This is a genomic window from Caballeronia sp. GAFFF2 (assembly GCF_023631485.1).
Taxonomy (GTDB): domain Bacteria; phylum Pseudomonadota; class Gammaproteobacteria; order Burkholderiales; family Burkholderiaceae; genus Caballeronia.
Genome location: NZ_JALQDA010000014.1, coordinates 1 through 350,163, shown reverse-complemented (window position 1 = coordinate 350,163; position 350,163 = coordinate 1). Strand labels below are relative to the sequence as shown.

General features: G+C 62.0%; 323 protein-coding genes, 10 tRNA genes and 1 pseudogene. 211 read left to right on the top strand and 123 right to left on the bottom strand.

The genetic code is table 11. The features are described 5' to 3' along the window. Both NCT04_RS10675 and NCT04_RS10670 read left to right on the top strand, forming a co-directional pair. Positions 1–524: electron transfer flavoprotein subunit alpha/FixB family protein (locus NCT04_RS10675; RefSeq protein WP_250465299.1), on the top strand; the 524-nt coding region annotated here is incomplete at its 5' end. A gap of 86 nt (positions 525–610) precedes the next feature. Beyond that, positions 611–2,401, top strand: coding sequence for an acyl-CoA dehydrogenase (locus NCT04_RS10670; protein ID WP_250465298.1), 1,791 nt, complete (start codon positions 611–613; stop codon positions 2,399–2,401). A gap of 99 nt (positions 2,402–2,500) precedes the next feature. Here the strand turns inward: NCT04_RS10670 and NCT04_RS10665 are convergent, their stop codons facing one another. Further along, positions 2,501–3,787: a D-amino acid dehydrogenase gene (locus NCT04_RS10665; protein WP_250465297.1), complete on the bottom strand. Its 1,287-nt coding sequence runs from the start codon at positions 3,785–3,787 to the stop codon at positions 2,501–2,503. A gap of 151 nt (positions 3,788–3,938) precedes the next feature. Here NCT04_RS10665 and NCT04_RS10660 point away from each other — a divergent pair, with 151 nt between their 5' ends. Beyond that, complete coding sequence (locus tag NCT04_RS10660; protein ID WP_250465296.1) at positions 3,939–4,427, top strand: Lrp/AsnC ligand binding domain-containing protein; 489 nt, start codon at positions 3,939–3,941, stop codon at positions 4,425–4,427. A gap of 68 nt (positions 4,428–4,495) precedes the next feature. Beyond that, on the top strand, positions 4,496–5,623 hold the full coding sequence (locus NCT04_RS10655; protein WP_244825890.1) for a PA0069 family radical SAM protein: 1,128 nt from the start codon (positions 4,496–4,498) through the stop codon (positions 5,621–5,623). Positions 5,624–5,646: 23 nt separating this feature from the next. Here NCT04_RS10655 and NCT04_RS10650 read toward each other — a convergent pair whose 3' ends face one another. Continuing rightward, positions 5,647–6,150 carry an NINE protein gene (locus NCT04_RS10650; RefSeq protein ID WP_244825889.1) on the bottom strand — a complete coding sequence of 168 codons (504 nt, stop codon included), beginning with the start codon at positions 6,148–6,150 and terminating at the stop codon, positions 5,647–5,649. 295 nt (positions 6,151–6,445) lie between these two features. Here NCT04_RS10650 and rpsP point away from each other — a divergent pair, with 295 nt between their 5' ends. From rpsP to NCT04_RS10620, 6 genes are all read left to right on the top strand, one after another. Beyond that, on the top strand, positions 6,446–6,700 hold the full coding sequence (gene rpsP / locus NCT04_RS10645) for a 30S ribosomal protein S16 (protein WP_008342343.1): 255 nt from the start codon (positions 6,446–6,448) through the stop codon (positions 6,698–6,700). A gap of 62 nt (positions 6,701–6,762) precedes the next feature. Beyond that, a complete protein-coding gene (gene rimM, locus NCT04_RS10640) occupies positions 6,763–7,494 on the top strand; it encodes a ribosome maturation factor RimM (RefSeq protein ID WP_250465295.1) in 732 nt (243 codons plus the stop codon). A 36-nt stretch (positions 7,495–7,530) separates the two neighbouring features. Then, positions 7,531–8,301 (top strand): tRNA (guanosine(37)-N1)-methyltransferase TrmD, encoded by a 771-nt coding sequence (gene trmD, locus NCT04_RS10635; protein WP_250465294.1) that lies wholly within the window; start codon positions 7,531–7,533, stop codon positions 8,299–8,301. Between the two features lie 149 nt (positions 8,302–8,450). Further along, positions 8,451–8,843, top strand: coding sequence for a 50S ribosomal protein L19 (gene rplS / locus NCT04_RS10630; protein WP_250465293.1), 393 nt, complete (start codon positions 8,451–8,453; stop codon positions 8,841–8,843). A 147-nt stretch (positions 8,844–8,990) separates the two neighbouring features. Then, the gene (locus NCT04_RS10625) at positions 8,991–9,644 is read left to right on the top strand and encodes a CoA pyrophosphatase (protein WP_244825884.1); all 654 of its coding nucleotides are present in this window, start codon (positions 8,991–8,993) and stop codon (positions 9,642–9,644) included. Between the two features lie 115 nt (positions 9,645–9,759). After that, a complete protein-coding gene (locus tag NCT04_RS10620) occupies positions 9,760–10,698 on the top strand; it encodes a CobD/CbiB family protein (protein WP_244825882.1) in 939 nt (312 codons plus the stop codon). A gap of 7 nt (positions 10,699–10,705) precedes the next feature. Here the strand turns inward: NCT04_RS10620 and NCT04_RS10615 are convergent, their stop codons facing one another. Genes NCT04_RS10615 through NCT04_RS10605 form a run of 3 tightly spaced genes read right to left on the bottom strand, consistent with a single transcriptional unit; the run spans position 10,706 to position 13,247 of the window. Further along, positions 10,706–11,029, bottom strand: coding sequence for a putative signal transducing protein (locus NCT04_RS10615; protein ID WP_244825881.1), 324 nt, complete (start codon positions 11,027–11,029; stop codon positions 10,706–10,708). After that, positions 11,026–11,982, bottom strand: a complete 957-nt coding sequence (gene rsgA, locus NCT04_RS10610; protein ID WP_250465292.1) for a ribosome small subunit-dependent GTPase A — start codon at positions 11,980–11,982, stop codon at positions 11,026–11,028. Before rsgA ends, NCT04_RS10615 begins: the two co-directional genes overlap by 4 nt. Beyond that, a complete protein-coding gene (locus NCT04_RS10605) occupies positions 11,979–13,247 on the bottom strand; it encodes a M48 family metallopeptidase (protein WP_250465291.1) in 1,269 nt (422 codons plus the stop codon). The genes rsgA and NCT04_RS10605 overlap by 4 nt, the downstream gene beginning before the upstream one ends. A gap of 157 nt (positions 13,248–13,404) precedes the next feature. On the opposite strand from NCT04_RS10605, the gene orn reads away from it, so the two are divergent. Beyond that, on the top strand, positions 13,405–14,010 hold the full coding sequence (orn, locus tag NCT04_RS10600; protein ID WP_250465290.1) for an oligoribonuclease: 606 nt from the start codon (positions 13,405–13,407) through the stop codon (positions 14,008–14,010). On the opposite strand, the gene mog is transcribed toward orn, so the two are convergent. Together mog and yjgA are read right to left on the bottom strand one after the other, a co-directional pair. Further along, positions 14,001–14,639, bottom strand: coding sequence for a molybdopterin adenylyltransferase (gene mog / locus NCT04_RS10595; protein ID WP_244825874.1), 639 nt, complete (start codon positions 14,637–14,639; stop codon positions 14,001–14,003). The two genes, orn and mog, sit on opposite strands and share 10 nt — an antisense overlap. Next, complete coding sequence (yjgA, locus tag NCT04_RS10590) at positions 14,620–15,219, bottom strand: ribosome biogenesis factor YjgA (protein WP_250465289.1); 600 nt, start codon at positions 15,217–15,219, stop codon at positions 14,620–14,622. Before yjgA ends, mog begins: the two co-directional genes overlap by 20 nt. Positions 15,220–15,439: 220 nt before the next feature. On the opposite strand from yjgA, the gene pmbA reads away from it, so the two are divergent. Continuing rightward, positions 15,440–16,810: a metalloprotease PmbA gene (pmbA, locus tag NCT04_RS10585; protein WP_250465288.1), complete on the top strand. Its 1,371-nt coding sequence runs from the start codon at positions 15,440–15,442 to the stop codon at positions 16,808–16,810. A gap of 59 nt (positions 16,811–16,869) precedes the next feature. On the opposite strand, the gene NCT04_RS10580 is transcribed toward pmbA, so the two are convergent. After that, positions 16,870–17,373, bottom strand: a complete 504-nt coding sequence (locus tag NCT04_RS10580; protein ID WP_244825870.1) for a dihydrofolate reductase — start codon at positions 17,371–17,373, stop codon at positions 16,870–16,872. A gap of 89 nt (positions 17,374–17,462) precedes the next feature. Next, positions 17,463–17,606 carry a hypothetical protein gene (locus NCT04_RS10575; protein ID WP_250465287.1) on the bottom strand — a complete coding sequence of 48 codons (144 nt, stop codon included), beginning with the start codon at positions 17,604–17,606 and terminating at the stop codon, positions 17,463–17,465. Positions 17,607–18,316: 710 nt separating this feature from the next. Between NCT04_RS10575 and NCT04_RS10570 the strand changes: the two genes are divergently transcribed. Next, a complete protein-coding gene (locus tag NCT04_RS10570) occupies positions 18,317–19,696 on the top strand; it encodes a sigma-54 dependent transcriptional regulator (protein WP_244825869.1) in 1,380 nt (459 codons plus the stop codon). Positions 19,697–19,842: 146 nt separating this feature from the next. Continuing rightward, positions 19,843–20,814, top strand: a complete 972-nt coding sequence (locus tag NCT04_RS10565) for a thymidylate synthase (RefSeq protein ID WP_244825868.1) — start codon at positions 19,843–19,845, stop codon at positions 20,812–20,814. A 62-nt stretch (positions 20,815–20,876) separates the two neighbouring features. On the opposite strand, the gene NCT04_RS10560 is transcribed toward NCT04_RS10565, so the two are convergent. Continuing rightward, positions 20,877–21,599 carry an ArsR/SmtB family transcription factor gene (locus NCT04_RS10560; protein ID WP_244825867.1) on the bottom strand — a complete coding sequence of 241 codons (723 nt, stop codon included), beginning with the start codon at positions 21,597–21,599 and terminating at the stop codon, positions 20,877–20,879. A gap of 139 nt (positions 21,600–21,738) precedes the next feature. On the opposite strand from NCT04_RS10560, the gene NCT04_RS10555 reads away from it, so the two are divergent. After that, positions 21,739–21,885, top strand: a complete 147-nt coding sequence (locus NCT04_RS10555; protein ID WP_244825866.1) for a hypothetical protein — start codon at positions 21,739–21,741, stop codon at positions 21,883–21,885. A gap of 76 nt (positions 21,886–21,961) precedes the next feature. Next, entirely contained in the window at positions 21,962–22,495 is a 534-nt protein-coding gene (locus NCT04_RS10550; protein WP_250465286.1) for an acyl-CoA thioesterase, read from the top strand. 59 nt (positions 22,496–22,554) lie between these two features. Here NCT04_RS10550 and fumC read toward each other — a convergent pair whose 3' ends face one another. The 4 genes from fumC to NCT04_RS10530 all read right to left on the bottom strand — a co-directional run bounded on the left by fumC (position 22,555) and on the right by NCT04_RS10530 (position 27,739). After that, positions 22,555–23,961 carry a class II fumarate hydratase gene (gene fumC / locus NCT04_RS10545; RefSeq protein ID WP_250465285.1) on the bottom strand — a complete coding sequence of 469 codons (1,407 nt, stop codon included), beginning with the start codon at positions 23,959–23,961 and terminating at the stop codon, positions 22,555–22,557. A gap of 53 nt (positions 23,962–24,014) precedes the next feature. Beyond that, positions 24,015–25,637, bottom strand: coding sequence for a phospholipase D family protein (locus tag NCT04_RS10540; RefSeq protein ID WP_244825862.1), 1,623 nt, complete (start codon positions 25,635–25,637; stop codon positions 24,015–24,017). Between the two features lie 421 nt (positions 25,638–26,058). Next, positions 26,059–27,489, bottom strand: coding sequence for an MATE family efflux transporter (locus NCT04_RS10535; protein WP_250465284.1), 1,431 nt, complete (start codon positions 27,487–27,489; stop codon positions 26,059–26,061). A 28-nt stretch (positions 27,490–27,517) separates the two neighbouring features. Further along, positions 27,518–27,739 (bottom strand): RNA-binding S4 domain-containing protein, encoded by a 222-nt coding sequence (locus NCT04_RS10530; RefSeq protein WP_244825859.1) that lies wholly within the window; start codon positions 27,737–27,739, stop codon positions 27,518–27,520. 345 nt (positions 27,740–28,084) lie between these two features. Between NCT04_RS10530 and NCT04_RS10525 the strand changes: the two genes are divergently transcribed. From NCT04_RS10525 to NCT04_RS10515, 3 genes are all read left to right on the top strand, one after another. Next, positions 28,085–28,459: a hypothetical protein gene (locus tag NCT04_RS10525; protein WP_244825857.1), complete on the top strand. Its 375-nt coding sequence runs from the start codon at positions 28,085–28,087 to the stop codon at positions 28,457–28,459. 73 nt (positions 28,460–28,532) lie between these two features. Then, positions 28,533–28,793, top strand: a complete 261-nt coding sequence (locus NCT04_RS10520) for a hypothetical protein (RefSeq protein WP_244825855.1) — start codon at positions 28,533–28,535, stop codon at positions 28,791–28,793. Between the two features lie 109 nt (positions 28,794–28,902). Beyond that, entirely contained in the window at positions 28,903–31,068 is a 2,166-nt protein-coding gene (locus tag NCT04_RS10515; RefSeq protein ID WP_284503145.1) for an ATP-dependent helicase, read from the top strand. 24 nt (positions 31,069–31,092) lie between these two features. Here NCT04_RS10515 and NCT04_RS10510 read toward each other — a convergent pair whose 3' ends face one another. The 5 genes from NCT04_RS10510 to NCT04_RS10490 form a co-directional block, all read right to left on the bottom strand. Beyond that, positions 31,093–31,857 carry a DUF4088 family protein gene (locus tag NCT04_RS10510; RefSeq protein ID WP_244825852.1) on the bottom strand — a complete coding sequence of 255 codons (765 nt, stop codon included), beginning with the start codon at positions 31,855–31,857 and terminating at the stop codon, positions 31,093–31,095. 146 nt (positions 31,858–32,003) lie between these two features. Continuing rightward, positions 32,004–32,336, bottom strand: coding sequence for an AzlD domain-containing protein (locus tag NCT04_RS10505; protein ID WP_250465282.1), 333 nt, complete (start codon positions 32,334–32,336; stop codon positions 32,004–32,006). Continuing rightward, positions 32,333–33,019 (bottom strand): AzlC family ABC transporter permease, encoded by a 687-nt coding sequence (locus NCT04_RS10500; RefSeq protein WP_250465310.1) that lies wholly within the window; start codon positions 33,017–33,019, stop codon positions 32,333–32,335. The genes NCT04_RS10505 and NCT04_RS10500 overlap by 4 nt, the downstream gene beginning before the upstream one ends. 266 nt (positions 33,020–33,285) lie before the next feature. Continuing rightward, a complete protein-coding gene (locus tag NCT04_RS10495) occupies positions 33,286–33,765 on the bottom strand; it encodes a CreA family protein (protein ID WP_250465281.1) in 480 nt (159 codons plus the stop codon). A 289-nt stretch (positions 33,766–34,054) separates the two neighbouring features. Beyond that, on the bottom strand, positions 34,055–34,801 hold the full coding sequence (locus NCT04_RS10490) for a FadR/GntR family transcriptional regulator (protein ID WP_244825847.1): 747 nt from the start codon (positions 34,799–34,801) through the stop codon (positions 34,055–34,057). A gap of 128 nt (positions 34,802–34,929) precedes the next feature. On the opposite strand from NCT04_RS10490, the gene NCT04_RS10485 reads away from it, so the two are divergent. The 3 genes from NCT04_RS10485 to NCT04_RS10475 are packed head-to-tail and all read left to right on the top strand — an operon-like array spanning position 34,930 to position 37,654. Further along, complete coding sequence (locus tag NCT04_RS10485; protein ID WP_244825846.1) at positions 34,930–35,673, top strand: (Fe-S)-binding protein; 744 nt, start codon at positions 34,930–34,932, stop codon at positions 35,671–35,673. Beyond that, a complete protein-coding gene (locus NCT04_RS10480; protein WP_250465280.1) occupies positions 35,670–37,073 on the top strand; it encodes a lactate utilization protein B in 1,404 nt (467 codons plus the stop codon). The genes NCT04_RS10485 and NCT04_RS10480 overlap by 4 nt, the downstream gene beginning before the upstream one ends. After that, a complete protein-coding gene (locus NCT04_RS10475; RefSeq protein WP_244825844.1) occupies positions 37,070–37,654 on the top strand; it encodes a LutC/YkgG family protein in 585 nt (194 codons plus the stop codon). Before NCT04_RS10480 ends, NCT04_RS10475 begins: the two co-directional genes overlap by 4 nt. Before the next feature lie 80 nt (positions 37,655–37,734). Here the strand turns inward: NCT04_RS10475 and NCT04_RS10470 are convergent. The 3 genes from NCT04_RS10470 to fdxA form a co-directional block, all read right to left on the bottom strand. Beyond that, positions 37,735–37,810: transfer RNA gene (locus NCT04_RS10470), tRNA-Asn, on the bottom strand. A 103-nt stretch (positions 37,811–37,913) separates the two neighbouring features. Further along, positions 37,914–37,989 (bottom strand) — tRNA-Asn (locus NCT04_RS10465). 140 nt (positions 37,990–38,129) lie between these two features. Further along, the gene (gene fdxA, locus NCT04_RS10460; RefSeq protein ID WP_062633607.1) at positions 38,130–38,453 is read right to left on the bottom strand and encodes a ferredoxin FdxA; all 324 of its coding nucleotides are present in this window, start codon (positions 38,451–38,453) and stop codon (positions 38,130–38,132) included. Between the two features lie 321 nt (positions 38,454–38,774). Between fdxA and pncB the strand changes: the two genes are divergently transcribed. The 5 genes from pncB (at position 38,775) to NCT04_RS10435 (ending at position 44,634) form a co-directional block, all read left to right on the top strand. Next, the gene (gene pncB, locus NCT04_RS10455; protein ID WP_244825843.1) at positions 38,775–39,968 is read left to right on the top strand and encodes a nicotinate phosphoribosyltransferase; all 1,194 of its coding nucleotides are present in this window, start codon (positions 38,775–38,777) and stop codon (positions 39,966–39,968) included. Positions 39,969–40,117: 149 nt separating this feature from the next. After that, positions 40,118–40,789: a LutC/YkgG family protein gene (locus tag NCT04_RS10450; protein ID WP_250465279.1), complete on the top strand. Its 672-nt coding sequence runs from the start codon at positions 40,118–40,120 to the stop codon at positions 40,787–40,789. A gap of 29 nt (positions 40,790–40,818) precedes the next feature. Beyond that, positions 40,819–42,189 carry a sodium:proton antiporter gene (locus NCT04_RS10445; protein WP_250465309.1) on the top strand — a complete coding sequence of 457 codons (1,371 nt, stop codon included), beginning with the start codon at positions 40,819–40,821 and terminating at the stop codon, positions 42,187–42,189. A 10-nt stretch (positions 42,190–42,199) separates the two neighbouring features. Then, entirely contained in the window at positions 42,200–43,180 is a 981-nt protein-coding gene (locus tag NCT04_RS10440) for a 2-hydroxyacid dehydrogenase (protein ID WP_244825841.1), read from the top strand. Next, positions 43,177–44,634, top strand: coding sequence for a DNA recombination protein RmuC (locus NCT04_RS10435; protein WP_250465278.1), 1,458 nt, complete (start codon positions 43,177–43,179; stop codon positions 44,632–44,634). The genes NCT04_RS10440 and NCT04_RS10435 overlap by 4 nt, the downstream gene beginning before the upstream one ends. Positions 44,635–44,682: 48 nt before the next feature. Here NCT04_RS10435 and NCT04_RS10430 read toward each other — a convergent pair whose 3' ends face one another. From NCT04_RS10430 to NCT04_RS10405, 6 genes are all read right to left on the bottom strand, one after another. Further along, positions 44,683–45,162 carry a GNAT family N-acetyltransferase gene (locus NCT04_RS10430; protein WP_350030006.1) on the bottom strand — a complete coding sequence of 160 codons (480 nt, stop codon included), beginning with the start codon at positions 45,160–45,162 and terminating at the stop codon, positions 44,683–44,685. Continuing rightward, positions 45,159–45,434 (bottom strand): hypothetical protein, encoded by a 276-nt coding sequence (locus NCT04_RS10425; RefSeq protein ID WP_049655276.1) that lies wholly within the window; start codon positions 45,432–45,434, stop codon positions 45,159–45,161. Before NCT04_RS10425 ends, NCT04_RS10430 begins: the two co-directional genes overlap by 4 nt. A gap of 64 nt (positions 45,435–45,498) precedes the next feature. Further along, complete coding sequence (gene moeA, locus NCT04_RS10420) at positions 45,499–46,803, bottom strand: molybdopterin molybdotransferase MoeA (RefSeq protein ID WP_250465277.1); 1,305 nt, start codon at positions 46,801–46,803, stop codon at positions 45,499–45,501. 76 nt (positions 46,804–46,879) lie between these two features. Beyond that, a complete protein-coding gene (mobA, locus tag NCT04_RS10415) occupies positions 46,880–47,497 on the bottom strand; it encodes a molybdenum cofactor guanylyltransferase MobA (protein WP_250465276.1) in 618 nt (205 codons plus the stop codon). Next, positions 47,497–48,603 (bottom strand): GTP 3',8-cyclase MoaA, encoded by a 1,107-nt coding sequence (gene moaA, locus NCT04_RS10410; RefSeq protein ID WP_250465275.1) that lies wholly within the window; start codon positions 48,601–48,603, stop codon positions 47,497–47,499. The genes mobA and moaA overlap by 1 nt, the downstream gene beginning before the upstream one ends. A 205-nt stretch (positions 48,604–48,808) precedes the next feature. Then, entirely contained in the window at positions 48,809–52,213 is a 3,405-nt protein-coding gene (locus tag NCT04_RS10405) for an Rne/Rng family ribonuclease (protein ID WP_250465274.1), read from the bottom strand. 903 nt (positions 52,214–53,116) lie between these two features. Between NCT04_RS10405 and NCT04_RS10400 the strand changes: the two genes are divergently transcribed. The 4 genes from NCT04_RS10400 to NCT04_RS10385 are packed head-to-tail and all read left to right on the top strand — an operon-like array spanning position 53,117 to position 56,207. Further along, the gene (locus tag NCT04_RS10400) at positions 53,117–54,121 is read left to right on the top strand and encodes an RluA family pseudouridine synthase (RefSeq protein ID WP_250465273.1); all 1,005 of its coding nucleotides are present in this window, start codon (positions 53,117–53,119) and stop codon (positions 54,119–54,121) included. Positions 54,122–54,131: 10 nt separating this feature from the next. Further along, positions 54,132–54,791, top strand: a complete 660-nt coding sequence (locus NCT04_RS10395; protein WP_250465272.1) for an HAD-IA family hydrolase — start codon at positions 54,132–54,134, stop codon at positions 54,789–54,791. Continuing rightward, on the top strand, positions 54,788–55,180 hold the full coding sequence (locus tag NCT04_RS10390) for a Rieske (2Fe-2S) protein (protein WP_250465271.1): 393 nt from the start codon (positions 54,788–54,790) through the stop codon (positions 55,178–55,180). The genes NCT04_RS10395 and NCT04_RS10390 overlap by 4 nt, the downstream gene beginning before the upstream one ends. 46 nt (positions 55,181–55,226) lie before the next feature. After that, positions 55,227–56,207 carry a S49 family peptidase gene (locus NCT04_RS10385; RefSeq protein ID WP_244825826.1) on the top strand — a complete coding sequence of 327 codons (981 nt, stop codon included), beginning with the start codon at positions 55,227–55,229 and terminating at the stop codon, positions 56,205–56,207. A gap of 48 nt (positions 56,208–56,255) precedes the next feature. Here the strand turns inward: NCT04_RS10385 and NCT04_RS10380 are convergent, their stop codons facing one another. Continuing rightward, the gene (locus NCT04_RS10380) at positions 56,256–56,975 is read right to left on the bottom strand and encodes an SAM-dependent methyltransferase (protein WP_250465270.1); all 720 of its coding nucleotides are present in this window, start codon (positions 56,973–56,975) and stop codon (positions 56,256–56,258) included. Further along, positions 56,972–57,592 (bottom strand): Maf-like protein, encoded by a 621-nt coding sequence (locus NCT04_RS10375; RefSeq protein ID WP_250465269.1) that lies wholly within the window; start codon positions 57,590–57,592, stop codon positions 56,972–56,974. The genes NCT04_RS10380 and NCT04_RS10375 overlap by 4 nt, the downstream gene beginning before the upstream one ends. A gap of 404 nt (positions 57,593–57,996) precedes the next feature. Between NCT04_RS10375 and NCT04_RS10370 the strand changes: the two genes are divergently transcribed. The 22 genes from NCT04_RS10370 (at position 57,997) to nagZ (ending at position 78,113) form a co-directional block, all read left to right on the top strand. After that, entirely contained in the window at positions 57,997–58,620 is a 624-nt protein-coding gene (locus tag NCT04_RS10370; RefSeq protein WP_244825822.1) for a YceD family protein, read from the top strand. Positions 58,621–58,802: 182 nt separating this feature from the next. After that, positions 58,803–58,982 carry a 50S ribosomal protein L32 gene (gene rpmF / locus NCT04_RS10365; protein ID WP_007741736.1) on the top strand — a complete coding sequence of 60 codons (180 nt, stop codon included), beginning with the start codon at positions 58,803–58,805 and terminating at the stop codon, positions 58,980–58,982. 133 nt (positions 58,983–59,115) lie between these two features. Beyond that, positions 59,116–60,255 carry a phosphate acyltransferase PlsX gene (gene plsX, locus NCT04_RS10360; protein ID WP_244825820.1) on the top strand — a complete coding sequence of 380 codons (1,140 nt, stop codon included), beginning with the start codon at positions 59,116–59,118 and terminating at the stop codon, positions 60,253–60,255. Continuing rightward, positions 60,255–61,244 carry a beta-ketoacyl-ACP synthase III gene (locus NCT04_RS10355; RefSeq protein WP_244825818.1) on the top strand — a complete coding sequence of 330 codons (990 nt, stop codon included), beginning with the start codon at positions 60,255–60,257 and terminating at the stop codon, positions 61,242–61,244. The genes plsX and NCT04_RS10355 overlap by 1 nt, the downstream gene beginning before the upstream one ends. Before the next feature lie 174 nt (positions 61,245–61,418). After that, positions 61,419–62,351 carry an ACP S-malonyltransferase gene (gene fabD, locus NCT04_RS10350; RefSeq protein ID WP_250465268.1) on the top strand — a complete coding sequence of 311 codons (933 nt, stop codon included), beginning with the start codon at positions 61,419–61,421 and terminating at the stop codon, positions 62,349–62,351. Between the two features lie 13 nt (positions 62,352–62,364). Continuing rightward, entirely contained in the window at positions 62,365–63,105 is a 741-nt protein-coding gene (gene fabG, locus NCT04_RS10345; RefSeq protein ID WP_244825814.1) for a 3-oxoacyl-ACP reductase FabG, read from the top strand. 266 nt (positions 63,106–63,371) lie between these two features. Continuing rightward, positions 63,372–63,611, top strand: coding sequence for an acyl carrier protein (gene acpP / locus NCT04_RS10340; protein WP_004197638.1), 240 nt, complete (start codon positions 63,372–63,374; stop codon positions 63,609–63,611). Positions 63,612–63,757: 146 nt separating this feature from the next. After that, on the top strand, positions 63,758–64,996 hold the full coding sequence (fabF, locus tag NCT04_RS10335; RefSeq protein ID WP_250465267.1) for a beta-ketoacyl-ACP synthase II: 1,239 nt from the start codon (positions 63,758–63,760) through the stop codon (positions 64,994–64,996). 29 nt (positions 64,997–65,025) lie between these two features. Then, on the top strand, positions 65,026–65,490 hold the full coding sequence (locus NCT04_RS10330; RefSeq protein ID WP_250465266.1) for a protein YgfX: 465 nt from the start codon (positions 65,026–65,028) through the stop codon (positions 65,488–65,490). A 96-nt stretch (positions 65,491–65,586) separates the two neighbouring features. After that, positions 65,587–66,186 carry an RNA polymerase sigma factor RpoE gene (gene rpoE, locus NCT04_RS10325; RefSeq protein WP_244825810.1) on the top strand — a complete coding sequence of 200 codons (600 nt, stop codon included), beginning with the start codon at positions 65,587–65,589 and terminating at the stop codon, positions 66,184–66,186. An 82-nt stretch (positions 66,187–66,268) separates the two neighbouring features. Then, on the top strand, positions 66,269–66,892 hold the full coding sequence (locus tag NCT04_RS10320) for a sigma-E factor negative regulatory protein (RefSeq protein ID WP_250465265.1): 624 nt from the start codon (positions 66,269–66,271) through the stop codon (positions 66,890–66,892). A 4-nt stretch (positions 66,893–66,896) separates the two neighbouring features. Then, positions 66,897–67,940 (top strand): MucB/RseB C-terminal domain-containing protein, encoded by a 1,044-nt coding sequence (locus tag NCT04_RS10315; protein ID WP_250465264.1) that lies wholly within the window; start codon positions 66,897–66,899, stop codon positions 67,938–67,940. Positions 67,941–67,958: 18 nt separating this feature from the next. Then, on the top strand, positions 67,959–69,527 hold the full coding sequence (locus NCT04_RS10310) for a DegQ family serine endoprotease (RefSeq protein ID WP_250465263.1): 1,569 nt from the start codon (positions 67,959–67,961) through the stop codon (positions 69,525–69,527). Positions 69,528–69,532: 5 nt separating this feature from the next. Then, positions 69,533–69,787 carry a glutaredoxin family protein gene (locus NCT04_RS10305; RefSeq protein WP_250465262.1) on the top strand — a complete coding sequence of 85 codons (255 nt, stop codon included), beginning with the start codon at positions 69,533–69,535 and terminating at the stop codon, positions 69,785–69,787. A 116-nt stretch (positions 69,788–69,903) separates the two neighbouring features. Next, positions 69,904–71,694 carry a translation elongation factor 4 gene (gene lepA / locus NCT04_RS10300; protein ID WP_244825804.1) on the top strand — a complete coding sequence of 597 codons (1,791 nt, stop codon included), beginning with the start codon at positions 69,904–69,906 and terminating at the stop codon, positions 71,692–71,694. A 63-nt stretch (positions 71,695–71,757) separates the two neighbouring features. Continuing rightward, the gene (gene lepB, locus NCT04_RS10295; protein ID WP_244825803.1) at positions 71,758–72,651 is read left to right on the top strand and encodes a signal peptidase I; all 894 of its coding nucleotides are present in this window, start codon (positions 71,758–71,760) and stop codon (positions 72,649–72,651) included. A 141-nt stretch (positions 72,652–72,792) separates the two neighbouring features. Further along, positions 72,793–73,911 (top strand): ribonuclease III, encoded by a 1,119-nt coding sequence (gene rnc / locus NCT04_RS10290; RefSeq protein ID WP_250465261.1) that lies wholly within the window; start codon positions 72,793–72,795, stop codon positions 73,909–73,911. A gap of 48 nt (positions 73,912–73,959) precedes the next feature. After that, the gene (gene era, locus NCT04_RS10285; protein ID WP_244825801.1) at positions 73,960–74,859 is read left to right on the top strand and encodes a GTPase Era; all 900 of its coding nucleotides are present in this window, start codon (positions 73,960–73,962) and stop codon (positions 74,857–74,859) included. A 17-nt stretch (positions 74,860–74,876) separates the two neighbouring features. Beyond that, positions 74,877–75,833: a DNA repair protein RecO gene (gene recO / locus NCT04_RS10280; protein WP_250465260.1), complete on the top strand. Its 957-nt coding sequence runs from the start codon at positions 74,877–74,879 to the stop codon at positions 75,831–75,833. Next, complete coding sequence (gene pdxJ, locus NCT04_RS10275; protein ID WP_250465259.1) at positions 75,830–76,603, top strand: pyridoxine 5'-phosphate synthase; 774 nt, start codon at positions 75,830–75,832, stop codon at positions 76,601–76,603. The genes recO and pdxJ overlap by 4 nt, the downstream gene beginning before the upstream one ends. A gap of 7 nt (positions 76,604–76,610) precedes the next feature. Continuing rightward, positions 76,611–77,012 (top strand): holo-ACP synthase, encoded by a 402-nt coding sequence (acpS, locus tag NCT04_RS10270; protein ID WP_250465258.1) that lies wholly within the window; start codon positions 76,611–76,613, stop codon positions 77,010–77,012. Between the two features lie 72 nt (positions 77,013–77,084). Then, positions 77,085–78,113 carry a beta-N-acetylhexosaminidase gene (nagZ, locus tag NCT04_RS10265; protein ID WP_244825792.1) on the top strand — a complete coding sequence of 343 codons (1,029 nt, stop codon included), beginning with the start codon at positions 77,085–77,087 and terminating at the stop codon, positions 78,111–78,113. A gap of 127 nt (positions 78,114–78,240) precedes the next feature. On the opposite strand, the gene NCT04_RS10260 is transcribed toward nagZ, so the two are convergent. The 4 genes from NCT04_RS10260 to earP form a co-directional block, all read right to left on the bottom strand. Continuing rightward, on the bottom strand, positions 78,241–79,626 hold the full coding sequence (locus NCT04_RS10260) for a sigma-54-dependent transcriptional regulator (RefSeq protein WP_250465257.1): 1,386 nt from the start codon (positions 79,624–79,626) through the stop codon (positions 78,241–78,243). A 189-nt stretch (positions 79,627–79,815) separates the two neighbouring features. Beyond that, on the bottom strand, positions 79,816–80,160 hold the full coding sequence (locus tag NCT04_RS10255; RefSeq protein WP_250465256.1) for a BON domain-containing protein: 345 nt from the start codon (positions 80,158–80,160) through the stop codon (positions 79,816–79,818). 263 nt (positions 80,161–80,423) lie between these two features. After that, positions 80,424–80,981: an elongation factor P gene (gene efp, locus NCT04_RS10250; RefSeq protein ID WP_086966248.1), complete on the bottom strand. Its 558-nt coding sequence runs from the start codon at positions 80,979–80,981 to the stop codon at positions 80,424–80,426. A gap of 314 nt (positions 80,982–81,295) precedes the next feature. Beyond that, a complete protein-coding gene (earP, locus tag NCT04_RS10245; RefSeq protein ID WP_250465255.1) occupies positions 81,296–82,477 on the bottom strand; it encodes an elongation factor P maturation arginine rhamnosyltransferase EarP in 1,182 nt (393 codons plus the stop codon). A 133-nt stretch (positions 82,478–82,610) separates the two neighbouring features. Here earP and uvrC point away from each other — a divergent pair, with 133 nt between their 5' ends. The 6 genes from uvrC to NCT04_RS10215 all read left to right on the top strand — a co-directional run bounded on the left by uvrC (position 82,611) and on the right by NCT04_RS10215 (position 86,833). After that, positions 82,611–84,866, top strand: coding sequence for an excinuclease ABC subunit UvrC (gene uvrC, locus NCT04_RS10240; protein WP_250465254.1), 2,256 nt, complete (start codon positions 82,611–82,613; stop codon positions 84,864–84,866). 119 nt (positions 84,867–84,985) lie between these two features. Further along, positions 84,986–85,582, top strand: coding sequence for a CDP-diacylglycerol--glycerol-3-phosphate 3-phosphatidyltransferase (gene pgsA, locus NCT04_RS10235; protein WP_244828086.1), 597 nt, complete (start codon positions 84,986–84,988; stop codon positions 85,580–85,582). A gap of 188 nt (positions 85,583–85,770) precedes the next feature. Beyond that, positions 85,771–85,846, top strand: a tRNA-Gly gene (locus NCT04_RS10230). Positions 85,847–85,948: 102 nt separating this feature from the next. After that, positions 85,949–86,024: transfer RNA gene (locus tag NCT04_RS10225), tRNA-Gly, on the top strand. 77 nt (positions 86,025–86,101) lie between these two features. Further along, positions 86,102–86,175 (top strand) — tRNA-Cys (locus tag NCT04_RS10220). Between the two features lie 172 nt (positions 86,176–86,347). Continuing rightward, positions 86,348–86,833 (top strand): GNAT family N-acetyltransferase, encoded by a 486-nt coding sequence (locus NCT04_RS10215; RefSeq protein ID WP_250465253.1) that lies wholly within the window; start codon positions 86,348–86,350, stop codon positions 86,831–86,833. Between the two features lie 17 nt (positions 86,834–86,850). Here NCT04_RS10215 and NCT04_RS10210 read toward each other — a convergent pair whose 3' ends face one another. Then, positions 86,851–87,450, bottom strand: coding sequence for an SCO family protein (locus NCT04_RS10210; protein WP_250465252.1), 600 nt, complete (start codon positions 87,448–87,450; stop codon positions 86,851–86,853). Between the two features lie 240 nt (positions 87,451–87,690). Here NCT04_RS10210 and otsB point away from each other — a divergent pair, with 240 nt between their 5' ends. Both otsB and otsA read left to right on the top strand, forming a co-directional pair. Continuing rightward, positions 87,691–88,443, top strand: coding sequence for a trehalose-phosphatase (otsB, locus tag NCT04_RS10205; protein WP_250465251.1), 753 nt, complete (start codon positions 87,691–87,693; stop codon positions 88,441–88,443). Then, the gene (otsA, locus tag NCT04_RS10200; protein ID WP_250465250.1) at positions 88,440–89,822 is read left to right on the top strand and encodes an alpha,alpha-trehalose-phosphate synthase (UDP-forming); all 1,383 of its coding nucleotides are present in this window, start codon (positions 88,440–88,442) and stop codon (positions 89,820–89,822) included. Before otsB ends, otsA begins: the two co-directional genes overlap by 4 nt. An 89-nt stretch (positions 89,823–89,911) precedes the next feature. Here the strand turns inward: otsA and NCT04_RS10195 are convergent, their stop codons facing one another. Beyond that, complete coding sequence (locus tag NCT04_RS10195; protein ID WP_244825774.1) at positions 89,912–91,735, bottom strand: ABC transporter ATP-binding protein; 1,824 nt, start codon at positions 91,733–91,735, stop codon at positions 89,912–89,914. Between the two features lie 866 nt (positions 91,736–92,601). On the opposite strand from NCT04_RS10195, the gene NCT04_RS10190 reads away from it, so the two are divergent. The 3 genes from NCT04_RS10190 to NCT04_RS10180 all read left to right on the top strand — a co-directional run bounded on the left by NCT04_RS10190 (position 92,602) and on the right by NCT04_RS10180 (position 95,269). Beyond that, positions 92,602–93,666 (top strand): glycosyltransferase family 4 protein, encoded by a 1,065-nt coding sequence (locus tag NCT04_RS10190; protein ID WP_244825773.1) that lies wholly within the window; start codon positions 92,602–92,604, stop codon positions 93,664–93,666. Positions 93,667–93,907: 241 nt separating this feature from the next. After that, the gene (locus NCT04_RS10185; RefSeq protein WP_250465249.1) at positions 93,908–94,744 is read left to right on the top strand and encodes a hypothetical protein; all 837 of its coding nucleotides are present in this window, start codon (positions 93,908–93,910) and stop codon (positions 94,742–94,744) included. Between the two features lie 51 nt (positions 94,745–94,795). Then, entirely contained in the window at positions 94,796–95,269 is a 474-nt protein-coding gene (locus tag NCT04_RS10180; protein WP_250465248.1) for a DUF2214 family protein, read from the top strand. Positions 95,270–95,365: 96 nt separating this feature from the next. On the opposite strand, the gene NCT04_RS10175 is transcribed toward NCT04_RS10180, so the two are convergent. The 4 genes from NCT04_RS10175 to NCT04_RS10160 form a co-directional block, all read right to left on the bottom strand. Then, positions 95,366–95,440, bottom strand: a tRNA-Val gene (locus tag NCT04_RS10175). A 68-nt stretch (positions 95,441–95,508) separates the two neighbouring features. Beyond that, positions 95,509–96,246, bottom strand: coding sequence for a DNA polymerase III subunit epsilon (gene dnaQ, locus NCT04_RS10170; RefSeq protein ID WP_250465247.1), 738 nt, complete (start codon positions 96,244–96,246; stop codon positions 95,509–95,511). Positions 96,247–96,275: 29 nt separating this feature from the next. Continuing rightward, a complete protein-coding gene (gene rnhA, locus NCT04_RS10165; protein ID WP_244825767.1) occupies positions 96,276–96,749 on the bottom strand; it encodes a ribonuclease HI in 474 nt (157 codons plus the stop codon). Continuing rightward, positions 96,749–97,570, bottom strand: coding sequence for a class I SAM-dependent methyltransferase (locus tag NCT04_RS10160; protein ID WP_244825765.1), 822 nt, complete (start codon positions 97,568–97,570; stop codon positions 96,749–96,751). Before NCT04_RS10160 ends, rnhA begins: the two co-directional genes overlap by 1 nt. 17 nt (positions 97,571–97,587) lie before the next feature. Here NCT04_RS10160 and gloB point away from each other — a divergent pair, with 17 nt between their 5' ends. From gloB to NCT04_RS10125, 7 genes are all read left to right on the top strand, one after another. Then, positions 97,588–98,415 carry a hydroxyacylglutathione hydrolase gene (gene gloB, locus NCT04_RS10155; protein WP_250465246.1) on the top strand — a complete coding sequence of 276 codons (828 nt, stop codon included), beginning with the start codon at positions 97,588–97,590 and terminating at the stop codon, positions 98,413–98,415. Between the two features lie 159 nt (positions 98,416–98,574). Further along, positions 98,575–100,221: a transglycosylase SLT domain-containing protein gene (locus NCT04_RS10150; RefSeq protein WP_250465245.1), complete on the top strand. Its 1,647-nt coding sequence runs from the start codon at positions 98,575–98,577 to the stop codon at positions 100,219–100,221. 89 nt (positions 100,222–100,310) lie between these two features. Then, complete coding sequence (locus NCT04_RS10145) at positions 100,311–101,561, top strand: MFS transporter (protein WP_502800364.1); 1,251 nt, start codon at positions 100,311–100,313, stop codon at positions 101,559–101,561. A gap of 363 nt (positions 101,562–101,924) precedes the next feature. Next, positions 101,925–103,067 carry a glutamine-hydrolyzing carbamoyl-phosphate synthase small subunit gene (gene carA, locus NCT04_RS10140; protein WP_250465243.1) on the top strand — a complete coding sequence of 381 codons (1,143 nt, stop codon included), beginning with the start codon at positions 101,925–101,927 and terminating at the stop codon, positions 103,065–103,067. A gap of 51 nt (positions 103,068–103,118) precedes the next feature. Beyond that, on the top strand, positions 103,119–106,373 hold the full coding sequence (gene carB, locus NCT04_RS10135; RefSeq protein ID WP_250465242.1) for a carbamoyl-phosphate synthase large subunit: 3,255 nt from the start codon (positions 103,119–103,121) through the stop codon (positions 106,371–106,373). Between the two features lie 117 nt (positions 106,374–106,490). Further along, entirely contained in the window at positions 106,491–106,967 is a 477-nt protein-coding gene (greA, locus tag NCT04_RS10130; RefSeq protein ID WP_244825754.1) for a transcription elongation factor GreA, read from the top strand. Further along, on the top strand, positions 106,967–107,482 hold the full coding sequence (locus tag NCT04_RS10125) for a DUF4149 domain-containing protein (protein ID WP_244825752.1): 516 nt from the start codon (positions 106,967–106,969) through the stop codon (positions 107,480–107,482). Before greA ends, NCT04_RS10125 begins: the two co-directional genes overlap by 1 nt. Positions 107,483–107,538: 56 nt before the next feature. Here NCT04_RS10125 and NCT04_RS10120 read toward each other — a convergent pair whose 3' ends face one another. Then, positions 107,539–108,081, bottom strand: coding sequence for a YhbY family RNA-binding protein (locus tag NCT04_RS10120; protein ID WP_250465241.1), 543 nt, complete (start codon positions 108,079–108,081; stop codon positions 107,539–107,541). A gap of 323 nt (positions 108,082–108,404) precedes the next feature. Between NCT04_RS10120 and NCT04_RS10115 the strand changes: the two genes are divergently transcribed. From NCT04_RS10115 to phoR, 11 genes are all read left to right on the top strand, one after another. Further along, the gene (locus NCT04_RS10115) at positions 108,405–109,079 is read left to right on the top strand and encodes an RlmE family RNA methyltransferase (RefSeq protein WP_244825748.1); all 675 of its coding nucleotides are present in this window, start codon (positions 108,405–108,407) and stop codon (positions 109,077–109,079) included. A gap of 173 nt (positions 109,080–109,252) precedes the next feature. Further along, positions 109,253–111,139, top strand: a complete 1,887-nt coding sequence (gene ftsH / locus NCT04_RS10110) for an ATP-dependent zinc metalloprotease FtsH (RefSeq protein ID WP_244825747.1) — start codon at positions 109,253–109,255, stop codon at positions 111,137–111,139. A gap of 225 nt (positions 111,140–111,364) precedes the next feature. Continuing rightward, positions 111,365–112,165, top strand: a complete 801-nt coding sequence (folP, locus tag NCT04_RS10105; protein WP_250465307.1) for a dihydropteroate synthase — start codon at positions 111,365–111,367, stop codon at positions 112,163–112,165. Positions 112,166–112,258: 93 nt separating this feature from the next. Further along, on the top strand, positions 112,259–113,617 hold the full coding sequence (gene glmM / locus NCT04_RS10100; protein WP_244825746.1) for a phosphoglucosamine mutase: 1,359 nt from the start codon (positions 112,259–112,261) through the stop codon (positions 113,615–113,617). A 204-nt stretch (positions 113,618–113,821) separates the two neighbouring features. Next, a complete protein-coding gene (gene pstS / locus NCT04_RS10095) occupies positions 113,822–114,853 on the top strand; it encodes a phosphate ABC transporter substrate-binding protein PstS (RefSeq protein WP_244825745.1) in 1,032 nt (343 codons plus the stop codon). A gap of 126 nt (positions 114,854–114,979) precedes the next feature. Continuing rightward, positions 114,980–115,963, top strand: coding sequence for a phosphate ABC transporter permease PstC (gene pstC, locus NCT04_RS10090; protein WP_244825744.1), 984 nt, complete (start codon positions 114,980–114,982; stop codon positions 115,961–115,963). Further along, positions 115,960–116,847, top strand: a complete 888-nt coding sequence (gene pstA, locus NCT04_RS10085) for a phosphate ABC transporter permease PstA (RefSeq protein WP_244825742.1) — start codon at positions 115,960–115,962, stop codon at positions 116,845–116,847. Before pstC ends, pstA begins: the two co-directional genes overlap by 4 nt. A 15-nt stretch (positions 116,848–116,862) precedes the next feature. Beyond that, positions 116,863–117,738: a phosphate ABC transporter ATP-binding protein PstB gene (pstB, locus tag NCT04_RS10080; protein ID WP_370652025.1), complete on the top strand. Its 876-nt coding sequence runs from the start codon at positions 116,863–116,865 to the stop codon at positions 117,736–117,738. A 49-nt stretch (positions 117,739–117,787) separates the two neighbouring features. Further along, positions 117,788–118,492 carry a phosphate signaling complex protein PhoU gene (gene phoU / locus NCT04_RS10075; protein ID WP_244825740.1) on the top strand — a complete coding sequence of 235 codons (705 nt, stop codon included), beginning with the start codon at positions 117,788–117,790 and terminating at the stop codon, positions 118,490–118,492. A gap of 33 nt (positions 118,493–118,525) precedes the next feature. Further along, entirely contained in the window at positions 118,526–119,227 is a 702-nt protein-coding gene (gene phoB, locus NCT04_RS10070; protein WP_244825738.1) for a phosphate regulon transcriptional regulator PhoB, read from the top strand. Between the two features lie 70 nt (positions 119,228–119,297). After that, a complete protein-coding gene (gene phoR, locus NCT04_RS10065; protein ID WP_244825736.1) occupies positions 119,298–120,611 on the top strand; it encodes a phosphate regulon sensor histidine kinase PhoR in 1,314 nt (437 codons plus the stop codon). 1,356 nt (positions 120,612–121,967) lie between these two features. Here phoR and ppk1 read toward each other — a convergent pair. Next, positions 121,968–124,031 (bottom strand): polyphosphate kinase 1, encoded by a 2,064-nt coding sequence (gene ppk1 / locus NCT04_RS10060; RefSeq protein ID WP_244825734.1) that lies wholly within the window; start codon positions 124,029–124,031, stop codon positions 121,968–121,970. Between the two features lie 253 nt (positions 124,032–124,284). Between ppk1 and ppx the strand changes: the two genes are divergently transcribed. Next, the gene (gene ppx / locus NCT04_RS10055; protein ID WP_244825732.1) at positions 124,285–125,796 is read left to right on the top strand and encodes an exopolyphosphatase; all 1,512 of its coding nucleotides are present in this window, start codon (positions 124,285–124,287) and stop codon (positions 125,794–125,796) included. A gap of 18 nt (positions 125,797–125,814) precedes the next feature. Here the strand turns inward: ppx and NCT04_RS10050 are convergent, their stop codons facing one another. Beyond that, positions 125,815–126,627 carry a GNAT family N-acetyltransferase gene (locus NCT04_RS10050; protein ID WP_244825731.1) on the bottom strand — a complete coding sequence of 271 codons (813 nt, stop codon included), beginning with the start codon at positions 126,625–126,627 and terminating at the stop codon, positions 125,815–125,817. A gap of 139 nt (positions 126,628–126,766) precedes the next feature. Further along, positions 126,767–127,225: a SixA phosphatase family protein gene (locus tag NCT04_RS10045; protein WP_244825730.1), complete on the bottom strand. Its 459-nt coding sequence runs from the start codon at positions 127,223–127,225 to the stop codon at positions 126,767–126,769. A gap of 138 nt (positions 127,226–127,363) precedes the next feature. On the opposite strand from NCT04_RS10045, the gene NCT04_RS10040 reads away from it, so the two are divergent. The 3 genes from NCT04_RS10040 to NCT04_RS10030 all read left to right on the top strand — a co-directional run bounded on the left by NCT04_RS10040 (position 127,364) and on the right by NCT04_RS10030 (position 128,135). After that, a tRNA-Pro gene (locus NCT04_RS10040) sits at positions 127,364–127,440 on the top strand. Between the two features lie 82 nt (positions 127,441–127,522). Further along, the gene (locus tag NCT04_RS10035) at positions 127,523–127,699 is read left to right on the top strand and encodes a hypothetical protein (protein ID WP_250465240.1); all 177 of its coding nucleotides are present in this window, start codon (positions 127,523–127,525) and stop codon (positions 127,697–127,699) included. 292 nt (positions 127,700–127,991) lie between these two features. Then, positions 127,992–128,135, top strand: a complete 144-nt coding sequence (locus NCT04_RS10030) for a hypothetical protein (RefSeq protein WP_250465239.1) — start codon at positions 127,992–127,994, stop codon at positions 128,133–128,135. Between the two features lie 38 nt (positions 128,136–128,173). Here NCT04_RS10030 and NCT04_RS10025 read toward each other — a convergent pair whose 3' ends face one another. From NCT04_RS10025 to NCT04_RS10015, 3 genes are all read right to left on the bottom strand, one after another. Continuing rightward, entirely contained in the window at positions 128,174–128,494 is a 321-nt protein-coding gene (locus NCT04_RS10025) for a hypothetical protein (RefSeq protein ID WP_370652024.1), read from the bottom strand. Positions 128,495–128,522: 28 nt separating this feature from the next. Beyond that, positions 128,523–129,209, bottom strand: coding sequence for a peptidoglycan DD-metalloendopeptidase family protein (locus tag NCT04_RS10020; RefSeq protein ID WP_250465238.1), 687 nt, complete (start codon positions 129,207–129,209; stop codon positions 128,523–128,525). Between the two features lie 113 nt (positions 129,210–129,322). After that, positions 129,323–130,225 (bottom strand): aldose epimerase family protein, encoded by a 903-nt coding sequence (locus NCT04_RS10015; RefSeq protein WP_250465237.1) that lies wholly within the window; start codon positions 130,223–130,225, stop codon positions 129,323–129,325. 565 nt (positions 130,226–130,790) lie between these two features. On the opposite strand from NCT04_RS10015, the gene NCT04_RS10010 reads away from it, so the two are divergent. Beyond that, on the top strand, positions 130,791–131,621 hold the full coding sequence (locus NCT04_RS10010) for an undecaprenyl-diphosphate phosphatase (protein ID WP_244825722.1): 831 nt from the start codon (positions 130,791–130,793) through the stop codon (positions 131,619–131,621). A gap of 109 nt (positions 131,622–131,730) precedes the next feature. After that, a tRNA-Arg gene (locus NCT04_RS10005) sits at positions 131,731–131,807 on the top strand. Between the two features lie 155 nt (positions 131,808–131,962). Here NCT04_RS10005 and NCT04_RS10000 read toward each other — a convergent pair. Further along, positions 131,963–132,985 carry a S1 family peptidase gene (locus NCT04_RS10000; RefSeq protein ID WP_250465236.1) on the bottom strand — a complete coding sequence of 341 codons (1,023 nt, stop codon included), beginning with the start codon at positions 132,983–132,985 and terminating at the stop codon, positions 131,963–131,965. A gap of 271 nt (positions 132,986–133,256) precedes the next feature. Further along, the gene (locus NCT04_RS09995; protein ID WP_250465235.1) at positions 133,257–133,508 is read right to left on the bottom strand and encodes a hypothetical protein; all 252 of its coding nucleotides are present in this window, start codon (positions 133,506–133,508) and stop codon (positions 133,257–133,259) included. A 348-nt stretch (positions 133,509–133,856) separates the two neighbouring features. Here NCT04_RS09995 and NCT04_RS09990 point away from each other — a divergent pair, with 348 nt between their 5' ends. The 3 genes from NCT04_RS09990 (at position 133,857) to rpoD (ending at position 136,565) form a co-directional block, all read left to right on the top strand. Beyond that, on the top strand, positions 133,857–134,138 hold the full coding sequence (locus tag NCT04_RS09990; protein ID WP_244825717.1) for a hypothetical protein: 282 nt from the start codon (positions 133,857–133,859) through the stop codon (positions 134,136–134,138). Between the two features lie 119 nt (positions 134,139–134,257). Next, positions 134,258–134,473, top strand: coding sequence for a hypothetical protein (locus NCT04_RS09985; RefSeq protein WP_244825715.1), 216 nt, complete (start codon positions 134,258–134,260; stop codon positions 134,471–134,473). A gap of 103 nt (positions 134,474–134,576) precedes the next feature. Beyond that, positions 134,577–136,565: an RNA polymerase sigma factor RpoD gene (rpoD, locus tag NCT04_RS09980; protein WP_250465234.1), complete on the top strand. Its 1,989-nt coding sequence runs from the start codon at positions 134,577–134,579 to the stop codon at positions 136,563–136,565. Positions 136,566–136,690: 125 nt separating this feature from the next. Here the strand turns inward: rpoD and NCT04_RS09975 are convergent, their stop codons facing one another. Together NCT04_RS09975 and NCT04_RS09970 are read right to left on the bottom strand one after the other, a co-directional pair. Further along, on the bottom strand, positions 136,691–137,734 hold the full coding sequence (locus NCT04_RS09975) for an extracellular catalytic domain type 1 short-chain-length polyhydroxyalkanoate depolymerase (protein ID WP_250465306.1): 1,044 nt from the start codon (positions 137,732–137,734) through the stop codon (positions 136,691–136,693). A gap of 38 nt (positions 137,735–137,772) precedes the next feature. After that, entirely contained in the window at positions 137,773–138,195 is a 423-nt protein-coding gene (locus tag NCT04_RS09970; RefSeq protein WP_244828079.1) for a ribbon-helix-helix domain-containing protein, read from the bottom strand. A 368-nt stretch (positions 138,196–138,563) separates the two neighbouring features. On the opposite strand from NCT04_RS09970, the gene NCT04_RS09965 reads away from it, so the two are divergent. After that, positions 138,564–139,019 (top strand): response regulator, encoded by a 456-nt coding sequence (locus NCT04_RS09965; RefSeq protein ID WP_244825711.1) that lies wholly within the window; start codon positions 138,564–138,566, stop codon positions 139,017–139,019. Here the strand turns inward: NCT04_RS09965 and NCT04_RS09960 are convergent. Together NCT04_RS09960 and NCT04_RS09955 are read right to left on the bottom strand one after the other, a co-directional pair. Beyond that, on the bottom strand, positions 138,919–140,223 hold the full coding sequence (locus NCT04_RS09960; RefSeq protein ID WP_250465233.1) for a cyanate transporter: 1,305 nt from the start codon (positions 140,221–140,223) through the stop codon (positions 138,919–138,921). The genes NCT04_RS09965 and NCT04_RS09960 overlap by 101 nt on opposite strands. Continuing rightward, complete coding sequence (locus tag NCT04_RS09955) at positions 140,220–141,410, bottom strand: amidohydrolase family protein (protein WP_250465232.1); 1,191 nt, start codon at positions 141,408–141,410, stop codon at positions 140,220–140,222. Before NCT04_RS09955 ends, NCT04_RS09960 begins: the two co-directional genes overlap by 4 nt. Before the next feature lie 130 nt (positions 141,411–141,540). Between NCT04_RS09955 and NCT04_RS09950 the strand changes: the two genes are divergently transcribed. Continuing rightward, positions 141,541–142,227 (top strand): GntR family transcriptional regulator, encoded by a 687-nt coding sequence (locus NCT04_RS09950; RefSeq protein ID WP_250465231.1) that lies wholly within the window; start codon positions 141,541–141,543, stop codon positions 142,225–142,227. 47 nt (positions 142,228–142,274) lie between these two features. On the opposite strand, the gene NCT04_RS09945 is transcribed toward NCT04_RS09950, so the two are convergent. Continuing rightward, positions 142,275–143,837 (bottom strand): acid phosphatase, encoded by a 1,563-nt coding sequence (locus NCT04_RS09945; protein WP_244825704.1) that lies wholly within the window; start codon positions 143,835–143,837, stop codon positions 142,275–142,277. 243 nt (positions 143,838–144,080) lie between these two features. On the opposite strand from NCT04_RS09945, the gene NCT04_RS09940 reads away from it, so the two are divergent. The 3 genes from NCT04_RS09940 to NCT04_RS09930 all read left to right on the top strand — a co-directional run bounded on the left by NCT04_RS09940 (position 144,081) and on the right by NCT04_RS09930 (position 146,462). Further along, on the top strand, positions 144,081–145,424 hold the full coding sequence (locus tag NCT04_RS09940) for a cytochrome-c peroxidase (RefSeq protein WP_250465230.1): 1,344 nt from the start codon (positions 144,081–144,083) through the stop codon (positions 145,422–145,424). 153 nt (positions 145,425–145,577) lie between these two features. Then, complete coding sequence (locus tag NCT04_RS09935) at positions 145,578–145,976, top strand: RT0821/Lpp0805 family surface protein (protein WP_244825701.1); 399 nt, start codon at positions 145,578–145,580, stop codon at positions 145,974–145,976. A 36-nt stretch (positions 145,977–146,012) separates the two neighbouring features. Then, entirely contained in the window at positions 146,013–146,462 is a 450-nt protein-coding gene (locus NCT04_RS09930) for an NUDIX hydrolase (RefSeq protein ID WP_250465229.1), read from the top strand. Between the two features lie 2 nt (positions 146,463–146,464). Here NCT04_RS09930 and NCT04_RS09925 read toward each other — a convergent pair whose 3' ends face one another. Both NCT04_RS09925 and NCT04_RS09920 read right to left on the bottom strand, forming a co-directional pair. Continuing rightward, complete coding sequence (locus tag NCT04_RS09925; RefSeq protein WP_244825699.1) at positions 146,465–147,448, bottom strand: transporter substrate-binding domain-containing protein; 984 nt, start codon at positions 147,446–147,448, stop codon at positions 146,465–146,467. 123 nt (positions 147,449–147,571) lie between these two features. After that, on the bottom strand, positions 147,572–149,281 hold the full coding sequence (locus tag NCT04_RS09920; protein ID WP_250465228.1) for a glutamine--tRNA ligase/YqeY domain fusion protein: 1,710 nt from the start codon (positions 149,279–149,281) through the stop codon (positions 147,572–147,574). A gap of 374 nt (positions 149,282–149,655) precedes the next feature. Between NCT04_RS09920 and NCT04_RS09915 the strand changes: the two genes are divergently transcribed. Beyond that, positions 149,656–149,856, top strand: coding sequence for an ornithine carbamoyltransferase (locus NCT04_RS09915; protein ID WP_244825697.1), 201 nt, complete (start codon positions 149,656–149,658; stop codon positions 149,854–149,856). Between the two features lie 16 nt (positions 149,857–149,872). Here NCT04_RS09915 and NCT04_RS09910 read toward each other — a convergent pair whose 3' ends face one another. Then, positions 149,873–151,093: a CaiB/BaiF CoA transferase family protein gene (locus NCT04_RS09910; RefSeq protein ID WP_250465227.1), complete on the bottom strand. Its 1,221-nt coding sequence runs from the start codon at positions 151,091–151,093 to the stop codon at positions 149,873–149,875. Between the two features lie 251 nt (positions 151,094–151,344). On the opposite strand from NCT04_RS09910, the gene alaS reads away from it, so the two are divergent. The 8 genes from alaS to NCT04_RS09870 all read left to right on the top strand — a co-directional run bounded on the left by alaS (position 151,345) and on the right by NCT04_RS09870 (position 159,805). Beyond that, complete coding sequence (alaS, locus tag NCT04_RS09905; protein WP_250465226.1) at positions 151,345–153,969, top strand: alanine--tRNA ligase; 2,625 nt, start codon at positions 151,345–151,347, stop codon at positions 153,967–153,969. 124 nt (positions 153,970–154,093) lie between these two features. Further along, on the top strand, positions 154,094–154,330 hold the full coding sequence (locus tag NCT04_RS09900) for a hypothetical protein (RefSeq protein WP_244825693.1): 237 nt from the start codon (positions 154,094–154,096) through the stop codon (positions 154,328–154,330). A 401-nt stretch (positions 154,331–154,731) separates the two neighbouring features. Then, positions 154,732–155,769 carry a threonine aldolase family protein gene (locus NCT04_RS09895; protein WP_244828077.1) on the top strand — a complete coding sequence of 346 codons (1,038 nt, stop codon included), beginning with the start codon at positions 154,732–154,734 and terminating at the stop codon, positions 155,767–155,769. A 17-nt stretch (positions 155,770–155,786) separates the two neighbouring features. Beyond that, entirely contained in the window at positions 155,787–156,224 is a 438-nt protein-coding gene (locus NCT04_RS09890; RefSeq protein WP_244825692.1) for an acyl-CoA thioesterase, read from the top strand. Positions 156,225–156,294: 70 nt separating this feature from the next. Next, the gene (locus NCT04_RS09885) at positions 156,295–157,176 is read left to right on the top strand and encodes a branched-chain amino acid ABC transporter permease (protein ID WP_250465305.1); all 882 of its coding nucleotides are present in this window, start codon (positions 156,295–156,297) and stop codon (positions 157,174–157,176) included. Continuing rightward, positions 157,169–158,296, top strand: a complete 1,128-nt coding sequence (locus NCT04_RS09880) for a branched-chain amino acid ABC transporter permease (protein WP_250465225.1) — start codon at positions 157,169–157,171, stop codon at positions 158,294–158,296. The genes NCT04_RS09885 and NCT04_RS09880 overlap by 8 nt, the downstream gene beginning before the upstream one ends. 76 nt (positions 158,297–158,372) lie before the next feature. After that, on the top strand, positions 158,373–159,110 hold the full coding sequence (locus tag NCT04_RS09875; RefSeq protein ID WP_250465224.1) for an ABC transporter ATP-binding protein: 738 nt from the start codon (positions 158,373–158,375) through the stop codon (positions 159,108–159,110). Further along, a complete protein-coding gene (locus tag NCT04_RS09870) occupies positions 159,107–159,805 on the top strand; it encodes an ABC transporter ATP-binding protein (RefSeq protein ID WP_250465223.1) in 699 nt (232 codons plus the stop codon). Before NCT04_RS09875 ends, NCT04_RS09870 begins: the two co-directional genes overlap by 4 nt. Before the next feature lies 1 nt (position 159,806). Here NCT04_RS09870 and iolB read toward each other — a convergent pair whose 3' ends face one another. The 7 genes from iolB to NCT04_RS09835 form a co-directional block, all read right to left on the bottom strand. Further along, entirely contained in the window at positions 159,807–160,613 is an 807-nt protein-coding gene (iolB, locus tag NCT04_RS09865) for a 5-deoxy-glucuronate isomerase (protein ID WP_250465222.1), read from the bottom strand. Continuing rightward, entirely contained in the window at positions 160,610–161,512 is a 903-nt protein-coding gene (iolE, locus tag NCT04_RS09860; protein ID WP_250465221.1) for a myo-inosose-2 dehydratase, read from the bottom strand. The genes iolB and iolE overlap by 4 nt, the downstream gene beginning before the upstream one ends. A gap of 10 nt (positions 161,513–161,522) precedes the next feature. Further along, the gene (gene iolD, locus NCT04_RS09855) at positions 161,523–163,391 is read right to left on the bottom strand and encodes a 3D-(3,5/4)-trihydroxycyclohexane-1,2-dione acylhydrolase (decyclizing) (RefSeq protein WP_250465220.1); all 1,869 of its coding nucleotides are present in this window, start codon (positions 163,389–163,391) and stop codon (positions 161,523–161,525) included. Beyond that, positions 163,388–165,376, bottom strand: coding sequence for a bifunctional 5-dehydro-2-deoxygluconokinase/5-dehydro-2-deoxyphosphogluconate aldolase (locus tag NCT04_RS09850; protein ID WP_250465219.1), 1,989 nt, complete (start codon positions 165,374–165,376; stop codon positions 163,388–163,390). The genes iolD and NCT04_RS09850 overlap by 4 nt, the downstream gene beginning before the upstream one ends. A gap of 19 nt (positions 165,377–165,395) precedes the next feature. Then, positions 165,396–166,184: an ATP-binding cassette domain-containing protein gene (locus NCT04_RS09845; protein ID WP_244825680.1), complete on the bottom strand. Its 789-nt coding sequence runs from the start codon at positions 166,182–166,184 to the stop codon at positions 165,396–165,398. A 10-nt stretch (positions 166,185–166,194) separates the two neighbouring features. After that, positions 166,195–167,361: an ABC transporter permease gene (locus NCT04_RS09840; RefSeq protein ID WP_244825679.1), complete on the bottom strand. Its 1,167-nt coding sequence runs from the start codon at positions 167,359–167,361 to the stop codon at positions 166,195–166,197. A gap of 127 nt (positions 167,362–167,488) precedes the next feature. Next, positions 167,489–168,541: a sugar ABC transporter substrate-binding protein gene (locus tag NCT04_RS09835; protein WP_244825678.1), complete on the bottom strand. Its 1,053-nt coding sequence runs from the start codon at positions 168,539–168,541 to the stop codon at positions 167,489–167,491. 229 nt (positions 168,542–168,770) lie between these two features. Between NCT04_RS09835 and NCT04_RS09830 the strand changes: the two genes are divergently transcribed. The 4 genes from NCT04_RS09830 to NCT04_RS09815 all read left to right on the top strand — a co-directional run bounded on the left by NCT04_RS09830 (position 168,771) and on the right by NCT04_RS09815 (position 171,953). Beyond that, entirely contained in the window at positions 168,771–169,652 is an 882-nt protein-coding gene (locus NCT04_RS09830) for a MurR/RpiR family transcriptional regulator (RefSeq protein WP_244825677.1), read from the top strand. After that, the gene (gene iolG / locus NCT04_RS09825) at positions 169,642–170,646 is read left to right on the top strand and encodes an inositol 2-dehydrogenase (protein ID WP_250465218.1); all 1,005 of its coding nucleotides are present in this window, start codon (positions 169,642–169,644) and stop codon (positions 170,644–170,646) included. Before NCT04_RS09830 ends, iolG begins: the two co-directional genes overlap by 11 nt. Continuing rightward, complete coding sequence (locus NCT04_RS09820; protein WP_250465217.1) at positions 170,643–171,659, top strand: Gfo/Idh/MocA family oxidoreductase; 1,017 nt, start codon at positions 170,643–170,645, stop codon at positions 171,657–171,659. The genes iolG and NCT04_RS09820 overlap by 4 nt, the downstream gene beginning before the upstream one ends. A gap of 66 nt (positions 171,660–171,725) precedes the next feature. Further along, a complete protein-coding gene (locus tag NCT04_RS09815) occupies positions 171,726–171,953 on the top strand; it encodes a sulfurtransferase TusA family protein (protein ID WP_062601442.1) in 228 nt (75 codons plus the stop codon). Between the two features lie 77 nt (positions 171,954–172,030). On the opposite strand, the gene galU is transcribed toward NCT04_RS09815, so the two are convergent. Together galU and NCT04_RS09805 are read right to left on the bottom strand one after the other, a co-directional pair. Then, complete coding sequence (galU, locus tag NCT04_RS09810) at positions 172,031–172,912, bottom strand: UTP--glucose-1-phosphate uridylyltransferase GalU (protein ID WP_244825674.1); 882 nt, start codon at positions 172,910–172,912, stop codon at positions 172,031–172,033. Between the two features lie 100 nt (positions 172,913–173,012). Then, positions 173,013–175,880 carry a valine--tRNA ligase gene (locus NCT04_RS09805; protein WP_250465216.1) on the bottom strand — a complete coding sequence of 956 codons (2,868 nt, stop codon included), beginning with the start codon at positions 175,878–175,880 and terminating at the stop codon, positions 173,013–173,015. Positions 175,881–176,078: 198 nt separating this feature from the next. Between NCT04_RS09805 and NCT04_RS09800 the strand changes: the two genes are divergently transcribed. From NCT04_RS09800 to NCT04_RS09780, 5 genes are all read left to right on the top strand, one after another. Next, the gene (locus tag NCT04_RS09800) at positions 176,079–178,442 is read left to right on the top strand and encodes a UvrD-helicase domain-containing protein (RefSeq protein WP_250465215.1); all 2,364 of its coding nucleotides are present in this window, start codon (positions 176,079–176,081) and stop codon (positions 178,440–178,442) included. After that, positions 178,439–179,191: a 5'-methylthioadenosine/adenosylhomocysteine nucleosidase gene (locus tag NCT04_RS09795; protein ID WP_250465214.1), complete on the top strand. Its 753-nt coding sequence runs from the start codon at positions 178,439–178,441 to the stop codon at positions 179,189–179,191. The genes NCT04_RS09800 and NCT04_RS09795 overlap by 4 nt, the downstream gene beginning before the upstream one ends. A 253-nt stretch (positions 179,192–179,444) precedes the next feature. Further along, the gene (locus NCT04_RS09790; protein WP_250465213.1) at positions 179,445–179,732 is read left to right on the top strand and encodes a hypothetical protein; all 288 of its coding nucleotides are present in this window, start codon (positions 179,445–179,447) and stop codon (positions 179,730–179,732) included. Continuing rightward, positions 179,729–180,220 (top strand): hypothetical protein, encoded by a 492-nt coding sequence (locus tag NCT04_RS09785; protein ID WP_250465212.1) that lies wholly within the window; start codon positions 179,729–179,731, stop codon positions 180,218–180,220. The genes NCT04_RS09790 and NCT04_RS09785 overlap by 4 nt, the downstream gene beginning before the upstream one ends. Before the next feature lie 145 nt (positions 180,221–180,365). Continuing rightward, positions 180,366–182,321 carry a propionate--CoA ligase gene (locus NCT04_RS09780; RefSeq protein WP_284507734.1) on the top strand — a complete coding sequence of 652 codons (1,956 nt, stop codon included), beginning with the start codon at positions 180,366–180,368 and terminating at the stop codon, positions 182,319–182,321. Between the two features lie 145 nt (positions 182,322–182,466). On the opposite strand, the gene NCT04_RS09775 is transcribed toward NCT04_RS09780, so the two are convergent. Next, positions 182,467–183,738 (bottom strand): MFS transporter, encoded by a 1,272-nt coding sequence (locus tag NCT04_RS09775; RefSeq protein WP_250465211.1) that lies wholly within the window; start codon positions 183,736–183,738, stop codon positions 182,467–182,469. A gap of 288 nt (positions 183,739–184,026) precedes the next feature. Between NCT04_RS09775 and NCT04_RS09770 the strand changes: the two genes are divergently transcribed. Both NCT04_RS09770 and NCT04_RS09765 read left to right on the top strand, forming a co-directional pair. Beyond that, positions 184,027–185,691 carry a methyl-accepting chemotaxis protein gene (locus tag NCT04_RS09770; RefSeq protein ID WP_250465210.1) on the top strand — a complete coding sequence of 555 codons (1,665 nt, stop codon included), beginning with the start codon at positions 184,027–184,029 and terminating at the stop codon, positions 185,689–185,691. Between the two features lie 277 nt (positions 185,692–185,968). Continuing rightward, a complete protein-coding gene (locus NCT04_RS09765; RefSeq protein WP_250465209.1) occupies positions 185,969–186,412 on the top strand; it encodes a hypothetical protein in 444 nt (147 codons plus the stop codon). Between the two features lie 10 nt (positions 186,413–186,422). On the opposite strand, the gene NCT04_RS09760 is transcribed toward NCT04_RS09765, so the two are convergent. Continuing rightward, on the bottom strand, positions 186,423–187,892 hold the full coding sequence (locus NCT04_RS09760) for an HDOD domain-containing protein (protein ID WP_250465208.1): 1,470 nt from the start codon (positions 187,890–187,892) through the stop codon (positions 186,423–186,425). Positions 187,893–187,995: 103 nt separating this feature from the next. After that, positions 187,996–189,942 carry a putative bifunctional diguanylate cyclase/phosphodiesterase gene (locus NCT04_RS09755; RefSeq protein WP_284509341.1) on the bottom strand — a complete coding sequence of 649 codons (1,947 nt, stop codon included), beginning with the start codon at positions 189,940–189,942 and terminating at the stop codon, positions 187,996–187,998. Between the two features lie 418 nt (positions 189,943–190,360). Between NCT04_RS09755 and NCT04_RS09750 the strand changes: the two genes are divergently transcribed. Genes NCT04_RS09750 through NCT04_RS09740 form a run of 3 tightly spaced genes read left to right on the top strand, consistent with a single transcriptional unit; the run spans position 190,361 to position 192,793 of the window. Then, on the top strand, positions 190,361–191,656 hold the full coding sequence (locus NCT04_RS09750) for an EAL and HDOD domain-containing protein (RefSeq protein ID WP_244825657.1): 1,296 nt from the start codon (positions 190,361–190,363) through the stop codon (positions 191,654–191,656). A gap of 52 nt (positions 191,657–191,708) precedes the next feature. Further along, positions 191,709–192,281, top strand: a complete 573-nt coding sequence (locus NCT04_RS09745) for a peroxiredoxin (RefSeq protein ID WP_250465207.1) — start codon at positions 191,709–191,711, stop codon at positions 192,279–192,281. A 47-nt stretch (positions 192,282–192,328) separates the two neighbouring features. After that, a complete protein-coding gene (locus NCT04_RS09740) occupies positions 192,329–192,793 on the top strand; it encodes a hypothetical protein (protein WP_250465206.1) in 465 nt (154 codons plus the stop codon). 14 nt (positions 192,794–192,807) lie between these two features. Here NCT04_RS09740 and cydB read toward each other — a convergent pair whose 3' ends face one another. Together cydB and NCT04_RS09730 are read right to left on the bottom strand one after the other, a co-directional pair. Beyond that, positions 192,808–193,815, bottom strand: coding sequence for a cytochrome d ubiquinol oxidase subunit II (gene cydB, locus NCT04_RS09735; RefSeq protein WP_250465205.1), 1,008 nt, complete (start codon positions 193,813–193,815; stop codon positions 192,808–192,810). 20 nt (positions 193,816–193,835) lie between these two features. Beyond that, a complete protein-coding gene (locus NCT04_RS09730; RefSeq protein WP_250465204.1) occupies positions 193,836–195,296 on the bottom strand; it encodes a cytochrome ubiquinol oxidase subunit I in 1,461 nt (486 codons plus the stop codon). 222 nt (positions 195,297–195,518) lie between these two features. On the opposite strand from NCT04_RS09730, the gene sugE reads away from it, so the two are divergent. From sugE to NCT04_RS09700, 6 genes are all read left to right on the top strand, one after another. After that, positions 195,519–195,839: a quaternary ammonium compound efflux SMR transporter SugE gene (sugE, locus tag NCT04_RS09725; RefSeq protein ID WP_250465203.1), complete on the top strand. Its 321-nt coding sequence runs from the start codon at positions 195,519–195,521 to the stop codon at positions 195,837–195,839. Positions 195,840–196,162: 323 nt separating this feature from the next. Continuing rightward, complete coding sequence (locus tag NCT04_RS09720; RefSeq protein ID WP_244825650.1) at positions 196,163–196,801, top strand: DUF4126 domain-containing protein; 639 nt, start codon at positions 196,163–196,165, stop codon at positions 196,799–196,801. A gap of 110 nt (positions 196,802–196,911) precedes the next feature. Further along, a complete protein-coding gene (locus NCT04_RS09715) occupies positions 196,912–199,401 on the top strand; it encodes an ABC transporter permease (protein ID WP_250465304.1) in 2,490 nt (829 codons plus the stop codon). A gap of 21 nt (positions 199,402–199,422) precedes the next feature. Then, positions 199,423–199,845, top strand: a complete 423-nt coding sequence (locus NCT04_RS09710; RefSeq protein WP_244825648.1) for a group II truncated hemoglobin — start codon at positions 199,423–199,425, stop codon at positions 199,843–199,845. 96 nt (positions 199,846–199,941) lie between these two features. Continuing rightward, the gene (locus NCT04_RS09705) at positions 199,942–200,673 is read left to right on the top strand and encodes an alanyl-tRNA editing protein (protein WP_250465202.1); all 732 of its coding nucleotides are present in this window, start codon (positions 199,942–199,944) and stop codon (positions 200,671–200,673) included. Then, on the top strand, positions 200,670–201,269 hold the full coding sequence (locus tag NCT04_RS09700; RefSeq protein ID WP_250465201.1) for a DUF924 family protein: 600 nt from the start codon (positions 200,670–200,672) through the stop codon (positions 201,267–201,269). Before NCT04_RS09705 ends, NCT04_RS09700 begins: the two co-directional genes overlap by 4 nt. A gap of 420 nt (positions 201,270–201,689) precedes the next feature. Here NCT04_RS09700 and NCT04_RS09695 read toward each other — a convergent pair whose 3' ends face one another. The 10 genes from NCT04_RS09695 to NCT04_RS09650 all read right to left on the bottom strand — a co-directional run bounded on the left by NCT04_RS09695 (position 201,690) and on the right by NCT04_RS09650 (position 208,894). Continuing rightward, positions 201,690–202,436 (bottom strand): SDR family oxidoreductase, encoded by a 747-nt coding sequence (locus NCT04_RS09695; protein WP_250465200.1) that lies wholly within the window; start codon positions 202,434–202,436, stop codon positions 201,690–201,692. A 22-nt stretch (positions 202,437–202,458) separates the two neighbouring features. Further along, complete coding sequence (locus tag NCT04_RS09690; RefSeq protein WP_250465199.1) at positions 202,459–203,043, bottom strand: LOG family protein; 585 nt, start codon at positions 203,041–203,043, stop codon at positions 202,459–202,461. Further along, positions 203,043–203,783, bottom strand: a complete 741-nt coding sequence (locus tag NCT04_RS09685; protein WP_250465198.1) for a TetR/AcrR family transcriptional regulator — start codon at positions 203,781–203,783, stop codon at positions 203,043–203,045. The genes NCT04_RS09690 and NCT04_RS09685 overlap by 1 nt, the downstream gene beginning before the upstream one ends. A 146-nt stretch (positions 203,784–203,929) precedes the next feature. Then, entirely contained in the window at positions 203,930–204,472 is a 543-nt protein-coding gene (locus tag NCT04_RS09680; RefSeq protein ID WP_244825638.1) for a diacylglycerol kinase, read from the bottom strand. Next, the gene (locus NCT04_RS09675) at positions 204,469–205,500 is read right to left on the bottom strand and encodes a glycosyltransferase family 4 protein (RefSeq protein ID WP_250465197.1); all 1,032 of its coding nucleotides are present in this window, start codon (positions 205,498–205,500) and stop codon (positions 204,469–204,471) included. Before NCT04_RS09675 ends, NCT04_RS09680 begins: the two co-directional genes overlap by 4 nt. 28 nt (positions 205,501–205,528) lie before the next feature. Further along, the gene (locus tag NCT04_RS09670; RefSeq protein WP_250465196.1) at positions 205,529–206,455 is read right to left on the bottom strand and encodes a UDP-2,3-diacylglucosamine diphosphatase; all 927 of its coding nucleotides are present in this window, start codon (positions 206,453–206,455) and stop codon (positions 205,529–205,531) included. A 79-nt stretch (positions 206,456–206,534) separates the two neighbouring features. Beyond that, a complete protein-coding gene (locus NCT04_RS09665) occupies positions 206,535–207,059 on the bottom strand; it encodes an RDD family protein (protein WP_250465195.1) in 525 nt (174 codons plus the stop codon). After that, the gene (locus NCT04_RS09660; protein WP_244825634.1) at positions 207,056–207,823 is read right to left on the bottom strand and encodes a DUF3106 domain-containing protein; all 768 of its coding nucleotides are present in this window, start codon (positions 207,821–207,823) and stop codon (positions 207,056–207,058) included. The genes NCT04_RS09665 and NCT04_RS09660 overlap by 4 nt, the downstream gene beginning before the upstream one ends. 52 nt (positions 207,824–207,875) lie before the next feature. Further along, complete coding sequence (locus NCT04_RS09655; RefSeq protein ID WP_244825633.1) at positions 207,876–208,334, bottom strand: DUF3619 family protein; 459 nt, start codon at positions 208,332–208,334, stop codon at positions 207,876–207,878. Further along, entirely contained in the window at positions 208,331–208,894 is a 564-nt protein-coding gene (locus tag NCT04_RS09650; protein WP_244825631.1) for an RNA polymerase sigma factor, read from the bottom strand. The genes NCT04_RS09655 and NCT04_RS09650 overlap by 4 nt, the downstream gene beginning before the upstream one ends. Before the next feature lie 388 nt (positions 208,895–209,282). Here NCT04_RS09650 and NCT04_RS09645 point away from each other — a divergent pair, with 388 nt between their 5' ends. The 5 genes from NCT04_RS09645 (at position 209,283) to pssA (ending at position 214,462) form a co-directional block, all read left to right on the top strand. Continuing rightward, complete coding sequence (locus NCT04_RS09645; RefSeq protein ID WP_250465194.1) at positions 209,283–211,046, top strand: acetolactate synthase 3 catalytic subunit; 1,764 nt, start codon at positions 209,283–209,285, stop codon at positions 211,044–211,046. A gap of 107 nt (positions 211,047–211,153) precedes the next feature. Next, entirely contained in the window at positions 211,154–211,645 is a 492-nt protein-coding gene (ilvN, locus tag NCT04_RS09640) for an acetolactate synthase small subunit (RefSeq protein WP_035939651.1), read from the top strand. A 61-nt stretch (positions 211,646–211,706) separates the two neighbouring features. Further along, a complete protein-coding gene (gene ilvC / locus NCT04_RS09635) occupies positions 211,707–212,723 on the top strand; it encodes a ketol-acid reductoisomerase (RefSeq protein ID WP_244825627.1) in 1,017 nt (338 codons plus the stop codon). Between the two features lie 213 nt (positions 212,724–212,936). Next, positions 212,937–213,581: a phosphatidylserine decarboxylase gene (locus NCT04_RS09630; RefSeq protein ID WP_244825625.1), complete on the top strand. Its 645-nt coding sequence runs from the start codon at positions 212,937–212,939 to the stop codon at positions 213,579–213,581. Between the two features lie 14 nt (positions 213,582–213,595). Beyond that, on the top strand, positions 213,596–214,462 hold the full coding sequence (gene pssA, locus NCT04_RS09625) for a CDP-diacylglycerol--serine O-phosphatidyltransferase (RefSeq protein WP_250465193.1): 867 nt from the start codon (positions 213,596–213,598) through the stop codon (positions 214,460–214,462). Positions 214,463–214,608: 146 nt separating this feature from the next. On the opposite strand, the gene NCT04_RS09620 is transcribed toward pssA, so the two are convergent. Beyond that, positions 214,609–215,358 carry a glycine zipper 2TM domain-containing protein gene (locus NCT04_RS09620; protein ID WP_244825622.1) on the bottom strand — a complete coding sequence of 250 codons (750 nt, stop codon included), beginning with the start codon at positions 215,356–215,358 and terminating at the stop codon, positions 214,609–214,611. A 795-nt stretch (positions 215,359–216,153) separates the two neighbouring features. On the opposite strand from NCT04_RS09620, the gene NCT04_RS09615 reads away from it, so the two are divergent. From NCT04_RS09615 to NCT04_RS09605, 3 genes are all read left to right on the top strand, one after another. Next, on the top strand, positions 216,154–217,092 hold the full coding sequence (locus tag NCT04_RS09615) for a phosphate acetyltransferase (RefSeq protein WP_250465192.1): 939 nt from the start codon (positions 216,154–216,156) through the stop codon (positions 217,090–217,092). A gap of 8 nt (positions 217,093–217,100) precedes the next feature. Next, the gene (locus NCT04_RS09610) at positions 217,101–218,279 is read left to right on the top strand and encodes an acetate/propionate family kinase (protein ID WP_250465191.1); all 1,179 of its coding nucleotides are present in this window, start codon (positions 217,101–217,103) and stop codon (positions 218,277–218,279) included. A gap of 67 nt (positions 218,280–218,346) precedes the next feature. Next, the gene (locus NCT04_RS09605; RefSeq protein ID WP_250465190.1) at positions 218,347–219,939 is read left to right on the top strand and encodes an aspartate:alanine exchanger family transporter; all 1,593 of its coding nucleotides are present in this window, start codon (positions 218,347–218,349) and stop codon (positions 219,937–219,939) included. Between the two features lie 52 nt (positions 219,940–219,991). Here NCT04_RS09605 and lysS read toward each other — a convergent pair whose 3' ends face one another. The 4 genes from lysS to NCT04_RS09585 form a co-directional block, all read right to left on the bottom strand. After that, positions 219,992–221,518 carry a lysine--tRNA ligase gene (gene lysS / locus NCT04_RS09600; protein ID WP_244825614.1) on the bottom strand — a complete coding sequence of 509 codons (1,527 nt, stop codon included), beginning with the start codon at positions 221,516–221,518 and terminating at the stop codon, positions 219,992–219,994. 89 nt (positions 221,519–221,607) lie between these two features. After that, positions 221,608–222,712 (bottom strand): peptide chain release factor 2 gene (gene prfB, locus NCT04_RS09595; protein ID WP_244825612.1). Its coding sequence is split into 2 segments (ribosomal slippage): positions 221,608–222,630 and positions 222,632–222,712, totalling 1,104 coding nucleotides; the frame shifts between segments, so codons are not numbered across the junction. An 85-nt stretch (positions 222,713–222,797) separates the two neighbouring features. After that, entirely contained in the window at positions 222,798–224,501 is a 1,704-nt protein-coding gene (recJ, locus tag NCT04_RS09590; RefSeq protein ID WP_250465189.1) for a single-stranded-DNA-specific exonuclease RecJ, read from the bottom strand. A gap of 12 nt (positions 224,502–224,513) precedes the next feature. After that, complete coding sequence (locus tag NCT04_RS09585) at positions 224,514–225,602, bottom strand: regulator (protein ID WP_244825610.1); 1,089 nt, start codon at positions 225,600–225,602, stop codon at positions 224,514–224,516. Positions 225,603–225,852: 250 nt separating this feature from the next. Between NCT04_RS09585 and NCT04_RS09580 the strand changes: the two genes are divergently transcribed. The 8 genes from NCT04_RS09580 to ftsB all read left to right on the top strand — a co-directional run bounded on the left by NCT04_RS09580 (position 225,853) and on the right by ftsB (position 236,336). Beyond that, the gene (locus NCT04_RS09580; RefSeq protein ID WP_244825609.1) at positions 225,853–227,106 is read left to right on the top strand and encodes a lipoprotein-releasing ABC transporter permease subunit; all 1,254 of its coding nucleotides are present in this window, start codon (positions 225,853–225,855) and stop codon (positions 227,104–227,106) included. After that, positions 227,099–227,809, top strand: coding sequence for a lipoprotein-releasing ABC transporter ATP-binding protein LolD (gene lolD, locus NCT04_RS09575; RefSeq protein ID WP_250465188.1), 711 nt, complete (start codon positions 227,099–227,101; stop codon positions 227,807–227,809). Before NCT04_RS09580 ends, lolD begins: the two co-directional genes overlap by 8 nt. A 23-nt stretch (positions 227,810–227,832) precedes the next feature. After that, positions 227,833–228,621, top strand: a complete 789-nt coding sequence (locus NCT04_RS09570; RefSeq protein ID WP_250465187.1) for a TatD family hydrolase — start codon at positions 227,833–227,835, stop codon at positions 228,619–228,621. 86 nt (positions 228,622–228,707) lie between these two features. Then, complete coding sequence (locus tag NCT04_RS09565) at positions 228,708–231,347, top strand: DNA internalization-related competence protein ComEC/Rec2 (RefSeq protein WP_250465186.1); 2,640 nt, start codon at positions 228,708–228,710, stop codon at positions 231,345–231,347. 219 nt (positions 231,348–231,566) lie between these two features. Then, a complete protein-coding gene (gene pyrG, locus NCT04_RS09560) occupies positions 231,567–233,261 on the top strand; it encodes a CTP synthase (protein WP_250465185.1) in 1,695 nt (564 codons plus the stop codon). Further along, a complete protein-coding gene (kdsA, locus tag NCT04_RS09555) occupies positions 233,258–234,112 on the top strand; it encodes a 3-deoxy-8-phosphooctulonate synthase (RefSeq protein ID WP_250465184.1) in 855 nt (284 codons plus the stop codon). Before pyrG ends, kdsA begins: the two co-directional genes overlap by 4 nt. A 367-nt stretch (positions 234,113–234,479) precedes the next feature. Continuing rightward, a complete protein-coding gene (eno, locus tag NCT04_RS09550) occupies positions 234,480–235,763 on the top strand; it encodes a phosphopyruvate hydratase (RefSeq protein ID WP_250465183.1) in 1,284 nt (427 codons plus the stop codon). A gap of 108 nt (positions 235,764–235,871) precedes the next feature. Beyond that, entirely contained in the window at positions 235,872–236,336 is a 465-nt protein-coding gene (gene ftsB / locus NCT04_RS09545; protein WP_244825598.1) for a cell division protein FtsB, read from the top strand. 98 nt (positions 236,337–236,434) lie between these two features. Here ftsB and NCT04_RS09540 read toward each other — a convergent pair whose 3' ends face one another. From NCT04_RS09540 to NCT04_RS09530, 3 genes are all read right to left on the bottom strand, one after another. Continuing rightward, on the bottom strand, positions 236,435–236,791 hold the full coding sequence (locus tag NCT04_RS09540) for a hypothetical protein (RefSeq protein ID WP_244825596.1): 357 nt from the start codon (positions 236,789–236,791) through the stop codon (positions 236,435–236,437). A 144-nt stretch (positions 236,792–236,935) separates the two neighbouring features. Next, a complete protein-coding gene (gene hslO, locus NCT04_RS09535; protein WP_250465182.1) occupies positions 236,936–237,889 on the bottom strand; it encodes an Hsp33 family molecular chaperone HslO in 954 nt (317 codons plus the stop codon). Between the two features lie 57 nt (positions 237,890–237,946). Beyond that, the gene (locus NCT04_RS09530) at positions 237,947–238,471 is read right to left on the bottom strand and encodes a gamma carbonic anhydrase family protein (protein ID WP_244825592.1); all 525 of its coding nucleotides are present in this window, start codon (positions 238,469–238,471) and stop codon (positions 237,947–237,949) included. A 244-nt stretch (positions 238,472–238,715) separates the two neighbouring features. Between NCT04_RS09530 and NCT04_RS09525 the strand changes: the two genes are divergently transcribed. From NCT04_RS09525 to NCT04_RS09480, 10 genes are all read left to right on the top strand, one after another. Continuing rightward, positions 238,716–239,561 carry a ferritin-like domain-containing protein gene (locus NCT04_RS09525; protein ID WP_250465181.1) on the top strand — a complete coding sequence of 282 codons (846 nt, stop codon included), beginning with the start codon at positions 238,716–238,718 and terminating at the stop codon, positions 239,559–239,561. 35 nt (positions 239,562–239,596) lie between these two features. Continuing rightward, a complete protein-coding gene (locus NCT04_RS09520) occupies positions 239,597–240,481 on the top strand; it encodes an alpha/beta fold hydrolase (protein ID WP_250465180.1) in 885 nt (294 codons plus the stop codon). Positions 240,482–240,557: 76 nt separating this feature from the next. Beyond that, positions 240,558–241,400, top strand: a complete 843-nt coding sequence (locus NCT04_RS09515) for a 3',5'-nucleoside bisphosphate phosphatase (protein ID WP_250465179.1) — start codon at positions 240,558–240,560, stop codon at positions 241,398–241,400. Positions 241,401–241,508: 108 nt separating this feature from the next. Further along, positions 241,509–242,138, top strand: a complete 630-nt coding sequence (locus NCT04_RS09510; RefSeq protein ID WP_250465178.1) for an L-threonylcarbamoyladenylate synthase — start codon at positions 241,509–241,511, stop codon at positions 242,136–242,138. Between the two features lie 105 nt (positions 242,139–242,243). Then, the gene (locus NCT04_RS09505) at positions 242,244–242,909 is read left to right on the top strand and encodes a site-2 protease family protein (protein WP_244825582.1); all 666 of its coding nucleotides are present in this window, start codon (positions 242,244–242,246) and stop codon (positions 242,907–242,909) included. Positions 242,910–242,913: 4 nt separating this feature from the next. Further along, a complete protein-coding gene (locus NCT04_RS09500) occupies positions 242,914–244,116 on the top strand; it encodes a tryptophan--tRNA ligase (RefSeq protein WP_250465177.1) in 1,203 nt (400 codons plus the stop codon). Next, positions 244,116–244,712: a class I SAM-dependent methyltransferase gene (locus NCT04_RS09495; RefSeq protein WP_250465176.1), complete on the top strand. Its 597-nt coding sequence runs from the start codon at positions 244,116–244,118 to the stop codon at positions 244,710–244,712. Before NCT04_RS09500 ends, NCT04_RS09495 begins: the two co-directional genes overlap by 1 nt. A 63-nt stretch (positions 244,713–244,775) precedes the next feature. Then, a complete protein-coding gene (gene dapA / locus NCT04_RS09490) occupies positions 244,776–245,681 on the top strand; it encodes a 4-hydroxy-tetrahydrodipicolinate synthase (protein ID WP_250465175.1) in 906 nt (301 codons plus the stop codon). A 172-nt stretch (positions 245,682–245,853) separates the two neighbouring features. Further along, a complete protein-coding gene (gene bamC, locus NCT04_RS09485; protein ID WP_244825578.1) occupies positions 245,854–246,996 on the top strand; it encodes an NlpB/DapX family lipoprotein in 1,143 nt (380 codons plus the stop codon). Between the two features lie 27 nt (positions 246,997–247,023). Continuing rightward, positions 247,024–247,797: an MBL fold metallo-hydrolase gene (locus tag NCT04_RS09480; protein ID WP_250465174.1), complete on the top strand. Its 774-nt coding sequence runs from the start codon at positions 247,024–247,026 to the stop codon at positions 247,795–247,797. A gap of 111 nt (positions 247,798–247,908) precedes the next feature. On the opposite strand, the gene NCT04_RS09475 is transcribed toward NCT04_RS09480, so the two are convergent. Beyond that, positions 247,909–248,163: a hypothetical protein gene (locus tag NCT04_RS09475; protein WP_244825575.1), complete on the bottom strand. Its 255-nt coding sequence runs from the start codon at positions 248,161–248,163 to the stop codon at positions 247,909–247,911. Between the two features lie 269 nt (positions 248,164–248,432). Then, positions 248,433–249,680 (bottom strand): cupin domain-containing protein, encoded by a 1,248-nt coding sequence (locus tag NCT04_RS09470; RefSeq protein ID WP_250465173.1) that lies wholly within the window; start codon positions 249,678–249,680, stop codon positions 248,433–248,435. Between the two features lie 33 nt (positions 249,681–249,713). Between NCT04_RS09470 and NCT04_RS09465 the strand changes: the two genes are divergently transcribed. Next, on the top strand, positions 249,714–250,259 hold the full coding sequence (locus NCT04_RS09465; protein ID WP_244825571.1) for an FKBP-type peptidyl-prolyl cis-trans isomerase: 546 nt from the start codon (positions 249,714–249,716) through the stop codon (positions 250,257–250,259). A 48-nt stretch (positions 250,260–250,307) separates the two neighbouring features. Here NCT04_RS09465 and NCT04_RS09460 read toward each other — a convergent pair whose 3' ends face one another. The 5 genes from NCT04_RS09460 to NCT04_RS09440 all read right to left on the bottom strand — a co-directional run bounded on the left by NCT04_RS09460 (position 250,308) and on the right by NCT04_RS09440 (position 257,419). Next, positions 250,308–251,642: a hypothetical protein gene (locus NCT04_RS09460; protein ID WP_250465172.1), complete on the bottom strand. Its 1,335-nt coding sequence runs from the start codon at positions 251,640–251,642 to the stop codon at positions 250,308–250,310. Then, a complete protein-coding gene (mutS, locus tag NCT04_RS09455; protein WP_250465171.1) occupies positions 251,629–254,331 on the bottom strand; it encodes a DNA mismatch repair protein MutS in 2,703 nt (900 codons plus the stop codon). The genes NCT04_RS09460 and mutS overlap by 14 nt, the downstream gene beginning before the upstream one ends. A gap of 213 nt (positions 254,332–254,544) precedes the next feature. Continuing rightward, on the bottom strand, positions 254,545–254,913 hold the full coding sequence (locus tag NCT04_RS09450) for an ElaB/YgaM/YqjD family protein (RefSeq protein ID WP_244825565.1): 369 nt from the start codon (positions 254,911–254,913) through the stop codon (positions 254,545–254,547). A gap of 177 nt (positions 254,914–255,090) precedes the next feature. Then, on the bottom strand, positions 255,091–256,389 hold the full coding sequence (gene lplT / locus NCT04_RS09445) for a lysophospholipid transporter LplT (protein WP_250465170.1): 1,299 nt from the start codon (positions 256,387–256,389) through the stop codon (positions 255,091–255,093). 226 nt (positions 256,390–256,615) lie between these two features. Beyond that, positions 256,616–257,419 carry an inositol monophosphatase family protein gene (locus tag NCT04_RS09440; protein ID WP_244825561.1) on the bottom strand — a complete coding sequence of 268 codons (804 nt, stop codon included), beginning with the start codon at positions 257,417–257,419 and terminating at the stop codon, positions 256,616–256,618. A gap of 318 nt (positions 257,420–257,737) precedes the next feature. Between NCT04_RS09440 and NCT04_RS09435 the strand changes: the two genes are divergently transcribed. Both NCT04_RS09435 and cysE read left to right on the top strand, forming a co-directional pair. Beyond that, on the top strand, positions 257,738–258,514 hold the full coding sequence (locus NCT04_RS09435; protein WP_284509340.1) for an RNA methyltransferase: 777 nt from the start codon (positions 257,738–257,740) through the stop codon (positions 258,512–258,514). A 142-nt stretch (positions 258,515–258,656) separates the two neighbouring features. Further along, the gene (cysE, locus tag NCT04_RS09430) at positions 258,657–259,442 is read left to right on the top strand and encodes a serine O-acetyltransferase (protein ID WP_250465169.1); all 786 of its coding nucleotides are present in this window, start codon (positions 258,657–258,659) and stop codon (positions 259,440–259,442) included. Positions 259,443–259,542: 100 nt separating this feature from the next. Here the strand turns inward: cysE and NCT04_RS09425 are convergent, their stop codons facing one another. The 4 genes from NCT04_RS09425 to NCT04_RS09410 form a co-directional block, all read right to left on the bottom strand. Further along, positions 259,543–260,352: a UDP-2,3-diacylglucosamine diphosphatase gene (locus NCT04_RS09425; RefSeq protein WP_250465168.1), complete on the bottom strand. Its 810-nt coding sequence runs from the start codon at positions 260,350–260,352 to the stop codon at positions 259,543–259,545. A gap of 11 nt (positions 260,353–260,363) precedes the next feature. Continuing rightward, positions 260,364–260,855 carry a peptidylprolyl isomerase gene (locus tag NCT04_RS09420; protein WP_244825556.1) on the bottom strand — a complete coding sequence of 164 codons (492 nt, stop codon included), beginning with the start codon at positions 260,853–260,855 and terminating at the stop codon, positions 260,364–260,366. A 72-nt stretch (positions 260,856–260,927) separates the two neighbouring features. Next, positions 260,928–261,515 carry a peptidylprolyl isomerase gene (locus NCT04_RS09415; protein ID WP_244825554.1) on the bottom strand — a complete coding sequence of 196 codons (588 nt, stop codon included), beginning with the start codon at positions 261,513–261,515 and terminating at the stop codon, positions 260,928–260,930. A 136-nt stretch (positions 261,516–261,651) separates the two neighbouring features. After that, the gene (locus tag NCT04_RS09410) at positions 261,652–262,401 is read right to left on the bottom strand and encodes a tetratricopeptide repeat protein (RefSeq protein ID WP_250465167.1); all 750 of its coding nucleotides are present in this window, start codon (positions 262,399–262,401) and stop codon (positions 261,652–261,654) included. 595 nt (positions 262,402–262,996) lie between these two features. On the opposite strand from NCT04_RS09410, the gene cysS reads away from it, so the two are divergent. From cysS to NCT04_RS09320, 18 genes are all read left to right on the top strand, one after another. Continuing rightward, entirely contained in the window at positions 262,997–264,394 is a 1,398-nt protein-coding gene (gene cysS / locus NCT04_RS09405; RefSeq protein ID WP_250465166.1) for a cysteine--tRNA ligase, read from the top strand. A 47-nt stretch (positions 264,395–264,441) separates the two neighbouring features. Next, entirely contained in the window at positions 264,442–265,506 is a 1,065-nt protein-coding gene (locus NCT04_RS09400; RefSeq protein ID WP_250465165.1) for a DNA-3-methyladenine glycosylase family protein, read from the top strand. A 118-nt stretch (positions 265,507–265,624) separates the two neighbouring features. Then, positions 265,625–266,596, top strand: coding sequence for an acetyl-CoA carboxylase carboxyltransferase subunit alpha (locus tag NCT04_RS09395; RefSeq protein ID WP_244825547.1), 972 nt, complete (start codon positions 265,625–265,627; stop codon positions 266,594–266,596). A gap of 12 nt (positions 266,597–266,608) precedes the next feature. Then, the gene (gene tilS, locus NCT04_RS09390; RefSeq protein WP_250465164.1) at positions 266,609–268,033 is read left to right on the top strand and encodes a tRNA lysidine(34) synthetase TilS; all 1,425 of its coding nucleotides are present in this window, start codon (positions 266,609–266,611) and stop codon (positions 268,031–268,033) included. 446 nt (positions 268,034–268,479) lie between these two features. Further along, positions 268,480–269,730, top strand: a complete 1,251-nt coding sequence (locus NCT04_RS09385; protein ID WP_244825543.1) for an aspartate kinase — start codon at positions 268,480–268,482, stop codon at positions 269,728–269,730. Between the two features lie 199 nt (positions 269,731–269,929). Further along, positions 269,930–270,022, top strand: a tRNA-Ser gene (locus tag NCT04_RS09380). Positions 270,023–271,031: 1,009 nt separating this feature from the next. Continuing rightward, positions 271,032–272,162 (top strand): MraY family glycosyltransferase, encoded by a 1,131-nt coding sequence (locus NCT04_RS09375; protein ID WP_250465302.1) that lies wholly within the window; start codon positions 271,032–271,034, stop codon positions 272,160–272,162. A 112-nt stretch (positions 272,163–272,274) separates the two neighbouring features. Next, entirely contained in the window at positions 272,275–273,432 is a 1,158-nt protein-coding gene (locus NCT04_RS09370; RefSeq protein WP_250465163.1) for a polysaccharide biosynthesis/export family protein, read from the top strand. 49 nt (positions 273,433–273,481) lie between these two features. Then, positions 273,482–273,928: a low molecular weight protein-tyrosine-phosphatase gene (locus NCT04_RS09365; RefSeq protein ID WP_250465162.1), complete on the top strand. Its 447-nt coding sequence runs from the start codon at positions 273,482–273,484 to the stop codon at positions 273,926–273,928. After that, positions 273,925–276,162, top strand: coding sequence for a polysaccharide biosynthesis tyrosine autokinase (locus tag NCT04_RS09360; RefSeq protein WP_250465161.1), 2,238 nt, complete (start codon positions 273,925–273,927; stop codon positions 276,160–276,162). The genes NCT04_RS09365 and NCT04_RS09360 overlap by 4 nt, the downstream gene beginning before the upstream one ends. 90 nt (positions 276,163–276,252) lie before the next feature. Beyond that, positions 276,253–277,521: a Vi polysaccharide biosynthesis UDP-N-acetylglucosamine C-6 dehydrogenase TviB gene (tviB, locus tag NCT04_RS09355; RefSeq protein ID WP_250465160.1), complete on the top strand. Its 1,269-nt coding sequence runs from the start codon at positions 276,253–276,255 to the stop codon at positions 277,519–277,521. An 11-nt stretch (positions 277,522–277,532) separates the two neighbouring features. Next, complete coding sequence (locus tag NCT04_RS09350; protein ID WP_250465159.1) at positions 277,533–278,609, top strand: SDR family oxidoreductase; 1,077 nt, start codon at positions 277,533–277,535, stop codon at positions 278,607–278,609. Further along, positions 278,606–279,781, top strand: a complete 1,176-nt coding sequence (locus NCT04_RS09345) for a glycosyltransferase family 4 protein (protein WP_250465158.1) — start codon at positions 278,606–278,608, stop codon at positions 279,779–279,781. The genes NCT04_RS09350 and NCT04_RS09345 overlap by 4 nt, the downstream gene beginning before the upstream one ends. Next, on the top strand, positions 279,778–281,148 hold the full coding sequence (gene murJ / locus NCT04_RS09340) for a murein biosynthesis integral membrane protein MurJ (RefSeq protein WP_250465157.1): 1,371 nt from the start codon (positions 279,778–279,780) through the stop codon (positions 281,146–281,148). Before NCT04_RS09345 ends, murJ begins: the two co-directional genes overlap by 4 nt. Positions 281,149–281,229: 81 nt before the next feature. Then, positions 281,230–282,129 carry a glycosyltransferase family 2 protein gene (locus tag NCT04_RS09335; protein ID WP_250465156.1) on the top strand — a complete coding sequence of 300 codons (900 nt, stop codon included), beginning with the start codon at positions 281,230–281,232 and terminating at the stop codon, positions 282,127–282,129. A gap of 3 nt (positions 282,130–282,132) precedes the next feature. Next, entirely contained in the window at positions 282,133–283,272 is a 1,140-nt protein-coding gene (locus tag NCT04_RS09330) for a glycosyltransferase family 4 protein (protein ID WP_250465155.1), read from the top strand. Continuing rightward, the gene (locus NCT04_RS09325) at positions 283,269–284,300 is read left to right on the top strand and encodes a right-handed parallel beta-helix repeat-containing protein (RefSeq protein WP_250465154.1); all 1,032 of its coding nucleotides are present in this window, start codon (positions 283,269–283,271) and stop codon (positions 284,298–284,300) included. The genes NCT04_RS09330 and NCT04_RS09325 overlap by 4 nt, the downstream gene beginning before the upstream one ends. A 147-nt stretch (positions 284,301–284,447) precedes the next feature. Further along, positions 284,448–285,452 carry an EpsG family protein gene (locus NCT04_RS09320; RefSeq protein ID WP_250465153.1) on the top strand — a complete coding sequence of 335 codons (1,005 nt, stop codon included), beginning with the start codon at positions 284,448–284,450 and terminating at the stop codon, positions 285,450–285,452. 114 nt (positions 285,453–285,566) lie between these two features. On the opposite strand, the pseudogene NCT04_RS09315 reads toward NCT04_RS09320, so the two are convergent. Beyond that, a pseudogene (locus tag NCT04_RS09315) lies at positions 285,567–286,662 on the bottom strand (glycosyltransferase family 4 protein); the annotation flags it as partial. A 1,009-nt stretch (positions 286,663–287,671) separates the two neighbouring features. Here NCT04_RS09315 and NCT04_RS09310 point away from each other — a divergent pair. After that, positions 287,672–288,172 (top strand): porin family protein, encoded by a 501-nt coding sequence (locus tag NCT04_RS09310; RefSeq protein ID WP_250465152.1) that lies wholly within the window; start codon positions 287,672–287,674, stop codon positions 288,170–288,172. A gap of 63 nt (positions 288,173–288,235) precedes the next feature. Here NCT04_RS09310 and loiP read toward each other — a convergent pair whose 3' ends face one another. The 9 genes from loiP to NCT04_RS09265 all read right to left on the bottom strand — a co-directional run bounded on the left by loiP (position 288,236) and on the right by NCT04_RS09265 (position 296,517). Further along, positions 288,236–288,994 carry a metalloprotease LoiP gene (gene loiP / locus NCT04_RS09305; protein ID WP_250465151.1) on the bottom strand — a complete coding sequence of 253 codons (759 nt, stop codon included), beginning with the start codon at positions 288,992–288,994 and terminating at the stop codon, positions 288,236–288,238. 160 nt (positions 288,995–289,154) lie between these two features. After that, positions 289,155–290,090, bottom strand: a complete 936-nt coding sequence (gene mdcH / locus NCT04_RS09300; RefSeq protein WP_250465150.1) for a malonate decarboxylase subunit epsilon — start codon at positions 290,088–290,090, stop codon at positions 289,155–289,157. After that, positions 290,087–290,767, bottom strand: coding sequence for a malonate decarboxylase holo-ACP synthase (locus tag NCT04_RS09295; RefSeq protein WP_250465149.1), 681 nt, complete (start codon positions 290,765–290,767; stop codon positions 290,087–290,089). The genes mdcH and NCT04_RS09295 overlap by 4 nt, the downstream gene beginning before the upstream one ends. 197 nt (positions 290,768–290,964) lie before the next feature. Continuing rightward, positions 290,965–291,786 (bottom strand): biotin-independent malonate decarboxylase subunit gamma, encoded by an 822-nt coding sequence (gene mdcE / locus NCT04_RS09290; RefSeq protein WP_250465148.1) that lies wholly within the window; start codon positions 291,784–291,786, stop codon positions 290,965–290,967. Then, entirely contained in the window at positions 291,783–292,628 is an 846-nt protein-coding gene (locus tag NCT04_RS09285; RefSeq protein WP_250465147.1) for a biotin-independent malonate decarboxylase subunit beta, read from the bottom strand. The genes mdcE and NCT04_RS09285 overlap by 4 nt, the downstream gene beginning before the upstream one ends. Continuing rightward, the gene (locus NCT04_RS09280) at positions 292,625–292,924 is read right to left on the bottom strand and encodes a malonate decarboxylase subunit delta (protein ID WP_244828068.1); all 300 of its coding nucleotides are present in this window, start codon (positions 292,922–292,924) and stop codon (positions 292,625–292,627) included. The genes NCT04_RS09285 and NCT04_RS09280 overlap by 4 nt, the downstream gene beginning before the upstream one ends. A 31-nt stretch (positions 292,925–292,955) precedes the next feature. Next, complete coding sequence (locus NCT04_RS09275) at positions 292,956–293,831, bottom strand: triphosphoribosyl-dephospho-CoA synthase (RefSeq protein WP_250465301.1); 876 nt, start codon at positions 293,829–293,831, stop codon at positions 292,956–292,958. A gap of 200 nt (positions 293,832–294,031) precedes the next feature. Beyond that, positions 294,032–295,726 carry a malonate decarboxylase subunit alpha gene (gene mdcA, locus NCT04_RS09270; protein WP_250465146.1) on the bottom strand — a complete coding sequence of 565 codons (1,695 nt, stop codon included), beginning with the start codon at positions 295,724–295,726 and terminating at the stop codon, positions 294,032–294,034. Further along, entirely contained in the window at positions 295,723–296,517 is a 795-nt protein-coding gene (locus tag NCT04_RS09265) for a GntR family transcriptional regulator (protein ID WP_250465145.1), read from the bottom strand. The genes mdcA and NCT04_RS09265 overlap by 4 nt, the downstream gene beginning before the upstream one ends. Before the next feature lie 156 nt (positions 296,518–296,673). Here NCT04_RS09265 and NCT04_RS09260 point away from each other — a divergent pair, with 156 nt between their 5' ends. From NCT04_RS09260 to NCT04_RS09250, 3 genes are all read left to right on the top strand, one after another. Continuing rightward, complete coding sequence (locus NCT04_RS09260) at positions 296,674–297,990, top strand: MFS transporter (protein ID WP_244825515.1); 1,317 nt, start codon at positions 296,674–296,676, stop codon at positions 297,988–297,990. A 200-nt stretch (positions 297,991–298,190) separates the two neighbouring features. Further along, a complete protein-coding gene (locus NCT04_RS09255) occupies positions 298,191–298,541 on the top strand; it encodes a hypothetical protein (RefSeq protein WP_370652022.1) in 351 nt (116 codons plus the stop codon). Between the two features lie 200 nt (positions 298,542–298,741). Further along, positions 298,742–299,128 (top strand): hypothetical protein, encoded by a 387-nt coding sequence (locus NCT04_RS09250; protein ID WP_250465144.1) that lies wholly within the window; start codon positions 298,742–298,744, stop codon positions 299,126–299,128. Between the two features lie 243 nt (positions 299,129–299,371). On the opposite strand, the gene fabI is transcribed toward NCT04_RS09250, so the two are convergent. Next, positions 299,372–300,163: an enoyl-ACP reductase FabI gene (gene fabI, locus NCT04_RS09245; RefSeq protein WP_250465143.1), complete on the bottom strand. Its 792-nt coding sequence runs from the start codon at positions 300,161–300,163 to the stop codon at positions 299,372–299,374. 236 nt (positions 300,164–300,399) lie between these two features. On the opposite strand from fabI, the gene NCT04_RS09240 reads away from it, so the two are divergent. From NCT04_RS09240 to NCT04_RS09215, 6 genes are all read left to right on the top strand, one after another. Beyond that, the gene (locus NCT04_RS09240) at positions 300,400–302,223 is read left to right on the top strand and encodes an extracellular solute-binding protein (RefSeq protein WP_250465300.1); all 1,824 of its coding nucleotides are present in this window, start codon (positions 300,400–300,402) and stop codon (positions 302,221–302,223) included. Between the two features lie 14 nt (positions 302,224–302,237). Further along, complete coding sequence (locus tag NCT04_RS09235; RefSeq protein WP_250465142.1) at positions 302,238–303,278, top strand: microcin C ABC transporter permease YejB; 1,041 nt, start codon at positions 302,238–302,240, stop codon at positions 303,276–303,278. After that, a complete protein-coding gene (locus tag NCT04_RS09230) occupies positions 303,278–304,390 on the top strand; it encodes an ABC transporter permease (RefSeq protein WP_250465141.1) in 1,113 nt (370 codons plus the stop codon). The genes NCT04_RS09235 and NCT04_RS09230 overlap by 1 nt, the downstream gene beginning before the upstream one ends. An 8-nt stretch (positions 304,391–304,398) precedes the next feature. After that, on the top strand, positions 304,399–305,997 hold the full coding sequence (locus NCT04_RS09225) for an ABC transporter ATP-binding protein (RefSeq protein ID WP_250465140.1): 1,599 nt from the start codon (positions 304,399–304,401) through the stop codon (positions 305,995–305,997). Positions 305,998–306,144: 147 nt separating this feature from the next. Continuing rightward, positions 306,145–306,819 carry a C40 family peptidase gene (locus NCT04_RS09220; protein ID WP_250465139.1) on the top strand — a complete coding sequence of 225 codons (675 nt, stop codon included), beginning with the start codon at positions 306,145–306,147 and terminating at the stop codon, positions 306,817–306,819. A gap of 393 nt (positions 306,820–307,212) precedes the next feature. Beyond that, complete coding sequence (locus tag NCT04_RS09215) at positions 307,213–308,757, top strand: 2-isopropylmalate synthase (protein WP_244825503.1); 1,545 nt, start codon at positions 307,213–307,215, stop codon at positions 308,755–308,757. A gap of 67 nt (positions 308,758–308,824) precedes the next feature. Here the strand turns inward: NCT04_RS09215 and NCT04_RS09210 are convergent, their stop codons facing one another. Continuing rightward, positions 308,825–309,340 (bottom strand): hypothetical protein, encoded by a 516-nt coding sequence (locus NCT04_RS09210; RefSeq protein WP_244825501.1) that lies wholly within the window; start codon positions 309,338–309,340, stop codon positions 308,825–308,827. Positions 309,341–309,668: 328 nt separating this feature from the next. Here NCT04_RS09210 and NCT04_RS09205 point away from each other — a divergent pair, with 328 nt between their 5' ends. The 27 genes from NCT04_RS09205 (at position 309,669) to NCT04_RS09075 (ending at position 336,573) form a co-directional block, all read left to right on the top strand. Beyond that, the gene (locus NCT04_RS09205; protein WP_244828062.1) at positions 309,669–310,901 is read left to right on the top strand and encodes a branched-chain amino acid ABC transporter substrate-binding protein; all 1,233 of its coding nucleotides are present in this window, start codon (positions 309,669–309,671) and stop codon (positions 310,899–310,901) included. Between the two features lie 175 nt (positions 310,902–311,076). Continuing rightward, on the top strand, positions 311,077–311,346 hold the full coding sequence (gene rpsO / locus NCT04_RS09200; protein ID WP_244825500.1) for a 30S ribosomal protein S15: 270 nt from the start codon (positions 311,077–311,079) through the stop codon (positions 311,344–311,346). A gap of 388 nt (positions 311,347–311,734) precedes the next feature. Then, positions 311,735–313,873 carry a polyribonucleotide nucleotidyltransferase gene (gene pnp / locus NCT04_RS09195; RefSeq protein WP_244825498.1) on the top strand — a complete coding sequence of 713 codons (2,139 nt, stop codon included), beginning with the start codon at positions 311,735–311,737 and terminating at the stop codon, positions 313,871–313,873. Positions 313,874–314,067: 194 nt separating this feature from the next. Then, on the top strand, positions 314,068–315,084 hold the full coding sequence (locus NCT04_RS09190; RefSeq protein WP_250465138.1) for an NAD(P)H-quinone oxidoreductase: 1,017 nt from the start codon (positions 314,068–314,070) through the stop codon (positions 315,082–315,084). Between the two features lie 253 nt (positions 315,085–315,337). Next, complete coding sequence (gene tpiA / locus NCT04_RS09185; protein ID WP_250465137.1) at positions 315,338–316,111, top strand: triose-phosphate isomerase; 774 nt, start codon at positions 315,338–315,340, stop codon at positions 316,109–316,111. A gap of 81 nt (positions 316,112–316,192) precedes the next feature. Continuing rightward, a complete protein-coding gene (secG, locus tag NCT04_RS09180) occupies positions 316,193–316,588 on the top strand; it encodes a preprotein translocase subunit SecG (RefSeq protein ID WP_244825493.1) in 396 nt (131 codons plus the stop codon). 160 nt (positions 316,589–316,748) lie between these two features. After that, positions 316,749–316,833: transfer RNA gene (locus NCT04_RS09175), tRNA-Leu, on the top strand. 209 nt (positions 316,834–317,042) lie between these two features. Beyond that, complete coding sequence (locus NCT04_RS09170; RefSeq protein WP_244825491.1) at positions 317,043–317,402, top strand: NADH-quinone oxidoreductase subunit A; 360 nt, start codon at positions 317,043–317,045, stop codon at positions 317,400–317,402. 61 nt (positions 317,403–317,463) lie between these two features. Then, positions 317,464–317,943: a NuoB/complex I 20 kDa subunit family protein gene (locus NCT04_RS09165; RefSeq protein ID WP_006052903.1), complete on the top strand. Its 480-nt coding sequence runs from the start codon at positions 317,464–317,466 to the stop codon at positions 317,941–317,943. A gap of 20 nt (positions 317,944–317,963) precedes the next feature. Continuing rightward, a complete protein-coding gene (locus NCT04_RS09160; protein WP_244825489.1) occupies positions 317,964–318,563 on the top strand; it encodes an NADH-quinone oxidoreductase subunit C in 600 nt (199 codons plus the stop codon). A gap of 9 nt (positions 318,564–318,572) precedes the next feature. Continuing rightward, positions 318,573–319,826 carry an NADH-quinone oxidoreductase subunit D gene (locus NCT04_RS09155; RefSeq protein ID WP_250465136.1) on the top strand — a complete coding sequence of 418 codons (1,254 nt, stop codon included), beginning with the start codon at positions 318,573–318,575 and terminating at the stop codon, positions 319,824–319,826. A gap of 144 nt (positions 319,827–319,970) precedes the next feature. Continuing rightward, positions 319,971–320,456, top strand: coding sequence for an NADH-quinone oxidoreductase subunit NuoE (gene nuoE, locus NCT04_RS09150; protein ID WP_244825485.1), 486 nt, complete (start codon positions 319,971–319,973; stop codon positions 320,454–320,456). Further along, positions 320,453–321,775, top strand: coding sequence for an NADH-quinone oxidoreductase subunit NuoF (gene nuoF / locus NCT04_RS09145; protein ID WP_244825483.1), 1,323 nt, complete (start codon positions 320,453–320,455; stop codon positions 321,773–321,775). The genes nuoE and nuoF overlap by 4 nt, the downstream gene beginning before the upstream one ends. A gap of 49 nt (positions 321,776–321,824) precedes the next feature. Beyond that, complete coding sequence (gene nuoG, locus NCT04_RS09140; RefSeq protein WP_250465135.1) at positions 321,825–324,161, top strand: NADH-quinone oxidoreductase subunit NuoG; 2,337 nt, start codon at positions 321,825–321,827, stop codon at positions 324,159–324,161. After that, positions 324,162–325,226 (top strand): NADH-quinone oxidoreductase subunit NuoH, encoded by a 1,065-nt coding sequence (gene nuoH, locus NCT04_RS09135; RefSeq protein WP_250465134.1) that lies wholly within the window; start codon positions 324,162–324,164, stop codon positions 325,224–325,226. It abuts the gene before it with no gap. Positions 325,227–325,259: 33 nt separating this feature from the next. Next, on the top strand, positions 325,260–325,748 hold the full coding sequence (nuoI, locus tag NCT04_RS09130; RefSeq protein WP_244825478.1) for an NADH-quinone oxidoreductase subunit NuoI: 489 nt from the start codon (positions 325,260–325,262) through the stop codon (positions 325,746–325,748). Positions 325,749–325,981: 233 nt separating this feature from the next. Next, positions 325,982–326,659: an NADH-quinone oxidoreductase subunit J gene (locus tag NCT04_RS09125; RefSeq protein WP_250465133.1), complete on the top strand. Its 678-nt coding sequence runs from the start codon at positions 325,982–325,984 to the stop codon at positions 326,657–326,659. A gap of 20 nt (positions 326,660–326,679) precedes the next feature. Then, positions 326,680–326,985 carry an NADH-quinone oxidoreductase subunit NuoK gene (gene nuoK / locus NCT04_RS09120; RefSeq protein WP_031360677.1) on the top strand — a complete coding sequence of 102 codons (306 nt, stop codon included), beginning with the start codon at positions 326,680–326,682 and terminating at the stop codon, positions 326,983–326,985. A 17-nt stretch (positions 326,986–327,002) separates the two neighbouring features. Continuing rightward, complete coding sequence (nuoL, locus tag NCT04_RS09115; protein ID WP_244825474.1) at positions 327,003–329,090, top strand: NADH-quinone oxidoreductase subunit L; 2,088 nt, start codon at positions 327,003–327,005, stop codon at positions 329,088–329,090. Positions 329,091–329,103: 13 nt separating this feature from the next. Continuing rightward, a complete protein-coding gene (locus NCT04_RS09110; protein WP_250465132.1) occupies positions 329,104–330,594 on the top strand; it encodes an NADH-quinone oxidoreductase subunit M in 1,491 nt (496 codons plus the stop codon). A gap of 25 nt (positions 330,595–330,619) precedes the next feature. Further along, the gene (nuoN, locus tag NCT04_RS09105) at positions 330,620–332,092 is read left to right on the top strand and encodes an NADH-quinone oxidoreductase subunit NuoN (RefSeq protein ID WP_250465131.1); all 1,473 of its coding nucleotides are present in this window, start codon (positions 330,620–330,622) and stop codon (positions 332,090–332,092) included. After that, positions 332,092–332,409: a DUF2818 family protein gene (locus NCT04_RS09100; protein WP_250465130.1), complete on the top strand. Its 318-nt coding sequence runs from the start codon at positions 332,092–332,094 to the stop codon at positions 332,407–332,409. Before nuoN ends, NCT04_RS09100 begins: the two co-directional genes overlap by 1 nt. A 48-nt stretch (positions 332,410–332,457) precedes the next feature. After that, positions 332,458–333,066 (top strand): NUDIX domain-containing protein, encoded by a 609-nt coding sequence (locus NCT04_RS09095; RefSeq protein WP_244825469.1) that lies wholly within the window; start codon positions 332,458–332,460, stop codon positions 333,064–333,066. 238 nt (positions 333,067–333,304) lie between these two features. After that, entirely contained in the window at positions 333,305–333,745 is a 441-nt protein-coding gene (locus NCT04_RS09090) for a DUF1178 family protein (protein ID WP_244825468.1), read from the top strand. A gap of 44 nt (positions 333,746–333,789) precedes the next feature. Beyond that, a complete protein-coding gene (locus NCT04_RS09085) occupies positions 333,790–334,986 on the top strand; it encodes an acyl-CoA dehydrogenase family protein (RefSeq protein ID WP_250465129.1) in 1,197 nt (398 codons plus the stop codon). 9 nt (positions 334,987–334,995) lie between these two features. Further along, positions 334,996–336,111 (top strand): acyl-CoA dehydrogenase family protein, encoded by a 1,116-nt coding sequence (locus tag NCT04_RS09080; RefSeq protein ID WP_250465128.1) that lies wholly within the window; start codon positions 334,996–334,998, stop codon positions 336,109–336,111. Then, a complete protein-coding gene (locus tag NCT04_RS09075) occupies positions 336,112–336,573 on the top strand; it encodes a MaoC family dehydratase (RefSeq protein ID WP_250465126.1) in 462 nt (153 codons plus the stop codon). It begins immediately after the preceding gene. Positions 336,574–336,600: 27 nt separating this feature from the next. On the opposite strand, the gene NCT04_RS09070 is transcribed toward NCT04_RS09075, so the two are convergent. The 7 genes from NCT04_RS09070 to NCT04_RS09040 are packed head-to-tail and all read right to left on the bottom strand — an operon-like array spanning position 336,601 to position 343,812. Further along, complete coding sequence (locus tag NCT04_RS09070; RefSeq protein ID WP_250465124.1) at positions 336,601–337,827, bottom strand: acyl-CoA dehydrogenase family protein; 1,227 nt, start codon at positions 337,825–337,827, stop codon at positions 336,601–336,603. 23 nt (positions 337,828–337,850) lie between these two features. Beyond that, positions 337,851–338,933 (bottom strand): phosphotransferase, encoded by a 1,083-nt coding sequence (locus tag NCT04_RS09065; RefSeq protein ID WP_250465122.1) that lies wholly within the window; start codon positions 338,931–338,933, stop codon positions 337,851–337,853. A gap of 42 nt (positions 338,934–338,975) precedes the next feature. Beyond that, a complete protein-coding gene (locus NCT04_RS09060) occupies positions 338,976–339,701 on the bottom strand; it encodes a histidine phosphatase family protein (RefSeq protein ID WP_250465120.1) in 726 nt (241 codons plus the stop codon). A 1-nt stretch (position 339,702) separates the two neighbouring features. After that, a complete protein-coding gene (locus NCT04_RS09055; protein WP_244825456.1) occupies positions 339,703–340,491 on the bottom strand; it encodes an oxepin-CoA hydrolase, alternative type in 789 nt (262 codons plus the stop codon). Beyond that, positions 340,488–342,020 carry a 3-hydroxyacyl-CoA dehydrogenase gene (locus tag NCT04_RS09050; RefSeq protein WP_250465118.1) on the bottom strand — a complete coding sequence of 511 codons (1,533 nt, stop codon included), beginning with the start codon at positions 342,018–342,020 and terminating at the stop codon, positions 340,488–340,490. The genes NCT04_RS09055 and NCT04_RS09050 overlap by 4 nt, the downstream gene beginning before the upstream one ends. A 44-nt stretch (positions 342,021–342,064) precedes the next feature. After that, positions 342,065–343,246, bottom strand: coding sequence for a pyridoxal phosphate-dependent aminotransferase (locus NCT04_RS09045; protein WP_250465116.1), 1,182 nt, complete (start codon positions 343,244–343,246; stop codon positions 342,065–342,067). 35 nt (positions 343,247–343,281) lie between these two features. Continuing rightward, on the bottom strand, positions 343,282–343,812 hold the full coding sequence (locus NCT04_RS09040) for a putative toxin-antitoxin system toxin component, PIN family (protein ID WP_250465114.1): 531 nt from the start codon (positions 343,810–343,812) through the stop codon (positions 343,282–343,284). Positions 343,813–343,868: 56 nt separating this feature from the next. Between NCT04_RS09040 and yaaA the strand changes: the two genes are divergently transcribed. After that, positions 343,869–344,648, top strand: a complete 780-nt coding sequence (gene yaaA / locus NCT04_RS09035; protein WP_250465113.1) for a peroxide stress protein YaaA — start codon at positions 343,869–343,871, stop codon at positions 344,646–344,648. A 24-nt stretch (positions 344,649–344,672) separates the two neighbouring features. Continuing rightward, positions 344,673–345,833, top strand: coding sequence for a M14 family metallopeptidase (locus tag NCT04_RS09030; RefSeq protein WP_250465111.1), 1,161 nt, complete (start codon positions 344,673–344,675; stop codon positions 345,831–345,833). A 90-nt stretch (positions 345,834–345,923) separates the two neighbouring features. Here NCT04_RS09030 and NCT04_RS09025 read toward each other — a convergent pair whose 3' ends face one another. The 4 genes from NCT04_RS09025 to NCT04_RS09010 all read right to left on the bottom strand — a co-directional run bounded on the left by NCT04_RS09025 (position 345,924) and on the right by NCT04_RS09010 (position 349,583). After that, positions 345,924–346,502, bottom strand: a complete 579-nt coding sequence (locus NCT04_RS09025) for a BspC domain-containing protein (protein WP_250465109.1) — start codon at positions 346,500–346,502, stop codon at positions 345,924–345,926. A 116-nt stretch (positions 346,503–346,618) separates the two neighbouring features. Beyond that, positions 346,619–347,293, bottom strand: a complete 675-nt coding sequence (locus NCT04_RS09020) for an energy-coupling factor ABC transporter permease (protein ID WP_250465107.1) — start codon at positions 347,291–347,293, stop codon at positions 346,619–346,621. Positions 347,294–347,361: 68 nt separating this feature from the next. After that, positions 347,362–348,174, bottom strand: a complete 813-nt coding sequence (locus tag NCT04_RS09015) for a LuxR family transcriptional regulator (RefSeq protein ID WP_250465105.1) — start codon at positions 348,172–348,174, stop codon at positions 347,362–347,364. A 194-nt stretch (positions 348,175–348,368) separates the two neighbouring features. Continuing rightward, positions 348,369–349,583, bottom strand: a complete 1,215-nt coding sequence (locus tag NCT04_RS09010) for a DUF2863 family protein (RefSeq protein WP_244825444.1) — start codon at positions 349,581–349,583, stop codon at positions 348,369–348,371. Positions 349,584–350,163 lie beyond the last annotated feature (580 nt).

Sequence of the window (350,163 nt, the reverse complement as noted above, 5' to 3'; positions counted from 1 at the left end):
CGAGCGACCCGATCAAGGTCATCACGGTGCGTGCAACGGGCTTCGATCCGGTGGCGGCAGAAGGCGGCAGTGCATCGGTCGAGAAGATCGAAGCGGCAGCCGACGCTGGCATCTCGTCATTCGTCAGCCGCGAAGTCACGAAGCTGGATCGGCCGGAACTGACTTCGGCTTCGATCATCGTGTCGGGTGGACGTGGTCTCGGCAGCGGCGAGAACTACACGAAGGTGCTCGAACCCTTGGCCGACAAGCTCGGCGCGGCAATGGGCGCATCGCGCGCGGCGGTCGATGCCGGTTACGTGCCGAACGACTATCAAGTGGGTCAGACGGGCAAGATCGTCGCGCCGCAGTTGTACGTGGCCGTTGGTATTTCGGGCGCCATTCAGCATCTGGCCGGGATGAAAGACAGCAAGGTCATCGTCGCCATCAACAAAGATCCGGAAGCGCCTATTTTCAGCGTCGCGGATTACGGCGTCGTCGGCGACCTCTTTTCGCTCGTGCCGGAACTGGTGAAGGAAATCGGCTGAGCACGCGTCGCTCGCCGACTTAGAACCGAAAGGGCGCGACGTTCGTTGCGCCCTTTTTGTATCGGATGAATGAGGAGACAAGAACGATGAGCTATCACGCCCCCGTCAAGGACATGCTGTTCGTCATCAAGGAACTGGCCGGTATCGACGGCATCGCCGCTTTGCCAGGCCACGAAGACGGCAGCTTCGATACCGCGCAAGCCGTCGTCGATGAAGCCGCGCGCTTTTGCGGCGAGGTCGTCGCGCCGCTCAACGTCGAAGGCGACCGCAATCCGAGCGCGTGGGCAAATGGCGAAGTCACGACCACGCCCGGTTTCAAGGAAGCGTTCCGTCAATTCGGCGAGGGCGGCTGGCAAGGCGTCGTGCATCCCGAGGAGTTCGGCGGACAGAACCTGCCGAAGCTCATCGCCACGCCGTGCATCGAGATGCTCAACTCCGCGAGCCTTTCGTTCGCGCTGTGTCCCTTGCTGACCGATGGCGCAATCGAAGCGCTGCTCACTGCAGGCGACGACGTGCAAAAGGCCCGCTATCTGCCGAAGTTCATTTCCGGAGAATGGACAGGCACGATGAACCTCACCGAGCCGCAAGCCGGCTCCGATCTCGCGCTGGTACGCACGCGCGCCGAGCCGCAGGGCGACGGTTCCTTCAAGCTGTTCGGCACGAAGATTTTCATCACCTACGGCGAGCACGACATGGCGAAGAACATCGTCCATCTCGTATTGGCGCGCACGCCTGACGCGCCCAAAGGCGTGAAGGGCATCTCGCTATTCATCGTGCCGAAGTTCCTCGTCAACGAGGACGGCTCGACCGGCGCGCGCAACGACGTGCATTGCGTGTCGATCGAGCACAAGCTCGGCATCAAGGCGAGTCCCACGGCCGTGCTGCAATTCGGCGATCACGGCGGCGCGGTCGGGCATTTGATCGGCGAAGAGAATCGCGGGCTCGAATACATGTTCATCATGATGAACGCCGCGCGTTTCGCCGTTGGCATGCAGGGCATCGCGGTTGCGGAGCGGGCGTATCAGCAGGCGGTCGCGTATGCGAAGGACCGTGTGCAAAGCCGTCCAGTCGATGGCTCATCGAAAGAGCCAGTGACCATCATTCATCATCCCGACGTGCGCCGCATGCTCTTCACCATGCGCGCTTATACCGAAGGCGCCCGCGCGCTGGCGTATGTCGCCGCGTCGCACAGCGATCTCGCGCATGGTCATCCCGATGAAAAAACGCGCAAGAGCCATCAGTCGATCTACGAATATCTCGTGCCGATCATCAAGGGATTCAGCACGGAGATGTCGGTGGATGTGGCGAGCCTCGGCGTGCAGGTGCATGGCGGCATGGGGTTCATCGAGGAAACGGGCGCCGCGCAGCATTATCGCGATGCACGCATTCTGCCGATTTACGAAGGCACGACCGCCATTCAGGCCAACGACCTGATCGGCCGCAAGACGGTGCGCGACGGCGGCGCGACGGCGCAGGCGTTGCTCGCGCAGATCGATCAGACCAAGGCTGCTCTTGCGGATACGGAGGGCCAGGCGTTCATGTCGATGCATCGGCACTTGAGCGCGGGGAGCTTGTCGCTCGCGCGCTCGGTCGAGTTTATCGTCGCAAAATTCAGAAGCGATCCGAACGCGGTGTTTGCGGGCAGCGTGCCGTATTTGCGACTAGCGGGAATCGTGCTGTGCGGTTGGCAGATGGCGCGCGCGATGCTCACCGCGCAAAAAAAGCGCGGCGAGGACGAGCGCTTTTATGCGGCGAAAATCGCGACGGCTCAGTTTTTCGCGGAACACATTCTGTCGCAGGCGCCGGGCATCGAGGCATCGATTGTCAGCGCGAATGGGAGCGAAGGCGTGCTCGCGTTGAGCGAGGATCAGTTTTGATGTGAGCGCCGAAGCTCATCGAACGCGAGCCGACGCCCGCGCATGAAAAAACCCCACGTCGTTCGCAACGTGGGGTTTTCTTCGTGCGTGATTGCCTTCTCAAGCATAAGCGGGACGCGTCTTCACACCGACTTCGCCCATATAACGATGCACCGACAAATCGTCCGCCCGAATCGCGGGTTGCTTGCCGGACATCAGGTCGGCGAGCAACTGGCCGGAACCGCACGACATCGTCCAGCCGAGCGTGCCGTGTCCGGTATTCAGATACAGATTCGGCACCGGCGTGCGGCCAACGATCGGCGTGCCGTCCGGCGTCATTGGGCGCAGGCCAGTCCAAAACTTGGCGCTGGCCGTATCGCCACCGCCGGGGAACAGGTCGTTCACGCACATTTCCAGCGTCTCGCGGCGCGCCTGCTTCAACGACTTGTCGTAGCCGACGATCTCCGCCATGCCGCCCACGCGAATGCGGTCGTCGAAACGCGTGATCGCGATCTTGTACGTCTCGTCGAGCACGGTCGAAACGGGCGCGCGGGTCGCATCGACAATGGGCGCGGTGAGCGAATAACCCTTGAGCGGATAAACCGGAATCTTGACGAGATCGCCAAGCAACTTCGGCGAATATGAACCGAGCGCGACGACGTAGGAGTCACCTGTCACGAGTTCCTTGCCGCATTGCACGCCGGCAATCCGGCCCTGGCTCATGGCAAGTGCGTCGATTGGCGTGTTGTAGCGGAACTTGACGCCCAACGCTTCGGCCATGGCGGCGAGGCGCGTGGTGAACATCTGGCAATCGCCGGTTTCGTCGTTCGGCAGGCGCAAGCCGCCCGTCAGTTTGTGCGATACCGCTGCGAGCGCCGGTTCTGCCTTCGCGAGTTCGGCCGACGAGAGCAATTCGAACGGAACGTTCGCGTCTTTCAACACCGCGATGTCTTTCGCCGCGCCGTCCAGTTGCGCCTGCGTGCGGAAGAGTTGCAGCGTGCCGCCGGTGCGGCCTTCGTAGTGAATGCCTGTATCCGCGCGCAAGGCTTGCAGGCAATCGCGGCTGTATTCGGCGAGGCGCACCATGCGGCCCTTGTTAACCGTGTAGCGATCTTGCGTGCAGTTACGCAGCATTTGCCACATCCATTGAAGCTGAGTCATCGTGCCATCGAGACGGATGGCAAGCGGCGCGTGCTTCTCGAACATCCATTTGACGGCCTTGAGCGGCACGCCCGGCGCGGCCCACGGCGACGCGTAGCCCGGCGAAATTTGCCCGGCGTTGGCGAAACTCGTTTCGAGCGCGGGGCCGGCTTCGCGGTCGATGACCGTGACTTCGTGACCCGCCCGCGCCAGATAATAAGCACTGGTCACGCCGACGACGCCGCTTCCGAGAATAACGATACGCATGAGTTCTCCATCAGGATTCGATGAAACTGCCCGTTTGCGCGCAAGAAGTGGAACTGAGCCGCGGACGGAAGTTTGTGTAGTGTTATCGCCTATACTATTGATGTCTATATAGTTTTAGTTAATGTATTCGGCGGATTTTCAGGAAAAACGCATGAGAACACAGCGAAATCCGGTGCGCGCGCTCGATAAGCTCGACCACAAGATCCTGAACATTCTTCAAGCGGATGGCCGCATCGCGATGAAGGACCTTGCGGAGCGCGTCGGGCTGTCCGTCACGCCTTGTATTGAAAGGGTGAAGCGCATGGAACGGGACGCCGTGATCACGGGCTATTACGCGCGTGTTAATCCGGCTCAACTCGGCGCGGCGCTGCTGGTGTTCGTTGAGATCACGCTGGATCACAAGAGCGGCAATATGTTCGAGCAGTTTCGCCGCGAGGTGCAGCGCATTCCGGAAGTGCTCGAATGCCACCTCGTTTCCGGCGATTTCGACTATCTGATCAAGGCGCGGATCGGTGAAATGGCCGACTACCGCAAGCTTCTTGGCGACATCCTTCTGCAACTGCCGGGCGCGGTGCAGTCGAAAAGTTATGTGGTAATGGAGGAAATCAAGGAAACGCTGACGATCCCGGTGGACGTGTGATTTTCTGCTTGCGATGACGTGTCGATACTGTATATTTGTACAGTACATTTTCTGCTGCGCTCATCGTAATGCCGACACCCGACCGTGAATTTCCTGTCGCGCCGCCCGCGCCGCTGAAAGGGCGCGGCGCGGTGACGAACATGCAGGGACGCTACGAGAAAGACGCGCGCGAACGCGTGGACGACGGCTGGCTACACGAAACGGACGGTGACGACGAGGGCGCGCCGCCGCTTCGCACACAGGTGTTCGAAGAACGCGCAAAGAGCATTCTGACGCACAACAATTCGCCCGACATACCGTTTAGCGTGTCGCTCAATCCGTATCGCGGGTGCGAACACGGCTGTATCTACTGCTTCGCGCGTCCGACGCATAGTTATCTTGGCCTGTCGCCGGGACTCGATTTCGAAAGCCGCATTTACGCCAAGGTCAACGCCGCCGAACTTCTCAGGCGCGAGATCGGAAAGCCGAAGTACGAGCCGGAATCCATTGCGCTCGGCGTGAATACGGACGCCTATCAGCCCGTCGAGCGCGATCTCAAGATCACGCGCAGCGTCATCCAGGTGCTGCACGATTGCGGTCATCCGTTCGCGGCGATCACGAAGTCGTCGCTGATCGAACGCGATATCGATTTGCTGGCGCCCATGGCGGAGCGCGGGCAGGTCATGGCGGCCATCACCGTGACTACGCTCGATGCAGACATCGCCCGCACGCTCGAACCACGCGCGGCCACCCCCGCGCGGCGTCTGCGCACGATCCGCACGCTCGCCGAGGCGGGCATTCCGGTGGGCGTGAGTATCGCGCCGGTTATTCCGTTCGTCACGGAGCCGGATCTGGAGCGGGTGCTCGAAGCGTGTGCGGAAGCGGGCGCGAAGACCGCCAGCTACATCGTGTTGCGCCTGCCATGGGAAGTGGCGCCGCTTTTCAAGGATTGGCTCGCGGCGCATTTTCCCGATCGTGCCGACCGCGTGATGAGCCGCGTACGCGACATGCGCGGCGGCAAGGACTACGACGCGGACTTTGCCAAACGCATGAAGGGCGAAGGATTATGGGCGGACATGCTGAAGCAGCGCTTTCAACAAGCAACCAAGCGGCTGGGATTGAACGCCCGGCAGCGCGGCATTCTCGACATGTCGGACTTCAAGCCGCCGGCGTTCGTCAAACCGGTGCCAGACAAAGGCCAGCTCGACTTGTTCTAACGCCTGCGATCGTCGTCTATCGCCTACTGCGACAGTGTCTTCGCAGCTTCCACCTGGCTTTCGAAATAAGTCTGGAACGTCAGCGCGAGGCCGGTCATCAGCAAGAACGCGCCGAACAGCAATGAAAAAATGACGATGAAGATGACCGTCCAGCCCGAATCGCTTTGCCGGTTGGTATGCGCGTTGAATTGCGCGTCCCACTTGGCGTCGGGTCGAAGACCGTAGACGATCGCGGAAAGAAACGCCGCCAGCAGCGATACGGCGCCGGGAAACGCCAGCACCCAGCCCAGAATCGAAGTCCGCTCCGTCGCCGCGAGCAACAGATAACCCACCGCGCCCAACACGATGCCGACGATATGCGCCCAGCCCCATTTGTCGCGCATTCCATACAGATAGAAACGGTGCAGTCCAATACTGCCAAAGAAAAACGCGAGCGCCGCCGTGAGCGTCTTCGAGCGGAAATACGGGCAATTCTGGTTGCCGGCCGGTTTCGGGCCGGTCTCGGTAGCGACGGACGAAGAAGTCATCAGCGAAAACGGTGGTATCGGTGGTGAAAATAGTGGCGCGCGCGCCGTCTTATCGCGGATTGCTCTGATTGCGCCAGGCGAGAATCCGACATCTTACGCTGCTCGCTTCGGCGGTCACACACTGGCACAATGCCGCACTGGCCGCTGCGGGGCTTTTGTCCTTGCGGCGCGCCGTTTGAAGCGTTCCAAACCCGAACTGCGCGCAATAATCACGTTAAGTGTTTGTTGGAGCGTCGGTTTCCGCTATAATCGCGTGTTCTGGTAGTTCCGAACCCCGGTTTTCAAGGATTTCAGCATGGTCATCATCCGCTTGGCTCGTGGCGGCTCGAAGAAGCGCCCGTTTTACAACATCGTCGCAACCGATTCGCGTAGCCGCCGTGACGGCCGCTTCATCGAGCGCGTTGGTTTCTACAACCCGGTCGCGACCAAGGGCGAATCGCTGCGTATCGCTCAAGATCGTCTGACCTACTGGCAAGGCGTTGGCGCGCAACTGTCGCCGACCGTCGAGCGTCTGGTCAAGCAAGCTCAGCAAGCTCAACCGGCTGCTTAAGTGCCGGTTAATTTGTCGACTGAAGTTCAGTCGTTCAAGGTATTCCGCTTCAAGGTCTGCTGATGCCCGCGCGTGATTCCGAATCCGGCAACGTCGCTGGCAATGTCAGTCGGCCGAAGCCGAAGCAAGAAGAAAATGCCAGCACGTTTGGCGCGTTCGTCCGGAAACCCGGCGCGCGTCGCGTGACGGCGGACGCTTCAGGCGAAGGCAAAGCGCATGAAGCATCGGCGGCGGTCGAGTCGGTAGATGGTCTCCCGGAAGACGCGGTGGAAATCGGTTTTATCGCCGATGCCTACGGTCTGAAGGGCTGGATCAAGATCGTTCCGCACGCCAACGGCAAGCTGGGCGGCGACGCGCTGCTTGGCGCGAAGAACTGGTGGCTCGTCAAAGGCCGCGAGTTCAAGTCCGCCCGTTGTGTTCAGTCTAAAGTGCATGCGGATACCATCGTCGCGCGCCTGTCGGGCTGTGACGATCGCGACGCCGCGTTGTTGCTGAAGGGTCACGCGGTCTACATCGCTCGCAGCGACTTCCCGAAGCTCGACGACAAAGACGAGTTCTACTGGGTCGATCTGATCGGCCTCGATGTCGAAAGCGAAGCGGGCGTGGCGCTTGGCCGTGTCGCCGACATGATCGACAACGGCGCGCATTCCATTCTGCGGATCGAGTATCCGAGTACCGACAAGGATGGCAAGCCCGTCACCGAAGAGCGGCTCATTCCGTTCGTCGGTGTGTATGTGAAGACGGTGGATCGGGCGGCGAAACGCATCATCGTCGACTGGGACGCCGACTATTAACCCGGTGCTCGTCATCGGCAAGTTACGGAGAGAGCGATGCAGTTCGATGTCGTAACGCTCTTTCCCGAAATGTTCCGCGCGCTGACCGACTGGGGCATTACCAGCCGGGCAGTGAAGCAGGAGCGGTTCGGTTTGCGTACGTGGAATCCGCGCGACTTCACCACGGACAATTACCGCACCGTCGACGATCGCCCGTACGGCGGCGGCCCCGGCATGGTCATGCTGGCACGTCCGCTAGAAGACGCGATCGCGGCCGCGAAAACCGCGCAGCGCGAGCAAGGCATCGCGACGACGCGCGTCGTGATGATGTCGCCGCAAGGCGCCAAGCTCGATCACGAACGCGTGATGCGCATGGCCGCCGAGCCGGGCCTCGTACTGTTGTGCGGTCGTTACGAAGCAATCGACCAGCGTCTGATCGATCGTGAAGTAGACGAAGAAATAAGCCTCGGCGACTTCGTGCTGTCAGGCGGCGAATTGCCCGCCATGGCGTTGATGGACGCCGTCGTGCGCCAGTTGCCCGGCGTGCTGAACGACGCGCAATCGGCGGTGCAAGACAGTTTTGTCGACGTACTTCTGGATTGTCCGCATTACACGCGTCCGGAAGAATACGAAGGCGCGCGCGTTCCCGATGTGCTGCTCGGCGGCCATCACAAGGAAATCGACGCCTGGCGCAGGCGCGAAGCATTACGCAACACATTCACGAAGCGGCCCGATCTGATTCACCGGGCGCGCAAAAGCAAGATGTTGAGCCGTGCCGACGAGGCATGGCTCGCAGATCTCGCGAAGACGGCGTTGAAGTCCGAATAGACTTCGAGCCGACGAGCGAGACAAATGGGGGCGCTGAATTCAACCTCGGCGCCAGAAGTGAACCCATCCTCTACCGGGGCCTTATCAACGAAATCGCGCAAGCGAAATCTAGGCACACAACTCCGGCAAGATGGCACAAGGAGTCAGTAATGAATCTGATTGAGCAACTCGAGAAGGAAGAGATCGCGCGCGTTCTGGGCGAGAAATCGATCCCCGACTTCGGTCCGGGCGACACGGTCATCGTCAACGTGAACGTCGTCGAAGGTACGCGCAAGCGCGTGCAGGCTTACGAAGGCGTCGTGATCGCCAAGCGTAATCGTGGCCTGAACTCGAACTTCATCGTCCGCAAGATTTCCTCGGGCGAAGGCGTTGAGCGTACGTTCCAGACCTACTCGCCGCTGCTGGCGAGCATCGTCGTGAAGCGTCGCGGCGACGTCCGTCGTGCGAAGCTGTACTACCTGCGCGAGCGCTCGGGCAAGTCGGCACGTATCAAGGAAAAGCTGTTTACGAAGGACCGTACCGCCGCAGCCGCTGCAGAGTAAAGACTCAGCGTCCAGGCGCCGTACTGAAAAAGCACCCTCGCGGGTGCTTTTTTCTTTGGTGTGTTCAAATTGAATCTTCGACATCCTGGCTTTCGACCCGTGTCCACCGGCAAGACTTCGACTCCCCGCATTCTCGAACCTGAACGAATGCCCGTCCTCTCGACGGGCGCCGCGCTTCCCGCCATACCACCCGCGCGCCTTACGCCCGAAGGACTGCGAGCGCGTTTCGCACAGACGCTCGAATGGACGCAGGAAGCGCCCGAACAGCGCATCAAGGCCATCGGCGGCGATCCGCGCGTGGCTTCTGTTCTCGTGCCGCTCGTCGTGCGTGAAGGCGGTCTGACCGTGCTCCTGACTCAGCGGGCCGATCATCTTTCCGACCACGCGGGACAAATCAGCTTTCCCGGCGGCCGTCAAGAACCCGAAGACGCCGATGCCGCCGCCACCGCGCTACGCGAAGCACGCGAGGAAGTCGGCTTGGGCGCGGAGCATTGCGAAGTGGTCGGCGCGCTGCCAGACTATCTGACGGGCACCGGATTTCGCGTGACGCCTGTCGTTGCCTTGGTCTATCCGCCGTTCGCGCTCAAAGCCGATACGAGCGAAGTTGCCGATATCTTCGAAGTGCCGCTCGCGTTTCTGATGGACTCGGCAAACCACGAAGTGCGCGTTTTCCAATGGGAAGGTGGCGAGCGTCGTTTTTTTGCCATGCCTTACAAACCCGATGAAAAGACGGCTCCGTATTTCATCTGGGGTGCAACGGCTGGCATGTTGCGCAATTTCTACCGCTTCCTCGCCGCCTGACGCGTCAACGTGCGACGTTACGCGACCTTGCGATTGGTCAGCGCGTCTGAACGCATCGAACGCTGTGCTATCGTTACGCGAAACTCGAACTACTCCGACCGTTTCGGCGCACCGCATGACTTTTTTCTCTGTATTGCTGGCTCTTATCCTCGAGCAGGTGCGTGCGTTATCGCCGCACAATCCGATCTCGGCGTTGCTTCAGTATCATGCGGAAAGCACCGCCCATGGCTTCGACGCGGGCAAGGAAAAGCACGGCATCGTCGCGTGGCTGGTGGTGGTATTGCCGTGGACGCTCGTGGTCGGGCTCATCTATTACGTGCTGTATCGGATCAACTTCGTTCTGGCGTTTTTCTGGAACGTGGTGATCGTGTACTTCACGCTCGGCTTTCGTCAGTTCAGCCACTATTTCACCGATATCCATCTCGCGCTCAATAACGACGACGTGCCGCGCGCCCGCGAGGTGCTCACGGAGTGGACCGGTCTCGATACCGTCGACATGCCGGTAAGCGAGATCGTGCGCCACACGCTCGTACATGCGGTGATCGCGTCGCATCGGCATGTGTTCGGCGTGTTCTTCTGGTTTCTGATTCCCATCGGGCCGGCTGGCGCGGTGTTTTATCGGATCGCCGAGTATCTGGCGCGTGCGTGGACGGAGCCGAATCCCGAGCGGACCGCAGCGTTCTCATCGTTCGCGCAGCGTGCGTTTTTCGTGATCGACTGGATTCCTACGCGGCTCACCGCGCTCGGCTTCGCAATCGTCGGCAATTTCGAGGATGCGATCTACGCGTGGCGCAATCACGCGCGTCAGTGGCCGGACCCGAACGAAGGCGTGTTGCTCGCGGCCGGCAGCGGCGCGTTGGGCGCGCGTCTCGCAGGACCGCTCGCCGAACCGCTGAGCGTCGAGGCGCTCGCCGTGGGCGATGCAAGCCCGCTGCCCGTCGGCGACGACTGCACGCCACGCACGCTCCAATCGGCGGTTGGCTTGGTGTGGCGCGCGGTGATCTTGTGGATGTTGATCCTGCTCATGCTGACCATTGCCGTCTGGCTGGCATAGCAAGGCGTCAATCGTCCAGCGGATCGCGGTCCGTCTGGCACTGCCAGCACACGGTGAACTGCGCTTCGAGCCATTCGCCGCACTGACGGCATCGCCAGGGCCGGGCATTCGCTTCCGGTCCGCGCTTCGCACGCTCCAGAAGGCGAGTGGCCAGCGCTTCGTCGCGTTCATCGACGATCCAGATTTCCGGCGCGCATTGATCCGCCGGAATGTCACCCAGCGCGCCGTTCAAATACCGATTGTGTAGCTCGCAAGGCACGCCTGCGGTCGCGAGCACGTTCATCCAGTGTTGCGCCGTGATGAGGTTCGGTGCGCGCGTGAGCCGTTTCATCGAACGATCTGGCTTGCTTCGTGGACGAGTTGCGCATAAAGCGCATGCCGCGCCGGCCGAATTTTGCCGGCTTCGACCGCTTCGAGAACAGCGCAGCCCGGCTCCTGCAGATGATGGCAGTTGTAGAAGCGGCAATGCCCTAGATACGGCCGGAAGTCAGCGAAGGCGCGTTCCAGTTGACCTTCGGACAAGTGATGCAGGCCGAACTCCTGAAAGCCGGGCGAATCGATGAGCGAGCCGCCGCCTGGCAATTCGTACAGACGCGTGAAGGTGGTGGTATGCCGGCCGCTATTGAGCGCCGACGAAATCTCGCGCGTGGCGGCGTCGGCGTCGGGGATGAGCAGATTCACGAGCGTCGATTTGCCCATGCCCGACTGGCCGAGCAAGATCGTCGAGCGATCTTTCAGGCGCTCATCCAGTTGCGGATGCACTTCGCCGGGCGCCATCTTCGCGGACAGTTCGATCACCGTGTAGCCCAGCGCGCGATAGGGCGCAAGTCGCTCGCGCGCCAGGGGCAACGCGCTTTCCACGTCGATCTTGTTGAGCACGATGAGCGCTTCGAGCCCGTGCGCCTCGGCGGCGATCAGCGCGCGCCCGAGCAGGTCTTCGCTGAAATGCGGCTCGGTGGCGAGCACGATCAGCAGTTGATCGAGGTTCGCCGCGAAGAGCTTCGACTTGAACTGATCGGACCGGTAAAGCAGGTTGCGCCGCTCGCCGATTTCGACGATCACGCCCTGATCCGCCGAAGACTGCTCGTAGATCACGCGATCGCCGACGGCGACTTCGCTCTTTTTGCCGCGCGGGAAGCATTGCAGCTTCGCGCCGCCGTCGTGCGGCGCGACGAGATAGTGCCGGCCATGCGCGGCGATCACGGTGCCTTCCAGTCGGGCCTCCGCGGAAGCCGCGCCGCCCTGACGCGCGCCGCGGCCCGATGACACGCCACGCGCCGTCATGCGGTGTGTTGCATCAAGCGGTCGATGCGCTGCGAAGCGGGCGGATGCGAGTAATAAAACGCGGTGTAGAGCGGATCGGGCGTGAGCGTGGACGCGTTGTCTTCGTACAGTTTGACGAGCGCGTTGACGAGATCCTTCGGATCGGTCTGGCTGGCCGCGAAGGCATCGGCTTCGAATTCGTGTTTGCGCGAGCTCAGGCTGCCGAGCGGCGTGATGAAGAACATGAACACCGGCAGCACGAGCATGAACAGGACGAGCGCAAGTCCGTTGTTGCCGCCGACGAGCGACGGATGCACGCCGAGGCCTTCGTAGAACCACACGGTCTGCACGAGCCAACCGAGGAGCGCGAGCATGGCGAGGCTGATGGCGAACATCACGACCAACAGCTTGAGCACGTGACGGCGCTTGAAGTGGCCGAGTTCGTGCGCGAGCACGGCTTCGATCTCGCTGCCGGAAAGGCGCGCAAGCAGGGTATCGAAGAAGACGATGCGCTTCGCCGCGCCGAAGCCCGTGAAATACGCGTTGCCGTGCGCGGAACGGCGGCTGCCGTCCATGACGAACAAGCCCTTTGCCGCAAAGCCGGTGCGCGACATCAGATTCTCGATACGAGCCCGCAGCGCTTCATCCTTGAGCGGCTCGAACTTGTTGAAAAGCGGCGCGATGAAAGTGGGATAGATGATCATCGCGAGCAACTGGAACGCAACCCAGACGATCCACGTGTAGAGCCACCAGTAGCTGCCGGCGCGATCCATCATCCAGAGCACGAGCAGCAGAAGCGGCGCACCGATGATCGCGCCCAGCACCGTGCCCTTCACGAGATCGAGAAAAAACAGTTTCTTCGACATACGATTGAAGCCGAACTTTTCCTCGATCACGAAATGGCGGATATAGTCGAACGGGAGGTCGATGAGACTCGTAATTGCGATGACCGCCGCGACCAGCGCGATCTGTCCGAGATAGCCGCGCCCGAGCCACTCCGTAATGGCGATATCGAGTGCCTGCAAGCCACCGAGCAAGGTCAGCGCGACCAGCACGATGGCGCTGGTGACGACTTCGATCATCGTGAGGCGCGTGCGCTCGACGGTGTAGTCCGCCGCGCGCTGGTGCGCCGTCAACGGGATCGTGCCGGTGAACTGCGGCGGCACGCCGTTGCGATGCGCCGCGACGTAGCGAATCTGGCGCGAGGCCAGCCAGAGCTTCGTTGAAACCATCGCAACGAGGGCGACGACGAAGATCGTCGAAAAAGCGAGTGTGAGGTTGGCCATGCAGGGCTTCCGATTGAACTATGCGAGAATTATAGGTTCTAGGCCGTGCTCGCGTTGCCACAACGCGTGGTTGCCGAAAAGCCCGCGCGGCGACTGGGCTTCATGCGCCTCAAGACACTAACATCAGCGTTACTCGAACCTCTTCCAGGTACTTTCCATGACCGATTCTCTCGACCAACCCGAACCCGTCCTCGCGCGCAGCGACATGAATCTCGTGTGGCTCGACATGGAGATGACCGGGCTCGATCCCGACAATGATCGCATCATCGAGATCGCGGTGGTCGTGACGAATTCGACGCTCGACAAGCTGGTGGAAGGGCCGGTGTTTGCGATCCATCAGTCGGAAGAAGCACTTGGCCGCATGGACGAGTGGAATCGCAATACGCATGGCCGCTCGGGGCTGACGGAACGCGTGAAGGCATCGACGGTGGATGAAGCGGAAGCCACGCGTCAGATTCGTGAATTCCTCGGTCAGTACGTGCCGCCCGGCAAGTCGCCGATGTGCGGCAATTCCATTTGCCAGGACCGCCGCTTCATGGCGCGCTGGATGCCGGAACTGGAGACGTTCTTTCACTATCGCAATCTGGACGTGAGCACGCTCAAGGAACTGTGCCGCCGCTGGCAGCCAGCCATCTACAAGGGCTTTCAGAAGCGCGCGATGCACACGGCGCTCGCCGATATCCACGAGTCCATCGACGAACTCAAGTACTACCGCGAGCACTTCCTGATTCCCGCGGCGTCGGCATCGTCGGCTCAGGCTTGAGGTTTGGAAGCGCCTGACTTTCGAATGGCGCTTTTGGGCCGGAACGCGGCAACCGCTTCCGGCTTCGTTTCGATGTAAGGCCCGCCGATCAGATCGATGCAATACGGCACTGCCGCGAAGATGCCCGGCACGCGCGTCTTGCCGTCGGCGTCCTTCAGGCCTTCGAGCGTTTCCCTGATCGACTTCGGCTGTCCCGGCAAATTGATGATGAGCGCGGCGTGATCCTCCGTCTCACGAATCACGGCAACCTGGCGCGAGAGAATGGCGGTCGGCACGAAGTTCAGGCTAATTTGGCGCATCTGCTCGCCAAAGCCTGGCATCGGCTTGGTGGCGACGGCGAGCGTCGCTTCCGGCGTCACGTCGCGGCGCGAGGGACCGGTGCCGCCCGTGGTCAGCACGAGATCGCAACCGTGTGTGTCGACCAGTTCGATGAGCGTGGCCGAGATGGTGGCGGCATCGTCGTGAATCAGCCGCGTTTGCGCGCGCCAGGGTGAGCTCAGCGCTTCTCCGAGCCACGCTTCGAGCGACGGCACGCCTTTGTCCTCGTAAACACCTTGCGAGGCGCGATCGCTGATCGAAACGAGTCCGACGAGCAACTCGTCCGGATGATTACGCTTCGTCGTCGTCACGGTTGTCCTCGTCGCTGTCGCTCTCGTCTTCCTGCTCCACGCCCGCTGCGTTCTTGATCCACTGGAACAATTCGCGGTAATAGCGCGGCGGCTTTTGCAGCTCGCGCTCCTTGCGCGTATTGCGGATCAGCGTGCGGCCTTCCTGCGCGTCCACGCCCGGATGCTCGCGGATGAAATCGGTCAGCGCGGCGTCGTTTGCGAGCAGCTTGTCGCGCGAGCGTTCGATCCAATGCAGGCGCGCGGTCTCCGCCTTGTTCACGCCGCGATGCGTGTCGAGTGCGGTGCGCAGCGCGGCGACTTCGTCTTCGAGCAGCGTGCGCATGACGCGCCCGACGTATTGCACCTGACGGCGCTTGCCTTCGTGATCGGTGATACGACGCGCTTCGCGCACGGCGTCGTTCAGCTTCTCAGACATGGGCATGCGCTTGAGCGCGTCTTTCGGCAGCGCGATCAGCGCCTCGCCCAGTTCCTGCAGCGCGTGCATGTCGCGCTTGAGCTGGGATTTGCTCGGGCGATCGTAGCCGTTTTCGTCGACTTCCGGCTCGGCTTCGATCGGTTGAATGCGGGTTTTACGGTTCATGGCGATATTGTAGCTTGCGCGTCGCAGCGCTCGGCTCGCGCCCGCCAAGCGATGCATCGTGCATGCGGTGCGGGTGCGCGGTCCTTGCTATGATCGCAGCATGCGTCGATCGAATCGACCCCGCCGTCTGCTTCATCGAAAGGCCGGACGAAAGCGGGAATCCTCTTGCAACGACACGCGCGGGCGCGCGGCGCCCCCGACCTCCTAAGGCACACACAAAATGGCAGCAGACATGGACGTCAAGCAACGCTTTTTCCCGCATACGCAAGACGAACTCAAGGAGATTGCCTCCGACATCCTGCGTCACGCGAAGGAACTCGGCGCGACCGATGCCGCCACCGAAATCTCCGAAGGCGATGGCCTTTCGGTAAGCGTGCGGCGCGGCGAAGTCGAGACCATCGAGCACAACCGGGACAAGATGGTGGGCGTGACCGTCTTCATCGGCAAGAAGCGCGGCAATGCGAGCACCGCGGACTTCACGCGCGAAGCACTGCGCGATACGGTTGCGGCCGCCTACAACATCGCGCGTTTCACGGCGGAAGACAGCGCCGCCGGGCTTGCGGAAGAAGACTTGCTGGAGAAGTCGCCTCAGGACCTCGATCTTTATCATCCGTGGGTCATCGACGCCGAAGAGGCCGCCGAGCTCGCACGCCGCGCCGAAGCCGCCGCGTTCGCGGTGGATAAGCGCGTGACCAATTCCGAGGGCGCGAGCGTATCGGCGCAGCATTCGCAGTTCGTGCTCGCGACCTCGCGCGGCTTCCTCGCGGGCTATCCGTACTCGCGGCACTACATCGCGTGCGCGCCCATTGCCGCGAGCGGACGCGACATGCAGCGCGACGACTGGTACACATCGCGCCGCAATGCCACCGAACTCGCCGCGCCGGAAGCCGTCGGACGCTACGCCGCCGAACGCGCGCTCGCGCGTCTGAACGCGAAGAGCCTCGACACGCGCAAGTGCCGCGTGTTGTTCGAAGCGCCGCTGGCGGCGGGCATCCTCGGCTCGTTCGTGCAAGCGGTGAGTGGCGGGGCGTTGTATCGCAAGACGACGTTTCTCGTCGATAGCCTCGGCAAGCCGGTGTTCGCGCCGCACGTTCAGATCGTCGAAGATCCGCACGTGAAGGGCGGCATGGGCAGCGCGCCGTTCGACGAGGAAGGCGTGCGCACCGAGCGTCGCAATGTGGTGGATGACGGCGTTGTGCAGGGCTATTTCCTGTCCACGTATTCGGCGCGCAAGCTCGGCATGAAGACCACCGGCAACGCGGGCGGCTCGCATAATTTGACGATGACAAGCTCGAATACGAAACCGGAAGACGACTTCGAGGCCATGCTGAAGAAGCTCGACACCGGCCTTTTGCTTACCGAACTGATGGGGCAGGGCGTGAACTACGTGACGGGCGACTATTCGCGCGGTGCGTCGGGCTTTTGGGTGGAGAACGGCAAGATTCAGCACGCGGTCGAGGAAATCACGGTCGCGAGCACGCTTCAGGAAATGTTCCGCCACATCGAGGCGATCGGCGCGGATACGGTCGTGCGCGGCACGAAGGAAATCGGCTCGGTGCTGATCGAGCGGATGACCATCGCGGGGCAGTAAAACTCAGAGGTGGTTCAAGAAGAAGGCCCCGGATGGCGCGAGCTATCCGGGGCCTTCGTTCATGCGTCCGCCCGGCGTCGATACGTGACGAACGCGAAGTCGAACGCGTTCGGTGGCGCGGCGCGCCGCGGATCGCGCGCGACTTCCTGCCAGTGCGCGGCGTCCGGCGCCGGAAAATGCGTGTTGCCTTCGAAATCGGCATCGATCTCGGTGACGATCAGCTTGTCCGCCTGCGCGATGGCGTCGCCGTACAACTGCGCGCCGCCGATCACGAAGGCCTCGCTTGCGTGGTCGGCGATGGCGAGCGAGAGCGCATCGGCCAAGCTCGTGACGGTATCGCAGCCGGTATAGCGACGCGTGGCGTCGCGCGACACGACGATATTCCGCCGCCCGGGCAGCGGCCGGCCGATCGATTCGTGCGTCTTGCGTCCCATGATGATCGGCGCGCCCATCGTCGTGCGCTTGAAGAAAGCGAGATCCTCGGGGAGGCGCCAGGGCAGGTCGTTGTCGCGTCCGATCACGCCATTGCGCGCGCGGGCGACGATCAGGGTCAGCGTCGTCATGTAGTCGGAAAGTCGTGCAGGAGTGAGGCGCGCAGGAGGCGCGACCGTGCCGCGATTTTAACCGACGCCCGCCGCTGTCTTGCCTCGACTCAGCCTTTGGTCCGATCGAAGCCCGGCCGCTCGGGCGTGAACTCGTCCCATAGCGTGACGCTCACGCCGTAGTTCGAAGACTGCCTTTGGTGCGATTCGGCGTCGCTCGTGTTCGCTGCATCCCGCGCATTTGTCCACGACAAGGCGCGTCGCTCGTCGTCGTCCGACGAACGGGAAGTCGGCGCGCAATCCGGTAAAGAATGATCGAAAGCCATCGTGGCGACATATCCGAGTAAGTATTCCCGGAAGTGTTTCGGGAATAAAACAGTCAAGCGGCTGGTATATCGAGTTGAGATGCGACCAGGCTGAAAATCTGCTGACGAAACGAAATGCGGCTTGCATTTCTTACCTGTCCGCATGCATCAAATATAGCCAGATGCATGCCAACGGGCGCAATCCGTTACCGTGCAAAGAACATGATGAAAACGGCAGAAAATCATCGTGGCCGAATGGACGAAAACGTTTCACACGTGAAACGCGAAGGGAGAAAAACATGAATTTCCTGTGAATCAGGTATAAGATTTTGTCTTATTAAAACGTCTCATTTGCTTTTAATAATTCATTGAGAAATTCTTGCCAGCCCCGTCCTGTCAGGGTTTTGTGACCAGTCCAATGGGCCTTGACGATATTTGTTTGCGGGGTTTATGGGTTATAGTAGTCTCTCGAAAATGGCGCAGAACCGGTCAATAGGGATTCGTGGAAGGGTTCACGGCGCCAGATGCGTCGTTCCCGGAGGCAACGAATCGAAACGCGAGTCCGCTCGCCACACAGCGCGAGGACATTGATTTCTGCATGCAGCGAGAGCCTGAACTACGCGACCTTTTCAACGAATGTTGAAGAAAGGATCTGAATAATGGACGTCGCTCGGCGGCAACTTATCTATGTGACTCGCGATCCCAGCGAGATGCTATGTGCGCGGTTCGAAGAACGCGGCTGGCAAATCGAAATCGTGGCGAGCGCGCGCGACACGAAGAAAGCCCTGCGTAGCGATATGGCAATCGGTGGTCTGCTGGACTTGTCGAGTCACTTCGAGTCTCACGAATTGGCGGCGTTCGAGTCGTCGTTGACCATGACGAACGTCGGCTGGGTCGCCGCCACCGTTTCCGGACAACTGGAAGACGCCGCCGTGCGCCGGCTGATTCGCGACTATTGTTTCGACTACGTCACGATGCCGACTTCGAACGATCGCATCGTCGATTCCGTGGGACACGCCTACGGCATGGTCGCGCTGCATGACGCGGCATCGAACGATTCGCGCAGCGAAGGCCGCGCCGAAGGCGAAATGGTCGGATCGTGCGACGCCATGCTGGCGCTGTTTCGCTCCATCCGCAAAGTCGCCATGACGGACGCGCCCGTGTTCATCTCGGGCGAATCGGGCACAGGCAAGGAACTGACGGCGGTTGCCATTCACGAGCGCTCCGCGCGTCGCGATCAACCGTTTGTGGCCATCAACTGCGGCGCGATTCCGGCGCATCTCCTGCAATCGGAGCTGTTTGGCTACGAGCGCGGTGCGTTCACGGGCGCAAATCAGCGCAAGATCGGGCGCGTGGAGGCGGCCAACGGCGGCACACTGTTCCTCGATGAAATCGGCGATCTGCCGCTCGAAAGCCAAGCGAGCCTGTTGCGCTTCCTGCAGGAGCGCAAGGTGGAGCGTCTGGGCGGTCACGGTTCGACGCCCGTCGATGTCCGCATCATCTCGGCGACTCACGTCGATATGCAAACCGCGATGATCGAAGGGCGTTTTCGCGCCGACTTGTATCACCGCCTGTGCGTGTTGCAGATCGACGAGCCGCCGCTGCGCGCGCGCGGTAAAGATATCGAATTGCTCGCGAAGCACATGCTCGATCGCTTCAAGAAGGACGCAAGCCGGCGTCTGCGCGGCTTTTCGCCGTGCGCCATCGCCGCGATCCACAACTACGGCTGGCCGGGCAACGTGCGCGAACTCATCAACCGCGTGCGGCGTGCCATCGTCATGTCGGAAGGGCGGCAGATCACCGCGCGCGATCTCGAATTGGGCGAATACGTCGAAGTGGCGCCGGTGTCGCTTGCGCAAGCGCGCGAGGCGGCGGAGCGTCAGGCCATCGAACTCGCATTGCTGCGTCATCGCGGGCGTCTTGGCGATGCCGCGCACGAACTCGGCATCTCGCGCGTCACGCTGTATCGGTTGCTGAGTGCGCATGGCATGCGCCATATCGAGGTGGATGCGCCGCCGGAGCACGCCACGCGCGGCTAAGACTCAGGCTTGGCAGGACATTCGAACGGGCGCTTCAAGCGCCCGTTTCTTTTGTGTCACGAAGAGCGTCCGCGCGCTGCGCTTGGTAAAATTGCTTCTTTGCGCCGGCATTCGCTCAGGCGCGTCGCGCCTCCAAGGATCATCGAATGAAACAGTATCTCGAGCTCGTCCAGACGATTCTCGATACCGGCACGTGGCAGGAAAACCGCACGGGCATTCGCACTATCGGCATTCCGGGCGCGATGTTGCGCTTCGACTTGCAACAAGGCTTTCCTGCCGTTACGACGAAGAAGCTCGCGTTCAAGTCGGCGATCGGCGAAATGGTCGGCTTTCTGCGCGCCTCGAAGAGCGCCGCTGACTTCCGCGCGCTCGGTTGCAAGGTCTGGGACGCGAACGCCAATGAAAATCCGCAGTGGCTCGAGAATCCGTATCGCCAGGGCGAGGACGATCTCGGCGACGTGTATGGCGTGCAATGGCGTAAATGGCCCGCCTACAAGCTCGTGGATGCCTGCGCGGGCGACCAGATCGCCGACGCCACCAATCGCGGCTATCAATTGGTGACGAGCTTCGTCGAAAACGGCCGCGAGCAGGTGCTGCTGTATAAGGCGATCGACCAGTTGAGGCAATGTCTCGATACGATCATCGAGCGTCCCACCGACCGGCGCATTCTTTTTCATGCGTGGAATCCGGCCAAGCTCGACGAGATTGCTTTGCCCGCGTGTCATCTGCTGTATCAATTCATCCCGAACGTAACGACGCGCGAGATTTCGCTGTGTCTTTATATCCGCAGTAACGATGTCGGGCTCGGCACGCCGTTCAATCTGACCGAAGGCGCGGCGCTGCTGCATCTCGTCGGACGGCTGACCGGTTTCAAGCCGCGCTGGTTCACGTATTTCATCGGCGACGCGCATATTTACGAGAATCAACTCGATATGCTGAACGAGCAATTGAAGCGCGAGCCTTTTCCGAGTCCCCAGCTCATCATTTCGGATCGCGTGCCGGATTACGCTGTCACGAAACGCTATGAACCGGAATGGCTGGAACAAATCGAGCCGAAAGACTTTGCGCTCGAAGGTTATAAACACCATGAAGCTTTGAAGGCGCCGATGGCGGTTTGATTATCGCTTTCTCATGCAGGACGCAAAAACGCACGGCGCAAAACCGTGCGTTTTTGTTTGGCTCAGCGCATCGACAGAAATTGTTGGAAGTGTTGCTGTCCTGAGGGCGTTACGCGCAGCACACGGCGTTTCGATGTCGGTTCGATCCAGCCATGCGCTTCGCAAGCGTCGAGAAACGCCGCACCAAGCGCGCCGCCTAAGTGCGGCCGCCGCTCGCTCCAGTCGATGCACGTACACGCAAAACGTCTGCGGCGCGCCCGCTGTGCCGTCAGGTCGATACCCAGTTGCGCGAAGGCCTGCGCGCCGTCTTTCGTGGCTTCGAGTTCGGTGGCGCCGTCTGCGGCGAGCCAGTCGCGAGCGATCATCGTATCGAAGACACGCACCGCCAGTTCGCCCGCCAGATGGTCGTAGCACGTGCGCGCGTAGCGCATGTCGAGTGGCACCGCGCTCGGCGGCCGCTGCGGCTCGCGCTCCGGCGCGCTCGCGCGCGCGAGATTGGCGAGCGCTTCGATCGCGGCAGCGATATCGGCGGTCGCGATCCGGTAATAGCGATGCCGCCCGCTCACTTCCAGCGCCAGCAACCCGCCTTCGGTCAGACGCGCGAGATGTCCGCTCGCCGCGGAAGGCGAGAGTCCCGCGATCATCGTGAGTTCGCCGGCGGGGCGCGCGGTGCCGTCCATCAGCGACCAAAGCATGGCCGCGCGGCCCGGATCGGCGAGCAACGCCCCAATGCGCGAAAGGCCGGGAAAGTGGCGGGAGCGAGAGTCTTCGGGGCTTGAGTTCATGGCGCTTCTCCGGAACCGTTTCAGATACTCTAGCGCGCAATCGCACGCGATGTTTCACTGCCCGGTGAAACGTCGATGCATCCGCAGCCGGCGCTAGTATGGCCCTTCGTATCGGTAATCGCGGCAGCAAGGAGTTCGCATGATCAGATTCATCACAGTCACCGTCGTCGCCGGGTTGATCGCGCTTGTCGCCGGATGCGCGGGCGGGCCTTCTTCGGCGGGCGCGGGCGGCGGCAGCATCACGATGTACGGCACCATCGACGAAGGCGTGACCGTGCACAATTAGCCGAGCTTTTTGCCGACCCTATAATCGGGCGTATGCGCCTTGAAGAGCGCGTGCAACTTCGATAAAACGGAACGCCATGAATACGCCCATTTCCACTTTCGCTCCCGCCGAACCCGGCGCCCTTCGCGCGGGCCGCGCCGAAACCACGTTTCGTTTTCTCGCCGAACCGACTTCGGTGAACTTCGGCGGCAAGGTGCACGGCGGCGCGTTGATGAAGTGGATCGACGAAACCGCGTACGCATGCGCGGCGATGTGGTCCGGGCGGTATGCCGTGACGGTGAGCGTCGGCAATATCCGCTTTCGCAGGCCGATTCTCGTCGGCAATCTCGTGGAACTACGCGCGCGCGTGGTGGCGACCGGGCGCACCAGCATGCATATCCATATCTCCGTGCACGCGGGCGATCCGAAAGTCGGCGAGCTCGAACAGACCACCGATTGCCTGATGGTCTTCGTCGCCGTCGATGAAAAAGGTCAACCGACACCCGTGCCCGCGTTCGTGCCGGAATCGGACGAAGAGAAGCGTCTTGCACGCTACGCGATGGACGTGAAAGATGCGCTCGACGCTATCGTCGAACTGAAGCCGGAAGAGGTCGCGGCGGGGAAGGTTTGAAGCGCATTGACCGGTGAAGCCCGCGCATGCGCACGCGGGCTTCGTGATCGATCGACAAGCTACTTGTTGCCGACCATGTCCTGCGGCTTGACCCATTCATCGAACTGCTGCTCGGTTACGTGTCCGAGCGCCAGCGCCGATTCCTTCAGCGTCGTGCCTTCCTTGTGCGCCTTCTTTGCGATCTGCGCGGCTTTGTCGTAGCCGATATGCGGATTGAGCGCCGTCACGAGCATCAGCGATTCGTTCAGGAGACTCTCGATACGCTTCTCGTTCGGCTCGATACCGACCGCGCAGTTGTCGTTGAAACTGAGCGCGCCATCCGCGAGCAGACGCACGGACTGCAGCACGTTATGCGCGATCATCGGCCGGAACACGTTCAGTTCGAAGTTGCCGCTCGCGCCGCCGAAGTTCACCGCCACGTCGTTGCCGAAAACCTGACAACAGAGCATGGTCACGGCTTCGGACTGCGTGGGATTGACCTTGCCCGGCATGATCGAGCTACCCGGCTCGTTTTCCGGAATCGAAAGTTCGCCCAGCCCGCAGCGCGGACCGCTCGCGAGCCAGCGGATGTCGTTGGCAATCTTCATGAGCCCGGCGGCGACCGTCTTCAACCCGCCGTGCGCGGCGACGAGCGCATCGGCGGCGGCCATCACTTCGAATTTGTTGGGCGCGGTTTCGAACGGCAGGCCGGTCAACTTGCCGATGGCCGCCGCGACCTTCACCGCGAACTGCGGATGCGCATTGAGCCCCGTGCCGACGGCCGTGCCGCCTTGCGCGAGCTGATACAGATGCGGCAAGGTTGCCTCGACGTGACGAATGCCCTGATCGAGTTGCGCGACATAGCCTGAGAATTCCTGGCCGAGCGTGAGCGGCGTTGCGTCCTGCAAGTGCGTGCGGCCAATTTTCACGATATCCGCGAAGGCCTTCGATTTTTTGTCGAGCGTGTCCCGCAGCGTCTTGAGCGCCGGCACGAGATGCTTGACGATGGCAAATGCGGCGGCGACATGCATGGCCGTCGGAAATACGTCGTTGGACGACTGTCCGCGATTCACGTCGTCGTTCGGATGCACGAGGCGCTCTTCGCCGCGCTCACCGCCGAGCAGCTCGCTTGCGCGATTCGCGATCACCTCGTTGAGATTCATGTTGGTCTGCGTGCCGGAGCCCGTCTGCCACACGGCGAGCGGAAACTCGTCCGGATGCTTGCCGTCGATGATCTCCTGCGCGGCCTCCTTGATCGCCTTGGCTTTCTTGGCGTCGAGCACCTTCAGCTCTTCGTTCACGTCGGCGGCTGCGTGCTTGACGATAGCGAGCGCCGTGATCAGCTCGGGCGACTGCTTTTCAGTCGATATCTTGAAGTTCTGCAAGGAGCGCTGCGTTTGCGCGCCCCAAAGCTTGTCGTTCGGCACGGCAATCTCGCCGAACGTGTCCTTCTCCATGCGTACATCGCCCTTTGCGTTCTGTGTCATTGCTTGAAGCTCCTTACGAGAGTCAGATTCGGTGCCGATGCGAGCCGCCCGCTTCATAACTGCTTGTCGACTGGCAGCAGCATGAAGAGGCCCGTCATCACGTTTCGATACAAGCCCGCTTCGGGATCGAAGTTATAGGTGACCATGCCGTCCTTGCCCTTCGTCGTCCAGACGAGGCCGGATTGCGGCGAACCGGTGCGCTGCAGACTCGCCATCACCGCCGCGCTCGCCAGTTCCACGCGATAGCTCACCTCGGGCGTGATGCCTCGATCGAACAGCTTCGCGGTCTGATCGGCGATAGGCTGGCTATGGATCACGAGCGCGAGTTCGGTGTTGAGCAGCGCCGAGCGCGGATCGAGATTCATCGAGCCGATCACGAGGATACTCCGATCGATGACATACGCCTTTGCATGCAGACTCGCGCGCGATTGCGAGCCGAACAGCCCGGCGCGCGGACGGCCTTCGCCCTGAATCTGAATCGGCTTGAATTCGTACAGTTCGACGCCGTTTTGCAGCAGAGGAATGCGATACGGCGCGTAGCCCGCCTGGACCGCGACGGCATCGGTGGCGGCGAGGGAGTTGGTCAGCACCGCGACGCGCACGTGGCGCCGCGTGACATCGGCGAGCGCCTTCACGCCTGCATCGTGCGGCACGAAGTAGGGCGACAGAATCAGGAATTCGCTTTGCGCGCTCTTCAGCAGGTCGGCGAGACGCGTCATCGGCGGACTCTTGTAGTCCTCGCTCGGGTTCTCGATCTTCGACGGCGAATCGGCCCAGAATTCGGTCTCTGCCCACACGAGTTCCAGATCTTCCTGCGCGATCTGCTGCGCGAGCGGCGTCGCGTTCAGCGGCTTGGCATTGAGCGGTTCGGCTTGCGCGCGCCAGTGTGCGCGCAGATCGTCGCGCGTCTTGTCTAGCTCGGACGCGTCGAATTTCTGCTTGTTCAACACGCGCAGCGGATACGACAGCGCGCTGTTCCAGTAGTCGTCGAAACTCGCGGAGACTTTTTGCGCGATGGGTCCGGCGGTGAAGACATCGAGATCGCGGAACTGCAGCGTCGGACTCGCGCTGAAGTATTCGTCGCCGAGATTGCGGCCGCCGACGATGGCGATCTGGTTATCCGCGATCATCGCCTTGTTATGCATGCGGCGCGTGAAGCCATCGACATTGGAGAAGAAGTTCTGCGTGCGTTCGGTGAAGCTCTCGCGCGCGCTGCCGTATGGGTTGAACACGCGAATCTCGATGTTTTGATGCGTGTTCAGCGCCGCCATGATGCGGTCGATGTCCTTGAAGTTCAGGTCGTCGACGAGCATGCGCACGCGCACGCCGTGGTCCGCCACGTAGAGCGCGGCGGCGAGCAGCAGCTTGCCGGTGTTGTCTTCCTCGGCGATGTAGTACTGCATGTCGAGCGTTTTCGTCGCCGCGCGCGCGAGCGCAATGCGCGCCTGCAGCGCTTCCGTGCCGCTTGGCAGGAGACGCACGGCGGACTGGTCCGGGTGCTTGCGTTCGAGCGGCGCGAGCGCGTCGCCGAGCGGCGTGCTTTCGCTGGCCGGCAAAGCCTGGCTCACCGGGCGATCGAACGCCGTGGCGGGCGGGCGTGTCGCGCAAGCGGCGCAAAGTGCCGTCAGCGCGAGCGTTGCGAAGAGGCGCGCGGTGCGACTCGAAATCTTCCTCATGCTGCTCGTTCTTGCATTTGCACTCGCACTTGCACTTGCACTGATGGCAGCTTCATCCATTCCCCGGTTTCGCGACACTGTCATTCCTCTTTTTCGTGGTCTCGATACGGCCCGGCATTCATGACGATGCCGATGCTCGGTTTCGCGACGTAGCAATTACCGTTCTCGCCGTGCTGGTCTCGAAAATATTCTATGGGAAATTGGACGATTCGCCCGGAAAGGCAGTACGCGACCCGCGTATCGGCGCCGGAGCGCGGACGAAAAAAAGCCCGCTCGGGTGGAGCGGGCTTGAACCCCTGTCACTGGAGTCTCAAGGAGGAGACGGGTTCATCCTAACAATGCCTGCTGGTCTCTCCAACCAAGGATTCGTGCTTTGTATGTGGGGAAGCGGTTGTGATGCTTATTTGCTCGAACCACGCGCTCAGGTCGGGCCGTGAACCGGCGCGGTCGCGCCATCCGCAACCTTCACGCTTCCCGTCTCGACCATCCGCCGGCTGATTCGATGAAAACGCAGCGTCATCAGCATGGCAACGCTCGCGAGCCCCGCCGCGAGGCCCCACCACAAGCCCTTCGCGCCCAGTTCGAAGTGAAACGCGAGCACATAACCCGTCGGAAAACCGACGCCCCAGTAACCGAACGCGGCGGCGAGCATCGGCACGCGAGTGTCCTTGAGGCCGCGCAGGCAGCCGGAACCGACCGTCTGCATGCCATCGACGATCTGGAACACGGCGGCGACACCCAGCAGCGAGGCCGCGAGCGCAACCGTCTGCGCGTTTTTCGGATCGCCGAGATGCAGATACAGCCCGACGATCGCGCGCGGCACGGTAATCAGCACGAGTCCCGACAGCACCATGAAGCCGACGCCGAGCGCGAGCGCGACGAAGCCCGCATGACGCGCCGCGAGCGGCACGCCTGCGCCGACCCAATAGCTCACGCGCACGTTCGCCGCCTGTCCGATGGCAAGCGGCACCATGAAGGCCACCGACGCCACGTTGATCGCGATTTGGTGCGCGGCGAGCGGCGCTTCGCCAAGCAAGCCGACCATGAGGCCGGTGGCGAGAAACAGCGTGGATTCGACGCCATACGTGATGGCGACCGGCCAGCCGATGCCGAAGAGTTCGCCCATGAGCGGCATGCGCGGACGCGCCGCGACGACGAAATGACGATAGCGCGGCCGCAGATGCAACAGCGCGACGAGCGCGAGCGCAATGCCCCAAATGGTGATCGTGGTCGCCGCAGCCGAGCCGAGAAACCCTTCGCGCGGCAGGCCCCAGGCGCCGTGAATCAGCCCGTAGTTGAGGAAACCGTTGACGAACACACCGCCGATCGACACCCATAAAAGCCTGCGCGCCGCGCCGATAGCCGGCAGAAACGCGCGCATCAATCCAATGCCGATGAGGCTGCCCGGCGTGCCCCAGCGCAGCACGGCGCAATACTCACCGACATTCCGGGCCAGCGTCGCGGGTTCATGGAACGCGAGGAGAATCGGCTCGGCGTAGCTCAGGAGCACGAACGCGGGCACCGCAAGCAGCACCGACAACACGAGCCCCGTCCAGTAGATGCCCGGCACCTGATGTTCGGCGTTCGCGCCACGCGCATGCGCCACCGATACGCTGACGGACGTAAGCACGCCCTGCAGCAGCGTCACGATCACGAAGAACACGTTCGCGCCCAGGCCGCCGGCGGCGAGCGCATCGGGGCCTAACGAGCCGAGCAGGATGGTGTCGGTGACGCCCATCGCCATTTGCGAGAGTTGCGCGATGGCGAGCGGCGCCGCGAGCCGCGCCGTATCGACGGCATGGCGCGAAAAACTCGGCGGATGCGCCGCCGCGCGCGTGAAATGGGATTGCATGTCTTGAGCGGCCATTCGTGGCGACGGTTTATTCCGGCGCGCGGACTTGGATCTTCTGACCATCGAGTGCGACGACCTGACCCGCGCGAATCTTGCAGGTCTTGCGCATCTCGACTTTGCCGTCGACGCGGACATCGCCCATGGCAACGCGCGCTTTCGCGGAGCCGCCGCTGTCGGCGAGCCCCATCAGCTTGAGCAAGTTATGAAGTTCGACGTAGTCGCCCGTAAGGGTGAATTGAAGCGGTGGCATGGCGGGCGCGGAGGTTACTCGGGTTGATTCGAGGTGGATTCGAGATGAATTCGGGGCGAAGGCGTCAATGATAAACCAGTGGCCGCCCTCGAATAGCTGGGCACGCGCCGTGCTAGTGCATGACGGACTTCGGCGCGCGCTGTCATCGTATTGAAAGCAGGCGCGATGGCAATTGTAGCCAGATGAAACGGTCGGTAACAACGACTCGGTTCGTCGAACTTGGACGCGCATCGCCGAGTCCGATAGTTTGATCGATACAGCTTCGGTCATCTTTCCAATCGACAAAAGTCGTGCGTCATCGCAGTTCGTGGCCGCCGACGCTTAAACCAAGAGAGGACCTCGCTCATGATTAAGACTCGAAATCTGATGATCGGCACCGCATTCGCCGCCCTGACCGCCGCTTCGGGCGCTTTCGCCCAAACCACGGACGCCGTGCCGGCACAACCGGCGACGCCCGCGCCGCAAAATCTCGTCGCGCCCGCGCCGACCGATCCGCTGGTCCAGCGCCGCAACGCGAACGCCGAGGCGAACGCGGAGTACAAGGCATCGAAGAAGGCTTCGCAGGCCGACCTGAAGGCCGCGAACAAGCAGGCGAAGGCGCAGTACAAGGAGCAGGTGCGTAACGCGAAGATCAATCGCAAGGCGGATAAGGACGCCGCCAAGGATGAGTTGAACGCGACGGAATCCAACACGCCGAAGGACACGGGCTTGCAGCATTGATTTTGATGCGTTGGACGCGCGCCGCGGTGCCGTGGCGCGCGCTTCATGAGGCTTGAGAAAGGGAGGACACACCATGACTCGATCAAAGAATGCAGTGTTGGCCGCCGTGATTGCCGGGACGCTTGCGAGCGTCTCAGTGGTTTCGTTCGCGCAGACGACGAGCGATCAGCAGCCGAGCAGCGCGGACAAGAAGGCATCGAAAAAGCAGGCCGAAGCCAACAAGGACGCGGCCGTCGCTCAGGCCAAGGCCGACAAGAAGAAAACCGAAGCGCAGTCGGAAGCGAACGAAGCGGCTGCGGATGCGAAGCTCAAGAACGCGAAAAAGGCGGATTAGCAGGACGGTTGTTCGGGTAGTGCGAATGGTCCAGTCGGGTGCAACCCGCTGGGCCGTTTTTTTTTGCCCAACCAACCGGTGAGCGCAAACCCTTGCGTCTCCAGTCTGTATGGATATACAGTACACGTCACACTTTTTTGCGCCTCTTCCCGTGCTGACGCTCCCTGAAGAAACCGCCACCGCCGACGCAGCCGAAGCCCAGGTCGCCGCCTATCTCGCCAAGCTCAACGAGGCGCAGCGCCACGCCGTCGAATTCGGCGTCGATGAACCCAACCGCTGCGGCGGACCGCTTCTCGTCATCGCGGGCGCGGGGTCTGGCAAGACCAACACGCTGGCGCACCGCGTCGCGCATCTGCTGGTGAAAGGCGCCGACCCGCATCGCATCCTTTTGCTTACTTTCTCGCGCCGCGCCGCTGTCGAGATGACGCGTCGCGTCACGCGCATCGCCATGAACGCGCTTGGCACCAAGGCGGCCATCGCGCAAGGTCTCACGTGGTCAGGCACGTTCCATAGCGTTGGCGCGCGTTTGCTGCGCGATTACGCCGATCTCGTCGGGCTCGCGCCGTCGTTCACCATCAACGACCGCGAAGACTCCGCCGATCTCATGAACCTCGTGCGCCACGAGCTCGGGTTATCGTCGAAAGAGAAGCGCTTTCCCGCCAAGTCCACGTGCTTCAGCATTTATTCGCGCGTGGTCAACACGGGCGCCTCGCTTGCCGCCGTGCTGGATCAGTCGTATCCGTGGTGCCGCGAGTGGGAGGCGGACTTGAAGCGTCTCTTCGCCGCCTACGTCGCGGCCAAACAGACGCAAAGCGTGCTCGATTACGACGACCTCTTGCTTTACTGGTCGCATCTCGCGGCCGAGCCGACTATCGCCGCCGATCTGTCGAGCCGCTTCGATCACGTGCTCGTCGACGAATATCAGGACACCAACCGCCTTCAGGCCACCATTCTTCTGGCGATGAAACCGGACGGCCGCGGCCTCACCGTCGTCGGCGACGATGCGCAGTCCATCTACTCGTTTCGCGGCGCGACGGTGCGCAATATCCTCGATTTTCCGCGGCACTTCGACCCGCCCGCCGCGACCGTTACGCTCGATCGCAACTATCGTTCGACGCAGCCCATTCTCGAAGCGTCCAACGCGGTGATTGGCATGGCCACCGAGCGCTATACGAAGAACCTCTGGACCGACAAGGCATCGGCGCAAAAACCGCGCGTGGTGAGTGTCGCCGATGAAGCCGATCAGGCGCGCTACATCGTCGAGCAAGTGCTGGAGGCGCGCGAGGGCGGCATGAAGCTCAAGTCGCAGGCCGTGCTGTTTCGCGCGGCGCATCACAGCGCGACGCTCGAAATCGAACTCACGCGCAAGAACATTCCGTTCGTGAAATTCGGCGGGCTCAAGTTTCTCGACTCCGTGCACGTCAAGGACGTACTCGCCGTATTGCGCTGGGCGGAAAATCCGCGCGATCGTGTCGCCGGCTTTCGCGTGGCGCAATTGCTGCCGGGCGTCGGGCCGGCCATCGCCGGGCGGCTGCTGGACAGCGTGGCGCAAGCCGAACGTTCATCGAATGCGATTGCCGCCTTCCATGCGCCCGCCCGCGCCAGCGAAGACTGGCCGCGTTTCGTCGGCCTGATGGCGAAACTCTGCGGCCGCGAGAGCGGCTGGCCGGCGGAGTTCGAAATGATCCGCCGATGGTACGAGCCGCATCTCGAACGCAATCACGAAGACGCGGCCATTCGTCTTGGCGACGTATTGCAGATGGAGAGCATCGCGTCGACCTATCCCACGCGCGAGCGCTTTCTCACCGAACTTACGCTCGATCCGCCCGATGCGACCAGCGACGAGTCCGGCGTGCCTCTCATCGACGAAGATTATTTGATTCTCTCGACAATCCATTCGGCGAAGGGGCAGGAATGGCGCAACGTTTTCGTGCTGAACGGCGTGGACGGCTGCATTCCATCCGATCTGGGCACGGGTAGCGACGAGGAAATCGACGAAGAGCGGCGGCTGCTTTATGTGGCGATGACGCGCGCGAAGGAAGATCTGCATATCGTCACGCCGCAGCGCTTTTACGTGCACAACCAGACGCATCTGGGCGACCGGCACGTGTGGGCGCAACGCACGCGCTTCATTCCGCAGCATCTGATGCAGAATTTCGAAGCCACCGCGTGGCCGCCGGTTCCGGTCGCCGCCGCGCCGACGGCGGCGGGACTCGCGGCCGCGGCTAAGGCGAAGATCGATATCGCGGCGCGCTTGAAGGGGATGTGGGATTAGCGGTAAGCGGCGCCCGGTCCACGCCTAACGCTGCGCCCGCGAAGTCTTCGGCACGCGCGGCGCCGGCGCAAAGATGCTGCGCAGCCATGCGGCAAACCGCGTGAACCCATCATAAGGTTCATCGACAAACAACTCCGGTCGCAGCGAGCGAATGTATTCGAGTACCTGCTGCGCTTCCTGTTTCTGAATCGACCCATAAAAAATGCCAAGCCGCAGCAGACAGCGCAATTCACCGAGCTTCTCGCGCGCATTCGAGCCAACGCTGTTTTCCACCGCGATCTTCGTCTCATAGGTGCGCTGACGCAGCGAATCGGCGAGGCGCCATGCGGGCGTCTGCATCTTCTCCTCGACTTCGCGGATATCCATCGCGGCCGACTTGATCTGCGAGGCGAGCACATCGACTTGCGAAGCATCGCCCTTCGCCTCGGTGACGATGGCCGTCGCCCATTCGCGCGATGCCTTCACAAGATCCTCGGCGTTCCAGTCCGAGCGGATCGCGAACGCGAAACCGTGTTCGGCCGCCTGTCGGATCAAAATCTCGACGACATCCGGAAATTCCTTGTCGAGCGCGCGTTTGGCCCACGCGTACTGGCCTTGCGACAGCATGCGCTGCACCGCCTGCTCGGTCAGCGGCGTCGGATTGTCGAGCAGCTTGGCGCGCAGAAAGTCCTCGAACGTCGGCGTGACGAACTGCGGGTCGAGCTTGAGCGACAGGCGCATGAACGCCTCATAGTCGCGATGCAATGAAGCGATGGTCTCGTCGCGAAACGATAGGGTTATTTGACGCATGTTGGTTCCCGGTTCCGCGCTCGGATGGCCCGATGGCGGGAAATGCCTTTGGCGTCCGCTTCGACGGCGGAGTCCATTCGTTTCTGATAACGGCGTTACAGCCGGGAACTTGAGGGTGTTCTGAAAGCCGTTGCGCGAAGAAGCCTTTAACGCAAGACGACGAACTGCCAAACGAAGAAAACCGCGAGCGACACCCCGATGGTAAGCAAGGGCCGCCTGGTCCACGCGCACACGGCCACCGCAACCACGGCGGCCACGAGTTGCGGGTTGCGCCACGTGATTTCCGCTCCGTTGCCATGCGGCGAGACGGTCATCGGCACGATGATCGCGGTCAGCACCGTCACCGGCACGAAACCGAGCGCCGTGCGCACGATGGGCGGAAACGGCAACCGCTCGCCCAGCACGAAGACGGCCGCGCGGATCAGATACGTGACGAGCGCCATGCCGAGAATCAGCAGCACATAGTTCGATGTGGTCATCGTGCGCGCTCCTTGCGGTTATCGCCGTTCGATTCACGCTCGCGTCGTTCCATCAGCGTGATCGCCATGCCGACTCCGATTCCCACCAGCACCGCCGCAAGCAAGCCGAGCTTGTATGGCCAGTCCTGCCACGCGAACGACAGCACGCCCGATGCAATCGCCGCCGCGACGAAGCGCACGGCCACCAGTTGCGGCACGATGATGGCGATGAACGTCGCGACCATCGCGAAGTCCAGCCCGAGCGACTTGAGCCCTGGGAATGCGGCGCCGAAGAGCAAGCCGACGAGCGTCCACAGTTGCCAGTTCAGATACATCGAGAGGCCGGAGCCGAAGAAGTAGTGCGGGCCGATTTCGCCCGGCGCGCGCTTTTGATAATGCGCGTAAGCGACGGCGAACACTTCGTCGGTGAGCAGACCCGACAGCGCCCAGCGCCAGCGCGCGGGCAGATGCGCGACATAAGGCGCGAGCGTCGCCGAATAAAGGACGTGCCGCAAGTTGATGACGAAGGTCGTGGCCCAGATCACGATGAAGCTCGCGTGTCCCGCGATCATGCCGATGGCGATGAACTGCGCCGAGCCCGCGAACACCGCGAGCGACATCAACTGGCCGTGCCAGAGCGTGAGCGGGCTCGCCGTGACGAGCGTGCCGAAGATGACGCCGAAGGGCGCGGCGCCAACCATCATTGGAATGGTGTCGCGCGCGCCGGCGGCGAATTCCCGCAGCGCGGGGCTGGATACTGCTTTCAAATCGTGCCTCCGTTATAAGCCAATATGAGCGATTGGGCATTCATATCGGTCGCCGGGAGGATAAGGCATGCAGTAAGCATCGGGCTTGTACGATCGTGCGGCGCTCGTGGCTCGCGTGATGGTTTCAACCAGCCTGCCGGCAAGTCGTACAGTTTACAACTTCATTGTGGGCGCGGCGGGGCGCGCGCATCGCTTCACTTCCTTCACTTCACGGGAATGGTCGTGCCTTCGGGAACCGGCACCGCCGTCACGCTGTTCTTCGGACTACCGGTCGCAATGCGGTCGCTGTAGGTCAAGTAGACGAGCGTATTGCGTTTGGCGTCGACCACGCGCACCACGTGCAGCGTCTTGAAGATGAACGACATGCGGTCGGAGAAGACGTCGGTCTTCTGCTTGAGCGGCTGAGTGAATTTGATCGGCCCGACCTGACGGCAGGCGATAGACGATTCCGTCGGATCTTCCGCGATGCCGAGCGTACCTTTCACGCCGCCCGTGCGCGCCCGCGACACGTAGCAGGTGACGCCCGCGACGAGCGGATCGTCATAGGCTTCGACGGTCACGCGGTCGGAACCGGTGAAACGGAAATTGGTGTTGACGCTCGCGATTTCCTCGGCCTGCGCTGTGGCCGCGCCGAACGAGGTAACGAGCGCCGCAGCGGTAGCGGTGAGGAGAGTGCGGTTCATCGTGATCCTTCGGAAAAAGAGAAAGGGCGTCGTATTGTATCGACGCCCTTGCTGTTTTCCCGCAAGCATTCGGCCAATCGGCGATTCAATGGAAGATCAAATACAGGATCACCAGAACCACGACCGGCACACCGAGCAGCCATCCGAGTAGGTAAGGCATGTCGACCTCCTTCGCGTGTTGTTTTTGACGATTCCAGTATCGCGAGGAAGCGCGCGCGGCGTTAGCCGCGTGTGTCCTAAATACGTGTAGGCGCAGTCCTATGCTCTCTTACCGGCACGTTACGATTGGTCATTCCATCACGCGAATCCTGCGCGCCGGCTGATCCCGATACAGCGTGCGCACGTAATCGAGATGCGCTCCGGCGCATTCGCGGGCGCGGGCGGGGTCGCGGGCGGCGATGGCATCGAACATGGCGCGATGCTGAGCGAGCAGGTTCGCTTCGACTTCATCGTCGTAATCGACCAGACGGTGCGATGTCAGCATGGACTCGCGCACCAATTCGTTGAGACCGTGCATGACGTGCGCCAGCGCGACGTTGTGCGTGGCGTCGGCGATAGCCAGATGAAACGCGGCGTCTTTTTCGGCAATGCGCGTGCTCTTGTCGGCCACCGCGGCTTCGAGCGCCTGGAATGCATCGGCGATGCGCGTCAGATCCGCCTCGGAGGCGCGCTCGGCGGCGTAGGCAGCGGACAGCGTTTCGAGGCCATGACGCAATTCGAGGACATCGGCGCTGGCGTTGGGTTGCTGTTCGAGGAGTGCGGCGAGTGGATGCGACACGAGCGGCGCCGTCACATCCGACACGACGAATCCGCCGCGTGCCACCGCGCGGATGAAGCCGTCCGACTCCAGCCGAATAAGCGCCTCGCGCAGCGACGGCCGCGAAACGTTGAGTTGTTCCGCCAGATCGCGCTCGGCTGGGAGGCGCTGGCCAGGCAGGAGCGTGCCATTCGAGATCAACTCGCGTATCTGCCCCGACACTACGTCCGACAAGCGCACGCGGGCGTAGGAATGCGAGTGGACGGGCTGAAAAGGCATCGTTCGAGCAGTGGAGGTAAATCGGAACTTTCGGAGTTTGACACGAAAGAGCCATCTCTTTAAAGTCTTGGTCAGACCAAGCTTACCAAAATCCGGCCCCCAATCCTCAAGTCGCCGTTTCGGATCCCATGAAAGTCGCCCTGTTTGTGCCCTGTTTCATTGACGCCTTCTACCCGCAGATCGGCGTCGCCACGCTGGAACTGCTCGAACGCCTCGGACTCGATGTCGATTACCCGCAGGATCAAACCTGCTGCGGCCAGCCGATGGCCAATAGCGGCGCTCACAAGGAGGCCGCAGGCGCCGAGCGCGTGTTTGCGCGCAACTTCGCGGATTACGACTACGTCGTCGGACCGTCGGCGAGTTGCGTGCATCACGTGCGCGAGCACTTCACGGCCATCGAGCAGACGAGCGCGGTATCGAAGGTCAGAAAAAACACCTACGAGCTCGTCGAATTTCTGCACGACGTCTTGCAGGTGCGCGAATTTCCGTGGGCCGAATTCCCGCATCGCGTCGGGCTGCACAACAGCTGCAGCGCGGTGCGGCACTTGCGCGAAACGTCGAATTCGGAAGTGGCGGCGGCGCCGTTTTCCAAGCCGCGCGCGCTGCTCGAAGGCGTGAAGGGCATCGAATTCGTCACGCCCGCGCGACCCGACGAATGCTGCGGCTTCGGCGGCACGTTCTCCGTGACCGAGGAAGCCGTGTCCGTGCGCATGGGTCAGGACAAAGTACGCGATCACGTCGGCGCGGGCGCGCAGTACATCGTGTCGGGCGACATGTCGTGTCTCATGCATCAGCAGGGATGCGCCGAGCGTCTCAAACTCGATGCGCGTTTCATCCATATCGCGCAGGTTCTTAACGGAGCGCGCGCATGAGCAAGACCTCGGGCAAGTCGGTGAGAATCGATCACGCGAAGGCGGCGGGCGCGTTTCTGCAGAAGCCGGATCACGTCGCGTTCCACGACAAGCGGCTGTGGGACTTGCGCAGCAAGCGCGACGCGCAGGCGCACGGTATTCCCGAATGGGAGGAGATGCGCAATCTCGCGTCGGGCATCAAGGAACATACGCTGTCCAATCTCTCCGAATACCTCGCGCAGTTCGCGGATCAGGCGGAGAAGAACGGCGTCATGGTGCACTTCGCGGCCAACGCGGAAGAGCACAACGCGCTCGTCCACAAGCTGATGAGCGAACGCGGCATGACCACGCTCGTCAAGAGCAAATCCATGCTCACCGACGAATGCTACATGCGCGACTATCTCGAACCGCGCGGCATCACGGTGATGGAAACCGATCTTGGCGAACGCATTCAGCAGCTGGATCACCAGGACCCGAGCCATATGGTCGTGCCGGCCGTACACAAGCTGCGCGCGGATGTAGCCGAGCTTTTTGGACGCACGATCGGCACCGATCCGGACAACAGCGACATCCACTATCTCGCCGAAAGCCAGCGCATGGACACGCGGCCGTACTTCGTGCGCGAGAAGACGGCCGGCATGACGGGCTGCAATTTCGCGGTGGCGGAAACGGGCACGGTCGTCGTCTGCACGAACGAAGGCAACGCGGATCTCTCGGCGAACGTGCCGCCGCTGCATATCGCGTCCATCGGCATCGAGAAGATCATTCCGCGTATTGCCGATCTCGGCGTGTTCGTGCGCATGCTTTCGCGCAGCGCGCTCGGCTCGCCGATCACGCAGTACACGTCGCACTTTCGCGCGCCTCGGCCGGGCACGGAGATGCATTACATCCTCGTCGATAACGGCCGTTCCGAACGCCTCGCGCTCGACGACTTCTGGTTCTCGCTCAAGTGCATTCGCTGCGGCGCGTGCATGAATACGTGTCCGGTGTATCGGCGAAGCGGCGGGCTATCGTACGGCGGCACGTACTCGGGGCCGATCGGCGCGATCATCAATCCGACGCACGATCTCAAGCGCTACAGCAGCCTGCCGTTTGCCTCGACGATGAACGGCAGTTGCACCAACGTCTGCCCGGTGAAGGTGAATATTCACGAACAGATCTACAAGTGGCGCGAGGTGATCGCCGAACGTCACGAAGTGCCGTTCGTGAAACAGGAAGTGCTGAAGATGGCGGGACGGCTGCTCGCGAGTCCGACGCTTTATCGCGCGACGGTGGCATCGCTTGGCGGCGCGCTCAAGCGGCTGCCGAACTTCGTGCTGTACAACCCGCTCAACATCTGGGGCCGGCAGCGTGACTTGCCCGAAGCGCCCGCCGAGACCTTCCACGAGTGGTACAAGAAAAACCGGAAGATCGCCAAATGACGACTCGCGAAGCTTTTCTGTCGAAGATCCGCGCGGCGCAGCCCGCTTCACGCCCGCTTCCCGATGTGCCCGTCTTCGCGACGCCCGAGGGCGATCTGCGCACGCGTTTCGAAACCGCGCTCATCGCCATGGGTGGAACATGCGTGGAAGCGCAGAGCCTGGACGAAGTCGGCGCGATGATCGCGCAACGTTTCGGCGATGGCGCAGCAGTGGCGTCGGCGGTGGCGGGAATCGAAGGCACGCGGCCGATTACGGTCGATACCGTTCCGTCGTCGCTTCAGGATGTCGATGTGGGCGTCGTGAGAGGGCGCTTCGGCGTGGCGGAGACTGGCTCCGTGTGGTTCAGCGAAAAGGAGTACGTCGTCAATTCAATCGGCTATATCGTGCAGCATCTCGTCGTGCTGCTCGATCCTTCGCAGCTCGTCGAAGGCTTGCAGCAGGTTTATCGACGACCCGATTTTCAGTCGGCCCGTTATGCGGTGCTGGTGACGGGGCCTTCGGCCACTGCGGATATCGAGGGCGTGCTGATTCGCGGCGCACAGGGCGTGCGATCGCTGACGGTTGTCTGGCTTGCTGCTTAGATGCTTTAGAAGAGCGCTACTGCTATTTGCGCAAACAAAAAAGCCCAGTCGAATGACTGGGCTTTTTGTACGAAACTGGGTGGCTCCCCGACCTGGGCTCGAACCAGGGACCTACGGATTAACAGTCCGGCGCTCTACCGACTGAGCTATCGGGGAACAGCTACTACGCTTGAAACGAGTCTCTGATGAGACAAAAAACCCAGCTCACAACTCGGCTGGGTTTTCCTTTGATTCTGTCTGGAACCTGCTCGATACTGAGTGGCTCCCCGACCTGGGCTCGAACCAGGGACCTACGGATTAACAGTCCGGCGCTCTACCAACTGAGCTATCGGGGAACAGCTACTGCAGAGAAACGAAATTATAGGGAGCGCTTTCTGCGCTGTCAACGCTCAATCTTCATTCAATAACGGTTTTTTGCATCGAAATTGATTGATCCTGCGCGTCCGACAAATGACACGGCGGCAAATACAGCCGCTTAGCGCTCCAGCAGATCCAGCTTTTCCTTCACGTCCTTGAATTCGTCGGCTTCCGGCAGCGGCGCCTTGGTCTTCGTGATGCTCGGCCAGTTGCGCGCGAGTTCCGCGTTCAGTTCGGTGAAGTGTTGCTGGTCGCCGGGAACGTCTTCTTCGGCATAGATTGCATTCACCGGGCATTCGGCCACGCACACGGCGCAGTCGATGCATTCGTCCGGATCGATCGCGAGAAAGTTGGGACCTTCGCGGAAGCAATCCACCGGGCACACGTCCACACAATCGGTGTAGCGGCACTTGATGCAGCTTTCGGTCACAACGTGAGTCATTCAGGCTCCTGCATACGCAATTCGGGGGAGGGCGGCGTTTTTAGATGACCATTTGGGCAGCGGCACAGGGCCGTGCGCGGCTCGCTCGCCAAAACGCATATTGTAGCGTAACGGTAAAAGGCGACGCGAGCGCCGCGCCATGCGCCTTATATCGATTCGTGATTAATGTATGCGGCTTTCCTAAAAGGGCCGGGGCGGCAGGATGCCGTGCACGCATTCGGGTAACATGAACGGACAGCGCGCGGCGCGTCTCGTCAATAGCGGTCGGTAGCGGCCGATACAGCGCGCGGGCATCCTTGCATCGATGTACAAGCCAGAACCATGATCATCAATTCGCTGCTCGATACCGATCTCTACAAATTCACCATGATGCAGGTGGTCCTGCATCATTTCCCGGCGGCGCACGTCGAGTATCGGTTTCGCTGCCGCACGCCGGAAGTGGATCTGGTGCCGTTCATCGACGAGATTCGGGACGAGGTGCGTCAACTCTGCAACCTGCGCTTCAAGGAAGAAGAGCTCGACTATCTGCGGCGAATGCGCTTCATCAAGAGCGACTTCATCGACTTTCTCGCGCTCTTTCATCTGAACGAGAAGTCCATTCGCATCGCGCCGTCGAAGAAGGGCAACGGCGAGATCGACATCGAAATAGAAGGGCCTTGGCTGCACACTATTCTCTTCGAGATTCCGGTGCTGGCCATTGTCAACGAAGTGTATTTCCGCAATATGCAGAAAAAGCCGGAATACGAAACCGGACGCGAACGTCTGCGCGACAAGATTAAACTGCTCGCCACACCGCCCGAATATTCGGACTGCAAGATAGCCGATTACGGCACGCGCCGCCGCTTTTCGGGCCAATGGCACGAGGAAGTCGTGCTAACGCTCAAGGAGCGGCTCGGCGAACAGTTCGCGGGCACGAGCAACGTGTTCTACGCGATGAAGCATGGTTTGCGTCCGCTCGGCACCATGGCGCATGAATACCTGCAAGCGTGTCAGGCGCTCGGCCCGCGTCTGCGCGACTCGCAGATCTTCGGCTTCGAGATGTGGGCGAAGGAATATCGCGGCGACCTGGGTATCGCGCTGTCGGATGTCTACGGCATGAAGGCGTTCCTGCGCGACTTCGACATGTACTTCTGCAAGCTCTTCGACGGCGCGCGTCACGATTCCGGCGATCCCTTCGACTGGGGCGAACGCCTCATCCGGCATTACGAGGAAAACCGCTGCGATCCGCGCACCAAGGTGCTCGTGTTCTCGGACGCGCTGGATATTCCGAAGGTGCTGCAACTGTATGAGCGTTTCCGCGGGCGCTGTCAGCTCGCGTTCGGCGTCGGCACGAATCTCACGAATGACCTGGGCTATCAGCCGTTGCAGATCGTCATCAAGATGGTTCGCTGCAATGGTCAGCCGGTGGCGAAACTCTCCGATTCCCCCGGCAAGAACATGTGCGACGACAAGGCATATCTGGCTTATCTGAGGCAAGTGTTCGGCATCGAGAAGCAAGCGGGCGAGACCGACTGACGCTTGGTTCGTGCTTTGTTCCCGCGCGCGGCCTATGCCTTTCGGCCGAGGTTCGCGCGCTCAAGACCGCTCGATATAATTCCATCGTGCCGCCAGGACTCGTGGTGCGCACGCATCCGGAACACTCTCGCACTCGTAAGGACGGCACCATGGACACATCGGCGGCGCGCCGCAATATTCTCGCGCGCATACGCAGCGCGCAGGGCAGACGCGGTGAGCCGACCGAAGCCGAGCGTGCCACCGCGAACGACTATCTGACGCGTCATCCCGAAGGTCCGCGCCCGCCGTTGCCCGACACCCGCGACGCGCTCATCGCGCGGTTCCGGCTCGAAGCCGAACGGCTCTCGACGACCGTCGCCGAAGTCGCCGCGCTCGGCGATGCTCCCGCCGAAGCCGCGCGCTACCTCCGCTCGTTGAATCTTGCCACCGATGCCGTCGCATGGCCTGCGTTGGCTGAGTTGCCGTGGACCCAGGCGGGCATTCAAGCGTCGTTACGCAAGCCGGAAGACGCGGATCTCGTCGGCATCACGGGCTGCTTTTGCGCGACGGCGGAAACCGGGTCGCTCGTGTTGCTGTCCGGCCCGGATACGCCCGCGTCCGGCGCGCTCTTGCCGCAGACGCATATCGCGGTCGTGCCGGCTTCGCGCATCGTCGCGGCGCATGAAGACGCCTTCGCACTGATTCGCGCGGAACGGGGCGAACTGCCGCGTGCGGTGAACTTCGTTTCCGGGCCGTCGCGCACCGGCGATATCGAGCAGACCATCGTGCTGGGCGCGCATGGGCCGTATCGCGTGCATGTAATCGTCGTGACCGAAGCGTGAGCGCAGTGCGGTCTCTTCTCCTCGGCTGCATGGCATTGCTCGGCGCGATGTCGAACGCGTCGGCGGCCACGGTCGATGGCGCGAGCTTGTCGGCGGCGTGGGGCGTTCCGTTCTTCGGCATGCTGCTTTCCATCGCGGTGTTTCCGCTCGTCGCGGCGAAGCTCTGGCATCACCACTTCGGCAAGATCGCGTTGCTCTGGGCGCTCGCGTTTCTCGTACCCTTCGCGGCTGCGTTCGGCGGCGGCACGGCGCTCGGCGTATTCGTTCACGCGATGCTCGAAGAGTACATACCGTTCATCGTTTTGCTGGCTTCCTTGTACACGGTCGCGGGCGGCATTTGCGTGCACGGCGATCTTCGCGGCTCGCCGCGTCTGAATGCCTCGTTGCTCGCGCTGGGAACCGTGCTGGCAAGCCTCATGGGCACGACCGGCGCGGCCATGCTGCTGATCCGCCCGCTCTTGCGCGCCAACGAAAACCGCAGGCATGTCGTGCATGTGGTCGTGTTCTTCATCTTTCTCGTGGCGAACGTGGGCGGCTCTTTGTCGCCGCTCGGCGATCCACCTTTGTTCCTCGGCTTTCTGAACGGCGTCGGTTTCTTCTGGACGACCACGCATCTCTTTCTGCCGATGCTCCTCGTCTCCATCGTTCTCCTCGCGCTCTTCTACGCGCTGGATACTTATTTCTGGCGCAAGGAAGAAAAAACGCAGCCCGGCTCGGTCGGGACGATTGCAGTTCGCATCGACGGCAGGATCAACTTTTTGCTGCTCGCGGCGGTCGTCGCATTGGTGCTGATGAGCGGCATCTGGAAGCCGGGCGTCGTGTTCGATGTGTATGGCACGCATCTGCATTTGCAGAACGTCGTGCGCGACGCGGCTCTGGTGATCGTGCTGCTCGCATCGCTCGTGCTCACGCCGAATAGCGCGCGCGAGGGCAACGCGTTCGACTGGGCGCCTATCGAAGAAGTGGCGAAGCTTTTCGCGGCCATTTTCATCACCATCGCGCCGGTCATCACGATTCTGCGCGCGGGCGAGTCGGGCGCGTTCGCGGGCATCGTGCACGCGGTGTCCGACCAAGGCAAGCCGCACGATCTCGCCTATTTCTGGGCCACGGGCATCCTGTCTTCGTTCCTCGATAACGCGCCGACGTATCTCGTGTTCTTCAATCTCGCGGGCGGCGACGCTCCCACGCTCATGACCACGGGCGCGTCCACACTCGCGGCAATCTCGGCGGGCGCGGTCTTCATGGGCGCGAACACGTATATCGGCAATGCGCCGAATTTCATGGTGAAGGCAATCGCCGAATCGCGCGGCATTCGCATGCCGGGCTTCTTCGGTTATATGGGATGGTCTGGCATCGTCCTGTTGCCGTTATTCGCCGTCTTGGGCTGGCTATTTTTCTAGGAGCAATTCGATGAAGAAGGTGCTTGTTGCGCGTCCCACTTTTCCCGATGTGGTCGAACGTCTGAAACAGTATTTCGAAGTCGATCTGAATCCGGGCGACGTGCTTGGCCAGGAGGAGTTTCGCGCGCGTCTGGCCGACAAGGACGGCGCGTTCACTGCCGGCGAAATGGTCGGCGAAACGGAACTGGCGGGCTCGCCGAACCTGAAAGTCGTCGCGAACATGGCGGTCGGCTACAACAACTTCGACATGCACGCCTTCGACGCGCACAAGGTGCTCGGCACCAACACGCCCAACGTGCTGAACGAAACCACCGCCGACTTCGGCTGGGCGCTCATGATGGCAGCGGCCCGGCGCGTGACCGAATCCGAGCACTTTCTGCGCGCGGGCAAATGGCAGAAGTGGAGTTTCGATTCGTTCCTCGGCACCGACGTGTACGGCTCGACGCTCGGCGTGATCGGCATGGGCCGGATCGGGCAAGCGCTGGCGCGCCGCGCGGTGGGCTTCGACATGCGCGTGATCTATCACAACCGTTCGCGCGTCGCGCCGGAGATCGAGTCGCAACTCAACGCGGAGTACGCGTCGAAGGAAGACTTGTTGAAGCGCGCGGATCACGTCGTGCTCGTGCTGCCCTACACCAAGGAGAACCATCACACCATCGGCGCGGCCGAACTCGCGTTGATGAAGCCGACGGCCACGCTTACCAACATCGCGCGCGGCGGAATCGTCGACGATTCCGCGTTGATCGCCGCGCTGCGCGAGAAGCGTATCGCGGCGGCGGGGATCGACGTGTTCGAAGGCGAACCCGACTTCAATCCCGATTTTCTGTTGCTCGATAACGTCGCGTTGACGCCGCATATCGCGAGCGCCACCGAGTCGACGCGCCGCGCGATGGCCAATCTCGCCGCGGACAATCTCATCGCCGGTTTGGGTGAAGGACCGCGCGCCGGCAATCCGCCGAATCCGATCAACCCGGACGTGCTGAAAAAATGATCGAACTGTTGTACGGCGCGATCGCGCTCCTGGCGATTGCGCTTCTGGTTGCGCTCGTCGTCCTGTTTGCGACGATGCGGCGCACGTCCCGCGTCGATATCGAAGAGGAATTCGTCGCGCTCACCGACCGCGTGAACGACATGGGCGAGGCGCAGGCGCGCACGCAGGAGCGGCTCGAACGCGGCTTGCGTGGCGATATCGCGGAGAGCACGCGCGTCTCGCGCATGGAATCGCAAAGCGGCTTCACGCAGTTTCATCAGACGCTCGCGACGCAGTTGGCGAGCACGTCGAGCGTGCAGAACGCGCAGTTCGACGCGCTTGCGCAGCAACTCGCGCAGCAGAGTCAGCAGGCGCGCGACGATCAGGGCAACGCGCTCAAGCGCTTCGCCGACTCCATGACTTTGCATCTCGGCCAGCTATCGGAAGCGAACGAACGGCGGCTCGGCGAAGTGCGCGCGACGCTCGAAGCGCGCCTCAAGGACATCGAGGCGAACAACTCGGCGAAGCTCGATGAAATGCGCCGCACCGTCGATGAAAAGCTGCATTCCACGCTGGAGCAGCGGCTCGGCGAATCGTTCAAGCTGGTGTCGGACCGGCTCGAACAAGTGCATCGGGGCTTGGGTGAGATGCAGACGCTCGCGGCGGGCGTCGGCGATCTGAAGAAGGTGCTGACCAACGTCAAGACGCGCGGCATTTGGGGCGAAGTGCAACTGGAGTCGTTGCTTGAACAGTTGCTCACGCCGGATCAATACGCGAAGAACGTCGCGACCGTGCCCAAGAGCAACGAACGCGTGGAGTTTGCAGTCAAATTGCCGGGCCGTCACGACACGCCGGGCGCGCCGGGCGATGCCGCGACGCCGGTGTGGCTGCCTATCGACGCCAAGTTTCCGCGCGAGGACTACGAGCGTCTCGTCGATGCGCAAGATCGAGCAGATCCCGTCGGTGTGGAAGAGGCCGCGCGTGCGCTCGAAGGACGCTTGCGCGCGGAGGCGCGTTCCATCGCGCAGAAGTACGTGTCGCCGCCGCATACGACCGACTTCGCGTTGCTGTTTCTGCCGACCGAGGGTTTGTATGCCGAAGTGTTGCGGCGTCCGGGTCTGACCGACTATCTACAGCGCGAGCATCGCGTGAGCGTGGCCGGTCCGACTACACTCACGGCGCTGCTCAACAGTCTGCAAATGGGCTTCAGGACGCTCGCTATCGAAAAGCGGTCGAGCGAGGTGTGGCAGGTGCTCGGCGCGGTGAAAACCGAGTTCAACAAGTTCGGCGATGTACTCGCGAAAACGAAGTCGCAACTCGAAACCGTCACGCGCTCGATCGAAGCGGCGCAGACGCGCACGCGTCAAATGGGCAAGCGCCTGCGCGACGTGGAAGCGCTTCCGGGTGAGGAAGCGCGCGGTCTGCTCGGGGATGACGAGGCCGCGCTGCCGCGAGATGGGGACGACGAGCTTTGACGAGCTTCAGATGGATAAGCGGCCTGCGCGTCAGCGATGCAACCGCGTCTACGAAGCCAACCGCTCAAGCGACTCACCCGTGATACGCACGATGCGCCAGTCCGGCAATACGGTTGCGCCCATCTTTTCATAGAAGTCGATGGCGTTCTGATTCCAGTCCAGCACCGACCATTCGAAGCGGCCGCACTGACGCTCGACCGCAAGTGCCGCAAGTCGCTTGAGCATCTGCGTGCCGAGGCCGCAGCCGCGCAACGTCGGGCGTATGTAGAGATCTTCCAGATACAGCCCGCGCTTGCCGAGAAACGTGGAGAAGTTATGGAAGAAGAGCGCATAGCCGACCACTTCGCCCGCCTGTTCCGCGACCAGCGCTTCGGCTGACGGACGCGCGCCGAAGAGCGCATCGCGCACGCCGTCTTCGGTCGCGATAAACAGATGCGTGAGCTTCTCGAATTCCGCGAGTTCGTACATCAGCGCGTAGATCGCGCCGATATCGGCGGGCGTGGCGGGGCGAATCGACGCGCCGCTCACGCTTCCTCCGGTGCGTCGGACAACACGATTTCTATGCCGCCGAAACGCGACGCCACCCAGTTATAAGCATGGCACGCAATCCACAACAGCACGAAGCCAAGGATTGCGTTGAGCAGCAGCGCGCTTGTGACCGTGCTCACTTCCACCGAGCCGTATCGCACGAACGCGACCACCACGCCGAGCAGCACGATCGGCACGCTGAAAGTCAGATACACGAGGATCAGGGCCTTGGCCGTCTGTCCGGGTGCAATGGATGAGATCTGCTTTTTCATGGACTAAAAACCCGTCTATCGATAAAAAATGGTGGTGATCGCGTCGCCCTGCTTTTTGGCGCGCTCAAACGAGGCCGTCGAACGGCACGATATCCACGGGATCGCCCGTTTCGAGATTGCCGCGATCGTGTTCGAGCACGATGAAGCAATTGGCCCGGCTCATGGAACTCAGCACGCCTGAACCTTGCGGCCCGGTGGTCACGACGCTCCATTGTCCGTCGGCGCGGCGGCTTGCAATGCCGCGCTGAAATTCCGTGCGGCCCGCGCGCTTTTTGATCGGCTCGGCGCAGGTCGCGCGAATCTCGATGAGCGGCTGGCGTGCGGCGCCCGACATGGCCAGCAAGGCTTCACGGACGATGAAGTAGAACGTGGCCATCACGGCAACGGGGTTCCCCGGCAAGCCGAAGAAGAGCGCCGATTCGCCCGTGCCCGCGCGCGGTCCCGACCACAAGCGGCCGAATGCGAGCGGGCGGCCGGGACGCATGGCGATCTTCCAGAACGCGACGTCGCCGAGCGAGTTCATCAGTTCGCGCGTGAAATCGGCGTCGCCAACGGAGACGCCCCCCGAGCTGATGACGACATCCGCTGCTTGCGCCGCTTCGCGCAACGCCTTCTCCAACGATGCCCGGTCGTCGCGCACGATGCCCAGATCGACCGTCTCGACATCGAGGCGGCGCAGCATCGCGAAAAGGGTGTAGCGGTTGCTGTCGTAAAGGCTGCCGGGCGCAAGCGGTTCGCCGACGGAGCGCAACTCGTCGCCCGTGGAAAAGAACGCGACGACGAGACGCTTCCGCACCGCGACTTCGGCGATTCCGAGCGACGCAAGCAAGCCGAGGTCGGACGCCCGCACGATACGGCCTGCTTGCAAAGCGGCCTTGCCGCGAGCCAAGTCTTCGCCGGCGAGCCGCCGGTTCTGGCCTTCGCTTACGACGGTTGATGGGAAGCGAATGACGTCGTCAGCGCGCGTGACGAGTTCTTGCGGCACGACGGTGTCGCAGCCTGGCGGAATCAGCGCGCCCGTCATGATGCGCACGCATTGAGCCGAGTTGGGTTCGGCGCTGAAGGGACGTCCGGCGAGCGCGATACCCGCGACGTTCAGCTCGACGGCATCGCGCACGGCATAGAGCGCGGCGCTCTTGAACGCGTAGCCGTCCATTGCGGAGTTGTCGAATGCCGGGACATCGATGGGCGAGATCACGTCTTCGGCGAGCACGCGGCCGAGCGCTTCATAAAGACTTACGCGTTCGACACGCCCGGCATTTCCACGCGGCATGGCCCACTGACGAACGATTTCCTGCGCGGCCGCAACCGGCAGCGCGTTCGGATCGTAGTAAGTGACGCAAGCGGAGAAGGGCCTGGACGTGGTCATGAATCGGAATGGTCGCGACCGAAGTCGGGAAGGACAGCGATGCTGGAACCGGCTGAACCTGAACGAATGCGCGTGGCTAACGACGCGCCAGTTCAGCTAGCTGATGCAAATCATTGATATTGTAAAACGCGCGATCATCGTGAAATGGCACTTGCACCGCCTTGTGGCGCGCGTACCACGCACGGACCTTGCGTTCGCCGGCGGCAAGCCAGGCGTCGAGATCGTCGGCGAGCGAGGTTCGAATCAGCGCGAATACCGGATGTGCGATGCGCGTTTCGTCCGTATCGACGGTCGCCGCATAAGCGATGTCCGCGCCATGTTCGTCGAGCGCGCGTCGCAACGTGGTGCCGAGTTGCGGATCGACGAAAGGCGCGTCGCAAGGCGCGGTCAGCACGAACTCGGTGTGCGCCGCGCGCAATGCAGTGGCGATGCCGGCAAGCGGGCCGGGATAATCGGCGAGCGAATCGGCGATGACGCGTGCATCGAAACGCGTAGCGAGTCGAGCGTAGTCGTCGCCCGAACGATTCGCGCTGATGAGCATGGCGTCCGTCTGCGGCGCGAGGCGGCGCAGCACATGCAACGCGAGCGGTTCGTCGCGCAGGAGCTGTAGTCCCTTGTCGACGCCGCCCATGCGCGAGCCGCGTCCGCCCGCGAGCACGAGTCCGGTGGTCTGATTTTCCGGGGCCACGGGCATCAACCGCCGATGTACGACATCTCGACGCGCGGCGCTTCACGGCGCGCGTTTCCCGCCGCGCTGCCGCGCAATTGCGAATAGCGATCGCCGCGCGCGTGCCAGATGTGCGCAACGGCGTTGGCGACGTCGGCATCGCTCGCGCCGCCGCGAATGAGCGCGCGCAGATCGTGGCCGGACGTGGCGAAAAGGCAGAGGTACAGCTTGCCTTCGGTCGAGAGCCGCGCGCGCGTGCAAGTGCCGCAGAACGCGCGCGTGACGCTCGAAATCACGCCGATCTCTCCGCTGCCGTCGAGATAGCCCCAGCGTTGCGCGGTTTCGGCGGCCGTATGCGCTTCGAGCGGCGCGAGCGCAAAATGCTCGGCGATCCGCTCGACAACTTGCGCGGACGGCAACACCTCGCTCATGTTCCAGCCGTTCGACGCACCGACATCCATGTATTCGATGAAGCGCAGCACCACGCCGCTGCCTTTGAAGTGACGCGCCATCGGCACGACTTCCTGATCGTTCGTGCCGCGCTTGACGACCATGTTGACCTTGATCGGCAAAAGGCCCGCCGACTGCGCGGCTTCGATGCCGTCGAGCACGTCGGCCACGGCGAAATCGGCGTCGTTCATGCGGCGAAAGAGCGTGTCGTCGAGCGCATCCAGACTGACCGTGACGCGCGACAGCCCCGCATCCTTGAGCGAACGTGCCTTGCGCGCGAGCAGCGATCCGTTGGTGGTCAGCGTGAGATCGAGCGGACGGCCTTCGGGCGTGCGCAGAAGCGCGAGTCGTTCGATCAGAAATTCGATGTTCTTGCGCAGTAGCGGCTCACCGCCCGTCAAACGGATTTTTTCGACGCCGTGGGCCACGAAGACGCGCGCCAGCCGCTCGATTTCCTCGAACGAGAGCAGGGCGGAATGCGGCAGAAACGGGTAGTCCTTGTCGAACACGTCGCGCGGCATGCAGTAGACGCAGCGGAAGTTGCAGCGATCCGTGACCGAGATGCGCAGATCGCGCAGCGGACGCGCGAGCGTGTCCGTCAGCAACCCGGATGGCAATGCCACCGCGCCGGAAAAATCCGGAATGGCGCTGACATCGGCTAAGGGGATGATGCGTCGGGACATGGCGGCGGTCTTGCTCGGCTCGGAAGCTTGTTCGAATAGTAGAAGCACGTAGTCATTTTAGCGGAACGCGGCGAACCAGTCGTCTTACCCTTTGGTACAGGCTTTCCATACCTAGGCGTCAAAAAAAAACGCCATCGACGTTAGCCGATGGCGTTTTTCCTGCGCAACCGGGCGTTCCATGGAACGCCTGGCGGCGGCACTACGCTTACTGCGCGTCTTTGCCGGTTTCCACTTGCTGCATCGGCGCGGCGCTCACAGGCGGCAGCGGCTTGCGCTCGCGCGGCACGCGTGCCGGCGCGGCTTCGCGCTCGGCTGCGGCGTTGGCGTCGCGCAGCTTGCTGGCGTCCGTGTTGACCCAGACGAGGCCGGCGGATTCGAGCATCGGTTGCAACGCTTCCGTCGATACCGGCGTCGCGGCCGGTGCAGCCGCGGGCGCGGCGGCTTTCACCGGCTCCGCTTCCACTGCGACGGGCTGCGAAGCCACTGCCGTTTCGATCACGCTTTCAGTCGTCACCGTTTCCACGGCCTGGACCTGCACGGGCGGAACCGAAGTCGCCTCAGGCGTCGCTGCAACCGCGGCGACCTTGACGGGTTCGGCGGGTTCGGCCCGTACCGGCGCGGCTTCGGCGGACGGCGTTTCCGCGATTGCCTCAGCCGGAGCTTCGAACGGCTTGGCCGTTTCCACTGGCTTCGCGGTTTCGACAGGCGCGGCCACTTCGACAGGCTTCGCTTCTTCCACGGCCGCGGGAGCAGCAGGCGTGGCAGGCGCGAAAGGATCGGCAGGCTTCGTTTCCGCGAGTTTCGGCGTCGGGCCGAACGGGTTATCGACCGCGAGCGACGCGTCCGGCTTCGCGAAAAACTCCGGCGCCGGTTCGGGCGTCGTCGCCTTCAACTGCGCGTTCGCTTCGATAGCCTCTGTCTGCGACGGCTGCTCGACGCGCACAGGCGCTTGCACCGGTGCAGCGACGGCTTGCTCGGGCGCCTTTTCCACGCTGCGTTCGGCGACAGGCTGCGGCGCGGCGACGGCCGGACGCGGTTCGCGACGCGCGGCGGCTTCTTGCGCGGCTTCCGCGTCGAACACGCCAGCTTGCGCCGACATGCTTTCGGCTGCGCCTTCCGCTTCGGCGACATCGGCGGCGTGATTCACCGTCGTGCCGTCATCTTCACGTTCGCGACGACCGCCACGACGACCGCGACGGCGGCGACGACGCTCTTCGCCATCACGCGCGGCTTGTTCCGCCGACACCGCGTCGAGACCGTTTTGCTGCGCGAAGTCGTCGTCGGTTTGCGCCGTTTCGACGATTTCCGACGGCACCGCTTCGCTTGGCGTCAGTGCTTCGACGGCGGTTTCGGCCTGCGGCTTGCGACGCTCGCCACGTTCCGGACGCTCGGTGCGTTCCGCACGATCGCCACGTTCACCACGCTCGCCGCGATCCGCACGCTCGCGTCGTTCCGGACGCTCCGCAGCCTCGGCGCGCGGTGCGCGTTCGGCGTTTCGGTCCTGATTGCGTTCGCGCGGCTCACGTGCCTCACGCGGCTCGCGCGCCTCGCGGGGTTCGCGTCCTTCACGTCCTTCGCGTGCTTCACGCGGCTCGCGAACTTCGCGCAATTCACGGCCTTCGCGACCCGGACGCGCCTCGCGGTCTTCACGGCGTGCGCCTTGACGGCCCGTGCCATTGCCGCCGCCAACCGCGCCATTCACGCCGTTTGCGCCGGCAGCGGCGCCCACGGCCGCGCCATCGCGATTCGCACCGCCACGGCGATTACGGTTGCGATCGCCGCCGCCCGTGCGTTCGCCGCGCTCCGGGCGCTCGCGTGGCGCGCGCGTGGCGGGTTGCGCTTCGACCGGCGCGGGCGCCGGTTTGACTTCAGGCTGAATGCCGAACAGGTTTTTGATCCACGCGATGAACCCGCCGCTCGCCGGCTCCGGCGTCGCTGCAACGGGCGCGGCCTCGACCGGCGCCGGTTTGACCGGCGCGCTCGGCGCGGGCTTCTCGGGCGTGATGCCCTTGACCGCCGCTTCCTGCTTCGGCTTTACTTCCTCGGTGCGTTTGCTGTAGCCGGTTTCCGATTCCATCTCGGTTGCCGCTTCCACTGCCATCTTCCACGAGGCGCGCGGTTCGTCGAGACGGGCATCGTCGTGACGCAGACGCTCCAGCTTGTAATGCGGTGTCTCCAGATGCTTGTTCGGGATCAGAACGACGTTGACCTTGAAGCGCGACTCGATCTTGTTGATTTCCGAGCGCTTTTCGTTCAACAGGAAAGCGGTCACTTCGACCGGCACCTGGCAATGAATCGCCGCGGTGTTTTCCTTCATTGCCTCTTCCTGAATGATCCGCAGCACTTGCAGCGCGGACGACTCGGTATCGCGGATATGGCCCGTGCCGTTACAACGCGGGCAGGTGACGTGGCTGCCTTCGGAGAGTGCCGGACGCAGCCGCTGACGCGACAGTTCCATCAACCCGAAGCGCGAAATCTTGCCCATTTGTACGCGCGCACGGTCGTGCTTGAGCGCGTCTTTCAGGCGCTGTTCGACCTCGCGCTGGCTCTTTGCCGACTCCATGTCGATAAAGTCGATCACGATCAGCCCGCCCAGATCGCGCAGACGCAACTGGCGCGCGACTTCGTCGGCGGCTTCCAGATTGGTGCGTGTGGCGGTTTCCTCGATGTCGGCGCCCTTGGTCGCGCGCGCCGAGTTCACGTCGATGGCGACGAGCGCCTCGGTGTGATCGATCACGATCGCGCCGCCCGAAGGCAGCGGCACCGTGCGCGAGTACGCGGTTTCAATCTGATGCTCGATCTGGAAACGCGAGAACAGCGGCACGTCGTCGTGATAGCGCTTCACCTTTTGCAGGTTGTCGGGCATCACGATGTCCATGAAGGCGCGCGCCTGATCATGGATTTCGGTCGTGTCGATGAGGATTTCGCCGATATCCGGCTGGAAATAGTCGCGAATCGCGCGAATGACGAGGCTCGATTCGAGATAAATCAGCATGGGCTGGCCGGCGACACCGCTCTGCGACGCGGCTTCGATCGCGCGCCACAGTTGCATCAGGTAATTCAGGTCCCACTGGAGTTCTTCGGCCGAGCGTCCGATCCCCGCTGTGCGCGCGATGATGCTCATGCCTTCCGGCAGTTCGAGCTGCGCCATGGTTTCGCGCAGTTCTTGCCGCTCGTCGCCTTCGATCCGGCGCGACACGCCGCCGCCGCGCGGGTTGTTCGGCATCAGGACGAGATAGCGTCCGGCGAGCGAAATGAACGTGGTCAGCGCCGCGCCCTTGTTGCCGCGCTCTTCCTTTTCGACCTGAACGATCAGTTCCTGGCCTTCGCGCAGCGCGTCCTGAATGCGCGCGGAGCGCATCTCGATGCCGTCGCGAAAATATTGGCGGGCGACTTCCTTGAACGGCAGAAAACCGTGGCGGTCCTCGCCGTAGTTGACGAAACAGGCTTCGAGCGACGGCTCGATGCGGGTGACGACTCCCTTGTAGATGTTGCCTTTGCGCTGTTCGCGCCCGGCGGTTTCGATGTCGATATCGATGAGCTTCTGCCCATCGACGATGGCGACGCGGAGTTCTTCCTGCTGCGTCGCATTAAACAGCATGCGTTTCATTGAACGGCTCCAGAGCGGCTCTGCCGTCCCTCATCTTGCGAATCGGCGCGGAGTTCGAACCCGTGGTCGAACATCGGCGGGCGAAGCGGGAGGGCGAGCGTGCCGCGCTTTTTGTGTGTTGTCACAAAGCACGCTGGAGCGGGACTTCTGGCGGGAGAATTGCCGAAAGCGGGCACGGGCGCATGAGCGGGCCGGGCCGTGGGGCACCTTGCGACAACTGGGAGGCGCGCCGATACGGTGCGCTGCGCGGTAAAACGCGTCGAGGAAAAACGGCGGCGCCGGGGGTTTCGCGTCTCAAATTAGACGCGCCAAACCCGCTGCGCTCTTCGAACAGAGCCTTCTCCTCCGACGGCGGCAATGCAGGAGGGCGGCCTCGCGTAATTCGCGCGATGCTTCTTCGCCGACCTCGACCCTTGCCTGACCGCGCTGGCACGGCCGCAGACCCGAAAGCTCCGCTGGCGTGCCGCATGTCTCGCCTCACTGCGACGTTTTTTAACTGCTATCGCGCTTCGCCGGAATCAGCGCAGCCGCGATGTCGTCGCGAGTTGTTCGCAATCGGCGAGCTTCGATTTGCCGTTCGTCCCGTTGCTCGATGGCAGGGGAAAATCTGGGCGGGCGACCGGCTTCAACGACCGGGCGCCATCACTTCTCGCCGATAAAAATTCTTTTTGACCAAAAATCCGTTACCGATCGACGATCACTCGACCGAACGCGCCTGTGGGCCCCGTCCCTGCCGGTGATATCGCCGTGCGTGCAACTTGTTGCTCGATTTTCCGGGCGAGCAACCGGCCCTGGGCGCAAGTAAAATGATGGTTTATTGCTTGCACCTGTACAGTCTGATAGTTCGCAGCCACGGTTTTCGTGTCACGCTGTTTTTCAGACTGCTCGCAAATTATATTCAGAATGAATGAGTTAGGCAAAACATCCCATAAACAGGTCGCAAGCGAGCAGGTGTCGATGATCGAAATCGACGAAACCGCCGCCGGTCAGCGCATCGACAATTTTCTGTTGCGCGTCTGCAAGGGCGTGCCCAAAAGCCATATTTACCGAATTCTGCGCAGCGGCGAAGTGCGCGTGAACAAAGGCCGGATCGATTCCGCGTACCGGCTCGAAATCGGCGATCTCGTGCGCGTGCCGCCCATTCGTGTCGCGCAGCCGGATGAAAAACCGCTGTCGTCGAACGCGCCGGCCGCTGAATTCCCCATCATTTTCGAGGACGACCATTTGATCGTCATCGACAAACCGTCAGGCGTCGCGGTACACGGCGGAAGCGGCGTGGCGTTCGGCGTCATCGAACAATTGCGCAACGCGCGCCCGCACGCGAAATTTCTCGAACTCGTGCATCGGCTGGATCGCGAGACGTCCGGCGTGCTCATGCTTGCCAAAAAGCGCGCGGCGCTCGTCAATCTGCACGAGCAGATTCGTGAGAATCGCATCGACAAACGTTACTACGCGCTCGGACATGGCGACTGGCCAAGCGACTGGGGACGGCGGCGTATCGTCAAGGAGCCGCTGCACAAGTACGTGGCGGCGGACGGCGAGCGGCGCGTGCGGATTCAGGAGAACGGTCTGCCGTCGCATACGGTTTTCAATCTGATCGAGCGCTGGGACGACTACGCCTGGGTCGAGGCCGAACTTAAAACCGGCCGCACGCACCAGATTCGCGTGCATATGGCGAGTCTCGGCCTGCCTATTGCGGGCGATGCCAAATACGGCGATTTCGCGCTCAACAAGGAGCTCGCGCGTCCGAACGCGAAACCGTCGCTCAAACGCATGTTTTTGCACGCTTATCGACTGAAAATCACGCATCCGGCGACCGGCGAGCCGCTGCAGCTCGAAGCGCCGCTGCCGGCGGAATGCCGGCGCTGCATCGACCAGCTCAAGCTCTTAAACCAAGATCAACAGTGAGACACGTTACATGGCGCGGCAGCAATTCGATTTGATCGTCTTCGACTGGGACGGCACCTTGATGGATTCGACCGCGCACATCACGCGCAGCATTCAGGCGGCATGCCGCGATCTGGGGCTGCCAGTTCCGGCCGATGAATCCGCGAGCTACGTGATCGGCCTCGGCCTCAGGGACGCGCTGCAGATTTGCGCGCCCACGCTCGATCCTTCCGACTATCCGCGTCTGGCCGAGCGTTATCGCTATCACTTTTTGACGACCGGCCAGACGACCGAACTTTTCACTGGCGTGCGCGAGTTGCTTCGGGAACTGCGCGAAGAGGGCTATTTTCTCGCGGTGGCGACGGGCAAGAGCCGTGTCGGACTGAACCGCGCGCTCGACGAGTCGCGCCTCACGAGCCATTTCGACGCCACGCGCTGCGCCGACGAAACCTTTTCGAAGCCGCATCCGGCCATGCTCCACGAACTCACGCGCGAACTCGGCCAGGATTTGTCGCGCACGGTGATGATCGGCGACACCACGCACGACCTACAGATGGCGATCAACGCGGGCGCGGCGGGCATCGGCGTGGGATACGGCGCGCATCCGGCAGATTCGCTGACGAAGCTGGAACCGAAGTTCTGCGCGGATAGCATCGCGTCTCTGGCGGGCTGGCTGCGGGAGCACGCATGAGCGAGCCGACGCAAGCCGCGAACGCCGTGCGCGTGTGCGCCGCCGATGAACTCGTCGACGGCGGCGCGGGCCGGCGCCTGAACGCGGCGGACGCGAGCGGCGAAGCGGTGGTGTTCTTCGTGCGCTACGACGGCAAACCTTTCGGCTACCTCAACCGCTGCGCGCATGTCCCGATGGAACTGGACTGGGTCGAAGGCCAGTTCTTCGAAAGCTCGGGCCTATACTTGATGTGCGCGACGCACGGCGCGGTCTACGAGCCCGACACGGGCAAGTGCGTCGGCGGTCCGTGCCGCGGCGCGCGTCTGCGCGCACTCGCCGTCGAGGAACGCGACACGCCCGAAGGCCGCGCGGTCTTCTGGCTGCCCGACGACACGCTGCGCCCGGCCTGAATCCCCATTTTTCCTTGAGCTGGTTTGACGACCAGAAGGCAAACGCATGTCCGACAACTTTCCTCAAAACCCGCGCGGTAACGATCGCGGCAATGACAATTGGGAGCGCGAGGCGCTCGAACGCATCGCGCTGGCATCCGTTCGCGAGCAGCGTGCGGCGCGGCGCTGGCGCATTTTCTTTCGCTTCGTATTTCTCGCGGTGATTGCCGTGATCGCCTGGCGCGTGTTCGATCTGACCGGCGACCACGTCGCCAAGAGTACGCGCCATACCGCGCTCATCGACTTGCAGGGCGAGATTTCGAGTAATGGCGATGCCAGCGCCGACAACATCGGCGGCGCGCTCGAAAGCGCGTTCGAGGACGACGGCACGGCGGGCGTGATTTTGCGCATCAACAGTCCGGGCGGCTCGCCGGTGCAGGCGGGCATCATCTATCGCGAAATCAAGCGTTTGCGGGCGAAGTATCCGAAGACGCCGCTTTACGTCGTCGTCGATGACATGTGCGCGTCGGGCGGCTATTACGTCGCGGCGGCGGCGGACAAGATCTACGTGGACAAGGCGAGCATCGTCGGCTCGATTGGCGTGCTGATGGACGGTTTCGGCTTCACCGGGCTGATGGACAAGCTCGGCATCCAGCGCCGCATGCATACGGCGGGCGCGAACAAGGGTTCGTTCGATCCGTTTTCGCCCGAGACGCCGCAGATGACCGCGCACGCCCAGGACATGCTCGATCAGATCCACGCGCAGTTCATCGACGCGGTGAAACAGGGGCGCGGCACGCGTCTGAAGGACGATCCTGACTTGTTTTCGGGAGAGTTCTGGACAGGCGAGAAGAGCGTCCAGCTTGGACTCGCGGATGGTTTCGGCGACGCCAGCTACGTCGCGCGCGAGATCATCAAGCAGCCGGATATCGTCGATTACACGCAGAAGGAAAGCATCGGCGAGAAGGTGGTGAAGCGCTTTGGCGCTTCTGTCGGCGATGCGGCGGTGCGGGCATTGACGCTTGGCGGGAAGGTGCAGGTGCGGTGAGGGCGTGAGGGCGAGCGGCGCACAAACCCACGCCTGACCGCACCGACCTCAAGCCCCCAGCAACAGAAAAATCGCCGGCCGTTTGTGCAATTCCGGCGCGGCTTGCTTCTTCCAGTCCGCTGCCGTGCGCGTCACGATGGTTTCGCCGGGCAGCGTCAAATCCACCGCGACGCAGATCAGCGTCGACGGCGCGCAGGTCGCGATGAGCGTGTCCAGCATCGCCCGATTGCGATACGGTGTTTCGATGAAAATCTGCGTCTGGTTCGCCTTGCGCGACAGTTGTTCCAGCTCGCGCAGGCGCTTGCCGCGCTCGGCGGCCTCCACGGGAAGATAGCCGTTGAACGCGAAGCTCTGGCCGTTCATGCCCGACGCCATGAGCGCGAGCAGAATTGAACTCGGTCCGACGAACGGCACGACCTTCACGCCTCGCTGATGCGCGCGCCGCACGAGCAGCGCGCCCGGATCGGCGACGGCGGGGCAGCCGGCTTCCGAGACGAGTCCCGCGTCGGCGCCGGCGAGAATCGGCGCGAGCAGTTTGTCGATTTCGCCGGGCGGCGTATTGACGTTCAGCTCCCGAACCTCGATTTCCTGAATCGGCCGCGTCGTGCCTACTTTCTTGAGGAATGCGCGCGTCGTCTTGGCGTTCTCGCCGATGTAATAACCTAGCGCGGCTGCCTGCGCGCGCACCGGCTCGGGCAGCACTTGCGCGAGTGCTTCGGCATCGCCTTCGCCAAGCGTATTGGGGATCAGATAAAGGACGCCGCTCATGCTGCCGCTCCGAGAAGGGGAAAAGCGGCCGCACGCAACATCTTGCTCAGCGCGATGAGCGGCAGGCCGATGAGCGCGGTGGGATCGTCGGAGTCGATCGCATCGAGCAATGCAATGCCGAGCCCTTCGGACTTGGCGCTGCCCGCGCAGTCGTAGGGCGTTTCGGCGCGAAGGTAGGCTTCGATTTCGGCGTCCGTGTAATCGCGAAACTGCACGCGGGTGACGATATCGGCCGATTGCACGTTTTCCGTGGCGCTGTCGAACACGCACAGCGCGCTGTGGAAGTCGACGCTGCGGCCGCGCATCGCGCGCAGTTGCGCGACGGCGTTGTCGTGCGTGCCGGGCTTGCCGATCTGACGTCCGTCGAAGGTCGCGACCTGATCGGAGCCGATCACGAGCGCGCCCGGCGCCTCGACGGCCGCCGCGCGCGCCTTGGCAATGGAAAGACGCACGGCCGTTGCCTCGGGCGATTCGCCGGCAAGCGGCGTTTCATCGACACCGGACACGATGACATCGAAAGGTATGCGCAAACGCGCCAATAACTCGCGCCGATATGGCGAACCCGACGCCAGAACCAGGCGTCGCGTGGGCGAAGACGAAGCAAAAACGTCGGACATAAACGGAAATCAGCAAAAATGGGTGAAAAACGACGGGTTGCGAACGAGTCCTTAAGTGTTTGACTCGAAAGAACAAAGCCGTTATAGTTTTGGGCTTTTCATCGGTACGGCGCTTGGGCGCCCTAGCCGGTGAGTCGGAAAGGGATAACTAGTATCCTAGTACCGCGGAATTAACGAAGGCGGCGCAACAAAGGTGACGCAAACAAAGCACGTTTGACGTCGTGCTGCAAATCCGGGCAAGCCACGCCTGCCTTTTGGCACCGGGCGGTGCATACTGACTCGTAGCAGTACCGGACTGTAGCAGCGGGCGCGTAGCCAAGTGCAGACTCAAGCGCTAACCGAAGCGCCGACCGCACCCGAACGAAACACGTACGAACAACGCACGGCACATAGCAGGAGCGCACATGACTCAGAATCCTGGCAAACCTGCGAGCCCCGCCAATCCGCGCGCGCTCGATCTTTACGATTTTGCCAAGAGCGGCAGGCAGGCAGCGGGCGCGGTCCGCGTTTCACAACTGCCGCGCATGTTAGCCGAAGTGCCGGCAGATGCGCCAGACCGCGACACGGTGTTCACCTGGCAGGCCGAGGGATCGACCCAGCCGGAATTGCAGGACAACGGCACGGAAGCGCCGCAGCCTTATTTGCGCCTCGCGGTGCACGGCTCGGTTTATCTGATGTGCCAGCGCTGTCTTTTGCCGTATTCGCAGCATCTCGATGTCGATGCGACTGATCGGATCGTGGCGACGGAAGAAGAAGCGGACGAGTATCCGCTCGACGACGATGAAGTCGATGTGATCGTAGGCTCGCATCAGTTCGATCTGATCGACTTGATCGAAGAAGAGTTGTTGTTGGCCTTGCCGCTCGTGCCGAAGCACAACGTCTGCCCGAAGGTGCATGAAAGTTTGCTCCAGGGCGAAGACGGTGACGAAGCAGGCGAAGCGGACGGCGAACCGGGCGCTTCCGGAAAATCGGACAAGCCCAATCCGTTTGCCGTTCTGCAGAAGCTCAAGGACGACAAGAAGCATTGAACGGACTCAAAGCTCGAGCCTTGGCAATGTTGGCAATGAGCCAGGGCAAAGCTCTAGCAGCATCGGCAGCACGCAACAAACTGGTGGCGCGAAGCGCTCACGATCAACCCGATGGCCTGCAGGTCGAGGGCTGTCGGCGGTTCGGGCTGTGTTAGAATTCGCAAAATTTTTCTGGAGTAATCATGGCAGTTCAGCAAAACAAGAAGTCGCCGTCGAAGCGCGGCATGCACCGTTCCCACGACTTCCTCAACGCAGCGCCGCTGGCAGTTGAGCCGAGCACGGGTGAAGTGCATCTGCGTCACCACGTGAGCCCGAATGGCTACTATCGTGGCAAGAAAGTCGTCAAGACGAAGAACGACTAAGCGTTTCGCGCTTGGCCTGATGCGTCACCGCACAGCGGACGCTCGCGCCTGCTACGCTTTTGACACTTTCCCGGTACGACAAGAAGGCGGCATTTCACTGCCGCTTTTTTGTGCCTGAAATTCGTCGCTTCCCATGACCGTAAAGATAACCATTGACTGCATGGGAGGCGATCACGGTCCGGCCGTGACCGTTCCCGCTGCCGTCAATTTCGTGCGCGCGCATCCCGACGCGCATCTGATGCTCGTCGGCATCGAGCAGTCCATTCGCGCGCAATTGAAAAAATTGAAGGCGCTGGACGAACCACGCCTGACCGTCGTTCCCGCGACCGAAGTCGTCGCCATGGACGACCCCGTCGAAGTCGCGCTGCGCAAGAAGAAAGATTCGTCGATGCGCGTCGCGCTCAACCTCGTCAAAGAGGGCGAGGCGCAAACCTGCATCTCCGCCGGCAACACCGGCGCGCTCATGGCGGTCTCCCGCTATGTGCTGAAAACGCTCGCCGGTATCGAGCGGCCGGCCATCGCGTTCGCCATGCCGAGCCAGAAGGGCTACACCACCGTGCTCGATCTCGGCGCCAATGTCGACTGCGAACCCGAGCATCTGCTGCAGTTCGCGGAAATGGGCCATGCGCTCGTTTCGGCGATCGAAGGGCGCGAGCGGCCGACCATCGGCTTGCTCAATATCGGCGAAGAAGTCATCAAGGGCAACGAAACGATCAAGCGCGCGGGCGAACTGCTGCGTGCGAGCACGCTCAACTTCTACGGCAACGTGGAAGGCAACGACATCTATAAAGGCACGACCGATGTTGTGGTCTGCGACGGCTTCGTCGGCAATGTCGCGTTGAAGACTTCTGAAGGTCTCGCGAAAATGCTCGCCGACATCATCAAGGAAGAGTTCAGCCGCAACCTGCCGAGCAAGCTGATGGCGCTCGTGGCGCTGCCCGTTCTCAAGCGTTTCAAGAAGCGCGTCGATCCCGCGCAATATAACGGCGCCGCCTTGCTGGGATTGCGCGGCCTCGTGATCAAGAGCCACGGATCGGCCGAAGCCTTCGGGTTTGAGTGGGCCATCAAACGCGGGTATGATGCCGTCAAAAATGGTGTGCTCGAACGTCTCGTGCGCGCAATGGAGGAGAATGCGCCTGCCGCGCGCGAAGGCGCCGCGAGCACTTCCGCCACCGATGCCGCAAGCGGCGTCGCGACGGAACTGAACCCGCAGCCGAACTCGCGTCCGAATCCGCCGGACGCCTCGGGGACTGCGCTACACTCGAAGGCATAATGGCTCAATCCAATCTTTACGCTCGAGTGCTCGGCACAGGCAGCTATCTGCCGGCCGAGCGCGTTACGAATCAGGCATTGGCGGACCGTCTCGCTAAAGAAGGCGTCGAGACGAGCGACGAATGGATCGTCGCGCGAACCGGCATTCACGCACGGCACTTTGCGGCTCCCGATCAAACCACGAGCGATCTCGCGCTGGTCGCATCGCAACGAGCCATCGAGGCGGCGGGCATCGACCCGCAATCCATCGATCTCATTATCGTGGCAACCTCCACGCCGGACTTCGTGTTTCCGAGCACGGCGTGTCTCTTGCAGAACAAGCTCGGCATCAAGAACAACGGCGCGGCGTTCGACGTGCAGGCCGTCTGTTCCGGTTTCGCTTATGGCGTCGCGACGGCGGACAGTTTCATTCGCAGCGGTCTGAATCGCACGGCGCTCGTCGTCGGCGCGGAAACGTTCTCGCGCATTCTCGACTTCAAGGACCGTACGACCTGCGTGCTGTTTGGCGACGGCGCGGGAGCGGTCGTGCTGCAGGCGTCCGAGGAAGCGGGCGTGCTGTCGAGCGCGCTGCATGCGGACGGCAGCTATTCCGACATTCTCTGCACGCCGGGCAACGTGAACGGCGGTGTGATTTCCGGCAGCGCGTTCCTGCACATGGATGGCCAGGCGGTGTTCAAGCTCGCCGTCAACGTGCTCGAAAAAGTGGCTATCGAAGCGCTGGAGAAAGCGAAGCTCACGCCGAACGACATCGACTGGCTGATCCCCCATCAAGCCAATATCCGCATCATGCAGAGCACTTGCCGCAAGCTGCATCTGCCGCAGGAGCGCATGGTCGTGACGGTGGGCGAGCATGGCAATACGTCGGCGGCATCGATTCCGCTCGCGCTCGATGTCGCCGTGCGCGACGGGCGTATCAAGCGTGGCCAAAACGTGCTGATCGAAGGCGTGGGCGGCGGCTTCACGTGGGGCGCGTCGGTCTTCCGCTATTGATCGCTCAAGCCACTCGCTTTCTTCCTCAATCTTCTCGATCCCCATCAATCTGAATTCGATCCGCTGAAAAGGCCGCCGCGTCCGCACCATGCGCGCGCGGCGCAAGCACAGCCGGCGTCGGCCATTTGCCGGCCGGCGCAGAGAGGCGGATCGTTCCAATCCAACGAGGACGATATGAAATTTGCGTTCGTTTTCCCCGGCCAGGGTTCGCAGTCGATCGGCATGCTCAACGCATTCGCCGATCACGCCGTCGTGCGCGACACCGTGCAGCAGGCATCCGATGCGCTCGGCCAGGATCTAGGCAAGCTGATCGCCGAAGGTCCGGCCGAAGAGCTGAATCTCACGACCAACACACAGCCCGTCATGCTGACGGCGGCTTATGCCATTTACCGCGTGTGGGAAGCGGAAATCGGTCTGAAGCCGGCGATCGTTGCAGGCCATAGCCTCGGCGAATACACCGCGCTCGTCGCGGCCGGCGCGCTGGCTTTCGCGGATGCCGTGCCGCTCGTGCGATTCCGCGCGCAAGCAATGCAGAGCGCGGTTCCGGTGGGCGTCGGCGGCATGGCCGCGATCCTGGGTCTCGACGACGACACCGTGCGCGCCGTCTGCGCCGAAGCGTCGTCGGCGGGCGTGGTCGAAGCCGTCAACTTCAACGCGCCGGCGCAAGTCGTGATCGCGGGCTCCAAGGCGGCCGTCGAAAAGGCATGCGAAGTCGCGAAGGCGAAGGGCGCGAAGCGCGCGCTGCCGCTGCCGGTTTCCGCGCCGTTTCATTCGTCGCTGCTCAAGCCCGCTTCGGACCAGTTGCGCGATTACCTCGCGAAGGTCGACATCGAGGCGCCGCGGATTCCGCTGATCAATAACATCGACGTGGCAAACGTCTCCGATCCCGCCGCTATCAAGGACGCGCTCGTGCGTCAGGCAGCAGGCCCGGTGCGCTGGGTCGAATGCGTGCAGGCGATTGCGCGCGAAGGCGTCACGCACGTGATTGAATGCGGTCCGGGCAAGGTGCTCGCGGGTCTCACGAAGCGGATCGACGGCAACCTCGTCGGCGGATCGATTTTCGATCTGGCATCGCTCGAAGAAACGCGCAAACTGATCGCTGCATAGTCGGAGTGGAACAATGAATCTGGACAATCAGGTAGCTATCGTCACGGGCGCGTCGCGCGGCATTGGCCGGGCAATCGCGCTGGAACTCGCGCGGCAGGGCGCGACGGTCATCGGCACGGCGACAAGCGAAAGCGGCGCGGCCGGCATCGGCGAAGCGTTGCAGCAAGCGGGCGGCAAGGGTCGCGGCGCGGTGCTCGACGTCAACGACGCAGCCGCCGCGGACTCGTTCATCGAGTCCACGGTCAAGGAGTTCGGTGGCCTGAACATTCTCGTGAACAACGCGGGCATCACCAAAGATCAGCTCGCCATGCGCATGAAAGACGACGAATTCGACGCCGTCATCGACACCAATCTGCGCGCCGTGTTTCGTCTATCACGCGCCGTCCTGCGCCCCATGATGAAGGCGCGGGGCGGGCGCATCATCAACATCACGTCGGTGGTCGGCTCGTCGGGCAATCCCGGCCAGGCCAACTATGCGGCGGCGAAGGCGGGCGTGGCGGGCATGACGCGGGCGCTCGCACGCGAGATCGGCAGCCGCGGCATTACGGTGAACTGCATCGCGCCGGGTTTCATCGATACTGACATGACCAAGGTTTTGCCCGAAGAGCAGCGCACCGCGCTTACCGCGCAGATACCACTTGGCCGACTGGGCAGCCCGGAAGATATCGCGCATGCTGTGTCGTTCCTGGCGTCGCCGTTCGCTGGATACATCACCGGCACGACCTTGCACGTGAACGGCGGCATGTACATGTAAAGCTGTAAAGGCGAGGAAAGGGCGCAATAGGCATTTCGCCGTTTTTCGCTTAATATCCGCGCCGAGACGGGCGCGCAAAATGCTCAAGGCATGGCGCGCACCGCCGGACTCGGTGGCAGAAAAAATCGCTGTGAAGCCCGGCAAGCCCTCTTGTAGGAGCGCGTCGGGCAGCGCAGCATGGAACTGACGCGCCGTATTTTGCGGGTCCAAACCTGATAAAATGCGCGCACTCGTATTTTTGAACTTTTTATCCCTCGGAGGGCTGCATGGACAACATCGAACAGCGCGTGAAGAAGATCGTCGCCGAACAACTTGGCGTGGCCGAAGCTGAAATCAAGAACGAAGCTTCGTTCGTCAACGATCTCGGCGCTGACTCGCTCGATACCGTCGAACTGGTGATGGCACTGGAAGACGAGTTCGGCATGGAAATTCCCGATGAAGAGGCAGAAAAGATCACCACGGTTCAGCAAGCAATCGACTACGCTCGCGCCAACGTCAAGGCCTAAGGCCGGACGCGCCAGCGACTCATCGCTCATCGAGCCAGATGTTTTGTCGCTGCTCAGACCGATTTAACAGCCACAGGGCACACAGGGCGGTTTCCTGTGGCCGCTGTGGCTTTTGTTTTTCGTCATTCTATGGATAAGGGGTTATCGTGAGCCGTCGTCGAGTTGTTGTTACAGGCCTTGGGCTCGTTTCGCCTGTCGGCAATACCGTTGCCGACGGCTGGGCGAATCTGGTCGCGGGCAAGTCGGGCATCGCCAACATCACCAAGTTCGATGCCACGAACTTCTCCACGCGTTTCGCGGGCGAAGTGAAGGGCTTCAACATCGAAGACTACATGCCCGCCAAAGAAGCGCGCCACATGGATACCTTCATCCATTACGGCTTTGCGGCCGGCGTGCAGGCCATGCAGGACAGCGGCCTCGAAATCACCGAGGAAAACGCGGAGCGCGTGGGCGTGGTGGTGGGTTCGGGCATCGGCGGCTTGCCGATGATCGAAGTCACCCAAACCGAGCTGCTCAATCGCGGTCCGCGCCGTATTTCGCCGTTCTTCGTGCCGGCGTCGATCATCAACATGATCTCCGGTCATCTGTCCATCCGCTTCGGTCTCAAGGGTCCGAATCTGGCCATCGTCACGGCTTGCACGACCGGTTTGCACTGCATCGGCGAAGCATCGCGTTTGATCGAATACGGCGACGCGGACGTGATGATCGCGGGCGGCGCGGAAGCCACGGTTTCTCCGCTCGGTATCGGCGGCTTTGCGGCGGCGCGCGCTCTCTCGCAGCGTAACGACGACCCCGCCACGGCCAGCCGTCCGTGGGACACCGACCGCGACGGCTTCGTGCTTGGCGAAGGCGCGGGCGTGATGGTGCTCGAAGAGTACGAGCACGCGAAGGCGCGCGGCGCGAAGATCTATGCGGAAGTGCTCGGCTACGGCATGAGCGGCGACGCCTATCACATGACCGCGCCGCCCGAAGACGGCGACGGCGGCCGCCGCGCCATGGTCAACGCGTTGAAGAACGCGAAGGTCAATGTCGACGAAGTGAACTACGTGAACGCGCACGGCACGTCCACGCCGCTCGGCGATATCGCGGAAACCACGGGCATCAAGCGCGCGCTCGGCGATCACGCGAAGAGCGTCGTCGTCAATTCCACCAAGTCGATGACCGGCCACTTGCTGGGCGGCGCGGGCGGACTGGAGTCGGTCTTTACCGTGCTCGCGATCCATAACCAGATTTCGCCGCCGACCATCAACATCTTCAACCAGGACCCGCAGTGCGACCTGGACTACTGCGCGAACACCGCGCGGGAATTGAAGATCGACGTCGCGGTGAAGAATTCGTTCGGCTTCGGCGGAACGAATGGTTCGCTCGTCTTCAAGCGTCACTGAGCACGCACGCTCGTCGGGACGGGAACGGAATGACGAGCGTGTATGTCGATCGGCCGCAACGAAATGCCGGCACGCCGCCGCGCATCGCGCTGCGGCCGTCGCGTTTTCTGCAGGCCGCGCTGCTCGGGTTCATCGTCGTCGCCGGTTTCGCGGTGTTCCAGTGCGTACACGGGCACGCCGGCGCGTTCGATGCCTTCGCCGCCTCTGCAACATGCGTCGCTACGCTCGGTTTGGCTGCGCGGCGCTGGGCGTGTCGGCAACCGGCGGCCATCGGTCTGCATGCGGAGGGCTTGACCGTCTGGGACCGTGCCGGGAACGCGCGCTATTGGCGCATCATCGGCTGCGCACAGTGGAGCGGGCGCTTGCTCGCGCTCGACGTGTCGACGGAAAAAAAACGCCGCGAAGCACTGCTCATCGCCGCCGATTCCCTCGACGCCGATACTTTCCGCCAGCTTTCAGTCAGCGCCCGCCGCGCGGCTAGCTCTTTCCTGTAAAGACTGTAACGGTCGATGAGCATCCGGGATAACGCGAAGGCCGGGAGGCTACAATAGCCGTCCGCGCAACTCCCCAAAGTGAAACGGATTTTCCAGGTGAGCGAAAAAGAAATCGACCAATTGCTGGTCGAGCGTGTCCAAAAAGGTGACAAGGCCGCGTTCGAACTGCTGGTCGCCAAATACCACCGCAAGATCATTCGACTGATCTCGCGCCTCGTGCGCGACCCCGCCGAGGTCGAGGACGTCGCCCAGGACGCCTTTATCAAGGCTTATCGCGCGCTGCCGCAGTTTCGCGGCGAATCGGCCTTCTACACCTGGCTCTACCGGATTGCGGTCAACACGGCAAAGAATTACCTTGCCACTCAAGGACGCCGCGCTCCAACTTCTACCGAAGCCGATGCAGAAGAAGCGGAAACTTTCTCCGATGCAGACCAACTAAGGGATATCAACACGCCCGAGTCGATGTTGATGAGCAAGCAGATTGCCCAGACGGTCAATGCTGCGATGGCGCTGCTGCCCGAGGAGTTACGCACCGCCATCACGCTCCGGGAAATCGAGGGTTTAAGTTACGAAGAAATCGCCGAAATGATGGCATGCCCAATCGGCACCGTCAGATCAAGAATTTTCCGTGCTCGCGAAGCCATTGCGGCAAAATTGCGTCCGTTGTTGGACACTCCTGAAGGCAAGCGCTGGTAGGCAGCGCGTCGCCCCGGGGCAGGGACGCAATATCTGGGTTAGGTGGTGTCACTACGGGGTGGTGTCAGAGATGGGGAGCATCATGGGGTCGGTTCCGGTGCAATCGAATAACAGTTCGCGCGGTGAGCGCGTCTCCGCGTTCGTGGACGGCGAGTCGCTCGACGAACTCGGAAATATCAGCCAGTTTCTTGCTGAACTGAATAACCGTGACCGCGCGTCATGGTCGGACTATCACCTGATCGGCGACGCACTGCGTTCCGACGATCTGGCAGAAAGCCCGGCGAAGAGCAGCGCGTTCATGACAGCATTTGCAGCGCGTTTCGAGGCTGAGGCGCATGTGCTGGCGCCAGCTGCGGTGGCACAGACACAGAAGGCGCGTGGCGGCATGTTGCGCCGTCGTGTCGTGCCGGCTTTCGCCGTTGCCGCGGCGGCTGCCACGCTCACGTGGATCGTCGTGCCGCAGTTGCAGGGCGTCGACAGCCGTCTGGGCGCGCCAGTGGCAAGCACGCAGGGCGACTCGGTTCAGCGCGTCGCCATGGCGTCCGTGCCGGCGGTCAGCACGCGCGCGCCGGTGGTGGAGGCGAACATCATCCGCGACGCGAGCCTCGATCAATACCTCGAAGCGCATCAGCAGTTCTCCCAGCAGCCGGCCATGCCCGGCTCCATGCCTTTGATTCGCGCGGCGGTGACGACGCAGGGCCAATAACCTGATGGCGAGTGTGCGGTTGAATAAAACTAGATATTGGGGGCGGCTGCCGGCGTTGATGCTTTGCGCAGCCGCGTTGTTCGCGGCGGCATCGAGCAGTTTCGCTCAGGGGGACAACCCCGCCGCCCAGCGCAAGACAGCCGCCACTCTGCTTAACCGCATTCACGAAGCGGCCCAGCAGCAGAATTACGAGGGTACTTTCGTTTATCAGCGCGGTGCGACGGTGCAGTCGTCGCGCATCACGCATGTCGCCACGCGCGGCGACGGCGAATACGAATCGCTCGAAAGTCTCGACGGCGCCCCGCGCCGCATGCTTCGTCACGACGACGACATGTACACGTTCGTCCCGGAGCGCCATCTGCTCGTGGTCGAACATCGGCAGAGCAAGGATTCTTTTCCCGCTTTGTTATCGACGAGCGGCGATCAGGTTCTGTCCGTCTACGAACCGAAGCTCTTGGGCACCGACCGCGTGGCGGGGCTCGAAAGCCAAGTGCTCGAACTCGATCCAAAAGATTCTTACCGGTTCGCGTACAAGCTTTGGGCAGATGCCAAGACTGGCTTGCTATTGCGCGCCCAGACGCTCGATCCGGACGGCCAGGTGTTGGAACAGCTTTCGTTCTCTCAGGTGCGTATAGGCGGGGCGATCGACAAGGCGTCGATTGCAAGCGGCATGCGCAGCACGGCGGGCTGGACCACGGTGCGGCCTCCCGTGCAGCCGGTGGATATCGAAGCGCAAGGCTGGCAACTCACGCCGAATATCGCGGGCTTTCGCAAGATTCGCGAGTTGCGCCGTCCGATGGCGTCGAGCCAGCAAGGCCAGCCGGCCATCCCGGTCGATCAGGCCGTGTTCTCCGACGGCCTCGCCGCCATCTCGGTTTTTATCGAACCGGTGGAGAAAAGCGCGCGCAAGGAAGGCGCCGGTAATAGCGGCGCGACTCATGTACTCGTCAAGCGCCGCGGCGATTTCTGGATTACCTTGCTGGGTGAGGTGCCGCAATCCACGTTGCAGCAATTTGCTTCTGCCATAGAATACAAGCCTTCCAAGTAATCCCTCGGCCTTAGACATATGAGCAACTACTCGCTGCGCAAGTTCTTCGCGGCCGCGGCGCTCGCCGTGTGCCTGCCGTTCCTCTCGCAGACAGCAGCGGCAGTGCCAACGGTGAATCTGCCCGACTTCACCACGCTGGTCGACAAGGTGGGGCCTTCGGTCGTCAATATCCGCACGACGTCGCGTGTCGGGTCGAGCAGCGACCTGCGTGGTTTGCCGCCTGGCCTCGATGAAGGCGACATGTCCGAATTCTTCCGGCGCTTTTTCGGTATTCCGATGCCCGGTCAGCCCGGCTCGCCGCGCGGAAACGGCGGTGGCGGCGGTGGCGGTGGCCAGGGTGGCGGCGGCGGACAAGGCGGTGGCGGCAGCGGCGGCGATCAGGGCAAGGGCGGCAGCCGCACGCCCGACGACAGCCAGGACAACTCGGAACAAAGCAGTGGCGTAGGCTCGGGCTTCATCCTGTCCACGGACGGCTATGTGATGACCAATGCCCACGTCGTGGACGACGCGGACACCATCTACGTCACGCTCACCGACAAGCGCGAGTTCAAGGCGCGTCTCGTGGGCGTGGACGAGCGCACGGATGTGGCCGTCGTGAAGATCAGCGCGGCGAATCTGCCGGCGATCACCATCGGCGACTCGAACAAGGTGCGCGTGGGCGAATGGGTACTCGCCATCGGCTCGCCGTTCGGCCTCGACAACACGGTGACGGCGGGCATCGTCAGCGCGAAGGGTCGCGACACCGGCGACTATCTGCCGTTCATCCAGACCGATGTGGCGGTCAATCCGGGCAACTCGGGCGGTCCGCTCATCAACATGGCGGGCGAGGTGATCGGCATCAATTCGCAGATCTACAGCCGCACCGGCGGCTTCATGGGCATCTCGTTCGCCATTCCGATCGACGAAGCCATCCGCGTCGCGGACCAGTTGAAGACGACGGGCAAGGTCACGCGCGGACGTATCGCGGTGGCGATCGGCGAAGTGACGAAGGACGTCGCCGACTCGCTCGGTCTGCCGAAGGCGCAGGGTGCGCTCGTGTCGAGCGTGGAATCGGGCGGTCCCGCGGACAAGGCGGGCGTGCAGCCGGGCGACATCATTCTCAAGTTCAATGGCGTGAACGTGGAGACGGCCACCGATCTGCCGCGCATGGTCGGCGACACGAAGCCGGGCGCCAAGGCCACCATCACGGTCTGGCGCAAGGGCCAGTCGCGCGATCTGCCTATTACGATTGCCGAGATGCAGCCGGACAAGGTTGCGAAGACCGAGCAGAAGAAGCCGACGCAGCCGAAGGAACGCGCCAGCAATTCCCTGGGACTCGCGGTCAGCGACCTCACGGCTGATCAGAAGAAGTCGCTCAAGCTGACGAACGGTGTACAGGTCGATGCAGTGGAAGGTCCGGCCGCGCGCGCGGGCTTTCAGAAGGGCGACATCATCCTGCGCGTCGGCGATACCGACATCACGAGTTCCAAGCAGTTCGAGGCCGTGGCGCAGAACCTCGACGCCAGCAAGATGATCGCGGTGCTCGTGCGGCGCGGCGACAACACACAGTTCGTGCCGTTGCGCCCGCGCGTGCCGGCGCAAAAGTAATCGACATGAGCCAGTCACCGGGCGCGCCATTTATCCTGTATGGTCGCGCCTGGTGTCATCTCTGCGAGGACATGCGCGCCGAGCTCGAACCCATCGCAGAGCAGTTTGGCCGAGCAATTCTTTGGATCGATATCGACGAGGATCCGGCGCTCGAAGCGCGTTACGACGAGCGCGTGCCGGTGCTGATGCTGGCAGGCGTCGAACTATGCCAGTATCGGCTCGACGCAAACGCGGTCAGGGCGGCGCTCGATCAGGGCTAAAGGCGAAAAGCGCCGGCCCATCCCTATTTCGGCTAAAATGCTGAAGTTTTCCCCAAATTTTCAAGGCGTGCTCCGCGTTATTCGAGGGCGCGCCTTTTTCGCTTGATCGGCACTGAATGAATCATATTCGTAACTTTTCGATCATTGCGCACATCGATCACGGCAAGTCCACGCTCGCTGACCGCATCATCCAGTTGTGCGGCGGTCTGTCCGACCGGGAGATGGAAGCGCAGGTGCTCGATTCAATGGACCTGGAACGCGAGCGTGGCATCACCATCAAGGCGCAGACGGCCGCGCTGACCTACAAGGCGCGCGACGGTAAGGTCTACAACCTCAATCTGATCGATACCCCCGGACACGTCGACTTCTCCTATGAAGTCAGCCGCTCGCTTTCCGCATGCGAAGGCGCGCTCCTCGTCGTCGATGCCAGCCAGGGCGTCGAGGCGCAGACAGTCGCAAACTGCTACACCGCCATCGAGCTCGGCGTCGAAGTCGTGCCGGTGCTGAACAAGATCGACTTGCCGGCCGCCAACCCCGAGAACGCAATCACCGAGATCGAAGACGTGATCGGTATCGACGCGACGGACGCCGTGCATTGCAGCGCGAAGACCGGTCTGGGCGTGGAAGACGTGCTCGAATCGCTCATTCTCAAAGTGCCGCCGCCGAAGGGCGACACGGAAGCGCCGTTGCAGGCGCTCATCATCGACTCGTGGTTCGACAATTACGTCGGCGTGGTCATGCTGGTGCGTATCGTCAACGGCACGCTGCGTCCGCGAGACAAGATCAAGATGATGGCGACCGGCGCGCAGTATCCGGTCGAGCATCTCGGCGTGTTCGCGCCGAAGTCGACCAACCTCTCGCAGTTGTCGGCGGGGCAGGTGGGCTTCGTCATCGCGGGCATCAAGGAACTGACGGCGGCAAAAGTGGGCGATACCGTCACGCTCACCAACCGTCCCGCCGCCGAGCCGCTGCCGGGCTTCAAGGAAGTGAAGCCGCAGGTGTTCGCGGGTCTCTATCCGGTCGAAGCGAACCAGTACGACGCGCTGCGCGAATCGCTCGAAAAGTTGAAGCTGAACGACGCGTCGCTGCAGTACGAGCCGGAAGTCTCGCAAGCGCTGGGCTTCGGTTTTCGTTGCGGCTTTCTCGGCCTTCTGCACATGGAAATCGTGCAGGAGCGGCTCGAGCGCGAATTCGACATGGACCTCATCACCACCGCGCCCACGGTGATCTATCAGGTCCTGCAACGCGACGGCACCACCATCTCGGTCGAGAATCCGGCCAAGATGCCTGAGCCGCCGAAGATCGAGGAAGTGCGTGAGCCTATCGTCACCGTGAACCTCTATATGCCGCAGGAATATGTCGGCTCGGTCATCACGCTCTGTACGAACAAGCGCGGCCAGCAAACCAACATGCAGTATCACGGCCGGCAGGTGCAGCTCACCTATGAAATTCCCATGGCCGAAATCGTGCTCGACTTTTTCGACCGGCTGAAGTCCACTTCGCGCGGCTATGCGTCAATGGATTACGAGTTCAAGGAATATCGCGCGGCGGATGTCGTGAAGGTCGACATGCTCATCAACGGCGACAAGGTCGATGCGCTCTCGGTCATCGTGCATCGTTCGCAAAGCCAGCATCGCGGGCGCGAAGTGGCGTCGAAGATGCGCGAACTCATCCCGCGCCAGATGTACGACGTGGCAATTCAAGCGACCATCGGCTCGAACATCATCGCGCGCGAGAACATCAAGGCCTTGCGCAAGAACGTGCTCGCCAAGTGTTACGGCGGCGACATTTCACGTAAGAAGAAGCTGCTCGAAAAGCAGAAGGCGGGCAAGAAGCGCATGAAGCAGGTCGGCTCGGTCGAAATCCCGCAGGAGGCTTTCCTCGCGATCCTGCGTGTGGACGACTAAGTCCCGCCTGGTGCGCCTGAACGCCAATAACAAGAACTGAAGATAACAACCGGAAGCGATTGAATGAATTTCGCACTGATTCTCCTGATTCTCGTCGTGTTGACGGGCATTGCATGGGTGCTGGACAAGCTGGTGTTCCAGCCGCAGCGCCGCCGTTCGGCGGATGCCGCGGTCGCCGAGTTCGACCGTCAACAGGAACGCGTGGGCGAGCGTTTCGCCGATGAAAATGCCGCGCAGACGCGCGCCCGTCTGCATGACGACAAGCTGCGTCAGCCGTGGTGGCTCGAATACACGGCGAGCTTTTTCCCCGTGATCCTCGCGGTGTTCGTGGTGCGCTCGTTCGTCGTCGAGCCGTTCAAGATTCCGTCGGGCTCCATGGTGCCAACCTTGCTCGTCGGCGACTTCATCCTCGTGAACAAGTACGAATACGGCCTGCGTCTGCCGATCAGCAATACCAAGCTGACCAGCGGCAAGCCGCTGTCGCGCGGCGATGTGGTCGTGTTCCGCTATCCGAAGGACGAGTCGGTCGACTACATCAAGCGCGTGATCGGCCTGCCGGGCGACACCATCGCGTATGAAGACAAGAAGCTCACGATCAACGGCAAACCGGTGCCCGAAACGCCGCTGCCCGATTACTTCGACGAAGAGCGGGTTGGTTACGCGAAGCAGTTCGTCGAAGACCTCGACGGCCGCAAGAACGCCATCCTGAACAATCCGCAAGTGCCGCCGTTCGTCATGGGCGCAGACGACTACCCGTTTCGCGACAACTGCAACTACAACGCGCAAGGCGTGACGTGCAAGGTGCCGCCGGGCCATTACTTCATGATGGGCGACAACCGCGACAACAGTGCCGACAGCCGCTACTGGGGCTTCGTGCCGGACGCGAATATCGTCGGTCGCGCGTTTTTCATCTGGATGAACTTCAGCAATCTGAAGCGTATCGGTTCGTTCGATTGATCGGGCGCGAGTTCGCGCGTAACGCGCCCCGACAATGCTTCGAAACGGCGTGAAGAAGCGCGGCTAACACCGTCTCGCCACGTGTTTTCCTGGCCCGCCGGGCGGAATCGACCGTCCGCGCGGGCGCGTTATACTCTGTCCATGCCCTCTTCTCCGTTGGAAAGCCGGTTGCGGTACGAATTTCGCAATGCGGAATTGCTGCGCCAGGCGATGACACACCGTAGTCACAGCGCCACGCACAATGAACGGCTCGAATTTCTCGGCGATTCCGTTCTAAATTGCGTGGTGGCCGCGCTTTTGTTCCAGCGATTCGGCAAGCTCGACGAAGGCGATCTTTCGCGCGTGCGAGCGAATCTCGTCAAACAGCAGTCGTTGTATGAAATCGCGCAGGCGCTGAACGTGTCCGAATGTCTTCGTCTCGGCGAAGGCGAATTGCGCAGCGGCGGTTTTCGCCGGCCGTCGATTCTCGCGGATACGCTCGAAGCCATCTTCGGGGCGATCTTCCTCGACGGCGGTTTCGACGCCGCGTACACCGTCATCAAGCGGCTTTATACGGCGGTGCTGGATCACATCGATCCGCGCACCATCGGCAAAGACGCAAAAACGCTGCTGCAGGAATATCTTCAGGGCCACAAGATCGCGCTGCCGACTTACACCGTCGTCGCCACGCACGGCGCGGCCCACAATCAGCAATTCGAAGTGGAATGCTCGGTGCCGAAACTGGACGTGAAAGTGTCCGGTTCGGGCGCGAGCCGTCGTGCGGCGGAGCAAGCCGCGGCGAAAAAAGCGCTCGACGACGTCATGGCCGCCGCTCCGACGCTCGCCGTCAAGCCCAAACGCAAGGGCGCGCGGGCCGCGAAGCTGGCGGAAGCCGAAGTCGTTCCGGGCGTGACAGGCGTGCAGGCTGCGCTCGATCTGCGCTCGCCGGACCGGCGCGAGCGGGATCGCGACCGAGTACATCACGGCTCGCATGCACACGCTGAAGACAAGCCGTCCACCGCGCCACTCGCCGTGATCCGCGCAACGCATGTCGAGCCATCGGCGGCGTCGTTCGCGGCGTCGGACAAGCCGGAGCGCGTGGTGATCCATCGGCCGGAACGTTCGAGCAAGAGCGAAGCGCCGCCGGTTGCCGAGGGCAGTCATGCGGTCACGAGCGAGGCAGATTCGCCCGCGGACAAAAGCAGCAACGAAAGCCGTAGCAGCGCGAGCCCGGAAGCGCCCGCGCCCCGCGTCGTGCGCGCCGCCGACGCCGGTCACTAAAGCGCATCACCAGGCGCCACGCGCATCTGCGCATAACGAACACATTCTATGAACGCTCCCACATCTTCCGGTTTCCGCTGCGGCATGGTCGCGATCGTCGGCCGCCCCAACGTCGGCAAATCCACGCTGATGAACGCGCTCGTCGGCCAGAAGGTGAGCATCACCTCGCGCAAGGCGCAGACGACGCGGCACCGAATCACCGGCATTCACACGCTCGACGACGCGCAGTATATTTTCGTCGATACCCCTGGCTTCCAGACGCGCCATAGCGGCGCGCTCAACCGCTCGCTGAATCGCGCGGTGACGTCCACGCTTTCCTCGGTCGATGCCATTCTCTTCGTGATCGAGGCAGGCCGCTTCGGCCCGGACGACCAGCGCGTGCTCGACCTGATCCCGACCGGCACGCCCACCATTCTGATTGCGAACAAGCTCGACCGCGTGGGCGACAAGGCCTCGTTGTTCCCGTTCATGCAGCAGATGTCCGCGCTGCGCGACTTCCGCGAGATCGTGCCGTTGTCGGCGAAGAATACCGACGACATCACGCGACTCATGGCGGTCATCAAGCCGTATCTGCCTGAAGGCGAGCCTATCTACGGCGAAGACGATCTGACGGATCGCAGCGAGCGCTTTCTTGCGGCCGAAATCCTGCGCGAGAAAGTGTTCCGCTGGACCGGCGACGAGTTGCCCTACACGAGCACGGTGCTGATCGACAAGTTCGAGACGGAAGGGCGCCTGCGCCGTATCTTCGCGACCATTCTCGTCGATCGCGACGGCCACAAGGCAATGATCATCGGCCAGAAGGGCGCGAAGCTCAAAACGATCAGCACCGAGGCGCGGCTCGACATGGAAAAGCTCTTCGACGGTCCCGTGTATCTGGAAACCTTCGTCAAGGTCAAGAGCGGCTGGGCCGACAACGAAGCGGGCCTGCGCGCTTACGGCTACGAATGACCTTTTGCGAATGATCCATGGACGACGGCACGAACGACGCCCGGATATCCGCGCCCGCCGATGATCCCGCCAGGGACGAGTTCGATGCGAGCGAGCGTACTGCGCGCGCGAGCCAATCCGAAGCAAGCAGCCGTCCGGCAAGCGAGGATGATTTCGACGCAACCGAACGCCCGACGCGCGCCGCGCCCAAACGCAAACGCGCGCCCGCTTCTTCTTCGTCTAACTCCCCGCAAGACAAGCCGTCGCCGCGTCCGCGTTCCGACTTTCGCGTCAGTGAGCAGCCGGGCTTCGTGCTGCATAGCTATCCGTATCGCGAGACCAGTCTCATCATCGATGTCTTCTCGCGCGATCATGGCCGTATCGCGCTGGTCGCGAAGGGCGCAAAGCGTCCGCATTCCGCGCTGCGCGGTGTGCTGCAAACCTTCCAGCCGCTTGGTCTTTCATGGACGGGCAAGGGCGAAGTCCGCACGCTGACCACGGCGGAATGGGTCGGCGGCATGCTGCCCCTGACCGGCGACGCGCTTCTCTGCGGCTTCTACGTCAACGAGTTGCTGGTCAAATTTTGCGCGCGTGAAGACGCGCATCCGGCGCTTTTCAATCATTATGTGCTCACGCTTTCGCGCCTCGCGCACGACGAACCCGCCGTGCAGGTGCTGCGTTCCTTCGAGCGCGTCTTGCTCAAGGAAACCGGCTACGCCATGGCGCTCACGCGCACCGTGACGCGTCAGAGCGTCGTGCCCGAAGGCCGCTATATGTTCGATCCCGAGCGTGGCGTACGCGAAGCCTCCGACGACTTGCCCGCGCAATGGCCGGTCATCTTCGGTCAGACACTCATCGACATGGAGCGCGACGATTACACCAGCGCGCAAACCGCCGCGCAAAGCAAGACGCTGATGCGCTTTTTGCTCAACGTCTATCTGGGCGGCACGCCGCTCGCCACTCGTCAGATCCTGTTAGACCTGCAAAATCTATGAGCTTCTTTCTCACATCGCCTGCCAGCGTGATCGATCTCGGCGTGAACATCGATCACGTGGCCACGCTGCGCCAGGCGCGCGGCACGACCTATCCCGATCCTATCCGCGCCGCGCTCGCCGCCGAAGAAGCGGGCGCGGACGGCATTACGCTGCATCTGCGCGAAGATCGCCGTCATATCGTCGATGCCGACGTGCGCACGCTTCGACCGCTGCTCGGCACGCGCATGAATCTCGAATGCGCCGTGACGCGCGAGATGCTCGACATCGCGTGCGAGATCAAGCCGCAAGACGTCTGCCTCGTGCCAGAAAAGCGCTCGGAACTGACGACCGAAGGCGGTCTCGATGTCGCCGGCCAGTTCGAAGCCGTGAAGGCCGCGTGCAGGCAGTTGGCCGATGCGGGCATCCGCGTATCGCTATTCATCGATCCTGACGAGACGCAGATTCGCGCGGCCAAGGAAGCGCTCGCGCCAGTCATCGAACTGCACACGGGCAGCTATGCCGAAGCGCACGATGAAGCCGCACAGCGCCGCGAATTCGAGCGCGTCGCGACGAGCGTCGATTTCGGCAACTCGCTCGGGCTCAAGGTGAACGCGGGCCACGGTCTGCATTACACCAACGTCCAGCCAATCGCCGCGCTCGATGGCATCGTCGAATTGAACATTGGCCACGCGATCGTCGCGCACGCGATCTTCGCGGGCTGGGACAACGCGGTGCGCGAGATGAAAGCGATCATGGTCGCATCGCGCCTCGCCGCGCAGACGAAGCGCTGAGCACATCATGGCGATCTACGGAATCGGCACGGACATCGTGCAGGTGAGCCGCGTGGCGGCGGTGATGGAGCGCACCAAGGGGCGCTTTGCCGAAAAAGTGCTCGGGCCGGACGAGTTGCGCATCTATCATGCGCGGCGCGCGCGGTCCGAAGTGCGCGGCCTCGCGTTTCTCGCGACGCGCTTTTCCGCCAAGGAAGCATTCTCGAAGGCGATCGGCCTCGGCATGCGCTGGCCGATGACCTGGCGCGCGCTTCAGACGCTCAACGAGGCGAGCGGCAAGCCGGTCGTCAAGGCATCGGGCGAACTGGCCACATGGCTTGCCGAGCGCAATATCACGGCGCAGGTGACGGTCAGCGACGAGCGCGATTACGCGGTGTCGTTCGTCATCGCCGAAACGCCGGATGCGTGATAGCGCGGGGACATGCGCGCTTCAGGGCAGGGCATCACTCCAACAACGACGGTAACGATCCAATTGAATTCGATGAAACGCACTCCCGGCCCAGTCATGCTCGATGTCGAGGGCACGACGCTCAACGACGCGGATATCGAGCGCATCTCGAATCCGATGACGGGCGGCATCATTCTCTTCGCGCGGCACTTCAAGGATCGCGCGCAACTCGTCGCATTGACCGATGCGATTCGCGCGGTACGCGAAGACATTCTTATCGCAGTCGATCACGAAGGCGGACGCGTGCAGCGCTTTCGCACCGATGGCTTCACGGTGCTGCCCGCGCCTGGAAAGCTCGGCGCGCTGTGGGACAAGGACGTGCTCGCGGCCACCAAGGTGGCGACGGCGTTCGGTTACGTGCTCGCTTCGGAATTGCGCGCGTGCGGCATCGACATGAGTTTTACGCCGGTGCTCGACCTGAACTACGGTCAGTCGCAGGTCATTGGCGATCGTGCGTTGCATGGCGATCCGCGTGTAGTGACGCTGCTTGCCAAGAGCCTGAATCATGGGCTTGCGCTTGCCGGCATGGCCAATTGCGGGAAGCACTTTCCTGGACACGGGTTCGCCTCGGCGGATTCTCACGTCGCGTTGCCCACGGACGATCGCTCGCTCGAAGAGATCCTCGCCGCCGATATCCGTCCTTACGACTGGCTCGGCTTGTCGCTGGCGTCTGTCATTCCGGCGCACGTGATCTACACGCAAGTCGACGACAAACCCGCGGGCTTCTCGCGTATCTGGCTGCAGGACATTTTGCGCGGCAAGCTGGGCTTCAATGGCGCGATCTTCAGCGACGATCTTTCGATGGAAGCCGCGCGCGCCGGCGGCACGCTCACCGAAGCGGCGAGCGCCGCGCTCACCGCGGGCTGCGACATGGTGCTCATCTGCAATCAGCCAAAAGAGGCGGGCAAGGTGCTGAACCAGTTGCGCTATACGCCTACGAAGGCATCCGAGCAGCGTCTCAAGCAGATGCGTCCGCGTGGCAAGGCGCCGCGCTGGAGCAAGTTGCAGGGGCAGGCGGAATATCGGGCGGCACGGGAGCTGGTGAAGAGCGCGTTGGGTTGAGGCGATCGGCGAAAGCAAGTCAACGTCCGCCACGGCGGAGCGCCAAGCAAAAGGCCACGGCAGACAAACCGTGGCCTTTTGCTTGTGTGATTGGAGCGCGCCGAGCGTTGCCCGGCGGCGCCGACCATCACGACGATTCCAGCTTCATCCTTTGCAACTTGTTGTAAAGCGTCTTCGGGCTGATGCCAAGCAGCGTCGCTGCCCGATGCCGCGTGCCACCAACCGCTTCGAGCGTCGCGCGAATCAGCATGTCTTCGACATCGGCGAGCGCGGTCCCAACCGTGACCTGCACGCTGCTGCCGTTCAGACCGCGACCGCTGCCGCCTTGTTCATCGGCGCGCAAGGTTTCGATCGTTTCGCCCGACGCGTGATATGCCCGGCGCACGCGTTCGCGCAACTCGCGCACGTTGCCCGGCCATTCGTTCGCGATACATTCCCGCAGGAACGCAGGGCTGATGCGTTTAGGCGACCCGCTCGTGATGCCCGCGATATGGTTCTCGCGATTCAGCTCGTCGACGAATTGCTCGGCGACCAGCGCGATGTCGTCGTCGCGTTCGCGCAGCGGCGGCAGATTGATCGACGAACCCGCAAGACGCTGGAACAGATCTTCGCGCAACGCGCCGTTCGCAACGGCATCGCGGATCGGCGTGCGCGACGCCGCGATCAAGCGGAAGTCCGTCATGATGCGGTTGCTGCCGCCCACGCGCATGAAGGTCTGCGAGTCGAGCGCGCGTAACAGCGCTTCTTGTTGGGCGGCGGGAAGCGAATCGATCTGATCGAGGAACAGCGTGCCGCCGCCCGATTGCTCGAGCAGCCCCGGCTCGCGATTCTCCGCGCCCGCGAACGCGTTGCGCTCGTGGCCGAACAGCACGCTTTCCATCGAACGATGCGCGCCATCGCGCGCCGCCGAGCAATCGAACGTGACGAACGGCCCCTTGCGACGGCGGCTCAGTTCGTGAATCGTGCGCGCCGCGATCTTCTTGCCCGTGCCCGCTTCGCCGCAAATCAGCACGGCGGCTTCGGTTGGCGCGGTATGTTCGATGAGATCGTAGATATGCTGCATGGCCGCGCTGCGCCCGAGCATCTCGCCGAAGTGGCCGAGTTCGCGCAGTGTCGAACGCAGGGCCTGCACTTCCTCGGTCAGCTCGTATGGACGCGGAATGCGCGCGAGAAGGCTGCGCAAGCGTGGAATGTTGACCGGCTTGAGCAGATAGTCCCAGATGCCGTGCCGCAGGCCTTCGATCGCGCTTTCGACGGTTGCGTTGCCGGTCATCACGATCACGGGCAGCGCGCCGTCGGGCGCATGAGAAGGCAGGCTCGGCAGCAGGTCGAGACCGCTTCCGTCCGGCAGATTCAAGTCGATGAGCACGACATCGGGAATGGAACGCGACAAGGCAGCGCGCGCTTCTGCAAGCGTCGTCGCGGTGTCGACGGTGAAGTCGTCGGCCGTCAGGATCGCGGACAGGCCGGACAAGCTATTGGGATCGTCTTCGACAATCAGTGCGTGTGGCATGGCGGACACAACGTATTAAATGGACTGTGATTCGCCGTCGCCGCAAGCATGGCCTTCGAAGCGATGCGAGGGCTCCGGCACGTCATGGGCGGGATATGCGCGCCCTTTTCCGGCGTGCTGCGTACAGGTCCCGCTGCGTTTGTTCGTCCTGCGCTTTCTTCTTGGTTCTCGTTATTGCGACTGTTGCGGCTATTGCGACTGTTGCGTCTTGACGCGCAGATCGTTATTGACGGATTGCACGCCCGACACGCTGCGGGTGATCGAGATTGCCTTCTGGATCTGATCCTCCGAATTGACATACCCGGACAACAGCACGACGCCGCGATACGTCGCCACGCTTACCACGAGCGATCTGAACCCCGGCTCCGCGATCAATGCGGCCTTCACGCGAGCCGTCACCGAAGCGTCGGATGCATAGTCGCCTGCCGCTTCGCGCGACGGTGTCGACTGGCAACCCGCCGTGAGTGCAAAAACGGGCAGCGCGAGCATCGCGGCGAGCAGCAGATGACTGCCGATGATGGGCTTTTTACGCATGTCGTTATTGTTAAGTCCGTATTAAGCGGACGGAGCAGAAAGCGTGCCACCGCGTAAGTTTTGGACTAGATCCTTACGAATCAAGCGCGGATGAGCCTCTGCGGCCGGTCGCTAATCGCTTAATTAGGTCGCGACCGGTAAAGTTTGCCTGAATTTGTCAAAAACTTCACGCAAAAGAAAAAAGCGCCCGCGAAGGGGCGCTTTCTTGTGCGGAGTAAAACGACGCTTAAAACGTCATTGCCGCGAGCAGTTCCGGGCGTGGCTTACGCGCGGCTGCGATATTCGTTGGTGCGGGTGTCGATTTCGATCTTGTCGCCGATGTTGCAGAAGAGCGGCACTTGCAGTTCGAATCCGGTGTTGAGCTTAGCGGTCTTGAGCACCTTGCCCGACGACGTGTCGCCCTTGACGGCCGGTTCCGTGTAGATGATTTCACGAACCAGCGTGGTCGGCAGTTCAACCGAGATGGCCTTCTCGTTGTAGAACACGACTTCGCAAGTCATGCCGTCTTCGAGGTAGTTGAGCGCGTCGCCCATCATTTCGGCTTCGACTTCGAACTGGTTGTAGTCGGCGTCCATGAAAACGTACATGGGATCAGCGAAGTAAGAGTACGTCACTTCCTTGCGATCCAGCACGACGACGTCGAACTTGTCGTCCGCCTTGTAGACGGTTTCCATGCCTGCGGCCGTCAGCAGGTTCTTGAACTTCATCTTGACGACCGCGGAGTTACGGCCCGATTTGTTGTACTCGGCGCGTTGAACGACCATGGCATCGCTGCCGATCATGACGACGTTGCCGACGCGGAGTTCTTGTGCGGTCTTCATAAAAACTAGTCCTGTACGAATGTTTGGCTTGAATTGCTGCGGAATGAATAAATCGGCAGCGGTGTGTTTGTGTTGCGTCGCGTGTTCGACCGTAAGGTCCGAACGCGGACCACCGCGCGAGAATTCTGTGCTACGAGGTTCCGGCTTTTTTTCTGATCGGCGTTCAGGGCTTCGGTTTCCGAACCCAAGCGTAAGGCGTAAGGTGCGAAATCTTTTGGCTGAACAATGCCGTCCCTCGGATAACCGCTTATTTTAACTGAGTTTTTGCCGATTTGGCCACTGGATTGGAGGCAGCGCGACGCCTTCGGTAGACGTTATTTCGCCATCCGCTCAGTGGCGTGCGCGACGAGATTGCTGGCGAGATCGCCGACTTGAGCGAGTTCGGCCGCCCATTGCCGCGCGCGCGCCTCGAATTCGCGCCGATGCGCCCAGAAGTCCGCCCAGTCCACCGTGCCAACGCCGTTCCAGGCATGCCAGAAGCGATGCGCCGCGCCGCGCGCGTCGGCGCAAAGCTGCTGCGTGTAATGGCCGAGCGCCGCGTCGAGTTTGGGCAGATGGGCGTCGTCGGATTGCGGATAGATGTGCCATACGAAAGGCTTTTGGGCCCATTGCGCGCGCACGAACGAGTCTTCGCCGCGCACGAAGTTGATGTCGGCGGCCCATAAAAGCTCGTCGAAGCGCGGTTGTTCGACGAAGCCGAGCGCGTGTGCTTCCAGCGCGCCCGCCCGCGCCGATGCGCCCGCCGCAAAGCCCGTCAGTCCAAAAAAACGCGCAAGCGCGCCGGAGATGCGGCCCTCGGGCACGAGCAAGGTGACGGGCGCGTTGCCGTCGCGCCATTGAGCGAGGAGGGTATCGACGGCGGGATTTTCGTAGGCGAAGAGCGAGACGACCGTCCGATCGGGCGCGGGCTTTTCGATGCCCACGCGCTCGCGCCACCAGGCGGACGCGTCGAAACGCTGGCGCGCTTGGTCCAGATCGCGTTCCTTGATGACGCCGCCGGTTCCCGCGCCGAGTCCAGGAAAGAAGAAGCTCTTGTCGAGCGGATAGCGCGGATGAGGCGACGGCCGCATATGAAAGTCCGCGACCCAGTCTTCGCCACTCAGGTATTCGAGGTTGATCCACACGGGTTTGCGCGCGCGACGCGCCATCGCGGCGATATACGCGTGCGGGATTTCGCAGGCGAACGCCTCGATCACGACATCGGCGATCTGAAGCGTATCGCCCGCGTGCGCCGGCTCGCGCCAGTGTTCGACGACGACGCCCGCCGCTTCCTGCCGCGCGAGCGCGACATCGATTTCGGGGCACAGTGCGTGGAAAACGTTAAGGTCATCGACCAGCAGCCGCACGCGCCAGCCGTGCTCGTGGCGCAACTGGCGCGCGAGCCGCCAGCACACGCCGACGTCGCCGAAATTGTCGACGACCGCGCAGAAGATGTCGCAAGCGACCTGGCTGTGGGGCTCGTGGCCGGCTTGCTGCCGATGATGTGTCGTTGACATGGGCGTCGAAGGCGGCCGGCGGGACGGCGGCGTAATGTTCTAAACTGGCGATTCTAAGATACCGGTCGCGCCCGGACGTAAAGCGTCCTCGCGCCGTGCCGATGCCTCCTCGCGCTCCACGCTTACTCGCTGCATGACTGACAACGACGCTCCCGCACCGGATTTCGACCCGAAGAAAACGCTCAGGCAATTGCCGAATCTGCCGGGCGTCTACCGCTATTACGACGGCGACGGCAAGGTGCTCTATGTCGGCAAGGCGCGCAATCTGAAGAAGCGCGTGTCGAGCTACTTCACGAAGACGCTGCACTCGCCGCGCATCGCGATGATGGTGACGCGCATCCGCAAGATCGAGACGACCGTGACGCGCTCGGAAGCGGAAGCGTTGCTGCTCGAAAACAATCTGATCAAGGCGCTGGCGCCGCGCTACAACATTCTTTTTCGCGACGACAAGTCCTATCCGTTCCTCAAGCTGACCGGGCACAAGTTTCCGCGCATGGCGTACTACCGCGGCTCGGTGGACAAGAAGAACCAGTATTTCGGGCCGTTCCCGAGCGCGTGGGCCGTGCGCGAGAGCATCCAGATTCTGCAGCGCGTCTTTCAGCTGCGCACGTGCGAAGACTCGGTGTTCAGCAATCGCACGCGGCCGTGTCTGTTGCATCAGATCGGGCGCTGCACGGCGCCGTGCACGGGACTCATCAACGAAGACGACTACGCGCGCGATGTATCGAACGCGTCGCGTTTTTTGCTCGGCCGGCAGGGCGAAGTGATGAAGGAACTCGAGCAGAAGATGCACGCCTTCGCCGCCGATCTGCGCTTCGAGCAGGCGGCGGCCGTGCGCAATCAGATGAGTTCGCTGTCGACGGTGCTGCATCAGCAGGCGATCGAAGTCGGCGGCGAGAGCGACGTCGATATCCTCGCGGTCGTGGCGCTCGGCGGCAAGGTGTGCGTGAATCTGGCGATGGTGCGCGGCGGCCGGCATCTCGGCGACAAGGCGTATTTTCCGGCGCATGTCGAAAGCGCGATCGCGCTGGGCGATGAGGATGCGCTTGGGGATGACCTGGAAGAGCAGGCGCCGGACGCGGTCGGAGCGACGGAAGCGTCGAGCGAATCGGGTGCCGCTCGTACGAGTGTCGCGGTGATTGCGGGTGTCGCCGGAGCGGACGATGCAATGGACGGCGGCGGTGTGCTCGAAGCCAACGACGCGCGCACAGCCGACAACATGACGCCAGCCGCCGACGCAACCGAGGCCAACGACGAAACGCAAGCCAACGACGCACTCGATGCCAACGAAGAGCTCGACTCGGAAGACGCCATCGAAGCCAACGAAACATCCCGCGAAGGCGCCCTCGAAGCCGAAGTGCTCGAAGCGTTCATGGCACAGCACTACATCGGCAATCGCATCCCGCCGGTGCTGGTCGTGAGCCACGCGCCCGCGAGCCGCGAGCTCATCGATCTGCTCAACGAACAGGCGGGACACAAGGTCACGCTACTGCGTCAGCCGCAAGGTCAGAAACGCGTGTGGCTCTCCATGGCCGAGCAAAACGCGAAGCTCGCGCTCGCGCGTCTGCTATCGGAACAAGGTTCGCAGCAAGCGCGCACGCGCTCGCTCGCCGAGACGCTCAGCCTCGACATGGAAGACCTGGCGCAACTGCGCATCGAGTGCTTCGACATCAGTCACACCATGGGCGAGGCGACGCAGGCATCGTGCGTGGTGTATCACCATCACAAGATGCAGTCGGGCGAGTATCGTCGCTACAACATCACCGGCATCACGCCCGGCGACGATTACGCCGCCATGCGTCAAGTGCTCACGCGCCGCTACGAGAAAATGGTCGCGCTTGCCGCCGCCAACGCCAGCGACGAAGCCACGACGTTGCAAACCGAAGACGCCGCCGATCCCAACGTCACGCCGGATGCCGCATCGCCCGTATCTGCTGGCGGGACGCTGCCGAATATCGTGCTGATCGATGGCGGCAAGGGACAAGTCGAGATCGCGCGCCAGGTGTTTTCGGAGCTCGGGCTCGATCATGGCATGCTGGTGGGTGTCGCGAAGGGCGAAGGGCGCAAGGTCGGGCTCGAAACGCTGATCTTCGCCGATGGCCGTTCCGCGCTCGAACTCGGCAAGGAAAGCGCCGCGCTGATGCTCGTCGCGCAGATTCGCGACGAAGCGCATCGCTTCGCGATCACCGGCATGCGCGCCAAGCGCGCCAAGACGCGGCAAACGTCGCGCCTGGAAGAACTCGAAGGCGTCGGCGCGAAACGGCGTCAGCGGCTCTTGTCGCGTTTCGGCGGTTTGCGCGGCGTGCAGGCGGCGAGCGTGGAAGATCTGGCGAGCGTCGAAGGCATTTCGCTGGCACTCGCGCAGCAGATTTATCGACAGTTGCATTGAGCCGGACGCATGGCGCGGCGCGGCTCGCAATGGCCGCGCCGCGTGGCCCGCCGCCTTGTGAGCGACGGGTCGACGCGGCACAATGGCACCTCCCTTTCATGTGGCTCTCGCTCTCGTCCATGCCGTTCAACTTACCGATTTTCCTGACGTGGCTGCGAATCGTGCTGATTCCGCTCGTCGTGGGCGTGTTCTATTTGCCGGACATGATGTTGAGCCTCGAGCATCGTAATTTGCTCGCCATGGTCATCTTCGTTCTGGCCGCGCTCACCGACTGGTTCGACGGCTTTCTTGCGCGCAAGCTTAATCAGACGTCCGCGTTCGGCGCGTTTCTCGACCCGGTCGCGGACAAACTCATGGTGACGGCTGCTTTGCTCGTGCTCGTGCAGCTCATGCGCTTGAACGCGGTGATCGCGCTCGTGATCGTCGGGCGGGAGATCACGATCTCGGCGCTGCGCGAATGGATGGCGCAGATCGGCGCATCGAAGAGCGTCGCGGTGAATTCGCTGGGGAAGTTCAAGACCGTATGTCAGATGGTCGCCATTCCGATGCTGCTGTTTTATGGGCAGTTGCGCATCCCCGGCGTGCAATGGGTGATCGATACGCGCGTGTGGGGCTTGTGGCTCATCGATGTCGCCGCGTTCCTCACCGTTTGGTCGATGCTGTACTACATGAAACTCGCGTGGCCGCAGATTCGTGAGCGGGGCGGCATGCTGTGAGTTAAGCCGTCCTTGCAGCCGTTCCTCAGTTTGCTAAAAATTGCGTCGAAACACGAAAAGGGCGCGCAAAAACAGTTGACACCTTTTCTTCGCTTCTACATAATCTCGTTTCTGTCGAACACGCAGCGCCAGCAGCAAGGAAGTAAAGAGCTGAAGGCACCGCGAAGACGGCAGAAAGCATCAGCAACGCGGGAGTAGCTCAGTTGGTAGAGCGCAACCTTGCCAAGGTTGAGGTCGCGAGTTCGAGCCTCGTCTCCCGCTCCAGATTCAAGTTTTCGAGGCATGCAGCGCAGCGGTATCAAGCGAAGCGGCAACGAAAGCAGCAGCAAGCAAGTGTAAGCAGTAACGCAGCACGGAAAGATCAATGCGGGAGTAGCTCAGTTGGTAGAGCGCAACCTTGCCAAGGTTGAGGTCGCGAGTTCGAGCCTCGTCTCCCGCTCCAATCAAAGGGGAAGCAACGCTTCCCTTTTTGTTTGGTGGACTTGCCGGCGTTTCGGCCGGGACCACCACACCGCTTATGGCGCGATAGCAAAGCGGTTATGCAGCGGCCTGCAAAGCCGTTTAGACCGGTTCGACTCCGGTTCGCGCCTCCAAAAAAAAGCCCTGATTCGTCAGGGCTTTTTCTTTTTACAACGTCGGATCTTCGGCGCTTCTGCCGATTCTCGATTGCTGCAAGGAAGCTCCCGATACGCCGCGTGGCGCCGGCGCGGCATAATTGCGGCACTTTCCATTGGCGCGGCATCCGCCGCGCCGCATGCCAAATCCATGACCGACAGACTCTCCAACATTCAGTGGCGCTGGAAGCGCTTCGACGATCTCACGACGACCGAGGTCTACGACATGCTCGCGGCACGCGGCGCGGTCTTCGTCGTCGAGCAAAACTGCGTTTATGGCGATATCGACGGCTACGATGTCGATGCCTGGCATTTGCTCGCCTACGGCGAAGACGAGCAACTCGCAGGCTATCTACGTGTGTTGCTGCCAGGGTTTCCGAAAGAAAGCGAAACCGATGTCCGCATTGGCCGCGTGCTGACGACCGTCAGATTTCGCGGCTTCAAACTCGGTAACGCGATGCTCGAACGCGCGCTCGATCACATCATCGCGCAATGGCCGGATCAGCCGATCAGTCTGCACGCGCAAGCCCATCTGCAGAAGTTTTATGGCGCGTTCGGTTTCGTCGCGTCGTCGGGCGTACATGACGAAGACGGCATTCCGCACGTGTGGATGCGCCGTCCCGGCTTCGGCGCATAACGCCTGAGAGCGCGTTCCTACATGCTCTTCCCGTGGATCACGCGTTCGAGATCGGCTGCAATGGCGTCGATGGAATCGCGGTCGGTGGCAAGCAGGCGCGCGTGACCATCGCGATCGAAGATGTACACGGCCGAGCTGTGCGTGACCTCGTAAGCGCCGCTCGGATCGCGCTTCTCCATCTGATACGCCACGCGGTACCGCTGCGCGATGGCTTCGATTTGCCGATCCGAGCCCGTCATGCCCACGGCGTGTTTGCCGTCGAAAGCGCGCACGTAAGTCCGCAGCAACGCGGGCGTGTCGCGCGCGGGATCGACCGAAACGAATACGATGCGCGTCTGGTCCGCGTCAGGCCCCACGCGCGCCAGAACCTGCATGAGACGCGCCATGGTTTCTGGGCACACATCCGGACAATGCGTATAGCCGAAATAGACGAGCGTCGCGCGGCCTTTCAACGATTGGCCCGACACATGCGCGCCGCTGTCATCGACGAGTGAAAAATCGAGATCGGGCAGATGGCCGGAAACATCGGTCAGATGCCAGGGCTCGGCGGGACGCGAGCAGGCAGCAAGCGCGGTGAGCAGAACAGATACAAGCAGGCGGCGGAAGGGTACGGGCATCGAAAGGTGCTTTGGACTGTAACGGCTGTATCAAGCCCGCAAAATACACGCCTTTTCATCGGCGTGAGGCGCATGATTTAGCTTTAAGCACATTTTTGAGACAATTTGCCGCGCGCGCCTGCTCTTCCGTAAGCAAGACGCCATGCGATCGTCAATCCGCTCCTTTCCAGACGGAAAGCCTGCGGCAGTAACATGCGATACGCACGCGCCCATCACAGGCAAACCACAGGTCAACGATCGATGCAAATTCTTCCCGATTCCCTGTCTCTTGCCGAGACCGCTTTCTTCTTCGACTTCGACGGCACGCTGGTCGAACTCGCCTCCACGCCGGATGGCATTTTCGTGCCGCGCTCGGTGCCCGACATTCTCGCCGCCTTGCGACGCGCCACCAATAACGCGGTCGCGGTTGTGTCGGGGCGCGGTATCGACAACATCGATTCGTTCTTGCAGATGCCCGATCTGCCCGTCGCCGGCATGCACGGCGCCGAGCGGCGCGATTCGAATGGCGACGTGCAGCGCATTGGTTTCAACGACGAGCGGCTTTTGCGCATGGAGCACGCGCTCGAAGGCGTCGTCAGCGCGAATCCCGGCATGCTGCTCGAAATCAAGGGCGCCGCGCTCGCGCTACATTATCGCAATGCGCCGGATCGCGAACCGGCCGCGCGTGCGGCCACCGAGCGGCTCGTCGCACAATACGCCGATGCCTACGTGCTTCAGCCCGGCAAGATGGTCTACGAGATCAAGCCGAAGGACGTCGACAAGGGCCGCGCGGTGCGCGCGTACATGAGCGAGCCGCCGTTCACGGGACGCAAGCCCGTCTTCATCGGCGACGATCTTACGGACGAGAAAGGCTTCGCGGTCGTCAACGAATTCGACGGTCTGTCGATCAAAGTCGGTCCCGGCGACACCGTGGCGCGCGCGCGAATCGAATCCGTCGAACTGCTGCTCGACTGGCTGCAAGTGATCGCGGGCACGGCGGGGAAGCACGCGTGAGCCGGCTGATCATCGTTTCGAACCGGGTGGCGCCGATCTCCGAAGGCGGCCCGGCCGCGGGTGGCCTCGCGGTCGGCGTCTACGACGCACTCAAGGAAACCGGCGGCATGTGGTTCGGCTGGAGCGGCGACGTGCTGAACGCGCCGCCGGAAAGCATCAAGCTGGAAGAGCACGGGCCGGTGACGTTCGCGACCATCGGACTTTCGCGGCAAGACTACGATCAGTACTATCGCGGGTTTTCCAACGCGACGTTGTGGCCGGCGTTTCACTATCGGCCGGATCTGATCGAGTTTGACCGCAACGAATACGAAGGCTATTGCCGCGTCAATCGCTGGCTGGCCGCGCAGCTCGCGCCGCTGCTCAAGCCCGACGACGTGATTTGGGTGCACGACTATCACCTCATTCCGTTTGCGCAGGCGTTGCGGGCGCAGGGCGTTCGAAATCGCATCGGGTTCTTTCTGCATATACCGTTTCCAGCGTCGCAGATTCTCTTGAGCGTGCCGCGTCATCGGAACCTGGTGGAAGCGTTGTGCGACTTCGATCTGCTGGGTTTCCAAACTGAGCCCGATTTGCGCGCGTTTTGCGATTACATCGAAACCGAGGCGGGCGGCACGCTCGCGAAAGACGGCGCGAAGCCGGTCGTGGTCAGCGCGTTCGGCAAGACGGCGCGCGCGGCGGCTTATCCGATTGGCGTCTATCCCGACGAAGTCGCGGCGCTCGCGAAACACGGCGAGAGCGGCCGCGACGTGCAGATCGTCAAGGCGACGCTGCATCAGCGCAAGCTCGTGATGAGCGTGGATCGGCTGGATTATTCGAAGGGTCTGGTCGAGCGATTTCGGGCGTTCGAGCGTCTGATCGAGCATCGGCCGCAGCAGCGAAACAACGTTTCGTTTTTGCAGATCGCGCCGCCGACGCGCTCGGACGTCGATGCTTACCGCGACATTCGCCTGCAACTCGAAGCGGAGTCGGGGCGCATCAACGGGCGTTACGCCGAGCTGGACTGGACGCCCATTCGCTATATCCATCGGCAATACGAACGGCCGGTGCTCGCGGCGCTGTTCCGCGAGGCGCATGTCGGCCTCGTCACACCATTGCGCGACGGCATGAATCTGGTGGCAAAGGAATATGTGTCGGCGCAAGACCCGGACGATCCCGGCGTGCTTGTGTTGTCGCAATTCGCTGGCGCTGCGCGTGAGCTGACTGCCGCGCTCATCGTGAATCCGCTCGATATCGACGATATGGCCGATGCACTCGCCACCGCGCTTGCAATGCCGCTCGACGAGCGCCGGGCGCGTTATACGGAGATGATGGCGCAACTGCGCGACAACAACGTTTCCGTGTGGCGGGATAACTTTTTGCGGGATTTGAAGGCGGGGTAGAGCGGCGACCGATTACGCCAAAGCAACGCAGATTAAATAAGCCGCGTTCCCTTCCGGGAAGCGCGGCTTTTTAACGTCGTCGTCGAAACTTAGGCCGGCTGCTTATGCGGCGTGGCAACGATGGATGGCAACTTGCCGTGCTGCTTCGACAGCAACTCGCGATACAACCCAGGCCGGTCGCGCAGTTCTTGCGGCGAGCCATCGTCGATCACCTTGCCGGCGCTCATCACGATGATGCGGTCGAAGTTCTGCAACGTCGACAAACGGTGCGCAATGGCAACCACCGTGCGGCCGACCATCAACCGGTCGAGCGCCTGCTGAATGGCTTCTTCCGATGAACTGTCGAGCGCGGACGTCGCCTCATCGAGCAAGAGAATTGGCGCGTTTTTAAGAATCGCGCGCGCGATCGCGATGCGTTGACGCTGACCGCCCGACAGCTTCACGCCGCGATCGCCGACGATGGTATCGAAGCCTTCCGGCATTGCTTCGATGAAATCCGTGCAGCGGGCTTCGCGAGCGGCGGCCATGACTTCCTCACGCGTCGCTTCGGGCCGGCCATACGCAATGTTCTCGAACACCGTGCGATGGAACAGCGAAATATCCTGCGGCACGAGCGCAATCGAATGTCGCAGGCTGTCCTGCGTGATGCCGTTGATATCCTGGCCATCGACCTTGATGCTGCCCTTCTGCGTCTCGTAGAAGCGCTGCAGAAGCGCGAGCACGGTTGACTTGCCCGCGCCCGACTTGCCGATCAGACCGACTCGCTGACCCGGTTCGATATGCAGATGGAAGTTGTCGAGAATCGGACGACGGCGCGGATACGCGAACGTGACGCCATCGAAATCGACGCGGCCGCCCTGTGGCACGAGTTCGGTGGCGTCGGAACGGTCGGGCATGCCATGCGGTTCGAGCAGCGTCTGCACGGCTTCGGCCAGACGCGCGACGTGCTGCGTGACATCCACGAGCGCCACGGCGAGGTCGCGCGTGCCGTGCAGGATCGTGAAACCGAGCGAGCTGACGAGCACGATATCGCCCGAGGTCGCCTGGCCTTTCGACCAAAGCCACAGTGCCCAGCCGAGCAGCCCGGCGGAGAGAATCGCCGTCACGACCGCGTGGAAGAGGCGCAGCTTTTCCAGGTACAAGAGGCTTTGCTGACGCGCGACCATCTCGGCCTTCACTGTCGAGCCGAAACGCTTCTGCTCGTTGAAGGTCATGCCGAACGCGCGCACGAGCGCCATGTTGCCGATCACGTCGACCAGTTCGCCATCCACCGAAGCGGCCTTCGACGCGAAGCTGTGATGCCGCGCCGAACCGCGCTTGGCCAGCCGATACAAAATGAACGCGAGGATCAGCGACGCGCCCATGAGGCAGCACGCCATCAACGGATTCACCGCGACGATCATGATGATCGCGCCCAGCACCGCGATGCACGGCGGCAAGACGTTCCAGGCCATCACGTTTTCGGAGGTGTAGATCGCGTTCGAGGTCGCCGTGATCCGGCTCGCGAGCATGCCGGGCTGTTTCTCGGAGAAGTAAGTCGGCGAATGGCCGCTCAAGTACGAGAACAAGTCCTTGCGCAGGTCGCCCGTCACGATCACGAACACGTGCGCGCCGACCCAGCCGCCGACCCGCCAAAGCAGGTTGTCGGCGGCGATCAGTCCCACCAGGATCATGAACGCGCCCCAGAGCGGACCGGGATGCCCCCGGCCTTGACCGAGCACATCGATCAGATGTTTGATCGCGTACTGGGAAGCGAGCGCGCAGCCAACTGCGGCAAACACGCTGAAGAGGACGATGGCATGCGCTACCGGATGCCGGCGTATGTAACGCAGAAGGAACGCCAGCGGGCGATGTGCATAGCTCGCGAGCTTGGCGTTGTGTGCGTTACGTTGAGAGACGGTAAGTTGGTCCAATGGTCTTTTTTCGTCGTAGAGCGGTTGAGCGTGTGTTGCGCTTTCGGATTTCCGGGCGAAAAGCGTTTCGGCGACGCGGCGCCGTCTCCATTGCCTGAATTGTAGCCACTATCGCTCAAGCCTCAGGCGTCAATCGGGCGTTTAATGCTGGGCGGCAGTCTTGCCGCTTCGACATCGTCCGCAGTGGACCGAACGCTAGGCCGAGCGCCGCCGCGATTCGAGCGCCTTGCGGCATCGGCGCGCATTGTAAGCACTTTGCGAAACTTTTTGCGATGGAGCAAGCGCTCAAATTAAGCTCGCCTGCCGCAGCCACGCTATACGGGTTCGATTTCAGACCGGTGGCACCGCCAAGCCAAAGCACGTGTCGCGCCAGCGTAGGTTGATGGGTGGTCGAAATGGACTTCGCAGCATCGAGAGCGTGGCGTCGCCCGTGCATCGTTCAAGCGCGTGGGTCCAATGTAGAACAGCCTTAGTAAACAGGGGTTTGCAAAATGTTTCCCCCGTGTAACAAGGTAAATAAGTTGAAATGCCTGCCTGCGTGCTCTGTAAAAAGCTCCATAATTCGCTCCGGGTTTTCACTAAGTTTTTTTGACAGCTTTTTGTAGGATGTCGTCAACCTCGAAAGCCGTTACGCGTTTATTGCTGGTGTGCGGATTATTTTGAGACATGGAATCGCTTTTGCTTCGATGCGATCCGTTCGAAGGTCTCGCGCAAAACCCAAGTGACCGGCGACCACGCTTTTCTTTCTCGTGCATCAGCTTTGCAACGCGGTGAATCCACCGCAGCAGCTCCCGCCCGAGCCGAGCGATTCGCCCCTTGTCCACGACTGAAGTACTTAGCCTGATTTTTATTTTGGAGTTTCCGACATGCGAATCGCTCAAATCGCGCCCCTCCACGAGGCTGTTCCGCCGAAGCTCTACGGTGGCACGGAACGCGTGGTGTCTTATCTGACCGAGGCTCTCGTCGAGGCCGGACACGACGTCACGCTCTTCGCGAGCGGTGATTCGCAAACGTCCGCGAAGCTCGAAGCGTTCTGGCCGCAAGCGCTGCGTCTGGATCCGACCATTCGCGACACGATGGCGCCGCACATGCTGCTGCTCGAAGAAGTCCGCCGCCGCGCTGACGAATTCGACGTGCTGCATTTCCATATCGATTATTACCCGTTCTCGCTGTTCGCACGTCAGCCTGTGCCGTTCGTGACGACCATGCACGGTCGTCTCGATCTGCCAGAACTGCAGCCAATCTTCTCGACGTTCAACGACGTGCCGGTTGTCTCGATTTCCGACAATCAGCGTCAGCCGCTGCCGCAAGCGAACTGGCTGTCGACGGTGTATCACGGCCTGCCGGAAAATCTGCTCACGCCGATCCCGAACGTCAAGCCCGGCTACCTGGCGTTTCTCGGCCGTATCTCGCCGGAAAAGCGCGTGGACCGTGCAATCCGTATCGCGCAGGCCGCCGGCATGAAGATCAAGATCGCCGCGAAGCTGGACAAGGCCGATCGCGCTTACTACGAGGAAGAGATCAAGCCGCTCTTCGCGCTGCCGCATGTCGAATACATCGGTGAAATCAGTGAAGCGGAAAAGACCGAGTTCCTCGGCAACGCGCACGCGCTGCTGTTCCCGATCGACTGGCCGGAGCCCTTCGGTCTCGTCATGATCGAGGCCATGGCGTGTGGCACGCCGGTGATCGCGTTCAACCGCGGTTCGGTGCCGGAAGTGATCGAGAACGGTGTGTCGGGCTTCGTTGTCGAAGACGAACTCTCGGCGATCGCCGCAGTGAAGCGTCTCGACACGCTGTCGCGCGCGAAGGTGCGTGAGGCGTTCGAAACGCGCTTCTCGTCGAAGGTCATGGCCGCGCGCTATGTCGAAAACTACGAGGAACTGCTGCGTCAAAAGCGTCGCACGGTGCTGCGCGAAGTGAACGCAGGCTAAGTTTTCGCACGCTGTTTTCGTATCGAACAACGCCCCGCGCGCCGCAAGGCTCGCGGGGCGTTGTCGCAATGGCACAATTGAATGGCGCATCTGAGCGCTAAGCCGCTTTCGTCCGCGAAACCTCTGAGGAAAATCGTAATCTCCCTATAATGTCCGGGCTTCGTCAAGTGCGAAGCGAAATTGCCGTTAGCGTGGATAGTGCGCGGCGGCGTGCATCGAATGAAAGACAGGAGCGCAACTTTTGGCGATACCCAAGCAAATCAGCGCGAGCCCGGCGCCCGGCGCCGGCACGGTATTCGCGCTGCGGGCCATCGGACTCATACTCGCGGCGCGCTGGGCGTTGTCGATGTCGCAAATGGGCTATCTGTCCTCGCTGCGCGCCATGACATCGTCGCCGTGGGCGTGTCTGAATCTCGTGCTGATTTTTTTGCTGATCGCGCTGCCGGGTGCGAAGGCGCGCATCGAGCGGCCGCTGCATCCGCTGCCACAATGGCTGCGGCAGGCGCTGCGCTTCCTTGCGCTCCTCGCGTTTGCCTTCGCGATGTTCTCAGTGGGCGCGTTCGTCTGGGCTTCGGGCTGGCGCCGTTTCGTACACACGCTCGCCGAGACCAACGGCTGGCTCGCGGTCGGCCCGGCGCTCTACGCAGTCGTGATGTGGATATGCCGTCCGCGTGCGCTCTGGCGTACCAATATCGCGGCGCGGCGCTTTGCCATCGGCCGCTTTGCAATCTCGCTCGATCCCGTCACGCGCACCGCGATGGTCTGGGCGGAAAGCCGCAAGCTCGGTCAGTACGATGCGCGGGAGTTGTCGGTGAAGTGGCCCGCGCCCGTCGCCGACGAAGCCGCGCAAATCTCGATTCTTGCGCCATCGACGGAACCGGCCGCGCCGGCATCGACGATCTATCGCAATGGCACACTCAGGAAGAGTTGGTTCGCGCGCCGTCCGAAGGTCGAGTTGTTGTGGGATTCGCCGGCAGCGGCGGGGCACAATCGCAAGACGGTATTTCGCGCGCCGTTGGCGAGTGTCGGCGACCGCAACGCGGCGCGCGCACTCGACACGACCTTGCGGCAAGTCTGACGAGGTCGCCGGCAACGCAGAATTTGCTTCTCGTTTTCGATGGAGGGAAGGATGCTGATACGCTGGTTGCTCGCTGCGCTTCACTTGCTTGGTTTCGGTTTCGCCTTGGGCGCCGTGCTCGCGCGTGCGCGCGCCTTGCGGCGGTTCGATGTCGCGCAGTCGGTGCAGGCGAACGATGTGCGTCTGCGCGATGTGTTCCGCTCCGATTCCGTGTGGGGCATCACTGCAATCGTGCTGATCGTCACCGGGCTGATGCGCGCGTTTGGCGGCTTCGAGAAAGGCGGCTCGTACTATTTGCACGAGCCGCTTTTTCATCTGAAGATGACCGCGCTCGTGCTGATCTTGCTGATCGAAGTTTCACCGATGCTCGCGTTGATTCGCTGGCGCGTGACGCTCGCGCAGGGCGGACCGATCGATCTCACGCGCGCCCGGCGCTTCGCGTGGATGAGCGATCTGGAAGCGGCGCTGGTGATCGTGATGGTGATTGCCGCAAGCGGAATGGCGCGCGGCGTGTGGGCGTCTTAGCTTCGGCTGGCGAAGCGCGTGGACGAAAAAAAACGGCGCCCGAAGGCGCCGTTTTTTATGGCATTCAGTTCAGACTTCAACTGCTTGCCTCTGTCATGGTGGGTAGTACTGGGATCGAACCAGTGACCCCTGCCGTGTGAAGGCAGTGCTCTACCGCTGAGCTAACCACCCGAAGAGATTGAGATTATGTCAGGACGTTCTCGATTCGTAAAGCTCTTCTTTGAACAAATTCGAAAAAATCACGCGGCAAGCGTATCGCTATCCGCGGGCGCGGCTTCCGTGCGCCACACGCTCGTGCCTTTGATCGCTCGGTCGAGGTCGGAGAGCACGGCTTCATGCGCCGTGAGCTCGTCAGCGCTTGCCGCGATGACCGTGAGATCGAGGTCGTCGAGCGCGATACGCGGCGTGCCTGTCGTGCCTTGCGCGGGCTGGTCGCCGAGCATGTCGATGACGAGGCTTTCCTGACCGCGCGTCATCGCCAAATAGACTTCCGCGAGCAGCTCGGAGTCGAGCAATGCGCCATGCAGCGTGCGGTGCGCGTTGCTGATGCCGAAGCGGTCACAGAGCGCATCGAGCGAGTTCCGTTTGCCGGGGAACATCTGCTTGGCTTGCGCGAGCGAGTCGATCACGCCGGCGCACATCGTCGACACTTTTGGCAAGCCGAGTAGCGCGAACTCCATGTCGAGAAAGCCGACGTCGAACGGCGCGTTATGAATGATCAACTCCGCGCCGCTGATGAAGTCGCGCAACTGCGCGGCAATCTCAGTGAACTTCGGTTTGTCGCGCAGGAACTCCGTCGTCAGGCCGTGCACCGCGAGCGCGCCCGGGTCGCTGTCACGTTCGGGGTTCACGTACAAATGCAGGTTGTTACCCGTAAGCCTGCGATTGACCAGTTCGACGCAGCCGATTTCGATGATCCGGTCGCCCGTGCGAGCGTTCAGGCCGGTGGTTTCGGTGTCCAGTATCAGTTGGCGCATGAGATGTGTGTCGTTGGTTCGTGCATGTTTCAGCTATCGGCGAGCGAGCTCACGCCGCGATTGGCGAGCGCATCGGCGCGTTCGTTTTCGGGATGCCCGGCGTGCCCCTTGACCCAGCGCCATTCAATCTGATGTTGCGCGACGAGGGCATCCAGCCGCTTCCACAAATCGGCGTTCTTGACGGGCGTCTTCGCCGCCGTCATCCAGTTCTTCTTCTTCCAGCCATGAATCCATTCGCTGATGCCTTTCTGCACGTATTGCGAGTCGGTATGGATCACGGCCTGACAGGGCCGCTTCAAGGCTTCGAGCGCGGCGATCACCGCCATCAGTTCCATGCGGTTGTTGGTGGTCGCGGCTTCGCCGCCGAACAGTTCCTTTTCGAGCGAGCCGAAGCGGAGCAGGGCGCCCCAGCCGCCGGGGCCCGGATTGCCCTTGCACGCGCCGTCCGTGTAAATGTCGATGATTTTGTTCGATGCGTTCGTCGATGCGGATTCGTCAGTCATCAATGCTCGTTGCGAGTGTGCGGTGCGGCGACTGGTGCAAGGCCAGGCGCGAGCGCGGGTTTCTTCAATTTGCGCGGGCCGATGAGCCGCATGCCGCGCACGCGCTTCACCGCCGTGATCATGTACGCCGCGCCGAAGATGGGCCACCAGCGGTCGCCGGCGGGTTCCATGAATTGATAGCGTTGCAGCCACTTGTCCGTGACGAGCGGGGGACGATAGCAGCCGAAGCGTCCGCGTTCAAGGTCGAATCCAAGCAATTTGATCCAGTCTTTGATGCGCGTGAACGCGATCATCTCGTGCGCCGCCGGCACGAACGGCCGTCCCGTGACCTTGCCGAACGACTGGCGCGCGCCCCACAGACTCAAGGAGTTGAAGCCAAGGATGATGAGCTGGCCTTCAGGCACGAGCACGCGCTCGGCTTCACGCAGAAGCCTGTGCGGATCGCGCGAAAATTCGAGCGTATGCGGCAGCACGAGCAAATCGACGCTCTGCGCTTCGAAAGGCAAGTCGAGCAAATCGCACCAGACCGTGGCGCGGCCTTCCGGCGCGCTCGCGGCAGGCAACGGACTCACGCTGCGCGAGGCCGCTTGCGGCATCGTGTAGGGCGCGCTCGCGCCGCTTTCCGCGTCGAGCACGAGCCCGCGGCCGGTCATGCGATTTTCGCGCAGCGCGTCGAGTTGCGGCATGCCAAGCTGAAGCGCGTGATAGCCGAAGATGTCGGATACCACGCGATCGAGCTGCGCTTGTTCCCACTCGAGCACATAACGTCCGGGTGCGGAGCTTGTCCAGGCGGGCCAGTCTATAATCACTCGGTCTGACATGTTGGGGTTGCCGCTAGATGATCGCTATGGATTCGCATGCTAAGGGTTCGCTCGAATACGTTCCGGTTCCGGCGTTCGAGGACAACTACATCTGGCTCGTGTCGGACTCGCGCGACGCGGTCGTGATCGATCCGGGCGACGCCGCGCCCGTCGAGGCGTATCTCGCCGAACGCGGTTGGCGGCTGACCGCTATTTTACTCACGCACCATCATCAAGACCACGTCGGCGGCGTCAAAGCACTGCTCGATAGCCGAACGGCAGAGGGTGGCGTGCCGGTCTACGGACCGGCCGGCGAGCGCATCGAACATTTGACTGCGCGCTTATCAGAAGGCGATATCGTGCGCGTGGACCAGCCTGCCCTGGAGTTTCGCGTCCTCGATGTACCTGGCCATACGGCCGGTCACATCGCGTACTTTCAGGCACATGACCCGCGCGGCACACCGCATCTCTTTTGCGGCGACACGCTTTTTGCAAGCGGCTGTGGCCGGCTTTTCGAGGGCACGCCGCAGCAGATGCTCGCCTCGCTCGATTCGCTCGCCTCGCTGCCTGACGATACGCTAGTGCACTGCGCCCACGAATACACGCTTTCGAACATCCGCTTTGCGCGCGCATGCGAACCGGATAACGCGGCGCTTGCGCGTTGGAACGATGACGCCGTCGCATTGCGAGCGGCCGGCAAGCCCACGCTGCCAACGACCATCGGCCACGAGAAGTGCGTCAACCCCTTTCTGCGCGTGGACGACAAGGCCATTCAGGCAACAATTTCCACTCAGTTCGGACAGCCGATTTCCGACCGCCTCGACGCATTTCGCGTGATGCGCGGCTGGAAAGATAAGTTCCGCTGATGTCTCATAATTAGGGCGAACTTAATCCGAAACTTTGGAAACGCCGATAGATGCAGGATTTTGCAGGGGAATTACGTGCATTCTTATTGACGTTGCAAGTGCGGTTCCGTACCATCGGCTTCAAATTTCCAAGCGTCTTCTTTGGAAGCCGGAACGTTCATGCGACTAACACTTAGTGCGCTATCCGTCCTGACACTGGCCGCGTGTGCCAGTCAAGGTCCGACAGCGCTCACCTCCAATACCACAGCAACACCCACCGAAGCCTCGCAGCAAAAGGTCGCGGACACCATTCGCCGCACTGCCGCAGCCAAGGAAACCATTGACGTCGACAAGACGCCTGTCACTTCGCTCGTCGGGTCGTCGGACCTGTGGAACCGCATTCGCGCGGGCTTCCAGATTCCTGATCTGCAAACCGATCTGGTCGACATGCAGGTCAACTGGTACGCGCAGCGCCCAGAGTATGTGGAGCGCATGACTGCGCGCTCGCAGAAGTACCTGTATCACATCGTCGAAGAACTCGAAGCACGTCATATGCCGACGGAACTGGCGCTTCTGCCGTTCATCGAGTCGGCGTATAACCCACAGGCGCTGTCGGTCGCGAAGGCCGCTGGCATGTGGCAGTTCGTGCCGGGCACTGGCCGCGACTACAACCTCAAGCAAAACATGTGGCAGGACGAGCGCCGTGACGTGCTGGCATCGACCAGCGCCGCGCTCGACTATCTCTCGCGTTTGCATGATATGTTCGGCGACTGGCATCTCGCGCTCGCCGCATACAACTGGGGTGAGGGCAATGTGCAGCGCGCCATCGCGCGCAACGAAGCCGCAGGTTTACCGACGGACTACGAAAGCCTGCGCATGCCCAACGAAACGCGCAATTACGTGCCAAAATTGCAGGCGGTCAAGAATATCGTCAGCAACCCGCAGCAATATGGCCTTGCGCTGCCCGACATTCCGAATCACCCGTATTTCGTGACGGTCACGACCGCGCGCGACATCGACGTGACCATGGCCGCGAAGTTGGCCAGCATGAGTGTCGAGGAATTCCGCTCGCTGAATCCGTCGTTCTCGAAGCCGGTCATTCTCGGCGCGACCAATCCGCAGATCTTGCTGCCGTTCGACAACGCAGCGACGTTCCAGCGCAATCTGAGTTCGTACACGGGCGCGCTGTCGTCCTGGACGACCTACACGGTGTCCGAGCGTGCGCGTCCGGCCGCTATTGCCGAGAAGATCGGCGTGGATGCGGACACGCTCATGTCGGTGAACCATATTCCGGCTGGCATGCGTCTGAAGCCGGGCTCGACCATCGTCGTGCCGCGTAATGATGACGACGACGAGGACATCAGCGCCGATGTCGCCTCGAACGCCATGCTTGCCGTCGAACGCGACGTGCCCGACACGCGCAAGATGGCCATCCGCGTGCGCCGCAAACAGTCCATCGAGACGCTGGCGGATCGCTACAACGTCTCGGTCGGACAGATCAGGGCCTGGAACCGCACGCATCGCGAAGTCTTCATGCCGGGGCAAGTCGTTGTTCTGCATGTGCCGTATGGCAAGGCAGTGCCGGCCGAGCCGGGTCCGGTTCGTCTGGAAACCGTTTCGGCGTCGAGCCGTTCGTCGGGCGGCGTGACGAAGATCGGTACGCGCGCTCCGGTTGCCAAGAGCGCATCGGCGAAGGCCACGACGCATTCGGCGACGAAATACACGAAGGTTTCGAGTTCCAGCAAGTCCTACACAGCGAAGCCGGCCGTCGCCAAAACAGCCACACCCGCCAAACGCGCTACCACGAAGAAGACCACGAAACACTAAGTATCGCGCTTCTCGGTTTATTCCACGCCGTCACCAAGGTGACGGCGTTTTCTTTTGGTGCGCCAGTTAAACTGGCATTCAAAACAACAATGAAGCGCTCGCATCGCATGTCGTCCTCAGTTCGTCTTCGCGTTTTTTTCTTGTTCGCCGCCGGCTATTTCGTCTCGTACTTATTCCGGGGCGTGAATCTCGGCTTCGCGCCGCTGATCACGCACGACCTCGGTTTGTCGGCGGCAGACCTGGGTCTGCTGACTTCGCTTTACTTCATAGGCTTTGCGCTCGCGCAGATCCCGGTCGGCGTGCTGCTCGATCACTTCGGGCCGCGCACGGTGACGGCCGGCATGCTGGTTTTCGCGGCGGTTGGAATCTGGGTTTTCGGGGCGTCGCAAGAATTGGCCGGGCTGATGGTGGGGCGGCTTTTGATCGGCGTCGGTGTTTCGGTCTGTCTGAGCGCAGCGTTCAAGGCGTCGGCGCAGCATTTCCCTGTCGCGCGACTGCCGCTCGTCAATGGCTTCACGATGGCCGTTGGCGGTCTCGGCGGCGTCGCGGTCGGCTCGCCGCTCGCATCGCTTCTGCAGGTTGCCAACTGGCGGCAAGTTTGCGTCGGACTCGGCGTGTTCACGCTGATCGTGTCCGCGGCCATCCTGCTGTTTGCACCGCGCAAGAGCGACGCGCGCCATCAGGCCGACATCGTCACGCAGTTCAAAGGCACCTGGCACATCTTGAAGAGCGGCGCGTTCTGGAAGATCGCGTCGTTTTCCGTCGTCACGCAGGGCGTGTTTTACGCGATGCAATCCCTGTGGATCAAGCCCTATCTCCTCGACGTGATGGACCTCACGCCTGCCCACGCCTCCGCGCTCGTCTCGGTGCTCGGCCTCGCGATGATGTTCGGCAGCGTCGGCTTCGGCGCGGCGGCGCGCGGTATCGAGCGGCGCGGCATATCGGTATATGCGTTCTGCGGCGGCGGCATGGTGTTGTTCGTCATCACGCAAATCCTCATGGTGCTGCGCGCGCCGCTGCCGCCGGCGGTGCTGCTCGCGGCGTACGGCATTTTCGGCGGCACGGGCATTCTGAGTTACGCGATCGTGGCGGAGTACTTCCCGTCGCACATGATTGGCCGCACCAATACGACTCTCACGCTCGTCATTTTCTTGCTCATCTTTGGTTTTCAGGTCGGGGTCGGCGCCGCGCTGTCGTTTTGGCCGTCCGTGGGCGGGCGCTATCCCGTGTCGGCGCATCTCACCGTTTGGATTTCGCTCATCGCGCTGCAGGTGGCAAGCGCCGTCTGGTATGCGTGGCCGAGCGCCGCGCTCGATAAGGGCAAGCAGGCCGTGCACTGAAGTCGGGCGCGCCGCGTCGTGCGAAAGGCGCGTGGCAACAAGCAGACCATTCCCAGATTTGGCTAAAAGACCGCATTCAAGCTATAATTCGAAGGTTTGAGCATATCAACCCGCACCCTAGCGCCTACCCCCATTCACCGTCGTTCGCTGCGCCTTGCAGTGCGCGCCGCACGCCGCCGATCGCCTGCTTCGTTATCCCGTTGGGTCCACCCAGCGCGTTGATCCAAGCCGCGACGCGCGGCTGACGAGCCGCCGCTGACAAAAGCGCAAAGGATATCCCCGTTCATCGCAATGAACGCCGGGAACCAAGCCTGAATTTCGGACAGACAGGTCGGTAACAGGGTGTCCCCCAAGGAGCCTTCCGTGTTGCCGTCATTCTCCCCAGCACTACTCGCACTTGCCGACGGCACGGTCTTTCGTGGTCAATCGATCGGTGCAACCGGCTCGACGATCGGCGAAGTCGTATTCAACACCGCCATCACCGGTTATCAGGAAATCCTGACCGATCCGAGCTACGCCCGCCAGATCGTCACGCTGACCTATCCGCACATCGGCAACGTCGGCGTGAACGCCGAAGATGTCGAAGCCACCAAAGTCCATGCCGCCGGTCTCATCATTCGCGACCTGCCGGTGCTCGCATCCAACTTCCGTTCCGAGCAGTCGCTTTCCGACTATTTGAAGGCGCAAGGCGTCGTCGCGATTTCGGACATCGACACGCGCAAGCTCACGCGAATTCTGCGCGACAAAGGTGCGCAGAACGGCTGCATTCTCGCGGGCAGCGACGACGAAGCAAAGGCGCTCGAACTCGCGCGCTCGTTTCCCGGCCTCGCGGGCATGGATCTGGCAAAAGTCGTGTCGACCGACAAGCCCTATGACTGGACGCAGACCGAATGGCGCCTCGGCAGCGGCTACGGCACGCAGGAAGCCCCGAAGTTTCGCGTCGTCGCGTTCGATTACGGCGTGAAGTACAACATTCTGCGCATGCTCGCCGAGCGCGGTTGCCAGGTCACCGTGCTGCCGGCGCAAGCGAGCGCGGCTGACGCACTCGCGCTCAATCCGGATGGCGTCTTCCTCTCGAACGGCCCCGGCGACCCGGAACCGTGCGACTACGCCATCGCGGCCACGCGTGAATTCATCGCGCGCGGCATTCCGACCTTCGGCATCTGTCTAGGACACCAGATCATGGGCCTCGCGGTCGGCGCGAAAACCATGAAGATGAAGACCGGCCACCACGGCGCGAATCATCCGGTGAAAGACCTGGAAGACGGCCGCGTGGTCATCACGTCGCAGAACCACGGTTTCGCGGTCGATGCCGACACGCTGCCCGCCAACGCAAAGGTCACGCACGTATCGCTTTTCGACGGCACGCTGCAGGGCTTCGCGCTCACCGACAAGCCCGCGTTCTGCTTCCAGGGTCATCCGGAAGCGTCGCCCGGCCCGCACGACATTGCATATCTGTTCGACCGCTTCATCAAGCTGATGGAGACGCAGAAAGTCACTGCCTGACAGTCGAGAGCACAGAACGGAACACCGCAACACAAAACATCGAGAGCAGTTATGCCGAAGCGCACAGACATCAAGAGCATCCTCATCATCGGCGCGGGTCCGATCATCATCGGCCAGGCGTGCGAGTTCGATTATTCGGGCGCGCAGGCTTGCAAGGCGTTGCGTGAGGAAGGCTACAAGGTCATCCTCGTCAACAGCAATCCCGCGACGATCATGACCGACCCGAACACGGCCGACGTCACTTACATCGAGCCGATCTCGTGGGAAGTGGTCGAGCGCATCATCGCGAAGGAGCGGCCGGACGCGATCTTGCCGACCATGGGCGGACAGACCGCGCTCAACTGCGCGCTCGATCTGTTCCATCACGGCGTGCTGGAAAAGTACGACGTCGAGCTGATCGGCGCATCGCCGGAAGCCATCGACAAGGCCGAAGACCGCCAGAAGTTCAAGGACGCAATGACCAAGATCGGTCTCGGTTCAGCCAAGTCTGGAATCGCGCATTCCATGGAAGAAGCGCTGACCGTGCAGGCGCAAATCGCCGAGGCCACTGGCAGCGGCGGCTATCCGACCGTGATTCGCCCGTCGTTCACGCTGGGCGGTTCGGGCGGCGGCATCGCGTATAACAAGGAAGAGTTCGAGGAAATTTGCCGGCGCGGTCTCGATCTTTCGCCGACGCGCGAACTGCTGATCGAAGAATCGCTTCTCGGCTGGAAAGAGTACGAGATGGAAGTTGTCCGCGACAAGAAGGACAACTGCATCATCGTGTGTTCGATCGAAAACCTCGATCCCATGGGCGTGCATACCGGCGACTCGATCACCGTCGCGCCCGCGCAGACGCTGACCGACAAGGAGTATCAGGTTCTGCGTAACGCGTCGCTTGCCGTGTTGCGCGAAATCGGCGTCGACACAGGCGGCTCGAACGTGCAGTTCGCGATCAACCCCGACGACGGCCGCATGGTCGTGATCGAGATGAACCCGCGCGTGTCGCGCTCGTCCGCGCTGGCATCGAAGGCAACGGGCTTTCCTATCGCCAAGGTCGCGGCCAAGCTCGCGTGCGGCTATACGCTCGACGAGTTGAAGAACGAGATCACAGGCGGTCAGACGCCGGCGTCGTTCGAGCCGACCATCGACTATGTCGTGACGAAGGTACCGCGTTTCGCGTTCGAGAAATTCCGCGAGGCCGACTCGCGCCTGACCACGCAGATGAAGTCCGTCGGCGAAGTCATGGCAATGGGCCGCACGTTTCAGGAATCGTTCCAGAAGGCGCTGCGCGGTCTCGAAGTGGGCGTCGACGGTCTGGACGAAAAGACCACGAGCCGCGACGAAGCCATCCGCGAAATCGGCGAGCCGGGACCGGACCGCATCTGGTATCTCGGCGACGCGTTCCGCCTTGGTCTGACGGCTCGGGAAATCTTCGAGGAAACGTCGATCGACCCGTGGTTCCTTGCGCAGATCGAGCAGATCATCCTGAAGGAGAAGGCGCTCGAAGGCCGCACGATCGAAAGCCTTGGCAAGGACGAATTGCTGTATCTGAAGAAGAGCGGTTTTTCCGACCGGCGTCTTGCGAAGCTCACCGGTTCGAAGCAGGAAGACGTGCGCCGCCGTCGTCACGAGTTGAAGGTGCGGCCGGTTTATAAGCGCGTCGATACTTGCGCGGCCGAGTTCGCGACCAAGACGGCGTACATGTATTCGACCTACGAGGACGAGTGCGAAGCCAATCCGACCGACAAGAAGAAGATCATGGTTCTCGGCGGCGGCCCGAACCGGATCGGGCAGGGCATCGAATTCGACTATTGCTGCGTGCACGCCGCGCTCGCCATGCGCGAAGATGGTTACGAAACCATCATGGTCAACTGCAATCCTGAAACGGTTTCGACCGACTACGACACATCCGATCGTCTGTACTTCGAATCGCTGACGCTCGAAGACGTGCTCGAAATCGTCGAGCTGGAAAAGCCGGTCGGCGTGATCGTGCAGTATGGCGGCCAGACGCCGCTCAAACTCGCGCTCGACCTCGAAGCGAACGGCGTGCCGATCATCGGTACGTCGCCGGACATGATCGATGCCGCCGAGGATCGCGAGCGGTTCCAGCAATTGCTGAAAGATCTGAATCTGCGCCAGCCGCCGAATCGCACCGCGCGCGCCGAAGACGAAGCACTCAGGCTCGCAGAAGAAATCGGTTACCCGCTGGTCGTGCGTCCGTCTTATGTGCTGGGTGGCCGCGCAATGGAGATCGTCCACGAGCCGCGCGATCTCGAACGCTACATGCGCGAGGCCGTGAAGGTATCGAACGACTCGCCGGTGTTGCTCGACCGCTTCCTGAACGACGCGATCGAATGCGATGTGGACTGTATCTCCGATGGCGACGACGTCTTCATTGGCGGCGTGATGGAGCATATCGAACAGGCGGGCGTGCATTCCGGCGACTCGGCTTGCTCGCTGCCGCCTTATTCGCTGGCGCAAGACACCATCGACGAACTGAAGCGGCAAACCGCCGCCATGGCGAAGGCGCTGAACGTGGTCGGCCTGATGAACGTGCAGTTCGCCATCCAGCAAGTTCCGCAAGAAGATGGCTCGAAGAAGGATGTCATCTACGTGCTGGAAGTGAACCCGCGTGCATCGCGCACGGTGCCGTATGTGTCGAAGGCGACGGGCCTGCCGCTCGCGAAAATCGCGGCGCGCGCAATGGTCGGGCAGAAGCTCAAGCAGCAAGGCGTGACGAAGGAAGTGATTCCGCCGTACTTCAGCGTGAAGGAAGCGGTGTTCCCGTTCGTCAAGTTCCCGGCGGTCGATCCCGTGCTCGGGCCCGAGATGCGTTCGACGGGCGAGGTGATGGGCGTGGGCCGCACCTTCGGCGAAGCGCTTTTCAAGTCGCAACTCGCGGCGGGTTCGCGTCTGCCGGAATCCGGCACGGTGCTTCTGACCGTGATGGATGCCGACAAGCCGAAGGCCGTCGAAGTCGCGCGCATGCTGCACGAACTCGGCTACCCGATCGTCGCGACCAAGGGGACGGCCGCGGCCATCGCGGCGGCGGGTGTGCCCGTGAAGGTCGTGAACAAGGTGAAGGACGGGCGTCCGCATATCGTCGACATGATCAAGAACGGCGAAATCGCGCTGGTCTTTACCACCGTCGATGAAACGCGCGCGGCCATCGCCGATTCGCGTTCCATCCGTATGAGCGCGCAGGCCAACAAGGTCACGTACTACACGACGATGTCCGGCGCGCGCGCGGCGGTCGAAGGTCTGCGTTATCTGCGCGATTTGGAAGTCTATGATTTACAAGGCCTCCACGCTCGCCTAAACTAAGGCTTCGATTACCGGTCCAAGTATCACGAGCCGCGGTTAAGCGGCGTCTTCTCGTTCTGGGGAGATGCGCTTAACCGCGGTAATTTTTTTACGGCTGTTTTTGTTTGTGGATTGTCTATGAGCACGATTCCCTTGACGAAGCGCGGCGCGGAGTTGCTGCGCGACGAATTGCAACGCCTGAAGGCTGTCGAGCGTCCCGCGGTCATCAACTCGATCGCGGAAGCACGCGCGCAGGGCGATCTGTCGGAAAACGCGGAGTACGATGCCGCGAAAGAAAAGCAGGGCTTTATCGAGGGCCGCATTGCGGATCTCGAATCGAAGCTTGCCGCCGCGCAAGTGATCGACCCGAAAACGGTCGAAGCGGAAGGCCGCGTGGTGTTCGGCGCGACGGTCGAACTGGAAGATCTAGAGTCGAGTCATAAGGTGACGTATCAGATCGTCGGCGACGACGAAGCCGACATCGACCACGGTCTCATCTCCGTCAGTTCGCCCATTGCGCGCGCGCTGATCGGCAAGACGGAGGGCGACGTCGCCTCGGTGCAGGCTCCGAGCGGTGCGCGTGAGTACGAAATCATCGCTGTTCGATACGTCTGATGGAGCATCGACTCTTCCGCACGGTAACGATGATCTGGGTCGGCAGCTTGCTGACCCTCGGTCTCGTCGCCGCGCCCGTGCTCTTTTCGGTGCTCGACCGTACGTCGGCGGGATCGGTGGCGGCGCAGCTCTTTCGCATCGAGGCGTATATCGGCGTGGTCAGCGCGCTGATTCTGATCTTGATCGGCAATCGCTTCGTGAAGAGCGGCATCGTCGACTACAAGCGCGTGCGGTGGCTCGTCGCGGTCATGCTGGTGTGCGTGCTCGTCGGATACTTCGCGTTGCAGCCGTTCATGAATTCGCTGCGCATCTCGGCGCAGGAAGCGGGGATGGAACTCGCGAATTCGCCTTATGCGAAGGAGTTCGGCGTTCTGCATGGCATTTCGAGCGCGATTTATTTGATCGAATGCCTGTGCGGTATTGCGCTCGTGTGGCGTTTGCCGGGTGCGGCGCCTGTCAAGATCGTGCCGAAGGGCAAGTCCGCGAAGGTCGCGGCCAAGCGCGCGCGTAGCTGAAAATTATGCTGCGAGAGACGGCGCGGACGTTTTGATTCATCGTCCGCGCCGTTTCATCATTTGACGGCCTGATGTTGACGCTTCGAGCCAGCCTGACGCTTCTTCGCGCGCTTGACGTTGCCGCCCGCGGTGACGCGTTCGTTACCTAGCACTTTGAGCGTTTGTTTGCGGGGCTTCTTGACGGCGGGTGCATCGCGCGTGATCTTGACGGCCTTGACGATGCGCGGCGCGCGCCCCTTGGTCGAACGCTCCTCGGCAATTTCACCGGCGCTCGGCGGCATGGTGCTGCGGGTGCGGGCGGTGCGGGTCTTGGCGGGCGCGGCGCCTTCCGGTCTCCAGATCACGAGCAGCTTGCCGATATGCTGAACAGGTGCGGCATCCAGGCGATCGCAGATTTCGCCGTAGATGCCAACGCGTGCTTCACGCTCGTCACCGAACACGCGAATCTTGATGAGCTGATGCGCTTCGAGGTGCACGCCGATTTCTTTCAGCACGGCCTCGGTCAGGCCTTCGGCGCCGACGAGCACGACCGGATTGAGGGCATGAGCCTGGGAGCGCAGATCGGCGCGCTGGGCCGGGGAAAGTTTAAGAGCTGGCATGTGGAATAAGGGACTCGACTAAAATGTGGGCGGCGGGTTTGGCGTCGGCTGGGCGTTGCAGCGCTGTCGGACGCACGAAGCGCGGGCGGTATGGACACGCGGCGCCGTCATGGACCGATCAGATGAAAAGCACCTGAAGTGCTGGGCAAGCCGCCCGAATAAACAAATAGGCCGGAAACGCAAATTTCGAGCGCTTTGCAGCGCACGGGAACCGGTCCGGCCGACAAGACGCGTATTATCCGCTAAAAGCATTGCGCGATACAGCAAGAATAAGCACACGCGCAAGAGGTTAGTCCCCGGCGCGCAGCATGGGCTCAGTTTGAATGGCAAAGAACCGGTTTAATCATTCGTGGTTGCATGACCACATCAACGACCCTTACGTGAAGATGGCGCAGCGCGAGGGCTATCGCGCGCGCGCGGCGTACAAGCTCAAGGAGATCGACGAGCAGGACAAGCTCATCAAGCCAGGGCAGGTGATCGTCGACCTCGGCTCGACGCCCGGCTCGTGGAGTCAGTACGCGCGTAACAAACTCGCTCAGGGTGCGAAGCGCGATGCGCAGCGCGAAGGCGGTATAGACGGCACGATCATCGCGCTCGATCTTCTGCCGATGGACCCCATTGCCGATGTCACCTTCATTCAGGGCGACTTCCGCGAAGACGCCGTGCTTGCGCAACTCGCGGAAATCGTTGGCGAGCGTCAGGTAGACCTTGTTATTTCCGACATGGCCCCAAACCTGTCTGGCGTGGCGAGCGCGGATGCAGCGCGTATCGAACATCTTTGCGATCTGGCGCTGGAGTTCTCGCAGAACCATCTGAAACCGGACGGTGCGTTGCTGGTCAAATGTTTTCACGGCAGCGGTTACAGCCAAATCGTCGAGAAGTTCAAGCACCAGTTCAAAGTGGTGGCGCCGCGCAAGCCCAAGGCGTCTCGCGACAAATCGTCGGAGACTTTTGTACTCGGGCGGCGGCTCAAACATCCGACTGTGGAACACGAGTAAATCATTTCGGCGAAAAATAGCGATATTTTCGCCGAATATGCCGAAAAACCCCTGTCTTCCGCTATTTGCGCGGTAGATAAACCTTATGGCAGGGGTTTGCGGTCTGGATTAGAATGCTTTGGTGGCGCCGCAAGGTTTATGTAGGCGCCCGTCTATGAGTGAGGAGTGGTGCTTTGAACAACAATATGTTCTCTAAAGCGGCAGTGTGGCTCGTGATCGCACTGGTGCTGTTTACGGTGTTCAAGCAGTTCGATAAGCCCCGCGTCCAGGAAGGTGTGTCCTATTCGCAGTTCATGGACGACGCGAAGAACGGCAAGGTGAAGAATGTCACCGTTCAGGGGCGGAATCTGACGGTCACTCCGGCAGACGGCCAGAAATACCAAATCGTGTCGCCTGGCGACATCTGGATGGTCGGCGATCTGATGAAATACGGCGTTCAGGTTAGCGGCAAGGCTGACGATGAACCCAACGCGCTGGTTTCCGCGCTGTACTACCTTGGACCGACTATTCTCATCATCGGTTTCTGGTTCTACATGATGCGGCAGATGCAGGGGGGCGGCAAAGGCGGGGCCTTCTCGTTCGGCAAGTCGCGAGCGCGGCTGATCGACGAAAACAATAACGCTATCAATTTCACAGATGTCGCGGGTTGCGACGAAGCGAAAGAAGAAGTGTCCGAGCTCGTCGACTTCCTGCGCGACCCGCAGAAATTCCAGAAGCTGGGCGGCCGCATCCCGCGAGGAGTGTTGCTAGTCGGGCCTCCTGGCACGGGTAAGACGTTGCTGGCTCGCGCTATCGCGGGTGAAGCGAAGGTGCCGTTCTTCAGCATCTCGGGTTCCGACTTCGTGGAAATGTTCGTCGGCGTGGGCGCGGCTCGCGTTCGCGACATGTTCGAGCAAGCAAAGAAGCACGCGCCTTGCATCGTGTTCATCGACGAAATCGACGCGGTCGGTCGTCATCGCGGCGCCGGCATGGGCGGCGGTAACGACGAACGCGAGCAGACGCTCAATCAGATGCTCGTGGAAATGGATGGCTTCGAAGCGAATTCCGGCGTTATCGTGATCGCTGCGACGAACCGTTCCGACGTGCTCGACAAGGCGCTCCTGCGTCCGGGTCGTTTCGACCGACAGGTGTATGTCGGTCTGCCGGACATTCGCGGTCGCGAACACATCATGAAAGTGCATCTGCGCAAGGTGCCGATTGCGAACGACGTCGACGCTTCGGTCATCGCGCGGGGTACGCCGGGCTTCTCGGGTGCCGATCTCGCAAACCTCGTCAATGAAGCTGCGCTTTTTGCGGCGCGTCGCGGCAAGCGGATCGTCGAGATGCAGGACTTCGAAGACGCGAAGGACAAGATCTTCATGGGTCCGGAGCGCAAGTCGGCTGTCATGCGCGAGGAAGAACGTCGCAACACGGCTTTCCACGAATCCGGTCACGCCGTGGTAGCGAAGTTGTTGCCGCATGCCGATCCGGTGCACAAGGTTACGATCATGCCGCGCGGATGGGCATTGGGTGTCACCTGGCAATTGCCTGAACACGACCGCGTGAATTTGTATCGCGACAAGATGCTGGAAGAAATCGCGATTCTGTTTGGCGGCCGTGCAGCGGAAGAAGTGTTCCTTAATTCCATGTCCACCGGCGCGTCCAACGACTTCGAGCGCGCGACCAAGATGGCTCGCGACATGGTGACGCGCTACGGTATGTCGGACACGCTTGGCACGATGGTCTACGTCGACACCGAACCCGAAGGCATGTTCGGCAAGCTGGGCGCGAAGACGGTTTCGGAAGCCACGCTGCAAAAGGTCGATTCGGAAATCCGCCGCATCCTGGACGAGCAGTATCAGCTCGCCCGCAAGCTGCTGGAAGACAACCGCGCGCGCGTGGAAGCCATGACGAAGGCGCTGCTCGAATGGGAAACCATAGACGCAGACCAGATCACGGACATCATGGAGGATCGTCCGCCGCGTCCGCCGAAGAACCTGCCGCCGCCTTCGGGTGATACGCCTCCGGGCGGCAACAGCGGTACGGAAGTCAAGCCGGGCAGCGCAACCGCGCCGGCCTAAGCTCTTCTAGTCCGATCATGGGCCGGTGTGCATCGCACTCCGGCCCATTTTTGCTTTATGGCTCACGACGGCGCACACATCGGATCACACTTCGCGCGTGCGTTACGCCCCTTGCAGCAATCCAGCTTTTTTCCGACACGCTTGATCACTCCATCTCCCTCCCAGTTTTCAGCGCAGCCCCTGCAATGCGGTCGGTTCACGCTGACGTTCGAACGTCCGCTCGTGATGGGCATTCTCAACGTCACGCCTGACTCGTTCTCCGATGGCGGCCGCTTCCTTCCGCGCGATGCCGCTCTGGCGCGCGCCGAGCGCATGCTTGCCGACGGCGCGGACATCATCGATATTGGCGGCGAATCGACTCGTCCGGGCGCGCCGCCGGTTCCGCTGGCCGAGGAACTCGAACGCGTGGTGCCGATCGTCGAAGCGTTACGGGACTTGAACGTCCCGCTTTCGGTCGATACCTACAAGCCCGCCGTGATGCGCGCCGCGCTCGATGCAGGCGCGGACATGATCAACGACATTTGGGGTTTACGTCAGGAAAGCGCGCTCGATGCCGTTAAAGACAGTAACTGCGGCTTGTGCGTGATGCATATGCTCGGCGAACCGCGCACGATGCAACTTCGCGAGCCGGTGTACGCCGACGTCATCGCGGACGTCCGTGCGTTTTTCGCCGAACGAATCGCGGCGCTGGCGCAGGCGGGGATCGCGCTGGAGCGCGTAAGTCTCGATCCGGGCTTCGGCTTCGGCAAGACCGTCGAGCATAATTACGCGCTGCTGGCGAACCTCGCCGCGACGCTGCCCGTAGGCAAGCGGTACCCGTTGCTCGCGGGAATGTCGCGCAAGTCGATGCTCGGCGCAGTCACCGGGCGCGCGGCAAACGAACGGCTTGCGGCGAGCGTGAGCGGGGCGGTTTGCGCGGCGGAGCGCGGTGCGGCGATCATCCGCGTGCACGACGTCGCGGAAACCGTGGATGCGCTGAAAGTCTGGCGAGCCACGAGAGACGCCACGCATCACGAGAAGCATTAAAAGAATTTCGGCGAAGGCGCACGCGCCGAATCGATCAACACATGTCGCGGGCCAAGAACAGGCGCCATATGTCCGCGAGGAGGGTCAGTAACAATGGCACGTCGATATTTTGGAACTGATGGAATTCGCGGGCGCGTCGGCGAGGCGCCGATCACACCGGATTTCGTTCTCAGGCTGGGTTACGCGGCCGGCAAGGTGCTCGCGGGAGCGGACCGTTCGCCGCAAAAGGGCAACCGTCCGACGGTGCTCATCGGCAAGGACACGCGGGTTTCCGGCTACATGCTCGAAGCCGCGCTGGAGTCGGGCTTTTCCGCTGCGGGCGTCGACGTAATGCTCGCCGGCCCGATGCCCACGCCCGGCGTCGCGTATCTCACGCGCGCGCTGCGGCTTTCGGCGGGCGTGGTGATCAGCGCATCGCACAATCCGTACGACGACAACGGCATCAAATTCTTCTCCGCCGACGGCAACAAGCTGCCGGACGAAGTCGAACTGCAAATCGAAGCGCAGCTCGACCAGCCGATGGCCTGCGCGCCCTCCGAGCGTCTTGGCAAGGCGAAGCGTCTGGACGACGCGGGCGGGCGCTATATCGAGTTCTGCAAGAGCACTTTCCCGGCGAGCTTCGATCTGCGCGGCCTCAAGATCGTGCTCGATTGCGCGCACGGCGCCGCCTATGACGTCGCGCCGCACGTGTTCCACGAACTGGGCGCGGAAGTCGTGCCTATTGGCGTATCGCCGAACGGCTTCAATATCAACGATAAAGTCGGCGCCACCGCGCCCGATGCGCTCGTGCGCACGGTGCTCGAACACAAGGCGGATATCGGCATCGCGCTCGATGGCGACGCTGACCGCCTTCAAGTCGTCGATTCCACCGGCCGGCTTTTCAACGGCGATGAACTGCTCTACGTGCTGGTCAAGGACCGCATCGCGACGGACGGCAAGGTGGATGGCGCGGTCGGCACGCTGATGACCAACATGGCCGTGGAAGTGGCGCTGAAAGAGGCGGGCGTGAAGTTCGTGCGCGCGGCCGTCGGCGACCGTTACGTGCTCGAAAAGCTGCGCGAGAACGGCTGGCAACTCGGTGCGGAAGGCTCGGGCCACATTCTTTCGCTCGACCGGCATTCCACGGGCGACGGCATCGTGTCCGCGCTGCTTGTGCTCGCCGCCATCAAGCGCGGTGGCAAATCCCTCGCGGACATGCTCGACGGCGTCAGCCTGTTTCCGCAGAAACTGATCAACGTGCGCATGAGTCCGAACGCGGACTGGAAAAATAATGCGGCCATTCGCCGCGCGATCGAAGATGCCGAGCGGGCCCTCGAATCGCACGGGCGGGTACTGATTCGCGCCTCGGGAACCGAACCGGTACTGCGCGTCATGGTGGAAGCGGCGGCGCATCAGGATGCGGTTAGACACGCGGAAACGATTGCTCAAGTCGTGAAGGACGCGACTTCGTAGACGATCGCTAAAGCGTGTCACGTCTCACCAAAAGCGGACTACGGTCCGCTTTTTCTTTGGTTACAAGCCAACGCGCGTTCGACTTTCAGTGCGTAAGCGCAATGACACGCGGCGTTCATCAAACGTCACGGTACTGTCACGAAGAGTGCCTATATTTCGCCGTGTCGGTTCTCTCGCTACACGCTCACACACTCTGGAGGTCTCATGAAATTGATGCAATCCGCGCTGGCCGGCGTCATCGGCGCAATGTTCGCCGTCTCCGCATTCGCCACGGATATCACCGGCGCGGGCAGCACCTTCGCAGCTCCCATCTACACCAAGTGGGCTGACGCCTACCAAAAAACGGGCGGCGGCAAGGTGAACTATCAAGGCATCGGCTCGTCGGGCGGCGTCAAACAGATCATCGCGAAGACGGTGGATTTCGCGGGCTCGGACGCACCGCTGAAAGATGAAGAACTCACGAAGGAAGGCCTGTTCCAGTTCCCGACGGTCGTCGGCGGCGTGGTGCCGGTCATCAACGTGCCGGGCGTGAAGGCCGGTGAAGTGACGCTGTCGGGCGAAGTGCTCGGCGACATCTACCTGGGCAAGATCAAGAAGTGGAACGACCCGGCTATCGCCGCGCTGAACCCGAAGGTCAAGCTGCCGGATACCGACATCGCCGTGGTGCGCCGCGCCGACGGATCGGGCACGAGCTTCATCTGGACGAACTATCTGTCGAAAGTGAATCCCGAGTGGAAGTCGAAGGTCGGCGAAGGTTCGACGGTCAACTGGCCGACGGGCACGGGCGGCAAGGGCAACGACGGCGTTGCGGCGTTCGTGCAGCGTCTGCCGGGCGCGATCGGCTACGTGGAGTGGGCGTATGCCAAGCAGAACAAGATGACCTACGTGGGTCTCAAGAACGCGGCTGGCACGGTCGTCGAGCCGAAGACGGAAACCTTCAAGGCGGCGGCTGCCGGCGCGGACTGGTCGAAGTCGTTCTACCAGATCCTCACGAACGAGTCGGGCCAGAACGCATGGCCGATCGTCGGTGCAACGTTCGTTCTGCTGCACGCCACGCAGGACAAGGCGCCGCAAGGCACGGAAACGCTGAAGTTCTTCGACTGGGCGTTCAAGAACGGCAACCAAGCCGCGAACGATCTCGACTACATCTCGCTGCCGGATTCGGTCGTCGCCGAAATCCGCACGCAATGGAAGGCGAAGGTCAAGGACGCGTCGGGCAAGGCGGTTGCGCAGTAAGCGGTACCATGGTCTGAAACTGTCCTAAGCTCTTGAAGTCAGGACGGAAATGCAGTGCAGGCAATGCCGCGCGGCACGTCGAATGACGTGCCGCGCGCTCTGACAAGCAGCACAACCAAGGCTCCCATGTCGGACATCAACTTAGCGTCGGCGCCGCCGGCCGCGCATACCCAGCGCGCGCCGAGCCGTTTCGGCGACATCATATTCGGCGGCATCACGCGGCTCGCGGCCGTGGTGACGTTGCTTCTGCTTGGCGGCATCATCGTTTCGCTCGTCATTGCGTCGATGCCGACCATCGAAAAGTTCGGACTCAGCTTTCTCTGGCGCGCGGAGTGGGACCCACAGACCGATAGCTTCGGCGCGCTAGTGCCGATCTACGGCACCATTGCCACGTCGATCATCGCGCTCATCATCGCCGTGCCGGTGAGCTTCGGCATCGCGCTCTTCCTCACGGAACTCTCGCCAGCGTGGCTGCGCCGGCCGCTCGGTGTCGCCATCGAATTGCTCGCGGCGATTCCCTCGATCGTCTACGGCATGTGGGGTCTGCTCGTGTTCGCGCCGATCTTCGCGGAATACTTCGAAAAGCCGCTCGGCCATCTGCTCGGCGACGTGCCAGTCATCGGCATGTTCTTCAAGGGCGCGCCTATCGGCATCGGCATTCTGTGCGCGGGCGTGATCCTCGCCATCATGATCATTCCGTACATTGCCTCGGTGATGCGCGACGTCTTCGAAGTCACGCCCGTGCTTCTCAAGGAATCGGCATACGGCATCGGCTGCACGACCTGGGAAGTGATGTGGAAGATCGTGTTGCCGTACACGCGCGCCGGTGTGATCGGCGGCGTGATGCTCGGCCTCGGCCGCGCGCTCGGCGAGACCATGGCGGTGACGTTCGTGATCGGCAACACCAATCTGCTCGACAACGTGTCGCTGTTCTCGCCGGGCAACAGCATCACCTCGGCGCTCGCCAACGAATTCGCCGAAGCAAGCCCCGGCCTGCATACGTCGGCGCTGATGGAACTCGGGCTCATCCTGTTCGTGATCACGTTCGTCGTGCTCGCGTTGTCTAAGCTGATGCTGCTGCGCATGGAACGCGGGGAGGGAGTCAAGTGAGCCGTCCCGCCACCTTCAATCAGGACCCCGACCGCGTGGACGCCACGCGCAAGAAGCTGCAGAGCCGTCGACGCGGCACCAATGCGATCGCGCTGACGCTCTCGCTGGCCGCGATGGCTTTCGGCCTTCTGTGGCTCGTGTGGATTCTCTTCACGACGCTTAAGCTCGGCGTCGCTGGCCTGTCGCTCGAACTCTTCACGCAGTCGACGCCGCCGCCGAACACCGATGGCGGCGGTCTTGCCAACGCTATCGTCGGCAGTCTGATGCTCGTCATCATCGCCACGTTCATCGGCACGCCGCTCGGCATTCTGGCGGGCGTCTATCTCGCGGAATATGGCCAGAAGCGTTGGCTCGCGAGCGTCACGCGCTTCATCAACGACATTCTGTTGTCGGCGCCTTCCATCGTCGTGGGCTTGTTCGTGTATGCGCTCGTCGTCGCGAAGATGGGTCGCTTCTCGGGATGGGCCGGCGTGATCGCGCTCGCCTTGCTGCAGATTCCGATCGTCATCCGCACCACTGAAAACATGCTGAAGCTCGTGCCGAACGCGCTGCGCGAAGCGGCTTTCGCGCTCGGCACGCCCAAGTGGAAGATGGTGATGTCGATCACGCTGAAGGCGTCGATTGGCGGCATCGTCACGGGCGTGTTGCTGGCGGTCGCGCGGATTGCCGGCGAAACCGCGCCGCTGCTCTTCACGTCGCTGTCGAATCAGTTTTTCTCGTGGGACATGAATCAGCCGGTGGCGAACCTTCCGGTCACGATCTACAAGTTCGCGATGAGCCCGTTCCCGCAATGGCAGACGCTCGCGTGGGCCGGTGTGTTCCTTATTACGCTCGGCGTGCTGGGTTTGAATATCCTCGCGCGCACGATTATCTCGAAGAAATAAAGGCGGAGTGATTCCATGAACATGGTCGAAAGTGGTGTCAACCACCTTGATTCGAAAGCGGATGCAGCACCCGTCGAGCGTGGTCCCGTTCCTGGCAGCGTGCGTCCGAAGCACGGCTCGCAAGCCGCCGATTCGATCAAGCCGAAGATCGAAGTGAAGAACCTCAACTTCTTCTACAACAAGTATCACGCGCTGAAGAATATCAACCTGCGCATTCCCGAGAAGAAGGTGACGGCGTTCATCGGACCTTCGGGCTGCGGCAAGTCCACGCTCCTGCGCACCTTTAACAAAATGTACGCGCTTTATCCCGAGCAGCGCGGCGAAGGCGAGATTCTGATGGACGGCGTCAACCTGCTCGACACGACGCGCGACATCTCGCTTTTACGCGCGCGCGTGGGCATGGTGTTCCAGAAGCCCACGCCGTTTCCCATGTCGATCTACGACAACATCGCGTTCGGCGTGAAGATGTTCGAACAACTGTCGCGCTCGGAGATGGATGACCGCGTCGAATGGGCGCTGACCAAGGCCGCGCTCTGGAACGAAGTGAAGGACAAGCTGCAGCAAAGCGGCTACGGATTGTCGGGCGGCCAGCAGCAGCGCCTTTGCATTGCGCGCGGCATCGCCATTCGTCCGGAAGTGCTGTTGCTCGACGAGCCCTGCTCGGCGCTCGACCCGATTTCCACGGGCCGTATCGAGGAACTGATCGCGGAACTGAAAAGTGACTATACGGTTGTGATCGTCACGCACAACATGCAGCAGGCAGCCCGTTGCTCGGACTACACTGCATACATGTACCTTGGCGAGCTGATCGAATTCGGCGATACGGAGAAGATCTTCATCAAGCCCACGCGCAAGGAAACGGAAGACTACATCACGGGCCGTTTCGGCTGATCCGGCCAGATCAGGCGAACTGAAACATAAAAGGACTTAAGGAGCACATATGTCCGATAAACATCTGTCGAGCCAGTTCGACGCCGATCTCAACGCGGTGTCGTCGAAAGTGCTGCAAATGGGCGGTCTCGTGGAGTCGCAGATCATCGCGGCCATGCAGGCACTCAACGAATTCGACATGGCGATCGCCGATCAGGTGATTGCCGCCGAAGTGCGTCTGAACACGATGGAAGTCGAGATCGACGAAGAGTGCAGCAACATCATCGCGCGCCGCCAGCCGGCCGCGCGCGACCTGCGTCTGCTCATGGCGATCTCGAAGACCATCACGAACCTCGAACGCGCCGGCGACGAAGCTGAAAAGATCGCGAAGCGCGTGAAACGCATCAACGAAGACGGCGCGGGCCGCGCGGTGAATATCGCGGAGATCAAGCTCTCGGGCGAGATGGCCGTGTCCATTCTGCGCCGCGCGCTCGACGCGTTCGCGCGTCTGGACACCGTGGCCGCCGCGCAGATCGTGCGCGACGACAAAGCCATCGACGACGAATTCCGCGCCTTCGTGCGCAAGCTCGTCACCTACATGATGGAAGACCCGCGCACCATTTCCGCCGGCCTCGACTATCTGTTCATTGCGAAGGCGGTGGAGCGTATCGGCGATCACGCGAAGAACATCGCCGAGTTCATCATCTACATCGTGAAGGGTACGGACGTGCGGCATATCTCGCGCGACCAGCTCGAACGCGAAGCGCTCAGTTAATCTTCTCTCAAAGCAAAAGGTCAAGAGGTGCCGATGCCCAGCAGTATCCTCGTCATCGAAGACGAACCCGCGATCTCCGAACTGATCTCGGTGAATTTGCAACACGCGGGACATTGCCCGATTCGCGCGTATAACGCTGAGCAGGCGCAAAACCTGATCAGCGACGTGCTGCCCGATCTCGTGCTGCTCGACTGGATGCTGCCCGGCAAGTCCGGCATTGCGTTCGCGCGCGACTTGCGCAACAACGAGCGCACGAAGCATATTCCGATCATTATGCTGACCGCGCGCGGCGACGAGCAGGACAAGGTTCTCGGGCTCGAGATCGGCGCGGACGACTACGTCACCAAGCCGTTTTCGCCGAAAGAACTGATGGCGCGCATCAAGGCGGTGTTGCGCCGGCGTGCCCCGCAGCTGACGGAAGATGTGGTTGCCATCAATGGTTTGCGGCTCGATCCGGCGACGCATCGCGTGGCGGCGAGCCATTCCGGCAACGACATCAAGCTCGATCTCGGCCCGACCGAATTCCGCTTGCTGCATTTTTTCATGACGCATCCGGAGCGCGTGCATAGCCGCACGCAGTTGCTGGATCAGGTGTGGGGCGATCACGTATTCGTCGAAGAGCGCACGGTCGATGTCCACATCAAGCGCCTGCGCGCCGCGCTCAAGCCCGCGGGCTGCGATGCTATGATCGAAACGGTGCGCGGCAGCGGATATCGGCTCGCGAAGAGCGCCTGATAAGCGTGCTCTAGTCTCTGCCGCATGTTTATGACGAACCGCGCGTTCGTCGCTTGGACTCGCCGACAACATGAATATCATCTGGACGCGGTCAGTCGTGTCCCTCGTACTGCTCGCCGCGCTGTGTGCGGCGATCGGCGCGTTTGCCGGCGTGCGCGTGGCGCTGGCTGTCGCCGTCGTCATGCTGGTTCTGCAGGGCTTTTTCGCCACCTATCACACGCAGCGTCTCTGGCGTCTGCTCGAAGCGCCGGTGTATGGCGAAGTGCCTAGCGCGCTCGGCATCTGGGGCGAAATCTATTACCGCTTGCACAAGCTGGCGAAGCGCTGGCATGCGCAAGTGCGGCAGGTCGAGCAACAGCATTCGCGCTTCATTCAGGCGATCCAGGCTTCGCCCAATGGCGTGGCGATGCTCGACGATCACGATCAGATCGAGTGGTGCAACGCTATCGCCGAGAAGCATTTCGGGCTCGATGCCAAACGCGATCTGCGCCAGCACATCACGCATCTCGTGCGGCACCCGGACTTCATTCGCTATCTGAACTCGCATCATTACGAGGAAATGCTCGTAATGCGCGGAATGGGCGTGAACCGGCAGCACACGGTATCGGTGCAGGTATTTCCTTATGGCGATCATCGCAAGCTGATACTCACGCAGGACATCACCGAACTCGAGCGTACCGATTCGATGCGACGCGATTTCGTCGCCAATGTCTCGCATGAATTGAAGACGCCGCTGACGGTGTTATCGGGCTTTCTTGAGACCATGCGTGAGTTGCCGCTCAGCGAGGCGGACCGCATGCGTTATCTGGACATGATGGAACAGCAGGCTTCGCGCATGCAGAATATCGTGCGTGATCTTTTGGTGCTTGCGAATCTGGAAGGCGATGTGCGTCCGCCTGGCGACGAGTTGCTGGATATGCGCGCGGTGATGCGGCATCTCGAAGACGACGCGGTGAATCTTTCTGGCGGGCGTCACCGGATTGCCTTTCATATCGATGATTCGTTGACTATCGCAGGCGCGGAGACCGAGGTCGTCAGTGCGCTGGGGAATCTCGTTACCAATGCGGTGCGTTATACGCCGGATGGCGGGGCGATTGAAGTCTCTTGGCAACGTGTGGCGGATCGGGCGGTTTTCACGGTGCGTGATAGCGGGTATGGGATTCCCGCAGAGCATATTCCGCGGCTTACCGAGCGGTTTTATCGCGTGGATCGGAGTCGGTCGCGGGATACGGGTGGCACCGGGCTCGGGCTTGCTATCGTCAAGCATGTGCTGCAGCGGCATCATGCGGAGCTCGATGTCAAAAGTGAAGTCGGGAAGGGGAGTACGTTTGTTGTTCGGTTTCCTTCTTCAAGGACTGCTTTGAGGAAGTCTTTGGCGGCTTAGGGGTTTTTGTTTAGCTTCCTGGGAAGTTGAGCCGTTGTCGCGCGGTTTGTTTCAGTAGCCGCCTGCCCGGCGGAGGGGTAACTTTCTTTGCTGCTGCAAAGAAAGTCACCAAAGAAAGCAGCTTAGGGACCGGCTTCTGAAGCACAACTGGTTCCCCGCTATTTACCACAAGCCCTTTGGGCACTTCCCATTGCTAACGTTCGTCGTAGGTCAATTTCCAGGCGCACGCTTCTCTTTTAGGCTGCTTCGAGGAAGCCTTTGGCCGCTTAGAGATCTTTGTTTAGCGCTTGCTAGGAAGTTGTACCGTTGTCTCGCGTTTCGTTTCAGTAGCCGCCTGCCCGGCGGAGGGGTAACTTTCTTTGCTGCTGCAAAGAAAGTCACCAAAGAAAGCAGCTTAGGAACCGGCTTTTGAAGCACAACTGGTTCCTCGCTATTTACCACAAGCCCTTTGGGCACTCCCCGTCGCTCACGCTCGTGGTAAATCGTTAGCACGCGCAAGCGAATAGAGCCATCACGCCGCCTAACGAAAAAGCGCATGCGTGTTCTACATGTGCCAGGAGTAGAACACACATACGGTGGCCGACCAAAACGCAAAATAAATTACGACGCCCTAATGGTTAACTTTGCACCTACACCCTAAGAAAAGAACAACGAGACAAAGGTCTTCCTTAACGCTGTCTAGTGACAAGTCTGTGCTTAACGTAGATTTACCGCCGGCATTAGCGAGAGGGTGTGCTCAAGGGGTTTGTGGTAAATAGCGGGGAACCAGTTGTGCTTCAGAAGGCGGTTCTACAGCTGCTTTCTTTGGTGACTTTCTTTGCAGCAGCAAAGAAAGTTACCCCTCCGCCGGGGAGGCGGCTACTGAAACAAACCGCGAGACAACGGCTCAAATTCCCAGAAGGCGCCGGTGCTAGATAAAGCATTCACCACGAGCATGAGCAATGAGAAGTGCCCAAAGGGCTTGTGGTGAATAGCGAGGAACCAGTTGTGTTTCAGAAGCCGGTTTCCAAGCTGCTTTCTTTGGTGACTTTCTTTGCAGCCGCAAAGAAAGTTACCCCTCCGCCGGGGAGGCGGCTACTGAAACAAACCGCGAGACAACGGCTCAAGTTCCCAGAAGGCCCCGGTGCTAGATAATTCACCACGAGCATGAGCAATGAGAAGTGCCCAAAGGGCTTGTGGTAAATAGCGAGGAACCAGTTGTGCTTCAGAAGCCGGTTCCAAAGCTGCTTTCTTTGGTGACTTTCTTTGCAGCCGCAAAGAAAGTTACCCCCCCTCCGCCGGGGAGGCGGCTACTGAAACAAACCGCGAGACAACGGCTCAATCTCCCAGGAAAAAACCGACCACAAAACCAACACCCTAAGAACAAAACTTAGCCAGCAACCCCAACTGCGCATTGCGAATAGACTTCCCCGACCGCCGCTTACGATAATGCCCATCGCTCTGCATGACCCAGGCAGACTGATTATCCCCAAGACAGACGGATAACCCTTCAGCGATCACCCGACGCTTAAGCCGCCGATCGCGAATCGGAAACGCCACCTCGACGCGTCGAAAGAAGTTCCGATCCATCCAGTCCGCCGACGAAAGATACACATCCTCTTGCCCGTTCGCATAAAAATAGAAGATGCGATGATGTTCGAGGAAGCGCCCGACAATAGACCGAACGGTAATATTCTCCGAAAGATCCTCCACACCAGGCTTGAGCGAACAAACCCCACGCACGATCAAATCGATTTTCACGCCCGCATGCGATGCCTCGTACAAGGCAGCAATCACGGTAGGCTCGAGCAACGCATTCATCTTTGCGACGATCCGCGCCCGCCGGCCCGCGCGCGCATGCTCCGCCTCGGCGCGAATCGCATCGATCAATTTCGCGTGCAAGGTAAAAGGCGATTGCCACAAAAGATGCAGCGGAATCTCTCCGCCAATTCCAGTCAGCTGCTGAAAGACATGATGCACGTCCTCGCACATCTGCTGATCGGCGGTCATGAGACCGAAGTCGGTATAAAGACGCGCCGTGCGCGGATGATAATTTCCCGTGCCTAAATGCGCGTAACGCTTGAGCACCATCTTGCCGCCCTGCGACACGCGCCGCACGATCAACATCATCTTCGCGTGACACTTGTGGCCAACCACGCCATACACCACATGCGCGCCCACCGCTTCGAGTTGCGACGCCCAGTTGATGTTCGTCTCTTCATCGAAACGCGCCAGCAACTCGACCACTACCGTCACTTCCTTGCCATTGCGCGCGGCCTGCATGAGCGCATCCATCAAGGGCGAATCGGTGCCGGTCCGGTAGATGGTCTGCTTGATCGCCATCACCTGCGGATCTTTCGCCGCCTGCAACAGCAGTTCGAGCACCGGCTGAAAACTCTCGTAAGGATGATGCAGCAGGATATCGCCCTGATCGATCGCATCGAAGAGATTGGTCGTGTTGGCGATCGACTTCGGCACCGAAGGAATGTGCGGCACGAACTTGAGGTCCGGCCTGTCCACCATTTCAGGCAGTTGCATGAGCCGCACGAGATTCACCGGCCCGTTCACGCGATAACAATCGCGCTCGCTCAACTGGCTTTCGTCGAGCAGACGCCGCACGAGATGCGGTGGCGTCTCCGCCGATACTTCGAGCCGCACCGCATTGCCCAGATGCCGCGCGGGCAACTCACCCTGCAAGGCGACGCGCAGATTCGTGATCTCGTCTTCATCGACGAAAAGTTCGCTATTGCGCGTGATGCGAAACTGGTTGCAATTGCGCACGATGAGATGCGGAAACAGCTCGCTCACGAAGTGCTGCATGAACGTGCTCAGCAGCACGAAGCCATGCGGATAACCCGACAGCGCCTCGGGCATGCGCACGAGCCGCGGCAGCGCGCGCGGCGCCTGCACGATGCCCATCATGGCCTGACGGCCGAAAGCATCCGTGCCTTCCAGTTCGACGACGAAGTTCAGGCTCTTGTTCAGCACGCGTGGAAACGGATGCGCCGGGTCGAGGCCGATCGGCGTCAGCACCGGCAGCAGTTCGTTCAGGAAATATTCGCGCGCCCAGGCGTTTTGCTGCTCGCTCCAGCTTTCCGCGCCATGAAAATAGATGCCTTCCATTTCGAGCGCGGGCAAGACGATTTCATGCAGCATCACGTATTGCTGATGCACGAGGCGCTGCGCGCGTTCCGAGACGAGATCGTAGACATGCTGCAGCGACATGCCGTCCGGCGAGAGCGAGCCGGGGTTGTCGCGCATCTGCTCCTGCAGCCCGGCCATGCGGACTTCGAAGAATTCGTCAAGATTGCTGCTCGTGATGCAGATGAAGCGCAGGCGTTCCAACAAGGGAACCGAGATATCGGCGGCCTGCGCCAGAACTCGCTCGTTGAAACCTAGAATGCCCAGTTCGCGGTTGAAGAGCGGATAGCGTATGGACATCGGCTGGGAGAATGGTGTCTCGATCGGAAGGGCAAGGGAACGTTCGGATAGTCTCACAGTAAGATGGCTTTATTGTGACAGAACGATTGTCACAAATTCTACTCACATTGTGGTTAGCGTCGCTAGCGCAGGGCGCGTGATTACCGCGGTCGAGCGTGATTCACCAATTGACATCGGCGCATAAGTAGTCGACGTAGAATAGAATCCTGCGCTGCAGCAAAGCGCGCCTCCTCCCACGATCCCTGGACATCCGATGGTCACTCATCCTCATCTTCTTGCTGCGGTCGACCTCGGATCGAACAGTTTCCGGCTGATCGTGGGGCGGGTGGAAGAAACGCCCGCAGGCAGCCAGATTTACCAGGTCGATGCCTTGCGCGAGGCCGTGCGCCTTGGCGCGGGCCTATCGAAGGACAAAATGCTCGACCGTGCGTCGCAGTTGCGCGGGCTCGAAGCGTTGAAGCGCTTCGGCGAACGCTTGCGCGACTTTCATCCGGATCAGGTGCGCGCGGTGGCCACCAACACGCTCAGGGTGGCGAAGAACGCGCACGAATTCATCGGCGAGGCGGAAAGCGCGCTGGGTTTTCCGATCGAAGTGATCGCCGGTAGGGAAGAAGCACGGCTCATCTACGCGGGCGCCGCGCATTCGGTGCCGGCGAGCGCGGGCAAGCGCCTCGTGGTGGATATCGGCGGCGGCTCGACGGAGTTCATCATTGGCTCGCATTACACGCCGATTCATATGGAGAGTCTGTATATCGGCTGCGTGAGCCACAGCCGCACGTTCTTTCCGGCCGGCAACGTCGACGAATACACCATGCGCCAGGCCGAACTCGCGGCCAAGCGCGAAATCCAGATCATCTCGCGCGAATACAAGCAGACCGGCTGGGATCAGGCCATTGGTTCTTCAGGCACGGCGCGCGCGCTCGCGGAACTCGTCGAAGCGAACGATTTCAACGACCCTGGCATCACGCACGGCATTTCGCGCGGCGGGCTGGAGCGTCTGAAGCGCGCGGTCATCAAGGCGGAGAACGTCAATCGGCTGAAGCTCGTCGCGCTCAAGCCGGACCGCATTCCAGTGCTCGCGGGCGGCCTTTCGATCATGCTCGGCGTGTTCGAGGAACTGGGTATCGATTATGTGGATACCACCGACGGCGCCTTGCGTCTCGGCGTGCTCTACGACCTGCTCGGGCGTTCGCAGCATCAGGACATGCGCACCGTCACCGTGGAAGGCTTCAAGCGCCGTTATGGCGTCGATGCCGCGCAGGCCGAACGCATCGGCTCGCTCGCGATCAGCTTCTACGATCAGCTCGGCGAACCCGATGCGGAACGTCGCGAGGAAGAACGCATGTTCCTCGCGTGGGCTTCGTCGCTTCACGAGATCGGCTTGTCGATTGCGCATAGCGCGTATCACAAGCATTCAGCGTATATCGCGAGCAACGCGGACATGCCGGGCTTTTCGCGCACGGACCAGGCGCGGCTCGCGACGCTCGTGCTGGGTCACGCGGGCAAGCTCGGCAAGCTCGCGCAAGCGCGCGATGTCGACTGGACATTGCTGTTTTGCCTGCGTCTTGCCGTATTGCTGTCGCGCCGGCGCGCGGATGTCGGGCTGCCCGGCATCGAGGTGAAGAGCGCGGCGGGAGGCTTCGAAGTGCGGCTGTCCAACGAGTGGGTCGCGAGCAATCCGCTCACGGACTACAGCCTCGTTCAGGAAGCCATGGAGTGGGAAAAGATCGGGCGCCCGTATCGCGTGGTCTATACCGGCGATTGACGAACGCCGCGCCTTGAATCAACCGATGAAGTGCCGCGCATAACGCGCGTTGATATCCGACAGGCGGAAGAGGGTAAGAAAGTCCGCCGTGTTGAAATCCGGGTCCCACGCAGGCGCGCCGCATATCTTCGCGCCCAGACGCAGATAACCCTTCACGAGCGGCGGCGGGCTCACTTCCACGCCCGTGCGCAATTCCTCCACCGGCAGCGGCGTATGCGGGAACGCGTGATATTCGGGGGCGGCGAGGGCATCGGCGGCGAGCGAGGTGTAAAGGTTCGCCGCGTAGTGCCCGCCGTCGACCATGCCGACGCTCGCGCAGCCAAGCATCGTTTCGTAGCCGTTGTGCTTCATGTAGGCCGCGAGCCCGCCCCATAGCGACATGATCACCGCGCCGTTGCGGTAGTCGGGATGCACGCACGAGCGGCCCACCTCGACGAGCTTCGGCCGCAGATGCGCAAGCCGCGACACATCGAACTCGCCTTCCGCATACAGCCGCCCAATCCGCGCGGCCTCATGCGGCGGCAGCACGCGATACGTGCCGACCACTTTCAACGTATCGAGATCGCGCACGAGCAGATGATCGCAGTAGGCGTCGAAGACATCGACGTCAAGGCCCGCAGGCCCCGAGAGGTGCGCGCCCATCTCCTCGGAGAACACGCGGTAACGCAGCCGCTGGGCTTCACGCACGGCGTCGCCGGAACGCGCCCACGACACTTGCAGCCGATGCTGGCCGGTGATGGTTTCCGCGGTACGCGGAAGCTGGCGGCGCGAATCGAGCGAGAGCGACGATGACGCTCCGGTTGGCAGGAAGGGCGTCGGCATATCGAGCATTGGCGTTCCTCGGCAGGACGAAAGCTTGAGGGTTTCGGTCCTCGCCAATGTAGTAACGCGCAATGACGCTCGCATGGCATCGCAGTGACGTTTCGATGAAACGACATTCTGTTGAACCTGCGATTACACGGCCTTTCGGCTAGAGCAGATCGGGGTTCGTCACCGCGCGCAGAACGACCTGGCCGTCGCCGTGACGCGAGCGCGACTGGAACCACCAGACGCCTGATTTCTTGATCGACCAGTCCGCTTCGTCGCCGGTCATGAGCCACGCGGCAACGTGTCCGAGCGTAGGCTGATGGCCCACGACGACCACCGTTTCCGCGATGCCATCGGGCCAGCCGGCGGCATCGAGCACGTCTTGTGCACGTCGGCCGGGCGCGAGTTGATCGATCACGCGATACTGATCGCCGAAGGCTTCGACGGTCTGAATGGTGCGCGTGGCCGGGCTTGCGATGAAGACCGCATCGTCGTCGATACGCGCCTTCAGCCACTTTGCGGTGCCTTGCGCCTGCTTGCGTCCGCGCGAGGTGAGTTGACGCGCGAGATCGCTTGCGGCCTGATCTTCGGCTTCGGCGTGACGCCAGAGAATGAGGTTCATCGTTGTCTCCGCGAATTCGAAATGGCAAGAGCTTGCATGACCGGGCGGCGGCCGTCACTCGCTAAAGTGGCAACATTCGTTCCCTCTGCCGGAAGTGTTTGCGGCGTCGCGGCAAGCAAGCTATAATCTGCGGCTTGTCGGAGCGTAGCGCAGCCTGGTAGCGCATCTGATTTGGGATCAGAGGGTCGAAGGTTCGAATCCTTTCGCTCCGACCACCATACACGAAGGGGTTACAAGTCACGGCTTGTAACCCCTTTGTCTTTATGACGTCGGGTTTGACGTCTTCTTGGGGACTTCATGCTGCGTAACTTCGTGTCCGTTCTAGGTGCCGCCACGCTTGCACTCATGCTGGCTGCATGCACCGAACCCGCCAATCAAAAGCATCCGCCGCAAGACCCGCCCGACTATAAGGGCGTACCGACCGACGACACCCCGCCGTCGATGCTCATCGCGCCGACGTCGGCCGATCCATAGTGAAAGAAGGCGAAGCGCCGACGCATGAGCGCCGGCGCTTCTAACCCGCGCGGACTGTTCGCGCAGAGAGAAGCGCGGGCTGCAGACATTTTATGGAGGCTTGGCCTCGGCAACTGTGTGCGCTTGTTTCCGAGCGTAACGGCGTGCAAGTTTCAATACGCCGGCGCCACACGTTTGCGCGGTAGGAACGACGCGTCGGTCATCCATACTGACCTTAACTTCTAACTGACATTTAAGCGAAACATTTGCCGCAAGGTTAATATCCGACGACTTAGTGCATTCTGGTTTCGCCATGAATCTGCTGTCGGTTTTCGCTATCGTTGCTCCGCTCGCGCTTGCATTCCTCTTTGCGTTTGCCGCGCGTATCGATCCATTGTCCGGCCGCTGGCGCAGGAAAACGCCAAAGCGCGATCGGACCAAGCCCGCGAGCGCGTGATGTTCCCTTGAGCGCTCATGCAGGCACGCATGCAAGCGTCACTGCTTGCAGCGGATCACCATCGAACGATTCTTGATGTTCGCGCCGAAGATACCCGCGACCGTGCCGCCGGAAGTCGCGCCGTTGTCATTGTCCTTCGACACCACGTCGTATCCATATGCACCGCACACTTCGCCCGCTTGCTTGTAGCAGGCCGCCCAGCTCGTGCTCGCATCGCCGCCGCTGCAGTTGATGGCGAAGCCCGTGTCGCCGGATGGCAAGTAGGTCATGGTCGGGCCGTGGGCGCATCCGCCGAGCGCGCCGGTAAGCGCGAGAGCGGCAACGACTGCGCCCGGGTGGATTCTCTTCATCGAAATCATCGATCTTCCTCTTATGGTCCGTCTGCGTTCAACGCGACGGCAAGTAACGCGCCGGGTCCGTCGAGCGGCCCATGTAACGCACCTCGAAATGCAGCATGGTGCGGTCGCTGTCGGTATCGCCCATCTCGGCGATTTTCTGGCCCTGCTGCACGGTCTGGCCTTCCTTCACGAAGAGCGTCCTGTTGTGTGCGTAGGCGGTCAGGTAGTCCTCGTTATGCTTGACGATCAACATGTTGCCGTAGCCGCGCAAGCCGTTGCCCGCATAGACGACGCTGCCCGTCGCCGCGGCCACGATCGGCGTTCCCGCTGAATTGGCAATGTCGATGCCCTTCGAGTTGCTGCCGTTGAAGTTGCGGATGACGTCGCCTTGTGCGGGCCAGACGAGCGTGATGCCCGGTCCCGGCTTCGTCGCCGGTGCGGTGTCCGCGCTCTTCGGTGTGCTCGTGCTCGCCACGTTCGATGAAGCCGTCGCCGAGCCTTCCGGCGGCACCACGCGCAGCACTTGTCCGACTTCGATTGCATCGGGATTCGACAAGCTGTTCCAGCGCTTGAGATTGGCGACGGTGGTGCGATTGGCGCGCGCGATCTTCGTGACCGTGTCGCCGCGCTCGACGCGATAGTAACCGGGCGCAACCGGACCGGAGCCGCAAGCGGAAAGCGTCACGACCGCCGCGACGAGCGATGTAAAAACGAACTGGCGGATTCTTTTATGCAAACCTGACCTCGTAAGGCGCCGCCGCGCGACGGGCGTTTGAAATTTTGCGCGGCGGATCGAAGGCAGGATTTTACCGTTTCGGGTTTCCCCTGACAGAAAGCCGTTTGCAACGTTTAGTCGGCGCGCGTGACGGCGAGCCTGAGCAACGCGGTCTCCGTTTTGCCCGGCGCGAGCCAGCGCAGGCCAAGACCGTTATGGATGGCATCGGGCAAGCCGATCCACGGCTCGACGCAATAGAAGTCCGATGTATCCGCCTCGGTCCAGGTCGTGACGGCAAACCACGGCACCGAATCGGGCTGATGCAGCTCGAAACTCACGGTGCGCTTCAGGCCCGGCATGTTCAGGCGCACGGGCTGATCGGAAGGACCCGTGAAGCAATGAAAGTTGTCGATGATGCTCGCGTCGCCCAGCGAGTAGCGCGGCGAGCCAGGCGTCGCCTCGCTGATCGCGCCACCGGGCAACTGATGCCGGCGCTCGGTGCGCGGCAGCTCCACGCTGCTTTGTGCCCGTTGATCGTGCGGCAGATGGAAATAGAAGTGATGCCCGGCGTAATAGGGCAGCGCCACTTCGCCGGGATTCGATGTCGTGAGTTCGACTTCGAGAGTCGTGGCATCGACGAGCCGGTACGCTGCCTCAAAGCGGAACGCGAACGGATAGCCTGCGCGCGTGGCGTCGCTGTCGACGAGCGTCATGCGCAGGCCGTGACCGTCGGCATCGCGCGTACAGGAGAACGGCAGGTCGCGCGCGAAGCCGTGTGTCGAGAGCGTGTGGACGACGCCGTCCTGATCGCGCCACTTGTTGATTTCGCCGTCGACGAAATGCCGGCCGAGAAACGGAAACAGCAGCGGATTGCCGCCGCGAATCTTGGGCGGATTGCTCCAGCCGGGCGCATCGGGCCAGTGGATGACGGGCTCGCCGTTCACTCGCCACGTCATGAGGCGGCCGCCGGCGCTCGGCGCGAGCAGGATTTCGGCGCCATCGCGCTCGATATGAATCACGTCTGGTTGAGATGACATGGTGCGAAGACGCTCCGGTGAAATGATGATCGCGCTGAAAACGGGCCTTGAAACCCCGACGATTCTGCCTTGCTTTGTCCTACGGAGAAACCCTTTGCGGGAAATTGCGACTGCCGTCTCATCTGACGATGTGTTGTTATAGCAACCGAATGTTGGAAATCAGACGGACAGGGAGTCACCATGGATCTGGCGATGGCAATGGGCGTCGCGATGTTCGGCCTCTTCGGCGCGAGCACGGCAATCTTTCTTTATAAGCTGAAGGGCTGAGCAGCGCGCCGCCTGCTCGTCGAGGTTCTTTCGGCTTGATTCGATATCGCTTTCTTATAAATTACTGATTGATTCGGTTTCGCTGACGTTTATCGATCGGTGACGCCTGTCGCACGCGTTTGTACGTTTTCCGCTTGGCGGTCCAACTACGGCTGTGCATAATCGGTCCCGACTTGCGCGCCGCACCATTTCCTCATCCCCTTCGATCTTCGTCTCGCCGCCTTCGGCCTTGCGCTTTGGAGCGAGGAAAGCACTCCGCGGCGCGTCTTCCTTCCTCTTTCATGAAAAGGACCGACGCGTGACTCTCTGGTTTCTTATTTTTCTGAGCGTGCTGCAGGGCGTGACCGAACTCTTTCCGGTCAGTAGCCTTGGACATACGCTGCTCGTTCCCGGCTTGATCGGCATGCATATCGACAAGCACGCGCCGCAACTGCTGCCGTTTCTCGTCGCCTTGCATCTCGGCACCGCCCTCGCGCTGCTGTGGTACTTCCGCAAGCGCTGGGTCGCGCTGATCGGCGGCTGGTTCGCTTCGCTCGGCGGTCGCCGCAACGACGACGGTCACATGATGTGGGCGCTCATCATCGGCACCATTCCGACGGGCATCGTCGGGCTGTTGCTCGAAAAGCGGCTCGAAGCGCTGTTTCACGATCTGCGTATCGTGGCGGCCGCGTTGATCGTCAATGGCGTGTTGCTGTGGTTCGGCGACAAGCTGCAACGCGCCCGTGCAGCACGCGCGCCCGAAAAGCTCACGTTCAAGCAGGCGTTTCTGGTGGGTCTTGCGCAGATCGGCGCGCTGATTCCCGGCTTCTCGCGCAGCGGTCTCACGATCATCGCGGGTGTCGGCGCGGGCCTGACGGCTGAAGCGGCGGCGGAGTTTTCGTTTTTGCTTGGCACGCCGATCATCTTCGCGGCCGGCGTGCTCGAATTGCCGAAGCTCTTTCACGCGCCCGGTCAGCTTTTCGATGCGTTGCTCGGCGGCGTGCTGACGGGTATCGCGGCTTATCTGAGCGTGCGTTTCCTGATGCGTTATTTCGAAGGTCACGGCAAGCTGGCATCGTTCGGCGTGTATTGCGTGATCGCCGGCATCTTCTTCTTCGGATGGTTCATGATGCATCCGCAGCCGTTGTAATCAAGTCTGGCCGCGCCGCTTGCGGATTGAGGTAAAATCCTCGCTCTCTTGGGTGCGGCCGGTCTCGCTTGGCCTGCCACGCGCCCATGTCTCAAGTGGTTCCTCGTAACCGCCCTTAGCTCAGCTGGATAGAGCAACGGCCTTCTAAGCCGTAGGTCACACGTTCGAGTCGTGTAGGGCGGGCCAGAATCAGCGGTTGTTCCGAAGCGCGTTCAGGCGCATCTTTTTGCAAATCACTCCGCCGTATTTTCGACGACCATTCGCTGTGTTCGTCGCACTCGCCAAGCGTGAATTTCGTCATCCGCTGCGAGCGGAATGCTTACTTGGCGATCCGAATCGAATCATGTCTTTTCGGCTGGTTCCTTCGCCACGCGCGGATGATCGCTCGTCAGTGTCATCAGAATGTCCGAGTACCACGCGCTGTTGAGACCGAGGCTTTCATCGGCGTGGACATCTCTTGTTCCCATGTCGATGGTCGATGAATGAATGCCGAGCAACACCCACGGCAAGCTCGCGCCCGTGCTCGTGTTCGCCATCGACGGATTGCTCATGACCACAGGCGCGCCGCTCGTTCCGCGATGCGTGCGTGCATCCGTGATGAAGCATCCCTTGCCCTGAAAGCGCAGGCCGAATGCCGACGCGATAATGCCTTGGCGCACCACCGGCAAATGATGCAGCGAGTCGTGAAAACCAAGCGGGAAGCCGACGATCAGCACGGACGCGCCCGTTGGCATGACATCGTCGGGCGAGGGAAGATGCTCCGGCCCGAACGCCTCGAACACCGCCGTTACGGGCAACCGGTCGCGACGAATTTCCAGCACGGCGACGTCGATCGCGCCGCCGTCGTCCGACCCATCGCGCCAGAGACTCACGCTCTGTGCATAGAGCGGCAGGTTGAACCACGTCGATGCACCGAGGTTGTCGCGGTCTGTGTGCAGTTCGATCTCGATACGATCGGGAAAATGCTGGCTCGGTTTATCGGTGACGACGTGACGGCTCGTGACGAGAAACAGGCGCTGATCGCGAGCAAAGAAAAAGCCACTCGCATTCGTTAGATGACGCTCTTGCACGAACGTGCGGACCCGGGCCGCAGTAAGGAGCAGCGCTTCGGCCGCGGGCTTGAACGTGGCGGGCGTATTGGGTTGCTCGCGCGGAATCATTCTCCCGACGAGTTCAAGCAAAGCGTCACGCTGCGGCGCGGCTTCACCCGAAGACAAAAACGCATCCAGCGATAACTCGGATACGCGTCCTCCCGATGCGGCATTCGGCACATGTCGAACCACGGGCATTTTGTCCGAGCCGGTATGCAACAGCCATTTATCGCCGTTCGGGCTTACATAGAGTTCGATGGAGTCGGTATTCATCAGAGTCGGGACGGCGTGATGTGATCGAATGGCGCTTTGCGTTTCTTGCCGCGCGTTTGCAAGCAAGCGTGAAGAAAACATCGGCGCCACGCATCAGCGATGTGAACTCGGGACAAGTCGAAATACCGCGTCGATATTCATCAGTACTCCCCGATTATCCTGTCGACCGTTCAAGCCGAGAAAGAGAAGCGCATTCAAGGGGAGGGCAGAAAGCTGCAAAGGCGCGCGGGCAAAAGATAAATTCGAAGCGTGTCCAGCCGACGATACGCAGTCAATTCGGCAGGGTCAAGACATTTCGGGCGGCTGCTTCGCGGCTATTGGCCGGGGCAAAAAGTCGATAGCGGCTTGTCCCGCGCTTTCGGCGATGAGACAGGACGAGCCGCGCGTGATCGCTGCCGCACTGCCCGGGCATACTCGAGTTGCCGCTGTGCTTGATCCGCAAACTCACGTCATACAAGTCTTTCGCAAACGACGTCAGCGCCATATGTATTTCGAAGCCGCGACACCGGAAGATGCGGAACATGACGCGCTTTCGGTCGGGTGAGTTCGCGCGCTTTTTGGCGGGGTGCGCGATGCGGGTCGCGCGATGATAGACAGATAAAATCATTGAGGCCGGTACTGAAACTTTCGCTGTACAAAATCACTAAAGCGCGTAGGATGGGCTTGGCCGATTGAGTCGCGACTTTGTGTGAAAACCGCATACGTTGCTCTCAACGGTGGGCCCTGACGGGATCGGCCTATTATCGTAGACCGTGCAATGCGGTCAGTCGTTGCGGTCAGTTGCATAGACGTCGCCGACATCGCGAACAGCGCCGATATTGCTCCACGCTCCATCATTGATATGCCGCCCACGGCGGCGCGAGGTCATCCCATGACAGTTGAATTTCGCCTATATCGCGGCCTTGAAATTTATCCGCTCGTTTTCTCGCATAGGCCCGCAGATTCCGGTCATGGTCATAACTACGACGAGGGATTCGACGCCGCCGTGCGCATCCAGGAACCGCAAGTCGAGACTGGCGTGGCGCGCAGTCGTGTCTTCAGGCTCAGCATGGACGAGCCTTTTCAAAGCGCGGGTGACGCGCGCCGCGCATCGACTGCTTATGCGGAACAGATGATCGATCAATGTCCGCAAGACAGAACGTTTTTCGACTGAATGATCGATCGAGCAGATCGGGAGACGTCGGGCCTGCATGATTTTTCCGCAAGCCTGAATGTGCTTTAGCTAAGAGCTGTGATGCCAGGGCGCCTCACGGCAATCAACCAGGAGACGCCATGGAGATTACGCGAGCCCGCTTTCGCATCGACCCAACACCGCGCAGGGCCGACGGAGAATATATGGCGCATGCGCGAATCATCACCACCAACGCGGACGGCAGCGAATCCGATGTCCTGTCGAGCGGCGATCTCGCTGGCTTCGACTCGCGTGACGATGCAGTCGCCTTCGCTAAAAAGTGGGCGCAAGACTGGCTCGACGCTCGCTTCGGCTAGTGTCCGCATCGGGTCTATTGAAACCCCGTGATTCCGTCTGCGCAGGCCTTCGTGCCTCTGGCTAACGTCTCACATCGCCAAGCATGCTTGCAGCGGAGAAAGAATGGTCAGTTTCAATCAGGAAGACGCGACGAAAGACCTGCCTGAAAATCCCATCAGGACGATGCAGAAAGCGCGCGCCTCACGCGTGCGCAAGGGCAAGCCGGCGCTTGCCGTCGTTTCGGCGGATGCCTACGCCGAAGCCGCACAAGACGACACGCGGCAGCGTGAAATACGCGCGCTCATCCAGATGGGCAAGGACCAGGGCTTCGTCACGCATGCGCAGATCAACGACCATCTTCCCGGCGACTTCGCGCAAAAAGCCGCGCGCGAAGCCATTGCTCGAACCTTCAACGACATGGGCGTCGCGGTCTTTGAACAGGCGCCCGACACCGAAACCCTGCTTCTGAACGACGCGACCGCCGTCGCCATGCTCGAGGACCACTCCGACGAGGATGTCGAAGTCGCCTTGTCGACGGTGGATTCCGAATTCGGCCGCACGACCGATCCCGTGCGCATGTATATGCGCGAAATGGGCGCGAAGCAATTGCTGACGCGCGCGGCGGAGATCGAGATTGCGCGGCGTATCGAAGACAGTCTTCACGAGATGATCCAGGCAATTGCAGCGTGCCCCGCGACCATCTCGCTGATTCTTGCCAGCGCGGCGCAGGTCGAGGCGGGCACGCTGTCGATCGATGAATTCGTCGATGGCATCGACGACAAGGACGATGTGGACGCAATGCCCTTCGCGCAGGCGCCCAATGCGCCCAGTGAGTCCAGTGAGTCGAACGCACCGAGCGATGCCGACGAAGAAACCAGTCTCGAAGACTCCGATCGCGCCGAGCAGGAAAGGCTGAGTCGGCTCACGAGCGACAGCCTGGCCATCTTTGCACGTGTCGAAAAATCCTTCGACCGCATGACTGTCGATGCAATCCAAAGCCCGCTTGCAGATACGAGCATCCGCACCGAACTCGCGCGCATTCGCTTTACCAACCGGACCGTGGATCGTCTTTGTGCCGACATGCAGCAGCGAGTCGCGCAAGTTCGCATGGTCGAGCGGCGCATATCGTCCATTGCGATCGATTATTGCGGCATGCCGCGCGAGCAATTCGTGGCGTCGTTTCCCGGTCATGAAACCGATCTCGAGTGGACCGCCAATACGGCTGCGGCAGCGAACTCGCATGAGTACGGCGCGTCGCTCTACCGCAGTCTTCCGGCCATCCAGACCGAGCAGTACAAGCTGATCGAGCTTGAATCGAGCGCCGCGATGCCGTTGCAAAGGCTCAAGCAAACCAGCCGTCAGATGCTCGCGGCCGAGTCGCGCATGAGACGCGCGAAGGCCGAGATGATCGAGGCCAATCTGCGCCTCGTCATTTCGATTGCCAAGAAATACGTGAACCGGGGCGTGCACTTTCTGGACTTGATTCAGGAAGGCAATATCGGTCTGATGAAAGCCGTCGACAAGTTCGAATATCGGCGTGGCTGGAAGTTTTCGACTTATGCGACGTGGTGGGTTCGGCAGTCGGTCACGCGCGCGCTCGCGGATCAGGCGCGCACCATTCGCGTTCCGGTGCACATGGTCGAAACCATCAACAGGCTCAATCGCATTTCACGCGAGATCATGCAGCAGACCGGACGGCCCGCGCAGCCTGCGGTGCTCGCCGAACGCATGGAGTTGCCGAAGGAGAGAATCAGCGGCATCCAGAAGATCGCGTTGCATCTCATCTCGCTGGAAACGCCTGCAAGCGATGACGCCGACGCCACGCTCGGCGACATGATCGAGGACACGAACGCGCAATCGCCGCTCGATGCCGCCGTGCACGCGGACATGCGCGCCGCCATCGACGACGCGCTCAACGCGCTTTCGCCACGCGAGGCGCGCGTGCTGCGCATGCGCTTTGGAATAGACACGGTATCCGAATTCACACTGGGCGAACTGGGCTCGCATCTGGGCGTATCGCGCGAGCGCGTTCGCCAGATAGAAAGCCAGGCCATACGCAAGCTGATGCATCCCCGCCGCGCCGACAAGCTGCGCTCGTTTCTCGACCTCTGAAACGTCAGGGACATGTGTCGAGGCAGCGATTGGTTCAAGCCCCCCAGCGACGTCATGACTCTCGCCGCGGCAAAGACCCGAATCCGGACCGCGCGGACTGCGCCGCCCGAACCGTTGCGCGGCGATCAACTCCTCGGATGCGCGAGGAAGAAACGCAGCATCTCGGCGCTAGCGTCAGGTCCGGCCGGATCGGTGTAGGTTCCGCGCGTGCTGCCGCCTGACCATGCGTGCGGCGCGCCGTGAATGGTCCATAACTCCGCGATTTTCCCGTTGGCCGACTTCAAGCGCTGGACCGTGTATTCGCGTGCGCCGGAAATGCCGTCGTGCATCTCGCGGTCGGAACCGCTTGCGGTGAAGTCGTCGACGAGCTTGCGGGCGTTGGCGTAATTCACCGTGGCGTCGGCATCGCCGTGAAAGACGATCAACGAGCACTGCGCTCCGCCTCCCGCGCGCTGGTTCGCGGCGTTGCCCTGACCGCCGCGCATTGCTGCGAGCGCGGACGGCAGATCGTGCGCGGCACCCACGGGAAGGCCGGAGTGCACGCCCGCCGCTGCATAGAGATCCGGATAGCGCTGCGCCATGATCGCCGCCATTGCGCCGCCGGCGGACAAGCCCGCGACGTAGACGCGTTTCGGGTCCACGCGATGACTCGCCATGACTTCACGCGTGATTCCCGCGATGATCGACGGTTCGCCGCCGTCGCGTTGCTGATCCGACGACTTGAACCAGTTCCAGCACTTCGACGGATTCGCGCTTTGCGGCTGAACCGGATAGACGACGATGCAGTCGTGCGCGTCGGCAAGCGCGTTCATTTGCGTGCCGGCCGCGAAGTCGTCGGCGTTTTGCGTACAGCCGTGCAGCATGACGATGAGCGGCAACGGCTCATCGCGATAACCGGCCGGCACGTAGAGTTTGTAGTCGCGCTGACCGGCCGCGCCCGTGAAGCGCCGCGTGCTGAAGTGTCCGCGATCTTCGGCGTCCGGTGCAGAGGCGGGCGCTGGTTGCGGCGGTGCTTTGACGAAAGCATCCGATGCGTCAGACGCGTGCGTTGCGTGCGTGGCGCCGCGCATCGCGCGCTTGACGACTTCGACGGCGCCGCTGCTGTCGCTTTTGCGAAAGCGTTCGAACGCCTCTTTCATGGAGTCGAGAAATCCTTCGTTCAGTTTCATCATGTTTTCCGTAGTCGTTTCCGGCCTGCATCGGCAGGTCAGCGGATTCGATCTGCAAGCGCCGCTTTCACAGCCGGCGATGCGTGCAGCGCACCGCGAACCAGTATCGATTCGATGGTGGCAAGGGCAAGTTCCGGGGAGACGTCGGCGGCAATGCTGGCAAGACCCAGTACCTGAATCTTGAGCCTTTCATTGGCCGCGCGCACCGCTTCCAGATCCTGCTTCGAGAAGTATTGAAGTCCCAGCACGAGGGCGCGCCGCGTCGCCGTTTCCTTGACGACCACGGCATGCACCGAGAGCTGATTGCGGATAGCCGTACGGATCAGATCCGTGCGGTTCGAATAGAAACCTTCTTCCACGAGCAGATCGATTTGGCCGAGATCCACCGGGCCAAGATTGATCGTGATTTTTTCCGTTTCGCCGCCTTTGGAACGTGCGGCATCCAAGATTTGCCTCGCCATGAGTTCGTTTTTTCCATCCGTTGACCATCCATATGGATGGTTATAGGCTGGTTTCGAGAGCACGTCAAGAAAAAACGATATGTGCTTTTTCGTCCGATTAGCGCGAATTAGTCAGACATTTCAGCGGTTTTGCGCGCGGGGTCGGCATTCGTTCTGGCCCGCTTCCTGCCCTATGTTTTCTCACGTTGCTTCACCGCGCCGACGAACGCCCCACGGGCCAAGGCTCCGGCTGAAATTGGCTGGCTTTGGCTGGATTAACCGGTTCGTACAACACTTGCGCTGCACACCCAGGATGCATTTGCGCCCCAACATGGCGCATTGGATGCACCGCGTGTGCGGCTGGCAAACCTGTGTCGCCAGAGGATGACGTGAATAATCGAGCATACGAAACCAGTCCAGCTCAGTGCTCGCTTTGGAATCGCAAAAAGCTGCGGGTGCGGCCGGATGCGCGGCGCGTGCTCGTCGCGTACGCGGAGCGGGCGCTCGGCATATCGCTCGTGTCGTTGTTCGAGCTGAAGGGATTTCCAACGCAGCTTGCCATCGATGCGACATCGCTCAAGGGCATCGTCGAGGAGTGGCGACCGCATTTGGTCTTCTTGGATACGCGCATCGGCGGCTGCGCCAACTATGCACTCGTGCGCGAAGTGCGCCGTCAGGACGACGACGCGGGCCGCCTGATCATCGCGATGAGCAGCTTTCTTCCCGAAGAGCCGCTCGGGCGTCTCAAGGAAGCGGGCTACGACGGGCATTGCCGCCGCCCGTGCCCCGTGTGGCAGATGACGGATCTGCTCGACGAATACTTCGCGTGCCACGCGGTGCGTTGAAGTCCGCACGCTGACGCTGCATCGCGCGCGCATAGCTCAGCGGGCCGAACACGGCATTGAGCGCGATCATCGCGATGAGGCTCGCCGCGAGCATGGCCCACGACATCGCGAAGCCGCCGCTTGCGTCGCGCACGATGCCGGCAATCACCGGCGCTGCCGCCGCGATCACGAAACCCACGCCCTGCACGAACGCGACGAGACGCGCGGCGAGTTCGGGGTCGTCGGCGTGATCGAGCGTCAATACGAGCGTGAGCGAAAACACGCCGCCGAGTCCCGCGCCGAGCAACGCCACGACCAGAACGGGCAACGCGAGCGGCGCGTGCAGCAGCAAGCCGAATCCCGCGAGTTGAGCGACAAGGCCGGCTGCGATCCACGCGCGCCGGTCGCGAGCGCGTCCGAAGCGAGCGGCCGCCATCGGCAAGAGCAGCGCGGACGACGCCTGAAACACCGTGAGCAACGCGAGCAGCGTGCCGCTTTCGCGGACGCCCTGACCGAGTTGTTGATAGTACGCGGGCAACCACGCGACAAGACTCGTATAGCCGCCGTTGACGAGCCCGAAAAACACGCCGAGCGCCCACGCGCGACGATTCGAAAAGAGCGAAGGCTTAGAAGTCGTATCGCGTGTGACGGCGGGACGAGGCAAGGCATCCGCGCGCATCAGAAGCAGCCACAACGCGAGCGCGATGAGCGCGGGTATCGCCCAGACAGCGAGACCTGTTTGCCAGCTTGCGAGCGCGGCCACGTTGGGCGTGATGCTCGCGCCGAGTCCGCCGCCCGCCATGATCGATGCGGAGTAGAGGCCCATCGCAAAGGGCAGGCGCGCGGCGAAGCGCGTTTTCATGACACCGGGCAGAAGCGCCTGAATGACCGCGACGCCCGTGCCCGCGACCGCCGCGCTTGCGATCAACGCCGCCGCTTCGCCCGCGAAAACACGCGCCGCGCACGCCGCGACGATCGCCACGAGCCCGATAGCCACGCCACGCGCATTGCCGATAGCCCGGGTCAGCGCGCTCGCCCCGAATGCGCAGACGCCCATGGCGACCACGGGCAGGCCGGTGAGCAGTGAAGCGCCACGAAACGACAAGCCGGTGGCGGGCAGGATCACGTTCATCAGCGGACTGATCGACGTGAGCAGCGGCCGCAGATTCAAACCGATTGCGACAATCACCGCCAGCCATACAAGGTTCGATGCGCGTGCTTTCATCGCGTGAAGTCCGCGGGAATGATCGTGCCGTTCGACATCACGAAGCGGCGAGCGGGGCGCATGGCGACGGCCTGCGCGACCGTTTCGGCATCGACGAGCACGAGGTCCGCGCGCATGCCCGCGGCAAGGCCATAATCCGCGAAGCCGCAACCGCGTGCCGCTTCGCTCGATACGCATGCGAAGGCCGCGGCGAGATCGTCGTCGCGGCGCAGGTCGAAACGCATCGCGATCAGCATCGCGCGTTCGAGCATGTCGGGCGAGCCGAAGGGCGTCCATGTATCGCGGATGCCGTCGTTGCCGCCGAAGAGCGTCACGCCCGCCGCGCGCGCCTCGCGAAACGGCGGAACGGCCACGGATGCGGGCGCTGTGGTGAGCAGCGCCACATTCAGGCGCGCGATGCGTTCGAGCAACGCGTGGCGCCGCGCATCGGGCAACTGGCCCAGACAAAACGCGTGACTCACGACGACGCGTCCCTCGAAGCCGAGCGCCTTTACGCGATCGAGCAGCAGATCGAAGGTGAAGGCGCCGAGATCGCCGGGTTCGTGCAGGTGAATGTCGATCGGCTTGTCGTGCTTCGTGGCGAGCGCGAAGGTGATGTCGAGCGAGAGAGCGGGATCGCCGTCGATGGCTGCCGGGTCGAGCGCGCCGAGCACGTCCGCGCCGCTTCGCAATGCGGTATCGAGCAGCTCGCGCGTGCCCGGGCGCGTCGTCACACCGGATTGCGGGAACGCGACGATCTGCATGTCGAGCACATCGGCGAGCGCGGCGCGCGTGGCGGCGACGCCTTCCAGATGACGCAGGCCGGCGTCGGTATCGATATCGACGTGGGTGCGAATGCGCGTCGTGCCCTGACGCAGAAATGCCAGCGCGAGCGCGCGCGACGCTTCGGCCGCATCGTGACCGCTTTCGGCGCGCCAGCGCCGCTCGTTCTCGATGCGATCGACAAGACGCGGCCCCACCGCATTGCGATACCACGGCATGCCCCACGTGGTCTTGTCGAGATGCGTGTGGCCTTCGACGAAGCCAGGCAGCAGCAACATGCCCGCGCCGTCGACGACCGTATCGCTCGCGGCAGGCGTCTTTTCGCCATGCGGCGCGATGGAGTCGATGGTGCGCGCGCGCACGCAGACGTCCACGGAATCGCCGCCGAACGGCCGTGCGCCGATAATCCAGATTGCCGGTTTCATACCCGATAGCCTCCTTTTTGGTTGACCATCTTAGCAAATATTGGTCAACCAAAATCGCGGCATCGCTGATAACCCGTATTTGCCGGGCACTCGCTACAATGCGGATCAACAACAAGCACCGCACGCATTCATGGCATCGCAAAAGGACATTTCACCGGAAGAGCGCGTCTACGGCGCGGTCGCTTCCGCGCTCTTGCAGGGCAAGCTCGCGCCGGGCGCGCAACTCGTCGAGCGCGAACTCGCGGCGGCGTTCGACTGCACGCGCGGCGCCGTTCGCAAGGCGCTCGCGCGGCTTGGCGCAGAAGGCAAGCTCACGCTCGAAGTCAATCGCGGCGCGTTCGTGCCGTCGCCTTCCGTCGATGATATTCGCGAGGTCTATCGCGCGCGGCAAGTGGTGGAGGCGGGCATCGTGGCGAGCCTGTGCGGCGCGCTCAAGACGCCGCAAAAGCGTACGTTGCGCGCGCATGTGAAGAGCGAGCAGCGTGCGCTCAAAACCGGCGTCGTGGAAGAATGCGTGCGGCTCGCGGGACAGTTCCATCTGCTGCTTGCGCAGCTTGCGGGCACGCCGGAAGTCGAGGCGTTTCTCGCGCGGCTCGTCGCCAGGACGGAGCTGTATAAAGCGTTGTTCGATCCGTCGAAGGTGTCGAATTGCGCATCCGACGAACACGGGCGTCTCGTCGATGCGCTCGAAGCCGGCGATCTGCACACCGCGCTTGCCGTCATGCGCGAGCATATCGATGAACTCGAGGCGCGCGTGCTGACCGAGGCGGGCGGCCAGCGTAGCAGCGATCTGGCGTCGCTTTTCGCGGGCGCATGAAAAAACGGGCCGCAAGAGGCGGCCCGTCGGTCAAGCTCGGAGACTTATCACTGCGAGAAGTTCATCGCGTTCGTCAGGTCGCCCATTGCGGGCGCGCCGTTCGCCTTCAACGCGGCATCGCGCGAAGCCAGACCCGGCAACGTCGGCAGCGAGAAACGCTTCGTGATGAAGCGCAGGATCGACGTCGTGTCGTACTGCGTGTGATCGACGAAACCCTTCTTCGCATACGGCGAGACGATGAGCGCCGGAATGCGCGTGCCCGGACCCCAGCGGTCGCCCTTCGGCGGCGCGACGTGATCCCAGAAGCCGCCGTTTTCGTCGTACGTCACGACCACGACCATGTTCTTCCACTGCGGACTGTTCTGCAGATGCGTGATCAGGTCGGCGATGTGTTGATCGCCCGAGGCCACGTCCGTATAACCCGCGTGCTCGTTCAGGTTGCCCTGCGGCTTGTAGAACGAGACTTGCGGCAAGGTGCCCGCGTCGATCGCCTTGATGAACTCCGTTCCGTTCGTGCCGCCGTCGAGCAAATGCTGCGCGCGGTTGGTCGAACCCGGCGCGAGATCGGCGAAGTAGTTGAACGGCTGATGGTGCGTCTGGAAGTTCGGCACCGAATTCACCGAGCCGCCGATCACCGAACGGCTCGCCAGCGCCGCGCCCCACGAACCGCCATACCATGCCCAGCTGATGCCCGCGTTGTTCAGCAGGTCGCCGATATGCTGCTGCGTCTGCGGCGGCAGCGTCGTCGCGGCGTTCGGGTCGGCAAGCGTCGGATCGCCACCCGTCGGCGGCGTGTTGCCGCTCGGCTGATACGGCGGCTGCATTGTGTTGATCGCGTAGAAGTCGGGCGTCAGGTTGCCCGAGTTGACGAACTTCGGAATGCCCGTGAGCGCCGAAGCCGGCGAGTTCGACGCCAGCGTGAGCGACACGCCATCCGCGTTCACCGCCGAGATCGACGCCTTCGCCACGCTCTTGTCGGCGTTCGGATAAACCGGCGTACACGCGCAAACCAGCCACTGGTGATTCAGGAACGAACCGCCGAACGCGCCCATGAAGAAGTTGTCGGCGAGCGTGTATTGCTGCGCGACTTTCCACAGCGGCAGCTTTTGCGGCGGCGTGCTGTAGTGACCCATCACCATGCCGCCCGAATCCGCCCATGCGGCGAACTTGTCGTTCTTGCCGCCGTCGATCTGCATCTGGTTTTCATAGAAGCGGTGATACAGGTCGCGCGTCGTGAGCGAGAGCGGCGTGTTGAAGCCCGCCGGATCGTCGATGGCGAAAGGCGCGTTCGGCAGATTCGCCGTCATCGCCTCGGTGACGGCAGGCGTCACGCCCGTTGCCGTCAGACCCGTCCAGATCTTCGGCAGGGTCGGCAGCACGCTGCCGTCGCGGTCGAGCTGCTGCGCGCTTGCCGCCGTCACGCTCTGCAAGCCGTTCGCGCCGGGGAAGCTGCCGTAGAGGTTATCGAAGCTGCGGTTTTCCGCGTAGATGACCACGACGTTTTTCACCGACGAGATGTCGTTGTCGTGGTGGTCGTCGCCGCCGCATGCGTATAAGCCGATTGCCAGCGCCGATGCGAGCGGCACTGCGCAAACGAGTTTCTTGTTCATCGAGGTCTCTCTTGTGTTGGGGAGCCGGCGCCGAATGCAGGCGACTTCGGCAAACGCCTTTAAGTGCCTTTTAGTGCCGGCGTGCGAAGTGTGACCACGATCAATTACGCGAACATGTAATAACGCTTTCGAATGCGTAAGGTTGGTGAAATAACCATCATGCGTTGCCCTCCATATGACGGCGTCGGCGCTTGTCACATGAGAGACACATGAGCGTCATACCCTGCGGCATCTTTCAATTTCATGCGTCCGCAATCCATGCCTTCGATGCGTCTGCCGTTCGTTTTATGTTCCCTGTTGCTGGCCGCCTTTTCCGTCGCGTTGAGCGGATGCGATTCCCACGCAGCCGATCTGGCAAAGGCTCCGGCACAAGCCGCGCCATCGAAAGGGCAGTCGCGCGCGGAGGTTTTCGCGCAAGTGAAGGCAATGCAGACGGTCGGCGAGAAGCTCTTCATGGACCCGTCGCTGTCAGGCTCCGGCAAGCTCGCGTGTGCGTCCTGTCATAGTCCGAGTCATGCTTTCGGTCCGCCTAACGCGTTCTCCGTGCAGCTGGGCGGCAGCGATATGCATCGGCCTGGCTTTCGGGCGGTGCCGTCGCTCAAGTACTTGCAGTCCGTGCCGCAATTCGCCGAGCACTTCCACGATTCCGACGACGAAGGCGACGAAAGTGTCGATGCCGGGCCGACCGGCGGGCTGACGTGGGACGGCCGCGCGGACCATGGCGCGGACCAGGCGCGCATTCCGCTGCTGTCGTCGTTCGAGATGGGCAGCACGCCCGCGAAGGTCGCAGCGGCGGTCCGGGCGGCGCCTTATGCGGACGATGTCCGCCGCGCGTTCGGTGCGAGCGTATTCGATAGCGACGACCGTCTGTTCGCCTCCGTGCTGAGTTCGCTGGAAGCGTTCGAGCAGACGCCGCAGAAGTTCTTCCCCTATACGAGCAAGTTCGACGCGTTCCTTGCCGGCCGCGCAAAGCTCAACGACGCCGAGATGCACGGCCTGCAGCTCTTCAACGACGAGAGCAAGGGCAATTGCGCGGCGTGTCATATCAGCCAGCGCGCGAAGGACGGCACACCGCCGCAGTTCAGCGACTTCGGCCTGATCGCCATCGGCGTGCCGCGTAATCGCGCATTGCCGATCAACAAGAATCCGAACTTTCACGATCTGGGCGCATGCGGACCCGAGCGCACCGATCTGAAGGGCCGCGACGAGTTCTGCGGACTCTTTCGCACGCCGTCGCTGCGCAACGTGGCGACGCGCAAGACCTTCTTCCACAACGGCATCTATCATTCGCTCGATGAAGTCGTGCGCTTCTATGTCGAGCGCGATACGAACCCGGAGAAGTTCTATCCGGTCTCGAAGAAGGGCGCGGTGCAAAAGTTCGACGATTTGCCGCGCAAGTACTGGGAGAACGTGAATACCGAGGCGCCGTTCGATCGCAAGCGCGGCGACAAGCCCGCACTCGACGAGGCCGAGATCAAGGACGTGGTCGCCTTCCTCGGCACGCTCACCGACGGCTACGATCCCGCCACCGACAAGAATTCGCAAAAGGGCACGGCGATCCAGGACATGAAGGCGGCATCGAACTAAAGCCCGCGATATAGCCCGCAAGGCGGCCGATCGCCTTGTGTCATGCTATCCTCGTTGCGGCCCTCAAAGGCCCGAGCGCGCGGTTTTGCCGCCGCTCGTCATACGCGCCTCGTCTACGGCGCCGTATCGAACGCATTGCAACGAGGAGAATCTATGCCGATCGAATATCGACCGCTGGCGCGCGCCTGCATCCGGACATTGACGGCCACCGTGCTCGTCGCCGCGAGCGCTTCGGCGTTTGCGGCCAATCTGGGTTTTCTGAACAACACGCCCATCACCTACATGAAGCAGCGCGACTTGCAGGCGCTCAACCGCGCCGCGCAGACCGCGCTCGAAACCAAGAAGGACGGCGAATCGCTCGACTGGGACAACAAGGACGCGGGCAATACCGTGCCGGTCCACGGCACCATCACGCCGCGCGAGACCTTCGAAGACGCGGGTCTCAAGTGCCGCAAGGTCGAGATCGTGGCCATTGCGAAGGGGCAGACGCAGACCTGGACGCCGTCTGCCTGCAAGCAGGCGAGCGGCAAGTGGCAACTCAAGAAGCAATGACGTGAGGGTTTGCATGTTGAACGGAGCCGTCGCGCGATGACCGCCCGTACCGTATCGTGCGGCGTGGTGATCCTGAACCCGCGGGGCGACGTGCTCCTGTGCCACGCGACCGAAACCACGCATTGGGACGTGCCGAAAGGACAGGGCGATCCCGGCGAGGCGCCTATCGACGCGGCCTTGCGCGAGTTGCGCGAGGAAACGGGCATCGTGCTGCCGGCCGCGCGTCTCAAAGACCTCGGACGCTTTGTGTATCGTCGCGACAAGGACTTGCATCTCTTCGCCGTGCGCGTGAGCGACGACGAAGTGAAGCTCGAAGACTGCGTGTGCGAATCGTATTTTCCGCGCTACAGCGACGGCACCATGATTCCCGAGATGGACGGCTATCGCTGGGTCAGTCCCGCCGACGTGGACAGCTTCGCGAGCCGCAGCCTCGCGAAGCTCTTTCAAACCACGCTGTCATTGGCCGAACTGCACGACACACTCTGAATTCATTCGGCAAGATGGTCGGTCGGATTGGCGAACAGCGCTTTCATGTCCGCCGATAACGGAAACTGCAGATTGATGCCGTCCGGCGGAATGGGCTGCATGAACCAGGTGTCGTAGAGCTTCTTCGCTTCGCCCGAGCGCTGCATGCCGGCGATCACATCGTCGACGATGCGTTTGAACTCGGGATCGCCCTTGCGCATCATGCAGCCGTACGATTCATTGGAAAGCGATTCGCCCGTCACCATGTAGTCGCGGCGCGCCGCGCCTTCCTGCGCGATCTTGCCGTAGAGCAGCGGGTCGTCCATCACGAAGGCGACTGCGCGGTCGCTCTTGAGCGCCTGAAATGCCTCGGCATGATCGCGCGCACTGATGATACGCAGATTCAGCTTGCGCTCGATGCTCATCTCCCGCAGCAGCCGTTCGTCCGACGTGCCTGCCGTGGTGGAGACGGTCTTGCCCGCGAGATCGTCGTAATCGCGAATGCCCGATTTGCGCTTCACGACCATGCGAATGCCGTACAAAAAGAAACTGTTGGAAAACGCGACCAGCGGATCGCGCTCGGCCAGATGCGCGGTGCTGCCGCATTCCAGATCGACCTGATTGTTCACCACGTAGGAAATGCGGTTCGACGAGGTCACGACCACGTTCTTCACCGTGAGATTCGGCATGTTGAGCCGGCGCTTCACTTCATCGACGACTTTGAGCGCAATGTCGTAGGAGTAGCCGACCGGCTGCTGCTTGTTCAGATAAGAAAACGGCACCGACGATTCACGCGCGCCCAGGACGATCGCGCCGTTCTCGGCGATCTTGCGCAGCGTGGCCGAAGGCGGAAGCTGATCGACGGCGGCCTGCGCGGAAGCGAGCTCTTTCGCCGTGGCGGCCCATGCCGGAGAGCAGAAAGACAGCGCGGCGGACGTCGCGATGCAAACGTTTCCGACAATGACCCGGAACGCGCCCGCTCGCGGCGCGCTTGAGTACTGCTTCATGGATGTCCTCGCTGGAAGCGCGTGTTGCTGGCCCTCTGTTTGTCTTGTTCGCACCGCGGATGCGGGACCGGACGCCGCCTCTTGCGTGCGGCGCCCGTTACTCTGCAACTAAAACTGCGACGCTCAGGCAGGCTTGCCCCAGCTATCGCGCAAGCTGACGATACGGTTGAACACCGGCTTGCGCGGTTGCGAATCCAGACGGTCCGCGACAAAATAGCCGTGGCGCTCGAACTGGAAGCGGTCTTCGGCGTTGGCTTCGCGCGCGCTGGGTTCCAAAAACGCATTGACGATGCGCTTCGAATCCGGATTCAACGCATCCAGAAATTCCGCGCCACCCGCGCCCGGTTGCGGCTCCTTGAACAGGCGGTCGTAGATCCGCACTTCGGCCGCGTAGGCCGTCGCGGCGCTGACCCAGTGGATCGTGCCCTTGACCTTGTACGCGTTCGCGCCGTCCGTGCCCGACTTGCTGTCCGGGAAGTAGTTGCAATGCACGGCGATCACCTTGCCGTTCTCGTCCTTGTCCGCGCCCGTGCACTCCACCACGAAGCCGTACTTGAGCCGCACCTTGTTGCCGGGGAAAAGGCGGAAGTAGCCCTTCTGCGGCGATTCCTGAAAGTCTTCGCGTTCTATCCACAATTCGCGCGACAACGGAAATTTGCGCGTGCCGCGGTCAGCATGATGCGGATGCACGGGCGCGCTGCATTCCTCGCTTTGTCCTTCCGGATAATTGTCGATGATGAGCTTGAGCGGATCGAGCACCGCGATTGCGCGCGGGGCTTTCTCGTCGAGATCGTCGCGCAGCGCGCCTTCGAGCACGCTCATGTCGATCCACGAATCGACCTTGGTCACGCCCACGCGTTCCACCATCAAGCGGATGCTTTCCGGCGTGAAGCCACGGCGGCGCACGCCCACGATGGTCGGCATGCGCGGGTCGTCCCAGCCGTCCACGTGATTCTCCTGCACGAGTTGCAGGAGCTTGCGCTTGCTCGTGATGGCGTACGTCAGATTCAGGCGCGAGAATTCGATCTGCTGCGGCAGCGGACGCGCGAACACGCCGTCGTCGGCGAGTTGCGCCAGGAACCAGTCGTAGAGTGGCCGGTGATCCTCGAACTCCAGCGTGCACAGCGAGTGCGTGATGTTTTCAAGCGCGTCCGACACGCAATGCGCGTAGTCGTACATCGGGTAGATGCACCACTTGTCGCCCGTGCGGTAGTGGTGCGCGAAGCGGATGCGGTAGATGACCGGATCGCGCATGTTGAAGTTCGGCGCCGCCATGTCGATCTTCGCGCGCAGCACGTGCTCGCCTTCCTTGAACTCGCCCGCCTTCATGCGGCGGAAGAGGTCGAGGTTTTCATCGGGCGTGCGGTCGCGATACGGCGAGTTGATGCCCGCTTCGGTTGCCGAGCCGCGCGTGGCGCGCATTTCCTCGGCGGTCTGGCTATCGACGTAGGCCTGGCCTTTCTTGATGAGCAGCTCGGCGCATTCGTACAGCTTGTCGTAGTAGTCGCTCGCGAAGTATTTGTGTTCGCGGCCGTCCTTGTTCCACTCGAAGCCTAGCCACTCGACCGCGTCGATGATCGAATCCACGTACTCGACGCTTTCCTTCTCGGGGTTCGTGTCGTCGAAACGCAGATGGCATACGCCGCCGTAATCCGCGGCCAGCCCGAAGTTCACGCAGATGCTTTTCGCGTGACCGATATGCAGATAACCGTTCGGCTCGGGTGGGAAGCGGGTCTCGACACGCTGCGACCACTTACCTGAACGGTTGTCGTCTTCGATGATGTTGCGAATGAAATTGGATGGCGCCGGGGCGTCGTTGCGATCGGTGTTCATGCGAAAAGAAGTGCCAACGGATGCGCTCGCGTGTGATCGGTTCGGGATACGTTCCTCGCGGCTCGGAACGCGTTCGATTGCTAGGTATATCGGGATGATTCTACCTTACGCAACCCGCGCGGGCAGGCGCTCGCGGGTTTCGCCGATGCCGCGTTTCCATGCGCCGCGGATCGGCCTGCATATTCCGGCTCCCGCGTTACACCTGTGAAGCACTTATTCGGTCACCGTAACGAGGGTAACGGAAGGTAAATCGCGTTGTGGGCGGGGCGCGCGGGCTTTTATGATCGGCTCGCCGGTCGGGTTGCAAGCCGGCAAGCGGTGCCGACTACAAGACATCACAACGACAACACAACGACAACACAGGGAATTCGACCATGAACAAGATCATCAAGCTCGCGGCGGTGGCCGCGCTCGTGACGAGCCTCACAGCCTGCGCGGGCGTGTCGCGTCAGCAGGCTCACGCGGCCATCGGCGCGGGCGCGGGCGGGGCGCTCGGCTACGTGCTCACGGGCGGGCCGCTCGGGACCATCGCCGGGGCGGCGGCGGGCGGGCTGATCGGCGCGGGAACGCGTTGATACCGGCGTATCGCGCTCAAATCACCTTGCCCTCCCGCAACTGCGTAATGCGCGCATCGTCGTAACCGAGCACGTCCTTGAGCACGCTCGTGGTGTGTTCACCGAGCATCGGCGGATGCGTGCGTGCTTCGGGCGGCGTCGCGCTCATTTTGATGGGGCTTGCCACGAGCTTCACGTCGCCGCCTTCCGGATGCGGCAGATCGATACGCATCCTGCGCGCCAGCACTTGCGGGTCGTCGAACACTTCACCGAGATCGTTGATCGGGCCGCACGGCACGCCCGCCGCTTCCAGCGCGGCGAGCCATTCGTGCTTGCCGCGCGTGGCGACCATGTCGGCGAGAAGCGGCACGAGCACGTCGCGATTGCGCACGCGTGACGGGTTCTTCGCGAAGCGCGGATCGTCGGCGAGATGCGCGCATGCGCCTGCCTCGACGAATTTGCGAAACTGCCCGTCGTTGCCGACCGCGACGATGATCCAGCCATCGCTCGTCTGAAACGTCTGGTACGGCACGATGTTCGGATGCGCGTTGCCCCAGCGCACCGGCGGCTTGCCGCTCGCGAGATAGTTGGTGTTCATGTTGGCGAGCATGGCGACCTGCACGTCGAGCAGCGCCATGTCGATATATTGCCCTTCGCCCGTGCGATCCCGGTGCGAGAGCGCCGCCAGCACGCCGACTGTCGCGTACATGCCGGTCATGAGGTCGGCGATGGCGACGCCTGCCTTTTGCGGACCGCCGCCGGGTTGTCCGTCGCGCTCGCCGGTGATGCTCATGAAGCCGCCAATGCCCTGAATGATGAAATCGTAGCCCGCGCGCTCCGCATATGGACCGGTCTGCCCGAAGCCTGTTACCGAGCAATAGACGATATCCGGCTTCACTTCTTTCAGCGATTCATAGTCGAGCCCGTACTTCTTCAACTGACCGACCTTGTAGTTCTCCAGCACGACATCGCTTCGAGCGGCCAGCGCGCGCACGATCCGCTGACCTTCGTCGCTCGCGATATCGACTGTCACCGAGCGCTTGTTGCGGTTTGCCGCGAGATAGTAGGCGGCCTCGCGCGTGTCTTCGCCATCGGGCTTCTTGAGATAGGGCGGGCCCCAGTGACGGGTGTCGTCGCCGGTTTCGGGCCGCTCGATCTTGATGACCTCCGCGCCCAGGTCGGCGAGCGTCTGCGCGCACCACGGTCCCGCGAGCACGCGGGTCAGGTCGAGTACGCGGATATGGCTGAGTGCTCCCATGCGTCGTGTCTCTCGTCTCGGGTTTGGTTTCTGACCACGCGACTGTCGCATAGAACGGACGGGCGCGCGAGGGCGCTTTATCCGTTGCAGACGCCTGCCGCGCCCCGGTTCGGCACCGCGAATCCCGTATAATCAAAAATTACTCGGAATAGCCTTAAGTCTTGCCGAAACCCGCATCAGAAGGGCTTCAAACGGGCTTTACCAAGGCTTCGTCAGAAAACCAGCAGAACACGCAAAACGCCCCGTACGCCATGAAAGCCGCCGAAATACGCGAGAAATTCCTGAAGTTTTTCGAATCGAAGGGACATACGATCGTCCGTTCGTCGAGCCTCGTGCCGGGCAACGACCCGACGCTGCTCTTCACCAACTCGGGCATGGTCCAGTTCAAGGACGTGTTCCTCGGCGCCGAAGCGCGGCCGTACTCGCGCGCAACCACCGCGCAGCGCAGCGTGCGCGCGGGCGGCAAGCATAACGATCTGGAGAACGTCGGCTATACGGCGCGGCATCACACGTTCTTCGAGATGCTCGGCAACTTCTCGTTCGGCGACTACTTCAAGCGCGACGCCATCCACTACTGCTGGGAGCTGTTGACGAAGGTCTACATGCTGCCGCCGGAAAAGCTCACCGTCACGGTCTATCAGGAAGACGACGAAGCGTACGCCATCTGGGAAAAGGAAATCGGCGTGCCGGCGGAACGCATCATCCGCATCGGCGACAACAAGGGCGCGCGCTACGCATCCGACAACTTCTGGCAAATGGCCGACACCGGCCCGTGCGGTCCGTGCTCCGAAGTGTTCTACGACCACGGTCCGGAAATCTGGGGCGGCCCGCCGGGATCGCCGGAGGAAGACGGCGACCGCTTCATCGAGATCTGGAATCTCGTGTTCATGCAGTTCAACCGCGACGCGCAAGGCAACATGACGCCGCTGCCCAAGCAGTGCGTCGATACCGGCATGGGCCTCGAACGTCTCGCCGCCGTGCTGCAGCACGTGCACAGCAACTACGAGATCGACCTCTTCCAGACGCTCATCAAGGCCGCGGGCCGCGAGACCCATACGGCCGATCTGGAAAACAACTCGCTGAAGGTCATTGCCGACCATATCCGCGCGTGCTCGTTCCTGATCGTCGATGGCGTGATTCCCGGCAACGAAGGCCGCGGTTACGTGCTGCGCCGTATCGTGCGCCGCGCCATTCGTCATGGCTACAAACTCGGCCGGCGCGGCTCGTTCTTCCACAAGCTCGTGCCGGACCTCGTCGCGGAAATGGGCGCGGCTTACCCCGAACTTGTCGATGCTCAACAGCGCGTCACCGATGTGCTGCGCCAGGAAGAAGAGCGCTTCTTCGAGACCATCGAGCACGGCATGTCGATTCTCGAAGGCGAACTGGCCGAACTCGACAAGAAGGGCGTGAAGCAACTGGACGGCGAACTCGCGTTCAAGCTGCACGATACCTACGGTTTCCCGCTCGATCTCACGGCCGACGTATGCCGCGAACGCGGCGTGACGGTGGACGAACCCGCCTTCGACGACGCCATGGCGCGTCAGCGCGATCAGGCGCGCGCGGCGGGCAAGTTTAAGCTCGCGGCCGGCCTCGAATACTCGGGCGCCAAGACCACGTTCCACGGCTACGAGAAGGAAATCTTCGACGACGCGAAAGTCATCGCGCTTTATGTGGAGGGCGCGTCGGTGAACGAGGCGCAAGCGGGCCAGCAAGCGGTCGTCGTGCTCGATCACACGCCGTTCTATGCGGAATCCGGCGGTCAGGTGGGCGATCAGGGCGTGCTCGCGAATGCCTCCGCGCGCTTCGCGGTGGCAGACACGCTCAAGGTTCAGGCCGATGTCGTCGGCCACCACGGCACGGTGGAGCAGGGCACGCTCAAGGTCGGCGACGTGGTGAAGGCGCAGATCGACGCCATCCGCCGCGCGCGCACCGCACGCAATCACTCGTCCACGCACTTGATGCACAAGGCGTTGCGCGAAGTGCTCGGCGGTCATGTGCAGCAGAAAGGCTCGCTCGTCGACGCCGACAAGACGCGCTTCGACTTCGCACACAACGCGCCGATGACGGACGACGAGATCCGCCGCGTCGAGCAGATCGTCAATCAGGAAGTGCTTGCGAACGCGCCGGGCGTCGTGCGCGTCATGTCTTACGACGAAGCGGTGAAGGGCGGCGCCATGGCGCTCTTCGGCGAGAAGTACGGCGACACGGTGCGCGTGCTGGACCTGGGCTTTTCGCGCGAACTCTGCGGCGGCACACACGTGCAGCGCACGGGCGACATCGGCCTCTTCAAGATCGTGATGGAAGGCGGCGTGGCGGCGGGCATTCGCCGTGTCGAAGCCATCACGGGCGACAATGCCGTGCGCTATGTGCAGGAGCTGGATCAGCGTATCAACGCGGCGGCGGGCGCCCTCAAGGCACAACCGTCCGAACTCACGCAGCGTATCGCGCAGGTTCAGGAGCACGTGAAGTCGCTGGAGAGGGAACTGGGCGCGCTCAAGTCGAAGCTCGCATCGAGCCAGGGTGATGAACTCGTTTCGCAAGCCGTCGATGTCGCGGGCGTTCAAGTGCTCGCCGCGCAACTCGAAGGCGCGGACGTGAAGACGCTGCGCGAAACCGTCGACAAGCTGAAGGACAAGCTCAAGAGCGCGGCTATCGTGCTGGCTTCCGTCGAAGGCGGCAAGGTCAGTCTCATCGCGGGCGTGACGGCGGATGCATCGAAGAAGGTCAAGGCGGGCGAGCTCGTCAACTTCGTCGCGCAGCAAGTGGGCGGCAAGGGCGGCGGCCGTCCCGACATGGCGCAGGCGGGCGGCACGGAACCGGCCAAGCTGCCGGCCGCACTCGCAGGCGTGACAGGCTGGGTGCAGCAGCAGCTTTAAAGCGCGGTGGAAGTGCTTAAAACGGTCCGGTTGGCGAAAGTCACCGGGCCGTTTTTCATTACAGCCTGTCAGGCACATCTCGTGCATCTTCTCCGGTACTTTCAACCAAAAGGGGAGAACAAACATGAACCACAAGATTGCATCGATCGTGCTGGCTGGCGCAATGATCGCCGCCACGGGCGCAGCACAGGCCAAGGGATGTCTCGAAGGCGCGGCAGTCGGCGGCGTGGCGGGGCACGTCGCGGGCAAGCACGGCGTGGTGGGCGCGGCGGGTGGCTGCGCGATCGGCCATCACGAAGCGAACAAGAAGGACAAGGCCGCGCAGCAAGCCAACGCCGCCAGCGGCACGACAGCGAAGTAAGCGCAGCCTCGACCCAAGTTATTGTTTACGCCATAAAGCGCGCCGCCGGCTTCGGTGGCGCGCTTTTTCGTCAGATGACATGTTGAATTGGAGCGGCGCGCTGACGGCACCACGTCGTCGATGCTCGTAGCGGCAAAGCGCAATTCAACACCGATAGCGCAATCGTTCGACGCTGCCCGTCGGTATCCTAAGTGTCGCGCGATTAGAACGGGCGCGGCACACGATCTATCGCTCAATCGCATTCGAATCATGCACGGCGCGATGCGGATAAAATGAGCGGACTGCTTGCACGGCACGCAACGATGGCGACCACGCGATCTTCACTCGTCCCGGGTCACGAAGCTCGTGCAGCGCCTTCCACCAGTCTTCCAGCGAATTCCATGACCGCGCCGAACGAATCCATCCAGCACTTCGCCTCCGACAATTACGCGGGTATCTGCCCCGAAGCGCTCGATGCGCTCGTCAAGGCCAACACCAGCGGCCACGAACCGGCTTACGGCGACGATTCCTGGACCGCGCGCGTGTGCGACCGCATCCGCGATCTGTTCCAGACCGACTGCGAAGTCTTCTTCGTCTTCAATGGCACGGCGGCCAATTCGCTTGCGCTGGCGTCGCTGTGCCAGTCGTATCACTCGGTCATTTGCCACGAACTCGCGCATATCGAAACCGACGAGTGCGGCGGCCCCGAATTCTTCTCCGGCGGCTCCAAGCTCCTGACCGCGAAGGGCGAGAACGGCAAGCTCACGCCCGATGCGATCGAGGAACTCGTCACCCGACGCGCCGATATCCATTATCCGAAGCCGAAAGTCGTCTCGCTCACGCAATCGACGGAAGTGGGCACGGTCTATACCGTCGAGGAAGTGCGCGCGATTGCGGCCATCGCCAAGCGGCGGCACCTGACCGTGCATATGGATGGCGCGCGTTTCGCCAACGCGGTCGCCACGCTCGGCGTGCATCCGTCGGAGATTACGTGGCGCGCGGGCGTCGACGTGCTGTGCTTCGGCGGCACCAAGAACGGCTTGCCGGTCGGCGAAGCGGTCGTGTTTTTCGACAAGGCGCTTGCCGTGGATTTTGCTTATCGGCTGAAACAGGCGGGGCAGCTTGCATCGAAAATGCGCTTCATCTCCGCGCCGTGGCTCGGCTTGCTCGATAACGATGTCTGGCTGCGCAACGCGCGTCACGCCAACTCAATGGCGCAATTAATGGCCGAGCGTCTCGCGAATATTCCCGGCGTACAGGTGCTCTTCAAGCCGGAATCGAACGCGGTGTTCGCGGAATTGCCGCCGCACGTCGCCACCGCCTTGCGCGCGAAAGGCTGGAAGTTCTATCAGTTCATCGGGTCGGGCGGCTGCCGCCTGATGTGCGCATGGGACACGCGCGAGGACACCGTCGAGCGCTTCGCCGACGAAGTTCGCGCACTCGCAGCGATCAACCGCTGATGCAGCCGCCGCCGACGATGAGCAAACCGCAACCCACGCGCCGCGCGGACTATCCGCACTTCCTCACCATCAGCACGCGCTGGTCCGACAACGATGTCTATGGTCATATCAACAACGTCGTCTACTACAGCTACTTCGATACCGTCGTGAACGAGTATCTGCTGCGCTCGGGCGTGCTCGACTTCGCGGGCGGCGAGACGATCGGGCTCGTCGTGGAAACGCGCTGCAATTTCTTCGAGTCGGTTTCGTTTCCCGATCTGATCGATGCGGGCTTGCGCGTGGAAAAGCTCGGCACGACGAGCGTGCGCTACGAGGTCGGCATCTTCACGCAAGGCGCAAAGAGCGCGGCGGCGCAAGGCCATTTCGTGCATGTCTATGTAAACCGCATGACGCGCCGGCCGGTGCCTTTGCCCGAGCGTCTCGTCGATGCCTTGAAGCCGCTCGTCAACGCTTGAGGATTGTTCCGTGCTTCAGTGGTTCAGCGTGAGCCTGCTCAACGGCGTGAGCGTCGGGCTGCTGCTCTTCATGCTCTGTGCGGGCCTCACGCTCATCTTCTCGATGCTCGGCGTGCTCAACTTCGCGCACGCGAGCTTCTATATGCTCGGCGCGTATGTCGGTCAGGCGCTGGCTTCGTATGGCGGATTCTGGCTGGCACTCGTCGTGGCGCCTTTGATCGTCGGCTGCGCGGGGGCGTTGTTCGAGCGCTATCTGCTCAAGCGCGTGCATGCGCGCGGCGCGCTCGCCGAGTTGCTGCTCACGTTCGGCGCGGCCATCGTGATAGGCGAGGGCGTGAAGCTCGTATGGGGGCTCGGACCGTTGCCCGCGACGATTCCCTCCGTGCTCGAAGGGCCGCTCTTCACCTGGTACGGCGCCGCGTTTCCACGCTATCGCGTGTTCATGATGCTGCTTGCCATCCTCATGCTCGGCGCGTTGCATGTCGTGCTGCGCGTATCGAAGACGGGGCTCGTGGTGCGCGCGGCGCTCACGCATTCCGCGACCGTCGAAACGCTCGGCCACGATGTCCCGCGCGTCTTCACGACGGTGTTCGCCGCCGGCACGGCGCTGGCGGCGCTCGCGGGCGTGATCGGCGCGCCGCTTGCCGTGCTCGAACCGTCGATGGCCGATGCCGTCGGTCCCATCGTGTTCGTCGTCGTGGTCATCGGCGGGCTGGGCTCGCTTTCGGGGGCGCTCGTCGCGTCGCTCTTGATCGGCTGCGTGCAGACATTCGCCGTGGGCACGACGGCATCGGCGGGGAGCATTGCTGCCTGGTTCGGCGTGCGTTTGCCGGACGCTTGGGCCACGCTCACCGTCGCGCAACTCGCGCCCGTGCTGCCGTACCTGTTGCTCGTCGCGATGCTGGCGGCGCGTCCACGCGGACTCTTCGGTGAAGAGACGCGCGATGCTTAAGTCGCTCGCGCCGTGGCTCGCACTCGTCGCGGCGCTTGCGCTACCGCCGCTTTGCTTCGATCGATCCTGGCTGCTTGCGTATCTCGCGCAGACGGCGACGCTCATCGTCTTCGCGCTCTCGTACAACTTGCTGCTCGGGCAGACGGGCTTGCTTTCCTTCGGTCACGCGGTTTATGCGGGGTTCGGCGCTTTCGCCGCCGCGCATGTGTTCAATCGCTTTGGCGTGCCGTTGCCATTGCTGCCATTGATCGGCGGATGCTTTGCGGTGCTCGCGGCCATCGTCTTCGGCGCGATCTCGACGCAACGCGGCGGCACGGCTTTCGCGATGATCACGCTAGGCATCGGCGAATTGGTTGCGGCAAGCGTCTGGCTCGTGCCGGGCTGGTTCGGCGGCGAGGGTGGCGTAGCGATCGATCGCGCGAGCGGCGCTGCGCTCTTCGGATGGACATTCGGCCCGTTGCGGCAGGCGTATGCGTTGATCGCGTGCTGGTGTGTCGTGTCGGCTTGCGCGATGTTCGCGTTCTCTCGCACGCCGCTTTGTCGCCTCGCCAACGCCGTGCGCGACAATCCCGTGCGCGCGGCGGCGATAGGCGCGTCGCCACGGCGCGTGCGCTTCACGATGCTCGTCGTATCCGCGTTCTTCGCGGGCATTGCAGGCGTGTTGTCGCTCGTGAATGTCGAACTGGCATCGGCGGAAAGCGTCGGGCTTGCGAGATCGACGAGCGTGCTGGTGGCGACGGTCATCGGCGGGACCGGAAGCTTCTTTGGGCCGATTGCCGGGGCGGTGCTGCTCACGTTTTTCAGCGTGGCGGTGGCGAGCGTATCCGCTGCCTGGCCGATGTATCTCGGACTGTGCTTCGTGTGGGTGATCGTCGCGGTGCCCGATGGCGTCGCTGGCTTCTTCACGCGCATGCGCACGCGCCCGCTTCGTTCGACCATGTATGCCATGTCGAGCACGCTGGCGTTCGGTGCGGCCGTGGTCGTCGCGGTGGAGACGCTCTATGCGCGACAAGCGGATGCAAGCGCGTTGCCGCACGGCGTTTGGTGGATCGCGTTGCCTTGCTTGGCGCTCGGCGTTGGGCTCGCGTGGATCGATCGACGGGCGCGGGGCGTGCGATGAACGTGGGCCTTGAACCGCGTAAATTCGGCGAGCGCTTCAGGGCGATGTTTGCCGCCGGTCGCAAAGGGTACACGCCATGACCATCGCCCTCGAACTGCACGGCATCGCGAAACGGTTCGGTCCGACGCGCGTTCTGCGCGGTATCGATCTGCAAGTGCAAAGCGGCGAACGTCATGCGCTCATCGGCCCGAACGGCGCAGGCAAGTCCACGCTCTTCGACACCATTTCCGGGCGCACCAAACCCGACGAAGGGCGCATCGTGGCGATCGGTATCGACATCACCGGTCGCGCGCCGCAACGCATTAGCCGAGTGCTTGCGCGCAGCTTCCAGACGACGAGCGTCTTCACCGGCTTGAGCGTGCTCGACAATCTGCGTTGTGCGGCGTTGGGCTCGGCTTCGTCGCGCATGATCGATCGCTGGCTGCCGTCGCGCGCGCTCGAAGACCGCGCCCGCGCCATGCTCGATGCCATCGGCCTGGCCGCTCACGCCGACGTACCCGCCGCACGGCTCACGTATGCCGAACAGCGCGCGCTCGATCTAGGCATCGCGCTCGCCACCGATGCGCCGCTCATCCTCCTCGACGAACCCACGGCGGGGATGAACCGCGCGGAGGCATCGCGCGCGCTGGCGCTGATTCGGGCGACGACGCAAGGGCGCACGCTCGTCGTCATCGAGCACGACATGGACGCGGTGTTCGGCCTCGCGGATCGCATCTCCGTGCTGGTTCAAGGGCGCGTGATCGCCACCGGCACGCCTGCGGCGATTCGCGACGATCGCGCGGTGCGCGAGGCGTATCTGGGGGAATCGCGATGAGCGCCGGGTTGCGTATCCACGATCTGCACGCGTGGCATGGCGCGGCACAGGTACTGCACGGCGTGAACCTGTCGATAGCCGAAGGCGAGATCGTCGCGCTCGTGGGCCGCAATGGTTCGGGGCGCTCGACGCTCGCGAAGTCCATCATGGGCCTCGTGCGCTGCGAGGGCGAGATGCGGTTTCGCGATGCATCGCTCGTCGGGCTGCGGCCGTTTCGCATCGCGCGCATGGGAATTGGCTACGTGCCTGAAACGCGCGATGTGTTTCCGGGCTTGAGCGTGCGCGAGAATCTCGTGCTGGGCGAGCGTCCGGGCACGCGCTTCAGTGTGGACGATGCTTATCGCCTCTTCCCCGTATTGCGGGAGCGCGCGCGAGTGAAGGCCGGCGCGTTGTCGGGCGGCGAACAGCAAATGCTGGCGCTGGCGAGAACGCTGGCGGGCGATCCGTCGTTGGTGGTCATCGACGAACCCGGCGAAGGGCTCGCGCCGCAAGTGCTGACGCAAGTGGCGGCCTGCCTCGCGGGTCTGCGCGAACGCGGCGTGGCCATACTGCTGATCGAAGAGCGCCTGACGATCGCGCGCATGCTCGATGCGCGCGTCGCGGTGATGGGGCACGGCGCGGTTCAGTTCGACGGGGCGTTGGGGGAACTGGAAACACGCGCCGATGTGCAGCGAGAATGGCTGTCGGTGGGTTAGCTCACTCCTTGCTATCCCGCTCCACGATCCACTCATGCTTCGGATCGTTTTTAAAGTGCCACGTGCGCTTATCGCCCGCCATCACGTTGAGATAATAATTATCGTAGCCGTAAGGCACGACGACCGGATGATACCCACGCGGCACCATCACCACGTCGCGGTTCTCCACCGCCAGGGTTTCGTCGAGATCGCGCTCGTCGGTATAAACACGCTGAAACGCAAAGCCCTGCGGCGGATTCAGCCGATGGTAATAAGTCTCCTCCAGCGAACTTTCGACAGGCACGTTGTCCTGATCGTGCTTGTGCGGCGGATAGCTCGACGCATGGCCGCTCGGCGTACGCACTTCGACCACGAGTAACGACTCGGCGGCCTCGGTCTGCGGAAGAATATCGCACACGTGTCGCGTATTCGCGTTCTTGCCGCGCGTCGAACGCTTCATTTGCGAGGGCTCGATGAGTCGCGGCGGATACACGCCCGTCGCCGGCGCGCTCGCCACACCGAGTTCCGTTTCGCGCTCCGCCCGCACGATTGCCGCGAGCTTCGGCGGTACGTAGACGGCATAGGGCGCGGCGTCTTCGAACACACTGTCGCGCGAGCCGATGGACTGCCAGTGCTCGTCGCCCGCCTCGACGCTCACCGTGCCCGTCAGCACGACGATGCAGCTTTCGCGCCCGGCGTCGTAGACATGCAGCACTTCACCTTCTTCCAGCCGGTACGCCGCGAAGCCGACATGCTTCCAGCCAGCGGATTCCGGTGTCACACGCGCGATCGTCTGGCCTTCGCGCGATGCCTTCACTAACAGGCTCATGCCGTCTCCTTGAATGTGGCATCGACAAGTGTGCGCAACGTGCGATAACCCTTGTCGGCATACTCGTAACTCCGCGCGATCACCGGGTCCTGCTCCGCTTCCACGACGAGCCAGCCGTCGTAATCATGCTCGGCCAGACACGCGACGATGCCGGGATAATCCACCGCGCCATCGCCCGGCACGGTGAAGGCGCCGTTGATGACCGCATCGAGAAAACTCCAGTTGCGATTGCGCGCCAGCTTCACGATCTCCGGGCGCACGTCCTTGCAATGCACATGGCACACGCGCGCAATATGCTTGCGCAGCGTGGTCAATGCGTCGCCGCCCGCGAAGGTGATGTGGCCCGCATCGAAGAGAAGACCCACCGCGTCGTTGGTCTCCGCCATCAGGCGGTCGACGTCCGCGGGCGTCTCCACATACGCGCCCATGTGATGATGATAGGCGACCCGAACGCCTCGTGACAGCGTGTATTCCGCGAAACGATTCAGCCGCTCGGCATACTGTTGCCACTGCGCATCCGCAAAGAAACGCGGGCGCTGATAAAGCGGGCGCGGCGCGCCTTGAATGGAATTCGCCACTTCGCCATAGACCATCACCTTCGCGCCGTTTTGCGCGAGCAAGTCGAGATGGGCACCCACGGCTTCGATCTCTTCTTCCGCGCTGCGCTCGGCGAGTCTGCCCGAGTACCAGCCCGACACCAGCGCGAGGTCGTATTGCGCCAGCAGCGTCTTGAGCGCCTGCGGCTCGCGCGGAAACTTGTTGCCGAGTTCGAAGCCTTCGTAACCGATCCGCCGGCCTTCGGTCAGCGCGACGGACAAGGGCGTCTCGCCGCCGAGCGATGGCAAATCGTCGTTCATCCACGACAAGGGATTGATTCCGATCCGTACGTGCAGAGACATGTGCGCGGTCCTAGATAGAGTTGCCATCGCTGCGTGCTTTCAACGCGCGCTCGTAACGCTCGCGCGCCGACAAGACCGCATCGCGATCCGATACCTCGGGCACCGCGACTTCCCACCACCATCCGCCTTCGTCGGTCGTGCGCGCGGGGTCGGTGTCGATGGAGATGAGGTAGCTGCGCTCGGCGGCGCGCGCGCGTTGCATCGCGGCTTGCAAGTCGTCGATGCTCGCCACATGCTCCGACAACGCGCCGAGCGCACGCGCGTGCATCGCGAAATCGATGGTCGGTGCGCCGAGCGGGCCTTGCTTGCAGTCGTCGATTAGGTTGTTGAAGGGCGCGCCGCCGCATGCCTGTTGCAAACGGTTGATGCAGCCATAGCCGCGATTGTCGAGCAACACGACGATCAGCTTCGCGCCGAGCATGACGGAGCTCGCCAACTCGCTGTTCATCATGAGATAGCTGCCGTCGCCGACGATCACGATCACCTCGCGCTCCGGCCGCGCGAGCTTCGCGCCCAGACCGCCCGCGATCTCGTAGCCCATGCACGAATAACCGTATTCGACGTGATAGCCGCCCGGCGCGCTCGTGCGCCACAGCTTCTGCAGATCGGCCGGCAAGGTGCCCGCCGCGCACACGACGATATCGTCAGCCGGCGAATCGGCTTTCGAGCGCTGCACCGCGCCGATGACATCCGCCTCGCGCGGCAAGGCGTTGTCGGCGACGGGCGTGTTCGTCACGTGCGCCACGGTCTCGCGCCAGTCGTCGGCGAGACGTTTGGCGCGCGTGGTCCACTGCGACGACGCGCGCCAGTCGCCGAGCGCTTCGGAAAGCGCATCGAGTGCGAGGCGTGCATCGGCTTCGACGCTCAGCGCGTCTTGCTTCAGGGCATCGAAAGGATTGGCGTTGATCGAAACGAGTTGCGCATGCGCAAAGAGCGTGTTCGATCCCGTGGTGAAGTCCTGCAAGCGCGTGCCGACCGCGAGCACGCAATCGCTCGATTGCGCGAGTTCATTCGCCGATGCCGCGCCCGTCACGCCGATTCCGCCCGCGTTCAGGGCGTCGTCCCAAGCGAGCGCGCCTTTGCCTGCCTGCGTTTCCGCGACGGGCACGCCATGCTTGTGCGCGAAGGCGCGCAACGCGTCGGTGGCGAGGCCGTACAGCACGCCGCCGCCCGAGACGATCAGCGGTTCGCGCGACTCGCGCAAGGCCGCTGCGGCGCGCGCGATTTCATGCGGTGACGGCGCGCTCGCATGGAACTCGACCACACGCGGCTCGAAGAACGAAGCGGGATAGTCGTAGCCCATCGCCTGCACGTCCTGCGGCAGCGCGAGCGTGACGGGACCGCAGAGCGCGGCATCGGTAAGCACGCGGATCGCGCGCGGCAACGCGCTCAACAACTGCGCCGGATGCACGATGCGATCGAAATAACGCGATACGGCCTTCAAGGCATCGTTCGCGGAAACGCCGCCGTCGTGTGCGTCCTCGACTTGTTGCAGAACCGGATCGGGCGCGCGCGACACGAAGATGTCGCCCGGCAGAAGCAGCACCGGCAGCCGGTTCACATGCGCGAGCGCGGCCGCCGTCACGAGATTGGTGGCGCCCGGCCCGATGGACGTCGTGACCGCCATCATGCGGCGCCGCATATGCGCCTTCGCAAATGCGATCGCGCTATGCGCCATGGCTTGCTCGTTGTGCGCGCGATACGTCGGCAATTCCTCGCGATGCCGATACAACGCCTCGCCGATGCCTGCGACATTGCCGTGCCCGAAAATTGCGAAGACGCCGCCGAAGAGCGCCTCGCCGCTTTCCGTGCGCAGCGCGGCGAGATAGCGCACGAGCGCCTGCGCGGTGGTCAGCCGGATGGTAGCGTGCTGATTCATGCTGCTTGCTCCTGTCTTGGCTGCACGGCATTCAGCGACGCGCGCGCCTCGCGCCATGCGGAAATCAGCGTTTCGAACGTGTGGCGAACGCGCGCGATCAACTCGTCGTCGCCGATTTCGCCCGCGAGCCATGCGCGGCTCGGCTCGTGAAAGATGGTGCGTCCGACCGTGAAGCCCTTGCACGTTTTGGACGATGCCGCCGCCTTGAAGCCATCGCGCAACTGATCGACCGCCGCCGAGAGCCCGAGCAGCACGACGCCGCGGCAATACGGATCGCGCTCGGCAATCAGCGCATCGACGGCCTGCCATTGCTGTGCGCTCATCGGTTCGAGCTTCCACCATTCGGGATAGATGCCGAGGTTGTAGAGGCGCTTCAATGCGCGATACGCCGTGTCGTCCTCCACGGGCGGTCCGTTCTTCGGCACGATCACTTCGAGCAGCAGTTCATTGCCGCTCGCCTGTGTCGCATCGTAGAGCGTGCGCAGTTGCGCTTCCTGTTCGAGGCGCACGTCATGCGGATGATCGGGGTGATAGTGCACGAGACACTTCGCGATATGCTCGCGCGGCCATTCGACGAGCGTCGTGCCGACGTCGCGGCCGTGATCGAACACGAGCGGCATCGAGCCCGGCAACTCGACCGGACGGCCGATCCACCAGCCGCGGCCAGTCGCGGCATTGAGCGCATCCTGTCCGTAGCGGTCGTCGATCAATACGCCGATACGGCCGGCCAGTCCGCGTTCTTCTTCCGTCTTCGCGACGGCATCGACGAAAAGACCCTTCAGCTTCGCAATGCGCGTTTCGTTTGCGCCGGTCTGCTGCGCAAGCTCGAAAAACTGGTTGCGATGATCGAACGCGAAGCCGAGCACTTCGTCCCATTGCTTGCGCCTGGGGCTCACGCGATGCAGACGCGCGAGGCTTGCATCGCGATCCGGACGGCGCATGCGTGCCGGGTCTTCTTTTGCGGCCGCGAGGAAGTACACGAGTTCCTCGGGCGTGGGCATGGCGGGCGCGCAGCCGTGACGCGAAACGACGAGCGCGCCGCACGCATTTGCCGCGCGCGCACACGCTTCGAGCGATTCGTCGCGCAGCCAGCCCGAGAGGAAGCCGGACGCGAACGCATCGCCCGCGCCGAGCACGTTGAGCACTTCGACTTCGACGCCGCCATGAATGGGCGCATCGTCGATGGAAGCGGGCACCGCGCCTTCGATGATCGAGCAGCCGAGCGGCCCGCGCTTCACGACGAGCGTGGCATGAGTAACGGTACGAACCATGGCGAGCGCATCGATCAGATCGTCCTTGCCGCCCGCAATCCGGAACTCTTCTTCCGTGCCGATCGCGAGATCGATCAGCGGCAGGATGTGCAGCAAATGCGCGGTGACGCTTTCATCGGCGACGAAGCGCGTTTCGCCGTCGGCCTTGCCTGTCAGACCCCACAGCACCGGCCGATAATCGATGTCGAGAATCGTGCGCACGTTGTTTCGGCGCGCGTATTCGAGCGCGCGGCGGCTCGTGCGATTCACCTGTTCCGTGGAGAAGTGCGTGCCCGTGATGAGCAATGCCTTCGACGAGGCGATATACGCTTCGTCGAAATCATTTTCGTCCACGGCCATGTCGGCGCAATTCTCGCGATAGAACACGAGCGGAAAGGTATCGCGATCTTTTATGCCGAGCAGCACGAGCGCGGTGAGACGCTCGAAGTCCGTGCGCACGTGGCTCACGTCGCAGCCTTCGCCCGCGAGTGTTTCGACGAGAAAGCGTCCCATGTGATCGTTGCCGACGCGCGCGAGCATCGACGACTTGAGCCCCAACCGCGCGCAACCGAACGCGATATTCGCCGACGACCCGCCGAGATACTTCGCAAACGTCGCGACGTCTTCGAGCCGCGCGCCGACCTGTTGCGCGTAGAGATCGACCGCGAGGCGGCCGAGGCACACGATATCGTGCGCGCGGTCCGCTGCAAAACGTGAGGTGTGTTGTTCTGGCATGGCTTGTTGTCCTCGATCCTCAGATCGTCGCGCCTTCGAGTTCGTTGATCATCGTCTGCATCTCGGCACCGCCCGCCATCATGTCGAGCACTTCGTTCTTCGAGATGGTGTCCTTGGTGTAGGTGCCCATCGAGCGGCCGCGATTGAGCAGCGTGAAGGAGTCGCCGATCGGATAAGCGTGGTGCACGTTGTGCGTGATGAAGATCACGGAAATGCCTTTTTCGCGCGCCTTGTGAATCAGCTTCAGCACGTTGAAGCTCTGCTTCACGCCGAGCGCGGCGGTCGGTTCGTCGAGAATCAGCACGCGTGCGCCGAAGTGAATGGCGCGCGCAATCGCGAGACATTGCTTCTCGCCACCGGACATGGTGCCGATAGGCTGATGCGGATCGCGTACGTTGATGCCCATTTCCGCGAGCTTTGCCTGCGAAGTCTCCGCGGCAAGATCGAGATCCATCACGCTGAAGAGACCGAAGCGTTTCTTCTGCGGCTCGCGGCCCATGAAGAAATTGCGCGCAACGGACAAGAGCGGCACGAGCGCGAGATCCTGATAAACCGTGGCGATGCCCAAATCCAGCGCTTCCTTCGGCGACTCGAAGCGCACTGGCTTGCCATCGACGAGATAGTCGCCGGCGGACGGCGTATGCACGCCCGCCAGCGTCTTGATGAGCGTGGACTTGCCCGCGCCGTTATCGCCCAGCAGGCAATGCACTTCGCCGCGTCGCAGGCGCAAGGTCACGCCGTTCAATGCGATGACCTTGCCGAAAAACTTGCTGACGTTTTCCAGCGCGAGAATGTTGTCGTCGTTCATGGCGTTGGCCTCACTGAGCTTGCGATACGCGACGGCGCACGTAGTGATTGAACAGCACGGCGAGCAGCAGCATCACGCCGAGAAAGACGCGGAACCAGTCGGAACTCACGTTCGTATAAGTGATGCCGATCTGCACGACGCCGAAGATGAGCGCGCCGAAGCACGCGCCGACGACCGAGCCATAACCGCCCGTCAAAAGCGTCCCGCCGATGACCGCCGCGATGATCGCCTCGAATTCCTTCTGCAAGCCGCGATCGGCCGCTGCCGAGCCGATATCGCACACCTGCAGCACGGCGAAGAGACACGAGCAGAAGGCGGTGAGCACGAACAGCGAAATCTTCACGCGCCGTACCGGCACGCCGACGTTCTTGGCCGCGTTGGCGTCGCCGCCGACCGCGAGAATCCAGTTGCCGTAGCGCGTCTTGGCGAGCACGAAGGCGCAGACGGCGGCGAGCGCGAGCCACCAGATGATGACCTTCGGAATGCCCGGCACGAGCGGCTGGCCGTTATCGAGCAACTGACCGATCCCCATGTGCGCGAGCCACGCGAAGAGGCCGTGCAGCGCGACGCCGCGAAAGAGCGTGTCGGCGAGCCAGTCTTGTTGAGCGAGATCGCCGACGCCGGAAATGATGGTGCGATCCGCGAACATGATCGAGAGCGCGAGCGTGAGGCCGCGCAGGATGAACAGAAACGCGAGCGTGACGATGAACGAAGGCAGCCGCGTCTTCATCACGAGGTAGCCGTTCAACGCGCCGAGCAGCATGGAAGCGACGAACGCGAAGAGAATCGACAGCGAGAACGGCCAGTGCAGATAAACCGAGGGCAGCGCGACCATCATGCCCGCGAAGCCGATCATCGAGCCGATGGACAGATCGAACTCGCCCGCGATCATGAGAAGACACGCGCCGACCGCGAGCAAGCCGAGGTAGGCCGCGACCTGCGACCAGTTCATCACGCCGTCGAGGTTGAACATGCCCGACGAACCCGCCGCGAAGCCGAACACGATGAACACGAGCACGGTGCCCGAGATCGCGGCGAACTCCGGCCGGTTCAGCAGATGGCCGAACCACGATTGCCGGCGCACGCGTTCGTCCGAGGGCTTTGCTGCCTCCTGCGTCTCGGCCGACTCTGGCTGTGGATTCGCGTGTGGAGGGTAATGCTTGCCGGCTACGCCCATGATGGCTCCTTGACTGATACCGATGCGCGCGCTCCTGCCGCGTCGGGAATAGACGCAGCAGACACACGACGTTCCGCGCAAATGCAGTGATAGCGGGCGGCGCTGAAAAGACGGCCGCCCTGAACGGTCAACGATATTGACCGGCGTATTTCACAACCTTGTCGAGATTCTCTTTGGTGATGAAACCCGGACCCGAACGAATGTTCTTCGGTCCATACGACGGCGCGAGGCCATACGTTTCGAGACGCGCCTTGAACTTCGGATTCGCTTCGAGAATCTGGCGAATCTTCACCGGGTCCGTGGTGTGATCCTTCTTGACGATAGCGAGCACGGCCACGGGGATATAGCCCTGCAAGTACGGTTGCTGATCGATTGCGAACTTGATCGTGCCGTCCTTGATGCCCTTCGCGATGTCATCGGAAAAGTCGAAGGTCACGAAATAGAGCTTGTTTTGCAGGCCCATTTGCGTGACGGCCTTGAGCGTCGCCGAGGCGGGCGTGGGTCCGAGCGTGAGTACAGCCTGCGTATCGGGATGATTGCGCAGGTAAGCCGACACCTTCGACTGAATCTCCGTCGGGTCCTGACCGGAGTCGATGGTGGACGCCTTGTAGTCGACGCCGATGGCTTCCGCGAAGCCACGGCAGCGGTCGAATGACACCGTGTTGGTCGCGATATGGTTCACGCACAGGAACGACTTGACGCCCGCCGCCTTCGCCTTTTCGCCTGCGGCCTTGCCCGCGACGTATTCCGGCTGGCCGATATGCATGATCGCCTTGAGTTGCTCGCTTTGCTCTTCGGTGCCCGAGTTGATCGTGACGAGCGGAATCTTCTTCGCCGTCACCTTGTTGAGCGCGCTCTTCAATACGTCGAAGTCCGCGATGGTGGTGATCACGCCGTCGTAATTACGCGCGGCGGCCTGTTCGATGAGACGCGACATATCGGCAATGTCGCCGTTGGGCGGATTGCGATAGTCGGTCTGGACGTTGAAGTCCTCGTCGGCCTGCTTGATCGAATTCTTGATGACGTTCCACCACGAGTCCGAGTCGGGCGCGTGGCTGATGAGGACGAACTTGGCGTCGGGCGCCGCGTGAGCGGGGGACGCCGTCAACAAGGCTGTGCTGCTCAGGATTGCGGCTGCCGCGAGCGCGCGCAACGCGGCTCGGCCATTGCGAATGGTCATTGTCTCCACCTATCTCGGTTTGTTGTTTGATCTGACTTTTCCGCGAGCCGATGCGGCCGTTGCTTGGGGCCGCTTCGAACTCAGCACCAAGAGTAGGCCAAGTTTTCCCGGTCTGCAATAGGAATTGCACCGATGCCATAAATGGAAAATACGTTCCATTTTCCTTGCGGCCTTCCTATAATCGCTTCCACGGCGTCTGCCTTCGCGGCGCCATCGACATGAGCTATCCATGCAGGATGAGACCAGCACCGACGTGCAGAGCGTCGACGATCTGATGCAGCGCATCACCGACGCTTACGACACGTTGCCGCGTCAGTTGAAGAACGTCGCGACGTATATCGAGCAGCATCGGTCGAGCGTGATGATGGATCGTACGAGCGATATCGCCACCGCGTGCGGCGTGCATCCGTCGGCCGTGGTGCGCTTTGCGCAGCGCTTCGGTTTTTCGGGCTTCTCGGACTTGCAGGCCGTGTTCAGGCAGGCGTTCGCGGGCGGCAATGGCTCGCAGCAGAGTTATCAGCAGCGCATTCGCAAACTCATCGACGAAAAGGCGGGCGATGCCTCCGGTGTCTCCGTGGCGCGCGAATTCATCGCGGCGAGCCGCACGGGACTCGACGAACTCGAAGCCGGTCTCGACGACGAACAGTTCGACGCCGCCGTGGAAATGCTCGAACACGCGGAGAACATCTATGTGATCGGCGTGCGGCGCTCGTTCGCGGTGGCGAGCTATATCGTCTACGCGTTGCAGCACACGAGAAAGCGCGTGCATTTGATCTCCGGCATCGGCGGCATGTTCCGCGAACAGGTCAAGAGCGTGAGAAAGGGCGACGTGGTCGTGGCCATCAGCTTCGCGCCTTATGGCAAGGAAACGCAGTATTGCGTGCGCGCCGCGCAGCATCACGGCGCGAAGACGCTCGTGATCACCGACAGCCAGCTTTCGCCGCTCGCGCGTCACGCGAGCGCGAGTCTGCTCGTGAAGGAGGGCAGCGCGTTCGCGTTCCGCTCGCTCACGAGCACCATTTGCTTGTGCCAGGCGCTGTTCATCGCGCTCGCGTACCGGCTCGAACTCAACGTAGAAGAATCCAAGGAGACAGGCGGCTATGACGATTGACGTGGCGGTATTCGGAGCAGGGCGCATTGGCAAGATTCACGCGGCCAATCTCGCGCGGCAGCCTGGCGTGCGCCTCAAGTATGTCGTCGATGTGAACCGCGAGGCCGCGTCGGCGCTCGCTGCGCAATACGGCGCGCGAGTCGCCGATGTGGATGCCGCCATGGGCGACGCCTCGGTGGGCGCGACGGTCGTCTGTTCGAGCACGGACACGCATGCGGACCTGATCCTCGCATCGGCGGCGCAAAAGAAGCACGTGTTCTGCGAGAAGCCCGTGGACCTCACGCTCGAACGCGCGCGCGCCTGCGCCGATGCCGTGCAGAAAGCGGGCGTGGTCTGCATGATCGGCTTTCAGCGGCGCTTCGACCCAACTTTCTCGGCATTGAAGGCGCGCGTGGAAGCGGGCGAGATCGGCGAACCGGAAATGCTGATCGTGACGAGCCGCGATCCGGGCGCGCCGCCCGTGGAATACATCAAGCATTCGGGCGGCATCTTCAAGGACATGCTGATCCACGACTTCGACATCTTCCGCTGGATGCTCGACGACGAAGCCGACACGCTGCACGCCACGGGCAGTTGTTTGTCCGATCCCGCCATCGCGGATGCCGGCGATATCGATTCGACAGCCGTCACCATCCGCACGAAACGCGGACGCCTCTGCCAGATCAACACGGCGCGGCGCTCGGGCTACAGCTACGATCAGCGCTTCGAGGTGCTCGGCAGTCTCGGCATGCTGCAAGCGGGCAACGTGCGTCCGACCGAAGTGACGGCATATTCGACCAAGGGCGTGTCGAGCGACGTGCCCGAGGCGTTCTTTCTCGAACGGTATCGCGCGGCGTATGCCGCGGAAATCGCGCATTTCTTCGATGCCGTGACCAATGGGAAGCCCGTGCGCACCACTGTTGCCGACGGCCTCAAGGCGCTCGAACTCGCCGAGGCCGCGACGCTTTCGTGGCGCGAAAAGCGCATCGTGAAGCTCGGGGAGAACGCGGCATGAGCGCGGTGCGGGTGGGCATTGTCGGGCTGGGGCGGCTCGGCCGCAGACACGCGGAAAACCTCGCGTGGCATGTGTCGGGCGCGCGGCTGGTCGCGGCGTGCAGCCCGGTTGAGCAAGAGCGCGAATGGGCTCGCGACAACCTGCCGGAAATCGCACTCCATGCCGATTACGCCGACTTGCTGACCGATCCGTCCATCGACGCCGTGTGGCTCGTCACGCCGACTTCGCTGCACGCGCGGCAGATCATCGCCGCGTTGCGCGCGGGCAAACATGTGTTCTGCGAGAAGCCGCTGTCGCTCGATCTCGCCGAATGCGATAGCGTGATCGAGGAACACGCGCGGCATGCGCATCTGCATGTAATGATCGGCTTCGTGCGCCGTTTCGATGCGAGTTATCGAGATGCCTTCGAGCGCATTGGCGAAGGCGCGATCGGCCGGCCGTTCATGGTGCGCTCGCAGACCTGCGACAAGAATGATCCGGATGGTTTTTTCGTGCGTTTCGCGCCGACATCGGGCGGACTCTTTCTCGATTGCAGCGTGCACGACATCGACCTCGCGCGCTGGATGCTCGGTAATCCGAAGCCCAAGCGCGTGTTCGCGAGCGGCACGATAGCAATCCACGAAGGCTTGCGCGAATGTGGCGATATCGACAATGGCGTGGGCACGATCGAATTCGACGATGGCCGGCTTGCCGTGCTATTCGCTTCCCGCACGATGGCTCATGGCCACGACACGCAAACAGAAGTCATCGGCACGGCGGGCGCGCTTGCCATTGGGCGCAATCCGCGTGCGAACCGCGTCGAGATCGCCGATGCACACGGCATGCGAAACGTTTGCACGCCGACTTTCTTCGAGCGCTTCGAAGATGCGTTTTTACGCGAATCGCAAGCCTTCGTCGCGCTCGTGCGAGATGGCACGGCGACCGGCCTCACGCTCGACGATGCGCGCGAGGCGACGAGGATCGGCATCGCCATGCGGCAGGCGTATGAGACCGGCCGCCCGGTGGACTTGTGAACGCTGCGTTAGAATCGGGCCTTCGATGTTTCGCAACACGCAAGGCTTAACGGAATTCAAATCGCGATGGAAGTTCACAAGGAAGTCGACGCGCGCGGGCTCAACTGCCCGTTGCCGATCCTGCGGGCAAAGAAAGCACTCGCCGACATGACGAGCGGCCAGATTCTGAAGGTGCTCGCCACCGACCCCGGATCGCAGCGCGATTTCGCGGCGTTTGCAAGGCAGACCGGCAACGAGATCGTCGAAGTAACCACGCAGGACAAAGTGTTCACCTTTCTGATGCGACGCCGCTGAAAAGGAAAAAGCCCATCACATGACGCGATGGGCTTTTTTTTCGCCTGCCGACGCGGGCGAATTCGACTTACTTCAACTCAGCTGGCCAGGTTCGGCGAGCGCGTGCGCAAATACTCGTCGAAGTCTTTCGACACTTCCGGATGGCGCAGCGCGAATTCCACCGTCGCCTTCAGATAGCCGAGCTTGCTGCCGCAGTCGAAGCGCGTGCCGTGGTACTTGTACGCGAGCACTTGTTCGTCCGACAGGAGCGACATGATGGCGTCCGTCAGTTGCAGTTCGCCGCCCGCGCCGGGCTTGATCGAGCGGATGTGATCGAAAATGCGGGGCTTCAGCACATAGCGGCCGACCACGCCGAGGTTCGACGGCGCAACGGCCGGTTCCGGCTTTTCGACGATACCCGAGAGCTTGAAGATGTTGTCTTCCCACTCCTTGCCGTCGATGATGCCGTAGGACTTCGAATCTTCCGCCGGGATTTCCTCGACGCCGATCACCGAGCTGTGATAGTGGTCGAAGACTTCGATCATCTGCGACATCACGGGCGGCTTGCCGTACAGCAAGTCGTCCGCGAGGATCACGGCGAACGGATTGTCGCCGACGAGCTTTTCGGCACACAACACCGCGTGGCCGAGACCGAGCGCTTCGGCCTGACGCACGTAGAAGCAATCGACATGGCTCGGCTTGATGCTGCGCACGAGTTCGAGCAGCTTGTCCTTGCCGCGCGCTTCCAGTTCGGCTTCGATCTCATAAGACTTGTCGAAGTGGTCTTCGATCGCGCGCTTGCTGCGCCCGGTCACGAAAATCATTTCGGTGATGCCGGCGGCCATTGCCTCTTCCACCGCATATTGAATCAGCGGCTTGTCGACGACGGGCAGCATTTCTTTCGGGCTCGCCTTGGTCGCGGGGAGGAACCGAGTGCCGAGACCCGCGACGGGAAAAACCGCTTTGGTAACTTTTAGCATGTGATAACCCTGATCCTCTTAATCATTTGGAACGTCGAGCAGTTGGGCGAACGGACGAACATCCCCGATCACGCGGCGATGCTACTTCACAACAGCCCAATCAGACAGGCAGCCGCAAAATTTGCGCCCGAAGCTTCTCGATAGTGGTTTCGTATTCTGCCAGCCTTTTTCGCTCCTGTTCAACGACGGCGGGCGGCGCTTTTGAAACAAAGCTTTCATTTCCGAGCTTCGAGTTACATTTGCCTGCTTCGACAGTCAGGCGGTCTACTTCCTTCGTGAGACGCTCGCGTTCGGCGGCGACATCGATCTCCACCTTCAGCACGAGTTTGTTCGCGCCGACGATCGCCACCGGCGCACCTTCCGCTTCGGCGTCGAGCGCGGCTTCGTCGTCGATGATCTTCACTTCGGCAAGACGCGACAGTGCGGCGACGTACGGCGCAAACGTATGGAGACGCGCGGCGTCGCCATGTGCGAGCAGCGGCACCTTCACCGCGGGCGACAGGTTCATTTCGCCGCGCAGATTACGGCATGCGTCGATGACAGCCTTGAGTTCGGACGCCCACTGTTCCGCCGTTTCGTCGATCTTCTTCGTCTCGGCGCGCGGATAGGCTTGCGTCATGATCGACAACTCGCCTTCCTTCGTGCCTTCGGGCAAAACGTCGGTCAGAGGCGCCACCTTCTGCCACAGCGCTTCCGTGATGAACGGGATGATCGGATGCGCGAGCCGCAGCACCGTTTCCAGCACGCGCAACAGCGTGCGGCGCGTGGCGCGCTGCTGCTCGGGCGTACCGGCCTGGATCTGCACCTTCGCGAGTTCGAGATACCAGTCGCAGTATTCGTCCCAGACGAACTTGTAAATTGCGCTCGCAACGTTGTCGAAGCGATAGTCCGCGAAACCCTTTTCGACTTCCGCTTCGACGCGCTGCAGGAGCGACACGATCCAGCGGTCCGCCTGCGAATAATCCGTGTAGCCGCCGGGGCCGCAATCGCCCGGCTTGCAGTCGCCGGGGTTCGCAAAGCCGCAATCGTGGCCTTCGCAATTCATCAACACGAAACGCGTGGCGTTCCAGAGCTTGTTGCAGAAATTGCGATAACCCTCACAGCGTGCCAGATCAAAATTCACATTGCGACCCAGCGTGGCCATGGAAGCCATCGTGAAGCGCAGCGCGTCGGTGCCGAAGGCCGGAATGCCTTCCGGAAATTCCTTGCGCGTTTTCTTTTCGATCTGCGCGGCGGCCTTCGGATTCATGAGGCCGGCGGTGCGCTTGGCGACGAGCGGTTCGAGCTCGATGCCATCCACGATATCGATGGGATCGAGCGTATTGCCCTTGCTCTTCGACATCTTCTGGCCTTCCGCGTCGCGCACGAGGCCGTGCACGTAGACCGTGTGGAACGGCACCTTGCCGGTGAAGTGCGTGGTCATCATCACCATCCGGGCAACCCAGAAGAAAATGATGTCGAAGCCCGTCACGAGCACGGTGGAGGGCAGGAACGCGTTCAGTTCCCTGGTTTCGTCCGGCCAGCCGAGCGACGAGAAGGGCACGAGCGCGGACGAGAACCACGTATCGAGCACGTCTTCGTCGCGGCGCAGCGCACCTTCGTAGCCCTTGGCGTCGGCTTCGGCGCGCGCTTCGTCTTCCGTCTTCGCGACGAAGATCTCGCCGTTTTCGCCATACCACGCGGGAATTTGATGGCCCCACCACAACTGGCGCGAGATGCACCAGTCCTGGATGTTTTCGAGCCATTGGTAATAAGTCGTGGTCCAGTTCTCGGGCACGAACTTGATCTGCCCGCCGCGAACCACGTCCAGCGACGTTTCCGTGATCGACTTGCCCGGATTGAACGTGCCTTCCGGCGCGGCCTTGGTCATTGCGACGAACCACTGGTCGGTCAGCATCGGCTCGATGACCACGTTGGTGCGGTCGCCGCGCGGCACCATGAGCTTGTGCGGCTTCACGGACTCGAGCAGGCCGAGCGCTTCGAGATCTTTCACCACTTCCTTGCGCGCGTCGAAGCGATCCATGCCGCGATATTTCGCGGGCGCGTTGTCGTTGATCTTCGCGTCGAGCGTGAGGATTTCGATCTGCGGCAGCTTGTGGCGCTGGCCGACCGCGTAGTCGTTGAAGTCGTGCGCGGGCGTGACCTTCACGACGCCCGTGCCGAACTCGCGGTCCACGTAGTCGTCCGCGATCACCGGAATCTCGCGGTCGCCAAGCGGCAGCACGACCGTCTTGCCGATCAGATGCCGATACCGCTCGTCTTCCGGATGCACCATCACCGCAACGTCGCCGAGCATGGTTTCGGGCCGCGTGGTCGCGACCGTCAGATGGCCCGAGCCGTCGGGCAGCGGGTACTTGATATGCCAAAGGCTGCCGTTTTCTTCCTCGCTGATGACTTCGAGGTCGGACACGGCCGTGCCCAGCACCGGGTCCCAGTTCACGAGCCGCTTGCCGCGATAGATGAGCCCTTGCTTGTACAAGGTCACGAAGACGTCGCGCACGGCGGCGGACATCTTGTCGTCCATCGTGAAGTATTCGCGCGACCAGTCGATGGAAGCGCCCAGACGCCGTACCTGATTCGTGATGGTCGAGCCGGATTCCTGCTTCCACGCCCAGACGCGCTTCAGGAATTCCTCGCGGCCGAGGTCATGGCGGGAGATTTTTTTGGCGTCGAGCTGGCGTTCGACGACGATCTGCGTGGCAATGCCCGCGTGGTCCGTGCCCGGCACCCACAGCGTGTTTTCGCCGAGCATGCGGTGATAGCGCGTCAGGCCGTCCATGATGGTCTGGTTGAACGCGTGGCCCATGTGCAGCGTGCCGGTGACATTCGGCGGCGGCAGTTGAATGGAGAAATTCTTCGCGCCTTCCTGGAAGGTCGGGGCGGAGTAGCCGCGTTTTTCCCATTCCGGGCCCCATTGGGACTCGATGTTCTGAGGCTCGAAGCTCTTCGCAAGCGTGTTGTCGCTCATCGTGAAATCTGCCGAAAAATGCGTGAAAAGTGCGGGGTAATCCCTGATTATAAGGTTCGAGCGAGTCAATCGGACGAATTCGGGGTGGCTTGCGGCCAGGCGCGGATGCCAGGCGCCGGCGACGCCATCGGCGCGGTCTTATAATGGTCGGCCCGCCGCCAGAGACTTTGGCCCGCTTTTCGCCGTCCACCTGCTCCCATGCCCGACCTGCTCGCGAACCTCAACCCCGAACAACTCGCCGCCGTGACGCTGCCCAACGAGCCCGCGCTGATTCTCGCCGGCGCGGGCAGCGGCAAGACGCGCGTGCTCATCACGCGAATTGCGTGGCTGATCCAGCAGGGCTACGCGTCGCCGCCGACCATTCTCGCCGTGACCTTCACGAACAAGGCCGCGCGCGAAATGATGTCGCGGCTCTCGGCGCTCTTGCCCATCGACACGCGCGGCATGTGGATCGGCACCTTCCACGGCCTGTGCAACCGCATGCTGCGCGCGCATTATCGCGACGCGGGGCTGCCGCAGACTTTCCAAATTCTCGACACCGCCGATCAGCTCTCCGCCATCAAGCGGCTGATGAAAGGGCTCAATGTCGACGACGAAAAATATCCGGCGAAGAACCTTCAGTACTTCATCAACAACGCGAAAGAGCAGGGCTTGCGTCCCAAAGACGTGGACGCCACGGACGCCTTCAACCGCAAGTTCGTCGAACTGTACGAAGCCTACGATCAGCAATGCCAGCGCGAAGGCGTCGTGGATTTCCCCGAACTGCTGTTGCGCTGCCACGAACTGCTCGCGTTCAATGCGCCGCTGCGCGCGCATTATCAGGCACGCTTTCGCAATATCCTCGTCGACGAGTTTCAGGACACCAACAAGCTGCAGTACGCGTGGCTCAAGCAGCTCGCGGGCGAGAGCAACGCCATCTTCGCGGTCGGTGACGACGACCAGTCCATCTACGCGTTTCGCGGCGCGAACGTCGGCAACATGCACGACTTCGAGCGCGAGTTCCGCGTGCGCAATCTCATCAAGCTGGAGCAGAACTATCGCTCGCACGGCCATATTCTCGATACCGCGAACTTCCTGATCGCCAACAACTCGCGGCGGCTCGGCAAGAACCTGCGCACGGATGCGGGGCACGGCGAACCGGTGCGCGTCTACGAAGCCGCGACGGATTCGCAGGAAGCGGGCTGGATCGTCGAGGAGATCAAGGCGCTCATCAATACGGGGCTCGCGCGCGGGGAGATCGCGGTGCTGTACCGGAGCAATGCGCAGTCGCGGACCATCGAGCACACGCTCGTGAACGCGGGCATTGCGTATCGCGTGTATGGCGGCTTGCGCTTCTTCGAGCGTCAGGAAGTGAAGCATGCGCTCGCGTATCTGCGTCTGATCGACAACCCGAACGACGACACGGCGTTTGCGCGCGTGGTCAATTTCCCGACGCGCGGCATCGGTGCGCGCTCCATCGAGCAACTCGCCGATGCCGCGCGTCTCTACAACTGTTCGATGGCCGCCGCCGTGCCCTACGTCACGGGAAAGGCAGGTTCGAGCCTCGGCGCTTTCGCCACGCTCGTCGCGAAGATGCGCGCCGAAACGCAGCAGATGAGTCTGCCGGAAACGGTCGAATACGTCGTGCGCGCGAGCGGTCTCGCCGCGTTCTACGAGACCGAGCGCGAAGGCCAGGACCGTCTGGAGAACTTGCAGGAAGTGGTCAACGCGGCGGCGGCGTTCGTGAGCGAGGAAGGCTACGGGCTCGATACTCCCGCGCGTTCCGTGCCGCTGCGCCCCGGCGCGACGGCGGCGCCGGAAATCGTGAGCGAGGACGGCGAGATCGAAGTGCTGGACGCGCCCGGCATTGCCGATCCCGCGCAGAACCCCGATACCATGACGCCGCTCGCGGGGTTTCTCTCGCATGCATCGCTCGAAGCGGGCGACAACCAGGCGCAGGCCGGCCAGGATGCCGTGCAACTCATGACCGTGCACGCGGCGAAAGGGCTGGAATTCACGGCGGTGTTCATCACCGGACTGGAAGAAGGGCTCTTTCCGCACGAGAACAGCGCGCAGGAAACCGACGGCCTCGAAGAAGAGCGGCGGCTCGCTTATGTGGCGATCACGCGGGCGAAAGAGCGGCTTTATCTGTCGTTCGCGCAGAGCCGGATGCTGCATGGACAGACGCGCTACAACATTCGCTCGCGCTTTTTCGACGAACTGCCCGAAGGCTCGCTCAAGTGGCTCACGCCGAAGATCGAGCCGGGCGCGCGTTGGGGCGGGCGCGCGGATAACGCCGGCTGGGGCCGCGACTGGTTCGCGCGCCCAGGCCAGGAGCGCGGCAGTTCGGCTTACGGCGGTTCCGCCGCGTCCGCACCGGCGTTGCCGTCGTTCGCCAACGAGCAGCGCGCGGCGGAAAGCGGCTTCAAGGTTGGACAAGCGGTGTTCCACACGAAGTTCGGCGAGGGCACGGTGATCGGGCTCGAAGGCTCCGGCGGCGATGCGCGCGCGCAGGTTCGCTTCAAGCGGCACGGCGAGAAATGGCTCGCGCTCGCGGTGGCGAAACTGCAAGCGGTCGAATGACGATGCTCGGCATCATGGCGGCGCTGCCGCAGGAACTGGGCGATCTCGTCGCGCAGATGCATGCGGCGGGCGCAGTCGAGACGGTGACGCTCGGTCAGCGCGAGTATCACGTCGGCCACGCGCATGGCGTGCGCGTGGTGGCGACGCTCGCGCGCATCGGCAAGGTCGCGGCGGCGGCGACGGCGAGCGCGCTCATTCACGTGTTCAAGGTCGATGCGATCGTTTTCACGGGCGTCGCGGGCGGCGTGCATGCAAATGTCCGGGTGGGCGACATCGTCATCGGCGACACGCTCCTGCAGCACGATCTCGATGCCTCGCCGCTTTTTCCGCGCTATGAAGTGCCGCTTCTGGCCCGCTCTCATTTCGCCGCCGATCCCAGCTTTTCCGATGCGCTCGCGCTGGCCGCCGCGAGTTTCATCGCCGATGAGGGCAGCGCGCTTGCCGAGCGCTTCGCGGTGCATGCGCCGCGTGTGCATCGCGGGTTGATCGTGAGTGGCGATCGCTTCGTCGCGAGCAACGAAGGCGTGCTGGCGTTGCGCGACGCCTTGCCCGATGCGCTCGCGGTCGAAATGGAAGGCGCGGCGCTCGCGCAGGTTTGTTTCGAACACGCGGTGCCGTGCGCCGTCGTGCGCACCATCTCGGATACCGCCGATGCCGCCGCGCCTGAATCGTTCGCGGAGTTTCTCGTGGCGATCGCGGGTGCGTATTCGTCGGGGATTCTGGTGCGGTTTCTTCGGTCTGTGCATTAGCTCCAACGCTCGGGTTTTCCCTTCTGCCGCCAGACCATTTGCCGCTTGTAATTGAGAATGATTCTCAATACAATGCATCACAAGCGCGGATATCGGCGTGCCGCATAGAAGCGCGAACCGCTGCTTCGACGACCGCCATCCCGGCCTGATCCGAGACACAGCGCTGCCGTCAGCGCTTATCCGTAGCTTTGCATCGGAGCCGAAGCCGGCGCGAAAACGCCGGCGTCGTCCGACCAACGAGGCCCGAACATACATGACCAACGATTCCATTCCCACTGCCATCGGCTTGACGCGCGAGCGGGGCGGCGTATCCGAGGCAGGCGAAATTCACGAGGCGCGCAACGAATGCGCGGTCGCGGCCAACGCCGCAAAAGTGCTCGAAACCACGCGTCACGCGTGGAGCCAGGCATCGGAAGCACCGAAAGAAGCCGCGCGCCGGTTGCCGCGCGCCACGAAACCGAAAAAGCGGGCCGTGCCGCGACAGTCGCGCTGGCCGAGCCCGGTTGCCGCGCTGAATTACTGGAGTCCGAAACCTCTGTGAATGCCGCCAATCTCCATTCAACGCGCGAGTCGCTTTCATCGTCCGTCCCGCTTCCCGATCTCGGTCTCGATGCCCGCATGTTCGACGCCAGCCGCTTTCCGCTCGTGCGCCTGCGCCGACGCGCCGTCAAGCCGGGCTACGCGTTTGCATGGTGCGCGCAGATGCGCCGCCTGCTTGCGCTCAACACGCCCTTCGTGATCGTCGCCGAGCACGACGCCGATGAAACCGCCGACGACATTCGCCTGCGCACCGCGTGGCTGCGCAATCAGCGCGTGCAACTCGCGGCGTATTGCCGGGGCATCGTCGTGATCGAGCCGCGTATCGAGGCGCGCGCGACCACGCGTGAAGCGCTGCGTCATTCGACCGAGGGCAGCGGCGTGCGCACGGTCGTGGTATCGAGCATGCGCGTGGCCGGCGAACTCGCGCCCGTGTTGCTCAAGCATTCGGGCGAAGCGGCAGCGCCGGTGTCGAAGAGTCGCGCGGTCTGAAACGTCCGAAGCGTTCGGAGAGGCGAAGCGCGCCTGAATCGATGACACCGATCAGGGCGCGCCCTGTCTAGCAAGGGTTTGCGGGCTGCTCTATGCTCTGTCTTCGTGATGAAGAGATGTCAACGCGGCCGCCCGACGTGGGCGCATGCGGCGTTGGCGGACGCACAGAGACAAGCACAGCCACGCACTTCGCTCAAAGAGGACGCGCATGCCGACTTACCGAGAAGCGTATCGCCGGTCGATCGAGGAACCCGAGGCGTTCTGGGCCGATGAGGCGCGCCGCATCCATTGGCATACGCCTTTCACGCAGGTGCTCGATGCGAGCAACCCGCCGTTCGCGCGCTGGTTCGTCGGCGGCAAGACCAATCTCTGTCATAACGCGGTCGATCGCCATCTCGCCTCGCGCGCGCAGCAAAACGCGCTCGTGTATGTATCGACGGAAACGGGCATCGAGCGCCGTTATACCTACGCCGAACTGCACGCGGAAGTGAACCGCATGGCTGCCGTCATGCGCTCGCTGCACGTGAAGAAGGGCGACCGCGTGCTCATCTATATGCCGATGATCCCCGAAGCGCTCTTCGCGATGCTCGCGTGCGCGCGTCTCGGCGCGGTGCATTCGGTGGTGTTCGGCGGCTTTGCGGCGCCTAATCTGGCGGCGCGCATCGACGATGCGGAGCCCGCGCTCATCGTCACCGCCGATGCCGGCGCGCGCGCGGGCAAGGTGATCGACTACACGCCGCTCGTCGACGAGGCGCTTTCGCGCGCCGAATTCAAGGTGCCGCAAGTGCTTTTGATCGACCGGCAACTGGCGCCCGAGCGGCTGCAGGCGAGCTATCTCGTCTCCTACGAACCCTTGCGCGAAAAATTTTTCGATGCTCACGTGCCGTGCGAATGGCTCGAATCGAACGAGCCTTCGTACGTGCTGTACACGTCCGGCACGACCGGCAGGCCGAAGGGCGTGCAGCGCGATGTCGGCGGTTATGCGGTCGCGCTCGCGGCATCGATGGAGCATATCTTTCAGGGCGCGCCGGGCGACACCATGTTCACCGCGTCCGACATCGGCTGGGTCGTGGGGCACAGCTACATCATCTATGCGCCGCTGATCGCGGGCCTGACCACGGTCATGTACGAAGGCACCCCGGTTCGTCCGGACGGCGGCATCTGGTGGCGGCTCGTGGAGCAGCATCGCATCAACCTGATGTTCACCGCGCCCACCGCGATCCGCGTGCTCAAGAAGCAGGACCCGGCGCTGATGCAAGACGCCGATCTGTCCAGCCTGCGCACGCTGTTTCTGGCGGGCGAGCCGCTCGACGAACCGACCGCGCAATGGATTCAGAGCGCGCTGAGAAAGCCCGTCATCGACAATTACTGGCAGACGGAAACCGGCTGGCCGATGATCGCGATTCCACGCGGCATCGAGGCGTTGCCCTCGAAGCTCGGCTCGCCGGGCGTGCCGTCGATGGGCTTCAACCTCACCTTGCGCAACGAGGCGACCGGCGAGATTTGCGCGCCGGGCGAGAAGGGCGTGGTCGCGTTGGGTTATCCGTTGCCGCCGGGCTGCATGCAGACCGTGTGGGGCGACGATCAGCGTTTCATCGACACCTATTGGACTAGCGTGCCGAACCAGTTGGTCTATTCGACCTTCGACTGGGGCGTGCAGGACGAGGACGGCTACGTGTCGATTCTCGGCCGCACCGATGACGTGATCAACGTGGCGGGGCATCGGCTGGGCACGCGCGAGATCGAGGAGGCGTTGTCCGCGCATCCGGCGGTGGCGGAAGTCGCGGTCGTCGGCGTGACGGATGCCGTGAAGGGCCAGGCCGCCGCTGCGTTCGTCGTGCTGCGCGATGCGAGCCGTCTAGATGCGCCCGGTGCGCGCGCCGGGCTGGAGGCGGAGCTGTGTCACGCGGTGGATGCGCAACTGGGCGCGATTGCGCGTCCGGCGCGCGTGCTTTTCGTGTCGATGCTGCCGAAGACGCGTTCGGGCAAGCTCTTGCGCCGAGCGATCGCGGCGCTGGCCGAAGGGCGCGATCCGGGGGAATTGCCGACTATCGAGGACCCGAGTGCGTTGGGGTTGGTGAAGGCGGCGTTGGAATCGTGAGCGCGAGCAGCGGGCTTTGAATACGCAAGGGCGCTTGCACCTTCACCGGAACGAACTAAGCTGCATCGCCACTTAAAGCACACCGGGCGCGTGATCTCTCGAAGCATCGACGCGCCCGTTAAAGGGATTTATGGCCTGTTGAACCTCAAGCCTTCACCCGCTCCTCGCTCATCTTAGGCAACATCACCGTCAGCACGCCGATCAACGGCAAGAACGCGCAGAGCTTATAAACGAAGTCGATGCTCGTCACATCCGCGAGATGGCCGAGCACTGCCGCGCCTACGCCGCCCATGCCGAACGCAAAGCCGAAGAAGAGGCCCGCCACCATCCCGACCTTGCCGGGAATCAACTCTTGTGCATAGACCAGGATGGCCGAAAACGCGGATGCAAGCACGAGCCCGATGATCACCGACAACACGCCCGTCCAGAACAGATTCACGTAAGGCATGAGCAGCGTGAACGGCGCGACACCGAGAATCGATACCCAGATCACCGCCTTGCGTCCGACCTTGTCGCCAACCGGCCCGCCGATGATCGTCCCCGCCGCCACCGCCGCCAGAAACACGAACAGGTGAATCTGCGCGCTCTGCACCGACACGCCGAACTTGCTGATCAGATAAAACGTGAAGTAACTCGTGATGCTCGCCAGGTAAAAGTACTTCGAGAACACGAGCAGGACGAGCACACTCATCGCCATCATGACTTTTTGACGCGGCAAGGAATGATGCGCAGCCTGTCCGCGACCCTTCTTCGTCGCGGGATGACGCTTGTACCAGCGGCCGATATTCGCCAGCACGAACATGGCAACGAGCGCCGCGACCGAAAACCACGCAATGCTGCGTTGTCCGTGCGGAATCACGATCAGCGCCGCAAGCAACGGCCCGAGCGACGAACCCGCATTGCCGCCCACCTGAAAGAGCGATTGCGCAAGGCCGTGCCTGCCGCCCGACGCCATGCGCGCAACGCGTGACGATTCCGGATGAAACACCGACGATCCGCAGCCAACCAGCGCCGCCGCGATCAGCAAAGTGCCGAAGTTGCCCGCCACCGACATCAGCAAGAGACCAGACAGCGTGAAACCCATGCCGACCGGCAACGACCACGGCTTCGGATGCTTGTCGGTGTAGAGCCCGACGAGCGGCTGCAGAAGCGATGCGGTGATCTGATAAGTCAGCGTAATCAGGCCGATCTGCCCGAACGAGAGCGAAAACTCGCTCTTGAACATGGGATAGATCGCCAGGATCAGCGACTGGATCATGTCGTTCAGCAGATGCGCGAAGCTGACCGCGCCCAGCACCGAATACACGGTGCGCTGAACGGCAGGCGTGGTGGCCGGTAACGCGCCCGCAGTCGCGGTACTGGCGACCGACGCGCTGCCCGAAGGCGGAAACGCGCCTTTATCGATACTTGTTTGCATGGTGGATGGCGTAAAACGCGTGGAAAAAACGGTTGTCCCAATTCTTGTATTCGCCTGCGACATTTATGCGCAAGCTGAATTTCTGACAAGTGTAGGCTGTCCGCGAGTCGTTGTCCTGCCAAGGTTCGTCGCGAATCGGACATCGTCGGCGTGATCTCGTCGGCCACGCGAGAGACGAACGTCCGTACACAAACGGATTAAAGAAAGCCAAATGTTTGCCGTAGACCAGCGATACAGACGTGCCGCGCGATAGACGCGGCCGTCCAGCAAACACTTCGGGGATCCACCATGAAACTGTTCTCGCTACGCGGCGTACGCGCAACGAGCGACGCGGCCTTCCTGCCGGACGTCGCCAGCAACCATCCACGCGCGGCCGATTCCGCCAGGCGAGGGTTGAGCGTCAAGGCGACGCTGCGTCTTGCCTTCGGACTCGTGCTTGCAGGAACGCTTGCCATCGGCGCGATATCGCTGATGCAGATCAGCCGTCTGAACGGCGCGACCGAATCCATTTACACGCAGGGCGTCGTCGCGAGCCGCGCGGCGGAAGAAACGCGTGGCTATCTGCTGCGCGCGAGCCGCTCCCAAAAGATGCTGCTCACCGCGACGACCGCCAAAGAGCGCGACGATCTCGGCGCGCAGATCGAGGAGGCGCTCGCGGCCATCGGCAAGGAACAGGGACAACTCGCGCAATACGTCGATCACGCGGACCAGGACGCACTCGCGCAGCAAAAGCGTTTCGACACGGCGCTCGCCGCGTGGAGTGGCAACGTGCGCGGCTTCGTGAAACTCGTGAAGGAGCAGCCGCTCGATCTTTCGCAGATGAACTGGCAAGTCGGCACGCAGGACATTTCGCTGCTGGTCGAGACCGGCAAGCTCGAAAAGATGGTCGATGAACTCGTCGCGCGGCGCGGCGCGGCCGCAAAGGCGACCATCGATGCCGCCGCGTTCATCTTTCATTCTTCGTTCGTGATGGTTTCCGTGCTGACGCTCGCGCTGCTCGGGCTGGCTATTGCCGTGAGCGAATGGGTCGTGCGGCGGCTCGCGAAACAACTCGGCGGCGAGCCGGCTTACGCGATGGATATCGCGCGGCGCATCGCCTCGGGCGATCTGGCCAATCGCATCGCGCTTGCGCGTCGCGATGACGCGAGCATGCTGGCGGCTTTGTCGGAGATGCAGGCGGGCCTGTCGTCGACGGTCGGCGAGATCGCGGTGAGCGCGCAGGCTATCGCGTCGGCATCGAGCGAGATTTCGACGGGCAATGTCGACTTGTCGCGCCGCACCGAGGAACAGGCGGTGGCGCTCGAGAAGACCGCTTCGAGCATGGAGCAACTCACGTCGACCGTGCGCCAGAACGCCGATAACGCGATGCAGGCGAGCACGCTTGCCAACAACGCGTCGGCGATTGCGGAGAAGGGCGGCGCGGTAGTGAGCCGCGTGGTCGAAACCATGCAGCGGATCGATGCGAGCGCGAAAAGTATTGGCGACATCATCGGCGTGATCGAGGGCATCGCGTTTCAGACCAACATTCTGGCGTTGAACGCAGCGGTCGAAGCGGCGCGCGCGGGCGAGGAAGGGCGCGGTTTCGCGGTCGTGGCGGGCGAGGTGCGCAGTCTTGCACAGCGTTCGTCGGCGGCGGCGAAGGAGATCAAGAGCCTGATCGATACATCGGTGGCGCGCGTGTCGGACGGCTCGTCGTTCGCGCAGGAAGCGGGCGCGACGATGGAAGAAGTCGTGCGCGCGGTGCGGCGCGTGACCGACATCATGGGCGAGATTTCGGCGGCATCGGCGGAACAAAAGACGGGCATCGAACTGATCAGCCACGCCGTCGCGCAGATGGATGCGGGCACGCAGCAGAACGCGGCGCTGGTGGAAGAGGCGGCCGCGGCGGCGCAATCGCTCGACGATCAGGCGAAGGGGTTGAATGCGCTGGTCGGGAAGTTCCAACTTGCCTGATTCGCGTGGCGTCGGGTGACGGTGAAGAAGCCCCTCGACCCGATCTGCACGGCAAGCGCAATCGTTGAGTACGCGTACTCTTCGCGCTTGCTCAAAGCCGCAACCTCAAGCTAAAATCCGCGAACTCGGGCGCCGGCAGGGCGCCCATTCTCGCGAAAGTCATCCACACCTGCCACGTCTTGCAGTCCAAAGCGCAGTCAACGCGCCCAAGTCACGAACCGCAACGTCGAACCTTTTCAGCCGCACGCGAGAACGGCGCAAACAAAGGAACAACGTCATGTGGTCCACATCCTGTCCAATTTCCCCTCCCGCTTCGAATAGCGACTATCTGCGCGAACACGCGCGGCGGCTCTTGCGTCAGGCGAGGGATGGCGATTCGAGCGCCGCGCTGCCCGTGTTGCGACGGCTGCAATCCGCCGACATCACGCGCGCCTCGCGCCTCACCGATCTCCACGCGAAGCGCGACGCGCTGCAACTCAAGCACGTGCTCGCCATGCTCGCCAAAGAACTCGGTTATTCAAGCTGGGACGCCTGCAAGAACGATATCGACACAGAACCCGCCGCGCGCATCGACCGATACCGGCTCGATGCCGGCGCGTTCAACGACTTCGAGCGCAACTGGTTCGCCAACGAAGCCGACGCGCTCGCCTGGCAGCGCGCCAACGGCGGCTATCTCGTCCCATATGGCGAGCAGGTCGTGGCTATTCTGAAGCGCGAATAGGAAGGAGGAATCAGATCAGCTCGACTTCTTTCCAGTTCGCGCTGGAAAAGAAGCGGCTGAGTTCGCGCGTGAGTTCGTTCAGCGCGCTCATTTCCGATGGCGCGATCTTGCGCACGTGTTGCGGATGCGTCCAGTCGCCGTAGACGAGCGCGACCGTCGATGCATCCGACTTCACCGGCAGCAGCACGAACGCCTGCGCCTCGCCGAGCGTCTCCTTGTACCAGCGCGGCAAGCGTGCGTCGATACGCGGATCGTGCGCGTTCTCGATAAAGATGCCCACCGGATTCGTGATCGCCAGATGGAACACGTCGGGCTTGAAGTCGGCGGAAAAGTGCAGCTCGGGCAGGATCGCTTCGACGCCGGCGCCAAGTCCCAGCCGCGCTTGGAACTCGTTGTCGGCCTGGCGCACGAATACCACCGCGCGCGACAAGCCGAGCCCCGCGAGCACGGCTTCGGAGGCAAGCGCAAGCACGGGCGCGAGCGCATTCTTCGATGGCAACGAGCGCAAGTCTTCGAGGCTCGCGCCAATGCGCGCTTCCGCCGATATTCCCGCCCGCGCGATGGCATCCGCATTGGCCTGCAGTTCGCTGATCTCGCGCATCACCGAGTCGCTGCCTTCTTCGCTGGCAAGCGCGAGGCTCATCGAGGCGAGCGTCGCGGCGTCGGTGCTGAGCGCGTCGCTATAGCGATTGGCGATATCGACGAGCAAGGACTCGCGGCCGCTCGCTTCGACATGCTGCGCGGTGAGCGCGTCGGCGACTTCGGTCGAATAGTTGGTGACGGCCTGCAGCCAGCGCACGTGCTTCGGCACGTTTTCGTCGGGCGGCGCTTCAGGGTCGCTCGCCTGCATGCCGGCGCGGATCGTCTCGGGCAGGCGCCAGCGGTCGGCCGCTTCCATGCCGATTTCGTCGAAGGTCACGCCGAGCAGCGCGGCGCACGCGTGACTGTCGCTGATGTTGTCCGCCGCCGCCTTGCGCCGCAACTGATCCCACTCGTGTTCGAGATAGAACGCGACGAGCAGCTTGCCGATCTGCCGCATCAGCGTGCAGACCACGGCTTCTTCCGCCGAACGCAGATCAGTGCGCTCGGTGATCTGCCGCGCGACCGCGCCGGAGAGCAAGGTGCGGTTGAGTTCCAGCTTGGCGTCGATACGGCGTGGCGCGCTGTGATGAAAGTGATCGACGAGTTTGAGCCCGACCACGAGATGCCCGACGGCGTCCATGCCGAGCACCATCAGCGCGCGCGTGACGGTGGTGATGTTGCCGCCGAAGGCCACGTACATCGCGGAATTGGCGAGACGCAGCACCTTCTGCGTGAGGCCGAAGTCCGACAGCACCACTTGCACGAGGGACGTGAAGTCGAGGTCGTTATCGCTCATCGCGGACACGGTCGTGCGCAGCGCCTGAGACAGCATGGGGAAATCCCCGCGCTCGCTCATGCGCGCCCACAGCTTGTCCATAATTTCGGCCTTGACTGCCATCCGTGATAAGAACCCTTCGTTGCGCGAGGATCGATTCCAATCGGCCCTCGCAGCCTTCTTTCTCATGACGTGTCGTTCGATTAGAACACGAACACGCCTTCTCTCATAATGTCTCGTGCAGCACCAGCGAATGCGACTGGAACGACGACGCCAGCTCGTCGGACGGCAGCGCGCGGCTGATCAGCCAGCCTTGAATATGGTCGCAGCCCATCTCGGCGAGCAGGTCGCGCTGCTCCTCGGTTTCGACGCCCTCGGCGACGAGTTCCAGCCCGAGCGATTGCGCGAGCCCGACCACGGCGCTCACGATCGCACGATTGTTGCGCGACGTAATCAGGTTCTCGACAAAGCTCCGGTCGATCTTGAGCTTCGACAAGGGAAACCGCTGCAGATAGGCGAGGCTCGAATAGCCGGTGCCGAAGTCGTCGACGGCGAAGCGAATGCCCACCGAAGTCAGCGCTTCGAGCAGGCAAGTCGCTTCCTCGGGATCGCGCATCAGCACGCTCTCGGTGATTTCGAGCACGATGCGGCGCGCGTCGATGCCCGTCAGCGCCAGCGCTTCCTTGACCGCCGAGGCAAAACGCTTGTCCCGGAACTGCTGCGGCGACACGTTGATCGCCACGTAATCCAGCCGGATGCCGATGGCGTCCCACTGCGCGAGCTGCATGCACGCCGCCTTCAACACCCAGTTGCCCAGATAGTTGATGAGACCGATGGACTCCGCGAGCGGAATGAACACCGTCGGCGGCACGAGCCCGTGCAGCGGATGATTCCAGCGCATCAGCGCTTCCACGCCGACCACCGCGCCCGTGCGGATCTTCGTGATCGGCTGGAAGTACAGCGAGAATTCGCCGTTGCGCACCGCTTCGTATAGCTCGGCTTCCAGCTTGAGGCGTTCGGCGTCGGCGGGGTCGTCGTCGGGTGCGTGGAACACGAGCGTATTGCCGCCCGCAGCCTTCGCCTGCGCGAGCGCGTGATCGGCCATGCGCAACAGGCTCGCCTGAACGCCGTGCTTGCCGTTGCGCTCGACGGGCTTGTCCGCGAGCGCGGCGTGATCCGGGTACATCGCAATGCCCACGCTCGCCGACAAATGCGTATGCTGCCCGCGATGCCGATACGGCTGCGCAATCGCGTTGAGCAGACGCTTGCCGTGGCTTTCGGCGGCTTCGAGCGTGGTGCCGGCGGGCAGCAGCACGGCGAACTCGTCGCTCGCAATGCGCGCCACGCGCTCGCCCGGCGCGACGGTGTGCTGAATGCGCCGCGCCGTCTCGCGCAGCATGTCGTCGCCGGTGTCGTAACCGAGCGCGCGGTTGATCCGCTGATAATCGTCGATATCGAGCACGAGCAGCGCCGCCTGCGTGCGCGTGAGTTCGGCTTCGGCTTGCGCTGCGCTCATGGCGGTATCGAGCGCGGCGGCATTGTCGAGTCCGGTGAGCGCATCGTGATGCAGCGCGTGTTGCAGCGAATCCTCACGCTCGCGCCAGTGCGATACATCGAACGCGGCGAGCGCGAAGCCCGGCGTGCCGAGCGCGGCGGTGGACATGAGCCGCAACTCGACGCAGATCGGAATGGTCAACGACTTCACCACGTTGAGCGTCGCCGATTCGAGCTTGCCGCTCGCTCGCGCGCGAGCAATGAGCGCGTGCAGTTCGTCGGCTTCCTCGGACGGCACGAGATCGTGCAGCGTCAGCATGCTCAGATAGTCGCGGTGATACCCGATGAACTCGATGCTCGCGTCCGACACCTGCCGGAAGCGCAGGGCATCGTCGAGTTGCGCGAGGAAATCGACCGCGCCGAGCGCCAGCATGAGCACCGACTGATCCTTGTCGAAGCCGTGCGCCGCGACTGCGCTCGAAGAAGCGGGCGCGCGTGCTTGCGCTTGTGCTTCCGGCTGTACGGGCTCTTGTGCCTGCGCTTGCACGGCGGCGACGCCGGGCGCGGCGCTCACGGCTTCGCGGCGGCTCGCCACGGCGCTTCGCCATGCGCGGCCGAGCGCATCGCGAACGATGCGCCACGGTGCGCGGCGGGAGGCGGTGATCCGATTCGCTTGCATGTTGTGGTCGAGTGGTGCGTGGCGCCGGTGTTCCGCGGCCGAATAAGCAACGGCGAGGGGACACTGCGGCGCTCGAAAACGTCTTGCGGACGCTTTCGTCGGGTACGTGCCGGCACACGCGCGACACGTTCTATCAGGCGAGTTATCGGCCCATGGGACGGTTTCTTTAGCTGGAGCGACGGTGCCGCGCTATATGGCCTAACGCGTCGAGGTTATTTGTCGTACAAAACTTGCGTATCATGCCACCTGCGATGGCACCTGCAATTGCACCTGCAGTGCCGGCTGCGATGTCCGCTTGCATGACCGTTGACCGTCGACCGGAAAATTCGCTTGAGTTGTTCAATCCCATGACCCACCATAGATTGCCGGCCTGCCTCGTTTGCGAGGCAGCGTGCTGGGCACTTCCGAGCTTCCCGTCATGGCCGATTCCCCGCTAAAGCCCGCGCCCTCCCGGCGCGAACACAGTGTCTATGTCGGCCGTCAACCCATTCTCGACGGCGACGGCGCGCTGGCTGCCTACGAATTGCTGTTTCGCGACAGCCCCGACAATCGCGCCCGCATAGCGGACGACGTGCAGGCCACCGCGCACGTGGTGGCGCGCACGGTCGGCGAGATCGGCGTGTCGGCCGTGCTGGGCGACCATCCCGGCTACGTCAACATGAGCCGCGAATTGCTCTTCGACGACATCGTCCACATCATGCAGCCCGAGCGCTTCGTGCTCGAATTGCTGGAGAGCATCGAGTTCGACGAGTCCATCTTCCGGCGCTGCGGCCAGTTGCGTAACGCAGGCTTTCGCCTGGCTCTCGACGATGTCATCCGTCTGGACGACGCGCTCCTTGCCGCGCTGCCATCCGTGGATATCGTCAAGATCGATCTTCTGTCCACCGACCGCGCGCACTTGCCGAAGCTCGCCACGACGCTCAAGACGCGCGGCAAGTTGCTGGTCGCCGAGAAGGTCGAGACGCTCGACGACTTCAAGGAAGCCAAGCGCCTGGGCTTCGACTTCTTTCAGGGCTATTTCTTCGCGCGGCCGCAAGTGCTCTCGGCAAGGCGCGCGAGTCCGGCGCGCGGTGCGCTGCTGCGGTTGCTCGCCGTGCTCGGCGGCGACCCGGCCTTGCGCGAGCTCGAGACCGAACTCAAGCGCAATCCGGACATCGTCGTGCAACTGCTGCGTCTGGCCAATTCCAGCGCGCATGCGCGCGGACGGCGCGTGTCGTCGTTGCGCGAGGCCATCGCGTCGACAGGCACACGTCAGTTGATGCGCTGGACCCAACTGCTGCTCTATGCGGACGGCAGCGGTCTGCCGTGGCGCTCGGACCCGCTCCTCCAACTCGTCGGCACGCGCGCGCGCTTCATGGAACTCGCGGCCGGCGTGCTGCGCCCGGATGACGAGCCTTTTGCCGATGCCGCCTTCATGACGGGCATCTTTTCGCTCGTGCATGTCGTGCTCGGCATGCAGCCGGAAGAAATTGTCGATAAGCTTCACCTCACGGCGGAGATCCGCTCGGCGATCCTCGAAGGCGAGGGCGCGCTCGGTGCGCTGCTGGCCATCGCGAAAGCGGCCGAACAAGGCGATGCCGCCGCGATCGATGCAAGCCGGCTGGCCGATCCCGCGCTCGCGGAACTCACGCCCGCCACGCTCTCGCAAATGCAGGTCGAAGCGGCGGCGTGGTTCACCGAGAGCCGGCTGGATCAGGACGAGGCGCAAGGCTGAGGCGCTTGCCGCTCGTCTCGCGACATTTTTGCTGCCCTCAAGCGGAGTGCATATGAAGAAAAAGATTCTGGCGACCGTCGCCGGCCTGGCCGCCGCAACCGCGGCTTGCGTGGCCGTGGTGTATTCGACTGCCGCGAGCGCCACGCTCAAACCGGGCGACGCCGCGCCGTCGTTCGTCGCCCAGGCATCGCTTGGCGGCGATGTGTATCAGTACTCGCTCGCCGACGCGCTCAAGAAAGGCCCCGTCGTCCTGTACTTCTATCCGGCGGCGTTCACCAAGGGCTGCACGATCGAAGCGCACGAATTCGCCGAGGCGGTCGATCAATACAAGGCGCAGGGCGCCACCGTGATCGGCGTGTCGCACGACAACATCGACACGCTCAAGAAGTTTTCCGTGAGCGAGTGCCGCAGCAAGTTCCCGGTTGCGGCGGATGAAGATTCGAAGATCATCCGCTCCTACGACGCTTCGCTGCCCATGAAGAGTTCGATGGCCAATCGCGTGTCCTACGTGATCGCGCCGGACGGCAAGGTGATCTACGAATACACGAGCCTTTCGCCGGATCAGCATGTCGCGAACACCTTGCAGGCCTTGCGTGACTGGAACGCAAAACACAAGGCGCAATGAGCTTGTCGTTCCGTATTCGTCGTTCAAAGAACAAGGTGTGAAGTCAGATGCCGATCGTTGTCGCCCTCGCGGTTCTCGTCGCGCTCATTTATGGCGCCGTCTGGTCGTTCAACGCGCTGCACGCGCACTTCGGGCTTGGTGTCGCAGTCGGCGTGGCGGTGGTGGCGGCTGCGGCAATCGCGGCGGGCGTCGCTTACTGGCTCGCGCGGCGCCGTGAAGTCGCGGCGAACATTCCGCGCTCGGCTGGCGGCGACTGGACTCACGAACTCAAACGCGACTGGGGCGGCTTGCGGCTCGCCGCGGGCAAGCGGCTCCTGGAAGTGCGCGTGGGCGAAGCGACGGGCAGCTATATCTTTGCCGATCTGCGCGGCGCGCGCGAGGAGCAGGGCAACGCGGTCGTCCTCACCGTCGCGGATTCGAAACATCCCGAATGGCGTCTGCCCATCAGCGATCCGGCCGATGCTCGCAAGTGGACGCGCATCCTCACGCTCGCCACGCGCCAGAAGCTTTAGTCATGACCAAGCGGCTATTGCGTGTGATAGCCGAGATCGCCGCGCACCTTGCCGCGAAACACCCAGTAAGACCAGATCACGTAGATGATGATGACCGGCAGCAGGAACATCGTGCCGATCAGCAGAAACTGATGCGATAACGGTGCGGCCGATGCGTCCCACAGCGTCACCGAAGGCGGCGCAATGAACGGCCACAGGCTGATCACGAGCCCGGTGAACGCGAGGAAGAAGAGGCCCACGGAGCACAGAAAGGGCAGCACTTCGCGGCCTTTTTGCAAGCTCGACCACAACGTCCACGCAAGGAGCGCGGTCAACACCGGCACGGGCGTGAACGCGAAGCTCTGCGGAAAGCCGAACCAGCGCGCCGCAATGCGCGCATCTTTCAGCGGTGTCCACAGGCTGATCAGCAAGATGAACGCGATCACGCCGAGCAGCGCATGACGCGCCATCTTGCGACCCCACGCCTGCAACTCGCCTTCGGTCTTGAGCACGAGCCAGGTCGAGCCCTGCAACGCATAGCCGAAGATCAGCCCGACGCCGACGAGTAGCGGAAACGGCGCCACCCAGTTCCAGCTCGTGCCGGCGTACTGCCGGCCGTGGATCGGAAAGCCCTGGATGAACATGCCGAGCACCGTGCCTTGCGCGAAGGTCGCGACGAGCGAGCCGTAGCCGAACGCGCCATCCCACAGCCATCGGCGCGCGCCCTCGACCTCGCGGAATTCGAACGCGACGCCGCGAAAGATCAGCCCGAGCAGCATGAAGAGAATCGGAAAGTAGACCGCCGGCACGATGATCGCGAAGGCCAGCGGGAACACCGCGAACAAGCCGCCGCCGCCGAGGATCAGCCAGGTTTCGTTGAAGTCCCACACCGGCGCGACGGAGTGGATCATCAAGTTGCGTTCGTCGGGATCGCGGCGCAGCAGGAACAGCATGCCGACGCCCAGATCGAAGCCGTCGAGCAGCACGTACATGAACACGGCCAGCGCGAGGATGGCGGCCCACAAAGGCACGAGATCGAGCATCGCGGTCTCCGGTTGACTTGTTATGGGCGATGCGGCGGGACGACGTCGTCGCGATTCGCCGTGCGCGCGCCGCCGTCGCCGCCTGCCGTGACCGCCGATACCGCCGACAGCGGCCGCGCCGCGCGCGTCTTCGTATCGAGCGATTCGTTCTCATGGTCACGCGACGCGTCGGTCGGCCCGATGCGCACGAGCCGCCGCAACAGCACGAAGCCCGCGCCGAAGATCACGAGATAAGCCAGCATGTAGAGCGCCCAGGACAGGCCGACGTCGGCGGTGGTGAGCGAGGGCGTGACGGAATCGCGCGTGCGCAGGATGCCATACACCGTCCACGGCTGACGGCCCGCTTCGGTGGTGGTCCAGCCCGCGATCACCGCGATGAAGCCGAGCGGCATGGCGAACGTCGCGCAACGCAGCCAGCGCGTGCTTTGTTCCAGCTTGCCGCGCGCGAACAGCACGATGCCCGACAGCACGAGCGCGAACATCAGAAGCGCGATCCCGACCATGATGTGAAAGGCGAAAAACACCACGGCGACAGGCGGGCGGTCTTCGCGCGGAAAGTCCTTCAGCCCGCGCACGACTCCGTTCGGATCGTGCGTGAGGTAAAGGCTGCCGAGCACGGGAATCGAAATCTCGAAGCGGTTGCGCTCTTCCTTTTCGTCGGGAATGGAGAAGAGATTCGCGGGCACGCGCGAGCCGGTTTCCCACAGACCTTCCATCGCCGCGAGCTTGGCGGGCTGATATTTGAGCGTGTTCAGACCGTGCGAATCGCCGATCACCATCTGGATCGGCACCATGATGATAAGAAAGATCAGCGACATCTTGAGCATCACGCGACTTTCCTCGACAGCGCGTTTTTGCCGCAGATACATGGCGCCGACGCCGAGAATGACGAAGCCCGTCGTGACGAGGAACGCGCTCACCGTATGCCCAAGCCGGTACGGAAACGACGGCGTGAAGATCACGTCGAAGAAGCTCACCACTTCGAAGCGGCCGTCCGGCAACATGCGATGCCCTTGCGGCGTCTGCATCCAGCTATTGACGGCGAGAATCCAGAACGACGAGATGACCGTGCCCGCCGCGACGAAAATCGCGGACATGACGTGCGCCCATTGCGGCACGAGCTTGCGTCCGAACAGGAGCACGCCGAGAAACGCCGATTCGAGGAAGAACGCCGTCAGCACTTCGTAGCCCATCAGCGGGCCGACGACATTGGCGGTGGCATCGGAGAAACGGCTCCAGTTGGTGCCGAACTGAAACGGCATGACGATGCCCGACACCACGCCCATGCCGAACGACACCGCGAAGATTTTCAGCCAGAACGCGGACAGGCGCCGGTAGACATCGCGCTTGGTGATCCACCAGTTGAATTCGAGCGTCGCGATGAAGCACGACAGGCCGACCGTGAACGCGGGCAGCAGTATGTGGAACGCGACGACCCAGGCGAACTGGAAACGTGAAAGCAGGACCGAATCGACATCCATGAGCGCTCCTTTTGTGTTTCTGTAAAGGGCGGGGCGAAGGGTGCACGGTCGCACACTGGTGGCGCGCGCTCCATTAATACACGGTTTTACATCGCTCGGCACGAGGAGCGAAAAGCCTTGCTGCACCAAATCGGTATAATTACGGTCTGCTTTCGCCGCGTGGACGACCGCGCGCGCTTCTTGTTACCGGGGACGGCCCCGTTCCTTCGAGGAAGTCACCTCATGTCCTGGATTCTTCTTTTTATCGCCGGTTTGCTCGAAGTGGCATGGGCCGCCGGGCTCAAGTCATCGGAAGGCTTTACGCGGCTTTGGCCGTCGGTGTTCACGCTGGTGACGGCCATCGGCAGCTTCGTCTTGCTTGCCATGGCCATGCGCCAGTTGCCGCTCGGCACCGCTTACGCTGTTTGGACGGGAATCGGCGCGGTCGGCGCGTTTATTTTCGGCATCGTGTTTCTGGGCGAGGCGTTGACGGCGGCGCGTATCGGCAGCGCGGCGCTGATCGTCGCGGGGCTCATCGGACTCAAGCTTTCGTCCGGACATTGACGCGCTGTTGCACCGGCGCCACCGCAATGGTCGCGGTGCGAGCGGCAGCGCACTTCGGGCGGCATTCGCCGGATGCCTTGCTGCACCGCTTCCTTTTGCATGGATATAATGGTCTGAAGGCATTTCCGATTTTCAGCAATCTCCGATTGCAGATAACATCACTCGGCGAGCCGCACCGTTTTATCTTTCCGCCTGCGTCACGAGGCTTTTTTCGATATCCTCGTTGATATGGGCGGCTTCTTCCGGCATCCGGGCCGGAAAGAAGCGACGTTCAGACCGGCGCACACGGTTGGCCGGGTTGCTGGCGCACCAAGGAGGCGGCAATGCTTGAGTCACTTTCGCTCGCTGCGGGCCTGTCATGGGCGAGCGGGTTGCGCCTGTATCTCACGGTCTTCATCGCGGGTCTGTTTGAACGCATCGGTCTCATCCATCTCCCTGATTCGCTCGCGGTGCTCGGTTCGCCGTGGGTGATCGGCGTGGCGGCGGTGCTCGCCGTCGTCGAATTTCTCGCCGACAAGATTCCCGCGCTCGATTCGCTGTGGGACGCCATTCACACGTTCATCCGCATTCCGGCGGGCGCCGTGCTTGCCGCCGGCACGCTCGGTCATGCCGATCCGGCCATGCTCACCATCGCGGCGCTGGCGGGCGGAACGCTTGCCGGCGCCTCGCATTTCGCCAAGGCGGGCACGCGCGCGCTGATCAATCTCTCGCCCGAACCGGTGTCGAACTGGGCGGCATCCGCGACGGAAGACATCGGCGTGCTGCTCGGCATCACGCTCGCGCTCTTCGTGCCGGTGCTGTTCCTCGTCATGCTGATTGCGTTCCTGGTCATCGCCGGTTGGGCGCTGCCGCGCCTCGTGCGCGGCGTGCACGGCGGCATATCGCGCATGGCCAAGCACATGCTGCCCGGCAGCGGCGCGCCGCAAACGTCGATCACGAGCCTGCGGAGCAAGCACGATTGAGCACCGCGGCGCGCAACGACTCCACTCCCTCCAAGGCCGCGCTCAAAGCCGACCGCACGCATCCTCCTGTCCGGCTCGATTTTCTGCAGACCGCGCGTCAGGCGTGGCGCATGACCGCGCGTGACTGGCGCGCGGGCGAACTCACCATGCTGCTGCTCGCGCTGGTGCTGGCGGTGGCGGCGCTGTCGAGCGTCGGTTTTCTCTCCGACCGCATGCGTCAAGGGCTCGTGCGCGACGGCCGTCAGATGATCGCGGCGGACTTCGTCGTGCGCTCGGATCATCCCGTCGATGCAATGTTCACCGACCAAGCCAGGTCGCTCGGCCTCGAAACCGCTGGGACCACGATCTTCCCGAGCATGATCAGCTCGACCGCGGCGCAGCCCGCCTCGCGGCTCGCGGCGATCAAGGGCGTGACGCAAGGTTATCCGCTGCGTGGCGCGCTGCGTATCGCGTCGGCGCCCGGCAAGCCCGACGCGCCCGTCAACGGCATTCCCGCGCCCGGCACCGTCTGGGTCGATGCGTCCCTGCTCGATGCGCTGAAAACGCAGCCCGGCGGCACGGTGAAGGTCGGCACGCGCACGTTCAAGGTGGCGGGCATCATCACGCGCGAGATGGATCGCGGCTTTTCCTTCGTCAACTTCTCGCCGCGCCTCATGATGCGCGCCGATGAAATCGCCGCCACGGGATTGCTCGGCTACGGCAGCCGCGTGACTTACCGCTTGCTGGTCGCGGGACCGGATGCGCAGATCGAGCGCTTCGCGCAATTCGCCCGCGATAAGACCGACGGCGGCAAATTGCGCGGCGTCGGACTCGAATCGCTGTCGGACGGGCAGCCGCAAGTGCGGCAGACCATCGATCGCGCGAGCCACTTTCTCACGCTCGTTTCGCTGCTGACGGCGATGCTCGCGGCGGTAGCCATCGCCATGGCCGCGCATCGTTTTGCGCGGCGGCATCTCGACGGCTGCGCCACCATGCGTTGCTTGGGCGTCAGTCAGCGCACGCTGCGCGCGTTGTTTCTGAACGAATTCCTGGCGATCGGCGTGATCGGCAGCGCGCTTGGCGTCGTGCTCGGTTTCGGCGGCCATCTCGTGCTGCTGAACTGGCTGGGCTCGCTCGTCGATGTCGATTTGCCGCAGCCCTCCGTCTGGCCCGCGCTGCAAGGCATCGCGATGGGCCTCGTGCTGCTGCTCGGCTTCGCCCTGCCGCCGCTTTTGCCGCTCACGCGCGTGCCGCCTGTGCATGTGATCCGCCGTGAACTCGGCGATGCAAACCGCGTCGCTTATGCGGCCTACGGCGTCGGCGTCGTGCTGTTCGCGGCGTTGCTCATCGTCGCGGCGGGCGAGTTGAAGCTCGGCGGCATCGTCGCGGGCGGATTCGCGGCCGGCCTCCTGATCTTCGGCGTGATCGCGCGCGCGGCGTTGTGGGCGGCGGCGCGCTTCGTGCGGCGGGAAAAGAGCCGCGCGGGCGTGGGCTGGCGTTATGCGCTGGCGTCGCTCGAACGGCGCAGCGGCGCCAGCGCGTTGCAGATCACGGCGCTCGGCATCGGCCTCATGTGTTTGTTGCTGATAGCGATGACGCGCGACGACCTCATCAAGGGCTGGCGCGCCGCCACGCCGCCGGATGCGCCCAACGAGTTTCTCATCGACATCCAGCCGGATCAGCGCGAAGGCGTGCTTGCGTATCTGCATGGGCATGGCCAACCCGATGCCGCGCTCTCGCCGATGGTGCGCGCGCGTCTCGTCGCCATCAATGGCAAGGCGGTGAATCCGGACAGCTACGACAAGCCGGATGCAAAACGGCTCGTCGATCGCGAATTCAATCTTTCTTACACCACCGAATTGCCGGGCGATAACCGCGTGACGCAGGGCACGTGGTTCGGCAAGAACGCGCAGCCGGCGGTGTCGATAGAAGAGGGCATCGCGAAGACCATTCGCGTGAAGATGGGCGACACGCTGCGTTTCGATGTCGCCGGCATGCCGGTCGAGGCACCGGTGACGAGCGTGCGCAAGGTCGACTGGAATTCGTTCAAGGTCAACTTTTTCGTGCTGATGCCGCCCGAGACGCTGGCCGACCTTCCCGCGACGTTCATCACGAGTTTTCATCTGCCGCCGGAACAGGCGCGCACCATCGACGGCCTCGTCGCCGCCTATCCGAACGTGACCGCCATCGATACCGCGCCGATCCTCGCGCAGATTCAGCGCACGCTCGACCAGGTGATCGGCGCGGTGCAGTTCCTGTTCATCTTCACGCTCGCGGCCGGCGTGCTGGTGCTCTACGCGGCGCTTGCCGGCACGCGCGACGAACGCATGCGCGAGTCGGCACTGTTGCGGGCTTTGGGCGCATCGCATCGGCAGATTCGTTCGGTGCAGGTCGCCGAGTTCGTCGTGGTCGGCGCGTTGTCCGGCCTGATGGCGGCGCTCGGTGCGCAGGGCATCGGTTACGTGCTTGCATCGCGCGTGTTCGAGTTTCATATCGAGTTCAACCCGTGGCTCGTGCCGGTTGGCATCGTCGCGGGCGTTGCTTGCGCGGCGCTCGGCGGCTGGATGAGCCTGCGGCGCGTGCTGGCGCGTCCGGCCTTGCAATCGCTGCGCGACGCCTGAGTTTTCTGTTGTCCAAAAGCAATGAGCGAAGTCAATTCCCAACCTTCCGACGATGAAGTCCAAAAGCCCACGCCGTTCGAACTGATCGGCGGCGAGGAACGTCTGCGCGCGATGGTCGATCGCTTTTACGATCTGATGGACCTCGAACCTGAATTCGCGGGCTTGCGCGCGCTGCATCCGCCGACACTCGACAACTCCCGCGACAAGACCTTCTGGTTCCTGTGCGGCTGGATGGGCGGACCGGATCACTACATCAGCCGCTTCGGCCATCCGCGTTTGCGGGCGCGGCATATGCCGTTCGCCATTGCAACGGCCGAGCGCGATCAATGGTTGCGCTGCATGGCGTGGGCGATGCAGGACATCGGCCTCGACGAGCCTTTGCGCGAGCGCCTTCTCACCTCTTTCTTCGATACCGCCGACTGGATGCGCAACCGGCCCGGCTGATTCGCGCGCTTTTGTATCGGTCCAAGGCAGCGGCGCGTGCGGCATGATCTGCGGAACGGCTTTTTGCCGCCCCACGAAACATTGCAAGGACAAGACATGAGCACACGCGCACTCTTTCGCGAGGACGCTTATCGCACACAGTGCGAGGCGAGCGTCACGGCTATCGACGAAATGGGCATCCACCTCGATCAAACCGTGTTTTATCCGCTCGGCGGCGGCCAGGCCGGCGATGCGGGCACGCTGACGCTTGCCGACGGCACGAAGATCGTCATTGCCGACACGCGCAAGGCGAAGTTCGAAGGCGCCACGCCCGACGACGCCGTGCATGTGCCCGCGCCCGGCCAAGAAGAAGCGCTTTCGCTTTTGAAGGTTGGCGACAAAGTGAGCGCGGAGATCGACTGGGAGCGGCGGTATCGGCATATGCGGCTGCATACGGCGAGTCATTTGATGTGCGCGGTACTGCCGTATCCGGTGGATGGATGCAGCATCACGAGAGACTATGCGCGCCTCGACTTCGCGACGGTCGAGCCTATCGAACGTGAGCGCGTGGAAGCGCGTCTGGCGGAACTGATCGGCGGCGCGCACGACGTGAATACCGAATGGATCACCGACGACGAGATGACCGCGCGCCCTGAACTCGTCCGCACGATGAGCGTAAAGCCACCGATGGGCCTTGGCCGCGTGCGCCTTTTGCGCATCGAGAACGTGGATTTGCAGCCATGCGGCGGCACGCATGTGCGTAATACCGGCGAGATCGGCGGCTTGCGGATTGCAAAGCTGGAGAAGAAGAGCGCGCGCACGCGGCGACTGGTGCTGGAGCTGGTTTGAACGCGCGAGCGGAAGCACTCGATCCGCGCGCGAGCGCGATACTCGAATTCTGGTTCGGCGCGGTCGGCTCGCCTGAGGCCGGGACGGAACGCAAGCTGTGGTGGAAAAAGAAGCCTGCCTTCGATGCGCAGATCAGCGAGCGCTTCGGCGCGGTGCTCGAAGAAGCGCTGTCGGGCGGTTTGCGTGAATGGGAGCGCACGCCTTCGGGTGCGCTTGCGCTGATCGTGCTGCTCGACCAGTTCTCGCGCAACTGTTATCGGCATACGCCGCGCGCGTTTGCGGGCGACGAGCGTGCGTTGGCGTTGGCGAAAGCGCTGGTCGATTCCGGCGATGATTTGCGCTTGGCCGATGCATACCATCGTGCGTTTGCGTATATGCCATTCGAGCATGACGAGACGATGGAGAGCCAGCTTCTCGCGGTTGAATTGTTTGGGAAATTAGAGCAAGAAGAGGGCGTGACGAGCTTCCATGAATCGGCGATGAAGCATGCGGAAGTCATCGAACGATTCGGGCGCTTTCCGCATCGCAACCGAATTTTGGGCAGGCCGACGACGAAGGAAGAAGAAACGTGGCTGATGACACGCGGCGGCTTTTAGAGGGAGGCGAACCCGATGATTGCGCGCAGCGAGTCAGAAAGGCGTGGCTAGGAGGTCCGAAGAGCATTAAGACCGGTAGTCAATGTGAGTGCTCGAGTAGAACTGCGCAAAGACAAGGCTTCGATCAGCGGGCCGCAAAGAAGGTCATCAACTGCGGAGAGGTGACAAAAAAATTCGCAGACAACGGCCCATTGCAGGGCAAGCGCTCGAAGAGAATCATCAGCTGCGAACGACTACGAGCGTGAGAAAGGGGAAGTGCTCAAAGGGTTTGTGGTAAATAGCGGGGAACCAGTTGTGCTTCAGAAGCCGGTTCCTAAGCTGCTTTCTTTGGTGACTTTCTTTGCAGCAGCAAAGAAAGTTACCCCTCCGCCGGGGAGGCGGCTACTGAACAAAACGCAGCAAAAGAAAAAAAGAAAGCACTCACCGCCCACCGGCGACATCGATCAAAGCCCCGGTGACATAAGAAGCGGCATCGGAGAGCAGCCAGACGATAGCCTCGCCGACTTCATCGGCGGACCCGGCGCGCCCGATAGGCGTCTGCCCACCCAGCACCTGAGCCCGATCGGGCTTACCACCACTAGCGTGAATCTCGGTCTCGATGAGACCTGGCCGAATGGCATTGACTCTTACCCCTTCGCGCCCGAGCTCTTTGGAAAGCCCGATGGTGAGTGTATCGATAGCCCCTTTGGAAGCCGCATAATCGACATACTCCCCCGGGCCGCCTAATCTGGCGGCCGCCGAAGAAACATTCACGAGCGACCCGCCCTTGCCACCACGCGAAGTGGAAAGCCGCCGCGCCGCTTCACGAGCGCAAAGAAACGCGCCGAGCACATTGGTATCGAAAATACGTTTCATGCGCTCGATATCCATGTCCGCGAGCATGGAGCCGGGCGCGACGATGCCCGCGTTATTCACCACGCCATCGAGCTTGCCGAACGCCTTCTCGGTGGCATCGAACATCGCGATGATCGCCGCCTCGTCGCACACGTCGCCCTGAATGGCGATCGCCTTGCCGCCAGCGGCTTGCACCGCGGCGACGGTTTCATGGGCGGCACTGGCGTTATTCGCATAGTTCACGCCGACCGACCAGCCGCGCGCGCCCGCGAGCAGCGCTGCCGAGCGGCCGATGCCGCGGCTCGCGCCCGTAATCAGGATGACTTTGGACATCGTGTCGACCGTTAGGAATGGATCAAACCGCGTCGCGCTTTTCGTTCCACTTGTCGAGCGTGCGGGGCGTGTAGTGCTGCAGCTTCGTGATCATCTCGCCGGGCTCGCGCGCAATCTGTATGAGCTCTAGATACTGCTCGCGCATGAAGCCTTCGTCGACGGTATGGCGCAACATGGCCATGAGCGGGTCGTAATAGCCGTTCACGTCCAGCAGGCCAACAGGCTTCTGATGATAACCAAGCTGCGCCCACGTGAACACTTCGAAAAATTCCTCGAAAGTGCCGACACCACCGGGCATCGCGACGAACGCGTCCGCGAGATCGGCCATGCGCTTCTTGCGCTCGTGCATGTCGGGCACGACGATCAGTTCCGTGAGGTCCGTATGGCCCACTTCCTTCGCAAGCAGCAACTCTGGAATGACGCCGATTGCGCGTCCGCCGGCGGCGAGCACTTCATCGGCGATCAGGCCCATCAAACCGACGCGGCCACCGCCATACACGAGCGAGAGGTCAGCCTCGACGAGCGCGCGGCCGAACGCCTTGGCCGCTTCGGCATACACAGGGCGGGCTCCGCTCGCGGAGCCGCAATAGACACAAACAGCCTTCATTATCGGGAATCCTTCGGTGTTACGTTCTTCGGCGCGCCCGACGGCGCTTCCTCGCGCGGCGGCAGGAAGTCGGCGTACTGGCGCTTCGGCAGTTTACCGGACACGAGGTCGTCGAAGAGCTGGCGCGATCGTCCGCGAAGATACGGCGCCATGATCGAAATGATATGCAGACTCGCCTGATGCAACTCCGTGCGGATCGCTTCCTGATCGTTGTACTTGCGCGGGTTCATCACGTACTGGTACGAAAGCCAGTAGGTCGAGATCACGCCCATGTTGGTCGCGATGACTTCGATCTCCGCAGGCGTCGCGACCATTTCTTGATCGGCGACGAGCGCTTCGCATAGCTGGCTGGCGAAGCGCACCTTGTGCGTGATGATCTGCTTGAAGTGCGTTTCGAGCGTGCGATTGCGCGCGAGCAGATCGTTCAGATCGCGATAGAGAAAGCGATACGCCCACAGGAAATCGGCCATGTACTGTAAGTACGACCACATTTCATCTATGGTCGGACGATGATCGTCCGGGAACTTCAGGCGCTTCTGAATCTGCTGCTCGAACTGCGCGAAGATGCTGTTGATGATGTCGTCTTTGTTCCGGAAATGGTAGTACAGATTACCTGGACTAATTTCCATTTCCTCGGCGATCGTCGTGGTGGTGACGTTCGGCTCGCCGATATCGTTGAACAACTTCAGCGACAGCTCGAGAATCCGTTCGCGGGTACGGCGGGGAGGTTTGGCTTCCATGTCGTCCGACCTTGGCTTCCGGTGGCGGCGCTCGAAACTCCAAAACGTTCGCGCGACCGGTTTCCGTTGCTATTTTTGAGAATGTCGGACGATTATAAACCGGTCGTTCGGCGCGACAGTGCTGCGTTTCAGGTGACATTCATCTTTTATGGGATACGAGCGAGCCAATTCGACACGACCGGCCAGAGAATCAACGCCCACGTAATGAGGCAAACGCCGAGCGCGACCATCACGGCCGCGCTGCCGAAATCCTTCGCGCGCTTCGAAAGTTCGTGACGTTCGAGCGAGATGCGGTCGATAGCCGCTTCCACGCTCGAGTTGAGCAATTCGACGATCAGCACGAGCAGCACGGATGCGATCAGCGCCGCGCGCTCGACGGGCGCCACCGGCACGAAAAGACTGCATGGCAGAAGAATCGCGGCGAGCGTGAGTTCCTGACGAAACGCGCTTTCCTCGCGAATGGCGACGCGAAAACCGTTGAGCGAGTTCTTCATCGCGTGCCAGGCGCGCGTGAAGCCGCGATTGCCTTTATACGGGTTGAAGGGCAGCGGCGCGAGCGGATCGTCGGGACCTAGCGGTTCGTTTTCCTCATTGGCTTCGACATCGCCATCGCGCTTGGACTCGAGCGGACGAGGCGCCGCACGGGCGTGAGCTTCGGCGCGTTGCTCGGCGAGCCTCTTTCGCGTCATGCGGCGGCCCGGTCGGTGCTCGGCGCGCGTGGTTCGACCTGGCGCAAATGCGAGGCGAACTGCTCGGAGGCCGCGCGCCACGAGAAGCGCTCGGCCCACGCGCGGGCATCGGCGCGTTCGATCTTGAGCGCTTGCAGACAGGCTTCGTGCAGATCTTCATGGAGCGCGCCGGGACCGTGTTCACCTAGCACGTCGATGGGACCCGTGACCGGATACGCGGCGACCGGCGTGCCGCAGGCCATCGCTTCGAGCAGCACGAGGCCGAAGGTATCGGTGCGGCTCGGGAACACGAAGACATCGGCGGCGGCGTAGACCTTCGCCAGTTCCGTCTGCGAGAGCACGCCGAGATAGTTGACGTTCGTATAGCGCGACTTCAGTTCCGCGAGCGCCGGTCCTTCGCCCGCGACCCACTTCGAGCCGGGCAGATCGAGCTTCAGAAACGCTTCCACGTTCTTTTCCACGGCCACGCGCCCGACATACAGAAAGATGGGCCGCGCGGTGTTGAGCACCTTAGAGTCCATCGGATGAAAGATGTCCAGATCGACGCCACGCGTCCACAGCACGACGTTGGTGAAGCCGTACTGTTCCAGGTCATGCTTGACGACCGGAGTAGGCGCCATCACCGCCTGCGAATGCCGATGAAACCAGTGCAGAAACCGATAAGTCATGGCGAGCGGAATACCGAAGCGCGCTTTCACGTACTCGGGAAAACGCGTGTGATAAGCGGTCGTGAACGGCAGTTTGTGACGCAGCGCATAGGCACGCGCCGACATGCCGAGCGGGCCTTCGGTCGCGATATGCAGCGCGTCCGGCGCGAATTCGTCGATACGCTTCGCCACGTGCCGGCCCGGCATTAATGATAGGCGAATCTCGGGATAAGTCGGACACGGAATGGTTTTGAACTCGAGCGGCGTGAGCAATTCCACGCGATGCCCGAGGCCCGTGAGTTCGCGGCTCGTCTGCGTAAGCGTGCGCACGACGCCATTGACCTGCGGCTCCCATGCATCGGTGACGATCATGATTTTCATCGGATTTCGGCTCGGGTGAGGATGCGGTTCAGACGGTGGCGCGCACGCGGTTCGGTTGCGCTTCCGGGGAGTGCATGACGGTCCAGTAGACGATCTTCAGTTCGCCGTCTTGGGTCTCGACGAGCGCGGAGAGGCTCTCCACCCAGTCGCCGTCGTTGCAATAGAGAATGCCGTCGATATCGCGTATCTCGGCCTTGTGGATATGCCCGCACACCACGCCATCGCAGCCGCGGCGGCGGGCTTCGTCGGTCATGACCCGTTCGAACTGCGAAATGAAGTTGACCGCGTTTTTGACCTGATGCTTGAGATACTGCGAGAGCGACCAGTAGTCGAAGCCGAGCTTCGTGCGCACGCGATTGAACCAGCGGTTGAGCAGCAGGATCATCGTGTAGGCGGTGTCGCCGAGATAGGCGAGCCATTTCGCATGCTGGATCACGCCGTCGAAGAGATCGCCGTGCACGATCCAAAGACGCTTGCCCGCGAACGTCGTATGGAAGGCTTCGCCGCGCACGTGGATGTCGCCGAACGCGAGATCGCAGTACTGGCGCGCGGCTTCGTCGTGATTGCCGGGGATATAGACGACTTGCGTGCCCTTGCGCGCCTTGCGCAGTATTTTCTGAATGACGTCGTTGTGCGCCTGCGGCCAGAACCAGCCTTTCTTCAGTTGCCAGCCATCGATGATGTCGCCGACGAGATACAGATACTCCGACTCGTTGTGGCGCAGAAAATCGAGCAGATAGAGCGCCTGGCAGCCGCCAGAGCCCAAATGGATGTCCGACAGCCAGATCGCGCGATAGCGTTGAGGCGCGCTGGAGGATTCGCTGTCGTCGTCGACGCCCGGGTTCGCCGGCAGCGGCAGGGCGGCTTCATGCGTCGCGCCGCGCAGATCGGCGCTCCGAAAACGATAAGCGGAAGACGCTTCGATTGCCTGCGTGACGGTCGAGTGGAAGGTCATGGGCTCGCGTATCGGGTTTCGATATGCGCATTGCGCCATGCGGCCGTGACCGAGCCGTGACAGTCACGAGAAGTTCTTATTACTTGTAGGGAGTCGGCGCCGTGATGATGCGCGTGCCAGCCAGGCGATCGTGCAGAAACTGCCGCGCCGGATCGAGCCGGACGGCGGCCGCCCACAGCGCGATCCAGGCCGCGAACACGGCGAGCGTCTGCGGCACGGCGAGCCCGAGCAGCGGATGCAGCGCGAGCGGCGGCAGGAACCACAGCCACGCGAGCGCGTAGCGCGCGAGCGCCCGGCCAGGCGTGACGGGCTCACCGTGGGCATCGACCAATTTGAGGCGCCAGGTTTTCATTGGCAGCGTCTGGCCGCCGTGGGTCCAGAACCACACGAAATACGCGGCGAGCACGAGACCGATCCACGTCATCAGCCAGTTGTGATGCGTAAGGCCGTTTTTCTGCTGAGTGAGCGTGCTGAACAAATATCCGGAGATGAACACCACGCCGAACAGAATGACGCCTTCGTAGACCATCGTCGCGAGCCGGCGGCGCAGCGTGGGCGCGTAAAGCGGCGAGAGAGGCGTGGTGGTGGAAGCGGACGCGCTCATGAGCCGTTGTACATGGAAGGCGCTTGCTGCGGGGAGACGGGAATCGGCGTTGCCGGCACGACGCTCGCGGCGTTGGGAATCGCGGGCGTGGCGGGCGAGGCGGTTGAGGTGGACGAGGGCGATGCAGCCGGCGCACCGGAGCCGCCTTCGGCATGTCCCGCGCCGTGGCCTTGCTCGCGCGCGGCCACGAGCCGGTTGATGTCCTTCACTTCGCTCTTGCCGGTCGGCGGCGCGCTGACGACCGTGGGACGGCGCGTGCGCTCGGTGGCGGCGAGCTTTTTCTTCTGCTCTTCGGAAAGCTTCTGGTAAGCATCCCACGCCTTTTCGCGATTCTCCGGCGCGACGGACTTCGAAACCTGATAGTTCTCGCGCGCGACTTTGCGCTGGTCCGGCGTCATGCGCGTCCATTCCTCCATGCGCTGATGCAGACGCTTTTGCGCCTCGGGCGACATGCGGTGATAGCGCGATGCGATCTTCAGCCACTTTTGCTTGCGCTCTTCGCTGAAGGAATCCCATTGCGTGGAGAACGGCGCGAGCGCGACGTGCTGCGCTTCGGTGAGACGATTCCACGAGAGCGGACTGCCGGAAGAGAGCGCCGAAAGCGAAAGGCCGGAATCGGCGCCCGAACTTGCGCCGTTGGGCGCGGCGGCGGTCGAGAGCAAGGCGGCGGTGGCCGGGTAAAAGCGCGGATAAGTCGCGGCGAATGCGACCAGACTCGCAATCGCGCAACTAAAGACAATCGCGAGACCGCGCTTGTAACTCACCCGAAAACTCCCCGCCAGGTTTGATGTCAGTTGAAAGATTCGACAATACGCGTTAGTGATTACGCGTCAAATATGCGTTGAAGCCGTGGTCGAGATAGGCGTCGAGCGGCAAGCTGTCGGAGAGCATGGCCGCGTCGATGTCGGCGAGTTCGGCACGGCGCTCCTGATCTTCCCAGTAAGCGATGCCAGCCAGACCGATAGCCAGCGCGCACACCGGCCACACGAGGCCGAAGCCGCCGAGCCGCGCGAACAGGCCCTTCGGCCCTCGCGTCTCGGAGCCGTCGTGACCCGCGCCGCCCGCCGAGAGGCTCGCGCCTGCTCCGGCCAAAGCCGGCGTGAACGCGGGCGCGGTCATGGCGACCTTCTCCGGCTTCTTGCGCGCGATAGCAGCCCGGCGCGCCTCGGCGAGCCGGTCGACCGCGGCGGCCGGAATAGTCGATGTACTTTCGTCCAGCGCGCGAACTACCTTCAGCGCGAACTCGTTTTCCTTTGAATCAAGAACGGAACTCATAGCGTGATCCCTTTGGCTTTCAGGGCGTGCGCGAGGGCGTGCGTGGCGCGTGAACAATGCGTTTTGACGCTGCCCTCGGAGCAGCCCATGGCGGCGGCCGTCTCTGCGACATCCATATCTTCCCAGTAACGCATGAGAAAGGCTTCTCGTTGACGTGCCGGCAATTTCTGGATTTCCGCGTCGATCAGGTTGAGTACCTGTTCGCGTTCCAGTTTGTTCTCGCTGCTCTCGCTGCCGAGTGCGCCGTCTTGCGATTCGAAGGATTCGAGCGGGTCGAACTCGTCGTCGTCCGCGTTTCCGAAGGACGAAAAGAGGCTGACCCACGTGTTCCGCACCTTCTGGCGACGGAAATAGTCGTGCGTCGCATTCTGGAGGATACGCTGGAAAAGCAGCGGAAGCTCGGAAGGCGGCTTGTCACCGTATTTTTCCGCCAGTTTGATCATGGCGTCCTGCACGATGTCCAGCGCCGCGTCGTCGTCGCGGACGGTGTACACGGTCTGTTTGAACGCGCGTCGTTCGACGCCCGCCAGGAAATCGGCAAGTTCCTTGTCTGATGCCATCCGTTGGGAGCCCGGCGCAACGAATTTGCGTCGAAAGGGATCGTGGGTTCTAGGAAAACCTGCGGATGCTAGCAAATTTTCGCCACGCCGGGAGGATTTGGGACGATTTGTTGCCCGATTTACGTACTCGCTGCTCCAAGCGTCAAACGTTGTGCTAAATCTGAGCTTTTTCCGAAAAGCGTCGGATCGGAGATTTCCGAAACTTTTTTCTTGACCCGTTGCGCGCGCCGGGCTACATTTTCCGACTCGCATCATAAAGTGAAATGTCTGCTTTGAGGCGAGCCCAAGAAGCACGCCAGTCAATTCAAGACGCGCCGCTTGAACCCGAGCCACAAGCCCGGCAGAGAGCACCCGATCAATTTTTTGCCGAAAATTCGAAAGGTGATGAATGAACATGCCCAGCGCGGAATTCTCCACGTCGGATACGACTCCCCCTCACGAAGCTGACTCCATCGGCGGCACCGTGCTCATGCGCGCGCTCGCTGACGAGAAGGTCGAGTTCATTTGGGGCTATCCCGGCGGCTCGGTACTCTACATCTACGACGAGCTGTACAAGCAGGACCAGATCCAGCACATTCTCGTGCGCCACGAACAGGCCGCCGTACACGCCGCCGACGCCTATGCGCGCTCGACCGGCAACGTGGGCGTGTGCCTCGTGACTTCCGGCCCCGGCGTCACCAATGCGGTGACGGGTATTGCCACGGCCTATATGGATTCCATTCCGCTCGTCATCATCAGCGGGCAGGTTCCGACCGCGGCCATCGGCCTCGACGCGTTCCAGGAGTGCGACACCGTCGGCATCACGCGGCCCTGCGTCAAGCACAACTTCCTCGTGAAGGACGTGCGCGATCTCGCCGCCACCGTCAAGAAAGCGTTCTACATTGCTCGCACGGGTCGCCCCGGTCCGGTGCTGATCGACATTCCGAAGGACGTGTCGAAGGCGCCGTGCAAGTACGAACCGCTGAAGAGCGTGTCGCTGCGTTCGTATAACCCGGTGACGAAGGGCCACTCCGGCCAGATCCGCAAGGCGGTGCAACTGCTGCTTTCGGCCAAGCGCCCGTATATCTATACCGGCGGCGGCATCATTCTCGCGGATGCATCGCGCGAGCTGAACCAATTCGCCGATTTGCTGGGCTATCCGGTCACCAACACGCTGATGGGTCTGGGCGGTTACCGCGCGAGCGACAAGAAATTCCTCGGCATGCTCGGCATGCATGGCACGTACGAAGCCAACATGGCCATGCAGAACTGCGACGTGCTGATCGCCATTGGCGCGCGCTTCGACGACCGCGTGATCGGCGACCCGGCGCACTTCGCGTCGTCGCCGCGCAAGATCATCCACATCGACATCGATCCTTCGTCCATTTCCAAGCGCGTGAAGGTGGACATTCCCATCGTCGGCGACGTGAAGGAAGTGCTGAAGGAGTTGATCGAGCAGTTACAGACGGCGGAACACGGCCCGGACACGCAGGCGCTCAAGTCGTGGTGGGACCAGATCGAAGCCTGGCGCTCGAAAGACTGCCTCGCTTACGACCGCAAAAGCGAGATCATCAAGCCGCAATATGTCGTCCAGAAGCTGCATGAACTGACCGACGGCAACGCCTTCGTCTGTTCGGATGTCGGCCAGCATCAGATGTGGGCCGCGCAGTTCTATCCGTTCAACAAGCCGCGCCGCTGGATCAACTCGGGCGGTCTCGGCACCATGGGTTTCGGCTTGCCGGCAGCCATGGGCGTGAAGATGGCTTTTCCCGACGAGGAAGTGGTCTGCATCACGGGCGAAGGCTCCATCCAGATGTGCATTCAGGAGCTCTCGACGTGCAAGCAGTACAACACGCCCGTCAAGATCATCTCGCTCAACAACCGCTATCTCGGCATGGTGCGCCAGTGGCAGCAGATCGAATACAAGAAGCGCTATTCCAGTTCCTACATGGACGCGCTGCCTGACTTCGTGAAGCTCGCCGAAGCGTATGGGCATGTCGGCATTCGCGTCGAAAAGACCGCGGACGTCGAGCCGGCGCTGAAGGAAGCGCTGCGCCTGAAAGATCGCACCGTATTTCTCGACTTCCAGACCGATCCCACCGAAAACGTATTTCCCATGGTGCAAGCAGGCAAGGGCATCACGGAAATGCTGCTCGGCTCGGAAGATCTATAACGCGGCTTTGACTCGCGAGGCCCGGGCGCACCCGTCTTCACAAAGGACGAGCGCCGCGCACGGGTTTTTCGAAGCAGACGCCAACTGGATAAACCTCGGGAAAAGACATGAAACACATCATCTCCGTACTGCTGGAAAACGAACCGGGCGCGTTATCGCGTGTCGTCGGGCTCTTTTCCGCGCGCGGCTACAACATTGAAACGCTGACGGTGGCGCCGACCGAAGACAGTTCGCTGTCGCGGCTGACCATCGTCTCGATTGGCTCGGACGACGTGATCGAACAGATCACGAAGCACCTGAACCGCCTGATCGAGGTGGTGAAAGTGGTCGACCTGACAGAGGGCGCCCACATCGAGCGCGAGCTGATGCTCATCAAGGTAAGAGCTGTCGGCAAGGAACGCGAAGAGATGAAGCGCATGGCGGATATCTTCCGCGGCCGCATCATCGACGTGACCGAAAAGACCTACACGATGGAACTGACAGGCGCATCCGACAAACTCGACGCGTTCATTCAGGGGCTCGACGCCACGGCCATTCTGGAAACGGTTCGCACGGGCAGTTCCGGCATCGGCCGGGGCGAGCGCATTCTGAAGGTTTAAACCTACACTCATTTCGACTAGTTTTCTCTGCCTGCGCGGAGACAGACCTCAAGGAACCACCATGAAAGTTTTCTACGACAAAGACGCCGACCTCTCCCTCATCAAGGGCAAGCAAGTCACCATCATCGGTTATGGCTCGCAAGGCCATGCGCACGCGCTGAACCTGAAGGAAAGCGGCGTGAACGTGACGGTCGGCCTGCGTAAAGGCGGTGCTTCGTGGAGCAAGGCCGAGAACGCGGGCCTGAAGGTCAAGGAAGTGGCCGAAGCCGTGAAGGGCGCGGATGTCGTCATGATGCTGCTGCCCGACGAGCAAATCGCCGAAGTCTACAAGAACGAAGTCCACGCCAATGCCAAGGAAGGCGCGGCGCTGGCGTTCGCGCACGGCTTCAACGTGCATTACGGCCAGGTGATCCCGCGCGCGGATCTGGACGTCATCATGATCGCGCCGAAGGCGCCGGGCCACACCGTGCGCAATACGTATCAGCAAGGCGGCGGTGTGCCGCACCTGATCGCGGTGGCACAAGACAAGTCGGGTTCGGCCCGCGACGTGGCGCTGTCGTATGCGGCGGCCAACGGCGGCGGACGTGCCGGCATCATCGAAACGAACTTCCGCGAAGAAACCGAAACCGACCTGTTCGGCGAGCAGGCCGTGCTGTGCGGCGGCACGGTGGACCTGATCAAGGCTGGCTTCGAAACGCTGGTGGAAGCGGGCTACGCGCCGGAAATGGCGTACTTCGAGTGCCTGCACGAGCTGAAGCTGATCGTCGACCTGATCTATGAAGGCGGTATCGCCAACATGAACTACTCGATCTCGAACAACGCCGAGTATGGCGAGTACGTAACGGGTCCGCGCATCGTCACGGAAGAGACGAAGAAGGCGATGAAGGCCGTGCTGAAAGACATCCAGACCGGCGAATACGCGAAGAGCTTCATCATCGAAAACCGCGCTGGCGCGCCGACGCTGCAATCGCGTCGCCGTCTGACGGCCGAGCATCAGATCGAGCAGGTCGGCGAGAAGCTGCGCGCCATGATGCCGTGGATCGCGAAGAACAAGCTGGTCGATCAGTCGAAGAACTAAGTCTTGCTTCGAGGGGTTCGTAACTTGCCCCTTCTCCGTTTGCGCGGAGATAGACCGCGTTTCCGAGGGGCCTGCTGCTTGCGCCATTTTCTCCGCATGCGTGGAGATCGATGTTTGCAGCACGTTTCTTGCTGAAACTAAAGCCGTCCGGATGCCCTGTGCTCCGGGCGGCTTTTGCTATCCTACGGTTTTAATAAAACATCGAACTCGTTCATGAACTATCCTCATCCGATCATTGCCCGCGAAGGCTGGCCGTTCATCGCCATCGCGGCCGTCGTTGCGATTCTCGTGCAGGCGCTCGGCGGCTTCGGCTTCGCCTGGATTTTCTGGCTGATCGTGATCTTCGTCGTCCAGTTTTTTCGCGACCCGCCGCGTCCCATTCCCGCGCAGGCCAACGCCGTGCTGTGTCCGGCCGACGGGCGCATTGTCGCGGTCGAAACTGCGCATGATCCGTATGCGGGCCGTGAGGCGCTCAAGATCAGCGTGTTCATGAACGTTTTCAACGTGCATTCGCAGCGTTCGCCGGTCGATGGCGCCATCAGCAAGGTTCAGTACTTCCCGGGCGCGTATCTGAATGCGGCGGTCGAGAAGGCATCGACGGAGAACGAGCGCAATGCCATCGTCCTGCAGACGGCGAGCGGTCATACCGTGACGTCGGTGCAGATCGCGGGCCTCATCGCGCGACGTATTCTCTGTTATGTGCATGTGGGCGAGCCGCTCACGCGCGGTCAGCGCTATGGCTTCATTCGTTTCGGTTCGCGCGTCGACGTGTATCTGCCGATTGGTAGCCGTCCGCGTGTCTCGATTGGCGAGAAAGTGTCCGCATCGTCGACGATCCTCGCCGAGTTCGCGGAATAACGCCGGGGGTTTCGATGGCGGCATTCAAACCGCGCCGTAACCGTATGAACGGCGCGACTCCGCGTGCCTTCCGGCGCAACAAGGCCGCGCAGGACGTCGGCGCCTTGGAAACGCGGCGCGCCAAGCGGCAGCAGTTCCTGCGCAAACGCGGCATTTATCTCCTGCCTAACGCGTTCACCACGGCGGCGCTCTTTTGCGGCTTCTTCGCTGTCGTCCAGGCGATGAACGTTCGCTTCGAGATCGCGGCCATCGCCATTTTCGTCGCGATGGTGCTCGATGGCATGGACGGACGCGTCGCGCGCATGACGCACACGCAGAGCGCGTTCGGCGAGCAATTCGACAGTCTTTCGGACATGGTGTCGTTCGGGGTCGCGCCGGCGCTCGTCATGTATGAATGGGTTTTGAAGGATCTCGGCCGTTGGGGCTGGCTCGCGGCCTTCGTGTATTGCTCCGGCGCGGCGTTGCGGCTTGCGCGCTTCAATACGAACGTGGGCGTGGTCGACAAGCGCTATTTCCAGGGCTTGCCGAGTCCGGCCGCGGCTGCGTTGATCGCGGGCTTCGTGTGGCTCGCGACCGATAACCGCGTGCCGCTCAAGCTCGTGTGGCTGCCGTGGGTGGCCTTTGCACTTACTGTCTATGCGGGCGTGACGATGGTATCGAACGCGCCGTTCTACAGCGGCAAGGCGCTGGATGTGCGGTATCGCGTGCCATTCGCGGGCGTGTTGCTCGTCGTGGTGGCGTTCGTGCTGGTGTCGTCAGATCCGCCGGTCATGCTGTTTTGCCTCTTCGTCCTGTACGGCTTTTCGGGCTACTTCTGGTGGGGATATATGGCGATACGCGGGCGGCCGAACCCGGCGCGTAGCTCGCAGCGGGATGGTTGAGGGGCATCACTGTCATCGTGAGAAAAAGAAAAGGCGGCGATTTGAAAGATCGCCGCCTTTTTGCTTGCCGACAGTGTCCAAGGACAAACAGCGCGCGCGGATATTGTCGCGAGTCGACGCGACTAGTGCAGGTGTTCGCGGACGGCTCAACCCGCCACTAACGTGCCGTTCTGCACCCGTACGCGTTGACCTTCGCCGAACGGCGGTTGCTGCTTATACGTGAAGTAGCGCGTCTTGCCGTTTTCCATCCGCACGCGCACCGAATAGTCCGTCTCGCTGCGAACGTGTTTCTCGACCGAATTTCCTGCCAGACCGCCGCCAAGCGCGCCCAGGAGCGTCATTGCGGTACGTCCGCCACCACGGCCGAACTGGTTGCCGACGACGCCACCCGCCACCGCGCCGCCCACCGCACCGATGCCGGTACCGTGTCCTTCCTGACGAACGGCGGAGATCGCTTCAACCGTCCCGCAGGTCGAGCAATAAGCCGGATGCGCGGGAGGCTGTTGTGCATACGACGGTTGCTGAACAGGCGGCTGTTGCTGAGCTTGCTGCTGGGCCGCCCGTTGCTGCGCGGCTTGTTCCGCGGCTTGCTGTTGAGCGGCTTGTTGCTGCGCTGCCTGCTGTTGTGCTTGTTGCGCCGCTTGCTGCTGTGCGGCTTGTTGCGCAGCGCTGGGTTGCTGCTGCGCGACGGCTGCCGCCTGTGTCTGCGCTGTATCCGCCGAATTGCTCGATGCGCGCGGGAAGATTCCCGTCATCGCAGCCGTGGCCACGAGACTCGCGACGATCACCGCGCCCGCCGCCGTGGCGATGAGCGGATGCAGACGCCGTTGTGGCGGTTGACCATTGCCTGTCGAGGGCGAAGTGGCCGGCGTAAATTTACTGTTCCCGTTATCCATTTTTGGACCTCCGTACCGAGGCTTTGGAAGCGCAGATGCGCTGACTATAAGCGGCATACTGCCGATGCCGTCTGTGCAATACGATTCTCGGGGAAACCCGGATTTCGTGCTTAAGCGGTTGTAACAAATGCTCGGCCGCTAGGCACAAAGTGTAAAGCACAAATAATGCCAAACGTGATCCGCCCTGTCCGAAGGCGATTTGACGCTATGAACACCCGCTCAACCTTTACCAGTAGTTACAAAAAGATGATGCCTCGGGCAAAAACGGCTGGAAATTAGCTGATCGTCAGCGGGGCGCTCCTCGCGCGTAGGCGCCGCCACTTCTTGAACGGTCTCTTGTTCCCGCGTTGCGCCTCACACAAAGAGAAAGTCTTCGCGTAACGCGTGGAATGCCATTGCCGTAACCGCCCGGCAAAACGCTAAATCGCTTGCAACACAACGACGCAAGAAGCCCCATCGACATAACCAATCGTCGATGCCGTTTCGCGTTTATTCGCCATGCTGATCGTTTCAGAGATGCGCGTCGGCCGTTCTCTAACCGAGTGTGTTCCGGCGAATTCGCGCAGCGTATGCTGACCCAGCCGCGCGAAGGCAGACGCGAGGATCGATGCCTCCCGTTGATTACGAGACCCGCACAGAGAGACGCTCCGTGGCCACGATCCGGCACGGCGAGAAGCGGCAGCGCGATCGAACGTGGCAGCGGCGCGAAGCAGTCACACGACGCGCATCGATGCCGGTGCTCGACTCATCGTGCATCGCCAAGCGCCAGCAGTTCACGCCAATCGAGGGCATGAAATGGAATTCAAACGCGAAAAATACGAGCGGCTGCTCGCTTTCGCCAGCACTTTGCCGCCGCTGCCGACCGCGGTCGCTCACCCATGCGACCACGACTCTCTGTCTTCCATCATCGAAGCGGCGCGGCTCGGGCTCGTCGCGCCGATTCTCGTGGCCTCGCGCAGCAAACTCGAAGCGGTCGCCAGCGAGTGCAATCTCGATCTCGGCGATCTACCCATCATCGACGTTCCGCACAGCCACGCGGCGGCGGAAGTCGCGGTGCAACTCGTGCATGAAGGGCGCGCGGAAGCGCTGATGAAAGGCTCGCTGCACACCGACGAACTGATGGGCGCGGTGGTCACGCGTAACGGCTTGCGCACCGGGCGGCGCGTGAGCCACTGTTTCGTGATGGATGTTCCCGGCCGCGAAAACGCCCTGATCATCACCGATGCCGCCGTCAACATCTCACCGACGCTTGACCAGAAGCGCGACATCGTGCAGAACGCCATCGATCTCGCTCACGCGTTGCGCATTGCCGAGACGCGGGTAGCGATTCTTTCCGCGATGGAAACCGTGAATTCGAAGGTGCCCTCGACGCTAGATGCCGCCGCGCTCTGCAAGATGGCCGATCGCCAGCAGATCACGGGCGGCATTCTCGACGGCCCGCTCGCGCTCGACAACGCAATCAGCGAGGAAGCCGCAAGGATCAAGGGGATCGAATCACCGGTGGCGGGGCGCGCGAACGTGCTCGTCGTGCCGGACCTCGAATCTGGAAACCTGCTGGCAAAGAGCTTGTCGTTTCTCGCCGGCGCGGATGCAGCGGGCATCGTGCTGGGCGCGAAGGTGCCGATCATCCTGACGAGCCGTGCGGATTCGATCATGACGCGGCTCGCATCATGCGCAGTGGCCTCGCTCGTGGCGCTCGCGCGGCGCGAGAATCCTTCGGCCGCGATCGTCTAGAGGGATGTATGGACGTCGTTCTGGTCATCAACGCGGGGTCGTCCAGCATCAAGTTTCATGCATACGTCGAGACGAAAGGCAGCCTCGATCCTGTCGCCGGCGGCAAGCTCGAAGAGATCTACGGCAAGCCGTACTTCGAGGCCAGGCGGCCGAACGGCGAACTCATCGACGAAAAGCATTGGCCCGAAGGCGAACAACTCGGGCACGACAATGCGATCACGTTCTTGCTGAACTGGCTGCGTGAACGCTCTTCCGGCGCGAAACTGCTTGCCGTGGGTCATCGTGTGGTGCATGGCGGTGAACGATTTGCAGCGCCGGTGCGCGTCGATACGGACGTGCTCGCGCAACTGGAAGCGCTCGTTCCGCTCGCACCGCTTCATCAGCCGCATAACCTCGCAGCGATCCGCGCGATACGAGCGCGCAATCCGCAGGTGCCACAAATCGCATGTTTCGATACGGCCTTCCACCATACGCAGCCCGCAGCGGCAACGCGCTTCGCGCTGCCGCCCGAGATCACGCAACGCGGCGTGCGGCGCTACGGGTTTCACGGGCTGTCGTACGAGTACATCGCGAGCGTTCTGCCGCAATACAGCGCGAAGGCCGCCAATGGCAAGAGCGTGGTGCTTCATCTTGGCAACGGCGCGAGCATGACGGCGCTCGATCGAGGCAAGAGCGTCGCCAATACGATGGGCTTCACGGCCGTCGAAGGGCTCGTCATGGGCACGCGCTGCGGGAGCGTCGATCCCGGCGTGCTGCTGTGGATGATGCAGGAAGCGCGCATGGACGCCCATGCCATCGAGACGCTGCTCTATAAGCGCTCCGGTCTGCTCGGCGTGTCGGGCATTTCCAGCGATATGCGCACGCTGCTCGCGAGCGATGCACCCGCTGCCGCCGAAGCTGTCGATCTGTTTTGCTATCGAATCTCGCGCGAACTCGGCTCGCTTGCGGCCGCGCTCGGCGGGCTCGATGCGCTCGTGTTTACCGGCGGCATCGGCGAACGTGCGGCGCCCGTGCGCGAGCGCGTGGGGCGCGCGGCGGCATGGCTCGGCGTGTCGCTCGACGACGAGGCCAATGCACGCGACGAACGGCGCATCGACGATTCGACGAGCGCAGTCGATGTCTGTGTCATCCCGACGAACGAAGAATTGATGATTGCCCGTCACGCGTTAAGGCTGCTGGGAGGCTGAACGTCGGCGGGCGCATTGCCAGCGGAAAGACGATGCGTGGCGCGGCTGACATCGACAAGAGGACGTTATGAACGCAATCAGGACGCTGCTCGAAGCTCAGCCGCTCTTCACGTTGTTCCTCACGATCGCGCTCGGCTATGTGATTGGCGAGATCAGCCTCAAAGGCGTCTCGCTCGGATCGGGGGCCGTGCTTTTCGTCGGCTTGGCAATCGGCGGATTCGCGCCGAAAGCCTTGCCGCCCGCGCTGCTCGGCACGCTCGGCTTGTTGCTGTTTCTGTACGGCATCGGCATTCAGTACGGCGCGCATTTCTTCAAGGGACTGACGAGCGCGGACGGATTGCAGGCCAACGCGGCAGCGGCGCTTGGCGTCGTCGCGGCGGGTTTCGTGTCGCTTTCGCTGGTGCCGGCGTTCGGTCTCAGGCTCGACGAAACGCTCGGCTTGTTCGCGGGCTCGGGAACCAGTACGGCGACGTTGCAAGCCGTGATCTCAACCTTGCATAGCGATGGCGCCGCCGTGGGCTACAGCGTGACTTATCCATTCGGCGTCGCCGGTCCGATACTGATGATCTACGCCCTCGGCGCGTTGCTCAAAGTGAAGATCGAGGCGCCGCCCGAAAGCAACATCGAGACGGCGGAGATCGCCCTGCAAAATCCCGCGCTCGTCGGTCTCAGCGCAGTCGAACTTCATGCGGAGTTGCCGGATGGCGTGACCATTGCCGCCGTTCGCCGCGCGCATCGCAACCGGCTGCCGACCGCGGATTTCGTTCTGCAAACCGGCGATGTCCTGCTGGCAACGGCATTGGAGCCGGCCGCGCTGGAGGAGGCGGCCACACTCATCGGCGAGGTTCAGCCGGGCAGAATCACGCGGCATCGGGAAGATCTGGATTACCTGCGCGTGTTCGTATCGAGCCGGGTCATGACCGGGCAGCGCATTGGGGACATTCGATTTCCCGATGGCGTCGTCTGCTCGATTGCTCATGTGCGCAGAGGCGACGCCGACATGTTGCCTCACGTCGATCTGATTTTGGAAACCGGAGACAGGGTCGGGTTGCTGGTGAATCGGACGCATGCCAAAGCGGTTCGCAAACTGTTCGGCGACTCGATCAAAGGGACGGCCGAACTCAGCTTCATCTCGATTGGCGTTGGCGCCGCGATTGGCCTGCTCATCGGCATGATTCCGATTCCCGTGCCCGGCGTGGGAAAACTGACGCTCGGGCTTGCGGCGCTGCTGCTGACCGCGCTTTATCTCGGGAAGATTCGTCGCTCGGGGCCATTTATCTGGAGCGTGCCATTGTCGGCGAATCTGGTTCTGCGGAACTTCGGGTTGACCATTTTTCTGGCGCAGGTCGGGATTGCTTCCGGACCGAAATTCTTTGCCGAAGTAGGGGCGACGGGTGTTTCGCTCCTGCTTTACGGCGCGGTGATTCTGATTGCGTTAGTGCTCGTGACGGCGTTTTTCTGCTTGGTGATTTTCAAGCTGCCGTTCGATACCACCATTGGCGTTCTCAGCGGTGCTACGGGAAATCCCGCCATTCTCGCGTTTGCCAATCGCGTGACGCCATCCGATAAACCGGATATCGGCTATGCCATGATTTTCCCGTCGATGACCATTCTGAAAATTCTGTTTGCGCAGATTGCCGCCGTGTTGATGGGGCATTAATCAAAAGCGATGCTGCAAGACAGCGCTGACATCACTGTCAGCGCCACTCAGTTCAGTCCTCGCGACGCAGATGCGGGAACAAAATTACGTCGCGGATGCTCGGGCTGTCGGTCAGCAACATCACCAGCCGGTCGATGCCGATTCCGCAGCCGCCTGTCGGCGGCATGCCGTATTCGAGCGCGCGAATATAGTCGGCATCGAAAAACATGGCTTCTTCGTCGCCAGCGTCTTTCTGATCGACTTGCTTTTGAAAGCGCGCGGCCTGATCTTCCGGATCGTTCAATTCGGAAAAGCCGTTGGCGATCTCGCGGCCCGTGATGAACAACTCGAAGCGCTCCGTAATGCCCGCCACGCTGTCCGACTCACGCGCGAGCGGCGACACTTCGATTGGATAATCGACGATATATGTCGGCTCCCACAGTTGCGATTCGGCCGTCTCTTCGAAAAGCGCCAATTGCAATGCGCCAATGCCCGCATTCAAAAACGCCGGTTGCGTCGTATCAACGCCGAACTTTTTCAATTCCGTGCGCAGGAACGCGGCGTCGCCGAGTTGCGCGTCGGTGTATTGCGGCGCGTATTTTTGAATAGCCTGATTGATCGTCAGCCGATGAAACGGCTTCGAAAAATCGAGTTCGCGGCCCTGATACGTGATGCTCGCGGTGCCGAGCGAATCGATTGCCGCCTGGCGGATCAGTTGCTCGACGAAGTCCATGAGCCAGTGATAATCCGTGTATGCGGCGTAGAACTCCATCATCGTGAATTCCGGGTTGTGTCGCGGCGACACGCCTTCGTTCCGGAAATTACGATTGATCTCGAACACACGCTCGAAGCCGCCGACGATCAGCCGCTTCAGATACAGCTCCGGCGCGATGCGCAGGAACATCTGCATGTCGAGCGCGTTGTGGTGCGTAACGAAAGGCTTGGCCGCCGCGCCGCCCGGAATGGGGTGCAGCATTGGCGTTTCGACTTCCATGAAGCTCGCCTGCGCCATGAAATTGCGAATGGAAGTGACCGCCTTGGTCCGCGCCATGAAGGTCTTGCGCGACTCCGGCGTGACGATCAGATCGACATAACGCTGGCGATAGCGCATTTCCTGATCGGCAAGGCCGTGAAACTTGTCGGGCAGCGGACGCAGCGCCTTCGAAAGCAGGCGCAGTTCCGTGCAGCGCACCGACAGTTCGCCCTTGTTCGTGCGAAACAGGACGCCGCGCGCGGCGACGATATCGCCCAGGTCCCACTTCTTGAAGGCGTCGTAAGTCTCGGCGCCGACGTCCGCGGGCGTGATGAAGAACTGGATCTGGCCGCTGCCGTCCTGGACCGTCGCGAAGCTGGCCTTGCCCATCACGCGCTTGAGCATCATGCGGCCGGCAAGCGCCACGGGCAGGGGATTGGCTTCGAGTGCTTCCTTGTCGGTATTGGCGAATTCGCCTTGCAGCGCGGCGGCCTGATGCGTCGGACGAAAGTCGTTCGGATAAGCGACGCCTTGCTCGCGCAGCGCGCGCAATTTGTCGCGACGCTCGCCGATGATCTGGTTTTCTTCCAGTTCGGGCGCGGCGCCCGCTTGAGTCGGTTCGGTCATGATGTGTAGCTTTCGATACGGTGGGATGCGGCGCGGCGAGGGCCAGACGAAAGCGCGGATACCGAAAGCCGGGATCCGCGCCGCGAAACTCAAACGCCCTGTTTCAGGCTCGCGCTGATGAAGTCGTCGAGGTCGCCGTCGAGCACGGCGCGCGTGTTGCTCATTTCCACGCTGGTGCGCAGGTCCTTCACGCGGCTCTGGTCGAGCACGTAGGAGCGGATCTGATGGCCCCAGCCCACATCGGTCTTGCTCGATTCGAGCTTGTCCTGTTCGGCCTGGCGCTTGCGCATCTCGAATTCGTAGAGACGCGCCTTCAGCATCTGCATGGCTTCAGCGCGGTTGCGGTGCTGCGAGCGGTCGTTCTGGCACTGCACGACGATGCCAGTCGGCGCGTGCGTGAGACGCACCGCGGAGTCGGTCTTGTTGATGTGCTGGCCACCCGCGCCCGAAGCGCGATACGTGTCCGTGCGGATATCGGCGGGATTGATTTCGATCTCGATCGAATCGTCGATTTCCGGATACACGAACACGGACGAGAACGACGTATGCCGCCCGCCCGACGAGTCGAACGGCGATTTGCGCACGAGGCGGTGAATGCCCGTCTCGGTACGCAGATAGCCGTAGGCGTATTCGCCTTCTACCTTGATGGTCGCGCTCTTGATGCCGGCGACGTCGCCTTCGGATTCCTCGAGCACTTCGGTCTTGAAGCCCTTGCGTTCGCAATAGCGAAGATACTGGCGCAGCAGCATGGACGCCCAGTCGCACGCCTCGGTGCCGCCCGCGCCCGCCTGGATGTCGATGAAGCAATTGTTCGGGTCGGCCGGGTTCGAGAACATCCGGCGAAATTCCGTGTCCTCGACGCGCACTCGCAGTGCTTCCGCGTCGGTTTCGCAGGCGACGAGCGTTTCTTCGTCGCCTTCCTCGTGCGCCATCTCGAAGAGATCGCTGGCGTCGCGCAGGTCGTTGTCGAGCGCGGTGAGTTTCGACACCACGCCGTCCAGCAGCTTCTTCTCACGACCGAGCGCTTGCGCGTTCTTCGAGTCGTTCCAGACGTTCGGGTCTTCGAGTTCTTTGTTGACTTCGGCTAGACGCGCTGACTTGGCGTCGTAGTCAAAGATACCCCCGTAGCTCGCCCGCGCGACGGCGCAGGTCGGCCAGAAGGCTTTCGATCGCGTTGAGACGTTCCGCTTCCATTGTCGATCTTCGGCTTCGTAAAAAGGTGCAATTATAGCCGATCGACCGGGTTTTCCCGCTTCGAGCGGGCCGTTCCGGCGGGTTTTCAGCCCGCGTGTTCGACGATCAGCTGCACGCGCGCCACGCCGTTCCACGAATCGCTGACGAGCCGGTAAGCGACCGTCGCGCGCGCCGGGAGCGGGTCGACATGGTTGAACCAGATCGCGTTGAAGCGCTGGCGCCCGCGCAGAAGTTGTAGCTTCAGATGCTTGTCCTTGACGAGCGCCTGCGACGCGACCTCGAACTCGCCGGAGAACGTGGGCGCCGGAAAGCCTTGTCCCCACACGGCTGCATCGATCAATTCGACGAATTGCGGCGTGAAATACGCGTCCTCCAGTTCGCCATCGGTTTCGATGGTGCGTGAAAGCGCGTCGGCCGTCAGCCATTCGCGTCCGATGGCCTCGAACGCGGCCGTGAAGCGCGCAATGTCTGCGGTGGCGAGGGTGAGGCCCGCCGCCATCGCGTGACCGCCGAATTTGTGGATGAGACCGGGTTCGCGCTTCGAAATGAGATCGACGGCGTCACGCAGATGGAAGCCCGGAATCGAGCGGCCGGAGCCTTTGCAGAGCACGCCGCTGTCGTCGGCGTGCGCGAAGGTGAACGACGGCCGATGAAACCGCTCCTTCAGCCGCCCCGCGACGATGCCGATCACGCCTTGATGCCAGCTCGCGTCGTAGAGCGTGAGCGTGGCGCGCTCGCCGGGGTCGAGCGTCTGCAACTCGGCGAGCGCCTGCTGCTGCATGCCCGCTTCGATCTCGCGGCGCTCGCGGTTCATGCCGTCGAGTTGTTGCGCGAGTTCCCACGCGCGGCCGATATCGTCGGTCGTCAGGCATTCGATGCCGAGCGACATGTCCGACAGCCGTCCCGCCGCGTTCAGACGCGGTCCGAGCGCGAAGCCCAGATCGAAGCCGGAAGCGGTGCGCGCATCGCGGCTCGCGGCCCGGAAAAGCGCGGCGATGCCTGGCTGCATGCGGCCCGAGCGAATCCGCTTCAAACCCTGCGCGACGAGAATGCGATTGTTGGCGTCGAGCTTCACGACATCCGCGACGGTGCCGAGCGCGACCAGATCGAGCAGGCCGTCGAGACGCGGTTCGGGGCGGCCATCGCCATAGGTGTCGCGACGCCGCAGTTCGGCGCGCAGCGCGAGCAGCACGTAGAACATCACGCCCACGCCCGCGATGCATTTGCTCGGAAACGCGCAGCCCGGCTGATTCGGATTGACGATCGCGCGCGCGGCGGGCAACTCGTCGCCGGGCAAGTGATGGTCGGTGACGACGACTTCCATGCCGAGCGCATTGGCGGCCGCGACGCCATCCACGCTGGCAATGCCGTTATCGACCGTGATCAGAAGATCGGGTACGCCGCGTGGCGAACGCGCCGCCAGTTCGACGATCTCCGGCGTGAGCCCGTAGCCATATTCGAAGCGGTTCGGAACCAGATAGTCGATGTCCGCGCCGAACATGCGCAGCCCGCGCACGGCGACGGCGCAGGCGGTCGCGCCGTCGCAGTCGTAATCGGCGACGACGAGCATGCGCTTGTTCGCTGCGAGCGCATCGGCGAGAACGACGGCGGCGGCATCGCAACCCTTCAGGCCGACGGGCGCGTGCAGGCGCTTGAACTCGGTTTCGATTTCGTCGGGCGACGTGACGCCGCGCGACGCATACAGCCTCGCGATGACGGGATGCAGGCCGTGGCGCGCGAGGGCTTCGGCATCGGCGGGGGAGGCGGCGCGGGTAACGATACGCGTCATGCTGTCAGTGACCTATTCGATGAAAAGCGCCGCGATCGGCCGGCGTCGCCAGAACTTGCGCAAGTCCGAGCGCGTGACGCCGAGCGTCACCGAGCCTGTATCGCCGCAGAGCGTGATACCGAGTTTCTTGAGCGTGCCGTTCGCGAGCGCGTCGAGCGCGGGCGCGAACCACGCGGTTTCGAGCGCCTGCAACGAGTCGTTCCAGCGCGCCCAGTCCTGTTCGATGAACGGCGCCGAGAACGGATCGAGTTCGACGAGCGTCGTGCCTTCTTGCGCTTCTCGCCCGTTGGCGAGCGCGGCGAAAGAGTCGGCTGGCGCTTCGGGCGCGATGTTCGAGGCGAGCGCGAGACCGCGTGTGGCGGCGGCGTCGGACATGATGCGGGCGAACGGGCTCTTGACCGGACGCAGCGTGCCTTGTCCGTGCAGCCAGATGGAGTTGATCGCAGGCAGGCCGCGCGACTCGCGTTCTTCGTTGACCGGATGTTCGAACCACGCCATCTGGATTTCGTTCTGCAACTTCATCCAAGCGCGCGAACGTTCGCCCGTGCGGGCTTCGTGCGGCAACCAGATTTCGATGTTGCGTCCCGTCGCGCGCAACGGCGACGCGCCCGCGAGCGCGCCCAGCGCGCCGCCCGACACATACCAGCGCAACGGCGTGGGCGCTTGCAGCGTGATGCCGAGGTCTTCGATCACGGGCCGCGCCGTATCGAAGAGCGTGCGGGCTTCTTCCGTGCGCACGCCGAGCGTGGCCGGATCGATGAGCACGAGATGGTCGTGCGCGATGCGCACGTGAACCGGCTCGATACACGCCCAGAGCGCATCGCCGGGTGTGCCGCCATCGGCGAGGAGCATGTAGGGTGCGAGCGGCGCTTCGTCGGAGTTTGGCGCGGCGGCATCGAAACGTTGCGCAATCCAGCGCTCGTGCGGCAGCGTGCGCTGAAAGTCTTCGCCGATCACCCGTTCTTCCAGCGTCGCGCGCGCAAGGAGTTTGTCGAGCGCCGCGCTTTGCAGCCCGTGTAGCGCGGTTGCGGCGTCTGCTGCGGCAGGCAGCGCGAAGGGGAGCAGAAGATGGAGGTCGGAAACGGGCATGATGGTCGGCATTGTAGGGCAAAGGCGCACGCGGCATCGGTGCTCGCCATCGCCCTGGAAGAAGCGATTTCTTCGTCGCCGGACATCGATCGGACCTGCGCCGCGCCTTTGAATTGTCCTAATATGGCAAACTTTCGCCAATTTCGCGCTCGCGTCGCGCTGCATCCGCTAGTCGCGCATGTGCGTAATCAAGAGAGAAGCGCAAAACCGAAGCCGCAAGCAAAACGACGGCAACGCAGCAACCGTAGAAGAAAGGATTCGCTTGAAACTCCCGTATGAATGGCAGATAGGCTGGCGCTACACGCGCGCCAGCAAACGCACCACAGGCAACGGCTTCATCTCCTTCATCGCGCTCGTGTCGATGGCGGGCATCGCGCTCGGTGTCGCCGCGCTGATCGTCGTGCTCTCGGTCATGAACGGCTTCCAGAAAGAGGTGCGCGACCGCATGCTCTCCGTGCTCGCGCACGTGGAGATCTTCTCGCCGACCGGTTCCATGCCCAACTGGCAAGTGACCGCGCAGGAAGCGCGCCGCAATCCGGAAGTGCTCGGCGCGGCGCCCTATGTCGAAGCCCAGGCGCTGCTCACGCGTCAAGGCGCGGTGAGCGGCGTGGCGTTGCGTGGCGTGGAGCCGTCGCTGGAACCGGAAGTGTCGGACATCGGCAAGGAAATGCGCTCGGGCGCGCTCGCGGACTTGAGGCCGGGCGAATTCGGCATCGTGCTCGGGCGCGATCTCGCGACCAATCTCGGCGTGATGACCGGCGACAAGATCACACTCGTCGCGCCCGAAGGCACGATCACGCCGGCCGGCATGATGCCTCGACTCAAGCAATTCACGGTGGTCGGCATCTTCGAGTCGGGCCACTACGAATACGATTCGACGCTCGCGCTCATCTCCATTCGCGATGCCGAGGCGCTATTCCGCCTGCCTGCGCCAACCGGCGTGCGGCTGCGGCTGAAGGACATGCAGCGCGCGCCCGAAGTCGCGCGGCAACTCGCGCACACGCTTTCGGGCGATTTGTATATTCGCGACTGGACGCAGCAGAACAAGACGTGGTTCTCCGCCGTGCAGATCGAAAAGCGGATGATGTTCATCATTCTCACGCTGATCATCGCGGTGGCGGCGTTCAATCTGGTCTCGTCGCTCGTGATGACCGTCACCGACAAGCAAGCCGATATCGCCATCCTGCGCACGCTCGGCGCGCAGCCAGGATCGATCATGAAGATCTTCGTGGTGCAGGGCGTGACGATCGGCTTCATCGGTACGGCGCTCGGCGTGACGTTCGGATGTCTCGTCGCATGGAGCATTCCGTGGCTCGTGCCGATGATCGAGCATCTCTTCAACGTGCAGTTTCTGCCGCCTTCGGTTTATTTCATCAGCGAACTGCCGTCCGAACTCGTCCCGGGCGATGTCATGAAGATCGGCGTCATCGCGTTCCTGTTGTCGTCGCTGGCTACGCTGTATCCGAGTTGGCGCGGTTCCAAGGTTCGTCCGGCGGAGGCGCTGCGCTATGAGTGACTTGAACCAGAACGAGATCGTGTTGCACGCGTCTTCCATCTCGAAGACTTTCGTGCAGGGCGGCTTCAACGTGCAGGTGCTCGACAACGCGCAACTGGAAGTGCGGCGCGGCGAGAAGCTCGCCATCGTGGGCGCGTCGGGATCGGGCAAGAGCACCTTGCTGCATGTGCTCGGCGGCCTCGACGAACCTAGCGCGGGCAAAGTCTCGCTGCTCGGCAAGCCGTTCACGCAGTTGAAGGAAAAGGAGCGCAATGAGTTGCGCAATCGCGCGCTTGGCTTCGTGTATCAGTTCCATCATCTGCTGCCGGAATTCACCGCGCTCGATAACGTGGCGATGCCGCTGCGCATTCGCCGCATGCCGGAAGACGAGGCGCGCCGCGAAGCGATGGTCATGCTGGAGCGCGTGGGCATCGGGCATCGCGCGAAGCATCGGCCGGGCGAACTGTCGGGCGGCGAGCGCCAGCGCGTGGCCATTGCGCGGGCGCTCGTCACGCATCCGGCGTGCGTGCTCGCCGATGAACCGACCGGCAATCTCGACGGCGGCACCGCCGACACGGTCTTCAATCTGATGCTGGAACTGTCGCAGACGCTTTCGACGAGCTTCGTGATCGTCACGCACGACCCCGATCTGGCCGCGCGATGCGACCGCATCATGCGCCTGCGCGACGGCGTGCTGCACGAAGAGCCGTCCGTGCCGGTGTAATCACGCGCGCCGCGGAGGACGCCATGTGGATCGATACGCACTGCCATCTCGATGCCTCGGAGTTCGACGCGGACCGCGCCGCCGTCGCGGATGCCGCGCTCGGCGCGGGCGTGTCGCGCATCGTGATTCCGGGTGTGGATCGCGGGAACTTCGACACCGTGCGCGATCTGGCGCATGGCATCGCGGGCGGGGCGTACGCGCTCGGCATCCATCCGCTTTTCACGCCGGGCGCGCGGGAGGACGATCTGCGCGTTCTGCGCGAGAAGATCGAGGCGAGTCTCGACGATCCGTTGTTCGTCGGCATCGGCGAAATCGGGCTGGATTACTTCGTGCCCACGCTCGACGACGCGCGCCAGCAGTTTTTCTACAACGAGCAACTCAAGCTCGCGCGCGAGTTCGATCTCGCGGTGATCTGCCATGTACGCAAGTCGCAGGACAAGGTGCTGAAGGGCTTGCGCGTGCATGCCATCCGATGCGGAATCGCGCATGCGTTCAACGGCAGTTTTCAGCAAGCCGAGGCGTTCATCGCGCAAGGCATGCATCTCGGTTTCGGCGGCAATCTGACGTTCGAGCGCGCGCGACAGATCCGCCGTCTGGCCAGCGACTTGCCGCTCGAAGCCATCGTTCTCGAAACCGATTCGCCCGATATCGCGCCTTCCTGGCGCTACAAGGGGCGCAATTCGCCGGACCAGGTTCCGGGTATCGCGAAGGTGCTGGCCGAGTTGCGCGGCATCGATGAAAACGCACTTGCCATCGGCACAACGGCTAACGCGCATCGCGCATTGCCCCGGCTCGCGCTTGCCTCTGCATAATCGTTCGCAGGTTTCGCATTGCTTCGGATGACTCGGTTTTCCGATGCGGATGCGTTCGCTTCGATCGAACGTGTGGGTGAGGATAGGTGCGCGCGATATTGCTCGGTTTCGCGGCGGGCGTCTGGTGGTTACAACAGCAGGCGCAATTGCCGTCGTGGTTGGCGTGGTTCTGCGCTTCGCTGTGCCTTTGCGGCATCGGCGCGCGTGGGCCCCGGCGGCGTTTGGCATTCGTCCTGGCCGCGTTCGCATTCGGTTTCGCCTATGCCGCGTTGCGTGCCGACGTGCGACTACGGGCGCATCTGCCGGTTGCTTACGAACAACGCGATATCGCGTTGACCGGCTTCGTGCGCGGTCTGCCCGAGGCTCAGACGGACGGCGTGCGGTTCCTGTTCGAAGTCGAATCGAATGGCGCGGGGTTGCGAGACTTTCCGCGCATCGTCAGATTGCTGTGGATGCCCGCCGAGCGAGGCCACGCCAACGCGCCGCCGACGCTCGTGCCGGGTCAGCGCTGGACGCTTTACGCGCGTTTGAAGCGTGCGCACGGCAACGCGAACTTCGGGCTGCGCGACAGCGAAGTCGCTTTGCTCGAACGCAATATTCGCGCAACGGGCGCGATGTCGAACGTGCGGGCGCCACGGCGTTTGCGTGTCGATGCGCGCGGGCCGCTGCTCGCGATAGAGCGCATGCGTGCACGTTTGCGCGGACGCATCGAGACCGTGCTCGCCGATGCGCCACATCGGGGGATCGTCGTGGCGTTGGCGGTGGGCGCGCAGTCATCGGTAAGCGATAGCGACTGGGCCATCATGCGCGCGACCGGCACGAGCCATCTCGTTGCGATTTCGGGGCTGCATATCGGCTTCGTGGCGGGGCTCGCGGCGTGGTTGTGCGGCTTCGCATGGAAGCGCATGCGGCTGCGTGGCATGGCGGCGCCGCTGTGGGTATCCGCGCCGAAAATCGCGGCCTTGGGCGCGGCAATCTTCGCTTCCTGCTATGCGGCGCTCGCCGGTTTCAACGTGCCCGCGCAACGCGTGCTGTGGATGCTGGTCGTGTTCGGCATCGGATTTATCGGCGGGCGAAGGCCGGCTTCTTCGCTGGTGTTCTGCTGGGCGCTCGCGTTCGTGCTGCTTGCCGATCCGTGGGCCGTGACGTCACCCGGATTTTGGCTTTCGTTCGGCGCGGTCGCGGCGATTCTGCATGGCATCGCGTCGGTGGGGCGGCAAGCGGTGAGGGTGGTGGAAGATGCAGAGACGATCGCGCGGGAGATGGAGGCGCGGGAGCCGCCGGATCCCGACGCTGGCCGGCAGCAAGCGAATTTAAGGACGAGCTCGAAAGCGGCGCGCGGCCAGCCCGCCGCGCTCGTGCGTGACGAGAGTAACGACAGCGCTCGCGTGCCGATCGCGTCCCCGGCACATATTACGCCGCTCGAAGAGGCGCGGCGCGTGATCAACCCAAGCCCCGGTGCTTTCCAAAAGCTCACCGGAACTTGCCGCCGTGCCGCATCGAATGGACGTCGTCACGCCTTGTCGAGCCTGCGCGTGCAATACGCCGTGACACTCGCGCTCGCGCCTCTGACCATCTACTGGTTCTCGCAGATACCGCTCATCGGCCCGTTGGCCAACTTGTTCGCGATTCCCTGGGTCAGCGTGCTCGTGACGCCCGCGACGCTCGCGGGACTGATCCTTCCCGCGCCGTTGGACGCCCCCGCGCTCCATTTCGCGCATGCATCGTTGAGCATCATGATCGATGGGCTCGCCCGCCTCGCGGCCACGACGAATTCACCGCTCTGGCACTTGCCGCAACCCGGCGCGTTTGCGCTCGTCGCCGCATGCGTGGGCGTCGCGTGGGCGCTCGCGCCGCGCGGCTGGCCGTTGCGCTTTGCCGCGCCGCTCACGTGGCTGCCGCTTCTCGCATCCGCGAATCACGTGACGCCGCATGGCGAGTTTCGCGTGACCGCGCTCGACATCGGGCAAGGCTCGTCGCTCGTCGTCGAAACCCGTCGTCATACGCTCGTTTTCGATGCCGGTCCCGGCCCCGAATCGACGCACGCTGGCGAACGTATCGTCGCGCCGTATCTGCTCGCGGCGGGCATCCGCTCGCTCGATACGCTCGTCATCAGTCACTCCGATTCGGACCACGCAGGCGGCGCGCCCGCGGTGCTGCAAGGCATCGCGGTCGAGCAACTGCTCGCGTCGCTGCCCGCAAGCGACCTGCTCTGGTCGCTTGCACGCGCGCGCGGCGCCGAGAGGCTGCGCTGCGCGGCAGGTCAGCACTGGACGTGGGACGGCGTGGACTTCAGCATGCTCTGGCCGGATGCCGGGCCGCTTACCGGCAAGCCGAATCATCAAGTTTGCGTGATGAAGGTGACGAACGCGGAAGGCCGCAGCGCGCTTTTCACCGCCGATATCGAGGCAGGCGACGAACGCACGCTCATCGCGCGAGATCGCGCGGCGTTGCACGCGGACGTGCTGATCGCGCCGCATCACGGCAGCCGCACGTCATCGACCGAACCGTTTCTCGACTCCGTGAAGCCGCTCGCCGCGATATTTCAGATGGGCTATCTCAACCGTTTTCATCATCCGAACCCGACCGTTTATGCGCGCTATCAGTTGCGCGAGATCGCGCTGTCGCGAAGCGATGAAGACGGCGCGGCGCGGATCGACTTCGGGCAAGAGATCGTGCTCGAACGCTTCCGGCACACTCACTTGCGCTACTGGATGAATCGCTGAACGAGGCGCCGTTCGCCGGACATCGTCCGCGCGCATGCACGTATCGCGCGGTGCGGCGCATGATCGTATGTTTGTGCTGAAACGGGCGTTCGCACCGCCCGCGACAGACATCGCGAGCATCGCCGAGGCGCGCACCGATGCAGGGCATTTGCGCCGCCGATCCTCTGGGTGGGTGCGTGCCTTTACGGTATAATCCGTTTTTCCCGCGAGCATCTAGCGATGACCAAATATGTATTCGTCACCGGCGGCGTAGTTTCTTCCCTTGGCAAGGGTATTGCCGCCGCCTCCCTCGCCGCGATCCTCGAATCGCGCGGTCTGAAAGTCACCCTCCTCAAGCTCGATCCCTACATCAACGTCGACCCCGGCACGATGAGCCCGTTCCAGCACGGGGAAGTGTTCGTGACCGAAGACGGCGCCGAGACCGATCTCGACCTCGGCCATTACGAGCGCTTCATCAGCACGAAGATGCGCAAGGCCAACAACTTCACCACGGGCCAGATCTACGAATCGGTGATCCGCAAGGAACGTCGCGGCGAGTATCTCGGCAAGACGGTGCAGGTCATTCCGCACATCACCAACGAGATTCAGGCTTTCGTCGAACGCGGCGCCGCCGCGGCGACGTGCGGGCAGCCTGACGTGGCAATCGTCGAAGTGGGCGGCACGGTGGGCGACATCGAATCGCTGCCGTTCCTCGAAGCCGCGCGTCAGATGAGCCTGCGCATGGGCCGCAACAGCGCGTGCTTCATCCACCTCACGCTGGTTCCGTTCATCGCCACTGCGGGCGAGCTGAAGACCAAGCCCACGCAGCACAGCGTGCAGAAGCTGCGTGAAATCGGTATCTATCCGAACGTGCTTCTCTGCCGCGCCGACCGCCCGATCCCCGACGACGAGCGCCAGAAGATCTCGCTCTTCTCGAACGTGCATGAGGAAGCGGTCATCTCGGTGTGGGACGTCGACAGCATCTACAAGATTCCGCAGATGCTGAACGATCAGGGCCTCGACGAAATCGTCTGCAACGAGTTGAAGCTCTCGCCGCCGCCGGCCAACCTGAAAATGTGGTCGGATCTCGTCGAAAAACTCGAGCATCCGAAGAACGAAGTGACCATCGGCATGGTGGGCAAGTACGTCGAACTGACGGAGTCGTACAAGTCGCTGATCGAAGCGCTGCGTCACGCCGCCATTCATACGTCGACCAAGGTCAACATCGAATATATCGACTCCGAGCAGATCGAAGCCGAAGGCGCGGACGGTCTCAAGCATCTCGACGCCGTGCTGGTGCCGGGCGGTTTCGGGCGTCGCGGCACGGAAGGCAAGATCAAGGCAATCCGCTATGCGCGCGAGTCGAAGACGCCGTATCTCGGCATCTGTCTCGGCATGCAACTCGCGGTCATCGAGTTCGCGCGCGACGTCGCCGGTCTCGCCGACGCCAACAGCACCGAGTTCAATGCCGACACGACCAATCCTGTCGTCGCGCTCATCACCGAGTGGTACGACCGTGCGGGCCGCGTCGAAAAGCGCAGCGAGGAATCGGATCTCGGCGGCACCATGCGTCTCGGTTCACAAAAGTGCCCGATCAAGGCCGGTACGATGGCCGAGCGTATTTACGGCACGGATGTGAACGAGCGTCATCGTCACCGTTATGAGGTCAATAACCGTTTCGTGCCCCAGCTCGAAGCCGGCGGACTTATCATCAGCGCCCGTACGCCGAGCGAGGATCTGCCCGAAATGATGGAGTTGCCGCAAGCACAGCATCCGTGGTTCGTCGGCGTCCAGTTCCACCCGGAATTCACGTCCACGCCGCGCGACGGGCATCCGCTCTTCAAGGCATTCGTCGAAGCGGCGCGCGCGCATAGTCTCACGGCTGGCGGCGCGAGCACCACGCAGGCCGCGGCCACGGCAGGAGCGCAAGCATGAAGCTGTGTCACTTCGAAGCGGGACTCGACAAGCCGTTCTTCCTGATTGCGGGAACCTGCGTGGTGGAGTCGGAGCAGATGACTATTGACGTCGCCGGGCGTCTCAAGGAAATCACCGACAAGCTTGGCGTGCCGTTCATCTACAAGTCGTCCTACGACAAGGCGAACCGCAGCTCGGGCAAGTCGTTTCGCGGCCTCGGCATGGACGAAGGCTTGCGTATTCTCGGCGAAGTGAAGAAGCAACTCGGCTTGCCGGTCCTGACGGACGTGCACGCCGAGCACGAGATCGAAGCGGTGGCATCGGTCGTGGACGTGCTGCAGACGCCTGCGTTCCTGTGCCGTCAGACCGACTTCATCCATGCGTGCGCGCGTTCGGGCAAACCGGTCAACATCAAGAAAGGCCAGTTCCTCGCGCCGCACGACATGAAGAACGTGATCGACAAGGCGCGCGACGCGGCGCGTGAAGCCGGTCTTTCGGAAGACCGCTTCATGGCGTGCGAGCGCGGCGTGTCGTTCGGCTATAACAACCTCGTGTCCGATATGCGCTCGCTCGCCATCATGCGCGAGACCAACGCGCCTATCGTGTTCGACGCAACTCATTCGGTGCAGTTGCCGGGCGGGCAAGGCACGAGTTCGGGCGGCCAGCGTGAGTTCGTGCCGGTGTTGGCGCGCGCGGCGGTGGCCGTGGGCGTGTCCGGGCTTTTCATGGAGACGCATCCCGATCCCGCGTGCGCAAAGTCGGACGGCCCGAACGCGGTGCCGCTGCGTCGCATGGAAGCGTTGCTCGAAACGCTCGTCGCGCTGGATCGCGCGGTCAAGAGCGGTCCTTTTCTCGAAAACGACTTCAGCTGATCGTCAAATCGCTTCAGGCAGGAAAGCGGGCGTCGCCTTCACGGCGTCCGTGTCTTAAAAATAGTCACGCGGAGTGACAACATAAGAGGAGATGGGCGTGCAAGGCCTGGCGGCACGAGGGCTTGTCAAACGCGCCGCGGCCGCAGCAAAACGCATGCAGCCGGTTTCATGTGCGGACCATCGATTTCGACAGTGCCAGACGGTTCGATCGTCGCTGGCGCCAGGCTCGCGCGGCAACACGCGGGCAAGCGCCACGGAATGAACCTGATGGCCGTGGAAGGTGTCTCAAGCGAAGCCGTCGCGCGCGAACCTGGACGCGCGAAGCATCGCTGTGACTGACAGAATTCATCGTCAATTTGAGGAAACCATGAGTGCTATCGTAGATATCATCGGCCGCGAGATTCTCGATTCGCGAGGCAATCCGACCGTCGAATGCGACGTATTGCTCGAGTCGGGCACGATGGGCCGCGCAGCGGTGCCGTCGGGTGCATCGACGGGCTCGCGCGAAGCCATCGAACTACGCGACGGCGAAGCCGGCCGCTATGGCGGCAAGGGCGTCCTGAAGGCAGTCGAACACATCAACACCGAGATCTCCGAAGCCATCATGGGTCTCGACGCCTCGGAGCAGGCATTCCTCGACAAGACGCTGCTCGAACTCGACGGCACCGAAAACAAGTCGCGACTCGGCGCGAACGCAATGCTCGCCGTTTCCATGGCGGTTGCGAAGGCCGCAGCCGAGGAAGCGGGACTGCCGCTGTATCGCTACTTCGGCGGCTCGGGCGCCATGCAACTGCCGGTGCCGATGATGAACATCGTCAACGGCGGCGCGCACGCGAACAACAGCCTGGACATCCAGGAATTCATGATCGTGCCGGTAAGCCAGCCGACCTTTCGCGAAGCCCTGCGTTGCGGCGCCGAAGTGTTCCACGCGTTGAAGAAGATTCTGGCCGATCGCGGCATGAGCACGGCAGTGGGCGACGAAGGCGGCTTTGCGCCGAACTTCGGCAGCAACGACGAGTGTCTCTCGACCGTCCTGCAGGCTATCGAAAAAGCGGGGTATCGCGCCGGTGAAGACGTGCTGCTTGCGCTCGACTGCGCGGCAAGTGAGTTCTACCACGACGGCAAATACCAGTTGGCCGGCGAAGGTCTGCAACTGTCGTCCGGCGAATTTTCGGACTATCTGGCAGCGCTCGCCGACAAGTTCCCGATCGTCTCCATTGAAGACGGCATGCACGAAAGCGACTGGGACGGCTGGAAGACGCTGACCGATCGCCTCGGCAAGAAGATTCAGCTCGTCGGCGACGACCTCTTCGTCACCAACACGCGCATCCTGAAGGAAGGCATCGACAAGGGTATCGCCAACTCGATCCTCATCAAGATCAACCAGATCGGCACGCTCACCGAAACCTTCGCGGCGATCGAAATGGCGAAGCGCGCGTCGTACACGGCGGTCATCTCGCACCGTTCGGGCGAGACGGAAGATTCGACCATCGCGGATATCGCCGTCGGTCTGAACGCCGGCCAGATCAAGACCGGCTCGCTGTCGCGCAGCGATCGCATCTCGAAGTACAACCAGTTGCTGCGTATCGAGGAAGACCTCGGCGATATCGCAAGCTACCCCGGCAAGTCGGCGTTCTATAACCTCCGCTAAAGCTTTTGCCGCTTTAGTCGATAAGAACGTTAGTCTTATTTTCAGCCCGCCGCCCACGGCCTCGACGTCAATAGAGGTTGCCGGGCGGCGCTTATTTCGGCTACTCGAATGCGGCTCGTAACTGTCGTTCTGGTCTTGTTACTGGCGCTGATCCAATACCCGTTGTGGTGGGGACACGGCGGCTGGCTTCGCGTGCATGAATTGCAGCAGCAGCTCGCGCAGCAAAGCGACAAGAACACGAATCTGAAGCTGCGCAACGAGCGCGTTCAGGGTGAAGTGCAGGATCTGCAAAGCGGCACCGCGGCTGTCGAAGAGCGCGCGCGCTATGAGATGGGCATGGTGAAGGACAGCGAGGTGTTCGTGCAATTCGTGGCGCCGAACTCCAACGCGCCTGTCAACTCGGCGAACGTGCCCGGCATGAACGGTTCGACGCGCGGGCAAGTTTCGGCGGCGCCGTTGCGTGTGGTGCCGAATCCGGTTTCGCGCTCGAAGCAGGAAATGCGCGACGCGGACAAGAAAATGCAGAAGGAAAAGGCCGCCGAAGCGAAGAAGAAGCAGGGCGCGGCTAACTGAGCGGCTTTTCGTTTTTCCCGGCAGGACAAAAAAATGGCGCAGTCGATATTTCGACCGCGCCATTTTTCATGTGCGCCTGGTTTGCGCGGGATTCGCCGTTACCAGGAATAGCCGGTGCCGATGCCTATTCCCGAGCCCCAGTAAGGACCGCCACCCCAGCCGCCGCTGGAATAGCCGCCGTAGACCGTGACGGGGGGCGTGTAGTAATTGGACATCATCTTGGCGTCGTTGCCTATGCTCGCAGCCTTCTGCGATTCGTTCAGCGCCTGTTTGTCGATGGCGTTATAGCGCGCCATCTGCTGCTCGGGCGTGAGCGTCTCTTGCGGGGGCAGCGGCGTGTTGGGCAAGCGGCTGTAGATTGGCGAAGGGCCGGGCGGGTCCATCGTGCAGCCAGCGACGAGCGCCAAGCCCAAGAGGCACGACGAAAGTTTCCAGTTGAGCGTTGCGGTTTTCATTTGCGACCTCCAGCGGGCCGGTACTGAGTTCTGCGGGGTGAAAATCATACCGTGCGGCAAGCTTGATGCATCAACCGATGCAAAAGCCGCGCCGGATCGGCAGATGCCCTCGCCAATCCCGCGCAAACCCAGGCGCCGCAAGGCTCAGTGCCGCTGACCGGGCGCCGGGCTCACCCCTTGTGAGAGCTCTTTTGCGACAAAAAGTTGCGCAACGTCCACCGGGTCGAACTCGTAGCGTTGATTGCAGAACTCGCAGTGAACCTCGACGCTGCCGCGCTCCTTAATAACGCTGTCCACCTCTTCGCGGCCGAGCATCTTCAGCATGCCGCCGACCTTTTCGCGCGAGCAGCTGCACTGGAAGCGCGCGGGCGCAGGCTCGAAGTGCTGCACGTTCTCTTGCCAGAAAAGTCGCCGGAACACCGTCTCGGGCTCTTCCCTCAGCAATTCCTCGGCGGAAAGCGTGCTGCCGAGATGACACACGCGCTGCCAAGTATCGGCGTCGTGTTCGCCCGGATGCGGCACGATTCCGCCATCGCCCGGCAGCTTCTGCAGCAGCACGCCGACGGCGCGGTCGGTGTTGGCCGCGAGCCAGATACGCGTGTCCAGCTGCTCGGAGTGATGCATGTAGTGTTCGAGCACTTCCGACATCGACGTGAGCGGCCCGTGCTCGCCCGACAACGGCACGATGCCCTGATACGGCTGCTGTCCCGGCCTCTTGTCGTTCGGGTCGAGCGTGATGACGCAGCGCCCCTGGCCATTGCGGTTGAGCAAATCGGCAAGCGACATGTCGCCGTCGAGCTGCTGTTCGTTCGCGTCATCGGAAAGCTTGGCCGTGGCGCGCAGCGACAGATTCGAATTGCACTGCACGACCAGCATTTTCACGGGGCCGTCGCCATATATCTGCATGATTAGCGTGCCGTCGAACTTGAGGTTCGCCGACAGAAGCGCGCACGCGGCCATCATCTCGCCGAGCACATTGCGCACCGCCTGCGGATAAGAACGGCGCGCAAGCACTTCTTGCCACGTATTGCGCAGCGAGACGATCTCGCCGCGCACGGGCGCCGCATTGAACATGAATTTTTGCAACTGGTCGTTCACAACTCTTCCTTGGGTGATGAGGCGAGACGCGCCGTCTTCGATAAGCGGATGAGCCGCTCAACCGATGCGCACGAGCTGCGCCTTGTAGAATTCGCGCCGGTCCGCGTAGCTCGCCGTGGCTCCGCGCATGCGGGCGATATCCGCTTCGCCGATTTCCCGCACCGCTTTGGCGGGTGCGCCGAGAATCAGCGTGTTGTCCGGAAAAACCTTGCCTTCGGTGACGATGGCGCCCGCGCCAACCAGACAGTTGCGGCCGATTACCGCACCATTCAAGACCACCGCCTGAATTCCGATCAGCGAGCCTTCCTTTACGGTGCAACCGTGCAGCATGGCCTGATGTCCGACGGTCACGTCGTTTTCGATCGTCAGAGGAAAGCCCGGGTCCGCGTGCAGCACCGCGCCTTCCTGCACGTTGCTGCCGTGACCGACGACGATCGGTTCGTTGTCGCCGCGCAGCGTCGCGCCGAACCACACGCTGGCATTTTCCTCGAGCGTCACCTGACCGATGATCGTCGCGGTGTCCGCGAGAAAGACGCTTTCGTGGATGGTGGGGGCGTCGTCGCCGAGTTTGTAGATGGCCACTGTGTCTCCTGGGCGTTGTCTTCGAAGGGTGGGATGCGCTCGTTGCCGTGTCGGGCCGCGCGAGGGCTACAATGCGCGCCTTTGTCGTATGTCATTCCGCGCCTTGTCCAATTGGTTGGCCGCGCGGATTATTGCTTTCGGCGTGTCGTGCGTGCGCCGGGATTACCATTTTAGCCGGTTGCGCCGAAACGTCCTTCGCGCCGGCCGCATTCGCTTCCTGGCGTCTTTCGCTTAACCGAGCATCATGCAAAACGTTCCGACTTCCTTCACCGACGATGCCTGCATGCGCCGCGCGGCGCTCGCCATTCTCCGCGAGCGTGATCCGGTGACGAAAGCGCGCGACGCCCGCACGCTGTACGAGCGCGTGCTGAGCGGTGCGGCGCGCATCGACCCGGAGGTCGCGCTCGACGAACCGGACGACTTGCCCGGCCGTCCCGAGGCGCCGGAACTCGTCGAGCCGTCATCGCTCAAGCGCCGCAGCATGCAATCCGACGCGGGGCGCGCGGTGCTGCTGCACGCGCTTGCCCACATCGAATTCAACGCGATCAATCTGGCGCTCGATGCCGTGTGGCGCTTTCCTTCGATGCCCACGGCGTTCTACATCGACTGGCTGAAGGTCGCGGCGGAGGAGGCGCTTCACTTCTCGCTGCTAACCGCGCGTCTGGCGCAATTCGGCCACGTCTACGGCGATTTTCCCGCTCACGACGGCTTGTGGGAAATGGCCGAGCGCACCCGCGCCGACGTGCTGGCGCGCATGGCGCTCGTGCCGCGCACGCTCGAAGCGCGCGGTCTCGATGCCTCGCCGCCCATTCGCAAGCGTCTCGCGCAGGCGGGCGACGAAGCGTCGGCAGCGATTCTCGATGTAATCCTGCGCGATGAGATCGGTCATGTGCTGATCGGCAACCACTGGTTCCGTTTTCTCTGCGACGCGGCGAGTCTCGATCCGCATCCCACTTACGAGCGTCTTGCGAAGCAGTATCACGCGCCGAAATTGCGTGGCCCGTTCAACTTCGAGGCGCGTCGCGACGCGGGCTTCGACGAGGCCGAACTGCGCGCGCTCGCCGGGCTGGACGAGAACCCGTCGCTATAATCGAACGATCATCTTTTTCGAATGCGACACCGACCATGAAAGAATCGCGCTCCGAATTCGTCGATGCGCGCGGCGTGCGTCTGCACGTGCGCCGCTGGGGCTCGCCCGACGCGCCCATGCTTTTCATGCTGCACGGCTGGATGGACGTCGCGGCATCGTTCCAGTTCGTCGTCGATGCGCTCAAGGGCCACTGGCTAGTGCTCGCGCCCGACGCACGCGGCTTCGGGCTGTCGGACTGGCCGGTGGCCGAGAAGGGCGGCGGCCATTACTACTTTCCGGACTATCTCGCGGACCTCGAAGCGCTCATCGACCATTTCGATCCCGTCGGCAAAGTGAACCTGATCGGCCACAGCATGGGCGCGAACTTCGCGCTGCTCTATGCGGGCGTGCGGCCGGAGCGGGTACGCCGCGTCGTCGATCTCGAAGGCTTTGGGCTGCCCGCGGCGCATCCGGCGCAGGCGCCCGGACGTATCGCTACATGGCTCGACGACCTGCGCGCGCCGCCACAACTGCACAGCTATGCGACGCTCGATGAAGTCGCCGATCGGCTGATCCGCACCAATCCGCGCTTGGCGCCTGCACGCGCGCGCTTTCTCGCGCAGCACTGGTCACGGCAGGAAGCCGACGGGCAATTTCATTTGCTCGCCGACCCGGCACACAAGCTGCGTGGTCCTACGTTGTATCGGCTCGATGAGGTGTCGGCGGTCTGGAAGCGGGTCCAGGCGCCCGTGCTGCATGTCGAGGCGAAGGATTCGCCCACACTTGCGGGTTTTGCCGGAAAAATGCCGATTGCCGAGTTCAAGACGCGCTTCGAGGCGTTTGCCGACTGGCGCGAGGAAATCATCGATGAAGCGGGGCATATGGTTCATCACGATCAACCCGAGCGAGTCGCCGCGCTCATCGAAGCGTTCTGCGCGTGAATGTGCACGCTAACGCGCGGCCAGGCGCAACGGCATCACCAGCACGTCATGCCGTTACAGTAAAATGTTAAAAATCATGAAGCCGACGATCAACGCCGATTTGCACTGCCATTCCACCGTCTCCGACGGCCAGTACGCGCCTGCGCAGGTCGCGGCGCGCGCGCACGCCGGCGGCGTCGGATTATGGTCGCTCACCGATCACGATCAGCTCGGCGGCCAGCGCGAAGCGCGCGAGACGGCCGAGGCGCTCGGCATGGGCTATTTGCCGGGCGTCGAGATTTCGGTGACGTGGGCCGGGCGCACGGTTCACATCGTCGGCATGAATGTCGATCCGGACAACGCGGAACTGCAGCGCGGGCTCGAAGCCACGCGTAACGGCCGCGCGGCACGCGGCGTGGCGATCGGCGAAGCGTTGGCGGCAGTCGGTATTCCGAACGCGCACGAAGGCGCGCTGCGCCATGCCGAGGACCCCGACATGATTTCGCGCGTACATTTCGCGCGCTTCCTGGTGGAAGAAGGCTACGCCAAGACCACGTCCGACGTGTTCGCGCGCTATCTCGGCGAGGGCAAGCCGGGTTACGTCGGCCACTGCTGGGCGAAACTCGCCGACACGGTGAAATGGATTCGCAACGCGGGCGGCGAGCCGATCATCGCGCATCCGGGGCGTTACGATTACAGCCCGCTCGAATTCGCCGCGCTCTTCGACGAATTCATCCAGCTCGGCGGCCGCGCCATCGAGGTCGTCACCGGCAGCCACACGCCGGATCAGTATCGCGAATATGCGGATGTCGCGCGTCGTTACGGCTTCGAAGCCTCGCGCGGTTCCGACTTCCACGGCGCGGGGGAAGGGCGCGTCGATCTCGGTCAGTTGCCGCCGTTGCCGGACGATCTCACGCCGGTTTGGGAGCGTTGGCTGTAAGGCGTCCGCACGGCTCGTGCTCCCTGCGTCATCCGAATTTTCCGTACGCGCGGCACGCCTGGGCGCTCGCGTGGCGTTGCGGGCACGAGCGAACAAGAAGGCATCGTCATGTCTCAATTCTTTCGGATTCACCCCGACAATCCGCAGCCGCGGCTCATCAATCAGGCTGTGCAGATCATTCGCGATGGCGGGATCGTCGCGTTGCCGACCGATTCGAGCTACGCGCTTGCCTGCCATCTCGACGACAAGACGGCGGTCGAGCGTCTGCGCCGGATTCGTGGGATAGACGACAAGCAGTTGCTGTCGCTGCTCGTGCGCGACCTCTCGGAGCTGTCGAATTTCGCGATGGTCGACAACACGCAGTACCGGCTCATCAAGTCCGTGACGCCGGGCCCTTATGTGTTCGTGCTGCAGGCGACCAAGGAAGTGCCGCGCAGGCTGTCGCATCCGTCGCGCAAGACAATCGGGCTGCGCGTGCCGGATCACGCCATCACGCTGGCGCTGCTCGAAGCGTTGGGGCAGCCGCTGCTTGGCTCCACGCTGATCCTGCCGCCCGACACGGAACCGCTCAACGACGCGGAGGAGATCCGCGAACGGCTCGAAAAGCAGATCGAACTCGTGATCGATGCAGGCGCTTGCCCGGCCGAACCCTCGACGGTCATCGATCTTTCCGGCGGCGAACCCGTGCTCGTGCGCGCGGGACGCGGTGGTCTGGAACCGTTCGGTCTCGCCGCGTAAGTTTTTCGTCCACGCGCTTAAATCCTGCACAAACCGCCGGCGCGGCGCTTGGCATCGCGCCGCCTTCGTCTGCTCTCGCCTGCCTGCTTGATACAATACCGCCCTATGGATGCTTCCCTGATACAAACCATCGCGGTCTACGCGCTCCCGGTGATCTTCGCGATCACCCTGCACGAGGCCGCGCATGGCTACGCCGCGCGTCTGCTCGGCGACAACACGGCCTACGTGCTCGGCCGTGTCTCGATGAACCCGATGCGGCATATCGATCCCATCGGCACTATCGTGATTCCCATCGTGCTTTATTTCGTGACGAGCGGCGCGTTCATGTTCGGCTACGCGAAACCGGTGCCGGTGGCCTTCGGCAATCTGCGCAATCCGCGCTGGGGCAGCCTCTGGGTCGCAGCGGCGGGTCCCGGTAGCAACTTCGTGCAGGCGCTCCTGTGGGGCGTGATCGCGGTGCTGCTCGCGGCTTTCAATGTCGACGAACCGTTCTTCACGCGCATGGCGGCCGCTGGCGTCGGCGTGAATCTCGTGCTCGGCGTGCTCAATCTCTTTCCGCTGCCGCCGCTCGATGGCGGCCGCGTGCTCATGGCGCTATTGCCGGTACGCGCGTCGATCGCGTTTTCGAAGCTCGAACCTTACGGTTTCTTCATCGTGATGGCGCTGGTCGTGACGGGCGTGCTCACACGCTACTGGCTGAGTCCGCTCGTCGGCGTCGGTTACGCGGCGGTATCGGCCATACTGAATCCCTTCGCTTCACTATTCCCATAAAACCATGTTCCCTGACCGTATCTTCTCCGGCATGCGGCCGACCGGCTCGCTGCATCTCGGCCACTATCACGGCGTGCTGAAAAACTGGGTGCGGCTGCAGTCCGAATACCCGTGCTTCTTCGCCGTGGTCGACTGGCACGCGCTCACGACGCACTACGAGACGCCCGAGGTCATCGAGAAAAACGTCTGGGAAGTGCTGATCGACTGGCTCGCGTCGGGTATCGACCCGGCGCAGGCCACGCTCTTCATTCAGAGCCGCGTGCCGGAGCATGCGGAACTGTCGCTCCTGCTCGGCATGGGCACGCCGCTCGGCTGGCTGGAACGCGTGCCGACCTACAAGGAACAGATCGAAAAGCTGCGCGAGAAAGATCTCTCCACTTACGGCTTTCTCGGCTATCCGGTGCTGATGGCGGCGGACATTCTGCTGTATCGCGCCTCGCTTGTGCCGGTCGGCGAAGATCAGGTGCCGCACGTGGAGATGACGCGCGAGATCGCGCGCCGCTTCAACTACCTGTACGGCAAGGAACCGGATTTCGAGGAGAAGGCGCTCGAAGCCGCGAAGAAGCTGGGCGGCAAGCGCGCGAAGCTGTATCACGAATTGCGCGTGGCGTATCAACAGGAAGGCGATGACGAAGCGCTCGAACAAGCCCGCGCGATGCTGCAGGAATCGCAGAGCCTGTCGATGAGCGATCGCGAACGCCTGTTCGGCTATTTGGAAGGCGCGCGCAAGCTGATTCTCGTCGAGCCGCAAGTGATGTTGACGGAAGCGTCGCGCATGCCGGGTCTCGACGGCCAGAAGATGTCGAAGTCATATGGCAACACCATCGGCTTGCGGGAGGACGCAGAGACCATCGCGAAGAAAGTGCGCACCATGCCGACCGATCCGGCTCGCGTGCGCCGCACCGATCCGGGCGATCCGGACAAGTGCCCGGTCTGGCAACTGCATCAGGTGTATACCAACGAAGCCACGCACGAGTGGGTGCAAAAGGGCTGCCGCAGCGCGGGAATCGGTTGCCTCGACTGCAAGCAACCGGTGATCGAAGGCATCTTGCGCGAGCAGCAGCCCATGCTCGAACGCGCGCAGAAGTACATGGACGATCCTTCGCTGTTGCGCGCCATCGTCGCGGACGGTTGCGACAAGGCACGCAAGTTCGCCGTCGAAACCATGCGCGACGTACGCGAGGCAATGGGCCTGTCCTACAACTGATGGACGCTGGCACGCCGAGCGGTTGGGTCACGCGCTGGGCGCATCTCATTGCGCCCGGCGCTTCGGTGCTCGATGTCGCATCCGGAAGCGGCCGCCACGCGCGCTGGCTCGCGGCGCGCGGGCACGCGGTACTGGCCGTCGACCGTGACGCCGATGCGCTCGCCTCCATGTCCGCGCTTCCCGACATCGCGACGTTGTGCGCCGATCTCGAAGGCGCGCCGTGGCCGCTGGCTGGCGGCCGGACGTTCGGGGCGGTCGTCGTTACGCGCTATCTGCATCGTCCGCTTTTCACGCATCTGATTCATGCGCTCGCGCCGGGCGGCGCGCTCATCTACGAAACCTTCGCGGCCGGCAACCAAACCGTCGGTAAACCGTCCAATCCTGCGTTTCTGCTCGAACCTGGCGAGTTGCTCGAAGCCGTGCGCGGCCGTCTGCGCGTGATCGCGTATGAAGACGGTTTCGTCGATGCTCCGCATCCTGCCTTCGTGCAACGAATCTGCGCTGTACTCGTTCCAGAGCCCGCAAAAGCCGGCGCGATTGAAGACACAACCGGTAACACACCCTCGGGTTGGCCACGTTACGAATTGACCGGTTAATCCGCTACAATCGCGGTATCGCGCTTTTTGCGACTAAATTTTCGATTAAATTCATAGAGTTTCATGACAAACGGAACACTTGGCGGCATCCAGATCCGCGGCAGCATTCCTGCCATCGTCACACCGATGCACGAGGACGGTAGCCTCGATTTGCCGGCGTTTCGAAAGCTGATCGACTGGCACGTCGCGGAAGGCTCGAATGGACTGGTCGTAGTCGGAACGAGCGGCGAGTCCGCCACCTTGTCGGTGGAAGAACACGTGCTGATGGTGCAGACGGCCGTCGAGCATACGGCCAAGCGCTTCCCGATCATCGCGGGCGCGGGCGGCAATTCGACGGCAGAGGCCATCGAGCTGTCGAAGCAGGCCAGAAAGGTCGGCGCCGATGCCACGCTGCAAGTCGTTCCGTATTACAACAAGCCGACGCAAGAGGGCATGTACCGCCACTTCCGCGCGATTGCGGAAGCGGTCGACCTGCCGGTGATTCTCTACAACGTGCCGGGCCGCACCGTGGCCGACATGAGCAACGAGACCATCCTGCGTCTTGCCGAAGTGCCGGGCATCATCGGCGTGAAGGAAGCCACCGGCAATATCGATCGTGCGGCGCATCTCATCAAGCACGCGCCGGCGCATTTCTCGATCTATAGCGGCGACGATCCCACCGCCATCGCGCTGATGCTGCTCGGCGGCCACGGCAACATCTCGGTGACGGCCAACGTCGCGCCGAAGGCCATGAGCCAGTTGTGCCGCGCCGCGCTCGAAGGCGACGCCATCACCGCACGCCGTATCCATCTCGGCTTGCTGTCGCTGCACAAGCAACTCTTCTGCGAAGCGAATCCGATTCCGACCAAGTGGGCGCTGCAAGCGCTCGGCCGCATGGAAGGCGGCATTCGTCTGCCGCTCACGCCGCTCGACGAGCGCTACCACGACGTGGTGCGCGACGCGTTGCGCGAAACCGGGCTGCTCGCCTGATCGGGCGCGGCGGGCGACCTTATCGAAATCATCGAGACGCCAGCACCGCCACAAGTGATCGAAATGAGCCACTTCATCAGTCATCAACCGCCGTTCATTGGCCCCGTCGGCCCGCACGAATAACGCGGGAACGACGCGAGGCAATGCGTCATCAGCAGCAAAGAAGGACCTCATGAACCGTTCCGCTCTTCTTACTCAAGCCAAACGCCTGAGCGTGTTGTCACTCGGCGTCAGCGCCGTCTTCGCGCTTGCCGGCTGCGATACGCTCAACGACTGGCTCGCGCCGGACCGCGTCAACTACAAGGCTGCTGAGACCGCGCCCGCGTTGGCCGTGCCGTCCGATCTTTCCACCGCCGACATCAGCCAGCGTTACGCCGCGCCGCCGAAGGAAAACACGCTCGGCGGCACCGCCGCGCGTTCGGTCACACCGGCCGGCAACACCACGCTCGGCGTGCCGACAGCGCAAGATCCGTACGGCATGCACGTGGAAAGCGATGGCGACCGTCGCTGGCTCGTCGTCGACGGCCGTGTGCCCGACCAAGTCTGGCCGCAACTGCAGGAGTTCTGGACGGAGAACGGCTTTACGCTCAAGACCGACTCGCCGCAGACCGGCATCATGGCGACCGACTGGGCCGAGAATCGCGCGAACATTCCGGACGACTGGTTCAGAAAGAGCGTCGGCAAGCTGATCGACTTCGCGTATTCGTCGGGTACGCGCGACATGTTCCGCACGCAAGTGGATCGCGCGGCGGACGGCTCGACCGACATCAACGTCACGCATAGCGCGATGGAAGAAGTGCTGACGGGTCAGGACAAGACTTCGTCGCGCTGGGAAACGCGTCCGCGCAATCCGGCGCTCGAAGCCGCGATTCTCGTGAAGATCATGCAGAAGTTCGGCCTGACCGAAGACCAGGGCAAGAAGCTCGTGACGCAGGCGCGTCCGGCGGGCGCGAAAGTCGCGGTCGATTCAGCCGCGGGCGGCTCGACACTCGATCTGGCGGAACCGTTCGATCGCGCGTGGCTGCGCGTGGGCCTCGCGCTCGATCGCACCAACTTCACGGTGGACAATCGCGACCGCGCGAAGGGTCTTTACTACGTGCATTATTCGGACTCCATGGCGGAGCTGAAGAAGGAAGGTTTCTTCGGCAAGCTGTTTTCGAGCAACACGCCCATGCCTACACGCCAGTTCTTCGTCAACGTGAAGCCGAAGGCGGATGCGCTTACGCAGATCGCCGTGGTCGACGCCAACGGCCAGCCGGACAATTCGTCGGATGCGCAGCGTATCGTGTCCTTGCTGCACGCGCAGTTGAACTGAATATTCGCGCATCGACATGGACACATTGTGAGATTTGCGAGCCTCGGCAGCGGTAGCGAAGGCAATGCATTGCTCGTCGAGGCGACGAGCGGCACGACCACCACGCGCGTGCTGCTCGACTGCGGGTTCTCCGCGAAGGAAGCCGAGCGCCGGCTCGCGCGGCTCGGCTGCCGCGCGGACGAGCTCGATGCCATCGTCATCACGCATGAACACACGGATCATATCGGCAGCGCGCTGACGCTTGCGCGCAAGTGGTCCATTCCATTGCATATGAGTTGGGGCACGGCTCGCGCATGCGGCGCCGACGAAGCGAACGTTCAGCTCAACGTGTTGTGGGGCGATGAGAGCGTCGCCATCGGCGATATCAGCCTCTTGCCTTACACGGTGCCGCACGACGCACGAGAGCCCTTGCAGTACGTGTTTTCGGACGGCGCAAGCCGTCTCGGCGTGCTAACCGACGTGGGTGTGTCGACGCCGCACATTCTGAACGTGTTGAGCGGGTGCGATGCGCTTGTGCTCGAGTCCAATCACGATATCGAAATGCTCGCGGGAAGCCGCTATCCGGCTTCGTTGAAGGCGCGCATCGGCGGAACGCACGGACACCTGAATAATGACGCCGCTGCTGCGATTCTCGCGGCGCTCGACCGTTCGAAGTTGCGTCATCTGGTTGCCGCGCATCTCAGTCAGCAAAACAATCTGCCGCATCTGGCGCAGGCTGCGCTCGCTGGCGTAGTGGGTGCGTCGGCGGTGGATGTCGTCGTTGCAACGCAGACCGAAGGGTTCGATTGGCTCGCGCTTTGATTATCTAAGCAACTCGCACAGAAAACGCAGACACAAAAAAACCGGCCCAAAAGCCGGTTTTTTTGCATGCAAGCTGCGATGAAGCAGCCCGCACTAAGTAAGGACTCAACCTTACTGGCTTGCGCCCGAAGCCGGGGCAGCCGACGAAGCGGCAGCGTCCGATGCTGCGCCAGCAGCCGAAGCTGCGTCGCTTGCAGCGGCCGAAGCGCTCGATGCTGCAGCGTTTGCGTCCGAAGCAGCAGCCGCCGGTGCCGAAGCAGCCGACGTATCGCTTGCAGCGCTCGGAGCAGCCGAATCGCTAGACTTGTTGCATGCAGCAAGAGCAACAGCAGCCAACAGGGATGCTACGAGGAGGGATTTCTTCATGATCACGTCCTTTTATGGTTAAAAGTAAGCAACAGCGCAAAGTACCGGTAATGTGTGCTCCAACACCGACCTGGGCCGCTGTGGAGCCCCACAATATTTTTTTGTTGTGAGACATCCTACGGCTTGGCCGGAAATTATAGGCACTTTCGACGCGACCGTCGATAAATCGGGGGCCGATACGTTGTCTTTCTCATACAAATTTTCATATTGCGGGACAGCAAAACAATTAGTTCCGCAAATACTTGGCGGCGCATTGGCTGTCAAGCAATTCAGATCAAAGAGTCCAGCTTAATCCAGCCCGCACAATACCATTCGTGCAGCAGCGATGTCATTGAAGAATCATCTGTAAGTGTTACAAAGCGTTTCCCTTCAAGGCAACGTGCATCGGCCAGTTCGGGAAGCCACTTTTTAGCCCTTGCAGTTAACGCTTCAGCCTCGCCATTAACAAAATAAGACGTCTTGTCATAGAGCAGAATAGTCTTACGGTCGAGCGTTAAACCTGCCTTCTTCGCGCGCTCTACAAACTTTTTCTGATTAAGCGCACGCTCCGGCGGATCAAAAACGACATTCGCTTTCGGCTCACTCAAATAACTGCCTAAAAACGCCGCGATATCCTTTTCGGTCCATTTGATATCCGCAAGGATCGAGCCAACCCGGTCGAGCAGAAGCTGCGGCAAAAGCGCGGGTTTCGTAACCGGCTCCTGTTGCGGATCGCGATAGCGCGCCTGCGCTTTTGCGTTCGCCGGTGTATCGCCCATGCGTTCGGCTAGGTGATAGAGGAACTGCGCCGTGAGTTCTCGCGTGGAAGGCGCGCGAAAGCCGATAGAGCAAGTCATGCACTCGCCCTCGGCGATCCCGTCATGCGCGATATGAGGCGGCAGATACAGCATGTCTCCCGGCTCCAGCACCCATTCTTCCTCAGGCTCGAAGTGCTGTAAAACTTTCAACGGCATGTCGGGTTTTAACGAGAGATCGCGCTGTGCGCCGAAGCGCCAGCGGCGCTTGCCATGCACTTGAAGCAGGAACACATCGTAAGAGTCGAAGTGCGGACCGACGCCGCCGCCATCCGTCGCATAGGAGATCATGAGATCGTCCAGACGCGCATCGGGGATGAAGCGAAAGCAGTTCATCAACGCGGCGGCGCGATCGTCATGCAGGTTCACGCCTTGCACGAGCAGCGTCCATTCGCGCTTCTTGACGGCCGGCAGTTCGTCGGATGCGAACGGTCCGTGCTCCATGTTCCACGTATCGCGAAAATGCGTGATGAGGCGCGATTCGACGTCGTCGAGATCGGCGAGTTCGAAGAGTTCGTCGCGCGACAGCGGCGCCTTCATGCCGGGGAACGCCTGGCGAATCAGGAGCGGCTTCTTCTGCCAGTAACGCCGCATGAACTGTCGCGGCGTGCGGTTGCCCAACAGAGGCGTAGGCTCGTCGGGTAACGGTGCGCCAGGCTTGTGCATGTTGGGACGCAGGCTGGAATCGGGGATGGGTGTTGCTTCAGGTGGCCGCTTGGGCATCGTATAATCGAGGCTTGTATCTTGGAGGATCCAATGAAAATTGCGAAAGACACTGTCGTTCTGGTCGCTTACAAGCTATCGGATGCACAAGGCAATCTGATCGAGGAAAGCGACGAGCCGATGGTCTATCTGCACGGCGGCTATGATGGCACGTTCCCCAAGATCGAGGAAGCGCTCGATGGTCGCGAACCCGGCTATGAAACGTCCATTCAACTGGAGCCGCAAGATGCATTCGGCGAGTACGACCCTGAACTCGTGAAGATCGAGGAACGCAGCCGTTTCCCCGAACCGCTCGAAGTGGGCATGCAGTTCGAAGGCACGCCCGAAGACGCCGACGACGAACTCGACTCGCTCATTTATACGGTGACCGACGTTGCCGAAGACAAGGTCGTGCTCGACGGCAATCATCCGCTCGCAGGCATGGCGCTGCGCTTCGCATTGTCGGTGCAGGAAGTGCGCACGGCCACGGAAGACGAAATCGTGCATCAGCACGCGCATGGCGCGGACGGCCTTCAAGTGGCCGACGACGAAGATGATGACGAAGAGCCGCCGAAAGACGCGGGCCCCACACTGCACTGATCATCTTGTTTGATGCAATCCGAAAAGCGCAGCGCTTGCTGCGCTTTTTTAATATCGATTGCTTTCGTTCGAGCCTTGAGGCGCTGCACCGTTCTGTACGCCCGATGCCGGCAATGGAAACAATGGCGGCATGGATTGCGGCGTGAAGACCGGTGGCAGGTCCGATGCAGGCGGCTGCGGTAAGGAAGGTGGCGCGGGCAACGGAGCGGGGAGGTCATCGCGCGGCAAGGCGGGCGGCGTGGTTGGCGGCACGATGGGCGCCGCATAAGAAGACGCACCCAGTGGTGCAGACGAACCGCTCGATTGCGCAGGTGCTTCGTTTTGCTGATCGCCGCTGTCGCGCTTGCGGACATCGCTCACGTTGCGCACGCGCAGCCGGAATGGCGGATGCCAAGAAGCATTGCTCTGAACTTCGAGCCACTGCGTCTGCGGTTTCTTCAACGCAATGGCAACCCGCGTGAGATTCGTCACCACCAATCCCTTGTCGTTGTGCAAGGGCTGATCGATATGAAAGCCGCTCGGTTCGCTGGCGTCGCCGCCATGAATGACGATCACCGGTCCGCGAAACGTCTCCGCCGCTTTCACGAGGCTGCGCTTCAGTTCGAGAAAGCCGTCGCGTACCGGGTTCGTGCGCGAAAAGCGCAGCCATGCAAAACGATCGCGCTTTTCATAGCGCGCGAAATCCGGATCGCCCTGCATGAGCACGACGAGCGCGCGCATGCCCGAACGTCGCGCCGATTCCGCCGCATGTTCGAGCCAGAACGTGGTCGCCACCGCGCGATCCTCGAACTCGCCGTTGCGCCCGCCGGCCGTCAGGTAGTGATTGTTCGGGCTCGGCGCATTGAGTCCGATGAACGCGACGCCGTTCGCTTGCCAACGCACAATCTCGCGGAATGAGCGAAAGCGCGCGACATCGCTTTCGCGTGCGAGCGTGAGCGGGTTCTGTCCAAGTGAGCCTGCATCGCCGAAAAATTGCTGACGCACGAAATCGAGCCGTTCGACCGGATCGTATGAGCCTGAGCGCGCCGAGCCGCAATCGGCCCAGTCGTGTTCGCCGAGCAGCATGATGAGCGGCGTGCGCGATGCATCGAGAAGATCGTGGCGCGACTGATACACGCTGTCGCGGCATGCTTCGGCCGGTCCCTTCAGATTTCCGTCATAGACGATGAACGCCAGATTCCGATCGCGGCCGATGGCATCGAGCATTTGCCGCACGGGCGCTTCGTCGGCGGGACGCGAAAGAGAATCGGCAATGACGGCGAAGGTCAGCGGCCCGTTGTCTTCGCCTTGAGCGTGGGCGTGCGTGAGCGCGGCACCAAGCAGTGCCGCCGCGCAGAACGCGCGCATCAGACCGCCCGCCGAGAGGCGCTCAACGCGCGTCATCCGCCGCGGACTTCGCCATGTCGTGCAATTCGAACAGCAGTTCGAGCGCATCGCGCGGACGCAACTCGTTCGGATCGAGTGAACGCAGCTTGTCGAGTGCGGGATGCTCGGGCGGCGCGTGAACCGGCGATGCTTCCGGCTCGTCTTCATAATGGTAAGCCGGGCTCGCGAAGAGATCGTATTGCGGCGTCGGCTGGCCGATGGACTGCTGCTCCAGATGCGCGAGATGCTTGCGCGCCGCGCGGATCACCGCGGACGGCACGCCAGCCAGTTGCGCGACTTGCAGACCATAACTCTGATTGGCCGGACCTTCATTGACCGAATGCAGGAACACGATGCCATGATCGTGCTCGACGGCCGAAAGATGCACGTTGGCCGCCTGCGTGAACTCCGTGGGCAGTTGCGTGAGCTCGAAGTAGTGCGTGGCGAAGAGCGTGTAGCAGCCGTTATGCGTGAGCAGATGGCGCGCGATGGCCCATGCCAGCGCGAGGCCATCGAACGTGGACGTGCCGCGCCCGATTTCATCCATCAGCACGAGGCTGGATGCGCTCGCGTCGTTGAGAATGGCGGCCGCTTCGGTCATCTCCACCATGAACGTCGAGCGCCCGCCCGCGAGATCGTCCGCCGCACCGATTCGCGTGAAGATGCGGTCCAGCGCGCCGAAGCGTGCTCGCTTCGCCGGCACGTAGCTGCCGACGTGAGCCATGAGCGCGATCAACGCCGTTTGCCGCATGAAGGTGGACTTGCCGCCCATGTTCGGACCGGTGATGAGCAAGAGCTTGCGCTCTTGCGACAGGCAACAGTCGTTGGCGATGAATTGCTCGACCTGCGCCTCGACCACGGGATGCCGCCCTTGTTCGATATCGATGCCCGCACGCGCGGCGAACTCGGGCGCGACCCAGTCGAGCGCATGCGCGCGTTCGGCGAAAGCGCCGAGCAGATCCAGTTCGGCGAGCGCTGCCGCGACGCGCTGACAATCTGCAATGAATGGCAGCAGATTTTGCAAGAGCGCGTCGTAAAGCAAGCGTTCACGCGCGAGCGCCCGCTCTTGCGCCGAAAGCGCTTTGTCCTCGAAAGTCTTGAGTTCGGGCGTGATGTAGCGCTCGGCGTTCTTGAGCGTCTGCCGGCGCCGGTAGTCGTCGGGCACTTTGTCAGTCTGTCCGCGCGTGACTTCAATATAGAAGCCATGCACCTTGTTGAACTCGACGCGCAAATTGGTGATGCCCGTACGCGCGCGTTCGCGGGTTTCGAGATCGATCAGGAATTGATCGCAGTTCTCCGAAATGTCGCGCAACTCGTCGAGGTCCGTGTCGTAGCCGCGCGCGATTACGCCGCCGTCCCGGATCAGCGCGGCAGGCTCGGGCGCGATGGCGGCCGTGAGCAAATCGAGACACTCGCGCGGCGGTTCGAGCGCTTCGCCAATGCGCACGAGCGCCGCCGTCTGCGCGGGCACGGCTGCCACCAAGGCGCGCAGATCGGGCAGGGCGGCGAAGGTATCGCGCAGGCTCGACAGATCGCGCGGACGCGCCGACAACAGCGCAAGACGCCCCGTGATGCGTTCGATGTCCGAGATCTTGCGCAACGCGCTTCGCAACGCGTCGAGACCGCTCGCGGCGGGCGCATCGAGCAATGCGCCGATGGCATGCTGACGCGCCTGCGCAATCGACGTATCGCGCGGCGGATGATGCAGCCAATGACGCAACAGACGGCTGCCCATGGTCGTGCAGCAGGTATCGAGAAGCGAGAACAGTGTGGGCGATTCCGTGCCGCGCAACGTCTCGGTGAGTTCGAGATTGCGGCGCGTGGAAGGATCGAGCCCGATGTACTCCGACTCGTATTCCACCTTTAGGCTACGCACGTGGCGCAACTGCTGGCCTTGCGTGGCGGCCGCGTAGATGAGCAGCGCACCCGCCGCGCCGCACGCGCAGGTGAGGGTCTGCGCGCCGAAGCCGTCGAGGCTCGCTACATCCAGTTGTTCGCCGAGACGCTTGGTGCCGGAGCTAACGTCGAAATGCCATGCGGGCACGCGCGTGGTCGCCGTGAGATTCGTCACGCCGAAGGAAGCGCGCGTGTCGGTGACGGTATCCGCGATAAGCGTTTCCGCCGGACGGATGCGTTCGAGCGCCGTGCTCACTTGCTCGGGCGCGACTTCCGCGAGCCGCAGCGCGCCGCTCGCGAGATTGAGCCACGCGAGGCCGACGCTCGTCACCACGCCGCGCCGATTATGCATGGGGCAGAGCGCAAGCAGATAGACGTCGCTTTTATCGGCGAGGAGCGCCGCGTCGGTCAGCGTGCCGGGCGTGACCACGCGCATGACCTTGCGTTCGACCGGACCTTTCGATGTCGCCGGGTCGCCAATTTGCTCGCAGATCGCCACCGATTCGCCGAGCTTCACCAGCTTGGCGAGATATTGCTCGCATGCGTGATGCGGCACGCCCGCCATGCGGATTGGATTGCCGTTCGACGTGCCGCGTTGCGTGAGCGTGAGGTCGAGCAGGCGCGCGGCTTTCTCGGCATCGTCGAAAAAGAGCTCGTAGAAGTCGCCCATACGATAAAAGACGAGCGTGCCGGGGTGCTCCGACTTGATGCGCAAGTACTGCTGCATCATGGGAGTGTGCTGCGCGATATCCGCCGGAAGCGCGGCCGCTGCATTGGAGAAAGGTTCGGGAGTTGCCGTTTGATTGCCCATCTTGCGTGCGGTAAGTGCAAAGACGCCGGGCGCAGCGTGCGTTCAGCCGCGCGCCAACTGATAGGGCATGAGTTTAACCTGTCGGGCACGTGCGAGAGGAGTCGGCCGAACGGGCTAGGGTCGAGTACGTGCTCCAGTAGCCGATGAAAGAACGAAGGCGCCGGACTCGCCGGCGCCTTCGTCAGAACCACGCAACGCTAAAAGCGCTGATCCTTATGCGCGTCCGGCCAGAAATCCGACCAGCAGCGCGAGACCTGCCACCGCGCCCAGCGTATGCCACGGCTTGTCGTGCACGAATTCGTCGGCGTAGCCTGCGGCATCGCCGAGCTTGCCTGTCAGTGCCGTACTCGCGCCGTCGATTTGCGAACGAGCGGTCTTGAGCTTCGATTGCAAGTCACGGCGCAACTTGTCGCCGTCGATATCCTTGCCGCTCTGGATCGAGCTTTCGAGGTCATCGAGCAAACTGCGCAACTGGCTGCTGGCCGAATCGACCGCATCGCTCGCACCGCGCACGGCGCGCTGGCCCACGTTGGCTGCGCCATTGATTTTGCTGTCGAGCGTCGAACGTGTGAACAATCCCATTTCCTTGCTCCTTATTGACGTGCCGAAAAGAGTCGCACGACGCGAACCCGCATGTATTGCAGCGTGCCGCGTCTGATGCTCTGTCTACCAGGTTTTTCGCGGTTGCCCGCGACCGATTGCACAGGCCACTGGGCTTCGCGGCCTGGTACGAACCCAGGATACACTCGGTAGCAAGCTTCATTCCTCGACGAGCGCGCCGAGATCCACATCGCGTTCGTTTTGCGAATGGCGGCGCATGGCGAGCGCCATCATCACGCCGACGAACACGCCGAATATCACGATGATCCATTGCACCGGAACCTTGATCGTGAGGAGCAGCGCGTAGGAGCCGAGCATGGCTAGCACGGCGATGTTCTGATTGAAGTTCTGCACGGCGATGGACGCGCCGGCGGACAAAAGCGTGGCGCCCCGGTGCTGAAGAATCGCGTTCATCGGCACGATGAAAAAGCCCGCGAGGCCGCCGAGCGCGATCATCAGCGGATACGCCATCAGAATATAAGCGGGCGCGAAGAGCGGCCCAATATGCACGCCTGCATTGGCGGGGAACATGTCCTTGTTGTAGAAGGCCATGGCCACCGATACCGCGCCGATCAGCACGCCCACCGGCAGAACCTTGAGCGACTGCCGCAAGACGATCCATGCCGATGCCGCCGCCGCGCCTAGCGCAATGCCCACGCCCGTCACGCCCTGCAACACGGCCGCTTTGGAAAGCGAGAGGCCGAGATTGGCGTCGGCCCACTTGAGCACGAGCAGTTGCAGCGTAACGGCCGCGCCCCACAGGAGCGTCGTGACCCAGAGCGCGATCTGCGCGAGCTTGTCGGTCCAGAGCACGTTGAAACTGTGCGAGAAGTCGCCGACGAGACGCGTCGGCTGGTTCAGCAAATTCGGGTAGCGCGCGCCGGTATCGGGAATGAACGCGTTGATCGCGGCCGCCGACGCGTAGATCAGCATGACCGTGAACATCGCGGCGTGCGCGGCGGTGTGCATCAACGGCACGTGCTCGTTCTCGACCCAGCGCGCCACGACTTGGCTCACGAGCGCGCCGCCGATCACCGTGCCGAGGATGGTCGATCCGACCGTCGCCGATTCGAGCCACGCGTTCGCCGCGATGAGCTTTTGCGGCGGCAGCAGTTCGGTCAGGATGCCGTACTTCGCGGGCGAATAAGCGGCCGCGCCGAGGCCGACCACGCCGTATGCAATCATCGGATGCACGCCCGCGATCATCAGCGCGCAGCCCGCGGCTTTGAGCGCATTGGAGATGAACATCACGTGGCGCTTTTGCAGGGCATCGGCGAATGCACCGACGAAAGGCGCGAGCACCACGTACGACACCGTGAAGAAGATCTGAAGCAGCGGCGTGACCCACGGCGCCGATTGCACGACGGCAAGCATGGCGATCGCGGCGATCAAAAGCGCGTTGTCCGCCAGCGACGAGACGAACTGCGCGGCAATGATCGTGTAGAAGCCTTTTTTCATGGCAAAACGAGAGTTGGCGCGCGTCGTGCGGCGCGCGCCGGGGTGTGTTCGGGGGAAACGGACAGCCAAGGAGCGTGCTGTGGCGCTTGAACCTTGCCGCGTGCGCGAAAGATTGCACTGTATCGGAGCGGCGGATTCGATGCAGGAAGTGATGCAGCGTGGCGATCGAAGAACGAGGAAAACGCTAGGCGGGCCGCTCGCGCGTGCCCGCCGACCCAAACGCCCCTTACTCTCCCGTCAACCGCGTGCGCGAATGCGGATCGAGCACCTTGATCATCTGCGCGTACACCTTCGGATTGGCCGCGACGATCTCGTTCTGGAACAGGAAATCCGATTCGCCCGTGTAGTTGCCGACGAGACCGCCCGCCTCCGTGACGAGCAGACTGCCCGCAGCCACGTCCCACGGATGAATGCCTTGCTCGAAGAAGCCGTCGAGACGGCCCGCCGCGACATTGGCGAGATCGAGCGCCGCCGCGCCCGGACGACGCAGGCCCGCGCACGACAAGGTCATTTCGCTGAAAAGGCGCATATAGCCGTTCAGGCCCTGGCCGTCACGGAACGGAAAGCCTGTGCCGATGAGCGCATCCGAAAGACGATCCAGCTTGCCCACGCGAATGCGACGCTCGTTCAGATACGCGCCACGGCCGCGCGATGCCGTGAAGAGGTCGTTACGCGTCGGGTCGTAGATCACGGACTGCGTCACGATGCCCTTGTGCACGAGCGCGATCGACACGCAGTAATACTGGAAACCGTGGATAAAGTTCGTGGTGCCGTCGAGCGGGTCGATGATCCACTGGAACTCGGAGTCGCGATCGTCCTTGCCGGATTCTTCGGCAAGAATGGAGTGATCGGGATAAGCGGTGTGCAGCGTCTCGATGATGGCGGCTTCGGACGCCTTGTCGACTTCCGTCACGAAGTCGTTGTGCTGCTTCTTGCTGATCTGGATACGGTCCAGGTCCAGCGATGCGCGGTTGATGATCTGTCCGGCGCGGCGCGCGGCCTTGACAGCGATATTGAGCATCGGATGCATGAGCGAAATCCTTTGACCGCCGTGCACGGGCAAGAACCGCGAGCAGGCGAATTAAATGAGCGACAACGACTTTGTCGACGAAAGACGAATTGGATAAGAGCGGGGCGCGGCGCCAGGCAAAGTTGAAGAGGCGAAACGCAAGCGCGCTATTTTACCCGAAACGCGCCTTTTGGCCGCGCGCGCGAACCAAAAAGCCGCCAACATCGCCGACAATCGCTAACATAGCGGACTGTGTGTACCCGTACGCCATTGATGCGCGACGAGACGCAATACCGACGCGCACGAACCATTCAGCAACACGCAAAGCACCATTCATCCTTGGACACCAACCAATTCATCGCGCCCGCGGGCGGCTTCACGTCGACCCGTTTCATCCTCGTCGAGCCGAGTCATCCTGGCAATGTCGGCGCGGCGGCGCGCGCGCTCAAGACCATGGGCTTCGCGCGCCTCGTGCTGGTCGCGCCGCGAGTGGCCGACGTCAAGAACGAACCCGAAGCCATCGCGATGGCAAGCGGCGCCGACGACGTGCTCACGAGCGCCCATGTCGTCGATACGCTCGCCGATGCGCTCGTCGGCGTGCGCTGGTCCGTCGCGCTCACGGCGCGCACGCGCGAATACGGTCCGCCGCAGATGCCGCCACGCGCACTCGCCGAACGCGCGCACGAACTCGCGCGGCATGGCGACATCGCGCTCGTGTTCGGCAACGAGCGCACGGGCTTGTCCAACGCGGATGTCGAGCGTTGCAGCGCGCTTGCCCATATCCCGGCGAATCCGGCGTATAGCTCGCTCAATCTGGCACAGGCGGTGCAGGTCCTCGCCTACGAATTGCGCGTCGCGTTTCAGGAGCCCGCGTCCGAACTCACGCTCGTCGAGCCGGCCGCGCACGTCGCGGGTGCATCGAGCGATGAGATCGAAGGCATGTACGCGCATTTCGAAGAAGCGCTCGTCGCGCTCGACTTTCTGGATCCCGCCAATCCGAAGAAGCTGATGTCGCGCGTGCGGCGGCTCTTCGCGCGCTCGGGACTCGAGCGCGAGGAAGTGAATATCCTGCGCGGCATCGCCAAACATATTCTCGCGCGCGTCAAAAAACCCTGAACGCGATGTGGCTGCAAGCAACCGTGCTTGCAGCGGGGACAATCGTGCAGAGTCCGTCCGAGTGACTCTACAATCGCCAAAAATATAAGCTTTGCGCGCGCGGTCATTTGGGCTTCGCGCCTGACCCCATCGAGATCACGACATGTTCCAACGACTTCGCGAAGATATCGCCGCCATCCGTGAGCGCGATCCCGCCGCTCGCAGCGCCGTTGAAGTCGTGACGTGCTATCCCGGCCTGCATGCCATCGTGCTGCATCGTTTCGCGCATGCTTGCTGGCGCGCGCAGTGGCGCTGGCTCGCGCGTTTCATCTCGCAGATGGCGCGCTTTCTCACTGGCATCGAGATTCATCCGGGCGCGACGCTCGGCAGGCGCGTGTTCATCGATCACGGCATGGGCGTGGTCATCGGCGAGACGGCCGAGGTTGGCGACGACTGCACGATCTATCAGGGTGTGACGCTTGGCGGCACGTCGCTCACGCGCGGCGCGAAACGGCATCCCACGCTGGGGCGCGGCGTGATCGTCGGCGCGGGCGCAAAGGTGCTCGGCGGCTTTACGGTCGGCGCGGAGGCGAAGATCGGTTCGAACGCGGTCGTCGTGAAGCCGGTTCCGGCGGGCGGCACGGCGGTGGGCAATCCGGCGCGCATCGTGATGCCGGCGGTGCAGCGGCCAAAGGAAACCGCGCGTGAAGGCTTTTGCGCTTACGGCATCACGCCGAACGCGGACGATCCGGTGTCGCTGGCCATTCACGGTTTGATCGATCACGCATCGACGCAGACGCAGCGTGTCGATGAAATCGTCGCCGCGCTCGAACGTCTGGGCGCGCGCGTGGAAGCGCTCAATGGTGCCGGCGGAGCGGGGCTCGTGGACTTGAAGCGCTTGTGCGCGTCGATGGAAGGGAAGGTGGAAAGCGAACTCGCGCAGCGGTAATTTTTTGTGCCGCTGCGGCGCGTGAGAGCGTGAGTGCAGTTCGAATTTCGCGCTCGCACGGCAACGGCTGCGTGGCGAACCCAAGAGTCATGCACCAGAACTACAACGGCAGCGCGCGAATTCCTTCCTCGTCGATCCGCAGATACCCGCCGCGCGGTTCATCCATATCCAGTTCCCAATCCGGCAACACCCAGCGCGCGCCTTCCACTTCCCGATGCATCGCCGGACGATGCGTATGTCCGTGGATCATCGTATGCGTGCGGCTGCGGATGAAAAGCTCCGACACCGCCTTGCGCGTCACGTCGTATTTCGGCGATTCGCCCTGCATGCGCGCGCCCTCGCTGTTCGTGCGCATGCGCTGCCCGATGCCGAGCCGCGTCTTCAGCGGCAACGCGAGAAACGCGCGCTGTGCGAACGGATTGCGCGCAAAGCGCCGAAAGCGCTGATAACCGGGATCGGCGGTGCAGAGCGCGTCGCCATGCGCGAGGACGATACGCGTGCCGAACGCGGTCATGGTGAACGGATCGGGCAACGGAAGTGCGCCGGCTTCCTTCATGAAGCGCTTGCCGAGCAGAAAATCGCGATTGCCATGCATGACATATAACGCGATGCCGCGCTCGGTGAGCGTATGCAAAAGCTTCGTCATGCGGCGCGCGAAGCGGGCGCGCTCGTCGGCGACGGCGTCATCCAGGATATCGTCGCCGACCCAAAATTCGAACAAGTCGCCGAGGATGAAAACCGAGTCCGCGCCGCTCGCCGTGACTTCGATGAAATGCTCGAACGCGGCGACCGTCTTTGGAATCGCCTCGCTCAAGTGCAGGTCGGAAATGAAAAACAGCGGGCGCGCGTTGTGCGCTGCGCCCGCTGCTTTTTGCGCGACCTCTTGCCTGAAAGACTTCGTGTCGATCATGCGTGCCGTGTTCAGACCACCACGGCCTTTTCGATCACGACGTCGTCCACCGGCACGTCCTGATGAAAGCCCTTCGAGCCGGTCTTGACCTTCTTGATCTTCTCCACCACGTCGAGACCTTCGACCACGCGGCCGAACACGGTGTAGCCCCAGCCCTGCGGCGTCGGCGACGAATGGTTCAGGAAGTCGTTGTCCTTCACGTTGATGAAGAACTGCGCGGTTGCCGAATGCGGGTCGTTCGTGCGCGCCATGGCAACCGTGCCGTTGTCGTTCGTGAGGCCGTTGTTGGCTTCGTTGTCGATGGGGGCATCGGTCGGCTTTTGCTTCATGCCCGGCTCGAAGCCGCCGCCCTGAATCATGAAGCCGTCGATTACACGGTGGAACACGGTGTTGTCGTAATGACCCTTCTTCACGTAGTTGAGGAAGTTCTCAACCGACTTCGGCGCCTTTTCAGCGTCCAGTTCGATCTTGATGACGCCGTGGTTCGTATGCAGTTCGACCATGATGATTTCTCCGGTATGTTGATGATTGACGATGAGCGGCGTTCACCGAACGAACGCTGCCGGGTTGTGCGTTTATTGCGAGACCACGGTAGCCGACTCGATCACGGTCGGCTTTTGCGGCACGTCCTGCATTGGGCCGCGCGTGGTGGTCGGGCTCGCTTCGATCTTCTTCACGACATCCATGCCCGAGACGATCTTGCCGAAGACGGCATAACCGTTGCCGTCGGGATTCGGGAAGTCGAGTCCTGCATTATCGACCGTATTGATGAAGAACTGCGCCGTGGCGGAATTCGGGTCGCTGGTGCGCGCCATGGCGAGCGTGCCCGTCGTGTTCTTCAGGCCGTTCTTGCTTTCGAGCGCGATGGGCGCGCGCGTGGGCTTCTCGGCGAAACTCGTGCTATAGCCGCCGCCCTGGATCATGAAACCCGGAATCACGCGATGAAAGATCGTGCCCGAGTATTGACCGGACTTCACATAGTCCAGGAAGTTCGCGACCGTCTTCGGCGCCTTCTCCGGATACAGCTCGACCTTGAAGTCACCTTGCGAGGTATGGAACAGCACGGTCGGATGCGCGCCCGTTGCGGATTGCGCCGCCTGTGCGTAGGCGGGCGCGGTAGCGATCAGGGCAGCGCTGGTAAGCCCCAGCATCAGCAATTTCATGAAGGATCGGTCCTCGGGTGATGAATGCAAACGAATGCAGATAAGCAGCCGCAATCGCGGCCGACCGACAGCTTACCGCCTGCACGCGCGAGTGCGCCAATTAGCCTTGTCCGACGCCGCGCCGTGGTCGCGTGTCTCAAGGCTGCGTCTGCGGCGCGACGTAAGGCGCGGTCGGGAACGGCCCGGTTGCGCCGCCGTACGGCGAGTACGAATCGGGTGAGGGCATGGTCGACAGGCCGGTGCCGCTGTCGGTGCTGCCCGAGCCTTGCGCGGGCGCCCATTCACCCGATGGCGATTGCGGCGCCGTCGTGGCGCGCGTGCCCGAGGCGCCATTCGCCGCAACGCCGCGACGAACCGGTGGCGGCGTGATGATGTTCTGAATGGCCGTCACGCGCTGACGCGTGAGCGGACTCGTCGAGCCGAGCGATTGCGCGCGTTTGTACGATTCGCTCGCGAGCCGCAGATAAAGATCGCCGAGATTGTCGTATGCGAGCGCGTAGCCCGGGTTCGCCTTGACCGCCGTTTCGAGCGCGGCGCGCGCTTCTTCGTAGCGGCCTTTCTTGGCGTAGAGCGCGGCGAGGTTGTTATACGGCTCGGGCAGTTCGGGATACGCCTGCGTGAGTTCGGTGAAGGCCACGATGGCGTCGTCGTCGCGGTTCAGGCGCGCAAGCACGGTGCCGCGCTTGAACTTCGCCTGCACGTCGGTCGGATTGGTGGCGATGCGCGCATCGAGTTGCTTGAGCGCGGCGTTCCAGTCTTGTCCGGCGATGGTCGAGTCGATTTGCGGCGTGCCGTCGGTGGTGGATTTCGCGAGCTGCGCGAACGCCGTGGTCGAGATGCCGACCGAAGCCGCCATGCCGATGACCGCGATCGCGCCGGCACGCATGAGCGTGTTCCTCGCGATGTTGCGGGAAAGAGAGAAGAGGTGCGAAGGCATGCGCGCGCGAGCGTGAGTCACTTGGAATCGATTCAAGGAATGAAGCAGCGAAGGGATCATAACCGGGCTTGATGGATGAGCGGCCGGCAAGCGGCCGGCAAGCGGACAACCAGGTGTCGAAGCAAGTCAGCGAAGCATGCGGCAACTTGGCCGACAAGCCCGCCTCAAAAGGCCGCAGGCTTGGTTCGAGCGTCACGCGCGAAGTCCGTCGCGCGGCACGCCGGGCACTTCATGGGCACAGGCCCCGGTGTTATACTCCGACCCATTCTAACAAAAGGTCCGTACGTTTCGCGCACGCGCCGGCTGCTTGCAGCTATCCTTTGCAAGTGCATGTGTTGCCCGGTGTATCGAAGCAGCGTTGCGAGGCATCGGACTCGTTGGACTTTCTTGTTGGACTTTCCTTTTCAGCCACTCGTGGCCGTCTTCGTTCTGGTCGCATGACCGTCGTGTCGCTTTCGCGAGTGCGCCTTGGCCGTAAAGCCCGCATCGACACGCCGCATGCAATGCCATGCACGAATGTTCCGGGTTCACGCACTGTCTCTCTATGAATTCGCTGCGCATCTACAACACGCTCGCGCGTGACAAGCAATCCTTCACGCCGCTTCGCGCTGGCGAGGTACGCATGTACGTCTGCGGAATGACGGTGTATGACTATTGTCACATCGGCCATGCGCGCGTGATGGTGGTGTTCGACATCGTGCAGCGCTGGCTGCGCACGCTCGGCTATAAAGTCACGTACGTGCGCAACATCACGGACATCGACGACAAGATCATTCGTCGCGCGGTGGACAACGGCGAGCCCATCAAGGCGCTCACCACGCGCTTCATCGCGGCCATGCACGAAGATGCCGATGCGCTCGGCGTCGCGCGTCCGGACCTCGAGCCGCGCGCAACCGACTTCATTGCGCAGATGCTCGGCATGATCGATGCATTGCAGGCGAACGGCTATGCCTATCACGCGAAAGACGGCGACGTGAACTACGCCGTGCGCAAGTTCGCTGACTACGGCAAGCTGTCGGGCAAGTCCATCGAAGACTTGCGCGCGGGCGAGCGCGTCGCCACCAACGACGCGAAGGAAGATCCGCTCGACTTCGTGTTGTGGAAGCAGGCAAAGGCCGGCGAGCCACAGGACTCGGGCTGGGACTCGAAGTGGGGACGCGGGCGTCCAGGCTGGCACATCGAGTGTTCGGCCATGGGCTGCAGCTTGCTTGGCGACCGGTTCGACATTCATGGCGGCGGCCAGGACTTGCAGTTCCCGCACCACGAGAACGAGATCGCGCAGAGCGAAGGCGCGACCGGGCAGACGTTCGTGAACTACTGGATGCACAACGGCTATGTGCAGATCGACAACGAGAAGATGTCGAAGTCGCTTGGCAACTTCTTCACCATTCGCGAAGTCCTTGAAAAATTTGATGCCGAAGTGGTGCGTTTCTTTATTGCACGGGCACACTATCGGTCGCCGCTGAACTACAGCGACGTGCATATCGACGATGCCAAGAACGCATTGACTCGCCTCTATACGGCGTTGAAAGATGTCGAGCCGGACAATCGGCAACTTGACTGGAACGAGGCGAACGCGCAGCGTTTCCAGTCTGCGATGAACGACGACTTCAACACGCCCGTGGCGGTCTCGGTGCTGTTCGATCTCGCGAGCGAAGTGAACCGCACACGCGACACTTCTCTCGCGCGCCAGCTCAAGGGTCTCGCCGGCGTGCTGGGTCTGCTCGGCCGTGAGCCGCGCGCTTTCCTGCAGCAAGCAGGCGGCGCGGCTTCGACCGAAGGCCTCGCGCCGCAAGAGATCGAAGCGAAGATCGCCGAACGCGTTGCCGCGAAGCAGGCAAGGAACTATGCCGAAGCAGACCGTATTCGGGCCGAATTGCTCGAAGCCGGTATTGCGCTTGAAGACAAACCGGGTGGGTCGACCGAATGGCGCCGCGTGTGAACGCAGCCCTTCAAACCCTCTGATCGACTCATCAGGCAGGAGGCACGATGGCAACGGCCAGGAAGACGCCGGTCAAGCGACCCGCGTCTGTCAGGAATGCATCGCCCGCGACGAAGCGAACGCGCGCCGAGCAAGCGACGACAAGCACGCTCAAGAGTGATGGTGCAAGAGCTTCGGCTCAGAAGGCAGTCAAGCGCGCGGCACTCAAACGTAGCGACGGCACGCGTCTGAACGGCGTAAGCCGTGAGGACGTAAAAGCGGATGCAAAAACGGACACGAAAGCGATCCGCGCATCCGCGCGCGTGACAAAAACGCGCAGCGAGGAAGCGGAAGCGTCGCCCGTCAAGGCGAACGGACGCGCGCATGCCGGCGATGCCACGAACGCGCAAGCGCTCGTCGCCGACAAGGAGCGCGGTGAAGTCGTGCGCAAGTCGCGCGTCGTCACGGCGGATGCCGAGGTGCCCGTGCAGATCGGCGGACTCACGCGCGAAGTCGTGCGTCCCGATTACTGGGACAAAGCGTGCGCCGACCTGATGAAGCGCGACCGCATCCTCAAGAAACTCATTCCGAAGTTCGGCCAGATGCATCTCGTGAATCTGGGCGATCCCTTCTCGACGCTCGCGCGTTCGGTTGCTGGCCAGCAGATCTCGGTGAAGGCCGCGCAAGCCATTTGGGAGCGCGTGAAGGGCGCTTGTCCGGATGTCGTGCCGGCGCGTTTCATCAAGCTCGGCCCGGAGAAGCTTCAGGCGTGCGGCTTGTCCAAACGCAAGACGGAGTACATTCTCGATCTCGCGCAGCACTTCGTATCGGGCGCGTTGCACGTGGATACCTGGGCGTCGATGGACGACGAAGCCGTGATCGCCGAACTGACGCAGATTCGCGGTATCGGGCGGTGGACGGCGGAGATGTTCCTCATCTTCAACCTGGCGCGCCCGGACGTTTTGCCGCTCGACGACCTCGGTCTTATTCAGGCGATCAGCGTCAACTACTTCAGCGGCGAACCTGTCACGCGCAGTGAAGCGCGCGAAGTGGCTGCTAACTGGGAGCCGTGGCGCACGGTTGCAACGTGGTACATGTGGCGCAGTCTCAATCCGATTCCCGCGGACCATTAAGAACCGACTAAAAGATTGGCGAACTATCGTTGATTTATAATCGATAGTTCCCGCGCGCATTTATCAGGGACGGACGCGGTTAAAATACGCCCTGCCCGATGTTCTAGGACTCGAACACATGAAGACCACGTTTCTGGATTTCGAGCAGCCGATCGCTGAACTCGAAGCGAAGATCGAAGAACTCCGCTTCGTTCAGGACGATTCCGCTGTCGATATTTCGGAAGAAATCGAGCGGCTGTCGAAAAAGAGCCAGCAGCTCACCAAAGATCTGTACGCGAATCTGTCGCCGTGGCAGGTATCGCAAATCGCGCGGCATCCGCAGCGTCCGTACACGCTCGACTACGTGAACGAGCTGTTCACGGACTTCCATGAACTGCATGGCGATCGTTCCTATGCGGACGATCTCGCCATCGTCGGCGGTTTTGCGCGTTTCAATGGTCAGCCGTGCATGGTGATCGGCCATCAGAAGGGTCGCGACACCAAGGAGCGCGCGTTGCGCAACTTCGGCATGCCGCGCCCGGAAGGGTATCGCAAGGCCGAGCGCCTCATGCGTCTCGCCGAGAAGTTCAATCTGCCCATCTTCACTTTCGTCGATACACCCGGCGCGTATCCCGGCATCGGCGCGGAGGAACGCGGGCAGTCGGAAGCCATCGGGCGCAATCTCTACGTCATGGCGGAGTTAAAGACGCCGATCATCACGACGATCATCGGCGAGGGCGGTTCGGGCGGCGCGCTTGCCATCGCCGTGGCCGACACCGTCATGATGCTGCAATTCTCCACGTACTCGGTCATCTCGCCGGAAGGCTGCGCGTCGATCTTGTGGAAGAGCGCGGCCAAGGCGCCGGAAGCCGCGGAAGCGCTCGGGCTCACGGCGCATCGGTTGAAGGCGCTGGGTCTCATCGACAAGATCGTGAACGAACCGCTCGGCGGCGCGCATCGCGACCCCAAGGGCATGGCGGCGCTTTTGCGTCGCGCACTTGCCGATTCCCTGCGCCAGTTCCAGGGCATGAGCGTGCAGGATCTGCGCGAGCGCCGCTTCGACAAGCTGATGGCGTACGGCAAGTTCAAGGAAACGCTGCCGGGCGCGTGATCCGCGTTCCTCATGGCGAACTTCGACACTGAAACCCCGGCCGGCCGCCTCGTTATCGAGGCGTTGCGCGGCGCTTTGTCGGAGGCGGCGCTGCCCGCCGACTCGCTACTGGCCGTCGCGCTCAGCGGCGGTCTCGACTCCACGGTTCTCCTCGATGCCGCCGTGCGCTGCTTCGGCGCATCGCGCGTGATCGCGTTGCATATCCATCACGGCCTGAGTCCTAACGCGGATGCGTGGGTATCGCATTGCGAGGCGCTGGCTGCCTCGCTCGATGTACGTTATGCGTCGCGTCATGTCGATGTCGTCCGCATGGGCGGCGAGAGTCTCGAAGCCGCCGCGCGCGATGCGCGTTATCGCGCGCTCGACGATCTCTGCGACGAGCAAGGCGCGGCGGCGCTTCTGATCGCGCATCACGCCGACGATCAGGCCGAAACCGTGCTGCTGCAATTGCTGCGCGGCGCGGGCGTCGCGGGCCTCGCGGCGATGGCGCCGCAGCGTCTTCACGCAAGCGAGGTGCTGCGTCTGCGTCCGTTGTTGCGGCTGCTGCGCGCGCAACTCGAGCAATACGCGCATGAGCGCGACCTGAGCTGGATCGAGGACGAATCCAACGCCGACACGCGTTATGCGCGCAACGCGCTGCGGCATGACGTGCTGCCGGTGCTCGCCGTGCATTTCCCCGGCTTTCGCGATGCGCTCGCGCGCACGGCGTCGCATGCCGCTTCGGCGCAACGCTTGCTCGACGAGCTGGCGGGCATCGACATGGAAAAGGCGCGGCACGCGGAAGAAGGCGCGCTCGCGCTCGATGCGCTGCTCGCACTCGACGACGAACGCGCGACCAATCTGCTGCGTTATTGGATGCGAGATCGCGGCTTGCAGGCGCCATCCACCGCGCGTGTCGCGGACATTCTGCGTCAACTGCACGCAGCCGCCGACGCGCGCGACGGGCACGCGCTTCGTATCGATCATGTGGGACACGCGCTGCGGGTTTATCGCAATGCGTTGTTCTGGGAGAAGGCCGACAGCGCCGATGCACCCGATCTCGACGACGGTCCGAGTCAAGCGAGAGCGTTGGTCGAACTGCGCTGGCAGGGCGAGGAAGTCTGGCGCTTGCCGCAGTGGCGCGGGTCGCTGGTGTTTGAGCCTGCCGCCGAACCGGGCGATGACGTCATCGCCGAAAGCGTGTTGCGCGCCGCGCCGTTGAGCGCGCGTTCACGCGCGGGCGGCGAGCGTTTGCGCGTTGCATCCGATGCACCTAGCCGCACGCTCAAGAATCTCTTTCAGGAGCGCGGCGTGCCAGCGTGGAAGCGCGATGTGCCGCTCATCTTCATCGGCGCGTTGCTGATGTTCGTGCCGCTCGTCGGCGTGAATCGCGAAGTCGAAAACGCGAAGGGGCCGTGGCGGCGGTTGATCTGGCGGCCGGATTTGTTGATCGCCTGAGGGGTGCGGTGTCCAGCTGGCAGCGAGTTTCCAGTACGGGAGTGCAGCAACTTGCGCACACCTCTTTTCGGGATGGTCCGCCGCAAACCCGTTAAAATAGATGCTCAGCCGCTTCATCTTGTAATTTCGGCTTCGATCCGGTACCGTAGCTCGTTTGTCCGCTTGGCGTTTTGCTCGTCATCTCCGTCCAAAAGACGTGATATTCAACGTTAAATCGCCAGCCATCGCGCGAATTCGCTGCGTACCAACTGCGCGACTTTCATGCGCGATTGGCTAACGCAACTGCTGCCTGGTATTGCAATCCGGTACCCCAAGCACGCGGCGGCATATGCGCCAACGCGTCGCGTCGCCAGCTTCAAATCATCCCCGAAGTGATCGGCCACAACGCTTAAAGCGCATTGCAACGAGCGCATGAAGCGCGGTTTTCCTTCCAGTTCAAAACGACAATGGCACTCATCGTACACAAATACGGCGGCACTTCGATGGGCTCGGTCGAGCGCATCAAGAACGTCGCCAAGCGCGTCGCCAAATGGCACAAGGCAGGCCACAAGCTGGTCGTCGTGCCCTCGGCGATGTCCGGCGAAACCAACCGCCTGCTCGGCCTCGCGAAAGACATCACGCCCAATCCGGACCCGCGCGAACTCGACATGATCGCCTCCACCGGCGAACAGGTCAGCGTGGGCTTGCTCGCCATCGCGCTGCACGCCGAAGGCCTCGAAGCCGTGAGCTACGCCGGCTGGCAAGTGCCGATCAAGACGGACAGCGCGTTCACCAAGGCGCGCATCAGCGAAATCGACGGCGAGCGCGTGCTCAAGGATCTCGATGCGGGCAAGGTCGTGGTCATCACGGGCTTTCAGGGCGTCGATCCGGAAGGTCACATTGCCACGCTCGGGCGCGGCGGCTCGGACACCTCGGCGGTCGCGATCGCCGCGGCGCTCAAGGCCGACGAGTGCCTGATCTATACCGATGTCGACGGCGTCTATACGACCGATCCGCGCGTCGTCGAAGAAGCGCGCCGGCTCGACCGCGTGACCTTCGAAGAGATGCTGGAGATGGCGAGCCTGGGCTCGAAGGTGCTGCAGATCCGTTCGGTGGAATTTGCCGGCAAGTATCAGGTGAAGACGCGTGTGCTCTCGAGCCTGACCGACCCGCTTATGCCGCTCGAAAAGGAAATGCACTCGGGCACCCTGATTACTTTTGAAGAAGACGAGAACATGGAAAAAGCAGTGATTTCTGGCATCGCGTTTCAGCGCGACGAAGCGCGCATCGCCGTGATGGGCGTGCCGGACAAGCCGGGCGTCGCGTATCAGATTCTCGGACCGGTCGCCGATGCGAACATCGACATCGACATGATCATTCAGAACCAGAGCGTGAACGGCAAGACTGACTTCACGTTCACGGTGGGCCGCGGCGACTATCAGCGCGCGCTCGAGATCCTGAACGGCCAGGTGAAGGGCCACGTGCAGGCCGAGACCGTGCTGGGCGACCCGAAGGTGTCGAAGGTGTCGGTGGTGGGTGTCGGCATGCGTTCGCACGTGGGTATCGCGAGCACCATGTTCCGCACGTTGTCGGAAGAAGGCATCAACATCCAGATGATCTCGACCTCCGAAATCAAGATCTCCGTGCTGATCGACGAGAAGTACACCGAACTCGCGGTGCGCGCGCTGCATAAGGCGTTCGAGCTCGACCGCGCTTGAGTGTTGCTTGAGTCTTGTTTGAGTTTGGCGTTGAGCGTTGCGACGGGTTCGAGTGCTCATGCACTGTTGCGGTTCGCGTAAGCCATGAGCCGATGCGTAATCGATTGGAAAAAATCGTTATGCGAATTTGACCGGCGCGAGCGAACACGCTATTATCTCGATCTCGTTGCACTGCACTCCCGGTGCGACGAACAGTTTGGGAGACGTGGCCGAGTGGTCGAAGGCACTCCCCTGCTAAGGGAGCATCTGGCTAAAAACTGGATCGAGGGTTCGAATCCCTCCGTCTCCGCCAGTAGTAGTAGAAAAGCCCCGCAAGGTTAAAAACTTGCGGGGCTTTTTGTTTTTGGGCGGTGATCGGGCCCGGTCGCGTGAGATTCAATCTTGGCTTGCGTTGACAACTTCTAGCAGCCATGCATGGCGATTCGCTATGTCGCTTGCCAGAGCAGTGCTCGCGCGGAACTGTCTCCCTCTTTTTCAAGCGCGGGGTTGTTCGCGTCTTGAATTCGAGCAATCGCGCGTCTGGCATGATGAGATCGCGTAGTCAAACATCGAAAACGCGCACACGCACACGCTCCATTCGATCCACACGTTGATCGCAGTATGCTCCGGCGGCGCTGTCGGAACCCTTAGCCGCCGCGCACGAACAGTAAGCGCGCGAAACGTCCGCCGCGCAGAAATCTAACCTCTAAAACGCGTGAAGCCGGACCTCTCATCCGGATCGAGCCGTCTCGCTTTCTTTCACACGTCTCTCCGAAAATCGATGGTTATCCCTCGATACAAACGGAATTATCCTAACGGTTTACACATTTTGTCTCGGAATTTCTTGGAAGACTAAGACATGTCTGTAAAAGAGCTTACGCGTACGTCGATTAAGCCTAAGAATGCGATGAAATTGCACAGTTTATGTCCTGATCGCTGCCAGACTTTTTACAACTGCTAGTACACTTGCTCGTTGTTAGCATTTACATCAAAGCCCTTGAATTTTAGTAACGGCGATTGGGCAGCCGCCACCCTATGGTTCATCCTCTTAAGACATTTCCCAATAACGCTTGCGGCTCGTCCGTTGATATAGATTCAAAGGCCGTTACTGGAAATGGCGGAGCGCCTTGAAAGGTCAGCGTGAAACAAAGTGCTTTAGAAGTTGATAGGTCATTAGGGCCTGAAAGCGGTGATAATGAAAACATTAACAAGCGGACTATCTCGCATGTTTAGCAGGAAAGAAGAAGCCAGTATTCGCGCTTATTTTGATCCTGCGCAGAAAGGCTTTCGATTTTTAGGTTGAGGAGTTGGTGGTGATTTCGATGTTGGTTGTGTTGATCGCGCTTCTGGTCTCCTTTGTTTCGGTACTGTTCATTGTTCGCTTCGAGCGCTGGCATGGTTCCTTCTCAATGGACCGCGATCTGAATGGGATTCAAAAAGTCCATGCGGTTGCGGTGCCACGAATCGGCGGCGCGGGCGTCATCGTCGCAGTCGCTGCTTCGTTGATCTTGAATGCCTTTCTGAATCCTTCGCGTAACAGTAGCGAAGCGCTGATTTTGCTTGGCTGTTCCTTGCCTGCGTTCCTGTCAGGTTTCGCGGAGGATCTGACCAAGAAAATCAGCCCGAGAACGCGGCTGATCGCATCCATGATTGCGGCACTGCTTGCTTGCTTCGCACTGCGGGCGGTAGTTACACGGGTGAACTTTTCTTACGTCGATGCAGTGCTTGTTTTCTCGCCGATCGCGATTGCTCTGACAGTATTTTCAGTATCTGGCGTGGTGCATGCAATTAACATCATCGACGGTTTGAATGGGCTTGCATCCGTTGTTGCGATCATCATTTTAGCGTCGATCGGCCTGGTGGCGTTTCATGTGGGCGACTCGACAATTGTTATTGTCTCGTTGACGCTGATTGGTGCGATTACCGGTTTTCTTGCCTGGAATTTTCCGATCTCCCGAGTCTTTCTCGGAGACGGCGGCGCGTATTTCATCGGTTTTCTAATCGCCGAGTTGCTGATCTTGCTCACCATGCGCAATCCCAGCATTTCGCCGCTTTACGCAATTCTGGTAACGATCTACCCAGTCTTCGAAACCGTCTTCTCGATCTACCGAAGAAAACTCGTGCGCGGTTTGCCTGCCGGTGCGCCTGATGCGGTTCATTTGCATACACTGGTTTATCGTCGCGTGCTTGGCGGAGAATTGAATCGATGCGATTCACGCGCCTTGAGTCTTAGAAATTCCCGGGCATCTCCTTATCTGTGGACGCTGACGCTTTGCGCGGTCGTTCCGGCAACCTTGTTTTCAGAATCTCCAGTTCTTCTCGGCGCGTCGGCACTCCTCTTTATTGCCACCTATGTCTGGTTGTATGCCGCAATCGTGAGATTTCACGTGCCGGCTTGGCTTCGGCCAGCGCCTGTCAAGGAGCAACCTATTGTCGTGCACGCTGAACAATAAAAAGGTCTCTGTTTTTAACCCTGAAATTTTGATTGAGAACACGGACTAAGGCCGACGCCGATTCAGCGTCAAGCCAGTGTTTGAACCGAATTGAATTGAACACCCGCAAGCAATGGTTGATTTGAAATTTTCCGGCCGTCTCAAGTTGGCTCTCGCTATCGCAATGCTGCCCGCCCTGCTTGGCGCATGCGCGCTTGCCCCCGGCATGCGACTCGATCCCAAAGCACCAGTCGACTCTTCCGACCCAGCCTCAACACCCGACATCGCGACCATCACGCCGCAACTGGTCAGGCAGCAAAAGGCTGAGCGCGATGCCACGTCCCAAGGCGATTATCGCCAGCTCATCGGCTATCCCAATCATTACGTCATCGGGCCGGCCGATGTGCTTTCCATCATCGTTTGGGATCACCCCGAACTGGTCGTTCCAAATCTGACCTACAGCATCGGCGATACAGCCGGCACGCTGCCCAATGGGCCGGGTCTCAGCACACAGACGGTCCCCGGCTTCGTCGTCGGGGATAACGGCGACATTCAGTTTCCATATGTTGGAAAAGTGAAGGCTTCTGGCGGAACCGTCGCTCAATTACAAGCGACGTTGAAGCGCCTTCTCACGCCTTATCTGAGAAATCCGCAACTGACGGTAAGCGTAGTCGCCTATCGCAGTCAGCGCGTGTTCGTGGAGGGCCAAGTCAATCAGCCTGGCATCAAGCCGATCACGAATGTCCCGATGTCCCTGTCGGAAGCGCTCAGCGAGGCCAATGGCGTCACCGCCGGCGTGGGCGACACGAGCCGGATTCAGATCTTGCGTAACGGCCGGACCTTCCAGATTAGCTTGCCGCAACTCGCGGAACAGAAACTCGATGCATCGATGATCTTCCTGAAAGACCGCGATGTCGTCCGTGTCTTGCCGCAGACCTATAACCAGGTGTTCGTCACCGGCGAAGTAATGCGCCCGATGACGCTGTCGATGCACGACGGTCGGCTTACCTTGAATGACGCACTGGCCTCGGCTGCCGGCGTGAATCCTTCGACGGCCGAAGCGGCAGGAGTTTACGTCGTACGTCCGACCGAAGACCCGGCCGCGCCGCAGGTCTTTCATCTCGACAGCACATCGCCGGTGGCACTGGCGCTCGCGGAGCACTTCGAGCTGCAGCCAAAGGATGTCGTCTATGTGGACGCCACTGGTCTTGCTCGCTGGAACCGCATTGTCAATCTGCTCTTGCCGAGCGCGCAAGGCGCGAACATCGGGCGCCAGGTCGCGGGCTATTGATCATGTCCTCACGCACGACTCGCATGAACGATCGCACAGGAGTCTCGGGATGATCGACTCCGTTCTCCTCGTGTGCGAGGGAAATATCTGCCGCAGTCCGATGGCAGCGGGTTGGTTGCAGTCGAAAGTGCCGTCGCTGGAAGTCTGGTCCGCCGGAATCAGCGCGCTTGCCGGACAGCCGGCCGATCCATACGCACAAGGCGTGATGATGGATCACGGCATCGACATCTCGTCTCATCGTGGCGCGCAGTTGAGCGGCTTCGACTGCAAGCGCGCCGAGTTGATCCTCGTAATGCAGGAACAGCAAAAGCGCTATCTGGAGAAGCGATATCCGTTTGTAAAAGGTCGCGTCTTCAGGCTAGGTCAATTCAGTAACTTTGAAGTACCGGACCCGTACCGAAAAGAACGGAATGTTTTCGAAGACTGTTTTGACTTGATCGAAAGAGGACTTTCGGACTGGGTCGGGCGAATTGAATCAACGCGTTGGAAGTTATGAAACAAGAGAATCTACCGGTTATGTCGCATGGCGAGAGCAGCGATCAACTAAGTATCGTCGAGTTGCTGGACGCCCTGTTGGATCACAGAAAGCTGATTGCCATCGTCGCTGCGCTGTTCGTGATCGTCGGCGCAATGTATGCGTTTCTCGCGACGCCGGTTTATAGCTCGCGCATTCTGGTAGCCGTCGAAGATTCTTCCGATGCGGCCAGCGCTAAGAACTTACTTAGCGATGTTTCCGCCATGTTCGATGTCAAATCGTCAGCGGATGGCGAAATCCAGATTCTTGGTTCGCGGCTCGTCGCGTCCGGAACGGTCGACGCGCTGAAACTCAATGTCGAAGCGAAGCCACGCTATTTTCCCGTGTTCGGTAAATGGATGGCATCTCACAACGACGGACTGTCGAATCCTGGGGTATTCGGTTGGGGCGGTTTCGATTGGGGCAGCGAATCGATCGAGCTTGCCGCCTTCGAGGTTCCCCGCAAGCTTCAGGGACGCAGCTACGACCTGACAGTGCTGAAGGACAACCGGTACAGCCTGAGCGGTTACGGACTGGAATCTCCAGTGACGGGTTCTATCGGCACCGAAGAGAAGTTCAACTCGAGCTTCGGCGCGCTCACCCTGAAGGTCACCAAGCTGTCCGGAAGACCGGGCGCCAGCTTCGTCCTGAAATCTCGTTCGAGCCAACTCACGACCGATGACCTCATCAAGTCGTTGCAGATCATCGAGCAGGGCAAGCACTCGGGCGTGATTTCCGCGACGCTCGAAAGCACGGACCCCGTGCTTTTGAGCGACACGCTGAATGAACTCGGCCGCCAATACGTCAAGCAAAATGCCGACCGCAAAGCGGCTCAGGCGGAACATTCCATCTCGTTCCTCGACGCTCAGCTTCCCGTCATGAAGCAGCAACTCGAAGACGCTGAAGCGAAGTTGAGCGAATATCAAAACAGTCACACGATCGTGGACTTGTCCGAGGCCGGCAAGGTCAGCTTGCAGCAATCGGCCGACGCGGAGACACGCCTCATCGCGATGAAGCAAAAGCGCCAGGACTTGGCGACGCGTTTCGGTCCGATGCATCCGTCGTTGCTCGCTATCGACGAACAAATTGCGACGAACCAGAAGCAGATCGATAGCATCGCCGCGCAGATTCGCCAGATGCCGCTGACCGAGCAGGACATGCTCAAGCTTCAGCGGGATGTGCGTGTTTCGACGGACCTGTATGTCGCCATGCGCAGCAACGTCGAGCAGTTGCGTCTGGTGAAGGCGGGCAAGATCGGCAATGTGCGGATCGTCGATACCGCCGATATTCCCGAGCGCCCGGTCAAGCCGCGCAAGCTGATCGTCATGGCCGCTGCGGCGATCGTCGGTCTGTTCCTCGGAACTTTGCTCGCACTCGTGAAGGACCGCTTGTTCACGGGCGTCACCGATCCGATTTCGCTGGAAGAGCACACCGGTCTCAGCGTCTACGCCACGATTCCCGTTAGCGACAAGCAGGCCGAACTCATCCGTAACCTGCGAAGCGACGGTTCGCGCCCGCTGGTGCTCGCGAATCTGTATCCGAACGATCCAGCCGTGGAGAGCCTGCGCAGTCTTCGGACCGCGTTCAAGTTCGTCGCATCGGGTGGAAAAAATAACGTCGTGTTGATCGCGGGTCCGACACCGGGAATCGGCAAGTCGTTCGTGTCCGTCAACTTCGCGACGGTGCTGGCGTCGAGCGGCGCCCGCGTGTTGCTCATCGATGCGGACATGCGCAAGGGTTATCTCAACCGGTACTTCGGTCTGGGGCGCGATGCCGGGCTGTCCGACGCGATATCCGAAGCCAGGTCGGTCGATTCTGTCGTGCATCGGGACGTTCTTCCCAATCTCGATTTCGTCTCGTCGGGCAATTATCCGCAGAACCCTGCGGAAGTGCTCTCGCATAAAAACTGGGGCGATTTCATCTCGGCGGCATCCCGTGCCTATGACGTCGTCATCGTCGACGCGCCGCCAGTACTCGTCGTTTCCGACGCGGAAACCATCGTTGGCTCGGCGGGCAGCGTCTTCCTCGTCACGCGCTCTGGCGTGACGCGCGGCGGAGAGGTCAGCGAATCCATCAAGCGTCTGACGCAGACCGGCACGCAAGTCACCGGCTTGCTGTTCAACGCAATCAAGCCGCGCGGAAGGATCTATGGCTACGGCGGCCGGTATCAAAGCTATCGCTATACCGGAGACGGTTACTACCAGGACCGCTCCTGATCGCAGCACTCGCTAAAGGCACGCCGTGACGAATTCGGCGTCGATGTTTCAAGCAAAGCATCGAGAAACACTGAAGGTTGGTTAAACGAAATGTTAGAAAATCTCCGTATTGCAATCATCGGTCTGGGCTATGTAGGTTTGCCTCTTGCCGTCGAGTTTGGTCGCGGGCGTCCCGTAGTCGGCTTCGATATCAACACGACGCGTATCGATGCGCTGAAGCAGGGTATCGATTCGACGCTCGAAGTAAGTACCAAGGAACTCGCCCGCGCAAGTCAGCTAAGTTTCAGCGCCGATGCGGCGGATCTTGCCAAGTGCAACTTCTTCATCGTCACGGTGCCGACGCCAATCGACGCGTACAACCGGCCCGACCTCGGCGCGCTCATTTCGGCAAGCCAGACCGTCGGCAAGGTGCTGAAGAAAAACGACATCGTCGTGTTCGAATCGACGGTCTATCCGGGCGCCACCGAAGAAGTCTGCGTGCCCGTGCTCGAGCGCGTCTCTGGTCTCAAGATGAACGTCGACTTCTTCGTCGGCTACAGTCCCGAGCGCATCAATCCCGGCGACAAAACGCATCGCGTAGTGGACATTCGCAAGGTGACGTCCGGTTCGACGCCGCAAACCGCGCGCAAGGTCGATGCCGTTTATCGCGAGATCATCACGGCGGGAACGCACATGGCGGAGAGCATCCGCGTGGCCGAAGCCGCGAAGGTCATCGAGAACACGCAGCGTGACGTGAATATCGCGTTGATCAACGAACTCGCGATCATCTTCAATCGCATGAATATCGATACCGAGTCCGTGCTGCGCGCGGCGGGTACAAAGTGGAACTTCCTGCCGTTCAAGCCGGGTCTGGTTGGTGGTCACTGCATCGGCGTCGATCCTTACTATCTGACGCATAAGGCCGAAGAGATCGGATATCACCCGGAGATCATTCTCGCGGGTCGTCGCCTCAACGACAACATGGGGCAGTATGTCGTCGCGCAACTCGTCAAGGCGCTGGCGCAGAAGCGCATTGCTATCGCCGATGCGCGCGTGCTCATTCTCGGTCTCACGTTCAAGGAAAACTGCCCGGATATTCGCAACACGCGTGTCATCGACATCGTCAGCGAGCTTGCAGAGTATCAGGCGCATGTCGATGTCTGCGATCCGTGGGCGCTTGTGCACGAGGTCAAGGACGAATACGGCATCGATCTCGTCGAGTCGCCTGAGGCGGGTGCTTATGACGCGATCGTTATCGCGGTCGCTCACGAGCAGTTCGTCACGCTCGGAAAGGGCATGCGCGATTTCGGCAAGAAGGAGCACCTTCTCTACGACCTCAAATATGTCTTGCCGGCCGATGGTTCGGATCTGCGCCTGTAAGGATACTCACGATGAATCGCTATCAGGTTATCTGCGAAGCGTTGCGAGCGAATCCAGTGCGATGGCTGGTCACGGGCGCGGCGGGATTCATCGGTTCGAATCTCGTCGAGACGCTGCTCAGGCTGAATCAGGAAGTCGTCGGGCTCGATAACTTCGCGACCGGTCATCGGCGCAATCTCGACGAAGTGGCGACCTCGGTGTTGCCGGAGCAATGGTCACGCTTCACGCTGATAAAAGGCGATATCCGCAATGCGCGAGATTGCGAGACCGCTGTCGCTGGCGTAAAGCATGTGCTGCATCAGGCCGCCTTGGGATCGGTGCCGCGTTCGCTGAACGATCCGGTCGCGACCGATCAGGTGAACATCGGTGGCTTCCTCAACATGCTGGTCGCCGCGCGCGATGCAGGCGTATCCAGCTTCACCTACGCGGCGTCCAGTTCGACATACGGCGATCATCCGGTGCTTCCCAAAGAGGAAGCGAATATCGGACGTCCGCTTTCGCCTTACGCCGTCACGAAGTATGTGAATGAGCTCTATGCAGAAGTCTTCGCGCGCTGCTACGGCTTCAAGGCGACGGGCTTGCGCTACTTCAACGTCTTTGGCAAACGCCAGGACCCGAACGGCGCGTATGCGGCGGTCATTCCGCGCTGGATCGCCACGATGATGAGCGGCGAAGACGTGCAGATCAATGGCGACGGCGAGACGAGCCGCGACTTCTGCTTCGTCGATAACGCGGTACAGGTCAATCTGCTCGCAGCAACGGCGAGCGATGATGTGCGCGGACAGGTCTTCAACGTCGCACTCGGAGATCGCACGACGTTGAACGAGTTGTTCGGCTTGCTGCGTGACACGCTTGGAGAATACGGCATTCGATACGATCGGCCGCCGACATACCGCGCGTTTCGCGGAGGGGACGTACGTAATTCGCAGGCCAGTATAGAGAAGGCGAAGTCGATGCTTGGATATGCCGACGGCGTGCGGCTCGACGAAGGCATTCGGACCGCCGTGCCGTGGTATATCGCGTCGACGAAGACGCAGCGAGACCACGTCCAATCTTCCGATGCGAGCAACGGTAATACATCGCGATGAAGGTTCTGCATATCATCAGCAGCCTCGATCGCGGTGGCGCAGAGGCGGTGTTGTTCCAGGTTGTGTCGCACGGGCGCACGAGCGGTATCGAGCATCGCGTGGTCTGTATACGCGGAGAAGGGTACTACACGGCGAAGTTGCTCGAACAAGGCATCGAAGTCGAAGCGCTGAATTGTTCGAAAGGCCGAATCACGCCGCGCGCGTTGCTTCGTCTCTGGTCGGTCATGTGCGCGTTCGGCCCGGACGTCGTGCAGACCTGGATGTATCACGCCGATCTCATCGGCGGCGTGCTTGCCTATCTGACGCGCTTCAAGCCGATTTGCTGGGCAGTTCATCACGCGAATCTCGACTCCGACAAAAACACACGCATGACGGTCCGGATCGCGAAGATGTGCGGATTGCTCTCGCGCTTCGTGCCGGACCGCATTGTGTGCTGCTCGAAACGAGGCCAGGCCGCGCATCAACAGATCGGCTATGACGGCAGCAAGTTCTCGTGGATCCCGAACGGCTACGACATCGAACGCTTCTCGCCGGATCCTCATGTGAGGGCGGCGCAACGACAGCTCTGGCAAGTCTCGGACGATATACCGCTTATCGGATGCGTCGCGCGTTGGAATCCTCAGAAAGACCATCCGAACCTGTTTCGCGCCGCGGCGATGCTCGCCGATAATGGCGTCGCTTTCAAGCTGGTGCTCGTCGGCGCCGACATGACATGCGCGAACGCCGATCTTCTCGCATCGCTCGATGCTGTCGGTTTGCGCGAACGCGTGCTTCTGGCGGGACCGTCGGACGATATCCCAGGCGTCATGAACGCGCTCGATATCCACGTGCTGCCGAGCGCTGGCGAAGCGTTCCCGAACGTGGTCGCCGAGGCGATGGCTTGCGGCACGTTGAGCGTGAATACCGATGTAGGCGACGTTGCCACGATAGTCGGTAGCGAAGGATGGGTCGTCCCGCCTGGTCATTCGGTCGCGCTTTCAAAGGCGCTTGGTGCAGCAATTGCAATGAACCGCACGACTGAAGGTAAAGCGCGCAGGGAACGCGCGCGCACTCGCATTGTGAGTAACTTCGGTCTCGAGCGGATGCAGCAAGCGTATGAGTCGACCTGGCGCGAAGTCGCCGCGCGCGCGGGCAAGGTCGTTCCGCGGCATCGCAGAGAGAAGCGGACATGAGCTTCGGACTGGCATCCAAGCTTCGGGCCAAGCTTGCGAACGCGCATCCGGATCATCGCAGGATAGCGAAGGGCGCCGCATGGGTGTCACTCTTCGTGCTGATGGGCAAGAGTGCCGGCGCCTTCAAGGAAATGGCGATCGCGTATCGCTATGGCGTGAGCGGTATCGTCGATGCCTACCAGTTGTCCTTCACGCTCGCCACATGGATACCTTCCATGCTCGTCACGGTGCTCAGTACCGTGCTGATTCCCGTGCTCGTGCGCATGCGCAACGACGACACGGACACGCTCGCCAACTTCATCGGCGAATTGCGTGGCTTGGCGTGGCTCGTCGGTCTTGCCATCGCCAACGTGCTCGTTTTCGCATCGCCCGTGGTGATCGCCTATGTGGGTGGACCGCTGCCGGAGCATACGAGATCGCTTGCGATGCAATTTATCGTCGGCATGTCGCCGCTCGTGCCGCTCACCTTGCTCATGTGTATCGATGCCGCGCGCTTGCAGGCACGCGAGCGGCATATCAACACGTTGCTCGAAGCCGTGCCGGCTGCAGTGCTCTTTTTCGTGGTGATCGTCAGTACCGGTTCGTCGATCAAGCCGCTTTACATGGCCGTTACGCTCGGACTCGCGCTGCAAGTTTATTTGTTGTCGATGTTCGCAAGGCGTGCGGATAAGGTCCGCGCTCCCATTCGCTTCGGATTCAGTTCGCCGCAGTGGCGGGCCATGGCGCATTCGATCGGCGTCATGCTCATCAGTCAGGCCATCCTTGCTTGTATCGTGCCTATCGATCAATACATGGCGACCCGTGAAGGTGCTGGAGCGGTCGCCACGCTTGGTTATGCCAATCGGCTGATTGCGTTGCTGATGGGTCTCGGTGCATCGGCAATCGGAAGGGCGACGTTGCCCGTGTTGACGCAGACCATCCGCAATGGCGAACGCGAGCGCGCTCGATCCATGGCGATCAAATGGGCCTACGTCATGTTCGGAATCGGCGCCGTGGCGGCATGTGTCGCTTCGTTCGCCGCGCCTTTGATCGTGCGTGTGCTGTTTCAACGAGGCGCTTTCACGGCAGTCGATACTGAACATGTCGCGGTCTTGCTTCGCTGGTTCAAGCTGCAATTAGCGCCAGCATTTGCCACATTAGTGTTGATGCAGATGGCTGCCAGCGAAGGGCGCTATCGGTCGATCGCGTTCATCACATGCGCAGGCTTCGTCGCCAAGGTCGCGGCCAACTTCGCCTTCACACCAATGCTCGGTTTGGCCGCGCTTCCTGTAGGCACTGCTGTCATGGCCGGCGTCGTGTTCGTTCTCTATCTTTTCTCCATCCACGAGAACGAGGAAGAGGACATGGAGCAAGAGCATGGAGCCTGATTTCTCGCCGATGCCTTGTCTGACGCGATCGCCGACTTGGAATCGCCTCACCCGCATGCCACGCATTGTCAAGTTTTCTCGATGACGTTCATCTCTGTTATTACCGCCAGCTATAACCGTGCGGCTCAGTTGCCAAGCTTGTTCGCCAGCCTCGAAAAACAAAGCGACAGAGATTTCGAATGGATAGTCGTCGATGATGGCAGCGTCGACAACACGCGCGCGCTTTGCGAGCGCTGGGCTGACCAGGTCGATTGGCCGCTGCGCTACATTCAGAAACCGAACGGCGGGAAGCATACCGCGCTGAATCGGGGCTTCGCACTTGCGAAGGGCGAATTGATCATCACGGTCGATAGCGATGACACGCTCACGCTCGATGCCATCGCGACGATTCGCGAAAACTGGTCGTCGTGTCGAACCATTCCCGACGTATGCGGCATGAGCTTTCTCAGACTGCGCGCGGATGGACGCGTGATCGGTGACCGTTTCGAGCCGGACCGCGAGTGGGCGACATACATCGATATGCGCATCAATCGCGGGGTGCGTGGCGACAAGGCCGAAGTCTGGCGCGCAGACATCTTGAAGCAGTTTCCTTTTCCGGAAGTCGAAGGCGAGCGCTTCATGATGGAGTCCGCCGTATGGGGAATGATCGGGCGGCGGTATCGGATGCTGCACGTGAACATCGGCTTCTATGTTTGCGAGTATCTGTCCGATGGTCTGACGCGAGGCGGCGCGGCGCTGACGGTCCTGTGCCCGGTCGGGTCCGCACACGGCATTCGCTGGGCAATCGCGCCGCCGGTCAACATGCGCACGCGGATCGTGATGACGTGGCGGCTCATTGCTTACGAGTTTTTGGCGCGACGTTCTGTGTACCAGATCGCGATGGCGTCCGGGCATCGCTTGCAGGTGCTGTTGAATCTGCCATTCGGATCAGCGCTTTATTTGTACTGGCGGTTCAAGTTTCGACGTGAGTTAGGTCGGTAGGTCATGAAAAAAGTCGTTCTCTTTGCCAATACGGATTGGTACCTTTTCAATTTTCGTTTGTCGCTCGCGAAGAATCTTCGGGACAATGGCTGGTCGGTGTTGCTCATGTCGCCGCCGGGGCCTTATGTCGCGGGGTTAGAGGACGCCGGATTCCGCTGGCTTCCCGTGCCGATGCAACGACGCAGTCTGAACCCCTTGCGGGAACTCTTGCTGGTCTTGCACCTATGCCGCCTGTTCCGCAAAGAGCGGCCAGATGTCGTGCATGGGTTCACCATTAAATGCGCGGTGTACGGTTCGCTTGCGGCGCGTCTCGCGCGCGTCAGGCAGCGCGTCAACGCTGTGGCGGGTCTCGGCTTCGTGTTTACGAACGATTCGCTGAAGGCGCGCGTCTTGCGGCCGTTAGTCAGAACATTGATGCGCGCGACGTTGAATGGCCGCGGCGCATCGCTGATTCTCCAGAACCCGGACGATGTCGCAATGTTCATCAACGCCGGTATCGTCGACAAGTCTTGCATCCACCTCATTCCCGGATCGGGCGTGAACGTACAGAAGTTCGCCCAACGCGCGAAGGACACGAGCGGCACGCCACGACCGATTCGCGTTTTGCTGGCTGCGCGCCTGCTTTGGGACAAGGGAATCGCGGAATACGTGGAAGCGGCGCGCGCGCTGCGAAACAGCCAGCGCTCGTTCGAATTCCTGCTCGCCGGCGATCCCGACGAGGGCAATCCTGCTTCGGTGCCGACAAAAACGGCTGAGGCCTGGGTCGAGGAGGGCACGCTGACTTGGCTCGGTCATGTCGGTGACATGCCGGCGTTGCTACGCGACATCGACATCATGGTGTTGCCCAGTTATAGAGAAGGGTTGCCAAAGGCAATGATCGAAGCCGCAGCATGCGGCATCGCGCTGGTGACGACGGATGCGCCGGGTTGTCGCGAGGTCGTGAGTCAAGATGGCGTCGATGGCTTGCGCGTTCCGGTGAAGGACGGCGTCGCGCTGACAGATGCAATCGCGCGTCTGCATGACGACCCGGTGTTGCGCGAAACGATCGGTGCCAATGCGCGCGTTCGCGCGCTCGCAGAGTTCGACGAAAGGATCGTCATCGAGCGGACCGTTGCGGTGTATGGAACAACGCAGAACGCTTGAGACCGATCATGATAAGCAGAAGAGTTGCGCTCAAAGTCATAGCGTCGATGCCTCTGGCGCATGGGCTTGCGTGTCGGTCGGCGGCGGCTAAGATATTGAATGAAGACGACGTCGTGCATGCGAGTGTCTTCGGCGTCGTGAGCGATGGCGTGAGCAATGACACGTCGCGTCTTCAGGATGCGATCGATCGCTCAGTTGGCAAGACGTTACTCATTGGCGGACAATGCCGCATCGACACGCAAGGACTGAGTCTGCGAAGCGGCTCGCGCGTTCGCTTCGAACCGGGCGCCTCGATCAAGTTGCTTGCGCATGACACGCCTTCGTATCAAATGTTGCGCATGTGGGACGTGAGCGACGTTGTGCTGGAGAACGCGACGCTAGACGGCAGTCGTGAGTTGAACTCGGCGCAGCCCAAAACGCATTCGGAAGGCTACGGCATGGGCATTTCGATAGCAGGTAGTTCAAAAATCACGATCAAATCGGCAACCACGGTGGGTTGCTGGGGCGACGGTATCTACCTGGCGAACAGTTATCAGCCGACCAGCATGCCGCCTCAGGATATTCACGTGATCGACCATCACGCGAATAACTGTCGTCGACAGGGAATATCCATCATTAGCGGAAGGAACGTTTTCATTGAAGGCGGTCTGTGGGAGAACATCGGTGGAACGGCGCCGTCGGCGGGTATGGATATCGAGCCCAATTCGAATCGTGACGTGCTGGAGAACATCAGAATCGTCAATCCTGTCACGCGAAACTGCAAGATCGGCATCCTCGTCTATCTCTTGAAGATTGCCGGTGTCGAGTCCAAGGACGTGCAGATCGATATCAGCGGTCAGCGCGATGAATCCGCGAAGATCGCCGCCTTTAGCGTTTCAGGTCTCGATACCAAAGGTTCAATTGTGAAAGGACGAATCGTCAACCGATCGGCGACCTGGATCAAGCCAAAGCTTCTTTCCGTCGAAAGCCACGATTACGACAAGCGCGGACCGCAGATCGTAGTAACAAACTTGAAGACTATTCGATAACCGGCGCACTTCGCCGACGACAACCTCGCAAGGCAGCAAGCCGGCGCCGAGCGCATTATCCGACCTAAAAGAATTTCGATGAAAGCCAGAATGACTCAAGCGCCGAGTCCACCAGTTCCCCGTCGCAAAACTCAGGCGCGAGCCTACTTGACTACTCCTGGCGGCTGGCTATTCATCGTGATAGCGATTCTATTGCTGATCGTGGTTGCGGTAGGCGATCGTACGATGCTGCTCGATCAGGACAATTACCTGGAGTACTTCAGCCAGACAACGTGGGACTGGTTCGTCAATCTTTATCAGACACGCACTTCAACGCTCAGTTTTGTCATCAGCACGGTGACGGAGGAATTCGGCTGGCGTACCTGGTTGATCGTATTGAATGCGTTCGGCGTAACACCCGATATTGGTGTAAGAGTGACCGTCGTATTGGCGAACGCACTTATCATTGCGGCGCTTTTAGAAGTCCGGCGACCGCTACTAGGGCTGCTTCTTTGGGCGGTCGTTCCGGTAGCCTTGGCTACGGTCGGACTGTTTCAAATCCGTCAAGGTTTGGCATTCGGCATAGCGATGCTTATCACGCTGCGCTATCAGCGGCCCGTCCTCGGATGGGTGCTCGCGAGCTTCGTTCATACGACCTTCGCGATACCCGCGTTGCTATTGCTCTCCATTCGAGCGTGCGGAGATCGAAAATGGCGAGCGTTGATTGTTTCGAGTTTGACGGCGTTCGTACTCGCCGCCGCGGCGGGCTATCTTTTCAATAATTTCGGCGGCAGGCGAGTCGAGGAATATGCGGACTACCAGGACGATTTCACTATCCGGCTGCTCATCCTGTTGATCGTCTATGCAACGGCTTCTGTCATTGTGCTTTATACGCAATGGAAAGAGAAGGGCACAGCGAAGGACAAGGTATGGACGGAGCTATGCACGATGCACGTTGCGCTCATGGCTTATTTGGTCTTTGCGTATGTGCTGTTTCCGTTCGGGAAGGGACGCGTGTGGTATTGCATAGCGTTACTGCTGCCGTACGTGATTTCGCAAATTCGATTCAGGAACGCGTTCGTGATATGGTGGACTGCGCTGATTCTTCTAGCCCTGTCGGCAGATGCCCTCAAGAATTATCAGGCTGATGTCTACAGCTATTTTCTTCATTAGGCGATATCAACGGCGCGTCGAGTCGTAGGCGCCTTGCGATTCGTGTGAGTCGTAATCTGTCATGTCGTTTTCATGGATGGGTCGGCGCGCCGCGGCATCGTCGGTGTCCACGCCAACGCGCGTGAACAACTCGTCCCACACGCGAAGAATCGTATTCGTTGAATATCGCTCGCGAACGGACTTTGCGCCTTTGCGACTCAGTTCGGCACGCAGCGTGTCATCGGTGAGCATCCTTTGAATTGCAGCGGCTAACGCTTGTGAATTGGCGACTGGCACAAGCAGCGCGTCCTGCCCGTCGCGCGTGATGTAGCGCGGACCACTGAGACAATCGACAGCTATGGCGGGAACGCCTAAAGCCATACTCTCGGCGAGCGCGAGGCCGAATCCTTCGAAGCGGGATGACATGACGAATGCCTGCGAGCGCAGAATCTCCGTCCATGGATTTTCGGTGACACCCGGAAGAAAGATGCGCTGGGTCACACCTCGCCTTTCGATCTCCGCTTCGAGCGATGCGCGTTCGGCACCTTCACCCCATATCCACAGATCCCATTTTCGGGCATGCATTCGCAATGGACGAGAATGCGTCGATCAAAAGGCGATAGTTCTTTTGCGGATGCAATCGTCCGAGCGAAACGAGGCGCATGCGCGCGCCGGTTTCGATAGACGGCGCCGACTGCTGGAATAATTCGTCAGGCAGCGGATTTGGGACGACAGCAATATGTCGCATGCCGGGCACCATTGTCTTGAACGGTGCGACGACATTTTCGGTGAGCACCGTTATCGCGCTGGCATGTGGGTAAGTCAGACGAGTAAGCAGTTTCCATAACGCGGATCGTCCGTCGCGAGATGGATCGTTATGTTCGCAAGCGATAACCGGAATGCCCAAGCCTAATGTTGCAAGAATTGCGGCTACGTTGACATTGGTTAAAAAGGAAATCACAACGTCGGGCCGGTTCTCCCGGATGAGCGAGCGCAAAGCCCGCTGCCGCTGAACGAAGCTTGATAACTTGCCGCCTTGACTCCCTGCACGGTCAGTCAGATAGATGAAGCGAACGTTCTCGGAAATCTTGTAAAAGCAATCACCCTTACCGCTATATGTAGCGACTAGCGTGACATCGTCACCGCGCTCACTCCAGGCATTCACGAGCGTAGCCGCGACCCGTTCCGCGCCGCCGCTTCCCATGGAACTCACCAATAGCGTGATTTTCATTTAAGTGATGCTCCAATTGGATGAGCTAACGAGGGGATGTCGCACTGTTGATGATCAGAGAAGTTACGAGTCTTTAAGGACGCTGCGAGTTGACCACGGGACATCAAGACGATCGCATAGGTATGCAGTCTGAAGTCACGCTTGTGGGCTATGTAATCGCGTTCGCGTAATGGCGGATGGTTTCGCACGATGAACGACACGAGCGAGCCAAGTTGAAGAAAATCGGCTCTGACGAAAACGACGCGTTCGAAAGCTAAAGAAGACTAACGATCTTATCATCGGAGCGAGTCTATCGATGTCTTTTGGAATGCAACTTTGTGAAGATGGCGTGCTCAGGGTCCGAGCTTAGAAAAATTTTGCGGAGCACGCCAGCAATGTCTCGGACGTGCCACGCGTCACACACCGACCGAATGGCAGATTGCAATATCAGGATGGTTCAGGAGAAACTCTCCGCCCGGACGAGGTCTTCCACACGCAATAAAGAACGAGCGACGCACGATCATGTATGAGAGTCAGTTCCCATCTTCGATCGTTCAAACGGCTGGCGTGCAAAAATAGCGAATACTTACTCGAACCATTCAAAAAAACAGGCAGTGTATGGAGGCGACGAAGTTGATCGTGAATGTGATTTTTAACGTGCTTGGAATGGCGGCGCTGATCGTCGTTTTGCTTTTGGGAAGTATCGCAATTTGGGACATTCTGCGCGGGAAGTAGGCGGCAAGTTCACTCATCCGCCGGTACTACCATCAATCGCCGCCACTTTCCCATGAGGCGTGCCGGTCTCATCGGCGTCATCGGCCAGGCAACACGTGACGCATGTCACGCCCTACGCCGCCGAGCCCAACCTTTAAGACAAGTCCGCTATCCGAGTTAACAATCGGAAACTAATCTTGCGCGTTGATTGTTTGGAAGCAGTCAATTGCAAGACAGCCTGCGCTGTCTCGATTATTTTCTTGCCTGAATTCGATTTGCGTGTTCTGGCGACGCCTTTCTCACGGTTGGCTCACTCATGGTAAGTATCAAAAAGGTAGCGGCGCCGATTTTCGTCTCGCTGCTCGGTATCGCTAGCGCGCACGCTAGCGAATTTGCCGGCCCCTTCGTCGGCGCGAAGCTCGGCTTGAATTTCTCCGATGCAACCGGACACGATTTCGAGGAATCGACGCACACGACGTTCTTTCCGGGCCTGACGGCAGGTTATAACGTCGATGTCAACCAGTTCGTAGCCGGCGTCGAAGGATTCGCTGATCTTCACGCTGGTTCGACGACCAAGAAGGACGGCGGCATAGACGTAAAAGTCGGCATGCCTATCGACGGCAACATCATGCCTTACGCGCGCGTGGGTTTCACGGGCACCTGGCCGGACACGCGCTTGCACTACGGCGCGGGCGTCGAGTATAAGTTCGCGAAGCAATGGAGTGTCGCTGGCGAATACACGGCCGACACGGCGCACTGCGACGGCGGCCATCGTCGTAACGACAGCCTGACCGTCGGCGTGCATTACTACTTCTGATCGTCACGAATCGGAATGGAAAGCGCGAGCAACCGCTGCTCGCGCTTTTTTTTTGCACCGTCCTTACTTGCCCGACGCAATCCGATCCTGAATGTGCTTCGCGCGCGAAGGCGACGACGGGTGCGAATCCATCATGCTCGACTTGCCGCCGTCGATCGTCGCGAGCTTCTGGAACGCCGTCACAAGGCCGGCCGGGCTGTATCCCTTCTTTTTCTGCATGTCGAACGAGTAATCGTCGGCGGCGCTTTCTTGCGATTGCGAGAATTGCGCCTGGACGAACTTTTCGGACAAGTCGCCCAATTGCGATGCCGACAGATTCGCCACCGCGCCGCCCGTCGATGCCGCCGCCGAGCGCACGGCCGAGGTCGCATAAGCGAGCTGCATCGCCTTCTTGGTGTGTCCGAGCGCCACGTGACCCATTTCGTGGCCCACCACGCCGCGCACTTCGTCGTCGTTCATTGCGTCCATGAGGCCGCTGTACACGCGCACGCAACCGTTGGCCATTGCCCAGGCGTTGACATCCTTCGTGACGTAGACCTTGTAGTTGACCGGCACGCCATCGATGTTGTCGCCCAGTTGCTTCGAGATGCGGTTCAGACGCTGCGTGTATTGACTCGACGCCGGCGCAATCTTGTTTTCCTTGTCCAGGTCCGCGCACGATTTGTCGGAGAGCGTGCGCACATCGGCGTCACTCAGCGTGAAGGCTTGCGATGCGAGTTGGCCAGACTGCAACAACGTGTCGGGATTAAGCGCGTTCATGCTGCTGCAGGAGATGAGCGCGCACAGAGCGGGCGCCGCGAGCGCCAAGCGGATGAATTTCATGTTTCGGTCTTCCTAGAATTGTTTTTGGGGCGTCCGTGACGCGATGCTTCGCGCACGGAGCGGCATCGTCGATGTCCGTCGAACAAAAAGCTAGCGGAACATTCCGATTTTGCTTACGGACGTTGACAATTCGCTGTCGGAAAAGTGCGGAAAAAGCGGATTAATCTGCGGCGCGCTGGTTTGCCGCGCGTACGCGAGCGGCGGTCGGATGAGTGGACGCGGCGTCCATGGATAGCGCCTGCGCATCGGGCAGGGCGTCGCTTGCGAGTTGCGTCAGCGTGTGGCCGGGCGGCATTTCGACGAAGACATTTACGCCGAGTTCGAACAGCGCGATGGTCGATTCGTGCCAGCGCACCGGATAGCGCAAGTTGGTCGCGAGGTCGTCGCGCACGGCATCGGCGCGACGCAGCACGCGTGCGCCGCGATTGCCGACATATGGAACGCGTGGTGCATCGAAGCGGACTTTCGCGGCAGCTTCGATCAATTGCGTGGCCGCGTCTTCGAGCAGCACGCAATGCGAAGGCACGCTCACCGCTAACCGTTCGGCCTTGCGCGCGCCGCGTTCGAGCGCGAGGCGGCTCACGGCTTCGAGCGCATCATCGCTGCCGGATACGACGATTTGACGCGGCGCGTTCAGATTGCCGACATAGGCATCGGCGTGACCGTCGGCGATCACGCGTGCAATCTCTCGTTCGTTCAGGCCGAGCACCGCCAGCATGCCGTAGCCGTGCGGATACGCGTTCTGCATGAGCGTCGCGCGCAGGCGAACGAGGCGCAGGGCATCGTCGAACGCAACGGCGCCGCTCGCCACCGCCGCGCCATACGCGCCGACCGACAAACCCGCGACGGCTTCCGGCTCGATACCTTCGGCCGCGAGCGCGCGCGCCGCCGCCACGGCTGCCGCCAGCAACGTGACTTGCACCGCGACGGTCGACTCAAGCGCGGTGGCGTCATCGAGTTGCAGGATGTTTTCGCCGAGGATGTCGGATGCTTCGGCGAGCGTCTGCCCGATGACCGGATGCGGTTGCTCGCCGCCCAGCCGATGCAAAAAGCCTGGCGTCTGCGCACCCTGTCCCGGAAAGAGATACGCGATCATGCGGCTGCCCACGGATCGGCGACGAGTCGCGGCCCGTCGGCGTGACGCAGCATCACGCGTAGATTCGCGCGCGCGAATTCCGCGAGCGAGAAGGCGGCTTCCGGCGTTTCGATCTGCACGTCGATGCGCGTGCCGATCTCCCGCGCGGTTCGCGACAGTGTGTCGAGAAGCGCGGCGGCTGCATCGCGCGAAAGCGGCGAGGGCGCGCGAATCACGATGTCGAGATCGCTTTCGGGTGTGACCGTGGGTGTACCGCTCGCGAGTTCGAAGCCTGTGCTGCCGGCGGGGCCCCAGGCGAGTCCCGTTGCCTGGATCGAAGACGAGATTGCCCGCAGAAGCGCGAACGCGGGCAAGTGTGCGCGGTCCGAATCGGGCGTGCGTTCGAGCAAGGCTTCGGGAGACAACGCAGACGCGATCGACCGTTGATCGATCCACGCGCCGAAGCGCTCGCCGCGCGTCGAACCGCGTACGCCGATGGGAATTGCGTCGCCCAGGCGCGGCGCACGGCGGACGACGACGAAAGGTGAGCGCGCGAGCGAGGTGGCGACCCAGGACGGCACGTTGGGCGCGAAGAGAAGCGAGGCCGCGACATCCGCGCCGCCTCCGGCCGATGACGACAGCGTGTCGATCTTCAGCAGGTCAAGTGGCCGTATCTCATACTGCCTTGCGTTCATCATTGTTCTCATCGGTGACGCTTGCTGGGCACGCGCAGTCACGAATCGCGCGACCGTGTCGAACGATGCGCGGCAAACGGGCCGCACAAAGGCCTCTTGCATGTTGCGTCGAAGCGGAGCTTATCGTCGGTGACAGCTGCTTCATTGGTGCGTGACAAGCCATTCTCGATGCGCCAAGCCGCATGGAGCACCGCCCCGACTCAAGCTTCATCCCATTGCTCACGCATTCGCTTGCGCACCTCCACCGACGCAGCCCGCGTGCGCTTCGCATCGGCAGAACCAAGCCGGCTCGACAGATCACGCAAAGCACCGCGCGCATCGTTCACGGCCGCCGCAAGCGATGCCTTCACGCGCTCGATCTCGGCCGCCGAGGGCGCATCCGCATCGACGCCTTCGATCAGTTCATGCAGCAATCCGAGCTTTGCATAAGCGCTCATCTTGTACGACATCGGCAAGACGGTGTCGCCGAGCGCATCCAGACTTTCCACGCTGCGCCGCGTGACGCGCGCGGCTGCTTCGCGACCCATTGCATGCACGGCGGTGCCGGGTGAATCGAGCGCGACGATCCGGTTCGCCTGATAACCGTGCGCCAAATACGCGCCCGACATGGCCGGCCCGACGATCAACGCAATCACCGGATGACCCGCAAGACGCGCGCTCGCATAAGCATCGACGGCAGCGGCGCAGGCAAGATGCACGCCGAGCAGTTCCTCGCGCCGGCCGTAAGCCTGACTTTTGACATCGACGACGGCGACGATCGGACGCTTCACGTCACGCTCGCGATCCGCGTCGATAACCTCGCGCACCGCGCGCGCCAACAGCCATCCCTGTTCGAGGCCGACGACGTTGTCGCGAGCGCGTGGAAAGCGGTTGTCCGGATCGGGCACGACGGCGAGAAAATGCGCGTGCTCGCCGTTCAAAAGCCCGCCACGCGCGCGAATCGGACCGGCTTGCGCGCCGGACGCAGGCGAAGTCAGCGCGTCGATCCAGCGTTCGCCGCGCGAGAGAGTTGTCGTGTTCATCGTGATGCACTCCAGAGCGTGCGCAGCGTTTCGGGATCGATGGCGTCCGGGTTCACGCGCGCCAGACGCTCGATGAAACCGTCCACATCCTCGGTGCGATGACGCGTCGGCACGCCGCGCGCGAACGCCGCCAGCACCGCGTCGCGTACTTGCGCGGTATCGTCTTCGACGAGCGTATCGACGAGGCCGACCGCCGCGCGTTCTTCTCCGCCAATCATCGACCAGATGAGGCGCCGGTCGCCCGAATCGAGCTCCTCGATGCCCGCTTCCTGTTCGATCACTTCCGGCCCGTTCATGCCAAGGCGCGCCTGCCGCGTCATCACGAGTTCGGTGCAGAGCGCCGCCGCGAGCGACATGCCGCCGAAGCAGCCGACCATGCCGCCGATCACGCCGACCACCGGCACGTGCCGCCGCAACGCGACGATCGCCGCCTGAATCTCGGCGATGGCTGCAAGCCCGAGGTTCGCCTCCTGCAGGCGCACGCCGCCCGTTTCGAACAGCACGACGGGACGAATCGAGCGGCCCGCTTCGAATTCGCCGAGCGCCATTTCGAGCGCGGCCGCGATCTTCGCGCCCGAGACTTCGCCGATGCTGCCGCCCTGAAACGCGGGTTCGATCGCCGCGATCACGGCGGGTTCGCCATCGAGCATGCCGCGCGCGATCACCGCGCCGTCGTCGGACTGGCAGACGACGTTCTGCATGGCAAGCCACGGCGATTCGAGCCGGTCGAAGGGGCCGAGCAGTTCGCGAAAGGTGCCGGCATCGAGCAGGGCGCGGGCGCGTTCGCGCGCGGTCATCTCGATGAAGCTGTGACGCGCGAGAAAGGTGTCGTGAGCGTTCATGGCGTGCCCTCGCTGGCTTCGACGGCTTCATTCAGGCGCAGCATGACCACGCCGGGCGTCGCGCCGAAGTCGTTGAGCTCCAGTTTCGCGGCGCCGTCGTATCGCTGAAAAAAACGGTCGAGCACACTCTTCCAGACATGCTCGTAGCCGTCGACGCTCGTGCGGATCACCACTTCCGCATTCGCTGTCGCCGATGGCGAGAGCAGCACTTCGAGATCGCCCGAGCCGACCACGCCGACGTGCGCGCGACGCGGCACGGGGCGGGTGGCGGGGTATTCGTATCGGATGTTTTCCATCATCGTTCCTCTTCGATGCGCGCGTTGCGAATCAATGCAAGCGCCTGAGACTGTCGAGAAAGAGCGTCGCCGCAAGCAAGTCGGCGGCGCCGCCAGGCGATGCATCGAGCGCGAGCAGTTCGCGGTCGAGTTCGTGAAGCGCTGTCTTGCCGCTCGCCGATGCAACGCCGCCTGCGTCGAGCACACGACGCGCGCCGTGTTGCGCGACCCGCAGCGCCGTCATGCCGCCGCGATGCAGGAGACAGGTATCGTCGAGCGACGCCATGATCGCGACGAGCGCTTCGAGGCGCGCGTCGTTTTCATCGAGATTGCGGCGACGGGCTGCATCGAGCGCGGGCAGCCCAATTTCGAGCGCATGCGGAAAGCCATCGCACGCTTCGCCGCGCGCGCCTGCCACACGGTATCGCGCCGACACGCGCGCGCCGTGACTCGTTTGTGCCGACGCGGGCGCGTAACGATCCTTGAAGCGCGCGATGCGTGCCGCGCTTGCGCAGATCGCCGCGCTGTCGTCGGGCGCATGCATTGCCGCGCCGGCGCACAGCAAGCCGACGATCCAGATCGCACCGCGATGCGCGTTGCTGCCGGCGGTCGCGCGCATCATCGCAATCTCGCCTTCGCGGCCGATGCGTGCAAGCTGTTCGCGTAACGTCTGCGACGGTTCGAGATCGGCCGACGCGCGAGCGATGGCGACAAACGTGGGGTGCAACGCTTTTGCCGAGCGCAACATGATGTCGAGCGACAAATCGCGATGCGCGCCGCTGCCGCGCCGGTCCACCAATGCGGGTTTCGGTGTGAGACACGCTTCGTCGATGAGCGCGGCCACGGCGCGGGTCGCGATGGCATCGGGCGCGATCGGCTGCAAGTGAGCGAACCGAGTGGCTTCGCGCGACGCTAGCGCCGTTTGCATCGCATGGCCCATGCTCGGGCGGGCAGCGGCTCCGGTATTGGCGTGCGTTGCGACGGCACGCGAATTCGACGGGTTCGCATGCGTGGCGTCATCGAGCCGCGCCTCTGCGTTCCACGAACACACGCCAGCGGGAATGTCGGCAACCACGCAAAGGCTCGACGCTTCGTCTTCACGGTCAGACATACACGAACCCATCGCGCTCACCAGCTTCTGAAGCGCGCAGGCGGCGCATACAGACCGCCCGACCACGCCACCAGGTCGTCGATACTGCGTGCCGCGAGCAGCGAACGCTTTGCTTCGCCGCGCCGCACGCCGAGGTCTTCCGGCAACGCGACGATGCCGCGCCTTCTCAACTCCGCCGTCTTCTTCGCATCCGCGCGCATGCCGATGGGCGTGACGCCCGCCACGGCGGCAAGCGCGGCGCGGCGCTCATCGACACCTTCGGCCGCATGCAGATACGCGATGCCTTCTTCCGTCACGACGTGCGTGACATCGTCGCCGTAGATCATGACAGGCGCGATCGGCATGTTGCTTTTTTCACCGACGGCGATGGCATCCAATGCATCGACGATGGTCGGCTCGCCGCCTTTCTTGTACGTCTCGGCGGTCTGCACGACGAGTTTGTGACCGCGCGCGATGGCCGGGTTCGGGCCGTCGTTTTTCAGCAGCTTGAGCCACGCCTCGCTCGAATGACGGCGCCCGCGTGGATCGTGGCCCATGTTGGGCGCGCCGCCGAAGCCCGCCAGCCGCCCGAGCGTGACGGTGGACGAGTTGGCGTCGGCGTCCATCTGCAGGGTCGAACCGATGAAGAGATCGACGCCGTATTGCCCTGCCAACTGGCAGAACACGCGGTTAGAACGCAGGCTGCCATCGCGGCCGGTGAAGAACACGTCCGGCCGCGCCGTGATGTAGTCCTCCATGCCTACCTCGCTGCCGAAGCAGTGCACGCTCTGCACCCAGCCGCTTTCGATCGCGGGGATCAAGGTCGGATGCGGATTGAGCGCCCAGTGCGTGCAGATCTTTCCCTTCAGCCCGAGCGATTCGCCATATGTCGGCAGCAGAAGTTCGATGGCCGCCGTATCGAAACCGATGCCGTGATTCAGCGACGTCACGCCGTAGCGGTCGTAGATGCCGCGAATGGTCATCATCGCCATGAGAATCTGCAACTCGCCGATATGCCGCGGATCGCGCGTGAAGAGCGGCTCGACGGCGAACGGGCGGTCTGCCTTCACGACGACATCGATCCACGAACCGGGGATATCGACGCGCGGCAGTTCATCGACGATCTCGTTGACCTGCGCGATCACGATGCCATGTCTGAACGCGGTGGCCTCGACGATGGTAGGCGTGTCTTCGGTGTTCGCGCCCGTGTAGAGATTGCCGTGCCGGTCTGCCTGCACCGCGCACACGAGCGCCACCTGCGGCGTGAGGTCGATGAACATGCGCGCATACAGTTCGATATACGTATAGATCGCGCCGATCTCGAGTTGTCCGTCTTCGAGCAGTTGCGCGACGCGCAGACTTTGCGGACCGGCGAACGCGAAATCGACCTTGCGCGCGATGCCCTGTTCGAACAGCGCGAGATGGTCCGGGCGGCTGATGCTCGAAATCAGCAGATGAACGTCGTGCACGCGTTCGGGATCGAGTCTGGCGAAGGCGCGCGAGAGGAAGTCGGCCTGTTTCTGGTTGTTGCCTTCTAGCGCCACGCGGTCGCCCGTGACGATCAGCGCGTGCAAGGCATCGACGATACGGTCGGTCGCGAGCACCGAGCCGTCGAGCCACGGTTCGATCAGCTTGAGGCGGCGCGCTTTTTCCTGCGCGCGCGTGTTCCACTGCCGGGTTTGCGGGCTCGTGTCGCGCGCGGGCGACGTGGCAGGCGTCGGGGACGAGTTCATCGATCCTCCTTCAAAGAGGTTGCAGAAGCCGTTGCGGGCGCGGCGCGCGGGCGGCGCTTCTTCTTGACATGGCTCGCCGCGGCAAGCGCTTGCGCGTCGGCGAGAAAGCGGTGGATCAAATCGCCTGTCGCAAGCAGATGACGCGCGACGAGCGTTTGCGCCTGTTCGATATCGCGGGCGACGAGCGCGGCAAGAATCGCGCGATGCTCCGCATCCGACGAATCCTTGTGAATCGGCAAGCCGAGCTTCAGCCGCAAATAACGTTCGCCGCGCCGATGCATCTGGCCGATCAGCTCCATCAGACGCGGCCGGTCCGCGGGCGCGTAAAGGCTCATATGGAACTGCTCGTTGCGCACGACGTAGAGCGCCGGGTCCGGCTCGCTTTCCGCCGCTTCGAGCAGACGTTGCGATTCGGCGAGCGTTTGCGCCGTGTGATGTTCGAGCGCGATGCCGATCGCCAAGCTTTCGAGCGACGCGCGTATCTCGTAGATCTCGCGCGCCTCGTCGGCCGATTGCAGGCTGACGGCCGCGCCACGATTCGGCTCGATGGTCACCCAGCCTTCGCTTTCGAGTTGCCGGAACGCTTCGCGCACCGGAATCGCGCTCACCGAAAACTGCCGTGCGATGGCGTCCTGGCGCAGCGGTTCGCCCGGCAACAACGCACCTTCGACGATAGCCGTGCGCAACGCATCCGCGATGAAGCGCGACGTGCTCTGGCGCGGTTCGAACTGTGCGTGACGAAACGATGCAAGTGGCTGCGCTGCATCGGAAGTGGAGAAATCTGTCGGCATGGCTAGGTGTAAGTGCGGACTTGCCGCGTGTCAATGTTCAAATATTATATATAAAACGATGCGCGACTTCACAGAAGGTGCTTTCCCTAAGCTGGGAGCGGCTGACAAGAATCGAGAGCGCGCGTGTATCGATCATTCTTTCCCGGAGACATGGCCATGCCAACCACGGTGGACCGAGAGTTACGCGCCTCGCGCCCGATCAAAACCCCGCTCAACCGCTCGCAGATCACCGGCTTCTGGGGTGCGTGGGCCGGCTGGACGCTCGATGGAATGGATTCGTTCATCTACGCGCTCGTGCTTGCGCCCGCGCTCACCGAACTGCTGCCGCGTTCGGGCTACGCGGCCACGCCCGCGAACGTCGGTCTTGCAGGCTCCATACTCTTCGCGCTCTTTCTGGTCGGATGGGGACTGTCGTTCATCTGGGGACCGCTCGCCGATCGCTTCGGGCGCACCAAGGTGCTCGCCGCGACCATCTTCACGTTCGCGATTTTCACGGGGCTGGCCGCGACATCGCATTCGGTTTGGGAGTTGGGCATATATCGCTTCTTTGCGGGCGTCGGCATAGGCGGGGAGTGGGCGCTTGCCGGAACCTACGTCGCCGAGGCATGGCCGGAAGATCGTCGCAAGATGGGCGCGGGTTATCTGCAAACCGGCTATTACGCGGGCTTCTTTCTGGCGGCCGCGCTCAACTACACGATCGGCGCGGCATTCGGCTGGCGCGCTATGTTTCTGGTTGGACTGTTCCCGGTCGTCGTATCGATTCTCGTGCTCTTGCGCGTGAAGGAAACCGACAAGTGGCAGCGCGCCGAAGCGACGAGCGCGCCTGCCGTCAAGCAGCACGGTTCGTTGCGCACGATCTTCTCGCCGCAGTATCGCAAGCGCACGATCGTCGCGGCGGTGCTGCTGACCGTGGCGATCATCGGTCTGTGGGCGGGCGCGGTGTATGAACCGTCGGCAGTCATTCAGCTTGCGACGAAGGCCGGCATGAGCAAGCCCGAAGCCGCGCGCATGGCGTCGATCGCGACGGGCTTGCTGTCCATCGGCACGATCATCGGCTGTCTCGCCTTGCCGCCGATGGCAGAGCGCATCGGCCGGCGCAAGACGCTCGCGGTGTATTTCGTCGGCATGGCGGCTTCCATTGCGCTGTCGTTCGGCTGGGCGTTCTATCTGCCGAACGGGCTCGTGCCGTTCATTGCGCTGCTCGTCGTGCTCGGCTTCTTCGGCGGCAACTTCGCGCTCTTCAGCCTGTGGCTGCCGGAACAGTTCGAAACGCGCGTCCGGGCGACGGCGTTCGCATTCTGCACGTCGGTGGGACGCTTCTTCGGCGCGATCGTGAACTTCGGCATCGGCGCGATGGTGCTGCATATGAAGACGCTCGGCGTGCCGATCGCGCTCACGGGTATCGCGTTTCTCATCGGCCTCGCGGTGATTCCGCTCGCGCCTGAAACGCGCGGACAGGAACTGCCCAATTAGTGCCCGTTGCACGGTCCCTGACGGCGGCTTTCACGAGCCGCCGTTTCTCATTGGCGCGCGGCGTGCATGATCCTTACTCTCCGTAATCATTTGCCTGGTAGGCATTGGTAATGGGACGTTACCAAGTGGCACACAAGCAAAGGCGTTCGTTCGATATAGTCCACTCAACACAACAAACATCCCATCGAGGTGGGCTTCACATGAACAAGGTATTGAGGACATCCGCGCTCGCAGGAGCGTTCGTCATCGGTGGTATGACGCTGTCCGGCGCGGCCATGGCGGGCGTTTCCGTCGGCATCAATCTCGGCGTGCCCGCGCCCGTGTACGTTGCGCCGGCGCCGGTCTATGCGCCTCCGCCTCCGCCCGTGGTCTATGCGCCGCCGCCTCCGCCGGTTTATGCGCAACCGGCTATCGTGATCGGATGGCATGGCGACCAGTACTGGGATGGCCATCGCTACTGGAACCGCGACGAGTGGAACCACGGTCACGGCGGTCACGGATACGGCGGCCGCGACTACGATCATCACGATCACGGTCATCACGACCATTGAGCGAACGTCGCGCTAAGAGAAAGCCACCCGGTCGAAGGGTGGCTTTTCATTTGTCGCCGCGCGGCAGCGTGTAACAAAAGGTAAGGTTTCTCCTGACGAGAGCCACGTCATGGGAAGAACTTACAAAGCTGAAATATTGCGCTGAAAGGCGTCCGTTATATTTTGTCGCAAGCCAATCAAAACAAAACGAGGACCACGCGATGAATGTGAATGTCATGGGGCGAGTGCTGGGCGGCATCTTGATCGTGACCGCGTCAGCGATAAGTGGCACCGCGCACGCCGATGTACACGTAGGCGTGAACGTCGGCATCCCCGCGCCGGTGTACGTTGCACCCGCGCCTGTGTACGCGCCGCCTCCGCCGCCTGTGATTTACCAGCCGGCTCCGGTTTATGCGCGTCCGCCCGTGGTCATCGGCTGGTATGGAAATCGATATTGGGATGGGCGCCGTTACTGGAACCGGAACGACTGGAACCGTTATCACGGCCACGGTTACGGGCATGGCTACAATCGCGGGCCGCAACACGGACACGGTAACGGGTACGGACACGGCAATGGTCATGGCAACGGACATGGTGGCAGGCATTGAACGCGCTGGTCCAGTCTGGCTGCCGAGTCGGCAGACATAGCGGGCCTTTAGACGACGCTATCAAAGGCGTTCTTCACAAAGCCAACGTTCCCGAAGGCGAGGGTCACGAAGATCACGCCCGCATGAATGGCGCTGTATTAGCGGCTGTCACGACGCCGCCACTCGCAAAAACCCAAACACAAAAGCAAAAGGGCCGCTCTCGCAAGAGAGCAGCCCTTTGCACATGATCGAGCGCCGCAGGCGTTATTCCGTCACGCCCGCCATGCCGCCGACCACCGCATTGAATCCCGCATCGACGTGCACGATTTCCGCGCTCACGCCGGCCGCGAGATCCGACAGCAGGAACGCCGCTACGTTACCCACTTGTTCGATCGTCACGTTGCGCTTGAGCGGCGCGTTGTTTTCGACGAAATCGAGAATCTTGCCGAAGCCCTTGATGCCGCTGGCCGCGAGCGTCTTGATGGGACCGGCCGAGATGCCGTTCACGCGCACGCCGTTGTTGCCCATCGAAGCCGCGAGATAGCGCACGCTTGCTTCGAGCGATGCCTTGGCAAGACCCATCGTGTTGTAGTTGGGAATCGCGCGCTTGGCGCCGAGGTAGCTCAACGTGAGCAGCGACGAACTGTCCGACAGCATCGACTTGGCCGCCTTGGCGAGCGCCGGAAAGCTGTACGCCGAAATGTCGTGCGCGATACGGAAGTTTTCGCGCGTCATGCCGTCGAGGAAGTCGCCCGCGATCGCTTCACGCGGCGCGAAGCCGATGGAATGCACGAGACCGTCGAGCGAATCCCAGCGTTCCTTGAGCGACGCGAAGAGTGCGTCGATGTCGGCGTCGTTCGCGACATCGCACGGAAAGATCAGATCGCTTTCGAATTCGGTTGCGAATTCGGTGATGCGATCCTTGAAACGCTCGCCGACATAGGTGAACGCCAGCTCCGCGCCTTCGCGCTTGCAGGCCTGTGCGATGCCGTAGGCAATCGAACGGTTCGACAGCAAGCCCGTCAGCAGAATTCGTTTTCCAGCGAGAAAGCCCATGAATGCTCCTTTGAAGTCAATGTCGCGCACGGTGGCGAACGAGCCGCATCTGCCCGCGCCGCGTGAGCCTCAAGCGCGTGCGGCGCAATTGACCCACGGTCGCACGGCTTTTGATTTGGGTAGAATTCTCTCACATCGCAATGGCCTGCCCGACCCGAACGTCGATTGCGCGATACCCGGCGCCCAAGGAGCTTATGACGACTCGCACGACGATCCGCCCAACCCGCGCATGGCGCATGGCCATTGCGCTCGCGCTGGCCGGATCGATCGTCTCGGGCGCGAACCAGGCCGAGGCGGCGCACGCCTACGCACAGTACGGCGAGCCGAAATATCCGGCCGGCTTCAGTCACTTCGATTACGTCAATCCCGACGCGCCGCGCGACGGCACGCTCGTACTCGCCAATCCGAACCGCCTGACGAGCTTCGACAAGTTCAATCCGTTCACCTTGCGCGGCAATCCCGCGCCGGGGCTCTCGCTGATGTTCGAAAGCCTGACCACCGGCAGTCTCGATGAAGTATCGACCGGTTATGGCTTGCTTGCCGACGACATCGCCGTCGCGCCCGATGGCCTGTCCACCACGTTCCACATCAACCCGAAAGCGCATTTCTCGAATGGCGATCCCGTTACCGCCGAGGACGTCAAGTTCTCGTTCGAGACGCTGAAAAGCCCGCTCGCCGCGCCGCAGTTCTCCGTGTACTTCGGGCAGATCGCGCGCGCGGTCGTGGTGGACGCATCGACCATTCGCTTCGAATTCAAGACCGCGACGCGCGAGATGCCGTTGCTCGCGGGCGGCATTCCCGTGTTTTCGCGCAAATGGGGAGTGAAGCCCGACGGCACGCGTATTCCGTTCGATCAACTCGCGTTTCAGAAGCCGATCGGCAGCGGCGCGTATCTGATCGACCAATACGACAACGGCCGCACCATCTCGTACAAGCGCAACCCGAACTACTGGGGCGCGGCGTTGCCGGTGCGCGTGGGCTTGTTCAATTTCGCGCAGATTCACTACAAGCTGTATTCGGACCCGGTCGCGCGGCTCGAAGCCTTCAAGGCGGGCGAGTACGACGTGCTCGTCGAATACGTTGCGCGAAGCTGGGTGCGGCGCGATATCGGCAAGCGCTTCGACAGCGGCGAACTCATCAAGCGCGAATTCCCGCAGCATAACGGCACCGGCATGCAGGGCTTTTTCATGAACACGCGCCGGCCGCTCTTCAAGGATGTGCGCGTGCGTCAGGCGCTCGATCTCGCGCTCGACTTCGAGTGGCTCAACCGGCAACTGTTCTTCAATCAGTACAGGCGCATCGACAGCTTCTTCGTCAATACGGACTTGCAGGCGAAGGGCAAGCCGAGCGACGGCGAACTCGCCATTCTCGATCCGCTCAAAAAGGACCTCGATGCGTCCGTGTTCGGCGAGATGCCGCGTCAGCCCGACACCGATCCGCCCGGATCGCTGCGCGCCAACCTCATCAAGGCGCGCGGATTGCTCGCCGAGGCGGGCTGGACGTATCGCGATGGCGCGCTGCGCAATGCGAAGGGCGAGCCCTTCGTGTTCGAGATTCTCGACGATACGGGCGGCGGCGCCTCCATGGAACCGGTCGCCGCCGCGTTCGGCCGCAATCTGCAAAAGCTCGGCATCACGATGAACTTTCGCACCGTCGACTACGCGCTGATCCAAAAACGGCTCGACGCGTTCGATTTCGACGTCACGAGCGTGCGCATGCCCGACGTGCAGATTCCCGGCACGGAGCAAGTCTCGCGCTTCGGCAGCAAGTCCGCCGACGAGCAAGGCTCCGACAATCTCGCCGGCGTGAAGTCGAAGGCGGTCGACGCGATTCTGCAAAAAGTGGTGGGCGCGCAGACGCGCGAACAACTCGTCGATGCCACTCACGCGCTCGATCGCGTGCTGATGAATGGCTATTACGTGGTGCCGCATTGGTATTCGGCGACGCATCGGGTGGCGTATCGCAATACGCTTCAGTACCCCGCGACCTTGCCGCTCTACTACACGGCGGAAGAGTGGGTAGTGTCGGCGTGGTGGGCGAAAGCCGCCGCGTCGAAATAACAGGACCGCGCGCCATGTGGAGCTACATACTCAAACGCATTCTGTTGATGATCCCGACGCTCATCGGCGTGCTCACGCTGACCTTCGTCGTGATTCAGTTCGTGCCGGGCGGGCCTGTCGAGCAGGCGGTGCACGATCTGCGGCGCGGCAACGCGGAAGGCGGCGGCGGCTTCGGGCTGCGCACGCATACTGGCGTGGATGCCCAGCAGGTCGCGCAACTCAAGGCGCTCTACGGCTTCGACAAGCCGCCTTTGCAGCGTTACTGGCTGATGCTCGGCAAGTTCGCGCGCTTCGATCTCGGCGACAGTTACTTCCGGCATCAAAGCGTCTGGTCGCTGATCGTGTCGAAACTGCCGGTGTCGATCAGCATCGGCGTATGGACGTTTTTCATCACTTATCTGATATCGGTGCCGCTCGGGATAGCGAAGGCGGTGAGAAACGGCTCGCGCTTCGACGTGGCGACGAGTCTCATCGTGCTGATCGGTTTCGCGATTCCCGGCTTCGTGCTCGGCGTGCTGCTGCTCGTGCTGTTCGGCGGCGGCTCGTTCTGGCAGCTTTTCCCGTTGCGCAATCTCACTTCGGATAACTGGGCCACGCTCTCGCTCGGCGGCAAGATCGTCGATTATCTGTGGCACATCACCTTGCCGGTGGTGGCGTCGGTGGTCGGCAGCTTCGCCATCGTCACCATGCTGACCAAGAACGCGTTTCTCGACGAAATCCGCAAGCAATACGTGCTCACCGCGCGCGCGAAGGGCCTTTCCGAAAGACGCGTGCTCTGGAAGCACGTGTTCCGCAATGCGCTCCTGCCGCTGATCGTCGGCTTTCCCGCAGCGTTTATCGGCGCATTCTTCACGGGCAGTCTGCTGATCGAAACGCTGTTCTCGCTCGACGGACTCGGACTGCTCTCGTACGAATCCGTGGTGCGGCGCGACTATCCCGTCGTGCTAGGCACGCTCTATCTCTTCACGCTGATCGGGCTTGCGACCAAGCTCATCTCCGATCTCTGCTACGTCTGGGTCGATCCGCGCATTCAATTCGAGCAACTGGAGCGCTGATGAACCGAGCCGCTTCTTCACGATCCTCACGCGGCGCCGCCGATGCGCAGCCCTTGCGCGAGCCGGTTTCGCCATCGCCTTCGCGGCGGGTGTGGATGCGTTTCAGGCAGCACAAGCTCGGCTACTGGAGTCTGATCGTGTTTGTCGTGGCGTTCGCGATCAGCCTGGCCGGCCCGCTTTGGTCGAACGACAAGCCGCTCGTCGTGCGCTACCAGGGACACTTGTATTTTCCGATCGTGCAGACCTACGCGGAAACGACGTTCGGCGGCGACTATCCGACGCCCGCCGATTATCTCGACCCGTTCGTGCGCGACCGCTTCAGCGCGCCGGGCAATTTCGCGGTTTATCCGCCGAATCACTATTACTACGACACGCTCAATTACTTCTCGAAGGGCTCGAATCCCGCGCCGCCGTCGCGCGAGAACTGGCTCGGCACCGACGACCGCGGGCGCGATGTGTTCGCACGGCTCGTCTACGGCTTTCGCGTATCGGTGCTGTTCGCGCTCGTGCTGACGGCCATCGGCACGGTGCTCGGCGTGGTGGCGGGCGCGGTGCAGGGCTACTTCGGCGGCCGGACAGACATCGCCGGGCAGCGGCTGATCGAAATCTGGAGCGCGTTGCCGGAGCTTTATCTGCTGATCATCTTCGCGTCGATCTTCGAGCCAAGCCTCGTTTTGCTGGTCATCCTGCTGTCGCTGTTCGGCTGGATCGGGCTGTCGGACTACGTGCGCGCGGAGTTTCTGCGCAACCGCACGCAAGACTACGTACGCGCCGCGCGCGCGATGGGTTTGTCCAACTGGCAGATCATCTGGCGGCATGTGCTGCCCAATAGCCTGACGCCCGTCATCACATTCCTGCCATTTCGCATGAGCGGAGCGATTCTCGCGCTCACGAGTCTCGATTTTCTCGGCTTGGGCGTGCCGTCGCCGACGCCGTCGCTTGGTGAATTGCTCGCGCAAGGCAAGGCCAATCTCGACGCGTGGTGGATTTCGCTGTCCACCTTCGGCGTGCTGGTAGCGACCCTGTTGCTTCTGACTTTCATGGGCGACGCCTTGCGCAACGCGCTCGACACGCGGATTGCGGATGCGGTGAAGGCCGGAGGCGCGAAGTGAGCGCGAGCATGAGCGAACCGTTATTGGCGATCGACGACCTGCGCGTGCGTTTCGGCGATACCGTCGCGGTCGACGGCGTGAGTCTCGACATTCGCGCGGGCGAACGCGTGGCGCTCGTCGGCGAATCGGGATCGGGCAAGAGCGTGACGGCACTGGCGATCCTGCGCCTCGTGCGCGATGCCGAACTCAGCGGCTCCATTCGCTTCAACGGCGAGGAGTTGCTGTCGAAGAGCGAGCACGCGATGCGCGGCCTGCGCGGCTCCGACATCGCGATGATCTTCCAGGAGCCGATGACCGCGCTCAATCCGCTCTACACGGTCGGCGACCAGATCGGCGAGACCATTCAGTTGCACGACGGCGCGACGCCGCGCGAGGCGCGTCAGCGTGCCATCGCGTTGCTGGCGCGTACCGGCATCACCGAGCCCGAGCGGCGTGTGGACAGCTATCCGCATCAGTTGTCGGGCGGGCAGCGTCAGCGCGTGATGATCGCGATGGCGCTCGCGTGCCGGCCGCGCCTTCTGCTCGCGGATGAGCCGACCACCGCGCTCGACGTGACCATCCGCGCGCAGATCGTCGATCTCCTGCTGGAACTGCAGCGTGACGAAGCCGAGAAGCGCGGCATGGCCGTGCTGCTGATCACCCACGATCTGAATCTCGTGCGGCGCTTCGCGGAGCGCGTCGCGGTGATGGAGAAGGGTCTTCTGGTGGAAAGCGGGCCGGTGGAGCAGATTTTCACCTCGCCGCAGCACCCGTACACGCAGCGATTGCTCGAAAGCAAACCGAAGCGCCACGTCCTGCCCGTGCTGCCCATCGCGCCGGTCTTGCTCGACGCGAAAAACCTCTCGGTCGACTATGCGACGAAACTGCCAGGCATCAACGGCTGGTTCAGGCGCGGCCGCTTCAAAGCCGTCGACGACGTGAGCGTTTCCGTGCGGCAAGGCGAGACGCTTGGCATCGTCGGGGAATCGGGATCGGGCAAATCCACGCTGGCCATGGCGTTGCTCGGCTTGCAGCGCGTCTCGAACGGCGCGGTGCAGTTCCAGGGGCGCGTGCTCGGCGATTTTCGCGGACGCGAAAAAACCGTGCTGCGGTCGAATCTGCAAGTGGTGTTTCAGGACCCGTTCAGCTCGCTTTCGCCTCGTCAGACGGTGGAACGAATCGTCGGGGAGGGGCTTGCGTTGCATCGGCCGGAACTGAAGGCGCCGGCGCGGCGCGACAAGGTCATTGCCGTGCTGCGTGAGGTGGGGATGGATCGGACGGCGCTCACGCGTTATCCGCACGAGTTTTCCGGCGGACAACGGCAACGCATCGCAATTGCGCGAGCATTGGTGCTTGAACCCAGCATTCTGATTCTCGACGAACCGACGAGTGCACTAGACGTTTCGATTCAGCAGCAAGTTCTGACGCTGCTCGCCGATATTCAGAAGAAGCACGATCTCGGTTATGTTTTCATTAGCCACGACCTCGAAGTGATCGGCGCAATGGCGCATCGCGTGGCCGTTATGAGAAACGGAATTGTTGTGGAAGCGGGAGAAGTAGAGAAGATTTTTTCGAACCCTTCAGAGGAATACACACGAAAGCTACTGAGGGCAGCGCTGGAATCCTAAAAATCTTTCTTTTTCATCAATTGGGTGCTCGTCTCAATTGTATTTTCCTATTTCTTTTGACAGTTAAATAATTTGTGGCTAGTATCCTTCCAAACTTTCTCGTATCTCCCTGATTTTTCAGTCTTTAATTGTAAAACCTACCGACCGATGCAGCCATTGACATTGACTCAGACATGCGCGCGGGCAGCCGCAGGCATGTTGATCGGCCTTCTGATGACAACAACTTCCGGCGCGTTCGCCGACGAAGTCAGCAGTAATAGCCAAAGTAGCCAAGTTGCCAACAACGGCAACGCTTCAAATTCCTCCCAGATCACCTCAGTGGCCGCCACGGCGGACACCGCCAGCGCTCCCGGCGGCGCACGCTCGTTTCTTTCTGGCGTTGCCAGCAAGGCGGGCGATGTGGTCGTCGGCGCACTCAATATGATTGGCGTGCGTTATCGCTGGGGTGGCAATACACCGGATTCCGGCCTCGATTGCAGCGGCTTCGTGCGATACGTCTTTCAGGACACGCTCGGCATGACCTTGCCGCGCCGCGCCGAGGAAATGAGCCGTGTCGGCGAGAAGGTCCGCGTGTCGGATCTCAAGCCAGGCGATCTCGTGTTCTTCAACACCATGCGCCGTTCGTTTTCGCATGTCGGCATCTATATTGGCGACAACAAGTTCGTGCATTCGCCGTCCACCGGCAGCACGATCCGTGTTGACGACATGGAAAGCGGTTACTGGGAGCAGCGCTTCCAGGGTGCGCGCCGCATCGACAACGTGCAGTTCACCGACGGTAGCGAATTGCGTCAGCGCGTGAGCGCGAGTATCGGCGGTTACTAAGCCGTAAGCCGTAAGTTGTAAGCCGTCTGAATCTACAAAAGCCTGCTTCCCAACGGAATGCAGGCTTTTTGTTTTCCTACGCGCTGTTTTGCATGACAAGCGGCAGGTAAAAGTCAATCGGTTCGATCGGAAAGCCCGATTGCACGCGTTCCTAAAAGCCGTTATAGTTTTCGAATGAACTTTTTCTCGTTCTCCCCCTCGCTTTATTCGGCTGGTGCGTCGCTACGCGCACTATCGCTACTAGCGCGCCTACCGCGCTGATTCTTCTCGCCTCCCGTCTGCTCGTTCAAGGTTTTCGACGCCAGCGGTGGCGCGAACACCCGAATTCCCTTTTGTCTTTCGCTTCAACGCGATAATTCCAACAGTCGATAATTCTCCCCACTGGAGTCCAACATGGCAGCAGACAAGTTGATCATCTTCGATACGACCTTGCGCGATGGCGAGCAGTCCCCCGGCGCGTCCATGACGAAGGAAGAAAAAATCCGTATCGCGCGGCAACTGGAGCGCATGAAGGTCGACGTGATCGAAGCGGGCTTCGCGGCCAGCTCAAACGGAGACTTCGACGCCATCCACACGATCGCCTCGATGATCAAGGACAGCACGGTCTGCTCGCTTGCCCGCGCGAACGACAAGGACATCCAGCGCGCCGCCGACGCCTTGAAACCCGCGAGCCAGTTTCGCATCCATACGTTCATCGCGACGTCCGCGCTGCATATGGAAAAGAAGCTGCGCATGACGCCGGAACAGGTGTACGAGCAGTCGCGTCTTGCGGTGCGTTTTGCGCGCAAGTTCACGGACGACGTCGAGTTCTCGCCGGAAGACGGCAGCCGTTCGGACATCGACTTTCTTTGCCGCGTGCTCGAAGCGGTGATCGACGAAGGCGCGCGCACCATCAATATCGCGGATACGGTCGGTTACGGCGTGCCCGAGTTGTACGGCAATCTCGTGAAGACGCTGCGCGAGCGCATCCCGAATTCGGACAAGGCGGTCTTCTCCGTGCATTGTCACGATGACCTCGGCATGGCCGTCGCCAATTCGCTGGCGGGCGTGCAGATCGGCGGCGCGCGTCAGGTCGAGTGCACGATGAACGGACTCGGCGAACGCGCGGGCAATACGTCGCTCGAAGAAATCGTGATGGCGATCAAGACGCGCAAGGACTACTTCGGGCTCGACGTCGGCATCGATACGACGCAGATCGTGCCCACGTCGAAGCTCGTTTCGCAGATCACCGGCTTCGTCGTGCAGCCGAACAAGGCAGTGGTCGGCGCAAACGCGTTTGCACACGCGTCGGGCATCCACCAGGACGGCGTCCTGAAGGCGCGCGACACGTACGAAATCATGCGCGCGGAAGACGTGGGCTGGGCGGCGAACAAGATCGTGCTCGGCAAGTTGTCAGGCCGTAACGCGTTCAAGCAGCGTCTGGAAGAACTCGGCGTGCAACTCGAATCCGAAGCCGACGTGAACGCCGCGTTCGCGCGCTTCAAGGAACTCGCCGACCGCAAGGCCGAGATTTTCGACGAAGACATCATGCAGATCGTCTCGGAGGAATCGGCGGAAGCGCAGGCGAAGGAACACTTCCGCTTCGTGTCGATGAAGCAGCATTCGGAGACCGGCGAGCAACCGCAAGCACAAGTGGTGTTTGCGGTCGAAGGCGCGGAAGTGACGGGCGAAGCGCGCGGCAACGGTCCGGTCGATGCGACGTTGCACGCGATCGAATCGAAGGTGGATAGCGGCGCGGAACTAGTGCTGTATTCGGTCAACGCAATCACGACCGGCACGCAGGCACAGGGCGAAGTCACGGTGCGTCTTTCGAAGAGCGGGCGGATCGTGAATGGCGTGGGCACGGACCCGGACATCATCGCGGCGTCGGCGAAGGCTTATATCGCCGCGTTGAACAAGCTGCATTCGAAGGTCGAAAAGCTCAACCCGCAGCTTTAATCGCGGCTTGTTGTAGCTCGAAACGAAAGGCCTCGCGATTAGCGAGGCCTTCGTCATTTTGAGTACTTCAAAAGGCGTTGCGGCGGTCGGGATCGTGCAGCGGGTCTGGCGTTTTTTGCGTGAGACGCACGATGCCCTGTTCATCGAAATAGAAGTTGTACATCATGTACCAGACGTTCGCCTCCATGTAGCGATACGTCCAGACTTCGCGCTTCATCAGCGGGAAGTACGACGTCTCCACCGGACGGCCGAAATTCACGAGCACGTCCGTCTTGGTCCACGTGCCGATCTGCGCCTTGTAGAACTCGTTCTCGTCGAGCACTTGCCGCACGCTGACGATCTTGCCGGAGGCATCGACATCGGCGGCGGTCGTGACTTCACCGAGCGGTTGAGTCGGCCACATCAGGCGCTTGCCGCCGTTGGGCAAATCGTAGACTTCGCGTGGCGGGCCCAAGCGCGCGGTGAGCGTGGATGAATCCGCGCCCGTCTGAAAGTTTTGCCAGGGCTGCGCGCAAGCCGTGAGCATGAGCGCGGCACCCACGCAAGCGAGCGTGCCGCGCAGCCGGTTGAAAGAGTTCAGCATGAAGGCCTCCACATATTCTTGTGTCGCGACAGTGTTAGCGTTCTTGGCGCCTCGAGGATTCCAGCGCGCCGCGCGTTGTCGCATTCATCGTTTTGACGATCGTCGCCAAAGCCTGGATCGTTCGCGTTCGATTTTGACACGCCATCGGGACAAAAGCGCGATGCCTCTCATCGACGCGAAGAGGGCGCTCGCGTAATCGCCGCACTTGCACCGCGAGCCGTAGCCGTCCTATGATCCGCCCTTTCTTCGACTGGAAGGGCTGACGGTGAGCGAATCCGCAAGCAAACGAGCCGCGCGATGGCTGCAACGGGCCGCGCTGGCCTGCGCGATGTCGTCTTTCATGGCGCACGTAAGCGCCGCTGACTTGCCGCCCATCGAGCTCGCGATGATCGAGGGCATGTCCGGACCTTTCGCCAACGCAGGCGCGGCGGTCGAGCGCAACTTGCGCTTCGGCGTGGAGCGCGTGAATGCGAAGGGCGGCGTGAAGCTCGCAGACGGCATGCACCCGCTGCGGCTCGTCGTGCTCGATGGTAAAGGCAGCAGCGAGGCGAGCCTCGTACAGTTGCGCGCGGCGATCGACGACAGGATCGGCTTCGTCATGCAGGGCAACAGTTCGGCGGTGGCGGCCGCGCTGGTGACGGCCATCGACAAGCAGAACGGGCGCGAGCCCGAGCATCGCGTGGTGTTCCTCAACTACTCCGCCGACGATCCCGCCCTGACCAACGCCGCGTGTAGTTTCTGGCATTTTCGCTTCGATGCCCACGCCGGCATGCGCATGGACGCGCTCGCGGACGCGCTGAAGAACGATCGCGCGGTCAAAAAGGTCTATCTGCTGAATCAGGATTACAGCTTCGGCCACGACGTCAGCCGCGAAGCGCAGCGTGCGCTGAAGGAACGCAGGCCGGATATCGCGATTGCGGGCGACGAGTTTCATCCGATCGGCCGCGTGAAGGATTTCGCGCCGTATATCGCGAAGATTCGCGCGAGCGGGGCCGACGCGGTCATCACCGGAAATTGGGGCAACGATCTCACGTTGCTCGTCAAGGCGGCGCGCGAGCAGGGGCTCGACACGAAGTTCTACACGTTCTACGGCAACAGTCTCGGCGCACCGGCCGCGCTGGGTGACGCCGGCGTAAAGCGCGTGATCGCGGTCGCCGACTGGCATCCGAATGCGGGCGGCGCGTTATCGGACGCGTATTACCGCGATTTCCGCGCGCGCTATCCGGCGGCATCGGACGATTACCTCGTGCTGCGCATGCCGCTGATGATCGAGATGCTCGCCGCCGCGATGACGCGCGCCGGCAGCGCGGACCCTTACGCCGTGGCCCGCGCGCTCGAAGGCATGAAGTTCGATGGCGAAGGATTCCACGCATCGACCATGCGCGCGGAAGATCATCAATTGATCCAGCCCCTGTATGTCATGGAGATGGACAAGGCGGGCACGGCGGGCATCCGGTTCGATAACGAAGGCTCGGACTATGGCTTTCGGACGCTGCTCGCGGTGCCGGCGGAAAAGACCGTCCAGCCGTCGACGTGCCAGATGGCGCGTCCGGCGCGCTAGTCACCCGTCTTTCGGACTTCGCCCTATGCTATACTCTGCGCTTCGCTTTTTTGACTCGATCCGGCTGTCGAGAACAGTCTGACAACCAAGAGTCTGGAAGAAGCGAAACTATCGTGAACAAACCACGGCACGGCCTTTCTTCCGTGACCGCCTGTCTGTTTTAAAGGAAAAGCAAATGTCCGCAGCAGAAATCAAGAAGTCCGACGTCGTCGCCGAATACGCGCGCGGCGCCAACGACACTGGCTCCCCCGAAGTGCAAGTCGCACTGCTCACGAGCCGCATCAACGAACTGACCGTCCACTTCAAGGCCCACACGAAGGACCACCACAGCCGCCGCGGTTTGCTGCGCATGGTGAGCCGTCGCCGCAAGCTGCTCGACTACCTGAAGGGCAAGGACGCGGACCGTTACCGCTCGCTGATCGAAAAACTGGGTCTGCGTAAGTAATTGCGCCCAAACGTGGCTTTGCGGCCAGCGTTCTAACGAAGTGCCTGTGTCAGTTCGCTGATACAGGCATTTTGTTTTTGCGCGATCCGCTCGCCTGATCATTTGCCCGGTCAGCGCTCGGTCGATCTCTCATCATTGGGTTCGTCGAATGCTGATAATCGGCAAGTAGTTCACATGCTTTACCCCGGATGCTTCATCCGGACAGACACTCGGTGCAGCCTCGCGGCGGAGCTTTGTGTCATTCCAGCGCGGTACGAACACTCAATGCGCGCGTCGCGCTGGAATGGCATAACACACCTCTCAAGCGCGGCTCGGTACCGCCTAGCCAGCGCCGTCCGGTGGGCAAACGTCCACCGATCCGGCGTGGCGCAACGTAGAAGGAGTCGCAATGTTCAATAAGATCGTCAAGGAATTCAAGTGGGGACAGCATAACGTCCGCCTGGAAACGGGTGAAATCGCTCGTCAGGCAAGCGGCGCGGTGATCGTCGATGTCGAAGATACCGTCGTGCTCGCCACTGTCGTCGGCGCAAAGACCGCCAAGCCGGGTCAGGATTTCTTCCCGCTGACCGTCGATTACCTCGAAAAGACCTACGCCGCCGGCAAGATCCCGGGTGGCTTCTTCCGCCGCGAAGGCCGTCCGTCCGAAGGCGAGACGCTCATCTCGCGCCTGATCGACCGTCCGCTGCGCCCGCTCTTCCCGGAAGGCTTCTATAACGAAGTGCAGGTCGTGATCCACGTCCTGTCGCTGAACCCGGACGTTCCCGCCGACATTCCCGCGCTGATCGGCGCGTCGGCAGCGCTCGCCGTGTCCGGTCTGCCGTTCAACGGCCCGGTCGGCGCCGCGCGCGTCGCCTACATCAACAACGAATACGTGCTGAACCCGACGCGTCCGCAAATGAAGGAATCGGCGCTCGACCTCGTGGTCGCCGGTACGGAACGCGCGGTGCTGATGGTGGAATCGGAAGCGCAGCAGTTGTCCGAGGAAGTCATGCTCGGCGCGGTCGTGTTCGGCCACGAGCAGATGCAAATCGCCATCGACGCAATCCATGAGCTGGTGCGCGACGGCGGCAAGCCGGAATGGGACTGGCAGCCGGCCCCGAAGAACGAAGCGCTCATCTCGCGCGTCACGGAAATCGCCAAGCCGGAACTGGAAGCGGCTTATCAACTGCGCAACAAGCAAGCGCGTTCGGCCAAGCTGAAGGAAGTTTTCGCGGCGACCTCGGCGAAGCTCGCAGCGGACGCGGCTGCTTCGGGCACGGCAGCGGCGGATGCGGCGACCATCGGCAACGTGTTGTTCGACATCGAAGCGAAGATCGTCCGTTCGCAGATTTTGAACGGCGAACCGCGTATCGACGGTCGCGACACGCGCACCGTGCGTCCGATCGAAATCCGCACCGGCGTTCTGCCGCGCACCCACGGCTCGGCGCTCTTCACGCGCGGCGAGACGCAGGCGCTGGTCGTCGCCACGCTCGGCACGAAGGGCGACGAGCAGAACATCGACGCGCTCGAAGGCGAATACCGCGAGCGCTTCATGCTTCACTACAACATGCCGCCGTTCGCGACGGGCGAAACGGGCCGCGTCGGTTCGCCGAAGCGCCGTGAAATCGGTCACGGCCGTCTCGCCAAGCGCGCGCTGGTCGCGTGCCTGCCGAACGCCGACGAATTCGGCTATTCCATCCGCGTCGTGTCGGAAATCACGGAATCGAACGGCTCTTCGTCGATGGCTTCGGTCTGCGGCGGTTGCCTCGCGCTGATGGACGCCGGCGTGCCGATGAAGGCGCACGTGGCCGGCATCGCCATGGGCTTGATCCTCGAAGACAACAAGTTCGCGGTTCTGACCGACATTCTCGGCGACGAAGATCACCTCGGCGACATGGACTTCAAGGTGGCCGGCACCGCGCAAGGCGTGACGGCGCTGCAAATGGACATCAAGATTCAGGGCATCACCAAGGAAATCATGCAGGTCGCGCTCGCGCAGGCGAAGGAAGGCCGCATGCATATCCTCGGCAAGATGACCGCCGCGGTGCCGACCACGAACACGGAGTTGTCGGACTACGCGCCGCGCATGATCACCATCAAGATCAATCCGGAGAAGATTCGCGACGTGATCGGCAAGGGCGGTTCGGTGATCCGCGCGCTGACGGAAGAGACCGGCACGACCATCGACATTTCCGACGACGGCGTCGTGACCATTGCGAGCACGAGTTCGGAAGGCATGGCCGAGGCGAAGAAGCGTATCGAGAACATCACGGCCGAAGTGGAAGTGGGCCAAGTGTACGAAGGTCCGGTGCTCAAGCTGCTGGACTTCGGCGCGATCGTGAATATCCTGCCGGGCAAGGATGGTCTCCTGCACATCTCGGAAATCGTCAACGAGCGTGTGAAGGACATCAACGACTACCTGAAGGAAGGCCAGATCGTGAAGGTCAAGGTCATCCAGACGGACGAGAAGGGTCGCGTGCGTCTGTCGGCCAAGGCGCTTCTGAACGAAGCCGCGCAACAAGCCGAACCGACGCAGCCGCAGCAGTAATGCGGTAATGTGTCGACGGCCGGCCGCATTCGCGAGCCGGCCGTTTTCTTGTATGAGGTGCAGCGGGCGACGCTTTGTCCGATGCATCGCCGGACCCGATGGCACTGTGGAGCGCGTGTTGCCCGCGCGGCACAGTGCCATCTGGTTCGCCAAGTCAACGCGCTTGCCACACGACTGACTGTCTGGGAGAAGCAATGAAGGCCATCGAAATCACTGAGTTTGGTGCACCCGAAGTGCTGAAGCTGGGCGAGCGCCCGAAGCCCGAGCCGGGCAAGTGCGAAGTGCTCATCAAGGTGAGCGCTTCCGGCGTCAACCGGCCTGATGTATTTCAGCGCAAGGGCGCGTATGCGCCGCCGCCGGGCGCGTCGGATTTGCCGGGGCTCGAAGTGGCGGGCGAGATCGTCGATGGCGACTTCGATCCTAAACATAATCCGTTTGGCCTCAAGAAGGGCGATCGCGTCTGCGCGCTGCTCGCGGGCGGCGGTTACGCGGAATACGCGGTTGCGCCGCTCGAACAATGTTTGCCGGCTCCGGCTGGATTGACGGACATCGAAGCGGCTTCGCTGCCGGAAACGTTCTTCACCGTGTGGAGCAATGTCTTCGAGCGCGCGCATCTCGGTTCGGGCGAAAACGGCGACGAGGAGACGCTGCTCGTGCAGGGCGGATCGAGCGGTATCGGCGTGACGGCCATACAGATTGCGAAGGCGCTCGGCTTTCGCGTGTTCGCCACGGCCGGCAGCGACGAAAAGTGCCGCGCCTGCGAAGCACTCGGCGCGGAGCGGGCAATCAACTACAAGACGGAAGATTTCGTCGAAGTGGTGCGTTCGCTCACGAACGATCGTGGAGTCGACGTCATTCTCGACATGGTCGCGGGCGATTACCTCCCGCGCGAACTGAAGTCGCTTGCGGATGGCGGGCGTATCTGCGTGATCGCGCTGCTTGGCGGCGCAAAAGCGGAGATCAATCTCAATGACGTGCTGCGGCGTCGGCTGGTCATCACCGGATCGACCCTGCGGCCGCGTCCGGTGGCGTTCAAGGCGAAGATTGCCGCTAAGCTGAAAGAGCAAGTCTGGCCGGAGATCGAGGCGGGGCGTATCAAGCCGGTGATTCATCAGGTGTTCCCGGCAAGCGAAGCCGCAGCCGCACACACGTTGATGGAAAGCAGCACGCACGTCGGCAAGATCATGCTCGACTGGCGCGAGGACGCCTGATTGCCCTTGATTGTTGCGCGTTGCGGTTCTGGCGGTTTGACCGGTTTCGCCGTATCACAGTAAAATCGCCTGTTTTGCAAGCAGTTGGCAGTTCGCTTTTTCGAAATACGCGCAGAGGGTTCAAACATTCCTATAACAGAGTGGTCTTTGAACCTCCGGGTGAACGATTGATGAACGATCGGGTTCGCCCCGGTGATCCTCAAAGGCCGCCACGCATGGCGGTGTCATTCCACCGCCGTCGAGTGACGAGACAATGTCCAGACAACGAGCGAAACTGGTGGTGGGCAACTGGAAGATGCATGGCCGCATCAAAGAGAACGCGGCTTTGCTGAGCGAGGTCGCCGTTGGGGCGTCGGCCTTGCAGAAGAGCGTGGGTGTGGGCGTATGCGTTCCATGTCCGTACCTCGCGCAATCGCAGGCGCTTTTGAGCGGCTCGGTCGTGCGCTGGGGCGTTCAGGATGTGTCCGCGCATGAGAAGGGCGCGTTCACCGGAGAAGTCGCGGCGGAAATGGCCGCCGATTTCGGTGTGACATATGCGATCGTCGGACATTCCGAGCGGCGCGCGTATCATCGCGAAAGTCCGGAACTCGTGGCGGCCAAGGCGCTGCGTGCAATCGATGCAGGCCTGACGCCCATTGTGTGCGTCGGCGAGACGCTCGAACAGCGCGAAGCAGGCTCGACTGAAGAAGTCGTCGGCACGCAGCTCGAAGCCGTGTTGCTCGCGTTGACCGAGGAACAGGCAGCGGGCATCGTGGTGGCGTACGAGCCGGTTTGGGCCATCGGCACGGGCAAGAGCGCCACGGCGCAGCAAGCGCAGGATGTTCACGCGTTCGTGCGTGCAAAGCTGGCGGAGAAGGGTGCGTCGGTGGCGAACGTGCCGCTGTTGTATGGCGGCAGCGTGAAGCCCGAGAACGCGCAGGAATTGTTCGGGCAACAGGACATCGACGGCGGGCTGATTGGCGGCGCGTCCTTGAAGTCGGAAGATTTCCTTGCGATTTGCCAGGCGGCGTTGGCCGAGGTTCAGTAAGCGGCCGAAGCGTCAGGCAGACGAAGAAGCAAATCGCGGCACATGAGTGTCACGGAAACATCAAGATCCAGGTGAGTTGAAATGCTGTATTTGAAGACTTTGATTATCGTCGTCCAGTTGTTGTCGGCGCTTGGCGTGATCGGGCTTGTGCTGTTGCAGCATGGCAAGGGTGCGGACATGGGTGCGGCGTTCGGAAGTGGGGCATCGGGCAGTCTGTTTGGCGCGACCGGTTCCGCTAACTTCCTATCACGCACGACCGCCGTGCTTGCCGCAGTCTTCTTCGTGACGACGCTGGCGCTGACCTACATCGGCAGCTACAAGCCGCAGGTTTCCGCAGGCGTTCTTGGCGGTGCAATGCCTGCGCCCACGGCTTCCGCGCCTGCTGCGGCAAAGTCGGGTTCGGCGCCTGCCGCTGCGACTGCGCCGGCATCCGCCGCGCCTGCGTCGAGCGCGCCGGGTTCCGACGTGCCGAAGTAAATTGCCGAATCCTCGGCCGGGCTGTCCAAGAAACGCCCAGAACAAATTTTCGCGTTATTCGTGTTTTGTGCGTTGAACAATTCGTGAGACCTAGTTATAATTCAAGTCTTGTAGCGATTCGCGGCAATTAAGAAGTTGTTTTCCCGGATTGCAGTACAGTGCCGACGTGGTGAAATTGGTAGACACGCTATCTTGAGGGGGTAGTGGCGAAAGCTGTGCGAGTTCGAGTCTCGCCGTCGGCACCAAAAAGTTATCCAAATGCCAGCCGCATGCATCGCTTCGGCTGGCATTGTCACTTCTGGAGTACCCTTACGGTTTCACATTGACTTATCGTTGTGATAAGCATGGTGCCGAAGAGTTACCAAGCGGTCCGAAGTGAATTCTCCGCCGTGCATTTGCGCCGGCAGCAGCACCCAGACAGTCACAGACCACATCTACCGATCTGAGGATAGCCTTGAACCTCGCACCCTATTACCCCGTCTTCTTGTTTATCGTAGTCGGCCTCGGTCTGGGTATAGCGTTGGTCAGCATCGGCAAAGTTCTCGGTCCCAACAGACCCGACACCGAAAAGAACGCACCGTACGAATGCGGCTTCGAAGCCTTCGAAGACGCGCGTATGAAGTTCGATGTGCGTTACTATCTCGTCGCGATTCTTTTCATCATCTTCGACCTTGAGACGGCGTTCCTGTTTCCGTGGGGTGTTGCCCTGCGCGATATCGGGTGGCCGGGCTTCATGGCCATGATGATTTTTCTGCTCGAATTTTTGCTCGGCTTCGCCTACATCTGGAGAAAGGGCGGACTCGACTGGGAATGAAAGTTAGATCACCGGATTCATGGGCGGCTATGGCTGGCAGCTCATCTGGAGTGGAAAACAAATGAGTATCGAAGGGGTCTTGAAGGAGGGCTTTGTCACCACCACGGCTGACAAGCTGATCAACTGGACGCGCACCGGCTCTCTTTGGCCGATGACGTTCGGTCTCGCCTGCTGTGCGGTCGAGATGATGCATGCGGGCGCGGCGCGCTACGACCTGGATCGCTTTGGCGTGGTGTTTCGCCCGAGCCCACGTCAGTCCGACGTCATGATCGTGGCAGGCACGCTGTGCAACAAGATGGCGCCCGCGCTTCGTAAGGTGTACGACCAGATGGCCGAGCCGCGCTGGGTCATCTCCATGGGTTCGTGCGCGAACGGCGGCGGGTACTATCACTATTCGTATTCCGTCGTGCGCGGCTGCGACCGTATCGTTCCGGTCGACGTCTACGTGCCCGGCTGTCCTCCGACCGCCGAAGCGCTGGTCTACGGCGTGATCCAGTTGCAGGCGAAGATTCGCCGGACCAACACCATCGCGCGTCAATAAAGGCCTGAACCTCCCCAATTATGGCAAGCAAACTCGAGACCCTCAAAGCGAACCTCGAGGCGGCGTTTGGCGACCGTCTCCAAGTCACCGAGTCGCTGGGTCAGGTAACGGTGGTCGTGAAAGCGGCCGACTACATCGAAGTCGCGACCCGGCTGCGTGACGATCGCTCGCTCGGCTTCGAGCAGTGCATGGACCTGTGCGGCGTCGACTATTCGACCTTCGGCGACGGCGTCTACGACGGCCCGCGTTTTGCCGCTGTGCTGCATCTTCTGTCCATCGCGAACAACTGGCGCGTGCGCGTGCGCGTGTTCGCACCGGACGACGAAGTGCCCATCGTGCCGTCGGTGGTCGACATCTGGTCGTCGACAAATTGGTACGAGCGCGAAGCGTTCGACCTGTACGGCATCGTGTTCGAAGGCCATCCCGACCTGCGCCGCATTCTCACGGACTATGGCTTCATCGGCCATCCGTTCCGCAAGGACTTCCCGATCTCCGGCTACGTGGAAATGCGCTACGACCCGGAAGAGAAGCGCGTCGTGTATCAGCCTGTGACGATCGAACCGCGCGAGATCACGCCGCGCGTGATTCGCGAAGATCGCTACGGCGGTCTGAAACATTAAGAGAACGCCATGGCAGAGATCAAGAACTACACGCTGAACTTCGGCCCGCAACACCCTGCAGCGCACGGTGTGCTGCGTCTCGTGCTGGAACTCGACGGCGAAGTCATCCAGCGCGCAGATCCGCACATCGGCCTCTTGCATCGCGCGACCGAAAAGTTGGCGGAAACCAAGACCTTCATTCAGTCGGTTCCGTACATGGACCGCCTGGACTACGTGTCGATGATGGTCAACGAGCACGGCTATGTGCTCGCCATCGAAAAGCTGCTCGGTATCGACGTGCCGATCCGCGCGAAGTACATCCGCGTGCTGTTCGACGAAATCACGCGCGTGCTGAACCACCTGATGTGGATCGGATCGCACGCGCTCGACGTCGGCGCCATGGCGGTGTTCCTCTATGCGTTTCGCGAGCGCGAAGATCTGATGGACGTCTACGAGGCGGTGTCGGGCGCGCGCATGCACGCGGCTTACTATCGTCCGGGCGGCGTTTATCGCGATCTGCCTGACGCAATGCCGCAATACAAGGCGTCCAAAATTCGCAATGCGAAGGCGCTCGACCGGATGAACGAGAACCGTCAAGGTTCGCTGCTCGACTTCATCGAAGACTTCTTCAATCGCTTCCCGCACTGTGTCGACGAGTACGAAACACTGCTCACCGACAATCGTATCTGGAAGCAGCGGCTTGTCGGCATCGGCGTGGTGAGTCCTGAGCGCGCGTTGCAGATGGGTCTTTCCGGTGCAATGCTGCGTGGCTCGGGCATCGAATGGGATCTGCGCAAGAAGCAGCCGTACGAAGTCTATGACCAACTCGACTTCGACATTCCGGTTGGCGTGAACGGCGACTGCTACGACCGCTATCTGGTGCGCGTCGAGGAAATGCGTCAGTCCGTGCGTATCGCCAAACAGTGCATTGCCTGGCTGCGCAAGAATCCGGGCCCGGTGATGGTCGATAATCACAAGGTTGCGCCGCCTTCGCGCGTCGGCATGAAGAGCAACATGGAAGAGCTGATTCACCACTTCAAGCTCTTCACCGAAGGCTTCCACGTGCCCGAAGGCGAGACGTATGCCGCCGTCGAGCATCCGAAGGGCGAGTTCGGCATCTATCTGATTTCGGACGGCGCGAACAAGCCTTATCGCCTCAAGATTCGCGCTCCGGGCTACGCGCATCTCGCGTCGCTCGACGAAATGGCGCGCGGCCACATGATCGCGGATGCCGTGACGATCATCGGCACGCAAGACATCGTGTTCGGCGAAATCGATCGCTGATAGCCGTTCGTATTGGTTCTCGCTCGACGCCCAAGCGAACAGCGCAGCAGCAATAACAGCAAACCGCAGGACGCCAGGTCTGCCGCAACAAGAAGGGCGCGGCAGGTTTTCGTTCGGTAGGAATTGAAAGAGTCGTGTCTGAAAATGATCTCAGCTGAAGGCCTGAAAGAAATCGATCGCGCGGTCGCGAAATATCCCGCGGAGCAAAAGCAATCCGCGGTGATGGCAGCGCTGGCTGTCGCTCAGGAAGAGCACGGGTGGCTCTCGCCGGAACTCATGCAGTTCGTGGCGAGCTATCTCAGCATGCCGCCGGTCGCCGTGCAGGAAGTCGCGACGTTCTACACCATGTATAACCTCGCGCCGGTCGGCAAGCACAAGATCACGCTTTGCACGAACCTGCCTTGCCAGCTCGGCCCGGACGGTGGCTCGGATAGTGCTGCTCAGTACCTCAAGCAGAAGCTTGGCATCGACTTCGGCGAAACCACGCCAGACGGCAAGTTCACGCTGAAAGAAGGCGAATGCTTTGGCGCGTGCGGCGACGCACCCGTCGTGCTGGTGAACAATCACCGCATGTGCAGCTTCCTGAGTCACGAGAAGATCGACCAGTTGATCGAGGAACTTTCGAAATGACGTCACTCCACGATCGTCACATCAAGCCGCTGATCCTCGCTGGCCTCAACGGCGAGAACTGGCATCTCGAAGATTACGTTGCGCGCGGCGGCTACAAGCAGTTGCGGCGCATTCTCGAAGAGAAGATTCCGCCCGAGCAAGTGATCGCCGACGTCAAGGCGTCGGGTCTGCGCGGCCGCGGCGGCGCGGGTTTTCCGACCGGCCTCAAGTGGAGCTTCATGCCGCGTCAGTTCCCGGGGCAGAAGTATCTCGTCTGCAATTCGGACGAAGGCGAACCGGGCACGTTCAAGGATCGCGACATCCTGCGCTGGAACCCGCATTCGCTGATCGAAGGCATGGCCATCGGCGCGTACGCAATGGGCATCACCGTGGGCTACAACTACATTCACGGCGAGATCTTCGAGGTCTATCGCGTGTTCGAAGCGGCGCTCGAAGAGGCGCGCGCGGCCGGTTACCTCGGCGCGAACATCCTGGGCACGGGCTTTTCGTTCGAGTTGTACGCGCATCATGGCTATGGCGCGTATATCTGCGGTGAGGAAACCGCGCTGCTGGAATCGCTGGAAGGCAAGAAAGGCCAGCCGCGCTTCAAGCCGCCGTTCCCGGCAAGCTTCGGCGTGTACGGCAAGCCGACCACCATCAACAACACCGAGACGTTCGCGGCCGTGCCGTTCCTGCTGGAAATCGGCCCGCAGAATTACCTCGAGATCGGCAAGCCGAATAACGGAGGCACGAAGATCTTCTCGGTGTCGGGTGACGTGAATCGTCCTGGCAACTATGAAGTTCCGCTCGGCACGCCGTTCGCCACGCTGATGGAACTGGCCGGCGGTGTACGCGGCGAGTCGATCAAGGCGGTCATTCCAGGCGGTTCGTCCGCGCCGGTCGTGCCAGGCGAGATGATGCTCGCAACGGACATGGACTACGATTCCATCGCCAAGGCGGGCTCCATGCTCGGCTCGGGCGCGGTCATCGTCATGAACGAAACGCGTTGCATGGTGCGTTCGCTGCTGCGTCTGTCGTACTTCTATTACGAAGAGTCGTGCGGTCAGTGCACGCCTTGCCGCGAAGGCACGGGCTGGCTGTATCGCGTGGTGCATCGTATCGAGCACGGGCTTGGCCGCAAGGAAGATCTGGATCTCTTGAACTCGGTTGCCGAAAACATCATGGGACGCACGATTTGCGCGCTCGGCGATGCGGCGGCCATGCCCGTGCGCGGCATGCTCAAGCACTTCTGGAACGAATTCGAATATCACGTCGAGCACAAGCATTGTCTCGTCGGCGGGCACGCGCATCATGCGGCGTCCGAAGCGCTTACCGCGTAATCAGACGCGCAATCAGATGCGCGACAGAGGTTGAGGATCTTTATCCATCATGGTTGAACTAGAAATTGACGGCAAGACGGTCGAGGTTCCTGAAGGCAGCATGGTGATCCAGGCTGCGCATAAGGTCGATACGTACATTCCTCACTTCTGCTATCACAAGAAGCTGTCGATCGCGGCGAACTGCCGGATGTGCCTCGTCGAAGTCGAAAAGATGCCGAAGGCCGTTCCCGCGTGCGCCACGCCCGTATCCAACGGCATGATCGTGCGTACCACTTCCGACAAGGCCGTGAAGGCGCAGCAGTCGGTGATGGAGTTCCTGCTGATCAACCACCCGCTGGATTGCCCTATTTGCGATCAGGGCGGCGAGTGCCAGTTGCAGGATCTGGCCGTCGGTTACGGCAAGTCGCAATCGCGCTATAGCGAAGAAAAGCGCGTGGTGTTCCACAAGAACGTCGGCCCGCTCATCTCCATGGAAGAGATGACGCGCTGCATCCACTGCACACGCTGCGTGCGCTTTGGCCAGGAAGTGGCCGGTGTGATGGAACTCGGCATGCTGGGCCGTGGCGAGCATTCGGAAATCACCTCGTTCGTCGGCAAGACGGTCGACTCCGAACTGTCCGGCAACATGATCGATCTGTGCCCGGTCGGCGCGCTCACGAGCAAGCCGTTCCGCTATAGCGCGCGTACGTGGGAACTGTCGCGCCGCAAGTCGGTGAGCCCGCACGATTCCGTTGGCGCGAACCTCGTCGTCCAGGTGAAGAACAATCGCGTCATGCGCGTTCTGCCGATGGAAAACGAAGCCATCAACGAATGCTGGATCTCGGACAAGGATCGCTTCTCCTACGAAGGCCTGAACGGCGACGAGCGCCTGAGCACGCCCATGCTCAAGCAAGGCGGCAACTGGATCGAAACCGACTGGCAGACCGCGCTCGAATACGTGGCGAAGGGCATCAAGGGTATCAAGGCGGACCACGGCGCGAACGCCATCGCTGCGCTGGCCACGCCGCATGCAACGGTCGAAGAACTTTTCCTGCTGAAGCAATTCGCGGAAGGCGTGGGTACGCCCAACGTCGATTTCCGTCTGCGTCAGAACGACTTCTCGGCGCCCCTGGGCGTCGGCGCACCCTGGCTCGGCGTGCCTATCGCGGATCTGTCGAATGTCGATACCGCGTTCATCATCGGTTCGTTCTTGCGTCGCGATCATCCGTTGCTGGCCGCGCGTCTGCGTCAGGCGGCGAAGAATGGCGCCATGCTCACGCTTCTCAACGCAAGCAACGACGACTCGCTGATCCCGACCGCGCATCGCCTGGTGGCGGCGCCGTCGGCTTGGCTCGACCAGCTCGCGGGCATCGCAGCCGCGGTGGCCGAAGCGCGTGGCTCGGAACTGCCTGAAGCGTTTGCCGGACGCGAAGTATCGGCGGCGGCGAAAGATGTCGCGGCATCGCTCTCGGCGGGCGACAAGCGCGTCGTGCTGCTCGGCAACCTCGCGGTTCAGCATCCCGATTTCGCGCAGATTCACGCGGCGGCGCAATGGATCGCGAACAGCACGGGCGCCACGCTTGGCTTCCTGACCGAAGGCGCGAATTCAGTGGGCGCGCATCTGGTCGACGTCCTGCCGGGCGAAGGCGGTCTCAACGCGCGCGAAGTGTTCGAACAGCCGCGCAAGGGCTACGTGCTGCTCAATGCAGAACCGGAATTCGATACGGCCAACCCCGCACAAGCCATCGCCGCATTGAAGCAGGCGGAAATGGTCGTGGTGATGTCGTCGTTCAAGCACGGCCTCGACTACGCGGACGTGTTGCTGCCCATCGCGCCGTTCACGGAAACGTCGGGCACCTTCGTCAACGCGGAAGGCACGGCTCAGTCGTTCAACGGCGTCGTGCGCGCGCTGGGCGACACGCGTCCGGGCTGGAAGGTTCTGCGGGTGCTCGGCACGTTGCTCGGTCTGTCGGGCTTCGATTACGACACGGCCGAAGAAGTGCGTATCGCCGCACTCGGCACGGGTGAGTTGAGCGCGCGTTTGTCGAACGAGACGACGGTCGCGGCCAAGCGCGCGGCGTCGAATGTCACGGCGAACGGCGGCTTCCAGCGTCTTGCCGACGTGCCGATCTATCACGCCGACGCACTGGTGCGCCGCGCCCCGTCGCTGCATCTGACGGCCGCGGCCCGCGACGCGAACATGGCGGGTCTGCCGACCGCGCTTTTCGACCAGCTCGGCCTGAAAGACGGCGAAGCAGTGCGCGTCAAGCAAGGCAATCTGTCGGTGGTGCTGCCCGCGGTTCGCGATGCGAATCTGGCGGAATCGGTGGTCCGCGTATCGGCGGGCACGTCAGCCGGCGCCGCGCTTGGCGGCCTGTTCGGCGAACTGGTAGTGGAGAAGGCGTAAATGGGCTTGTTCGATACGATCAACGCGGGCGGCACGCAAATTCTGGGCGTCGCATGGCCAACGGTGTGGGCGCTGGTGCGCATTGTCGTGGTCGCGGTAGTGATCCTGCTGTGCGTCGCGTACCTGATTCTCTGGGAACGCAAGCTCATCGGCTGGATGCACGTGCGTCTCGGCCCGAACCGCGTCGGCCCGGCAGGTCTCTTGCAGCCAATTGCGGACGTGCTGAAGCTGTTGCTCAAGGAAGTCATTCAGCCGACGCAAGCAAGCAAGTGGATCTACGTGATCGCGCCGATCATGACGGTGGTCCCGGCGTTCGCCGTGTGGGCGGTCATTCCGTTCCAGGCCAAGGCTGTGCTCGGCGACATCAACGCCGGTCTGCTGTATGTCATGGCGATCTCGTCCATCGGCGTGTACGGCGTGATTCTCGCGGGCTGGGCGTCGAACTCGAAGTACGCGTTCCTCGGCGCCATGCGCGCGGCGGCGCAGATGGTGTCCTACGAAATCTCGATGGGCTTCGCGCTGGTCGTCGTCCTGATGGTCGCGGGCACGCTGAACATGTCGGATATCGTCACGTCGCAGCAGCGCGGCATTTTCGCGGGCTTCGGCGTCAACTTCCTGTCGTGGAACTGGCTGCCGCTTCTGCCAATGTTCGTCGTGTATTTCATCTCGGGCATCGCCGAAACGAACCGCCATCCGTTCGACGTGGTGGAAGGCGAATCGGAAATCGTCGCCGGTCACATGATCGATTACTCCGGCATGGCGTTCGCGCTGTTCTTCCTCGCCGAGTACATCAACATGATCGTGATCTCGGCGATCGCCACGACGCTGTTCCTCGGCGGCTGGGACGCACCGTTCGGCTTCCTGTCGTTCATCCCGGGCGTGTCCTGGTTCGTTTTCAAGGTCTTCCTCCTGCTGTCGGTCTTCATCTGGGCGCGCGCGACTTTCCCGCGTTACCGCTACGACCAGATCATGCGTCTTGGCTGGAAAGTGTTCCTGCCGGTGTCGGTGGTGTGGGTCGTCGTGGTCGGCTTCTGGATCATGTCGCCGCTCAACATCTGGAAGTAACGGCGCGCAAAGAGACAAGAGCGGACAAATATCATGAACGCAATACAGAGCTTTTTTAAGACCTTCTTCCTGACCGAGCTGCTCAAGGGTCTGGCGCTGACGGGACGCTACACGTTCCAGCGCAAGATCACGGTGCAGTTCCCGGAAGAGAAGACGCCTATTTCTCCGCGTTTTCGTGGCCTGCATGCACTGCGCCGCTATGAAAACGGTGAAGAGCGCTGCATTGCCTGCAAGCTGTGCGAGGCAGTGTGCCCGGCGCTCGCCATTACGATCGAATCGGAAACGCGTGCTGACAATACGCGCCGCACGACGCGCTACGACATCGACCTGACCAAGTGCATCTTCTGCGGCTTCTGCGAAGAAAGCTGCCCGGTCGACTCGATCGTCGAGACGCACATCCTCGAATATCACGGCGAGAAGCGCGGCGACCTGTACTTCACGAAGGACATGCTGCTTGCGGTGGGCGACCGTTACGAGACGGAAATCGCCGCATCGAAGGCGGCAGACGCGCCTTATCGTTGATGCGAAGCCGAGCCTGGAGCGCCGCGCGAGAGAAACAGAAACCACGTTCGCGCGCTCCGGTCCTCGACATGTCGTTGCGTTTTTGTTGTTGCTGTCTGGCACAATGCGGCGCGCTTAGTGACCGTGCTTCGTGGCTGATCTTCCCCGGCCGCGCTTTGTCCGTCGCACGGAGAGAGCGAGCCGAAGCGCCGATACACCATGCCTCTTGATGGCCTAACGATGAACCGGTAATCATGGAATTCACAACCGTACTGTTCTATATCTTCGCGCTGCTCCTGACCGTGTCGGCGCTGAAGGTGATCACTTCGCGCAACCCGGTGTCATCCGCGCTCTTCCTCGTGCTCGCGTTCTTCAACGCGGCCGCGATCTGGATGCTGCTGCAGGCCGAATTCCTCGCGATCCTGCTGGTTCTCGTCTACGTGGGCGCCGTGATGGTGCTGTTCCTCTTCGTCGTGATGATGCTCGACATCAACATCGACGTACTGCGACGCGACTTCAGACGCTTCGTGCCGCTCGCGAGCATCGTGGGCGCGATCATCGTGGTGGAAACGGCGCTGATCCTGTGGCACGGTTTCGGCGCGACGACCACGCCGGTGGTCGGCGCGGCTGTCAGCGGCGCGGCGGTGATGCCGAACACGCAGCTCATCGGCAAGATCATCTACACGGACTACATCTTTGCGTTCGAAATCGCCGGTCTCGTGCTGCTGGTCGCCATCATCGCGGCGATCTCGCTCACCATTCGCGACAAGAAGGACAAGAAGACGCAGACCGTCAGCCAGCAGGTCAAGGTGCGCGCCCAGGACCGCGTGCGTATCGTCAAGATGAAGTCCGAGACAGAGGCGCCCGACTCCGCGACGGAACCGCCCGTGACTGGCAACATCGGTGCGGGAACGGTCGACAACAAGGGCTGAGCGCGAAGGAGAATATCGAAATGTTGAGTCTTGCCCATTACCTCGTGCTCGGTGCGATCCTCTTTGCGATCAGCATCGTCGGCATCTTCCTGAACCGCCGCAACGTCATCATCATTTTGATGGCCATCGAGCTGATGCTGCTCGCGGTGAACACCAATTTCGTCGCGTTCTCGCATTATCTGGGCGACATACACGGCCAGATCTTCGTGTTCTTCGTGCTGACCGTGGCTGCTGCTGAAGCGGCAATCGGTCTCGCGATTCTCGTGACCCTGTTCCGCAGCCTCGACACGATCAACGTCGAGGACCTCGATCAGCTCAAAGGTTAATTTCAGGCTAGGCTGTTATGTCCATGACACTCAATGAAAACGTCCTGCTTGCGGTTCCGCTGGCGCCGCTTGCCGGTTCGCTGATCGCGGGGCTGCTGGGAAAGACGATAGGGCGCAAGGGCGCGCACAGCGTGACGATTCTCGGCGTCGCGATCTCCTTCGTGCTGTCCGCGATGGTCTTCTTCGACGTGCTGAACGGCGCGAGCTACAACGCCACCGTCTACGAATGGATGACGGTCGGTTCGCTCAAGATGGAAGTCGGCTTCCTGGTCGACTCGCTCACCGCGATGATGATGGTCATCGTGACCTTCGTCTCGCTGATGGTGCACATCTACACCATCGGCTACATGGCGGATGAAGAAGTCGGTTACGAGCGGTTCTTCTCATACATCTCGCTCTTCACGTTTTCCATGCTGATGCTCGTCATGGCGAACAACTTCCTGCAGCTGTTCTTCGGCTGGGAAGCCGTGGGTCTCGTGTCGTACTTGCTGATCGGCTTCTACTTCACGCGTGAAACCGCGATCTACGCCAACATGAAGGCGTTTATCGTGAACCGCGTGGGCGACTTCGGTTTTCTGCTGGGCATCGGCCTGTTGCTGGCGTTCGGCGGCTCGTTGAACTACGGCGACGTGTTCGCGCAAAGCGACAAGCTCGCGACCATGACCTTCCCCGGCACGCAATGGGGCTTGCTGACGGTATCGTGCATTTGCCTCTTCATCGGCGCGATGGGTAAGTCCGCGCAGTTTCCGCTGCACGTGTGGCTGCCCGACTCGATGGAAGGCCCGACGCCGATCTCCGCGCTGATCCACGCGGCAACCATGGTAACGGCCGGTATCTTCATGGTGACGCGCATGTCGCCGCTCTTCGAGCATTCGGATGCGGCGCTGTCGTTCGTCACGGTCATCGGTGCGATCACCGCGTTGTTCATGGGCTTTCTCGGCGTCGTGCAGAACGACATCAAGCGCGTGGTGGCTTACTCCACGCTATCGCAGCTCGGTTACATGACGGTCGCGCTCGGCGTGTCGGCTTATCCGGTCGCCGTGTTCCACCTTGCCACGCATGCGTTCTTCAAGGCGTTGCTGTTCCTCGGCGCGGGTTCGGTCATCATCGGCATGCACCACGACCAGGACATGCGCAACATGGGCGGTCTGCGCAAGTACATGCCGATCACCTGGATCACGTCGCTGATCGGTTCGCTCGCGCTGATCGGCACGCCGTTCTTCTCCGGCTTCTACTCGAAAGATTCGATCATCGAAGCGGCCAAGGCCTCGCACCTGGCGGGCTCCGGCTTTGCGTACTTCGCGGTGGTCGCAAGCGTGTTCGTCACGTCGCTGTACTCGTTCCGCATGTACTTCATGGTGTTCCACGGTCCGGAGCGTTTCCGCGGTCCGAAGCATCCCGATTCGCCGATGGGTCAAGCTGAAGCACATGGCCACGGTCACGATTCGCACGGCCATGGTCACGACGACCACGGGCACGGCCATGATGACCACGGCCACGCGCACGTGCCGCACGAAACCCCGTGGGTGGTGTGGCTGCCGCTCGTGCTGCTGGCTATTCCGTCGATCATCATCGGCGCGATCGGTATCGGTCCGATGGTCTACGGCGACTTCTTCTCGCACGGCGTGATCTTCGACAAGGTGATCTACATCGCCGAAAACCACGAAGGCCTGAAGGAAATGGCCACGGAGTTCCACGGCTGGATGGCCATGGCGCTGCACGGCATCATCACGCCGGGACCGGTGTGGATCGCGGCTTTCGGCGTGATCGTCGCGTGGTTCCTGTATATCAAGCGTCCGGATCTGCCCGCTGTCATCAAGAAGGCGTCCGGCCCGATCTATACGCTCCTCGACAACAAGTACTACTTCGACAAGATCAACGAAGTGGTCTTCGCCAAGGGCGCGGTCGCCATTGGCCGGGGGCTGTGGAAAGAGGGCGATGTGGTCGTCATCGACGGCATCGTCAACGGCAGTGCGCGGTTCGTCGGCTGGTTCGCCGGTGTGATCCGCTTCCTTCAATCCGGTTACATCTATCACTACGCGTTCGCCATGATTATCGGCATGTTGGGGCTCTTGACCCTGTTTGTAACGCTCGGCGGCAAATAAGGCGAGGGACCCTATGCACTCTTTTCCGATTCTCAGTGTCGCGATTTGGCTGCCGATCGTATTCGGCGTCCTGGTCCTGGCTATAGGTAACGACCACAACCCGGCGCCCGCGCGCTGGGTCGCATTGATCGGCTCGGTGCTCGGGCTGATCGTGACGATCCCTCTCATCACCGGCTTCGATACTTCGACGGCCGCGTTGCAGTTCGTCGAGCAGGCGAACTGGATCGAACGCTTCAACATCACGTATCACCTGGGCGTGGACGGCATCTCGATGTGGTTTGTCGTGCTGACCGCGCTCATCACGGTGATCGTGGTGATCGCCGCATGGGAAGTGATCACCGAGCGCGTCTCGCAGTACCTGGCCGCGTTCCTGATTCTCTCGGGCATCATGATCGGCGTGTTCTCGACCGCCGACGGCCTGTTGTTCTACGTGTTCTTCGAGGCCACGCTCATCCCGATGTACATCATCATCGGCGTGTGGGGCGGTCCGAACCGTGTGTATGCGGCGTTCAAGTTCTTCCTGTACACGCTGGCCGGCTCGCTTCTGATGCTGATCGCGCTGCTGTACCTGTACACGCAGACGCACACGTTCGACCTCGCCACGTGGCAAGCCGCGAAGATCGGCATGACGCCGCAGGTGCTGCTGTTCATAGCGTTCTTCCTCGCGTTCGCCGTCAAGGTGCCGATGTGGCCCGTCCACACCTGGCTGCCGGACGCTCACGTGGAAGCACCGACGGGCGGCTCGGTCGTGCTTGCCGCGATCATGCTAAAGCTCGGCGCGTACGGTTTCCTGCGCTTTTCGCTGCCCATCGCGCCGGACGCAAGCCACTTTCTCGCGCCCGTGGTCATCACGCTGTCGCTGATCGCGGTGATCTACATCGGTCTCGTCGCGCTCGTTCAGGCGGACATGAAGAAGCTGGTGGCGTATTCGTCGATTGCGCACATGGGCTTCGTCACGCTTGGCTTCTTCATCTTCAGCCAGCTTGGCGTGGAAGGCGCGATCATCCAGATGATCTCGCACGGCTTCGTCTCGGGCGCGATGTTCCTTTCCATCGGCGTGCTGTACGACCGCGTCCACTCGCGCCAGATCGCGGATTACGGCGGTGTCGTCAATACCATGCCGAAGTTCGCGGCGTTCTCCATGTTGTTCGCCATGGCCAACTGCGGCCTGCCGGGCACCTCGGGTTTCGTCGGCGAGTTCATGGTGATTCTGGCCGCCGTGAAGTTCAACTTCTGGATCGGTTTCCTGGCCACGTTCACGCTGATTCTCGGCGCGGCCTATACGCTGTGGATGTACAAGCGCGTGTACTTCGGCGCCGTGGCGAACGACCATGTCGCGAAGCTGAAGGACATCAACAAGCGCGAAATGTTCATGCTGGTGGTGCTCGCAGCGTTCACGCTGTACATGGGCCTGCATCCGAAGCCCTTCACCGACGTCATGCACGAATCGGTGGCAAACCTGCTCTCCCACGTCGCGCAGTCCAAGCTGCCGCTGGATCAGTAACGCCGTGCGGAGGAATTAAAAGATCATGCAAAACGCCCCTATGAGTGTGCTGTTGCCCGACGCGGTCCTGATGGCCGCAGTCGTCATCGCCTGGTTGAACGACACGATCTTCGGCGTGCCAAGCCGTCGTGTCACGTATCTGATCGCGCTCGTGTCGACCCTCGTGGTCGGCGTGTGGTTCGCGGTCACGGCACTCGACCCGACGCCGCATTACTTCTTCACGCGCATGTATGTCGTCGATCCGTTCGCGAGCGCCATGAAAGCGGTGGTGTGTCTGGGCTACGCGGTGTCGGTCATCTATTCGCGGCGCTATCTGGAAGACCGCGGTCTGTTTCGCGGCGACTTCTTCCTGCTTGGCCTCTTTTCGCTGCTCGGCCAGTGCGTGATGATTTCGGGCAACAACTTCCTCACGCTGTACCTCGGCCTCGAACTGATGTCGCTGTCGCTGTATGCGGTCATCGCGCTGCGCAAGGATTCGCCGCAGGCGAACGAATCGGCGATGAAGTATTACGTCCTCGGCGCGCTCGCTTCCGGCTTCCTGCTCTACGGCATTTCCATGCTTTATGGCGCGACCGGCTCGCTGGAACTGGGTGAAGTCTTCAAGGCGGTGGCTTCGGGCCGCATCAACGACGCGGTGCTGTTGTTCGGCATCATCTTCGTCGTGGCGGGCGTGGCGTTCAAGATGGGCGCGGTGCCGTTTCATATGTGGGTGCCGGACGTCTATCAAGGCGCACCGACCGCAATGACCTTGCTCACCGGCGGCGGCCCGAAGGTCGCGGCCTTTGCGTGGGGCTTGCGCTTCTTGGTGATGGGTCTGCTGCCTTTCGCGGTCGACTGGCAAGAGATGCTCGTGATTCTCGCCGCGCTGTCGCTGATCGTCGGCAACGTCACCGGTATCGTGCAGAAGAACATCAAGCGGATGCTCGCGTACTCGGCCATCTCCAACATGGGCTTCGTGCTTCTCGGCCTGCTGGCTGGCGTGGTGGACGGCAAGGTAACGGGCGCGGCGGGCGCCTACAGTTCGGCAATGTTCTACAGCATCATCTACCTCGTCACGACGCTTGGCACCTTCGGCGTGGTCATGCTGCTTGCGCGCCGCGACTTCGAAGCCGAGATGATCGACGACTTCAAGGGTTTGAATCAGCGCAGCCCGGTGTTCGCGTTCGTCATGATGATCATGATGTTCTCGCTTGCGGGCATTCCGCCGACCGTCGGTTTCTATGCGAAGCTCGCCGTGCTCGAAGCGACGATGAACGCCGGTCTGACGTGGCTCGCCGTGCTGGCCGTCCTGACATCGCTGGTCGGTGCGTTCTACTACCTGCGTATCGTGAAGCTGATGTATTTCGACGCGCCGCAAGATGCGTCGCCGATCGTTGCCGGCAGCCTCAATCGCTCCTTGCTGGCGTTCAACGGTCTGGCCGTGCTCGTGCTCGGTCTCGTGCCCGGCCCGCTGATGACGGCTTGCCTGCAAGCGATCACGCATACGCTGCCGCTGTAATGTCGGCAGCGGGATGGTTTATCGTGCTGTTGGCGCTCGTCGGCGCCAACTTGCCGTTCCTGAATCAGCGCCTTTTTGCCGTCATGCCGCTCAAGCTTCATGCGGATGGGAGTAAGACGGCGAAGAAGGGCGTCTGGATTCGGATCGGCGAGTTGCTCGTTCTTTACTTCGCGGTTGGCGCGCTCGGCTTCATGCTCGAAGCGCGCGCCGGCAACCGCTTCGATCAGGAATGGCAGTTTTATGCCATTACCTTCAGTCTCTTCGTGGTGTTCGCGTTTCCGGGCTTCACGTATCAGTATCTTGTCAAACGCCGCTGACGGCTGGTTGCTGTCGGCGGCTTTTGGCCATTTGGCATAGGGCTCAAGATGGCAGATCATAACGCTTCTTCCACCGCGAACTTCGGTAACGACGACGGCCTAATCGAGAAGAAGGTCGAAAGCGTCACGCTTCACGAAGGCAAATTTCTGACGCTCAAGCGCGATACCGTGGAATTGCCCGACGGCAAGCACGCCACGCGCGAATTCGTCGAGCATCCGGGCGCGGTGATGATCCTGCCGGAATTCGACGATGGTCGCGTCTTGCTGGAACGGCAGTATCGGTATCCGGTGGGAAAGGTGCTGCTCGAATTTCCCGCCGGCAAGCTCGATCCCAACGAAGACGAGCTGACATGCGCAAAGCGTGAACTGCTGGAAGAGACGGGCTATACCGCGAGCGAATGGATTTTTCTGACGCGTATCCACCCGGTGATCTCCTATTCGACCGAGTTCATCGATCTCTATCTCGCGCGCGGTCTCACCGCTGGCAATGCCCGGCTCGATGAAGGCGAGTTTCTCGAGACGTTTATCGCGGAACCTGCGCAACTCATGCAGTGGGTGAAGGACGGCACGATCAGCGATGTTAAGACGATCATCGGCGCGTTCTGGCTGGAAAAGGTGCGCTCGGGAGAGTGGGAGTTGGGAGAATCGAAGGCGTAGTCGTCATCCGTTGAACCGCTGAAGACGTATCGCTTGCCCCAAGATCATTCGATCTTGGGGCTTGTTCATTTTCGGCGCAGCGCCAGACTGCCACATTTCGCGTTATGGGTGAGCCAAGCGCCCGTACCCTCGAACCGCTAGAATCGATCACCGGTCGAGCAATCAAAAGATCAGTCTTTACGAACGACCGTTCACAATCGATAGTTTTGAGATAAACTTCCCGGAAGTCCCCATCAGCATGAAGGTCCTCGATTTAAAGTGCTCGCATGAACATCGGTTTGAAGGCTGGTTCGCTTCTGCCGAAGAGTTCGAATCGCAACTGTCGCGCAAGCTTGTTGCATGTCCGGTCTGTTCGGAGACCGATGTGAGCCGCATGCCATCGGCGCCGCGTCTGAATCTTTCGACGGCGCGCAACGACCGCGCGGTACCGGCGGAAGCATCGCCGGATGCGGCGGGCGTTCAGGCGCGCGCGCTTCAGTTCATGCGCGAGTTGATCGAGAAGACCGAGAACGTGGGCGATCGTTTTGCCGAGGAAGCACGGCGCATTCATTACGATGAAGCGCCCGCGCGCAATATCCGCGGCGTGACGACGCCCGAAGAAACGCATGCCTTGCTGGAAGAAGGGATCGACGTATTGCCGTTGCCCGTTCCGGCCGCACTGAAAGAGCCGCTGCAGTAAATCAGCGGTGTCTCGTGTGGTCGGCTACACAGGAGACACAGCGCATGAATCTCGATCATTCCCCTGCGGACGAAGCCTTTCGCGCCGACATCCGTAACTGGCTCGAAGCCAGTCTGCCGCGCGCATTGCGCGACAAGGTTCTCAATCACAAGCGTCTGACTCGCGAAGACTTCGTGAACTGGCACAAGCTGCTCGGCGAGCGCGGCTGGTCGGCGGTCGCGTGGCCGAAGCAGTATGGCGGTCCCGGCTGGAACGCCACGCAGCGTCATATCTGGGACGAAGAATCCGCGCGCGCGGGCGCACCGATGGTCCTGCCATTCGGCGTATCGATGGTCGCGCCCGTGCTCATGAAATATGGCAGCGACGCGCAAAAGGCTCGCTATCTGCCGCGCATTCTCGATGGCTCCGACTGGTGGTGTCAGGGCTATTCCGAGCCCGGCTCCGGTTCGGATCTCGCTTCGTTGCGCACGCGCGCCGAGCGACAGGGCGATCACTACATCGTCAGTGGTCAGAAAACGTGGACCACGCTCGCGCAACATGCCGACATGATGTTCTGCCTCGTGCGTACCGATCCCGAGGCCAAGAAGCAAGAGGGCATTTCGTTCCTTCTGATCGATATGAAAACGCCGGGCATCACCGTGCGGCCGATCATCACGCTCGACGAAGATCACGAAGTCAACGAAGTCTTTTTCGACGACGTGAAGGTGCCGGCCGCCAATCTCGTCGGCGAGGAGAATCGCGGCTGGACGTATGCGAAGTATTTGCTGGGGCACGAGCGAACGGGCATTGCGCGCGTGGGGCAATCGAAGCGTGAACTGCGCTTTCTCAAGCGGCTTGCACTCGAACGCACGAGCCGCGGCCAGCCGCTTTTGCACGATCCCTTGTTCGCCGCGAAAGTCGCCGCGCTCGAGATAGAACTGATGGCCCTCGAAGCGACGGTGCAGCGCGTGATCGCAAGCGAGTCGGATGCAAAAGGTCCGGGGCCCGAAGCATCGATGCTGAAGATCAAAGGCACGGAAGTGCAGCAGGCGCTGACCGAACTCATGTTCGAAGCGGCCGGACCGCAAGCGGCCGGCTTCGATCCCGCGTACCTCGAAGGCGAGCGCGACGCGAGCCAGACCGGCGACGACGATGCCGCGCCGCTTGCCGCGTACTACTTCAACTTTCGCAAGACGTCGATCTATGGCGGCTCGAACGAGATTCAAAAGAACATCATCGCGCAGATGATTCTGGGCCTTTGAGGAGCGCGCATGGACTTCGATTTAACCGATGAACAGCAGCAGTTTCGCGATGCACTGCGCCGCTATCTCGACCGCGAATATTCGTTCGACGCGCGGCAGAAGATCGTCATGTCGCAAGCGGGTGTCGATGCACGGCACTGGAACGCGTTCGCCGAACTCGGCTTGCTGGCGCTGCCCGTTCCCGAAGCGCAAGGCGGTTTCGATGGTGGGCCCGTCGATATGCTCGTCGTGATGCAAGAGCTCGGGCGCGCGCTCGTCGTCGAGCCTTATTGGGCGACGGCGGTCGGCATCGAAGCGTTGCGGCTCGCGGCATCGGCGGAACAGGGCGAATTGCTCGAGCGCGCCGGACGTGGCGAACTCAGGATGGCGGTGGCGTTCAACGAGCCGCACGCGCGCTACGATCTCTTCGATCTTCGCACTACGGCGAGCAAGCAAGGTGAACGCCATACGCTCGACGGCAGGAAATCGGTCGTGCAGCACGGCGCGCAGGCCGATTACTGGATCGTGCCCGCGCGTCTCGGCGATGAAGTCGCGCTCTTTCTGGTGCCGCGCGATGCCGCCAACGTCGATGTCACCGACTACCGCACGATCGACGGTCAGCGCGCCGCGACGCTCGTCTTCAGGAACACGCAAGCCACGCGTTTGAACGGTGGTGCGGCCACGTTCGCGAAGATCGCCGATTACGCCACGCTTTTGCTTTGCGCCGAAGCCCTCGGCGCGCTCGATGCGCTCGATCGCGCGACCGTCGACTACACGAAGGAGCGCAAGCAGTTCGGTGCGCCCATCGCGCGGTTTCAAGTGCTGCAGCATCGCATGGTGGACATGCTGATTCGCACCGAGCAGGCACGCTCCATCACGTATCTTGCCGCTGCGCGTTACGCCAGCGACGACGCGGCCACGCGCACGCAGGCCATTTCCGCTGCGAAGGCGCGTGTCGGTCAGGCGGCGCGCTTTGTCGGGCAACAGGCGGTGCAGTTGCACGGCGGCATGGGCGTGACCAACGAGATGCCCGCCGCGCACTGGTTCAAACGGCTGTCGATCATCGAGACGACGCTCGGCGACGTGGACTACCACCTCGCGCGTTTTGCGTCGCAGCCCGCGTTTCATGACCTGGAAGGAGCTTGAATGACCTACGCCTATGAAGATTTCGAAGTCGGTGATGCGGTGACGCTCTCCGCCCACACGTTCACGCGCGATGAGATCATCGAGTTCGCGAAGCGTTACGATCCGCAGCCGTTCCATCTGTCGGAGGAAGCGGGCAAGGCGTCGCATTTCGGCGGTCTCGTTGCGAGCGGCTGGAACACCTGTTCCGCGATGATGGGCATTCTCGTGCGCGACATGCTCGCCGATTCGACCTCGATGGGTTCGCCCGGTCTCGACAATATCCGCTGGATCAAGCCGGTGCGCGTCGACGATTCGGTGCGGCTTACGGTGCGCGTGCTGGACAAGCGCGTGTCGAAGAGCAAGCCGGATCGCGGTATCGTCGCCACGCGCTGGGAAGCGCATAACCAGGATGGCGAACTGGTGCTGACGGTGGATTCGGCGGCGCTGTTCGGGTTGCGCAACGCGGGTTCGCAAGCGAGCTAAAGGGCGCGGCTAGGCCGTCTTCCTCGCTCAATCGCGCGCTTCCGAATACCGCTCGAACTCGAGCTTCGCGATGGCATTGCGATGCACTTCGTCCGGCCCATCCGCGAGCCGCAGCGTGCGCGCCGAAGCATACGCATAAGCGAGCGGAAAGTCGTCGCAGATGCCGGCCGCGCCGTGCGCCTGTATCGCCCAGTCGATGACCTGACACGCGATGTTCGGCGCCACGACCTTGATCATCGCGATCTCGCCGCGCGCGCCCTTATTGCCGACGGTGTCCATCATGTAGGCAGCTTTGAGCGTGAGCAGACGCGCCTGTTCGATCATGATGCGCGCCTCGGCGATGCGCTCTTGCGTCACGCCTTGTCGCGCAATCGGCTTGCCGAACGCCACGCGCGACAGCGTGCGCTTCGTCATCAGTTCGAGCGCGCGTTCGGCGAGACCGATGAGCCGCATGCAATGATGAATGCGCCCCGGCCCGAGCCGCCCTTGCGCGATCTCGAAGCCGCGTCCGGCGCCGAGCAATAAGTTGGCGGCCGGCACGCGCACTTGCTCGAGCGTAATCTCCATGTGGCCGTGCGGCGCGTCGTCGTAGCCGAAAACATTGAGCGGCCGACGCACCGTGATGCCCGCTGCATCGGCAGGCACGAGGATCATCGATTGTTGCGCGTGGCGTGGCGCATCAGGATCGGTCTTGCCCATCACGATATACACCTTGCAGCGCGGATCGCCCGCACCGGATGACCACCACTTGTGGCCATCGACGACGTAATCGTCGCCATCGCGCGTGATGCTGCAACGGATGTTCGTCGCATCCGACGACGCCACTTCCGGCTCGGTCATCAGAAACGCCGAACGAATCTCGCCGCGCAGAAGCGGTTCGAGCCACTGCGCCTTTTGCGCGTCGGTGCCATAGCGTTCGATGGTCTCCATGTTGCCGGTATCGGGCGCATTGCAGTTGAAGACTTCGGGCGCCCACGGTACGCGACCCATGATTTCGCAGAGCGGCGCGTATTCGAGATTCGTGAGACCCGCGCCACGCGCCGATGCCGGCAGAAACAGATTCCACAGTCCTTCGCGACGTGCGTGGTCCTTGAGGTTTTCGATCAGCCGCGTCGGCACCCATGCGTTGCCCGCCGCGCGATTGGCCGCGATCTCCTCGGCGAAGGCGTGTTCGTTCGGATAGATATGCGCGTCGAAGAAGGCGAGCAGCTTCTCGCGCAGCGCGTGCACCTTCTCCGTGTAGTCGAAATTCATCGCTCGTCTCCTCTTTTCCGTCTTCAGTGGCCGACTTTCTGGGCGTAGTGCCAGGCAAGTTCGGCCATCGGCCGCGCGCGCCGGCCCGCATCGGCGGCTTGCGCGCTCGCGGCGGTGCCATCGACCACACGCTTCATGATGCCTTGCAGAATCGCGGCGATGCGGAACATGTTGTAGGCAAGGTAAAAGTTCCAGTCGCCTTCGATCGCAAAGCCCGTGCGTTCGCAATAGCGTGCGACGTAGGCGGCTTCGTCGGGAATGCCGAGCGCGGTCCAGTCGAGTCCCGCGATACCGCGAAACTGCGATGGATCGACATGCCAAGCCATGCAGTGATACGCGAAGTCGGCGAGCGGATCGCCGAGCGTGGAGAGTTCCCAATCGAGCACGGCAAGCACGCGCGGCTCGTTCGGATGAAAGATCAGGTTGTCGAGCCGGAAGTCGCCATGCACGATGCTCACGCGTGCCTTAACTTGCGGAATATGCCGCGGCAACCATTCGATCAGGCGGTCCATTGCGTCGATGGATTCGGTTTGCGACGCGACGTACTGCTTGCTCCAGCGTCCGATTTGCCGCTCGAAGTAGTTGCCAGGCTTGCCGTAGGTGGCGAGTCCGGCCGCTGCTACATCGACGGTATGAAGCGCGGCGATCACGCGATTGGTTTCGCCATAAATCGCGGCGCGTTCGTCGGCCGACATGCCGGGCAGCGACGGGTCCCACAAGACGCGGCCTTCCACAAAATCCATGACATAGAACGCGCGGCCGATCACGCTCTCGTCCTCGCACAGCGCGAGCATGCGCGCGACGGGGACATCCGTGGCGGCGAGTGCATGCATCACGCGATATTCACGCTCGATTGCATGCGCCGATGGCAAGAGCTTCGCGGCCGGCCCGGGCTTCGAGCGCATGACATAAGCGCGCGTGGGCGTGACGAGTTTGAAGGTCGGGTTCGACTGGCCGCCCGCGAACTGCTCCAGCTTGAGCGGGCCGCTGAATCCTTCGACGTGCGCGGCAAGCCACGCGGCGAGCGCGTCGCTATCGAAGCGCTGGCTCTCGTGCACCGGACGCGTTCCTTCGAACGCTGCGAAATCGGTTTCGTTGTCTGGCATCGTCTCCTCCCATATTTTTGTGGTGCGCCAGGACGTCGCGCTTCAGTCCATCTCGTCGGCCTTGAAGCGCAGAAACTGCGCGTACAGCAGTTCCATCGTCGTGTGACGCACGTCGGCATGAAGCGGCGAGGGCGGCGAATGATTGATTGCATGCACGACCCAATCGCCGGGTTTGTCGCCGACATCGAGCGCGTTGATGCAGCCCGTCGCCTGCGACAGATGTCCGAAGAACGCGCGCCCGCCGGCCGTGATCGCATGCGACAGCAACGCGCGATTCACGCCGCCGTGCAGCACGAGCAGCACCGTGTCCCATGAGGCATCGCGGCGCAGCTTCGTCATGGCGGGCAGCGCGCGATCGAGCAGCTCGCCAATGCTTTCGCCGCCCAGAAAGCGCGTCTCTTCGGGCACCACGCCATCGAACACGGAAAGAAAAGCGCGCTCGATATCTTGCGTCGTGAGACTCGCGAGCCGCCCGCCGCGTATCTCCTGCCACTCCGGCCAAACTTCCGGCTCGATTGGCTGATGCGTTTCGGCGAGCGCGCGCTGCGCCGTTTCGCGCGTGCGCGGCAAGCCGCTCACGATCACGCGGTCGAAGCGAATGTTCTGCGCGGCAAACACGCGTCCAGCCGCGCTTGCTTCCTCGCGGCCGCGTTCGTTGAGCGGCACGCTTTCCGGGTCGATTGCGCGGCCGCTGTCGTCGAAATACGTGACGTCGCCATGGCGCATCAGATAGATGCGGCGGCGTTTGGGCAACTGGTATTGAGCCATCTCAGCGGTAAGTCGGCTGACGCTTTTCGAGGAACGCGGTAATGCCTTCGAGCGCGTCACCGTGATGCAGGGCGTCGACGAAACTGTCGCGTTCCATGTCGAGATGCGCGGCGAGCGGCTGCACGTCCGCCGCGTTGATGAGCGACTTGATGCGTGCGAGTGCTTTCGGCGACACGCTGCCGAGATCGTCGGCCCAGGCGATGGCGGCATCGAGCGCGATGCCTTTCTTCGTCAGCCGGTTGACCACGCCCACTTCATACAGACGCGCCGCGCCGATCGGCTTCGCTTCGAGCAGGACTTCGCTGGCGAGCGTGCGCGGCAAGGCGCGCGCGAGGAACCACGAAGCGCCGCCATCGGGCGTGAGGCCGACGCGCGCATACGACATGACGAAGCGCGCGTCGTCGGCGGAGACGATCAGATCGCACGCGAGCGCAAGCGAAAATCCCGCGCCGGCCGCGGCACCCTCCACGGCCGCGATGATCGGCTTGGTCGATGCCCGCAACGCGCTGATCCATTCGCCCAGCAAGTCGATGCTCTCGGCCTGCACCGATTCATCCTTCGCGCGATTTTCGAGCAGCCTGTTCAGGTTGCCGCCCGAGCAGAAGAAGTTGTCCGCGCCCGTCAGCACGATGGTGCGCACCGACGTGTCGCGCTCGGCCGTGCTGAGCGCCTCGATGCCGGCCGCATACATATCCGGATGCAGGGCGTTGCGCGCGCCCGGATTCGACAGCTTGAGCACGAGCGTGGTGTCGCTCCCGGCAGGGCGGTAGGTCAGCAGTTCGGCGCTCATCTGAGCTCCTCGATATGGGTAAGAGAAAGTCCGAGCCTCGCGCGGCGTGCGAGCCAGGGCGAAGGCCGGTAGCGTGGGTCGCCGAGCACGCCGTGGATGTTCTGCAAGATCGTGAGGATGGTCGCGGCGCCGAGCGCGTCGCCGAGTGCGAGCGGTCCGCGCGGATAGCCGAGGCCGAGCATGACGGCGAGGTCGATGTCGGACGGCGTCGCAATGCCTTGCTGCGCGATATCGCAGCCAATGTTCACGATGGTTGCCACCACGCGTTGCGCGACGAAGCCGGTCGAGTCGCGGATGACGCTGACGGGCACGCCATCGGCGGCGAAGAGCGTGTGCGCCGCGTCGCGCATGGCGGGCGTGGTCGCGGGCGTCGTCATGATGGTGCGGCGCGCGGCGGTATCGAAGGGAAAGAGTGTGTCGATGGCGACGACGCGCGTGGCGTCGAGCTTTTCGGCGACGGCGGCGGTGGTCGCATCGAAGCCGAGCGGCGTGACCACGATCAAGGAATCCGAAGCGGGCGTTGCGTCGGTATCGAGTTCGACCGATGCGGGAAGCAACGCGCGCACCGCTTCATAAGCGCTTTGCGACGCCCGACTCACCCACACGCGCTTGGGCAAGCGGGTAGGCGCTTCGGCTTCGAGCGGCGCGATGTGTTTGCCATCGGCATATCGATAGAAACCTTCGCCCGTCTTGCGCCCGATCAGCCCGCCCGCGAGCCGCGTGCCCGTGATCGGCGAAGGCCTGAAGCGCGGCTCTTCATAGAACTGGTGATAGATCGACTCCATCACCGGATGCGAGACATCCAGCGCGGTGAGATCGAGCAATTCGAATGGCCCGAGGCGAAAGCCCGCCTGCTCGCGCATGATGCGGTCGATGTCCGCGAAACTCGCCACGCCTTCGCTCGCCACGCGCAGGCCTTCGGTGTTCATGCCGCGTCCCGCGTGATTCACGATGAAGCCCGGCATGTCCTTCGCGCGCACCGGCGTGTGACCCATGCGGCGCGCGAGTTCCATGAGTGAATCGCCCGCGCGCGGATCGCCACGCAGTCCGTCGATGACTTCGACCACGCGCATCAACGGCACTGGATTGAAGAAGTGGAAGCCCGCGACGCGTTCCGGTTTCGAGCAGCCCGCCGCGATTGCGGTGATCGACAGTGACGAAGTGTTCGACGCGAGAATGCAGCGCGCGCTCACCACGGCTTCGAGTTCACGGAACAGTTCGCGCTTGATGTCGAGATTTTCGACGATCGCTTCCACGATGACGTCGCAATCCGCGAGTTCGCTCGCGTCCTGTGCGTCGTGCACGTTGGCGAGCGCGGCGTGCGCATCGGCTTCTCTGATCTTGCCCTTGGCGGCGAGCTTCGATAGCGTTTCGGACAGATACTCGCGCGCGGCGGCAAGCGCGACGGGACTGGCATCGAAGAGACGCACGGTGAGTCCGGCGAGCGCCGCGATCTGCGCGATACCGCGACCCATCGCGCCGCTGCCGACGATTCCAAGCGTTCCGATTGCGTATTCCTGCGAACTCATGATGCGGATGTCTCCTCTACGTGATTGAATTCGCCGCGCCCCGCTCAGAGTTTCGAGAGCCTTTGCAAGGCGAGCGCCAGCGTTTCTTCCTTCTTGGCGAAGCAGAACCGCACGACGCCGGACTCGTGACTCTCGTGATAAAACGCCGACACCGGAATGGCCGCGACGCCGATCTCGCTCGTGAGCCATTGCGAGAAGTCGGCTTCGGGCATGTCGCTGATCGCCGAATAATCGACGCACTGAAAATAGGTGCCGTCGCAAGGCAGGAGCTTGAAGCGGGAATCGGCGAGACCCGCGCGGAAAAAGTCGCGCTTCTTCTGATAGAACGCGGGCAGTTCGAGATACGGCTTCGGGTCTTCGAGATAATGCGCGAGGCCGACCTGCATGGGTGTGTTCACCGTGAACACGTTGAACTGGTGCACCTTGCGGAATTCGGCGGTCAACGCGGCGGGCGCGGCGACGTAGCCCACTTTCCAGCCTGTCACATGGAAGGTCTTGCCGAAGCTCGACACGACGAAGCTGCGCTTGGCCAGTTCCGGATAGCGCGAGACGCTTTCGTGCGGCGCGCCGTCGTAGACCATGTGTTCGTAGACTTCGTCGGAGAGGATCAGCACGTTGGTATCGCGCACGATCTCTTCGAGCTTCTTCATGTCCGCCGCGCGCCAGACGCGCCCGGTCGGATTGTGCGGCGTGTTGATCATCAGAAGGCGCGTCTTCGGCGTGATCGCGGCGGCGATCTTGTCGAAGGGCAGCGCGTAGTCGGGCGCTTCGAGCGCGACGAACACGGGCTTGCCGCCCGCGAGCTCGATGGACGGCACGTAGCTGTCGTACGTCGGCTCGATGACGATGACTTCATCGCCCGGATGCACGCAGCACAGCACCGCCGTGAGCAGGGCCTGCGTCGCGCCGGCGGTCACGGTGATCTCGCGGTCGGCGTCGTAGGCACGGCCGTAGAGCGGGTCGATCTTGCGCGCGATGGCCTGACGCAAGGGCGCGGCGCCCGCCATCGGCGGATATTGGTTGTGGCCGTCGCGCATGGCGTTGGCGACGGCATCCACGACGCGCGGGTCGCAGTTGAAATCGGGGAAACCCTGACCGAGATTCACCGCGCCCTTCTGTGCGGCGAGCGCGCTCATCACCGTGAAGATGGTCGTGCCGACATTGGGCAGACGCGACGGAAAGGACAGCTCGGGCGGGGTCTGTGGCAGTTCGTGCGTGGCGTTCATGGCGTGGACGTGTGCTGACGGGTAGGGTTGCTATTCTAAACAGCGCTTGCAATGTGCGCGGACGTGGCCTGCGGTGCCTCGAATCGTGCCTCGAATGCGGTGACGAAAGGTTTGGGTTCGCCGATACGAAACGCAAAATCCCGCGCGATGCGCTTCGCGAGCTTCAGCACCGCGCGATCCTTCGAGACGAGCCAGTCCGCGCGAGAAGCCTGCGCGAGTTCGAGGAACTTCTGGTCGTCGCGGTCGCGGCACTTGGGCAGCGGCCGTTCGCCTTCCTGCGTGCGCGGCGCGATCAAGGTCGAAAGCCGCGCGACGATGGCAAGCGCCGCTTCCTTGTCGACGTTCAAGCGCACGAACTGCGGATAGTCGAGCACGCGCGTGAGTTCGGTGAGACACCGCGGATCGATCAGCGCTTCGAGCGTGCCTGCTTCGAGCGCGGCGCGAATCGGGCGCGTGGCGGGATCGTCGAATACGAGGATGTCGATCCACACGTTGGAATCGAGCACCACGCGTAAGGCGGAGGCGGGCGTGGGCGCTTGCACGGGCAGCGCGGCGGAATTTTCCATTCGATACAATTGGGGGTTTATGCCTATGATCGCCGCTCGTTTGACGGCGAGCCTCCATGATAATCGTTCTATCGCCTGCCAAATCGCTCGACTACGAGACGCCGCCGCATATCCGCAAGCACACGCTGCCCGAGTTCGTCGATGACGCCGCCGAGCTCATCAAGGGTCTGCGTCATCTTTCGCCGCAACAGATCGGCGGAATGATGGGCATCTCGGACCAGCTCGCGACGCTCAACTTCCAGCGTTATGCCGAATGGTCGAAGCGTTTCGACGAGACCAATTCGAAGCAGGCCGTGCTCGCCTTCAATGGCGATGTCTACGAAGGCTTCGCCGCGAAGACGCTGTCTTCGGCCGATCTCGACTACGCGCAGAATCATGTGCGTGTTTTGTCCGGGCTTTATGGGCTCTTGCGACCACTCGACCTATTGCAGCCGTATCGCCTTGAGATGGGCACCAAGTTTCCGAACGCACGCGGCAAGGATCTTTACGCGTTCTGGGGCGAGCGCATCACGGCCGCGCTCAACGAGCAATTCAGGAAACAGCGCGGCGCGCGCGTGCTCGTGAATTGTGCGTCGGGGGAATACTTCAAGTCGGTGAAGCCGCGGCTTCTCGACGTGCCGGTGGTCGCGCCCGTGTTCGAGGACTGGAAGGGCGGACGCTACAAGATCATCAGTTTTCATGCGAAACGCGCGCGCGGTTTGATGGCGCGCTATGCGGTGAAGAACCGCATCGACGAGCCGGAAGGGCTCAAGGACTTCGACAGTGACGGGTATGCGTTCGACGCGAAGGCATCGAACGATACGACTTATATTTTTCGCCGCCGCGTCGCGGATTAAAGTGTCTGCATCAAGGAATTCATCATGAGCATTTCAATTTCAAGTCATTTCGATGCGGGCGCAATCGAAGTCGTCGACGCGACCAACCCGTCCGATATTCGTTTGCGCGTGCGTCCGGATTCTCACGCCGATTTCGCGCAGTGGTTTTATTTCCGCGTCTCGGGTGCGCGTGGCGAGCGTCTCGTGATGAGCTTCGAGAATGCGGCGCAATGCGCGTTTCCGGAAGGCTGGCGCGACTATCAGGCGGTGGCGAGCTACGATCGCGTGAACTGGTTTCGCGTGGAGACGGAATACGTGGGCGGCGTGTTGAAGATCGACCATACGCCCGATTTCGATCGCATCCATTACGCGTATTTCGAGCCGTATAGCGACGAGCGTCACGCGGAATTCCTTGGCGCCGTGCAGCAGATGCCGCACGCCACGTTGACCGAACTTGGCAGCACGGTGCAAGGCCGACCAATGTCCTTGCTTTCGCTCGGTCTCGCCGATGGCATGAGTGCCAAGCCCAAGAAGAACGTGTGGATCATCGCGCGCCAGCATCCGGGCGAAACGATGGCGGAATGGTTCGTCGAGGGCCTCGTCAAGCGGCTCGCGGGCTGGGGCTACTGGGCGGGTGACCCGACCGCGCGCGCGGTACTGGATCGCGCGGTGTTTCATATCGTCCCGAACATGAATCCGGATGGCAGCGTGCTCGGCAATCTGCGCACCAACGCGGCCGGCGCGAACCTGAACCGCGAATGGATGGAGCCGGATGCCGCGCGCAGTCCCGAGGTGCTCGTGGTGCGTGATGCCATCCGCGATATCGGCTGCGACATGTTCTTCGACATCCATGGCGACGAAGCCATTCCTTACGTGTTCGTCGCGGGCTCGGAGATGCTGCCGGGCTTCACCGGCAAGCAGGCGGAAGAGCAGAAGGCGTTCATCGAATTCTTCAAGCAGGCAAGCCCGGACTTTCAGGACGTGCACGGCTACGAGTCGAGCAAGTATCAGACGGATGCGCTCAAGCTCGCGTCGAAGTACATCGGCAACGAGTACAAGTGTCTCTCGCTGACGCTGGAGATGCCGTTCAAGGACAACGCGAATTTGCCGGATGAGCGTGTGGGCTGGAGTGGCGAGCGGAGTTCGGCGCTTGGTGCGGCGATGTTGCAGGCGATTCTTTGGCAGTTGCAGACGTATCCGGCCTGATCTATCCCAGAGCGTTTCCGATGACGCAAAAAGGCGCGACACCTTCAGGTGCCGCGCCTTTTTTGTTTGCCGTGCTTCCTGGCTGGCTAGCTAGTGCTTCTTGGCCGACTTCTTCGTCGACTTGCCCGAGCTCTTGCTTTTGCCCGCAGACGCACCTTTTGTTTTCGCGCCATGCTTGCCCTTCGTGCCGCGTGCGGACGACGGTTCGGCGCGGGGGCGTAGTGGCGGAACCGGATCGTTCCAGCCGAAGGCGAGCATTTGACTGCCTACGTAGCCACAACGAAACTTGAGCGGCGTGACATCGCTCTCACCGCTCTTCGAGACGCCTTCGCCCTCGACTGTCACGACGTTGTCCACCTTGATACGCTGCTTCTTCTCGTCGAACGAATCGTTCCACGGTTCGATGGTCGAGCGCGATGGGTCGAAGACAGCAGGCGGAAACTCTACGTGATCGAACGCCGCCGAAGTGCTGGCGATGAAGTTGCCGTGTGCCGCGCAATCCGCGACGAGCGGATTGGCGTGGAAGTCGGTGACGAAGTGGTGAATCAATTCGTTGCGCTCGTCGAGCGAGTCGGCTAAGGCGGATACTGCCGCGCATGCAATCGATGCGCATACCGCCAACCGGCCGACGAGCCGCAAAAGCCGGCGCGGTGCGTGGTTACTTTCCATCAAGTCTGGTGCTAAGAAGACACGGGCAAGTAAGATGCCGCGTGCGGGGAAGGAGTTCCATCTTATCGCACTTTGATTGCGTTTTTGCTCGCGTGCAATTCGGCTTGCGGAATGCCTCAGACGCGAGGTCCGCGATCAAGGCGATAGCGGCGCACGTCGTAAGTGGTGATCCAGGCTGGCTTATACACCGAGATCAAAATGGTGAGCAGGCCGGTAAAGAGCGCTTCGCCAACAACCAGTAATAGCGAGCCGCGCATGAATGCAGCGGGCACGGTGACCGGTCCGCCGATGAGCGCCATCTCGAAGAGCACCGTCGCGCCGCATGCCGCGGCAACCGCTGCCGCGGAACTCACGAAGCCGTGCCCGATGATGAACGTAAACAGATTGCGCGGCAGCCACGCATTGGATAGCCGTTGCAGGAACGTTGATACCGCAACAGGCAGCGCGCCGAACAACATATAGGTGACCGCGACCGAGAGCCAGGATGCGTCGAGCACGACGGCCGCGAGACCGGTGGTGGCAGCCGTGCCGATGAGCGCCAGCCGCCAGTCGAACAAGGTGACCATCAAGGTCGCGCCCAGCAAGTGGATGACGGGTCCGTCGTCGAACCATGCATTGCACGCCCACAACACCGTCACCGCGACGATGATGCCAAGCCACACGTGCTGTAGCGTGGCGTCCTGCAATCTGCTGAAAGGACGCTGCAACAGTACGAGCGCGAGCAATCCCGCGGCGACTATCCAGCCGCCGACGGTAAGCCAAAGCGGGAGCGGTGTGTAAAAGAACCCCATGCCTTGCATATTACTCGTTGCGCGTGATTCGTGCGTGCAAACGACGAACCCAAACGCGTCCTTTGTTGCTAGAACGTCGCCTCGGGCTGGGCGGCCATTGGCAGCGACGACGCGTCGCTTTCCGTGAGTGACGGATACAGCGCGCGTCTTCGGCGCAATGGCACCACGTTCGCTTGTCCCGGCACTGCGCGCTCCGGCGCTTCGCATTCGCTGCTGCGAAGAATCTCGAGATGCGCGGTTTGCACGCCGTTATAGATGGCAACGGCAGCAGCGCGGTTCGTGGCGCCTAGTTGCTGAAAGATGCTCGCAAGGTGGATCTTGACAGTGCCTTCGCTGATACCCAGCGTCTTCGCGATCATCTTGTTGGTGCTGCCCATGTGTACGCAACGCATGATCTGCTGCTGCCGTGGCGACAGCGCGGGCAGATGACGCAGCCGCCGCCGAATGGCCGCGCTGAGCGGCGTACGAATGATTAGCGACTCCTGACTCAGCGCCGGATCGATCACATCGGGCGGCACGCAATGACCGCCGATGAGCACCATGTCGAGCGCCCTGACGATGAGAACGGGATCGAGCGTGCGTGGAATGACGCCCATCGCGCCGATGCCCATCAGCATATAAACCTGAGCGACCGTGGGTCGGTCGACCACTACGGCGGTGGGAATGCCTCGTGCCTCTTCGAGCAGCGTCTGCAGATCGCCCGCTCGCAGATGAGGCTCCCAGTCGACGACAATCAGGCTGGATCTGGCTTGTCTCAAGGCCACCCCGGCCTGTCGCCAGTCGATTACTTCGTTGAACTGCGCGTGACGCGCGATACGGCGCAGCAATGTTTTAAGGCCTGCACGACGTTCGCCGTCAGCACCCATGATCGTAATTTTCATGCTTATACCTCGAATCAATACGCCGACGCCTGCGCGTCGGGACTTGCTGCCGACAAGCGCGTCGGCACGGGTCCATATTGACAAACTTCGGCCGATTTTTCCCCCTAGCCAAACGGCATAGGCAGAATTGCACAAAAAACCCCGCAAAAGCGGGGTTTTTTAATTGCCTTAGGCACTTAGTCTTATGACGCCAGTCAATGAAAGTGAGGTTGCGCAGGCTCGGCGTCTTCAGGCATCTCGGCATGTACGATTTCACCGAGCGGATCTGCGTAAAGCGGCACGCCGCAGTCGTCGCAAAATTCGGGTTCGAAGCGGCCTGCGTGGCGGCGCACATCGGACACTCCAGCTTTCTTCAATAGCTCGACGATTTCTTCAACCGGACCGTTTGCGCCTTCCAGTTCGACGATGTCCTCTTCCATGTCCAGCTCGCCGTTCTCGCGGCCGTATAACGGCCATACGACACCGTAGATCACATCGTTACTGCCGCGGCGCGTGAAGCCGACTCGATACTCGTCGATTCGGCGCTCGCCAAAGCCCGCGATGACTGCGCGCAATTCCTGCGGCGCGGTGCCGAGCGTATCGAACAGATAACGCACCGCCGTGCGCACCGTGTGAGGGCGGACTTGCTCGTCTGCATCGCGGCAGGCTGAGTAATAGGCGTCTGGAAGCAGGCATTCGATCTCACAACCCGGCAGGATGGCAGCGAAGTTTGGCCCACCTTGCGCCATCCATTGCTCCAGGCACTGACCGCGTTCGGTACGACCGCCCGTTTCGTCTTCTTGCCAGCGGAAGAAAGCCGCGCCTGCAGGAACAATCGCGATGGCCAACAGGAAGCGCGGGTCGGCGAGAATTGGCGAGGTCTCCGGCAGATCAGCTAGATTCAGCCGGACTGCCGCCGCGCCCAAGGCGGTCTGCGTCAATTGCTGGGCTAGCCGAGCCGTATCCACGTGATGACGCGGCAATTGATCGATGCTGTACAGATACGGCGCGAATGCGACGCGCGCACCCGCCGCAAGCACGTGCGCCTGCAGCTGCGTACGCATGGCGTCGATCGTCTCGGACTTGAGCGCACCCGACGGGATGGAATAGCGCGTCCAGGCGAGCACTGGCGCGGCAATCAGGAGCGCTTCGTGCGCGACGCCGTCGATGTCGATGGCGAAAGACTCGCTATGCGTCTCGGCCATATCGGCAAGCGCACCGTAGGCATCGGGATGATTCTGTTGGAGATGATCCAAGGCAGCGTCGAGCGTTGTTTGATTGCCGTTACGCACGAGTTTGGCGATAAGGGCATCGAGACGCGCTTCCCAGAAGCGGTCTTCGACGCGGCTGCCCGACGCGAACAGCGCGAGCGAGAGACTGACGAGCTTGTCAGCGTCCGGAGGAATACGTTTTGCAATTCGCGAGCGCATAGGGATACGAGTTAGTTGGGGCAGAAAACCTTTAATTGTAGTCGCTTAGGTGGCGCCGTTACTGCTCATCTGAATGGTAGCTAGAGTGACGTTCGAAACGTCGAACACGGGCTTTGAAGTGGATCGTTTGGGCGGTGGATCTTCGTTCGTCAATTTTTTCGATTCGGCTACTTGCGGATTGCACGCCGCGCAACTAAAATTCCGTTCCTTCGCGATTCGATGAACGCGAAGGAAGCGGGAGGTGGTTTCAGTAGGCGAGGCGGACAAAGGTGGTATTCGCTCCGAAGCGCGGTGGGCAAGAAAAGAAAGCTTCAAATTCTTGTTGACAGTAACTGAAACGACGTACATAATCTCGTTTCTCTGCTGCAGATGCAGCGACGCAAGACGAAGCGGTGCTGAGCAAAATGCTTGGTGCTTGGCGGGAAGTCTTGGCGAATGTGCTCTTTAAAAACTAACAGCCGATAAGTGTGGGCACTTGATGGCGCGAGCGGTTCTGACCTTTCGGGGTTGGGACGTTTAGCGAAAGTTATCAAGTCTCACACAGTATTAGAGGAAGGTTTATCTGTCGAAAGACGGATTG

Bases quoted from the DNA above. Each gene is read 5' to 3' on its own strand.
- NCT04_RS10670 (WP_250465298.1), top strand. From the start codon at position 611: ATGAGCTATCACGCCCCCGTCAAGGACATGCTGTTCGTCATCAAGGAA.
- NCT04_RS10665 (WP_250465297.1), bottom strand. From the start codon at position 3,787: ATGCGTATCGTTATTCTCGGAAGCGGCGTCGTCGGCGTGACCAGTGCT.
- NCT04_RS10660 (WP_250465296.1), top strand. From the start codon at position 3,939: ATGAGAACACAGCGAAATCCGGTGCGCGCGCTCGATAAGCTCGACCAC.
- NCT04_RS10655 (WP_244825890.1), top strand. From the start codon at position 4,496: ATGCCGACACCCGACCGTGAATTTCCTGTCGCGCCGCCCGCGCCGCTG.
- NCT04_RS10650 (WP_244825889.1), bottom strand. From the start codon at position 6,150: ATGACTTCTTCGTCCGTCGCTACCGAGACCGGCCCGAAACCGGCCGGC.
- rpsP (WP_008342343.1), top strand. From the start codon at position 6,446: ATGGTCATCATCCGCTTGGCTCGTGGCGGCTCGAAGAAGCGCCCGTTT.
- rimM (WP_250465295.1), top strand. From the start codon at position 6,763: ATGCCCGCGCGTGATTCCGAATCCGGCAACGTCGCTGGCAATGTCAGT.
- trmD (WP_250465294.1), top strand. From the start codon at position 7,531: ATGCAGTTCGATGTCGTAACGCTCTTTCCCGAAATGTTCCGCGCGCTG.
- rplS (WP_250465293.1), top strand. From the start codon at position 8,451: ATGAATCTGATTGAGCAACTCGAGAAGGAAGAGATCGCGCGCGTTCTG.
- NCT04_RS10625 (WP_244825884.1), top strand. From the start codon at position 8,991: ATGCCCGTCCTCTCGACGGGCGCCGCGCTTCCCGCCATACCACCCGCG.
- NCT04_RS10620 (WP_244825882.1), top strand. From the start codon at position 9,760: ATGACTTTTTTCTCTGTATTGCTGGCTCTTATCCTCGAGCAGGTGCGT.
- NCT04_RS10615 (WP_244825881.1), bottom strand. From the start codon at position 11,029: ATGAAACGGCTCACGCGCGCACCGAACCTCATCACGGCGCAACACTGG.
- rsgA (WP_250465292.1), bottom strand. From the start codon at position 11,982: ATGACGGCGCGTGGCGTGTCATCGGGCCGCGGCGCGCGTCAGGGCGGC.
- NCT04_RS10605 (WP_250465291.1), bottom strand. From the start codon at position 13,247: ATGGCCAACCTCACACTCGCTTTTTCGACGATCTTCGTCGTCGCCCTC.
- orn (WP_250465290.1), top strand. From the start codon at position 13,405: ATGACCGATTCTCTCGACCAACCCGAACCCGTCCTCGCGCGCAGCGAC.
- yjgA (WP_250465289.1), bottom strand. From the start codon at position 15,219: ATGAACCGTAAAACCCGCATTCAACCGATCGAAGCCGAGCCGGAAGTC.
- pmbA (WP_250465288.1), top strand. From the start codon at position 15,440: ATGGCAGCAGACATGGACGTCAAGCAACGCTTTTTCCCGCATACGCAA.
- NCT04_RS10580 (WP_244825870.1), bottom strand. From the start codon at position 17,373: ATGACGACGCTGACCCTGATCGTCGCCCGCGCGCGCAATGGCGTGATC.
- NCT04_RS10570 (WP_244825869.1), top strand. From the start codon at position 18,317: ATGGACGTCGCTCGGCGGCAACTTATCTATGTGACTCGCGATCCCAGC.
- NCT04_RS10565 (WP_244825868.1), top strand. From the start codon at position 19,843: ATGAAACAGTATCTCGAGCTCGTCCAGACGATTCTCGATACCGGCACG.
- NCT04_RS10560 (WP_244825867.1), bottom strand. From the start codon at position 21,599: ATGAACTCAAGCCCCGAAGACTCTCGCTCCCGCCACTTTCCCGGCCTT.
- NCT04_RS10555 (WP_244825866.1), top strand. From the start codon at position 21,739: ATGATCAGATTCATCACAGTCACCGTCGTCGCCGGGTTGATCGCGCTT.
- NCT04_RS10550 (WP_250465286.1), top strand. From the start codon at position 21,962: ATGAATACGCCCATTTCCACTTTCGCTCCCGCCGAACCCGGCGCCCTT.
- fumC (WP_250465285.1), bottom strand. From the start codon at position 23,961: ATGACACAGAACGCAAAGGGCGATGTACGCATGGAGAAGGACACGTTC.
- NCT04_RS10540 (WP_244825862.1), bottom strand. From the start codon at position 25,637: ATGAGGAAGATTTCGAGTCGCACCGCGCGCCTCTTCGCAACGCTCGCG.
- NCT04_RS10535 (WP_250465284.1), bottom strand. From the start codon at position 27,489: ATGCAATCCCATTTCACGCGCGCGGCGGCGCATCCGCCGAGTTTTTCG.
- NCT04_RS10530 (WP_244825859.1), bottom strand. From the start codon at position 27,739: ATGCCACCGCTTCAATTCACCCTTACGGGCGACTACGTCGAACTTCAT.
- NCT04_RS10525 (WP_244825857.1), top strand. From the start codon at position 28,085: ATGATTAAGACTCGAAATCTGATGATCGGCACCGCATTCGCCGCCCTG.
- NCT04_RS10520 (WP_244825855.1), top strand. From the start codon at position 28,533: ATGACTCGATCAAAGAATGCAGTGTTGGCCGCCGTGATTGCCGGGACG.
- NCT04_RS10515 (WP_284503145.1), top strand. From the start codon at position 28,903: ATGGATATACAGTACACGTCACACTTTTTTGCGCCTCTTCCCGTGCTG.
- NCT04_RS10510 (WP_244825852.1), bottom strand. From the start codon at position 31,857: ATGCGTCAAATAACCCTATCGTTTCGCGACGAGACCATCGCTTCATTG.
- NCT04_RS10505 (WP_250465282.1), bottom strand. From the start codon at position 32,336: ATGACCACATCGAACTATGTGCTGCTGATTCTCGGCATGGCGCTCGTC.
- NCT04_RS10500 (WP_250465310.1), bottom strand. From the start codon at position 33,019: ATGATGGTTGGCGCCGCGCCCTTCGGCGTCATCTTCGGCACGCTCGTC.
- NCT04_RS10495 (WP_250465281.1), bottom strand. From the start codon at position 33,765: ATGAACCGCACTCTCCTCACCGCTACCGCTGCGGCGCTCGTTACCTCG.
- NCT04_RS10490 (WP_244825847.1), bottom strand. From the start codon at position 34,801: ATGCCTTTTCAGCCCGTCCACTCGCATTCCTACGCCCGCGTGCGCTTG.
- NCT04_RS10485 (WP_244825846.1), top strand. From the start codon at position 34,930: ATGAAAGTCGCCCTGTTTGTGCCCTGTTTCATTGACGCCTTCTACCCG.
- NCT04_RS10480 (WP_250465280.1), top strand. From the start codon at position 35,670: ATGAGCAAGACCTCGGGCAAGTCGGTGAGAATCGATCACGCGAAGGCG.
- NCT04_RS10475 (WP_244825844.1), top strand. From the start codon at position 37,070: ATGACGACTCGCGAAGCTTTTCTGTCGAAGATCCGCGCGGCGCAGCCC.
- fdxA (WP_062633607.1), bottom strand. From the start codon at position 38,453: ATGACTCACGTTGTGACCGAAAGCTGCATCAAGTGCCGCTACACCGAT.
- pncB (WP_244825843.1), top strand. From the start codon at position 38,775: ATGATCATCAATTCGCTGCTCGATACCGATCTCTACAAATTCACCATG.
- NCT04_RS10450 (WP_250465279.1), top strand. From the start codon at position 40,118: ATGGACACATCGGCGGCGCGCCGCAATATTCTCGCGCGCATACGCAGC.
- NCT04_RS10445 (WP_250465309.1), top strand. From the start codon at position 40,819: ATGGCATTGCTCGGCGCGATGTCGAACGCGTCGGCGGCCACGGTCGAT.
- NCT04_RS10440 (WP_244825841.1), top strand. From the start codon at position 42,200: ATGAAGAAGGTGCTTGTTGCGCGTCCCACTTTTCCCGATGTGGTCGAA.
- NCT04_RS10435 (WP_250465278.1), top strand. From the start codon at position 43,177: ATGATCGAACTGTTGTACGGCGCGATCGCGCTCCTGGCGATTGCGCTT.
- NCT04_RS10425 (WP_049655276.1), bottom strand. From the start codon at position 45,434: ATGAAAAAGCAGATCTCATCCATTGCACCCGGACAGACGGCCAAGGCC.
- moeA (WP_250465277.1), bottom strand. From the start codon at position 46,803: ATGACCACGTCCAGGCCCTTCTCCGCTTGCGTCACTTACTACGATCCG.
- mobA (WP_250465276.1), bottom strand. From the start codon at position 47,497: ATGCCCGTGGCCCCGGAAAATCAGACCACCGGACTCGTGCTCGCGGGC.
- moaA (WP_250465275.1), bottom strand. From the start codon at position 48,603: ATGTCCCGACGCATCATCCCCTTAGCCGATGTCAGCGCCATTCCGGAT.
- NCT04_RS10405 (WP_250465274.1), bottom strand. From the start codon at position 52,213: ATGAAACGCATGCTGTTTAATGCGACGCAGCAGGAAGAACTCCGCGTC.
- NCT04_RS10400 (WP_250465273.1), top strand. From the start codon at position 53,117: ATGAATGAGTTAGGCAAAACATCCCATAAACAGGTCGCAAGCGAGCAG.
- NCT04_RS10395 (WP_250465272.1), top strand. From the start codon at position 54,132: ATGGCGCGGCAGCAATTCGATTTGATCGTCTTCGACTGGGACGGCACC.
- NCT04_RS10390 (WP_250465271.1), top strand. From the start codon at position 54,788: ATGAGCGAGCCGACGCAAGCCGCGAACGCCGTGCGCGTGTGCGCCGCC.
- NCT04_RS10385 (WP_244825826.1), top strand. From the start codon at position 55,227: ATGTCCGACAACTTTCCTCAAAACCCGCGCGGTAACGATCGCGGCAAT.
- NCT04_RS10380 (WP_250465270.1), bottom strand. From the start codon at position 56,975: ATGAGCGGCGTCCTTTATCTGATCCCCAATACGCTTGGCGAAGGCGAT.
- NCT04_RS10375 (WP_250465269.1), bottom strand. From the start codon at position 57,592: ATGTCCGACGTTTTTGCTTCGTCTTCGCCCACGCGACGCCTGGTTCTG.
- NCT04_RS10370 (WP_244825822.1), top strand. From the start codon at position 57,997: ATGACTCAGAATCCTGGCAAACCTGCGAGCCCCGCCAATCCGCGCGCG.
- rpmF (WP_007741736.1), top strand. From the start codon at position 58,803: ATGGCAGTTCAGCAAAACAAGAAGTCGCCGTCGAAGCGCGGCATGCAC.
- plsX (WP_244825820.1), top strand. From the start codon at position 59,116: ATGACCGTAAAGATAACCATTGACTGCATGGGAGGCGATCACGGTCCG.
- NCT04_RS10355 (WP_244825818.1), top strand. From the start codon at position 60,255: ATGGCTCAATCCAATCTTTACGCTCGAGTGCTCGGCACAGGCAGCTAT.
- fabD (WP_250465268.1), top strand. From the start codon at position 61,419: ATGAAATTTGCGTTCGTTTTCCCCGGCCAGGGTTCGCAGTCGATCGGC.
- fabG (WP_244825814.1), top strand. From the start codon at position 62,365: ATGAATCTGGACAATCAGGTAGCTATCGTCACGGGCGCGTCGCGCGGC.
- acpP (WP_004197638.1), top strand. From the start codon at position 63,372: ATGGACAACATCGAACAGCGCGTGAAGAAGATCGTCGCCGAACAACTT.
- NCT04_RS10330 (WP_250465266.1), top strand. From the start codon at position 65,026: ATGACGAGCGTGTATGTCGATCGGCCGCAACGAAATGCCGGCACGCCG.
- NCT04_RS10320 (WP_250465265.1), top strand. From the start codon at position 66,269: ATGGGGTCGGTTCCGGTGCAATCGAATAACAGTTCGCGCGGTGAGCGC.
- NCT04_RS10315 (WP_250465264.1), top strand. From the start codon at position 66,897: ATGGCGAGTGTGCGGTTGAATAAAACTAGATATTGGGGGCGGCTGCCG.
- NCT04_RS10310 (WP_250465263.1), top strand. From the start codon at position 67,959: ATGAGCAACTACTCGCTGCGCAAGTTCTTCGCGGCCGCGGCGCTCGCC.
- NCT04_RS10305 (WP_250465262.1), top strand. From the start codon at position 69,533: ATGAGCCAGTCACCGGGCGCGCCATTTATCCTGTATGGTCGCGCCTGG.
- lepA (WP_244825804.1), top strand. From the start codon at position 69,904: ATGAATCATATTCGTAACTTTTCGATCATTGCGCACATCGATCACGGC.
- lepB (WP_244825803.1), top strand. From the start codon at position 71,758: ATGAATTTCGCACTGATTCTCCTGATTCTCGTCGTGTTGACGGGCATT.
- rnc (WP_250465261.1), top strand. From the start codon at position 72,793: ATGCCCTCTTCTCCGTTGGAAAGCCGGTTGCGGTACGAATTTCGCAAT.
- era (WP_244825801.1), top strand. From the start codon at position 73,960: ATGAACGCTCCCACATCTTCCGGTTTCCGCTGCGGCATGGTCGCGATC.
- recO (WP_250465260.1), top strand. From the start codon at position 74,877: ATGGACGACGGCACGAACGACGCCCGGATATCCGCGCCCGCCGATGAT.
- pdxJ (WP_250465259.1), top strand. From the start codon at position 75,830: ATGAGCTTCTTTCTCACATCGCCTGCCAGCGTGATCGATCTCGGCGTG.
- acpS (WP_250465258.1), top strand. From the start codon at position 76,611: ATGGCGATCTACGGAATCGGCACGGACATCGTGCAGGTGAGCCGCGTG.
- nagZ (WP_244825792.1), top strand. From the start codon at position 77,085: ATGAAACGCACTCCCGGCCCAGTCATGCTCGATGTCGAGGGCACGACG.
- NCT04_RS10260 (WP_250465257.1), bottom strand. From the start codon at position 79,626: ATGCCACACGCACTGATTGTCGAAGACGATCCCAATAGCTTGTCCGGC.
- NCT04_RS10255 (WP_250465256.1), bottom strand. From the start codon at position 80,160: ATGCGTAAAAAGCCCATCATCGGCAGTCATCTGCTGCTCGCCGCGATG.
- efp (WP_086966248.1), bottom strand. From the start codon at position 80,981: ATGAAGACCGCACAAGAACTCCGCGTCGGCAACGTCGTCATGATCGGC.
- earP (WP_250465255.1), bottom strand. From the start codon at position 82,477: ATGTCAACGACACATCATCGGCAGCAAGCCGGCCACGAGCCCCACAGC.
- uvrC (WP_250465254.1), top strand. From the start codon at position 82,611: ATGACTGACAACGACGCTCCCGCACCGGATTTCGACCCGAAGAAAACG.
- pgsA (WP_244828086.1), top strand. From the start codon at position 84,986: ATGCCGTTCAACTTACCGATTTTCCTGACGTGGCTGCGAATCGTGCTG.
- NCT04_RS10215 (WP_250465253.1), top strand. From the start codon at position 86,348: ATGACCGACAGACTCTCCAACATTCAGTGGCGCTGGAAGCGCTTCGAC.
- NCT04_RS10210 (WP_250465252.1), bottom strand. From the start codon at position 87,450: ATGCCCGTACCCTTCCGCCGCCTGCTTGTATCTGTTCTGCTCACCGCG.
- otsB (WP_250465251.1), top strand. From the start codon at position 87,691: ATGCAAATTCTTCCCGATTCCCTGTCTCTTGCCGAGACCGCTTTCTTC.
- NCT04_RS10190 (WP_244825773.1), top strand. From the start codon at position 92,602: ATGCGAATCGCTCAAATCGCGCCCCTCCACGAGGCTGTTCCGCCGAAG.
- NCT04_RS10180 (WP_250465248.1), top strand. From the start codon at position 94,796: ATGCTGATACGCTGGTTGCTCGCTGCGCTTCACTTGCTTGGTTTCGGT.
- dnaQ (WP_250465247.1), bottom strand. From the start codon at position 96,246: ATGCGCCAACTGATACTGGACACCGAAACCACCGGCCTGAACGCTCGC.
- rnhA (WP_244825767.1), bottom strand. From the start codon at position 96,749: ATGACTGACGAATCCGCATCGACGAACGCATCGAACAAAATCATCGAC.
- NCT04_RS10160 (WP_244825765.1), bottom strand. From the start codon at position 97,570: ATGTCAGACCGAGTGATTATAGACTGGCCCGCCTGGACAAGCTCCGCA.
- gloB (WP_250465246.1), top strand. From the start codon at position 97,588: ATGATCGCTATGGATTCGCATGCTAAGGGTTCGCTCGAATACGTTCCG.
- NCT04_RS10150 (WP_250465245.1), top strand. From the start codon at position 98,575: ATGCGACTAACACTTAGTGCGCTATCCGTCCTGACACTGGCCGCGTGT.
- NCT04_RS10145 (WP_502800364.1), top strand. From the start codon at position 100,311: ATGAAGCGCTCGCATCGCATGTCGTCCTCAGTTCGTCTTCGCGTTTTT.
- carB (WP_250465242.1), top strand. From the start codon at position 103,119: ATGCCGAAGCGCACAGACATCAAGAGCATCCTCATCATCGGCGCGGGT.
- greA (WP_244825754.1), top strand. From the start codon at position 106,491: ATGAGCACGATTCCCTTGACGAAGCGCGGCGCGGAGTTGCTGCGCGAC.
- NCT04_RS10125 (WP_244825752.1), top strand. From the start codon at position 106,967: ATGGAGCATCGACTCTTCCGCACGGTAACGATGATCTGGGTCGGCAGC.
- NCT04_RS10120 (WP_250465241.1), bottom strand. From the start codon at position 108,081: ATGCCAGCTCTTAAACTTTCCCCGGCCCAGCGCGCCGATCTGCGCTCC.
- NCT04_RS10115 (WP_244825748.1), top strand. From the start codon at position 108,405: ATGGCAAAGAACCGGTTTAATCATTCGTGGTTGCATGACCACATCAAC.
- folP (WP_250465307.1), top strand. From the start codon at position 111,365: ATGGGCATTCTCAACGTCACGCCTGACTCGTTCTCCGATGGCGGCCGC.
- glmM (WP_244825746.1), top strand. From the start codon at position 112,259: ATGGCACGTCGATATTTTGGAACTGATGGAATTCGCGGGCGCGTCGGC.
- pstS (WP_244825745.1), top strand. From the start codon at position 113,822: ATGAAATTGATGCAATCCGCGCTGGCCGGCGTCATCGGCGCAATGTTC.
- pstC (WP_244825744.1), top strand. From the start codon at position 114,980: ATGTCGGACATCAACTTAGCGTCGGCGCCGCCGGCCGCGCATACCCAG.
- pstB (WP_370652025.1), top strand. From the start codon at position 116,863: ATGAACATGGTCGAAAGTGGTGTCAACCACCTTGATTCGAAAGCGGAT.
- phoU (WP_244825740.1), top strand. From the start codon at position 117,788: ATGTCCGATAAACATCTGTCGAGCCAGTTCGACGCCGATCTCAACGCG.
- phoB (WP_244825738.1), top strand. From the start codon at position 118,526: ATGCCCAGCAGTATCCTCGTCATCGAAGACGAACCCGCGATCTCCGAA.
- phoR (WP_244825736.1), top strand. From the start codon at position 119,298: ATGAATATCATCTGGACGCGGTCAGTCGTGTCCCTCGTACTGCTCGCC.
- ppk1 (WP_244825734.1), bottom strand. From the start codon at position 124,031: ATGTCCATACGCTATCCGCTCTTCAACCGCGAACTGGGCATTCTAGGT.
- ppx (WP_244825732.1), top strand. From the start codon at position 124,285: ATGGTCACTCATCCTCATCTTCTTGCTGCGGTCGACCTCGGATCGAAC.
- NCT04_RS10050 (WP_244825731.1), bottom strand. From the start codon at position 126,627: ATGCTCGATATGCCGACGCCCTTCCTGCCAACCGGAGCGTCATCGTCG.
- NCT04_RS10045 (WP_244825730.1), bottom strand. From the start codon at position 127,225: ATGAACCTCATTCTCTGGCGTCACGCCGAAGCCGAAGATCAGGCCGCA.
- NCT04_RS10035 (WP_250465240.1), top strand. From the start codon at position 127,523: ATGCTGCGTAACTTCGTGTCCGTTCTAGGTGCCGCCACGCTTGCACTC.
- NCT04_RS10030 (WP_250465239.1), top strand. From the start codon at position 127,992: ATGAATCTGCTGTCGGTTTTCGCTATCGTTGCTCCGCTCGCGCTTGCA.
- NCT04_RS10025 (WP_370652024.1), bottom strand. From the start codon at position 128,494: ATGATTTCGATGAAGAGAATCCACCCGGGCGCAGTCGTTGCCGCTCTC.
- NCT04_RS10015 (WP_250465237.1), bottom strand. From the start codon at position 130,225: ATGTCATCTCAACCAGACGTGATTCATATCGAGCGCGATGGCGCCGAA.
- NCT04_RS10000 (WP_250465236.1), bottom strand. From the start codon at position 132,985: ATGAATACCGACTCCATCGAACTCTATGTAAGCCCGAACGGCGATAAA.
- NCT04_RS09995 (WP_250465235.1), bottom strand. From the start codon at position 133,508: ATGTTCCGCATCTTCCGGTGTCGCGGCTTCGAAATACATATGGCGCTG.
- NCT04_RS09990 (WP_244825717.1), top strand. From the start codon at position 133,857: ATGACAGTTGAATTTCGCCTATATCGCGGCCTTGAAATTTATCCGCTC.
- NCT04_RS09985 (WP_244825715.1), top strand. From the start codon at position 134,258: ATGGAGATTACGCGAGCCCGCTTTCGCATCGACCCAACACCGCGCAGG.
- rpoD (WP_250465234.1), top strand. From the start codon at position 134,577: ATGGTCAGTTTCAATCAGGAAGACGCGACGAAAGACCTGCCTGAAAAT.
- NCT04_RS09975 (WP_250465306.1), bottom strand. From the start codon at position 137,734: ATGAAACTGAACGAAGGATTTCTCGACTCCATGAAAGAGGCGTTCGAA.
- NCT04_RS09970 (WP_244828079.1), bottom strand. From the start codon at position 138,195: ATGGCGAGGCAAATCTTGGATGCCGCACGTTCCAAAGGCGGCGAAACG.
- NCT04_RS09960 (WP_250465233.1), bottom strand. From the start codon at position 140,223: ATGAAAGCACGCGCATCGAACCTTGTATGGCTGGCGGTGATTGTCGCA.
- NCT04_RS09955 (WP_250465232.1), bottom strand. From the start codon at position 141,410: ATGAAACCGGCAATCTGGATTATCGGCGCACGGCCGTTCGGCGGCGAT.
- NCT04_RS09950 (WP_250465231.1), top strand. From the start codon at position 141,541: ATGGCATCGCAAAAGGACATTTCACCGGAAGAGCGCGTCTACGGCGCG.
- NCT04_RS09945 (WP_244825704.1), bottom strand. From the start codon at position 143,837: ATGAACAAGAAACTCGTTTGCGCAGTGCCGCTCGCATCGGCGCTGGCA.
- NCT04_RS09940 (WP_250465230.1), top strand. From the start codon at position 144,081: ATGCGTCCGCAATCCATGCCTTCGATGCGTCTGCCGTTCGTTTTATGT.
- NCT04_RS09935 (WP_244825701.1), top strand. From the start codon at position 145,578: ATGCCGATCGAATATCGACCGCTGGCGCGCGCCTGCATCCGGACATTG.
- NCT04_RS09930 (WP_250465229.1), top strand. From the start codon at position 146,013: ATGACCGCCCGTACCGTATCGTGCGGCGTGGTGATCCTGAACCCGCGG.
- NCT04_RS09925 (WP_244825699.1), bottom strand. From the start codon at position 147,448: ATGAAGCAGTACTCAAGCGCGCCGCGAGCGGGCGCGTTCCGGGTCATT.
- NCT04_RS09920 (WP_250465228.1), bottom strand. From the start codon at position 149,281: ATGAACACCGATCGCAACGACGCCCCGGCGCCATCCAATTTCATTCGC.
- NCT04_RS09915 (WP_244825697.1), top strand. From the start codon at position 149,656: ATGAACAAGATCATCAAGCTCGCGGCGGTGGCCGCGCTCGTGACGAGC.
- NCT04_RS09910 (WP_250465227.1), bottom strand. From the start codon at position 151,093: ATGGGAGCACTCAGCCATATCCGCGTACTCGACCTGACCCGCGTGCTC.
- alaS (WP_250465226.1), top strand. From the start codon at position 151,345: ATGAAAGCCGCCGAAATACGCGAGAAATTCCTGAAGTTTTTCGAATCG.
- NCT04_RS09900 (WP_244825693.1), top strand. From the start codon at position 154,094: ATGAACCACAAGATTGCATCGATCGTGCTGGCTGGCGCAATGATCGCC.
- NCT04_RS09890 (WP_244825692.1), top strand. From the start codon at position 155,787: ATGAGCAAACCGCAACCCACGCGCCGCGCGGACTATCCGCACTTCCTC.
- NCT04_RS09885 (WP_250465305.1), top strand. From the start codon at position 156,295: ATGCTCTGTGCGGGCCTCACGCTCATCTTCTCGATGCTCGGCGTGCTC.
- NCT04_RS09880 (WP_250465225.1), top strand. From the start codon at position 157,169: ATGCTTAAGTCGCTCGCGCCGTGGCTCGCACTCGTCGCGGCGCTTGCG.
- NCT04_RS09875 (WP_250465224.1), top strand. From the start codon at position 158,373: ATGACCATCGCCCTCGAACTGCACGGCATCGCGAAACGGTTCGGTCCG.
- NCT04_RS09870 (WP_250465223.1), top strand. From the start codon at position 159,107: ATGAGCGCCGGGTTGCGTATCCACGATCTGCACGCGTGGCATGGCGCG.
- iolB (WP_250465222.1), bottom strand. From the start codon at position 160,613: ATGAGCCTGTTAGTGAAGGCATCGCGCGAAGGCCAGACGATCGCGCGT.
- iolE (WP_250465221.1), bottom strand. From the start codon at position 161,512: ATGTCTCTGCACGTACGGATCGGAATCAATCCCTTGTCGTGGATGAAC.
- iolD (WP_250465220.1), bottom strand. From the start codon at position 163,391: ATGAATCAGCACGCTACCATCCGGCTGACCACCGCGCAGGCGCTCGTG.
- NCT04_RS09850 (WP_250465219.1), bottom strand. From the start codon at position 165,376: ATGCCAGAACAACACACCTCACGTTTTGCAGCGGACCGCGCGCACGAT.
- NCT04_RS09845 (WP_244825680.1), bottom strand. From the start codon at position 166,184: ATGAACGACGACAACATTCTCGCGCTGGAAAACGTCAGCAAGTTTTTC.
- NCT04_RS09840 (WP_244825679.1), bottom strand. From the start codon at position 167,361: ATGGGCGTAGCCGGCAAGCATTACCCTCCACACGCGAATCCACAGCCA.
- NCT04_RS09835 (WP_244825678.1), bottom strand. From the start codon at position 168,541: ATGACCATTCGCAATGGCCGAGCCGCGTTGCGCGCGCTCGCGGCAGCC.
- NCT04_RS09830 (WP_244825677.1), top strand. From the start codon at position 168,771: ATGCAGGATGAGACCAGCACCGACGTGCAGAGCGTCGACGATCTGATG.
- iolG (WP_250465218.1), top strand. From the start codon at position 169,642: ATGACGATTGACGTGGCGGTATTCGGAGCAGGGCGCATTGGCAAGATT.
- NCT04_RS09820 (WP_250465217.1), top strand. From the start codon at position 170,643: ATGAGCGCGGTGCGGGTGGGCATTGTCGGGCTGGGGCGGCTCGGCCGC.
- NCT04_RS09815 (WP_062601442.1), top strand. From the start codon at position 171,726: ATGGAAGTTCACAAGGAAGTCGACGCGCGCGGGCTCAACTGCCCGTTG.
- galU (WP_244825674.1), bottom strand. From the start codon at position 172,912: ATGCTAAAAGTTACCAAAGCGGTTTTTCCCGTCGCGGGTCTCGGCACT.
- NCT04_RS09805 (WP_250465216.1), bottom strand. From the start codon at position 175,880: ATGAGCGACAACACGCTTGCGAAGAGCTTCGAGCCTCAGAACATCGAG.
- NCT04_RS09800 (WP_250465215.1), top strand. From the start codon at position 176,079: ATGCCCGACCTGCTCGCGAACCTCAACCCCGAACAACTCGCCGCCGTG.
- NCT04_RS09795 (WP_250465214.1), top strand. From the start codon at position 178,439: ATGACGATGCTCGGCATCATGGCGGCGCTGCCGCAGGAACTGGGCGAT.
- NCT04_RS09790 (WP_250465213.1), top strand. From the start codon at position 179,445: ATGACCAACGATTCCATTCCCACTGCCATCGGCTTGACGCGCGAGCGG.
- NCT04_RS09780 (WP_284507734.1), top strand. From the start codon at position 180,366: ATGCGGCGTTGGCGGACGCACAGAGACAAGCACAGCCACGCACTTCGC.
- NCT04_RS09775 (WP_250465211.1), bottom strand. From the start codon at position 183,738: ATGCAAACAAGTATCGATAAAGGCGCGTTTCCGCCTTCGGGCAGCGCG.
- NCT04_RS09770 (WP_250465210.1), top strand. From the start codon at position 184,027: ATGAAACTGTTCTCGCTACGCGGCGTACGCGCAACGAGCGACGCGGCC.
- NCT04_RS09765 (WP_250465209.1), top strand. From the start codon at position 185,969: ATGTGGTCCACATCCTGTCCAATTTCCCCTCCCGCTTCGAATAGCGAC.
- NCT04_RS09760 (WP_250465208.1), bottom strand. From the start codon at position 187,892: ATGGCAGTCAAGGCCGAAATTATGGACAAGCTGTGGGCGCGCATGAGC.
- NCT04_RS09755 (WP_284509341.1), bottom strand. From the start codon at position 189,942: ATGCAAGCGAATCGGATCACCGCCTCCCGCCGCGCACCGTGGCGCATC.
- NCT04_RS09750 (WP_244825657.1), top strand. From the start codon at position 190,361: ATGGCCGATTCCCCGCTAAAGCCCGCGCCCTCCCGGCGCGAACACAGT.
- NCT04_RS09745 (WP_250465207.1), top strand. From the start codon at position 191,709: ATGAAGAAAAAGATTCTGGCGACCGTCGCCGGCCTGGCCGCCGCAACC.
- NCT04_RS09740 (WP_250465206.1), top strand. From the start codon at position 192,329: ATGCCGATCGTTGTCGCCCTCGCGGTTCTCGTCGCGCTCATTTATGGC.
- cydB (WP_250465205.1), bottom strand. From the start codon at position 193,815: ATGCTCGATCTCGTGCCTTTGTGGGCCGCCATCCTCGCGCTGGCCGTG.
- NCT04_RS09730 (WP_250465204.1), bottom strand. From the start codon at position 195,296: ATGGATGTCGATTCGGTCCTGCTTTCACGTTTCCAGTTCGCCTGGGTC.
- sugE (WP_250465203.1), top strand. From the start codon at position 195,519: ATGTCCTGGATTCTTCTTTTTATCGCCGGTTTGCTCGAAGTGGCATGG.
- NCT04_RS09720 (WP_244825650.1), top strand. From the start codon at position 196,163: ATGCTTGAGTCACTTTCGCTCGCTGCGGGCCTGTCATGGGCGAGCGGG.
- NCT04_RS09715 (WP_250465304.1), top strand. From the start codon at position 196,912: ATGACCGCGCGTGACTGGCGCGCGGGCGAACTCACCATGCTGCTGCTC.
- NCT04_RS09710 (WP_244825648.1), top strand. From the start codon at position 199,423: ATGAGCGAAGTCAATTCCCAACCTTCCGACGATGAAGTCCAAAAGCCC.
- NCT04_RS09705 (WP_250465202.1), top strand. From the start codon at position 199,942: ATGAGCACACGCGCACTCTTTCGCGAGGACGCTTATCGCACACAGTGC.
- NCT04_RS09695 (WP_250465200.1), bottom strand. From the start codon at position 202,436: ATGTCCAAAGTCATCCTGATTACGGGCGCGAGCCGCGGCATCGGCCGC.
- NCT04_RS09690 (WP_250465199.1), bottom strand. From the start codon at position 203,043: ATGAAGGCTGTTTGTGTCTATTGCGGCTCCGCGAGCGGAGCCCGCCCT.
- NCT04_RS09685 (WP_250465198.1), bottom strand. From the start codon at position 203,783: ATGGAAGCCAAACCTCCCCGCCGTACCCGCGAACGGATTCTCGAGCTG.
- NCT04_RS09680 (WP_244825638.1), bottom strand. From the start codon at position 204,472: ATGACGCGAAAGAGGCTCGCCGAGCAACGCGCCGAAGCTCACGCCCGT.
- NCT04_RS09675 (WP_250465197.1), bottom strand. From the start codon at position 205,500: ATGAAAATCATGATCGTCACCGATGCATGGGAGCCGCAGGTCAATGGC.
- NCT04_RS09670 (WP_250465196.1), bottom strand. From the start codon at position 206,455: ATGACCTTCCACTCGACCGTCACGCAGGCAATCGAAGCGTCTTCCGCT.
- NCT04_RS09665 (WP_250465195.1), bottom strand. From the start codon at position 207,059: ATGAGCGCGTCCGCTTCCACCACCACGCCTCTCTCGCCGCTTTACGCG.
- NCT04_RS09655 (WP_244825633.1), bottom strand. From the start codon at position 208,334: ATGAGTTCCGTTCTTGATTCAAAGGAAAACGAGTTCGCGCTGAAGGTA.
- NCT04_RS09650 (WP_244825631.1), bottom strand. From the start codon at position 208,894: ATGGCATCAGACAAGGAACTTGCCGATTTCCTGGCGGGCGTCGAACGA.
- NCT04_RS09645 (WP_250465194.1), top strand. From the start codon at position 209,283: ATGAACATGCCCAGCGCGGAATTCTCCACGTCGGATACGACTCCCCCT.
- ilvN (WP_035939651.1), top strand. From the start codon at position 211,154: ATGAAACACATCATCTCCGTACTGCTGGAAAACGAACCGGGCGCGTTA.
- ilvC (WP_244825627.1), top strand. From the start codon at position 211,707: ATGAAAGTTTTCTACGACAAAGACGCCGACCTCTCCCTCATCAAGGGC.
- NCT04_RS09630 (WP_244825625.1), top strand. From the start codon at position 212,937: ATGAACTATCCTCATCCGATCATTGCCCGCGAAGGCTGGCCGTTCATC.
- pssA (WP_250465193.1), top strand. From the start codon at position 213,596: ATGGCGGCATTCAAACCGCGCCGTAACCGTATGAACGGCGCGACTCCG.
- NCT04_RS09620 (WP_244825622.1), bottom strand. From the start codon at position 215,358: ATGGATAACGGGAACAGTAAATTTACGCCGGCCACTTCGCCCTCGACA.
- NCT04_RS09615 (WP_250465192.1), top strand. From the start codon at position 216,154: ATGGAATTCAAACGCGAAAAATACGAGCGGCTGCTCGCTTTCGCCAGC.
- NCT04_RS09610 (WP_250465191.1), top strand. From the start codon at position 217,101: ATGGACGTCGTTCTGGTCATCAACGCGGGGTCGTCCAGCATCAAGTTT.
- NCT04_RS09605 (WP_250465190.1), top strand. From the start codon at position 218,347: ATGAACGCAATCAGGACGCTGCTCGAAGCTCAGCCGCTCTTCACGTTG.
- lysS (WP_244825614.1), bottom strand. From the start codon at position 221,518: ATGACCGAACCGACTCAAGCGGGCGCCGCGCCCGAACTGGAAGAAAAC.
- recJ (WP_250465189.1), bottom strand. From the start codon at position 224,501: ATGACGCGTATCGTTACCCGCGCCGCCTCCCCCGCCGATGCCGAAGCC.
- NCT04_RS09585 (WP_244825610.1), bottom strand. From the start codon at position 225,602: ATGCCGACCATCATGCCCGTTTCCGACCTCCATCTTCTGCTCCCCTTC.
- lolD (WP_250465188.1), top strand. From the start codon at position 227,099: ATGAGTGACTTGAACCAGAACGAGATCGTGTTGCACGCGTCTTCCATC.
- NCT04_RS09570 (WP_250465187.1), top strand. From the start codon at position 227,833: ATGTGGATCGATACGCACTGCCATCTCGATGCCTCGGAGTTCGACGCG.
- pyrG (WP_250465185.1), top strand. From the start codon at position 231,567: ATGACCAAATATGTATTCGTCACCGGCGGCGTAGTTTCTTCCCTTGGC.
- kdsA (WP_250465184.1), top strand. From the start codon at position 233,258: ATGAAGCTGTGTCACTTCGAAGCGGGACTCGACAAGCCGTTCTTCCTG.
- eno (WP_250465183.1), top strand. From the start codon at position 234,480: ATGAGTGCTATCGTAGATATCATCGGCCGCGAGATTCTCGATTCGCGA.
- ftsB (WP_244825598.1), top strand. From the start codon at position 235,872: ATGCGGCTCGTAACTGTCGTTCTGGTCTTGTTACTGGCGCTGATCCAA.
- NCT04_RS09540 (WP_244825596.1), bottom strand. From the start codon at position 236,791: ATGAAAACCGCAACGCTCAACTGGAAACTTTCGTCGTGCCTCTTGGGC.
- NCT04_RS09525 (WP_250465181.1), top strand. From the start codon at position 238,716: ATGCAAAACGTTCCGACTTCCTTCACCGACGATGCCTGCATGCGCCGC.
- NCT04_RS09520 (WP_250465180.1), top strand. From the start codon at position 239,597: ATGAAAGAATCGCGCTCCGAATTCGTCGATGCGCGCGGCGTGCGTCTG.
- NCT04_RS09515 (WP_250465179.1), top strand. From the start codon at position 240,558: ATGAAGCCGACGATCAACGCCGATTTGCACTGCCATTCCACCGTCTCC.
- NCT04_RS09510 (WP_250465178.1), top strand. From the start codon at position 241,509: ATGTCTCAATTCTTTCGGATTCACCCCGACAATCCGCAGCCGCGGCTC.
- NCT04_RS09505 (WP_244825582.1), top strand. From the start codon at position 242,244: ATGGATGCTTCCCTGATACAAACCATCGCGGTCTACGCGCTCCCGGTG.
- NCT04_RS09500 (WP_250465177.1), top strand. From the start codon at position 242,914: ATGTTCCCTGACCGTATCTTCTCCGGCATGCGGCCGACCGGCTCGCTG.
- NCT04_RS09495 (WP_250465176.1), top strand. From the start codon at position 244,116: ATGGACGCTGGCACGCCGAGCGGTTGGGTCACGCGCTGGGCGCATCTC.
- dapA (WP_250465175.1), top strand. From the start codon at position 244,776: ATGACAAACGGAACACTTGGCGGCATCCAGATCCGCGGCAGCATTCCT.
- bamC (WP_244825578.1), top strand. From the start codon at position 245,854: ATGAACCGTTCCGCTCTTCTTACTCAAGCCAAACGCCTGAGCGTGTTG.
- NCT04_RS09475 (WP_244825575.1), bottom strand. From the start codon at position 248,163: ATGAAGAAATCCCTCCTCGTAGCATCCCTGTTGGCTGCTGTTGCTCTT.
- NCT04_RS09470 (WP_250465173.1), bottom strand. From the start codon at position 249,680: ATGCCCAAGCGGCCACCTGAAGCAACACCCATCCCCGATTCCAGCCTG.
- NCT04_RS09465 (WP_244825571.1), top strand. From the start codon at position 249,714: ATGAAAATTGCGAAAGACACTGTCGTTCTGGTCGCTTACAAGCTATCG.
- NCT04_RS09460 (WP_250465172.1), bottom strand. From the start codon at position 251,642: ATGACGCGCGTTGAGCGCCTCTCGGCGGGCGGTCTGATGCGCGCGTTC.
- mutS (WP_250465171.1), bottom strand. From the start codon at position 254,331: ATGGGCAATCAAACGGCAACTCCCGAACCTTTCTCCAATGCAGCGGCC.
- NCT04_RS09450 (WP_244825565.1), bottom strand. From the start codon at position 254,913: ATGGGATTGTTCACACGTTCGACGCTCGACAGCAAAATCAATGGCGCA.
- lplT (WP_250465170.1), bottom strand. From the start codon at position 256,389: ATGAAAAAAGGCTTCTACACGATCATTGCCGCGCAGTTCGTCTCGTCG.
- NCT04_RS09440 (WP_244825561.1), bottom strand. From the start codon at position 257,419: ATGCATCCGATGCTCAATATCGCTGTCAAGGCCGCGCGCCGCGCCGGA.
- cysE (WP_250465169.1), top strand. From the start codon at position 258,657: ATGTTCCAACGACTTCGCGAAGATATCGCCGCCATCCGTGAGCGCGAT.
- NCT04_RS09425 (WP_250465168.1), bottom strand. From the start codon at position 260,352: ATGATCGACACGAAGTCTTTCAGGCAAGAGGTCGCGCAAAAAGCAGCG.
- NCT04_RS09420 (WP_244825556.1), bottom strand. From the start codon at position 260,855: ATGGTCGAACTGCATACGAACCACGGCGTCATCAAGATCGAACTGGAC.
- NCT04_RS09415 (WP_244825554.1), bottom strand. From the start codon at position 261,515: ATGAAATTGCTGATGCTGGGGCTTACCAGCGCTGCCCTGATCGCTACC.
- NCT04_RS09410 (WP_250465167.1), bottom strand. From the start codon at position 262,401: ATGCGTGCCGGCGCGATCGCGGTCATCGGCATGGCGGCTTCGGTCGGC.
- cysS (WP_250465166.1), top strand. From the start codon at position 262,997: ATGAATTCGCTGCGCATCTACAACACGCTCGCGCGTGACAAGCAATCC.
- NCT04_RS09400 (WP_250465165.1), top strand. From the start codon at position 264,442: ATGGCAACGGCCAGGAAGACGCCGGTCAAGCGACCCGCGTCTGTCAGG.
- NCT04_RS09395 (WP_244825547.1), top strand. From the start codon at position 265,625: ATGAAGACCACGTTTCTGGATTTCGAGCAGCCGATCGCTGAACTCGAA.
- tilS (WP_250465164.1), top strand. From the start codon at position 266,609: ATGGCGAACTTCGACACTGAAACCCCGGCCGGCCGCCTCGTTATCGAG.
- NCT04_RS09385 (WP_244825543.1), top strand. From the start codon at position 268,480: ATGGCACTCATCGTACACAAATACGGCGGCACTTCGATGGGCTCGGTC.
- NCT04_RS09375 (WP_250465302.1), top strand. From the start codon at position 271,032: ATGTTGGTTGTGTTGATCGCGCTTCTGGTCTCCTTTGTTTCGGTACTG.
- NCT04_RS09370 (WP_250465163.1), top strand. From the start codon at position 272,275: ATGGTTGATTTGAAATTTTCCGGCCGTCTCAAGTTGGCTCTCGCTATC.
- NCT04_RS09365 (WP_250465162.1), top strand. From the start codon at position 273,482: ATGATCGACTCCGTTCTCCTCGTGTGCGAGGGAAATATCTGCCGCAGT.
- NCT04_RS09360 (WP_250465161.1), top strand. From the start codon at position 273,925: ATGAAACAAGAGAATCTACCGGTTATGTCGCATGGCGAGAGCAGCGAT.
- tviB (WP_250465160.1), top strand. From the start codon at position 276,253: ATGTTAGAAAATCTCCGTATTGCAATCATCGGTCTGGGCTATGTAGGT.
- NCT04_RS09350 (WP_250465159.1), top strand. From the start codon at position 277,533: ATGAATCGCTATCAGGTTATCTGCGAAGCGTTGCGAGCGAATCCAGTG.
- NCT04_RS09345 (WP_250465158.1), top strand. From the start codon at position 278,606: ATGAAGGTTCTGCATATCATCAGCAGCCTCGATCGCGGTGGCGCAGAG.
- murJ (WP_250465157.1), top strand. From the start codon at position 279,778: ATGAGCTTCGGACTGGCATCCAAGCTTCGGGCCAAGCTTGCGAACGCG.
- NCT04_RS09335 (WP_250465156.1), top strand. From the start codon at position 281,230: ATGACGTTCATCTCTGTTATTACCGCCAGCTATAACCGTGCGGCTCAG.
- NCT04_RS09330 (WP_250465155.1), top strand. From the start codon at position 282,133: ATGAAAAAAGTCGTTCTCTTTGCCAATACGGATTGGTACCTTTTCAAT.
- NCT04_RS09310 (WP_250465152.1), top strand. From the start codon at position 287,672: ATGGTAAGTATCAAAAAGGTAGCGGCGCCGATTTTCGTCTCGCTGCTC.
- loiP (WP_250465151.1), bottom strand. From the start codon at position 288,994: ATGAAATTCATCCGCTTGGCGCTCGCGGCGCCCGCTCTGTGCGCGCTC.
- mdcH (WP_250465150.1), bottom strand. From the start codon at position 290,090: ATGATCGCGTATCTCTTTCCGGGACAGGGTGCGCAGACGCCAGGCTTT.
- NCT04_RS09295 (WP_250465149.1), bottom strand. From the start codon at position 290,767: ATGATGAACGCAAGGCAGTATGAGATACGGCCACTTGACCTGCTGAAG.
- mdcE (WP_250465148.1), bottom strand. From the start codon at position 291,786: ATGAACACGACAACTCTCTCGCGCGGCGAACGCTGGATCGACGCGCTG.
- NCT04_RS09285 (WP_250465147.1), bottom strand. From the start codon at position 292,628: ATGAACGCTCACGACACCTTTCTCGCGCGTCACAGCTTCATCGAGATG.
- NCT04_RS09280 (WP_244828068.1), bottom strand. From the start codon at position 292,924: ATGGAAAACATCCGATACGAATACCCCGCCACCCGCCCCGTGCCGCGT.
- NCT04_RS09275 (WP_250465301.1), bottom strand. From the start codon at position 293,831: ATGCAAACGGCGCTAGCGTCGCGCGAAGCCACTCGGTTCGCTCACTTG.
- mdcA (WP_250465146.1), bottom strand. From the start codon at position 295,726: ATGAACTCGTCCCCGACGCCTGCCACGTCGCCCGCGCGCGACACGAGC.
- NCT04_RS09265 (WP_250465145.1), bottom strand. From the start codon at position 296,517: ATGCCGACAGATTTCTCCACTTCCGATGCAGCGCAGCCACTTGCATCG.
- NCT04_RS09260 (WP_244825515.1), top strand. From the start codon at position 296,674: ATGCCAACCACGGTGGACCGAGAGTTACGCGCCTCGCGCCCGATCAAA.
- NCT04_RS09255 (WP_370652022.1), top strand. From the start codon at position 298,191: ATGAACAAGGTATTGAGGACATCCGCGCTCGCAGGAGCGTTCGTCATC.
- NCT04_RS09250 (WP_250465144.1), top strand. From the start codon at position 298,742: ATGAATGTGAATGTCATGGGGCGAGTGCTGGGCGGCATCTTGATCGTG.
- fabI (WP_250465143.1), bottom strand. From the start codon at position 300,163: ATGGGCTTTCTCGCTGGAAAACGAATTCTGCTGACGGGCTTGCTGTCG.
- NCT04_RS09240 (WP_250465300.1), top strand. From the start codon at position 300,400: ATGGCCATTGCGCTCGCGCTGGCCGGATCGATCGTCTCGGGCGCGAAC.
- NCT04_RS09235 (WP_250465142.1), top strand. From the start codon at position 302,238: ATGTGGAGCTACATACTCAAACGCATTCTGTTGATGATCCCGACGCTC.
- NCT04_RS09230 (WP_250465141.1), top strand. From the start codon at position 303,278: ATGAACCGAGCCGCTTCTTCACGATCCTCACGCGGCGCCGCCGATGCG.
- NCT04_RS09225 (WP_250465140.1), top strand. From the start codon at position 304,399: ATGAGCGAACCGTTATTGGCGATCGACGACCTGCGCGTGCGTTTCGGC.
- NCT04_RS09220 (WP_250465139.1), top strand. From the start codon at position 306,145: ATGCAGCCATTGACATTGACTCAGACATGCGCGCGGGCAGCCGCAGGC.
- NCT04_RS09215 (WP_244825503.1), top strand. From the start codon at position 307,213: ATGGCAGCAGACAAGTTGATCATCTTCGATACGACCTTGCGCGATGGC.
- NCT04_RS09210 (WP_244825501.1), bottom strand. From the start codon at position 309,340: ATGCTGAACTCTTTCAACCGGCTGCGCGGCACGCTCGCTTGCGTGGGT.
- NCT04_RS09205 (WP_244828062.1), top strand. From the start codon at position 309,669: ATGTCGTCTTTCATGGCGCACGTAAGCGCCGCTGACTTGCCGCCCATC.
- rpsO (WP_244825500.1), top strand. From the start codon at position 311,077: ATGTCCGCAGCAGAAATCAAGAAGTCCGACGTCGTCGCCGAATACGCG.
- pnp (WP_244825498.1), top strand. From the start codon at position 311,735: ATGTTCAATAAGATCGTCAAGGAATTCAAGTGGGGACAGCATAACGTC.
- NCT04_RS09190 (WP_250465138.1), top strand. From the start codon at position 314,068: ATGAAGGCCATCGAAATCACTGAGTTTGGTGCACCCGAAGTGCTGAAG.
- tpiA (WP_250465137.1), top strand. From the start codon at position 315,338: ATGTCCAGACAACGAGCGAAACTGGTGGTGGGCAACTGGAAGATGCAT.
- secG (WP_244825493.1), top strand. From the start codon at position 316,193: ATGCTGTATTTGAAGACTTTGATTATCGTCGTCCAGTTGTTGTCGGCG.
- NCT04_RS09165 (WP_006052903.1), top strand. From the start codon at position 317,464: ATGAGTATCGAAGGGGTCTTGAAGGAGGGCTTTGTCACCACCACGGCT.
- NCT04_RS09160 (WP_244825489.1), top strand. From the start codon at position 317,964: ATGGCAAGCAAACTCGAGACCCTCAAAGCGAACCTCGAGGCGGCGTTT.
- NCT04_RS09155 (WP_250465136.1), top strand. From the start codon at position 318,573: ATGGCAGAGATCAAGAACTACACGCTGAACTTCGGCCCGCAACACCCT.
- nuoE (WP_244825485.1), top strand. From the start codon at position 319,971: ATGATCTCAGCTGAAGGCCTGAAAGAAATCGATCGCGCGGTCGCGAAA.
- nuoF (WP_244825483.1), top strand. From the start codon at position 320,453: ATGACGTCACTCCACGATCGTCACATCAAGCCGCTGATCCTCGCTGGC.
- nuoG (WP_250465135.1), top strand. From the start codon at position 321,825: ATGGTTGAACTAGAAATTGACGGCAAGACGGTCGAGGTTCCTGAAGGC.
- nuoH (WP_250465134.1), top strand. From the start codon at position 324,162: ATGGGCTTGTTCGATACGATCAACGCGGGCGGCACGCAAATTCTGGGC.
- nuoI (WP_244825478.1), top strand. From the start codon at position 325,260: ATGAACGCAATACAGAGCTTTTTTAAGACCTTCTTCCTGACCGAGCTG.
- NCT04_RS09125 (WP_250465133.1), top strand. From the start codon at position 325,982: ATGGAATTCACAACCGTACTGTTCTATATCTTCGCGCTGCTCCTGACC.
- nuoK (WP_031360677.1), top strand. From the start codon at position 326,680: ATGTTGAGTCTTGCCCATTACCTCGTGCTCGGTGCGATCCTCTTTGCG.
- nuoL (WP_244825474.1), top strand. From the start codon at position 327,003: ATGTCCATGACACTCAATGAAAACGTCCTGCTTGCGGTTCCGCTGGCG.
- NCT04_RS09110 (WP_250465132.1), top strand. From the start codon at position 329,104: ATGCACTCTTTTCCGATTCTCAGTGTCGCGATTTGGCTGCCGATCGTA.
- nuoN (WP_250465131.1), top strand. From the start codon at position 330,620: ATGCAAAACGCCCCTATGAGTGTGCTGTTGCCCGACGCGGTCCTGATG.
- NCT04_RS09100 (WP_250465130.1), top strand. From the start codon at position 332,092: ATGTCGGCAGCGGGATGGTTTATCGTGCTGTTGGCGCTCGTCGGCGCC.
- NCT04_RS09095 (WP_244825469.1), top strand. From the start codon at position 332,458: ATGGCAGATCATAACGCTTCTTCCACCGCGAACTTCGGTAACGACGAC.
- NCT04_RS09090 (WP_244825468.1), top strand. From the start codon at position 333,305: ATGAAGGTCCTCGATTTAAAGTGCTCGCATGAACATCGGTTTGAAGGC.
- NCT04_RS09085 (WP_250465129.1), top strand. From the start codon at position 333,790: ATGAATCTCGATCATTCCCCTGCGGACGAAGCCTTTCGCGCCGACATC.
- NCT04_RS09080 (WP_250465128.1), top strand. From the start codon at position 334,996: ATGGACTTCGATTTAACCGATGAACAGCAGCAGTTTCGCGATGCACTG.
- NCT04_RS09075 (WP_250465126.1), top strand. From the start codon at position 336,112: ATGACCTACGCCTATGAAGATTTCGAAGTCGGTGATGCGGTGACGCTC.
- NCT04_RS09070 (WP_250465124.1), bottom strand. From the start codon at position 337,827: ATGAATTTCGACTACACGGAGAAGGTGCACGCGCTGCGCGAGAAGCTG.
- NCT04_RS09065 (WP_250465122.1), bottom strand. From the start codon at position 338,933: ATGCCAGACAACGAAACCGATTTCGCAGCGTTCGAAGGAACGCGTCCG.
- NCT04_RS09060 (WP_250465120.1), bottom strand. From the start codon at position 339,701: ATGGCTCAATACCAGTTGCCCAAACGCCGCCGCATCTATCTGATGCGC.
- NCT04_RS09055 (WP_244825456.1), bottom strand. From the start codon at position 340,491: ATGAGCGCCGAACTGCTGACCTACCGCCCTGCCGGGAGCGACACCACG.
- NCT04_RS09050 (WP_250465118.1), bottom strand. From the start codon at position 342,020: ATGAGTTCGCAGGAATACGCAATCGGAACGCTTGGAATCGTCGGCAGC.
- NCT04_RS09045 (WP_250465116.1), bottom strand. From the start codon at position 343,246: ATGAACGCCACGCACGAACTGCCACAGACCCCGCCCGAGCTGTCCTTT.
- NCT04_RS09040 (WP_250465114.1), bottom strand. From the start codon at position 343,812: ATGGAAAATTCCGCCGCGCTGCCCGTGCAAGCGCCCACGCCCGCCTCC.
- yaaA (WP_250465113.1), top strand. From the start codon at position 343,869: ATGATAATCGTTCTATCGCCTGCCAAATCGCTCGACTACGAGACGCCG.
- NCT04_RS09030 (WP_250465111.1), top strand. From the start codon at position 344,673: ATGAGCATTTCAATTTCAAGTCATTTCGATGCGGGCGCAATCGAAGTC.
- NCT04_RS09025 (WP_250465109.1), bottom strand. From the start codon at position 346,502: ATGGAAAGTAACCACGCACCGCGCCGGCTTTTGCGGCTCGTCGGCCGG.
- NCT04_RS09020 (WP_250465107.1), bottom strand. From the start codon at position 347,293: ATGGGGTTCTTTTACACACCGCTCCCGCTTTGGCTTACCGTCGGCGGC.
- NCT04_RS09015 (WP_250465105.1), bottom strand. From the start codon at position 348,174: ATGAAAATTACGATCATGGGTGCTGACGGCGAACGTCGTGCAGGCCTT.
- NCT04_RS09010 (WP_244825444.1), bottom strand. From the start codon at position 349,583: ATGCGCTCGCGAATTGCAAAACGTATTCCTCCGGACGCTGACAAGCTC.